Below are 453627 nucleotides of genomic sequence, written 5' to 3'. Positions count from 1 at the left end.
CGCGAAGAACGCGCCCGATGGCGCCTTCCAACTTCTACGTATTTATCCGTAGGCCACGCCAAACCATTATGATTCCTAGATTTAACTGGGGGTTAACCCTGTTCTTTATAGGTTCGTTGCGAAACGGTTGGTCAGCAGGCAGAAGGCCGTTGGCGTGACGAAGACGACAAAAAGGTCCGCACTCGCATGCACACGCCACGACATCTGCAGGGTTGCCGCTTTGTCATGAAGACGGGCGCCCGGCTCACCCTGGTAGGCCCCTTGCTGGCAGTTTTGCTCTGCGCCTGTGCATCCACCCGCGACCTGCCGCCACAAGAGGCGCGTATCGTGGCGCCGGTCGATGCGATGATCATTCCACCGCCCGGCGGTCCCGGCATCGTCAATGTGGTGTCGACCACCTTCCCAAATGCGATCAAGCAGGACATCTCACTCGCCACCCAAGCGCGCTCGGTCGGCGAGAACAAGATTTCCATCATTGCATTCGAGGGCAAGGGCGGCGACGGCAGCGATGCCGCGCTGCGCGATATTCCCTTCACCGCGATCAACCTGACCGAAGAGGCGCTGACCGCATGGCCGAATAGCGGCATGGCGGTCTCGCCCTATTATGTGCAGAACGACTATGGCCCCTTTGGCTATGCGATCGGCCGGCCGCCCAATGGCGATACCTGCATTTATGCCTGGCAGCGCATCGAGCCGACGCTGACGCCGTCCGGTATGGTGGACCGTGGCACCATCAACGTCCGGCTACAGCTGTGCCAGCGCGGCGCCTCCGAGCAGGCATTGCTGGAAGTGATGTATCGCCTGCGGCTCAACAGCAGCGTGCATGCGCCCCGCCCGGCCCCGTCCGCGATCGGCCGCACCGCCGTGCAGATCCGCCCGATCGGCGCCGAGGGCTTTGCCAATGTCATCGACATTCCGGCGCCCGTGACACGCTCTACCACAACCACCCGCCCTGCTGCCGCTACGGTGGTGCCTGTGGCCATCACGCCTGCTCCGGGCGCGCCGATCGTACCATCACCCACAGGGGTGACGCGCGGCACCTCGAGCGTCACCGTGCCGCGTCCACCAGCATCATCCTCATCCGGTTCGGTTGTCGTTCCGAGACCATCCTCAGGGGCACAATAGCCATGAACCGTGCCCTCACTATCGCGATCTGGTTTTTAGTTTCGATCGTGATGTTCATCATCATCACCCTGCCGGTGAGCCTTGAGGTGCATCTGGTCACCGCGGTCATGCTGATCGTCGCCATGGGGGTGATCAAGACGCTCAAGCTGGATGGCAATTGGCGCCTGCTGCTGCTGACCTTCGGCACCATCATCGTTTTGCGCTACGCCTTCTGGCGCACCACCAGCACCTTGCCGCCGGTCAGCGATTGGGCCGACTTTATCCCCGGCCTGATCCTCTATCTGGCCGAAATGTACTGCATCATGATGCTGTTCCTCAGCCTGTTCGTGGTGATCCGGCCGCTGCCACTGCGCCCGAGCATCCGGCTGCGTCCAGACGATCCGGTGCCCTTCGTCGACGTTTTCATCCCGAGCTACAACGAGGATTTCGAGCTGCTGGCCGGCACGCTTGCCGCTGCCAAGGCGATGGATTATCCGGCCGATCGCTTCACGGTCTGGCTGCTCGACGATGGCGGAACCGAAGCCAAGCGCAATGATGTCGATCCTGACAAGGCTGCGGCGGCGCAGGATCGCTACGAACAATTGCAGGGCCTGTGCAACGAACTGGGCTGCCGCTACCTGACCCGAGCACAGAATGAGCGCGCCAAGGCCGGCAATCTCAACAATGGACTGGCCAATTCCACCGGCGAATTCATCGCCGTGTTCGACGCCGATCACGCCCCGGCGCGCGATTTCCTGCAAGAAACCGTGCCCTATTTTGCCCGCGACAGCCGGCTCTTCCTGGTGCAGACGCCGCATTTCTTCCTCAATCCCGATCCGCTCGAGCGCAACCTGCGCACCTTCGAGACCATGCCGTCGGAAAACGAGATGTTCTACGGCATCATCCAGCGCGGTCTCGACCGCTGGAATGCGGCCTTCTTCTGTGGCTCGGCGGCATTGCTGCGGCGCGAGGCGCTGCTGGCCAACAGCGGTTTTGCCGGTCGCTCGATCACCGAGGATTGCGAAACCGCGATCGAGCTGCATGCCAAGGGCTGGAACAGCATCTATGTCGACCGGCCGCTGGTGGCGGGCCTGCAGCCGGCGACCTTTGCCAGCTTCATCGGCCAGCGCACCCGCTGGGCGCAGGGCATGATGCAGATCCTGATCTTCAGCTTTCCGCTGTTCAAGAGCGGGCTCAAGATCGGCCAGCGGCTGAGCTACATGTCATCAACGCTGTTCTGGCTGTTTCCGCTGCCGCGCATGATCTTTCTGTTTGCGCCCTTCTGCTACCTGTTCTTCGACCTGCAGATCTTTACGGCATCGGGCGGTGAATTCGCCGCCTATACGCTGACCTATGTGCTGGTGAACCTCGTCATGCAGAACTCGCTGTTCGGGCGCTGGCGCTGGCCGTGGATTTCCGAGCTCTACGAATATATCCAGTCGGTGCATCTGCTGGGCGCGCTGCTCTCGGTGGTGCGCAATCCGAACAAACCGACCTTCAATGTGACGGCCAAGGACGAAAGCGTCGACAGGTCGCGCCTGTCCGAACTGTCGCGGCCGTTTTACCTGATCTTCCTGCTGCTGCTGCTGGCCGTAGCGATGACCGTCTACAAGGTTGCCGCCGAGCCCTATCAGGCCGAAATCACCATGGTGGTGGGCGGCTGGAATATCTTCAACCTGATCCTTGCCGGTTGTGCGCTGGGCGTGGTGTCGGAGCGGCGCGAAGTGCGCTCCAGCCGCCGCGTCAATATCGAACGGCGCTGCGAAGTGCGCGGTGCCGACGGCAATTGGGTCAAGGGCACCATGACCAATGTGTCGAGCGGCGGGCTGGCCATCCAGTTGCCGGGCGGCGCAGCGGGCCTGGGACGTGGTGCGCCGACCGTTGTGCGCTTTACGCCGCTGTCGGATATCGGCGCCAATGAGCTGTCGCTCTTCGTCCGCTCCGCCACCAGCGAAGGCAAGGGCGTGGTGCTCGGCTGCCGCTACATGCCGGAAACTGGCACCGACTACCGCCTGATGGCCGACCTGCTCTATGCCAACTCCGCAAACTGGCAGCAGCGCCAGCGCTCGCGCCAGGTCAATATCGGCATCATCCGTGGCACCATCCAGTTCCTCGGCATAGCGGTTTACCAGACCGGCCGCGGGCTGGGCTATTTCCTGCGCTTCGCCGCGGGCCGGAGGGGCGAGCCATGATGCGCACCCGCCTGCTTGTTGCCGCGCTGCTCTCGACGGTCGTGCTGCCGGTTGTGGCCCAGCCGGCGCCCTTTGACATGACGCCGGAAAGCGACCTTCGCCAGGCACCACCGCCAGCCAGCGCCCCCGCAAGCACGCCCATGGTGCCGCAGCCGGTGCTGCCGACGCGGTCGGAACATTTTCTGCTGCCCAGCAGCACCGTCCGGCTGGCAGGCGAGGAAAGCCGCGAGGCCATGGTGGTCTACCTGACCCAGGCGCAGGCCGATGCGCCGGCCCGACTGCAATTGTCCTATCTCAATGCAGTGGTGGTGGCGCCCGAAGTGTCCCACCTTGATGTCACCATCAATGGTACGCCACTGCGCCGCACCAATATTTCTTCGTCTTCGGCCCCGTCGGCGATTGTCATCGACGTGCCGAGCGGACTGCTGCGGGCCGGTGCCAATCGGGTGGAATTTTCCGCCAGCCAGCGCCACCGTACCGATTGCACGGTTGGCTCGACCTATGAACTGTGGACCGAACTGGACAGCAGCGCGGCGTTGCTGAGCTTTGAGGGTCAGAACCTCGGCCAGGTGCGCCAGCTCGCCGACCTGGCTGCCGTTGGCGTCGATGCCTCGGGCAAGACCACCATAAGGCTGATCACCCCAGACCTCGCCCAGCCCGAAGCCACCAGGGTGGCGGTCGATCTGGCGCAAAAACTGGCCCTGGCGCTGCGGGTGCCGAACCTGAATGTCGAGCGGGCGACCGAACTGTCCGAGGCGGCGATGCCGGGCGTGCTCGATGTGGTGCTTGGTCCGGTCGATCAATTGCCCGCGGAGCTGGCGCAATATACCGCGCAGGCGGGTTCGGCCTCGATCGCCGCGCTGGTGCCCCTGCCGACGGGTGCCAATACGCTTCTGGTCTCCGGCCCGACCTGGGCCGCTGTCGCCGAGGCCACCCCTGCCATCCTGACGGCGGCGCCGGTGTCGGAAGACCGCCCGCGCATTGACCTGCCCTATCCGGTCCCGACCCTATTTGGTGGACAGACCCTGTCGCTGGCCGATCTCGGCGTGCCCACCACCGAGTTCAATGGCCGCCGCTATACGACGCTGTTCCAGTTCGAGCTGCCGCCCGATTTCTATGCCAATCTCTATGGCGAGGCCGAACTGGTGCTCGACGCCGCCTATTCGGCCGATGTGCAGCCGGGCAGCGAAATCGACATCTTTGCCAATGGCCAGATCGCTTCGGCAACGCCGCTGTTGCGGACCGATGGCGGCTTGTTGCGCGACACCATCATCCGTTTCCCGATGACCAATCTGCGCGCCGGCCGCAACGAGCTGGAAGTCGTGGTCAATCTGAATGCGCAATCGGACGAGGTGTGCAGCCCCGGCTGGACCGGCGAGGCGCCGACGCGCTTCGTCTTCTCCTCCAGCACGCAGTTCCGCATGCCCGACTATGCCCGCGCTGCTTCCCTGCCCAACCTGCAGGGGCTGACCGGCTCGGCCTGGCCGTATGCCGATGACCAGCAGGTGCCGCTGGTGCTGGGCGAGGGTGACGCAGTCGCCACCGCAGCCATGACGCTGCTGGCCCGGGCGGCGACTTCTTCGGGCAAGGTGCTGCCGGTGACGATTACCGCCGAAGCCAGCCTCAGACCGGATACGAATGCGATCGTGGTAATGCCGTTGCCGCAGATGTCGCAGCCGACGCTGGAGCGTGCGGGCGTCGCCCGTGGCGCCGCGGCCAATGGCAGCAATGACGAAGGGGCGGTGCTGAACCAGTTCCGCGCCGGCGGCAATCCGAGCAATCCGTTCAATGGCGCCGCCAACTGGCTGCTCGGACGCGTTGGCCTGACGGTGGCGGACCTGCGCGTCCTGCCGCAGCGCGACGCGCCCTACCCTCTGGCGCCCCAAGGCGTCGTGCTGACGCAGACCATGCAGCCGGAAGGCGGGCTCTGGACCGTTCTCACCGCCAATGACGAGACCAGCCTGCTGGAGGGCATGCAGCGGCTGGCGGTCACCGAGCAATGGCGGCAGATCGGCGGGCGGGCCAGTGCCCTTAGCGCCAGTGACGCCGATGTCACGGCGGTCGAAACCGTCGCGCCAGTGCTCAGGCAGACCCAACCCTTTTCGATCTGGAATATGCGCCTCGTGGCAGCCAACTGGTTTTCTGGTAATATCCTGCTCTTCACAGCGGCACTGGGCGGAGCGGCCCTGCTGCTGATGCTGGCAACGGCCCTGGTTTTGGGCAGAGTGGGACGGCAGAAATGAAGGTTGCAGCCATGAGCCTGATTTTCACCCTGGCCACCGGCATGACCGGCATGACCGGCGCCAGCGCTGCCAGCGTCATCCAGCCGGCGGAATGGGCCAGCTATCTCGACGGCTTCGTGACCGATGACGGCCGCGTCGTCGACACCGCCAACAATGGCATCAGCCACAGCGAAAGCCAGGGCTATGGCCTGGTGCTGTCGGTTCTGGCCGATGACCGTGCCACTTTCGAGCGGATCTGGAGCTTTACCAATACCGAGCTTTTGGTGCGCGACGATGGGCTCGCCAGCTGGCGCTGGGATCCAGCGGCGACGCCCAGGATCACCGATACCAATAATGCCACCGATGGCGACATGCTGATCGCCTATGGCCTGGCGCTGGCTGGCGATGCCTGGTCCGACGCCGGCTTTACTGATCGGGCGCGGGTCATTGCCACGGCGATCGGCAGCAGCATGCTGGCCGACAGCGATGGCATGCCAGCCATCCTGCCGGGCGCTGCCGGGTTCAATGAACGCGAAGATGGCGTCGGCCCGATCCTCAATCCATCCTATTGGGTGTTCGAAGTGCTGCCGATATTTGCCGAGCTCGATCCATCGGTGGATTGGGCCGCGGTGTCGGAAACCGGCGTGGAGCTGGTGCGGCGTGCCCGCCTGACCAAATCCGGCCTGCCGCCCGACTGGCTGGTGCTCGATGCCGATGGCGTGGTGAAGCCGGCGCCGGATTTCCCGGTCGAATTCGGTTATAATGGCATTCGCATCCCGCTCTATATGATGCGGGCCGGGATCAACCCGGTGCTGCTCGATCCATTCCGGCAAAATGCCGATGCGTCGGGGCTCTACAAGATCGACCCGCTCACCGGCAATCGGGTCGAACCGATCTCCGAGCCCGGCTACCAGCTGATCCGCGCCGCCATGGAATGCGTGGCGGCGGGCGCGGCTGTGCCCGAAGAACTCAAGACCCTTTCGGCGACCAGCTATTATGCCGCGACACTGCAATTGCTGACGCTGGATTATCTGCGCCGCAGCCAGCCCACCTGCATGGCGGGGGCCGCATCATGAGAATTGTCGCCTATTTCATCCTGGCATCGCTGGGCATCATCATCGGCTATTCGGCCTTTGCGCAGCAGCAGAGCGGCCAATCGCGGCTCGGTGCCGAAGACATCGCTGTCCCCCTTGTCGCGCAAGCGCCAGAACAGCCGGCACCGGCTCAGCCTTCGTCCGGCGTCACCACGACGCTCGAAACGCCGCCGACGGTAGCTGCGCCAACCACGACCACCGCTCCCGCAGCTTCGACCACCGTGGACGAGACCGCCCTGCGCTATTTCGCCCGCCAGGGCGACACCGCCCGCATGCAGGCCGAGCTGGAACGGCTGCGGAGCCTGCATCCCGGCTGGGAGCCGCCGACCAATCTGCTGTCGGACGAATATGTGCCCGATGCCGATATCGTCCGCATCTGGGACCTGTTCAGCGCCGGTGACTATGCCGGCGCCCGCGCGGCCCTGGCCACCAAGCAGGCGGCTGATCCGAGTTTCGTGGCCTCCCAGGACCTGCTCGACAGCCTGGCGCTGGGCGAAGCCGGCCTGCGGCTACGCAATGCGTCCGATGCCAAGCAATATGAAACGGTGATTTCCGTCGCCGCCAACTTCCCGGCCCTCCTCACCTGCGAGAGCATCGACAATCTGTGGCGGCTGGCCGAGGCCTTTGCCCGAACCGACAATGTGCCGCGGTCGCTCGACGCCTATAGCTATGTGCTCAACAATTGCAGCGATGTGGCGCAGCGCTATGCCACGCTGCAAAAGGCCATAGAGCTGCTCGACCGCGCCGATCTGGCGCCGCTGCTGGCGCTGGAACGGCCTGCCACCGATGGCCGGGGCGAATTCGCCGACCTGCGCCTCGATCTGGCGCGCCGCGCCGTGGCCGCCTCGCTGGCCGAGGGCGGCGAAAAGCCCCTTCCCGAGGATATTACGCTGCTCGAGCAGATGGCTCAGGACAGCGCCAACGCCGAAGACATGCGCCTGCTCGGCTGGTCGGAACTGGCGCAGGATCGCAACGAAGCCGGCCGCCGCTGGTTCGAAGCGGCGATGAAGGCCGATCCGTCAGCCGCATCGGCGCAGGGCCTCGGCACTGCGCTGCTCGACTTGGGCGATCCGGAAGGCGCCGAGGAAGCGCTGGCCGACTACGCCGACGAGAGCGAGGAGATCACCGGGCTCTATCTCGATGCCTCGGCGGCCCTTCTGGCGCTGCAGCCACGGGTCGAGCTGACCAGCAATGTGCTCGGTCGCATCGTTGCGGCGGTGATGGATGCCCGGCAGGCCACGGCGGCGCAGGAGCTGGGCTGGTATGCCTATGACTTCCAGCAGCCGGAAACCGCGGTGGAATGGTTCACGCTGGCGCTGCGCTGGCAGCCCGATCTCGAACCGGCCGCCTATGGGTTGATGGTGGCCTCCAATGCACTGGGCGACACGGCGACGGTGGAAAGCATTCGCACTCGATGGGGCCCCAGCTCGGCGCGCATTGCCAGCTTCGGGCGCGACAGCGGTTCGGCGGTACCGCCGGCGCCGCAGCAGCGGGTGGTGCAGCCGACAGCCGCCCCCGCCGTCGTACAAGCCGTCCAGGTCACCCAGACCGCCCAAACCACGTCCCCGGCTACTCAGAGCAGCGGCCAGGGCTCTTCCGCCTCAGGGAGCTGCACCAGCTTCGTGCCGGCCGGCAGCCTCTCCTCCGGCGCAGCCCTCGGCCATGCCTGGTGCCTGATGCAGCTCAACCGCCCCGCCCAGGCCGTCGATCACTTTACCCGCGCATTGCAGTCCGGCTCCGAACGCACCCGCAGCGACGCCGCCTATGGCCTGTCGCTGGCCTATGTACGCCTGGGCCTCGCCGATAATGCCGCCGTTGCCGCAGCCGCCGCGCCGATCAGTGATCGCCAGGCCGTGGAACTCGAAATTGCCATTCTGTCGGAAAAAGCCATCAGCGCCTACAATATCGGCGATTATCGCCGGGCGCTCGACGCCTTGGATGCGCGGGCCCGCTATGCTCCCGAGCGCAACGACCTGCTGACCCTGCGGGCCTGGAGCTATTACCACATCAAGCGCTATCGCGAATCCCAGCGCATTTTCGAAGCCGTCGCCGCCACCGGGTATGGCGAAGCCGTTGGCGGATTGCAAGCCGCCACCGACGCCCTGGCCCGCTCGCTGCAGACCAACGACTGATCGCGCGCCGGCCGTGTTACGCCGGAAACCCCAAACATCGTCAGGGCCTTAGCCAGCGCTTTCGCGCTGGGTGAGTTGTTGTCAGGACCAAAAGCTCTTGGGTCTCATAAGCCCCTGAAATTATTCAACCTGCCAAATTTGCTTGGGTCGATTTTCCAAAAGTATTTGGGTCGATTGCGCAATCCGCCAATGTTTTTTGGGTCGGCTGATCTTTCAGGTCGACAGCGGTGTACCGAACTTCCGAATGGCGCCTTGGGCGAGCGCAAGTAGAATGGGCCGCCAAGTTCGCGCTAAGGTATCCACCTGCAGCACCGAAGCCGCTTGAAGGGTAAAGCCGTAGCTGTACTTGCCGTGAACGATGGAGTTTCGGAACGAATACATCGCATCGGCTAGCTTATGACCACTCTCTGAGGGTAGGCCGTTTTCTGCCGCTGCCGAAAGGATAGTCGCGTCAGCAAGGTCGTGAACGAGCTTGATGATTGGCCCCTTCTCGTCTTTGAAGACGAGCTCCAGCACCTTCTTCGAGAAATCAAAATTGCTGATCGAATGGTCGTGTCTCAGAGAACTCATCTGAGCGGCACTTGAGAAGAATCCGAAATACTCGATGATCTTGTACAGGTAGACGCATGCCGCCGTGTCATCCTTCTGGGTCATGGCAGAATATAAGAATCGTAGAGGTTCAACGTTTGACAGCATCGGCGGCCCAGACGCGACTTCACCCGACTTCGGTACGGCGGGGAGCTCTCCCCACTCCATGTCCACCGGCAATAGCAAGGGCCACACACCCGTAACCTCATAGTGCCACCGGCAAGCATTAAGAAAGGCCGCTTCACCTACCGAGGTATCCACACCCAAAATCCTCACCGTCGAAAAATCCGACCAAGCTCCGACGTGCTTGTCCCGCGGCCCCTCCAGCAAAAAGGCGATAAGTGGGGATGGATCACCGAAGGTAATTTCGACACCACCCAGGTTGGCAGCTAGCATCGAAGGATGATGTTCGCCATTTTCCCATAGCATAGGCTCGATGACGAACTCGTGGTACCTTCCTAGGCTGAAACCCACCGCGCCATGGCATACAAATCTGCTGCCGTTGGCGACGGTAATCGCGTCTAGATCCGGCCACCATTTAAAGGTCGGGACGAACAGAGATTCTCCGACCGCTGGCCATGTAACAATCTGCCCTCCGGCAACTTCGGAAAACTTCAGGTAATCTGCTTCGTCATCCGTCACCCTGGGATCGAACTCCAACGGTACGACAGGCTCTTGTTTGCTCATGGATCAATTCTCATCCAGCACATGTACCTATCACCTGGAACATTCCATTTTCTAAGCGATGTTGACCTAGGCCGATCCATCGCTTCAGACCGCTACTGCGGCCTCCTTGATGCGGGCAATGCCGTCCATGCCGATTGCGTTCTCGATCAGCGCTTGGGGCAGCAGATCGTTGGCGGTCCTGGGCGAACCGATCTTGCGAATGCGCGCCGGCGTGGGCTCGCTGTCTTCGTCTTGGTCCATGTCCAGGTCGGGAAATTCGTCGTCGTTGTCGGCCATGATGTGTCTCTTCGCCGGCGGCGGGACGCAAAGATGCGCCCGGCAGGCCGGTCCTCTATGCCCTTCTTGGGCGCTATGTCGGGAGTGGTTCAGGCGCAGACGGCCGCGCGACTACCCGATAGCGATATGAGGGAGAGACGAGCGAGAACGCACGGGAACACGGCGGCGACGAACAATTCGTTGCCGACCTTCGATCCAGCGATGTGCACGGTGTGCGACATGGTAGCTCTCGCTTCAGGTCTGGAACAAATAAGGAACCTTAGTCTGCAGGTCAACCATCAATCTGAAGATTCGATCGAGACGACGATTGAAGGGGAGCGATAGGCAAATCATCAAATATCTAAGGTCTTGCAACCACGCCTTCCTGTTCGCATGATGCAGACGAGGGGGCGAGATGACGGGGCATATCCATGGCTTTGACTTTCATGGAGATTTTCGGATCCTGCAATACCCGACTAATGCGAACCAGCTACTGCGAGCAATTCGCGGTGTCCAAGGCATTTGGGTCAATTGATACTAAAAAAGGAACATCCGGCCAGCGCAGCACTGCGCTGGCCGGATGTTGGCGCCGTCGGATCGAACCGCGAATTTTTGAAATCGACTCCGACTAAACTCTATCCGACAAAATCCGGAGTGATTTGGCAGAGGCGGCAGCACGAACCGCGATGCGCCGTATTAAGGACAGACGCTTAGTACCGGCAAAGAGCAGCAGCCTAGTGGCGGTCGCGGAGGAAATCGAATCCCCGGCCTTCGGAATCGGAATCCGACGCTCTATCCGGCTGAGCTACGCGACCAAACGTGCTGGCGCCGCTTCGAAGCGTCGCCTATCCTGGTGACCCCTGGTGGATTCGAACCACCGACAACCGGTTTAGAAGACCGGTGCTCTAGTCCAGCTGAGCTAAGGGGCCGAACCTCATCGACTCGGGATCGACCCAAGAACCTTTGTAATCGACCCAGGTTCGATTTGGCCCGACAGTTGTCATTGGAAGAGGAATGGCGCGCCCTAAGAGATTCGAACTCCTGACCCCCAGATTCGTAGTCTGGTGCTCTATCCAGCTGAGCTAAGGGCGCGCACGACCGGTTGGACCGGCAGTTTCAGGGGGGAGCGATGTGCTCAACGTCCTGAAGCGGCGCAACCCATACATGGGTGATCCGGGCTTGGCAAGCGCGGCATGACAGTTTTTCGTCAGTGGGGAAAGTTAGTTGGGGACGCGCAGGCTGAGCGGCAGGACGAGATCGAAACGGGTGCCCTGCGGCTGGTCGACGAAGACCAGTTTGCCGCCATGGGCCTCGGTGATTTCGCGGGCGATGGCCAGGCCCAGCCCCGTGCCGCCGGCCCGCGCCGAGCCTTCGAAGGCCACGAAAAGATTGTCGCGGGCCCGCGGCGGCAGGCCGGGGCCGTTGTCGGATACCGAGATGGTGATGCTATCCGCGCTCTCGGCTGTCGTGACGGAAACCTGAGGCGCCGCGACATTGGAGGCTTCCAAGGCTTCGCGGGCGTTTTTCAGCAGGTTGAGGAACACCCGGCCGAGTTGGTTGGAATCGACCGTTAGTATCAGCGCCGCATCCACACCATTGCTGAACACCACATGGGGATGGCCGACCAGCCGCGCCTCGAAGGCAGCGTCATCGATCAGCGGGCGCAGGGCGACGGGCGCCAGCACCGGCAGGGCGGCGGTCTCGCGGCCATAATCGAGCACCGATTGGGCAAAGCCGATGGCCTTGTCGAGCGTGGTGACCAGACGCGGCGCGAGGCGCTGCACCTTGGGATCATCGAGCGTCGCCACCTGGTCGGAGAGCAATTGCGCCGAGGTCAGCGTATTGCGCAGGTCATGGTTGATCTTGGCGACGGCGAGGCCGAGGTCAGCCAGATGGCGGCGCTGGCGCAGCATGGAGAAGAGATCGGATTCCATGGCCGCCAGTTCGCGTTCGACAATGCCGATCTCGTCGCGCCGGGCCGAGGGGACGATGACGAGGCTGGCATTCTCGGGGGCCTGGCGGAAGGCAAGGATGTTCTGGGTCAGGCGGCGGACGGGATAGATGAAGAGATAGCTGGCCAGCAGATAAAGCGCCACGGCGGTGATGGCGGCGATGGCCAAGGAAACAATGCCGATCTGGCGCGAATAGGCCAGCATTTCCTGGCGCAGGGGGCGCTCGGACATCAAGAGTTCGACCTGGCTGGAGCCGATGTCGCCCTCGCCAACGATACGCAGGGTGCGGCCGGGGCCGGCGAACAGCGTATCGAGTGCCCCCATGATCAAGCTCGGCAGATCGCGCTGGCGCATATCGGCGGTGACCACCACATCGGGGCTGAAGGGATCGGCCAGCTCGATCAGTTGGCTCTGGCCTTGGCGGCGATAGACGATGGCATAGGCGCCAGCGGAGGTCAGCAGGCGGTCGGTAAGTTCGCGCGGCAGGGCCATGACGTCGGGCACGGCATCGAGCACGCGGGCGGCCACTACGCCGACGCGCAGGCGGTCATCGAGCCAGCTGGCGCGGTAATTGGCCAGCGAGGGCAGATAGACCACGATCTCGACGAGCAGGATCACCGCCATGATGGTGGCGATGAGCTTGATCGATAGACCGGAGAACCGGCCGGGCAGGACGCTGCGTTCGGCTGTCATATCAAATCATTACAGGGAAAGGGGCCTTGCGCGGAAGCCCCTCGTCGCGCGGGATCAGCGGCGGCCGAGCAGGGGAATTTTCTGCGCCCAGCCAGCTTTAGCCTGCTGGCCGGCAAATTGTTCCGCCAGATCGACCAGGGCCGCGGCAGCGCTGGGCTGCGGCAGGGCCAGGTTGGCAAGATCGCCGAGCCTGAGACCGGCAGTCATGGCCATCGCCAACAGGCCAGCGGTCTCGCCGGCACCCTGCCCGATGCTGCCGGCGGCGGCGATGCTTCCCTTGGCATCGACGACCAGTTTGGCCACGCCATGCGCTGCGCCTTGGGCACGCGCGGTTTCGTTTTCGGCGAGATTGCTGCGCAGCACGGACTGGCCGGGCCGCAGGGTAGCATCCAGCGGACCGAGTTGGGCAAGCATGGGCCGGGTCTGCACCAGGCGCGGCAGGGTGTTCTCGTCGAGCCGGCCGTGGCCACGACCGCTGAGACGGTCGATCAGCAAGCTCGCCTGCTTGAGGCCGACATGGACCTCGTCCTCACCGGCAGCGCCGCCCAGCGCGGTGATGCGCGGGTTGGAGGTCTGGCCATCGGGGCCGAGCAGCAGGCGGTCGGCATGGCTGCGATGGCGGCGCAGCTTGGTGGGGTCGAGCAGGGCAGCGTCGAGATCGGGCGTTCTGCCCATCGCGACGAGAATATGGGAGACGTCGAGACTGTCCTCGGCCTCGCCACGCTTGAGGGCAATGCCGGTGCCCTGGCTGCGCTTGTTGATGGCCGTGACTTCGGCATCGTCGAGAATGACCAGGCCTTCGGCGCGCAGGTCGCGCAGCAGGATCGCCACCAGTTCGGGATCAAAGCCCGGCAGCAGGCCGCCCTGCGGCACCAGCGTCACCATGGAGCCGAGCCGGCGATAGGCCTGGGCCAGTTCGAAGGCGAGCGGCGTGCCACCGATGACCACCAGATGGCTGAGCTTGCGGAGGTTATCGCCGATGGAATCGGGGGTGAAGAATTTGACCTCGTCGAGGCCGGGCAGCGCTGGAACCAGCGGCTGCGAGCCGGTGGTCAGGGCGAACTGGCGCGGGCGGATCGAGGTCTCGCCGCAGCGCATGGTCTGGCGGTCGGTGAAGCTGGCCTCGCCGGAGAGGACCGTGATGCCCAGCGCCGTGAGCCGCTCGTCGGTATCGCGCGGGGCGACGGCTTCGGCAATCGCGTCGGCGCGTTCGCCGATGGTGCGAAAATTGGGTTTGGGTTCGGCATTGCTCAGGCCGAGTTCGGAGGCGGCGCGCAGCATTTGCGCCCGTTCGGCGCTGGCCACAAAGGCGGCTCGGCGCAGGCTGCCGGCGGTCGGGTCATTGGCCTCGTCACGCGGGCGCGGCACCAGCACGACCGCGAGCCCGGCCTGGTGGGCTTTGATGGCCAGGGCCGTGCCAAGCGCGCCCGCGCCGATGACGCAGAGGTCAGGTTTTGCTAAATCCGCCATTACCGCCAACGGCCCGGTTGGAATGTTGCTCGACTTATGCGGGCAACGGCACATGAAAACAACGGGGGAGAGCAGGCAAGGAAGTGGGCCTTGCCGCGTTGACTTGGCTCCAAGTTTTCCCTATAGACGCCACCAACCCGCACCGTGGGCGCTTGGCGCTTGATGTGTGTCTGAAATTCCTGCTTGTGCAGAGCCAAACTAGAGGAACCGTGCCCGGCGCGGTTTGATGTCATGAAGCGTACTTATCAGCCGTCCCAGCTCGTGCGTGCCCGCCGTCACGGTTTCCGTGCCCGTATGGCCACCAAGGACGGCCGTGCGATCATCAACAAGCGCCGCCGCGACGGCCGCAAGAAGCTCACGGCCTAAGGCCCTGTGGCCGGATGACGGCCATCGAGCAGACGCCTGACGCCCTGCGTCGGCTGATCAAGCGAAGCCAGTTTCAAAGGGCTGCCCGGGGCAATCGCGCCGGGCGCTCTGCGTTTGGGCTGCAAGTGATCGCGGCCGACGAGGCTGCTCCCGGTATCGGTTTCACCGTCACCAAGAAAACCGGCAACTCCCCTGAGCGCAATCGCATAAAACGTCGTCTTCGTGCGGCTGTGACAGCATGCGCGCGTGACTTTGTGCCCCACCATGACTATGTGCTGGTCGGACGGCGCGAAGCGCTGACAGAACCCTTTACCAAGCTGGTTGACGACCTGGGCGCGCTGATCGTGCGCGTGCACAAGCCCAGGTCGCCCGACGAGCGCGCATCTCCCGGCCGCGGCCCACGGAAACCGAGATAATGGAAAACAATCGCAACATAATCCTGGCCATCGTGCTCAGCATGGTCGTGCTGTTCGGCTGGCAGTTCTTCGTTGCCGGTCCGCAGATGGAACGCGCACAGCAGCAGGCCCAGATCGCGGCCGAACAGGCTGCAGCGACCAATCCGGGTCTTGCGACACCGGCCAGCCCCGGCTCGGCCGCAACGCCTGCCGTTGCCGGCGCCGCAAGCACGGCCGCCTTCGCCACGCGCGAAGAGGCCCTGGCCGCCAGCCAGCGCGTCAGCATCGAGACCGAGGATCTCTCGGGCTCGATCAACCTGACCGGCGCCCTGCTCGATGACCTGCGCCTCAAGCAGTATCGCGAGACGGTGGAAGACGATTCCCCGATCATCACCCTGCTGACCCCGGCGGGCGTGCCCAATTCCTATTTTGCCGAAGAAGGCTGGTTGCCGGTCGCGGCCAATTCCATCGCCGTTCCCAATGCAGAGACCGTCTGGGCCGTCGAAGGCGACGTGGCCACGCTGACCGCCGAGACGCCGGTGACCCTGGTCTGGGACAATGGCGCGGGCCTCGTCTTCCGCCGCGTGATTTCGGTGGACGAGCATTACCTCTTCACCATCAGCCAGAGCATCGAGAACAATACCGGTGGCGACGTCGCGCTTTACCCCTATGCGCGCATCACCCGCTACAACACGCCCAAGGTCGCCAATTTCTTCATCCAGCATGAAGGCCCGCATGGCGTGCTGGGGTCGAACAACCTGATCTCGAAGAAATATACCGACCTGCAGAAGGACCTGCGCGTCGATTACGAGAACACCACCGGCTGGCTCGGCTTCTCTGACAAATATTGGGCCACTGCTGCCCTGCCGCCCGCCGGCACGACGCTGAACGCCCGTTTCAACTGGTCCAACTCGGCCGGTTACGACGACTACCAGACCTCCTATGTCGAGACCACGCCCGTGGTCATCGCGGCCGGCGCCACTGCCGAGCGCGAGAGCTACCTGTTTGCCGGCGCCAAGGAAGAGGCCGTCATTTCGGCCTATCAGACCGAATATGGCTTTGACCGCTTCGACCTCTTGATCGACTGGGGCTGGCTCTGGTTCATCACCAAGCCGATGTATTTCCTGCTGACCTTCCTGAACGGTATCATCGGCAATTTCGGCGTCGCCGTGCTGGCCGTGACGGTGATCGTCAAGGCGCTGTTCTTCCCGCTTGCCAGCCGCTCCTATGCCTCGATGGCGGCGATGCGCCGCGTGCAGCCGGAGATGAAGTCGATCCAGGAGCGCCTCAAGGACGATCGTCCTGCCCAGCAGCAGGCGATGATGGAGCTCTACAAGAAGGAAAAGATCAATCCGCTCAGCGGTTGCTGGCCGATCCTGATCCAGATCCCGGTGTTCTTCGCCCTCTATACCGTTATTTTCATCAGCCTCGACATGCGCCATGCGCCGTTCTTCGGCTGGATCCAGGATCTGGCAGCGCCCGATCCGACCAATATCTTCACCCTGTTCGGCCTGATCCCGTGGAACCCCACGGCGGTGCCGCTGATCGGCTCGTTCCTGCATCTCGGCGTCTGGCCGGTTATCATGGGCATCACCATGTGGGTGCAGATGAAGCTCAATCCGCCGCCACCGGATCCGACCCAGGCGATGATCTTCAACTACATGCCGATCATCTTCACCTTCATGCTGGGCACCTTCCCGGCGGGTCTGGTGATCTACTGGGCCTGGAACAATACGCTGTCGGTCACCCAGCAGTGGTTCATCATGAAGCGCCATGGCGTCGAAGTGAACCTGCTGGGCAATATCCTCGACACCTTCCGCAAGAAGCCCAAGGTCGACGAACCGGCCAAGTCCTGATCGCCACATCCGATCAGAAATGCTACTGCCCGCCGGAGACCTCCGGCGGGCTTATTGTTTGAAGCGAGCAGCACCATGAGCGACATCGACTATCCTACCGACATGATCGAGCGCGGCCGGCTGCTGTTTGCGCGGCCCTTCCTCTTCGTCAAAGGCTGCGTGCGCATTGCCGACCTGCCGCCGATGGACAAGGTGGAAATTTCCTTTGCCGGGCGCTCCAATGTCGGCAAGTCCAGCCTGATCAATGCGCTCTGCGGCACCTCGGGCCTGGCCCGTACGTCCAACACGCCGGGCCGCACGCAGGAACTCAACATCTTCGAAAGCCAGAGCGAAAACCTGCGCATCGTCGATATGCCCGGCTATGGCTATGCCCGCGCGCCCGAAGACAAGGTGCGGCAGTGGACCAAGCTGATCCACCAGTATCTGACCGGCCGCGCCACCCTGCGCCGCGTCTATGTGCTGGTCGATGGCCGTCATGGCCCCAAGGACAATGACCTGACGGTGATGAACGAGCTCGACAAGGCCGCCGTCAGCTACCAGGTGGTGCTCACCAAGGCCGACAAGCCGAGCGCCGAAGAACTGGTCAAGGTCATCGCCGCCACCAAGGCCGCCCTCACCAAACGCCCCGCGGCGCATCCGCATGTGATCCTGACGTCGTCGGTCAAGGGCGAAGGGCTGAAGGAATTGCGCACCGAGATTGCGATGCTGCTGGAGAGCTGAGGCTCTCTAGCGCGTGGTGCAGGCCACCCAGCGGCGGAGGATTTCCGGCAGGGCCACCGACTTGCCCGCCAGATCTTCGGCATCCTTGAAGGTCACCACGCCACGATCCGGCGCGGCCCAGGCGATGAGCTTTTCTGGATCTTCGAAGCGGAACAGATCATCCGCACCGGCCTTGGCGCCGCGGTGCAGGATCAGCTGCAGCCGGTCGCCGGGATGGATGCGCATGGTGATGCGGTCATCCTCCCCCTTGCCGAAGCTGGGCGCATTCCACTTGATGCGTTCGTTGAGGTCGGGCACGGCGTCAAGGATCAGCCGGCGGAGCGTTTCGATCTCCGCTTTCCGGCCGTGCTGCAACTCGTCCATGTAGGAATCGACCGCAGACAGCTTTTCCGCCACAGCCATGTCAGCGCCTCTTGAAGAACTGCCCGATATAGCCAGCAACATCAGCGCTATTTGATGGCGTGGCAACTGAGGCCAGCGCCCTATCCACCAGAATGTCGGGCGCCTTGCCGCGCCGCAGCTCGGCCAGCGCCAACGTATAGTCATCGGCAAATTCGGGATGCGGCTGGAAGCTCAGCGCCGCGCCATTGCGATAGGCGAGGCCGGCGTTGGGCGTGAAGTCCGAAGCTAGGATGACTTCGGCATCCTTGGGCGGGCTGATCACCTGATCCTGATGCGAGCAGGCGACGGCCAGTGCTACCGGTGCGGTGCGCATGAAATCGGGCCTGGATTTGACCGCATAGCTATGCCGGCCAAGGCCCCAACCCTTTTCAGACTTTCGGACGTCACCGCCCAGCGCATCGGCCATGATCTGGTGGCCAAAGCAGACGCCGAGCATTTTGGTCTGCTTGCCATAGGCATCGCGGATGAAGGCGCGTAGCGGATTGAGCCAGGCATGGTCTTCATAGACGCCCGCAGCCGAGCCGGTGATGACAATGCCTTCAAGGCTGGCCGGATCGGGCAGCGGCGCGCCATCTGACACCGGGATCATCTCATAGCTGAAGCCCTGCCCGGTGCCATCGAACATGGTCTCGAACATTTTCCGGTATGGCCCGAACTGGCCACGCAGCGGCTGCGGCACATCGCCGGTCTGGATGATGGTGAGTTTCATGGAGATGGATATAGCCAGCCGGCTAAGAAGGCGAAAGTGCGATGTTTGCATGGGGGCCAGACATCACCCCACTCTCAATCCCTCCCCATTCAGGGGAGGGAAGCCCTCGTCCAGCGGACTCGATCTTTCTTATCCCTCCCCCTTGTGGGGAGGGTGGCCCCGAAGGGGTCGGTGGGGGTGGGTTTAGGCACGAAGCCTGATCAGGCCGCCACGAACTTCAATGACACGCCATTGATGCAATAGCGCAGGCCGGTCGGCTCGGGGCCGTCTTCAAACACATGGCCCTGATGGCCACCGCAGTTGGAGCAGTGTACTTCGGTGCGCTGCATGAAGAGGCTGTCATCGACCGAGGTGGCGATGCCGCCCTCGATGAAGGTGTAAAAGCTGGGCCAGCCGGTGCCGCTGTCGAATTTGGTCTCGGAGGCAAAGAGCTTCTGGTCGCAGCCGGCGCAGACGAAGGTGCCGGTGCCGTGCTCATCATTGAGCGGCGAGGTGAAGGGGCGCTCGGTGCCTTCGTGGCGCAGCACGTCATAGGCTTCGGGCGAAAGCTTGGCCTTCCATTCGTCGTCAGTCAGCTTGAAGGGAAAGTCGCCTTCGGCAGCCTCGGCCGGCGCATTCATCGGGCGCAGCAGGGCAAAGGCGGAAAGCACGGCGATGGCGGAGCCACCGAGCAGCACGGTACGACGGTCGATTGCCATTTCTCTTCCCTTTCAAAGGTGACCCCGCGCCCGGGACCGCAGGAGGGATGCGGGCGGCAGCGCGGGGTGAAGTGACGGCCAATAGTAGTCCCAGGGCAAGGTATCGGCACGTCAAGTTGTGGTGAGAGGGCGCCGGGGGCGGGCACCCTCTCTATGGACACCATTCGAAGTGGCATCGCATTTGGTTACAATGCCGGTCCGGGAAGGACCGGGATTATTACATTGCCGACTTGGGGGTCAACACAGCATCGATGACGTGGATCACGCCGTTCGACTGGATCACGTCGGCGATGGTCACATTGGCAACGGTGCCGTTTTCGTCGGTCACGGTGACCTTGCCATCGACGGCCTTGAGGGTCAGCTTGCAGCCGCCAACGGTGTCAACAACATGCTCGCCGCCATCGGCTTCAACCATGCCGACGATGTCGGTGGAGAGAGCCTTGGCCGGGATCACGTGGCAAGCCAGGATGGTCGACAGCATTTCCTTGTTCTCTGGCTTCAGCAGCGCGTCGACAGTGCCGGCTGGCAGGGCGTCGAAAGCGGCGTTGACAGGAGCGAGAACGGTGAACGGACCGGGACCCGACAGGGTTTCGACCAGGCCGGCAGCCTTGACGGCGGCGACGAGCGTCGTGTGGTCAGCAGAATTCACGGCGTTTTCAATGATGTTCTTGTCGGCGAACATGGCAGCGCCGCCCACTTCGGGATTTTCCTGGGCGTAGACAGCCGAGCCGGAAATGGCGGAAACGGTCAGCATTGCTGCGAGGGTGATTGCGCGGAAATTCATGGTAGTCGTTCCTCTCTGTGTTTTGTTCCCCTTGTTGTTTCGGGGACAGTCGAAGGAACGGGCCGCTTCGGGAGAAGTTTCAAAACATTATTGTGCGCGGAAAATAAAACTTTCCGGTGATCCATAACAGTCTACACAGCGTAACCTGATATCGTGCAACAAAAAGGGCCACCATCCTTTTGGATGATGGCCCTCGATTTTCATTATATTTATCTGACGCTTGCCGAGATGCAGATCTACTAGATCGGCGTCGCGACACCTGTTGCGACAACCGGGCCGGTCGGGGCGCCGGTGGGCGAACCGCCATCGGGTTCGATCGAAATGGCGAGTACCGAGCCTTCGCCCCAGCCCTGCATCACTTCAGGCGAGAGGGTGATGGCGCTGCGCTCGCTGACCGGAATGACGCCCATCGAGACAGGGGCATTGTCGCCCTGGATGGCCCAGAGTTCGTAATCCTGGCCGGGCAGGTCATCGCCCGACAGAGCCGTCAGGCGGACATTGCCGGTACCATCATAGAGCGCGACGAATTTGACATTGCTGCCTTCGCCTTCAAGCGCGGCGACAAGCTGGGTGGCCAAGGCGCCCGAATCGGGGGCGGGCTGGGCCAGGTTGAAGCCGACGGCAGCCACGGCGACAGCCAGGGCACCGGCGGCGATACCGCGCCAGACCATCAGATTCTCCCAGAAGGAGGTGCGCTGCTCGCCGAACACCCGTTTGGCGATCGCCGAATAGATATGGCCGGGGACCGGGGTCTCAACGAATTCGTCATTGAGCGAGGAAAAGCGCGACAGCCAGAAATCGCGTTCGGCGCGCAGACCCTGATCGTTGTCGATCAGGCTGCCGACGCGGGCATGTTCGCTGCTGGACAGCAGGCCGAGCACATACTCGGCCACGAGGGCATTGCGTCCCTCGAATTCTCCGCCGATGTCATCACTCGTGCTCATGCTGTCAGACACTCTTTCAGTTTGATCAGACTCCGGCGCAGCCAGGTCCGCATCGTGTTCAAGGGCACGGCGTAGCGGCTGGCCAGTTCCTCGTAGCTATAGCCATCGAGATAGGCGCCGCGCACCGCGTCGGCACGATCGGGTTCGAGCGTACCAAGACACTTCTCGATCTGGCCTTTTTCCTCGTTATTCTGGGCCGCCCGCTCCGGAGAGGGACCTGCGTCAGGAATTTCGAGCGCCACATCGATATCGTCGGAAGCCGGACGGCGGGCCCTCAGGATGTCGAGTGAATGGTTGCGTGCCACAGCAACGAGCCAGCTTATCGGGCTGGTATTGCCGGCCACGTAACGATCGGCGCGCTGCCAGATCTTCACGTAAACTTCCTGAACCGCCTCTTCGGCTTCTGATCGGTCCTTCAAGATACGCAGGGTCACCCCGAAGAGTTTCGCACTGGTGCGTTCATAGAGTGACTTGAACGCGGCGCGGTCGCGCAGGGCGCAGCGGGCGATGAGGTCGGCAACCTCTTGAGCGGGTGTCGTTGTCGTGGCCATGGGTATTGCATGCCTCCCCTGATGCCTTTGCCTCGCCCTTGCCCGGTGCGATGTGCGGCATGAGCTTACAACGCCTCAAAAACTCGCTTGGATCAATTGGCAAATGCGCCACAACCGTCTTTTCCTTTCCGCATTCATGCTCTAGACCCGTTGCGAACCGCGTGCCGCCTTGCCAACAGAATGGGTCCCTCCATGACCGAAGAGACTAGCTCGACCGACCGCTTCAGCCATGATGCGGGGATCCTTGCGCAGGCCCTGCCCTATATGCAGCGCTACGAGGGCAAGACCGTCGTGGTGAAATACGGCGGCCATGCCATGGGCGACGCCAAGCTGGGGCAGGCCTTTGCCCGCGACATCGCTCTGCTCAAGCAGAGCAAGGTCAATCCGATCGTGGTGCATGGCGGCGGGCCGCAGATTGCCTCGATGCTGGCCAAGCTGGGCATCGAATCCAAGTTCGAGGGCGGCCTCCGCGTTACCGACCAGCGGACCATGGAAGTGGTCGAAATGGTCCTGGCCGGCTCGATCAACAAGGAAATTGTCGCGCTGATCAATGCCGAAGGCGAATGGGCCATCGGCCTCTGCGGCAAGGACGGCAATATGGTCTTTGCCAAGAAGGCCGTGAAGACCGTCAAGGACCCGACCTCCAACATCGAGAAAGTGCTCGATCTCGGCTTCGTCGGCGAGCCGGTGGAAGTCGATCGCACGCTGCTCGACCTGTTGGCCCGTTCGGAAATGATCCCGGTGATCGCCCCGGTCGCACCCGGCCGCGACGGGAATACCTATAATATCAATGCCGATACTTTCGCGGGCGCCATCGCCGGCTCGCTCGGCGCCAAGCGCCTGTTGTTCCTGACCGACGTGCCGGGCGTGCTCGACCGCGATGGCAAGCTGATCCCCGAGCTTTCGGTGCGTGAGGCCAAGGAGCTGATCGCCGACGGCACCATCTCGGGCGGGATGATTCCAAAGGTGGAAACCTGCCTCGAGGCGCTGGACAATGGCGTCGAGGGCGTGGTGATCCTCAATGGCAAGATGCCGCATGTGGTGCTGGTCGAGCTATTCACCGAGTTCGGCGCCGGTACGCTCATCGTTCGCTAACCATAGCGGGGATGCACGACGGTTTGGGTGGGGGTGTGACCCTTTGGTCATGGCCCCATCTAACAAAACGTGGCAAATTTTAGCCAGTTCATTTTTTGGGGGTTTTCATGGGTTTCAAGATCAAGCTGGCGGCGGCGCTGATCGCGGTTGTGGCTGGAGCGCCCGTGCTGGCTGCCAATGCGCAGCAGCTGGTGGCGCCGGTCATCACCAACCAGACCTACCAGCCGGCCTATTCGGCCTGGGATGGCTTCTATGTCGGTGCGCAGGGCAGCCTGATCGGCATGAAGAGCCATGAGACCAATACCGTAATCGCGACGCCCCCGGCCACCGAGCAGCTGCTCGGCGATATCGGCGGCAGCGCCGGCGTCTTCGCTGGCTATCGCATGCAGCTGAACGACTGGTTCGTGCTCGGCGTGGATGCCGAGCTCAACAATGTCGCGACCCAGTTCGAGTATAACGGCCTCAACTATGGTGCGCTGAAGTGGGACACCGCAGTCCGCGCCACGCTGGGCTACCCCGTCGCCAACAATGTGCTGGCCTATGGCACCGTGGGTTATTCCTGGGGCCGCTTTGACATGTCGCCAGCTCTGGGCGCCGGTTCGGAATTCACCGCCGGTGGTTTCCAGCTCGGCCTCGGCGTCGACATGATGGTCACCCAGAACATCATGGCCCGCCTCAATGCGACCTGGACCCATTATGGCGTCAATTCGGTGCCTGGTCCCGCCGGCCGCACCAGCGAGCCGAGCAATGCGGTGATCCGCGCCGGCCTCGGCTGGAAGTTCTAAAAACCGCCGATCCTGAATTGAAGGCCGCCCCGAGGGGCGGCCTTTTTTGTTTGCTAGACTTCGATGGCCACATGCTGGGGCGGGGCAAAGCCTGCGCCGCGCTTGGGCGCCTTGAAGAAGAAGGCGAGCACAAGGACCAGGGCGAAAGCCGCCACTTGGTACCAGAGCGCATAGGCCGTCGCATTGGCGAAGGCGGCATGCGGCGCTGCGCCGGTGGCGAAGTCACTGGCCAGCGTCGTGAAGAACAGCTCGCCCACGAGTGCCACGCCGAGCGCACCACCGACCTGCTGAAAGGCCTGCAGCGAACCCGAACCGGCACCGGCATCGCGCGGTGGCACATTGGCCAGAACCAGCTGGAACAGCGACGAAAAGCCGAGGCCAAGGCCGATGCCGGCCAGCAGCAGCGGCGGCAGGAAGCTCCAGTGGTCGATCGTGTCGCCGACACCGGCGATGATGAAATGCAGCCAGGCAATGCCCAGCGTCAGCAGCGCACCGGCACCGGCCAGACGGCCACGCAGGTAGTTGGCGCCAAAGCGGCCGGCGATACCCGAAGCGATCAGCACGCCGACCGAGAAGGGCGTATTGGTCAGGCCCGATTCCAGCGCGCTGAAGCCGAAGCCGCCCTGCAGCAGCAGGGAGATGACCATGAACATGCCGGGAATGCCCGAGGCGAAAATGGTCACGACAAACGCGCCGAACATGAAATCCCTGTTGGTCAGGAGATCATAGTTGAGCAGCTGCGGTTCGTTGCGCTGGGCGCGGGCCTTCTGCCAGAAGAAGAAGGCGACCAGACCGATCAGGCCCACGGCGATCATGCCAAAGGCCCAGAGCGGCCAGCCATAGGCGCGGCCTTCGACGATCGGGAAGACCACGGCGATGATCGACAGGCCGAACAGGGCAATACCGACATAGTCGTTCTTGATGTCAGGATGACCCGGCACGCGCGGGATCAGGTAGAGGCCGGCGACCACGGCAGCGATGCCGACGGGAACGTTGACCAAAAAGATCGGCTGCCAGTCGAGACCGAACAACTGGGCGTTGATCAGCAGGCCGCCAACGATCGGGCCGCAAACGGCGGCAAGACCAGCCGACAGACCGAACAGCGAAAAGGCCTGGCCGCGTTCATGGGGCGGGAAGGTCACCGTGGCGATGGCCAGCACCTGCGGCGTCATCATGGCGCCAGCCAAGCCCTGGATCACGCGGGCCACGATCAGGAATTCAATATTGGGGGCCATGCCGCAGAGCGCGGAGGCAATGGTGAAGCCGGCAACGCCCCAGAGGAAGAGCGTGGTGCGGCCCAGGATGTCGCCGAGGCGACCGAAGGGCAAAAGCCCCAGCGCGAAGGCAAGTATATAGGCAGCGACGACCCATTCGATCTGGGTATCGCTGGCACCAAGGCCAGTGCGCATCGAAGGCAGCGCGACGTTGACGATGGTCACGTCGATCAGGTTCATGAAATTGGCGATGAGCAGCACGAAGAGCGCGATCCAGCGGCGCGGATCGGGTGGTGCTGCGGCGCCGGCAGCGGCGGGAGAATGGGCGGACATGGTAGTTTTCCTTGAGCTTATGGTCTGCGGATAAAAGCGCGTTCGAGCTCGGCCAAAGCCTGCTCGACCAGCGAAGGCGAAGTGTCTGGCCGGCGCCAGGAGTCGGAGAGGGCGCCGGTCGCAATCATGGCGGCCGCCTCGGGGTCGAGGTCGGGCCGGAAAGAGCCATCGGCAATGCCGAGGCGGAAGATGTCGGCAAACTGGCCGCGCCAGAACCGGTGCAGCGGCAGGACGATCGCGGCGACGGCGGCATCTCGCCTCGCCCGCTCGACAAGTTCTGTCAGTATGATGATGAGCTCGGGCATTTCCCGTGCGGTTTCGCGAAAATCGTCGAACTCGAGATGCAGCTGTTCGAGGCCGGTCTTGCCTTCGCGCGAATTGCGCAGGGCCTGGGCACGGAACTCGGCGCGGATGCTCTCTGCCACCAGGGCGACCAGGGCTTCCTTGGTGGGCACGTGATAATGCAGCGTGGCGATATTGATGCCGACACGCGCCGCGATGTCGCGGGTGCGCAGGCCTTCGAGGCCCTTTTCGACGATGATCGCCCGTGCCGCCTTGGCCACGGCGATGCGCCGGTCATCGCCGCTTTCGCGCTTGCCGGGTGCCGTGGGATCGAGAGATTTGCAGTCTTCGCTTTTCATGGGTGCTGCCTATAGACCCAAATTTCCTCTCAATCAAATGATTGATGGAGTGCCAGCCATGCAAAATCGGACGGACATACGGTGAGCTGCGACGCTAACTCCCTGAGGCGTCCCGATTAAGAATAACAATGGAAGGTATTTGAACTAAAACACGCCTGCGCTATTTCTGTGGCGGGACGCAGGATTGTATCGATGAAGAAGTTATTGACACTGTGCGCAGCATCCGCCGCCGGGCTGGTGCTGCTGGGATGGAGCTTTGTGCTGCCCATTGTCGGGCTGCTCTATCTAACCGGCCAGTTGCACTAGCCGAGCAGGCTGACCGCCAAAAACTGCATGCCGGCTGCCGCGACAAACAAAACCATCCACGCCTCTACGGCGAGCCCACAGATTACCGCTAGTTTTCCGAGGTACATGACCCCTCCGCACGCTATCGTCCGTCATCATAAACGACAGATGCTGACGGAAAGTTTCAGACGCGCTCAACCGAAAAGGCGCCTCATCTCGTCATGCATCGTGTCGGCAACGGGACAGTCCAGGCCCGTCATTTCATGTGCCGGCTTCTGGCGCCGCTTTCCCCAAAGCGACGCAGCCCGACGATAACGGAATAATTTGCGTGCTTTGTCCAGCCCGCATTGGGGCTTGCCCTGCCGCCGGGTTGACAAAGCCTCGGTCCGGGGCTCCATCAGCGTCACATTGGAGTGCCCGCAAATGCAGGACTATGTCCGCCGCATCCTCACCTCGTCGGTCTATGAAGTGGCCGAACAGACCCCGCTTGAAACCATGAACCTGCTGTCGGCCCGGCTCGGCGCCGAGGTACTGCTCAAGCGCGAGGACATGCAGCCGGTCTTCTCCTTCAAGATTCGCGGCGCGCATAACCGCATCGCCCAGCTGACCGAAGAAGAGCGCGCCCGTGGCGTGATCTGCGCTTCGGCCGGCAATCATGCGCAGGGCGTCGCCCTCTCGGCCGCGCGCCAGGGCATTCGTGCGGTCATCGTCATGCCAACCACCACGCCGGTGATCAAGATCGGTGCCGTGCGGCGGCTGGGTGGCGAAGTCGTGCTGTTCGGCGACGGGTTCGATGCCGCCCGCGCCCATGCGGCTGAACTGGCGGAGAAGCATGGCTATGTCGTGGTGCATCCCTTCGATGATCCCGATGTCATTGCCGGCCAGGGCACGATCGGCATGGAATTGCTGCGCCAGCATCCGGGCGAGATCGGTGCGATCTATGTGCCGGTCGGTGGTGGCGGGTTGGCGGCGGGCATTGCCGCTTTTGTCAAATTCCTGCGCCCCGAAATCAGGGTGATCGGCGTCGAGCCGGAAGAAGCCGCCAGCATGAAGGCCGCCATTGCCGCCGGCCATCCGGTGGCGCTTGACCAGGTGGGCCTCTTTGCCGATGGCGTCGCCGTGCGCCAGGTAGGCGAGGAAACCTTCCGCATCTGCCGCGAACTGCTCGACGATATCGTCACCGTCAGCGCCGACGAAATCTGCGCCGCCATCAAGGACATCTTTGACGACATGCGGGCCATTGCCGAACCGGCCGGTGCGCTGGCCCTGGCCGGCCTGCGCCGTCAGGTCGAGACCGGCCAGGCGCCGCGTGGCGCGCTGATCGCCATCAATTCCGGCGCCAATGTCAATTTCGACCGGCTGCGCTATGTCGCCGAGCGCGCCGAGATCGGCGAGCGGGCCGAGGCTCTGCTCAGCGTTGAAATCCCCGAGCGTCCCGGCAGCTATCGCGCCTTCATCCGCCTGCTCGGCCAACGCTCGATCACCGAGTTCAACTACCGCTATGCCCATGGTGCTCGGGCGCGCATCTTCGTCGGCATCAAGCTCAGCCGCGGCGAGGCGGAAAAGCAGGAAATCATCGCCCTGCTAGAAGACCATGGCCTGGGCGTGCTCGACCTCACCGACAATGAAGTGGCCAAGCTGCATGTCCGGCATATGGTCGGCGGCCGGGTGGAGGATCTCAATGACGAGGTGGTCTACCGCTTCCAGTTCCCCGAGCGGCCGGGGGCATTGCTGAAATTCCTCGAAGGCCTCAACGACGCCTGGAACATCTCCCTGTTCCACTATCGCAATCACGGCGCCGACTATGGCCGCGTGCTGGTCGGCGTGCAGGTGCCCGAGGCGACGCGCAGCGACTTCATCGCTCATATCGAGGCCATCGGCTTTCCCTATTGGGAAGAGACGAATAATCCGGCCTATCGGCAGTTTCTCGATCACGAACGGGCCTGAACGGCAGAAGCGTCACAATCGTGTCGTCGTCGTTATGATGCAATAAACCGACAATAAAGACAGCAAGCCGCTTTGTGGCCTAAATCTATTGCAACTCAATGCTCAAGGAGCCATTTCCCCTCAGCGGCGATTGGTTCCAGAGCCAATAAATTCGCCCAACCGACCAATAAACACAACAAAGCCGGAGATGACGATGAGGACCAACCAGACTGCCCGCCTGCTGCTGCTGAGCAGCGTTGCGACCGCTGCCCTGATGACCCCAGCCATGGCGCTGGAGGCCCAGGCCTTTGTCGATCGCGTTGCTGAAGTGTACAAGCACATCGGCTATGACCTCAGCTTCGGCGCGGCCACGCTGGATGGCGACACCATCACTGTCGATGGCGTCACCGTTGGTTTCACCCCGGAGGTCGAAGGCATGGAGCCGACGGTTTTCGATACCGAGCTGACCTTTTCGGGCGTCGCCGAAGGCGCTGACGGCAGCTACACCGTCGAATCGCTGACCATCCCCGATATCGACACCGAATTTGCCAGCGCACCGGAGCCGGTTGGTCACGTCACCGCCAGCGATATCCGCGCCGACAGCCTCTATATTCCCGCTGGCGACACAGTTCCTGCCGTCATGCTGTTGCAGTTGGTCGGCTCGCTGAGCAGTGGTCCTGTCGTCGTCACCCGCGATGGCGAGGAAGTGTTCTCGGTCGAGGGCATGGAAGCCGTCTCGACCTTTAACCCGTCGCAGGGCACGGCCGATCTGGTCGACCTCAGCTCGGTGCTGAACATCTCCGGCATTTCGCTCGATCTGTCGACGGTCAGCGAAGAAGACCCCGCAGCCGGCGCCACGATCGAAGCGCTTGGCCTGACCAATGTCAGCGGCGACATCACCCAGGATTTCTCTTGGACCATGGCTGACGGCCATATGACGCTCAATGAATTCCTGTTCGACTTCGCCGATATCGGCGCGCTCGACATCACCGGCGAATTTACCGGCTTGACCCCGGCCGTGCTCGACCAGCTCTATGCGATGCAGGCTGCCATGGCGACGACGGACGGCGCTGCACCGACCGAAGAACAGGCCCAGGCACAGATGATGCAGGGCATGGCGATCATGCAGGGCGTCAATATCGTCAACACCTCGGTGCGCTATGACGACGCCTCGCTGGCCGGCAAGCTGCTCGACTTCTTTGCCGCCGAGGCCGGCACCGACCGTGCCACCTTCGTCACCGGCCTCAAGGCACAGCTGCCGCTGATGCTGGCCGGCTCGGGCATCCCGGCCCTTAATGACGTGGTGATCCCGCCCGTGGAAGCCTTCCTCGACGCGCCGGAAAGCCTCGAGGTCAAGATCGCCCCGCCGTCGCCGACCTCGCTGCTGGTGCTGATGGCCGCTGCCGCCAACCCGGCCGGCCTGATCACCGCGCTCGGTCTCGTCGTCGAAGCCAACCAGGCTGCTGAGTAATTTCGGCTAGGGGGAGCGGCGTCAGCGCCGCTCCCTTTTTCGTCAGGTGAAATGTTCACAAATCTGCGCTAGGTTCGAGCGACTATGAACCATATGTCGCCCCCTCGCAGCCTCAGCCACATTACCGATTGGGTGTTCGATCTCGACAACACCCTCTATCCGCGCAGCTGCAACCTGTTCGCCCAGATCGATATCCGCATCACCAATTATGTGATGGACCTGACCAAGCTGGATTTCGACGCCGCCCGCGCCCTGCAGAAGACCTATTACCGCGACTTCGGTACTACGCTGAACGGGCTGATGACCCAGCACACCGTCGATCCCGACGATTTCCTCAATTCCGTCCATGCCATCGATTATGCGCCGGTCGATCCGCATCCCGACCTGGTGGACGCCATCCGCGCCCTGCCCGGCCGCAAGTTCATCCTGACCAATGGCGATGTCGGCCATGCGCGTTCGGTGCTGAAACGGCTCGGCGGCGATGACCTGTTCGAGCATGTGCATGACATCCGCGCCATGACCTATGTGCCCAAGCCGCACAAGGCCGCCTATGACGGCTTTTTCGCCCTGCACAGCATCGACCCGACCCGCGCCGTGATGTTCGACGACCTGGAGAAAAACCTCGTCGTGCCGCATGACATGGGCATGTCGACCGTGCAGGTTGTGGCCGGCCCGGACTTCGTGCATGAACAGGTCGACGCTTGGGAACTCGACCGCGCCGCCGGCCCGCATGTGCATCACATCACCGACGACCTGGCGAAGTTTTTGCGCGAGCGGCCGTGATTACATCGAGTTCAGGTGCAGGATATTGCCGTCCGGGTCCTTGAACCAGACCATCCTGAAATCCCCAGCCGAGTGGATGCCGTCCTTGTAGTCCATGCCGGGATATTGCTCGAAGCTGACACCCTTGGCTTTGAGCGCCTCCACGATCGCCTCGATCTCGTCGCCGACTCCCCAGACCACCGCATTGGCCTGGTTGGTGCCGGCAAAGTCGGACTTGTAGACCACAAGCGTGGTCGCGCCGGTCTTGAACTGCATCACATTGTCATCGCCCTCGACCAGCGAGAGGCCAAGCGTCTTGCCGTAAAAATCCCTGGCCCGTGCCATGTCTGTCACCGCGACGATGGCCGCAGAATCCTTGTCCTTGAGCATGTGGCGTCTCCTCTGTCTGAGCTTGCAACGCGGATCGCGTCGCCCGGTTCAATGACGAGTGGGAACCGGCTGGACAGACACCCGTTGCCCCACTAGCGTCATCGTCAACTGCCGATAAATCAGGAACATTGCTATGGAATATCGTCGCTTGGGCAAATCTGGCCTCAAGGTCAGCGAACTGTCGCTCGGCAGCTGGGTCACTTTCAGCAAGCAGGTCGATGAAAAGGAAGCCCTGTCGCTGATGGGCCTGGCCTATGACGAAGGCGTCAATTTCTTCGACAATGCCGAAGGCTATGAAGCCGGTGAATCCGAAGCCCTGATGGGCGCGGCGCTCAACAAACTGGGCTGGAGCCGCGACTCTTATTCGGTGTCGTCGAAAGTGTTTTGGGGCGGCGAGAAGCCGACGCAGAAGGGACTTTCCCGCAAGCACGTGACCGAAGCCGCCCATGCCGCGCTCAAGCGCCTGCAGGTGGATTATCTCGACCTCTATTTCTGCCACCGGCCGGATATCGACACGCCGATCGAGGAAACCGTCTGGGCGATGCACAATCTCATCACCCAGGGCAAGGTGCTCTATTGGGGCACCTCGGAGTGGAATGCTCAGCAGCTCACCGAAGCCTGGGCCTTTGCCCGCGCCAACAGCCTGATCGGCCCGACAATGGAGCAGCCGCAATATAATCTCTTCACCCGCCAGAAGGTCGAGCACGACTATCTGCCGCTCTATGAGCTGATGGGCCTGGGCACCACGATCTGGTCGCCGCTGGCGTCTGGCGCCCTCACCGGCAAATACAATGACGGCATTCCCGCCGACAGCCGCATGAACCTGCCGGGCTATGAATGGCTCAAGAAAGAATGGACCAGCGAGGCCGGCAAGGCCAAGCTGGAGCAGATCAAGCAACTAGCGACGCTGGCCAAGGAAATCGGCCTGCCGGTGCATCACCTGGCCCTGCTGTGGTGCCTCGCCAATCCGCATGTCTCGACGGTGATCCTCGGCGCCTCTAAGAAAGCCCAGCTTGAGGACAACCTCTCGACACTGAAGTCCAAGGCCAAGCTGACCCCGGACGTGATCGAAAAGATCGAAGCCATCATGGGCAACAAGCCCAAGGCCTTTGAACGCTACTGACAGATTCGGCGTGGGGGTTACGGCAAATTAAGTTTCCCCCACGCTGCCCCAGAGCTATCCTATTGCCATGACCGATCTTCCCGGGCGTCGCCCACCGCCGACCGACGACAAAGCTCCCACATTCCGCGAACGCCTCGACAACCTCCGCCATCTCGGCCGGCTGGTGGCGCAGATCTGGCGCACCAGCAAGTCGCTGACCGCCGCCAGCATCGGCCTTCGACTTGTCGCCTCGCTGCAGCCGATTGCCGTGCTGTTTGCCGCCAAGCTGATCGTCGACGAGGTGGTTCGCCTCACTGCCATCACTCCGCCGGGCCCGGCCTTTGCCGAATGGTGGGCCAGTGGGGAGCTCAACCATGTCCTGCTACTGCTCGGCCTCGAATTCGCGCTGGTGCTGGCCAATGATTTCATCGCCCGCGCCACGGGGCTGGTGGATTCCATCCTCTCCGAGCTGCATGCCAATACGGTCAGCGTCGAGCTGATGGCCCATGCGGCGCGGCTCGACCTGATGCATTTTGAATCCGCCGAATATCAGGACCGGCTGGAGCGGGCCCGCCGCCAGGCGGCAGGCCGCAATGCGCTGCTGAGCCAGATGTTCGGCCAGGCGCAGGATATCATCACTGTTATCACCTTGGCCGCCGGTCTGTTCTTCTATGCGCCCTGGCTGATCCTGCTGCTGCCGCTGAGCTTTGTACCCGCCATCTGGGGCGAGACGCGCTTCAATACGCTGGCCTATTTCATGAGCCGCTGGCGCACGCCGGAGCGGCGCGAGCTGGAATATATCCGCTATATCGGCGCCAGCGCCGAGACGGCCAAGGAACTCAAGCTGTTCGGGCTGGGCGATTTCCTGATCCGCCGCTTCAAGCAGCTGGCCCACACCATCTATCTCGAAAACCGCAGCCTTTCGACGCAACGCGCCGCCTGGGGCGCGCTGTTCTCGTCGATCTCCTCGCTGACCTATTATGGCGCCTATGGCTTCATCGTCTGGCGCACCATTACCGGCGACTTTTCCATCGGCGACCTGGCCTTCCTCTCCGGCTCGTTCCTGCGCCTCAATGGGCTGTTCCAGAAAATCCTGCTCGGCTTCACCGCCATTGCCGGCCAGTCGATGTATCTCGACGACCTGTTTTCCTTCTTCGAGATCGAGCCGACCATTCTTTCGCCGGTGAACCCGAAGCCCTTCCCCCAGCCAATCCGCCACGGCATCAGCTTCGAAAACGTCGGCTTTCGCTATCCCGATACCGAAGGCTGGGCCATTCGCCACCTGAGCTTCACGCTCAGGGCCGGCGAGACGCTGGCGCTGGTCGGCGAGAACGGCGCCGGCAAGACCACAATCGTCAAGCTGCTGACCCGGCTCTACGATCCCGATGAGGGCCGCGTGACCATTGACGGGATCGATCTCAAGGAGTTCGCCGTCGCCGACATCCACGCCCATATCGGCGTGATCTTCCAGGATTTCATCCGCTACAGCCTCTCGGCCCGCGAGAATATCGGCGTCGGCCGCATCGCGGACCAGGACGACATGACCCGTATCGGCGACGCCGCCGAGCGGAGCCTGGCCGATGCCGTGATCGCCAAGCTGCCCGATGGCTATGACCAGCAGCTCGGCCGCCTGTTCAAGAAGGGCCGCGACCTCTCGGGCGGCGAATGGCAGAAGGTCGCCATCGCCCGCGCCTATATGCGCGACGCGGATCTGATCATCCTCGATGAGCCCACCGCGGCGCTCGACGCCAAGGCAGAGTCGGAAGTGTTCTCGCGCTTCAAGAGCCTGGCCTCGGGCAAGACGGCAGTGATCATCTCGCACCGCTTTTCGACAGTGCGCATGGCCGATCGGATCCTGGTGCTGGAGAATGGCGCGATCCTCGAGTCCGGGTCGCATGAAGAATTGTTGGGGCTACGCGGGAGGTATGCAGAGCTGTTTGAGCTGCAGGCGGCTGGGTATCGATAGGTCCCAAAGAAAGAATACCCCCACCTAGCCTCCCCCTGAAAAGGGGGAGGAATCCGTCTGGTGGATTGGGCACTATGTTGCCAAAAGCTCGATCTGTTCCTCCCCCTATCAGGGGGAGGCTAGGTGGGGGTATCCAACAAGGACTCCTACCGCACCTCAACCAGCACCCTGCCCCTCACCTCCCCCGCCAAAATCCGCTTTGCCGCTTCCGGCAGGCCCTCCAGCCCGATCTCCTCGACCAGCCCCGAATACGCCTCGGCATCAAACAATTCCCCCAGCCGCTGCCAGGCCGCCACCCTTGGCGCGGTGGGCCGCATCACGCTGTCGATGCCGACCAGCGTCACGCCGCGCAGGATGAAGGGCAGTACATTGGTCGGCAGATCGGTGCCGCCTGCCATGCCGATGCTGGCGACGACGCCATCGTAATGCACCTGTTTCAGCAGCTTGCCGAGCAGCGCTCCGCCGACATTGTCCACCGCACCGGCCCAACGCGCCGCTTCCAGCGGTTTGTCCGGCTCGGCGAGGAATGCCGCCCGATCGACAATCGTCGTCGCACCCAAAGCCTTCAGCGCCTCGGCATGCTGTGGGCGCCCCGACAATGCGGCAACCTCATAGCCAAGCTTGGCCAGAAGCGAGATGGCAATGGTACCGACGCCGCCCGCCGCGCCCGTCACCAGGATCGGCCCAGCGCTCTTGCTGACGCCGGCCGCCTCCAGCCGATCCACCGCCAGCATCGCCGTCAGCCCCGCCGTGCCCAGCACCATGGCATCGCGCGCGCTCAACGTCTTGGGCAGTGGCACCAGCCAGTCGCCATTGACCCGCGCTGTTTCGGCATAACCACCCCAATGGCTCTCACCGACGCGCCAGCCAGTGAGCAAGACCTTATCGCCCTCATGAAACCGCCAGTCCTCGCTGGCGCTGACCGTGCCGGAAAAGTCGATGCCGGCGACATGGGGATAGGCTTTGATCATATTGCCGGCGCCGGTAAGGATCAGCCCGTCCTTGTAATTGAGGCCTGCCCAGTCCACCGCCACCGTCACATTGCCCTCGGGCAGGCGCCCCTCGTCCAGCGTCTGGACGGAGGAGGTAATTGTGCCGTCGGCGGCCTTTTCGGTCAGCAGGGCGCGGAAACTCATGGGCAACTCCTCGGGTGTTTTCATCAGCTTGGCATGTTGGGCGACACGGGGCCACCCTCTGGCGCAGCGGCGCAAAGCGCCTTACCTCTTGAAGCAGCTAGCCCCGCCCAGAGTTCCGCCCGTGACCACGCCCAGCGACGAACAGATCACCGTCATCGCCGAAACCTATCGCCTGCTCGGCGATCCGACCCGGCTGCGCGTGCTGCTGGCCTGCCTCGCCGAACCGATCGCGGTCGGTGATATCGCCAAGGCGGTCAATGCCTCGCCATCGCTGGTCAGCCACCACCTGCGCCTGCTGCGCGGCGCCCGGCTGGTGCGCGGCACGCGGCGCAACAAGCAGGTGTTCTACGAGACGGCCGACGCCCATGTCGCCGACATGCTGAGCGGCATGCTCGAGCACACCATGGAAGAGCATGACGAGGCCAGCAACGGCTGATCGCCGGCCGTCACGCGCATTTTTCTTGATCTGCACATATGAACATGTATTCATATGAAGGATGACGAGGAGAGACGACATGATGGGCGGCAACAAGGATCAGGGCACATTGGGGCATGGCCACCTGCATGCCGGTCACAACCATGACGAGGATGATCACGAGGGCCATGACCACGCTGGTCGCGATCATTCCGGAGATGACCATGCCGGGCACGACCATTCTGGTCACGACCACGCCGGCCATAGCCATGCGCCGACGGTCAGCGCCGGCAATGAGCGCGTGGTATTGATCGGCTTCCTCCTCACTGCCGGCTTCATGGTGGCCGAAGTCATCGCCGGCGCCTTGTCCGGCTCGCTGGCGCTGATCGCCGATGCCGGTCACATGCTGACCGATTCCGCTGCCCTGCTGCTCGCCTGGGCCGCGTTCCGCTACGGTCGCCGCGCCTCGGACAGCCAGCGCAGCTTTGGCTATATGCGGCTCGAAGTGGTCGCCGGACTGATCAATTCGGTGGCGCTGTTCGCCCTGGTCGCCTGGATCACCTATGAGGCGATCCAGCGCTTAATGCAGCCGCACGAAGTGCTGGCCGGGCCGATGTTCATTGTCGCCGTGCTCGGCCTAGTCATCAATATCGTGGTTTTTGTCGTGCTGTCGCGCGGCGACAAGGATCACGTCAATATCCGCGGCGCCATGGTGCATGTGCTGGGCGATCTGCTCGGCTCGGTCGGCGCCATTGTCGCTGCCATAGTGATCTGGCTCACCGGCTGGATGCCGATCGATCCGATCCTCTCGGTGCTGGTCTCGCTGTTGGTGCTGCGCAGCGCCTGGAAGCTGTTCCGCGGCTCGCTGCATATCCTGATGGAGGGCACACCGGGCAATGTGGTGGTCGAAGACCTCAGCAAATCGCTGGTCGCCAAGGTGGAGGGCCTCAAAGAGGTCCGTCACGTCCATGTCTGGTCGATCACTTCTGGCAAGCCGGTGGCGACGCTCGATATCCTGATTGCCGCTGGCGCCCATCCCGCCGCCGTGACCCAGGCGGTCAAGGCGGCCCTGCTCACCGACTATGGCATTACCCATTCCACCATTGAGGTGATCTGGGACGAGAATGCGCCAAGCTGCGCCCTCGCCCCGGATGCCGTGCCCTAGCTAGTAGCGGCCCGGCCCGAGATCGGAGATATCGATATCGGGCTGGCTGCCGGCGACGAGGTCGGCAGTGATGCGCGCCGAGCCGCAGGCCATGGTCCAACCCAGCGTGCCATGGCCGGAATTGATGAACAGATTGCCGAGTTTTGACGCGCCGATGATCGGCGTCCCATCGGGCGTCATCGGCCGCAACCCGGTCCAGTAGCTGGCATTCACCGTATCGCCCGATCCGGGGAACAGTTGGTTCACACAATGGGAAAGCGTTTCGCGGCGCTTTGGCGGCAGGTGGTCGGTGTAACCGGAGATTTCGGCCATGCCGCCAACGCGGATGCGGTCGCCCAGCCGGGTCACGGCAATCTTGTAAGTCTCGTCGAGCACTGTGGAAACCGGCGCCACGCTGGCATCCTTGATCGGCGCGGTAATTGAATAGCCCTTCACCGGATAGATCGGCAGGTCGACACCAACCTGCCGCGCCAGGATAGGGCTGTAGCTACCCAGTGCTAACACATAGCGATCGCCGGTCAGCAGGCCCGCACTGGTCCGCACGCCGGTCACCGCACCACCGGTCACGTCCAGACCCTCGATGCTGACGCCATAGCGGAACACCACGCCCAACTCGGCCGCCATCTCGGCAAGCCGCTTGGTGAAGATATGGCAATCGCCGGTCTCGTCGCCCGGCAGGCGCAGCCCGCCGGCAATATCGGCGGTCGAATTGGCCAGTCCCGGTTCTGCGGCGATGCAGCCGGCGCGATCCAGCACTTCATAGGAAACGCCATATTGCTCAAGGACTTCGATATCCTTGTGCGCGCCATCGACCTGTTTCTGGGTGCGAAACAGCTGCAGGGTGCCCTGCGTGCGCTCGTCATATTGAATGCCGGTATCGGCGCGCAGCGCGATCATGACGTCGCGGCTGTATTCGGCCACACGGACCATGCGCGCCTTGTTGATCGCATAGCGCGAGGCGGTGCAATTGGTCAGCATCTGGGCCACCCAGCGGACCATATAGGGGTCGAGCTTGGGCTTCACGATCAGTGGCGGGTGCCGCATCATCAGCCATTTCACGGCCTTCTGCGGAATCCCCGGACCGGCCCAGGGCGAAGCGTAGCCAGGCGAAATCTCGCCGGCATTGGCAAAGCTGGTTTCCAGCGCCACGCCGGGTTGCCGCTCGATGACCTCCACCTCATGGCCGGCCTTGGCCAGGTAATAGGCCGAAGTGACGCCGATCACGCCGCCGCCCAGAATGATGACCTTCACATGCGCCTCCGCTTCGGGTTCCGACGCCGATGATGGCGCAAAGGCGCGGGCTTGTCGCCTATCCTTATGAAATCCTTATGCGCTTTTGCCGCAATCCATATGGCAATTTGACGGGCCTTGGGTCCACTGCAAGAGCCTCAAACAACGAGGCTCCACATGCTCGACCTTGCCTATATCGCTCTGGGCGCCGGCACGCTGATCGCTCTAGCGATCTATGCCGTAGCGCTCAACCGGCTGTGAGCGCCGCCATGCTCATCATCGCTTTCCTCATCGCCCTCGCGCTGGCCGTCTACCTTGTGGTGACGCTGCTGGCGCCCGAGCGCTTCTGACTTCGGAGCCACCATGTCTTTTCCCGGCTGGTTGCAGATCGCACTGGTGCTGATCGCAACCCTCGCGCTGGTGAAGCCTCTCGGCCTCTACATGGCCAAGGTTTTTACCGGCGAACGCAATCTCCTCTCCCCCGTGCTCGGCCCTGTCGAGCGCGGCTTTTATGCCTTGGCAGGTGTCCGTACCGACAAGGAGCAGACCTGGCTCGGCTATGCCATGGGCGTGCTGCTGTTCAGCCTCACCGGCTTTGTGGTGCTCTATGCCATGCTGCGCCTGCAGCATCTGCTGCCGCTCAATCCGCAGGGCTTTGCCGGCCTGTCGCCGGACCTCGCCTTCAACACCGCGGCGAGCTTTGTCACCAATACCAATTGGCAGAGCTATGGCGGCGAAACCACGATGAGCCATCTCAGCCAGATGCTCGGCCTCACAGTGCAGAACTTCGTCTCGGCTGCCACCGGCATTGCCGTGGCCATGGCGCTGACCCGCGCCTTCGTTCGCTCCGGCGTGCATGAGCTGGGCAATTTCTGGGTCGATCTGACCCGCGCCACGCTCTACGTGCTGTTGCCCCTGGCGATCATTGTCGCCTTGGCCTTCGTCGCCATGGGCCTGCCGCAGTCGCTTGACGCCAGCTTTGTTGCCACCACGCTGGAAGGCGCGCAGCAGACCATCGCCACCGGCCCGGTCGCCACGCAGGAAGCCATCAAGCAGCTCGGCACAAATGGCGGCGGTTTCTTCAACGTCAACGCCGCGCATCCCTTCGAAAACCCGACGGCGTTCAGCAATTATCTCAACATCATCGCCATGCTGTCGGTCTCGGCGGCGCTGGTCTATGCCTTCGGCCAGATGGTCGGCTCACGTCGTCAGGGCTGGGCGCTGATTTCGGTGTCCTTCATCATGCTGGTGGTGGGTACCGGCGCCATCTATTGGGCTGAAAGCTACGGCAATCCGCTGCTGACCGCCGTCGGCGTCGACCCGGCCATGGGCAATATGGAAGGCAAGGAAGTCCGCTTCGGCCAGGCCATGTCGGCGCTTTACGCCGCCGTCACCACCGGCCTCTCCAATGGTGGCGTCAACGCCATGCATGGCTCGCTGACACCGCTCGGCGGTCTCGTGCCCATGTCCCTGATCCAGCTCGGCGAAGTGCTGCCCGGCGGCGTCGGTTCGGGTCTCTATGGCCTCCTAGTCTTCGCCATTCTCGCCGTCTTCGTGGCCGGGCTGATGGTTGGTCGCACGCCGGAATTCCTCGGCAAGAAGGTCGAGGCCCGCGAGATGAAATTCGCCATGCTGGCAGTGCTCATCCTGCCGCTGGTGATCCTTGGCTTCACCGCCGTATCCGCCGTCGCCGAATTCGGCACCAGCTCGATCCTGACGCCCGGCCCGCATGGCCTCAGCGAAATCCTCTATGCCTATACCTCGGCTGCGGGGAACAACGGCTCGGCTTTCGGTGGCCTCACCGCCAATACGCCCTGGTACAATACCACCCTGGGCATCGCCATGCTGCTCGGCCGCTTCGCTTACCTCGTGCCCGTGCTGGCCATTGCCGGCTCCCTGGTCGCCAAGCCGCGCGCCGCCGCCTCGACCGGCACTTTCCCGACCGACCGGCCGCTGTTTGTCGGCCTGTTGATCGGCATCATCATCATCCTCGGCGGGTTGCAATTCTTCCCGGCCCTGGCTCTCGGGCCGATCGTCGAGCATTTCGTCATGCTTGCCGGCCAGAGCTTCTAGGAACCTTTCATGTCCACTCAAGCCAAGATTTCCATCCTCTCGCCGGCCATCCTGCTGCCGGCCCTGCGCGACGCCGTGCTCAAGCTCGACCCTCGCCAGCTGATCCGCAATCCGGTGATCTTCGTCACCGAAGTTGTGGCCCTGCTGGTGACCGTCCTGTTCGTGCAGGACCTCGGCGGCGGCCTGGACGCCGCCTTCTCCGGACAGATCGCGCTCTGGCTCTGGTTCACCGTGCTGTTCGCCACCTTCGCAGAAGCCGTCGCCGAAGGGCGCGGCAAGGCGCAGGCGGAAAGCCTCAAGCGCGGCAAGTCGGACCTTGTCGCCAAGAAACTGCTCTTCCCCGACCAGAAGGACAATCGCGCCTGCGAAGTCATTCCGGCCACCAGCCTCAAGATCGACGACGTCGTGCTGGTGGAGGTCAACGACCTGATGCCGGGCGATGGCGAAGTCGTGGAAGGCGTGGCCTCGGTCAATGAAAGCGCCATCACTGGCGAAAGTGCTCCGGTGATCCGCGAAGCCGGCGGCGATCGCTCGGCTGTCACCGGCGGTACGCAGGTGATTTCCGACTGGCTCAAGGTGCGCATTACCACCAAGCCGGGCGAGACTTTCGTCGATCGCATGATCGCCCTGATCGAAGGCGCCAAGCGCCAGAAGACGCCCAACGAGATCGCCCTGTCGATCCTGCTCTCGGGCCTGACGCTGGTGTTCCTGGTCGCCGTGGTGACGCTCTACGGCCTCGCCGCCTATTCCGGGACTGACCTTTCTGCCGTCGTCCTCGCCGCCCTGCTGGTGACGCTGATCCCGACCACTATTGGCGGCCTGCTCTCGGCCATCGGCATTGCCGGCATGGACCGACTGATCCGCTTCAACGTCATCGCCACCTCCGGCCGTGCCGTGGAGGCGGCCGGCGACGTCGATACCCTATTGCTCGACAAAACCGGGACCATCACCTTCGGCAATCGCATGGCGTCGGAATTCCTGCCGGTGGCCGGCGTAAACGAGAAAGACCTTGCCGAAGCCGTGCTGTTCGCCAGTCTAGCCGATGAAACAGCCGAAGGCCGTTCCATCGTCGCCCTGGCCAAGTCGGACTTCGGCCTTGTCGAACCGATCATTCTCGACAATGGCACGACCTTCATTCCCTTCTCGGCCCAGACCCGCATTTCGGGCATCGACGTCGAAGGCCGCCGTATCCGCAAGGGCGCCGTCGACGCCGTGCTGAAATTCGTCGGTCTCGATAAATCCACGGCCGGTGCTGAGTTCAACAAGGCCGTCGACAGCATCGCCCGCTCGGGCGGTACGCCGCTGGCCGTGGCCGAGGCCGATCGCCTGCTTGGCGTGGTGCATCTGAAAGACGTGGTCAAACCGGGCATAAAGGAACGCTTTGCCGCCTTGCGCGCCATGGGCATCCGCACCGTCATGGTCACCGGTGACAACCCGGTCACTGCTGCGGCCATCGCCTCGGAAGCCGGGGTCGACGACTTCCTCGCCGAAGCCACGCCGGAACAGAAGCTCGAGTATATCCGCAAGGAACAGGTCGGCGGTCGGCTGATCGCCATGTGCGGCGATGGCACCAATGACGCGCCGGCTCTGGCCCAGGCCGATGTCGGCGTCGCCATGCAGTCGGGCACCCAGGCGGCGCGCGAGGCCGGCAATATGGTGGATCTGGACTCCTCGCCCACCAAGCTCATCGAGATCGTCGAGATCGGCAAGCAGATTCTGATGACTCGCGGTGCGCTCACCACCTTCTCCATCGCCAATGACGTGGCCAAATATTTCGCCATCATCCCGGCACTGTTCCTAGTGACCTATCCCGAGCTCGGCGCGCTCAACATCATGGGCCTGACCTCGCCGCAAACGGCCATTCTCTCGGCCGTCATCTTCAACGCCCTGATTATCGTGGCGCTGATCCCGCTTGCTTTGCGCGGCGTCAAATATCGTCCGGTCGGCGCTGCCGCCCTGCTTAGCCGCAACCTGCTCATCTATGGCCTGGGCGGCCTTATCGCCCCCTTCATCGGCATCAAGCTGGTGGACATGGCCGTCACCGCTCTCGGCATCATCTAGGAGGCCGCAATGCTCAACCAAATCCGCCCCGCCATCGTGCTCACAATTCTGCTCTCCGCCGTCACTGGCCTCGCCTATCCTCTCGCCATCACCGGCGCGGCGCAGGCGGCCTTTCCCGGCCAGGCCAATGGCAGCCGCATTGAGCGCGACGGCGTTCTCATTGGCTCCGACCTGATCGGGCAGAATTTCAGCACAGCCGAATATTTCTGGCCCCGCCCCTCGGCCACCGGACCCGATCCCTACAATGCCGCCGGATCCAGCGGCTCCAATATCGGTCCGACCGGCGCGGCGCTGGTCGAACGCGTGGCGGCGGCCGTCACGGCCAGCGGCGAGACATCCGTGCCGGCCGATGCCGTCACCACCTCTGGCTCGGGGCTCGATCCGCATGTGACGCCGCAATATGCGGCCATGCAGGTCGCTCGCGTCGCCACAGCGCGGGGTGTTGAGTCTTCGGTGATCGAAGCCACACTTGCCGCTGTGACGGAGCAGCCCATTCTGGGTATATTCGGGGAACCGCGCGTCAACGTGCTGCGTCTCAACCTGGCGCTGGACGAGGCCGCCCCGCTCGGAAGCTGAAATGGCACGCCCCACCGAAGACAAGAGGCCGGACCCAACGGCCCTGCTACAGCTTGCCGCGCGCGAAAGCCGTGGCAAGCTGACGGTATTTCTGGGCGCCGCGCCCGGCGTCGGCAAGACCTATGCCATGCTGGAGCGGGCGCGCGGGCTCAAGGCCAGCGGTATGGACGTGGTCATTGGCCTCATCGAAACCCATGGCCGCAGCGAAACGGCAAAGCTGGCCCAAGGCCTGGAAACCCTGCCGCGCCAGGGCGAGGACGCCGCCTATGGCGAATTCGATCTCGACGCGGCGCTGGCACGTCGCCCCGCCCTCCTGATCGTCGACGAGTTGGCGCATTCCAATGCCGCCGGATCGCGCCATCCCAAGCGGCACCAGGATATTGCCGAGCTGATCCATGCTGGCATCAATGTCTGGACCGCGCTCAATATCCAGCATCTCGAAAGCCTGTCCGACCTGGTCTCCCGCATCGCCGGCATTCCGGTGCGCGAGACCGTGCCCGATATCGTGCTCAAAAGCGCCGACGAGGTGATCCTGGTCGATCTGCCGCCGGCCGAGCTGATCACCCGCCTCAACCAGGGCAAGGTCTATCTGCCCGACAATGCGGCGCGGGCGCTGGATGGTTTTTTCAGGCCGGCGACGCTCACTGCCTTGCGCGAGCTGGCCCTGCGCCGTGCCGCCGACCGGGTCGATGACCAGATGGTGGATTTCCTGCGCCAGAGTGCGGTGGAAGGCCCGTGGGCTACCGGCGAGCGGCTGCTGGTCTGCGTCGGTCCCGATGCGCTATCGGAGAAGGTGGTGCGCGTTGCCAGCCGCCTCGCCTCCGGGCTCAACGCGCGCTGGCTGGTGGTGTCGCTTAGCCGGCCCGGTGCGGCCCTGCCCAGCGCCGAGGACGCGGCGCGGCTCGAAGAGGTGCTGCGGTTAGCCGAACGCTTTGGCGCCGAGACTCGCCACGAGGCAGCCAATGATTTCGTCGAGGCCATCCTCCGCATTGCGCGGCGCGAGCATATCACCCAGGTGGTCATCGGCCGCGCAAGCAGCCGCTGGCTGCGGCGCTCGCTGCCCGACGCGCTGTTGCGGCGGGCCGGCGGCATCGGCGTGCATGTGGTGCCCGGCGAGACTATGGACGAGGGCCGCAAGCCGCGCCGCAGCCTGACACTGCCCGAATGGGTTCTCACTATCGGCCTGCCCATGGTCTCAGTCGGTGCCACGACACTGTTCGGCCTAGGCCTAACGGCGCTGGTGGCGTTGCAAAACCTCTCCATGCTCTATCTCGCCGCCGTGCTGCTCTCGGCGGTGATCGCCGGGCGCGGTTCGGCTTTGGTCGCGGCAGCGCTCTCCTTCGCGGCCTATAATTTCTTCTTCATCGAGCCGACCGGTGCATTGACCGTGGCACAACCGCAGGAAGTGCTGTCGCTGGTAATCTTTGTGGCCGTGGCCTTTGCCGCCGGGCAATTGGCGGCGCGCCTGCGCGAACAGGCCACCCTCTCCCGCCAGCAGGCACGACAGAGCCAGGCGCTGCTGGATTTCTCCCGCAAGCTGTCACGGGCGCATGGCCAGGATAGCGTGTTCGACGCCATTGCCAGCCATCTGCACACCAGTCTCGGCCGCGCTGCCGTGGTGCTGGTGCCCGACGAGAGTGGCGAGATTGACCTGACGGCAGCCTGGCCGCCCGACCAGTCGCTCGACCCAACCGAGTTGACTGCTGCCCGTTGGGCCTATGACAAGAAGGAGCCGGCCGGCTTTTTGACCGGCACGCTGCCGCAGGTGCGCTACTTGTTCCGCCCGATCATTTCGGCCCAGCGCGTACTCGGTGTCGCCGGCCTCGTCATGGGACCAGGCGATACGCCGCTGGCCGCCGACGAAGAGCGCACCTGGACCGCCCTGCTCGACCAGGCGGCCATTGCCATGGATCGCGCCCGCCTCAACCGCGACAGCGCGCTCGCTTCAGTGGCGCGTGAGGGCGAAAAAGTGCAGGCAGCGCTGCTGTCTTCGCTATCGCATGACCTGCGCACGCCGCTGGCCTCGATCACAGGCGCTGTCACCACCCTCCGCCAGCTTGGCGAGAAAATGCCCGCTGCAACGCGCGACGACCTGCTGCTCTCCATCGAGGAAGAATCCGGCCGGCTCAACCGCTTCGTCGCCAATCTGTTCGACATGACCCGCATCGAGGCCGGTATGATGAAGGCACGGCGCGAGCCGGTTGATCTCAACCAGGTCATTGGCAGCAGCGTCGCCCGCGCCAAACGGCTGCATCCCGATCTCGTGGTCGAGACCAGCCTGGCCGAAATCCTGCCCAAGGCCGTGGGCGATGCGGTGCTGCTGGAACAGGTGCTGTTCAATCTGCTCGACAATGCCCGCAAATATGGTGGGGTCGACCAGCCGGTGTCGATCTTTGCCAAGGCCGAGGACGGTTATGCCAGTCTGTCCGTCACCGACCAGGGCAGAGGCATTCCCGAGGACGACCTCGAAAAGATCTTCGAAAAATTCTATCGTCGCGCCAAGGGCGACGGGCGTCCGGCCGGCACCGGCCTCGGTCTCTCGATTGCCCGTGGGTTGATGGTCGCCATGGGTGGGACGATCAAGGCAACGAGCCCGGCCATGCGCAAACGCGGCACGCGCTTCACACTGCGCCTGCCGCTGGCGGCAAAGGAAAACTGATGTTGCAGCGCATTCTCGTCGTCGATGACGAACCGCAGATCCAGCGCTTCCTGAAGCCAGCGCTGACCGCCGCCGGCTTCGATGTCGAAACCGCCGCCACAGCCGCCGACGCCAAGCGTCTTGCGGCCACCCGTGCCCCCGCCCTGATCGTTCTCGATCTCGGCCTACCCGATGGCGATGGCAAGACGGTGATCGAAACAGTGCGGGCCTTTTCGGCCGTGCCGATCATCGTACTCTCGGCCCGCGACCAAGAGATCGAAAAGATCGCCGCGCTCGACCTCGGCGCCAATGACTATGTCGAAAAGCCCTTCGGCATTGGCGAATTGCTTGCCCGCATCCGCGTCGCACTGCGCCAGGCCGAGCCCGGCCCGGCGGCCGCGCCAATCCGCCACTTCGGCGCCATCACGCTGGATCACGAGCACCGCCGCGTACTGGTCGACAATGCCCAGGTCCATCTGACGCCCAAGGAGTTCGACCTGTTCGAACTGCTCGCCGCCAATGCCAACAAGGTGGTAACCCATCGCCAGGCGCTGAGCCAGATCTGGGGCCCGGCGCATCAGGACGATGCGCAATATCTGCGCGTGGTGATCGGCCAATTGCGCGCCAAGGTGGAAGCCGACCCGAAACTGCCGCGCCATATCCTCACCGAAGCCGGCGTAGGCTATCGGCTGGTCGACTGAGTTTTCAGGCGGTCATTGCATCCACGGACAGCGCTTCGGCACCGCCCATGGCGCGCATCTGCGTCAGACTGGTATTGTCCAGCACGTCGGCAATGGCATTGCGCACATCCAGCATCAGGTGGCGGATCTGGCAGGTCGCCTCATCGCAATCGGTGCAGGGCTGATAGCGCGTCTTGCTGGCGCAGGGAATCGGCGCCAGGGGGCCATCGAGCACGCGCACCACATGGCCGATCTTGATCTCGTCGGCCGGCCGCGCCAGCGCATAGCCGCCGGTCTTGCCCTTGCGGCTCTGCACGAAGCCGGCATTGCGCAATTCGGCCAGGATGGCGTCGAGGAACTTCTTGGGAATATTGTTGGCCGTGGCCACTTCGCCGACAAAGGCCAGCTGGCCGGGCGGAAGCTCCGACAAAGCCGCAAGGGCCTTGAGGCCGTATTTGCCTTTTTTGGTGAGCATGACGCTGCGCGATCCTGGATGTCCGCCCATGTTAGGCAGACCTGTCCCGAATGCAAATAATGTCTAGAAATATTCTAAACAAGAGCAGATTTTGCCAAGGCCGCCATTCACCAAGGCATGGACGCCCGCTCAGTGCAGCTGATGCTCGACGCGCGAAGCCAGCTGATAACCGTCAACCCAGCGGCCGAAACCGCTTTGCACATTGATATGGCCGACATTTCCGAGGTCGTGCAGCCGGCTGCCCCAGGCCTGCGCGAGGGTTTCGAGCTTGCCATAGGGCATATAGGGATCGTCGTGGCTGGCCACGACAATCGAGGGAAACGGCAGCACATCCTGCGGCATGGCGCCAAACTCATAGGTTCGCTGGTGCCGGACCGATGTGCGGTTGATATCGGCCGGTGCCACCAGCAGCGCCCCCGCAATCAAGGATGCCGCCCGGCTGCGCGCCAGCTTGGCGACGAGAATCGCGCCCAGGCTATGCGCCACGATCAGGCTACCGGGGCGCGCCAAGATAGCTCGTTCCAGCACGGCGCTCCAATGCCGCTCATCCGGATTTGACCAGTCGGCCTGTTCGACCAGGACGGCGTCGCGCTGGTCACGCTGCCACCAGTGCTGCCAATGGCCGGCGCCAGAGCCATGCAGTCCCGGCACGATGAGCACGGGGCGGCTCATGGGATCAGGGCGTGTACCGGCTGACGAAAGCGTAAGGCCGCGATACGGCGGCTTCGAGCGGATCGGGCTCCCAGAATTTGCCGTTGAGATAGCAGGCATCCTGCTCGGCCCGGGTCAGCGGCACGGCGCCAACGGCAACCTCCGGTGAACCACCAAAGAAACCAGCCTTGTGCGGCGCTTCGTCCGTCGCGCTGCGCTTGCCGAAATCTGGTGCGAAAATTCCGAAGAAATGGACCATGGTTCAACTCCACTGCTGAAGGATCAGAGACCGGCGAGATTTTGGTAGTCGCCGCGCCAGTAGAGAAGTGGCGAGACGTCTGGGTCGGTTTCGACCGTGCGGACGCGGCCGAGCACGATGGCGTGGGAATGGCGTTCGATGATTTCGTCGATGTCGCAGTCGATCACCGACACAGCGCCGCTCAGGCCGAGCGTGCCGCTGCCGAGGCGATCCCACTCCCAGCCGACATAGCGGTCATTGCCCTTGATGCCGCCGCGCCCGGCAAAGCGATCGGCCACATCAGACTGGCCCTCTGCCAGGATGTTGACGGCAAAGGAGCGCGCTTCGAGCAAAGCCTGCCAGGATGAGGAATTGCGGTTGAGGCTGACCAGGATGGTCGGCGGCTCGACCGAATAGGAAGAGACCGAAGTGGCGGTAAAACCAGTGCGCGACTGCCCGGTACCGATGGTGATGACATTGACCGCGCCGGCCAGACGGCCCATGGCGTGCTTGAAGGCGGGAACATCGGCACTAGGCTGGTGGCTGGGCATGTAACTGGCGAGATCTATAATCGACACGGATGGCCTCCTGGTCACGATCGACATGCAGGGCTTCACGACTGGATTGAGCCTAGATGGCGCGCGACGAACGTGGGAGAGCCTGAGCGAGCACAGTTTTTTCAAGTTTTGCTATGGCCGAGCATTTATATCTACCAGTTCTGTAGACTTAACGGTTTCGCGCATTAGGATCGCGCGCATCTACACTCTGCCCCGAGTTCATTCGCACCATGACCGCACCCTCCCAGCCGCTATTTGACCCATTCACCCTGGGGCCGCTCGACCTACCCAATCGCTTGGTGATGGCGCCGATGACGCGTCGCCGTGCTGCAGACGGCAAGCTGCCCACGGCATTAATGGCGCAATATTACGCCCAGCGTGCCAGCGCCGGGTTGATCGTCAGCGAATCTATCGAGGTCGACCCGCTTAGCGGGCTGACGGCCCCGACCCGGCCGGGTCTGTTCAATGGGAAACAGCAGAGCGCCTGGCGCCAGGTCACCGATGCAGTGCATGCCGCCGGCGGCCGCATCTTTGCCCAGCTGTCGCATATGGGCCGCGGCGCGCATTCGAGCCAGCTGGAATCCGGTGGCCGGGTGGTCGGCCCGTCCGCCATTGCCGCTACGGGCAGCATTTACACCGCCACTGTTCCGCTACCCTATGAAGTGCCGCATGCGCTGAGCGAGGACGAGATTGCGGCGATCGTCGCGCAATATGGCGAGGCCGCGCGCCTGGCCAAAGACGCCGGCTTCGATGGCGTCGAACTGCATGGCGCAAATGGCTATCTGATCGACCAGTTCCTGCGCGATGCCAGCAATCAGCGCGACGATCGCTATGGCGGCAGTGCCGAGCGGCGGGCCCGCTTCCTGCTCGATATCATCGCTGCCGCCAAGGCGCATTGGCCGGGCCAGAAGATCGGCGTGCGCGTTTCCCCGACCAATAATTTCCAGGGCATGAGCGACAGCGATCCCGTCGCCCATTATGGCGTCATCGCTACCCTGCTCGATCGCGAGGGCCTGGCCTATCTGCATCTGGTCGAACCGGCTACCCAGCCCGAAGGCTTGCCGCAGGTGGCGCCGACCATCCGCCAAGCCTTCACGGGCCCGCTGATCCTCGCCGCCAAATATGATCTCGTCTCCGCCCAGGCAGTGCTGGCCGAGGGCCGTGCCGATCTCGTGGCCTTTGGCGAATTGTTCCTCGCCAATCCCGATCTGCCGGAGCGCCTCAAGCGCGGCGCCCCGCTCAACCCGGCCGACAAGGCGACCTTCTATACCGAAGGCGAGCGGGGCTATACCGACTATCCCTTCCTCGTCTAGCTGAGGAATTTGTGCGGCTTGGGAAAGCCGTGCCGTTCAGCAAGCAGCGTCAGGATGCGATTGGTGTCCTGCAGATAGGCCGTCTCGCCATGACGCTTGGCGTCGTCGGGTGGTGCATCGCCGAACACCAGCAGCGGCAGGCCCTGATTGTCCTCGCCGACCACCGCAATCACCGCCGCGCGCGGACGTGGAAAGGCGACGCGCTCGATGTCGAGCTTTGTGGCCAGGTCGGGAAAGCTCGCCAGCAGGCCCTCGATCTGGTTGCAGAACGGGCAGACGAAGGGACCGTCATCGCGGTTGGGATCGGTGAAACCGGGCGTGATCAGATAGAGCTTGTCCTTGGCCATCATGGCGTCCTTTTTGAATAGAAAAGCAGCCGCCCGGGTCCGGACGGCTGCAAGGCGTTGTGGTCGCGAGGGAATCAGGTCTTGGGCAGGCCGGGCGGATTGGTCTTGGCTTCTGGAATGGCTTCGGCCGCCAGGTTCCAGCGCTCGAGCGTCTTGGCGTAGTCGCCGCTCTCGATCAGGCCATTGATGGCAATGGTCACGGCATCGACCAGCCCGGTATCCTTGCGTAGTGCCACCGCGATCTCCGCGGTCTGCGGCCAGCCGCCATTCTGCACCCCGACAAGCCGCGTGGCGCCGGTCACTGCTGCTGAATAGGACAGAGTTGGATTGGGGTTGAAATTGACGTCCGCGCGGCCCGACTGGATGGCCAGCTGGCTGGCGGCGGAATCGTCGTAATACTGGATTTCGACCGGCGCGAGACCTGCTTCGACATTGAGGCGGTCCCATTCCAGGATGATCTTTTCCTGGTTGGTCCCCGAGCTGGTGATCACCTTGAGGCCGGCGATATCCTTGGGCTCGGTGATCGACTGGATCGGGCTGTCACTGCGGACGTAAAAGCCCAGCACGTCCTGGCGATAGGTCGAAAAGTCCAGTCGTTCCTTGCGCTCTTCGGTCACCGTCACATTCGAGACGACCGCGTCATACTTGCCAGAGGTGACGCCCAGCGGCCAGTCGGCCCAGGCCACCGGCACGAGGTTTGGCTCAAGACCCAAAGCCTCGGCGATCAGCCAGGCAAAGTCAGGCTCCGAGCCAACCGGGGTCTTGGAATCGCTGGCATAGGTGCCGAGCGGCGGATCGCCCAGGGTCACTGCCACGGTGAACTGCCCGTCATTGGCAAATTTGAAATCCGCCGGAATGGCGGCGATGGCTTCGGGATTGGGCTGGGCGTGAATACGCCCCGGCTGTTCCGGACCGAGGTCGAAGGCACTCTGGGCAAAGGCCGTGCCGGTCAAGGCGGCGAGGGCCAAGCCCGCAAGCAGCAGTTTGAGCGATGACGCTGTCATTTCAGTCTCTCTCTTGGTGATGGGTGATATCAGGCCGTGGCGCGCAAACGCCCGGCATTGGTCGTCGCAGTCGGGGTCCAGCCGAGGGCCGGTGCGATATGAGTGATGGTGTCGGTGAGGATCTGCTCGTATTCGGGCAGGGTGAATTCGTAGGGCAGTTCGAGCCGCAGCTCGTCTATCAGCGGCAGCACTGGATCATTGCGCAGCCAGTCGATGATCTGTTCGGCGGTGCCGACCAGATCGCGCGGGAACAGCGTGCGCTTCGGCCCGTTGGGCGCAAGGGTGCGCTCGTAGCGGCCTGTGGCGAAGGCCTCGTAACGGGCAATCCGGGCTCTGGGCGCCGTATCGGTGGGGACGATAACCCGGCCCAGCGCCACCCTGCCCCGGCCACCCGAGGCCTGGCGATAGGCGGCTATCAGATTGCCTTGGGCGGTGTGGAAGTCATCGGTGTTCTCGCCTGAAACGACATTGCCGGTGAGGAGGTTGAAACCATTCTCGCCAGCCCAGCGGGCTGACTTGAGCGAGCCACCGCCATACCAGAGCCGGTCGGCCAGACCTGCCGCATGTGGCTGCAGGCGCGGGCGCTGCGGACCAAAGGGCGTGGCAATGGTGGTGTCGTCATCGCCGAGATAGTCGCCACGCAGATTGGCGGCGAAGCGGGCGATGCGGTTGTGGCCGAGGTCATGGCTCTGCCAGTCGCCATCATGGACCAGGTCACCGATCAGCGCGGCATGCGGCGGCACGCCGGCGCTGAGGCCGACATTGAGCCGGCCCCGCGATAGCACATCGACCATGGACAGGTCCTCGGCCAGCCGGAACGGGCTCTCGTAACCGATCTGGATTACTGCCGAGCCAAGCTGGATCGTCGAGGTGCGCTGGCTGGCGGCGGCGAGAAACACTGCCGCCGAACCGATACCTGGCTCCAGATGCCGCTGCCGCACCCAGGCTGAGTCAAAGCCCAGGCGTTCGCCAAAGGCGATCAGGTTCAGTGTGGCGTCGATCCCCTCGAAGGGGGCGTCATTGCTGAAGTTGCCCGGCGTCAGGAAACCGATGTGGCGGATGGTCGGAGACATGATCCGGATCAGGCCTTTGGCTTGGGCAGACCGGGCGGATTGGTGCGCGAGACGTCGACACTTTCCTCGGCCACACCCCATTGGTCGAGCAGCTCGGCATAGGTCCCGGTTTCGATCAGATTGTTGATCGCGGCGGTAAAGGGCTCGGCCAAGCCGCTATCCTTGCGGGTAGTGACGCCGACATCGGCCGGGTTGGGCCAGCCGGAACTGATCAGGCCAACCAGCTTGGTCTGGCCGGTCACTGCTGCCTGATAGGCCAATGGCGCATTGGGATTGAGCTGGACGTCGGCGCGGCCGGAGCTGATGGCGAGCAAGGCAGCCGCCTCGTCGTCGTAATATTGCAGCTCAATCGGCGCGAGACCCGCCTCCTGGTTCAGGCGATCCCATTCCAGCAGAATGCGTTCCTGATTGGTGCCTGAGCCGGTGATGATCTTGAGGCCCGCAATATCCTTGGGCTCCTTGATCTCGGTGATGGGATTGTCGGCCTTGACGTAAAAACCATGCACGCCGATGCGATAGGTCGAGAAGTCGTATTTCTCCTTGCGCTCCTCGGTGACGCCGACATTGGAGATCACCGCATCATATTTGCCGCCGGTGAGGCCCAGCGGCCAGTCGGCCCAGGCGATCGGAATGATCTCCACCGGAATGCCAAGCACTTCGCCGACCAGTCGGCCGATATCGGGATCAAAACCGACGACGGTCGCGCCATCGGTGGCATAGGTCGCCGTTGGCGGCGCGCCGGCTGCGATGGCAATAGTCAGGGTGCCGTCCTTGGCGAAGTCGAAATCAGCGGGCACCAGCGCGGCGATCGCATCGACCTTTTCGGCATGCAAGCGGCTGGCCGGATTGGGGCTCAGGTCGAAGGTCGACTGGGCCAGTGCGAGGCCGGATGACGAGGCGGCCAGCACGGTGGCCAAGGCCGTCAGAAGGAAGGATTTGCGGGTCAGCATGTTACGTCCTTGGGTTGGTCGAGGCGTGCGCCATCCTGCCGTGCAAGCGGCATGGTCAGGCTGGCGCAGGCGATGGGGTTTGAGAGCTAGAGAACCTTGGCGATGAACTCGCGGGTGCGCGGATGCGAGGGCTCGGTGAACAGGCGCTCCGGCGGCGCCACTTCGAGCACCTTGCCGCCTTCCATGAACACCACGCGGTCGGCCACTTCGCGGGCAAAGCCGATTTCGTGGGTGACGATGATCAGGGTCGTGCCGGACTTGGCCAGTTCCTTGATCACGTCGAGCACTTCGCCAACCAGTTCCGGATCGAGCGCCGAGGTCGGCTCATCGAACAGCAGGACTTTCGGCCGCAGGGCGAGAGCCCGGGCGATGGCGACACGCTGCTGCTGTCCGCCCGACAGGTGGCGCGGATAGGCATCCGCCTTGTCGCCGAGCCCGACGCGGGCCAGTAGATCCCGTGCATCGGCAATCGCTTCGGTGCGCGGCACACCACCGACCGAAACCGGCGCTTCGATGATGTTTTCCAGCGCCGTCAGATGCGGGAACAGGTTGAAGCTCTGGAACACCATGCCGACAGCCGAGCGGCGGCGGCGGATGGCGGGTTCCTTGAGCTCATAGAGCACGTCGCCGCGGCGCTCATAGCCGATCAGCTCGCCATCGATGCTGACCACGCCGGCATCGGCCCGCTCCAGGTGATTGATGGTGCGCAGCAGCGTCGACTTGCCGGCGCCCGAGGGACCGATGATGGCAATGACTTCGCCGGGCGCGATGGTGACGCTGACGTCGTCGAGCACCTTGTGGCTGCCAAAGCTCTTGTTGATGCCATGCACCTGCACTTCGCCATCGCCGATATTGCCCAGCGCCACGCTCAGCGGCTTGCGGGCGACGGCTGACGCCGCAGCAGTCTCGACCGGACGGCGGGCAAAGAAGCGTAGTGCCTTGTCCACCGCAGTCGGGCCGGCATCGCGACGGGCGCCCTTGGCGAAATGCTGCTCGACGAAATATTGCACCGACGAGAGCACGATCATGATGATCAGGTACCAGACGGTGGCGACCATCAGCAGTGGGATGACTTCGAGGTTGCGGCGGTAGATCACCTGCACGGTGTAGAACAGCTCGGGCAGCGCCAGCACGTAGACGATGGAGGTCGCCTTGGCCAGACCGATGATCTCGTTGAAGCCCGAGGGCAGGATGGCGCGCATCGCCTGGGGCAGCACGATATGCATGCCCTGGCGCCAGGAGGTGAGGCCCAGCGCGGCCGCCGCTTCATGCTGACCCTGATCGACCGAGAGAATGCCGCCGCGGATGATTTCCGACGAGAAGGCCGCCTGGTTGAGGCTGAGGCCGATCAGCGCCACCGCGAAGGGGCTGAGCGTCTGCACGGTGTCGAACTGGGCAAACAGGATATTGGTGAAGGGCACGCCGACATTGATGGTAGCGTAGAGATAGCCGAGATTGTTGAGCACCAGCAGCAGCACGATCAGCGGGATCGAGCGCAGCAGCCAGATATAGCCCCAGGACAGGCCCGAGAGCAGCGGCGACTTTGACACCCGGGCAAAGGCCAGCAGGCCACCGAGCAGGAAGCCGATCACCGAGGCCAGAGCGGTCAGCAACAGCGTGCGGCCCAGCCCGACCAGCACCGGCTCGGAGAAGAAGAACTGCGCGAACACCGCCCAGCCCCAGCGCTCATTGGTGAACACCGAATGCAGCGACACGGCAATAACGAAAGCCGCGACAATACTGCCGACGATCCGCCAGGGATGTTTGGCCGGGACAATGCGCAGACCCGCATGATCGCGCGCCGAGTTGCGCTTGAAGCTTTGTGTTTCCGTACCGACTTCGGTTGTCGACGCCATTTCGCGACCTCTTAGTCTATCAATATTATAGACATTAGTTTCGAACGACCGTGCATCGCAATGTGCTGGCGTTCTGTGTTTGGGGCGTCGGGGGACAATTTTGTCCCCCGTGACCTAGGCTGTCAGGCGTTCGTTGCGTTCGCCCTGAAACACTGGCAGCGCCTTGGTAAAGGGCAGGGTCTGGATGGTCTCCAGATCAGCATTCAGGTCAAAGAGGGCTGTGTAGCCGGACTTGAGATAGAGCGCCGCAGCTTCGGGCTGGCGGAAGCCGGTGGTCAGATAGACCTTGCTATAGCCCTGCAGCGCCGCCCGATTTTCCAGCTCGGCCAGCACGCGCTGCGCCAGCCCCTGGCGGCGATGATCGCCATCGGTCCACATTCGCTTGAACTCGGCGGTATTCTCGTCATAGCGCATGAAGGCACCACCGGCGATCGGCTGGCCGTCGCGCAGCAGCAGGATGAACGCCCCATCGGGTGCCGCAAAGCGCTCCGCCGGATAGCGGTTCATTTCGACCGCAGCGCCGCCCTTTTCAAAGAAGTCGCCATAGCGGCGCTGGTACTCGTCGGTGAGTTGCTCGACCAAAGGCCGGGCAATCTCGTCCGTCGGCTTGGCGTCGATGAAGATATCAGCCATCACACAGCCGCCTTCGCGTCATCGAGCGCATAGCGGCTCTCGCGGAACGGCAGTCCGAGATGGTCGCGCAGCGTATCGCCAATCTGCTCCCGCGAATGACGGCCGCGCTGCTCGAGGATCGGCAGCACTTCGCGCTCGAAATCGTCGAGGCCAACGCCCTGGACCGGGAAGCCGAGCACGAAACCGTCGGATGCACCGGTATCGACCCATTCCTCGATCTTGTCGGCGATCTGCTCGGCCGTGCCGACGAATTCGCTGCGCGGGGTCACCGATTCCAGCGCCACTTCACGCAGGGTCTGACCGTTTTCCTTGGCCACGCGCTTGATGCGATCGGTGCCCGACTTGAAGTTGTTGGCACCAAGGTCACCCAATTCCGGGAACGGCGCATCGACGTCATATTGCGCGAAATCGTGGTGATCGAAGAACCGGCCGAGATAGGCCAGGGCCTCGCTGACATTCACCAGCTCGCGAATCTCTTCATACTTGCGCTGCGCCTCGGCCTCGGTCGAGCCGACGATCGGCCCGATGCCCGGCAGCACCTTGATGGCATCGGCGCCACGGCCATGCGCCACGGCGCTGGCCTTGAGCTTTTGCGCCAACTCGCGGTTTTCGGCAATCGAGGCCGCCCCGGCAAACACCGCATCGGCATGGCGCCCGGCCAGCTCGATACCGGCATCCGACCCACCAGCCTGGAACAGCACCGTCTGGCCCTGCGGCGAGCGCTGGATGTTGAGCGGGCCTTCCGCGGAGTGGAATTTTCCCTTGAAATTGAGCCGATGCAGTTTCGAGAAATCGGCGAACTGGCCGGTGCTGCGATCGCGCACAAAGGCATCATCGTCCCAGCTGTCCCACAGGCCCTTGACGATCTCGATATGCTCGCCGGCAATCTCGTAGCGCAGGGCGTGGTCGGGGTGGTTGGCGCGGCCATAATTCTTGGCCGAGCCTTCGAGCGGCGAAGTCACTGCATTCCAGCCGGCGCGGCCGTTGCTGAGCAGGTCAATCGAGGCGAACTGCCGCGCCACGGTGAAGGGATCGCTATAGGAGGTGGAGAGCGTGCCGACGAGGCCGATCTTCCTCGTCACCGCCGCCAGGGCCGACAGCAGCGCAATCGGCTCGAAGCGGTTGAGGAAATGCGGGATCGACTGCTCGTTGATATAGAGCCCATCCGCCACGAAGGCGAAGGCAATGCCCGCAGCCTCGGCGCGCTTCGTGGTCTCGAGGATATAGTCGAAATTGACGCTGGCATCGGCCGGGACGCTGGGATGCTTCCAGGCGTTCATATGGCCGCCGGGGCCGTGCAGCATGATGCCGAAGGGAATGCGTTTCTGGCTCATTGGAAGGCTCCGATTATGCAGAAAGGGCTGTAGGGCGCGCGGGATGGAGAGCCGCAGCCACCAGTTCGAGGGCGATGGCGCGGCTGTCGCCGGCATTGCCGAAATCTATGATGAATTCCTCGATGCCGTGGTGGTCGGCCAGGCTGTCGAGGGCGTCGATGATGTCCTCGCCCGTGCCGGCCAGCGCCGTCGAGGCGCGGCGTTCGACGCTATAGTCGGTGACGCCGGCCTGCCGGGCATATTCGGCAGCCTGGGCCTCGCTGCCCACCGTAACGCTCTGCCCGCCGGGAATGGTGACGCGATAGGGCGTGAACAGGGCCGCCTGTGCCCTGGCCTCTTCGGCCGATGGCGCAACCACCGCGGCCAGCGCCAAGATGGGCGGGCGCCCGGTCACATCGCGATAGGTGGAAATGGCCGCCGACAGGATAGCGTCGTCGCCGTTCAGGTGCCGGGCAAAGACGAAATTCCAGCCCAGTTCTGCCGCCAGTGCCGCACTTTCGACGCTGGCGCCTAACAGGTGGCGTTCACCCGGCTGCGCTGGCCGCGGGGTGGCATCCAGACCCTCAGGCCGCTTGGTCGCATCCGCGCCAAGGAAGCCATCGAGCTGGCGCAGCTGCTCCGCGAAATCAGGCTTGCGCGCCGGATCGCGACCGGCCTGCAGAGCATTGGTCGAAATCGGAAAGCCACCGGGCGCCTTGCCGATACCGACATCGACGCGATCGGGGGCAAGCGAGGCCAAGAGATTGAAATTCTCGGCCACCTTGTAGGGGCTGTAATGCTGCAGCATCACCCCGCCCGAGCCGATACGGATATGCCGTGTGTGCGCGGCGATAAAGGCAAGCAGGATCTCCGGCGACGCGCTCGCCAGGTCCGGCGTATTGTGGTGTTCGGCGACCCAGAAGCGATGGTAGCCCAGCGACTCGGCGCGTTGCGCCAGCGCGACTGTTCGCTGTAACGCCTCGGTCGACGTCTCCCCGCGCAGAATCGGGCTCTTGTCCAGAACGCTCAATGCGTAGCTCATCTAAAGTCCCGCAAATTGGGTCAATTCAATGCGTGGACTTTAAGTCTAGCAAGTTGGTAGATAAATAGGTTGAGGCCGTGTCGGCCCCATATTCAGCAGGCTTTTTCTGTTCCGGGATATCCGCAGCAAGCTGCGCCTAAGGCGGCCGAACTCTGCGAGTGATTTTGTGCGGCATGAGCCAGAATGGAGAAACGTCGTGCGTGTATCGATCGTCGGAGCCGGAATCGCCGGCCTGTCGCTGGCCTGGGCGCTGCGCAAGCGCGGCGTGGATGTGTCGCTGTTCGACACGGGCACCATCCCCAATCCGGGCTCGTCTTCGTTTGACGAGCACCGCATCACCCGCCATTCCTATGGCCACCTGCCAGGCTATGGCGCGCTGATGCCACAGGCCTTCGCGACCTATGACCAGCTCTGGGCCGACATTGGCGCTACCCATTACATGCCGACCAACATGGTCTTCGTCGCCCGCGAAAATACCGACTGGTCTGCCTCGGCCGCCGAACTGGATCGCGTCGGCGTCTCGCACCGTATTATCTCGCCCGCCGAAGTCGCCACGCGCCTGCCCATGCTGCATGCCGATGGCGTCAGCTCTGCCTTCGAAGCAGGCGGCGCCGGCATGCTGTTCGCCAACCGGATCGTCACCGACCTCGCGCGCTGGGTTGCCGAACACGGCGTGTCGCTGCATCCCCAGACGCGCGTCGAAGACATTGATGCGGCCAAGGGCAGCCTGACGGCGGGCGGCGTGCGTCATGACGCCGATCTGGTGGTTGTCGCGGCCGGCGCCTGGGTGCCCGAACTGCTACCGGCCACCAAGACCCGCATGGTGCCATCGCGGCAATTGCTGCTCTATCTAGAGCCGCCAGCCGATCTCACCAAGGCCTGGTCTGGAGCGCCGGTGCTGGTCGATAGCGGCGGCGGTCACGGCGCCTATATCTTGCCGCCACGTGGCGGCACCCGGCTCAAGATCGGCGATCACATCTTCACCCGGCGCGGCCAGGGCAGCGATGACCGTATTGCTACCGAAGCCGACGTCGCGCCCGTGCTCGAGTCTGCGGCCGCAATCTTCGCCCGGTTCGACGAGTACAAAATCCTTGAGCGCAAGGTCTGCTATTATACCGTCACCGACGACGAAGGCTTTGTTGTCGAGCCGATCGGCCCGGCCGGCTGGGTGCTCAGCGCCTGTTCCGGCCATGGCTTCAAGCTCGGCCCGCTGATCGCCTCGGGTCTGGCCGATGCCATCATCGGCAAGCGCCCGGCTGAAACGCTACCCGCCTGGGCGGCTGGACGCGTCCCCCTTGTTCCGCCCGCACCCGCGCACTAGCTTTAGCGTCACCGCAACCCCGCACCGACAAGGCCAGCACATGAGCGACTTCAACGATCAGGTCATCGCCGATTTCAACAGCAAGGGCGGCAAGCCCGGCGGCTATTTCGAAAACGCTCCGGTGTTGCTGCTGCATTCGATCGGCGCCAAGACCGGCCTCGAGCGCACCCAGCCGTTGATGTTCCTGCACGAAGACGACAAGGGCCCCTACTACGTCTTCGCCTCCTATGCCGGCGGCCCCAAGGATCCGGCCTGGTATCATAATGTGGTGGCCAATCCCGAGCTGGATATCTCGGTCGGCGACGGCACGACCATCACCCGCCTGCCGGTGCGCGCCCGCGTGCTCGACGGCGAAGAACGCGACACCATCTATGCCCGCCAAGCCAGCCTTTTCCCGCAGTTTGCCGACTACAAGGAAAAGACCAGCCGCGACGTTATTCCGGTGATCGAACTCAGCCCGCGCTGATCGCGCGGCCAGCAGTATGATCGGTCCGCCAGCCGGATGCCGGCGGATCGTATGGAATTACCAGGGATAGGTTTCGTTGACCGACCCGGTGAAGGTGCCGCTCGGGCCATCAGAGCCGAGCAGAGCCACGCGGACCGCTTCTGCCGCGCCCTGCTCCACCGTCTCGTTGCCCTCGAAATTGTTCAGCGCAGTCGCGGTAAAGCCGGGGGTCACGGCATTGACCTTGATGCCTTCGGCTTCGAGATCGATGGCAAAGGCCAAGGTGATGGCGTTGAGCGCAGTCTTGGACGCGCCATAGCCGGGATTGAACGTCGCCCGATAGGGATGGGGCGTGGCATTGATGGTCAGCGAACCCAGCCCGCTCGACACATTGACGATTCGGGCGCCGGCCGACTTGCGCAGCAGCGGCACGAAGGCCTGGGTGACCGAGAGCACGCCGAACACATTGGTCTCCCAGATGGTGCGCACTTCATCCACCGAGATCAGCGTCGCCCGCGAGCGCTGGATATAGCTCTGCATGGTCTCGCTTTCCGGGCCATTGGCGCGGGAAATGGCGGCATTGTTGACCAGGATGTCGAGGCGGCCGAACTGCTGTTCCACCTGCGCCACGGCGGCCTGGATGGATGCCGCGTCGGTGACGTCGAGCTGGATGGGGTGAATTTCGCCGGCCAGGGTCTGGGCGGCAGCCTTGCCGCGCTCGAGATTGCGCGACGCAAGCAGCACCGTCAGGCCGTCGGCCGCGAGGTCTTTGGCGATCTGCAGCCCGATGCCCTGATTGGCGCCGGTGACGAGTGCGATACGGGTAATTTCAGTCATGGCATGATCCTGTTCTTGATTGGCCGAACAGGAGATGGTCACGCGGCATTGGACGTTCTATATTCAAACGTCCAAGATAATTGCGAATGAGTCCAGAATGGCTGATCCCCTTGCGCAGATGGTTGGCCTGCTGCAGCCCGGCGCGCCGTTTTCCAAATGCGTCACCGGGTCGGGTGCCTGGCGGGTGCGGCGCACCCAGTCGCCCAATCCATATTATGTCGCCGTGCTCAAGGGGAGCCTGATCTATGGCGACGGCAAGGGCGAGGCGGTCACCGTCAATGCGGGCGATTTCATCCTCATTCCCTCGGCGCAGGATTTCTGGATGTGGAGCGACGTCCCCAGTACCGACCGGGACGAGGTGATCAATCCGGTCATCCTGCCCGGCGGCGGCTATCGCGTCGGCGCCATCGACGGCCCGATCGATATGCGGGCGCTGGTCGGCTATTGCATCTTCCAGTCCGACGACGCGCGCCTGCTCTCGTCCCTCTTGCCCGAACTTGTAGTGGTGCGGGGGGAGCACCGCCTGGCCATGCTGATGCAATTGCTGGGCGACGAGGCCGTGGGCAGCAAGCCCGGCCGGGAAGTGGTGCTGCAGCACCTGCTCGAAGTGCTGCTGATCGAGGCCCTGCGCTCGAGCGGCGAGATGGGCCATATGCCCGGACTGCTGCGCGGCCTGGCGGATGAGCGGCTGGCCGTCGCCATCCGCGGCATGCATGCCCGGCCCGAACGTGGCTGGAGCGTAGCCGAACTGGCCCGCGAGGCCGCCCTCTCCCGCTCGGGTTTCCATGAGCGCTTCCAGGGCGCTGTCGGCATGGCGCCGATGGAATATCTGACCGCCTGGCGGCTGGCCGTGGCCAAGAACCTGTTGCGCAAGGGCGATGCCAGCATTGGCGAAATCGCCCGGCAGGTCGGCTATCGCTCGGCCAGCGCCTTCAGCGTTGCCTTCACCCGTGACGTCGGCCTGTCGCCCGCCCGCTATGCCCGCGAAACACCCGCCGCCCTGCCCGGCACGGCTGCCGAGCAATTCGAAGGCGCCATCGCCTGACAGAGGCGCCACGGCTATCGCTAGGAAAGATCAGGAAATTGGCGCACCCGGAGAGATTCGAACCCCCGACCTCTGCCTTCGGAGGGCAGCGCTCTATCCAGCTGAGCTACGGGTGCATCCGTCACGCGGGGCCATGCCCCGGCTGAACGGGCGCAACCTAACCAAAGCGGGTGATCCGCGCAACGGGGCTTTTCGTCAGTCCCGTGCCAAAACAATCAGCCGGTCGCCCGCCAGATAGTCCACCGCCGCCGACTTGCGCGGATTGACCAATATGCCATTGGCCTTGGCGCCCTCGCGCGGACGGTGATAGCCGATGGCCACTTCGCCGCGCTCGCGGGCCGCCTGGGTCACCGTGTAGAAATTGACCGGCATGCCAAGCGCCACATAATCCTCGGCCGGACGCATGTAGATTTCCGAGCCTTCTTCATCCAGCAGGTCGTCGAAAATCGCGCCCAGGCTGTCGTTTTCCGAGGCCTGCGCCAGCATCAGGCTGACCAGCTTGTTGCTGACGACGAAATCGTCGGCGCGGGTCACTTCCGCCAGCTCGCGATTGCGCACATCGACCATTTCCGACACCACATTGATATGCACGCCCGCCGCATCGGCGATCTTGCGCAGATGCAGCAGCGTCACCAGCGTTGAGGTATCGGTCGGCTGTGGCGCGAGGATATCCGAATAGCCCAGCACCAGCACATGGTCGTAGGCAGCGATATCCAGGCTATCGAGCGCGGCGCGGCTGGTGGTATCGAGCCGGCCATATTCGACCGAGAGATTGCTGCTGGCGATGGAGAGGCCCGCCACCACATCGTCGAGATCAGGCGTGTCGGCGGCAATGGTCAGCATCGATCCCTCGGCGACATAGCGGCTGAGCTCATGCACGATGATCGGGGCGCGGCGGTTCCAGCCGAGCAACAGCACGCGTTCCGGCTGGTCCGGGCGATGCGCGGCATGGCGGATGGCTTCGGGATCGACCGAGATCGCCGCCGCGGCAATGGCGATAGCCGCATCGTCCTCGGCAATGATGATGGCGCGGGCACCGGCCGGGATCAGGCTTTCCATCGGCGGGTTGAGCTCAACCTGGCCATCGGGCGAGACCAGACCGATCAGCGTCGAACCTTCATAGGCCATCAGTGCATCGCCAAAGCTGTTGCCGGTCAGCGCCTGCTGCTCGAGCGTATAGATTTCGCAGCCGTCGAAATCGAGCAGTTCGGAATAGACCGCCGAAAGGCCCGCCTGCCGGCTGGAATGGGCGACAATGCGGGCGATCAGGTCATCGGCCAATACCAGTTGCGCCTCGGTTCCACCGACGACGCGCGCCACTTCGGCATTGGCATTGTCGCGGATTTCGGCGGCGATGCGATAGGGTTTGGCGCGGCGGCGCGGATCATTGACCAGCGCCAGCAGGGTCTTGATCACCTGGCTATCGGCATGATTGGCATCCTCGTCCTCGGGCGACAGCACGATGATCGAGCGGGCATGCTGCGGCGAGACGATGGCTAGGTCCTGGATATCGGTCGGCGCACCATGGCGGCAGATGACGCGGGTGCGGCCGAGATTGGGGACCTTGGCGGCAATGGCGTCTTCCATTTCCACCTTGTCGCGCTCGGCCATGATGACGATACGCGGCTTCTTGCGGCTGCGATTGGCCACCGCCAGTTCGGCAATCACGTCGAAGATCGACGGGCTCCAGTTGAGGATCACGGTGTGATCCTCTTCCAAAACGGTGCTGCGGCCCTTGCGCAGCTCGTCGAGCTTGCCCTCGATGCCCGAGGAGAGCACGCCGATCAGCGTCGAGAAGATGAAAATGCCGGCGATGGTGACGATGAGGCCGATGGCTCGAAAACCCCAGCCGGTGTCGCCGGCCACGGTGCCGGCATCCATCGAGCGCATCAGGCTTTCCCACATGGCTTCGGGGAAATCGACCGCCGGCTGCCCCTCGGGCGCCAGCTGCAGGCCGACCAGCAGGATTGCGGCAATGACAATGACGATCAGCGACAGCACCGCCAGCCAGCCGATCAGCGCCACCGGTCCGGCCGACATCGAGGTGTCGAAGGCGTAGCGCAGTCGCGCCGCCATTGAATTGCGCTTGGTCATTCCCGTCCCCTGGGGCGATTATGCTGCCCTGCCTCAAGAAACTCTTAGCGCAGCGCGGGCTCAAGGCAATTGCCAATCCGGGCCTTGCACAGCCGTTGTCATGAAATTGCCATCAGACTGCCTTGTTTGACGCCTATCGCCCGCTGCTGGAAAATCCGCTAGAGTGGTGGCATGGCTCAGACACAGACGTTCTTCGGCACTTCACGGCTCCTTGGCGCCACTCTTGTCATGGCACTTGCGGTCTCCGGTTGCTCGATGAGCGGTTTCAAGCCCCTTCCCGGTGGCGGCGCCACCGCAGCGTTGGCGACCTTCGCGGCTCCTGCCACGCCAGCCGGCCATGTGCCGAAGGCCAGCGCGGTCCCCGAGGCGCCAAGCGCTCTGGGCTATGCCGGCAGCTCGCTCGATCCGCTGATCGCCCATTATTCGCAGCAATATGATGTGCCAGAGGCGCTGGTCCGGCGCGTCATCGTGCGCGAGAGCGGCTATAATCCGGCGGCCCGCAACGGCCCCTATTACGGGTTGATGCAGATCAGCCACGCCACCGCCACGGGCCAGGGCTATCGCGGTTCGCCAGCGGGCCTGCTCGATGCCGAGACCAACCTGCGCTATGCCGTGCGCTATCTGGCCGGCGCCTATGTCACGGCCAAGGGCAATCAGGATCAGGCCGTGCGCTTTTATGCCCGTGGCTTCTATTATGATGCCAAGCGCGCCGGCCTGCTCGAAGAGTCCGGGCTGCGCTAAACCGCCGCAAAACCAGCTTACCTGCCCAACCCGAACTTAATCGGCGCGGTAAGATGTTGACTTGACCACATATTTTCGGTCTCCTCATGGAACCAGGCCTGCGTCGGGGCGTTGCTGCTCATTGGGCTTTGGAGGAGGCTTGCTTGGGTGCGCATGCAAGACATGATGACATACGCTCAGATCGCATCGTGCTATGGGACCCGATCCGTTTAGGATTGCGTGGGGTCGCCGACAAGTCGCCGCTGATGGTGTGGATCACCGAGGCCGACGGCTACTGCATTTACATGAATCAGAACTGGTACGACTTTACCGGCCAAGCCCCGCACGCCGCTGAAGGCGACGGTTGGACGCTGGCGTTGCACAAGGATGACCGCCAGCCGGCGCTTGAAGCTTTTCTCTCGGCCACCGAGCGACGCTCCACCTATCACACAGAATATCGCCTGTGCCGCCACGACCAAGAATTCCGCTGGGTGGTGGCCATCGGGCATCCCTATTTTACGCCGGACGGCAAGCTCGGTGGCTATGTCGGCTCCGATGCCAGTGCCGAGGGCCTCGCCGTCAGCCGGCACAAGGCAGACTCGGTTCTGACGCCGCGCGAGCGCGAAGTGGTGCAATGGGTCGCCCAGGGCAAGACCTCGCACGAAGCTTCCATCATCATCGGCATTTCGTCACGCACCGTGGAGCAGCATGTGCAGGCCGCCATGGTAAAGCTCGGCGCCACCAATCGCGTGCAGCTCGCCGTCGAAGCGGCGAAGCGCGGTGAGATCGAAATCTAGGCTCTGGCGCGCAGCGCAAAATCGCTCCAGTGGAGCGATTTTAGGAGACTAGGCCCGAAGAGCTATGCTCGCAGGGCCCGGACATGCCGCACACTCGATCCCTACAGCCCGGTCTTCGCCGCCTTGACCTTGCTGACCAGCAGCTGATTGAGCCGCATTTTGTCGGCGTCGACCACCTCAAACACGAACCCTGCCGCCTCGACCTTGTCGCCCTTGCGGGCTGCGCGGCGCATGCGGTGCACGATGAAGCCGCCGATCGTCTCATAGGCCGCCTCGGCCTCAAGATGACGGATGCCCAGCGCCCGCATCACATCGACAAACGGCGCCATGCCGTCGACCAGCCAGCTGTTGTCGTCGCGCTTGAGGATGGCCTGTTCCTCGAAGGGATTAGCGAGGCCCTGCATCAGGGCGCCCATCAGGTCCTTGAAAGTCACGACACCCACGACCAGGGCATACTCGCTGACCACCAAAGCAAAGCCAGTGCTCTGCGCCTGGAACTCGGCCAGCACTTCCCAGACATTGAGCGTATCGGGGACCGAGAGCACATCGCGCCGCGCCTTGGCGAAATCCACTTCGGCCGGCCGGTCGATGGCCGTGGCCAGCACATCTTCGGCGCGCACGCAGCCGATCACCGAGTCGATGCCGCCATCGCAGATCGGATAATGCGAGAAGGGGCGACGCCGCACCTTGTCTTCCTGCACGTCATGCGGGTCGGAAATATCGAGATAGACGATGTCGTCGCGAATGGTCATTACCGAGGTCACGCTGCGCAATTCCAGCGCCAGCACATTTTCGATCAGCCGGTGTTCGTTCTTCATCAGCACGCCCGAGGCGGCGCCACCGGCGAGGATCATGCGGAAATCCTCGGCCGTCACCGCGTCGGCCGGCACCTTCGGCTCCAGCTGTAACAGTCCGATCAACCCGTCCGACAGCTTGCCGAACAGCCAGACCAGAGGCTTGAGCAGTTTTACCGCAAGTTCGGGGAACCACACTACTCCGAGCGCCACATCTTCGGGCACCAGCATCGCAATGCGCTTTGGGGTCAAGTCGGCAAACAGCACAAAAAGCCCGGTGACGAGGCAGAAGGCCAAAACCGAGCCAGCAATACCCGCTGCGCCCATCTCGACACCCAGCGCCAACAGCGCGCCGCGAAACACCGGTCCCAGCGTATCTTCGCCCAGTGTACCCGCGAGGATCGACACCGCATTGGTAGCGATCTGCAGCGCGGTGATCACCTCGCCCGATTTGGCGCGCAGGGCCATGAAGCGCAGCGCTTTCTTGTTGCCGGCCTCGGCCAGCGAACGGATGCGCAATTCCCGCGCCGCCGCGAAGGCGATTTCCGACAGGGCGATAATGACGCTGACCCCGATCAACAACAGGATCAGGGCAATGCCGACAAGGGGATTCATCAGGATAGGCAATCAGTTGACGCTGGGACGGCCAGACTAGCACAGACGCGGCTTAACATGAACCGCGCCGATGCGCCGGTCGTCAGCTCACCACAGCCGGTCGCGCCACCAAAAGCCGCGACACCTGCGTTGCGAGCTCGGACTGCTGATACGGCTTGGCCAGTCTTGGCAGATCGGTAGTCGTGCCGCTCGGCAAATCCGCATAGCCTGTGGCGAGCAGGATCGGCAGGCCGGGGCGCAGGCTGCGGGCTTGGTCGGCCAGTTCAACGCCGGTCATGCCGGGCATGGCATAGTCGGTGATCAGCGCGTCGATCTGCTTGTTGGTCGCCAGGATTTCCAGCGCCTGCTTGCCCGAATAGGCCTCGATGGCGGTGTGGCCGAGGTCCTCGATCATGTCGACGGTGTTCATATTGATCAGCGCGTCGTCGTCGACCACGAGGATCGTGGACGCCATCGGGGCTGCAATCTCTTCAACGGCCATTTCTATGACCTCCTTGACCGGAGCCGAGGACACCGGCAGCCACAATTCGGCCGTCGTTCCTGTTCCCAGTGCGCTGCGGAGCCGCAAGGCGCCGCCCAATTGCACGGCAAGGCCATGCACCATCGACAGGCCAAGGCCCGTTCCCTTGCCCAGTTCCTTAGTCGAGAAAAATGGCTCAATTGCGCTGGCCAGCGTTTTGGCATCCATGCCGGTGCCACTATCAGTCACCGAGAGGCAAAGATATTGTCCCTCAAGCTCAGAGTCATCGTCCCGCTGATCCAGTGCGATGGTCAGCCGCCCGCCATCGGGCATGGCGTCACGTGCATTAACGGCGAGATTGAGTATCGCCAGCTCAAGCTGGTTGGCATCCACCTTGGCCGGTGGCAGCCCTGCCGTGACGGCAAAGTCCACCGTAATCAGCGGTCCGATCGAGCGCTCCAGCAGCCCGCGCATGCCGTCGAGCAGGTCGTTAAGATCGGTCGGCTCGGGCTTGAGGTCCTGTTTGCGCGCAAAGGCCAAGAGGCGCGCGGTGAGCGACGCGCCGCGATGGGCGCCTTTGAGCGCGCCGTCGATGAAGCGCTGGATCTGCGGATCATCGGGCAGCCGCTTGCGCAGAAGTTCGAGATTGCCCTGGATCGCGGCGAGCAGGTTGTTGAAGTCATGCGCCACGCCGCCGGTCAACTGCCCAATGGTTTCCATCTTCTGGGCCTGGCGCAACTGCTCCTCGGCGCGGCGGCGTTCGGTCATTTCACGGAAGAAGGCCGCGCCGCCGACCACCTGGCCATCGCCACCGCGCAGCGGCGCGTGCTGGCTTTCCAGCACCACATTGCCGCTGGCAATTGTCGTCAGCTCAATCTCTTCGATCGGGCCGGAAATGCCGGCCAGGGCATCCCGCAGGCGGTGCTCGATGGTTTCCTGCTGGCCATCGCCGATAATGCGGGCCAATGGCCGTCCGAGCACGGCCGGAGCCGGCAGGCCGAACATACGCTCCATCACCGGGTTCCAGATCGTCACCCGCAATTCGGTATCATAGGCGACGATGCCGGCTGGTACGCTAGTCAGCAACAGGCCAGACAAGGCGCGCTCGCCGCGCAGCGCCTGCTGCGTGCGTTCGCGCTGGGCGGCAACTTCTGCCAGCAAACGCTCGCGCTCCGCCTCGGCTGCCTTGCGCGCCGAAATATCGGACATGACGCCCACGAGGGTCTGGGGGCGGCCGAAACGATCATTGAGCACGCGAGCGCGCGCATCGATCCAGTGCTCGACGCCATCGGGCCAGACGACGCGGAATTCCAGCACCAAGTCGGCGCCCGCCAGGCCATCGTCAAAAGCCCGCTGCACCCGGCGCTGGTCGGCCAGGGCCACCGATTCGATCAGGTCGGCAAACAGGAAGGCATCATCGGGCTTGCGGCCGAAACAGGCCTTGAACTGTTCCGATCCGATCAGTGACAGCTCGACCACGTCGAGCTCCCAGGAACCCATGCGGCCTGCCAACAGCGCCGTCTGCAGGCGCTGTTCGGCTTCGCGCGCCTCTTCGAGATAGCGCCGCGACTGATATTGCCGCCGGCGACCGCGCAGGGCGGTCTCAACCGCGTTGATCAGCGCCGTCGGATGAAACGGTCGCTCCAGCACGATGACATTGCCCAAAGTGGTTTGCCATTGAGCCACGATAGGCGCCGCTTCGGGCTTGGTGGCGCGCTCGCTGAGGATGACAATGGGAAAATCGGACCAAGTCGGTTGTTCGTCGATCCAGCTCCGGATCGGAGTCAGGTCGGCATATTGCAGCGCCTCGCCTGCAATGATGGCCAAGCCTGCGCCCTCGGTGATGCCGGCTATCAACTCCGCAATGGAGTCGCAGGTCTTGGCTGCCTTGTTGACGTCTCGCAACAGGCCGGCCGCAACCGCCCCGTCACGACCACGGGGCGCCAGGATCAGTGCGCGTTCCGAACTGATCACCCTTGCTTGTCCCCGCTCGATGGCCCGAACCGGCCATCTGGATCTGTGCCCAGCAGCGGATTGCTGGACCCTGTATAGGTGGGAACGCCGCGCAATACACCCTGGAAATCTTCGAGCGGTTTGCCGATCGAAATGCCAGTCCGCCCAATGCGATACTCCCGGATCGTATCCTCATGCGCGCCGCTGCGCTTCTTGATGATCGAGATGGCGCGCCGCACTCGTCCGGTCGCTTCAAAATAACGCAGCAGGATGACACTGTCGGCCAGATAGGTGATGTCGACCGGCGATTTCATGTCACCGACCAGGCCATGCTGCGCGACGGTAATGAAGGTCGTTGCCCCCTGGCGGTTGAGATATTGCAGCAGCTCGTGCATGTGCAGCAGCAGGGAATGCTCTTCCGGCATGGCCGCCTGATAGCCGTTGAGGCTGTCGATCACCACGGTCTTGACTTGGGCATTGTCAACGCGCTGCCGGACGCGATGGGCAAATTCGCCCGGCGATAGCTCGGCCGCGTCGATCTGTTCGATAATTAGGTCACCGCTGTCGCGCAGCGCCTGGAGGTCGATACCCATGGCCTTGGCGCGGCTGAACAGCAGGCCCAGTTCTTCATCAAAGATGAATAGCGCGGCTTTTTCGCCACGCTCGACCGCAGCACGGGCAAAATGCAACGTTAGCAGCGATTTGCCAGCGCCAGCGGGTCCCAGAACCAGGGCGCTGGAGCCCCGTTCCACCCCGCCACCCAGCAGTTCGTCGAGTTCGATTATGTTGCTGGTCAGCGGCGACCGGTCAAAATTCGTCCGGTGTTCGCCGGCGACGAGCCGCGGAAACACATCGACGCCGCCATGCCTGATGGCGAAATCATGATAGCCGCCGCGATAGGCCTGGCCGCGATATTTGATGACCCGCAGCCGACGGCGTTCGGCGCCATAGGTCGGCGCCAGCTCCTCGAGCCGCATGACCCCATGCGCCACCGAATGCACCGTCTTGTCATTGGCGTCGCTGGTCAGGTCGTCCAGCATCATCACCGTCGCGCCATTGCGGGCGAAATAATGCTTGAGCAGCAGGATCTGTCGACGATAGCGAAGTGAACTCTGGGCCAGCAGGCGGATTTCGGACAGGCTGTCGAGCACGATGCGGTCGGGCTTATGCCGTTCCACCGCCTCGAACATCGCTTTGGTCGCTTCGCCCAGCTCAAGGTCAGACGAATAGAGCAGCGTCTGCTGCTGCTCGCTGTCGAGCAGGCTTTCGGGCGGCGCCAGTTCGAAGATCTCGAACTTGTCGGCTATTTCCCAGCCATGCGAATTGGCGGTCAAGCGCAGCTCGTCCTCGGTCTCGGACAGTGTGACATAGAGCCCTTTTTCGCCGCGCGCATGGCCTTCAAGCAGGAATTGCAGCGCGATCGTGGTCTTGCCGGTGCCCGGGCTGCCTTCGAGCAGGTAGAGGTGCCCCCGGGCGAGGCCGCCGACGAGAATATTGTCGAGCCCGGCGACGCCGAGCCTGGCTTTTGCTTCTTTGGTGGTTTCGGACATGACGCTTTCGAACCGCTATCTGACGCTGGACGTTTCCGCCCCAATTTTTCCCAACGTCTACAGTTGAAGGCTGGTTCCGCGCCACCGGGCCTTTTGGCGCAGGACAAACTGGCCTAAAGTCCCGGCTCGCCTGCAATACGGAATCGCTTACATGCATCTGCTGCTCGTCGACGGCTCGGGCTATATCTTCCGCGCCTTTCACGCCCTGCCCCCGCTCAACCGCAAGTCGGACGGCCTGCCCGTCTCCTGCGTGCAGGGCTTCTGCAACATGCTGTATAAGCTCACCGAAGACCTCAAGGGTGACGACGAACCCACCCATATGGCCGTCATCTTCGACGCCAAGGGCAAGACGTTCCGCGATGACTTCTATCCCGAATACAAGGCGCAGCGCCCGCCGGCGCCCGAAGAACTGGTGCCGCAGTTCCCGCTGACCCGCTCGGCCACCCGCGCCTTCAATATCGAATCCATCGAAATGGAGGGCTGGGAGGCCGATGACATCATCGCCACCTATGCCTGCAAGGCGCGCGACGCCGGCTACAAGGTCACCATTGTCTCCTCCGACAAGGACCTGATGCAGCTGGTCGAGCCCGATGGCTCCATCCGCCTGCTCGATACCATTCCCCGCCCCGGCCAGCCCCCCCTGCGCTGGATCGGCATGGACGAGGTCTTCACCAAATTCGGCGTGACGCCCGACAAGGTGATCGACGTGCAGGCGCTGTGCGGCGACACCGTCGACAATGTCCCCGGCGTGCCCGGCATCGGCGTCAAGACCGCGGCAGAGCTGATCAACACCTATGGCAATCTCGAAACCCTGCTCGAGCGCGCCGGCGAGATCAAGCAGAACGCCCGCCGCGAAAAGCTGATCGCCAATGCCGAGCTGGCCCGCATTTCCAAGCGCCTCGTGACCCTCAGCCAGGAGGTCCCGGTCGAGCTCGGCCTCGACGCCCTGCTGCGCCAGCCGATCGAAGCCAGTAAACTCTTCCCCTTCCTCAAGGCGATGGAATTTGCCACCATCACCAAGCGCCTCGCCGGCATTTTGGGCGCCGACCCCGACGCCTGGGCGCCCGATCCCGAACTGGCCGCCGCCGGCACCACATCCGGCCCGATCGGCTTCAACAACGAGGCCCGCGCCGAAGCCCGCGCCGCGCGCACCGAGGCCGCCGGCAAGGCCGAGGCGCCGCTGATCCTCCATGCCGCGGCCGAACACGCGCGCATCAAGGCCATTCCCTTCAAGCCGGAAGACTATGAGATCATCCGCGATGCGGCCGGCCTGCAGCGCTGGATCGATGCCATCGAAATGACCGGCTATGTCGCGACCGACGCCGAAAGCACCGGCCTCGACAACCAGACCGCCGATCTGGTCGGCCTCTCCTTCTCGATCCATCCCGGCACCGGCGCCTATCTGCCGCTCGGCCATACCACCGGCTCCGGCGACTTGCTGGGCGGCGGCCCGGCGGAAGGCCAGATGGATATGCGCCAGGCGCTGGACATGGTCCGTCCCATGTTCGCCTCCAAGGCGATCCTCAAGATCTTCCACAATGCCAAATATGACCTGGGCCTGCTCGCCCGCTATGACGTCGCGGTCAATGCGATCGACGACACCTTGCTGCTGAGCTATGCGCTCGACGGCCCGCAATACAACACGCTGGGCGATCTCGCCGACCATTGGCTCGGCGTGCCCGGCACCTCGATCAAGGACCTGATCGGCTCGGGCAAGACGCAGATCACCTTTGCCGAGGTCGAGTTGGAAAAGGCCGCGCGCTATGCCGCCGAGGACAGCGACATGACGCTGCGCCTCTGGCAGATCCTCAAGCCCCGCCTTGCCGCCGAGAACATGACCACGGTCTATGAAACCCTCGAACGGCCGCTCGCCCCGGTGCTGGGCCGCATGGAAGGCCGCGGCATCCATGTCGACCGCCAGATCCTCGCCCGCCTGTCGGACGATTTCTCGCAGCGCGCCGCAGCGCTCGAAGCCGAAGCCTATGAGCTGGCCGGGTCCAACTTCAACCTTGGCTCGCCCAAGCAGCTGGGTGAAATCCTCTTCGATCGCATGGGCCTCGAAGGCGGCACCAAGACCAAGACCGGCGCCTGGTCGACTGGCGCGGACGTCTTGGAAGACCTCGCCCTCAAGGGCATTCCGCTTGCCCGCACCATTGTCGACTGGCGCCAGCTGACCAAGCTGATGGGCACCTATACCAATGCCCTGCCCGAATATATCAACCAGCGCACCGGCCGCGTGCACACGACCTATAGCCAGCATTCGGTGCTCACCGGGCGCCTCTCGTCCAACGATCCAAACCTGCAGAACATCCCGGTCCGCACTGCCGACGGCCGCAAGATCCGCACCGCCTTCGTCGCCGCCCCGGGCAAGATTTTGATCAGTGCCGACTATTCCCAGATCGAGCTGCGCGTCCTCGCCCATATCGCCGATATCCAGGCGCTCAAGGATGCCTTCGAGGAAGGCCTTGACATCCATGCCATGACCGCCAGCGAAATGTTCGGCGTGCCGGTGGAAGGCATGCCGTCCGACGTGCGCCGCCGCGCCAAGGCAATCAATTTCGGCATTATCTACGGCATTTCCGCCTTCGGCCTCGCCAACCAGCTGGCCATCCCGCGCGGCGAGGCCGGCGACTATATCAAGACCTATTTCGAGCGCTTCCCCGGCATCAAGGACTATATGGAAGAGCAGCGCAAACGGGTGAAAGCCGACGGTTTCGTCACCACGATCTTCGGCCGCAAGATCAACTTCCCCAATGCTAATTCCAGCCACGCCGCCGAACGGAGCTTTGTCGAACGCGCCTCGATCAACGCGCCCATCCAGGGCTCAGCCGCCGACATCATCCGCCGCGCCATGATCCGCATGGAGCCGGAACTCAAGAAGGCCGGCGTGGAAGCCGACATGCTGCTGCAGGTGCATGACGAGCTGATCTTCGAAGTGCCGCTGGGCACGGAGGACGTGGCCATGGCGGCGATCAAGACGGTGATGGAAGGGGCGGCTGAGCCGGCAGTGCGGCTGAGCGTGCCGATCCAGGTGGATGCACACGCGGCGCATAATTGGGATGAGGCTCACTAAGGGCCTGAGAAAATGGTCCCGCCTGGCATTGACCAATGCAGGTCCCTCAATTCCGCGCGCGTGCAATATTTGGAAATGGCGCCAGCAGCTAACTAACGCTTTTATCGGAAGCTTAGCGGCCTCATGTTTGGGTTTTATTTGATGCTGCGTTCGACTGGAACTCTGGAATCGATAAAGCGTGCGCTAGCGCTGCCCTAACTCGCTTCTCAAGAGTCAGGCTATCGTGATAAGTAATAACTCTTTTTGTCTTTATGTCGAACGGAACCTCATCGATAGTTTCGCTAAGCAGTATTGTCGTTCGTCCAACAGTGTGGGCAATTCCAAGCTCGTAGAATACGTTGGGGTTTCTACCTCCAACGTTTGCTATTATTATCGCACTTTTCATCATTAGACGAACTATATGCGGCAAAACTTCGCCAGACACAAATTTCTCGTCGCCCCTCACGCAATTAAGGCCAAGCCCATTGCAAACCAACTTAATTGACCTGAATACTCTATCTTCATTTTCCAAAAAAGGCGTAAGAACAAATACTAGCTTAGGATCAATGGCGACATCAGCCAGAGCGATATTGTATTCCCTTAGAAGGGGAATGGCCGAAGGATCAATATTAGCAGGAATATCCTGCTGAACCTTCTGACTTGACAGAATAAGATGATTTAGCTCCTGCCATCTATCTTCCGTTGCAGTCAATCTCTTCGATAGACTTGAAATCTGCTCCTCATAAGTCTCACGAACAGCAGAAAGAACAACTTCCTGCCTTTGCTTGTCGTATTTTGATAGCGAGCGATCTCGCATAAAAACAAAAATTATTACCGGGATAAATATGATTGTCAAAACTACTAGAAATAGAAATAAATATACGGAAACAGAACCAATGCTAAAATTTTGCATGGAACACCCCCGAGAACAAAGTAATGCCTAGCGTTGAAAATGCGACTAAGTATGATATGGTGCAATTCATCACTGTGAATAGATTGCGTTCGGCATCAAATGCCCTATCGGATTTACTACAAACAAACGTAGTTATTATTCCGAGCAATCCATAGATCATAAATGTACCCAGAATAAAGCCCAGAGGCCAGTTTACCCCACGTTGCTGCGCCACGATCATACTGGTCACCCCGTAGGACAAAGACAAGAACGTCAAATCAACGGGAAAAGATAAGAAGGACTTTGCAAAACTTATCGCCGTAACCTGCCTATCAATCATCAACCGCAACAGCGACTTGAATAGTATTATTGTACCCGGCAGCATAAACTCTGGACTCATATTTATGCCACCCCAGTCACAGCACATTTTTACGTGAAATGCTTAAGTCTTATTTTTTTAGTAGGTTTTGCGACGCCACCCGACGCAATTTTTTAGAAATATGTCCAAGCATCTTTAATGCTAATAGTTCATTCTGCATTCCCGTTGAAGGGTTTTTGGGAATTTTACCGTATTAAGGTATCACGCGATGCGTTTTCAGCATCGGCGATATCTTTATTTGAGCATAATGAGGAGTGCGGCAACCTCGACGATCGTTATCGAGCCTACCGCATTGCCTCCACCGCCAGATGCAGCCGCTCCGCGCTCACCGCCGTCCATCTCCCCACCGCACTCTTCTCCGCTGCCTCCTGCCGCACATAGGCTTCGATGCGCACCTGGCCGATTTCATCGAGCAGATGCCGGCAGGGCTTCCACATGGCCCAGTCGGGATTGACCATGCGCATATGCAAGCGGTCATTGACGATGTCGAAGTGAACATTGGCCGAGCGGGCCAGGTCGAGGAATTCGGCGACCTCGGTGTCGATCATGGTGTCGTGGGGGAACATGGCGCTGCCTCGCATTTGATACAAAGGCAATGCATCTGGCCCCATTGCGCTCCCAAAGCCTGCCGGCATGGTTAACAAGGCGTAAATCCCCAGAACGGCTTCAAATCCTCTTCGCGCTATCCCCTTTATCCACGCCCCCTCGGCCTGCGCGCATAATGCCGCCATCCACCCCGCATGAGCGGCCTGCAGGCGACAGTGGCGGGAGTGGGCCGGGCACGGGACTATGCCAGTCGCCGTGGGTTCACGCCCGGGCCGTCGGTATGCGAGGTTATGCCGGCCGCCTGACGCGGTTCATAAAACCGGACGTCCCGAGGCGGTAATCGTCTCACATACTAAATCCCTCAGAGGCGAAAGCCGTCTCGGGATCCGCTCTTTTCGAAAACCGCATTGCAGGCGGCGCTTCCGCTCGCCGGAACGGACGGGACCCTGCGCCATTACCCATCCGAACTCCTTTGAAAGCGCCCCATGTCCAATCATTTCGAAACCCTCGCACGGCTCGGCTATGCAGCACGCGGCGTGGTCTATCTGCTGCTGGGCGGGCTGGCGCTCACCTCGGCCATCTGGGGCGGCGCCGATGCCGAAGGCTCGTCGGATGCGCTGTCGAGCCTGCTTGCACTGCCATTTGGCCGCCTGCTGCTCGGCGCAGTCGCGATCGGGCTGATGGGCTATATCCTCTGGCGACTGGCGCAAGGCCTGCTCAATGCCGATGGCGTCAAGGACGATGCATCCGGCTTTATCGGTCGTGTCGGCTCGCTGATCAGTGCCGGTGCCAATGTGTTTCTGGCGCTCACCGCAGCCGGCATGGCACTGGGCGGCGGCAGCGGCGGTGCGGGCGGCGGGGAGGAGGACGCCTCGGCCTGGCTGCTGCAACAGCCCTTTGGGCCGTGGCTGCTTGGCCTGGCTGCCCTTGGCGTGATCGTCGGCGGGCTGGTGCAGGTCTGGAAGGGTGTTTCGCGCGACTATGCCAAACGCATCGACCTGCCCGCCGCGCATCGGCGCTGGCTCGATCCGGTCTGCCGGTTTGGCCTGGCCGCACGCGGCACGCTGCTGGCCATTATTGGCGGCTTCGTGCTTTATGCCGCCTTCACCGTCTCGCCCGAACAGGCCGGCGGCATCGCCCAGGCGCTGGACTATGTGCATGCCCTGCCCTTCGGCCCCTGGCTCTATGGCCTGGCTGCGCTCGGGCTCGTGGCCTTTGGCGCTTATAGTGTGGTGCAGGCGCTCTATCGCCAGGTCGACGCCCCGGGCATGGCAGACCTCAAGCGTGCTGTGCCGGGTGTTTGAGCCGGTACATCCAATTGCGCCAATCACAATCGGCAACCGCAGCGGCGCCACCTCGTTTCTCCTGCTGGAAGGAGACGTCCCATGGTTCAGACCAGCAGCCATCCATCCCGTACCGCCGAGCGGTTCACCGGCCCGCGCCGCAAACGCTACAAGTCGCTGATCGAGGCGCGCAAGGATGCCGAATTGCCGGCCGGCGAATTCGAAACCGTGCATCCGGCCAGTACGCCTGCCCCGCGTCCGGTGCTCGTCAGCAATACGCGCGCGGAGCGCTGACATGCGCCAGCTCTCCTTCGGCCAATCCAACGCCCTGGCGCCACGCCGATCCTTCGGCGGCGGCGCCTTTATCGGCAAGTTTCTCGAAGCGCAGAACCTGGTCTATCCGCAGGTGCTGGGCGAGCTGCGCGCCGGCCGCAAGCGGGGACATTGGATGTGGTTCATCTTCCCGCAGATCGCCGGGCTGGGCCGCACCGCCAACTCACGGCATTTCGCCATCGACAACCTTAAACAGGCCGAGGCCTATCTGGCCCATCCGATCCTTGGCGGCCGCCTGCGCGAATGCACCGAAAGCGTTTTGCTGCATGGTCCGGGCGGCCCGGCGCCGCGCAACCTGGTGCAGATCTTCAGCACGCCGGATGATCTCAAATTCCACTCGTCGATGACGCTGTTTCATCGTGCCGACGCGGGTGAGCCGCTGTTCAGCCGCGCCCTGCGCGCCTTCTTCCGCAGCCGGGAAGACCAGGCAACGCTCGACCTGCTCTAGCGGGTCAGCGTCACCAGCCGGCCGTCGCCACCGGGCGGAATGGACAGCGCCACGGTCAGCGTGGCGGCCGCGACAATCTCGGGCGACCGCTCGGCCCATTCGACCAGCACGATCGCATCAGGATTGTCGAGCAGGCCCAGTTCATCAACCTCGCGCGGATCGCCGAGCCGGTAGAGATCGGCATGCAGCACCGGACCTTTCGGCGTGTCATAGGGCTGCACCAGAGCAAAGGTCGGCGATGGCACATCCATCCGCTGATCACCGGTCAGCGACCGGATGATGGCACGGGCCAGCGCGGTCTTGCCTGCCCCGAGGTCACCCTCCAGCACCACCAGATCGCCGGGCTGCAGCGTCGCTGCCAGCTCGGCCCCGAGGGCCGCCGTGGCGTCATCATCTGCCAGCAGCCGCGCCATTATTCGGCGACGCCGGCCATGGCGCTGTCGCGCGGCAGGTTGACGACGATGCGCGAGCCGCGCGGTTCGCGCTTTTCGGCGATGATGGTGCCGCCATGCAGGTTGACGAAGGTCTTGACGATGGCGAGCCCGAGGCCCGCGCCGCGCTGGCGGCCAGAAGGCGTGTCGATGCGGGTCTGGATGGCGGCGCGCATTTCGTCGGTGACGCCGGGGCCCTCGTCCTCGATGATGAACAGCATGCGCTCGGCGCGATGGCTGACCGAGAGGCGGATTTCGCCACCCGGCGGCGAGAAGCGTGCGGCATTGGAGAGCAGGTTATACAGCACCTGCACGATGCGCGTGCCGTCGGCGATAAACGGCGGCATGCCGTCCTCGATATCGACCACCAGATTGATCGGCTTTTCGCCCGAAATTTCCGGGAAGGTCGCCGAGAGCCCAGCCTTGGCCTTGTCGACCAGGGTGAAGACATCGAGCAATTCCGGCCGCAGTTCGGCAATGCCGGCATCGACGGAGGCGAGGTCGAGGATATTGTCGATCAGCACGCCCAGGGTCACCGAGGAGGCGCGGATATAGTCGATATAGGAGCGCTGCCGTTCGTTGAGCGTACCGCCCTCGGTGCCGGCCAGAAGGTCAGCAAAGCCGATGATATTGGTCAGCGGCGAGCGCAGTTCATAGGAGACATTCTCGACGAAGGCGTCCTTGAGCAGGTCGGCCGCCACCAGCGCATCATTGCGCTCCTTGAGCACTTTCGAATAGCTGGCGCTTTCGGTGACATCGAGGAAGGTCATCATGGTCTGCCCGTCGGGCAGGCGGGTGATGGCATAATCCAGCAGCCGGCCATCGGAGCGGTTCAGCCGTCCCGTCTGGTCCGAGCGGGTCGGGTTAAGGTCGATGATGCCGCGTTTGAGATCGCGCCAGATGCTGGCGCCGTCTTCGGGAATGGCGCGGCCCGAGGCCTCGGCGATCTGGTCGATATGCGGATTGCGGCCCAGCTCATTGGCCGGCAGCTTCCACAGCGTCGAGAGCCGCGGATTGGAGAGCGTCAGCCGGCCATTGGTGCCAAACACCGCCACGGCTTCGGAGAGCGCATTGATGGTTTCGCGCTGCACATTGGAAAAGGCCTTGTTGGTCGATTCCAATTTGAGGCGTTCGGTAATGTCCTCAAAGACATAGATCACCCCGCCCTGCGCGCCCGCCGGGGCCGAAATCACCTTGATCGAACGGCCATCCGGCAGATGCCAGGGCTCATTCTCATGCGGCGCCTTGCGGGCATAGCTTTCGAGATGTTTGGTCCGCCAGGTCTGGTAGTCGACCTGATTGGGCAACATGCCCTCGGTGCGCAGCTTGTCGAGAATGGCGCGCTCGTCGAGGCCGGGCACGAGGAAGGCGCGGCTCAGATGCCAGAGGCTGGCATAGGCCTCGTTGAACTGCACTAACTCGCGCTTGGCATTGAAAATGGCGATCGGCGTGGTCAGCGCGCCGATAATGCCGCCGACATGGGCAAGGCCCGTTGCAGCCGGGCGGGCGGTTTCGTCTTCCACCGCCTGCAGGTAACCGGCACGGCCGCCGGTTATCGGGAATTCCACCAGCTGGTAGCTGCCAAGACCCGGCCAGGCCAAGGCTGTGGTGCCGATCCTGTCGCCTGTCGCGCAGGTCTGCAGATGCTGGCGCAGCTGCGGCGTATCGAGCAGCTCAGGCGGCGCGCTTTCGCTGCCATGCTTGCCGACCGCCTTGGCCAGCTGCAGATAGGCGGCATTGGCATAGACCAGTCTCTCGGCCTTGTCGCGCGCAAAGGCCGGCTGCGGCAGGGCGGCCAGCACGGCACGCACACTGCCGACATCGCCGGTTGCGGCAGCAGCCACCAAAGTCGGCTCGGCGCCGGGTTGCAAAAAGGCGGGACGCAGGCGCAGCGCCGCGCCGCCGCCCAGCACCCAGCCATTGGCGCGGATCAGCCGGCCGTCGAGCGCCGTGATGCTGACGGCAAAGGCATGGCCGTGCACCCGCAGGTCTTCCAGCAGCCGCGCCAGCTTGTCGGCGTCATTGGGATGGAGCCAGGAGGGGAAATTGAGCACGCTTTCGGGATGCCGGCCCATCGGCAGGACTGCTGCAGACTGGCCCAAAAGCTTGGGTGCGCCATCGCTACTTTCGGTCCACAGCACGGTGACTTCGCGCGAGCCGGAGAGCAGCGCTTCATATTCATCGACCATAGCGCGCAGGCCGGCGATCTGTTCGCCCGCCTGGCGACGGGCCGCCTTGCCATCGGCCAGCATGGTGCGCACCACGCTCATGGCCAGTATGGCGAAAGCACCGGCGCCGACCGCAATGGCCAGGGGCGCGGCCCCGGCCAGGCTGGATGGCGTCACACCCTGCGCCACGGCCGGAGCCGCCGTCATCAGAGTAAGTGGGGCTGCCGCAAGTGTTGCGAATCCCCAATGCTTCCGGAAGTGATCCGGCGCCATGCGCTGCCCTCTAGGTCAAAAATCTGGTTGCCAGCCCGGTTCCAAAAAGAACCGATACGCGGTGTTCAAACGAGATGGCCAAACGCGGAGTCCCTAGGGAATCCAGCCATCTCCGAAACAGTTGCGCGCCCCCGGCAACCGAATCACCCTGACCATACCGGCACGATGAATCCGCTAAAAGAGTCTTAATGGATGTGCATTGCGGGCAAAGGATACATAACTGGGATTGACCGGAGAACGAAGCAGCAACGCTTCGAAACGCCCTGCCGGACAAATTGAGTCCGCGCCGCGATTTGCGCCACGAAGGCCATCAGGGCCGCGCCCGGGAGGGTCGCCCGGTCGGCGCCGAGTTATCCCCAAACAAAAACGCCCGCGGCCAAAACCGCGGGCGCCATCATCAATGAAGCCGATCCTAGTAGCGGTATTCGCCGCTCTTGAACGGGCCTTCGACGGTCACGCCGATATAGTCGGCCTGGTCCTTGGTCAGCTTGGTGAGCTTGGCGCCCAGCTTGGCCAGGTGCAGTTCGGCGACCTTTTCGTCGAGATGCTTGGGCAGCACATGCACCTTCTTCTCAAGCGTCTCGCCATTGGTCCAGAGTTCGATCTGGGCCAGGGTCTGGTTGGCGAATGAGGCCGACATGACAAAGCTCGGGTGACCGGTGGCATTGCCCAGGTTCACCAGGCGGCCTTCGGAGAGCAGGATCAGGCGCTTGCCATCGGGCTTTTCGATCAGGTCGACCTGTGGCTTCACATTGGTCCACTTGAAGTTGCGCAGGCCGAGCACGTCGATCTCGTTGTCGAAGTGACCGATATTGCAGACGATGGCCATGTCCTTGAGCTTGCGCATGTCATCGACCATCAGCACGTCGCGGTTGCCGGTGGCGGTAACGACGATGTCGGCACGCTCGGCGGCGTCTTCGAGTGTCACGACCTCAAAGCCTTCCATGGCGGCCTGCAGGGCGCAGATCGGGTCGACTTCGGTGACCAGCACGCGGGCGCCGGCGCCGCGCAGCGATTCAGCCGAACCCTTGCCCACGTCGCCATAGCCGCAGACGATGGCGACCTTGCCGGCCAGCATGACGTCGGTGCCGCGACGAATGGCGTCAACCAGCGATTCACGGGTGCCGTACTTGTTGTCGAACTTGGACTTGGTAACCGAGTCGTTGACGTTGATGGCGGGGAAAGGCAGCTCGCCCTTGGCATGCAGCTGGTAGAGGCGCATCACGCCCGTGGTGGTTTCTTCCGAGACGCCGCGGATGGCGGCACGGATGGTCGAGAAGAAGGTCGGGTTCTTGGCCAGGCGGCGCTTGATGGTGGCGAAGAAGATTTCCTCTTCCTCATTGCCCGGCTTGTCGAGGATGGAAATGTCCTTCTCGGCCTTGGCGCCGGTCAGGATGTACATGGTGGCATCGCCGCCATCGTCGAGGATCATGTTCGGCGTCGAACCCGGCCAGTCCATCATGCGGTCGGTGAAATCCCAGTATTCTTCCAGCGTCTCGCCCTTGTGGGCAAACACTGGGATGCCGGCGGCAGCAATGGCCGCAGCAGCATGGTCCTGGGTCGAGAAAATGTTGCACGAGACCCAGCGCACTTCGGCACCAAGCGCGACCAGCGTCTCGATCAGCACGGCGGTCTGGATGGTCATGTGCAGCGAGCCGGCAATGCGGGCACCCTTGAGCGGCTGGGCAGCGGCATATTCGGCGCGGATGGACATCAGGCCGGGCATTTCGATTTCGGCGATGTCGAGTTCCTTGCGGCCAAAGGCGGCGAGGGAAATGTCCTTGACCGCAAAGTCGGTCGAATGGGTGGTCATGTGATGGCTCCGGAGCGCAGACGAGGGACGTTACCCTTGCTATACGCAAGGCCCGGGTCCGGATCAACCGGAGACATAAAGAAATGTTTATATCTAGCTAGCGATAAGCCGCGTAGCGGCGCTTTGCCAGGCTCTTGAACGGCATGGCGCCGAAGCGCCACAGGCCCGAGAGGATCAGATAGCCGAGGATAAAGCCGCCGCCGGCGTAGAGAATACCCTCCATGGTGACCGGCACTGCTGGCTTGTAATTTTCCAGCGTGCGCTGGCCGATATCGGTATCGAGATAGGCCGGCAGCGACTGGAAGCGCTCCACCGGCCCGGCGCCCTGGATCTCGGTCAATATGGCGCTGAGCTGTTCGAGCCGCACAAAATTGGCCGCCTCGCTCACCCCACGGCCGACGATGAAGCCGTCGGTCGCACTGTCATAGCGCTGCAAAGCCTGCTGCCGATCAAGCCCGGCATCGGCCGCTTCGCTGTCGAAGCGCTGGGTGATGATGCGCAGCTCGTCCACCGCGCCGCCGAGGCGCTGGGTATATTGCTGGGCATATTCGGGAAACTGGCTGAGCGCCACGGCCAGTCCCAGCCCGCCAATTCCCGCAATCGCTCGCCGCATGATTTGCTCCTGCTGTGCAGGGAGAATGAGCCGCTGGCGGTTACGGTTGCATGAAGAGGCTCTAGCGCAGCGGCACGGTCAGCGTGCCCTTGGCATCGAAGCGCCGGTTCTCCCCGCCAATGCCCTGATAGCCAAACGAGGATTTCCAGCGCGTGCCGCTGGGCAGTTCCACATTGAGCGTGCCCTCCAGCCCGCTGCGCAGGCCATCCACCGCCAGCGCATCATCCAGCGACAGCTTGGTCACCGTGTCGAGCTTGAGCCCGGTGGTGAACACCACATTGTCCACCGTGGCCAGCCGATAGGTGACGCTGGGGCCTAGGGCTAGCTCGCCGGTCGCCCGGCGCTGCGCTTCGACCAGGGCGCCATCCAAATCCTGCAAAGCCGGGGCATGGGCAGCAAAATAGCTCACCCGCGCCTGCGGCCTAAAGCTCCACTCATCGAACTGCCATTTGCCGGAAAAGGCCGTGGTCATCAGCCAATTGGCAGTCTCACGCTCGTCCTCGCTCCACGAACCGGCACCACCACGGGCGCCCAGCAGGTCGAGATAGAAATTCTCCGACAGCCGCGCCGTGCCGAAACCGCCAAGGCTCCAACCGGCCAGTTGCGACGCCGCCCGCGTATCGGTCTGGGCGAAGCCGCCCAGCAGCAGGCTGTCATTGACCAGATAATCTCCGCCGGTGCTGACCACGTCGCGCCGCTCGCCACCGCCCAGCTCGGCCAACAGCGTCGACCGACCCTTGAGCCACAGGTCATAGAGCCGCGGTTTTTGGTTGCCACCCAGCTTGTCATAGGCAGCCAGCGACGCCGCCACCGGGATCGGCGTGCCCGACATAATGCCCGGCAGCGCCTTCATGAAGCGCTCTGGCGTTTTGGGAACCTCGATCACCCCGCGCAGCCGATCGCTGCGATCTGCTGCCGTCGGCAGGTTGGCGAGTATCTGCTGGTTGCGCGCCAGCGCATCGCTCAGGTCTGGCAGGCCCTGCGCCATGCCGACGGGACCGCACAGCAAAAAGCCGACAACACCTAGCAGCAACGACCGCCCGCGGCCGCGCCTTGCTCCAAACCATTTCGCCATAATCGTCCCTGTCACGGCCCGCACGGCCGCGGCAAAGCACGCGACCGGCCATCAAGGGAGCCCCAGGACTGACGCTGGCTCCCCGCTCATCCCCTAAGGAATGGCGCCATGGTCGCGCCGATCCCTGTCATGATCCACCCCCAGCGGTTCAAGGGAGCCATGAGCTGAGGGGGATGGTCGAGGCGTTTGTGGAAAGGGTTTGTTTACTTTCGGCCCGGCGCCTAGCCATCCCCCCACCCCTAATCGCTCCCCATTAAGGGGAGGGAAGCCGACGCTCGGTGCCTCGGCTCTTGCTCATCCCTCCTTCTTGTGGGGAGGGTGGCCCCGAAGGGGGCGGGTGGGGGGAGGGTTGCGCACTATCTCGGGGATGACGCTTGTTCGAGCGCCGCAAGAACGACTTCAATCACCCCATCGATATTCCGCATAACATCCAGATTGGTGACGCGCAGCACTCGATAACCTTCGGCCGATAGAAAGGCATCACGAACCCTGTCGTGCTTTTGCCCAGCGTCGGAGAAATGCGTATCGCCATCCACTTCGATGATGAGCCTGGCGCGATGACAGGCGAAGTCGGCAATGTAATGCCCAAACGGAACTTGCCGACGAAAGTGGTGATGAAGCGGCTTGAGGGCGCGCAATGCATTCCAGAGTTTTGCTTCTGGCGCTGGCATGATCTTGCGAAGCTGGCGTGCCCGTTCGACGCTCATACCCCAACCTCAATCCCTCCCCACAAGGGGGAGGGGAGGCCGCCCTGTGCACGGAATACATCCAGTCACCAAGGCGTTTCAGGTTACGAGGCCCTACCCCGCAACCCCGTCGCTATCCTCGTCAAAGCCGTTGTTCACCAGCTCGACGATCGCTTCCAGCGCCTCGCGGGCCTGCTTGCCGCTGGCTTGTACCAGGATGGTCGAGCCGGGGCCGGCGCCGAGCATCATCAGACCCATGATGGAATTGCCATTGACCGACGAGCCGTCCTTGATGACGGAAACAGTGGCGTCAAAGCATTCGGCCGTGCGCACGAAGCGGGCCGAGGCGCGGGCGTGCAGGCCCTTGCGGTTGACGATGGTCAGTTGCTGGGCAACTGCCCGGCCGGCGCCGGTCCCGTCCATCAAACAGAACCCCGCATGGCTTTAACCGAAAACCGCGTCGCACTTTTCGGAGCCATGCTTAACCCGCACCCAGGATGGAATTGGCGACGGTGATGTACTTCCGCCCCGCTTCCTGTGCCAGGTTCACCGCATCCTTGATCGCCATGTCGCTGCGCACCCGGCCGAGCTTGACCAGCATCGGCAGGTTCACCCCGGCGATGACTTCAACCTCGCGGTTCTGCATCACGGAAATGGCGAGATTGGAGGGGGTGCCACCGAACATGTCGGTCAGGATGATGACGCCGGCGCCGTCGTCGGCGCGGTCGACAGCAGCCAGGATGTCGTTGCGGCGGTTTTCCATATTGTCATCGGGACCGATGGCGATGGTTTCGCAGAAATCCTGCGGCCCCACGACATGCTCGAGAGCCGACTTGAATTCATTGGCAAGCGCACCATGCGTCACCAGAACCAGACCAATCATGCAACGTCCCCAGCCTGCCGAGCCACGCCACCACAGCGGCGCCCACGGCATTCCAGCAAATTCTGCCCCCTGTCCACCCGGCCGGCGAAGCGCCAGCAAAGTGAACCCGAACCCGGCCCAGAAGGACGAGCATGGGCCATTTTCGGCTCGTAGCCGCTGGGATTCAAGTGGTTTTTTGTCACGGTACCGTGGAAGAGCGCGACAATGCCGAAATCGCCTCGATCACCAGCAGCATCTGGTGACCCAGGCTGATGACGTCGCCATAGGGCACCGGCGCCCGCGCCACGCTGGTTCCAGCCAGTTCCGTCACCATCTGGTCTTCCTCCAGCATGCGCACCAAATCGGGCACCAGATCGATGACGAGATGCAGCGGGACCGGACTTCTATGTGGCCGGCTGACGATCCCGCGCCCGCGCAATTCGATCAGCCCGGCCAGGCGATCCGGCGCCAGCATGGTGAGTTGACCGCCAGCGAGCTGCAGATCGACCCGATCGTCGGAAACGAGGAAGGCCGGCAGGCCCCTGCCCTCCCAGCGATCCAGCAAAGTCATGGCCAGAACCGATTTGCCCGCACCCGAAGGCCCACGCAGCAAAATTCCGGTGTCGCCCAGAAGAAGCCCCGTTCCATGCACGTTGATTGGCTTGCTCATGCCGCCAATCTATTTGCGGGCGCGCGGCAAGACAATCGTAAACACCGCGCCGGAGCGGTCTGTACGGTTACCACCCTTGATGGTTCCCTTATGCGCATCAACAATTTGCTTGGAGATGGAGAGCCCCAGCCCCGAGTGGTCGCCAAAGCTCTCGCTGTCGGGACGGTCGGTGTAGAAGCGCTGGAAAATCTTGCCGAAATCGCCGGTAATGCCGGGGCCCTCGTCGGTCACTGTAACGACGATCTGCTCAGGGTCGGTCGATAGCGCCACGCGCACCACGCCGCCCTCGGGCGAAAAGCTCACCGCATTGTCGATTAGATTGGCGAACACCTGGGCCAGCCGGCTTTCGTGGCCATTGATTACCGCAGCGCCCTTGCCGGCGCGCTTGTCCATGACGACGGTCACGCCGCGCCCCAGCGCCATGTCCTTCTGGATCGACACCATTGCCTCGGCCAGCTTCTCCACATCTACACGCTCCGAACCCTCTCGCGCCAGTTCGGCATCGAGCCGGCTGGCGCTGGAAATATCGGTGATCAGCCGGTCGAGGCGTTTGACGTCGTGCTGGATAATGTCGTTGAGCCGGTCCTTGTCCTCCTGGCGCTTGGCCAACGGCAAAGTCTCCACCGCGCTGCGCAGCGAGGTCAGCGGGTTTTTCAGCTCATGCGCCACGTCGGCGGCAAAGCGCTCGATGGCCTCGATGCGGTTGTAGAGCGCGTCGGTCATGCGCCGCAAAGCGCCGCTCAGATGACCGATCTCGTCGGGCCGATCGGTGAAGTCGGGAATTTCGGCGCGCGCATTGCCGGCGGTCTGCACCCGTTCGGCGGCTTCCGACAGGCGCCGCATCGGTCCGGCAATGGTGCCGGCCATCAAAAGCGACAGCGCGATCTGCACGCCCGCCGCGATCATGGCGATGCGCAGAATGCTCCAGCGCTCCTGCGCCACCACGGAATCGATATCGCCCGGCGCGGTCGACAGCAGGATGGCGCCTACCACGGCCCGAAGCCGCTGCACCGGCACGGCCACCGACACCACCAATTGGTTCTGCGCATCGACGCGCACGAAATCCGCCGGCGCGCCGCTCAGCGCCGACGCCACCTCAGGATAGCGGGCGCCTTCGTCGACACCATATTCCTGGTATTTCGGGAAATTATCGCCAGGCACCCAGCTCAGCACGGCGTTCCACCAGTTCCACAGGAAGAAGTCGTCGCGCTTGGTCTCGATAATGGTCCGCATCACCTCGCCGCGCGCATAGATATTGTCGCTATCGAGGATCATCAGCCCACCCTGATCATAGATGCGGGCGCGGGTACGGGTCGGGGTGATCAGGTTGCGCAAGAGGGGCGCCACCCGCTCCGGATTGATCGGAAATTCCAGCGTCGGATCGAAATAGCTCAACGACGACACCGTGCCATCGCCCTGCAACTGCAGCAGGCGGTCAGGGTTGATCGAAATGACGTCGCTATCCACCGTCGCCGAAGCGGCGATGGCGGCGGCGATGATTTCGCCCTGCACGCGCAGTGATTGCACGCGGGCATCGATCAGACCGGCGCGCCACTGGTTGAGGTAGAGGATGCCCACCACCAGCACCAGGAGACCCGCCAGATTGAGCACGATGATGCGCTGGGTCAGGCTGGAGAAAATGGTGAAGTTGAGGAACCGCACCACGGCATTGGACAGCTTGTAGAAGGGCGCCAAGAGAAGCCGCCAGCGATTGGCTTTGCTCAGGGTCTCCGGCTCAGGGACGGCCGTGTCCGCCCCCGGCGCGCGCCATTGCTGGTCTGCGTCGGGCTGGGATGCCTGATCCGGATCGAGAATGGCCACTTTCGCGCCTATTGCTCCTTGAAGCGATAGCCGACGCCATACAGCGTCTCGATCATCTCGAAGTCGTCGTCGGTCGCCTTGAACTTCTTGCGCAGCCGCTTGATGTGGCTGTCGATGGTGCGATCGTCGACATAGACCTGATCGTCATAGGCCGCATCCATCAGGGCATTGCGCGACTTGACCACGCCGGGCCGCAAAGCCAGCGCCTGGAGGATCAGAAATTCGGTGACGGTCAGCGTGACGCGCTGGCCCTTCCAGGTGCAGGTATGGCGCTCTTCGTCCATCACCAGCGAGCCGCGCTCGATCAGCGCCTTGCCCGTGCCGGGTTCGCCCGGCGCACCAGCGGGAGCCGAAGGATCGCGCGGGGCGGAGCGGCGCAGGATCGCCTTGACGCGCTCAACCAGCAGGCGCTGGCTGAACGGCTTGGTGATGAAATCATCGGCGCCCATCTTGAGGCCGAACAGCTCGTCGATTTCCTCGTCCTTGGACGTCAGGAAAATCACCGGCACATCGGACTTCTGGCGCAGGCGGCGCAGCAGTTCCATGCCGTCCATGCGGGGCATCTTGATGTCGAGAATAGCCAGGTCGGGCTTGTCCGTGGTCAGGCCCTCAAGGCCCGAGGCACCATCGGTATAGGTGGCGACCTGATATCCTTCGGCCTCCAGCGTCAGCGACACGGAAGTGAGAATATTACGGTCGTCATCGACCAGAGCGATTTTTGGCATGGGCTGCCTTTCTTGTTCGGACGCTTGCAAACAGGCGGCACTATTGGCCGTGAACTACGCTTGCAGGGGACAAATACGCATTAAATAAGGCGCGGCCAAGGGCGGTGCGCTGTTGCGACGCGATGCGACTTCAGTCTTACGACCGATTTCGGGATGGTTGAGGCACGAATTCGCACTCTATTTTCAACTCCACAGCAGGCGGCACCTTGGCCGCGCATGCGACGGAGTGATTGCGATGACCCAGTTCGACCATGAGACCCTCAGGAGCCAGATTGCCGCCCGGGCCGGCTCGCTGTCGCTCAACGACATCGCGCCCGTGCTGGTTGCACGCTCCGTGCAGGGTGAGGAAGCAGAGCTGACCGTCGATGGCGCCGTCAGCGTGCGCACCGGACAGTTCACCGGCCGCTCGCCGAAAGACAAGTTCATCGTCCGTGACGGGCTGACCGAAAACAGCGTCTGGTGGGATAATGCGGGCGCCATCAGCCCGGCCCAGTTCGACCTGCTGCTCGAGGATGCCGTGGCCTCCTTTGGTGGCGTCGCCGCCTTCCGGCAGGACCTGCTCGCGGGCGCCGATCCGCGCCACCAGTATGGCGTCACCGTCCTGACCCCCAGCGCCTGGCATGCCCTGTTCATCCGCAACCTGCTTATTCGTCCCGGCGAAGGCATAGAGGCCGGTAGCGGCGCGACGCCCGTCACCATCGTCCATGCCCCGCGCTTCAAGGCCGACCCGGCCCGCCACGGCGGCCGCAGCGAGACGCTGATCGCGCTCGACATGAGCCGCAACATCGTCGTCGTCGCCGGCACGCTCTATGCCGGTGAAATCAAGAAGTCGGTGTTCTCGCTTTTCAATTTCCACGCCCCACGCCAGGGCGTGCTGCCGATGCATTGCTCGGCCAATCTTGGGAAGGATGGCGAAGCCGCCCTGTTCTTTGGCCTCTCGGGGACCGGCAAGACCACTCTCTCCAACGATCCCGATCGCCCACTGATCGGCGATGACGAACATGGCTGGAGCGCGGATGGCGTCTTCAATCTCGAAGGCGGTTGCTATGCCAAGACCATCAAGCTCAGCCCGGAAGCCGAGCCCGAAATCTTTGCCGCCACCAAGCGCTTCGGCACGGTCTTGGAGAATGTCGTGCTCGATGGCGCGCGCGTGCCCGAGTTCGACGACGTCTCACTGACCGAAAATACCCGCGCGGCTTACCCGATCCATGTGCTGCCGGCCATTGCCAAGGGCAGCGTCGGCGGCACGCCCAAAACTGTGGTCTTCCTCACCGCCGATGCCTTCGGCGTCCTGCCGCCGGTCGCGCGCCTGACACCCGAACAAGCCGTCTATCACTTCCTTTCCGGCTATACCGCCAAGGTGGCCGGCACCGAACGCGGCGTCACCGAACCGCAGGCCACCTTCTCGGCCTGCTTCGGCGCCCCCTTCATGCCGCTGCACCCCACGGTCTATGGCGACATGCTGGCCGACAAGCTGCAAACCAGCGGCGCTACCGCCTGGCTGATCAACACCGGCTGGACCGGCGGCGGCTATGGCGTCGGCAAGCGCATCGACATCGCCTCCACCCGCCGCCTGCTCACCGCAGCGCTGGATGGCTCGCTCGACAATGCCGAAATGCGGGTGGACGAGCTGTTCGGTTTCGAAGTGCCGCTCGCCGTCCCCGGCGTCGATAGCAAGCTGCTGACGCCGCGCCAGACCTGGGCCGATGCCGAAGCCTATGACAGGCAGGCCCTGCACCTCGCCGGCCTGTTCCGCGCCAATTTCGAGAAATTCGGCGATGCGGCGAACGCGGCGCCCGGGCCAAGGATGGCGCAGGCCGCGGAATAACGAAGGGGCGCTGCGAGGCGCCCTTTTTCATTTGAGCCTCGGCAAGAACAGCACGCGTGGCGCCGCTCTCCACCACGCTATGCTTGGTCCCCCTCTCCCGTAACGGGAGAGGAAGCCACCCCAATCATCTGTGCCCGCAGTCAGGAATCCTCTCCCGCTTGCGGGGGAGGGGGACCGCCCATAGGGCGGTGGAGGGGGAGCCGCTTGCACCGAAGCTGTCACTACCCCGCACACACGCCCCTGCAACCCGAAGCAAACCCCAGGCGCCTCATCACATCACAATGTCGGAAAGTTCAGCGCCTCAGTTCGGCGCGTAGAAGATATGCGAGCCGATTTCGGCCACGGCATTGTAGGTGTTCGACCAGGAGGGGCTCACATTGGTCGTGTGGTAGTAGAGCGCCGAGCCCGGCACGGCGCCAACCTGTTCGCCCAGGGCGAATTCGGCATAGACCGACTGCGCCAGGTCAGCCGAGCGGGCCCAGGCGCGGCGTTCGCCCGGTGCGTCGGTACGGCCGTCGCAGGCGAAGGTGAACTGGCAGCGGTGGAAGCCCTTGTCGGCATTCTGGTAGATCACGCCGCAGAGCGTTGCCGGGAATTTGCCGGAACGGGCGCGGTTGACAATGACATTGGCCACCGCCAGCTGGCCGGCTTCGCTCTCGCCGCGGGCCTCGTGATAGATGGCCTGTGCCAGGCAATCGCGCTCGGCATCGGCATGCTGCAGGCGCTGTTCGAGCGGCTGGTAGCTGGTTTCGACGTAAGCAGCGAGCATCGAGGTATTGAGCGCCGGCTCGGGGCGACGGGTCGGGCTGGTGAAGCTGGCAATGGCCGAGACGGCGCTGTTGTCGTTGATCGAGCCGCGGGCGATGTAGCCCATCAGCACGTCCGAGGTCAGCTCGTCTGGCACCTGCAGGCCCAGCACGTCGACGGCGCGCAGCTCGTTCTGGCGCGCGACATAATTAGCAAGCAGAGCGGGGGTCAGCGGCTGCTGGCCGGGGGCAACACCGACCACGGTCGGGCCAATGGCCGGCTGGGCGCGCAGGGTAGCGAGATCGGCGGGAACCTGAAGCGGGGTGACATCGGCGACGCGAAGCGTCTGGGCGTGGGCAGGAACGAGCGTGATGAACAAAACGAGCGCGAGCGCTCCGAAGGCAAGCACATGCGAAACCGCACGCACAGCACTATTCCGCCAGCTCTGCCCCAATGCCCCGTCCTTACCCCTGAACCCGTCCGGCCATATCCGGCGGGTCTTCGTCCGGACCTGCATGCCCAGGTCCTTCGTCACTTCCGGCTGCACCCTATCCAAGGGAGCGCAACGTGGGAAGCCGGAATTTACGACTACTTAACCATAGCCGTTAGCTTGTTAAGTTAGGGTTAATCTACGTAGTGCCGGAAGAAAACCCAATAATTTTATGGACTTGAGGCGTAGTGAAGCAAGCCTTCAGCGCGACGCTAAAAGTTTATGGATTAACGCGGGGGTTGGTTGGGATTGTTGTGGAGAGGTGTTGGCAAGACGCGATGTCTGGTGCTTGGGGCTTCACCCCACCCTCAATCCCTCCCCATCAAGGAGAGGGAAGTCCGCGTCCAGCGAACTCGATGCTTCTTATCCCTCCCCTTGTGGGGAGGGTGGCCCCGAAGGGTCGGGTGGGGATGGCGCAGCAGCCTCAGTGCCGATCGAACGCCGCCAGCCGCACGTGATCGAGGCTTTCCATCACGGCAATGCCCAGCGCGCGAATTTCTTCGCTCGGATGCACCAGGTCCGGCACCATCACCGTCTGCATGCCGGCGGCATGGGCCGCCCGCACGCCGGCATGGCTGTCTTCCAGCGCCAGGCATTTCAGCGGATCGACGCCCAGCCGGCGCGCCGCCGTGAGGTAAGGCTCGGGATGCGGCTTGGGATTGACCACATCGTCGCGGGTGACAATGGTTTCGAACAGGTCGAACAGGCCCGCCGCCGTCAGGTGATGCTGGGCATGCGGATTGCGCGACGAGGTCGCCACCGCCGTCGGGATCTTGCGCTCGTTGAGTTCCCGGACCAGTTCCAGTGCCCCGGGCTTGACCGGCACGCCGCCATGGCTGCGTTCGCGCATGATGACGCGGCAGCGCTCGTCGAACAAAGTATAGGGAAAGCTCACACCATAGGATTCGAGCAGCAGCCGATTGGTGTTTTCGTGGCTGCCGCCGACCATCGACATATGCACGGCGTCGGTCATTTCGAAGCCCAGCTCGGTGCAGACCTCGAAGACGATGGTTTTGAACACGCTCTCCGTATCGAGCAGGGTGCCGTCCATGTCGAAAATGACGGCCTCGAAGGGCGCAAGGCGCAGGATGTCGCTCTGGGATTTCATCCCGCTCGATATAGGGCGATTTGGCGCGACTTGCTAGGAGAGCTGTCGAAAGGCTGGGTTGCAACAGCAGATCAAGGTAAGCGTTGAAGCGTCATGTCCGATTTCAAACCCGCCCAGAACCACCTGTCGCTCGGCGACGCCTTCTTCGATCGCGTCAAGCCGGCCGACTTCCCCAAAACCGTGCTGCGCCACCGCGACCAGCGCTGGGCCAAGCGCCTCGGCCTTGATGATCTGACGGACGATCAGTGGCTTGCCCATTTCGGCCGTTTCGAGCCCCTGCCCGGCTCGCTGCCCGAGCCCCTGGCGCTGCGCTATCACGGCCATCAGTTCCGCAGCTACAATCCCGACCTCGGCGATGGTCGCGGCTTCCTCTTTGCCCAGGCACATGACTTGGCCGACAATCGCCTGCTCGATTTCGGCACCAAGGGCTCGGGCCGCACTCCCTGGTCGCGTGGCGGCGATGGCCGCCTGACGCTTAAGGGCGGGGTGCGCGAAGTGCTGGCGACAGAAATGCTGGAAGCGCTGGGCGTCTACACCTCCAAGAGCTTTTCGCTGGTCGAAACCGGCGAGGAGCTCGATCGCGGAGACGAGCCCTCGCCCACCCGCTCCTCAGTTTTGACCCGGCTCAGCCACAGCCATATCCGCATCGGCACCTTCCAGCGCCTCGCCTATCTCGAAGACCACGAGAGCCTGGCACAGCTGCTGGATTACGCCGTGGCCACCTATTATCCAGAGCTCGGCGACGCGCCGGACAAGGCCGTGGCCTTCCTCGAAGCCGTCGTCGCCAAGGTGGCAAAGCTCGGCGCGCAATGGATTGCCGCGGGCTTTATCCACGGGGTGCTGAACACCGATAATATCAACATCACCGGCGAGAGCTTCGACTATGGCCCCTGGCGCTTCCTGCCGGCCTATGACCCAAAGTTCACCGCCGCCTATTTCGACGAAACCGGCCTCTATAGCTTCGGCAACCAACCCGACGCCCTGGCCTGGAACCTGACGCGTCTTGCGGAGTGCCTGCTGCCCCTGTCCAGCATTGAAGCGCTCGAACCCGCCCTCAACACGGTCTGGCCAATCTTCCGCGCCGAACTGCCGCGCCAGATGCTGCGCCGCCTCGGCCTCAAGCCGCTGGATGTCGAGACGGATGGCGCCTTCGTCACCGCGCTGTTCGGCTTCCTCTCCGCCGGCCAGGCGCCCTATGAGCAGTTCTTCTTCGACTGGCGCGGCGGCGGGTTGAGCGCCGAACGCGCGGCGCACAGCCCTTCGGCCCAGCACTATGCCAGCGAGGCCTTCCGCCCGGTCGCCAATGGGCTCGAACGCTATGGCCCCGCCGATGATCTCAATCTCGACCACGCCTATTTCACCCGCGAAACGCCGCGCACCATGCTGATCGACGAGGTCGAAGCCATCTGGGCGCCAATTGCCGAGCATGATGACTGGGGTCTGTTTCACGCCGCGCTGGCGGAAATCGCCCAGATGCGGCAAGCCTATTCCGTCACGCCCTGAGGAGGAAACCATGCCGATTTACGCCCTCGATGGCCTCGCCCCACAGATCGACCCTGACGTGGGCTGGGTCGCCCCGACAGCGGTACTGATCGGCGATATTGTGGTCGGTGCCGACGCCGGCATCTGGTTCGGCGTCGTGGCCCGCGGCGATATCGAGCGCATCTCCATCGGCGCCCGCACCAATGTGCAGGAAAACTGCGTGCTGCACACCGATAGCGGCTATCCGCTCACCATCGGCGACAATGTCACCATCGGCCATGGCGCCGTGGTCCATGGCTGCAGCATCGGCGACAACACGCTGATCGGCATGGGCGCCACCGTGCTCAATGGTGCCAAAATCGGAAAAAACTGCCTGATCGGCGCCAATGCGTTGATCACCGAAAACAAGGTCATCCCCGACAATTCCATGGTGCTGGGTGCGCCCGGCAAGGTGGTGCGCGAGATCGACGCCGAGGGCGTCAAGGCGCTGGCCGCCTCGGCCGAACGCTATGTGCGCAATGCCCGCCGCTTTGCCATGGGCCTCACCACCGTCACCCCCGGAGACTTCGAGCCGGCATGAGCGACACTTCTGAGCGGCAGCATGCCATTCTCGAACTGGCCCGCCAGCAGAGCCGCGTCACCGTCGATGCGCTGGCGGCTCATTTTGCCGTTTCGGTGCAGACCATCCGCAAGGATCTCAACACGCTCTGCGACCAGCGCCTGCTCAGCCGCGTGCATGGCGGCGCCACCTTGCCTTCCGGCGTCGAAAACCTCGAATATGAAGCCCGCCGCCGCATTGCCGCCGAGGCCAAGGATGCCATCGGCAAGGCAGCCGCCGCCCTGATCCCCAATGATGCGTCGCTGTTCATCAATATCGGCACCACCACCGAAGCGGTCAGCCAGGCGCTGCTCGATCATTCGGGTCTTTTGGTCATCACCAATAATATCAATGTCGCCAATCGCATGCGGGTCTACCCGCGCTTTGAAGTGGTGATCGCCGGCGGCGTGGTCCGTCCCTCCGATGGCGGCATTGTCGGCGAGGCGGCGGCCGGGTTCTTCAGCCAGTTCAAGGTCGATTATGCGGTGATCGGCGCCTCGGCGCTGGATGAAGAGGGCACCCTGCTCGACTATGACTATCGCGAGGTCAAGGTCGCCCAGGCCATCATCGCCAATGCGCGCCATGTCATCCTCGTCGCTGATCAGGGCAAGTTCGCCCGCTCAGCCCCAGTGCGCATCGCTCGCGTGGATCAGGTCACGACCTTCGTCACCGACGCCTGTCCATCCGAGACCTTTCGCGCTCATTGTAGAGCCGCCGGCGTCGACTTGATCGAGACTACGGAAAACCCCGTAGATTAGCCAAGCGCTAACCACGCGGCGAAGTCACTGCTTTGATAAGCCAAACATAAACTCCATCCGTGCAGTATTGGCCGGTCGGTCATTGGGGGCTGACGATGGCAGTTCTCGTGGGTCAGAAAACCAAACCTTCGCACGATCATCGACTGAGCTGGCTGCGGCCGACGCTGGTGCCAGCGCTGGTGGCGCTTGTCGTTTTGGTCATTGGCGGGGTCTTCCTCGACAAGCAGAACAGCGTGCTCAACCAGGAGCGCGCCCGGGCCGGCGTTGTCGCCGAAGTCTCGCTGATCCGCGCCAAGCTCGAAGGCAATATCAACGGCAATTTCCAGCTGGTGCGCGGCCTGATCTCGACGCTGTCGACCCAGCCCGACATGGACCAGCGGCATTTTTCGGCGCTGGTCGCCAATCTCTTCAAGGAACACAGCCAGCTGCGCCTGATCGCGGCAGCGCCGGACCTCAAGGTCTCGATGATCTATCCGCTGGCCGGCAATGAAAAGGCCATTGGCCTCGATTACCGTACCAATACCGCCCAGCGCCCATCGGTGCTGCGGGCCCGCGACAGCGGCCGGCTGGTGCTGGCCGGGCCGGTCGAGCTGGTGCAGGGCGGACGCGGCTTCATCGGCCGCTTCCCGGTCTATACCGAAACACTCTATGGCCGCCATTTCTGGGGCGTCGTCTCGGCCGTGGTCGATGTCGGCCGGCTTTATGCCGATAGCGGTCTGCTCGACAGCGGGCTGGGTGTCGACATTTCGATTTCCAGCCAGGACACGGTCGGCCTGCCCGCGACCCGCTTCTTTGGCCCCGATCTCGAAGCGCAAAGCCCGGTTCGCTCATCGATCACACTACCTTCCGGCACTTGGGAAATCGCCGCTACGCCCAAGGGCGGCTGGGAGAGCGCTCCGAGCAATACCCTGTTGCTGCGCCTGGCCATGGTGATCGCCGGCGCGCTGATCCTTCTGCCCATTGCCATCACCGGGCGCCTCTTGGGTGAACGGCAGAGCCATTTCCGCGAACTCAAATCGCGTGAAGCCGAGCTCGAGCAGATTTCGCGCCGGCTGGAACTGGCGCTCGACGTCTCCAAGATCGGCGTCTGGGAGATGGATCTTTCCACTGGCGACGAAACCTGGGACGCCCGCACCAACGAGCTCTATGGCCTCGATCCCAATGGCGGCGCGCGCAGCCACGACCATTGGAAGGCGGCCGTGCATCCCGAGGATCAGCAGCGCGCCGAGGCCGATTTCCGCCGCATGATCGCTACCGGCCGCTATGAGTCGAAATATCGGGTTCAGCTTTCGGACAATAGCATTCGCCACATCCGCTCGATGGGCGCGCTGTTCAACGAGCCGGGCGAGCCGGAACGTGTCGTCGGCGTCAATTGGGACGTTACGGCCGACGTGCTGCTCAACGAGGAACTGCGCCACGCCACGCTCCTCACCGAGGCGCGCAATCGCGAGCTCGAAGCGGCCCGCGTGCGCATCGAGCACAATTCCCTCCATGACAGCCTGACCGGCCTGCCCAATCGCCGTTACCTCGACGATATGCTCAAGCAACAGGCGGCCGGCGGCTATCATGGCAGCGGCAGCATGGCCATGCTGCATGTCGATCTCGACCGCTTCAAGCAGATCAACGATACGCTGGGCCACGCGGCCGGCGATGCCATGCTGATCCATGCCAGCGCCGTGCTGCGCGACAATTGCAGCTACAACGACTTCGTCGCCCGCATCGGCGGCGACGAATTTGTCGTGTTGACCAGCGCCGAAGATGGCGACTTCTATCTCGGCGCCCTGGCCGAGCGGATCGTCCGGCAGATGCGCCAGCCGGTCAAATACGAAGGCCATGAGTGCCGCTTCGGCGTCAGCATCGGCATTGCCGCCGATCGCGGCGAGACGCTCGACGTGCAGCGCCTGTTGATCAATGCCGATATCGCGCTCTATCGCGCCAAGGGCCGCGGTCGCAATCGCTATGAATTCTTCTCCGAAGCGCTACAGGCCGAGGTGGTCACCACCAAGCGCGTCGCCGACGAAATCCTCAATGGCCTCGAGCGCGACGAATTCGTCGCCTGGTTCCAGCCGCAGTTCGACGCCCATACGCTCGAAGTGGTCGGCGTCGAGGCCCTGGCCCGCTGGCAGCATCCGATCGATGGTATCAAGCCCCCCGCCGCCTTCCTGCCGATTGCCGAAGAACTCAATGTCGTCGCCACCATCGACCGGATCGTGCTGGCCCGGGCGCTTGAAGCGCTGGATCGTTGGGACGAACTCGGTCTCAACGTGCCGCGCGCCTCGGTCAATGTTTCCCATCGCCGCCTGCATGACGAGGACCTGATCAAGGGCCTGCTCGAACTCGATATCGAGCCCGGCCGCATCAGCTTCGAGCTGGTCGAATCCATCTATCTGGACGAGGGCGATGCCGTGATCGGCTGGAACATCGACCAGATCAAGGAACTCGGCATAGATGTCGAAATCGACGACTTTGGCACCGGTTATGCCTCCATCGTCTCGCTCCAGAAGCTGCGCCCCAAACGCCTCAAGATCGACCGCCAGCTGGTCGAACCGATCATTGTCGATCTCGGCCAGCGGCAGTTGCTGGCCTCGATCGTCGAAATCGGCAAGGCCATGGGCATCGAAGTCATCGCCGAGGGCGTCGAGACCATGGAACATGCCGCCATCCTGCGCGACCTCGGCGTCGATATCCTGCAGGGCTTTGCCTTCTCGCGCCCGCTCAGCGCCCAGGACCTCGAAACGTTCCTGACGACGCGCGCCTGGATCAAGGCCTCCTGAGCCCTTCTCAAATCGCCCCCACCGTGCATGCTGCCTCCAACAGGAGGAGACTGCGATGAGTGATGCACAAGGACGGTTCGGCATTGGGGTGATCGGCGCCGGCATGGGCGCCAAACCGCATGCCCTGGCACTGCAGTCGCTGGCCAGGGATATCGCCGTACTCGGCGTCTACCGCCGCGATGCCGCCCAGCGCGCAGCGTTCTGTGCGACCTATGGCTTTCCCGAAGCCGAAAGCCTCGAAACCCTCCTCGCCGACCCAAGACTCGATGCACTACTGGTGCTGACGCCGCCCAATGCGCGGCAATCCGTGGTCGAAGCCGCCGCCAAAGCCGGCAAGCCGGTGCTGCTCGAAAAACCAGTGGAACGCACCCTGCAGGCCGCCGAGCAGATCGTCGCCACGGCCGACGCCGCGGGGGTTACCCTCGGCGTCATCTTCCAGCACCGCTTCCGCCGCGCCTCGCGCTATCTCGCCCAGGCCGTTGCTGAAAACCGCTACGGCCCATTGGAGGCCGTGCATCTCACCGTGCCCTGGTGGCGCCCGCAGAGCTACTACGACCAACCCGGCCGCGGCACTTTCGCCCAGGACGGCGGCGGCGTGCTGCTCACCCAGGCGATCCATTCACTCGACCTGATGCTCAGCCTTTGCGGCGACGTCACTGCCGTCACCGCCATGGCGAGAACCACCCGCCTGCACCAAATGGAAACCGAGGACTTCGTCTCGGCCGGTCTCGAATTCACCAACGGCGCCGTGGGCGCGGTCATGGCTACCACCGCCAGCTTCCCCGGCGGCCCGGAGAGCCTGACGCTGAACTTCGCCCAGGCCAGCGCCACCCTCACCGCCGGCAATCTGACCATTCACACCATGTCCGGCGAAACCATCACCGAAGGCGACGCCACCCAGGGCGGCGGCGGCGCCGACCCCATGGCCTTCCCCTTCGACTGGCACGCGGCACAGATCGCGGAATTTGCCGATGCGGTAAAGCAGGGACGCCAGCCGGTCAGCACCGGCCATACCGCACTGCGGGTGCACCGGCTGATCGACGCGATGACGCGGTCGAGTGCGGAGGGGAAGCGGGTGGTACTCACGCCATGATCGAGCGCCTCGACGCCATCGGCGACCGCCCGCTGCCGCCGGGCACTGTGCTGCGCTTTCCGGCGGCATGGCCCTATGAGGACGTCGTCGATTTGATCGTGGTGGCATTTCCCGATGGCTGCGGCCTCGTCGTCGCCACCGGCTATAAAGCTGGGCTAATTGTCGTCATCCTGCCCGGCGACGCCGTGCCCGAAGGACAGATTGCCCTGTCGGCCGCCTGGCTGGCGCAGAACTGGACCCGCTGGGTCTGGCCGGCCGGGGATGCGGCCGAAGTCCGCGTGCTCCCCGGCTATGATGTGCCGACGCTGGCCTAGCTGGCCAGCGCCGCCTTCTTTGCCAGTCTCGCCTTGATGCTCTCAACGCTGGAATTGGGCGTCGCCGCAAACAGCGTGCGCGTATATTCGTGCTGCGGATTGCCGAACACTTCGTCGCGCGTGCCGTGCTCCACCACATCGCCGAAATACATCACCATCACCTCGTCGGCGATGTAACGCACGACGCTCAGGTCATGGCTGATAAACACATAGGTCAGCCCGAACTCGTCCTGCAGGTCCTTCAGCAGATTGAGGATCTGCGCCTGCACCGACAGGTCCAGCGCCGAGACCGGCTCGTCGAGCACCAAAAAGCTCGGATTGAGCATCAGCGCCCTTGCGATCGCAACGCGCTGGCGCTGGCCGCCCGAGAACATATGCGGATAGCGGTTGAAATGCTCGGGGCCGAGGCCGACCTTGAGCAGCATGGCCATGGCCTTTTCGCGCCGCTCGTCGGCCTTCATGTCGGTATTGAGCAGCAAAGGCTCGGCCAGCACGTCGCCGATCTTCTGGCGCGGATTGAGCGAGCCATAGGGGTTCTGGAAGACGATCTGCACTTTCTGGCGCGCTTCGCGGGTCACATGCGCCGCATCGGCCTTGAGCCCGTCGATCAGGATTTCGCCCGAGGTCGGCGGGTCGATCAGCGTGATCATGCGCGCCAAGGTCGACTTGCCGCAGCCGCTTTCGCCGACCACGGCCAGCGTCTTGCCCTTATTGAGCGTAAAGTTCACGCCCTTGACGGCATGCACCATCTTGGCCGGCCGCAGGAAGCCGCCGGAGGTGACATAGTCGCGGGTGAGGTTTTTGACTTCGAGAACGGGTGTGGTCATTTCTATACCCCCGGCGCCGGTTCGAAGACGAAGTCGGACACCGTCGGCAGGCGATCGCCCACCGCATTTTCCGGCAGCGCCGACAGCAAAGCCCGCGTATAGTTGGACTTGGGATTTTCGAACAGGGTCAGCACGTCGGCCTCCTCCATCTTGTGTCCCTTGTATTGCACGATGACCCGGTCGGCCGTTTCGGCCACCACGCCCATGTCATGGGTGATCATGATCAGCGCCATGCCATGCTCGGCCTGCAGCCGCACCAGCAGGTCGAGGATCTGCTTCTGGATGGTCACGTCGAGCGCCGTGGTCGGCTCGTCGGCAATGAGAAGCTTCGGATTGCAGGAAATCGCCATGGCGATCATGACGCGCTGGCACTGGCCGCCCGACATCTGATGCGGGAAGGCGCCAAGCCGTTCGGCGCCATCCTTGATGCCGACGAGCTTGAGCAGTTCAATGGCCCGATCGCGCGCCGCGCGGCCCTTGAGGCCGAGATGCTTGCCCAGCACTTCCTCGAGCTGGAAGCCGACGGTGAAGCAGGGGTTGAGGCTCGCCACAGGCTCCTGGAAGATCATGGCGATGTCGCGCCCGATGATCTGCCGCTTTTCCTGCGGGCTCATCTTGAGCAGGTCGAGGCCTTCGAATTCCATCTTGTCGGCAGTGACCGTGGCGGTACCGGGCAATAGCCCCATCACCGCCAGCATGGCCACCGACTTGCCGGAGCCACTTTCGCCAACGATGGCCAACACTTCGCGGCTATCCACCGAGACGTCGATACCGTCCACGGCCTTGAACAGGCCAACCGAAGTATCGAAGGAGACGGTGAGGTTCTTGATATCGAGCAGGGGCATTACGCTGCGCTCCCTTGGGTTTGTTGTAATGCGCCGTGGGAGGCGCTATATTCATGAGCAGTTAGAGGAGTGGACATCATGGCGAAACCGACCGCTCAGCCGAAGCCGACTGTTCAGCCCCGGCCCGTCCCCAAGCCGACCCTTGGCTCGGTGGGACCGCGTCCGATTTACTGAGCATCAGCGAAAACTCCAGCGCCGCGACGGCATTGGACGCCAGGATTTCCAGGCGATCCAGCATGTCGACGTAGTCCGAGACCATCAGCAGCAGCCGCTCGGAATTCACATTCTGCGCGGCTCTAATGTCTTCGATAAACAGGTCGATCGACTGCCGCAGGCTCTGGTAGCCAATCACCGCCGAGATCACCCGACTGGGCAGCAGATGGATCTCCCGAACGACCTGTTCGAAAACCATGTTGCGCGCCAGCCGCGGCAAGATCGGCCGATGGCTTGGCTCAAGCTCCAGGACCGCCTGGAAACTCCCCAGCATTTCATCGCGACTGCCGACCTGCAGGCTGAGCAGGTCACTGGCAATCTCTGCCCGTAGCGCTACCTGATAGTCATGCACCTTCTCGTCGCGCCGATGCTGTTCAAGCGCTTGCGCCTGCCAGGACGTGACGAACCAGCCGGCGGCGCTGACAAGCGCTGACACCAGCGCTGCAACGATGGCCGGACCGATCCACAGGTCCATTGGCTCAGCTCCGCTTGAGCTTGGGGTCGAGTGCATCGCGCAATCCGTCGCCGATGAGGTTGATGGCTAGCACGGTGATCAGGATGGCGAGACCCGGAAAGGTCACCACCCAGGGCGCGCGCAGGATGAATTCGCGGGCCGTGGCCAGCATGGTGCCCCATTCGGGCGTCGGCGGCTGTGCCCCCATGCCGAGGAAGCCGAGCGCTGCCGCGTCGAGAATGGCATTGGAAAAGCTCAGCGTCGCCTGGACGATCAGCGGACCAAGGCAATTGGGCAGGATGGTCACCAGCATCAACCGGATATGGCTGGCGCCGGAGAGTTTTGCTGCCATGACATATTCGCGGTTCTTCTCGGCCATCACCGCCGCTCGAACCAGTCGTGCAAAGTGCGGTTGCAAGACAATGGCGATGGCCACCATGGCGTTGAACAGGCCCGGCCCGAGGATCGCCACCAGCACCAGGGCCAGCAGCAGGGACGGGAAGGCCAGGATGATGTCCATGACGCGCATGACCATGGCATCGACCCAGCCACCGAAATAGCCGGCGAGGACGCCGAGGATCACGCCGACGAACAGCGCGCCGACCACGACGAAGAGGCCGATGAACAGCGAATAGCGGGCGCCGTGGATCAGCCGGCTCAACATGTCGCGACCGACCGGATCAGTGCCGAGCAGGAAGCGCGGATCGCCCATGGCGTCCCAGATCGGTGGCGTCAGGATGGCGTCACGATATTGCTGGTCCGGCGAGTGCGGCGCGAGCAGCGGCGCGAAGATGGCGATCAGCACCAGGAGGGTAAACACCACCAGCCCGATGACCGCACCGCGGTTGACGGCGAAGTAATGCCAGAATTCGCGGAACCCGGCGCCGGTGCTGGCTTTGATGGGCGTGGGGGTGGCTTGGATCTGGCTCATTTACTTCACCCTGATGCGCGGATTGATGACGGCATAGAGCACATCGACGAGCAGGTTCACGGCCATGACGATCAGCGCAATGAGCAAGAGCCCGGACTGCACCACGACATAGTCGCGCTTGGAGATGGAATCGATCATCCACTTGCCGATGCCCGGCCAGGAGAAGATGGTTTCGGTGAGGATGGCGCCGCCCAGCAGCAGGCCGACCTGCAGGCCGATGGTGGTGATCACCGGGATCAGCGCATTGCGCAGGGCATGCACATTGACCACGCGGCGCGGCGACAGCCCCTTGGCCCGTGCGGTGCGGACATAGTCCTCGCCCAGCACTTCGAGCATGGCCGAGCGGGTTTGCCGGGCGATGACGGCCAAGGGAATCGTACCCAGCACCACCGCCGGCAGGATCAGGTGGCGCAGCGCCGAAACGAAGGCCGCCCAATTGCCATAGAGCAGCGTGTCAATCAGCATGAAGCCGGTGATCGGCCGCAGGAAAAAGGTCAGTGCAATGCGGCCAGAGACAGGCGTCCAGCCGAGATAGCCGGAAAAGAAGATGATCAGCAGCAAGCCCCACCAGAAGATCGGCATGGAATAGCCGGTCAGGGCGATGCCCATGGTCACCTGGTCGAACCAGGAGCCGCGCTTGACGGCGGCAAAGATGCCGGCCGGAATGCCGACGACCACGGCAAAGATCATAGCGACCAGCGCCAGTTCGATGGTGGCTGGGAACAGCGTCATGAACTCGGTCAGCACGGGCCGCTTGGTGGCCAGCGAAATGCCGAAATTGCCCTGCAGCACGGAGCCCAGATAATTGAAATATTGCTGCCAGATCGGCAGGTTGTAGCCAAACTGCTCGCGCAGGATTTCGTAGCGCTCCGGCGTCACGCCATGCTGGCCAGCCATGGCCAGGATGGGGTCGCCCGGCAGCACGCGGACGAAAAAGAAGGCACAAAGGGAAATGCCGATGATGGTCGGCACGATCAGCGCAACGCGGCGCAGGATGTAATTCAGCATGAGCGGGTCTTACCCTTGAGCGGACGGATCACCTGATGGCTCCCGTCGTCGCTGGCTTTCCTGTTGCGGCGAGGCCGTTGACGGGTGCCATTTGCTGGCGCCTCGGGGCCTTGCTCTAATAAATGGAGCCCCGTTCCGCGCTGGTGCGGATCGAGGCTCCGGTTTGAGTGCTATCGCACCGCCTTACTCGGCGATGTCGACGCCCTTGAAGCTGTGGTTGCCCAGCGGGCTCATGGCATAGCCGGTGATGGTCTTCTTCATCGGCATGAAGACGCGCGAATGAGCAAGGGTCATTGCGGGTTCTTCAGCTTTGAAGATTTCCTGGGCCTTGGTGTAGAGCTCGGTGCGCTTGGCCTGGTCCGGAGTGGTCTTGGCTTCCTGGATCAGGGCTTCGAACTCGTCATTGCACCACATCGAATAGTTCGACACGCCGATAGCGGCGCAGGAGAACAGGGTGGCGAAGAAGTTGTCCGGATCACCATTGTCGCCGGTCCAGCCGATCTGGAACGGACCCTTGCGATCGGTCTGCTTGCCGCGCTCGCGGTATTCAGTCCATTCGTAGGTGACGATGTTGGCGGTGACGCCGACAGCGGCCCAGTCAGCCTGGATCAGTTCGGCAACGCGCTGGGCGTTGGGGTTATAGGGACGCGACACGGGCATGGCCCAGAGGTCGGTGGTCAGCTCGGTCACGCCGGCTTCAGCCAAAAGGGCCTTGGCGCCTTCCGGATCATAGACGTCGGCAGCGGTCTCATTGTCATAGGACCACATGGTCGGCGGGATCAGGTTCTTGGCGTCCTGGCCAGCACCCTGGTACACGGCCTCGATGATCGCAGCCTTGTCGATCGCCATGGTCAGGGCCTTGCGGACCTTGACGTTGTCGAACGGAGCTTCGGTCACGTTATAGGACATGTAGCCGATGTTGAGGCCTTCCTGTTCCATGACGGTCAGGTTGGGATCGGCCTGGAGCGTGGCGATATCGGCAGGGGCCGGATAAGGCATGATATCGCATTCGCCGGCGATCAGGCGCTGCGCACGCACCGACGGATCGGTGGTGATGGCGAAGACCAGGTCATCGATCGGCTGCTTGCCGCCCCAGTATTCGGGGAAAGCGGCATAGCGGATGACGGTGTCGAGCTGGTAATCGACGAACTGGAACGGACCGTTACCGACCGGCTGGGTCGAGAAGGCGGCCATATTGCCTTCGGCTTCGAGCTTGTCGGCATATTCCTTGGACACGATCGACGCGAAGTCCATCGCCAGGTTTGCCAGCATCGGAGCGTTTGGCTCGTTCAGCACGAACTTGACCGTCAGGTCGTCAACGGCGACGATTTCCTTGAGGTACTTGGGCATGTCCATGCCCTGGAAGTAGTCCCAGGTCATGCCTTCGAGATAGGCATACCAGGCATTGTCTTCCTTCCACTGGCGCTCGAACGAGAAGACGACGTCTTCAGCGGTCAGGTCGCGGGTGGGGGTGAAATAGTCGGTGGTCTGGAACTTGGTGCCCGGACGCAGGTGGAAGGTGATCTCGAGACCGTCTTCCGAGATTTCCCAGCTCTCGGCGAGAGCCGGGGTTACTTCGGTGCCGCCAGGGGCGAACTCGACCAGACGGCTATAGATCGTGTGGGAGGTCGCGTCGAAGTCGTTACCACCGGTCAGCGGACCGGGATCGAAATGGGCAGGCGAAGCTTCCGAGCAGTAAACCAGCTGCTTTGCCTGGGCGGCACCGGCGGCCACGGCCACCATTGCAGTCGCCAGCAGCAGCGTTTTCATCAATTTCATGATTGTTGTCTCCCGATATCTTATACGCACCCGGCTTGCCAACCGGGGCTTGGGCGCCAACAAAGCGTAGATTCCAAGGGAGCGCAACAGGGGAGTTTGACCATTTGGTCAATCTGATGACACCCGGAACATCCTTCCACAGGATTGGACGGTTTTGAAATGAACCGTTCGGCTGCCTGATCGAAGCTTGACCCGGCCTGCGCGCTGGTGATCCATGCTGGGCATGACACAATTCATCGCCACCGTTTCCCTGCTCGTCGCCGACTATGACGAGGCCATTGCCTTTTACTGCGACACGCTCGGCTTCAACCTGGTTTCCGACGAGGATCTCGGCGGCGGCAAGCGGTGGGTGGTGGTGGCCCCGGCCGGCCAGTCCGGCGCGCAATTGCTGCTGGCCAAAGCCGAGGGCGAGGCGCAGGTCGCCGCGATCGGCAATCCCGGCGGAGGACGCGTCATGTTCTTTCTCAACACCACGAGCTTTGCCAAGGACCATGCCGCCATGCTCGCGCGCGGCGTCAGCTTCCTCGAAGCGCCGCGCCACGAGGCCTATGGTTCGGTCGCGGTGTTCCAGGATCTTTACGGAAACAAATGGGACCTTATCGAACCCAAAAAGCCCTGATCCTGGCGCTGAGCCTGCTCGCCTCGCCAGCTCTGGCCCAGCAAGCCGGCTGGCATTATTCGCCGCTGCCCGGCGAAGGCGACCGGGCGGCGCTGGGCTGCGACCGTGACGCCACGCCGCAGCAGTTCACCTGCCTCGCCGTACGCTGCGAGGATGACTTTTCCACCAGCGTGCATATCCACACCAGCCGCCCCAAGGTTCTCGGCAGCTGGGAGATGACGCTCGACCGCGAGAATGCCAGCTTCACCGCCCAAGTCTCCGCCGCGCCCTATGGCGGGCAGTTCATCAGCCGCGCCGACTGGCTGCTCGAGCGCATCGAGCAGGGCACCTTTATCTATTTGCGTCACGCCGATGATGTCACCGGCGCCTATGCCTATATCGATCTTGGCGGCTCGCTGCAGGCGATCCATCAGGCGCTGGCCTTTTGTGCGCCCCGCGTGAAGCCGCCTGAACCGATCACCGCCGAGGGCGTTTAGCCCTCACACGCAATGGAGAAGCATCATGGATCGTCGTCCGCTCGGCCGCAGTGAACTCGTCATCGAACCCCTGGTTCTGGGCGGCAATGTCTTCGGCTGGACCGTCGACGAACAGCAGGGTTTTGACATTCTCGATGCCTATGTCGAGGCCGGCTTTACCGCCATCGACACGGCCGAGGGCTATCCCAACTGGGTGCCCGGCAATCCGCCCGGCATGAGCGAGACCATCATTGGCAAGTGGCTCAAGGCGCGTGGCAATCGCGCCGATGTGCATATCTTCACCAAGGTCAATTCGGCCAAGACGCCCGGCGGGCTCAAGGCTGACTCCATCCGCGAGGCCATCGACGCCTCGCTGAAGCGCCTGCAGACCGATTATATCGACCTCTATTTCAGCCATTGGCCGGACGAGACCACCGAGCACGAGGAAACCCTCGGCGCCTATGATCCGCTTGTGCGCTCCGGCAAGGTGCGCGTCATCGGCGCCTCCAATTACACCACCCAGATGGTGAAAGAAGCCAACGAGACCGCCGTCATCAAGTCACTGCCGCGCTATGAAGTGCTGCAGCCGCGCTACAATCTCTATGATCGCGCCGAATTCGACGCCCTGCGCGATCTTGTTATCGAGGACGATATCGGCACTGTGGTCTATTACAGTCTGGCCGCCGGTTTCCTCACCGGCAAATACCGCTCCAAGGCCGATTTCGGCAAATCCCCGCGCGGCGGCGGGGCCGAGAAATATCTCGACGCCAAGGGCGAAAAGATCCTCGCAGCACTGGACAAGGTCGCCAAGGCCAATGACGCCACGCCCGCCGAAGTGTCGCTGGCGTGGCTCGTCGCCCAGCCCGGCGTGACGGCGCCAATCGCTTCGGCAACCTCGGTGGAACAGGTCAAAAGCCTCGCCAAGGGCGTGCGGCTGAAGTTGAGTGACGAGGATGTGGAACTGCTGACGGCGGCGGGAAAGTAAGAATAACCCCTCCTAACCTCCCCCTGAAAAGGGGGAGGAATTCGGCCGGTGTGTTTGGCAAAATAGCGCCAATATCTCGATGAGATTCCTCCCCTTATCAGGGGGAGGCTAGGTGGGGGTATCCTCTAAACTAGAGAGCCCTTACCACTCAAACTCCGGCCCATTGACCCGGGCGCCCATCAGGAACACGTCGCTCATCAGCCGCAGCGGCGCCGCATCCACATCCGTTTCGCCCCGCTCCAGCAAATCGGCGAAATGGTCATACATGGCGGCATATTCGCCATCGCCATGCTCCAGCACGGTCTGTCCGTTGGCCACCAGCTTGCGCCCACCGCTTTCCAGCTTGAGCTGATCGCCCGTGCCGGTCTCGATGGTAAACGTCCAGATTTCGCCGCTCTCTTCCAGCCAGTTGAAGCCGGCCGACAGCTTTGGCTGATGCAGTTGCCCCGACTTGAAACCGATCTCGACGTCGATCGGCGTCTGCCGGTTGGCCGGGAAGGTCAGCTTGGCGCTTTCGACAAACACCGGGAACGGCATGATCTTGGTGAAGATCGAAAAGGCGTTGATGCCGGGATCGCAGACGCCGAACCCGCCCGGTTCCCAGACCCAGTCCTGTCCGGGGTGCCATTTGCGTACGCTTTCGCGCCAGTCGATGCGCACCGAACGCACACCCTGCGCCGAGAGGATCGCCTTGGCGCGATCCACGGCCGGATTCCACTGGCTATGCCAGGTCTGGTAGAGGATCCGGTCGAGCCGTTTGGCATGGTCGATCAGATCGTCCAGCTCGGAAATCGTCGTGGTCGGCGGCTTTTCCATCATCACGTCCTTGCCGGCGTCGAGCGCCTCGCGGACATATTGGTGGCGAATGCCGGGCGGCGTGCAGATCGACACCAGGTCGATCTCCGGCATGGCGGCATAAAGCTCGGCCGGGGTCTTGAACACCGGCAGGCCGTTGTGGCCGACACCGCGCGTCGAAACCGTTGCTGCCAGCTCGAAATCGTCCGACGCATCGATCACCGGCAGGTGCTGGTCCTGTGCGATCTTGCCCACGCCGATAACGGCAATCTTGCGCTTGGCCATGAAGCGGCTCCCCTCAAAAAGTGAGGCGTATAGAACAGAGGCCGCCCCTGTCTGCCAAGGGCATTTGTATGATTTTTCGAACCGGCCGAAGGCAAAATCGCGCCGGTGGCGCGATTTTAGGTAAGAAAGCCATGAGGCCTATGGCCGAATGGCTGAACCGGCCGACCTCAGGCCGGCTGCCAAAGCTCGATCGGATTACCTTCCGGATCGTGGATGCGGGCGAACTGCCCAGTCTCCGGCGTATCCCACTCCGCCCGCGTCTCCACCGCAATCCCAGCTGCCCGCAATTGCCCGATCAGCGCCGCGAGATCATCGACGCGAAAGTTGATCATCCACTGCTTGCCTGCCGCGAAATAATCGCTGTCGTGCTTGAACGGCGCAAACACCGTCATGCCAGCTTCCTGCGTCCAGAAGCCCGGCACGCTCAGATGGGTCTCGTACCATTTGCCCAGCGCCTCGATATCCTGCGCCCTGAAAAACACCCCGCCTATGCCCGTCGCCTTGGCCATCACAGCCTCCTCTATCGGATCAAGATTGCCCGGAAGTCATTCACATTGGTGCCGGTCGGCCCGGTCACCAGCAGATCGCCGATGGCGCTGAACGCCCCCCAGGCGTCATTGCTGGCGAGCGCCACCAGCGGATCAATCCCCGCCTTGCGCAGCCGCGTCGCGGTCTGGCCATCGACATAGGCGCCGGCATTGTCTTCCGAGCCGTCGATGCCATCGGTATCACCCGCCAAGGCCGAAATGCCCTCCACGCCGTCGATGGCAATGGCCAGGGCCAGCAGGAATTCCCCATTGCGCCCGCCGCGCCCGCCCGTGCCGCGTAAGGTCACCGTGGTTTCCCCACCGGATAGCAGCACCACCGGCTTGCTGAACGGCCGGTTCCGCACGGCGATCTCTCGCGCCATGGCGGCCAGCACCTGCGCCACGTCGCGGCTTTCGCCCTCGATGGAGTCGCTCAGGATAGCCGCCTCAATCCCCTGCCCCCGCGCCAGCTCTGCCGCCGCTTCCAGCGACAGCGCCGCCGAGGCAATGGTGGTAACGCTATTGCCGGCAAACACCGCGTCTTCCGGCAATGGCGCGAGGTTATCCTCGCCAGCCAGCAGCGCATGGGCATGCGGCGGCAGGTCGAGCCGATAGAGATTGGCATATTTGCGCGCCAGTTCGCGCGTCCCGGCAAGGGGAATGGTCGGCCCCGAGGCGACCAGCGCCGGATCATCGCCCGGCACATCCGACACCACCAGCGTCGCCACCCGCGCTGGGGACGCCTGCCGCGCCAGCCGTCCGCCCTTGATCGACGAGAATTGGTTGCGGATCAGGTTCATCACCGAAATCGGCGCGCCCGAGGCCAGGAGCGCCCGGTTGATCGCCTGTTCGTCATCCAGCGTCAGGCCGGGGGCCGGTGCCGGCAACAGCGCCGAGCCACCGCCCGAAATCAGAGCCACCACCAGATCATCGGCCGACAGGCCCGATACCGTCTCCATGATGCGCCTCGCCGCCAAAAAACCCGCCTCGTCGGGCACCGGATGGGCCGCCTCGACAATCTCGATCTGCTCGCAGGCCTCGGCATAGCCATAGCGCGTCACCACCAGCCCCGAGACCGGACCATCCCAGGCGTCCTCGAAAGCCCGCGCCATTTGCGCCGAGGCCTTGCCCGCGCCGATCACCACGGTGCGGCCCCTGGGCCGGTCCGGCAGATGGCGCTTCACCGCCAGCGCGGGCTGGGCTTGCGCCACGGCGGCATGGAACATCGCTTCAAGCAGGGCGCGGGTCATCGTCTCTCTCGGCTTGCGATTCTGTTGCTGCAAGGGTAGCCAGCAGGGAGCGACATGCACAGGTGTCAAACGACCGACACAGAGTCTGCGTAGCGGCTGCTCCAGGAGTTTCCATGACAGAACGATTCGCGATCTATTTTGCCCCCTCGGCCACCAGCAATCTGTGGGAGCGCGCCGCCACCTGGCTCGGCCGCGATGCCGCCGACGGCGACCTGTTCCACGGCCCGGTGGCCGGCATTGACCGCGATCGCCTGCTCAATCTCACCCAGTCGGCCAATCGCTATGGCTTCCACGCCACGATCAAGGCGCCGATGGCGCTGTTCGAGGACACGAACGAAGCCGAACTGCGCAGTGCAATGACCGAGTTTGCGGCAAAGCACGAGCCCTTCAGCCTCGGCCGCCTCAAGCTCGTCTCCCTGCATGGCTTCCTCGCCCTGATCGTCGACGGCCAGCATGACCAACTGCAGGATTTCGCCTCCCATGTGGTGGAGGATTTCGAACCCTTCCGCGCGCCGATGTCGGTCAAGGATCGCGCTGCGCGCGCCGCCAAGGGGCTCAACGAGCGCCAGATCGAGCTGCTCGATGCCTATGGCTACCCTTACGTATTCGAGGAATTTCAGTTCCATATGACGCTGACCGATCGCCTCGGCGAGGCCGATGCGGCTGACATCTTCCAGGCCGCCACCACCTGGTTCAGCCCGGTGCTGGAAGAGGCAATTGTGTTGGATCGCCTGTCGCTGTTTCACGAGCCCGAGGCCGGCAAGCCGTTCCGCCGTCTCGCCGACTTCAAACTGGGCAGCCCATCATGAGCCAGCAAGTCTTCCGCAATGCCCGCATTGTTCTGGCCGATGAAATCGTCGAGGGCAGCGTCACCGTCACCGACGGCATCATCACCGCGATCGACTCAGGCCCATCGCAGATCGGCGAGGACTTCGGCGGCTATTACCTGATCCCCGGCCTCGTCGAACTGCATACCGACCACCTCGAAACCCATTACCGGCCCCGCCCCGGCGTGTTCTGGGATGCCGTCTCGGCTCTGCATGCCCATGACGTGCAGATCGCCGGCTCGGGCATTACCACGGTGTTCGATGCCGTCCGCATCGGCTCCGATCCCGACCTGCCCGACATGGGCCAGCATGTCGAAAAGCTGACCGGCGCCATCGACAGCGGCCGTAAGGGTGGCTGGCTGCGCGCCGAGCATTTCGTGCATCTGCGCTGCGAATTGCCGACCGCCGACGTGGTGGAACAGTTCGAAGCCCATGCCGGCCACGAGCATACCCGCCTCGCCTCGATCATGGATCACACGCCCGGCCAGCGGCAGTTCCGCTCGATGGAGGCCTATCGGCTGTTCTACAAGGACAAGATGGGCCGCAACCAGGCCGAGCTCGATGCCTATCTCGACGCGCGACAGGCCGAACACGACACCTATTCGCCGCCCAACCGCGCCCACATCGTTGCCCGCGCCAAAGAGCTCAAGCTGCCGCTGGCCAGCCATGACGACACGACGCTGGCCCATATCGAGGAAGGCGTGGCCGACGGCGTCGCCATTTCCGAATTCCCCACCACGCTTGAAGCCGCCTCAGCGGCGCATGATGCGGGCCTCGCCATCCTGATGGGCGCGCCAAACGTCGTGCGCGGCCGTTCGCATTCGGGCAATATTTCCGCCACCGACCTGGTGCGGGCCGGCCTGCTCGATATCCTCAGCTCCGACTATGTGCCTTTTGCTTTGCTGCAAGCGGCATTCGTGCTGCCGCAGCGCGTCGACGGGCTTGCTTTGCCGCAGGCCTTGGCTACCGTAACGCGCAACCCGGCCAAGGCGGCCGGGCTGGACGATCGCGGCGAGATCGCCATTGGCAAGCGCGCCGATCTGGTGCGGGTGCAGGTGGTCGATGACCGGCCGGTGGTCCGCAGCGTCTGGCGCGAAGGCATAAGGGTAAGCTGACACATGGTGCGACCGCTCGGTTCTCTTGTCCTCGTCGTTGGCCCCTCGGGCGTTGGCAAGGACACGCTGATCGACGGAGCCCGGCAGGCGCTGGACAATGACAAGCGCTTCACCTTCGTCCGCCGCCTCGTGACCCGCCCATCCGGCGCAGCAGGCGAGGAACATGACAGCGTCGAACCGGCGGCCTTCGCCGAAATGGAAGCAGCCGGCCGTTTCGCCCTCTCCTGGGACGCGCATAACCTGCGCTATGCCCTGCCGCTGAGCTTGGATACCGATCTCGCCCTGGGCCGCATTGTCGTCGCCAATGTCTCCCGCCATGTGGTGGCCGAGGCCTGCGCCAAATACCCCGCCTGTTCGGTAGTCTTGATCACCGCCGAAATCTCCCGCCGCGCCGAACGCCTCGTGGCGCGCGGCCGCGAAAGCGGCGACCAGATCACGGCGCGGCTGGCCCGTGAAAGCGCCCCGGTTCCGGCCGGGGTCAATCCGATCATGATCGACAATTCCGGCTCGATTGCCATTGGCGTTACCGCCTTTGTCATGGCCCTGCGCGCCATTGCAGCGCAGGAATAGATCGCCTTTGAACCACTCGGCCCCATGCCGCGTTACTCCCCGCATAAAGCGTCAGGAGTTTTCTATGAGCCGCAATGGTCTTTATGCCGTCATCGCCATCCTGTTGATCGCGATTGTAGGTTTTGGCATCTATTCCTATCAGCAGCAGCAGGCCCAGCCCGGCATCGAAGTGCGCGTCGATGGCAATGGAGTGTCGATCGATGGCAATGGCTAACGAGGACGGCAACCGCCGCCAGGCTATCGCCACCGCCATCACCGCCGAGCTTGAACGTCAGGGCAAGCACGGCATCGACGTCGATGCTCTGGCCGAAGCGGTCGAACTTGCGCTAGACCCGGCTCCACCGGCCAGCGAAGGCAAGCGGCCGGGCGAGCTCAATGCCACCAATGATGACTGATCGGGGACGGCCAAATTCCAAGTGATACAATGACACTGATCGGCCTCGGCGTTGCCGCCGTGGTCGTCGTCTGGCTGGTCTTTTCGGTGCTGAAGAAGGTGATCGGCCTGCTGTTTCTCGCGGCCGTCGCCTTTGGCGCCTATATGCTGTGGCAAGACCCGGCACTGCGCGACCGGGTAATTGACTGGATCCAGGGTTTCATCAGCTAAAAATGCGAGCGGCCGCGCCAGGGCGCGGCCGTGCGATCAGGCTTCGTCGCCGTTGCGCACGGCCTGCGAGACGGCGAAATGCGCCTTTTCGACGGTTTCGAACTGCTGGCCGTCGATGGCAAAGGCCGGCAGCTTCACGGCGAGAAACCGGAAACCTTCGGCACTGGCCACGACAACGCCCTGCGGTTCCCCGCCGACTTCGATGACGATTGGCTTATGGGCCTTGGCCCGGTCGAGACTGCGTTCCTGCATGGGTGGGTGCTCCACTTGCGCATTGCACGGACAATAGGGGGAAGCTCATGGAGCTTGCACCATCCTTGCCGGCAACGCTGGGGTATCTATCGGAAGAGTGAGACGAAGAGGTGACAGCGATCACATTCGTTTCGAGCGACAGGTCCCTTGCCAGCGATTGGCGGCGTGGAGGCTGGTAGTGCGTACGAGCGTGCAACCTGCATGAATGGTGAAGGTAATAGATGGCGTCATCTTGATTCCTTTCCCGCTGGTTGAACGGTCAAACATCGGCATGTGCCGATGCAGTGCAGGCAAGATAGGAGCGTTTTGCGACAATTGCTAGGCTGGCAACGACCAGAGAATGCAGAATTTTCGGAAAAGACTGCTCGACATTGGTCGCAGATCGAAAATATGATGATCTTTATCATGTTTCCGACTTTGCCGCTCCAGCCCCGCGTGGCAATGGGACGCTTGAAGTGTGCGGGACAATCTGGTGTTGTTCGCCCTTCAAGCAAGCGTCACCGCCGCAACAGGCGGGTCGAGGGGAATAGACCAAGTGTCAGAAGACGACGTGCCGGCTGCCAGCAAGGGCAAGCGCGGCGTCAAGCCATCGGGCAAGCCGACGCTCAAGACCATTGCGCAGATGACCGGCTTTGCCGTCACCACGATTTCCCGCGCCCTCAACAATGCGCCCGAACTGAGCCAGGACACCCGCGACCGCGTGCAGAAGATCGCTGCCGAACTGGGCTACCTGCCCGACCGCGCCGCGCTTCGTCTCAAGACCGGCCGCACCAATGTCATTGCTCTGGTGCTCGAGCCCGACGAGCAGATCTACGGCTTCGGCTCGTCCATCGTCACCGGCCTTTCCGAAGCGGTACGCAATACCGCCTATCACATCGTCATCACCCCGCTATTCCGCGGCGTGCAGCCGATCGAGCCGATCAAGCACATCATCCGCAACCGCATGGCCGATGGTGTGCTGTTCTCCAAGGCCGAGAGCTTTGACGAGCGCATTCGCCTCTTGCTCGACAATGACTTCCCCTTCGTCAGCCACGGCCGCACCAATTGGCCCGACGCGCATCCGTCCGTCGATTTCGACAATGAGGCCTATGCCTATGGCGCCACCAGACGCCTGGCCGAAAAGGGCTGCAAGAAAGTCTCCATCATCCTGCCCGACAGCGGGCTAACCTATACCGACCATCTCAAGACCGGCATGGCCCGCGCCGCCAAGGAGACCGGGATCGACTTCGAATTTGCCGCCGACGTCAACCTCGGCAGCGCCACCGACGCCATCCGTAGCTATGTCATGAAGCGTACCAAGCGCCCCGATGGCCCCGACGGCTGGGTCTGCGCCTCGGAAGTCTCGGCCCTTGCGGTGATCGGCGCGCTCAACGAAAGCGGCAAGAAGGTTGGCCACGACGTCCACGTGGTCTCCAAGCAAGCCTCGGAAATGTTCGCCCAATTCCAGCCCGGCGCCGAAACGGCCTTCGAGGACTTCATCGACGCCGGCCGCCAGATGGGGCAGCTGCTCTTGCGGCGGATCGCGGGCGAGCCGATGGAGGAATTGCAATATGTGGCGAAGCCGAAGTTTGGCTGGAAAGACTAAGGCCGCCTGCGGCGCAACAGTCCTTGCCGGATACCCCCACCCAACCTTCCCCTGATAAGGGGAGGAGCATATCCAGCTTGTGGCACTATTTGCGACAGCCACCGGCCAGATTCCTCCCCCTTTTCAGGGGGAGGCTAGGTGGGGGTATTCTTGCTTCTCGCCAGTCCCACCGCGCGTTGAGTCCTACGACTCCAGCTCTTCCCGCAGCAGTTCCAGCTCCATCCACTGCTCTTCTGCCTTGGCCTTCTTCGCCTCGGTCTCCAGCAGCGCCTTGGACTTGGCGGCGAAGCCAGCCGGGTCCTTGGTGTAAAAGTCCGCCTTGCCCAGCGCCGCGTTGATCGCCTTGATCTCCTCGTCCAGCGTATCGATGGTCTTGGGCAGCGTCTCTAACGCGTGCTTTTCCTTGAAGCTCATCTTGCGCTTGGGCGCCGGCGCCGAGGTGGCCGCCGTGGTCTGGGTCAGGCTGGTCTTGCCGGCGCGATGGGTCTTCACAGCTGGCTCGCGCGCCGTGACGCCCTCGCCGCGCTGGATCACCATGTCGGTATAGCCGCCGGCATATTCGAGCCAGACGCCATCGCCCTCGGCGATCACCACCGAGGTGGCGACGCGATCAAGGAAGTCACGATCGTGACTGACCACGATGACCGTGCCGGCATAATCGCTCACCATTTCCTCGAGCAGGTCGAGGGTTTCGAGGTCGAGATCATTGGTGGGCTCGTCGAGCACCAGGAAGTTCGACGGCAGCGACAGCGCGCGGGCCAGCGCCACGCGGGCGCGTTCGCCGCCCGACAGCTTGCCGATCGGCGTATTGGCCTGTTCGGGTCCGAACAGGAAGTCCTTCATATAGCCCACGACATGCTTGGGCTGGCCGTTGATCTGCAGCGTATCCGAACCGCCGCCGGTCAGGGCTTCCTTGAGCCGCGTGTCGGGATGCAACTTGGCACGGCCCTGGTCGAGCATGGCCAGCTCCAGCGCCGAGCCCATCTTGATCTTGCCGCTATCGGGCTGTTCCAGCCCGGTCAGCATCTTGATCAGCGTGGTCTTGCCGGCGCCATTGGGGCCGACGATGCCGATCCGGTCGCCGCGGATGACGCGGGTCGAGAAATCGCCGACGATGACGCGGGGGCCATAGGCCTTGGCAATATTTTCCGCCTCGACCACCAGCGCGCCCGAGGTGCGACCCTCGGCGACCTGCATATTGACCGAGCCGGTGACGCGGCGCTGTTCGCGCCGGTCCTTGCGCAGATCACCCAGCCGTTCGAGGCGACCGACATTGCGCTTGCGACGCGCGGTCACGCCATAGCGCAGCCAATGCTCTTCGCGCACGATCTGGCGGTCCAGCTTGTGGCGGTCGCGCTCTTCTTCTTCCAGAACCTGGTCGCGCCAGGCCTCGAAATGGGAAAAGCCCTTGTCGAGGCGACGGGTCACGCCGCGGTCGAGCCAGACGGTCGAGCGCGTGAGGTCCGAGAGGAAGCGACGATCGTGGCTGATCAGCACCATGGCCGAGCGCATGGAATCCAGTTCCGCCTGCAGCCATTCGATGGCCGGCAGGTCGAGATGGTTGGTCGGCTCGTCGAGCAGCAGGACGTCAGGCTTGGGCGCCAGCACGCGCGCCAAGGCGGCGCGGCGGCCTTCGCCTCCCGAAAGGTTTTTCGGATTTTCCGCACCGGTCAGGCCAAGCGAGCTCAGCAGATATTGCGCGCGATATTCGTCATCGCCCGGCCCGAGGCCCGCCTCGACATATTCGAGCGTCGTGGCGAAGGCCGAAAGGTCCGGCTCCTGCGGCAGGTAGCGCAGCGTGGCGCTGGGCTCGACGAAGCGGACCCCGCTATCATGGATCACATCCCCGGCTGCGATCTTGAGCAGAGTGGATTTGCCCGAGCCATTGCGCCCCACCAGCGCCACGCGCTGGCCGGGAGAGACGATGAGTTCGGCGCCTTCGAGCAGCGTCGTGCCGCCAAAGGTGAGCTTGATATTCTGGAGCGAAAGAAGGGGTGCTGGAGCCATGGCGCGGATAGACCACAAGCGGGTGGCAAAGAAAAGACCGCCGCCCGCATGGGCAGCCAATCGCCCGGCGCAGTCCATAAAAAAGGCCGGTCAGGACGTTGAGGATCCTGACCGGCCCGGGGAGACGGTAGCAGCAAGCCCCCGTCGTCTCTTTAGCGCCGGTGCTGGCTGCGTTCCCCCGAGCCCGTCACCGTCGCGATGAAGGGAGAAAACCACATGCTATTATGACTGTCAAACTCATAATTTTATTTGAGGTCAAAAAGCCGTCGTCCAGGCCCGGCGTCTGTGGACAGCATGACTAAAATTGGGAGCATCTGCCGGATGGCACGCAAAAAATAACCCCCGGAGCCGGGCTCCGGGGGGCACATGACGGCAAAAGCATCGCTATTGGAGCGCGGCGAGGATCTTTTCTTCGCTAACGGCCTGCGCCGTGGTGAGGCCGAGGCGATCGCGGATCGAGCGCTTCTTGCTGGCGAGGTCAGCGATCGTATAGCTGGCCAGAACCTCAAAGAAGGCTCCCAGCGCTTCGCGCAAGGCACCATTCAGATCGCATTCGCCGATCAGCGGGCAATCGGCGCCATCTTCAAAGCATTCCGCCAAGGCGAAATTCTCTTCGGTCAGGCGGATGGTATCGAGCAGCGTGATGTCATCGGCAGCCTTGCCCAGCTTGATGCCGCCGTGGCGGCCGCGAACCGTGGCCAGCAGGCCATTTTCGACCAGCGGCTTGATCAGCTTGAACAGGAACAGCTCGGAAATATTGTAGGCCCTTGCGATATCGGCGACGCGGCTCAGGCCCGGCTCGTTGACGGCACAATAGACCAGCGTGCGGATCGCATAGTTGGATTGACGTGTCAGTCTCACTGCGGACCTCTTTTGGCGAATCATGGATGGGCCGAAGCGCCCGTCCTGTTGGTGCATGCTCTATAGAACGCCTGCTAGCTTATAACCATTCTAAAATATGTCAACATAAGTTGATATGTAGGTTCATATTTCGTTTGTCTGACATCTCCCTCTCGACAGACATTTAACTTCGCACTATGAATTTAAGCGCAGGGGGACACTGCTTTGAACGAGACAATTACGCGCGCCAAGCTCAGCAAGGCCGCCTCACGACGTACAGGTATCAGCCCGGCCGATACCGCCGCCATTTGTGACGCCATGTTTGATCTGATCGGAGAAGCGCTGATGCGCGCCGAAACGGTCAAGCTCACCGCCTTCGGATCGCTTCAGGTGCGCTCACGCGCCGAACGGGTCGGTCGCAATCCGCGCACCGGCACAGAGCATCGGATCAGCCCGCGCCATACCGTGGTGTTTACGCCCAGCGCCCAGTTGCGCGAGGCGCTGACCCCGCCAGAGCTAGCCGACAAGATCCGCGAGCGTGCGTGAGAAGTAGCGCCGATAGAGCGTGAGTTCGGCCGCGCCCATGGCTGGCGCCAGCGCGCCAAGATGCCCGAGCAGCACCTGCGGCGGGCTGTAGGAGGGCACCGGCAGGCGCTTGAGCTCTTCTTCCACCTTGGCGACGAGGCGCGTGGCGATGTCGGCTGGAAGAATGGTATCGATGACCACCAGACCGGTCTCGATCACCGTGCTGGTATTGAACACCACGCGCGCCAGGATATTGCCGCTATCGGCGATCCATTGCGCGACCACCGGCTCGAAAGCGTCCCAGTCCCAGGTTTCGAACTGGCTGGGGATGACCAGGAAACCGGCATCGGCCAGCCGCTGCTCCAGCGCCGAGACCGAGGCGATGAAATGGGCCGGCTGCAGCGGACCATCGCCATGGCGTACCAGCATGGAGCCCAGATTGGCCGAATTGCCACTCGGGCCTTCCCACAGGGTGCCTTCGCCAACAATGCCGGCCGCCACATAGCGAGCGATCAGGAAATAGATGAAATTGCCCGGGCGCGGCCGCTCGAAGGCGATCAGCTCGGCCCAGCAGGCCGCATTGCCGTCGTTGAACAGGCTGACCTCAAAGCCGGTCCGCCGGCCGAGGTCGCCCGCCAGGTCCAGATTGGTCCACAGCGCATATTGTTCTTCAGGGGCCGCGACCAGATGCAGGTTGGCCGCAATATTGGTGGGCAGCGCAACGCCAATGCCGCGCACCAGCAGGCGTTGCGCTTCCGGCAGCGTTGCCACCAGTTCGGCGACGACCACGGCGATCTCGCCGACGAGCGTGCCGGCATCGGGATAGTCGAAATGCCAGCGCCGCGTGCTGCGGACATTGGCTGCGAGATCGAGCAGCAACACTTCGACATGGCGCCAGCCGATTTCGACGCCGATGGAGAAGGCCCCCTCGGCGCGCAGGAAGATCGGCGTCGCCGGCTGGCCGCGACGGCCGCGCAGCACCGGGCCGCGCGAAATCAGGCCGGCCCTCTCGATATCGGCGAGAATGGCGGAAACCGTCTGCGGTGCGAGGCCGGACAAGCGGGCAATATCGGCATTGGAGACACCGGAATTGAACCCGATCAGGGTCAATACGGCCCGTTCATTGGCCCGTCGCAGTCCGTGGTGCTGAAGCCCGCGCCCGCCTGCGTCAAACACATCCCGCACCGGCTCGGAAGTTACCGTCATACACCACTACCGCCGGCACTACCGGCGCCTTCCCGGTGGTGAAATCCACACGGGCCTGCGTGAAAAGAATTGTCCACCCTGTCGCAAACGCAGTGAACGTCGTCTGAGGGAGATACGTCGGGCCACCATGCCAAACGAAACTCCTCCCGCCAAGCCGTAGAACCGACAGGACGATAACACCGGCGTGATTGTCTATTGGGAGATTTGCCGAGGAGCAACTATCTTCAACAGGCTTGTTAAATGTCCGACAAATATAGATTTCTCGGTCTAGCGCAGGGCTCGGCCCGCGTCATCGAACAGATGTACTACGCCGGGCGGAATAGTAATGTGAACCGTGTCATGCAGGGTCAGATCGGGCGCTCCATCGAGCTTTATGGTGACCAGTTGCCCATCGGGCAGTTCGACATAGGCCAGGGCGTATTCGCCGAACTGTTCGATAACGGACAATATCCCCGACAGATGTGCCGTGCTGGCATCCGTCGCCAGTTCGAGGTGCTCCGGGCGCACGCCCAGCGTTCGCACCGTTTCGAGGTTGGTTGTGCTCAAAGTTAACAGTCTGTTACCCGGAAGGGTCAGATGGTTCACCGATGGTGAAACCGGCAGGAAGTTCATCCGCTGGCTGGCGATGAAGCCGGCGACGAAGGTGTTGACCGGGTTTGAGTAGAGCTCCAGCGGCGTGCCGACCTGCTCGATATTCCCCGCATTGAGCACCACGATACGGTCGGCCAGGGTCATCGCCTCCACCTGGTCATGCGTCACGTAAATCATTGTCGCGTCGAGCGTATCATGCAGCTTGGCGATCTCGATCCGGGTCTGGGCGCGCAGCGAGGCGTCGAGATTTGACAGCGGTTCATCGAACAAAAACACCCGCGGATTGCGCACGATGGCCCGCCCGATGGCGACGCGCTGCCGCTGCCCGCCGCTCAGCGCCTTGGGCATGCGGTCGAGGTAATCCTCGATCTGGAGGATCCGCGCCGCCTCACGAACCCGCTGATCCACCTCGGCTTTCGGCGTCTTGGCCAGCTTCAGCCCGAAGGCCATGTTGTCGTAGACCGACATATGCGGATAGAGCGCATAGCTTTGGAACACCATGGCGATGCCCCGCTCGGGCGAGGGGATATCGTTGACAACTTTTCCCCCAATCGAGATATCCCCGCCCGAAATCGGCTCGAGCCCGGCTATCATACGGAGCAGCGTGGATTTTCCGCAGCCCGAGGGCCCGACAAACACCACGAATTCGCCCGAGGCGATTTCGAGATCGACCCCATGCACCACTTCGAGCGATCCATAGGACTTGCGCACGCCGCGCAGCGAGACGTCGGCCATGGTGAACCTCCTCAGGTTTCGATCAGCAGCGTCGCAATCTCGAAGGGCCGTAGCGATAGCGTCACGCCATTGTCCTTGAGCTCCAGTGGTTTGCTATCGCCATCCTCCATCAGGTTTACGACCCGCACCGATTTGACCGGCAGGCCAAAACTGATGGTCGCCTCGGCCCGGATATTGGCGTGCTCGAACAGGCGCAGCACCACGGCATCGGATTTTTCGGCCTTCTTGACGGTCTCCAGCGTGACATTGGGCTGGTTGACGCTGGCAAAGCTGAAGTTTTGGAACTCCGTTGCCGGATTGGCTGCATGGCTGAGCGAACCCACCACCGCTACCGGATTGTTGAAGCGTTCGGCCGCCCGATGCACGTCGGCTAGGTCGGCCACGCCGTCATGCACGAAGAGCGCATAGCGCAGGTGATGCTCGCACAGGTCGGCGTCGGGGCTGGGGAAGGTCGAGCCGCGCACCAGGGTCAGACGCACGGATTGTTCAAGGCAGTCATAGGCATACTTGCAGTCATTAAGCAGGGCGACGCCGAAGTCGGCTTCGCTCAGATCAACCCAACGATGCATCGATGCCTCGAAGCGCGCCTTGTCCCAGGAGGTATTGCGATGGGTCGGACGGCGGACATGGCCGAACTGGATTTCCGAACGGATTTCCGAGGTATTGAGATCAAACGGGAACTGCGCCTTCAGCACAGTCTGGCGCTCCTGCCAGTCGATAAAGGTGTCGAACTCGACCTGCCGCGCTCCGGCAGCCAGCGAAATGACCTGCACCACCCTGGACTTCTGATAAGTCCGTTCGACGCGGATCGCCGCGCGATGCGGCCCGGTTTCCACTACTGAAATCAAGGCCTTGCCATCGGCCAACGGCCAGAACTGTTCCTCGAAATAGCGATCGATGTCCCAGGCGTCCCATTCCATCGGCTTGTCTTCATAGGCGATCAGCCTATTGGCCGTCTTGCCGGGCTCCAGCGTTTCGCGATTGCGGGTCTTGTCGAAGACCGAGGTGATTTCGCCGGATGCGTCGAAGGTGATTTTCAACAGGTCGTTTTCGAGATGCTTTTCGGAGACCGAAACCGTGGAGGAACTATTCTGCGCGCCACCGGCCACGACTTGTCCCCCGGTCCAACCGAGGGGATAAAGGTCCGAAACCGGCGCTGCAAAGGCCGTCGAACCATCGGCCGAGACCAGTTTCTGGAACGGCTGGACACCGCCGTGGGTGGCCAGCGACGCGCCCTCCAGAGCGGATTCTGAACGGAAAACAACCAGGCCTGAACGGGTTTGACCGGTGAAATTGAACAGCCGCAGCTGCTCACCGGGCTTGCTAAACGCCTGTGCCGCAGAATGCCAGGGACCGTTTTCCGATCCCAGGGTCGAAAAGATCTGCCCGTATTCATTGTCGCTGTCGACATAGACTTCCGGAATGGACGTGCCCGGCAGGATGTCGTGAAACTGGTTGATCAGCACCAGCTCCCAGAACTCGGCCAGCGTGTCGGTGGGATAGGCCGCGCCGCTTTGGGTCAGCGCCATGGCACCCAGAAATTCCAGCTCGCGCAGCAGGCGCTCGGCCTTGCGGTTATTGGCCTTGTTCTTGGCCACCGAGGTCAGCGTGCCGCGGTGATATTGCAGGTAGAGCTCGCCATTCCAGGTCGGGAACTTATTGCCCGGTGCGTCCATCTTGGCACCGAGGCGATCGAGGAAGGGCACGATGCCTTCGAGCTTGACCCTTGGTGCGCCGGGAATGCCGCGCTCCATGCGGATGCCGCGCTCGATCATGCCACGGGTCGGGCCGCCGCCGCCGTCGCCATAGCCATAGGACATGACGACTTGATTGTGCACGGCCTTGGGCTCGTAGCGCTTCCAGGCGCCCATGGTTTCGCTGACCGAGAGATCGCCGTTATAGGTGGTGAAAATCTCTTCGCTGTCATAGCGCTGGGCGGTGATCAGCTGCGCCTTGGTCACTGTGCCGTCGATGCCTTTCCAGTGGAAACTGTCATAGGGATGCCGATCGGTGTCGTTCCAGCTGAGCTTGCTGGTGACGAAATATTTCAGCCCCGACTTGTCCATCACCTGCGGCAGGTTGGCGGAATAGCCGAAGGTATCGGGCAGCCAGACCGTCTTGGGGTCGACGCCGAAATTTTCGAGGTGGAAACGGCGGCCGCGCATGATCTGGCGGACCAGGCTTTCACCCGAGACGATGTTGACGTCGGGCTCGACCCACATGGCGCCTTCGATCTCGAACTGGCCGGATTTGACCCGCGCCAGCATCCGCTCCCACAGCTCGGGATAGTCCTTCTTGAGGAAGTCGAAGAGCACCGACTGGTTATACATGAAGATGAATTCTGGATATTCCTCCATCAAATTCAAAACGGTAGCAAACGAGCGGCCTGTCTTGTCGCGCGTGTGCATCACGCGCCACAGCCAACCGACGTCGAGATGGGTCGAGCCGACCGCGGTGATCTGCGGCTGCACCTCGGTATCGACGATGGCGTAGATTTCCGCAGCGATCGCTTCGGCCGCACCGAGCGAAGCCTCGAATTCCGACGTGTAGCCAGCGCGGCGATCCAGCGCGCGCAGGGCACGATCGACAATGTTGAGAATAGCCTGGCGGCGCGGGTCGTTCTGGTAGAGGCGCACTGCGACATCCAGCGGCGTCTGCAGGTCCCAATAGAGCTTTTCGGCCCGTTCGCTGCGGGTGTAGAAATCCACGGTAAAGCCGACCAGCGGCCGCTCAAAGAAGGTGAAGGCATTGACCAGCAGCACATGCTTGCTGCCCGGCACGGCATTGCGCTCGATCACCAGTTCGGTGTGATTGCCGTCCAGCGCCTGGGCGATCTTGCCATCGAGATAGGCGAGACACTGCGGGTCCGTCGAGCCGGGACGATCCTGCCATTGCGAGGTAAACTTGAGCACAAAGGTCTTGCCCTTCGCCTCCTCAGGCACCGTGACCTCGGCAGCAAACCAGGTATGGCCCTGCTTCTTGGCCCAGACCGAATGGGGCCCGAACTTCTCCCAGCCACTCCAGTCGGCGGTCAGCGCCTGTTCGGTGCTCACGTCGTCGCGCAGCACATGCCATTGCCAATCAACGCCCCCGACCGGGGTCAGGATCTTCTTTTCGAGGTCGGCGCAGAGCCGGATGAGCTTGCCTTCCATCTTGAGGTCATCGTCGAGCAAACCGAGCTTGGACGATTGGGGATTGGAATAGGTCATCCTTTGACTCCGACACCGGCGAAACCTGTGTTCATGTTGCGCCGTAACAAGAAATAGACGCCGACCGCCGGCGCTGCGTAGATGATGGAAAAGGCCGTCAGGAAACCATAGTTGATGGCCCCCTGCTGGCCGAATGCCGCGTAGAGGCCCACCGACATGGGAAAGGCATCCTGCACGCGGGCAAAGATCAACGGCAACAGGAACTCGTTCCAGGCGCCGGTGAAGGAGAAAAACCAGACCACGGCAATGCCGGCCCGCGACATGGGCAGCACGATCTTGGTGATGATCTGGAACAGGCTCGCGCCCTCCACATAGGCGGCCTCCTCAAGCTCGATCGGCACGGTGTCGAAGAAATTCTTGAGCAGCAGCAGGGTGAAGGGAAGGTTGAGCACGGTCAGCGCGATGATGACGCCGAGCTGGTTGAGCAGGCCCGAGCGCTGCGCCGCAAAATACAGCGGCACCAAGACGCCGGCCGAAGGCAGCATGCGCAGCAGCACCAGCGTCCAGAGGAAAGCATTGCGCCCAGGAATGCGTAAGCGCGACAGCGGATAGGCCGCCGAAATGCCGACCACCACAGAGAGCGTCGCCGTCCCCGCCGCGATGATCATCGAGTTGAGAAACTGCCGCCCGGCATTGCCCGAAACGGCCATGCCGAAATTGTCGAGCCCGAAGCGCTCAGGCCAGGCCAATTGCCCGGTCGACAGCGGATTGAAGGCATTGAGCAGCAGCCAGGAGAAGGGGCTGACCCAGATGACAGCCATGAAGCAGAGCGCAATGGCGGTGAGGCGGGAAGGACCGGTATCCATTATTTCGGCTCCCGCAGCATGCGCAGATAGACCAGCGACAACAGGCCGACGATGACCAGCATGGCCACCGAAATGGCCGAGCCGAAGCCCAGATTGCCGCGCGAAAAACTCTGATTGTAGAGGAAGACGGCCAGCGTCTGCGTCTGGGTGCCCGGCCCGCCCCCGGTCATCGCGTAGATCAGCGGGAAATAGGTGAAGGTCCAGATGGTGATAAACAGCATATTGGTGGCGATATGCGGCCGGATGATCGGCAATTGCACCAGCCAGATGCGCTGAAACGGCGTCGCGCCATCGACCTTGGCGGCTTCCACCACCTCACGGCTGACCGAATCCAGTGCCGCCGAAAACAGCAGGTAGGACCACGCCGTGCCCTTCCAGATATTGGCAATGGTGACGATGGGCAGGGCATATTCGTTGATGAAGTTGATCGGCTTGAAGCCGAAGGGCACAACGAAGATCGCGTTGATCAGCCCGGTCTGGTTGGTGGTGGCCGACCAAAGGAAGGCCGCGACGATATCGGGCAGCAGCCAGCCCAGCATGATGCAGACTTCCACCACGCTGCGCAGCGTCGACTGCGTGCCGCGCAGCAAGGCTGCCAGCAGGAAACCCAGCACCGACTGGCCGACGATGGCCGAGAAGAAGACGAAAATCACTGTGGTCCACAGCGATTCCAGGAAGCCTTTTCGGGTGAACAGCCGCTCGAAATTCTGCAACCCGACCCAGGACCATTCGACGGACTTTTTGCCGACCAAAGCCAGGTCGGTGAAGGAAAAGGCAAAGGCCCAGGCGGTGAAATAGAGCAGCGCGCCGATCAGGACGGCGGCCGGCAACATGCCGAGACCGAGGACGAGGAGATTACTGGTGAGCCAGGGATTGGCCTGGTTTTTCATTGTTTTGGCCTCTTGCTCACTCGGCGTTCAACAAGCTCGGTGTCATCCCGGCCTTGAGCCGGGATCCATCCTGAGATGCCTGTTCCAACCACCTTGCGGCCGTAATGAAATCTCGGGATGGGCCCCGGCTCAACGCCGGGGTGACACCGTGGGTGGGGCCAGATTGTGCCCCAAAAAAACACCCCAACCCGGCGGCACCGGGAGGACACCAGATGCCGCCAGATCGGGAGGTGACTGCTTTACTCGTAGGTTATGACATTCTCCTCGCCGAACTCATCGACCAGGGCGTCGTGATAGGTCTGGATGACCTCTTCCACTTCGGCCCCATCGAGCAGGTCGGATGTGGCCTGCTGGATCAGAGCTGAAACGGTCTGATAGCCGGGAATGGTGTCGCGGCCGGTGGTATCGGCAGCGAGCTTGGTGGCTTCGGCGAGGAAGGGGTCAGCCGTATATTCCGGGCTTTCCGAAATGTCAGTACGCACCGCCATGCGGTGATTGGCGAGGGTCCAGGCCTTGAAATTGGCCTCGTCGAAAATCGCCGTCACCAGCTTGAAGGAATTGTCCTTGTCGGCGGCATTGGCATTGATGCCCAGCGTCCAGCCACCCGAAATATTGGTGGTGGCCTTGGTGCCGGGTTCGCCCGAGCCCGGCCATGGCGTCCAGGCGACCTGGGCGTCGCGATCGGCGCGGCTGGGCGGGGCGTTGCAATCCCACAGGCAAGCATCTTCCCAGGAACCCGAAGCCAGAATGCCGAGCTGATCGTCTGCCAGGGCCTGGCGCACCGCCGCCGAAATATCGGTGGCATAGTTGAGATCGGCCGGGTTCAGCTGCTGGGCAACATAGACCTGATGATAGAGGTCAAAGGTACGCCGCAGGCCGGGCGAGTCGCCGATCCACTGATTGGTCTCGCGGTTCAGCAGGCGGTTACGATCGCCTTCCGGCACATCGGCCCCGAGCAGCGCCATATAGACACCCTGCATGGTGGCCGCTTCCGCCTGCTTGGTGCCGGCCGGCAGCTGGAACGGGTATTGCACGCCGGCGTCCTTGAGCTTGGTCGCGGCATCGAGAATATCAGCCCAGCTCTTGGGCGCCCAAGGCGTCGGAATGCCGGCCTTTTCGAAATTGGACAGATCGTACCAGAGCATGCGCACGTCGGTATCGGTGGGCAGGGCATAGACCTCGCCCTGATAGGAAGCGACTTCCAACAGGCCCGGCAGATAGGTCTTGAACTGGTCCCAGCCTTCGAGTTGCGGTCCGAGCGGCTCCAGATAACCAGCCGCCGCCAGTTCGGAGACCATGAAGCTGTCGATCAGGTTTACGTCGGCAGCCGTGCCGGCGCTCAGATCAAGCGCGATGCGCTGGTCATAGCCCTGCCCCGGCAGCTTGATTGCCTTGACGGTTTCGCCGGTCTCCGCCTCGAAATTGGCAATGCCTGACTCGATCAGCGAGGCAAAGGATTCCATATACATGATCGAGATTTCGGCACGTGCGGGAATGGCAGCGGCGGCCATCAGCGATAGTGCGGCTACGGTGGTCAGAAAGCCCTTTTTGAGCATCGATTCCTCCTCCTCAAGCTTGGGTTCAAGCTGGTGCCGCCTCGTTGGGCGGCGGTGCGCCGGATCCCTCATCAAGCGCAGACAGAGGTAACCACAAGAATTGCAACGTTGTAAACATGAATCGCATTTGGTCAGAATGGGTGACACATTCGCGCTAATTATGATTATTTTCAGCACTATAGCGTCAATGCAATCGTTTCAGGGCACTGTCACAAAAACTGCATCGTTGCAAAATTAGGGGATTTTGGTTTCCGGCCCGGTCGGTGTAAAAGCAGCTATTGGGGACGAACAGCAGCATGAACCAGAAGACTACAGCATCCGCCAAGGGACGCGTTACCCTGCGCACCATTGCGGAGGTGACGGGGCTCAGCCTTTCCACCGTATCGCTGTCGCTGCGCGGCGGCACCACGCTCAAGCAAGAGACCCGCGACAAGGTGGCGGAAGCCGCCCTGGCGCTGGGCTATGTGCCCGACCGGGCCGGCGTACGCCTGCGCACCGGCAAGACCAATGTCGTGGCCCTGGTGCTGGATGGGGCCGAGGATTCGATCGATTTCGCGCGACAGATGATCCAGGGCATTGGCGCCGCCATCAAGGGGACGCGCTACCACCTGACGGTGATCCCCGAATTCGAGCGCAACCAGAGCGCCGAAACGATCCGCTACATCCTCGACAATCGCACCGCCGATGGCGTCATCATCACCCATACCGAGCCGCGCGATGCGCGGGTGCAGATGATGATGGATGCGGATTTCCCTTTCGTCAGCCATGGGCGGACGGAGTTCTATACACCGCACCCCTATCACGACTTCCATTCGGAAGATTTCGCGACCATGGCGGTAGAGCGGCTGGCCGGCAAGGGCTGCAAAAGCGTCATGCTGGTTATCGGCGATGACAGCACCACCAATTACCACAATATCGTCACCGCCTTCATGAAGGCGGCGGCGCGGGCGGGGCTCGACGGCACGGTGCTGGAAGGCACCAAGGGCCTGACCCCGGCCGAAATGCGCAAGCTGGGGCTGGACCTCGCCACCCGCGACGGAAGGCCGGATGGCATTATTTCGGACAGCGAAATGCGCACCATCGCCCTGGTCGGCGGCTTGCAGGAGGGCGGCGTGGTGCTCGGCCGCGAGCTGCAGCTGATCTACAAGCAGACCTCGGGCATCTTGCCGACGCTGTTCCCGGCGCTCGACAGCATCCGCGAGGATGTGTTCGCCGCCGGCGGCGAGCTGACGCGGCTGCTGCTGCGGCGGATCGAGGGGGAAGCGATCACGGATCTGCAGTCACTGGCCGAGCCGCAGCCGATGTGGCGGAGCTGACGGCCGGCCAACTGGATGCCGGAGTGGCAACCACCTCTCCCTTGAGGGGAGAGGTCGACCCGAAGGGTCGGGTGAGGGGTTCGGAGGCCGGCGAAAGCACTTTGCCGCAACCCAGCCCTGAACCCCTCACCCTTCCCTCTCCCCCCAGGGGAGAGGGTACGCAGGAACCGAGGCATTCAGTTTGAGGCTAGTCCTAAGCTACGGCGCCCTACCTAAGCCGCCCGCACCAGCGGATAATCCTCAGCCGCATACAGCGCCTGGATGGCCTTGCCTTCGAAGCGCTTTTCGTTGACCTCCAGAAACGACCCCATCAGGGCCTTTTCCGGCAGTTCCTCGATGCAATAGCGGATGGCCTCAGAGGCCGAGTTGAACCGCTTGTACTGGGCCGATGCGCTCTTGGCGTAGCGCTTGGCGACGAAGAGTTCGGCCCGGGCGGCGTAATCGATGACCATTGGAATCTCCTTTGGATGCGGTGAGCTGCCGGCGCGAGCGGTCCTTGGGGACCTCATGCTTGCGCGGCAAAGGATAGTTCTGGCTCGTATAGAGCGCGCGAAGATCGTCGCCCGAAAATTCCTTGTCGCCAACGATAAGCCGGGCGCCGCGGAGGCTGACGGGGGCCGCTTCTTCGAAGGCAAAGCGGATGGCCTGGGCGGCGGTGCCAAAGCGGCGCGCGCCCTGGGCGGATGCAGTGTACCAGTCGCTGCCGAGGTAAAGCTCGGCACGAGCGTGGAAGTCTAGATGTGTCATTAATTTCTCATGAAGTCCGGTATGATCCGGATCTATTTTATGCCCGACTTTGTCGGGACAGGATAAACGGGCTCGCAGGAGCGAGCCCGGCAGTGATTACTTCAGCAGGGTCAGGTTGGTCGCGGAAGCCTTGCCATCACGGCCGGTTTCCATTTCGTAGGTGACCTTGTCGCCTTCATAGAGGCCCGAAAGGCCCGAACGCTCGACGGCCGACACGTGGACGAAGGCGTCCTTGCTGCCGTCTTCTGGCGAGATAAAGCCGAAGCCCTTGGTGGAATTGAAGAATTTTACGGTGCCGGTGATCATGGCTATAGCCTTGTGTTTCGCGCCCGGGCCAAATCGATGGCCAGAAAGCAGCATTGCCGCGCCACGACATGTGGAACGGGCCTAACACGCTCTCAAAAACAGGGGGTAGCGAAAACCGGCAGACCGGGGTTCAGATAGCCATCTGAGCTCAAACGTATGCAGGTCATATAGGCGCTATTGGCGGCAATAACAAGGCAGCGGCCAAATATTGCGAATCAGCCGCCTAGATCAGCACCAGCATTCCTTCGCGCACCTGGTCGGTGACATCGAACATGGTGTCGTCCTCGTCGCGGGCCGCGAAGGCACCAAGCGCCCGCAATTGCTCGCCGGAAAATTCGAGATCATAGCGGGGCGGCGACTTGCGGCCGGCCTGCATGGTGCTCGATGCCGACGAGCGTTCCCAGCCGTCGTAACGCCCGGCTGGCAAGAAGATGCCGCGGGCCAGTTCGAACTCGTCTGGCGCGTCGAAACTGACGGCGCGTGGTTTCTTGCCCTGGCGCATCAGTCGAACAGCCCCGGAGGCAGCCGGCCGATTTCCAGCAGCACGATCGGACGGTCATAGGTATCGGTCTCGACGTCGACTTCCTGGCTGAAGGCGACGACGCCGGCGCGCATCGGGCCGAGGCGCTCGGCCGTGGCGATCGCCGCCTCATGTGTCTTGCAGGGCTTGACCACGTCGGCGATGAGCTTGGCGCCCTTGAGCTTGAAACCCTGAACCAGATAGGCGGTCGTCATGGCAGATCCTTGTCGCTGTCAGCGCCAAGCGCCGATCCGCTGGTCCTAGCACATACCGGAACAAAAATAGAACATTTTTTGTGGTGGCAGTTAGATAGTTCCCCGGCGTCAGCTTTTCGCAAGGATCCGCGCCGCCAGATTGGCCGCTTGCACCCGGATATCTGGAATCGCCTCGATCTCGAAGAACCGCCCCCGCGTCAGCGGGCCGATGACCAGCAGCCGATCGGTCGCCTTGCCGCTGGCATCGACCACCGCACAATGCTCGTCCACATCGAGCCCGATCCGCAGCTCGTCCGGCCGGGCCCGGCCGGTAGCGACCAGATCGCGGATCACCGGATTGGAGCTGGACTGCACATCGACGCTGACGCCACCACAATCATAGACGCGGGCCACATCCATGTTCTCACGGAAAGTGGTGCCGCGACGGCGCACTTGCGCACGAGCACCTTCGCCATGCCGCTCGACGCCGACAAATTCGCCGGCCACCAGGCTCACCTGCCCACGCTGGATGGCCGCCACCATGCGGTCATAAAGGTCGGGCGGCAGACGATGGCGATGGATATTCCACCACGGCCGCAGATGCCGCAGGAACTGCCGCTTGCCGTGCTTGGTCCAGCTTTGCCAGATGCGCTGGTTATAAGGGCGTAGCCCATCGACGACGCTGCGCCAATCGCCGCCATTGGCCTCGGTCTCGCGCACCAGGGCACGGAACCAGGCCATGAAATAGGGCAGATTGGTGCCGAAGGGCACGTCGGCGGCATCGATGCTCAGCGGCTTGACGTCCTTGTGCCCCTTGGGCAGCAGGCCGTTGCGCGAGACGACGGTAATCGACCCGCGATGCTCGGCTTCCGATAGCGACACCCAGGCATCGACCATGGAAAGGCCCGAGCCGAGGATCATCACCTCGGCATCCCTGGGCAACGGCGTGTCACGTTCCGAACCGAGCCGCACGGCGATGCCGCGACCGCGCGACGGCTGGGTTTCATGCCCTACCGCCAGCGCCACATGATGGCTGACGAGGCTCGTGCCATTGTCGAGCACGGTCTCGATGCCGGTCTTGCCTTCGTGTACGGCGGTAACTTCATCGGAGACCACGACAAGCCGGCCGAGCCTGGACTGCCCGGCCTGGCGCAAGATATCTTCGAGATAGGCGCCATAGAGCCGGCGCGGCACGAAGACCCAGGAGCTGCCGCCTGCCGCATAGCCGCGCGTCTGCAGCCAGCGCGAGAAGTGTTCCGGATCGTCGGAAAAGGCGCTCATGCCACGCGCCGGCACATTGACGCGATGGTCGCGCTGGCTGGCCGAATAGGCGACGCCCTGGCCAAACTGGCCGCGTTTTTCGATCAGCGTCACCGCAATATCGGTGTTGGGATCGCGCAGCAGATGCACCGCAAGCAGGACCCCGCTGGCGCCACCGCCGATGATGGTGACCGATGGACGGCCCGTCACGCGGACAACCCCGTCAAACCCTTAAAAATGCTCATCGCCCGCTCCCTCGATGCCATTCTAACTCGATTGTTCGAGTCGTGATTATGGCCGGGCTTCATGCAGTTGACCAGAGTACGCGTGGAGATTGTTAACGCCGCCTTTCGGCAAACCCCTGCAATCGCTCAAAAAACAACGGGAACCAGCGGGCGCAATTAACGTTTGAAGACGTCACGGAGATGAAACACATGAACCTCAGCTGGTCCGGCCTCACCCATATTCAGCGCAATGCCCTGCGCAGCCTCTGCCAGGATGGCCCTTGCGAATTGCCGCGTGACCTCGGCGAACAGCTGACCAATCTGGGGCTCGCCGAACCTCTGACGCGGGGCGGCTACTGCGTCAGCGCGCTCGGCCTGACCGTTCCGCCATCCAGCCTTTAATCGCTAGCGACGGCGCGGGCTTTCGACGCGCGCATAGAGCCGCACCATATTGGTCGCCTCGGGGCTGAGCTGCCAATAGACCTGCGCCATCAGGTCTTTTTTCGAACCACTGCGCACCAGATCCAGCCCGAAAGCCTTCTTCACGGCGGCCTCCGGCGAGCTGACGCCATCAACCACAACCTCACCCGCGCCATTGGCTTCCGGCCGCAGGTCGATCACACGATAGCTGTGCGCCATGAGTTCAGCCTCCCTCCTTGGACCATTTGGTCCGCAGCTAGAGGGGCTGCCTCGGCGGCGCTATTACACAGGTTAATCCGAGGTCCCTTTGCGCTTCTGCGCAACCAAGCGCCGCGTTGGCAGTTGCGATAGGCGTGCGCCAGTGGGAGTGCCTATGACCAGCCAGATCGTGGAAGCCGAAGAACTGCTCCAGCCGTTCTTCAGAAAGCTGAACCGGCGCGACAGGATCGGCCCTGAAGAGCAGCGCGCCCTGGCCGAAGCTGCCGAAGACCGCCTGGTTTATGCTGCCGGTGAGGATCTGGTCGTCGAGGGCGAACGGCCCACCCGCTCCATGCTGGTGACCAGCGGCTTTACCTGCCGCTACCGCACCCTTCCCGATGGCCAGCGCCAGCTCACCGCCATCCACCTGCCCGGCGACTTTGTCGATCTCCATTCCTTCCTGCTGAAAGAGATGGATCATTCGGTCGGCGCGCTCAGCCCCACTACTATCATCACCTTTCCGCATGAGCGGCTGGTCAAGCTGACCGAGCGCTTTCCGCACCTGACGCGCCTGCTCTGGCTGCTCACCCTGCTTGATGGCTCGACCCATCGCGAATGGCTGGTCGGCATGGGCCGGCTTTCGGCGCAGGAGCGCGTGGCGCATCTGTTCTGCGAAGTCTATGCGCGGTTGTCATCGATCGGCTTTGCCAGCGACTATCGCTTCAACTTGCCAATCACCCAGGCCGCCCTTGCCGATGCCGTCGGCATTTCGACCGTCCATGTCAACCGCGTGCTGCAGGAGTTGCGCATGGGCGGCTATATCAGCTGGGATGGCGGCCAACTGGTGATCCAGGACTGGGACCGCCTTGTGGCGCTGGCCCAGTTCAATGACCGCTATCTGCACCTCGTACAGGAGCCGCGCTAGACATGCCTCGCTATTACTTTGACGTGCGTGACGGCGATGGTTCCTTTGTCGACGATGTCGGCGTGGAACTGCCGGACATGCACACCGCGGTGAAAGAAGCCCGCAAGGCGATTGCCGACATGGTGCGCGACGCGCTGCGGGAGGCCGAAGGGCCAGCGATTTCAATCCTCGTGCGCGATGGTGCCGACGGGCCGATATTGATCACCGTGACCATGACCACCGATGACCAGAGTTAGAAGCGGCCCTTGATCGAGGCGCGGATCTCTGCCGACGAGAAACCGCCGCTGTCGATCTCGCCGCCGATTTCGAGCCCGATGATCAGGCCCTGTTCGGTTTCGTATTCGACACCGGCATTGACCCGCGCCAGCATTGTCTGGCTGGCTTCGGCGCCATTGACCGTGCCGCCATTGACGCCGACATCGAAGCCTACCGACGGGGTCAGCCGGGCGCCATTGTCGAGAAGCATCTCATATTCAAACATGGCGCCGACGGTCAGCTGGTAGCGCAGCTGATTGCCGCCCGGCACATTGATCATGTCGCCGCGCGCATTGCTGACCACGTAATTATCGATGGTTTCCGAGGCCAGCGAGAAGGTGGCATTGGGGCGGATGGTCAGCGCATCGAGCTCGAAATAGCCGCTCAGCGCCGCCTTGGCATTGAGCCGCGTGGTGTCGAAATTGCCGCTGAAGGTCTCGCCGAACTGGGTCGACGACGCCGTGTTGCTGGAGCGGCCATAGAGCACAGTCGCGTCGAACGACAAGTTCTCGCCCAGCGCCACCGAGACATAGGGCCCGGCAAGGAAACCCTGGCCGCTGACCGTGCCCCGCAATTCGGTCTGGGTCGCCCAATCGCCCTGGATCATCACGCCAGCCATGATGTTGTCGCTGAGCAGATAGTCGGCACCAAGGGCAACCGTGCCGACGCTGCCCCAGCGGCCGTCACCTTCGGTGGAGGCATGCAGGGCATATTGCGCGTCGATCCAGATATTGAACGGCAAAGGCTCGTCGTCCATGGCCAGCGCCAGGTCGCTGGCAGCCTGGGCGGCGGCATAATTATGCCAATCCTGCAGGCTTGAGGTGAAGGCCAGGGTCTGGCTCGAACCGGTGCTGGTGGCCAGCACATTGCCGGCCCGTGTGCCGCTGATATTGGCGCGGCGCTGCAGGATATTGGGCAGCGGGATGGCATTGCTGATGACGCGCGAGCGATCGGCAACGAAGGCATTGGAGAGGTCTTCGAAGGTCTTGGCGATTTCATCGACCGCCGAGCGCAGGCTGAGCTGTGCCTGGGCCGGGGTCATGCCATCGGCGGTGACGGTGGCGGCGAAATCGACGCGGCCGCGCGCCAGGTCGGCGGCGGTCACCAGATAGGCGCCGCTGCAGCTCATGGTTTCACCAGCGCCGAGATTGGCCCGCGGGCAGTTGAAGGCCAGTGTGGAATTGACGGCGATATTGGTGGCCGCAGCCTGATTGGCGCCGACAGACAGGCGCAGGTTCACGGTCTGGCCGATCGAGAACAGCGCCTGAGCATCGGCCGTGAGCGAGACGGAGAGATCGCCAACCGGCGCCAGCAGCACGGTGACCGTGGCCGGGGCAGCGCTGCTCGGCGCATAATTGACGCTGCCGAGATAGCTGGCAGTGATGGTGTTGCTGCCCGGCTGTAGATTGGTCAGCGCGATATTGGCGGTGCCAGCGACCACCGGCACGGTGCCGACCAGCGTGCCATTGGCGCGCACTTCGGCCATGCCGTCATCGACCGGGAAGGCGGCGGTGACCGTGACGGTCGCCGTCACCGGCCGATTGATGACCACGCTGGCGTCCGACAGGCTGAGCACGGTCTGGGTCGATACGGTCGAGGCGATGACGCTGGTGCTATCGCTGGCGGTGTTGAACTGCGCATCGCCGGAGTAATTGGCGATGAAGCTCGTCGGACCGGCAAAGCTGCCGACCGGATAGGTGAAGCTGGCCGCGCCTGCGGTCAGCGACACGGTCTGGTCCGGCTTGCCGGCCGACTGCAGCACGACACTGCCGGTCGGGACAACCGTTACGCCGGTTGGCGGCACCACTGTGACCGTCACCGCAGCGCGGCCATCGGGCGTCATCGCAGCGCTGAAGCTCAGCGACGGCGTCGCCTTGGCCGCATTGACCACGACAGCCGCGGATAGCGATCCGGCGTCACTGCTGCCGGTGCCGGGGATGAATTGGGCGGTGAAGCTGGTCGGGCCAGAGAGTGGCGCGCTGGTGGTGCTGACCGTGGCAGCGCCATTGGTCGGCACATGGTCAAAGGCTACGCCATCCGCGAGGAAGGCGATGGTGCCGGCCTCGGGCTGGCCGCCAGATGGCCGCGTGACCTGGGCGGTCAGGGTCACCGTCTCGCCGGGCAGCACATTTAGGGACGAGGCCGAGAGCGCCACGGCGGTCGCGGCATTGACCGGGTCCACGGTGACGCTGCCAGAGCTGGGCAGAGTTAGCAGGTCACCGGCATAGTCGGCGACGATATCGACCGGATTGCCATCGGTCAGCGCCAGCGTGATGCGGGCGACGCCATCGAGACCCGGCAGCGCCGTGCCCAGCGTCATATTGGTCGTGTCATTGCGGAAGGTCACGAGGCCGGTCGGGATGATGATCCCGGGCGCGGTGATGGCGGCGCTGATGGTCAGTGCCTCGCCGATCTGCGGCGTCAGGCTGCTGGCGGTGACGGTCGTGGTGGTCGCCTGCTGGATCGTCGGCGCAGCCAGCACATTGAGCGACAGGGACAGTGCGGTGCTGCCGCTGTAATAGGCGTCGCCGACATATTCGGCGGTGACGAGATGGAGGCCTACCGCCGGCGTCACCAGCGTATGCACGGCCTGGCGATTGCCATCGACCGGCACGGTGGCAACCACCGAGCCATTGTCGCGGAACACCACATTGCCGCTGACCGGCACGCCGAGCTGCACCGGCACCACGGTGGCGGTGAAGGTCGGACTGGCGCCGAACAGGATATCGCCCAGCGGCGCGGTGAGCAGGGTCAGCGTCGGCGAGGTCACGGTGATGATCTCTTCGGCAAAGCTGTCGAGATCGGCGCCGCTGGTCGAGACGAAGCGGGCGCGGATGCGGTGTTCGCCGGGTGGCAGGAGCGTCGTGATGAAAGTGCCGCTGCCGAGGATCGCCGGCACGGTCAGCGTATCGGTGCCATCGACCGAGAAGATTATGTTGCCGGCGCCCGCCGCACCCGAGGCCGGGACGACGCGCGAGACATTGGCGACCAGCACGACGGTGCCGAGCAGCGGTACGGTGCCGGAAGTGCCGGACAGGGTGACCTGCGTTGCGGCGGGGGTCACGGTGATCGTATCGCCCACCACATCCGACGCTGCAAAGCCGAGGCTCACGGCATAATGCGCCGACAGCTTGCGATTGCCGACGGTCTGGAACGACAGGTTGAAATTTGCCGTACCATCGGCGGCGACGACGTCAATGCCGAGGATCGCGCCCGACAGGTCGTCCTGCAGCGTGACGATGCCGTTGTTGGCATTGCCGGTGGCCGTCACCACCCTGGCAGTGACGGTGAGCGGTTCGCCGACCACGACGCTGGTCGAGGAGGCGCTGAGGTTGATCGAGGTCGGCACGAAAAGCGGCGGCGTCAGGCTGACCGTCAGGCCATAGGTGGCGGTGCCGACATTGCCATCGGCATCCTGGGCGCGGACGCTGACCGTCGTGGTGCCCGGCAGCGTCGGCAGGCCGGAAATCACGCCGGTGCTGGTGTTGAGCGAGAGGCCCAGCGGCAGCGAGGTGCCGCCGGTTAGGCTATAGGTCACCGCGCCGACGGCATTGTCGGGGGCCAGCGACACCGAATAGGGCGTTGCCGTCACGCCCTGCGGCAGGCTGGCCGGCAGGTTGAGCGCGATGGGCGCTGCGCCGATGACCACGCTGAAGCTGCGCGCGCCGGTGAAGCCTTCATTGTCGGTGACGACCACATTGAAACTATAGGTGCCCACCTGGGTCGGCGTGCCGGAGATCACGCCGCTGCTGGCGCCGATGACCAGGCCCGGCGGGGCATTCTGCAGCACATAGCCATAGGGCGTGGCTCCACCGCTGGCCGTGATGGTGGTCGCCGGATAGGCGACGCTGACGCGGCCGGCCGGTGGCGTGCCGGAGATGGTGATGACCGGCGGAGCGATGGTCCACTGGTAGGACTGCTGGTTGATCAGCCCCTGGTTGTCGGTCACCGTGACGGTGAAGTTGAAATTGCCGGCTGCCGTCGGCGTGCCGGTGATGGCGCCCGTCGTCGGATTGAGGCTGAGGCCAGCCGGCAGCGCGCCGGTAGTGACGGCATAGCCATAGGGCGCATTGCCGCCGCTGGCCGCGACACTGGCGGTATAAGGCGCCTTGTAGACCGGCGTGGCCAGCGAGGCGGGCAAAGTCGTCGTGCCCATATTGCTGGCGATGACGAATTCATAGCTGCGCAGGCCGGTGAAATCATTGTCGTCGGTCGCGGTGATGGTCACGGTGGAAGTGCCCGCCGCCGTCGGCGTGCCGGTGATGGCGCCGGTCGTGGGATTGAGGCTCAAGCCCGCCGGCAGGGTGCCGGTGGTAACCGTGAAGCCATAGGGCGTGACGCCACCGGTGACGGTGATCTGGCCGTTGTAAGCCTGGCCGATGCGGCCGGCCGGCACGCTCCCTGCAAGCGTAATACTAGGGGCCGCGACCGCCAGCGTATAGGGAATGTCCGCTGCAAAGCCGTTGGCGTCGGTGACGGTCAGCACAATGTTGAAGGTGCCGTCCTCGGTCGGTGTGCCGGAGATGACGCCGGCGGCGCTGATGCCGAGGCCTGCCGGCAGGCTGCCGCTTTTCAGCACCACGCCATAGGGCGACTTGCCGCCCGAGACCGGCACCGTGGCATTGTAAGCCACGCCCGCGGTGCCGCTGGCCAGGGTGCCATTGGCGGCGATGGTCGGCGGATTGACCGTCAGCACATAGCTCGCCGTATTGGTGCGGGTATCGCTGCCGGTGACGGTCAGCGTGATGGGGAAATTGCCGGTGGCGAGCGTCTTGCCGGTGATGACACCGCTGGCATTCATGGTCAGCCCAGCCGGCAAAGTGCCGCTGGTGATGGCATAGCTCAGCGGCGTGGCGCCGCCCGTGGCGGTCAGCGTGCCAGTATAGGCCACATCGGCCGTGGCCGCAGGCAGCGAACCGGGCAGCGTGGCGGTGCCGATATTGGTGACGGTTTCCACGTTGTAGGTGCGGGCTACGGTGAAGCCGAAATCATCGGTCGCCGTAATGGTGAAGCTGCGTGCGCCCAGCGCCGTCGGCGTGCCGGTCAAGGCGCCCGTCGCGGCGTTGAAGCTCAGACCCGCCGGCAGGTTGCCGGTCAGCGCCAGCGTATAGGGCGCGGTGCCGCCACCAGCGATCACCGTCTCGGTGACGGGCCGGGTCAGCATATATTCGAGCGGCAGCGCCGAGAGCGTAAGCGTCGGCGGCGTGATGGTGAAAGCTACTGGCGCCGTGCCGGTGAAGTTTTTGGCATCGGTGGCCGTCAGCACAATGTTGAACGTGCCGGCCGTGGTCGCCGTGCCGGAGACGGCGCCTCCCGCACTGATCGCCACACCATTGGGCAAGGCGCCGCTGGTCACGGCATAGGTATAGGGCGCGGTACCACCCGTGGCGCTGATCGTGCCCGTCGCAGCCTGGCCGAAATTGTGGTTGTTGATGGAAGCCGTCACCGCAATGGTAGGGGCCAGCACCTGCAGGTTGAGCGGCACGGTGACCGTGTCGCCAGCGGCATCGGCAATATCGAGAATGAGGTTATGCGCGCCCGGCGTCGGAGCCGTGCCCGAGACCTGGCCGGTCGCCGGATCGAGCGTGATGCCGGTCGGCAGCGTGCCGCTGACAATGGTAAAGCTATAGGGCGATGTGCCGCCGGTAACAGTGATGCTCTGGTCGAAGGGCTGCCAGGCAGTGATCGGGCCGATATCGGCATCGACCACCAGCACGGCCGCCGCCTGAACGTTGAGCGTATAGCTGCGCGTGCCGGACAGCGTAGTCGAGTCGGTCGCCTTGATCTCGAATGTATAGGGACCGGCGCTGGTCGGCGTACCGCTGATGCGGCCGGTGGTCGGATTGAGCGACAGGCCCGGCGGCAGCGCGCCGCTCGCCACTTCATAGGCATAGGCCGGCGTGCCACCGCTGGCCGTGACATTCTGCGAATAGGGCCGGTTCTGCCGCGGCACGGCCAGCGTCGTCGGCAGCACAATGACCGGCGCGGCGACCACGGTCATCGAAGTATCGAGCCTTCCGCTGAAGCCATTGGCGTCGGTGGCGATGATGCCAAAGTTGAAGGTGCCATCCTGGCTTGGCGTGCCCGACAGGGCGCCACTCGTCGCATTGACGCTGAGGCCCGGCGGCAGGCTGCCGTCGAAGCTGAAGCTTCGTGGCGTGGCGCCACCGCTAACCGATGGCGTTGTGGTCGGATAGGTCGCGCCCACCGTGCCATTGGGGAATGTGCCGGTCACAGTGATGGTCGGCGCCACCACGGAGACAGCGTAGGACTGGCTGGCGGTGAAGTCATTGGCATCGGTGGCGGTGATGATGAAGCCGGCATTGCCGAGCTGGGTCGGCGCGCCGGTCAGCGCACCGGTGGCGCTATCGAGCACCACGCCCTGTGGCAGCGCGCCCATCGACACGACATAGAGCATGGGCGCAGTGCCACCCGTGGCGGCGACGCTCTGCGCAAAATCCACGCCGAACACGCCATTGTTGAGCGTCGACGGCAGGGTGATGGTGGTCGGCGGCAGCACGCGGATCTGCACTGGCAGCACGCCCGGCGCGCCAGCCTGGCCGGTCGCCGTGATAGTGAAATTATAGGTGCCGGCAGCCCCGGCCGTGCCGGTCAGTGTACCGGTATTGGCGTCGAGCGTCAGGCCCGGCGGAAGCACGCCGGCGGTGACGGCATAATTATATGGCGCGGCGGGGCCGGCAAAGGGCACGCCGCCGAAGGCGGTGAAGCTGCCCGAGAAGGCGGTACCGGACACGCTGCGCGGCAGGTTGGCGGTGACATGGATGTCGCTGGGCGGCGGCTCCACCGTCAGCGCAGTGGCAAGCGTCGCGCTGCTGCCGTCGAAATTGCCGCCAGCGGCATAGGTAGCGGTCACGGTATAGGTGTTGGCCGCGAGACCGTTGAGCACCAGCGTGCCGGCGCCATTGCTCAGCGCCACGACATGATTGGCCGTGCTGGCGGGGCTATCGCCGACCAGCGTCACGGTGACATTGCCCGTCGCCGGCACATTGCCCGGCGTGGTCTTGACCGTCACGCTGAGGCTGACCGGCTCGCCCGAGGCGACGGTGGCCTGGGCCGCAGTAATGGTGGTCACGGTCGCTGCCGGGGTGACCGAAATGACGACGCCCGTCGCAACGCTCGGCCCGAAATTGAGATCGCCGGCATAGGCGGCGGTGACGGTATGGCTGCCGGCCGCCGGCTGCGGCAAGGTCAAAGTGGCAACGCCTCCACTCAGGATGCCCGAGCCGACCTGCACGTTATCGACATAAAAGATCACCGTGCCGCCCGGCGTGCCACCAGTAGAGCCGGCCGTAGCGGTCACCACCAGAGCCGTGCCGAACGCACTGGTCGATGGGGCCGAAATCACCAGCTGGCTCGTTGCCTTGTTGACCACAAGGCTGGGCGACAGGGTGCCGGAACTCGGCGCGAAATTGGCCGCGCCATTGTAGGTCGCAGTCACCGTATGGGTGCCCGCTGTCGTGAATTGCTTGCTGAACGTCGCGACCCCGCCCGAAAGCGTCGCCGCCGGCTGGTTGACGCCGTCGATGGCGAAAACCACCGTGCCATTCGGCGTGCCATGTGCGGCGGTAATGGTCGCGGTGAACTGCGCCGTATCGCCGACGGTGATGGCGCCCGCTGGTCCCGCCACCGCAGTCTGCGTCGTCGCAACGTCGATCTCGACACCGCCACTGAGCGTGGCGGAACTGGCGCCGAAATTGCCCTGCGCGGCATAGTTCGCCGTGATGACATGCGGGCCGATGGTGAGACCCGAGGTGCTAAGCGTCGCCACACCGGCCGTGATGGTCGACGGGGCCTGCGCCACGCCATCGATGGAAAAGACCACGCTGCCGGTCGGCGGACCGGCGGGCGAGCTCAGCGTCGCGGTGAGGGTGACGCTATCGCCAAACTGCGCCGTGCTCGGGCTGGCCGCCAACGTCATCGCACTCGGTGCGGCCGCGAAGGTCACATTGGGAGCGGTGACGTTGATGGCATTGAAATGCGCATCCCCGGCAAAGCGCGCTTCCACGGTATGCGAGCCGGCCTCGAGGCCGGAAACCACGATGCTGGCCACGCCAGCCGTCGGCGTGACCGCAGGCTTGGTGACGCCGTCGATCACAAAGGTCACATCGCCCGTTGGCGGGCCAGATGGACCGCCCAGGGTTGCGGTGACCGTGAGGCTGTTGCCGAACACCGGCGAGGCTGGGCTGGTGCCGACCGAGAGCGTTGCATCGGCCTTGGTGACGACAATGCCACCGGCAATGCTGGCGCTGGCCGCGCCATGATCGGTCGAGCCGGCATAGCTGACGCTGGCGCTGTGAATGCCCGGTTCAAGTGCAGAGAGAGTGAGCGTTGCGACACCATTGGTCATGGCGCTGGCCGGCCTGGCCACGCCGTCCACGGTGAAGACAACATTGCCCTGCGGCGTTCCGGCTGCCGGCAGCGCCGTGGCGGTCGCGGTCAACGTGACGTCCTGGCCATAGCGCGACGGCGCCGGTGCGGCCGAGAGCGTCAGATTGGTATCGGCGACCAGCACCGGTAGCACGCCGGCCAGTGTGCCGCTGCTGGCGAGGTAATTGGTCGTGCCGAGATAATTGGCGGTGATGGTGTGGTCGCCGCGGCTCAGCGCCGTGGTCGAAAGACTGGCCGCGCCGTTGTTGAGCGCCACAGTGCCCAACAGCGTCGTGCCATCGCGGAATTCCACCGAACCCGAGGGCGTGCCCTGGGCGGCGCTGACGCTGGCCGACAGCGTCGTGCTCTCGCCCAGCTTGATGCTGGACGGGCTGGCGCTGACCGTGGTCGTGGTGGGCGCAGCGCCGACCACCATGGTCTTGTCGGTGGCCGTGCTGGCCAGATAATTGGAGGTGGCGACAAAGCGCGCGCCGAGCGTATAGCTGCCCACGGCAAGATTGCTCAGCACCAGGTCGGCCACGCCATTGACGAGGCTCGTCGGCGCCCGATCGACGCTGTTAACCGTAAAGATGACATTGCCGGCCGGGGTACCGCCGGAGGAGGTCACCGTGGCGCTCACCGTCGCCGAACTGCCGAAGGTCGGGGCGCTCGGCGTGAACGTCACAACGGTTGCGGTCGAGGCCGCCACGACGGTCTGCCCACCGGACAATGTACCATTGGACTGGGCGAAATTGGTGTCGCCGGCATAGCGCGCGGTGATGACGTGCGAACCCACGCCAAGGTTCGAACGCGTAATGCTGGCCGTGCCGGCGCCATTCAGCGCCACACCCGGCTGATCGACATTGTCGATACTGAAGATGACATTGCCTGTCGGCGAACCGGCGCCCGGCGCAACGGGGGCGACGACGGCGGTGAAGGTGACCGCCGCGCCCAGGGCTGGCGAGGGGGCATCGCTGGACAACGCTGTGGTTGTCGCCGCGCGCGCGACGGTCTGTCCGCCCGGGAGGGAGGCGGAACTGGTGAGGAGATTGGCATCGCCGGAATAGCTGGCGGTGATGGTGTGGCTGCCCACCGCAAGGCCCGGCAGGTTGAGCGTCGCCACGCCGCTGCTGAGGCTGACGGCCGGCTGGTCCACGGTGTCGATGGTGAAAACCACCGTGCCGGTCGGCGATGCGGCGCTGGCGCTGACCGTGGCAGTCAAGGCAATAGCCTGCCCCGCCACCGCCGGATTGGCGGAGGACGAGACGACCACGCTGGAGGCCGCCTTGTTGACCGTGCCTGTCGTCGCGGCGCTGGTACTCACCGCATAATTGTCGGCGCCCGAATAGGCAGCGGAAATCGTATGGCTGCCGACGCCGAGGCCGGGCACCAGCAGGTTGGCCTGGCCGCCCGAAAGGGTCACCGGGCTTTGCGCCACGCTATCGACGGTAAAGGTCACCGTGCCGCCCGGCGTGCCGCTGGCGGAAGCGACCGTGGCGGTGAGGCTGAGCGACTGGCCGAGCGCCACCGCGGCAACCGGGCTGATCGTCGTGGTGGTGGCCGCCTTGGTGACCACCTGGCCGCCGCTCAGCGTGCCGCTACTGGCGGCATAGATGGCGGTGCCAGCATAGTCGGCGGTGACGGTATGCGTTCCGGCGCCAATGCCGGTCAGCGTCACGTCGACGCTGCCACCATTGAGCGCCACCGGGGCACGCGGCGTGCCATCGACGGTAAACACCACGCTGCCGGTCGGCGTGCCGCTGGCCGAACTGACCGTGGCGGTAATGGTCGGATTGGTGCCGAACACCACCGAGCCGGGGCCGGACAGCGTCGTCGTCGTGACAATGGCGGTGACCGCATGGCCGCCGCCGAGGCTGCCCGAACTCGTCGCCAGATTGGCCGTGCCGGTATAATCGGCGCTGATGGTGTGATTGCCCACCGGCAGGCTGGTGCTGCTCAGCGTTGCGACGCCCGCGCCATTCAGCGCCGTCGGCGCCTGTGCCACGCCATCAATGGTGAAGACCACGTTGCCGGTCGGCGTGCCGACGCCAGAGGTGACGGTGGCAGTGAAGGTCACCGACTGGCCATAGATGGTGGTCGGGGCCGACTGGGTGACGGCTGTGCTGGTCGGCGCCTTGGTCACGGTCTGGTTGCCGCTCAGCGATCCATTGCTCGCCGCATAATTGGTGGTGGTGACATAGCGGGCCAGGATCGGCTTGCTGCCGACACCAAGACTATTGGTGGTGATCGTCGCGACGCCCGAACCATTGAGCGCCACCGGGCTCTGGTCGACGCCATCGAGAGTAAAGATCACCGAACCCGGCGGCGTGCCGGTGCCCGGCGCCGTCACGGCAACCGTCGCGGTAAAGGTCACATTGCTGCCGAACACCGCCGAGGCGGTGGAACTGGTGACGGCGGTCGTGGTCGCTGCCTTGTTGACGGTATGGCCGCCCGACAGCGTGGCGCTGCTGGCGGTAAACGAGCCATTGCCGGCATAGGCGGCGCTCACCGTGTGGCTACCGACGCTGAGCCCGGCCATGTTGAGCGTGGCGACGCCCGCGCCATTGAGCGCCACCGGCGGCTGCGCCACGCCATCGACGGTAAAGGTCACATTGCCGGTGGCAATGCTGCCATCGGGCGCGGTGATGCCAGCCGAAAAGCTGGCGGCCTGGCCGAAAACCGTCGGCGAATTGGAGGTCAGCGTCATGGTGGTGACGGCCGGCGCCGGAATACAGGTGACGGTTACCACGATATTGGTCGGGTCGCCCAGCAGACCGGGGATCAGCACGCCGGCCGCAGCGTCGTTCGACTGTGCAGTGGCCGCGAGATTCAGCAGCTCGATGCCCAGCACCGAGCCCACGGTGCCCGACATGGTGTGGGTCAGCGCCGTAGTGGTGGTCTGCGTCAGGTAGAGCGGGCCAGCCGACAGGATCAGGGTTGTTCCGGCTCGGGCCCGATCGGTGACATGCTTATAGGTGAGATGGTCGCCACTGGTGAAATTGGTCAGCAGGATGGTCTTGGTCTGGATCGGCGCTGATGGGCCGGAATAGTTCAGCTGGCCATTGTTGACAGCGGTACAGCCCAGCGATGCGGCCATCGCCATCGAGGCCAGCAGCAGCACCATCAACAGGGCGAGCAGCACGCTGAGCGTGCAGCGCCAGATGAGCTGGAGACCGGACTGGGCAATCGCGTGTTCCGCCGCCGAGGGTTTCTCCCCGGAATCCACGGAATCCGTCGAATCGCGCGAGCCACGACGGCCGAACGTTAAAGAAGACACCAGATACTCGCTGCTTACTAAACAATACGCAGCGTTCCCAAGTGCCGTTATGACATGGATGTATTACCAGAACTCTAAGCTCTAGTGTGCAGATTTCAATGTGTATTTTGGGATTAATTCTAAGTTAACTCAATTTTACTTCGATTGAGAGCCTGCGAAGCCGGAGGGACAAGATCATTCGGGAACGCAGGCTTGGGAGCCGCAATGATCTTGTCCCTAATCCAGCCTTTTGCATTGGCCAGTCAGCAGGAAACGTGGAGCGTCGAGCTGTTTCACCGCTGCCATCCCACCGGAGATTCGGGAGGAGTAGTGTGAAGATAGGCGCCAGCAACAGTCCTGAAAATTGTAAGGATTGACGTCGCTGTTTATGCCGCTGTTGGAAATTACATCCGTAAATTTGCCAATGGCAGATTTAACTGCGTATCTTATCGTAGTCTCAATGGCGTATTGCGGCGGACTTGAGAGACTTGGTTTTGACTGGCTCTGCATGCCGGAGCAGAGGTCATGCTAGGGTTTGCCGAAGACTATCTCGGCCGCATTCGTGCCGCGACCAGTGACCACGACATCATTGCAATATTGGCCCGGCTGGCCGGCGACCTGGGTTTTCGCAGCGGCTATCTCATCGAATATGCCAGCTCGCTGAAGTCGGCGGTGCGCGTGCTCGACAGCAATGCCGGTCGCGCCGGCTGGTGGGATCACTATATTTCGAGCGGCCTGCGCACCAGCACGCAGCCGATTGCCGACATCCTCGACAAGGGAGGCGTGCAATATTTCGATGGGCTGCGCTTTGCCGATCCACGCGATCCGCTGCTGGCCTTTGCCCGCCGCGTCGACATGGTCGATGCCGCGCTGGTGCCGATGAGTTTTGACAGTGAAGTCATCGGGTTGATCGGGCTATCGGGCGCGACGCGGCTCAATGCCGAGCAGGAGCGCGCGTTGCAATTTGTCGGCTACACGCTGTTCTCGCAGGCGCGCTCATTCCATGTCAGCGGCATCAAGACCGCGGGCGCCGGCCTCACCCCGCGCGAGCGCGAGGTCATGGTGTTGTCAGCCGAAGGCCTGACCGCGCAACAGGTCGCCGACGAACTCGGCATGTCGCCCCGCACCGTCAACCAACACATGGACAATGTCGCCGGAAAGCTTGGCACCAAAAACCGGGTGCACACGGTGGCCGAGGCGATAAGGCGGGAATTGTTTTAGGCGGGGCGGCGAGCCTTGTGGGGGCTGCTTATCTGAAGAGCTTTCCCACCCATGATGTCATCCCGGCCTTGAGCCGGGATCCATCTCGAGATCGTGCCACAGCCGCAAGGTGGATCGATCTGGCGGCGTGAGGATAGACCTCAGGATGGGCCCCGGCGCAAGGCCGGGGTGACACTGAGTGTGTGGAGCCTATACGGACGCCTGCGCGCCCTCAGCCAGTTGCCCCAGCTTCACCTGCACCAGCAGGCTCAGCTCGTCATAGACATTCCACTCGTCGACGATCTTGCCGTCTTTCCAGTGGTAATGGCTCATGCCCATCACCTGGACGCGCTTGCCGGTCGGGTCGCCCAATTCGCCGAGGATGCCATAGCCGAGGTGATGGCCTTCCATCACCCAGCGCACGGCGACCTTGGTGCCGCCCTCTTCGCAGGGGTTGGACGCCACATGCTGGATTTCATAAGACGCGTCGGGCAGCGAGCCGATCAGGCCGAGATGCTGGTGAATGATGGCGGCGACGCCATAGAGTTCCTTCATCAGCGGGCCATGATACTGCGCGGTGGGCGCATAGACCTCGGCGATCTTGCCGAACATGCGCTTGACGAAAACCTCATGCAGCATTTCCACCGTCTGCACTTCAATGTCATTATGCGCGAGGCTGAGGTCGGCCTTTTCGTTCGGCCGCGTCTGGCCGAGGAAGCGGCGGTTTTCGCCGATATCGAGCGAGATCAGCCCGGCATCGAACTTCGACTTTGCCGTGCGGGCCGCGAAGTGGTTGGGATCAAGACCGAGCTGCTTGATGATCGCCATCTGATCGGCCACCACCCATTCGCGATAGATCATGTTGCGATGCACCATGCAGTCGGCAATGGTCCGCGACACGAAGGGCTTTCCGGTCGGCTGGCCGAGGTGGCCATATTGCGTATGACGGCCCGAGCCGGTCACCAGATGGCTGGTGTAGAAACCATCCTTGTCATTGCCGTTCCAGATCACCTGGGTGCCCATGCCGCGGCGCTCGGGGAAGCTCACGAGGCGCTGGATGGTGTCGCGCACCACGTCTTCGCGATTGTAGATGGTGCCGGTGGTGCCATAGAGCACGCAGTTATGCGTGTAATGGGTATAGATCAGGCCGATATCGCGCTCGTCCCAGATCTTGTGGGTGCAGCGGATGATGTAATCGACGATGTCGGTATAGATGTCGTCGAAGCCGTCGAGCGACTGCGAACGCGGGCGATCGGTCGGGGCCAGGTCGGGATAGTCGCGCCGCTCGACCTGCAGCACATTTTCTTCCAGCGCCACGGCGGACGCGCCCTTGGTCTTGGGGTTGCTGGTGGTCTCGCTCATGCTCGCTCCTTGGTCGTCTGCCGGAATGGCGTTGATATCGCCCAGCCAGTCGCGCACATGACGCGCTACTGCGGCCGGATTTTCAAGCGGGGCAAAGTGGCCCGCGTTGGGAATGGTAAAAAATCGCGCGCCGGGAATGGCCTGCGCCATCTCGCGATGCGCCTCGAGCGAACAGACCTGCTCGGCCTCGCCGGCAAGGATCAGCGTCGGTACTCCGATTGCCGCCAGGCGCGGCCGGCTATCGGCGCGACTGATGGCGACTTCGGTCTGAGCGGCCAAAGTGTCGATACCGGCATCGCGTGCCATGCACCGGATGACGTCGCGCAATTCGGTATTGCCGCTATGGCCTGGCGCGACGAGGTCGGCCCAGCTTTCATCGACATAGCTTGCAAGGCCCGCTTCCCGCGCTCTGCGGACTGCCCCGCGACGGCGCTCTGCATTCTCTGATGGATCGGGTCGCGCCGTGGTGTCGACCAGCGCCAGCCTGGCGATCCGCTCTGGCGCCCGGGCGATCATTTCCAGCGCGACAATGCCGCCCAGCGAAAAGCCGAGCAGCGAAAACCGCTCGGGCGCCTGGCCGAGGATCTTGACGGCCAACTCGGCCGCCGTCTCGCCGCCGCTCATCTCCACCACTGTCGCCACCGGCACGCCGAGCCGGTCCAGCATGGGCGCGAACAATCTTGCGTCGCACGCTGTGCCCGGCAGCAACACGAGCGGCAGCGGCACCGTCACGGCGCCCACCCTCTCGACCGGTGCGGGAATAATCTGGTTCATCACGATCCATGACATCTCGACCAATGGCCAAGAGTGATTTTGCCAAAAAACTCTGGCAAATTTTGAATACGTATGCAAGATCAAATTCAGCCGGCTAGCGTGGAGCAATCCGCGAGCAAACTGGCAGCAAACAACAAGCAAGCTTGCTGCAAACAGGCCCAAGCTTGCACCTTTTCTTGCGCATCCGGAGCTGACCGCAATGACCTCTGCCACCACCTCCCCCTTCCCCGGCGTCACCTATGTGAAGGCCCCCGAGCGCTCCTCGATCGGCGACAACGCGCCCGTCGAAACGCTGGTCAGCGAGATCATCGCCAATGTCCGCAAGAATGGCGACGCCGCCGTCCGCGAGTATTCGGCCAAGTTCGATAAGTCGGACATTACCGTGTTCGAAGTCACTGCCGCCGAACGCGAATCCGCCGTCGCCGAGCTCGATCCGCAGACCCGCAAGGACACCGAATTCGCCATTGCCAATGTGCGCAAATTCGCCGAAGCGCAGCTTTCGACCATCCTGCCGCTGGAGGTCGAAACCCTGCCCGGCGTCCATATGGGCCACCGCGTCATCCCGATCCAGCGCGTCGGCTGCTATGTCCCCGGCGGCCGCTATCCGCTGCTCAGCGCCCCGATCATGACCATCGTCCCGGCCAAGGTGGCCGGTGTTGACGAGGTCATCGCCTGCCTCCCGCCCAATGCCCACAAGGCGATGATTGCCGGATGCCATCTCTCTGGCGCTGATCGGATTTTCCGCATCGGCGGCGCCCAGGCCATTGCCGCCATGGCCTATGGCACCGAGAGCGTTCCGGCTGTGAACAAGATCGTCGGCCCCGGCAATGCCTTCGTCAACGAGGCCAAGCGCCAGGTGTTCGGCCCGGTCGGCATCGACCAACTCGCTGGCCCGTCTGAGATTTTCATCGTCGCCGACAAGACTGGCGATGCCGAAATGATCGCCACCGACATGCTGGCCCAAGCCGAGCACGACATCCGCACCCGCGTTGGCCTGATCACCACCGACAAGGCTCTGGCCGAGGCGACGCTGGTCGAAATCGAAAAGCAGCTGGCGACGCTGTCCACGGCCACCACGGCGCGCGAAGCCTGGATCAATTATGGCGAGATCACCGTCTGCGACAGCGAAGATGCGATGATCGCCTATTCCGACCTGATCGCCGCCGAGCACCTGCAGGTGCATACCGCCGACGCCAAGGGATTCGCCAAAAAGCTACGGAATTACGGCAGCTTGTTTATCGGCGAGCTGGCCAGCGTGGTCTATTCCGACAAATGCTCGGGCACCAACCACACCCTCCCCACCATGGGCGCTGGCGCCTATACCGGCGGCCTGTGGGTCGGCGCCTATGTCAAGATCGCCACGCATCAGTGGCTTGATGAAGAAGGCGTCAAGCAGGTCGCCCCACCCGCCGCCCGCCAGTCCGCCAGCGAAGGCCTCGAAGGCCACCGCCGCGCTGCACAGCTGCGGCTCGATCGCATGCAGGCCAAGGCCTAAACAAAAAGGCCGGCGAAAGCCGGCCTTTTTGTTTCCCATCAGAGACTTGTCGTCAGCTGATCTTATCAGCCTCGGCCCAAGCCGCGCGCAGCTTCTCGACCGTAAACCCCGGCGCCCGTGCCGCGGTCAGGATCGGCACTTCCTTGCGCATCACCACGTCGATCGCCCAGCCCATGCGCTCGATATGCTCTGCGGGGATGACCACCCCGCCGTGGCGATCTGCATGGATCAGATCGCCCGGCCGCACCTGCATGCCAAACACCGTCACCGGCACATCCAATTCCGTCACATGCACGAAGGCATGGCTCGGGCCCACCGAGCCAGCGATCACCTGATACCCCTCGTCGAGCATGCCCAGGTCACGCAAAACCCCATTGGTCAGTGTTCCGGCAACGCCCAGGCCCTTGTGCTGGGCCACCTGCATTTCGCCCCAGAAGCCGCCGATGGCATGGGGGAAATCCATGTCCTCGATCACCGCCACATTGGGGCCGTCGCCGGCCGAGACATATTCGTAGTATTGCATGCGCAAAGCCCGCACTTCGGCGGCCGGCTTCTGTGCAGGAGACGATGCGCGGATTTTCGCCGTGCGGGCAAAGCCTACCACAGGAGGGAGGCTGGGGTCGGCGCAGACCACCGGCGTCTTGGTAAAACCCTCCGCGGTCCGCCCGCCCATGACGTGTTCGAGGGCATTGCAGACGGTCGGCGTATCCGCCTTGCGCAAAGCGGCAAGGACGTCGGGCGAAATCGTTGGCATCTTGGGTCTCCTCAGGCGGCTTTACTGGCGATTTCGGCGCCTTCCGACAGCGCCTTGAGCTTGGCCCAAACGATCTCGCTGTCCACGGCGCCGAAGCCGGCGAAGGTGGAAAAGCCGCAGTCGGTGCCGGCGATGACCCGTTCGGCGCCGACGATATCGGTGAAATTCTTCAGCCGCTGGGCGATCAGCTCGGGGTGCTCCACGAAGTTGGAGGTCGAGTCGATAACCCCGGGGATCAGCACGTAATCGTCGGGCAGGTCGACATTTTTCCAGTCGACCCATTCATGGGCATGGCGCGGGTTGGCACCTTCGAACAGCAGCGCCCGCGGCTTGGCCTTGAGCAGGCTGGGCAGGATTTTCTTGAGCGCGATGTCGCAGACATGGGGGCCTTCGTAATTGCCCCAGCAGACATGCATGCGCACCTTGCTGCCGTCGATATTGCGCAGGGCGTGGTTCATCACCTCGATGTGGCGGCCGGCGGCGACGACGAAACCGGCGTCATCGAGGTCTTTGTACATCATGTGGCGGCCCAGGCCGAGGTCGGGCGCGTCAAGCTGCAGGGTGAACCCCGCGGCGACAATGCCCTCATACTCGACTCGCATGCCTTCGGCGACGGCTTCAAGATAGTCGTCCTGCGTCGGGTAAAATTCGTTGGGCTGGAACAGGGCGATGACGCCCGGCGTCGCCGAATTCATGAAGCCCTTGGCATAGCCGTTGGCGTCAAGCGCCGACTGGAATGCCTCGACGTCCTCGCGCAGCGGCTCAAGGCTTTTCACCGTGATTTCGGCGACGCATTTGGGACGGCGATAGGTGGGCGTACCGCCGGTATTGGCCTGGCGTTTCAGAAAGCTCGGGAACAGTTCCAGGTCGGCCGGGGGCTGGCGCGAGCTGTCGCCGTCAAAGCCGGTCAGCCGGTCCTTGATATAGGTGGCGTAGGAGATCTTGCTCATTTCGCCATCGGACGGCAGGTCGACGCCGGCCGCTTTCTGCCGGGCGACGATGTCGCTCACAGCGGCAGCGATGATCTGGTTGAAGCCGGCCTCCTCGATAGGGACGCCGGCCTCGCGCGCGAACACAAGGTCCGTCACCTGCTTTGAACGCGGCAGCGAGCCGACATGGGTGGTGAGGATCCTGTGGGTCATGGCTTACTCGGCAGCTTGGGCGGTGGCGAACTGCGGGGCGGCCGGGGCGGCCGCTCCACGGATGACGAAGGCGATCGCATCGGCCGAAGCCGGGTTGCGGAAGCCATGCACGAGCCCAACCGGAATGGTCAAAGTATCCCCTGCCCCCAGAATGAGCGTACCATCGGCCCAATTGACCTCGAGTGTGCCCGACTGGACAAAGATCACTTCCCCTTCGCTACGGCTGTGTTGGGCCACCGTGGCGCCGGTCTCGAGCTTGAGGCGGCGCAGCGCAAAGTCATGGCCCCAGCTGCCGATGATCGGGCCCGCCTTGAAGCCATCCTGGGCATCGACATCGCCGATCAACGCGGCTTCCTCGACGCCTTCGGCAGCGAGCGGGGAGTTGGGGTTACCGGCCATCTTGGCATGCGGGATGTAGTAACTGGCCAGCTCTTCAATCGGCGGAGTGGCCAGCTCCTTGAGCTTTTCGGCCGTCGGGGGCTGTTCCAGCTCGGCGCCTTCAGGCACGGTTTCGCCGATGGTGGTATCGACCAGCTTGCCGCCCTTGAGCAGCTTGAGGCCGAAATCCTCGGCCATCTTGAACACCGACGGAGCCCAGACCACCTTGCCCGGATCGTCATGACCAAGCACCACGGCGAGGAAGCCGGTGCCCTCGTCGCGCTTTTCGAAGCCGCGGAACATGTGGGTGGGGACGGTTGCCACGTCACCCGGTTCGACGTCGAGATAGCCCTCGTCCTTGTTCGCGCCGAAAACGAAGCGCCACTTGCCGGTGTGGACCAGGAAGGTCTCGGCGGTCAGGTGGGAATGCTGGGAATTGACGCAGCCGAAGGGCTGGCGGGCGGCGCCGAAGTTGAAGCCATGCGCCTCTGGGATATGCACCACCTGCGCCTTGTTCTCGGAAACGCCCGGCCCGATGATGGTGAAATTCTCTTTGCGATCCGAGCCCGGCGTGCGCGCATCGATGAAGGCATTCCGCAGGCCCTTGAGGTCGGCATAGCGCACCAGGCGCTTTTCCATTTCGGCTTGAGTCCATTGGGTCATCTAAGAGGTCCTTTCACTCGCAAAAGTGGATTTGCATTCGTATGCATTGAAGTTCGAAAGTGTGTCGTGTGAATGGTTTGATACACATCCGGGGTCAGGCCTCGCGCGGCCGATAGATGGTCTGGCCGTCGCGCTCTATGAGGCCAGTCTGCGGCAGCCGCGCCGAGCTGCGCACGATCAGGTCGCCATTGAGAATGCGATGTTCGGCTTCGATTTCGCCGCTGGCGATCTGGTCCATCAGGATATCGACGGTGGATTCCACCATGCGCTTGAGCGGCTGGCTCATTGTGGTGATGCCATAGGAGGTCCAGCGGGCGGGGCCCACATCGTCATAGCCGACGATGGAGAGGTCTTCGGGAATGCGGATGCCGAATTCATGGCGGGCCACATCCATCACCGCTACGGCCATATGGTCATTGGCGACAAAAATGGCTTCGGGGCGGTCCTTGCGCGACAGCATGGTGCGGGCGGCGGCTTCGGCATCAAGGCGCGAATAATTGCCGGTTTCGATCACCACATCGGCAAAGCCCGCGGCAGCGAGGCCTTCGACATAACCCTGCTGGCGGTCGCGGTTGGTCGAGGAATTTTCAAGGCCCGCGATATAGCCAAAGCTCTTGTGGCCACCGGCGACGAGGAAATCGGCGATGCGCTTGCCGCCTTCCTTGTTGCGCGTGGTGACGCTGGAGACAGCATCGCGCTCGGTGGTGCGGTTGAACAGCACCACCGGAATGCCGGCCGTGGCGCATTCTTCCGACAGTTCGGACGACAGCGAGGTCGATGCCAGGATAATGCCGTCGACGCGGTACTGCATCAGCTGGTCGAACACCGGGTCGCTGTCGCGGTCCATGAAGCCGGTGAACAGCAGCAGGTGGTAATTCTCGGCGGCCAGCGCCCGGCCCAGCTCTTCCAACACGTCGGGGTAGAACAGGTTTTCGAGATAGGCCATCACCACGGCAATGATGCGCGAGCGGTTGGTGATCAGTGACCGCGCAATGGCATTGGGGCGGTAGCCGAGCACCTTTGCCGAGGCCAGCACCTTTTGCCGCGTCTTGGGGGAGATCGAGGCACCGGGGGTAAAGGTGCGCGAGACGGCCGACTGCGAGACGCCGGCGTGATCGGCGACCTGGCTGGACGTGACACCGGGCTTTTTTACTCCGCTGTCCATCCGCCATCCACCAGTAGTGATGCGCCGGTCACGAGGGCCGCGGCATCGGAGGCCAGGAACACAATCGGTCCCATGATATCTTCAACGCGCCCCAGCCGGCCCAGCTTGATCTTGGACAGGACCCAGCTCCGGAACTCTGGATCGCTGAGGTTCTTGGCGGTCAATTCCGTCTCGATGAAGGTCGGGCAGACCGTGTTCACCCGGATATTGCTGGCGCCGAGCTCGATGGCCATAGCTTTGGAGAGGCCTTCAACAGCAAACTTGCTGGCGGCATAGACGGCGCGGGCCGGGCCGCCGACGTGGCCCATCTGCGACGAGATATGGATGATCGATCCGGGCAGGCCTGCAGCCACCAGCCGTGCCACTACCGCCTGCGACACGAACAACGTGGCCGCCAGATTGAGGTCCATCACGGCCTGGTAATTAGTCGGGGTGATATCGGCAAAGCTGGAATGCCGTGCCGTGCCGGCCGAATTAACCAGCACCTGGAAGGGCTCCACATCGTCGACGAAAGCCTTGACCGCGTCGCTGTCGGTAATGTCGAGCGCCACGCCTTCGGCCGAGAGGCCGGCATCGGCCATCTGATTGACCAGCGCCTCGATATCGCCGGCGGTGCGCGCGGCGATGGTCACAGCAGCACCCGCCTCCGCCAGCGCTACCGAGGCGCCCAGCCCGATGCCGCGCGTACCCCCGGTGACGAGGGCGCGCTTGCCATCAAGACGGAAGCTGGGGGTGCGCGGCAGGGTCATTATTCGGCAGCCTCCACACGTGGGGTAGCGCCGGTGCCATAGGGCACGTTGCGGCCGCCATAGCGGCGCACCCGCACATTGGCCTGTTCGGCATGGCCGACAAAGCCTTCGAGCATCGACAGCCGCGAGCCATATTCGCCGATCATGGCCGAAGCCGCGTCCGTCGTGACGGTCTGCCACGTACAGGTCTTCATGAATTTCCCCACCCACAGGCCACCCGTATAGCGCGCTGCCTTCATCGTGGGGAGAGTGTGATTTGTCCCGATCACCTTGTCGCCATAGGCGACATTGGTGCGCGGCCCGAGGAACAGCGCGCCGTAGTTGGTGATATTGTCGCGGAACCAGAGATCGCGATCGGTCATCACCTGCACATGTTCCGAGGCAATGCGGTCGGCTTCGGCCAGCATTTCCTCGTAAGAGTCGCAGACGATCACTTCGCCGAAGTCATCCCACGACTTGCGGGCGATTTCACCGGTCGGCAGGATTTCGAGCAGGCGCTCGATCTCGGCCATGGTTTCGCGGGCCAGCTTTTCCGAATTGGTCAGCAGGATCGCAGGGGTGGTCGGGCCATGTTCGGCCTGGCCGAGCAGGTCGGTGGCGCACATTTCGCCGTCGACTGTTTCATCGGCGATGACCAGCGTTTCCGTGGGGCCGGCGAACAGGTCGATGCCGACGCGGCCGAACAGCTGGCGCTTGGCTTCGGCAACGAAGGCATTGCCGGGACCGACCAGCATGTCGATCGGCTTGATGCTTTCGGTGCCGATCGCCATGGCGCCAATGGCCTGGATGCCGCCCAGGACATAAATTTCATCGGCACCGGCCATTGCTTGTGCGGCAACGACGGCCGGTGCCGGCTTGGCTCCAAACGGCGGAGCGCAAGTGATGACGCGCTCGCAGCCGGCCACCTTGGCGGTGATCACCGACATATGGGCCGAAGCGAGCAGCGGATATTTGCCGCCGGGGACATAACAACCCACGGCGTTGATCGGGACATGCTTGTGACCGAGGATGACGCCGGGCAGCGTTTCGACCTCGAGGTCCTGCATGGTGGCGCGCTGCGCCTGGGCGAAATTGCGCACCTGGGTCTGGGCGAATTCGATGTCGATCAGATCCTGATCGGTGAGCTGGGCCATGCAATCGTCGATCTCGACCTGGCTCAGGCGGAAATCCTTGCGGTCCCACTTGTCGAACTTCTGGCTGAGTTCACGCACGGCCTGGTCGCCGCGCTTCTCGATATCGCCGAGAATGGTTTCCACCGTGGCGCGAACCTGACGATCCGCCTCCGCCCGCTCCTCGACATCCTTACCGCGCTTCAGCCAGACTGGCATTTTTGCCGCTCCCTTTATTGGCATTGTGCATACGTATGCAAATTTGTAAATATCCAGCTTTGCCGGATACCCGGAAAAGACGCCGTGAATTGTCAGGTTAGCTGGGGTGGGCGCTGCACCGCGTGGTCGGTGGCGCGTTCGAAGGCGTCACCGATCTGGATGATGCGGGCCTCGTCGTGATGGCGACCGATGATCTGCATGCCGATCGGCAGGCCGTCATGGAAACCGATTGGCAGGGCCAACACCGGATGGCCGCTGACATTGAAGCCAATGGTGCGCATCGGCGTCCAGACGGCTTCCTTTTCAAAGGGCGCCGCCAGCAGCGCTGTCGTCAAGGCACCGACGGTGATGATGGCGTCGTAGCGGTCGAGCAGTCGATCCACCTCGGCACGAAAGCAGTCCCCTGCCCCACGGGCTGCGGCCAATTCCTCGTCGGTGACGGCAAGGCCGGCAGCGAGACTGAGGTAGGCGCGGCGGCCAAAATGCTCGGGGTGATCGCGCAATTCGGGCAGGTGATAATCGAAGCTTTCCTTGTGCAGGATAGCCGCGGCGGCCACTTCAATGGCGGGATAGTCGGGGAGGTCGACCTCCTCGATTACCGCGCCAAGCTGCGACAGGGTCGAGATGGCGGCATCCATGGCGGTCAGCACGGCCGGCATGGTCTGGTGGTCCTGGGCAAACCAGTTGCGGGCATAGCCGATGCGCTTGCCGGCAATGGACTGGCCCAGCAGACGCGTGGCGGACTTTTCGGCCGCCAGGCCGGCGATGAGGTCGAGTGTCAGCGCCGCTTCGGCCACGGTGGCGCTCATCGGGCCGACATGGTCCATACTGTCGGACATGGGCAAAACGCCGTCGCGTGGCACAAGACCGAAGGTAGGTTTCAGGCCAACGACGCCGCAATAGAACGCCGGGCCGCGTAGCGAGCCGCCGGTATCGGTACCCAGTGTCGTGCGCAGCAGGCCGCCAGCGACAGCGACCGCGCTGCCGGAGGACGAGCCGCCGGTGATGTGCTCGAGGCTCCAGGGATTGCGCGCCGGCGGGAAGGCGCCGCGGCTGTCGGGGCCGACTGTGCCCCATTCATAGGTCGCCAGCTTGCCGATGATAATGGCGCCGGCAGCGCGCAGGCGCTGCACGACGTCGGCGTCGGCCGTCGCGATGGCTGCTTTGCGACCGGGCGTATTGGCAGTGGTGGCTAGGCCTGCAACATGGATCAGGTCCTTGATGCCGACGGGAATGCCCTGCAGGGGACCATGATCGAGCCCTGCAGCAAACTCCGCATCGGCCTGGCGCGCAGCTGTCAGCGCAGGTTCGCGGTCAATGGCATAGAAGGCGCGATAAGATGGATCGCGCGCCTCGATCCGGCGCAGACAGGCCTCCACCAGCGCCACCGAGGTCAGGCGGCCGTCGCGCATGCGCTTGCCCTGCTCGAACAGCGACAGGTCCAGCGCCGCATCGGCGATATCCGTGGTCGTTGGTCCCACCTGCAGCCCCGCGATGCCGTCGCTCATCCAGCTGGCGAGCTGATAAACGCCCTCGGCCTCGGCCGCGTTCATGGTCAGGCCATGGCGCGCCACGCTGGCCGCGAAAGCGTCGCGGCTGGCCTGTTCGGATGGGTCGATCGCCAAGGCTGGCTCCTGCGCGGACATGTTAGTTGCCAGAAAGGATACGCTGGCCGGTGGCTCGGTCAAACAAGTGACAGGCGGCGGGCGCAATATTGACGCGGACCACATCGCCGATCTCGGCGCGGTAATCCTTGGCGACCTTGATGGAGATCAGCTCGCCCGCCACGCGCAGCGAGATCATGGTCGCTTCGCCGAGCAATTCGACGGTATAGATCGGTGCTTCGATCTGACCGTTTTCGCCCGTCACCACCGCATCCTCGGCGCGGAAGCCGAGCGTCACCGGGCCGTTGACCTGGGTCGAAAGGCCCGAGACGCGGATGTGGTCGCCGGTAAAAACTCCGTCCTGAATATCGCCGTGTACCAGGTTCATGGCGGGGGAGCCGATGAAGCTGGCAACGAATGTATTGGCCGGGCGGTCGTAGATTTCCATCGGCGTGCCGACCTGCTGGATCAGCCCCTTCTGCATGACCACGACGCGATCAGCCAGGGTCATGGCTTCGATCTGGTCATGCGTCACATAGATGGTGGTGCGCTTGAGCGTGTGGTGCAGGTTCTTGATCTGCGCCCGGGTCGAGACGCGCAGCTTGGCATCGAGGTTGGACAAAGGCTCGTCCATCAAAAAGGCATTGGGCTCGCGCACGATGGCACGGGCCAAGGCCACGCGCTGGCGCTGGCCACCCGACAGGGCCGCCGGGCGGCGCTGCAGGAAATCGTCGAGCTCGACCATTTTGGAAGCGGCCATGACGCGTTCATGGTGCTGCTCCTGCGGCACCTTGCGGACCTTGAGCGGGAAACGGATGTTCTCGTAGACCGTCATGTTCGGGTAGAGGCCATAGCTCTGGAACACCATGGAGATGTCGCGATCCTTGGGCTCGAGCTTGTTGACCAGCCGGTCGCCGATCCAGATCTCGCCCTCGGTGATGTCTTCGAGACCCGCGATCATGCGCATGGTCGTGGTCTTGCCGCAGCCTGAAGGGCCGAGCAGGACGAGGAATTCCTGGTCGGCAATGTCGAGGTTGAAATTGTCGACACCGACGAAATTGTGCCAGCGCTTGGAGACGTTCTTGAGACGGATCTGGGCCATTTTCTGGATCAGCCTTTCACTGCGCCGGCGGTGAGCCCGCTGACGATCTGGCGTTGGAAGAAGAGGACGAGGATGAACAGCGGCACGGTGGCCGAGACCACGGCGGCGACGGCGAACATGACATTGCCCTGTTCCTGCACCGAGCCGAGGAAGCTCGAGATCTTGGGCACCATGGTCTGGTTGTCGGAGCTCAAGAGCATGGAGGTGACGGCGAAGTCGTTATAGGCCAGCAGGAAGCTGAACAGGCCGGTGGTGACGACGCCGGGCCACATCACCGGGATGATGACGCGGCGGAAGGCCTCGAAGCGCGAGCAGCCGTCGACCATGGCGCTTTCATCCAGATCCTTGGGGATCGACAGGAAGAACGAGTGCAGCATCCAGAGGGTAAAAGGCTGGTTGATCGCGACCAGCACGATGATGGACGTTGGTAGCACGCCCCAGATATTGAGCTGGAAGAAGGGCAGCAGATAGCCCGACACCAGGGTGATATGCGGCATGGCGCGGAACACCAGCGCGATGATCAGGATCCAGAAGGCATAGCGCTGACCTGAGCGGGCCAGGGCATAGCCACCGAGCGTGCCCAGGGTCAGCGAGATGACGGTGACCGAGACGGTGACGATGGCGGTATTGCCCACCGCGCGCCAGAATTCCTTGGTGACCCAGGCGCCGTAATAGCCGTTGCCGGTGAAGGCATTGCCGTCATTCTGGGCCTTGGTATAAGTGCCAAAAATGGCGTTCCACCAGCTTTCGCGGGAGAAGAAGTCGGGCTCGACCTTGAAGGAGCCCCAGACCGTCCAGAAGAAGGGAAAGGCGGCCAGCACGACCCAGAGCGCGATGAAGGCATAGATCAGGACGTTGAGACCGAGCGGGCGTTTTTGCGAAACGGATGCATCAGACATGGGTCAGACCACCTTGTGGTTGAATTCGCGCCAGGTGCGGATCAGCACCGGGGTGAGCAGGATGATGACGCCGATGATGGTCAGAACCGAGGTGGCGCCGGCCGAGCCGAACAGCTGGGCATCGCCGGAGAGGTCATTGAAGATCATCCAGCTCAGCGAGGTGGCATTGGCTTCGGCGGAGAAGCCGACGATCGGCTCAAAAACGCGGAAATTGTCCATCAGCTGCACCAGCGCCACGAAAGTCGCGAGCGGCGCCAGATGCGGGATGATGACGTAGCGGATGCGCTCCCAGCGGCTGGCGCCGTCAATCATCGCTGATTCCAGCGTGTCGCCTGGCACTGTCTGCAGACCGGCGTAGAAGACCACGAAGCTGAAGGGCGCATTGGTCCAGACGCCATAGAACAGCAGCGACAGCCAGGTCAGCATGGGCGACTGGCGCAGCGACAGGTTGGGATTGTCGAAGAGGTTCTGCAGCGTAGCGCCGACAATGCCATTGGGTTGGATCATCCAGTAGAGGATCAGCGAGCCGATCAGCGGCGTGATGATCATCGGCAGCAGCGAGAAGAAGATCACTGGCCCCTTGGTAGGCTTTGGCAGGGCATTGACCGCCAGCGCAATGGCAAAGCCCAGCGCCATGGCCAGCGGCGTCACCACGAAGCAGAACACCAGCGTAAAGCTCAGCGCCTTGTAGAAGGGGAGGTTGTAGATGCGGCTGACGACGTCGCCAAAGCCTGTGTTGCTGGACAGGATGGCGCCGATCTCGTTGACCGCCAGGTGACCGCGATTGAGATAGGTGCCGAAGCCGTTGAACTGGCCCATCGGCGCTTCGGCGCGCAATTCGGCCATGGCGGCGGTATCGACGCGGGTCTCGGTGGTGCAGCCGCCGAAGGGCTGGCAGCTCTCGACCTGGACCAGCACGCGACCATGCTCGACGTGAAAGCTCTGGACGATCACCGAGACGATCGGCAGGGCGATGAACAGCACCATCGCGATCAGCGAGGGCAGAATGAAGGCAAAGAATGTCTTATGCGGCATGCACTGCCTCCCAAACGCGGCAAATGAATTGGAGCGTGACGGCAAGCTGCCGCCGGCACCTCTGCAAGGCAAGAGGTGAGGGGTGGAGGGGCCCGAACGAGGGCACGCGAGCCCCTCCGTCTTCGTCAACCGCCTCGAAAGGCGGCTGGCTTAGAGATAGCCGCCTTCCTTGGCGGCGGTGTCATAGGCAGCCTTGACGTCGGCCAGGGCCTGTTCGGCGCTTTCGCTGCCGGCCATGAATTCGGCCAGTTCAGCCGAAAGCGCGGTGTGCAGCAGGCCCATATAGGGCTGCATCGGATAGGCGCGGGCGCCACCATTGGCAGTGGCGATGACGCCGACGGCATTGGGGCCGGGCTCGTAGCCGGCGACCAGCCAGGTGGCAACGGTCGGGTTAGCGGCAACCATTTCCGGGCTGATGCCATGCACCATGGCCTGGAAGGAGGCGGCAGCGTCTTCGTCCGAGATGTTCTTGGCGATGGTGAAACCATCCCACCAGAGCGCCACAGCCGGGGTGGTGCCGCCACCGATGGTCGGTGCGCCGGCCATCACGGTATTGGCGACGACGCCTTCGGCAGCGCCTTCGCCCTTGAGCATGTCACCGGCGAGCGAGCCCCACTGCACCATCATGGCGACATTGCCGGCCTTGTATTCGGCCTGGATGCCATTGGCGTCAAAGGTCAGGTAATCCGGATCCATATAGGCGGTCAGCGCCTTCATGTTTTCCAGCGTCTTGAGGCCGTTTTCATTGTCGATGGCCAGTTCGGCCGAGCCGGGCGCGAAGAATTCGCCGCCGGTGCCGAGGTAGGTATTGACGAATTCGGCAGCCAGATCCCAGCCGGGCTTGTCGGAAGCGGCCAGCGGCGTGGCGATGATGCCATCGGCCTTGAGCTTTTCGGCAGCGGCCAGCATGTCTTCATAGGACTTGGGCTCGGCAATGCCGGCCTTGTCGAGCAGGTCCTTGCGATAGAACAGGTGCTGCGCATTGCCCATGAAGGCGATGGCGACAGTCTTGCCGTCGATCTTGATCAGCTGGTTGGGCTGCAGCGACTGGCCATACTTGGCAACCAGATCGTCGAGCGGACGGATCAGGTCGTCATTGAGCAGCGGCACGATTGAATTGTTGGCGACGACAGCAACGGTATATTCGGCCGGACTGATCGAGAGCGCGGGAACCTGCAGGTTCTTGTGCTCGGCCGTGGCATTGGCAGTGACGGTCACGCCATCGGCGGCGCATTCGCCGGCCGTGGTGTTGACGAGACGCAGCGCCTCGAAGTCGTTGGACAGAATACGGACCGAACCGGTCCCCTCGATGCCGCAGGCGGCAAAGGCAGCGCCTGCGGTGAGGAGCAGTGCCCCCAGCGAGACGGTGGTCTTCAACATAAGCTTCATGTGGTTCTCCTGACGGTGAACGGCGCTCCCCTACATAGTGCGCCGACCATCCCCTGTTGTCGTTTACGCTCCCGCGGCTGGATGGGTCACTGGCTCAACCGACCCGTGCCAGCCCTTTGTTTTCCGCACGTCACAATTGGTACGGGCACTTGCATACGAATGCAATACACTTTTGCATTCGTATGCAATTTGCTGAATTGTTAAGCAGGAGTGGCCGTTTAGAGGCTATTTCGCCGTCATGCCGGGAGTCAACTACACGGAGTTGGAGAGATGCTTAGACCGGCTCAGTCGCCTTGTCGCGGGTGACCCAGGCGCCATCGCGCCATTCACGGACGGTGACGGAGATGCGCTCGGCATTGATGTCGATCAGGTTATAGGCATTGGGCTCGCCACGCAGCCGGGTGGAAATGGCCGACGAAGCTTGAGCAATCAGGATGGGCGCCACGGTGGATTTGCTAAGACCCATGGGCTGGCCCTCGCGAGCGGCAGACTTGGCCTCGTGCTTGCGCACATAGGACAGGTGGAAATGCCCGGACAGCACGAGGCGCACGCCGAGACTGGCGAAAGTTTCCAGCGCATCATCGGCCCGCTTCACACGCTTGGTTTTTTGCACCATGGGCGCCGTCGGAAAGAGCAGCGGATGGTGGGCGACGATGATGCGCACGGCATCGGGCGAGGCCTTGGCGAAGCGCTCGTCGAGGTCTTCCAGCTGGCCGCGGGAAATCGTGCCATGGCCCCAGTTCCATTCGAGGCGGGCACGGCGCGAGGTGCGCATGCCGACCAGCACGACGCCATCCATTTCGAGGAAGGGTTCGAGGTCAGGCGAAATGTAGCGCTTGTAAAAGCCATAGGGATTGAAAAAGCGGCGGAAAATGTTGACCGCCGGCACGTCGTGATTGCCGGGCACGGCAAACACCGGCGCGGTCAGCTTGTCGAGAAATTCGCGCGCCTGCTCGAATTCTTCCTTAGTGCCGATCTGGGTGAAGTCACCACTGGCGACAATGAGGTCAGGCGCCTGCGCATTGATGTCTTCGGCAAAGCCTTCGGCCAGGGCCGGATCGTGGTGGCCGAAATGCAGGTCGGAAATATGCAGGATTTTCATGCGGCCTCCGCCGGTGCGACGGCGACGGCCGGCACGATGACCGAAAGCGCCTTGGGCCGGATCTTGAAATTGAGCGGGGTGTGCAGCGTTTCCACCTCGCCGTCGAACATTACCTTGATCAGGTCCTTGCGGGTGTCGATGGTGACGGAATTGACGCTTTCCATGCTCAGGGCCTCATCATTTTTCCAGCGACCCAGCAGCATGCCAGTGGTCAGGCGGATGAAGTCCCGTGGCGTCAGGTGCCGCAGCACATAGAGCGTCAACGAGCCCCGATCGAGACTCTGGCGCGAGAAGAACTGGCCCAGCCCTTCGTCATAGGAATTGCTGGCGACCGCCATGGCCTGGACGCGTTCGACGCGTCGCTCGCCCAATTCCGTTTCGATGACAACGGCAATGCGCTTGGCCCGGGCCAGACGGCGGAAGATGTAGCGCAGGAAGCCTATTTTGGCACCCGCGTCATAGCGCCCCCTGATGTGCTCACGGCCGGCGGCAAGACCGGGGATCAGGCCAACGACGACCTTGTGCAGGAATATCCGGCCATTGACCTCGCCGACATCGATGCGATGAGTTTCCCCGGTCACCAGCGCCGCCACCGCCTGCGGCAGGGCAAGCGGCACATGCAGATCCTTGGCAAGCGCATTGACGGTGCCGAGCGGCAGGATGGCGAGGTTCTTGTCGGTATCGACCAGGGCCGAGGCCAGCGCGGTAATGGTGCCGTCGCCGCCGGCCGCCACAACTGTTGGGGCGTTGCTTGCCATGGCATCGGCAAGGCGCTCCGACAGCGCGATATCGCTGCGGGCGTCGATCTCGGCATTGAGGCCATTGGCCTCGAACAGTGCAGCCAATGAAGCCGCGTCGACGCCGGTGGCATTGGCCGTGCCGGCATTGGCGTTCAGGATGACATAGTGGGTCAGGTCGGCCATGGTCGTTCCGGTCCTCGCGCGTGGCTGGTCCCTGCGGAACGTGTAGCTTGATGGTACGTTGCGTTGCCAAACGAGGAAGCGTCGAAATGTTGCATAAATGGGGTCAGTCCAGCCAGGTCCGCCGCGTGCGGGACTTCGTCACCGGCGAGGCGCCGCTGCTCGCGGCCATTGCCATCATCAGCGGACTGATCCTGGCTTTCCTGCAGATTGCCGACGAAATGCTCGAAGGCGAGATGCAGGAATTCGACAATTCCATCCTGATGCTGTTTCGCGATCCGACCAATATCGACCAGGTGATCGGCCCGGTCTGGCTGCATGAAATGGTGCGCGACATCACCGCTCTGGGCAGCTTTTCGCTGCTCGGGCTGATCGTGATTATTGTCTGTGCCTATCTGCTGATGAGCCGCATGCGTGCCGCGGCTCTGCTGGTCGTCGTCTCGGTGCTCAGCGGCACGCTGCTCAGCACCGTGCTGAAGATGAGCTACAATCGGCCCCGGCCCGATCTGGCGGCCATGTCGCATCAGTTCACCGCCAGCTTTCCCAGCGGCCATGCCATGCTGTCAGCCGTCACCTTCCTGACGCTAGGCGCGGTGCTGGCGCAATTGGCGCCGACGCGGGCCCTGCGAATCTTTACCTTTGGCCTCGCCATTTTCCTGACCGCCATTGTCGGCTCGAGCCGCATTTTCATGGGTGTGCACTATCCCAGCGATGTGCTGGCCGGCTGGTGCCTCGGTGCCGCTTGGGCGCTGCTCTGCAGCACCGCCGCAATGCTGTTGCAACGCCGCGGCACCGTCGACCGCCCCGCTGACGAAGCAAAAATCTAGCGCTGCCAGGTGCTTAATCGATAGCAATTCAGCGCCCGTCTTATTTTTGAATTCCAATTGACATAATAAATTCGCACTGCCAGTCTTGCCCATAGCTGAGGGGCTAGACATGGCGTTGCGGGGGACCAATCAGGAGAAGGCGCGGCCGTATAACCGGCGCATCGTGCTTGAATCCGTCCGCAACAATGGCCCATCGACGCGTGGCGATATCGCCGAGCGCGTCGGCCTCACGGTGCAGACCGTTTCCACCATCGTGCGCGAGCTGGAAGAGCAGGGTTATCTGCTGTCCAACAAGGAAGCGCCCAAGGGCCGCGGCCTGCCGCCCACCACGCTGCATCTCAATCCGGACGGTGGCTATGCCATCGGCATTTCGGTGACCCCGCTGGGCGTCGATGCAGCGCTGATGAACCTGGCCGGCGACATGCTGGGCAGCGCCGCGCGTGTCTGCGCCCATCCCAGCCCCAATCAGGCCTTTGCGCTGATCGAGGAACTGGTCGCGGAAATGCGCGCCCTGCGGCCAGAAGGACGTATCCTCGGCGTCGGCTTTGCCATGCCGGGTCCGTTCGACGTGCAGGCGATGAGCTTTGTCGGGCCGACCACACTGGATGGCTGGTCGGGCGTACCGGTGCGGGCGCGGCTCGAAGAGGTCACCAAGCTGCCGGCCTTCATCGCCGCCGATACAGTGGCCGCCGCTACCGGCGTGCGCCTTTATGGCGAAGGCACGGCCATCCCGCAGTTCTACTATCTCTATTTCGGCGTCGGCCTCGGCGGCACGATGATGCAGGACGGCGCTCCCGTGCGCGGCGCCTGGGGCAATGCCGGCGAAATCGGCCATATCCCCGTCGTACCCGGCGGCCTGCCCTGCCCCTGCGGCAATCGTGGCTGCCTCGAACGCTATCTCTCGCTCGACAGCTTCAGCAATCGCCCCGAAGGCCAGAGCCAGGCCGAATGGGTGGCTGCGGTCACACCGATCTTTCACAGCGCCATCTGCACCATCGAAAACCTGTTCGATCCGCAGACTATCGTGCTGGGTGGCCTCGCGCCTGACGATCTGATCACCGCGCTGGTGGCCACCACCGGCCAACTCCCAACCTCGATTTCCAGCCGCTACGACCGAACGACGCCCCGGGTCACCGCCTCGCTCGGGCAACAGTCCGTGCTGCGCGGCGCCGCCGCCATGGCGGTGTCCGGCGTGCTGTCACCGCGGCAGGAGCCCGCTCTTACCCCCGATCGTCCGCGCAAGCGCGATCCGTTTTCGAATGGAATGGCCGCATGAGTGAACCTCTGCTCGTCCTCGACAACATCACCAAAAATTACGGCGCGGTGGAAGCGCTGCGCGGCGTGTCCTTTTCCATCGCCAAGGGCGAGGTGATCGCGCTGCTCGGTGACAATGGCGCTGGCAAGTCGACGCTGGTCAAGATCATCTCGGGCGGGCTTGAGGCGAGCTCGGGCAACATGCAATTCGAGGGCCGCGACTTCCGCCCGAAGTCGCCCTCCGAGGCCAAAGCGGCCGGGATCGAGACGGTCTATCAGGACCTCTCGCTCTGCACCAACGTGGACGTCGTCGCCAATTTCTTCATGGGGCGCGAGCTGACCAAGAAGATCATGGGCATCAATGTGCTCGACGAGGCGACCATGGAAGCCCATGTCGCCAAGGCAATGGCCAGCGCCGGCACGCGCATTCCATCGCTGCGCACCAAGGTCGAGCATCTCTCCGGCGGCCAGCGCCAGGCGATCGAGCTCAACCGTTTCGTGCATTGGGGCGGCAAGCTGGTGCTGCTCGACGAGCCTTTTGCGGCGCTCGGCGTCGAGCAGACCAAGCGCGGCCTCGAGATGATCCGCCAGGTCGCCGCGCAGGGCATTGGCGTCGTCATCATCACCCACATCATGCAGCAGGCCTTTCAGGTGGCCGACCGAATGGTCGTCATCCGCCAGGGCGTGGTGGCAGGAGACGTGCCGACCAAGCAGACAAACGCGGACGCAGTGATCGGCATGATCACCGGCGAAACCCTCTCCGGTGCCGGACCGGTTGCGGGCGTGGGGGAAGAGCAATCCGGCTCAAGGAGCGAGATATGAGGCAGTTGTTGAAATACAGCGTGGTCCTGCTGGCGGGTTCTACCGCCCTGCTGCACCCCGCCTACGCCCAGGAAAAAGGGACCGTCTATTACATGGTCCCAACCCTGCTCGACGAGTTCCAGACCGGCTCGGTCTCGGCGCTCGAAATGTTCCTCGAGCAGGTCGGCTACGAGATGACCACGCTCAATGCCGATAACAAGACCGACCTGCAGCAGAGCCAGATGAATGACGTCATCGCGCTGGCGCCCAAGGCGATCATTCTCGCCGCGGTCGATTTCAACGCTTTGGCCCCCTCGGTCGACGCCGCCCGCGCCGCCGGCATTCCGGTGATTGAATTCGATCGCCAGATTTCCTCGACGGTGTCGGATTTCACCTCGGTCGCTGGCACGGTGGAGATCGGCTATGTCGCCGCCGAGCAGGTCGAAAAGCTGCTGACCGAGAAGAATGGTTCGGTCAAAGGCAAGGTATTGCAGGTGCTGGGCGACCCCGGCGATCCCTATACGCTCGATATCCAGAAGGGCTTCGAGGAAAAGATGGCCGCCTTCCCCGAGGTCACCATCATCAGCCAGCCCGCCATGATGTGGGAAGCCAGCAATGCCGGCACGATCGTTGCCGATCAGCTCTTGGCCAATCCCGATATCGACATCGTCTTCAGCCATGCCGCCCATCTTTCGGTGGCAGCCGTCGCCTCGCTGGAATCGGCTGGCAAGCAGCCGGGCGATGTCTATGTGATGAGCTCCAATGGCGCGCCAGTGGCGCTGCAACTGATCCGCGATGGCTGGATGCAGGTCGAGGTGGAACAGCCGCTCTATGCCCAGGCGGCCGCGGTCGCCATGTTCATGGACAAGATCGTCGCCAAGGAAGAGATCGCGCCCGGCGAATATGACGTGCTGGGCCTGCCCTCAGTGGTGACGGTCGAGGAATGGGGTCCGACCATCAAGATCCCGGGCGCCGCCATCACCGCCGAGAATGTCGATGACGCCGCCTTCTGGGGCAATCTCAAGCCACCGACCGAAGCCGTGACCTCGGTCGAATAGACCTGATGCGTTCTCCTCCCGCTTCGGCGGGGGGAGCCTGCTTTCCCTCAATTCCCGAGAGACCGCGATGCAGCCCCGTCAACGCCGCAGCCTTGAATTCGTGCTCGATAACCTCGTCTGGTTCATGCTGCTGGCCGTGCTCGCCATTTTCTCGGCGACCATTCCCAATTATTTCCAGCCCGGCATCTTCGCCAATATCATCGAGCAGAGCTCGGTGTTGGGCGTCATGTCCATCGGGCTGGCGCTGGTCATTATTGCCGGCCACATGGATCTGTCGGTAGAATCCGTCGCGGCGCTGAGCGCCATGGCGACCGGCATCCTGTTCGCATCTTCGGGCATCGGCATGGGCATCACTTTTACGCCCGGCTGGCTGGTGGTGCCGGCGTCACTGTTGACCGGCATGGCCGTCGGCGCCGTCATCGGCGCGCTCAACGGCTACTTAGTGGTCAAGGTCAAGATGAACGCCTTCATCGTCACGCTCTCCAGCTTCATCTGGGTGCGCGGGCTCGTGGTCGCCGCCTCGGGCGGGCGATCGGCGCAGAACTTGGCCGACGAAGTTCGCTTCCTCGCCATCCAGCGCTTCCTCGGCATTCCGCTGACCGCCTATATCGCCATCCTCTGCTTTGCCGGCTTTTCCTTCATGATGGCAAAGACGCGTTTCGGTCGTCACCTGCTGATGATCGGCGGCAACGAGGCCGCAGCCTTCCGCGCCGGCATCAAGGTCGACAAGGTCCTGATGATCGCCTTCATCCTCTCCGGCACCATTGCGGCGCTGGCCGGATGGCTTTTGGCCATCCGCACCTCGGGCGCCACGGCAAACCTGGGCACCGGCATGCTGTTCAACGCCTTTGCTGCCGTGGTGATCGGCGGCGTCAGCCTCAAGGGCGGCGTCGGCGCCCTGCCCGGCGTCTATGCCGGCGTGCTGCTCCTCTCGTCCATCAATACCGCCATCAACCTGATGGGCCTGCCGGCGCATTACACCCAGGTCATCCATGGCCTGCTGGTGCTGGCCGCAGTCCTGCTCGATACGCTGAAGCAAACCATTCGAAAGAAACTGGCATGACCGGACGGCTTGCGGGCAGAACCGCCCTCGTCATCGGCGCCTCGCGCGGCATCGGCAAGGGCACGGCCCTGCGCTTCATCGAGGAAGGCGCCAATGTGGTGCTGGCCGACTGGGAAGCCGAGGCTGGCCAAGCCACGGCCACGGAAATCGGCGCGACTTTCATCCATGCCGACATCTCGCAATATGCCGATGCCGAGGCGGCCGTGGCCCTGGCCGTCTCGACCTTCGGCAGGCTCGACATCATTGTGCAGAATGCCGGTATCTATCCCTGGCAGTTGATCGAGAACACCACGTCGGATGACTGGGATCGTGTCATGGCGGTCAACCTGCGCGGCAGCTTCAATGCCGCCAAGGCGGCACTGGCGCCAATGCGGGCGCAGTGCTACGGCCGCATCCTCTTCACCTCCTCGATCACCGGCCCGCATGTCACCAGCCCCGGCCATGGCCACTATTCGGCGACCAAGGCCGGCATCAACGGCTTCATCCGCTCGGCTGCGCTGGAGTTCTCGGCCTATGGCATCACGGTCAACGGCGTCGAGCCGGGCAATATCCTGACCGAAGGCATCCAGGAGCAGCGCGGCGACGCCCATATCGCCTCCATGGTCGCGGCGATCCCGCTTGGCCGCCTCGGCAGTGTGCGCGACGTGGCCAATGCCTTCCTGTTCTTGGCCTCGGACGAGGCCAGCTATATCACCGGCACGACCATCGTGGTGGATGGCGGGCAATTGCTGCCCGAGGGGCATGACTTCCGCATCGTGCCGACCGGCCCCATCTGACGACCACCCTTGGCGGATGGCCTGCCGCGCCCTATGACGATGGCGACGCGCTTGAGGGGGACGGATATCCATGCGGCTGATTGCGACCATGATGCTGGCCGGGCTGCTGCTCGTACCGGCCGCCGCTGCCGAAACCCTCGTGGTCGGCGTACAGGAATCGGGCACGGTGCAGTGGGAGATCGAGACCATCAAGGCGCTCGACCTCGACGCCAGGCATGGCCTGACTCTCGAAATCCGGCCGTTGGCCGATAGCCGCGCCGGGCAGATCGCGCTGCAGGCTGGCGCCGTCGATGTGATCCTTTCCGATTTCGTCTGGGTCAGTATCCAGCGCAGCCAGGGCAATCTGGTGACCATGGTGCCCCATTCGCTGGCCGTCGGCGGGTTGATGGTGCCGGCTGGCAGCGACATTGCAGAGGTCGAAGACCTGGTGGGCAAGAGGATCGCCGTGGCCGGCGGGCCGGTCGACAAGAGCTGGGTGATCCTGCAGGCCTATTACAACAGCATCAAGGGCGAAAAGCTGGTCGACGCAGTGAGTGCCAATTACGGTGCGCCACCGCTGGTCAATGAGCTGTTGGGCAATGGCCAAGCCGATGCGGCGCTAAATTTCTGGCAGTGGAACGCCCGCGCCAAGGTGGCGGGTGCGACGGAACTGCTTTCGGTTGCCGACATGCTCAAGGCGCTTGGCGTGTCCGAACAGCCGCCGCTGCTGGGATGGACATTTTCCGATGCAACAGCTGAGCAAAAGCCCGATGCGATCACGGCCTTTCTCGACGCGTCGTTTGAAGCCAAGGCAGCACTGCTTGGCGACGATGCAACCTGGACCGACTTGCAGGCTCTAATGGGCGCAGAGGGTGACGACGCGCTGTTCGCCCAGCTGCGCGACGATTACCGGGCCGGGATCGTCACTGGATATGACCCGGACAATATTGCTGCTGCCGAACAGGCCTTTGCGCTGATGGCCAAGTTTGGCGGTTCGGATCTGGTCGGCGACACCGATACGCTGTCGCCCGGCACCTTCTGGCGAGGCTACCGCAAATAGACACGTCCGACGCACCGCTGATCGCCCCACCGCGCCAGTGGCGAACCGGCGTGCTGGAATGGCTGTCGCTGCCGCTGTTGCTCCTGCTCTGGCAGGTGCTGGCCACGGTGTTCGCGCATCGCCTGTTTCCGTCGCCGATCCTTGTGGCGCAAGAGATGTGGGACACCGCAACGGCGGGGCGCCTGCTGCTCGACCTCGGCAAGACGCTGGCGCGCGTAGCCATGGCTTTTGTCGTGGCCATGCTGCTTGGCACGGCGCTGGGCATTGTGTTTGGGCGCATACGCTGGGTCGACCGGCTGTTTTCCGGCTGGCTGCTGGTCGGGCTGAACCTGCCGGCCATCGTCGTCGCGATCGTGCTCTATATCTGGCTCGGGCTGACCGAAGTGGCGCTAGTGCTGGCGGTGATCATCAACAAGCTGCCGCTGGTGGTCACCACGGTCCGCGAGGGCGTGCGCAGCTTTGCGACTGAGTTCGATGAGTTGGGCAGGGTATTTCGCCTGTCGCGCCTGCGCCGCCTGCGGCTGATCTTCCTGCCACAGCTGCTGCCCTTTGTGCTGGCTGCGGCGCGGACCGGGCTATCGCTGATCTGGAAGATCGTACTGGTGTTCGAGGTGCTGGGCAGCGATGGCGGCGTCGGCTATCGCATCGCCATCATGTTCCAGTTCTTCGATATTGCCGGCATCCTGGCCTACACCGCCAGTTTCATCCTCGTCGTGCTGGCCTTTGAATATGGCGTTTTGCGCCCCCTGGAGCGGAGGGCCCTCAAATGGCGACCGGTCCAGGGCTGAATATTGCCGTGGATGAGAAGCGGTTTGGCAGCGGCGCGCCGCTGTTCGCCGGACTTCATCTGCAGATCGCGCCATCCAGCGTGGTGGCCCTGATTGGCCCGTCGGGCGTCGGCAAATCAACGCTCCTGCGGATGATCGCCGGGATCGACGCTCATTTCACCGGCAGCATTACTGTGGATGGCATGGCCGCCGCTGCGGCGCCCGTGCCAGGTTTCGTGTTCCAGGACCCACGCCTGCTCCCTTGGTTGACGGCGGCGGATAATATCCGGGCCGCGGCGCCGGCTTGCACCGAGGCACAGGCCGTAACAGCGCTGGAGCGTGTCGAATTGGGCGATGCGGAAATGCTCTATCCGCATCAACTGTCGGGCGGCATGCAGCGGCGCGTGGCGCTGGCCCGCGCCTTGGCGGTCAATGCTGGGCTACTGCTGCTCGATGAGCCCTTTGTCTCGCTGGACCGGGACCTCGTCAGCGAAATGCACCGATTGTTCCGCCATGTTGTCGATGCCGAAAGGCCAACCGTGCTGTTCGTCTCGCATCTGATCGACGACGCGATACGTCTGGCAGATCGCGTACTGCTGATCGACCACCGCCCGGCCCGCGTGGTCGCCGACATTGCCTTGCCAAAAGCGCCAGCCGAGCGCGATGAGACGGTTCTTGCCGCCTATCGCCACATGCTCGAACGCCAGCCTAGCTGACCTTCTGCTCCGGCAATGGCTGCATGAACTGCGGCCGGCCCAGATAATAGCCTTGGGCCTCGTCGCAGCCTTCCAGCATCAGGAAGTCGAGCTGTTCGATCGTCTCGACGCCTTCGGCCAGCACTGGCACGTCGAGGCCGCGGCCCAGTTCGAGAATGGCGCGCACCACGGCCTTGGCCTGGCGGCTGGTTTCCACTTCCGACATGAAGCTGCGGTCGAGCTTGATCTTGTCGAAGGGGAAAGCGCGCAGGGTTTCGAGCGAGGAATAGCCGGTACCAAAATCGTCGATGGCAATGGTGACGCCGAGCTGCTTGATCTGCTGCAGCATATGCAGTGCCCGCGCCTTGTCGGCGATGATCGCGCTTTCGGTGACTTCCAGTTCAAGACGGTCCGGCGGCAGATTGGTCGATTCCAGCACGCGCCGCACCACATCGATCAGGTTGGCGCTGCCCAGTTGCACCGGCGAGATATTGACCGCCAGCTTGATACCAGCATCCCAGGTTGCGGCCTCGCGGCAGGCCTGGCGCAGCACCCATTCGCCAATCGGCAGGATGGCGCCGCATTCTTCGGCGACCTCAATGAAGACGTCCGGCCCAACGCGACCGCGGGTCGGATGATCCCAGCGTAGTAGGGCTTCATAGCCGGTGATCTCGCCGCTCTGGACCGACTTCTGCACCTGGTAGTTGAGCGAGAGCTGGTCCTTATCGATGGCGTCCCAGAGCTCGCGTGCCATCAGGCGGCGATCACGGGCCGCTTCGTCCATTTCCGATTCATAGAAGCAGACGTGTTCGGTCAGGTTCGGCTTGGCGCGATACATGGCCATGTCGGCATTGCTGATCAGCTTTTCGGCGGTGTGGGCATCGTCCGGATAGACCGCCACGCCGATGCTGGCGCCGATGGAAACCTCGTTGCGGTCGATGTCGTAACGCTCGGCTACCGCCGATTCCAGCCGCTCGATAAAGGCAAATAGCTCTGCATCTGTGCGGAAGGTCTTGAAAGCCGCGAACTCATCGCCGCCAAAGCGCGAGACGAATTCGCCGTCCTGCAGGCCATGCGAAATACGCTCGGCATAGAGCTTCAGCACGGCGTCGCCGGTCTGGTGACCAAGCTGGTCGTTGACTTCCTTGAAGCGGTCGAGGTCGATGGCCAACACGGCAACGCGGGCGCCCTTGCCGACACGATCGAGTGCCGATTGCAGGTGATTGGAGAAGCTGCCGCGATTGGGCAGGCCGGTCAGCCCATCATGATGGGCCATGTAATGGATTTTCTGCTCGGACTGCTTGCGCTCGGAAATGTCCTCGAAGGTCGAGACGAAAGCCCCGTCGCCGGCCGGCCGGTGCACGATGCGGATCGAGCGATTGCCGGAGAATTCCTGGGTGATTTCGCCATCATGCTCGCCGGCAATCAGCCGCTTGTGGGTGGCATAGACCGCGTCGATGCTCTCGGGATCGGTATTGTCGCCGATGGTCAGGAACTTGGCCAGGTCGTGCAGGCCGAGGCCCTCGATGGAAATATGGTCTGGAATATCGAGAATTTCGTTGAGCCGGCGATTGGCCACGACGATGCGCTCGTCGGCACCAAACAGCGCCAAACCCTGGCTCATATGGGCCAGCGACAGGCCGAGATTGCGCGACCCCGCGGCAATGCGCTCGGCATCTTCGTGCTGGCGAGTGATGTCGCGGGTGATCTTGACGAAGCCGACCAGATTGCCGTCGTCGCCGCGAATGGCCTCGATCATCACCTGTGCCCAGAAGCGCGAGCCATTCTTGCGATAGCGCCAGCCCTCGGTCTGGAACTTGCCTTCACGACGCGCCGTGCGCAGCGCCTGTTCCGGCAGGCCGGCCGCCTGATCGTCTGCACTGAAAAACTTGGCAAAGGACTCGCCGATGATCTCGTCGGCGCGATAGCCCTTGTTGCGCTGCGCGCCGGCATTCCAGCTGGCGACGAGCCCGTCGGGATCCAGCATATAGATGGCGTAGTCGGTGATCGACTGCACCAGCATGCCGTAGCGCATTTCGCTCTGCCGGGTCTCGGCGCGGGCACGCTCGTTCTCGGCCTCCTGCGCAAGACGCTCCCGGATGTCGCGAATGGCCAGCACTTCGGTCTGGCCCTTTTCCAGCTCGGCGTAGCGGCTGACCAGCTCGATGCCGATGCTTTCGCCAGTCGCCGCCTTGAGCACTGTCGCATAAAATTGGCCATCGGCAGCGCGAGCATGGGCAATGGCATCGCAGTCGATGTAGTCACCAACCAGACGACCCAGCAGGGCCTCGCGTTCGAGCCCCACCAGGGCGGCAAAGCTGGAATTGGCGCCGTCGATACGATTGTCGCGGACGATGACTAGGCCTTCGGCAGCGGCATCGGCCAGACTATGCAAGCGAAGCGATTCAAGCGCCCTGCGCCGAGCGTCCCTTGAATCGAGCAAAAGGGCGAGTAGGGCCGAACCCAGAATGACCGAACTGCCGAGCGCGGTGCCAATCGCCATCCAGCCCGTGGATAGCGCGCCGTTGTCGATCACGGCAAAGCAATTGCTCAAATCGGCCGCGCCCATGCCGGTAAAATGCAGCGAGACGATCGAGCCGGTAAGCAGGGCCGATGCGCCGATACGAACCTTGAGCGATGAGCTGTTGACACCGATCATGACGGCGGCGGCGGCCAGGCCTGCCGCGAACAGCAGCGATAGATTGACGAGTGCCATGTCCCAGCGAATGGAGCCACCGACCTCGAGTGCGCCCATGCCGGTGTAATGCATGGCGGTGATGCCGATGCCGACGACGATGCCACCGAGCAGGCGGTCGCTGCTGCCCGCACCATAGGCCGCCATGGCAAAGCCGATGCCGCTGACGACGATGGCGATCAGCAGCGAGGCCAGGGTGCCCAGTGGCTGATAGCCGATGGCAAAGCCCGGCATATAGGCCAGCATGGCAATAAAGTGGGTGGACCAGATGCCAAAGCCCACCGCGAGCGCGGCAACAAAGATCCATACCGCGCGGCGCGGACCCGGGAGGTGGCGCGCCCTATCCACCAAGGCGATACCGGCAAAGGACGACACGGAGCAGACCAGCGCCGCAAGCGCGACCAGCCACAGATCATGCTGATAGAACAGCGTCGAAAAGATGCTGCTCATTTGACGCGACGGCCCTCAGCAGAGCTATGGCTAGGCACAATGAGGCTTAGCCAATCGACCGTTCGGCCGGATGTCATAGAAATAGTCGGTCTCATGCTGCGCCCCGTGGTGGCGTCACCCTATGCGGGAAATCGGTAACACTCTGATAAAGACCGATAAGTTTTTGTCGCGGGCGCTCACGGTTGCCCGCTAGTCGGTCTTCCGCCACTCCCTGGCCAGCAGATAGATCAGGTAGGCGCCGCCCATGGCGCCGGTGACGAGACCGACCGGGATCTGGAACGGCGCCAGCAGGCGCTGGGCAGCGAGATCGGCGGCCAGCATCAACACGGCCCCCATGGCAGCCGCGCCGAGCAGATCGATGCCGCCGGTGCGCGCCAGCCGCTGCGCCAATTGCGGCGCGGCCAGGGCGACAAAGCCGATCGGACCGGCTGCGGCGATGGCGGCTGCAGCGAGCCCGACCGAGACCACGATCAGCTGCAGCTTGGCGCGGTTGGAGGGAAGGCCCAGGCCTTTGGCGAGATCGTCGCCCATTTCCAGCAGTTTCAGCCGTGGCGCCAGTAGCAGGGCCAGCGGCAACAGCACGATGCACCACATTGCCAGTGGTCCCACCTGTGCCCAACCGATGCCGTTGAGACTGCCATGCAGCCAGATGCGGGCGGTCTGCGCGGCCTCCAGCTCGGCGCGGGTGATGAGATAGGCATTGAAGGCCGAGAGCATGGCGCCAACGCCGATGCCGACGAGGATCAGCCGCTGGCCATGCACGCCGCGCCGCAGCGCCAGGAGATAGACCACGAACGCCGTGCCGAAGCCGCCCAGCATGGCGCCGGCGGAAAGGCCCATCGTCGCGCCGGCCCCTTCGACCAGCAGCAGAACCAAGACGCCCGTCGCGGCACCCGAGGTGAAGCCGATGATATCGGGACTAGCCAGCGGATTGCGCGACAGCCCCTGGAAAACGCCACCCGACACGCCCAGCGCGGCGCCGACCAGCACACAGGCCACGATACGCGGCAGTCGCAGGCCGACCACCACCAGCGTCGAGACCTGATCGCTACCGCCCCATAGCGTGGTCCAGACTTCCAATGGAGAAATGCTGAAGCCACCAGTCAGCAGGGTGATGACCGCGAGCACGAGGCCAATGGCAGTAGCGATGGCAAGCAGCGCCAGCGAGCGCGGCTGATAGGGCAGCGCCACGCCACGCCAGGGGCGAAAGACCGGACGCGCCGGAAAACTCGGCCGCTCGCTCATTGCCGCCCCGTCGTCTTGTGGTTAATCACCAGCCACAGCAGCACCGGCGCGCCAATGAAGGCCGTTACGATGCCCACCTCCAGCTCGCCCGGCCGCGCCACGACGCGCCCGACAATATCGCTCGCCAGAACGATCACCGGCCCTGCGAGCACGCTATAGGGCAGGATCCAGCGCCAATCGGGACCGACGATCAGCCGCACAGCATGAGGCACCATCAACCCGACGAAACCCACCGGACCGGCCGCTGCCGTCGCGCCACCACAGAGCAGCGCGATGGAGATAAAGCTCAACACCCGCGTCCGGCCCAGCTTGACCCCGAGCGTGCGGCCGATGTCGTCGCCCAGTGCCACCGCATTGAGCCGTCCGCCCATGCAGAGGGCGATGGCCGCGCCGAGTCCAATGATCGGCATGACCTGAAAGGAAACCTCCGGCGTGCGATTATCGAGCGAACCGACCACCCAGAAGCGATAGCTGTCAAAGGTCTGGGCATCGAACATGGTGATGATGCCGGTCATGGCGCCAAGACAGGCCGATACCGCAGCGCCAGCCAGCACCAGCCGGATCTGCTGCACCGAACTCGACGAGCGGCCGCTGAGCGCAAACACACCCGCCGCCGTGACGCCGCAGCCGAGCAGGGCAAACCAGACATAGCCCGAGAAACTGGTGATGCCGAAGACCGAGATGGCCAGCACGACAAGGAAGGCCGCCCCCGCATTGATGCCAAGCAGGCCCGGTCCGGCCAGCGGATTGCGCGTCAAAGCCTGCATCATGGCGCCGCCCAGGCCCAGCGCTACTCCCACCAACACCCCGAGCAGGGTGCGTGGCAGGCGCAATTGCCAGACGATGATGGCGTCGCGACTGTCGTCGCGCGCGATGAGCGCCCGGATCACCGTCGCCGGATCGATCGGCCGTGCGCCAACACCGATGCTGAGCAGAACCAGTACGCCCAACAAGGCGACCAATGCCAAGAGACCAGCCGCGCGCCTGGTGTAGCGCGAAGGGGACGGTTTTGCTGCGGAAAGGGGTGGGGTGGTGACGCTCAACGTTAACAGTCTGCTAGCGGATTCGGCCATCTTGCGACGGCATTTAATTTGACAGTGTAAATCAGGTTAGCATAGTACGGTAGCTGTTACTACAGCACTGGATGCTCCTCCGATGAACGCTCTCCTGCGCGGCTTCGCGGCCGCTACCCTGGCCACCTTGGCCCTCGCCTTGCCCGCCATCGCACAGGATGTGGTGCATACTGCACCGCGCACGCTCGAAGGCACCGGCAGCGATGCCGCCGACGGCGTCTTCCCGCGGACCGTTAAGCATGTGCTGGGCGAGACCGTGATCCAGAGCGAGCCCAAGCGCGTCGCCATCATTTCCACGGGCCAGTTCGACAGCGCGCTCGCCGTCGGCGTCGTGCCGGTCGCCACCACCCGCGGCGCCGGCCAGATCGAGCTCACCGATGCCTATCTGGCTGCTGCCTATCCCGAATTTTCCACCCAGTTCAGTGAAGTGCAGGACCTCGGCCTGCGTCTCGAGATCGACCTCGAAGCTCTCGCCGAAGCCCGTCCCGACCTGATCCTGGTCAATGCGGCCAAGGACACGCCGGAAGAACGCGCTCAGTATGAGACGCTGTCGCAGATCGCCCCGACCGTGGTGACCAATGCGACGGGGGTGAATTGGAAGATTATTTTTCTGCTGACCGCCGATGCCTTGGGCAAGCGCGAGGCGGCACAGGCTTATCTTGACCAGTTTCATGCCGATGCCGAGGTGTTTGCGGCGACCGTCGCCGCTGCACCGCCGACCGTTTCCTTCGTGCAGTCGACCGGCGACCGCACCCGGGTGTTCGGCGTGCGGTCGTTTGCCGGGGCGATTGCCGAAGACATGGGCCTCGTCCGTCCGGAAGCACAGAGCTTCGACAAGACCTCGGAAGATATCAGCACCGAACTGCTCGACCAGGCCGATGGCGACTGGATTTTCTATGCCGGCCGTGGCGATGGCATCAAGGTCCTGACCGAGGCCCCGCTCTGGGCAACGCTTGAAGGCGTGGCTGCCGGCCACGCCGTGGAAGTGGATTTCGACCCCTTCTTCTTCAATGCCGGCCCGACCGCAGCGCGCATCGTGCTCGACAAGATCGCTGCCACCATCAAGTAGCCAAGGCGCACAGCCAATAGACCATGCAGGGGCCCTCGGCCCCTGCTTGCATTTTGAGGACTGCACTCATGATCAAGATTCCATCCGAACTGGCGCCGCTCGACCTCGACGGCAAGGGCAGTGCTGCGGCCGATGGCCAGTTTCCCCGCGACGTGCTGCATGAGCGCGGCGCGCTGACGCTCAAGGCAGCGCCACAGCGTCTGGCGGTGATTTCCACCGGACAGGCCGATGCGGCAACGACGCTGGGCCTGGTGCCGGTTGGCGCGACGCAGGGCCATGGCACCGGTGTGTTCGAGCCCTATCTGTCCCACTACTATCCGCAGTTCGCTCGCCAGCTCGGCGGCATGGTCGATCTCGGCGATCGCAAGGCGCCTGACGTGGCGGCGTTTGCACGGCTCAAGCCAGACCTGATCTGCATGAACGAGGCAGGCAAGAACGAGGACAGCCGCGCAGCCCTCAGCGTAGTTGCGCCGGTGCTGGTGACGCGCGGCAAGGGCTTCAACTGGAAGGTCGACTTCCTGCTGCTGGCCCATGCCGTCGGCCGGGTGGCTGTCGCACAGGCCTTACTCGATAGCTTCCATGCGGCAGCGGCAGCGGCGAACCTGACCCGCGGCACGGTATCCTTCGTGCAGTCCAATGGGCACCGCCTGACCATCATGGGCAAGCAGTCCTTTGCCGGCAGCATTGCCGACGATCTGGGACTGGCACGGCCGGAGGCACAGAGTTTTGTCGCGACCTCGCGCAAGATCGAAGCCACGGCGATCGCCGATGTCGATGCCGACTGGGTCATCTATGGCGGCCAGGGCGCCGGTGTCGCGACGATCAAGGCCATGCCGGGCTGGGATGACCTGCCAGCCGTTCGCGCCGGCCGTGCCATCGAGGTCGACTACCAACCATTCTTCAACAATGCCGGCCCCACGGCTGCGCGCATCGTGCTCGACCAGCTCAGCGCCATTCTGTCGGAACAGGACTAGTCATCGCCCTTCGTCGCCTCCCGAAGCCTGCCCGAGGGCAAAGGCAGTGCTGCCGCCGATGGTATCTACCCGCGTGATGTCGCCCATTTCCGTGGCGTCATGCCGGTCGACCATGCGCCCCAGCGCGTCGTGGTACTGGCGACGGGCCAGCTCGATCAGGCCATCACGCTGGGCTTTGTGCCGGTCGGCACGACGATCAATGGTTATCCCGATCCGGCTCGATGATATCGAGGCGGCGCTGCTGGCGCGATCTGTTCCCCAGGGACGCTCTCAAGGCTGAAAAACGGGGCGAGAAATCCGGCCCCTCATGGATGGGCTTTCAGGCGGTCGAGGCGCAGGCGGTGACGGTCGTCGGTCAGGCGCAGCATGGCGATATAGATGGCGATGACGATGCTGGCGATGGCGGCGCCGCTGAGCAGGAACATCAGGTAAATCTGCGACTGGGCGGCGATCAGCGGGTCCTGGCCGGCAAGGATCTGGCCGCTCATGATGCCGGGCAAGGTGATGATGCCAGCGCCGGCCATCTGGTTGATGACGGGGATGGAGCCGGCGTGGATCGCCTTGCGCAGCATGGGTCGCAATGCCTCGCTGCGGCTGTGACCAAGCGCTAACTGTGCCTCGATGCCATTGCGTGCTGCAACGATGCCGTCGAGCAGGGCGTTGAGGGCAACGCTGGTGGCGCTCATCGCCGTGCCGAGCACGATGCCGGCAATCGGAATGACCACGCGGGGCGCGGTCCAGTCGGCGGTGGAGGCGAGGGTCGAGAGCGCGAAGGCGGCGACGACGATGGTAGCGGTGCTGACGGCGGCGCCGCTGAGGGCAAAGTGCCAGCCACCGCTCAGCCGGAATTTCTGGCGCGCACCAACCTCATAGGAGGCGGCGGTCAGCATGACGACCAACAGAGCCAGGGTCAGCCAAGGGCTGCCGCTCTCGAAAATAAAGCGCAGAACCAGCCCGACCAGCAGCAGTTGCACGGACATACGCAGGCCGGCGACCAGCAGGGCGCGATGAATGCCAAGGCTGAGCAGCAGCGACAGGCCGGCACTGGCAAGGATCAAGCCGCTGGCCAGCAAAAGCTCGATTGTGCTGAAGGTCAGGCCGCTCACGGCGTTTCACCGATGGTTAACCGCTTTGTCGCCAGTCGGGCAACCTGGTCAGGATTGTGCGACACCAGGATCACCGCCAATCCCTCCTGCATCAGCGCGCGGATCAGTGCCTCGAGCTTGAGCGTGCTGGCCTCGTCGAGGGCCGAACTCGGCTCGTCCAGCAACAGCACTTTGGGCTGGTGTTCGATGGCCCGCAGGATGGCGGCACGCTGCCGCTCGCCGGTCGACAGGCGCTCGGGCGCGGCGCGGCCGAGACTGCTCGCCAGACCCAGCTGCTTGGCTTGGGCGGCGAAAAACGCGGGATCGCTGAAGTGGTCTTCCACCATATGGGTCCACCAGCCCGGCTCGGCTGCGACATAGCGGACCAGTTGGCGCCATTGCGGAGCCGGCATGGCGCTGGCCAAAGCGCCATCGAGGCTGCAGCTGCCCTGATGCGGCATGAGGTCGGCGACCATGCGCAGCAGCAGGCTCTTGCCGCTGCCGGACTTACCGGTGACGGCAAGGCATTGCCCGCCCTCGACCGTGAAGTCGATCGGACCGACGGCATGGCCCGCGAGGCCTGTAGCCACCAGATGATTACCCATGGCCATGGCATCACATTGACCTCGCATGGTAGCAAGTCGTAGTATTTGCTACCAAGTTGAGATTCACGTCATGTCCGACGACTTTTCCACGCGCATGCAGTCCAGCATGGCCAGCCTGCCGGCGACGATGCGGCGGGTGGCGCTGTATTTCGACCAGAACCGGGCCGAGGTGATGTCGCGCTCGGCGAGCGAATTGGCGCGGACCATCAACACCTCGGATGCGTCGGTGATCCGCACCGCCAAGGCGCTGGGCTATGCCGGCCTGCCGGAGCTGAAACGGAGCCTCGCCGACCAGATGGCCGAAGTGACGCCGGCGGAAGCCTTTGACCGGACGATGAAATCGGCCAATGCCGATGCGCGGCGTGCGGCGGCGCAGACGCTGCTGCTGCAGCACAGCCAGGTGGCCGAACTGCAGGGCGAAGCGCAGCTCGAGAGCCTGATGTCGGCGGCCGGCATATTGCATGGCGCGCGGCGCATCGGGCTGTTCGGGATTGGGCCGACAGCGCATCTCACCGGCTATATGGCGCATCTGCTGCTGCGGCATGGTCGGGAGGTGTGGCAGCTCGACGCCACCGGCCGCGGCCTGGCCGACGGGCTGCTCGGCCTGCGCCAGGGCGACGCCATGCTGGCCTTTTCCTATGGCCGCCCCTATGCCGAAATCGAGCTGGTCGTCGCCGAGGCGGCGGGGCTGGGCATTCCCGTGCTGCTGGTCACCGACAATGCCACCGGCAAGCTGGCGCGGCAGGTCGATGCGGTGATTGCCGTGCCCCGCGGCGAAGCGCGCGGCATGGCACTGCATGGCAGCACGATGGTCTGGCTGGAGACGCTGGTGGTTGCCCTGTCGCTATTGGGCGGCAGCAGGACAACCACATCGCTGAAGCGTCTTTCGCGTCTGCGGTCAGCGCTTTAGGCAGGCAAGGTTAGTCCAGCAAACCCGCCCGAATGGCTTCCCAGCTCTCGGCGTCGGGCGCCGACAGCAGATGGCCATGGGTCATTGTCGGCACATAGGTTTCCCCGGTGACCAGGGCGCTATAGCCACCCGCTTCCGTGTGGATCAGGGTGCCAGCCGCATGGTCCCAGGGTGACAGGCCGGCATTGAAGCAGAAGCTCATCGCGCCGGTGGCCAGCATGCGATATTCGAAGGCCGAGCAGCGCCAGGTGGTGGTGCGCGAAAAGCGCAACAGGCGGGGCGCGAGTTCGGCCTGCAGATCCGTGGCATACATATGCAGCGGCACAAAACCGTGCATTTCATCGATCGGTGTCGGAGCCGCAACCGAGAGGCGCGTCTGCTGTCCATCCGACGCGACATGCCAGGCGCCCTGCCCCGGACGGGCGACGATGAAGTTGCCAGTCACCGGATAATGGATCAGCCCGGCGATGGTCTGGCCGTTTGCGACAATGGCGAGGATCGAGCCGAACAGCGGCACGCCATGGGCGAAATTCCAGGTGCCATCGACGGGATCAATGATGGCCACCAGATCCGAGCTGCCGATGCGCTCGAGAATGGTCTGGTCTTCCGACACGGCCTCCTCGCCGACGATGACTATGCCCGGCAGCCGTGCGGCCAGCTTTTCGCTCAGCATTTTCTCGGCACCGATATCGGCATCGGTGACGATATCATCGGGCGCCGTCTTGGCGCGGATGGCATCGGCCGTGATGGCGCGAAAACGCGGCAGGATTTCCGCCTGCGCCGTGTCGCGCATGTCGTCCATCAGGGCGGCGAGAAGCTGATCGGAAATGTGCTGCATCACTGGCGTCCTTGAAGATAAGCCTTGAGGGCCTCGGGCTGGTCGGTCTGGATGGCGCTGATGCCGGCATGGATCAAGCGGCCCCAGATGCTGTCGGGGTCGGCGAGGGCCGCCTTATCGGTCCAGCTGCCACTATTGGCCTGGTCCAGCGTGTTTTTCCACAAAGCCATGCCGGTGGCCTCGAAGCGTGCGCGATTGTCAGCAATGGTTTCAAGCGCGTCGAAGCGGATTTCGCTCATGAAGGGCTTGAGGGCCGAGAGCACCGACAGTGTCTCGTCGATGCCGTCGCGCCACCTGATCGAGATGGTCGAAATAAATCTCGCAGACCAGCGGCTTGAGGCAGAAAAGCAGTTCGGTCTGCATGGACGCGCCGGGCACATTGAGCCGGGTCTTGGCGATGAAAGCGACATCCTCGGCCATGATGGCGCGGCTGATCCAGATGAAGTCGTCGTGATCCCGCAGCGGGCTCCCGACGTCGATCTCGTCTGCGACGCCCATGGCCTTGGCAAAAGCGATGACATCGGGAATGACGGTGCGATCCTTGATGTCGAGATGGATGAAGATGCGGCCGCGGGTCAGCGCGAAGACCTGACGCAGGGTCGGGACATATTGCTCGGTCAGGCCATTCTCGGCGCGCCATTGCGATTGCGCAGCGGCACTTGCGCCAGTTCGGCCGCGCTCATCTGCTCTGGCGCCGCGGCAAGGCCGGCCATGCGCTTGAGCGTATCGTCGTGCAGCAGGACGAACTCGCCGTCGGCGCTTTTGCGGATGTCGATCTCGACCACGTCAAAGCCGCCCGCGATGGCGCGCTCGATGGCGAGGAGACTGTTCTCCGGTGCGTCGCGCCAGATGCCCCGATGCACGATGATGGCGCAGTCCCGCTTGGGACTGGCCATGAAGTCTTTGTAATTCATGGATCTGCTATTTGAAAGAATGGGGGATGGCGGGGTCGCTGGCAGGGTCGAACAGGTGCCCGCGGGTCTTGCGTCGAGATTGGACAGCGGCACGCCAGGCTCGCGCACAGTAGCGCTGCCGATGGGATTGAGTGAGATCGTGGTCATCGGCTCGCATTAGTGCGCCGAAATGACACTTTGGCGACGATGAGCCAAATGGCGCTGTGGTGAGCGAGCCGGCGATCGTCTGTTGGCAGTTTGAACGGGAGTTTATGGCGGAGAGAAAGGGCGCTGAGCGAGAACATTCTCTGAGATACACGGGCGCCTTCATGAAGATCGCTGCGATATCGGAAATAGGGTGGGAAGCGGACGGGCGGCTCTTGGGTATTCCGCTGAGGCAAGCAGACACTCTGGAACCGCCTCCCCAGCTCGCCACTCCCCAATTCGCCCGCCTCCTCAATCATGTCGGAACCGTGGCGGCTTTGCGTCGTTGCGTTTCTGATACGGATTTCAGAGGAGTTCTGCGCATGGCGACGCGAAGCCGGGGTTTTGCATATTGGGCAGTGATCCTTCTGGCCATGGTGATGATGATGTTTGGCTTGCCGATCATGGCAGGCGGCGTCTGGCTCCTCACCCTGGGCGGCTCGTTCTATTATGCCCTCGCCGGGCTTGGCCTGGTTGCCTCCGCGGTCTTCCTGCTTCGCCATTCCATTACCGGCGTCTGGGTCTATCTCGCGACCTTCGTCTTCACCCTGGTCTGGGCCCTCTGGGAATCCGGCCTCAATGGCTGGGCCCAGGTGCCGCGCCTTGTGGCCCCGACCATCATTCTTGTCCTGGTGCTGCTCGCCATTCCAGCGCTGCGTGGTCGCCTTGGCCTAACGCGCGGCGCCATGGCCGCTGCAATGGTGGGCGTGCTGTCGCTCGGCGCCTCGGCCATGGTTCTGACTTCGGTGCGCCAAACCACGCTCTTCGCCCAGGAAGTCACGCCACCCGTCGTGGAAACGCCCGCGGCACCCGTCCCGACCACAGCCGCACCCACGGCCCCTGCCTCGGCCGTGGAATATGCCGAGCTTGAAACCGGCGTGGACTGGCCGGCCTATGGCGGCGACCACAAGGCAACGCGCTATTCGCCCCTGACGCAGATCACCCCCGAGAACGTCGCCAATCTCGAACAGATCTGGGAATTCCGCACCGGCGATCTCCCTGAAAATGACGAGCCCTTCGGCAATCAGAACACCCCGGTCAAGGTCGGCGATCGCCTCTATCTCTGCTCGGCGCTCAACAAGATTTCCGCGCTCGACGCCGCGACCGGTGCCGAATTCTGGACTTATGATCCCCAGACCCCGCCCGATGCCATTGGCTATAACGCCTCCTGTCGCGGCCTGGTCTATTTTGAGGACACCACCGCGGCAGCCGGCAGCCTCTGTGCCACCCGCGTCGTCAACCTGACCCATGACGCCCGCATGATCGCCCTGGATACAGAAACCGGCCAGCTCTGCCCAGATTTCGGCAATGGCGGCGTGGTCAACCTGCTCGAAGGCATTGGCGATACCGCACCGGGCTTCTACGCCCCGACCTCCCCGCCGACGCTGGTGCGCGACGTGCTCGTCGTTGGCAGCCAGGTCAGCGACGGCCAGACCCGCGAAGCACCTTCAGGCGTCATCCGCGGCTTCAATGCCGTTACCGGTGCCCTCAACTGGGCCTGGGACATGGGCCGTCCTGGCCAGACTGGCCTGCCGCCGGAAGGCGAAGTCTATACGCCCGGTACACCCAACAGCTGGACCATCGCCTCGGGTGATGACGAGCTGGGCATGGTCTATGTTCCTATGGGCAATTCGGCGGTCGACTATTGGGGCGGCGACCGCTCCGATGCCGAGAACCAGTTCTCCACCGCCATCGTCGCGCTGGATGTCGAAACCGGCGACGTGGCCTGGTCCTACCAGACCGTGCATTACGACGTCTGGGACTATGACCTCGGCGGCCAGGGCACGCTGGTCGATTTCCCCACCCCTGAAGGCCCGGTGCCAGCCATCGTCATGCCAAGTAAGCAGGCGCAATTCTACATCCTCAACCGCGAAACCGGCGAGCCCCTGGTCAATATCGAGGAGCGTCCCGCCCCGCAGGGTGGCGTCGAACCCGAGCGCCTGTCGCCAACTCAGCCCTATGTCACCGACTTCCCGAACCTGCTGAAGCCAACCCTCACCGAAAAGGACATGTGGGGCGCCACCCCGCTCGACCAGCTGTGGTGCCGTATCCAGTTCCGCCAGGCCAGCTATGAGGGCGTCTATACCCCGCCGACCGTCGATACGCCGTGGATCCAGTTCCCCGGCTATAATGGTGGGGTCGACTGGGGCGGCGTGGCCATCGATCCGGTCAACAACATCATGATCACCAATTACAACAACATGCCAAATTACAACCAGTTGGTGCCGCGTGAAGAGGTGGACGCTGCAGGCGTGCTGCCAATCACAGATCCCAACTATGACTCCGCGGCCGGTGGCGGCTCGCATGGCTCGCTCAGCCCGCAGGCCGAAACGCCCTATGGCATTCGCGTCAATGCCGGGTGGCGCGTGCCCTTCACCGGTCTGCTCTGCAAGGAGCCACCCTATGGCGGAATCGCGGCCATCGACCTCAACACCCGCGAAATGCTGTGGGATCGCCCCTTCGGCTCCGCCCGCAAGAATGGCCCCTTCGGCATCCCGACCATGCTGCCGGTCGATATCGGCACGCCCAATAATGGTGGCGGCGTGGTCACCGCATCGGGCCTGTTCTTCATCGCCGCCGCCACCGACGACATCCTGCGCGCCGTTGATATCAAGACCGGCAAGGAAGTCTGGCAGGTCGAACTGCCGGCCGGTGGCCAGGCTACCCCCATGACCTATGAGGCCGAGGGCCGCCAGATCGTGGTCATCAATGCCGGCGGCCATGACTTCATGGAAACCCCGATCGGCGACTATTTCATCGCCTATGCCCTGCCGGCAGCCGCGACCAACTAGCCTACGGCCCGAGCGTCAGGACCTTTATGCCCACGACTTTTTCGACCAGCTATTGCGGTCCAGCCCCGCTCCCAGATGATCTCTGGGGGCGGTGGAATTTTGATCCATGGCTCATCGCCGCCATGCTTCTTTTTACTGCCATCTTTGCTTTTCGCCCCGCCTCCCGACAGGACCGGCTGGTGTTCAGCGCAGCTATGGCAACGCTCGTGCTGATCTTCATCAGCCCCCTCTGCGCCCTGACCGTCGCCCTCTTTTCGGCCCGCGTCGTGCATCACGTCCTGCTGGTTGCCGTCGCCGCCCCGCTGCTCGGCAGCCTGCTGCGCCGCAAAAAGTTCGGCAAAATGCTCGCGCCGCTGACCGGCCTGCAAGTTGCCATCTTCTGGCTCTGGCACGCCCCCGACGCCTATCAGCTCGCCCTCACCAGCACGCCCATCTACTGGCTGATGCAGGCCACCCTGCTCGGTTCCGCCACGGCGATGTGGGCAGCCATCGTCAATGCCACACCAGCCAGGGCCATTGGCGCCCTGCTGTTCCTCACCATGCAGATGGGCCTGCTCGGCGCGCTGCTGGTCTTCTCGCAACCGCTTTATGCGCCTCATTTTTCCGCCACCATTACCTTCGGCTTCACGCCCGAAAGCGACCAGCAATTCGCCGGTCTGATCATGTGGGTGCCGGCCAGCCTGCCCTATCTGGCCATAGGTCTGTGGCTGCTGCTGACGCTGCTGCGCCAGCCGGAAGGGCGCAGCGCATGAGCAGCATCTTGCTCAAATTCCTGCACATTATCGCCATCGCCGGCTGGTCGGCCGGGCTGATCTGCCTGCCCTTCCTCTATCTGCAGCGGCGCCGGCTCAGCGGCGACGCGCTGCATCGCCTGCACAATTTCACCCGCTTCTTCTATGTAGCGCTGGTCTCCCCGGCCGCCTTCATCGCCGTGGCATCGGGCATCGCCCTGATCTTCCTGCAATCGACCTTCGAGCCATGGTTTGCCGTCAAGCTGGCGCTGGTCGCGGCCATGGTGATCATCCATGTCACCAGCGGCGTGGTGATCCTGCGCCTGTTCGAGCCCGGCCAGTCCTATCCCGTCTGGCGCTTTGTCGCCGTCTGCACGCTGACCAGTCTCGTCGTCGGCGCCATCCTCGTGACCGTGCTGGGCAAGCCGACCTGGACCACGCCCACCGCCATCGAAACGCTCTTCGCTCCCGGCGCGCTGGGCGTGATCCTGACTGACCTCATTGCTTGGTCGAAATGATGAGGCCTACGCCATGATCGAAGACCAGCTTGCCGCCATGCCAGCCCGCCAGTGCCGTGAGAATTGCCGCCAGAAACGACAGCATCAACCCATGCGGCAGCACGGCCTCGGGCACATTGAGGCGCAGCCCGAAGTTGGCGCCGGCCACCGCGACCAGGGTCATCGCTGCAATGGCGTGGTTCCAGCTGGCGACGCGTACCCGAATGCCCGGCACGGCCAGCAATTCCAGCGTTCCGGCGACGGATGCCAAAATACCGAAGGCAAAGGCAAAGCCGGTCGACCACAGGCCAACGCGCACCCAGAATGGATCACCGGTGATCCAATAGAGCCCATCGACGCCCAGCGTGCAGATCACCAAGGCGATCGGGAAATGCACCAGCATGGCGTGGATCGGATGCCCGGCCACGGCAATGGCGGAACCGATATCCTGATCGGCGACGGCGCGAATGGTCGGATTGGCGTGGCTGCTGCTCGCCTCGGGTGGCGTCTCTTCCCGCTCGACTTCGATCTCTTCGCTGTCCGGCTTGGCCATTCGCCCTCACATGGTCTGCGTTTTGCTGCTCTGGCAGCAACGCCGCTGGCGCTGGCTGGTTGCGCCACCCCTTTGTCGACGCTCGATCCCGCCGGCCCCGCCGCCGGCAATATCGCGACGCTCTGGTGGGTGATGTTCTTTGGCGCCGTAGTGCTGTTCGCGCTGGTGCTCGGCCTACTGGCGCTGAGTTTCCTCCGCCCCGCAGCTATCGCCAGCATCAAACCCATGCACTGGATCATCGGCGGCGGGCTGATCATGCCTGTCCCCATCCTCCTCGGTCTGTTGATCGCAGCCCTGCTGCTGGGCGAACAATTGCTGCCCAAGCCGGGCGGCGTCGCCCCGATGCGGATCGAAGCGCATGCCAGTCAGTGGCAATGGCGCTTTGCCTATCCGGACGCACCCGGCTCAGCCGAAACCGATGTGCTGCACCTGCCCGCCGGCGAGCCGGTCGATATCCTGGTCACCGCGGAGGACGTCATTCATTCCTTCTGGATTCCGCGCCTCGGCGGCAAGATCGACGCCATTCCTGGCCACGAAAACACCATCCGCCTCGAAGCCGACGAGCCGGGCGTCTATCGCGGCATCTGCGCCGAATATTGCGGCGAGGGCCACGAAACCATGGGCTTTGTGGTGGAAGCGCATGCGCCCGCTGACTTCCCCGCCGCCGTGGGAGCCGCGCCATGAGCCCCAAGCCCACGTCACCGATCGCCCTGCACAAGGCGCTGGAAAAGATCTGGGGCACACCCTCCGGCTGGGGGCGGCTCTCGGCCGTCAATCACAATATCCTCGGCAAGCGCTTCATGGTTCTGGCGCTGGTCTTCTTCGCCATCGGCGGCATTCTCGCCATGCTGATCCGCGCGCAACTGGCCACGCCCAACAGCGCCTTTGTCGGTCCCGAGCTCTACAACCAGATTTTCACCATGCATGGCACGGTGATGATGTTCCTCTTCGCCATCCCGATGTTCGAGGGATTGGCCATGTATATGCTGCCCAAGCTGCTCGGCGCCCGCGACCTCGCCTTCCCCCGCATCGCCGCCTATGGCTTCTGGTGCTATCTGTTCGGCGGCACGATCCTCATCGTCGCCATGCTGGCCGGCTATGCGCCCAATGCCGGCTGGTTCATGTATACGCCGCTCTCCTCGGGCACCTATACCCCGGGCATCAATGCCGATGTCTGGCTGCTCGGCATTACCTTCGTCGAGATCTCGGCCGTCACCGCCGCCATCGAGCTCATCGTCACCATCCTCAAGATGCGCGCGCCGGGCATGTCCCTGACCCGCATGCCGATCTTTGGCTGGTACATGCTGGTTACCGCCGGGATGATGCTGATCGGCTTTCCGCCGCTGATCCTGGGCTCCATGCTGCTCGAAATGGAGCGGGCCTTCGACCTGCCCTTCTTTGATCCCACCCGCGGCGGCGATCCACTGCTCTGGCAGCACCTGTTCTGGCTGTTCGGCCATCCTGAGGTCTATATCATCTTCCTGCCCGCCGCCGGCGTGCTCTCCACCATGATCCCGACCTTCGCCCGCAGGCCGCTGGTCGGCTACAACGCCATCATCGTCGCCATTGTCGCCATGGCCTTCCTCAGCTTCGGCCTCTGGGTGCATCACATGTTCACCGTGGGCATTCCGCATCTGGCGCTGGCCTTCTTCTCGGCCGCCTCGGCGCTGGTCGCCATACCCACCGCCGTGCAGATCTTTGCCTGGATCGGTACGCTCGCCTCGGGCCGGCCGAAATTCGACATCCCCATGCTCTATGTCGTGGGCTTTTTCATAGTCTTCGTCTGCGGTGGCCTCACCGGCGTCATGCTGGCCATGGTGCCGTTCAATTCCCAGGCGCACGACACCTATTTCGTCGTCGCCCACCTGCATTATGTCCTGGTCGGCGGCTTTGTCTTCCCCATGCTCGCAGCACTCTATTATTGGCTGCCGCATGTCACCGGCAGGCGTAGCGTTTATTCGCTGTCGGTGCCGGCTTTCTGGCTGATTCTCGTCGGCTTCAACCTCACCTTCTTCCTCATGCACCTCACCGGCCTGATGGGCATGCCGCGCCGCATCTCCACCTATCCCTCCAACTGGGGCTGGGATTGGCTGAACCTGCTTTCCTCCGTCGGCGGCTTCCTGATGACCATGGGCTTTGCCCTGGTACTGATCGACATCATCATGCAGTTCCGCTTCGGCCGCCGCACCAGCCGCAATCCGTGGAAGGCGCGGACCCTCGAATGGGCCATGCCCACACCGGCTCCGTCCTATAACTTTGCAGCCATCCCCGAGATTGCCGGCCGCGCTGACGATCTCGACGTCAATGTGCTCGGTCGCGACTTGGCCGGTGGCAAGGGCTATCTCGGCTTCACCCGCGCCGACCGGCAGGAAACCCTCGGCGTCGACATGATGAGTGGCGAACCCGACCAGGTCATCATCCTGCCGCAGCCAACCTATCTGCCGCTGTGGACGGCGCTGGCCACCGGGGCCTTCTTTCTCGGCCTGCTGTTCAAGCTTTATTGGCTCCCGCCCATCGCGGCCGTGGTGGTCATCGTCCTGTTCTTCCTCTGGACGCGCCCGCTCGGCGCAAGGCGCAACATGGGCCCCATCGACATCGGTATGGGCAAGGCCGTGCCGGTCGATGGCGAAGTCCGCGACAATGTCACCTGGTGGGCCACGCTCTGCGGCATCACCGCCGATACCACGCTCTATGGGTCCCTGCTGTTCGGCGCGCTCTACCTCGCCCTGATCGCCCCCGGCTGGACCGATCCCGCCCCGCCGCTTGACTGGCTGCCGGCGATCGGCCTCGTGACGGCTCTCGCCGCCATGGCGCTGCTACGCCGTGCCGAAGTCCTCAATGCCGGCAACCGCTCACCCCTGCCCCTGCTGCTTGCCGCCCTTGGCCTCGGCGCAATCACTGCGCTCGCTCTGCTCGCCGGCATGCTGCGCATTCCCGACCCGACCAGCCATGCCAATCTGTCGCTGCGCTTCGTGCTGCTGACCTATTGCGCCGTGCATGCCGGCGTCGCGGCGCTGCTGGCCCTGCATGCCGCGCTGCGCTATCGCGCCGGCTTCGTCTCGGCCGTCCGCGCCACCGACATCCGCATCACCCGCGCCTGGACCGACTATGCTGCCCTCGCGCAACTCCCCGCCTGGGCCATCCTGCTGCTGCTCGCGGGAGGCGCCCGGTGATCGCCAAACTCTGGCCGCTACTGATCGGCTTCACCATCTGGGCCGTAGCCTTCGTCGCGCTCTACGCCATGCAGGCTCTCGGCTGTACATGGGCCTGGCAGCCTTCCTGGCACCGCCTAATCCTGGTCGCGACGATGCTGGCGACGATGGCGGCGCTGAGTGGAATGCTTGTCCTGCAATTACGCCGCGCGAAGCTCGCGCCTTCCACCATAGAGCGGGCGGGCGTTACGCTGACGGCCACCACACTGCCGATCACCCTCGTGATGTTCGCGCCCGTGACCTTTCTTTCCCTTTGCAACTAAGCCAATCGATCGGCAGCTTTCGGACGATAAGAAAGCCGGCTCGAGGCCGGAATGGGGTGGAAAACCGCCTGTCCGCTTCTTGATAATAGTCCGAATGAGCGGACATTGCGCGCTCGTCACCACCGGTGGCGAAAGCGGATTTTCTGCATAGGTGTGGGAGCACAGGCAGACATCGGCCGCAGCGCGAAGAAAAACTCGAGCTCAGCAACCGAAGGATTTCGGAGGATTCGTTGTTGACGATGCGCCGGTGCTGTCAGTCCCAGAGCACCGGCACCGTTGTCCGACCAGAGACGTCCGGATCGGAACGTGTATAGAACTGGTGCAGATAGGTATCGCCCTCGAGCGTGGCGGCGCCGACGCCAGGATAACGACCATGTTCCCGCTCATGCCAGACCTCCAAGTCGATGGGCCGGCATCTTGGAAATGGCGGCGAGCCCGATCTCGGGCCAGGCATGGCCATACTTTTGCGCCACGCTCGTTCCAGCGTGGCCGAGCGAAACAGATGGCGCCAGCCGTGGTTGGGATCGACGCCAACATCGGTCACGCTGATCGCCGCCGACCTGACCCAGGCGGCCAGGCGCTCGCCGACCTTCTTGTACTGCGGGTTGGCATCCGATCCGCCGCGTCGACGCTTGGGATCGTAGAACAGGTGCTTGCCCTTGCGGCTCTCGACGTAGTCGAGGAAGCCCTGCTCGATCAGATGGGGATGGAGCGGGACGGATCTGGCCTTGTTCGTCTTGACCCTGCCTGCCTCGGGCGTGATGTTGATGCACCAGACGAGCTGCCCGTTCTGCGACTTGACCTCCGTCACGTCGAGCGCGCGGGCCTGGGTGATCTCGTTCACCCTGGCGCCGGAATAGGCGCACAACCAAGGCACCCATCTGCGTGCGGCGGCACCTTCGATGGACATGCGCCGGGGCGGCTCCACGAGGGATGCCGTGAGGATCCGCTCCGCCTCGGCGAGCGTGAATTCGCGTTCGCGGAGCTTCGGCTTCTCCTTGTACCGCACCTTGACGCCCTCGAAAGGCACGTGGTCGATGAGCCTCTTGCCCTTGGCATAGATGAACAGGGTGCGGGGGTGGGCTACGTCGGCATAGCGGACGGTGCGTCCTGCGACCTTGTTGAGACGATGGGCGACCCATCTCTGCACGTCGTCATGGGTCACGCGCATCATGTCGTCGTGGCCCTGGAATTCGAAGAATGAGGCCAGCGACCCCTTCTGCCGCTTGACGCTTGCCGGTGCGGGCTCGTTCTCGGCCTCGTAGAGGGCGTAGGCCTCCCTCCAGAGAAGCGGCTCGGTGCGTTCCACGTTCTTCCAATCGGGGAAGCGCTGGGCATCGGGATAGGGACGGAAGTCGTCGTTGGCGCGCTTCTCAAGCTCGCGGTAGGCTTGGGCGACGGCGGTCGCGCCGGCCATGCAGAGCTTGATGCGCGTCTCCCAGTCGACGTTGAGGCCCTTGCGGTCGAGCAGCCGATCGATCTGCTCTCCGACGAAGTACTGGGACTGGGTGCCGATCTCGAAGAACCACCCCTGGAAGAAGGTGGTGGGCAGCCTGCCGGTCCGCATGCGCTCGGGCAGGGCCCGCTGGATGTCGCTCAGCTTGGCCGCCCATTGCCAGGGTTCGCCGGGATCGGAGCCGTGCTCCTTCAGCAGGTCGTGGTAGAGCTCGCCGGACAGGGCGACGATCTGCTCGCGGGTCAGCACGTCATGGGGACGGCCGGGCGTTTCGATCAGACGGGCCCATTCAGCATCGGCCTCGGCCGAGACGATGGAGAGCATCTTCTTGGCCTCGATCGGGTCCTTAGTGCCGAGGCTGATCTTGACCTCGCGCTTGCCGACGAGGGCGTGCAGCGATTCCGGCACGCCCTTTCGGAATTAGTAGACGCCGCTCTTCCGCTTGGTCGCACGTGTCAGCTGGAGAACCATTTTGTACCACCTCTTTGTACCAGGGGCGGCCTAACGAGTCCTTGATTTCCGGGTTCTTCCAGTGTTTCTGCAGGTTTCGTGCAGAAATGGCGGAGGGAGACGACCTCATGTCCAACATTCTCCATCTTATAACGCCAAGGGCGGGGTACGCCACTGCGCCCTGCCCTGCTTCCGGTGAACACTATCCGGTGGGTCTGAAATGGGGTGGAAAGGAGACTGGCGGGTTTAGAGCCCGGCTATAGATTAGCAGACAGTTGTTGGCAAAATGCCAGCCGTCGCCATCGATATACAAATTGTGTCGGGACCAGGCGTCAGGCCGGGATCAACTCCTTGGTTTTTGTCGATTGGTAATGCCCACGAGTGGGATCTGCTACGGGAACGGCAGCGATCAGTGCGCGCGTATAGGCCTGACTGGGGGCTTCGAAGATCTGGGCGCGCGTGCCCATCTCGACGATGCGACCATACTGCATCACCGCGACGCGATGGCTGATGCGTTCGACCACCCCCATATCATGGCTGATGAACAGATAGGAAAGACCCAGTTCCTGCTGCAGCTCGATCAGCAGGTTGACCACCTGCGCCTGGATCGAGACGTCGAGCGCCGAGACCGATTCATCGGCGATGATCAGCTTGGGCGAGAGGCTGAGCGCACGGGCGATGCAGAGGCGCTGGCGCTGGCCGCCGGAAAATTCGTGCGGATAGCGGTCGAGATGCTCCTCTTCCAGACCAACGCGGCGCACCAGTTCCACGGCCCGGTCGCGCAGCGCGCTGCCCTTGTCGACGCCATGGATCACCAGGGGCTCGACGATCTGCTCGAAGGCATCGAGCCGCGGATCGAGCGCGGCATAGGGGTCCTGGAACACGATCTGCATGTCGCGCCGCTTGGCCCGCATCGCCTCGCGGTCGAGCTTGAGCACGTCCTGACCCTCAAGCAGCACCTGTCCGGCATGCGGCTTGGCCAGGCGCAGGATGGAGCGGCCGGTGGTGGACTTGCCGGAACCGGATTCTCCCACCAGCGACAGCGTCTCGCCGCGACCAATGGAAAAGCTCACATCGTCGACGGCCTTCACATCGCCGACATGGCGCTTGAGCAGGCCCTTGTAGATGGGGAACCAGGTCGAGAGGTTTTTCACCTCGAGCAATGGCGCATTGACTGTCGGGGCCGGTCGGGCGGTTTTCGGATCGGCGCCAAAGGCCAGTGGACCGACCGTACCGGCCATCGAGCCGAGTTTCGGCACGGCGTTGAGCAGCGCCCTGGTATAGGTCTCCCGCGGCTGGGCGAACAGTTTTGCGACAGCCTGCTCCTCGACCTTGCGGCCCTTTCGCATGACCACGACGCGGTCGGCCATTTCGGCGACGACGCCCATGTCATGGGTGATGAACAGCAGCGCCATGCCTTCTTCGCGGGCGAGATCGCGCATCAGGTCGAGCACCTGTGCCTGGATGGTGACGTCGAGCGCTGTGGTCGGCTCGTCGGCAACCAGCAGGCGCGGTGAACAGGCCAGTGCCATGGCGATGACCACGCGCTGGCGCATGCCGCCGGAGAGCTCATGCGGATATTGGGTGAAGCGGCGCGCCGGATCGCTGATCTGCACGCGGGTGATCAACTCGAGTGCCCTGGCAGCGGCCTGCTGGCGATCCATGCCGCGGTGCTGGCGGAGCACCTCGGCGATCTGCTCGCCGACGGTGAAAACCGGGTTCAGCGCCGTCATCGGCTCCTGGAACACCATAGCAATTTCGTCGCCGCGGCTCGACTGCATCAGGCGCTCGTCGGCCCTGGCCAGGTCGACCACGCTGCCGTCGCGGCGGCGGAAATTGATCGACCCGGTTTCGATGGTCCCGCCGTTGAAACCGGTGAGACCGAGGACCGAAAAGGCCGTGACCGATTTGCCCGAGCCGGATTCGCCGACTACGGCGACGCATTCACCGGGGGCGACGGAAAAATCCAGCCCTTCCACGACACGCCTGGCCTTGTCGCCACGGCCGAAGCTGATGGAGAGGTTCTCGATGACGAGCAAAGCATTGGCAGACATGGCCGGTCCTTTCTTACGGGAAAAGTCCGGGCCGGCGCAGAGAGTGCCGGCCCGGGTGAGCGCATTATTCGACGGTGACGGAACCGGCGCGGAAGTCGAGCACATAGGGGATGTGGCCAGGCAGCGGCGCCCAGTTGACGCCCTGGCGCATGCCGTAGCTTTCATAGGGCTGATAGAGCACCACGAAGGGCATTTCCTGCTTCACATAGGCCATGATCTCGCCATAGGCCTCCTGCCGCACGGCCAGGTCGGTCGAATAGCGGAACTTGTCCCAAAGGGCCGGATAGGCTTCGTTGGGCGACCATGCCATTTCGGTGCCCGAACCCTTAGGCGACCACATCACGCCGAACGAGCCGGCCGGATCGGCGAAATACATCGGGTTGGACCAGTTGCGCACCTGCATGTCGGCATCGGGGCCGGTCCATTTGGTGGTCACGTTGATCTCGGCCTTGACGCCGATCTCGGCCCACATTTCCTGGATCGCCTGGGCTGCGAGCAGACCATTGGTGTAATAGACCGGGTCGGTATCGAAGCGGATGGTCGAGCCGTCATACCCGGCCTCGGCCAGCAAGGCCTTGGCCTGTTCGGGGTTATATTCAAAGGTCTCGCTCGTCGTGTCGTTCAGCGCGCCATACTGGGCATAGCTATGGGTGTTGGGCACCAGCGCGTCATTGCCCCACAGGGCTTCGTTGAGCAGGTTGCGGTCAATGCCCATGCTGAGCGCCTGGCGCAGCTTGGGATTGGCCATCGAGGGATTTCGGGTGTTGAAGAAGATGATGTGGAACAGCGGCGTCACATTGCCCACGACCTTGAGCGCCGAATTGCCTTCGATGGTCGCCAGCTGGTCAGGCGGCACATTGGTGATCAGGTCGACTTCGCCATTCGCGAGAGCGGTGACGCGGGTGGCCAGCTCCGGGATGCGGCGCAGGGTGACGGTTTCCATCGGGGCCTGGTCACCCCAATAGCCGTCGAAACGGGTCCAGACCAGGTTTTCGCCGGGCTGGAAAGAGGAGATGGCGTAGGGACCGGTGCCGACGGGCTTGAGCATGAAGGCGTCGAAATCTGACGGCTCCACCGCGGCGGTGTCGCCCGACAGGCCGGCGATGTAGTTCTTCGGCACGATCGACGCTTCCGACGTGTTGAGCAGGATCTCGAACAGCGGCTCGGGCTTGGTGGTGGTGAACTTGACCGTGGTTTCGTCGAGCTTTTCGACCTTGGCAAAATTGTCGAAGAACTGGCGGTGAATGCCGGCAAATTCAGGCGTCATGTCCTGCAGGATTCGTTCGAAGGAGAACACCACGTCATCGGCGGTCATCGCGTCGCCGTTCTGGAATTTCACGCCCTCGCGCAGGGTGACCTGGAATTCGGTCGGCGACAGGCTTTCCCAGGCGGTGGCAAGGCCCGGCTTGAAGCTGGCGCCGGCCTGCGAATAGTCCTTGAGGATCAGCGGATCGAAGCTGTTGAAATAGATCTGGCTGCCCTGGTTGCCGAAATCCTTGCCCGGATCGAGCCAGGGCGGCAGGTTCTGCACGCCGACGGTGAGCGACTGGGCGGAAGCGGCCGAGATCAGCATGGTGCTGAGGGCGAGTGTCGAAAGTAGCGTCTTGATCATCTGTCTGGTCCTTTGAAAGGCAGGCGCAAGGGTTCGGTGTCGGGAGGACATCGAATGAAAGGGGATTTGGGGCCGGCGCCATGGCGCCGGGGTCTTACTTGAGGCGGATATCGAGCGCGTCGCGCAGCCAGTCGCCTATCAGCAGGACCTGGAGCGAAACGAACATGATGGCGATGGCCGGCACGAGAGCGATCCAGGGCGTCGAGGCCAGGTAGTCGCGACCGAGGCCGACCATGGAGCCCAGGGTTGCCGTTGGCGGCTGCACCCCGAGGCCGAGGAAAGAGAGCGAGGATTCTGCCAGGATCAGCGCCGAAAAGGTCATGGTCCAGACCACGATGATCGGCGAGACGATGTTGGGCAGGATGTGCTTGAAGAGGATGCGATCATGCTTGGCGCCGGCCGCCACGGCCGCTTCGACGAAGGGCATGCGCGACGTGGCCAGCACCTGGGCGCGGACAATGCGGGCGTAGACTTCCCAGCCGGCCAGGCCGATGGTGATGATCAGCACCGGCAGCGAATTGCCGAAGACGGCAATCACCACGAGGGCAATCAGGGTGAAGGGAATGGCGAGCTGGATATCCACCACGGCCATGATGAAGCCGCCAAACCAGCCACGGGCATAGCCGGCGACGACACCCAGCGTGGTGCCAAGCACCAGACTGATCAGCGAGCCGATCAGCGCGATCGCCATGGTCAGCTGCAGGCCATGGAGCGTGCGGCTCAGGAGGTCCCGGCCGAGCTGGTCGGTGCCCAGGATATTGGTGCCATTGGCGCCGGCAAAACCCATTGGCGGCTTGAGCCGGGCGAGGAGCTTTTGCGCATCGGGATCGAAGGGGGCGATCCAATGCGCCGTGGCGGCCACGATCAGTACCAGCGCGAAGGCGCCCAGATTGATGCGGGTAAACAGATTGGCGCGCGACCAGAGGGTGGCGAACAGGCTCGGCTTGCCCTTGCGGGTCGGCGCCAGCGTCGGGGCGATTGTGGCGGTCAGCTCGGTCATGATGCTGCAACTTTCACGCGAGGATCGAGAGCGGCGTAGGCGAAGTCGACGATGAGCGAGGAGCTAACGACGATCAGGGCAATCAGGATCACCCCTAACTGCAGCACCGGATAGTCGCGGCCGATGGCTGCAAAGACCACGAGGTCACCAATGCCCTTGGTGGCGAAGACGCTCTCGACGATGACGACGCGTGCCACCATTCCGGCGACCTGCAGGCCAATGATGGTCACCACCGGGATGGCGGCATTGCGCAGGGCATGCTTGCCCACCACCAGATGCTCGGGCAGGCCCTTGGCGCGGGCGGTGCGCAGATAGTCCTTGCCCAGCACGTCGAGCATGGCGTTGCGGGTGAAACGGATGATCTCGGCCAGCATGGGCGCGGCCAGCACAATGGATGGCATCAGGAAGTGGATCGGGCTCATCGAGCCGGAACTGGGCAGCCAGTGCAGGTTGAACGAGAAGACCAGGATTATGATGATCGCCAGCACGAAATTGGGCGTTGCATAGCCGACGAAGGCGATGCTGCTGATCGCGGCGCCCAGGGCATTGCCACGGTTCAAGGCGGCCGCGAGGCCCAGTGGCAGGCCAAGCACCACGGCCAGACCCAGGGCATAGGCAAACAGCATCAGCGTATTGGGTAGTCGCTCGGCATAGATATCGAGCACCGGACGTCGTTCGAAGAGGCTCGTGCCCATGTCGCCGCTGAACAGGCCTTGCAGATAGTGCCAGAACTGCAGCAGCAGGGGCTGGTCCAGCCCCATGCGCGTGACCATCAGCGCCTTGGTATTGGCGTCGATGCCAGGCGGCAGCAGATAGTCCGCCGCATTGCCTGACAGGCGGGTCGCGAAGAACACGGCGACGATGACGACGCCGAGCGTCGCGATCGCCCCCAGGGTGCGGCGGGCTAGTTGATCAAGCATTTTCAAGCTCGGGCAGCGATTGTGCGAAGGGACCCATCGGGGCCAGCCAGGCGCGATCGGCCGAGCGGCGGAACTGTATGCGGGCGCCGAACGGATCATTGCCAAGCACCTCGAGCTGGGCCACGCCGTCGTTGATGTCGAGCACGGCAAAGGCATTGGCCGAGACCGGCGCAGTGGTGAAGCGTTCCGACATCGACTGGATGGTGACATGGTGGATGCCGCCAACCGGGGTCACCGTGTTCCAGTGCACATGGCCGGCCAGCCACATGGCGGCATTGCCGGTTGCCTCGACGGCCCGACGTACAGCGGCGTGGTCAGGATAGGTGGAATATTCGGCATTGTTCTCGAAGTAGAAATTGCCGATCTGGCTATGGCCGGACAGGGGTACGTGGGTAGCGATGATGGCCGGCTTGCTGTCGGCCTTGAGGGTTTCGACCAGCCAGGGAAGCGCATCGGTGGTGGGCGCGAAGCCGCCGGGCAGGCCGATATTAACGCCGGGCTGCCAGAGGATCAGCCGGGCAGCACCCAGGTCGAACACCTGGCTCTGCATCGACTGGCCGAAAATTTCTTCATTGTCGCCGATCGACAGGTTGGTCACGTCATGATTGCCGACGACGTGGTAGCGCGGCCCCTTGAACTGGGCCAGCGTATTGGCGACTTCGGTGGCGGCGCGAACGTCGGTTGCGTAGTCGGTGTCCGAGATATGGTCGCCTAAGTCGAGCAGCAGGTCGGCACCAATGGCATTGGCATGCTCGACAAAGGCTTCCATGGTCGCCATGCCATCCCAGCCCGTCTCCTTGGTATGTGATTTCGGACCGTGATGGATGTCGGTGATGATGGCGATCTTCATGGCGCTGTCCTCGGCGGTGGGTGTCGTTGGCGGCATCAATAGTCAGCCTCTGTGACAGCCATATGAACACATCTCATTTTTTATACGACTTGACACTGAGACTATCTCAACGCACTTTCACACCATGCAAGGAGTGCTTAGCGTGTCGTTCAATTTCGCCGCCCACCGGGGGTTTCTCATCGATCTCGATGGTACTTTGGCCTCTGGCTTGCACCTGCTGCCGGGTGCGAGGGACCTGCTGGCCGCAACCGCGGACCGCTTTGCCATCGTCTCCAACGATAGCGAGCATACGCCCGACCAATTGGCCCGCCGCTTCCGCGAATGGCGGCTGCCGCTGCCGCCTGAGCGCATTGTTCTGGCCGGCGTTACGGCGCTGGAGGCCGCAGCGGAACGGTATCCGGGGTCACGGCTTGTGCTGCTCGGCTCCCCTGCCCTGCGCCGCATGGCGCGCAATATGGGTTTCGAGCTGGTCGAGCGGAATGCGCAGGTGGTGATCGTCGCCCGTGACCGGCAGTTCACCTATGCCAAGCTGGCCATGGCCGCCCGAGCCGTGCGAGACGGCGCCGACGTGCTGGTTGCCGCGCCCGATCTCAGCCATCCGGGTGCCGACGGCTATCTGGTGCCGGAGGCCGGCGCCCTGGCCGCAGCGCTGTTTGCAGTGACCGGCCCCGTGCCGCATCGCGTCATCGGCAAGCCGCAACCCGAACTGTTTCGCCATGCCTGCCGGAGCATCGGCATTGCGCCCGAGCATTGCGTGGTGATCGGCGACAATCCCCGCACCGACGGCGCCGGCGCCTCAGGCCTTGGCGTGCCCTTCTGGCAGGTCGTGCCGGGAAAACTGCCCGACCTGCTTCGCGAAACCGTCACGACCGAGATCTAATAGCCGGAATTTCATGATGAAACGGGTTCCCGAATGGCAGAGCCGAAACAGAAAGAGCGCCTGATGAACGTGCTCGATCGCATCTCCGCCATTCGCGCGGACCTAGCCCCCACCGCTGGCCGCATTGCCGATTTCATCGCCGAACATGCCGCCGATGTGGTGCATATGTCGGTGACCGAGGTTGCCGAACGCACCAGTTCGAGTGAAGGCAGCGTCGTCGGCCTCTGCCAGCAGCTCGGCGCGCGCGGCTTCCAGCAGATCAAAATGGCCCTGGCGCGCGACCTGGTGCAGCCGGTCCAGTTCATCCACGAGGACCTCAATGCCAGCGATGGCCTCGCCGATGTGGTCTCAAAAATCTTCGGCGGGGGTCTGCAGGCACTGCAGGATACGCGCAATGCGCTGGACCTGGCGCAATTGGCCCGTGCGGTAACCGCCATCCGCGCTGCCAAGCGCGTTGAAGTGTTCGGCATCGGTTCGGCCGCGCCGATCGCCGAGGATGCCATGTATCGCCTGCTGCGGATCGGGCTCAATGCACGGGTCAGCGTCGACAGCCATGTGATGGCGATCACCGGCTCGCTTTGCGACCCCGAGGTCGCCGTGCTGACCATTTCGCATTCCGGCTCGACTATCGAGACGCTGACCGCCACCAAGCTGGCCAAGGAGGCCGGCGCCACCACCATCGCCGTCACCAATTTCGGTCGCTCGCCGCTCCTGGCCCATACCGATATCGTGCTTCACACTCTGGCGCGCGAAACCCAGTTCCGCACTGAAGCGATGACCAGCCGCATCGCCCAGCTCGCCGTTATCGACACGCTGATCGCCGCACTGGCCCTCGCAGACTATGATCGTGCCCTGGACACCATCGACAAAACTTTCGACGTGCTGTCGGTCAAGCGAGTGTAGGGTTCGTCAGCCCAACGTCTGATTGTGGCGACGCGGGTCTATGTCTGCCAGGCTCGGACGCCAAGGGAATACCCTGACTGATCAAAGTAGCATGTCGTTTTGCGTACCTTCCGAGCTGGGTGGATTCCGGACTGTCCGGTCTGACGACGGGCCGCTGCCATAGCAGACGTTCCGAAGGCCAGATAACCGCGGCACAGCGCACCTTTGACTGCGTAGGATGCTACGCGAGCTTTCCTGCGGTGAAATCACGCGCGAGTGCAATAAAGGCCTGGAAGGCGGCTGAGGAATTGCGGCGATTATAATAGTAGAGGCACAGCGGATCGAGCGGCGGCGTCCAGTCTTCGAGAATGCGCACAAGGCGTCCAGCAGCGATGTCCTCCTGGACGTCGGCCTCCATCAGATAGCCGATCCCCACGCCATTGATGATCGCGATCCGCGCCAGCGATGCCTCGTCGAGCGTGATCTGACCGTCAACGTCGAGTTGCACCTCTTCTCCGTCCTTAACGAACCGCCATCGAAGCAGCGCACCGTCAGGAAGCCGCCCGCGAACGCAGGGATGAGATAGCAGATCCTGCGGCACTTGGGGGATGGCCCTATCCTTGAAAAAGGTGGGAGACGCGACGACCGCGATACTTCTCGTCTGGCCCAGCGGTATGGCGATCGCGTCGCTTGGCACCAAATCCGCGCTTCGAACGCCCAGATCAAAGCCCGCTGCCACGACGTCAACAAGCCGTCCTTCGGTGACGATGTCGATGTGAACTTGCGGATAGCGCTGGAGGTAAGTCAGGACCAAGGGCGACATGATCTCACGCGCTGCCGTCGCAAAGGCATTGATACGCAAGGTGCCGGAGGGCGTTTCCTGCTGGGCGCGCGCCGTGTTCATCGCCTTCTGGATGTCCTCCAGCGCTGGTTTGATCTGAGCGACAAAGATCCGCCCCGCATAGGTGAGCGATACGCTGCGGGTGGTGCGGTTGAATAGCCGCACATCAAGCTCGCGTTCGAGTTTACCCACCGCGTTGCTGATGGCAGTTGTCGACATGCCGAGTTCAACAGATGCCGCACGGAACGAGCCGCACCGAACGATGGCCAGAACCGCTTCAAGCTCGATCAGTGAATGACGCGTCATTATCCCGATCTCCGTGACACGCTATGGCGTTTTATGTCGATTATCAGGGGCAAAGTCCATCGCTAAGTTAGTGTCATCACCAACAAGGAGATGACCAATGTCACTGAAACTAGCCAAGCCGATCGCCAATTTCATCGATGCAAATGCCCGCCTCGACATTGAGGGGATGACGACGCCCTTCTCGCCCGACGCCGTCCTGCTCGACAATGGCAAGACCTTCGAGGGACAGGCAGCGATCCGCCGGCTGTTCGACGAAGAAGTGCTGCCCGTTAAGGCGATCTTCACCCCCGAGACCGCAACGGACGACAACGGCGATATCGTGCTTGAAGGTCCCGGCCACGGCAACTTTCCGGGCAGCCCGATCCGCTTTACCTATCGCTTCACGCTGGCCGAGAACGCCATCAAAACGCTGAAGATCTCCGTATGAATATCGAGGTCAATTCCAAGGAGTTCGCCGGCAAGCGCGTCCTCGTCAGCGGTGGCACTAAGGGTTTGGGCCGCGCTACCATCGAACGCTTCCTTGCCGGCGGAGCCCGGGTCATCACGGCCGCCCGCACGATCAAAGATCCGATCGAGGGTGTCGAATATGTCCAAGCGGACCTGACCACTACGCAAGGTGGCGAAGCATTGGCCAAGGCCGCCCTTGAGCGGCTAGGCGGCATCGACATTCTTGCCCATGTGATCGGTGGCTCGGCTTCCCCGGCGGGCGGGTTCGCGGCGCTGACCGAGGATCACTGGCTGGCCGAGCTGAACCTTAACCTCCTGGCGACGGTTCGGCTCGATCGGCTCCTGATCCCGCAGATGGTCGAGCGGGGCACCGGTCAGGTGGTGCACATCACCTCGATCCAATCGGTGCTGCCGCTGCCCGATTCGACGACGGGCTATGCTGCTGCAAAGGCTGCCTTGCGAACCTACAGCAAGTCGATTTCCAAGGAGCTCGGACCTAAGGGCGTACGCGTGAACTCGGTCTCGCCTGGCTGGATCATGACCGAAGCGACCGCAGACTTTCTCGAACTGCTGCGGTCTACCAACGGCGGTACGACCGAGGACGCTCGTCAGTCCGTGCTCAACGCCTTGGGAGGCATCCCGATCGGGCGGGGCGCGGAGCCTGAAGAGGTCGCCGATCTCATCGCCTACCTCGCCTCCGATCGCGCGACCGCAATCCATGGCGCCGAGTTCATCATCGATGGCGGCACGATCAGAACGGTTTAAAAGCTTCCCGGCGTTGGGGCGAATTCTAACGCCGGGAGTTACTGCTCCTTCTTGAACATGTCCTTGAAGATCAAAGGGCCCCAGACGCGGCCGCGCGCGTGTACCAGTGCGCCACCTTGATCGAGCTTCCCCAGGTCAACGGGGGCGAAACCAAGGCGCTTCGCCAAGTCGGCCACGGGCGGCACCGCATCCGCATCGTCGCTCGACAGGAAGACCACCCGGTGACCGCCATCAACCTCCGGATCAGTCGCCAGCGTGGCCGCCAGGAGGTGGTTCCACCCCTTCACCAGCTTGGCGCCGTTGAACGCCTGGCTGACAAAGGCGGAGGACAGCAGGCCGTTCATCTCCTCAAGGGGCAGATTGCTGTTCATCGCGTCGACGACCGTCTTGCCCTGCCAACTGGGCAGCGCTTTGGCAATGTCGGGGTGCGCCTCGAACCGAACCGCGAGGATGATGGTGTCCGCCTTGAGGGCTTCCGCGAGCGTTTTGGGAATGATGGTCGGCCCGATCGCCGCCGCTTCGGCGGCAAAGCTTGCCGGGTCGCGTGTCGTGGCAACGGACACTTCGATGCCGTTGCGGGCAAATGCCTTGGCCAGCGCCTGGCCGATGCTGCCGAAGCCGATAACTGCGTAAGTCATGATGTTCTCCTTGGGTTCAGTATGTCGGGTCAGACTTGCGCCAGGCCGCCATCCACGGCGACTTCGCTGCCGGTCATGAAGCTGCTTTCCGACGAGGCAAGAAAGGCCGCCACCGCGCCGGCTTCCGCCGGATCGCCCATGCGCTGGAGCGCCGTCATCGCGCCATAGACCGCCAGCCCCTCCGCTCCCAGGGCAGCCCTGGCCAGCTCGGTTGCCACAGAACCGGGCGTCAGGACATTGACCCGGATGCCGCTTCCCTTGAGGTCTTCCGCCCAGGTCCGCGCCAGGTTCCGCACGGCCGCCTTGCTCGCGCCATAGGCGCTGAAGCCCGGGGCGCCCGTGGTGCCGGCGCTGGATCCGGTCAGGATGATCGAACCGCCCGGACCCATCAGCGGCAGCGCCTTCTGAACGGTGAAGATGGTCCCTTTCACATTGGTGTCGAAGGCCTCGTCGATGTGCGCGGCGGTGATCTGGCCGAGCTTGAGCGGACCGCCCGTGCCGGCATTGGCGAAGCTCCGTGCGGGCCGCTGCCAAGCGCCTCGGCGTCAACCACGCAACCGTGCTGCGACGCATCGCCCAGCTCGAAGACCGCCTGGGGACTCATATGTTCGAGCGGCTGCCTTCAGGTTACCGCCTAACGCCCGCGGGTGAGGAGGTCCTCGAGTTCGCCGCCCAGATGGAGGCGTCATCGCTCCAACTGGAAACGCGCGTCTTCGGGCGCGACCAGAGCGTGCGCGGGCTGCTGCGAGTTACGCTGCCGCCGCCCCTTGCTGCGCATCTGCTCATGCCGGACTTGGCCGATTTTGTCCGCCTGCATCCGGGCATCGAGATGGAAATCCTGCCGTCCGGCGCGCTGGCCAACCTGACCAATCGGGAGGCCGATGTTGCGATCCGTGTCGTCTATGATCGCGAGACCCTGCCGCCCAACCTTTATGGAATCAAGGGACCGGCGCTTTACGGCGGCTTCTACATGTCCAGCGCTCGACTCGTCGAATGGCGAATGGGCGGGAAGGATCCCAGATGGATCGGCATCAGCGGCGAAGGCGTCCCGGTTTGGACCCGCGCCGGCGAGCTTCGCACCACTGGCACTCCGTTCTGGACCACTGACTTCGCAGCGCAGATCGCAGCAGTGCGGCAGGGCATTGGCATCACGGCGATCCCGTGTTTCGTCGGCGATCCCGACCCCCTATTGGAGAGGGTGCCAGATATGGACCTTCAGCTCTATGGACCCGTCTGGCTTCTCACTCAGGGGGAGACACGCAAGACCAAGCGCGTGCGGCTCTTCACTGAATTCCTTTCCCGCCGGCTTGACGCCTATGCGCCGCTTCTCGCCGGGTAGCTCATATCGCCCGACTGACGCTGGTTAGGAACAGACGCAGGCTGCGGCAAGTCTGTGATCGTCTCACACCGGCCAGTGATGCGGTGGATGGCAGCTTTTCTGACTTGCTCTCAACTTGTAGATGACTTCAATGGGGGGTCGGTTTCCAAACAAAACCTTTGGCTGGCAAACGACCGTCAGCTTATCGATTAGATCACTCGACGGATATTACCCTCATTCGCTCGAGGTTCTAGTTCCGACCATCATAGTCGGACTGCGCCGCACCAATGACCTCCATATTATCAACTGTCCAGCCGTACAGAACTGAAAACGGCCCCTCCAGAGATTGCCCGAGCGGGGTCAAGGCATATTCCACGCCGAGCGGCGGTCCAGGCAAAACCCGGCGGGTGATCATCCCATTGCGTTCAAGCTTACGGAGAGTCTGCGTCAGCACCCGCTGAGTAATCCCTGCAAGCCGACGCTTGATCTCGTTGAAGCGCCTCGGTTCTCTCAAGACGAACAAAGCCATCATCGACCACTTGTCGGCGATCTGATCGAGAATTTGCCGGCTGGGGCAATCCACTCTGAAATGCGGGTCTACATCGTCCATAGGTATGCTCCAGCATCCCTGATATCGTCAGAGTGCGTAATTGACACTAGGTATCAGATGCATACTTAAGGCGCTTCCTTTTCACAAGAGCTGGAGCCTTCATGACTGCCCCATACCAAACCATTCACGTGAATATCCAAGGCGGCATCGCCCGCGTCACCATCGACAATGCGCCGGTTAATGTCCTTTCGCTCCAGATGATGACCGAACTGACCGGTTTCCTTGACACTGTGAAAGATGACACGGCAGTCAAGGTAGTTATCTTCGACAGCGCCAACCCCGAGTTTTTTATCGCCCATGTCGACATGACGATGGCCGAGGATGCAAAAATCTTTGAAAAGCTTGGTGCGATTACACTGCCAGGGTTGAACCCATTCCAGAGCCTGTCCGAACGACTGCGCCGCCTTCCACAGGTCACGATCGTAAAACTCGAAGGAATGGCGAGAGGCGGAGGCGCGGAATTCGTTGCTGCAGCTGACATGAGCTTTGGAGCTATTGGCAAGGCGGCACTTAGCCAAGTCGAAGCCTTGATGGGCATCGTCCCGGGTGGTGCTGGAACGCAATATCTGCGGCATCGGGTCGGCCGTAATAGAGCAATGGAAATTGTGCTAGGCGTGGACTTGTTCGATGCGAAAACGGCCGAGCGCTATGGCTGGATCAACCGCGCCGTGCCGGCCGATGAGATCGACGCGTTTGTTGATACTCTTGCCCAAAACATCGCGAATCTGGCTGATGGCGTCATCGCTGCAGCAAAGTTAAGCCTCCCGGCCGAAGACTACTCAGCGGGCCTTGAGATAGAAAATACTGCGTGGGCCGGTCTCTTTGCCCAACCTGCTGCTGGGCGGCTCTTGGTTGGCGGCCTGGAAAACGGCGCACAGACCCCGGTAGTAGAACGCAACATCGAAGCCATGCTGCGCGAATTGGCGGCGCAACGACCATAATTCATACCAAACGCTTGGCGGCGCGATCTACCGCACGCCGCCAAGTTAACGTTCCCCCTTGAGCGGCAGGTTTAGAGCCTAAAAATTCCGAACGCTAATGACCGATATGGGGTCGCAAGCAGCCAATCTGGTAGCAAAGTCTAAAAACTCGGACACTTTTGAAAACGTCTCGCCGGCCGACCTTTTCTACAAGTCTTGCCAACGATGGATTCGAGCACCAACCACTGGTGCCTTGGCTATCAAAATGGCGCCGTCCATAGCGGTGGATACGGACGGAATGAGCGAGGTGACCACCAGCATATCAAGATCGGGTCCGGAAAACGCGGGCATGCTGGGTGCTGAAACAGGCGTGGGGATGACCCGTTGAATGGACCCTGACGAATCCAATACGTTGAGCCGGCCGGCCGACACGCCGGCGCTCCAGTAGTGGCCGAGGCTGTCGCAGGCGGCACCGTCGGGGCGGCCGGATTGCTCGGTGAAATCGGCGAAGCGGCGCCGGTTGTCGATTGTGCCTGTTGCGGGATCGAAATCGAACCGATCTACCCACGGGCCGCGCGAATCCGAGAAATACAGTGTCCGTCCATCCGCGGACCAGGCCAGTCCGTTTGCCACCTCCACGTCGTGCTCAAGCACCCGGGTCACTGCGCCTTTGCCGGTGACGCGATACAGCGAACCGATCTTTTCCCGCTCGGGCCGCATGTCCATGCTTCCCACCCAAAAGGCTCCGTCGGGGCCAACTTTGCCGTCGTTGAGACGGTTGCTGTCAGGCTCGTCCGGTACATCGGCAATATGTCTGATCTCGCCGGTATCAGGGTCGAGCGTCAGCAATTTTTTGGGCTGAGCGACGATCAGCCTGCCACTTTCCCCCAGCCCGATACTGCCGGCCAGTTCGGGCATGGGCCAGATATGGTGGTCGGTGCCGTCCAGCATGACGCGGTGGACGGCGGGCTGGGTGAATTCGACAAAAAACAGACATTGCCGCCGGTCGTCCCAGAGGGGCACTTCGGCAGAGAAGCGCCCCTCGAGCAGCAGGCGAAAATCCATGCTCTCCTCCCAGAGATGCTAGGGATAGGCGGTGGAGCCATCGGGCTTGCGCGTCACCTTGCGCTCCCAATGGATATAGTCGTCCCTTTCGAGCACTTTTTCGTCGATCTCGATACCCCAACCGGGACGATCCGGACGCAGCTCCATATGCCCGTCGACGGGAATATAGGGGTCGATCGCCCATGGCGCGTGGATATGCGGCTTGAACTCGAGCACCTTGAAATTAGGCTGGGCGGCAGCAAAGTGAACATTGACCGCGGTGGCCAGCGGGCCCATGGGATTGTGCGGCGCGACGGTCACATAATGGGCCTCGGCCAGGGTCGCGATGCGGCGCATTTCGCTGACGCCACCAACCACGCAGATGTCGGGCTGGATGATGTCTGCCCCTTGCGCCGAGAGCAGGGCCAGGAATTCGAAACGGTTGTAAAGCGACTCGCCTGTGGCCAGCGGCACTGTGACCTTGGCCTTGAGCTCTTTCCAGGCAGGAATGTGCTCGGGCCGGATCGGCTCTTCGTAGAAATAGGGGTCGTGCGAGGCAATCGCTTGGGCCAATTGTATGGCCTGGTACGGCTCGAAAATCTTGGCATGCGCATCGAAGGCGAATTCGAAGTGGCTAGGCGTCAACTCGCGCACGCGGCCGAAATAATCGCCTGTTTCCTTGACGAGTTCACCCCAGCGAGAATTGTGCAGATCGCGCCGATAGGGGCTGAGCTTGAAGGCGGTATAGCCGTATTTTTGGTTGAGCTCAGCGGTCTGGTCGAGCGCATGTTCGGGATCGGGAGCGGTATAGACGCCGCAATAGACCTTAACCCGGTCGCGCACGTTGCCGCCGAGCAGCATATAGACCGGCAGGCCCGCCGCCTTGCCGGCAATGTCCCACAGGGCATGGTCGATGACCGAAATGGCGGCAAGACCCAAGGCGCCAGGCGGAAAGCGGCATTGCTGGTTAAGCTTGAGCACCAGATATTCAACGCGGCGCGGATCCTCGCCGACGAGATAGTTAAACATGTAATCGAGGATCGGCGGCAGGGCCCAGTCGGGTCCATGATTATAGGCCTCGCCCCAGCCCGAAATCCCCTCGTCGGTCTCGATCTTGACCAGCAGGCGCGGACGATCGTCGACGCGCTGCATATAAGACTTGATGGCAGTGATCTTCATGACTGGATACCGGCTCCCGGCTGGCTTGCCTTGACGCGGTTCACGATATCACGCAGCGCCGCCTTTTCGTCGTCGTTGAGCGTCTCCATGCCCGGCTTGCGGACCGGGCCAACCGCCTCACCAAGAATGCCCAACGCTTCCTTGACGACGGTGACATTGGCCCCGTTGAGGTACTTTGTCCTCAGCGCTTCAAAGTCGGCAATCGGGGCGATCAATTCACGGGCCTTGGCATAGTCGCCGGCCTCTAGTGCTGCCAGAATCGATAGCGACAAATCGGGAAAAACATTGACGAGGCCCGAGGTGAAGCCGCGTGCTCCCATGGCATAGAAGGCCGGCGCCCAGCCTTCAGCGAGACCACAGACCCACATGGCGGGCAGATCGGCCGTGGCGCGAATAGCCTCGGCCAGCAGCATCAGATTTCCCGAGGCGAACTTGATGCCGGCAATGTTCCGGTGGCTGGCCAGCAGCTTGAAGTCATTGACGGAAAACGTGTCGGACCGGACATAGGCGATCACCGGCACGGTGGATGTCTCGGCCAGTTCGAGAAAGTAGCGCGCCTGGGCGGCAGGCGCCGCAAACGGGTCCATCGGGTGATGCCCCATAATGGCGTCAGCACCAGCATCAATCGCGTCACGCGCAAGCGCCTTGGCCTCAACCAGCGAGCGGCCGACCGCCGCGCTGACAATGCTGGTGCCATCACGCGATGCCGCGATCGTCGTTGCATGGACCTGGCGGATCTCATCGAGCGTCAGGGCGAAGAATTCGCCCGTATTGCCAGCCGCCATGAGGTTATGCACGCCGCGTCGCGACAGACGGGAGATCAGGGCCTGAAGTGCCGGATGGTCCACGCTGCCATCGGCAAGATAGGGGGTCACCGGCACACCCGAAACACCTCCGAGCGCAGCGCGTACTTTAACAATGGCGTCGGACATGACCGCTCCTCAACTATGTGAAAATTCCGCCCTCCTGCGTTCGTGACATACGAACCTCATTGACGGCTGATCCAATCTATGAACATTGAAATATCAGATTTCAAGAGGCTTCAGGTGCAATCAGCAAACTGGGCCACGAACGAGGAGGTTCGTATGGATCGTCGCACTATGCTCAAGGGCGCCCTGATGGCAGGCGTGTCTGCGGCTGTTCTTGCCCATTCCGGCTCCGTTATTGCCGCCACGCCGGCTGATCAGCTGGTCATCGGCATGGATATGTCGGCCATGCGTGGGCTCGACCCGCATGAGCTCAACCAGCTTGAGGCTGCTGAAGTGGCCGCCAATCTTTACGAGCGACTCATCGTGCTGCCGGCCGATAATCTTGCTGATCCCCAGCCGGGCCTGGCCGAAAGCTGGACCATTAGCGACGACGGCCTGACCTTTACCTTCAAGGTCCGTTCCGGCGTCACCTTCCACTCCGGCAATCCGCTGACCGCCAAGGATGTGGAATGGTCGCTGCGCCGCCTCGTCAAGCGTGGCCTGGCCCCGTCCGTCGATCTCAAGCAGTGGGGCTTTACCCCCGAAAACGTGGACAGCCTGATCACTGCAACCGACGACACGACGCTGGTGCTGCAGACGCCGGAATTGTGGAATTCCAACCTGATCCTTTACGCACTGGCGAGCTTCTCGACCTCCATCGTCGACAGCGCCTTCCTGGCAGATAAGGACAAGGAAGGCGACATGGGCGGGGAGTTCCTGCAGACCAGCGATGCCGGCTCGGGTCCCTATTCCCTGCGCACCTGGCGCGCCAACGACCTGCTGATCGCCGAAGCTTTCGACGGCTACTGGCAGGGTGTCCCCGCCATGAAGCGCGTGATTCTGCGCCACCTGCCCGAATCCTCCGGCCAGCGCTTGCAGATCGAGGCCGGCGACATCGATATCGCATCGCGCCTGTCCTCGACCGACCTGGCTTCGCTCGACAATGGCGATGTCGCGTCGATCCAGCGCACGCCGGGCTTTGGCTTCTACTATCTGGCGCTCAACCAGAAGAACGAAATCCTGGCCAAGCCGCAGGTGCGCGAAGCCTTCCGCTACCTCATCGACTATGAGGGCCTGGCCAATGGCGTGATGAAATATTACGGCAACCTGCAGCAGACCATTGTGCCGGCCGGCCTGATCGGCGCTGTGGAGAACAATCCCTACAAGCTCGACGTTGCCAAGGCCAAGGAACTGCTGGCTGAAGCCGGCCATGCCGATGGCTTCACGCTGACCTATTATGCCAGCCCGGCCACGCCGGAGGCCGAAGTGGCCCAGTCGCTGCAGGCCAATGCCGCAGAAGCCGGCATTACATTGGACCTGCAGATCGGCGACCACATCGGCAAGTTCCGCAGCCGTGAATTCGAGCTCTTCTCGGCCCGCTCCGGCGACCGCTTGCCCGATCCGCATGCCGTGCTGCAGTCCTATGCGACCAATGCCGACAATTCCGACGAGGCCCAGCTCACCGGCATCAATGCCTGGCGCACGGCCTGGGATGTCCCGGCCGAAATCCAGGACCAGGTGCGCGCTGCCGCCCATGAACCGGACCAGACCAAACGCGAGGCGATCTACAAGTCGGTCAACGAGGCCTATCTGGCCGCGTCGCCGGCCCTGGTCACCTCGTTCCAGCGCACCGATGCCAAGGCGATCCGAAACAATGTGCAGGGCTATGTCGGCCATTCGACCTGGCTGACGCGTTGGGACACCGTCACCAAGTCATAAGGTGCCCATAACTTCAGACCGAGCAGGGTAAAGCGATGTCGACTCTCCAATCCAGTCCGATGGCGGGGCTCGCTTCTGCCTCCCGGAAGCTCGCCGCGTCATTGGCCATAATCGCCACGACCCTGTTCGGTCTGCTTGTTATTACCTTCGTGGTCGGCCGGCTCGTTCCGGCCGACCCGGTCATCGCCGTCATCGGCGATCAGGCCGACCAGGAAACCTATCAGCGCGTCTATGCCATGATGGGCCTCGACCAGCCGATCTATGTGCAGTTCTTCAACCATCTGCGCGATGTGGTGACGCTCAATTTCGGCCAATCGCACCTCACCAAAAACCCCGTCATCCTTGATCTGGCGCGCGTCATCCCTGCGACCGTCGAACTGGCCGGCCTTGCCATCATCATCGGCGCGGGCCTTGGCATTCCTCTTGGCATTGTAGCCGCCGTGCACAGGGGTAAATGGATCGACCAGATCGCTCGCGTCGTCGGACTGGTCGGCTATTCCACCCCGATCTTCTGGCTCGGCACGCTGGTGCTGCTGGCCTTCTATGCGCGCCTAGGCTGGATTCCCGGCGGCGGCCGCATCGATATCTACAATGAGGGTCTCGTCGAAGGCCCCACGCGCTCGCTGCTGCTCGACTCCATTTTGGCCGGTGAATGGGAAGTGTTCTGGAGCGCCCTGCACCACCTGATCACGCCTGCGCTGATCCTGGGCTATGCCTCCATGGCCTATATCAGCCGCATGAGCCGCTCCTTCATGCTCGAACAGCTCGGCCAGGAATATGTCCTTACCGCGCGCGCCAAGGGCCTGCCCAAGCGCACAGTGGTCTGGGGCCACGCCTTCCGCAACATTCGCGTCCAGCTACTGACCATCGTGACCCTGGCCTTTTGCGGCCTGCTCGAAGGCACGGTGCTGATCGAGACCGTCTATTCCTGGCCGGGCCTCGGCCAGTACCTGACCACTGCCCTGCTCTATGCCGACATGAATGCCGTGCTCGGCGCGGTGCTGGTCATCGGGCTCATTTCCATTGCGATCAACCTGCTGTCCGACGTCGTGTATCGCTTCGTCGATCCGAGGACCCGCTGATGACGACTGAACTCTCCGCACAGCGACTGAGCCTGCATGACTGGCTGGTCAGCGACGACGTCACCTCGGCACGCCAGGCTCGCTTGGGTCGGGCCTATCGCTTCTGGCTATCGCTGCTGGGCAATCCCCTGGCCTTCGGTGGCGCGGTGGTCATCCTGTTGCTGGTGCTCGTTGCGGTCTTCGCGCCGCTGCTCGCGCCCTACAGTCCCAATGCCCAGAACCTGTCGCAGGCCTTGCAGGAGCCGTCCGGCACACATTGGTTCGGCACCGATGTCTATGGCCGCGATGTCTATTCGCGCATCCTGTTCGGCGCGCGCACCACGCTCTATACGACGCTGCTGGTCACAGTAATCGTCGCTCCGATCGGCTTTATCGTCGGCGCCACGGCGGGCTATCTCGGCGGCTGGGTCGATATCGTATTAATGCGCATCACCGACATCTTCCTCGCCTTTCCCGGCCTCGTTTTGGCGCTGGCCTTTTCGGCGGCGCTTGGCCCCGGCATCGAGAATGCAGTCATCGCCATCGCCCTGACCGTCTGGCCGCCGATTGCCCGCCTCGCCCGAGCCGAGACCATGACCGTGCGCCACGCCGACTATGTCACCGCAGCTGAACTGCAGGGCGCAAAACTCCCGCGCATCCTGTGGCGGCATATTGTTCCCATCTGCGCGCCATCCATCGTCGTACGCCTGACGCTCAACATGGCCAGCATCATCCTGACTGCGGCCGGCCTCGGCTTCCTTGGCCTGGGCGTACAGCCACCGACCGCCGAATGGGGCCAGATGGCCGCCTCGGGGCGGCAGTATCTGCTCGACGCCTGGTGGCTGACCACCGTCCCGGGCCTGGCCATCCTCGTGGTCAGCCTTGCCTTCAACCTGCTTGGCGACGGCCTGCGCGACATTCTGGATCCCCGCAATGCATGACCAGACCGCTCCCCTGCTGACCGCCGAGAACCTGCGCGTGCAGTTCAATACGCTGGCGGGCCCGATCCAGGCCGTGCGTGGTGTCTCCTTCACCGTGGGCCGTGAAAAGGTCGGCGTCATCGGCGAATCGGGCTCGGGCAAGTCGATGACCGGTCGCGCCATCATGCGCCTGCTCGGGCCCAGCGCCTCCATTCTCGCCGACAGGCTGCAGTTCGAGGACGTCGATCTGTTGCGCGCCAGCGAAAAGCAGATGCAGACTGTGCGCGGCCGCCGCATCGGCATGATCCTGCAGGACCCCAAATATTCGCTCAATCCGGTGATGAGCGTCGGCGACCAGATCACGGAAATGGCGCGCCTGCACCTGCGCGAGAGCAAGTCGGCCGCCCTTGAACGGGCGCTCTCCATGCTGGAACAGGTGCGCATCCGTGATCCTAAGCGCGTCTATGCGCTCTATCCGCATGAAGTCTCCGGCGGCATGGGCCAGCGCATCATGATCGCCATGATGCTGGTGGCCTCGCCCACCCTGATTATTGCCGACGAGCCCACTTCGGCGCTCGACGTTTCGGTCCGCGCCCAGATCCTCGACCTGCTCGATGAATTGATCGTTTCGCGTGGCATCGGGTTGATGTTCATTTCCCACGATCTCAACATGGTGCGCCGCTTCTGCGATCGCGCGCTGATCATGTATTCGGGTCAGATCGTCGAGACCATCAAGGCTGCCGACCTCGATTCCGCCACCCATCCCTATACCCAGGGTCTGCTGCATGCCCTGCCGCGCATGGATGCGCCGCGCGACATGCTCGACGTACTCAAGCGCGACCCCGCCTGGCTGGAGCGCCGCCCATGACCGCTGCCGTAACCGTCAAAGACCTCGTCGTGACTTTCGGCGAAGACCCTGCGGCCTTCCGCGCCGTGGACGGCATTTCCTTCGTCATTCCCGCCGGCTCGACCTTTGGCCTGGTCGGCGAAAGCGGCTGCGGCAAGTCTACCGCGATGGGCGCCATTGCCGGCCGCGTCGGCAACTGGACGGGCGAAATCACCATCGACGGTAAACCCGTCACCGGCAAGCGCACGCTCAAGCAACGCGCTCAGGTACAGATGGTGTTCCAAGACCCCTATGGATCACTGCACCCGCGCCATACGGTCGAACGCACGCTGCTCGAACCGCTGGAGATCCACGGGCTGGGCGACCGTGACCGGCGCGTCGCCGAAGTGCTTGAGCAGGTGGGCCTGCCGCAGCGCTTCCGCTATCGCTATCCGCATCAGCTTTCCGGTGGCCAGCGCCAGCGCGTCGCTATCGCCAGGGCATTGATCCTGTCGCCTAGCCTGCTGCTGCTTGACGAACCAACCTCGGCGCTGGACGTCTCGGTGCAGGCCGAAATCCTCAACCTGCTTAAGACGCTGCAGCGCGAGAATGGACTGACCTATCTCCTGGTTAGCCACGACATGGCCGTCATTGCCCATATGTGCAGCGACATTGCCGTGATGCGCGAGGGCCGGTTCGTCGAAGTCACCGACCGCGATCGGCTGATCGCCGGCGCGGTAGAGAATGACTATACAAAGCTACTCCGCGACGGCGTGTAGCGACGAACTCGGGCTGTCGCTGTTGCCGAACACCAGCCTGATGTAGTTTTCGCCCGAGCGCACCACGTGGTCGCGCATGGCCCGTTCGGCGCCATCGATATCGTGGGCGATGATAGCTTCGCCAATGGCGGTGTGCTCGGCCAGGGCCTGAGCTTTTTCCTGCGGATCCGAATGAATGATGCGGCGTGTGCTGGCATCGTAGAAGCGCTGCCGCTCGATCAGCTTGCCCAGATAAAGGCATTCCGACGTCCTATGGATTTGCTCGTGGAACTGCTCGTTGAAGGCGATCAGGGGATCGGGGTCTATTCCATCCGATGCCACTGCCATCGACACCATGATCTGACGTAAAGCTGTGCGCCCGGCATCATCAACCCGTCGTGCTGCCAAATGGGCAATCATGGACTCCAGTGCGGCGCGCGCCAGGATCATTTCTTCCGCCCAGGTCCTGCCGTAGAGCACGATCACCCCGCGCCGCGGCAGCGTCTTGAGCAGGCCCTCCGCCTCAAGCTGCCGAATGGCCTCCTTCAGCGGCGTGGTGCTCACCCCCAGCTCTTCAGCCAGCTGGCGTTCATTCAGCTTGGTTTGGTTCGGGTAGCGCCCCGAAATGATGGCCATGCGCAGCGCACGATGCACGTGATCGCGCAAGCTGATCATCAATCCTGGATCAAGCGGATCCAATCGGTTCTCAGAAATATCCGACATCGGCGGCCCCTCGTCCGCTTGATATATCAGAGTTTGGCTCGTGCCGCTATCGCTCGGCACATTGCTACCCATAAATTTACGACCGCTGGGGGGCGGAAGCTGCCGCTAGGCGCGACGGAACGCGACCCTGGCACTCCTTTGTTCAATTCAGCTCATCATCTGACGCTCTGCCGGCGCGGTAGTAGGGCGGCGGTCGAGGTGGTGCAAACTTCGAATTGCCGCTCGCCGCACGTTGCGCGGCATTCAGCATGGCTTCTTTCTTCCCCAGAGGTTGCTCACGCCCCGGAGGCTGCTGTTCTATCCAGCCGAAGCGAGCCTTAAGAGCGAAGATGGTAGCAATCAGCGCATGCCGGTCCTGACCTTGGGCGATACGAAGCAGGTTCTGAGCAAGCTGCGCCTCGAGCTTGGCATGCCCCACAGTGAGCTCTTCCGCAAAGTGCTTGCGCAGAGTTTTTGGATCGATAGCCAATACCTTGGCGATGCTGGTTTCGGGAATGGCCCAGCCAGCCATCATCTCAACGACACGTCGATCCTTTTCCGCTGGCTCATACCTCGGCCGCCCACGAGTGGTCATGATGCGACTTCAACGAGCGAGCTTGTGGCTAAATTGCGCTTCTGCTGCACATCGAGGAAGCTGCCTTCGCCGTCCAGAGTGGCTAGGTTTCCGGTGAACGCCTGCCAGCGCAAGACCGCGAGATCAACGTATTCGGGCGATAGTTCCACAGCCAAGCACCGCCGCTTCTCGATCTCGGCAGCGATGATCGTCGTACCCGACCCTGAGAACGGCTCGTACACAGTGTCACCTGCCTTGCTGTTGTTCCGCATTGGCCGTCGCATGCACTCGACGGGCTTCTGTGTTGAATGCCTGGTATCCTGATCTTCTGACGCACCGTCGATAGCCCAGATGATGGTTTGATCTCGCAACCCTTGCCAGTGCCCCTGCCCGCCTTCGCGTACGGCATACCAGCAGGGCTCGTGTTGCCAATGGTAATGTCCCCGGCTCAGCACCAGCCGCGGCTTGGCCCAGATGATCTGTGATCGCAGAGAGAAGCCGGTGGACTGGAGGCTCTCGGCAACGTTGATCGCATAAATGCCGGCATGCCAGACATAGGCCACCTCCCCCGGGAACAGAGCCCAGGCCTCGCGCCAATCGGCACGATGATCATTCTCAACCTTGCCAAGGCGATCGCTGCTAGAGACCTCAGCCCTTGCCCGCCACTCCGGATCGTAGTCCACGCCATATGGCGGGTCGGTAACCATCAGGTGCGGCTTCGCTCCGGCGAGGAGTTCGGCAACGACGGCCGCATCGGTACTATCGCCGCAGATGATCCGATGATCGCCAAGGATCCAAAGGTCACCGAGCCGACTGACTGCATGTTCGGGCACAGCTGGTAGGAACTCGGCATCGCCCTCGCTAATGTTGGGCAGGAGCTTGCCAAGCTCCACGGCTGAGAAGCCAGTCAGCGGCAGATCAAACCCTAGCTCGCCGAGATCGGCCAGTTCAGTGCGGAGCATGTCCTCATCCCAGCCGGCATCCAGCGCCAGCCGATTGTCGGCGAGCACATAGGCCCGGCGCTGCGCCTCGGTCCAGCCAGCCGCAACCATGACCGGAACCTCGGCAATACCAAGCTTTTGTGCGGCCAGTACGCGACCATGGCCGGCAATGATGCCACCATATTCGTCGACAAGCACCGGATTGGTCCAGCCCCATTCCCGGATTGACGCAGCGATCTTGTCGACTTGGCCGGCAGAATGGGTGCGCGCATTTCGAGCATAAGGAACCTACTCGATCACCTCGCGGCGTTCAACGCGATCGGCCGGCCATTCCTGCACTGATGTCTGTATTTTGGTCATGCGCGGAATCTACCACGCAGGCTAAATCATTGTCCTGCCGACATTAATGCGCAGACTTGCGCGCCGCTTCGCTCTAGAACCGACTAATCAGGTGACTAGCTTAAAACTGGCCTGGTGCGGCGAACCGAAGCAAGACTTCCTCGTGCAGGTCGGTCAAAAAGCGTGATAGATCGGGCTCAAAGACGAGTTCAACTGCCTTTTTCGGGCGGACCCAACGTCGAGATCGCTGGTGCTTTTCATCCCATTTCTCGCGTTGGGAAGTAACACAAACTGGAAAGACCCCGGCCTGCGCAGGCATGGATCTGCCATCGTCAAACAGCTTGATATAGCGATACGAGCCGATCGGCACCTGTGATACTTCGCCATCGATTCCTGCTTCTTCGCGGGCTTCAATCAGCGCTGACTCGTAATCGGCTTTAGAACTCATGCGCCAACCCTTTGGCAGCATCCACTTATCATTCGTCCGTGAAGTAATGAGCAGAATGCGAATTTTGCCATCCGCACTCTGCCGCCAGGGAAGTGCGGCCACTTGATCGCAAGTCTCGCCAATAATGTCCGCAGCTGATTTCGCCATGCTCCCACAATTGATCATCACAAAGATTCGCCGCAATCACATTTGACGCACGATGGCTTTGCGCGCGTTTTTTATAGACGGGAAAAAATCTGTGCGTGAGGCCGACGTGGGTGCGGCGCCGGGCCGGTCTTATAGTTTGTGGCGCCCCCCCATGGGCGCGGCCTCGAAGGGGGTGGACTGTAGACTGGCGGCTTGTGGGAGGGGAGTACGTGACGGCCTCACCACGATGTGCTTGCTGACATCACTTAGCAGTAGCAGACAGCCGCTTTTTGGCCGCAGCCACGATCGAAGCAGGGAATGATTTGACCTGCTGGTAGTCAGGAATATGGGTGCCCATTACCGCTTCGCAAGCTGTGAACAGGGCCTCCTCTGCCCACCGGTCAAGTTGGACAAGGTCACCAACTTCCAATCCAATTTTCCCTTCTTTCTTATATGGTTCTGGTAGATGCTGTAGCCGGGCTGTGTGCTTTGCTGCAGCAAATGCCGGTGGGGTCCTCTTGTTTTTCAGTGCTGTAGCGATGCCACCTCTGGCCCCCGCAGCGGCCCTCAGAAGCCGTTTAGCCTCAACTTTTTGAAGCTCTTTGGACAGTCGCGCGTGACTTAGGATCTCGTTATCGAGAGTGAAAAACGTGAGAAGTTCGGGCGACACCGCCCGCCATTTCTTGACTGACATCCGAGAGATCCGCGCAAGCTCCACTTCGCCTGCTGGCAGAGAGCCACCAGCATTCCAAAGCGCGATAAGCATGAGGAAATATGCCCCGATTTGCTCAGTCGACAACTGCAGGGTATCCCCTACGAAATCGGAGACGTAGAGCTGCATAAAGGGCCGTTCGCTCATCGCTCCAACCCCTAATCGGCTGGCGATGTCTGGTGGAAGCCATCAGCCTCAAACTGTTCGACATCGACCAGACGATAGACCACCCGCTTGCCAAGTTTAGTGTAGTTCGGGCCTTCACCGAGCCAGCGCCATCGTTCCAGCGTGCGGTGCGACAGCTTCCAGCGGCGGGCCAGCTGCAACTGGTCTAGGAACAGATCGTCTTTGTTCATTTGCCTTCTCCAGGTCACCATGACCTACGAGGCAAATCCTGTCATGGCGCGGCGCTGCCGGCGTGCTGCTGCAGGGTGGGATGCGGTGGGCTGCGGGGTGGGATAGCAGGTCTGCTAGTGGGACCCAGAGTGGGATGGGTGGGATGCCTGCTCCAACCTGGCCCTAGAGTGTCGGTACGTAAGTCGGGTCAGGGCGCCGACAAAACCAAGCTGGTGTGCGCCAACCAAAACGCTTGGCTCCTGCGCAAGGGAGAGCGCACGAGTTGGGACCCGGACCAATTCCAGACCTTCTTCGACGAGCTCGGTACGTTCTGGAACGATTTCTCCTAGTCCCTCAGCCGTATCGTGAGCGACAGCTGGGTGATGTTGATCTGACCACAACTGCGCACTGTCAGGTGGCGGACTGTCGAACTGCTGGCAAGGGTCCGCTTCTGGCGCGAAGCTGTGGTGGGCAGTCGGTTACCGGCATGGCTGCTCTCCGCCCGCCTATGCCATTCGTACAGTCGGTCGCCAACGTCAGCTTTTGGGGAATCGAAAATGCGGCCTGAACGGCTGGAATGGGGCGCGTTCCTGTCCGGCGGCAATCGACCCATTTCGGTCGTTCTACAATGTAAATCAAAGTCGAGAAGCGGACATCCTCCTGCTATCGCTTAAGCGCATGACGGCCTGCCGATGTATTGACATCTTTAGTGCCCCTGTGCGCTGATCGAGCATTACTTGGGGGCAAGAATATGCCGTTCGTCTTTCGACTGAAACCGTTGCTTTTTGTAATCTTGTCGCTCGGGCCAGTAGACGCAGCTGAATTCACAAAACTCATGGAAAGGCCCATTGCCGTGGATCTTCGGGGCACGGGTAAATGCAGTGCTAGCCTAATCGGCACACTCGAAACAGGTGATGCGGAGAAAGTCCAACAGTACGTAGACGAGATGGCTCCGTTTTTTGACCCGGGCTCAAATGCGCCAGAGCACTACGAATCTTACAACGGCGATGGCCTGACGCTTTGTATCTCAGGGCCTGGCGGGAGTTACGCTGAAGCACTCAAACTCATTGAGGTCCTCGCTAGTGGCTTCGTTTGGACGGTCGTTCCGGAAACGGCGGATTGTCTTTCTGCGTGTGCAGTTGCCTTCATGGGCGGCCTATACGCGGATGAGACCGGCCGCGTGCCAGCGCGTTTATTGATGGCCGGTGCAAATCTGGGATTTCATGCGCCGAGCATTACATTGAGCAGTACCGGCGCAATGCCGCCGCAGATGGTTGAGGCAGCATACAAAACGGCTCTTGCCGACATTCAGGGCGTCGTGTCGACTCTCCTCGTGAACGCAGAGTTCAGCTACGAGGCAAGCATGAAGCCTAGCCTGCTCGCCACCATGCTGGGAACTCCTCCTGACGACATGTTCCTTTTGACGACCATCGACGAACTTGGTCGGTGGGGCATCAATTTTGAGGATGGCAATAACGACTCCATAAATCTGTCAGAGGCCAACCTGATCCAGGTCTGTAAGAATTTGATGTCTTGGCGGCACGACAACCGGTCTATCTCAACCGCGGAATATAAAACTACTGGACAGGGTGCAATGGTCAGGGCTGAGATGATTGAGAATAACAATCAATATAGCGACGACGTCTTGTGGAGGTATACACTCGCCGACGGAATGTTCGAAACTCAATGCACGTTTCACGTACCGCCTTCTCTACAGAGAATCTCGGACAGCGACATTCAGGTTGAAGTTTGGAACGAGAATGATGGCGTCCGCGACAGCGTCTGGCCAGATACCTGGCAGTACCTTAATCCTAATCTGACTCTCATTGAGGCGGCGGTTCGGGCTGGTTATGCAGGAGATACAAGGAAGAAGTCAAAGTGAGGCTCCACTGGATTCTCGTAGTCGCCGGTGTCTATCAGGCCAGCTCCATCGGGCCGTCGCTTGGTCAAGATGAATGGGTGGTTGCGACCGAGCACGCTCGATGCCTTCTAGAAAACGTGGATGAGTACAGCGCGACCGAACTGGATGTCCTGATGATCGTCCTGAAGGCCTGCCCTGAGGCGGACGTGGGCAAAGCACTGGCTTTGCTGACACAGAATGCAGCCGTCCCCGGTATTGCGGTAGATACTGCGGTGGAGACTACGTTGGACGATGTCATCGTTTATAGTCGTGGCGAGTTAGCGTGCCTTCAGTCGCTAGAGATCGACATGACTGGACCGACAAGCCGTTTACCCAAGGTGCCCACCTGCTGATGGGTATTCCGGTCTACGCTTGGCTCAAGAAACACCAGAAGGAGATTGATGGCATTTGGTCGCCATTGAGCACAATTTTTGCCAATACCATCATCGTTCTAACTGTCGTTTTAGCTTTGGCGACGTATTATCAGGCCCAAGGGCTTGGTCAGGTCGAGGCTTCACTTGGATATATCGACACCTTCAACGGTGGCGAAGTTTTGGAAGCGCGAAATCTGGTCTACAAGAGCTGGCTGCCGTACGACTTTAGCGGCAACGACGCGGGAATTTCCCGCGAGGTTATCGACGCTCTTCTTGACCGAGTTGTACCCAACATCGGCACGCTGGAGGGTCTAGAACACCGGTTGGCCGTTGCGGTGATAGTAGCGTTTTTTGACAGCGCTGAGGTGTGCATTGCCCAGAGTGCGTGCAGTGCTTCAGTTCTCGAGGCTCAGGTCGGCGAGTACGGAAGAGACTTCTATTGCCTTTACCAACCGATCATCGATCGTGAGAAGGACCGGGGAAAGCTAGTGGCTTTTGGAGCCGGACTACGATCGGTGGCATTGCGAATGGGTGGATGCTGAGGTCAGCTATTGGCGGTTGCGAACCAAAAGCCGTCAGTCGGCTTTCCCACCCCAAAACAGACGCTAGTCCACGGCAAACCTACGGGCAGCTTTCGGGACTTCGCGAAGGCTGCCTGAATGTCTGAAATGGGGCGCCTTTCAGTCATGTTCAAGATAGCACAGCTCGGTACTCCAGTTAGTGGATCGACCATCCTATCGCCAGGGTGAAGCATCAACTGCGTCTAGAACCTCGCCAATAAGGCAAGCATTAGCGCCCGAAGCAAAGTACGCGCCTCCCCCAAGTGGTTAGCAATTCGTAAACCTTAACCCCGCTTTAACTTTCCGATGCAAGACTGGCAGAACTTGGAGTTCACCATGCGCGCAAAGCACGTCTTGATTGCCGGTCTTGTTTGCCTGATGTCGGGCGCCCCGAGCCTTGCCGGGGACTTGCCCAATCGGTTCGAGGTTGCCGCGGCTGTCGAAAAGGACAGCGCCGGCGTCTACAAGCTGAAGTGGCAGCGCCAGCTGCTCGCGATTCAGACTGCCTTTGCCGCAGAACTCGCTGGCGGAGCGGCGGTCGATTATACGGCCACCGGATCCATCACTCCGACAAGTCCAGCACGTCTGACGCGGTAAACGTCTCCAAGCGCTTGACCCCGCTGGTGACGGAATTGACCGAGCGGCGCTCACCAAGCTCGCCTTTCAGCCAGCACTGTTTCGGCCCGGTCGCGAACGAGAAGGCAACGCATTGATCGTTGTCGACGCAGGCCATGCGGCATTCGCCCGCCGTATCCACGCCCGCCCAAGGCGAGGAATGCAGATCGCCGCCGAGGAAATCGGTGCGCGGCAGCACATCGACAGTGGGGTCAATGACGCCGATCTCGAATGTTGGGGCGGTCGACATCCTTGGAGGCAGGAAGACGCCCGACAATGCATCGGCATAGCCTTCCAGCCTGTCTGTGCCGCTCTTGAGAAAGCAGTTCGGCCCACGTGTCAGCGTGGGATTGGCATTGAAGGTGAAGGCAATGCACTGCTGATTGCCAAGGCACGAGGCAGCGCAGGCGACGACATCGGCCTCCCTCTCGGAAGAAATGTCCTGCCCATAGAAATCGAGCCCCTCGTAAAGGGCGAGCCGCAGGGAGTCGTCTTCGACACTGATGTCGGTCGGCGGGGGCGTCTTCGGATTGTCGGTTTCCGGTTCAATCAAGGCGGCGAGGGAGGCATAATCGGTCTTGCCGCGAAGGCCCTTGCCGACCCTGTTGATGACAAGTTCATTGAGCTCGGCCTGGGTGAACACATACATGTCCTCGCTCGGCGTGCGAAACATGCGCGTGAACACTTCGGTGGGCGTCTCGAAGCGGGTGAGCACCTCGAGAATGTCTGACACCGAGGACTGCACACCCGAAGGGTCCGGCGTCTCTGACCACATCTGGTGAACGCCGAGCTGGCTTTCGACCAGACGCTCCTTGCCGGCAAAAAAAATGAAGGCACAGGCCGAAAAACATCGCGCACTGGCGGGGATGACCGTGCTTAGCCCCTTGGCGTGGATGTCGTCGGCGATGATCAGCGCGCTGGCTACAAGGCCTCCATCGCTCGAAAGTACGATGACCTTGGCATCCGGGCGCAGCGCCAGGGCGCGACGAAACTCGAGCGGCGTGCCTACACCTATTTCGCCGTCGAGCATGATCGCAGACTGGCTGGCATCGGAAATGACGAAGGCGCCGATCCGCTCATCGGCGACGGCGGGCAGTAAGGTCATCGCCAAGACGAGTACCAGTGACAGCAAAAAATGCATTCTATCCCCCAAGGAGAGGATAGAAGCAGTTGAACGCTCGGCCCGCAACATACGCGTTTGATGTCACCGCAATTTTACGCGCTCGGAAAATGATTGCCGTTTTTCGCCTCGATAATTTAGATCGAAAGTGTGCGCTTTTGGGTTGCGTCACGAACTTACCCAACGGCAGGTATGGGCGCAAAGCTGCTGCCTGCCTCTAAGGCAGTTTCGCTGAGAGGCACTTTTCGCTCGCGTCGCATGTTGGCTGATAGCATCGGGTAACGCTATTTAAGAGCCCGTAAAATCTTGATAAAAAAGCTCGGCACTAACCGGCGATAGTATCAAGGTTCAGAGATAGTGGGGCACAGAGAATCCTGCGAGCCGACCAATGCTTGTCGGCTGGTAGCAGGCTATTCATTGAGGCAGCCGCATAGCTCGGGCATTTGACCCAGTCATATCGCAGCAGAGAATGATTTCGCTAGGGGAAGTGGCGGAGAGAAAGGGATTCGAACCCTTGAGACGGTTCCCCGCCTACACACTTTCCAGGCGTGCGCCTTCGACCACTCGGCCATCTCTCCGCATCGCCTATCCCCGGGCTGGAAACGCCGGAGGGGCCGGCTGGTTGGCCGACGCGAGCGAGGCTCTTTATACTTATCATCAGCCCCGGCGCAAGGGATCACGACATAGGGATGACGATTGTTTTTGCTGCAGGGGGTTACCACCTTGTGAGCAGACCCTTGCGCATGGCACAAAAGAACTTGTGCACGGCGTGGAACGGGTAGGCCAGCCTCAACTTATCCCCGTGGGCACAGGGAAATTGCATGCGGCTGATCTTGAGAATTGCCGGCACCTGGCTGATCGGCCTGGCGCTGGTCCTGCTGGTTGTCGATGGCACCAAATCACTGGGCGCCAATGCGCTGGTGTTTACAAGTCTCTCGGACCTGTGGACGACCGTGCATCCACCGAGCCTTGCGGCGGTGGAAGAGTTTTTCGAGACCCGGTTCTTTGCCCAACTGCTCGATGCGGCGCTCAAGGCGGTGCTGAACTATCCGGCCTTTGCGGTGTTCGGACTGCCGGGGATTGTGCTGGCCTTACTGGGCCGCGCGCCACGGCGCGAACGCTTCCTGCGGGCCGACCAGATCTAGCCGTGTAACCAAGCTGCCCGTCCTTACGAATGACGGGCTGAAAGGAAGATACGACATGTTCTTCAAATCCAAACCCACTGCAATTCCGACGGCAGAACAAGCGCTTCCGGGCCGCAGCACGCCGATGAGCGTCGCCAGCGAGCACTTCGTCAACGGCCGGAGCCTCAAGGGCCCCTACCCCGCCGGCGCCGAGACGATCTATTTCGGCATGGGCTGTTTCTGGGGTGCCGAGCGGCTGTTCTGGACGCTGCCGGGCGTCATCGTCACGGCGGTCGGCTACCAGGGCGGCTCGACGCCGAACCCGACCTATGAGGAAACCTGCACCGGCATGACCGGGCATACCGAAGCGGTCAAGGTCGTCTACGATCCGGCCACAATCAGCCTCGATATGCTGCTCAAGACCTTCTGGGAGGAGCATAATCCGACCGAATTCATGCGCTCTGGCAATGACGTGGGCACCCAGTATCGCTCGGCGATCTATACGACGAGCGACGAGCAGGCTGCGGTGGTCGAGCAGAGCCGTAATGCCTATCAGGCGGCGCTGAGCAAGCAGGGGCTGGGTCGAATCACCACCGAGATATCCCCGGCTGCCGAGTTCTTCTATGCCGAGACCTATCACCAGCAATATCTGGCCAAGAATCCGCGCGGCTACTGCGGCTTGCAGGGCACTGGCGTGAGTTGCCCGGTGGGTGTCGGCGTCGCCGCCGAGTAGTGACTATGGACGAAAAATAACGGATTCTGAACGCCGGTCCGGGTCTCGAACCGGCGTTTTGCGTTAACGGACTGTTAGCATTGAGCACCACCTATCCGACAATCATGCATCGCGATGGCTTTGAGGCGTTTGTGCTGGCACTGCCCCAGACGACCCTCGTGCGGCAGTGGCGCGACGACTCCGTGGCCAAGGTCGGCGGCAAGATTTTTGCGCTGCTGGATCGCGATCCGGGCGAGGTGTGGCTCAAGGTGTCGGAGATGGCTTACGAGCTGCTGACCGAACTGGATGGCGTGCGGCCGGCGCCGTATTTTGCGCGGGCGAGCTGGGTGGCGATTTCGGTCGAGAGCCCGCTGACCGGCGACGAAGTGGAAGCCTATGTGCGGGAGGCGCATAGGATCATTGCAGGGAAGCTGAGCAAGAAGGTCCGGGCGGAGTTGGGGCTCTAGGGCACAACGGCAAACACCTGCAGCGGGCTATCGGGCAGGCTGACATCCTGTAGCCAGTCCGGGAGATTGCCCGCCGCGTAGAGGCTGGCGAAGCTGTCTTCGGCGCGGTCGGGGAAGCCCGCGACTTCCGGCATGGACGGGCAGAGGACGACGAGGCCGATGCCGCGCTCGGTCAAGATCTGCCGTGCTGTGGCGATCGGGTCGCTGAAGAAGCGGAAGGTGTCGCGGACGCCTTGCTGAATGCGGTGATAGGGCGCCGAGACCACTTCGTGCGGGGTGTAGAGCAGGATATGCGCGCCGAGGTCGATCGGCGACAGGATCCGCTCGGGCGGCAGGGCGGCGAGGTCATTGAAGGCCGAGGGGACGAGGCAGAGCTCCTTGTCTGCGCGGAGTTCCGCGACGGTTTGCGCTTCCTGGGGCACGGCATTGACCACCGCGGTGACCAGCAGGGACAGCACGACGCCGGCAAAGGCCAGCCAGCTGAACACCAGGCCGAGGATTTGCGGGATACGCGGGGCGGCCAGGTAGCGCTGGCGCGCGGTGACGATCAGCCAGGCGGCGGCGGGCATGGCCGGCAGGATGGCGAGGCGGACACCGCGCACCTGCACCAGCATGACCAGCGATGTGGCCAGCAGGAAGACCAGCAGCACCGCCCAGTCCTCGCGCTGATGCTCCACCCGCCACAGGCGAATGAGCACGATCAGCACAGCAAGAAGCGCCGGCACGCCGACCGAGACGGCATAGGCGGGCAATTCCGTGAGCGTGGTCAGCCAGGGCTGCGCCTCGACAATGCCAGCCATCCAATGGCTCTGCAGCCATGGGTCAAGCGCGCCATAGGGGCCCTTGAGGCATTCGGGATAGAGCATGACCATGATGGCCAGGCCGGTCCCGCCGAGCACGGCCAGCACGGCGAGACGCTGCCAGACGGCGCGCAGCGGCAGCAGGCTGGCCAAGGTAAAGACCAGGCCCACGACCAAAGCAATGCCGACATAGAAGGGAGAGATGACGTCGCAGGCCGCTTCGAGCCAGCGGGCGGGTGGGCGGAAGATGGCGAGATACAGCACCGCAGCGATGCCGAAGCTGAGGCCAAAGGCGCGCATGGTCGCGGCGCGGGCCGGGTTGGCGACCCAGACCAGGCCCATGACGGCAATGGCGGCGGCGACGGGCGGCAGGGATTCGGTGGCTATCGCCAGGGCTGTGGCGGCGAAGAGCCCGCAGAGCATGGCGAAGCGCGGCCGGTGCAGCGCTTCCACCGCCGACCACAGCATGGCGAGGGTAAGCAGGATGATGACATTGTGGTGGTCGACGCGGCCGGGGGTGAATTCGGCGATGACCGCGGGGCTGAGCACGGGCAGGACGACGGCGGGCAGCACGCCTTCGGGACCGACCAGACGATTGGCCAGCAGGGCACTGATACAGAGCAGGAGCGCCAGCAGCAGCATGGGCCAGAGATAGCCGGCGGCGACCATGGCGGTATCGAGGCCGAGGATGGGCGTGAACGCCATGACCAGCAGGCCCAGTGGCAGGTCGACGAGGCGCGACCAGTGGATCTCGGCGCCGAAGGGCGTGTTAAGGCGATGCGCCGTCAGGTCATACCAGGGCTGGCCCTGGATGAAATCGCGCACCACCACCATGCGCATGGCGTCGTCGGTATCGGCAAAGAAGGGCAGGCCGGCGCGGCCGAGTGTGGTGCGGACCACGAGGATGACCACGGCCACGAAAAACACGGCGGCGACGAGACGAAGGTCTGGGCCGGGTCTGGCGGTGGCAGTGGTCACGATAGGCATCCTTGGTGGCGGCCGGAGAATGGCGCGGCAGGGGTTAAAATGGGGTTTGGAGGAGAGACAAGGTCGGGAAACCGGCTGCACAAGAAATAAGCAATTGCCTTTTGACCCGGATCGATTTAACAAGTTATTACTTGTTTAATTTGCGAGCAATGACATGACCGATGCCGTTGAGGGCCGGTGGGCCGAGATCCTTACGCCGCACTATGCGCCGGTGACGCTGATCCTCTGTCTGGGCGTGGCGCTGTTGGCGTTCAATGCGTTCCTCGCCTCGGTGTCGCTGCCGACGGCGGTGCAGGAACTGGGCGGGGTGGCGCTGATCTCCTGGGCGCTGACGCTGTTTCTGGTGTTTGCCATTGTCGGCGGCTCGGGCGCGGCGCTGCTCAAGCAACGCCTGGGCGCGCGATCGGCGCTGCTGGTCTCGGCCGGGGTGTTTCTCGTCGGCACGGTGGTGGCGGCGACGGCGGGCTCGATGGAGCAGGTGCTGGTCGGCCGGGCGCTGCAGGGACTGGGCGAAGGCGTGGTTTCAGCAATCTGCTTTGCGCTGATCCCTGAGCTGTTTCCGTCGCGGCTGGTGCCGAAAGTGTTCGGGCTGCAGGCGATGATCTGGGCGATTGCGGCCTTTGGCGGGCCGGCGGCGGCCGGGCTGCTGACCGAGCTGGTGAGCTGGCGGGCAGCATTTCTGGTCAACGTGCCGTTGGTGCTGATCTTTGCCGCCATGGTGACGGTGAAAGTGCCGGCGCATTCGGCGACGGATCGCGCCGTGGTGAGCTTCCCGGGCTTGCGGTTATTGGTGATTGGCGCGGGCATCATGCTGGTGGCGCTGGCCGGCGTGGTGCCGCCGCTGCCGGCGACGGCGCTGCTGGTCGGGGCCGCGGCGCTGCTGGTGGGCGCCGTGTGGCTGGACGGGCGCGCCAAGGACCGGCTGATGCCGCCTGACGCGTTCCGGCCAATCTCGGTGGTGGGCACCGGGCTCTGGATGGTGCTGCTGATCAATGTGGCCGGGGCGGGTTCGGCGGTTTATCTCGTGCTGGTGGTGCAGGAGATGTGGGGCTTTGGCCCGACAGCGGCGGGGGCGGTGGCGGCGGTGCTGGCGGTGGCCTGGAGCCTGTCGGCGATCACGGTGGCCAATGTGCGCAGCAAGGAAACGCGGAAACTGCTGATCCGCGTGGGACCGTTGATGATCGGTATTGGCCTGTTGCTGGTGATGGCCGGATTGCAGGCGGATCAGGTGGCGGTGGTAATCGTGGGGCAACTGATTGTCGGCTCGGGCTTTGGCACCTGCAATGGCTACCTGAACCTCACCATGATGGAAGCGGCCAGCGACGAAGAGCGCGACCGCACCTCGGCGCTGATGCCGACGACGCAATCGGCCGGCAATGCGATCGGCGCGGCGCTGGCCGGGGTGGCGGCAAATGCGGCGGGCATGGCGACGGCCGTGTCGGCAGCGGAGGTCAAGCTCGCAGTGGTTCCGGTTTATGTGCTGGGAGCGGTTGTGGCAGCGCTGGCGGTGGCGGCAGCGTGGCGGATGGTCGGGATGATCCGGCCGCAGGATGCGAACTCGAGCTTTGCGGCGGGGTAGATTGCCATTGCCTTCCGGTCCAGCCGCTTATCCGAGACGCTCCACAATCACGATGTCATCCCGGCCTTGAGCCGGGATCCATCTCGAGATTTCGCCGCAGCCGCAAGGTGCTCGATCTGGCGGCGCGTGACGCGATCTCAGGATGGAGCCCCGGCTCAAGGCCGGGGTGACATCGTGGGTGTGGGCCATCAAGTGCAAGCCATAGAAAAAGGGCGGTGGTTGGGAAACCACCGCCCAGTCTGTCAGGGAGAAAACGAGTGCGGGGTGTTACCCGCGGGGCTGAGGAACAATGCGCAGGTAGGGCTTGGGTTCCTTCCAGCCGGCGGGGAACTTTTCCTTGGCGGCTTCGGCGGATACGGACGAAGCGATGATGACATCTTCGCCTTCCTTCCAGTTGACCGGGGTGGCGACCGAGTACTTTGCCGTCAGCTGCAGGCTGTCGATGACGCGGATCACTTCGTCGAAGTTACGGCCGGTGGAGGCCGGATATTCGATCTTGAGCTTGACCTTCTTGTCCGGGCCGATGACGAAGACCGAGCGGACGGTCAGCGTATTGTCCGCGTTCGGATGGATCATGTCGTAGAGCGTGGCGACTTCGCGCTTGGTGTCGGCCAGCAGCGGGAAGTTCAGAGCCGCGCCTTGCGTCTCCTCGATATCCTTGGCCCAGGCGCCGTGATCTTCCAGCTTGTCGACCGACAGGCCGAGCACCTTGACGCCGCGCTTGTCGAACTCGGGCTTCAGCTTGGCCGTATAGCCCAGCTCGGTGGTGCAGATCGGCGTGAAATTCTTGGGGTGGCTGAAGAGAACCGCCCAGGAGCCATCGATGTAATCGTGGAAGTGGATCGGGCCTTCGGTGCTATCGAGGGTGAAATCGGGGGCGGTGTCGCCGATCAGAATGGACATTCTTGTTGCCTTTTCCTCATGGGCCATAGGCCCGCATGTTCTGCGTTAGAATATCGTTCTCCGCGCCGACAAAGCAGCGGGAGACAGCGAAATGCTTTTATATTCTGCGGTGTTAATGCGCCATGGCGTTCCAAGCGGAGGCCATAACGGAGTTAGCGGGCCACAGGCGCGCCATTGCTCCAGGTGACCTGCTCGGTGTTGAGCGGGATGACCGATAGGCTCATCTTGCCGGAGCCCTGCTGGATTTCGCGGGCATGGGCCAGGTAGATCAGCGAATTGTTGGCCTGATCATAGATGCGCGAGACGCGCAACGACTTCCAGATCAGCGAGCGGCCTTCCTTGAAGATTTCCTCGCCGCCGGGGCGGGTATTGATGTCGCCAATGGTGATGGGACCGGTGACCGAGCAATCGAGCGCCGAATAGGAGGGGTCCTCGAACCAGTTGCCCTGCTGCAGCCGGTCGATGAAGGAGCGGTTGAAATAGGCGAGGTGACAGGTGACGCCGGCCACTTCCGGATCAGCCACCGCATCGATGGAAATGTCATTGCCGGTCCAGTCAACGCCGACGGAGCCGACCTCGCGGCTATCGCCGCAGGCGGTGAGAGTCACGGCAAGCGCGGCGGTCAGGGCGAGGGCAGCGAGACGGTTCATGGGCGCGGGGCTCCAGATGGGTTCGATGAACAGATGGCCCGCCCCCTGCCCCGGCGCAAGACGTCAGCGGGTATTTTCACGCAAATGCCGTTCCAACAATCGCACCAGCAGCGACAGCGAAATGGTCATGGTGAGGTAGAGGAAGGCCACGACGTTATAGGTCTCGAAGAACAGGAATGTGCCGGAGGAATAGACCTTGCCGAGCTGGGTGATGTCCTGCACGCCGAGCGCCGAGACCAGGGCCGAGTCCTTGACCATCGAGACGAAGTCATTGGCCAGCGGCGGCAGGATATTGCGCAGCGCTTGCGGGAAGGTGACGAGGCGGAAGCATTTCCAGCGGGAAAAGCCCAAAGCGCGGGCGGCCTCGATCTGGCCCCTGTCGACGCTCTCGATGCCGGCGCGGAAGATTTCGGCGATGAAGGCGGAATAGCAGACGGTGAGCGCCAGGATGGCGCGCCAGACGAAGTCGAACTGGCGGACGGTAATGGCGGCATCGAAGGGCTGCAGCAGCCAGTTGATGGCGACGACGAGGCCCGGCGCGCCGACGAAGGCGACGTAGAAGAGAAACACCAGCACCGGAATGCCGCGGATGATTTCAACGTAGAAGGTCGAGACCTCGCGCAGGACGCGGTGTTGGCTGGTGCGGGCGATGGCGATGAGCAGGCCCAGCGCCGTGGCGGCGGCAAAGGCGATGATGGTTACCCAGACGGTGGTGATGACGCCGCCGGACAGGGCGCGGAAGATCTGGGAATAGGTGGTGTCGGCCGTGATGCCCCAGAGGCCGAGCACGAAGAGCAAAGCAATGGCCAGCAGCCACCACGGGGTGCGGGACAGGATGGTGGGTTTGCGGGGGGTGTAGGTCATGAGGGTGGGGATCGCGGCGGGCCGCGATCCCGAAGATTCCACTATTGGGCCGAGTTGTACTCGTAGAACCACTTCTGCTGCAGGGCGTCCATGGTGCCGTCGGATTTGATCTGGGCCAGGGCCGCGTTGATCGGGGCAACGAGGTCGCTGTCAGGGGGCAGGATGAAGCCGAAATCTTCCGAGCCGAGCGGGCTGCCGATGACTTTGAAGGCGCCGGGATTGGCGCCGATATAGCCATTGGCCGAGGTCTGATCCATCAGCACGGTATCGACATCGCCGGCCTGCAGCGCGGCGACCGAGGTGCCGAAAGTGTCGAACAGCTTGATGCGCGGATTGGCTTCGTCGCCGTCGAGGACGTTATAGACCGCGACGTAGAAATTGGTGGTGCCGGCCTGGGCGCCGACCAGCAGGTTTGCGTCCTCGCCAAAGCTGGCCGCATCGGTGAAGCGGGTCTCGTCGGCGCGCACCAGCATCAGCTGTTCGGAGGTGAGGTAGGCATCGGAGAAGGCGACCTGGGCCTTGCGCTCGTCGTTGATGGTGATGCCATCCATGCCGACATCATACTGGCCGTCGCGAACCGCCTGGATCATGACGTCCCAGGAGCTGAGCTCCCACTTGACCGTGGCGTTGAGCCGCCTGGCGATCTCGTTGAACAGGTCATATTCAAAGCCGATGCCCTCCCCCGTCGCCGGATCGGTGAAGTTGAGCGGCACATAGGCGTTTTCGGTGACGGCGACGATTTCGCGGCCGGCGAGGTCGGGCAGCGCATCCTGCGCCATGGCCGGCAGGGCCAAGGTGGTCACAAGCGCAGCGGCGGCGAGGATTTTGACGAGGTTCATGAGGCTCCAGTCTCCCAAGCAGGATTTTGCCGGGAGACTAGAGCAAAGCGCGCGCCCTTGGGAATGGGCTTTGTGACGCAATCAGGTGCGGAGCACACCGCCGGAGGTTTTGGTGACCGCAGCGATGACGGCGGCGGAGATCTTGTCGATGTCTTCCTCGGTCAGCGTCTTGTCCGTCGGCTGGATGGTGACTTCGATGGCCACGGACTTCTTGCCTTCGCCGACATGGCTGCCTTCAAAGACGTCGAAGACATTAACGTCCTTGATCAGCGCCTTGTCGGCGCCGCGGGCGGCCTTGAGGATGGCGCCGGCAGTGATGGCCTTGTCGACGACGAAGGCGAAGTCGCGGCTCAGCGGCATCAGGGCGGAGAGGTCGAGGGCCGGCTTGGTCTTGGTGGCTTTTTTCCGCGGCTCTGGCAGGGCATCGAGATCGAGTTCAAATGCCGCGACTGGGCCCTGGATGTCGAGTTCTGCCGCCCAGGCCGGATGCAGTTCGCCGAACCAGGCGAGGGTTTTCGGACCCTGCGCCACGCGGCCACCGCGGCCGGGATGGCTCCAGGGGGCGGGCTCGGCAAAAAGCTGCACCTTGTCGATGTCATAGCCAAGCGCATCGAGTACGGCGGCGAGGTCGGCCTTGGCATCGAAGACACCGACGGCTTCCGCCTTGCCGGACCAGTGGCGGCCCGAACCATCGAGCTTGGCCGTGCCGGTGCGGATACCCGTCGCATAGGTGTGCTGGCCATCGGGCGCGTCGGAGAGGAAGACCTGGCCGACTTCGAACAGGGCGAGATCGGCGGTGCCGCGATTGGCATTGCGGCGCGCGGCAGCGAGCAGGCCCGGCAACAAGGACGGGCGCATGTCGGTCATGTCGGAGGCAATGGCATTGGCCAGTTGCAGGCCTTCGCTGCCACCGCCGAAGCGGGTGGCTTCGTCGTGGCTGATGAAGCTCCAGGTGACCGCTTCGTCAAGACCACGGGCGGCAAGCGAACGGCGGGCGATGCGGCGGCGGTTCTGGATCGAGGTCAGCATGCGCTGGGCAACGTGGCTCAGGCGCGGCAGCGGCTCAAGCGGCACATTGTCGACGCCGACCATGCGCATGACTTCTTCCACCAGATCGGCCTTCTGCGTCACATCGGGGCGCCAGCTTGGCACTTTCACCGTGAAGGCTTCCGGCTTGCCGGAGAGTTGAAAGCCGAGGCGCGACAGGATGGCGGTGGCGACCATCGGCTCCACCTCAAGGCCGGTGAGGCGCTTCACTTCGCTGAGCGGGAATTCAACGACGGTATTGGCGAAGACGTCTTCGCCGGAGATGGCCGGCTGCATCGGCTCGCCGCCGCAGAGTTCGAGCACGAGGCGGGTGGCCAGTTCGAGGCCGGGTTCGGTCAGGGCGGGATCGACATTGCGCTCGAGGCGATAGCGGGCGTCCGATACGATACCGGTCTTGCGGCCGGTGCGTGCGATCAGCTCGGGATCCCAGCTGGCGCATTCCATGAAGACGTTGGTGGTCTCGTCGGTGACGCCGGAGCGGATGCCGCCCATGATGCCGCCGAGGCAGAGCGGGCCGGTGTCGTCGGCAATGACCGTCATGGTCTCGTCGAGCGTGTAGATCTTATTGTCGAGCGCATCGAAAGCCTCGTTGCGCGCATTGCGTAGCACCGGCTGGCCATTGAGCTTGTCGGCATCATAGGCATGCAGCGGCCGGCCCCAGCCGAGCGACACCAGATTGGTGATATCGACGATGGTGTTGATCGGGCGGAGGCCAACGGCGCGCAGGCGCTGCTGCAGCCATGCCGGCGACGGGCCGTTCTTGATGCCCTTGATATAGCGGCCGGCGAACTTGCGGATCGCCTTGGGCTCATCGGCAGAGAATTGCTGCGGCAGGGCGGCGATCGGGCTTGGGCCGGTCGAAGCGACCGGCGACATGTCTGTGGTCTTCAGCGTTCCGAGGCCGAAGGCGGCGAGATCGCGCGCCACGCCATAGACGCCCGTCGCATCGCCGCGATTGGGGGTGATGGAAATGTCGAACACCACGCCATTGATCTCGGCATAGTCGACGAATTTGACGCCAATCGGCGCATCGGCAGGGAGCTCGATGATGCCGTCGTGGTCGTTGCTGAGTTCCAGCTCGGCATTGGAGCAGAGCATGCCGTTGGAGACCTGCCCACGGATATTGCCCTTGCCGATGGTCATGTCCTTGCCGGGAATATAGGTGCCGGGGAAGGCAAAGACGGTCTTGAGGCCGGTGCGGGCGTTGGGGGCGCCGCAGACCACGTCGATCAGCTCGCCGGTGCCGGCATCGACCTTGCAGACGCGCAGCTTGTCGGCATTGGGATGCTGTTCGGCCGAGACGATATGGGCGGTGACGAAGGCGGAGAGGGCCTTGCCCTGGTTCTCGACGCTTTCGACCTCAAGGCCAACGGTGGTCAGGGTCGTGGAAATCTCGTCGACCGAGGCATCGGTATCGAGGTGATCCTGGAGCCATTCGAGGGTGAACTTCATGTGCTGGGCCTTCTAACGGAAGTCGCTGGCGCTGCCGGTGATGGGTGGCAGACTGCGGGAAATCGTGAACAGTTCGACGAGGACATTGGCGAAGCCTTCGGCGTCGTCGATGGCTTTGTGGGTATGGGCGATGTGGCCGTAAAATTCTGCCGGCAGCTTGCTCATGCCCCAGTCGAGATAGGGCGCACCGCGCAGGGTTCCGGCCATGGTGTAGAGGCAGATGCCGCCGCCGCGGAAGATCTGGCGCTGCTTGAACGGACCGCTGAGCACGCGGGTGCCGGCAAATTCGTCGAGATAGTGGTCCATCCAGAGGCCATCGAAAATCATCGGCGCAGCGACGAAGACCTTGGGGCCGGGCAGGATTTCGACCCAGTCGGCGAAGCGGGGCATGACCACGGCGGGCTCTTCGGCGTTGGCCGTTGTCGCCGCCCAGGCCTCGGGCTGGGTGGCCCACCAGGCCATGGTCTGCTCATTGGTGGTGCGATCGGGGCGCGCCAGCAATTGTGCCTCGAAGGTGCCATGGCGGGTGCCATCCGCCTCGATGGCCACCGAGGCAAAGCTCAACATGGAATTGTGCAAGGGCGTCGGCCCGTCGCTTTCGATATCGGTGACGATAAAGATCGGCGAGGCGACCAGGTTGTAGACCGGGCGGCCGGCAGGCAGGACTTCGACGAGGCGGAAGGTCTCGCAGACCACGTCCATGTCGGGCGAGAAACCGCCATTGCGGGCAAAATAGCGCTCGTGGCCGTCGCGCCAGGCGGCATAGTCGCCCTCGCCTTCCCGGTCGGTGAAGGCCGGGTCGATATCGTCGAAGCGCCTGATCTGGACGGAAAGGGTCTCGATAACGCAGGCAGGCTGCCCGGCGCCATTGCGCACCAAATCGCGGCGTTCAACCTGCGGCAGCGGCTCCTTACCGGGGCCATAGTCGCGCAGCGCACCACAGGTGGCGGTCTTTTTCCCGGCCAGCACCAAAGCCAACAGCTCATCGGCCAGTTCCGGCGAGTCGCCAAAGCTGAACTGGATGGCGGATGCGTAGTGGGGCGGGAGCGCAGCCATCGTCTAACTGCTCAGGCCGCCAAACAGGGTCGGCAGGTCAAGCGGGCGGAAGCCGTAGTGGTCGAGCCAGCGCTGGTCCGCGTCGAAGAAGGCCCGCAGGTCGGGCATGCCGTATTTCAGCATGGCGATGCGGTCGATGCCCATGCCCCAGGCGAAGCCCTGGTAGACATCCGGATCGAGGCCGGCATTGCGGATCACATTGGGATGGACCATGCCGCAGCCGAGGATTTCGAGCCAGTCGCTGCCTTCGCCAATCTTCACTTCCGAGCCGGAGCGGTCACACTGAACGTCGACTTCCATCGAGGGCTCGGTGAAGGGGAAAAAGCTCGGGCGGAAACGCAGGGTGACGTTGGGGACTTCGAAATAGGCCTTGAGGAATTCCTCCAGCACCCAGCGCAGCTGGCCGATATGACTGGACTTGTCGATGACCAGCCCCTCGACCTGATGGAACATAGGGGTGTGGGTCTGGTCCGAGTCATTGCGATAGGTGCGGCCGGGCATGACCACGCGGATTGGGGGATCCATGGCTGGGGTAATATAGTTGGCAGCCGGCTTTTCATTGGTCTTTTGCATGACGCGCATCTGCACCGGCGAGGTGTGGGTGCGCAGGACCTTCTTCACCCCATCGGCGCCGGTCTTCATGAAGAAGGTGTCGTGCATTTCACGTGCCGGATGACCTTCGGGGAAGTTCAGCGCGGTGAAGTTGAAATAGTCGGTTTCGATATCGGGGCCTTCGGCGATGGAGAAACCCATGTCCGAGAAAATGGCGGTGATTTCGTCGATGGTCTGGGAAATCGGGTGAATGCGGCCGCGCGCGGTCGGGGCCGACTGCAAGGGAAGAGTGATATCGACGGTTTCGGCCTTGAGGCGGGCGTCGAGCGCGGCGGATTTCAGTTCCGTGCTCTTGGCCTCGATCAGGCCGGCGATTTCCACCTTGAGGCCATTGATGGCGGGGCCGGCGCTCTTGCGTTCTTCGGGAGCCATGGCGCCGAGCGAGGCCAGCAGCGCCGAAACGCTGCCCTTCTTGCCAAGCGCTGCGACACGCACGGCGTCGAGCGCGGCTTCGTCACCGGCGGCGGCAATGGCGGCCGAAAGCTCGGCGCGGAGGGTGTCGATCTGGTTCTCGAGGGACATGCTATTTCTCAACTCGGACGATTGGCGCGGTTAGAGCAATAAAAAACGCCCCGCGCCAGCCTTTTTGGGGCGGCGCAAGGCGTCAATTTGACCTCAGCAGAGCTGGGGAGAGTTAGGCGGCGGTGACGCGCTCGTGGGTCGTCTTTTCGACGGCTTCGAGATACGACAGGGCAGCCTTGGCCTTTTCGACCAGCACGCCGAACGCTTCGGGCTGGGTGATCGCGAGATCGCTCAGCACCTTACGGTCGACGGCAACCTCAGCCTTGCTGAGGCCGTCGATAAATCGACCATAGGTCAGGCCGTAATCGCGCACGGCAGCGTTGATACGCTGGATCCACAGAGCGCGGAAGTTGCGCTTCTTGACGCGACGATCGCGGTAAGCGTACTGGCCGGCCTTTTCGACCGCCTGCTTGGCGATACGGATCGTCGACTTGCGGCGGCCGTAATAGCCCTCCGCAGCCTTGAGAACCTTCTTATGACGGGCGTGATTGGTAACGCCTCTTTTAACGCGTGACATGTGTCAGCTTCCTTTCAGCGTTAGCGGTTGTACGGCATGTACCACTTGACCAGACCCTCGTCGCCCTTGGACAGGATCTTGGTGCCGCGGTTCGTGCGGATGTACTTTGCGTTGTGGTTGATCAGGCGGTGGCGCTTGCCTGCGACGCCTGCCTTGACGCGACCGGTCGCTGTGAAGCTGAAGCGCTTTTTGGCGCCAGACTTCGTCTTCATCTTGGGCATTTTGCGGGTCCTTATAAGAGATCGGATGGATTTGGCCCATCGCATTCAGAGATCGCCACGGCATGCCTTTTGGCCGGGCGATCCGGAGAAGTCGGCTCTATAGGGGGAATCCGGGAAAGTGGCAAGGCCCCAGAGGAGAGAGCCGCGCGATTGGGTGGCGATCCTCGAAGCGTCAAGGCTGTTGCGACAATCGGTCGCCCAGAGCGACCAATCACGGGACGGTGTTCACGTCAGCCAAATAATCTTTGAAACCTTTTATGGGTCGAATGCGTAATTCCTACCGAGTTCAAAACGACACGAACTAGCGTTAACCAAAGGAATTTATTATGAAAATCGTCAAGATCATTGCCCTGACCGCCGCTCTTGCTGCCGGCTCGACCGCTGCTTTCGCCGCACCGTACTTCGGCGTCGAAGTTGCCTCGCTGGAGTCCATCCAGGAAGCCCGCAACGCCACCGTGCTGTCGGTCAACTCGACCGAAGCCCGCCTGCTGGGCCTCGACAATGACGTCTCCTCGATCCGTGCCCGTATCCAGAGCAACCCGGCCCTGCTGATGAACGTGCAGGCCCAGGGCTTCGACGTTGAGCAGATCGTTGGCGTCAGCGGCCGTGACACCGGCCTGACCCTCTACGCACTGTAAGATCAGCCTACCAGCGTCATGACAGGCCGACCCTTCGGGGTCGGCCTTTTTGCGTTTAGCCGGCGCGGCGCAGTTGCAGAGGCTGCTGCGTGGAATAGACGCCGACGATCATGTCGAGCTCGCTGGCCTGTTCCTGGGTCTGCTCGATGGCCGCATTGGTTTCTTCGACCAGCGCCGCATTGTCCTGCGCCACTTCATCCATCTGCCGCATGGCATCAAAGACAATGCTGACCGCCGCCGACTGGGCGTGGCTGGAGGCGGCGATGTCCTGCATACGGGAGCTGTCGGCCTGCACGGCGCGGCTGATGTCTCCGAGGGTGCGGGTGGCGTCATCGACCAAGCGCGAACCATCCTGCACGGCGACGGCGGATTCGGCGACCAGCGCCTTGATGTCGGCGGAAGCCTGGGCGGTGGATTGCGCCAGGCGCCGCACTTCGACAGCCACCACGGCAAAGCCCTTGCCGGATTCGCCGGCCCGCGCCGCCTCGACCGAGGCGTTGAGCGCCAGCAAGTTGGTCTGGAAGGCGATGTCTTCGATCAGACGGGTGGTGGTGGCGATGCGGACGGAGGCATCGGCAATGCCGGCCATGGCCTCGGTCATGCGCTGCATGACGGCGCCACCGGTGCGGGCCAATTCAGTGGAGGTGCGGGCGCTGGCGGCGACCTGTTCGGCGAGACCGGCATTGCGGGTGATGTCGGTGGAAAGGGTCTGCACGGCGTTTGAGGTGGTTTCGATGGCGGCGATCTGCCGGCCGGTGCGGGCCGAAAGATCATTGGCACCGGTGAGGATTTCATCGGTGGCACGACGCAGGGCGCCCGAGGAGGTCGCGAGGCGGGTCATGGTGCCGGCGAGGCCTTCGGCGAGCGCATTGGTATCAGCCTGCAGGCGACCGAAGGCACCCTGGTAGTTGCCATGGACGCGCTGGGTGAGATCGGCGCGAGCCAGGGCCGAAAGTACGAGACCGGCATCTTCAAGGCCGCGGGCGACGGTGCCGACCAGGGCATTGACGCTGTGCGCCAGGCCATTGAGCTCGGCCATGCCGTAGTCGCAGTCGAGGCGGCGGGTGAAGTCGCCCTGGGCTGCGGCGGCCACGACGGTTTCGACGTCATTCTGCAGCGTTTCGCGGCGGGTGGCGATATCGGCGGCGCGCTGCATGTCGGCCTCGCGGCGAGCGGTATCGTCGCGCAGCTGGCGGCCATTGGCACCAAAGACATCGAGCGCGCTGGCGATGCGGCCCAATTCACTGTGGCGATCGGCACCGGCCAGATTGGCGTTGAAATCGCCATCCGCCATGGCCTGCATGGCCTGGGCGATGACGCGGATGGAATGGGACAGCCAGCGGGCAGTGATGAAGGCGAGGAGAATGCCGAGCAGCAAAGCAAAAGTGCCGGCAAGCAGGGCGCCGAGGCTGACCTGATTGACCTGATCGGCAGCGGTCTGGCCGAGCAGCGCCTGTTCAGCGGTGGCGGCATCGGCCTGGGCACCGAAGGTGGCGGCTAGGCTGGCGTCGATGGCAGCGGTATTTTCACCGAGGCTGGCGCGCTCGACGAGGCGGGTGAAGAGCTGATCGACGGCGCCGGAGAAGTTTTCCAATTCGGCCGTCACGGCATCCACGGCAGCGACGTCATCGGCCTTGAAGAAGATCGAGCGCAATTCGCCCAGGGTGGTACGGGCGGCGGCGGCAAGGCTGTCGACCTGATCATGCGCCGCGGCATCGGGGGTGAGCAGCATGGCGGTGACGGCAATGCGCATCTGCAGCAGGTTCTGCATGGCGAGGCCGGAGACGGCGGCCGCCTTGGCATTGAGGCCGCTAGACTGTGCAGCATTGGCGATCAGCGCGCCGAGCGTATCGCTGGCACTGACGCCGGCGGCTTCCATGCTGAAGCGCAAGGCGGCGACATCGCTATCGAGGGCGATCATCATGTCGATGACGGCGCGATATTGTTCGGTCGCTTCGCCCGGAACGGTCGTGCCCAGCGTGGCGATCATGGCCTGCGCGGCTTCAGCGCCAGCGGCATCGGGCTGGCGCCGGTAAGCGGCGACGGCGAGGCGGGCATCGGCAAGGGCAGCCGCATTGATGCTGGCTTGATGGGCGCTGTCGGAACTGCCGCGGAACTGCGCGAAATTGCCGGCGCCGGACTGCACGCCGACCAGAGCGATGACAACAAGCAGGGCCATCAGCCCGATCAAGGCGCCGAAAGCCAGGTAAATCCGACCAGCAATGCTGAGACGCGACAGGTTCATGCTTGACCCTTTGAGTACGACGTCTCCTCCCTGATCGGGTGGCTAGCGTGACAAGGGTTAAGCCGAGGTCAACGACCTCGTCATGCAGATTTCATATGACGCTTCAAGCGGTTGCGGCTGGGCGAATCGCGCGGTTGCTTATTTTTCCGCTATTGCAGCGGCCAGCATGGGTTCGAGATGATCTTCAAACAGCAGGCCGGGAGAGGCGGCCATCGCCGCGCTATACAGCGCTTCGGCTTCGAGCGAGATGGTGAGGAAGGCCGCGAGACCGTCCACGTCCTGTTGCGGCAGTCCGTAATAATCGGTTTGCAGCCGGCGGAGGATTTCGCGCTTGGAGGCGATCATGCCGGCGGCAACATCCTTGCCATTGCTCATTGAGGACGCGCGCTTGATATAGTCGTGCAGCGGCGTGCCGAGATGCAGCGACGTTGGCGCGGTGCGGTAGAGCTGCAGCAGGAATTCGAGATCGGTCATGTTGCTCATGGTCGGGTCATAGCGGCCATCGGCGCGGCGGCGATCCCAGAGGATCATCGAATCCATCGAGAGACTGACCCATTTGTGACTGCCTGGGGTGAGCACGCTGTCAGCGCCCTGCCCGACGAAACGCAGATGCGAAAAGTCCTCGGTCATGACGTCGAGCGCGGTGGTGACCACCGCGTGATCGGCCAGACCCTTGAGCGCAAGCTCGAGCTTTTGCGGCTTGAGGCGGTCGTCGGCGTCGAGAATGGCGGCGTAGGGGGCGGTGATCTGCTCCAGCGCGACATTGCGGGTGACGGAGGCGCCTCGGCCTACGCCGCCGCTGGAGAGGTTACGAATGCGCGGGTCGCTGATGCCGGCTTCAGCCAGGAACGCTGCATAGTTGGCGCCATCATCGGCGATTAGCCAGAGCTGCCAGTCGGCGTGGGTCTGAGTGAGCACACTCTGGACGGTGGTGACGATCGTTGCCTGCGCTTTGTAGGCCGGGGTGATGATGGCGACGGTCTGGTCCATGCGGCGATCCTGCTCTTGAACGGGGCCATGGTCTGTCCCATATGTCCCAACAGGCGCGCGATGCCACTCCAATCGGGTCCGCGCCAATACGTTGCTTGATAATCAAGGACGGCGTGGATGTCGCGTATTTCGGTGTTTTCCGCCCCATTTCTCCTCGGCTTCGACAGTTTCGAGGAGCGAGTCGACCGGCTGGCCAAGTCCGCCGACGGCTACCCGCCCTATAATATCGAGCGCATGACCGATGCCGATGGCACGGAACGCTTTCTGATCTCCATTGCCGTAGCCGGCTTTGGCGTCAGCGAGCTGGATGTGATCGCCGAGGACAATACCATATTGGTCCGCGGCAAGCAGAAGGACGAGCCGGGCAAGGAGTTCCTACATCGCGGTATCGCGGCGCGGCAATTCCAGCGCAGCTTCCTTCTGGCCGATGGCATGATCGTGAAGGATGCAACTTTAGGGCATGGTATGCTCGTTGTTGCTGTAGAGCGTCCCCAGACGCCCAAGATCGCCCGACGTATCGATATTCGCTCAGTCTGAGAAAGGGCCGACACAATGTATGAGAAACGCAACGAAGCCGCGGCCGAAGCGCTGAACCATCCCCTCAAGCTTTTGACGCGCGCGCAGTTTGCCGCGCTGGGTGGCGACGCCGTGGCCTATGTCCGTCCCGTCAGCGGGGCGGTGCTTGCCACCATGATCCATGACGCCGAATTCGAGGCGGAGAGCGATTACCAGCTGGTGATGTCGGCCGACGGCACGCCTTTGCTGGTGACCGACACTGAAGACGGCGTGCTGGACTGGCTCGGCGACAAGAATTTGGGACTGGCCACGCTGCACTGAGGCGGGGTTGGTTTGAATTGAGCAAAGGCCTTCCGACATAAGTCGGAGGGCCTTTTGTGTTTCCGGGCGTGATGCCTGGCTCCCTCTCCCTGAGGGAAGAGGGCGGGGTGAGGGGTTCAGTGGTGGGTTGAGGCCTTGTGCTCTAGCCGACCACTGAACCCCTCACCCGCCGCTACGCGGCGACCTTTCCCCTCAGGGGAGAGGTGAGACAGGCAGGGCCTCCAGTGATTAGGGAAGGTTCCGCAAACTCCGATGTCATCCCGGCCTTGAGCCGGGATCCATCTCGAGATCTTTCTGCAGCCGCAAGATGGTTCGAACGATCGACCTTGCGGCTGTTGGGAAATCTCAGGATGGGCCCCGGCTCAAGGCCTTGGTAACACCGTGGGTGTGGGACATCAGGTGACCGAACAAACAACAAGGCCCCGGACATGTCCGGGGCCTTTTCAATTCACTGGCAGATTCTAAGCCGCGTAATTGGCTTCAAACGGGGCTGTGAGAATGGCCCGAAGCTGTGCCGGATCGCTGGTATCGCGGAGCTGGTCCACCACCGCTTCAGTGCGCAACAGGCGCGCGACGCGGGAGAGGGCCTTGAGGTGATCGGCGCCGGCGCCCGCGGGAGCCAGCAGCATGACCACCAGATCGACCGGCTGGTCATCGACCGAATCGAACTCGATCGGATTGTCCAGCCGGGCAAACAGCGCCACGACATCCTTGAGACCGGCAATCTTGCCATGGGGAATGGCAATGCCATTCCCAAGCCCGGTAGAGCCCAGCTCTTCACGGCTGGTGATCGAGCTCAGGATGTCAGCAGCATCATGGCCGCTGATTTCCGCCGCACGGGTGGCAAGTTCTTCAAACAACTGGCGTTTCGTTTTTACGGCCGTGCAACAAAGCACGGCGCGCTCAGCCAGGATATCGGCCAATTCCATACAATCTGCCCTGGATCAACTTTGCTTACTGTGGCGTCGAAACCGGATCAATTGGTCCCGAGGGCTGGATCGATCCAGCCAATATTGCCGTCGGAGCGGCGGTAAACCACATTCAGCCCGCCATGTCCAGCATGGCGGAACATCACAATCTGGCCACCGGTCAGATCAAGCTCCATCACAGCCTCCTCAACCGAGAGCTGACGCAGGTTCTTGGTGGTCTCGGCAATGACCGGCGGCGCATAGTCTTCGGCCAGGTCATCGACGTCATCGGAGGCGCCGAAAACCGTATAGGCGGCGGTCAAACCATCGTCGGCGCCATTGATGCCGCGCGGGCGCTGCTTGAGGCGGCGATTGTAGCGACGGAGGCGCTTTTCGATATTGAGCGCCATCAATTCATAGGCACTGGTAGCGTCGCCGCCCTGGGCGTTGGCTTGCAGGGTAGCGCCGGAATCGAGGTGGACTACGCAATCGGCGCGAAAGCCGATGCCGTCGGGGGTGAGAGTGAGATGTCCGTCATAGCCGCCGTCGAAATATTTGCCGACCACGGTGGCGAAATGATCCTCTGCCTTGCCGCGCAAGGCATCGCCAACGTCCATGTTCTTTCCCGAAACGCGTAAAGTCATGGCTTCCTCTTCCTTTGTCGTTGGGGGGGCCGTCCCGCAATGCGGAACGCCTCCATCGTTCCTGGTCGCCTTTCCGAACCGCAAAAATGGCAGCCACTTTTGCTGGAAACGCTCCAGTATTCGACGCGAGGTCTCGAAAAGCCGGTTCCCGGATTTTCGGGATCACGTCTGTCACACACGTGGGTATGTGACAGCCATGATGCTAGACCCGCCTGCGCCAGAGACGCAATGCGCAAGTGCCCTTCAGGGTTCGTTTATCGCTTGGACTTCGCCTCACAATGGCCTTAGCCTTCGCGAGCGGTTAAGGGCGGCGTGATGATTTTCGGATGCGGCAGCGTGGCTGCCTAGCTCGCTTCAGCCAGATTCTTCTTCTGCCGCCGGCGGATCACCGAACTGGGGATATTCATCCCCTCGCGATATTTCGCCACCGTGCGGCGGGCGACGTCGATGCCCTGTTCCTTCTTCAGCATCTCGGCCAGCGTATCGTCGCTCAACACGTCGCTGAGCTGTTCGGCATCGATCAGCTGGCGAATGCGGTGGCGCACGGCTTCGGCCGAGTGATCGCTGCCGCCATCGCTCGATGAAATGGCGGTGGTGAAGAAGTATTTCATCTCGAACAGGCCGCGCGGCGTGGCGATATATTTGTTCGAGGTGACGCGGCTGACCGTCGATTCATGCATGTCGATGGTTTCGGCGACCATTTTCAGCGTCATCGGCCGCAGATGGGCGATGCCATGGGTCAAAAAACCATCCTGCTGGCGGGTGATTTCGGCAGCGACCTTGAGAATGGTCTGGGCGCGCTGGTCGAGACTTTTGGTCAGCCAATTGGCGGTCGCGAGGCAATCGCTGAGGAAGCTCTTTTCGGCGGGATCGCGGGCCTTTTTGGTGACGGTGGCATAGTAGACGCGATTGACCAGCACGCGCGGCAGGGTTTCCGAATTGAGCTCGATCTGCCAGGCGCCGTCATTGCCGCGGCGCACGAAAACGTCGGGCACCACCGATTCGACCGGGCCGGAATCGAAGGCCAGGCCCGGCTTGGGGTCGAGCTGGCGGATTTCGGCCAGCATGTCGCTGAGGTCTTCGCGATCGCAGCCGACGGCGCGCATCAGGCCGGCCATATTGTGCTCGGCCAGCATCCCGATGTTATCGAGCAGGGCCTGCATCATCGGATCAAGCCGGTCGCGCTCGCGCAATTGCATGGCGAGGCATTCCGGCACGCTGCGGGCAAAGACGCCGACCGGGTCGCAGCCTTGCAGGGCCTCCAGCACCGCCTCGATATCGGCGCGCTCGGCGCCGAGCTGTTCGGCCAAGGCGTCGAGATCCGTGTTGAGATAGCCGGCCTCATTGAGCCCATCGATCAGGTGGCGCGCGATCAGCCGATCGGCCGTGGTGCGCAGGATCATGTTGGACTGGTTTTCGAGATGTTCGCTGAGCAGCGGCCTGCTGGCGACGAACTGGTCGATATCGGGCGCTTCGCCGGCTTCGCTACTGCCATTGCGGTCGAGCCGGCTCTGCGGATTGAGCTGGTCCTGTGCCGACTGGTCGGGGAAGACATTGTCGACGGCCGTATCATAGCCATCGGCTATGGAATCAGCGTCCTGAATACGGACGCCGCGATCGACGGTATCCTCGTAGGCGCTGATTTCCTGGCTGCGCTCGGGCGGCTCCGGCGGCTCGATATCGCCGGGTTCGGCGCCATCCTCGCGCTCGAGCAGCGGGTTGCGCAACAATTCGGCATCGACGAAATCATTGAGCTCAAGATGGCTCAACTGCAGCAGCCGGATCGACTGCATCAGTTGCGGCGTCAGTGTCAGGCTCTGGGCCTGACGGAATTCCAGACGCGGCGAAAGTGCCATTCAGCCCAGACCTTCAGTGCAAACAGATTGCCGTCGCCGGCCTCTTCCCGGGCGGACCATGACAAATTTTTGAGCAGCGGGCAAGGTGCAGGGCAAGTTCTGTGCCAAGTGATACCAGTAGAGGTGGGACTGCGACTGCGGGACGTTCGGGCCGCAGCCTAGAGCTCGAATCCCTCGCCCAGATATACCCGCCGTGCATCGGGATCGGCGCTGATGGTTTCGGGCTTGCCCTGGATCATCACCTTGCCGCCGTGGATAACATAGGCGCGATCGACGAGGCCGAGCGTTTCGCGCACGGCGTGGTCGGTAATGAGAACGCCGATGCCGCGGCGGGTGAGCTGGTGGACGAGGCCCTTGACCTCGTTGACGGCGATGGGATCGACACCGGCGAAGGGCTCGTCGAGCAGCATGAAGACCGGATCGGCGGCCAAAGCGCGGGCAATTTCGACGCGGCGCCGCTCGCCACCGGAGAGGGCCAGGGCATTGGCTTTGGCGAGGTGCTGGATGGAGAATTCTTCCAGCAGCGCTTCGAGCCGGGCCTTGCGCTCGGCCTTGCCCTTCACGTGGTTTTCCAGCACCGCCATGATATTGCCGGTAACGGTGAGGCCGCGGAAAATCGACGGTTCCTGTGGCAGGTAACCGATGCCGAGCTGGCCGCGCTGGAACAGCGGCAGGCGGGTGATGTCGCGGCCATCGAGGCTGATCAAGCCATTGTCTGGCTTGAGCAGCCCCATGATCATGGTGAAAACCGTGGTCTTGCCGGCGCCATTGGGGCCGAGCAGGCCGACGGCCTCGCCACGGCGCACGGCAATGGAGACATCGCGCACCACGATGCGCTTGCCAAAGCTTTTGGCAAGGCCATGGGCGACCAGCCAGCCGGTCTGGTCGATGCGCGGCTTTTCGGAACTGGAACTCATTGGCTGGTGAAAACCCCGGTGACGCGGCCGCCGGAGCCGGACGAGGTGAAGGTCGAGACATTGGTTTCGAGGTTCACCACCAGTTCGCCGGCCGCGACCGTGCCGCCGGAATTGACCACATTCACATTGCCGGTGAGGCGCAGCATCTGATCGGCCGGGGTGAAGACGGCGCGATCGCCGGTGGCGTCCTGCTCGTCGGTGACGAGGCGCACCGAGCCGGTGGCGACAAAGCTTTCGATATCGCTGGTGCCGCCCTCGCCATAGATGGCGACGACCTTGTCAGCCCAGACTTTCACCGTCGGGTGAATGACCACGACATTGCCGGTGAAGACGGCGTTGCGGGTGGTTTCATCGACGGTGAAGAGGTCGGAGGTGATTTCAACCGGCTGCTGGGCAAAGGCCGGCAGGGCGGACAGGGCCAGGGCAATAATCAACAGCAGGCGCTTGATCATGGTGTGGGGTCTTTTCTGTCGCTCGTTGCAGGCGCGGCGCCCGGCGTGTCCGGCAGGGTGACCGTGGCGCGGGTGAATGTCCAGATCGAAGCTTGCGCGTCATAGTTGACGCCTTCGGCCACCAGATGGGTGCCATCGGCGTAATCGACCGTCACCGGCCCCTGCCCAACCAGTGACTGGGTGCGGAAATCAAACACTGAATCGGTAAAGACGCCGCGGGTTCCCTCGGAGGTCTCGATATTGGCAACCTCCTTGATCAGCACCAGTTCGCGCGTGGTGTCGAGCACGGCGGCCAGGGCATTGACTTTGGTGACGACGCCATCGGGGCGGGTCATGGTCAGCCGGCCATCGCTGAGGGCGATCTGGTCGGTGGCATCGGTGGCGGCCTGGGCGGCGGTAGCCGAGACGCGGTAAGCCGTGCCGTCATCGAGGAGGCCCGCATATTCGGGGGCATCGACGGAGACGCTTTCGCGGGTCACGGTTATCTTGCCGACCGAAAAGCGGCCGGTGAGGCTCGAGATATAGATCTGGCCGATCAATGCGACGAAGGCCACCGCGCCCAGCGCCGGCACGCCGATGCGCAGGATGGAGACGATGCGATTGCGCGCCATCAGGCGCTGATAGGTCACCTGTCGCTGGGCTGCATCGGCATGGAGGTTCACGCGGTGATCCGCCTTCAGCTGTGGGCGAAAATGTCGATCTCGTCCCAACCCAGGAGGTCCAGCTCGCAGCGGGTCTTGAGGAAATCAAAGCAGGACTGCGCCAGCTCCATGCGGCCTTCGCGCTTCAGCATGCGATCGAGATGGCGCTTGAGATCATGCAGATAGAGCACGTCGGAGGCGGCATAATCGAGCTGTGCGTCGCTGAGCTTGTCGGCGCCCCAGTCGGAAGACTGCTGTTGCTTGGACAGGTCGACATTGAGCAGTTCGCGCGCCAGATCCTTGAGGCCGTGCCGGTCGGTATAGGTGCGGACCAGCTTGCTGGCGATCTTGGTGCAATAGATCGGGCCGGTGACGACGCCGAAGCGGTTTTTCAGCGCGGCGACATCGAAGCGGGCATAGTGGAAAATCTTGGTGACATTGGCGTCGCCGAGGAGCTTGACCAGATTGGGCGCTTCGCTGACGTCCTGCGGCAGCTGCACGACATCGGCGCTGCCGTCGCCGGGCGAGAGCTGTATGACGCAGAGGCGATCGCGATGCGGATCAAGCCCCATGGTCTCGGTATCGATGGCCACTTCGCGACCGTAACGGGACAGGTCCGGCAGGTCGCCGCGGTGCAGTCGGATGGCCATGGGATACTCGCGAATAAGTGCGTCCAAACCCTGATGCCACAGCAAAGGGGCGATGGGAAGGCGAACGGGTCCGCCAGAAACGCAAAACCCCGGTCATGACTTTCGTCACGACCGGGGTTTTGAAAATTGGTGCCCAGAAGAGGACTCGAACCTCCACACCTTGCGGTACACGGACCTGAACCGTGCGCGTCTACCAATTCCGCCATCTGGGCTAGCGGGGGTGTAACTAGGGGCGGCGCGGGACTATGTCAATGCGCTTGTTGCGACTTTGTCATTTTCCCAACACCTACCAGTTGGCGCCGTCCCAATGCTGGATCGTGGTGCGGTCGACAGCCACTGGCGGCTCAAGGCAATTGACGTTGATCATCACCATGGCATTGCCCTTGCCGTCGTCGCCGCGGGCGAAGCTTTCGACACCGCAGGTCTTGCAGAACAGGTGCTCGATCTTTTCGGTGTTGAAGCGATATTCAGTGAGATTGTCGGCGCCGCTGAGCAGGGTGAACTGAGCGGCCGGAGCTGATTGCAGCACCCAGCCGAGACGGCGGCAACGCGAACAATTGCATTCGCCCATGCTGTCGAGCGCGGTGGTCACGTCGTATTGCACGGCGCCGCAATGGCACTGGCCGTGATAGGTTTTGGCGTCAGACATCACAGAACTCCTCCGCGTAATTCGAACAAATCAAGAACATCTATCCGCAAGAGTCAAGCCGAATCCCGGCGTGAGGCATGGACAGCGGCGCGGCGCGTGGGTTAGAAGCGGGGCGTTGAGAACGCCTGTTGCCGGAGCATCATGATGGACCGTATCGAACCCAAAATCGTCACCATTTTTGGCGGCGCGGGCTTTGTCGGCACCCAGATCGTGCAATTGCTGGCAAAGAACGGCCACCGCATCCGCGTGGCGACGCGCCGGCCGAACCTTGCTGGTCCGGTGAAAATGTTCGGCAGTGTCGGACAGGTGCAGCCGATCCAGGCCAATGTGCGTAATGCCGCTTCGGTGGCGCTGGCGGTGCGTGGCGCCGATGTGGTCATCAACCTCGTAGGCGTTGGCCATTCGCGCGGCGTGCAGACCTTCAAGGCCGTGCATACCGAAGGCGCCCGCAATGTCGCCGAGGCTGCCAAGGCTGCCGGCGTCACAACGCTGGTGCATATGTCGGCGCTGGGCGTCGATCTGGCGGCCGGTGTCAGCGACTACGCGTCGAGCAAGCTCGATGGCGAAGTGGCGGTGCTGGAAGCCTTCCCCAATGCCATCATCATGCGGCCCTCGATCCTGTTTGGTCAGGGCGATGGATTTTTTAACCTGATGGGCACGCTGGCCCGCATGTTCCCGGTGCTGCCGCTGATCGGCGGCGCGACACGCTTCCAGCCGGCCTATGTCGGCGACGTGGCCGAGGCTTTTGCCGCCGCGGCCGAAGGCAAGGTCAAGGCCGGCAAGATCTATGAGCTGGGCGGGCCGCAGGTCGAGACCTATAAGGACATTATGGCCCGCGTGCAGCGCGAGGCCGGCCGCAAGCGGCCGATGCTGCCGGTGCCGGCCGGCATTGCCAAGCTCTTGGCGCTGCCCTTTGCGATCCTGCCCTTCCCGCCGCTGCTGACTGCCGATCAGGTCGAGCTGCTTGGCGTCGACAATGTCGTCTCCGACGCTGCGATCAAGGACAAGCGGACGTTTGCCGCCTTCGGCATCACGCCGACGGCGATGGACACCATCCTGCCGAGCTATCTCTATCGCTTCCGCAAGCACGGCCAGTTCGACCGGGACAATGCCCCGGCGCCAATTCTCTAAGTTTTATTCAGCGACCAGGACCAGGGCGAGGCCGCCCAGGATGGTCAAAGCGCCATAGAGCAAAAGCCCGACCGGACCCTTCCGTGCGGGCTTTTCGCTTTTTGGTGTCTGTTTGGCTGCTGGTTTGGATTGGGTCATCATCTCCTCCTCAGGATGGAATGCTCCATGGGGGATCATGCGCCCGAGCCTGCGCGGCTGCAAGCCGTGCGATGGGTGGTAACCTGCCACTCGACCATAGGTCTCGTGGCCTTCCCGCCTAAAATCGCTCCACCGGAGCGATTTTGCCTGCGGCCGGCGATAAGTCATAAGATATATCTTGAAATTGCTGGAATGCGCGCCGATCTTTCTAGTCAGTGCAACGTGAGATATATCGGAGACCCATCATGGGAAACTATTTCAGGGACGGCGAACCCAATTGGCGGCGGATGGAAGCCATGGCACGGCGCGGCTGGGGCCGCTTTGCGCAGGGCGTGGAAAGCGGCGAGGGCTGGAGCAACATGGGCGGCAATTTCCGCATCGGCCGCATGCTGGCCTCGGGCGACCTGCGGCTCGTGGCGCTCTATCTGATCGAGCAACAGCCGCGGCATGGTTATGACCTGATCAAGGCGATCGAGGAAAAATCGGCCGGCTTCTATACGCCGAGCCCCGGCATCGTCTATCCGGCGCTGACCTTTCTCGAGGAAGCCGGCTATGTGACCTCGCAGGCCGATGGCAACAAGAAGCTCTATACGATCACCGAAGAGGGCCGCGCGCATCTCAGCGATAATCGCGAGGCGATCGAATCGACGCTGAGCTTTCTGGCCAAGGCCGGCGAGCAGATGAACCGCTTCCGCGAATTCGCCAAGGCCGACTGGCCGTTTGGCGGGCGCGAGGAGGGCCAGGGTCCAGACTTCGGCAATCGCCCACCGCATCGCGGCCATGGCCCGGGCTGGGGTCCGCGGCCGGACGTGGATCGCGATATGGCGGGTGTGGTGCCCGAGCTCAATGATGCCCGGCGGGCGCTGAAGGAAGCGATCAAGACGGCCAAGCGCGGCAGCGAGGACCAGCAGCGGGCGGCGGCGGAAGTTCTGAAGCGCGCTGCAGCCGAGATTGCGGCGCTGGGCGAGGATGAGGTGGATATCTAGTCACGGGCGTCGGGGCTATCCATCACCCCACCCTCAATCCCTCCCCATTCAGGGGAGGGAAGCCAGCGTCCAGCGAACTCGATGCCTCTCATCCCTCCCCCTTGTGGGGAGGGTGGCCCCGAAGGGTCGGGTGGGGGTGTTGGTCGCGGCGGCTTTCGCGGTCACAACTAACATGTTAGTCTCGTTCGCATGCAGCCAGCCACGACACTTCCCAGCCCTCTCCACACCCAATCCCCCGATCGGCAAGCCGCTGGCGAGCGCGTTGCGGCGCGGCTCAAGGGCAAGGTGCGAGGCCGAATTCATACCGATCCTCTGATGACCTATGCCTGGAGCGGGGATGCGTCCTCATACCGGCTGATCCCAGCCGTGGTGGTGTTCATCAATAGCGAAGACGAGGTGCGCGCGGTGATGGCGGCGGCGCGGACCGAGAAGCTGCCGATCACCTTCCGGGCGGCGGGGACGTCGCTTTCCGGGCAGGCGGTGACAGACGGGGTGTTGGCGGTGCTGGGTGATGGCTGGCGCAAACTCGAGATCCATCCGGGCGCCGCGCAGATCACACTAGGGCCGGCGGTGATCGTGGCGCAGGCCAATGCCGCGCTGAAACCTCATGACCGCAAGATCGGGCCGGATCCAGCGAGCCAGGCGACCTGCAAGATCGGTGGCGTGGTCAATAACAATTCATCCGGCATGTGCTGCGGCGTAGCGCAGAACACCTATCACACCATGGCGCGGCTGCGGATTGTGCTCGCCGATGGCACGATGCTGGATAGCGGCGATGCGGCGAGCCGCGATGCCTTCCGCGTCAGCCATGCCGAGATGCTGGCGGGTCTGCATCAGCTGCACCACGAGGTGATGGCCGACGCGGACCTCGTGGCGCTGATCCGCAAGAAATACAGGATCAAGAACACCGTCGGCTATTCGCTCAATGCGCTGGTCGATTACCACGACCCGCTGGATATCCTGATTCACCTGATGGTGGGTTCGGAGGGTACGCTCGGTTTCGTCTCCGAGGTCACCTACAACACCGTGCCGGAACATCCGTTCAAGGCGACGGGGCTGGTGCCGTTTCCCGATCCGCAATCGGCGGGCCGGGCGATTATCGAGATGGCCAATGGCGGGGTGCATGTCACCCAGGGCATTACCGCGGCCGAATATATCGAGCGGCGGGCGCTGGCGACAGTGGAGCATCTGGCGCCGATGGCACCGTTGCTGCCGTGGCTGACGGAGAGCTCGCCGGCCGTGCTGATCGACGTGACGGCGCCTGATGCAGCGACGCTGGAGGTCGAACTGGCTAAGGCCGTGGCCATTCTCCAGCGGCATGGCGCCTCGCATATCGATCTGTCGACCGACGCGGCACGCAGCATGGCGCTGTGGGATATCCGCAAGGGCTTTTTCACCTCGGGTGGCGCGGCGCGGCCCAAGGGCACGTCGATGCTGACCGAAGATGTGGCGGCGCCGATCGAACGGCTTGCCGAATTCGTGCTGGATATGCGCAGCCTGCTCGATGCGCATGGCTATGACGATGCGATCATTTTCGGCCATGCCCTGGCGGGGAATCTGCATTTCCAGATGAGCGACAATTTCGCCCAAGCCGGCGCGGCGGAGAAATTCGACGTTTTCAACCGGGAGCTGTCGCAGCTGGTTTCGGTGCAATATGGCGGATCGCTCAAGGCCGAGCATGGCACCGGCCGCGCCATTGCGCCCTTTGTCGAGGCGGAATGGGGCGAGAAGGCCTATGGGCTGATGTGGCGCATAAAAGCGCTGTTCGACCCGGAGAACCTGCTCAATCCGGGCGTGCTGCTCAACCGGGACGACAAGGTGCATATCAAGCACCTCAAGGTCATGCCGCCGGCCGACGAGCTGGTGGACCTCTGCATAGAATGCGGCTTCTGCGAGCCGGCCTGCCCGAGCCACCAGATGACGCTGTCGCCGCGCCAGCGCATTGCGGTGACGCGCGAGCGTGAGCGGCTGCGGGCCTCCGGCGAAGACCCGGCGCGGCTCAAGCGGCTGGATGAGGATTTCCAGTATCCCGGGCTAGATACCTGCGCGGCCTGCAATCTCTGCTCCATCCGCTGCCCGGTGGACATCGAGACCGGGACGATGATCATCGGACAGCGCGAACGGCGGCGCGGCAGTACGGCGCGCGGCGTGGCCGGGTTTGTAGCCGATCATCGCGGGGCGGTTGAGAGCATGATGCGGGGCGGGGTTGGCATCGCGGATATGGCCCGGAATGTGGTCCCGGCGGCGGCCATGGAGGCGATCACTGACACCGCAAGGCACGTGACGGGCGAGCGCGTCCCAAGAGTGTCGCGGGCTTTGCGGCATGGGCCGGGGGCGCCGGAGCCGGTGGCACAGAGCGGGCGGGAACGGATCGTCTATTTCCCGAGCTGCGCGACGCGGATGTTTGGGGCGCCGAAAAGCGAGCATGACCTCTTGGCGGTGCCGGACGCGGTGCTGGCGCTGCTTGAGCGGGCGGGCTTCGATGTGTTGATGCCCGAGCATCTCAACGGGCAATGCTGCGGCCAGCCGTTTCAGTCGAAGGGCTTTCCGGAGCAGGCTGCCATGGTTGGCGGTGCGCTGAAGAAGGAGCTTTCGGCGCTGTCGGAGGCGGGACGGCTCAGCGTCGTGACGGATGCCTCCACCTGCGCCAAGCATCTCAAGGAGTTTCCGGGCGATGCGCCGGTGCTGGATTCGAGCCAGTTTCTGCTCAGCCAGGTGCTGCCGAAGCTCAGCATCACGCGGAAATTGCCCAGCGTCGCGGTGCATCACAATTGCTCGGCACAAAGATTGGCCGAACAGCCCATGACCGAGGCGATCGCGCGGGCCTGTGCCGAGCAGATCGCGGTGCTGAAGTCCGTGACCTGCTGCGGCTATGCCGGCGACAAGGGGCTGTTCTTCCCCGAACTCAACGCGCATGCGACGCGGTTTGCCAAGGCCGAGATACCGGCAGGCTGCACGTTGGGAGTTTCGACGGTCAGCACGTGTGCCTCGGGGTTGAGCGAGCATGCCGGGGTGCCATTTGTGGGACTGGCGAGTCTCCTCGAATGGGCGAGCCGGCCGTTGCATTGAGCATGGGGTGACGTCTGCGCGGAAACGCGGTAGTGCAGGCGCCAGCAAGCCCTTGAGTATCCATGACCCTCACCACCACGATTTCCAGCCTCGGCCACAAGGGCGAGGGTGTCGCCGAGATTGACGGCAAGAAAATTTTCATTCCGCTGACCCTGCCGGGCGAGCGGGTGGAGATCGAGGCCGATGGCGAGCGTGGCACGCTGGTCGGCGTGATCAGCCCGGCGGAAAACCGCGCCGAACCCTTCTGCCCGCATTTTGGCGCCTGTGGCGGCTGCCAGCTGCAGCATATGGACAGGCCGAGCTACGAGGCCTTCAAGACGGCGCTGGTGGAAACGCCGCTGCATTTTGCCGGGATCGACAGCAAGGTCACGCGCTTCATCGACGCCGCCGGAAATGGACGGCGCCGGGCGACGCTGCATGCGCGGCAGGAAGGCGCCGGCTATATGCGGCTCAGGAGCCATCAGGTGCATGACATAGAGCGCTGCCCGATCCTTGTGCCGGCTTTGGCGCGAGCGCCGGAAATCACGCGCGCGGTAATGCAGGCCGTCGGCGAGAGCGATGTCGCGTTTACCGCGACGCTGAGCGGGCTCGACGTGGTGATCCGCACCGAAAAGAAGCAGGCGCGGATGGATCGCGTCTCGCCGCTGGTCGGGCGCTTCAAGCTGGCGCGGCTGTCGATGAATGGCGAGATGGTGCTGCAGGCGCAGCCGCCGATTGTCGAAATGGGCAAGGCGCGGGTGGAAATCCCGATGAGCAGCTTTTTGCAGGCGACAGAAGCCGCGGAAAATGTGCTGGCCGAATACGTCGTCAATGCCGTGGGCAAGGCGAAGACGGTGGCCGACCTGTTCTGCGGCGTCGGGCCGTTTGCGCTGCGGCTGGCGGAACAGCGGCCGGTGATGGCCTTTGACAGCGACAAGCCGGCCATTGCGGCGCTGGACAAGGCGCGGCGCTTCACCAAGGGCATTCGCGAGGTGACGGCCAAGGCGCGCGACCTGTTCCGCGATCCGCTGACCCAGTTCGAGCTGCCCTATGAGGCCGTGGTGCTGGATCCGCCGCGGGCCGGCGCCGAGGCGCAAGTCAAGGAGATCGCCAAATCCAAGGTGAAAACCGTGGTGATGGTGGCCTGCGATGCGCGGACTTTTGCGCGCGATGCGGCGATTTTGATCGCCGGCGGCTATACAATGAGCGACCTCGTGGCAGTGGACCAATTCAGCCAATCGACGCATATTGAAATTGCTGCCACATTTCGCCGCTAGTGACTGATTGCGACGGCAACGCAACCGACTTGGTTCGACAAGCGTTGCGGGTTCATCAACAATCAAGTAGCGGCTGCGTGGGGCGGGCGTTGTTGCTTTGGAGAATCCAATGACATTCTTGAAGACGACTTTCGTAATCGCCGCGCTGTGCACCAGTGCTGCCATGCCCGCCTTCGCCCAGGACGCTGCCGCCTTCGATCCGAAGGGCACCTTCGTTGACAGCTACGGCACGTCCTTCACCTTCTCGCTCTGCGGTGACGGCACCGACCTCTGCGGCACGCTGGAAACCCTCAAGGGCGCTTCGGCTACCGAAGAAAACCTGGCCTTTGTCGGCAAGCAGGTGATGCAGGCCAAGGCCTCGGGTCCGAATGAGTGGAAAGGCGCACTGACCGCCGGCGGCATCAGTGCTGAAGCCACCGTGACCCAGACAGGTCCCGACACCATTGATATCCAGGGTTGCCGCGCGGCAATCCTGTGCCAGACGCTGACCTACAACCGCAGCTAAGCGTTAGAGCTTAGATTTATCTCGGCGCGCGCTTGGCGAGAATTCGCTGCAGCGTGCGCCGATGCATATTGAGCCGGCGCGCGGTTTCCGAGACGTTGCGGTCGCAGAGCTCATAGACCCGCTGGATATGCTCCCAGCGTACCCGGTCGGCCGACATCGGATTTTCCGGTGGCTCAGGCTTTTCCTCGCCAGTGGCGAGCAGTGCATTGATCACGTCATCGGCATCGGCTGGTTTGCTGAGGTAATCCACGGCGCCCAGCTTCACGGCGGTAACGGCCGTAGCGATATTGCCATAGCCGGTCAGCACCACGGCGCGCGCATCGGGCCGCTTGGTATGCAGCGCCGAAACCACTTCCAGCCCATTGCCATCTTCGAGCCGCAGATCGACCACGGCATAGGCCGGCGGCTTTTCCGCAACGGCTGCAAGGCCTTCGGCGACCGAGCCGGCTATGCGGACATCAAAACCGCGCCGCGCCATGGCGCGCTCGAGGCGTTGCAGGAATGCCGCGTCGTCATCGACAAGCAGCAGGCTTGGGTCGGTGGCCAGAAGGTCTTCGATCGTGCTCATGGGCTTCACATAAGGCTTTGAGGGCAAAAGGTCAAAATCTAGCTTGGCACGCCCTCACCGACCTCAACCGCACTCCTCGGCCAGACGATCCGCACCCGCGCATGGCCCTCGCTGGCGATATTCTCAAAGGCCAGCCGTGCCCCCGTCCGCTCCAGCAGCGTCTTGGCGATGAACACCCCAAGCCCCAGCCCGCCGGGCTTGTTGGCGTCGGGGCCATGCGGGTCGCGAGCGCGGCTGGTGAGATAGGGCTCGCCGAGCCGGGCGATCAGTTCGGGGGCAAAGCCAGGGCCGTCGTCGGTGATCGAAACCGAAACTGCTTCGAGGTCCCAGGCCGCTTCGACGCGCACCGTACTGCGGGCGAAATCGGCGGCGTTTTCGATCAGATTGCCCAGGCCATAGAGCAGGCCGACGCCGCGGGTGAAGACCGGCGGGGCGCCCGCGGACTTTTCGGAATAGAAGAGGATCGCCTTGCCATGCCCCTCATGTGGGCGAGCGACTTCGGCCAAGAGATCGGTCAGCGGCACGGCAGCAAAGGGATCACCGCCCTCATTGCCGAGATTGCGCAGCTTGGCGAGAATGGCGCGGCAGCGCGCCGCTTGGGCGATGATCAGTTCGACGTCATCGGCGAGGTCGCTGCCCGGCTCGGCCTCGGCACGCATTTCCTTGGCGGCGAGGGCAATGGTCGAGAGCGGCGTGCCCAGTTCATGGGCGGCAGCGGCGGCCAGGCCATCGAGCGCCGAGAGGCGCTCTTTCTGCGACAGGGCCAGCTCGGTGGCGGCGAGTGCATCGGCGATCTGGCGGGCGTCATGGGCGACGCGCATCGTATAGGCGGAGATGAAGACCACGCCGCAGATGATCGAGACCCAGATGCCGATAACATAGATGCGGTTGAAGACAATGCGCTCGACCGGGCTCCACGGCAAAGGCAGATGCCAGACGGACAGCACCGAGGCGATCACTGCGGCCAGCAGGGCAATGAACACCGTGGCCCGCTGCGGCAGCGTGGTGGCGGAAACCGAAACCGGCGCCAGCAGCAGCAGCGAGAAGGGATTCTGCAAGCCGCCGGTCAGAGCCAGCAGGCCACCGAGCTGGCAGAGATCGAAGGCGACCTGGCTGGCAGCCTGCAGCGACGTGGGGCGATGCGAGTTCCCGAGCTTCAGCACCAGCCAGATATTGACCCCGGCCGAGAGCGCGATCAGCGCGAAACATTCAAACAGCGGCAGCGGAAAGCCGAGGCCAAAGGCCACGAAGAGCACGCCGATTGCCTGCCCACCGACCGCCAGCCAGCGGATCAGCACCAGGGTTTGCAGGCGCAACGGGCGCCAGGTCGAGGGCAAGGGGAGGCCATCGGCCTGGGTCATGGGCATGTCTGGGCCCTTTCGGGGCAAAATCTGATCCCGCCATAGTAAGGGAAAAACTGCATTTCAAGACCAAAAAACCACAGGCACAGCATTGATCCTACCCCGGTACGGGCCACGTATGGATCATCGTGACTGGGAGAATGAAAATGAACACTGCAATTATCAAACCTCAATGGTCGCCTTTGACCATCGCCCTCATGGTGGGCGGCTTCATCCTGTTCTGGCCGCTTGGCCTTGCCGTCCTCGGCTATATCCTGTGGGGCGAAAAGTTCGGCGGCTCGCCGGAAAAGGCGCAGGCCTATTGGAACAAGGGCAAGAGCTGGTGCAGCTCCAACAAGGGCGCCCATCGCAACTGGACCAACCATCGGAGCTACGGCATGAACTCGAGCGGCAATGCAGCCTTTGACGACTATCGCGCCGAACAGCTGAAGCGTCTCGACGAAGAGCGCGCCCGCCTCGACGCCGAAATCGACGCCTTCCACGAATATATGGCCAATCTCAACAAGGCCAAGGATCGCGAAGAATTCGATCGCTTCATGAACGAGCGCCGCGGTTCGCGCCAGGGCTATGACGCCCCGACGCAGAACAATGGCGACCAGAACAACAATGGCTGGGGCAATAACGGCTAAGGCGGGCCGCAGCCAGACTATCCCTCCTGAGAAGTCGTTCCAACGACGAACTGGCGCCCCGCAAGGGGCGTCATTTTTGTTTGGGGGGTGCTTCAGTCGACACCCTCCCCCTTGAGGGGAGGGATCAAGGGAGGGGGGTAGGCCACAAGCGCTGAGCTTATGGAACGATACCCCCCTTCCTGCTCGATGACGGACTTAGCGAGGCTAAGTCCTATCTCGCTTCCCTCCCCTCAAGGGGGAGGGTGGTCGACTAATCGTCCGGTGCGCCACTTCAAAAAATTCCCGCTATAATCATCCGACTCACACCCAGAGCCCCATGAACCTGTTTTTCCGCCCCAAGCCCAAAATCCCAACTAGTACCATCATCGAGATCGATGGCGTTGCGGTCTCGGTGACCGTCAAGGTCAATGCGCGGTCGAAAAGCTATCGGCTGTCGCTGCCTGCAACCGGGCCGGTCCTGACGCTGCCGCCGCATGGCAAATGGGCCGAGGCAGAGGCCTTCCTGTCGCGACACCACAATTGGCTGGCTGCGCGGATCAAGCGGGTACCGGAGGCCACCAGTTTTGCCGAGGGGAGCCTGGTGCCTTTGCGCGGCGTCGATCATCGCGTGGTGGCGACCGGCAGGGTGCGCGGGCGGGTGGAAGTGGCGGAGATAGATGGCGAAAAAGTCCTGCTGGTGCCCGGCGATGCGGCGCATCAGGCGCGGCGGCTGACCGACTGGCTGAAGGACGAGGCGCTGGCCGATCTCGAAGCCTGCAGCGCGATACATGCCGAGCGGCTGGGCGTCACCATCAAGGCGATCAGGATGCGCGAGCAGAAGAGCCGCTGGGGCTCCTGTTCGTCGAGTGGCAATATCAACTACAACTGGCGGCTGATCCTGGCGCCAAGCTTCGTGCTCGACTATGTGGCGGCGCATGAAGTGGCGCATCTGGTGGAAATGAACCACTCAGCCGCCTTCTGGGCGACGGTAAAGCGCACCATGCCGGACATGGACCGGGGGCGGGCGTGGCTGAAAGCACACGGTCGCCAGCTGATGGCCTAGCCACGGCCCGCAAAGGGCCAAGCTGCCCAGATGCCGCCGCATTTTTTGGCGTAACAGTCGGGATGCGCCGTTTCATCGCCTTGATCACGCTGGTCTTCGCCTTCGCGTCTCTTGCCGGGACGACGATGGCGCATGCGCATCGCTATGTCTCGACGCCCATGGTGGTGCTGAACCATGTCGATGAGAACAACCAGTCGATTCCGGTGATCGTCGGCGTGCAGCGGGGCGAGATCGACCTCGGTGAAGGCATCATGCTGCCCTGCGGCGCGCATCACGGCATTCCGGTCAGCGTCGCACAATTGCCGGTCTGCCCGGCCCAGCCCGAGACCTTTGCCAGGGTAGATGAAGCCGCGCGGGACTGGTTCGGCAGCAGCCCGCGACGCCCGCCTAAGCAGGCCTGAAAACACCTTCCTTCCCTATCCCTTTCTCTTACGGCCCCGCTTTCGGGGCCAAGGATGTTTTCATGTCGTCTCTCATCCAGGCGCGCCTGTCGCGCCGTAGCCTGCTGGCTGGACTGGCCAGCGTCAGCGCCCTAGCCCTTGCGGGCTGTGCCACCACCGCCCCCATGCCCACACTGCCGCCGGGCCCGGTGCGCCATGCCGTGCCACCCGACGTGCTGGCCATGTATGCCGCCCGGCCGGAGGAGGACTATCCGGTCCCCGCCGCCGATGTATCGATGGTTGATCCGATCTATTGGCGGCAGGAGGTGGACAATCCCACCGGCCAGCCGGCAGGCCGCGTCGTCGTCGATACCAGCAATTTCTTCCTCTACTGGACCATGCCGAATGGCCGCGCCACGCGCTATGGCGTGGGCCTCGGCCGGGCCGGCTTTGAATGGAGCGGGGAAGGCCATATTGCCTATAAGCGCAAGTGGCCGGTGTGGACCCCGCCAGGTGAAATGGTGGATCGTCAGCCGGAGCTCGAAATGTATCGCAACGGCCAGCCGCCCGGCCTGCTCAATGCCTTGGGCGCCCGCGCGCTCTATATCCATCAAGGCAATCGCGACACGATCTACCGCGTGCATGGCACGATGGACCCGTCCACCATCGGCAAGGCGGTGTCGAGCGGCTGCGTGCGGCTGCTGTTCCAGGATGTGATGGATCTGTATGAGCGGGTAACGCCCGGGGCGCCGATCGTAGTGGTGTGAAGCAAAGGCCGCCCGGGAGGGCGGCCTTTTGGTTTCGAACGCTTCCACAATCTCGGTGTCACCCCGGCCTTGAGCCCAGAACCTTAGTTCTGTTGCCCGCCAAAGATCAGGTCCATCAGCGTGCGCTGGGACCGTTCATTCTCGATCGGCACCGGCTGGCCGAGATTGGCCGGCGGCTGGATCTGCTGCGGCTGTATTTGCGCCGGGGCGCTCGGTACCCAGACCTGCTGGCCGGTGGCCGGATCGACCACCAGGGTCATCGGCAGGCCGGTCGAGGGATCGAGCGGGGCCTGGCCCATGTCAACGGCCTGCGGCTGCACCACCTGATTGCCGCCGACGACCTGACCCACCACCTGGCCGGTGGCCGGGTCGATCTGATTGCCATTGGCATCGACCAGATAGCCGGTGGCGCCATTGGTGATCGGCATGCCGGTATTGGGATCGATCTGCTGGCCGGTGACGCCGGCGTTCGGATCAACCATCTGGCCGCTCTGGATCGGCTGGTTGGCCGACATGGCGGTCGCTGGCACATATTGGCCGGTGGCGGGATCGAGCTGCATCAGCTGGCCGGTCGCCGGGTCGGTCATTGTCTGGACCGGCTGGCCGGAATTGGCATCGACATATTGCGTCACGGTCTGGCCGGTGGCCGGATCGACCACCTGCTGGCCGACGAGCTGGCCATCATAGGAACCGCCCGGAATGGCGGCGATCTGCTTGCCCTGATGCGCCTTGGTCATGAATTCGGACCAAATGGCAGCCGGCACGTTACCGCCCGACAGGGTGGTCTTGGTGTCATTGTCATTGCCCAGCCAGATGCCGGTGACCATGGCCGAGGTATAGCCGACGAACAGCGCATCGCGGGCATTCTGCGACGTGCCGGTCTTGCCGCCGAATTCCCAGCCGCCAAGATTGGCGCCCTTGCCGGTGCCCACTTCGACCGCGGTTTCCAGCATGTCGTTCATTTCGGCCAGGATGTTCGGGGCGACCACGCGGCCGGGGCCGGCGTCGGAACTCTGGTAGAGCGAAGTGCCGTCCTTGGCCTGAATGGAAGTGATGACATTGGGGATGACACCCATGCCGCCATTGGCGAAGGGGGCATAGGCCGAGGTCAGCTCAAGCAGGTTCACTTCCTGGGTGCCGAGTGCGATCGAGGGCACGGCGGTCAACTGGGAGGAAATGCCCATGCGGGTCGCGACATCGATCACCGCCTGCGGGGTGACGTCGATGGCGAGGCGCGCGGCAATGGTGTTGAGCGAATAGGCGAGGCCCTGACGCAGGGTCACCGTGCCGGCATATTTGCCCGAGGCATTGCGCGGGCTCCAGCCTTGGTATTCAAACTGGGCGTCCTCGGCCAGAGTGTCGGGCGTATAGCCCTTTTCCATGGCGGCCATATAGACGAAGGGCTTGAAGGTCGAGCCGGGCTGGCGCTTGGCCGTGACGGCGCGGTTATACTGGCTGGCTTGGTAATCGACGCCGCCGACCATGGCGCGCACGGTGCCATCGACATCCATGGCGACGAGCGCACCCTGGCTGAAGCCGCGGCTCGGGCCGTCATTGGCCACGTGTTCCTTGACGATAAACTCGGCGTCTTTCTGCATCTTGTAGTCGATGGTGGTCTGCACCACGACGTCGGATTTGATCTCGCCGATATAGGCGGTCATCAGGCTTTCGACCCAGTCGGCGACATAGGATTCCGAACCGGCGACGCGGGTGCGCACGGTCTGGCTCGGGTCGATCTGAGCCGCGGCCGCCTCTTCCTGGGTGATGAAGCCATCGCGGGCCATGGCGGCCAGCGACAGGCGCTGGCGTTCGATGGCGCGTTCCGGATTGGATTTGGGATTATAGGCGGAGGGGGCAGGCAGGATGCCGGCCAGCATGGCGGCCTGGCCGAGCGACAGATTGCGCGCCGAGACACCGAAATAGGTCTGGGCAGCGGCCTCGATCCCCGTTGCACCGGCGCCGAAATAGACGCGGTTCATATAGAGTTCGAGGATTTCTTCCTTGGTGTAATTCTGCTCCAGCCAGACCGCGAGAATGGCTTCTTGCACCTTGCGGCCCAGCGTCTGGTCGGGCGTCAGGAAAAGGTTTTTGGCGACCTGCTGGGTGATGGTCGATGCACCACGGGTCACGCCGCGGGCCTGGACGGATTCGATGGCCACCGAGATGAGACCCAGCGGATCGACGCCGAAATGGCTCATGTAGCGGCGGTCTTCCGAGGCGATGATGGCCGCGGGCACGTAATAGGGCAGTTCGCGATAGGTGATGGCTTCGCCGCCGGTGGCGCCGCGATTGGAAATCAGGCTGCCGTCAGCCGCCAGAATGCGGATATTGGGCGGACGATCGGGAATGGCCCAGGTATTGGCCGAAGGGAGCTGCGCGCCGTAGTAGACGATCACGCCGATGACAGCGATGCCGCCCCAGATGCAGGCGACAAAGCCCCACCAGAGCAGGCCCATGAGAAAACCGCCCGAGCGCGAACGCTTCTTTTTGGCCGGCTGACCCTTGCCGCGACGCGGGGGTTTCGGCGGCTTGCCGCTACCGCCCGAACCGCTGGTCCTGCGGGCGGGGCGTTCATCGGCAACGGAAAAGCCCATAGACTGGCCGATGGTCGGGCCATTGCCAGTGATCGACGGCTCGACGCGTTCGCCCTTGCTGGCGCGCGGCTGGGCCTTGGGCTTTGCGCCCTTGGCTGGCTGATTGCCTACGCGGTCATCGGCGGAAATGCGGAAATCCATCAAGCAGACCTTAGAAAACTGGTGCCTTTTGCCCGCTTCTACCCTGTTCGTTCAGATCAGGGAACAAGAGGTTATCGAGTGGTTAAGGCTGATCCTGATCGTCTCGCGGGCGCGGCATCCCTGCCGAGGCGCTTCCCGCGCGATCACCTGTCTCTTCTGTTGAGTAATTGTGGCCGGTTTATGTGAGGATTTACCGGGAGCGCAGCGGTGTTGCGGGGGTGTCACAGGCCCTGCCTTGCCGCCGCCGCATGCACGCGGTTATGTGCCGGGCATGATCCGCACGCTTCTTGCCCTCCTCGCCATCTTCATCGCGCAACCAGCTTTCGCCAATGACCAGACCGCGCTCGACCGGGCGCTGGATGATGCGCTGGCGACGTTCGAGCGGGCTTTGCCCAAGCTTTCGAGCGAAGAATTCGGCGTGGATGTCGCCGCCTATCGCGATGCGCTGAGTTTGCAGCAGTTCCGCTCGTCCTATTGGGGCGGCGAGATTGGGCTCGATATCGAGATGCGGGAGGGCGCGACCGGCTCATGCAGGCAATTTGCCGCCTTCGTGCGCATTCCGCCGGAGAATGGCGCGGTCAAGCTGGTGCTCTGCCCGCAGTTCTTTTCGCCGGGCGCCGATGCTCTGCGCGAGCTGACCGTGCTGCATGAAATGGTGCATGTGGTCGCCGGGCGCGACGAGTGCCAGGCCATGGCTTTTGCCGCCAAAGTGCAGATGGCGGCGACCGGAGCGTTTACCCCGGTCGACGCGTACTGGAAAGCGAGCGGCTGTGCCGGCTCGCGCTACACCCTGCCCTAGCGCCAGCCGAGCGCCGGGGCGACCAGTGTCAGAATGCTCTCGATGACATGGGCGTTGTAGTCGACGCCGAGCTGGTTCGGCACCGTCAGCAGCAGCGTATCGGCTTCAGCAATAGCCTCGTCCTCGGCCAGCATCTTGATCAGGGCTTCCGGCTCGGCAGTATAGCCGCGACCGAAGACAGCGCGCTTTTCTGGCTCGATATAGCCGAACTGGTCTTCTTCCGGCCGGCCCGAGCCGAAATAGGCGCGGTCCATGTCATTGACCAGGGCAAAGATCGAACGGCTGACCGAGACGCGCGGCTCATAAGTGTGGCCAGCTTCCTTCCAGGCGGCGCGATAGGCGCGGATCTGCTCGGCCTGCTGGATGTGGAACGGCTTGCCGCTTTCGTCGAACTTCAGCGTCGAGGACTGCAGATGCATGCCCATCTGGGCGGCCCAGATGGCGGTCGCGTCGCTGGCGGCGCCCCACCAGATGCGCTCGCGCAAACCGGGCGAGTGCGGCTCCAGCCGCAGCTTGCCGGGCGGATTGGGGAACATCGGGCGCGGATTGGGCTCGGCAAAGCCATTGCCCTTGAGCACTTCGAGGAAGACCCGGGTCTGGTCGCGGGCCATGTCCTGGTCGGTTTTACCCTCGGCGGGGGCATAACCAAAATAGCGATAGCCATCGATGACCTGCTCGGGCGAGCCGCGCGAAATGCCGAGCTGCAGGCGGCCACCGGCGATCAGATCGGCCGCGCCGGCATCCTCGGCCATGTAGAGCGGGTTTTCGTAACGCATGTCGATGACGGCGGTGCCGAGCTCGATCTTCTTGGTCTTGGCGCCAGCGGCGGCGAGTAGTGGAAAGGGCGAGGCTAGCTGGCGGGCAAAGTGATGCACGCGGAAATAGGCGCCATCGGCACCCAGTTCTTCGGCGGCCACCGCCAGATCGATCGACTGCAACAGCGCATCGCCGGCCGAACGGGTGCCGGACTGAGGCGAGGGCGACCAATGGCCGAAGGAGAGGAAACCGATCTTTTTCATGGGGACACCTGCGTGTGCGGCCCCATTCTCGGGGACAATGCTTAGCTATGTCGACCAAGGCGCCGGAAAAAGCCAGATAGCGGGAACGGATTGTTCGGTGAGGCGAACATTGAACGGAGCGGGAGCCGCTGCGTTGGTTGGGGTAAGCAAGATAGAGAGCATGACATGCCGACGATCCGCACAGTGGCAAGCAGCAAGGGCGCGAGCCTGGCGACCGAGGCCTGGGGCGAGCTCGAGAAGGGCACAATCCTGCTGGTGATGGGCGCCACGGCCTCGATGCTGTGGTGGCCGGATGAGTTGATGAAGGCCTTGGCGGATTGCGGTTATCAGGTGATCCGCTTCGATCATCGCGATACGGGCCAATCGGCCACACTACTACCGGGAGAAATCAATTATGACCTCGCCGATATGTCCGGCGATCTCATCGCCATTCTTGACGCCTATGAAGTTGGAAGCGCGCATATCGTGGGCATGTCGCTGGGCGGGTTGCTTGGGCAGATAGTGGCTTTGCAGCATCCGGAGCGCGTCAAGTCGCTGACGTTGATCGCCTCTGAGCCAGTCAATCTCGCCTATGAGGGCGAAGGCATTGGCCCAGAGTTCATGGCGCATTTCAAGGCTATGGCGGCGCTCGACTGGTCGAACCGAAAGGCGGTGTCGGATTTCCTGCTGCGCAGTGCAGAGTTGAGTGCCGGCTCGGCTGTACCGTTTGATGCGGAGGGCGCGCGGCAGCGCGTAGAAGCCGGGCTGGGCCGCACCGACAGCATGGCCAGTGCCTTCAATCACGGCCGTATCGGTGGAAATTTGGACGGGCTCGATCTCGCCAAACTCACCCAGCCCGTGCTGGTGATCCACGGCAGTGAAGACCCGATCATTCCCATCGGCGCCGGCTACAAGATCGCCGAAACCGCGCCGGATGCCGACCTGATGGTGCTGGATCGACGCGGACATGAGATTTTGGAGCGGGACGTACCGGCGATTGCCGCGGCGATATTGGCGCTGGCGGATGGGGCCTAAATTACTCAGCGGCCTGATAATATTGCGCTGACGGCCTGATAGCTGCAACCACCGCATCGGCGGCGGCCAGCTGAAAATCCGGATCTAGGCGCAAGGCCTCGAGTGTTCGCGCTACAGGCTGTTCGCCGGGCCAATCTTCGAAGGCAAAATCCAGCACGGACGCCGCTTCAGCTATGGCATCATCCAGCGTATCGGCCACGGCAATAACCCCAGGCACGTCGGGAAAGGACACGCCATAGCCGGAGTCGGCGTCCTTGTGGATCAAGGCAATGTAGTGGGCGTCACGCATCATTGTGCCAACCTGCCTGCATGTGGATCGAACGCAGGGTACCGATCGGGATATCCTTGCGCGGATGGGTCAGGATAACCGTTCGACCGCTTTCGATATGCCTATACTTATGATGCGAACCACGCACGGAAACAAGAACGAAGCCATCCGTCGCCAAACGGCGGATGATATCCCGACTGTCGCGCAGCAGCTTGCCCATCGCGGTTCTCCCGACCCATGATGATTGGGAGAACTACGAACAAGCAAGAGTTGTCGCCAAAACGACCTGACTAGACGTCCAGGTTACTCACACTGAGCGCATTGTCCTGAATGAAATCACGGCGCGGCTCCACCAAGTCACCCATCAGCGCTGTGAAGATCTGGTCGGCTTCGTCGGTCTGGGTGACTTCGACCTTGAGCAGAGTGCGGGCGTTGGGGTCGAGCGTGGTTTCCCAGAGCTGGGAGGCGTTCATTTCGCCAAGGCCTTTATAGCGCTGCAGCGAGACGCCCTTGCGGCCCGCGTCGGTGACGGCCTTGAACAGGGTGGACGGGCCATAGATCGGGATAGTCTCGCCCTTGCGCAGCAGCGTCGGCACGCCACCATAGATTTCATCGAGCCGGTCGGCCAGCTGGCGAAGCTTGCGTGCGTCGGCGCTCTGCAGCAGGGCCTTGTCGAGCATATGGGTTTCGGCAACGCCGCGCACGGTGCGCGAGAAGGCCAGCTCGTCGGCGTCGGTGATGGCGCCGGTCCAGCCCTGCTCCCACTCATCGGAAATACGGTCGAGCCGGTTGCCGACGCGGGTGAGCACTTCGCCCATCTTGTCGGCATCGGCCAGGCCATCGGGATCGAGGCCGCCAACGATGGAAGCCTGCTCCACCAGATTACGGTTGTAGCGCGTGTTCAGATTGTCGATCGCGGCGACAATGCTGCGCGCCTGCTGCACGATGCCCTGCAGATCGGGCCCAGCATGCTGGTGGCCGTCGCGGGTGGTGAAGACGGCGTCTTCGAGACCCGCCTCGATCAGGTAGTCGTTGAGCGCATCTTCGTCTTTGAGATACTGCTCGGAACGGCCGCGCATGGCTTTGTAGAGCGGTGGCTGGGCGATGTAGATATGGCCGCGCTCGAGCAGCTCCGGCGTCTGCCGATAGAAGAAGGTCAAGAGAAGCGTGCGGATATGGGCGCCGTCTACGTCGGCGTCGGTCATGATGATGATCTTGTGGTAGCGCAGCTTGTCGGCGTTGAACTCTTCGCGGCCGATGCCGGTGCCCAGCGCGGTTATCAGCGTGCCGACCTGGTCGGATGAGATCATGCGATCGAAGCGCGCGCGTTCCACATTGAGGATCTTGCCACGCAGCGGCAGCACGGCCTGGTTGGAGCGGTCGCGGCCCTGCTTGGCGGAGCCACCGGCCGAGTCGCCCTCGACGATGAAGATTTCCGACTTGGCCGGATCGCGTTCCTGGCAATCGGCCAGCTTGCCGGGCAGCGAGGAGATTTCGAGAGCGCCCTTGCGGCGGGTCAGCTCGCGCGCCTTGCGGGCGGCTTCGCGGGCGGCAGCGGCCTCAGCCACCTTGCCGACGATGACCTTGGCTTCGGCGGGATGTTCCTCGAACCACTGGCCAAGCTTGTCGTTGACGATGTTCTCAACGACCGGCCGGACCTCGGAGGAGACCAGCTTGTCCTTGGTCTGGCTCGAGAATTTGGGGTCCGGCACCTTGACCGAGAGCACGCAGGTCAGGCCTTCGCGCGTGTCGTCACCGGTCATGGTGACCTTTTCCTTCTTGGCGATGCCAGAGAATTCCGCATAGCCGACAACCTGACGCGTCAACGCGCCGCGCAGGCCGGCAAGGTGGGTACCACCATCGCGCTGCGGGATGTTGTTGGTGAAGCAGAGCACGTTCTCGTGGTAGCTGTCGTTCCACTGCAGCGCGACTTCGACGGTGATGCCGTCCTTCTCGCTGATCATGGTGATCGGCTTGTCGATGACGCCGGTCTTGGATTTGTCGAGGTACTGCACGAAGGCTTCGAGGCCGCCTTCGTAGAACAGCTCGGTGTTGACCGGCTCGGGATGGCGCAGGTCGTTGAGCAGGATGCGCACGCCCGAGTTCAGGAAAGCCAGCTCGCGCAGGCGATGCTCCAGCGTCTTGAAGTCGAACTCCACCATGGTGAAGGTTTCGGCCGAGGGGAAGAAAGTGATCTCACTGCCGCTGCGGCCTTCATAGGTGCCGGGCTGCAGGTTTTCGACATAGGTGCCGACCTGCTTGAGCGGCGCATCGGAATTGCCATGCGTGAAGCTCATCTCGTGAATCTCGCCATCACGGCGGATATTGAGCTTGAGCCAGGCCGACAGGGCGTTCACCACAGAGACGCCAACGCCGTGCAGGCCGCCGGAAACCTTATAGGAATTCTGGTCGAACTTACCGCCGGCATGCAGCTGGGTCATGATGACCTCGGCCGCCGAAATGCCCTCTTCCTTGTGGATACCGGTGGGAATGCCACGACCGTTGTCGTTGACCGCCACCGAGCCATCGGGGTTGAGCGTCACCGTGACCAGGTCGGCATGGCCGGCCAGCGCCTCGTCGATGGCATTATCGACCACCTCATAGACCATGTGATGCAGGCCCGAGCCGTCATCCGTATCGCCGATATACATGCCGGGGCGCTTACGCACCGCATCGAGCCCCTTGAGCACCTTGATGCTGTCGGCGCCGTATTCTTCGGGAAGGGGATTTTCGCTATCGGTCATGGGGTCCGAATCAGGTCGTTTCTGGTGGGTTTTGTTCTATCGGATGGGGCTGCAAACCCCAAGCAAAATGGGCTTTTGCAGGCAGTTTGCTACTCGTTTGCCGCTTGTTTGCAGGCAGATTTCTTCAGTCTGTCGAGACCCGGCCATCGCGGACGGTGATCATCTGCGCGCGATCACCCAAAGCCTCGAACAGCAGGCGATCGGTGCCGGTCAAAAAGCACTGCGTGCCGAGCCCATCAAGGGCCGAAAACAGCGCCCGGCGCCGGTCGGGATCGAGGTGGGCAGCGATCTCGTCGAGCAAGAGGAACGGGGTGATCCCGGTCCGCAGCTTGACCAGACGGGCATGGGCGAGGATCAGGCCAATCAGCAGGGCTTTCTGCTCACCGGTCGAGCCCAGGGCGGCCGGCATGGCTTTCTGGGCATAGGTGACGTCGAGATCGACCCGGTGTGGACCAGATATGGTGCGTCCGGCGGCGCGATCAACCCCGCGGGAGGCGCGCCAGAGGCTTGCCAGCGCCGTTTCGAGCGCGGCGGAGGAGGCTGGCTCCTCGCCCTGCTCGAACAGCGGCGTCAGCGCCAGATGGGCGGCGGGAAAACTCTGGTCGTCGAGGCTCTGCTCGATCAGCGCCTGCAGATGGGTCAGGCTATCGGTGCGGGCGAGATGGATGGAGGCGCCAAGCTCGGCCATCTGTGCTTCGACGGCCGAGAGCCAGCTCACATCGCCATTGTCTTCGAGCAGGCGATTGCGCTGGCGCATGGCCTTTTCATAATCGCCGACCGAGGCGGAATGCGACGGGATCAGCGTCGTCACCAGCCGGTCGAGAAAGCGCCGCCGGTCGCCGGCCGGGCCGGAGAACAGGCCGTCCATCGAGGGCGTCAGCCAGAGCACGCGGAGATAGTCGCTCATCGCTTCGATCGAGCGGGCATTGGCGCCATTGATGCGCACGCGCCGGCCGCCATCGGGCGAGGCGCCGGTGCCGATATCGGAGGGGCCATCATCGGTTTCGACGGTGGCGGCGACCGCCCAGGGCAGGTCCGAACCCTGGCTTTGCAGCGTGTCAAAGCTCGCCCCGCGCAACCCGCGGCCAGGCGACAGCACTGAGACGGCTTCGAGCAGGTTGGTCTTGCCAGCGCCATTGGGGCCGGTCAGCACGACATGGCGCGAATCGAGATCAAGCGCCGCCGCCGTGTAATTGCGGAAAGCGGTCAGGCGCAGGCGGGAGAGATAGCGGATCATTTATGCGGCCCCGCCCTGCGAGCGTAGCTCTCCGGGCCTAGTCGGCTTAAATCGCTCCACTGGAGCGATTTCCCCTTTGGGACGCCGCCTAGACGCGCATGGGCATCAGGACATAGAGCGCGCGGGTCTCGCCATCGTCCTTCACCAGCGTGGGGGACCCCGCGTCGTTGAACATGAAGACGGCGTTTTCGCTGCGGATCTGACCGATGATGTCGAGCAGGTAGCGGGCGTTGAAGCCGATCTCGAAACCGTCGGTGTCAAAATCCACCGCCAGCTCTTCGCTGGCCGTACCGTGGTCGGGATTGGTCACCGAGAGTTCGAGCAGGCCGTCCTTGGCCTGCAGCTTGACGGCCTTGCCGCCGCGATCCGACGCAATGGTCGAGACGCGATCGACGGCCGTGGCGAAGCTGGCGCGATCGACGTTCATCTGCTTGTCGTTGTTCTTGGGCGTCACCCGATCGTAGTCGGGGAAGGTGCCCTCGATCAGCTTGGAGAGCAGAACCACCGAGCCGACCGTAAAGCGGATCTTGGTGTCGGAGACTTCCACCGTCACGTCGCCATCGGCGCCGTCGAGCAGCTTCTGCACTTCGCCAACGGTCTTTTTCGGCACGATGATCCCGGGCATGCCCTTGGCGCCGGCGGGCGCCTCGATTTCGGCGCGGGCCATGCGGTGACCATCGGTGGCCACGGCACGCAGCACGGTGCCGATGTTGGAGACGTCCACCGTGTGGAAATAAATGCCGTTGAGATAGTAGCGCGTCTCCTCATTGGAGATGGCGAACTGGGTGCGCTCGATCAGCTCGCGCAAGGCCGAGGCGGGCATGGTGAATTCATGGCCAAAGGCGCCGGACTTGAGGTCCGGGAAACTGTCGGGGCTGAGGCAGGCCAGATTGAAGCGGGAGCGGCCGGAAGTGAGCACCATGTTCTCGCCGCCGTCGGTCTCGAGCTTGACCTCGGCACCATCGGAAAGCTTGCGGACGATTTCATAGAGCGTATGGGCCGGAACGGTCGTGGTACCGGGGGTCGAGACCATGGCCGGCACGCCTTCGGTGACCTCGATGTCGAGATCGGTGGCGCGCAGTTCGACCTTGTCGTCGGCGGCCTTGAACAGCACGTTGGCAAGGATCGGATAGGTATTCCGCCGCTCCACGACCCGGTGCACATGGCTCAGCGACTTGAGCAGATGATTGCGTTCCAGCGTGACTTTCATGCGGCATCTTCCTTGGCACTACGCGCTGCTCGCCTGCAGCAAAACCCCCGGCAAGCCGGGGGTTGGACATTTACAATTTCGTAAGGGATTAGCAAGGGCGTGGGCGTCGCAGGGGCAGGATATCCACGCTGACGGTTGATCCACCGAAGCTCCCCTCATCCGCCCTTCGGGCCCCTTCTCCCGCAAGGGGAGAAGGAAGGGTCTCTGGAATTCGTGCCCTTCGAGCATAGCTCTCCGTGCATTCGGTCCTAAAATCGCTCCACCGGAGCGATTTTGCGCAGAGCGCCGGACCTCACTCTTCCAGCATGCGCTTGAGCAGTTCGATTTCCTGCGCCAGTTCGACGTCGTCCTTGATCATCTGCTCGACCTTGCGGACCGAATGGAGGACCGTGGTGTGGTCGCGGCCGCCGAAGCGCCGGCCGATTTCGGGCAGCGAACGGCTGGTCAGGGCCTTGGCGAGGAACATGGCGATCTGGCGCGGGCGCACCACGTCGCGCGAGCGGCGGGCCGAGAGCAGTTCGTTGCGCGGCACCTTATAGTGGCGCGAGACGATCTTGAGGATGTCCTCAATGCGGACGCGGCGGGCTTCGCGCGCCCGGATCAGGTCGCCCAGGGTTTTCTCGGCCAGCGGAACCGTGATCAATTCGCCGGTCAGCTGGTTGGCAGCGACGAGGCGATTGACGGCACCATCGAGGTCGCGGCCATGGCTGATCACGGCGCGGGCGACATAGTCGATCACCGGAGCCGGGAAATGCATGCCGAAGCGGGCGGTGGCCTGGTCGGCGCGCCGCTGCACGATGGACTTGCGCAGGTCGAGATCAAAGCCCGAGATCGGGACCACAAGACCACCGGAGAGGCGCGAACGGATGCGCTCATCGATCATTTCGAGATCGCGCGGCGGCGCATCGCCAGCCACCACGACCTGCTTGGCGCCGGTGAGCAAAGTGCCGAGCGTATGGCCGAATTCGGTGGCCGACTTGCCCTGCAGGAACTGCATGTCGTCGATCAGCAGCAGGTCGACGCGGCGCAGCCAATCCTTGAAGCCGAGCGCCGACTGGCGCTGCACGGCGGCAATGAAGTGGTACATGAAGTGGTCGGCGGTCAGGTAGACGATGTTCTTGGTCGGATCGGCCGACTGCACTGCATGGGCGATGGCATTGAGCAGGTGCGACTTGCCGAGACCGACGGTGGAATGGATATAGACCGGATTGAAGGTTACGGTGTTGTTGGCAGCGGCGGCAGCGATCTGCTTGGCAACGCCGAGCGCCATTTCATTGGCTTCGCCGGGCACAAAGGTATCGAAGGTCATGCGCGGGTCGATGGAGCTGCCGGCCAGGGCATCGCCCTTGGCGGCGGAATTGTCGCGCACCAGGCGCGGCTGGGCCAGCTGCAGCGGCGCGGCAGGAGCGGCCGGGGTAGCGGAGGTTGCAGATGCCGTGGGGGCGGCGGGTTCGGCAACGGCCGGGGCAAGGCGCGGGCGGGCCTGGCCATTGACGCGCAAGGTCACCTGAATACGGGCGACCTCTTCATTGTCGAGACGGAAAGCCTCGAGAATGCGGTCGGCATAATTGGACTGCACCCAGGAGCAGAGGAAGCGCGTCGGGGCGGACAGATGCACCACGTCCTCGACCAGCTCTTCGAGTTCGAGACGGGCAAACCAGGACGCAAAGACATCTTCACCGACACCGGCCTTGAGACGCGCACGAACCCGGTTCCAGAGATCGCGCTGGCCTTCGGACGTATCGGTGCTTGTCATGACAGGAAGTTCGCCTTTGCTGGTCGGAAGAGAGGTGGAGGACTTGGACTGAACCCAATCATCCCCTCCGGCGGTTGCCTGTCGCATCATCTATTGCCCCAATTTCTGCTGTTCCGCCCGGCCCGCAAAGCCGCACGGTATTCTCAAATTTCTACTGCCTGCCAGCCCCGAGGGACCGACAAAGCTCCGCCATCACGTCCGCCGCAAGCGGACGTAAGTGTTCCGTCCGGCGGTTACCCACCGGCACCAAACCTAGACCTGTCGTGAACCCGGCCAGACTGGCCGAAGGCTTTGAACTATACCTTGCCGGCCCTGATCGGACCGGCTGCCAAGCGAGCTGCCAACACAACCTTCACCGATACAAACACCGCGGCATTGCTGCCGAGAAGCTAAAAACGACGCCCTGAATATGACCCCGCCAGCTGAGTGGGACACTCTGTTTTGGTGTCCTTTCCGCCGCTGACCAGTTCACTTTAGAGGGTCGGTTTTGGCCCCGCAACAGTGGAATCTGTAAAATGGGGGCTTGACTCTGAGGTTGTGTTTTTTGGTCCGTGAGGGCCGCCTAGGTAGGATCGATCAAGGCTCTGTGACTCAACAGAGAATCCCGTCACAAAGCCTCCAGAAGGGTAAAAATATTATTTCCGGAGAGGCCGGTTTTTATCTTTCGTCGGTGCGGCATGCCCCCGCAGGGAATGTCTGACATGTGCGCAAAGCATTGAGGGCATTGTACAAAATAGACAGTACGGGCTTGTACCGGCAGGGCGCTGTCGCCGTCACGCGTTCGACACAAAACTGTCAAACCGGAAAAAGCTTGCCCGAAGTCCTACCAAGAAAAAGGGCCCCAGCGGGGCCCAATTTCGATCACCTGCGGCAGCCAGTCAAGCGGCGCCGCGGCAGGAGTATCTTAGGCGCTCAGAGCCTTGACGCGGCTGTTGAGGCGGGAAATCTTGCGGGCCGCCAGGTTGGCATGAATGATGCCTTTGGTGGATGCGCGGTTGATTTCGGGAGCGGCTGCGTTCAGCGCGTCCATGGCAACCTTGTGGTCACCGGCAACAATGGCTTCTTCAACCTTGCGGATGAAGGTGCGGACGCGCGAACGGCGCGACTTGTTGACCGCGGTGCGGGCTTCGATCTTGCGGGTAGCCTTTTTGGCTGAAGGCGTATTGGCCATAACGGTCCTCTTTGCGTCCAACCGGCCGTTAGCGCTCGAAAGTCGCAGGCGTCCGGAGATAAAATGAAATCGGCGGCACATCGACTGCCGCCAAGTTGCGCGGTCTATAGGGGATGTAGGGGGGAGCGTCAACTGGATTCAGGCAGGGCGGGCATGCATGGCCAGCCTCATAGCGTGACTATAGTTTGCATCTTGCCCAGACGCGCCCCCCCCGACCCACAAGGGGGAGGGATAAGAGGCATCGAGTCCGCTGCACTCTCAATTCCCTCCCCTGAATGGGGAGGGCGGCCCCGGAGGGGTCGGGTGGGGTGATGACTGGGCAATATCTACCCTTCAAGGCTTCTTCTGGCACACCGGACAGAAGAAGGTCGAGCGGCCGGATTGGACGATGCGCTCCACTGTCCCGGTACAGAGCGGCGTTGGGCAGGGTTCGCCTTCGCGGTCGTAGACGGCAAAGCGGTGCTGGAAATAGCCCGAGCCGCCATCGGCATTGCGGAAGTCGCGCAAGGTCGAGCCGCCGACCTCGATGGCTTCAATGAGCACCTGCCGCACAGCACTGGCGAGATCTTCCAGCGCCGCCTTGGGCTTGCCCTTGGCGGTGACCAGTGTTCCGGCGAGGACGGTCGGCAGGATGTGGCTGCGATGCAAAGCCTCGGCAACATAGATATTGCCCAGCCCCGCCACGACGCGCTGGTCGAGCAAAGCCGCTTTGATCGGCGTTTTCTTGGCCTTGAATTTTTCCGCCATTTCATCGGCATTGAAATCATTGCCAAGCGGCTCGGGGCCGAGGTCCTTGAGATAGGGGCTGTCGGCAATGTCATCATAGAGATCAATGAAGCCGAAGCGGCGTGGATCGGCATAGATCAGGTGGCTCTTGCCGTGCTTGGGATGGGAAATGTCCCAGACCATATGGTCATGGTTGGGCTGCTCGCCCGGTTCATAGTAGCGCGGTGGCTTGTCGATCCCGTGTTCGGCAAAGCGCCAGGAGCCGGTCATGCCGAGATGGCTGAGCACGGTCTTGCCATTGTCGAGCTGGATCAGCAGGTATTTGGCGCGACGGGAGGCCGAGACAATGGTGGCGCCTTCGATCGCCTTGGCCAGGCCTTCGGGGAAGGGAAAGCGCAGGTTGGCACGGTTGAGCGTCACCTTCTCTATACGTGCGCCGACAATCCAGGGTTCAAGACCACGGCGGACCGTTTCGACCTCGGGCAGTTCGGGCATGTTTGACCTGTGCTTTAATGTGCCATGGCAATGCGGCGGCGGGTTGAATATGGTGCGCGCCAAGACAAACCTATAGGCGATTGCCATGACCGACGCGCAAGAAACCACTCATTTCGGCGAGCAGACCGTGGCCATGGATGACAAGCAGGGCATGGTCAATGCCGTGTTCCACAATGTCGCCGACCGCTATGACCTGATGAACGACCTGATGAGCGCCGGGGTTCACCGGCTCTGGAAGGACGCCATGGTCAACGAGCTGGCGCCGCCCAAGACGGGATCGCGGCCCTGGCGGGTGCTGGATATGGCGGGCGGCACCGGCGACATCGGCGAGCGCATCGTCAATGCCTCGGTCGGCTATGCCGAAGTGGTCGTCTCAGACATCAATACCGACATGCTGCGGGTCGGCGCCGAGCGGGCCAAGAGTTGGCGCTATCCGGCGCAGGCGAGTTTCGTCGAAGCCAATGCCGAAGAGCTGCCCTTCGAGGACAACAGCTTTGACGCCTATACGATCGCCTTCGGCATTCGCAATGTGCCGCGCGTGCAGAAGGCGCTGGACGAGGCGCATCGCGTGCTGAAGCGCGGCGGGCGGCTGCTGGTGCTGGAATTTTCGCAGGTGGACGTGCCGGGCTTCGACGCCTTCTACAAGCTCTATTCCGACCGACTGATCCCGCCGATGGGCAAGGTCGTCACCGGCGACAGCCAGCCGTACCAGTATTTCATCGAGTCGATCCGCAAGTTCCCCAATCCGGCGGCCTTCTCGGGCATGGTGGCACAGGCCGGCTTCAAGCGGGTCAAGCACACGAGCTTCACCGGCAATATCGCCACGCTGTTTTCCGGGTGGAAGCTCTAGCCCATGATCCTCTCTGCCTATTTTCGCCTGATCCGGGCCGGCTATGTCCTGGCCCGCGAGGGGGCGCTGTCGATCGTGCAGGAATTGCCGCCGGCATTGGCGCCGTTGAAATTCGGCATCTGGCTGGGGCGGCTGGTGGAGCGGCCCAGCGTGCGCAAGACGGGGCATGTCGAGCGGCTGAACAAGGCGCTCAACCGGCTCGGGCCGACCTATGTGAAGTTCGGCCAGACACTGGCCACCCGCCCGGATGTGGTGGGGCCGCGCGTCGCCAACGACCTGGCCGGCCTGCAGGACAAGATGGCGCCGTTTGATCCGGCGCTGGTGCCGGGGATCCTGCTCGCCGCGCTCGGGCCCAAGGCGGCCGAGATCACCGAGCTGTCGGCTCCCATCGCGGCGGCGTCGATTGCGCAGGTGCATCGGGCCAAGCTCAGGCCGGCCGGTGGATTGCCCAAGACAGTGGCCGTGAAAGTGCTGCGGCCGGGCGTCGAGACGCGGTTCATGGCCGATATCGAGAGCTTTTATGCCGTAGCGCGGCTGGCCGATCGCTTTGTTCCCTCCACCAAGCGGCTGCGGCCGGTGGAGGTGGTGGAGACGCTGGACCGCTCGGCGCGGCTGGAGCTGGACCTGCGGCTCGAAGCGGCCGCCATTTCGGAAATGGCCGAGAACATCAAGGATGACGAGGGCTTCGTCATCCCGTCGGTGTCCTGGGACCAGGTGGCGCAGAATGTGCTGACCACGACCTGGGTCGATGGCATTCCGATCCGCGATCATGCGGCGCTGGACGCCGCCGGGGTGGACCGCAAGGCGCTGGCCTCCAAACTGTTGCAGAGCTTTTTGAAGCATGCCATTCGCGACGGCTTTTTCCATGCCGACATGCATCCTGGCAATCTGTTTGCCGATCCGAGGACCGGCGATGTGATCGCCGTGGATTTCGGCATCATGGGCCGGATCAATCGCAAGGAACGCCGCTTCCTTGCCGACATTCTCTACGGCTTCATCACCCGCAATTATCGCCTGGTCGCGGAGCGGCATTTCGATATCGGCTATGTGCCCAAGGACCAGTCGGTCGACGATTTCGCGCTGGCGATAAGGTCGATTGGTGAACCTCTCCATGGCCGCACCGCCAGCGATATTTCCATGGCCAAGGTGCTGGGCCAGCTGTTCACCATCACCGACCTGTTCTCGATGCAGACCCGGCCCGAGCTGGTGCTGCTGCAGAAGTCGATGGTGCTGGTGGAAGGCGTGGCGCGGGCGCTGGATCCCGATCTCGATATCTGGACCGTGGCCGAGCCGGTGGTGGGCGACTGGCTGCGCAAGGAAGCGGGGCCGCTTGGCCGCATCCAGGACCTCAAAGATCATTTCGAGACCATTGCCGAAGCGGCCGGCCGGCTGCCGGTGATTGCGGCGCAGGCCGAACTGGCGCTGGCCGATTATCATGCCGGCAAGATGGCGCCGCGCGATCCGCTGATGCGCGGGGCCATCCTCGTATTGATGGCGATCGGCGGCGTGACGCTGCTGGTCGCGCTGTGGCGGCTCGTAACGCTATGATGCCGGGCAAGGTTTTCGGCTTCCTGCTGCTTGCCATGAGCCTTGCCGGCTGCGTCGATGCCAAGCTGGATGTGGCGCTCACAGGCGCCAACACGGCCAAGGCGTCGCTGCTGCAGGAGATGCGGCCGGATTCCTTCACGGCGGTGTCGCTGGCGGATACGCTTGGCGAGACGGAGTGGCGCGCGGCGGTCAAGGCTGTCGGCGATGCCACGCTGGCCAAGAAGGAAGCCGAAGAAGCCGGCAAGGACGCGTCGGACATTGTCATTCCGCCGCTCCCGCCTTTCTATCAGCCGCTGGCGGCAAAGTTCTGCACCAGTGGTGGCCTGCTGAAGCGCGTCGATGGTGGCGCCAGCTGTATCGAGACCGGCGAAGGCGCGTTTGGCGATATCGCGCTGGGTCCGCTGCAGCAGCCGCTGACCTTTACCCCGGAAGGCGACGGCCTCATCCGCATCGCGCTCCCCACGCAGCAATTGCTCGACGCGGTGCGGCCGGACATGGTGCTGACACCCGATATTGAAGCTATTATCCCCGCGCTGTTTGCCAACCGCCGGATTTCCATCCGCTTCTCCGGCGCCGAAGTGACCGAGACCAATATGACCCTTGCCAAGGACGGGCTGTCGGCCAGCCAGGATATTGCCATTCTCGACCTGATTTCGGGCAAGTCCGAGCTACCGGATGAATTCTATGCCGTGGTGCGGGCGCCATGAGTGTTGGGATCAAGCTGATCTGGTTGCCGCATGGCGAGGGCCTGCCCCTGCCGCGCCAGCAGACCGCCGGCGCTGCCGGGCTCGACCTGGCCGCGGCGCTGGGTCCCGACGAGGTGCTCAGCATAGCGCCGGGCGATTATGCCAAAATCCCGACCGGGCTGGCCATCGCTTTGCCCGAGGGTTTTGAGGCGCAGGTCCGTCCGCGCTCGGGACTTGCGGCCAAGCATGGCGTGACGGTGCTCAACAGTCCGGGCACGGTGGATGCCGATTATCGCGGTGAAGTCATGGTATTGTTGATCAACCATGGCAAGCAGGCCTTCGAGGTGCGGCGCGGCGAGCGTATCGCGCAAATGGTGGTGGCGCCGGTGAGCACGGTGACGCTGGTGGAAGTCGAGGCGCTGGATGAGACGACACGGGGTGAAGGCGGGCATGGGTCGACTGGTCGCTAGTCTGTTTGTCCTACTGACCATGGCCATCCCGGCATGGGCCGGCGATCGTGCCCTGCTCGATGTCATCGGCTATTCCGAGGATGCGCGCTATTTCGCCTTCGAGGAATTCGGCATCCAGGACGGTTCTGGCTTTGCCTATTCGTCGATCTATGTGGTCGATCTCAGCTCGGATTCCTGGGTGATCGGCACGCCGATCAAGCTGGTGGCCGAGGATGAGGCGGAAACCTTGCAGCAATTGCGCGCCAAAGTGCAGGCACAGGCGGCCGGGCAGCTCGGCGAGCTGGGCGTGGATGTGCCGGCGGAATTGGTGGCGTTGGTCGGCGATGGGGTGCCGGAGAATGACGGCCAAGTGCTGCGCTTCGGCGCGCCGGGCTATGGCCCGGGCGAAGTCAGCGGTGACCACGAGCTCCTGCTGTCGACCTTTCCCACCACGGCTGTGTCACCCTGCGCGGAGTGGTTCGCCGTCGATCCGCTGGGCTATGCCCTCTCCATCACCGAGGGTGAGGGCGAACGGCTTGTGCATCGCGACGGCAACCTGCCGCGGTCGCGCGGCTGCCCGACCGGCTATCGCCTCTATGGCGTCGCCCTGCCCTTCCAAGCGCAGGATGTGGCTGATGCCGTGGTGCTGATCTCGGTCTATCCCGGTGGCTTCGAGGGGCCGGACCGGCGCTTCATCGCGGTGCCGCTTGGCCAGTGACCCGCTCTCGCCCGAAGAAACACGGCGCTACGCCCGCCACCTGACCCTCAAGGGCATGGGCGGCACGGGCCAGCAGGCGCTGAAACGGGCGAAAGTTCTGGTGGTCGGGGCGGGCGGGCTTGGCAGTCCGGTGGTGGCCTATCTGGCCGGGGCTGGCGTCGGCACATTGGGCGTTATCGATCATGACGCGGTGTCACTGACGAACCTGCATCGGCAGATCATCCATACCGAAATCGGGACGAACAAGGCGAGGAGTGCCGGGCAATTCGCCCATGCGCTGAACCCGCATGTGAGTGTGATGGTGCATGAAGAACGGCTGGCTGCTGGCAATGTCGCCGCTTTGCTTTCCGTCTGTGACCTCGTACTCGACGGCACCGACAATCTTGTCACCCGCCGTCTCGTCGCCGACACCGCAGAAAGCCTCGGCCTGCCGCTGGTGTCCGGCGCTGTGTCGATGTTCGACGGCCAGGTGACTGTCTTCGCCCCCGGCGGCCCGCGCTTTTCGGACCTCTATCCCGCCGACGCCGACGACGCCGACCTGCCCTCCTGCGAAGCCACCGGCATCCTCGGCCCGCTGACCGGCGTCATCGGCACGCTGATGGCCATGGAGGCGATCAAGCTGCTGACCGGCATCGGCACCCCATTGATCGGCCGAGTGCTGACCTATGACGGCAAGGATGGGCGGTTTAGTGAGTTCAGCTACTAACTCGCGGCCAGTCCCACACTCGGTGTCACCCCGGCCTTGAGCCGGGGCCCATCCTGAGATCGTGCCACGGCCGCAAGGTCGATCGAACGAGCCACCTTGCGGCAGACCAGAGATCTCGAGATGGGTCCCGGCCTTCGCCGGGATGACATCGTGGGTGTGGCGCCGCTAGGGCACGCCGCAGATGGAGGGCCTTAGCCCCTAGGCGTCCGGATGCTTGAACACCAGGGCGGCATTGGTGCCGCCGAAGCCGAAGGAATTGGACAGCACCACGCCCAGATCGACATCGTCGCGGCGCTGGCGCAGGATGTTCATGTCTTCAAACGCCGGGTCGAGGGTCTCGATATTGGCGCTTTCGGCGATGAAGCGGTGCTTCATCATCAGGATCGAATAGATCGATTCATGGACGCCGGTGGCGCCCTGGCTATGTCCGGTCAGCGACTTGGTGGCCGAAATGGGCGGGCACTTGTCCTCGTTGCCGAACAGCGCCCGGATCGCCTCGATCTCGCGCAGATCGCCGACGGGCGTGGAGGTGGCATGCGGATTGATATAGTCGACCTTCTGGCCAACATTCTTCAGCGCCATGCGCATGCAGCGCTCGGCGCCTTCGCCGGAGGGGGCGACCATGTCGAGGCCGTCGGAGGTCGCGCCATAGCCAATCAGTTCGGCCCAGATTTTCGCGCCACGCGCCTTGGCATGTTCGTATTCTTCCAGCACCAGAACGCCGGCACCGCCCGAAATGACGAAGCCGTCGCGGTTGGCGTCATAGGCGCGCGAGGCCTTTTCCGGCGTCGCATTATAGTCCGAGCTCATCGCGCCCATGGCGTCGAACAGGTCTGACAGCGTCCAGTCGAGGTCCTCGTGGCCGCCGGCAAAGACGATGTCCTGCTTGCCCATGATGATCTGTTCCATGGCATTGCCGATGCAATGCTTGGACGTCGCGCAGGCGGCGGTGATGGTATAGTTGATGCCCTTGATGCCGAAGGGCGTGGCCAGTGTCGCCGAGGCGGTCGAGCCCATGGCTTTCGGCACGGCCAGCGGCCCGATGCGCTTGGGCGAAGTGTTCTTGCGGGTGATGTCGGCGGCTTCGACGATGGTGCGGGTCGAGGCGCCACCGGAGCCCATGACGATGCCGGTCATCGGGTTGGAAATATCGGACTGTTCCAGGCCCGCATCGGCAATGGCCTGCTGCATGGCGAGATAATTCCAGGCCGCGCCCTTGCCCATGAAGCGGGTGACGCGACGGTCGAGAATTTCGAACGGATCGAGAATCGGATCGCCCTTGACCTGCGAACGGAAGCCGAGCTCGGCATAGTCGGGGGCGGCGATGATGCCGGGCTTGGCGGCGCGCAGGCTGGCCGTGACCTCGTCCAGCGTATTGCCGATCGAGGAAATGATACCCATGCCGGTGACGACAACTCGTCTCATCGTGGCCTCGCTCTTTTCGTTCGTACTACGGGCGCCTTGGCGACGGCGCCTCTTTATGGTTGCGATCGGACCGGATTAAGGCCGGTCAGGCGCTCTTCTGCTCACTCATCTGTGTGTCGGTGAACAGGCCAACGCGCAGATTGGCGGCTTCATAGATCACCTTGCCATCGGCCTTGACCCAGCCGTCGGCGATGCCGAGCGTCAGGCGCCCCTTCATGACGCGCTTGAGGTCGATGCCATATTCGACCAGCTTGACGTCATCGGTGACCTGACCGGTGAACTTGATCTCGCCACCCAAAGCGCGACCGCGACCGGGCTGGCCGATCCAGCTGAGGAAAAAGCCGGTCATCTGCCAGATGGCGTCGAGGCCGAGGCAGCCGGGCATCACCGGATCGCCGATGAAATGGCACTTGAAGAACCAGAGGTCCGGATTGACGTCGAGCTCGGCGCGCACCAGGCCCTTGCCATGGGCGCCGCCGGTCTCGGAAATATCGGTGATGCGATCGAACATCAGCATCGGGGGCGCCGGCAGGCGCGCGTCGCCCTGGCCCGGCAATTCGCCGCGGCCATGCGCCAGCAGTTCTTCATACCCAAATGCGTTTTGCCGCTCGGCCATGCTCGATAACCCCGGTTAACCTTTGTCAGGTCTCGTATAGGCGCGCGCAAAGGGGGTCAAGTCAGCCGTCCTGCGGCTTTGTGAGCATTAAAGCCTCTATTGCGAAGCATTTGCACAGGGGCAAGCCTGCGGCATACCAAGCGCTTGTGTGAAATTTATGTGATAGTTATAAGGAAGCCAGTAATTTCCGGCCCTTTCGTCTTCAGGACCCAATGACCGATCGTATTCAACCTCTCCGTCCGCTGCCCTCGCACAAGCCCTGCCTGACCGCGGTGCTGCGCATGGCGGGCCTGCGCCCGACCCGCCAGCGCGTCGCCCTGGCCGAACTGCTGTTCGGCGGACCGCATCGCCACGTCAGCGCCGAGCAGCTGCATGGCGAGGCCACCGAGGCCAAGGTCGGGGTGTCGCTGGCGACGATCTACAATACGCTGCACCAGTTCCACGAAGCTGGTCTGCTGCGCGAAGTGGCCGTCGATGCCTCGCGCTCCTATTTCGACACCGACACCTCGGACCACCACCACTTCTACGTCGAAGACGAGCAGCGGATGATCGACATCCCGGCGTCTTCGGTCGAATTCCTCAGCCTGCCCGAAGCCCCCAAGGGAATGAAGGTCAGCCATGTCGACGTGGTGATCCGGGTACGGAAGGCGCAGGGGTAACCCTTGTAGTCAGGCCGGCGGAGAGTTATATTTGGATATAACTTAGGAGCCGTGCCATGCCTGCTGCAAAGCTTCGAAAAGTTGGTGGGTCGGCCATGTTGGCCATTCCACCTGAAATGCTCCAGACCATGAGCGTCAGCGTGGGCGCCATGTTCGATGTCAGCATCGAGGGTGGCGCACTGGTTGCGAGGCCGACCAAACCGAAATATTCGCTCAAGCAATTGCTGGACGAGGAAAAGGCAGCCGGCATCACACCCCTGTCTGAGGCCGATCAGGCCTGGCTGGATGAGCCGCCCGTTGGGCGCGAGACGTGGTAAGGAAGCAGGCGCCCGAGCGCGGTGACATCTATCACCTCGACCTGCGCCCCTCGTCAGGCCGTGAGCAAACTGGCAAGCACTATGTGCTGATCCTCACCAGCCGCGACTACAACCTGACCCACCTGCCCTATGTCGCCCCGATTACCACGGTGGGCAATGCCTCGCGCGCCGGTGGCACCTATGTAAGCCTTTCCGGCGCAGGCACATCGGTCACCGGCATCATCCAGCTTGATCAGGTCAAGGCAGTCGATCTATTGGCGCGAAACGGCAGCAAGACGGGCGAGAGCGTGCCTGCGACGCTGATGGATGATGTGCTGGCGCGGTTTTCGTCGATCTTCGAATAGGCCTGTCCAGCCCCTCGACCCGGCTAAATCGCCATCCGCTCCGGTGACAGGCGCCATTGCGTGCCCCATATTGAGCGCTGTCGATAACAGCCTCAAGGGTGGCCAATGAGCCAGAAGGTCAATCTGAACGCCTATTTCGAGCGAATCGGCTTTGCCGGATCGATCGCCCCGACCTTGGCGACGCTCGAAACCATCCAGGCGCTGCATCCCGCCGCCATTCCGTTCGAAAATCTCAATCCATTGCTCGGCCTGCCGGTCGAGCTGGAGCTGAAGGCCATCCAGGCCAAGCTGCTGACCGAGCGGCGCGGCGGCTATTGCTATGAGCATAATCTGCTGCTCGGCGCGGTGCTGCGCGAGCTCGATTTCACTGTGCGCAGGCTTGCCGCGCGGGTGCTGTGGAACAATCCCGAGGGCGCCAGCCGGCCTGCCACGCATATGGTGCTGGCCGTCGAGATGGGAGGCACCAGCTATCTGGTCGATGCCGGTTTTGGCGGCATGACACCGACGGCCCCGCTCAAGCTGCGCGCCGATACCGAACAGGCAACGCCGCATGGGCTCTATCGCCTGACCGGCGGCCAGCCCGGCTGGGTGCTAGAGGCGCAGATCGAGGGCGAGTGGAAGCCGCTCTATGCGTTCGACCTGGTGGAACAGTCTGACGAGAATTATGCCGAGGCCAATCGCCAGGTGTCCACAAATCCGGAATCGCCCTTCACGTTCCAGCTGCGCGTGGCGCTGTCGCCGCCGGGCAAGCGGCTGGCGCTGCTCAACAACCGCTTCACTACCCATGTTGCCGGTGAGCCATCCGAGGTGCGGGAGCTGACCAGCGTGGCGGAGATTCGTGAGGTGCTGAGCACCACCTTCGGCATTCAGCTGCCCGCGGCGGACCTGCTCGATCCCAAGCTCGAGGTTCTTCTGGCCGATGCCGGCGTGACGGAGATCTGAGCATGGCGCCGGTCGTGGTCGATCCCAGCAAGGTCAAGGAATTCGCCACGCGGCAGGCCTTTTATGACTGGCTGGCGAAACACCACGAGACGGCCGACGAGATCTGGATCCGCATCTTCAAGAAGGCCAGCGGCAAGCCGACCATCAGCCCGGTGGAGGCGATTGACGTCGTGCTGTGCTGGGGCTGGATCGACGCGATCCGCAAGAGCTGGGACGACGAAAGCTTCGTGCAGCGCTATACGCACCGCGGCAAAAAGAGCCTGTGGAGCCAGATCAACAAGGACAATGTTGCCCGGCTGGTCGATGACGGGCTGATGACCGAACATGGGCTCAAACATGTCGAGCTGGCCAAGGCGGACGGCCGCTGGGAAGCCAGCTATGGCACGACCATGGACCCGCCGGACGATCTCGTGGCCGCCATCGAAGCCAGCCCCGCGGCCAGTGAATTTTACCGCAGACTGAGCGCACAGAACCGCTTCGCGCTGATCTTCCGCACCATCAATCTCAAGACGCCGGCCGCGCGGGCGCGCAAGATTGCCGGCTTTGTCGAGATGCTGGAAAAGGGCGAGACCATCTATCCGCAGGGCAAGGGGAAGGCCTGATGGCGCTGTGGTTCGCCTTCCTGCGCGGCATCAACCTCGGCAAGCGCCAGCTGAAAATGGCCGAACTGCGCGGGGCGATGGAGGAGGCTGGATATGCCGAAATCAAGACCGTGCTGGCCAGCGGCAATGTGCGGTTTAAAGCCGAGGGAAAAGCGGAAGCCATCAAGGACAGTCTCGAAAAGCTGATCGCGGCGCGGTGTGGGTTTGATGTCGGCGTGGTGTTGCGCTCGGAAGCCGAGCTCAAGGCCATGCTGGACGGTCATCCCTTCGACAGTCTCGATCCCAAGGCCGATTTCACCAAGCATGTGATGCTGTTCGATCAACCGCTACCCAAGGGCACGACCATCGACGGTCTGCCGGGCCATACCGAAGTGCTGCGGGTGGACGCGCGCGAACTCTATCTTGTCGGCTATCGCCAGCCGAACGGACGTTATACGGAAGGCGTCGAGGAGGTGCTGAAACCGCTCTATGCCCGGCTGGGCAAGGGCGTGCTCGACACCACGCGCAACTGGAACACCATAGAGAAGATGCTGGCATGATCACGGTTTTCGGCTCCACCAATCTCGACCAGGTCGGCACGGTCAGCCGGCTGCCCAAGCCGGGCGAAACCGTTGCTGGCGGCAGTTTCTCGATGGCGGCCGGCGGCAAGGGCGCCAATCAGGCGCTGGCAGCGCGGCGTGCGGGCGCAGAAGTGCGTCATGTCTCGGCCGTGGGCAAGGATGCCTTTGCCGGCCTGGCATTGGAGCTTTTGGAAAAGGACGGCGTCGATCTCTCCGGCCTCAAGCACGTCGATGGCCCCACCGGGATTGCCATGATCTTTGTCGACAGCCATGGCGAAAACGTCATCGCCATCCTGCCCGGCGCCAATGGTACGGTGACGGTTGAGGATGCCGAGACGGCATTGGCCAATGTGACTGGCGGCGTCATGCTGCTGCAGCAGGAAATTCCCCAGGCGGCGACCGAGCGGGCGCTGGATCTGGCGCGGGAAAAGGGCATTACCGCCATTCTCAACACGGCGCCTTTCCTCGAGACCACTAAGGCCGTGGCCCCCAAGGCGGCGATCCTGATCGCCAACGAAACCGAATTTGCCCTGCTGACCGGCCGCGGCATCAATGAACTCGACGCCGCCATGGGCGACTGGGCGCGCGAGCACAAGCAAACCGTCATCGTGACGCTGGGCGGCGATGGCGCGCGGGCGGTGACGGCCGATGGCAAGGCGATCTCTGTCCCCGCGCTCAAGGTCACGCCCGTCGATACGGTCGGCGCCGGCGACACGTTCTGCGGCTATCTCGCAGCCGGCCTCGATGCCGGGCTGCAGCTGGAAGCGGCCATGCAGCGGGCGGCGGTGGCAGCGAGTGTCGCCTGCCTTAAGCCGGGGGCGCAGCCGGCGATCCCCACCGCCGATGAGGTCGCTGCGGCTCTGGCGGGCTAGAATGTTATCCGGGAGGCCTGCCGAGGCATGACCTCCCGGCTTGAAGGCCCGCGCTAGCTGCCCAGGCTGGCAAGCAGCTCTGCTAGCTGGTCCAGCTGTTCCGGCAATCCGGCGGCCGAGCCCTGCAGCGCCTCCTCGAGCGCCTCCGGAGACGGATAGGCTTCATGGAATGTCACCAGTGTCCTGCCGCCCTGGTCCTCGAAGGTCACCGTGGTGATCGCGCCCTCCTGCTCCTCGTCATTGGTCCAGACGATGCGATGGTTTTCAACCACGTCGAGATACTTGCCATAGAAGGCCATGGTCTCCGAACCGCCGGAGCCGAACTCGAGGCGATATTTCCCGCCCGTGCGCACGTCCATGTCGCAGCCAACGAGCGAAACGCCGGTCAGCGATCTTGGCATCCACCAGCGCCGGAACAGGTCGGGCTGGCTCCACGCCCGATAGACCACGTTCGGGGGCGCGTTGAACGTCCGCGTGATGACCAGTTCGCGGTGCCCCCGGCGTTCGACCGACGTGGGGTTGGACACCCCACCTGCACTGCTAGCCTGCTGATCCATCGTTTTCCTCCTGCTGCATTTCGCTGATGATGTCGTCCAATGCCTCGAAGCGCGCCTCAAAGAGCCTGCGATACGCCTCGATCAACGCCGCTTCTTCCTTGAGGTCGCGCGTCCCGAGCCGGCAGGTTCTGACCCGCCCGAGCTTTTGCGTGACGACGAGCCCTGCCCGCTCCAGAACGCTGACGTGCTTTTTCATGCCGGTCAGCGTCATCTGGAAATGATCGGCCAGGCTCGTGATCGACGCTTCCGAGCGGCCAAGCCGGTCGATGATGCCGCGGCGGGTCGCATCGGACAGCGCCGCAAACGAGAGATCGAGCGAGGTGTTTTGATACTGAACCATATAGTTCAGTTTATAGCCGAAAGGCACAGGACGTGCAAGCGACGCGAAATATCGTCGCAAAGAGCCGTGGCTCTCGACCATCGGAGTGGCGCCGGAACGCAAAGGGCAGATCAACCGGAGCTGCCCTTTTCAATTTAACGAACCAACCCGCTATTCCTAACGCCCGCGTTTTCTTGACACGGCCAAGGCTATCGCCGCCAAGACCCATGCAACAGGCGGCTAGTTTGGGGTGGATTCCAGACAGTCCGGATTTTAGCTGTGTTACACAGATAGCGGACACGCGCGATGGCGCTTTTCACGGGCAGTCATCACAAGAACGGTCCATGCGACCAAGCAGTGCCCCAGCTGACCTGCTTGAACATGAGACCCGTCCCTGGCTCCGATGCGGATGCCCTCGCCCTGTTGCTTGACTAAATACTCATTACGTTGGCGCCACCCAGTGATTTTCGGGACCAACAGGCCGGCAACGGCCGGCCGATATCTTCGGGCAAGTCGACGCGGTCCAGGCGATCGTGTTGGTGTGTCTGTTCTACATATCAGTTCATTTAATCTCCCGTCGAGCATGGCTGGACCACGCATGCTACTTGTGCCAACAGGTGGTCCGGGAGAATATGGCAGCGCCTGAGCGTGCAAGTATCAAAGCGCAAGCTCGCTCACAGCCAACTCTCACCTTGCTGGTTATCAGCCATGTGGCACAGGTGGGCACCGTGCCTCGTGTGCCACCATGACCTTTGGAGCCAAACCCGGTCATAGGGTCGTGTTGCGGGTGCGTGGCCAGCATAGTAAGGCAGGCCCATGGATCGGCTTTCTGCATTGCAGCTCTTCGTTCGTGTCGTGGACAGCGGCAGCTTTTCGCAGGCTGCCCGCGATCTGGGCGTGGGCCAGCCCACCGTCAGCAAGCAGATTGCGGCGCTGGAGGAGCGGCTGGGCGCGCAGCTGCTCAGCCGGACGACGCGCGGCCTGCGCCCCACGGCATCCGGACTCGACTTCTACGACGCGGCCCAGCGCGTGTTGCGGGACCTGGCGGAGGCTGAAGGTTCGGTTTCGAGCGGAAATGAGCAAACCAGCGGCATGGTCAGGGTGGCCGTTCCCCCGATGTTGGCCAGCCTTCTGATCGTGCCCAGGCTTCTGGACTTCTACGCCCGTTTCCCGGCTATTTCGATCGAGCTGGTGGTTTCCGAGCGGCATTCAGACCTGGTGCAGGAGGGAATAGACCTCGCTGTGCGCATTGGCAGAATGAGCAATTCGGGTCTGGTGGCACGCAAGATCGGCAGTCTGGACTTCGCCACTGTTGTCAGCCCGGATTACCTGGCGACGAATGGCGTACCGCGCACGCCAGAGGACCTGCACCGCCACCACCTCATCGCGCATCGGTATCTGGGAGCCTCTGTCAGCTGGACCTTCGGGGACGATGACGAACACGCCATCACGCCGACAGGTCGGTTCAGCTCCAACAACCCGGCGGATATGGTCGTCGCGGTCGTTGCCGGGCTCGGCATTGCTCAAGGGCCCAGGCGCCTGTTCGAGGCCGAGATCGGATCGGCACGTCTGGTGGAAATTCTGGCGGACCGCCGTTCACCAGCCCGCCCCATCTATGCCGTACATGCCGTGGATCGCGTTCCCCGGAGGGCCCGGATCGTCAGCGACTTCATCGCATCCTGCCTCGAAAGCACGCCTGCTGGCAACTTTGAACAAGGCCATTCCTGACGGCGATAAGAGATATTCCGGCCGGTCGCCTACTGACCGGGCGTATGACGGCATAGCTGTGTCTCTGGTTGCGCCAAGGTCTTTGGCGCAAAGCATTGGACCAGAGCACAGGCATGCTGAACACGACCAAAACGATTGCCGTCATCGGCGCCACAGGACGGCAGGGAAGCAGCGTTATTGAAGCGCTCTTGACCGCTGGCACGTGGGATATCCGCGCCGTGGTTCGCAATCCGGGATCACCGGCGGGCAGGCAGATGGCCGAGCGCGGCGTCGCGGTCGTCGCTGGCGACCTGGATGACCCAAGGCGCCTGCGCGATGCCTTTGAGGGCGCCTATGGCGTCTTTTCCATGCAGGGCACCCACGACGACGGCGGTGAAATCGAAGCCCGCCGTGGGGCCAGGGTCGCCGACGCCGCCGCTGCGGCGAGGGTCAGGCATTTTGTCTACGCCTCGGTCGGTGGTGCGGAGCGACACTCGGGCATTCCTCACTTTGCCGCCAAATGGAGCATCGAGGAGCGTCTCCACAAGATCGGCCTGCCGGTGACCGTCGTACGGCCAGTGTTCTTCATGGAGAATTTTGCGCTGCAGAGCTATCGCTACGTCCTGCTTGCTCTCATGCGCAGCTACCTTCTGCAGAACAAGCCCCTGCAGATGATTGCCGTGGCAGACATCGGCAAGTGGGTGGCGCAGGCATTCGCCAATCCTGAAAAGTTCATCGGCTCGGCACATGAAATAGCGGGCGACGAGCTGACCCGCCAACAGATCGTCGCTGCTTTCAGGAGGCACGGGCTCAGGGGCAACCTGCCGTTCGCCATCCCGCGCCTCGTGCTGGAACGACTGCCCGGCGAGCTCGCGCCCATGTTCAAGTGGTTTGGCCGGGCCGGCTATCGCGCCGATATCGCCCGCCTGCGCGCCGGTCAGCCCGATCTGCAGACCTTGATCAGTGGCTCGCCAACCAATCGGCCCCGCCCGCCTGACGCCAGGCGGTTTCCGTTTCAAACCTTACCAGATGTCCAGCCGACGCGATCCACAGGACCGCGCGACGACAATGATTTTCAACAGCGATGGAGTATAAAATGTCGCAAACACTCTCGAACAAGGTTGCTCTCATTACGGGAAGCTCGCGTGGCATCGGCCGCGCAACCGCACTCGCCTTTGCACGGGAAGGCGCCGCACTGATCGGCGTCCACTATGCCAGCAATGCGGAAGCGGCCCAGGCAACCGTGCGCGATGTCGAAGCATTCGGCACCAAGGCGGTGGCCATTCAGGCCGACCTGCGCCGGGGCAAGACGGCAACCGACCTGATCTGGGAGCAGTTCAAGCCTGCCGCAGTCAGCGCCATTGGCGAGGAAAAGCTCGACATCCTGGTCAATAATGCGGGCATCGCACCGGGCCTGACACTGGATCAGGTTGACGAGGCCCTGTTCGACGACCTGATGGCCATCAATCTCAAGGCTCCGTTCTTCATGATCCAGACCCTGGCCAGTGCCATTCGGGACAACGGCCGGATCATCAACGTCTCCACCGCCTTCACGCGCGTCGCCGCGACGTCCGATCCCGTATACGCTGCCTCCAAGGGCGCCATTGAAACCCTGACCCTGGCACTCGCGCCACAGTTCGGTGCGCGCGGCATCACCGTAAACGCGATCATGCCCGGTGCCACCGAAACCGACATGAACGCGGATAAGCTGGCTATTCCCGGCGTGCGCGCCATGTTTGAGGCAGCATCAGCCTTCGGGCGCGTCGGTCAGGCGGATGACGTTGCCGGCATTATCGCAATGCTGGTGTCCGAACAGGCGCATTGGACGACCGGCCAGACCATCGATGCTTCGGGCGGCACAAGACTGTAGTTTTTGGTACCAATGCCACAATGAACGACAGGGCGGCCTCAAGCAGGCGGTCACCCTGTCGACGCGCCTAGAATGCGCCGCCTGCCTGACGTTCGCTTGCCGCTATTGCCGAACAAGCCCGCCTGTCCGCAATCCACGCGAAGACCGATAACCCGTTCTGATCGATGGAAGCCTCTGGGAACATAGCACAGCAGGCGGGCGGTCGAGGTGGAGGCAGCATCAGACTGCCGGGTGTGAGCGCCAGGATACCGGCGGGGACGGGGGTGGGGACCGGAGCGTCCGCCCCTAGGCTGCAATCTCTCCAAATGCCGACTGCGGGCATGCCCTAGCCTGCCCGCTATGCCGGAACTGATGCGCGTTTGCGGTTTTGCACAATCGCGGCTACCTCGGGCATGTGGCGGGTGCCCCATTCGCACATTGGGGCGAGAGTTTTGGTCAGGCTCTGGCCAAATTCGGTCAGGTCATATTCGACATGCGGCGGCACTGTCTGGAAATCAATGCGACGAACAACGCCATCATCAGTCAGTTCCCGCAGATGCTGGATCAGCATCTTCTCGCTCACATTTGTGACCAGCTTTCGGAGTTGACCAGTGCGGTGGGGCCCGCAGGCCAAGTGGTAGACGATCAACGGTTTCCACTTGCCGCCAAGGATGGCGAGAACCGCTTCCATGCCGCATTGAAACCTCGTCTCGGGCATTCCGAATCTCCGAATTTTGATACTTACAAAATAGTCGGTACTGGTTTGATGGTATGTTTCGTTCTAGCAGGACTGGACGTCGACGTCGACGTGCAATTCCGACACAGGACACCATCATGGCCAAAATCCTCGTCACTGGCGCTACCGGCAACATTGGCCGAGCAACGCTCCAGCACCTCCTGAAGCGTCTCCCTGCCAGCGACCTGGTTGGCTTGGCCCGTGATCCCGCCAAGGCAAACGATCTTGCGGCCGCAGGAATACAGATCCGCCAGGGCGACTATTTCGACCATGACGGACTGGTGCGCGCATTTGAGGGTGTTGAAAAGCTAATGCTCGTCTCCGCTACAGCCTTCACCGATCGCAATACCCAGCACAACAATGCCATAAGCGCTGCCCGGCAAGCGGGCATCAAGCACATCGTCTACATGCCGATCATCCACGACGTTGAATCTGCTTTTATCTTGCCCGATATCACCGAGCAGGACCTGTTCGTTGAGGAACAACTGAAGGCATCCGGCCTGGCTTACACGCTCGTCAGACATCCGCCTTTTATCGAGAGCATCCCCTTCTATATCGGCGGCAATCCCCTGGAGACTGGGGTGCACGCGCCGGCTGGTGCGGGAAAGGCAGGATATGCCAGTCGTGACGACCTGGCAGAAGCGCATGCGATTGTCTTGAGCGAAGAGGGTCACGCGGGCAAGAACTACACGCTCTATGGCGATGCCGCGCTATCCTTCGCGGACATCGCCAAAATCATGTCAGATATCAGCGGCAAGACAGTGCCGTATGTTGCCGGCACAGATGAGGACTACGTCGACCACCTTATTGCGGCCGGTCTGCCGGAGCCCGCTGCACGCTTTGCGCTTGGTTGGATGCAAGGCATCAATGCAGGAGAATGGGGTGGCAAAGCGGGCGACCTGGAAAGGCTCATCGGGCGCAAACCAATGCCTGCGGACGAGTTCCTGCGCACCCACTATGGGGCAAGCCAGGCGTGATAGTGACCTGAATAAGTGCCATCGACCAAGTCATATCGGGATTCACCGGGGGTTGGCCGCACCGGCAGTCCCCCGGTGCTAAGAGCAGAGCTTCCCATCCACCACGCCTAGTCCGCTACTGAGCTGCCTGACTGTCTGTCCGCTCTTGGTAAGTGATCGGCCGCGTCGGAACGACCGCAATGGGGTCGATAGCAGTCGCTAAGGCCCAACCCCAAACAAAAAGGGCAGGTCCACCGGACCTGCCCTTTTCCATATTCTTGCTCAGCAAACCGAATTCACTTCGGCGCCAGGACCATAACCATCTGGCGGCCTTCCGACCGGGGCTGGCTCTCGACCTTGGCGATGGCCTCGGTCTGGTCCTTGACCTTGATCAGCAGCTGCATGCCCAGTTCCTGGTGCGCCATTTCGCGGCCGCGGAAACGCATCGTCACCTTGACGCGGTCGCCATCGTCGAGAAAGCGCTGCACGGCCTTCATCTTGGTCTCGTAGTCATGCGTGTCGATGTTCGGACGCAGCTGGACTTCCTTGACCTCGATCACCTTCTGCTTCTTGCGGGCCTCGGCAGCTTTTTTCTGCGCGGCATATTTGAAGCGGCCGAGGTCGAGCATCTTGGCGACCGGCGGCACGGCGTTGGGAGAGATCAGAACGAGGTCGAGCCCCTGTTCCTGCGCTTCTTGGAGAGCCGCGCGCGTGTTCACGACACCGCGGTTCTCGCCTTCAGCATCGATGAGCTGAACATCGGCGCTGGTGATATCTTCGTTCGAGAGCGGCCCATCTTTCTGGGGCGCGACTGGTCTCATTGGACGACGAATGGCAAAGGATCCTTGTGTAATTTAGCCAAGTGGTGAAATCGGCCATAAAATCGTGTTACGCGAACGATAAGTCAACAGGCAAACGGCCAGAAAACCAGCCGGTTGCGCCATTGAAACGCCGCGATCCGCAAACTCCGTCGGTGTGACTAATACAAGCCAGGCGCCTTGGGAAGAATTTGATGAGCATAACACAGCCGCAGCCGTTCCGCATCACTGTCGGTGAAGGCGAAGAAAGCCGTGAAATCGCGGTGGAACAGCGCGCCGGCACGGGTCCCGGCCTGTTCTGGCTCGGCGGCTTCCGCTCCGACATGATGGGCAGCAAAGCCATGGCGCTCGATGCGCTGGGCGCCGAGCGGGGCCTGATGGTGACGCGCTTTGATTATTCCGGCCATGGCGTGTCAGGCGGCGATTTTGACCACGGCACGATTTCCCGCTGGCTGGAAGAGGCCGAGGCGGTGTTTGCCAAGACCTCTGGCCCGCAGATCATCATCGGCTCGTCGATGGGCGGCTGGATTGCGCTTTTGCTAGCGCGACGACTGCTGTCCAGGGGCACGCCGGCCAAGGGCCTCGTGTTGATCGCCCCAGCGCCCGACATGACGCATGAGTTGATGCTGCCGAGCTTCACGCCCGCCGAGCATGACAGCCTGCAAAACCTAGGCTATATCGACCAGCCGAGCGAATATTCCGATACGCCCTATCGCATCACCCGCGCGCTGATCGAGGACGGCAAGCAGCACCTGTTGTTTGGTTCGGTGATTGAGACCGGCTGCCCGGTGATCATCCTGCAGGGTGGGCAGGATCCCGACGTGCCGCCGGCCCATGCCATCAAGCTGGTGACGCATATGCTGCATGATCCGGTAACGCTGACGCTGATCCCGGATGGCGATCATCGCCTCAGCCGCGACGAGGATCTGGTGCGGCTGCGCGATGCGGTGCTGCGGCTGGTTACGCCCTAGCGTTCCTGCAGGTCCTTGTTGGACCACCAGGAAATCACGATGAGGCCAAGGTCAAACACCCGCACCTTGCGGTTGCGCTCGGCCCAGCGCATCTGCCAGCGCGGCTTGATTTTCCACAGCCCTTTTTCAGTCTTGATCCGTATCCACGACATGCGCCCGCCCCGTGCCTGCCTCGTCCCCGCGATAAATGAACCACTGTTTAATGAAGGGTTAAAGACCAAACTGGCTTGGGAATGCAGATTTATTCGAAACCGGAATTTATCGGAGGTCAGCTGCGCGTGTTGAGCCTGGTCTTCTGCACGCCCTCGGCGTCGAAATTGTCCGGGCTGAGCCAACGCTCATATTCGGCGCGCAAACCCGGCCAGTCCTTGTCGATCATCGAGAACCAGGCCGTGTCACGGCTCTCGCCCTTGAGGATCATGTCCTGACGGAACAGGCCCTCATACTGGAAACCGAAGCGCGTCGCGGCGGCCTTGGAGGGCTCATTGCGGTCATTGCATTTCCATTCAAACCGGCGGTAGCCGAGGTCGTCGAAGGCGTGGCGGGCGAAGAGATAGAGCGCCTCGGTGGCCAGCGGCGTCTTGGCCATGGGTAGGCCCCAATAGACGCCGCCGATCTCGATCGAGCCGTGTTCGGGGCGGATGCGCATCCAGCCCTGCTGGCCGACCACCTTGCCGCTCGCCTGATCGACCACGGCGACATAGCGGTTCTCGCCCCAAACGGCGTCGGCAATGCGCTGCTCGACCTCGGCCAGCGTTTCGGGCGCCGTGCTGAACAGCCAGCGATAGCGCTCGGGGCCGCCGGGCATGGTGGAAATGGCGAAAATATCGGCCGCATGCTTTTGCGCCAGCGGCTCCAGCCGCACGAAGCGGCCTTCGAGCACCACCGGTTGCGGCGCGGATTTAGCGGGGTGAAGCGCGCTCATGGCATGGTCTCCCAGATGGCGTCGAGGCTTTGGCGATAGTTTGGATAGAGCAACTCAATGCCCAGCGCCCGCTTGATGGCGGCATTGGAGACGCGCTTGTTGTCCTTGTAGAAGCTCTTCTGCATCGGCGTGAACTCGGCCTGTTCGAAGGGCACTTCCGGCGGCGGTTCCACGCCCATCAGCCCGGCGGCATAGGTCACCAGATCCTGCGGCGGCGCCGGTTCGTCGTCAGCCAGGTTGAGGGTCCCCTCCAGCCGCGCGTCCGCTGCCAGCGCAGTGATGCGGCCGATGTCTTCGACGTGGATGCGGTTGAACACTTGGCCCGGCTTGATCACCCGCCGCGCGGTGCCATCGGCGAGCTTGTCGAAGGTCGAGCGGCCGGGGCCATATATGCCGGCAAGGCGCAGGATGCAAAGGGGGACACCGCGTTCGGCGGCATAGTCGCGCCAGGCCTGTTCGGCCGCAACGCGGCGATCGGACCGATCATTGCGCGGCACCAAGGGGGCCGTCTCATCGATCCACGCCCCGCCGAAATCCCCATAGACCCCGACCGTGGAATAATAGCAGAGCCACTCGAGGTTTTCCGCCGCATCGAGATCGGCCCGGTGCTGGATCAGTGCCGGATCGCCCGCTTCTCCCGGTGCGATGGAGAGGATGACGTGCGTGGCGGCCCGAAGGTCCGGCACCAGCGTGGCGCCTGGCGCCGTACCGTCGAAAACATGCGCCGAAAGGCCTTGATCGGTTAGCCGATCGGCCTTGTCTGGCGTGCGAACGGTGCCCGAAATGTTAACAGTGTGTGAACCAACTCGGATGGCCTGCACCACCGCCAGAGACGAATAGCCGAGACCAAAAAAGAAGGCGCGCATCAGATATCCCCGGTCCATTCCAGCATTACCGAGCTATCGCTTTCTCGCGGCAGATAGGCAAGGCTGAGTTGGGTGGCGCGCTCGGGATCGAGCTTGCGCAGCGCCCAGATTGCCGCGCCGCGCACCAGGGCATCCTCGGCATCGAGGCGGGCCTCGACCAGCGGGATAAAGTCGGAGTTGCCAGAATTTCCGATGGCGATCAGCACGTTGCGCAGGAAGCGCCCCTGCCCGATCCGCTTGATCGGCGAGCCGGCAAAGAGGGTTCGAAACGCCTCATCATCGAGCTGCACCAGATCGGCCAGTTGCGGCCGCTCGAATTCAGGCCGCGCGCGCAGCTTGGCCTCGCGGCTGATCGAGGCGAACTTGTTCCAGGGACAGACGGCGAGGCAATCGTCGCAACCATAGATGCGATTGCCCATCGGCACGCGAAATTCCAGCGGTATCGGGCCTTTATGTTCCACCGTCAGGTAAGCCAGGCACCGCCGCGCATCGAGGCGGAAGGGCGCCGGGAAGGCATTGGTTGGACAAACATCGAGGCAGCGCGTGCAGCTGCCGCAGCTTTCCTCGTGCGGGCTATCCCCGGGTAGCTCGGCCGAGGTTAAAATGGCGCCGAGAAACAGCCAGGAACCGAAGTCGCGACTGACCAACACCGAATGCTTGCCCTGCCAGCCCAGCCCCGCCGCCTCGGCCAGCGGCTTTTCCATCAAGGGCGCGGTATCGACAAAGACTTTGACCGCCTCGCCGGAGCGCCGCGCCAAGAGGCCTGCCAATTCCTTGAGCTTGCCCTTGATGATCTCGTGATAATCGCGATTGCGGGCATAGACCGAAATCGAGCCCAGCGAGCGCTCGCCCAGAATGGCCAGCGGATCACTCTCGGGCCCGTAGTTGATGCCGAGCAGGATCACCGACTTCGCCTCGGGCCACATGCCCTGGGGACTGCCACGCCGCTCGGCGGTCTCGGCCATCCAGTCCATGTCGCCATGCCAGCCGGCAGCCAAAGCGGCATTGAGCTTGTCGGGCAAATCCGGCCGCGCATCGGCGGGGGCAATGCCGAAGGAGTCAAAGCCCAGCGCGGTGGAACGGGCTTTCAGCTCGGCGACGAGCTTGTCGGGAGAGAGGGTCAACGTCCGGAAATATCGTGCTCGAGCAGTTGGCGGATATAGCGCGTATAGGGAATGCCCTGCTCCTTGGCCTTGCTCTTCACCGCATCCAGCAACGCCTCGGGAATGCGCATGTTGAGCTGGGCGGCCTTGGGGTGATATTCGAACGGAGAAGGCTTGAACTGGCTAAAATCGAGATCCGACAAATCCTGCTCCAGAAATTGAGCGGCTTCCTCGTCACTCTTGAAATGCGGTACTTTTCTAACGCCCATAGAGTTCAAACTCCTTTGCATGCATGTAGCGGGCGCTGATTGGCCGAGCCAAAAGCCTTCCCTCTAGCTGCCTTGTCGTAAAGACGACGAACAATGGACGTTCGTTGTGCGTGCGGCCAATCACCAGGAATCGTTCTTCTTCGAACGAGTGTTTGACATCAGGCGATATCAAATGTGGCAGCGTGAACAGCGCCTCTATTTCTGCGATCGATACACCATGGCTCTGACACTTCTCGCGGTTGGCCCAGTCCCACTCAAAGCCGGCGATGTCCATCTCAAATCCCTATACCAACGTATATACAAATTCAAGATCAGAAATCGAGATCAGCATAGCCCTTTTGCGGCGGCATGGCGACGACGCGGTCGTTGAGGAGGGTGCGGAAGGCCGGGCGGGACTTGATGCGGGAGTACCAGTCGCGGGTTTCACCGGCCTTGCCCCAGTCAATATCGCCGAGATAATCGAGCGTCGACAGATGCGCCGCCAGTGCGAAATCGGCCAGCGTCAGCGTGTCGCCGGCCAGCCAGGAGCGGGTGGCGAAGAGCCAGTTGAAATAGAGCATGTGCTCGTTGAGATTGGCCTTGGCGACGCGCAGCACGGCCGGATCGGGAGTCGCGCCCTTGTGGTCGCGCTTGACGATCTTTTCCTCGAGCACATAGCGAGTGACTTCGTCATTGAGCTTGACGATGACCCATTCGATCAGCCGCCACATTTCGGCGCGCGGGCTGGGATCGGGCGGGATCAGCCCAGCGACGACGCTGGGCGTATAGAGATCTTCCACCGTATGGATCGACGCCAGGATGCCGACGATGGGCTGGTCGCTTTCGCCGAGCAGGATGGGCAGGGTGGCCGCGGGGTTGATTTCGAGCAGTTGTTCGTCGCGCAGCCAGGGCTTTATCTCTTCCATATCCAGAGGCACGCCATATTCGGCGCACATGAGACGGATCAGGCGCGACGATGGGTCGAGGGGATGATGGATGAGGCTCGGCATGGTTTTGACGCTCGTCTCTTTTTGAGGCCATGGCAATAGCCAAGCTTGGCGATGCGGGCGAAGCACGCTAGAGCTTGCCAAAGTTGAGGCCCAATGGACTGAATTAGGGGATCAGATGAACGCCGATCAAGGTCTTTTTGTGCCGCTTATCCTCGGAATCCTCGAAGGCCTTACCGAATTCCTGCCGGTCAGCTCCACCGGCCACCTGCTGCTCGCCGGCCATTTCTTTGGATTGACCCAGCAGACCACCTTCATCGTGCTGATCCAGCTCGGGGCGATCCTCGCCGTCATCACCGTCTATTTCGCCAAACTGGGCCTGCTGATCCGCGATGCGCTGACCGGCAAGGCCTATGCCTGGCAGTTCGCGCTGTCGGTGATCCTCGCCTGTTTCCCCGCCGTCATCGCCGGCGTCTTGCTGCGCGATTTCATCCAGGGCGATCTCTGGGAATCGGCGGCGCTGATTTGCTGGACGCTGCTTATCGGCGGCATAATCCTGCTGATCGTCGACCGGCTGCCGCTGCAGCCAAAGTATGACGATATCTACCAGTTTCCCTGGCATGTGGCGCTGATCATCGGCCTGTTCCAGATGCTGAGCCTGGTGCCCGGCGTGTCGCGTTCCGGCTCGACCGTGGTGGGCGGCATGCTGTTTGGCGCGTCGAAGCGCGCCGCAGCCGAATTCACCTTCTTCATCGCCCTGCCGATCATGGTCGGCGCCTTTGGCTATGACCTCTACAAGAGCCGCGACCTGATCGACACGTCCATCGCGGTCAATGTGGCGATCGGCTTCGCCGCCGCCTTCGTGGTCGGGGCGCTGGTGGTGCGGTATCTCTTGGGCTTCGTCAGCAAATACGGCTTTGCGCCCTTCGCCTACTGGCGCATTGCCGTGGGCATTGCGGGCTTGTTCGCGATCTACGCTTTCGGCCGATAGAGCAAAAAAATCCCCGCCGCGGCGGGGATCTTTCTTTGGATGCTCTACTGTTCCAGCGGCTTGTAGTTGGCCGGGATGGAAAAGAAGCTGCGCGGGATCTGCTGGTCCTTCTCGACGTCATAAAGCGAAAAGGTAAGCTCGGCGCCGCTGGGTTCAACCAGGCTCCACTGCGCCAATTCCTTGCTGTCGGTGTCAAAGATCAGCGACACCTGTACGGTCCCCGCCACGGTTTCCTCGACGACGGTGATGGAAATATAGCCGTCCGAGGTCGAGACATCGACGACATTGGCGTCGAGCAGATTGACCTGGTCGCCAAGGAACTGGCGTAGCGGGATCGAGTCCTGCGGATAGGCATAATAGGTCTCGTCGCGCCGGTTCAGCACATAAAAGCCCTTGCCGATGGAGACGATTTCCTCACGGCTGGGCGGGGCATAGCGGAAGGCGATCTTGTCGGGGCGCTCAAGGAAGAAGGTCCCCTCGGTGCGGCCGCCATTGGTATCGATCTGCAGGAACCGCCCGACCATGGTGCGAATGGCCGAGTTGTGTGTGCCGATTTCGGCGATGATTTGCTGCTGCTCCGGGGTCGGCGCTGCGCTCTGCGCCCACGCAGAAGTGCCAAGGGCAAAGGCGGCAGAGAGGCCGAGCAGCAGGGCATCGCGTCGAATCATGGACAGGTCTCTCAGTCGGAATTGCAGGTGAAGCTAACCTAGAAAGCAATTGCGGCAACAGGTGGTTCCGTCACCGCCCTTGGCGGCGCACACGCAAGCGTGCTCACATGGCGACGCAACAGCGGAGGAATGAGATGCGCACCCTGATCGCAGCAATCGGCCTGAGCCTTGTCGGCACGAGCGTGGCGCTGGCGGCCCTGCCGCCGCAGTATCAGCGCCAGGCCGAGCTTTTGGCCATCATCGGCGACGAGGGCGTGGTGGAGGCTTTCGGCTTTGGTGGGATCGAAGGCGTCGAGCTGAACGGCGTCGATCACTACATCGTCCGCGGCGGCGACTGCATGCTGGATGTCATGATCGAGGATCTGCCCAATCAGCATGAAGCCGGCTGGGCCGGACCGCGCGAGTTCAAGCTGGTGCTGGGCACGCTGGTCTGCGAGGGAGCCCAGTAATGGCCGAGACCCTGACGCAATGGTGGCGCGGCGGCATCGTCTACGAGATCTATCCGCGCTCGTTCAAGGACAGCAATGGCGACGGCATCGGCGACCTCAGGGGTATCACCCAGCATCTGGCCTATGTCGCCGATCTTGGGGTCGATGCGATCTGGATCACACCCTTCTTCAAGTCGCCGATGGCCGACTTCGGCTATGACGTGGCCGACTATCGCCAGGTCGATCCGATCTTCGGCACGCTGGCGGATTTCGACGCGCTGACCAAGGAGGCGCATCGGCTGGGCCTGAAAGTGCTGGTCGATTATGTGATCAGCCACACGTCGGACGAGCATCCGTGGTTTGTCGAAAGCCGCTCATCGCGCGATAATCCGAAAGCCGACTGGTATGTCTGGGCCGATCGCAAGCCGGATGGCGGGCCGCCCAACAACTGGCTTTCGGTGTTCGGCGGGCCGAGCTGGCTGTGGGACACGCGGCGGCGGCAGTATTTCCTGCATAATTTTCTGACGCAGCAGCCGGATTTGAACGTGCACAATCCCGAAGTGCAGGCCGCGATCCTCGGCGAGATGGAATTCTGGCTCAAGCGTGGGGTGGACGGTTTCCGGCTCGATGCGCTGAATTTTTCCATGCATGACCGGCAATTGCGCGACAATCCGCCGTCCGAGCATCCGGAAACCTCGGAACAGCCGCTCAGCAACCCCTATGCCTATCAGAAGCATCTGTTCGACAAGAGCCAGCCGGAGCTGCCGGAGTTTTTGAAACGCATCCGCGCGCTGCTCGACCGCTATGGGGCCAATACGACAAGCCTGGCAGAAATCGGCGACGATGCCGAACTGACGCTGAAACTGATGAACCAATATGCCGGCCAAAGCGACAAGATCCACATGTCCTATGGCTTTGACTTTTTGAGCACTACCTTCACGCCGGCCCATTTCGCCACGACGATCCAGCGCTATCAGGCCGGTGCCGCGGACAGCTGGCCGTGCTGGGCCTTTTCCAACCACGACTGTATCCGCCATGCCAGCCGCTGGACCAGACCGGGGCAAAGCATGGTCGCCGTGGCACGGCTGGCGGCAGCGCTGCTGCTGAGCCTGCGTGGGTCAGTGTGCCTCTATCAGGGCGAGGAGCTTGGCCTGCCCGAGGCCGACATCAGGTTCGAGGACCTGCAGGACCCGGCCGGCAAGACCTTCTGGCCGGAGTACAAGGGCCGCGACGGCTGCCGGACGCCATTTCCATGGGATGGGGCGGCGGAGAATGCCGGGTTCGGTGCCGGGACACCGTGGTTGCCGGTGAGCCCCGTTCACAAGACCATGGGCGTGGCGCAACAGGTTGGCGATCCGGCTGGGGTGCTGGCGTTTTACAAGCAGGCGATTTCGGTTCGGAAATCGACCGGGGCGCTGTTGTTGGGGGAGCTCGACGTGGTCCAGGCCACCGAGGACCTATTGGTCCTGCAGCGACACTTTGGCAACGAGACCGTGGTCTGTGCATTCAATTTTGGCGATGTGACATTAGACCTCGACATCGGCACCGGCACGGTCCTGCTGGCTTCCACTGGCAGTTCGGCCAGCACGGTTGGGCTGCTGGGTTATGTGTGGTTGCGGGTGGAGTAGAAAGCAAGAATACCCCCACCCGACCTCTTCGGGGGCCACCCTCCCCACAAGGGGGAGGGATAAGAGGCATCGAGGCCGCTGAACTTGCCTATCCCTCCCCCTTGGGGGGAGGGTGGCCCCGGAGGGGTCGGGTGGGGTGATGGGAGCCACGGTGGCCGTGGTGGGCAGATCCGGACTATCGAAACAAAAGCCCCGGCACAACGGCCGGGGCTTTTTCATTCACTGAGCGACCGGCTCAATACCCGTCGCTATTATTCCCGACCAGGATCTCGCGCTTGCCGGCGTGGTTGGCCTGGGAGATCACCCCCTCGCGCTCCATCCGCTCGATCAGCGTGGCCGCCTTGTTGTAGCCAATCGCCAGGCGCCGCTGCACGTAAGAGGTGGACGCCTTCTTGTCGGTGAGCACGATGTGGACGGCCTTGTCGTAGAGTTCGTCGCCCGAGCCGGCATAGTCGTCGCCGCTCGAAGCGCTTTCGCCACCATATTCGCCGCCTTCGTCCTCTTCCTCGGTGATCGAGTCGAGATAGTCCGGCGCGCCCTGGCTCTTGAGGTGCTTGACCACGGCTTCGACTTCGCTGTCGGCCACGAAGGGGCCGTGCAGGCGCTTGGTGCGGCCGCCGCTTGCCATATAGAGCATGTCGCCATTGCCGAGCAGCTGCTCGGCGCCCTGCTCGCCCAGAATGGTGCGCGAGTCGATCTTGGACGTCACCATGAAGGAGATACGGGTCGGGAAGTTGGCCTTGATCGTGCCGGTGATGACGTCGACCGAGGGGCGCTGCGTGGCGGTGATGATATGGATGCCGGCGGCACGGGCCATCTGGGCCAGGCGCTGGATGGCGCCTTCGATGTCCTTGCCGGCCACCATCATCAGGTCGGCCATTTCGTCGACGATGACGACGATATAGGGCAAGGGCTCGAGATCGAATTCCTCGCTCTCATAGATCGCCTCACCGGTTTCGCGGTCGAAACCGGTCTGCACGGTGCGGGTGATGACTTCGCCCTTGGCCTTGCTCTCGGTGACGCGCTGGTTGAAGCCGTCGATATTGCGGACGCCGATCTTGCTCATCTTGCGATAGCGATCTTCCATCTCGCGCACGGCCCATTTCAGCGCCACCACGGCCTTCTGCGGGTCGGTGACGACTGGCGTCAGCAGATGCGGAATGCCGTCGTAGATCGACAATTCGAGCATCTTGGGATCGATCATGATCATGCGGCACTGCTCGGGCGTCATCTGGTAGAGCAGCGACAAAATGAAGGTATTGATACCCACCGACTTGCCCGAGCCTGTGGTACCGGCGATGAGCAGATGCGGCATGCGGGCGAGATCGGCGATCACCGGCTCGCCGCCAATGGTCTTGCCGAGGCAGATCGGCAGCTTACCCTTCATCTTCTCGAAATCGGAAGAAGCCAGCATTTCGCGGAAATAGACGGTTTCGCGGTTCTGGTTGGGCAGTTCGATGCCGATGGCATTGCGGCCCGGGACCACGGCGACGCGGGCAGAAATCGCGGACATCGAGCGGGCGATATCGTCGGCCAGCGAGATGACGCGGCTGGACTTGATGCCGGGGGCCGGCTCGAGTTCGAACAGGGTGACGACCGGGCCGGGGCGGACATTGATGATGTCGCCCTTGACGCCGAAGTCTTCCAAGACGCCTTCGAGCTGGCGCGCCATGGCTTCAAGGCGCTCCGGCGCATGCTCTGGCGACGGGCCGAGGTGCTTTGGCTCGGAGAGCAGGCTCAGCGGAGGCAGCTCGAAGCTGCCCGGCTCGCTAAAGAAGGAGGTCTGGGCTTCGCGCACTGCGCGCTGGCCCTGGGCCGGGCGTGGGGCCGGCGCCGTGACGCGCGGCTTGGCCGGATCGACCGGATGGAAGCGCGAATCGCCGCGCTGCTGGTGGTTGACCACTGGCGGCGTTGGCATGTCCGGCACGAAGGGCACGTCGTCGGCCTCATCGGGATAGTCGAGTTCGCTGTCGTCATAGCTTGGCCGCGCATTGATGCGCGAGGAGACTTCAGGCGCCTCCTCATAGTCGGGCTCGAAGCTGGGTTCGACGAAAGCGGGTTCTACCGGGGCATGGATGCGACGCTGGGTTGGGGCGATGGAAGGCTCGCGGCGCTCGACCACCGGGGCGGCATGGCCATCAAGGCTGGGCTCGACCTCCTCGTCACGCCAGGTGGCGGCTTCGGCAGCGCGGCGCTCGGCATGGCTGGCGCGGGCACGACGGAAGGCAGTGCGCATGGAATAGCCCATATGCACCATGGCGCCGAGCGCCACATCGACGATGGGATTGGTTTCGGGCTCGTCGTCTTCGACTGGTGCCGAGACGCCCTTGCGACCGGTGGCGGCGGCAGCGGATTTTTTCTTGGGGCCGGTGGGCAGGGACTGGCCGAGACCCATGGCGATCCAGAAGGTGGCCAGCGCCGGAATGGAGAGGATGATGGCAAACAGCACGGCGGTGACCGCCTGCGGCTGTTCGCCCGTGACCAGCGTGGCCAGAGCGGTAAAGCCATTGCCGACGAGACCACCGAGGCCGGTGGGCAGTGGCCAGGAGGCAGGCATGGCGACGAAGGACAAGACGCCGGCGACCAAGAGTGTCGCGGCGACCCAGCCGAGGAAGCGCATGCCCAGATGCGTTGGCATGCGGCGGCGCATGAAGGCCCAGCCCCAGAGGGCGGGTGGCACCAGCAGCACCAGGGCAGAGAGGCCAAAGGTCTGGAACAGGGTGTCGGCGATCACCGCGCCGGGAAAGCCCAGCCAATTGGCGGGGGATTTGGCCGTGGCATAGGAAAAGCTCGGATCATCGACCGACCAGGAGGCCAGTGCCGCGAGGCAGATCGCCACGAAGCCCAGGAGAATCATGCCGGCCAGCCGCACGGGAATGCGAATCGCCAGCGCCGGGGGCGGCGTCGGCAGGGCCTTGGCCGCGCTGCTGCGCGAGGCGCGCTGCGGCACGGAGCGGATTTCATCGAGCACTGGCGAGGGAGAACTGGGCATGGGCGAACTCAATACTTGCCCGGCTCAAGACCGGGCCCACATTGGCTGCATGCTATCGAGGTCTGGTTAACCCGAGGCTAACCATGGGGATTGGTGAATGCCCTGCGGGCAAATGAAAAGGCCCGCCAAGCAGGGCGGGCCAGTCTGCCGCATCGTCGCGAGGGAGGAGCGAGACCGCGGGAAAGCGCTGCTAATCGATCGTGGAGTGCAGCCCGTGCAGTTTGCGAGTGGGAAGCCTCTGTGGCGGGCCAAGAGGGACACGAGCCGCACGCCACGATCGATTTTTGGTAGAGCCGGGCGGCGCGGACGCCGCCCGGTAGAAAGCTTAGTTGTAGGCGCGCTCGCCGTGGCTCGACAGATCGAGGCCATCGCTCTCGGAGGATTCCGGGACGCGGGCGCCGCCGAAGATCGCCTTGACGATCAGCATGGCAACGAAAGCCACCACGCCGGACCAGACGATGGCGATACCGACACCGGTGAGCTGGATGATGAACTGGCTGCCGATCGAATATTCCTCGGCAACGCCCAGCGGGTAACCGCCGAGGCCCGGTGCAGCGACGATGGCGGTGCCCAGGGCGCCGACGATGCCGCCGATGCCGTGGATGCCGAACACGTCGAGCGAGTCGTCATACTTGAGCATGGGCTTGAGGTTGACGACGGCCCAGAGGCAGACCACGCCGGCAATCGCGCCGAGAATGATCGCGCCACCGACACCGGCAAAGCCAGCTGCGGGGGTGATGGCGACGAGGCCGGCGACGGCGCCCGATGCAGCACCGAGGGTCGAGGAGTGACCGCGGGTGATCTTTTCACCGATCGCCCAGGCCAGGGCACCGGCAGCAGGCGCCAGGACCGTATTGATCAGGGCGACGGCAGTGAGAGCATTGGCTTCGAGGTTGGAGCCGGCGTTGAAGCCGAACCAGCCGAACCACAGCAGGCCGGTACCGACATAGGTCCAGACCAGGTTGTGGGGGGCAATCGGTTCCTTCATGTAACCGAGGCGCGGGCCAAGCACGATGGCGGCGACGAGAGCGGCCACACCGGAGTTGATGTGAACCACGGTACCGCCGGCGAAGTCATAGGCGCCGAGGCCGAACAGCAGGCCCGGGCCCGACCAGACCATGTGCGCCATCGGGATGTAGGAGAAGGTGAACCAGATGGCGAGGAAGGCCATCAGGGCGCCGAACTTCATGCGCTCTGCGATACCGCCGACGATCAGGGTCGAGGTGATGCAGGCGAAGGTCAGCTGGAACACCACGAAGACCATTTCGGGCAGCTCGAAGCCAGCCGAGAAGGTTGCCGCGCGGCTGTCGAGCGTGACGCCGGAGAGGAAGAATTTCGAAAAGTCACCAACGAATGCGGAGAGGCCGCCTTCGGTCGGGCCGGCAAAAGCCAGCGAGTAGCCATAGGCCACCCAGAGGATCGAGATCATGCAGAAGCCGAGGAAGACCTGGGTCAGCACCGACAGGATGTTCTTGGCGCGCACGAGGCCGCCGTAGAACAGGGCCAGGCCAGGGATGGTCATGACGATGACGACCATGGTCGAGACCAGCATCCAGGCAACGTCGCCCTTGTCGACGACGGCAGCAACTTCTTCAACCACAGGCGCCGCGGCCTCCTGGGCGAATGCTGGCAGTGCCAGCAAAAGGGAAGCAAGAGCGGCGCCTCCCAAAACCTTTGACATGTTCATCTGTTTTTCTCCCGATGACGCTTAGAGGGCCGCCGCGCCGGTTTCGCCCGTACGGATACGGGTGACGGCGAGCAGATCGAGCACGAAAATCTTGCCATCACCGATGCGACCGGTCTGGGCGCTATCGCGGATGGCGGTGCTGACGGCGTCGGCGAGCGCGTCATCAACGGCGATCTCGACTTTCAGCTTGGGCAGGAAATGCACGGCATATTCGGTGCCGCGGTAAATTTCGGAATGCCCCTTCTGGCGGCCATAGCCCTTCACTTCGGTCACGGTCATGCCGTGGACGTCGAGTGAGTTGAGAGCCTGGCGAACCTCTTCGAGGCGTGATGGCTTGATAATTGCAATCACCAGTTTCATGTGAGCCCCTTTGCGACTTGGCGCTGGTCTGGAATGCCCTCATAGACTCAAGCGCCGTGCCAACTTGGCCAAGCAGAGAAAAACGTTCGATTTCAGTATGTTACAGATTTGCTGATTTTGTGGGCGGCGAGAACTGCGCGTAAATGCACAAATTCTGTGCAATGCGCGAGTGGTTTGGGCAAGATTGCTGCAGCCCTGTGGCAAGTGGCGCGCTTGCGTCAAAGCGGCTGACGCGCACAATGGCAGCAAAGGAGTCTTGCGATGGCCGGACGGGACGAATTCGATGTCATCATCGTGGGTGGCGGGCATGTGGGACTGACGCTGGCGCTGGCGTTGAGCCAGTCGGCGCGGGGCATTCGCGTCGCTCTGCTCGATCGCCGGCCACTGTCAGTGCCGCGCGATGCGCGGGCTTCGGCAATTGCCGCCGGCGTGCGCCGGGTGTTCGAGGCACTGGGCGTCTGGGGCGTCATGGAAAAAGCCAGCCAGCCGATCACCGCGATGCGCATTACCGACTCGGGGACCGGCGATATTTCCCGGCCGATGTTTCTGGCCTTTGACGGCGATGTCGCGCCGGGCGAGCCCTTTGCCCATATGGTGCCCAACAGCGTCAGCGCGCAGGCGCTGCTCGATGCCGTCAGCGGCAAGATCGAGGTGATCGCGCCGGCCAGCTTCACCGGCTTTGTCGCCGAGGGCAGGTCTGGCCGGCTGACGCTGGATGATGGGCGGGTGCTTTCCGCGCCGCTGGTCGTTGCGGCCGATGGCGGGCAATCGGCGCTGCGCGGCATGGCGGGCATTGGCGTCACTGGGCATGACTATCGACAGACAGGGCTGGTCACCACGATTGCGCATGAACTGCCGCATGATGGCGTGGCCTATGAGCATTTCCGCCCCGCCGGCCCGTTTGCCAGCCTGCCATTGCCGGGCAATCGCTCGTCGCTGGTGTGGACCGAGCGCAGCGAAGACGCGCCGCGCTTCCTGGCCATGGACAATGACACCCTCGCCGCCGAGATCGAGGCGGTGATGGGGTCCACCCTTGGCGCCGTGACGCTGGAGGAAAAGCTGCAGGGTTTTCCCCTGAAGCTGCAGATTGCCCGCGATTTCGTCGCGCCGCGCCTGGCACTGGTCGGCGATGCGGCCCATGTGGTGCATCCGATCGCCGGCCAGGGCCTCAATCTCGGGCTCAAGGATGTCGCGGCGCTGGCCGAAGTGGTGGTCGAAGCGATCCGCCTGGGGCTCGATCATGGCAGCGACGATGTCTTGGAGCGCTACCAGGCCTGGCGCCGGCTCGATACCGCCAGCATGGCGGCAATGACCGACACGCTCAACGCGCTATTTTCCAATGACGTCGCCCCGGTGCGGGCAATCCGCGATTTCGGGCTTGGGCTGGTCGACCGGGCGGGTCCGGTCAAGGCGGCGCTGATCCGCACCGCGTCGGGGATTGGTGGCAATGGGCCAAAACTTTTGAGCGGGCTGCCGATTTAGGCGGCCCTACTCTCTTGCATTTTTGCTTTGATTTGCACCTGACGACCCACACCCACGGTGTGGCAGCGTCTCAGATAAGCGGCGTGCGTTCAGGAGTTGAAGCCCCTACTCCGCGTCATCCCCCCAAATCCGGCAATTGCCGCAGCGCCTCGATATCGACGCTGCGCGCTTCGTCGAGGCTGAGCAGCGGCACGCCCTTGATGATCGGGAAGGCCAGCCGGGCCGCCACCGAGATCAGCTCGCTTTTGTCCGCCGACAGCATCAGCCGCGTCTTGGTCAGCGGGCAGACCAGCATTTCCAGCGTCCTGGGGTCGAGCACATGGCGCGGATTGACCGAAGGCGTTGTGGCCATGGTCAGTTCAGCGGGGTCGGGCTGCCGGCGCCGCCGCGCGCGATTTCATATTCGGTCATGGCGATCAGCGTTTCGGCACGCTGCTCCAGCGTTACAGCCTCGAGAAGCACCTGCTTTTCGGCCGGGCCATAGGGGCCGACCATGCAGCAGAAATTGACCAGGTCGGCCGTGCCGGTGCGCTCGATCTCCTCCCAGTTGAGCTCGATGCTGGCAAATTCGGCATAGTCGCGCATCATCTTGACGAAGCGCTCGCGATCCACCGCCGCCTCGCCGAAATCGCGGGTGAAATCGCTGGCGAATTCATCGCCGCTGATAATGCCCTGGCGATAGGGCGTCATCACTGTCAGCTCATGGCTGAGCCGGAAGCGCGTCACGCCTTCGAGAATGATGAAATAGCGGCCCTCGCCGCTTTCCTCGAAATGCGTCAGCCGGCCGAGACAGCCGACGGTCTGCAGCGGGGACCGGCCCTTGGGGCTTTCCTCGCTGGTATCCTCGGGCTGGATCAGCCCGATCAGCCGATCACCACGCAGCGCCGCATCGACCATTTCCACATAGCGCGGCTCGAACACATTGAGCGGGCGATGGGAAAACGGCAGCAGCAGCGCCCCGGTCAAAGGAAAGATCGGGACGGACTTGGGTAGATCGGCTGGGCTCTGTGGGCGCTTTGGCATTCTTTGGCCTTTACGAAAACAGCGCTGCCGAGAGGAGACGGCGGCCCTTGTTGGTGGCCGGGTCGCGCGGACCCCAGGCATCGAAGAATTCGAGCAGCTTCTTGCGCGCGCCATCCTCGTTCCAGGTGCGGTCGCGCTTGAAGATGGCGATCAGCGCTTCGGCGGCTTCCACCTTCTTGCCTTCGGCATTGAAGGCGAGGGCCAGGTCATAGCGGGCCTGGTGGTCATCAGGATTGGCGGCGACGGCGGCTTCCAGCGCTGCGGTCTCGCTGAGGTCGGCGGCTTCCGCGAGCAGGCGAATCGAATTGACCAGCGTCGTATAGGCATCGCCCTTGCGCTCGTCTTCCGGCACCAGATCCAGCGTGGCCTGAGCCTGGTCGGCTTCACCGGCCGCCAGATAAACGCGAGCCAGGCCAATCAGCGCGGCACCATGATCGGGCTGATGCTGCACCACCATGCCGAAAATCTGCGCGGCGCGGTTGAGGTCGCCTTCGGTCAGTGCCTGTTCGGCGGCGGCCAAAGCTTCGGTAATCTGGCTTTCCATCGAGCCTTCTTCAGGTTGCGGCGTCGGGCCGGCGGCAATAACCTTTTCGGCAAAGCGGCGCACTTCGCCCTCGGGCATGGCGCCCATGAAGCCATCAACCGGGCGGCCGCCAGAAAAGGCAAAGACCGCCGGAATCGACTGGATGCCAAGCTGGCCGGCAATCTGGGGGTTTTCGTCGATGTTGATCTTGATCAGCCGTATCGCACCGGCCTTTTCATTGACCACCTTTTCCAGCGCCGGGGTCAGCGCGCGGCAGGGGCCGCACCAGGGCGCCCAGAAATCGACCAGAACCGGAGTATCGAGCGAGGCATCGATCACGTCGGCCTTGAAGCCCTGGTCGGTGGAATCCTTGATCAGCGCGCCCATGGGCACAGTGGACTGGGGGGCAGCGGCAACGCCATTGAACGGAGTGGACATGAGGAAATCTGGACCCTTCAGCGAGGCAAACTGGAAAATTTGCGGACCTTCTTGCGCCCGCAAATGGTGGTGTGACAAGCCCCTCTATCCACAACCCGGCACGAAGATGACGATGTCGTCAAATTGTGGGTTGCAATCGGGCAAGTGATTGGGCATATAGCGCGTCGTCGCCGGACAACAAGAGTGACCGGCAACAAACGGAGCGCGGGTGTAGCTCAGGGGTAGAGCATAACCTTGCCAAGGTTAGGGTCGAGGGTTCGAATCCCTTCGCCCGCTCCAATCTTCCTCCCGCGAGGAAGATACGATCAAAAGGCCGGACCTTCGGGTTCGGCCTTTCGTCTTTTCAGCCATCACCACATCAAGGCCATGCAATGGCCGGAAAACCCGCGCAGCGTGCAATTTGGCGCGTGGCGACACTGGTGCTCGCCACCGCATCGCATTAGAAATCGCCTATGTTCAAAGCCCGGCGCGCTGCCGGATCAACGAGTGTGGAGATGCCGAGTGATTATTGAACCGAAAATCCGTGGTTTCATCTGCACCACCGCCCATCCGATCGGCTGCGCCGTCAGCGTGCAGCGCCAGATCGACCATGTCGTGGTCAAGGGCGCCGTCGAATCAGCGCGCAAGCGCGTGCTGGTGCTCGGTTGCTCGACCGGCTACGGCCTCGCCTCGCGCATCGTCAACACTTTCGGCTCGGGTGCCGATACGGTCGGCGTGTCGTTTGAAAAAGAACCCAGCGAGAGCAAGACCGGTTCGGCCGGCTGGTACAATAACCGCGCCTTCGAAAAGCGCGCCGAAGCGGCCGGCCGCATTGCGGTGACCGTCGAAGGCGATGCTTTCTCGGACGCCATCAAGGCCGACACGATCGCCCAGATCCGCGAGCATCTCGGCCAGGTCGATCTGATTGTCTATAGCCTCGCCTCCCCGGTGCGCACCGATCCCAAGACCGGCGAAGTCTACCGTTCGGCCATCAAGCCGATGAACAATGCCGTGACCTCCAAGACGCTCAACACCGGTACCGGCGAAGTTTCCGAAGTCGAGATCCAGCCGGCAACCGACGAAGAAGCCGCCGCCACCGTCAAGGTGATGGGCGGCGAGGACTGGGAGCTGTGGATTGCCGCGCTGTCCGAAGCGGGCGTGCTGGCCGATGGCTTTGTCACGCTCAACTATACCTATCTCGGCAGCGAGCTGACCTGGCCGATCTATCACAAGGGCACGCTGGGCCGGGCCAAGGGCGATCTCGATCGCGCTGCCGCTGCCATCCGCAAACAGCATGGCGCCGACAGCGCCTATGTCGTGGCGCTCAAGGCCGTGGTGACCCAAGCCAGCTCAGCCATTCCGGTGGTACCGCTCTATGGCACCATGCTGATCAAGGTGATGGACGAAATGGGCCTCGGCGAAGGCACGATCGAGCAGATCGACCGGCTGTTCCGCGTCAAGCTGCAGGCGCCGGTGGCACTGGATGACGAAAACCGCGTCCGCGTCGACGATTGGGAATTGTCCAAGACCGTACAGGACGAGATGACCTATCGCTGGCCGCTGCTGTCCACCGAGACGCTGGCCAATCTGGCCGATCTTGACAAGCACAAGGCCGAATTCCTCCGCCTGTTCGGCTTCGGCCTCGGCGGCGTCGACTATAGCGCCGACCTGGATCCGCGCACTGTCGGCTAAGCGCCAAGAGATAAAAGGCCAGACGCAAGTCTGGCCTTTCTTTTTGCCGTTACGGCAGGGTGTGCCCTGCGGCCGTGAACAGGCGATACCATTCCTCGCGGGTCAACGGCACGGCCGAGCCAGCCGCCGAATCCTTGACGCGGGTGGGATTGGTGGTGCCGAGCACGACCTGGATATTGGCCGGGTGGCGGGTGATCCAGGCCACGGCAATGCCGGTCGGCGTCACGCCATATTGCTTGGCCAGCGCGTCGATCGCGTCATTGAGCTCAGCGAAATTCTCGCGGTCGCCGAGGAAGACGCCGTCAAAGAACCCCTTCTGGAACGGTGACCAGGCCTGCAGCATCATATTGTTGAGGCGCGAATAATCCAGCAGGCCATTGTCGCGCGAAATCGACTGGTCGAGCCCGGCCATATTGGCCGCCACGCCCTGGGCAAACAGCGGCGCATGGGTGATCGACAGCTGCACCTGATTGGCGACCAGCGGCTGTTTCACCGCGGTCTTGAGCAGCTCCACCTGACCCGGCGTATGGTTGGACACGCCGAAGTAGCGGACCTTGCCGGCGGCCACCAATTGCTCGAAAGCTTCCGCGACGTCTTCCGGCTCGACCAGCGTATCGGGCCGGTGCAGCAGCAGCAGATCGAGATAGTCGGTCTTCAGCGCGGCCAGCGATTCATCGACTGTCTTGAGGATGTGCTCCTTCGAGAAATCAAAAAAGCCCTTGCGAATGCCGACCTTGGACTGGATGAAAATCGCCTCGCGCTCGGCGGCGCTGAGCTTGATGGCATCGCCAAAGCGCTTCTCACAGAGGTGGCGCTCGCCGCCATAGATATCGGCATGATCGAACACGTCGACGCCGGCATCGCGCGCCGCGCCATATAGCTGTTGGATTTCCGCATCGCTCATCTTCGGAATGCGCATCAGCCCCAGTACGACGCTGGAGACGCGACGGCTGCTGTGGGGGAGTTGGTAGGTTTTCATGTTTTTGTTCCCTCGGACGAATCCTCGGGGCGACGCTATCACCGGCTTGTGGCGATGCCGAGATGGGCGGTCAGTTCCCGTGCCGCAGCGCCCCCAGCCCTATTCGCCCCAACCGTCGAGGCCGACGGGCCATAGCCCACCAGATGCACGCGCGGGTCGCGGGCGACCTGCGTCGCCAGCCGACCGGTCATGGTTATGCCGCCAGACTCCTCGCGCAATTGCAGCGGCGCCAGATGGTCAAGCGCCGAGCGGAAGCCGGTGCACCACAGGATGACATCGACATCGAGCTCCCGACCATCGGCCCAGCGCACGCCGGTCGGGGTGATCTCGGCAAACATCTCCTGCCGCTCGAGCACACCGCGCTCTTTCATGGCCATAATCGCCCGTGTCATGGGCAGTCCCGTCACCGAGACCACCGAATTGGGCGGCAGGCCGGCGCGGACGCGATCTTCCACCAGCTTCACCGCCGCCCGGCCGGCCTCCTGATCGAACGGGCCTTCGCGGAAGCGCGGCGGCGTGCGGGTGACCCAGGTGGTGCGCGTCACCATGGAAATCTGATCGAGCAGCTGGATGGCGGAAATGCCGCCGCCCACCACCAGCACGTGCTGCCCGGCAAAATCCTCAGCGCGATGGAAATCGGCGGTATGCACTTGCTTGCCGCCAAAATTCTCGCGACCGGGATAGTCTGGAATAAACGGCTTTTCCCAGGTGCCGGTGGCATTGATGATTCCCCGCGCCGAGAACAGGCCGCGATCGCTCTCGACCCGCAAGCGCTCGCCGCGCGGGCAGACCACGCTGACCGTTGCTGGCCGCAGCACGTTCAGCCCGTAATGCTCTTCATAGGCCGCGAAATAATGCGGCACCGCGACCGAGGCCTTGACCGTGTCATCCCCGCCGGCGTTGTCGGCAAAGCTCATGCCCGGCAGGTCATGCACGCGGTTGACGGTGGACAGCGTCAGCGACGGCCAGCGATATTGCCAGGCCCCGCCCGGCTGCGGCGCTCGGTCGAGCACGAGGAAATCGCGCCCCGGCTCGAGACCCAGTTGCTTGAGGTGATAGGCTGATGACAATCCGGCCTGCCCGGCACCGATGACGACAATGTCGAGCTTGAGCGCCATGCGTGCGCCCTGATCCTGATCCGCCACGCTGGCCCCCGGTGCTGGTCATATCCATGTATGGTCGCAGCGGCCGGCTCGCAACCTCTCGGCGCCGCCGGGTGTTCTGCTGGTCCAAGGAGTTTACCAATGGCCCACGTGACCTATGACGTCGTCGAGCATGATGGCGGTTTCGCCTACAAGGTCGGAGATGTGTTCTCCGAAACCTTCCCCACCCACCAGGCCGCGCATGACGCCGCCGTCTCCGCTGCCCGCCGGCAACAGGTCGGCGGCAATGACGAGGCGATCCAGTACCAGGACAGCAAGGGCGAATGGCACGAGGAACAGGCCGATGGCGGCGATCGGCCGGAAGCCGACGTCGAGGATGAGTTGAAGGACTAGGCGCGCCCCGCCAGATGCTGGCCGGTCACCGAGGTTTTTGACTTCGCGAGATCGGCCGGCACGCCTTCGAACTGTACGCGGCCGCCGTCCTGTCCGGCGCCTGGCCCCAGATCCACCACCCAGTCGGCCCGCGAGATGACGTCGAGATTGTGCTCGATAACGATCACGCTCGAGCCCGCATCGACCAGCCGGTCGAACAGGCCGATCAGCGTATCGACGTCATTCATGTGCAGGCCCGTGGTCGGCTCGTCGAGCACATAGATATTGCCGTCCTTGCCCAACTCCGCCGCCAGCTTCAACCGCTGGCGCTCGCCGCCGGACAGCGTCGACAGCGGCTGGCCCAGCGTCAGATAGCCGAGCCCCACATCATCCAGCCCGCGCAGGATTTTGGCCACCGCCGCCTCGGTGAAAAAGCCCTTGGCATCGGCAATGCTCATCTCATAGACATCGCTGATCGACTGGCCGCGCAGCTTGTGCTCCAGCACTTCGGGCAGGAAGCGCTTGCCTTCGCAGGTCTCGCAGGTGGTGACCATAGGGTCGAGATGCGCCAGATCGGTATAGATCACCCCCAGCCCGTTGCAGTCTGGACAGGCACCCTTGGAATTGGCCGAAAACAGCGCCGCGTCGACGCCATTGGCCTTGGCGAAGGCTTTTCGGACGGCGTCGAGAATGCCGGTATAGGTGGCCGTATTGGACCGCCGTGAGCCACGCGCCAGGTTCTGGTCAATGATGATCGTATCCGGATAGGCCAGCGGCAGGCAGCCCTGGATCAGGCTGGACTTGCCCGAGCCCGCCACTCCCGACACCGCGGTGAGAACGCCCTTGGGGATCGAGATCGAGACATCCTTGAGATTGTTCAGCCTGGCATGGGCGATCTTGAGCTCACCCGTGGGTTTGCGCACCTTGTCCTTGATCGGCTGGTGCTTTTGCATGTGATTGCCGGTCAGCGTGCCGGACCTGAGCAGGCCGGCGAAATCGCCCTGATAGACCACCTCGCCGCCCTTGCTGCCGGCAAACGGCCCCATGTCGACCACATGGTCGGCAATGGCGATCATGTCCGGCTTGTGCTCGACAATGAGCACGGTATTGCCCTTGTCGCGCAACTGCTGCATCAGCCCGGCCAGCCGGCCGACGTCATGCGGATGCAGCCCCACCGAGGGCTCGTCAAAAACATACGTGATGTCTGTCAGTGACGAACCGAGGTGCCGCACCATCTTCACCCGCTGGCTTTCGCCGCCCGACAGAGTCGAGCTTTCGCGGTCAAGGCTGAGATAGCCGAGGCCGATGGTCACCAGATTTTCCAGCCGCAGTGCCAGCGCCTCCAGCATCGGACCGACTTTTTCGTCCGTGATGGTGCGCATGAACGTTGCCAGTTCGCTGACCTGCATGGCGGACAGCTCGGCAATATTCTTGCCCTTCACCTTGCTCGCCAGTGCCTGCTGGTTCAGCCGTGCTCCATGGCAGGCGGGGCAGAGCGCGCGGGTGAAGATGCGCTCATATTCGCGCTGCATATGCGGCTGCAGGCTTTCCGGGTCCTTCGACCCCAGTCCTTTCTTCAGCTTGGCGACGACGCCCTCATAGGTCAGGTTGATCTTGTCGACCTTGATCTTGCGGCCATCGTCGAGGTTGAACAGAAGGTCGCGCTGCTCGGGGGTAAAATCCTTGATCGGCTTGTCGGCCGGATAGAGCCCCGACTTGAAATAGACCGCCGACCACCAGCCATCGACCTCGAACCCCTTGGGCAGCAGCGCGCCCTCGAGCAGCGACTTGCTTTCATCGACCACCGCCGACATATCCATGGCTGCGACCTGGCCGATGCCCTCGCAATCGGGGCACATGCCGCGCGGATCATTGTAGGAATAGAGCGATGGAGCCCCGAGCCTGGGCTCGGCCAGCCGCGAAAACAGCACCCGCAGCATCTGCGCCGCATCGGTCACTGTGGCGACCGTCGAACGCGAATTGCCGCCCAGCCGCTGCTGGTCGACGATGATGGCGGCGGAAATATTCTCCAGCTGGTCGGCATCGGGCTGGCCATAGCGCGGCATGAATTGCTGCACGAAAGCGGGATAGGTTTCGTTGATCAGCCGCTGGCTTTCCGCCGCGATGGTGCCGAATACCAGCGACGATTTTCCAGATCCCGAAACGCCGGTGAACACCGTGATCTGGCGTTTCGGAATATCCAGCGAGACATTTTTGAGATTGTTCTCGCGCGCGCCGCGAATGAGGATCGAGCCGTAGAGCGAACTGGTCACCGAATATTCTCCCGCAAGACGCCGGCATGGTCGCGGCTGTCTTTGACAAGACGTGTCAGGAGCGGCAATTTCGACGCGAGAATGGAATTTGGCAAGCGGCAGCTAGCGGTAGGAAGAATACCCCCCACGATGGTGCCAAAAACTTGATCGGTCCCTCCCCCTATCAGGGGGAGGCTAGGTGGGGGGTATCCTCTTGGAAAGACCTAAATCGCATCCCCATTTGCATTGAACAGATGCAGCCGTGCCGGATCGGCATAGGCGGTGACGGTGGAACCCAGGTCCACAGGGGCCTGGCCTTCGAGCACGATATTGACCGACTGGCCATCGCTGGTGGTGGCATAGACCACAGTCTGGCCGCCGAGATTTTCCACCAGGTCCACGCGAAGATCAGCAATCTTGATGCCAGAGCCCTGGGTCAGGGTAATGTGTTCGGGACGGATGCCCAGCGTCGTCGCGCCGGCCACAGCACGCGGCAGGTTGAGCGTGGCTCCAGCAACCTTCAATCCTGCCCCGTCTTCGGTTGCGGTCAAAAAATTCATCTTGGGCGAACCGATGAAGCCGGCGACGAATAGGTTTTTCGGATTGTTATAGAGCTCCAGCGGCGCCCCAGCCTGTTCGATGACGCCCAGCCGCAGCACGACGATCTTGTCGGCCATGGTCATGGCTTCCACCTGATCATGCGTCACATAGATCATGGTGTTGCCGAGGTCGTTGTGCAGCTTGGCGATCTCGACGCGCATCTGCACGCGCAGTTCGGCGTCGAGGTTGGATAGGGGCTCGTCGAACAGGAAGATTTTGGGTTCGCGCACAATGGCGCGGCCGATGGCGACGCGCTGGCGCTGGCCGCCGGACAATTGCTTGGGCTTGCGCTGCAGCAGCGGCACGATCTGGAGGATTTCGGCGGCGCGCTGCACGCGGGCCTGGATTTCCGCCTTGGGCGTCTTGGCGGTTTCGAGGCCAAAGGCGAGGTTCTGGTAGACATTCATATGCGGGTAGAGCGCATAGGACTGGAACACCATGGCGATACCGCGGCGGGCCGCCGGCACGTCGTTCATGCGCTGGCTGTCGATCAGCAGGTCGCCGCCGGTGATCGGTTCCAGCCCGGCGATCATGCGCAGCAACGTGGACTTGCCGCAGCCGGAAGGGCCGACGAAGACGGTGAATTCACCAGGATCGATATCGAGATCGATGCTGTGGATGACCTCGAGGTCGCCATAGGCTTTGACGAGCTGCCGAAGCTGGATGCTGGTGGCCATGAAAATCTCCTAGGCTGCGCGGAACTGGGCGGGGACCCAGCTCTGGTAGCAGGGGTGTTGGGTGGCGATGGGCAGCGGCACATCCTCGTGGCTGGTCGAGGAGTGGTAGAAGGCGGTGACGATTTCCAGCGCCCGGCGCGAATCCGCCGAGGTCACCGGGAGCGGCGCCTTGCCGACCAATGCGTCATGGAAGCGGGCCATCTGCGTTTCGAAGCGCGAGGGCACGTGTTTCCAGTCCTTGAGCAGGGCCGCGATCCTGTCGGCGGTCTCGGCATTGCGCGGGGTGATGGTCCAGGGCTTGTCGCCGGGATTATAGGCGGCGTGGTCGCTTTCAAAACTGACATTCTCGAAGGCGAAGCGCAGCCGCGTCATATTGCCGGCCGAGCCAAGCGTGGCGGTAAAGCTCCCCAGCGCGCCATTCTCCAGCTCGAGGCTGGCGGTGACGCAATCTTCTACCTCGATCGGATTGACGCGGGTGGCGACGCGGCCGAACAGGCGTTTCACGTCGCCCATCAGATAGGTGAAGAGATCATGCTGGTGGATGGCATGGGTCATCAGCACGCCGCCCAGCTCGCTGGCCCATTTGCCACGCCATGGCACGGCATAATAATCGGCACCGCGCTCCCATAGCGTTTCCACCGTGCCCACGAAGGGCTTGCCAGCAATGCCGGCGTCGATGATGGCCTTGGCTTGGGCGATGCCGTCGCCGAAGCGATATTGGAACACCGGCATCAGCTTGCCCTTGCTGAGCTTTTCCTGTGCCATCACTTCGTCGACCTGGGCGAGCGAGCCGACCAGCGGCTTTTCGCAGATCACATGCTTGCCGGCTTTGAGCGCCGCCATCACCATGGGGAAATGCAGCATGGGCGGGGTGCAGATGTCGATAATGTCGATATCGTCCATGGCCAGCACGTCGTCGAAACTGGCGACGCGACGTTCGACGCCGAACTCATCGGCAATCGGGGTCATGCGCTCGACATTGAGGTCGCAGAGCGCCAGCACATTGAACTTGTCAGCATTGGGCACATAACCCTCGACGATATGGCTGCGGCCGATGCCGACGCCGATTACCGCGACATTGAAGATCTTTTCGCTCATTGCGCCCACTCCGTGCCGCGTTCGGCCAATTGCTGCGCCGTCAGCGCCAGTTTCATCGCGTTGAAAGCCCGCTCCTGCGGCATAGCCGTCTCGGTGCGGTTGGCGACATCGGCCAGGAATTGCCGACCGAAGGGGCGATCCACGTTCGAGCAGTCGATGTGGCGCGGACCGTCGCTGTTGACGATAAACAGGTGATCACTGCCCGGCTTGCCGGCGATGTCGATGTATTTGCGCAGTTCGATATAGCCTTCGGTGCCGAGGATGGTCAGCCGCCCGTCGCCCCAGGTCGGCAGGCCGGTCGGGGTGAACCAGTCGACGCGGATATAGCCGGACGTGTTTTCCGTCTTGAGATGGACGTCGCCGACATCCTGCAGGCCGGGCTTGTCGGGATGGTTGCGATTGGCAACCGTGGCCGAAGTGACCTCGGCATCATTGGCATTGGAGAAGAACAGGAACTGTTCGAACTGGTGGCTGGCGATATCGCAGAGGATGCCGCCATAGCGCTGGCGGGTGAAGAACCAGTCGGGCCGGTTGTTGAGGCGCAGCGAATGCGGCCCCAGGCCCACCGTATTGATCACCTTGCCGATGGCGCCTTGGGCGATCAGATTGCCCGCTTCCACCGTCGCCCGCACTTCGAAATGCTCGGAATAGAGCACCGAAAAAATCCGACCGGTTTCTTTCTGCACGCGGCGCAGTTCGTCGAGCTGGGCGAAGGTGATCATGCCCGGCTTGTCGGTGAGCACATCCTTGCCATGCTGCATGGCAGCAATGGAGATCGCCGCGCGGTCGGCCGGAATGGCTGCGGTTAGCACCACGGCAATGGCCGGGTCTTCGAGAATGGCGCGCGGATCGGCGACGCGTTTCGACTGCGGGAACTTCGCGCCGAAAGCTTCGGCAAGATCGTCTTCCACGGCGTGGAAGGCGGTAAACTGCGCGCCGGCCTCGAGCAGGCATTCGACCTGGCCATAAATATGGGCGTGGTTGATGCCGATGGCGGCAAACTTGATGTCAGTCATGGGTCTAGCGTTTCATACCGGTCGTCGCGATGCCCTCGATGAGCAGCCGCTGAAAGAAGAGGAAGAACAGGAAGATCGGCACGATGCTGGCGACGCTCATGGCGAAGAGCCCGCCATAGTCGCTTTCGCCGGTCGAGTCGGTGAAGGTGCGCAGGCCCAGCATGACCGTGTAGGTCTTCATTTCGCTGAGGTAGATCAGCGGGCCGAAGAAATCGTCCCAGGTCCAGATGAAGGTAAAGATCGCCGCCGTGGCCAGCACCGGCATGGAGAGCGGCATGATGATCTTCCAGTAGATGCGCCAGGGCGAGCAGCCATCCATCTGCGCCGCCTCGTCGAGCTCCTTGGGCAGGCCACGGAAGAATTGCACCATCAGGAAAATGAAGAAGCCATCGGCGGCGAGGAATTTCGGCACCACCAAGGGCAGGAAGGTGTTCACCCAGCCAAGCTGGCGGAACAGCACATACTGCGGGATCAGGGTCACCTGATAGGGCAGCATGAGCGTCATCAGCATCATGGCGAACCAGAAGTTCTTGAACTTGAAGTTCAGCCGGGCAAAGGCGAAGGCGGCCATGGAACAGGCCAGCACATTGCCGCAAACGCTGAGGATCGAGACGATGAAGCTATTGGTGAAGAAGGTGCCGAAGCTGGTGCGCAAGCCATTCCAGCCGCGCACATAGGAATCGAGACTCCATTCGCTGGGCCAGATGCTGGCCGAGGTGAAGATCTCATTTTCCGGCCGGAACGAGGCCGCCAGCATCCACAGCAGCGGATAGAGCATCAGCACCGAGACGGCGAGCAAGGCGGCATGGGTCAAAACCGAGAGCAGGCGGCGCTGCATCGGCGAGAGGGTCCGGAGGCCGACGACCTCCAGTTTGACGGGGGCATCAGTCATCGTAGTGCACCCAGTATTTGGACGTGAGGAAGGAGAAGGCGGTGAAGACGCCGACCAAAGCCAGCAGCACCCAGGCCAGCGCCGAGGCATAGCCCATGCGGAAGAAGCCGAAGGCCTCCTGGTAAAGATAGAGCGTATAGAACAGCGTCGAATTGATCGGATTGCCGGTGCCGCCCGAGATAATGAAGGCCGGCGTAAAGCTCTTGAAGGCTTCGATGGTCTGGATGATGGCGTTGAAGAACACCACCGGGGTCAGCAGGGGCAGCGTGATCTTGACGAACTGCCGCCACTTGCCGGCGCCATCAAGGCTTGCTGCCTCATACATGTCCTGCGGAATCTGGCGCAGGCCGGCGAGGAAGATGATCATCGGCGAACCGAACTGCCAGACGGCGAGAATGATCAGCGTCCACAGCGAATATTGCGGCGAGGAAATCCAGCTCGGGCCGACAATGCCGAAAATCGAGAGGAAATCATTGACCAGGCCGTCGCGGGCAAAGATCTGCCGCCACAGGATGGCAATGGCCACCGAGGCGCCCAGCAGGCTGGGTAGATAGAACAGCGCACGATAGAGCGGCAGGCCGCGCATGCCGCGATTGAGCAGCATAGCCACCGCCAGCGCGAAGGCGAGCTTGAGCGGTACCGAGAAGATCACAAACACCATGGTCACCCGCATTGACGCCCAGAACTTGGGGTCATTGGTGAACATGCGGATGTAATTGTCGGCGCCAACCCAGTCGGGTGAGGTCAGCAGGTCGAAATCGGTGAAGCTCAGATAGAGCGAGGTGATGATCGGCCCGATGGTCAGGCCAAAAAAGCCGATCAGCCAAGGCAGGAGGAAGAGATAACCGGGCGCATCATTCTGCCAGATACGAGCCCAGAGCGACGGAGAGGCCGCGCGCTCCCTTGCGGGAGCGCCCGATTCAAGGGAGCGCGCGGTCATGCTTAGCTAGCCCGGTCGAGGATGGCCGTAGCCTCGGTGACGAAATAGGCACCGGCGTCTTCTGCCGAGCGGGCGCCGAAGCCGACTTCCTGGCTCAGCGTACGGAGCAGGGAGATGTCGATCTCACCGGCGGCAGCCGGCGGTGGCGGCGGCAGGGCGCCGAGCAGGTCGCCCAGATTGGCCACGAAGTTGAGCGCAATCTGGTTGGCTTCATCGAGCGTCGGCGCCACGGCGTCGCGCACGGTGGCCGAACAGGGAATGCCGCGTTCCACACCGAGGATCTTGCCGGCTTCGACGTCGTTGACGAAGTAGCTGACGAATTCGGTGGCCGCTTCCTTGCTGGCCGACGAGCCGGCGATGGAGAAGAACATCGACGGCTTGCGGTAATGACCGCCACCCGAACCGGCTTCGAGGCGCGGATAGCCGCACATGTCGAGCTTGTCCTGCACCAGGGCCTGGAAGCCGACCAGCTGGTTGGAGTTGGAGGGCATCAGCGCCGACTTGCCGGTGACCAGCATGGAGCTTTCCAGCGGGCCGGTATCGAGCGCCTGGTCTTCCATCAGCACGATCACGCCGGCATCGCGCAGCCCGTTCCACAGGGTGAACCATTCCACCATTTCATCGGCGCCAAAGCCCAGCTTGCCGTCGGCGGTATAAAGGGCGAGGCCCTTCTGGCGCAGCCAGTTGTCGAGCATGGGCTCGACGCCCGAGCCGTCGCTCATCATCTTCATGCCATTGCGGATATTGGCGGCGGCGAAAGCCTCGCCCTTTTCGCGCAATTCGGCATAGGTCCAGGCATTGGTCGGCGGCTCGATGCCGGCTTCCTCGAAGGCTGCCGTATTGATCAGCGTCGCCACCGAATTGGCACCGAGCGAAATGCCATAGAGCTTGCCGTCGACCTTGCCGCCTTCGAGCTGGTCGGCATCGAAGTCGTCGAGCTTGAGCACGCCGCCGATGAATTCATCGAGTGGGGCGATGGCGTTGCGCTTGGCATATTCGACGATATAGCGGTAATCCATCTGGATCACGTCGGGGGCATTGCCGCCGGCAGTCTGGGTGGCAAGCTTTGGCCAATAGTCGTTCCAGGCGAGGAATTCGCCCTCGATGGAGCCGCCCTTGGCGGCGGTATAGAGATCGGTCACCCCATAGGTGCGATCGGCGCGGGCCTGGCCGCCCCAGAAGGTCAGACGCAGATTGGCGTCTTGGGCCCAGCTGGGCATGACGCCCGCGGCACCAGCGGCGACAAGCGCCGAGCTGCCCATCAGAAACTGACGTCGGTCGATACGATTAGTCATCAGGTCTTCCTCCCTAAAATGTTGCCGCTCCGGCGTCCGGAGCAGTGTGACAGCAGCCTCCCCGCCGCTAAGTCACCAACTGGTTACAACGATATGTCGTTTGATCGTCTTGTCAATCTGCCTGTGCCGCTCATTTTCTGGACTGGATTTTGTCCGGTCCGGCCAAATAACCGGGCGGTTACGACTAGCACGCAGCCTCCGAGTGGCGCAATGAGCTTGTATGGAAGATTGGCGCGGCGCAGGCCTGTCCCTTGTTTCGGGTTCGGACGGTCAGCATTGCCCAGACCGGGATAAAAGAAAAATACGAAATGCTGGCCTTGGCCATAGATAAAATCTATGGTTTGACCATGGACAAGATGCTCAGCCAGTTCCTCGCCGTGGCAGATGCCGGCTCGATCAGCGGTGCTGCGACAGCCCTGTTCGTCACCCAGCCGACGCTGACTTTCAACATGCGCAAGCTCGAACAGGAGCTCGGCGTGCAGCTGCTGCAGCGCTCGTCGCGCGGCGTGACGCTGACACCCTATGGCGAGACGCTGTATGAAAACGCCCGGCTGATGCGGCGCCTGCATCACAATATGCTGGGCGCCATTGCCGACCAGCGCGAGCGCAGCGAACGCGGCATTTCCATTGGCTCGGGCTACTCCTGGTGGACCATGTTCCTCAAGGATATGGTGGTCGCCTATCAGCAGGAATTCCCCAATGCCCCGGCGCAGGTCAGCCTCGGCAACCAGTTGCGCTGCATGGACCAGCTGATCTCGGGCGATATCCTGCTGTTTCTGGCCCATGAAATCGAAGGGCTCAGCCCCGGCGTCGGCGCGGAATTTGTGCCACTCAGCACGGTCTATCACGCCTATTTCGTCCGCCAGAACCATCCCCTGTTGGCCAGGCCACGCAGCGCGGCCGAAGTGGATGCCTATCCCTATGTCAGCTCATCGCCTGCCGAGAGCCGGCACCAGCGCTATTTCGACAGCGCCAGGCGGCGCACACGGATCGAGACGGTTTTCGATCGTTCCAGCTCGGCTTTCGCCAGCAATTCACTCGCCGCCTGCGTAGACTATACCCGCGCCACCGACGCCGTACTGCGCCACACCCATGTAATGCGCGACGACTTCGCCGGGCGCGGTCTGGTGGAAGTGACCCAGGCCGAACCGCCCCGCATCAGCCGCATGGGGATTTATCTGCTGACCGAGCAGCGGGATGATCCAAGGGTGCGGGATATGGTGAAGCGGATTACCGCGGCGGCAAAGCCGGTATTGCCGGCGTTGGAATAGAGGGGAGCACTGCCCCCAGGCCAATGGCTAGCAATCACCCCACCCGACCCCTCCGGGGCCACCCTCCCCATTCAGGGGAGGGAATTGCCGGCTCAGCGCACTCGATGCCGCTTATCCCTCCCCCTTGTGGGGAGCGTGGCCCCCGAAGGGGGTCGGGTGGGGTGGTGAGCCACAGAGGCTTTTCGTCACCCAGCCCGCGTCTTCAAATAATCCACCACCATCTGCACCGCCTGGGCCTCGCGCTCCTGCACCATGTCGATGGCGCTGAGGTCCCGCGCAAAGATCACCGATAGCGTCGCCATGTTGGACACATAGAAGAACCCCAGCGCGGCGATGGAAATGTAGAGCTGCACCGGATCGACGTCGCGGCGGAAAATCCCGGCATCGGCGCCGCGATCCATGATGGTCTTGATCTGCCCGACCAGGGGCGAATGCAGCGCCTGGATATCCGGCAGGGTTTTGAGAAACCGCGCATTCTCTATGTTTTCCGTGCCGAGCAGGCGCGGAAACCAGGGATTAGCCAGGAAGTGGCGGAAGGTAAACCGCACCAGCCGGTCCATGGCATCGACCGGGCCGAACTGGTCGAGGCTCAGCGCCCGCTCGCCACGACGGATCTCCTGATAGGCATCGAGCAGCACCGCCCGATACAGGTCTTCCTTGTTGCCGAAGTAGTGGTAGAGCAGTCGCTTGTTGGCGCCGGCCAACGAGGCAATGGCGTCCACCCGCGCACCCTCGAAGCCGCGCTCGGCGAATTCGGCCCGGCCGGCGACCAGAATGGCCGCCTTGGTCTTTTCCGAATTCCTGGCGCGCTTGACCGGCGCTTTGACGGCGAGAGCCTCGTCCATTGCCCCTCATGCGGCGAACGCCGCGGTTACTGAATGCTGCAAGGCTTTCCCAGATAGCAGCGGGCTTTGCCAGCGTAAAGAGCGCGGCCTCATGCGCCATTCGTCCTACAAGTCTTGAGGTCGCTTGACGCCGCAGCCTTGTCCCGTGTAGCTAAGTAACTAATCAGTTACACGCGCAAAGCGGCTCAGGAGGAAATCGACATGGCAGACAGGCGGATTGGCATCATCATGCACGGCGTCACCGGACGCATGGGCTATAACCAGCATCTGGTGCGCTCCATTCTCGCCATTCGCGACCAGGGCGGCATTGCGCTCAGCAATGGCGATCGTCTGGTGGTCGATCCGATCATCGTCGGCCGCGATGCCGACAAGATCGAGCGGCTGGCCAAAAAGCATAACATCGCGCGCTGGGGCTCCGACCTCGACGCTGCCCTCGCCAATCGCGAGGACACGGTTTTTTTCGATGCAGGCACCACGCTGATGCGGGCCGGACTGATCGAAAAGGCGCTGGCCGCCGGCAAGCATGTCTATTGCGAAAAGCCGACTTCCGATGATCTCGAAGTCGCCGTCAATCTGGCCAAGACCGCGCGCGCTTCGGGCCTCAAGCATGGCGTGGTGCAGGACAAGCTGTTCCTGCCGGGTCTGATGAAGATCAAGATGCTGGCCGACTCGGGGTTCTTCGGCAAAATCCTCTCGGTACGCGGCGAGTTCGGCTATTGGGTGTTCGAGGGCGACTGGCAGAAGGCGCAGCGGCCGAGCTGGAATTATCGCAAGGCGGATGGCGGCGGCATCATCCTCGATATGCTGTGCCACTGGCGCTATGTGCTGGATAACCTGTTCGGCGAGGTCAAGGCCGTGTCCTGCCTCGGCGCCACCCATATTCCGAGCCGTGTCGATGAAAAGGGCGTGCCCTACACGGCCGATACCGATGACGCCGCCTATGCGACCTTCGCGCTCGAAGGCGGCATTGTCGCCCAGATCAATTCCTCCTGGACCACCCGCGTCCGCCGCGACGATCTCGTGACCTTCCATGTCGACGGCACGCATGGCTCGGCGGTGGCGGGGCTGCACAAATGCTGGACCCAGCATCGCGTCAACACGCCCAAGCCGGTGTGGAACCCCGACCAGCCGCAAACCATGAACTTCTTCAACGACTGGGAAGAGGTGCCGGACAATTGGCCAGCCGACAATGGCTTCAAGGTGCAGTGGGAAATGTTCCTGCGCCACGTCGCCGAGGATGCACCTTGGGAATATGGCCTCGAAGCCGGCGCCAAGGGCGTCCAGCTTGCCGAGCTCGGATTGAAGAGCTGGGCCGAACGCCGCTGGCTGGATGTGCCAAAGCTGGAGTTCTAGTCCATGGTCAGCATCAACCTGCCCAATCCCGACCGCTCGATCACGCCCTATGTGCTGACCGGGGAGCCGATCCCCTTCGTCAAGCACAAGGCCAGCGACTTCAACCGCATTGCCTATGCCGCTGCCCATGTCGTCGCCGATCCCCTGGCCAGCAACGACCCCTGGCTGACCCCGGCGATCGACTGGGACACCACGCTCAAATTCCGTCACCGCCTGTGGGACCTTGGCCTTGGCGTCGCCGAGGCCATGGATACCGCGCAGCGTGGTATGGGTCTGGGCTGGGCCGAGGCGCAGGAGCTGATCCGCCGCGCCCAGGCCGAAGCCCGCACCCGCGACGATGCGCTGATCGCCTATGGCGCCGGCACCGATCACCTGATGCCCGGCCCGGACGTGACGATCGACCAGATCATCCGCGCCTATGAGGAGCAGGTCGGCTTCGTAGAAGCGCAGGGCGGCCGTGTCATCCTGATGGCCTCGCGGGCGCTGGCCGCTGCGGCGAAATCGCCCGACGACTACGCCCGCGTCTATGGCCACATCCTCAGCCAGGTGAAGCAGCCGGTGGTGATGCACTGGCTGGGCGAAATGTTCGATCCTGCCCTGCAGGGCTATTGGGGCGACATTGACCATGACCGCGCCATGAACACCTGCCTCGACGTCATCGCCGCCCATGCCGACAAGGTGGACGGCATCAAGATCTCGCTGCTCTCGGCGGAGAAGGAGATCGCCATGCGCCGGCGCCTGCCGGCGTCGGTCAAGATGTATACCGGCGACGATTTCAACTATGCCGAACTGATCGCCGGTGACAACCAAGGTTACAGCCACGCGCTACTCGGCATTTTCGACGCCATTGCTCCTGCCGCTTCGGCGGGGCTCGCCGCTCTGGGCAAGGGTAACAATAACGAGTTCTTCGACCTGCTCGAACCGACCGTGCCGCTCAGCCGGCATATCTTTGCCGCGCCGACCCGCTTCTACAAGACCGGCGTGGTCTTCCTCGCCTATCTCAACGGGCTGCAGGACCATTTCCAAATGATTGGCGGCCAGCAATCGACCAGATCCCTGCAGCACTTGGCAGAACTGTTCCGGCTGGCCGACAGGGCACGTGTCTTGAGTGACCCGGATGTCGCGGTTTCGCGCATGAAAGCGGTGCTCGATGTTAACAGTGTGCTAACCAAATGATCCAGCGCGCTATCTCATTGAACCTTGCCACCACCCGTCAGGTCTGGGGCTTCAAGGAAGCCGTCGACGGGTGCCTGAAAGCCGGCATCACTGCCATTTCCCCCTGGCGCGACCAGGTCGCCGCCATCGGCCTCGACGAGGCCGCCCGGATCGTCAAGGCCAATGGCCTCCAGCTCACCGGCCTCTGCCGCGGCGGCATGTTTCCAGCCGAAACCGCGGCCGGCAGGCAGGCGCAGATCGACGATAACCTGCGGGCCATCGACGAAGCAGCTGCTCTCAATGCCGATTGCCTGGTGTTGGTGGTCGGCGGATTACCCGGCAGCAGCAAGGACTTGCCCGGCGCCCGCGGCATGGTGCGCGACGGCATAGCCGCCATGCTGCCGCATGCCAAGGCCTCGGGCGTCAAGATCGCCATCGAGCCGTTGCACCCCATGTATGCCGCCGACCGCGCCTGCGTGAACACCATCGACCAAGCCCTCGACATCTGCGAGGACCTCGGCGAAACCGTCGGCGTCGCCATCGACGTCTACCACGTGTGGTGGGACCCAAGACTGGCGCAAGCCATTGAGCGCGCTGGCAGAATGAAGCGCATCTTCGCTCACCACATCTGCGACTGGCTGGTACCAACCAGGGACATGTTGCTCGACCGCGGCATGATGGGCGACGGCGTCATCGACCTGCCGGCCATTCGCAAGATGATCGAGGACGCCGGCTTCCATGGCCCGCAGGAAGTGGAAATCTTCAGCCAGGACAATTGGTGGAAGCGCCCCGGCGACGAAGTGCTGCAGATCGTCAAGGAACGGGTAGCGACGGTCTGATAGGCGAGAGCTTTCCGGCCATCACCCAGGTTAAACCCAGCAATGGCAGGAGCATGGCAAAGGCTATGCGAATGCCAAAGCCCTGCGCCACCGCCCCGATCAGCACCGGCGCGCCCAGGTTGACGAACTGGAAAATCAGCGTCGTCGCCGCCACATTCTGACTCGCCGGCCGGTCGCCCAGCCGGGCAGCGGCCGAGAGCATCAGCGGATAGAGCACGCAGATGCCGATGCCGACGAGGCCAAAACCGGCCAGCGCCGCGCCGGCATTGGGCGACAGTACCAGCAGCACAAGCCCCATGATGGCAATGCTGGACAGCGCCCGCGCCACCAGCACCGGACCAAAACGATCGATCCAGCGATCCGCCACCAATCGGCCCAAGGCCATGGTGACCAGCAGAGCCGGTAGCGCCAGCGATTCGATCCAGGCGGCGACCTCGAAACTGTCGCGCAGGAAAATGATCGACCAGGCGCGGGCCGCGCCTTCGGTCAGCCCGGCGCCGAGGCCGAATGCGACCAGACCCATGGTGGCAAGCGTCGGCCAGGCCAGCTTTTTCGTCGGTTCGCCCGTGTAAGGCCGCGCTGGGGTCAGCGGCATGGGCGCCACCACCAGCCAGGTCAGCGCCGCAATCATCGGCACCATGGTCCAGAGATGAATGGCCGGCGAGACGTCGAAACCGCGCAAAGCCGCGCCCAGCAGCGAGGTCACCAGGAATCCAACACTCCAGGCGCCATGGCAGGTGTTCATGATGCGCTGGCCCGAGGCGGCCTCGATGCGGTCGGCCTCGACATTGATGGCGATATTGGTCAGCGAAAAACCGACGCCATTGACCGCCAGAAGCGCGAACATGGCGAAGGGATTGAGCAGGACGGTGATCAGCGCCGCGCTCACGGTGACGATCGGCAGCATGACCAGGATCACCTTGCGCGGCCCGAAGCGCTCGATGATTCTGCTGGAAAACAGGAACATGCCCAGCCCGCCCAGCGGCTGGCCGATCAGCACCAGGCCGAGCTGCGCCTCGGAAAGGCCGATCATCAATTGGATATCGGGGATGCGCGTATGGATGGCGCCCAGCGCCAGGGCATGGACGAAGAACAGCGCTATGATGCGCCAGCGGGTGATGGGCAGGGCTGTCACTTCGGGCCGGGGTCCATCAAGATATGGATGCGATCGGCGCCCATGCGCGCCAATTTCAACATCAGCGCCTTGCGCCGTGCGCCGGCCATCGGCGTCAGCGGACTGTCGCGCAGGATGGCACCGTCATGCCCGTCCGCCACGATCAGGCCTTCGCTTTCAGGAAAGATTTCGGCTTCCAGCTCGGGCGGCTTGGCGAAGAAGAAGCGGTCGGAAAATTCCCGATACTCGTGCCACTTCTTGTCGACCTGGAAGTCTATCAGGCTCGACTTGATCTCGACGATCCAGATCTCGCCCTTGGGCCCGACGCCCAGCACATCGGCGCGGCGGCCAGAGCGCAGCGTGACCTCGGCATAGCAGGCCATGTCGTAGGTCTCGCGCAGCAGCCGCATCACCCCGCGCTGCACGCGCAGCGCGGTCGCCGATTGACGCAGATCGACGATCGGGCCCAGTTCAGGCATGGGGCGACACGGGTTCCGGCGGCAGGCCATGCGGATCGGGCAGCTTGCGGGTGCCCAGCGCAAAGCTCGAGGCCCAGAGCCCGGCCAGCAGAAGCGGCAGACAGATCAGGTAGGAATTGCGGATGCCCAAGTGTTCGGCGACGAAGCCGAGCAGCGGCGGCGCCATGAAGAAGACGACAAAGCTCACCTGCCCCAGTGCAGCGACATTGACCGCCGAGGGGCGATCGGTGCGCTGTGCCGCGGCCGAGACGGCCAGCGGGTAAACGGCCGAACAGCCGATACCCATCAGGGCAAAGCCGGCCAGGGCCACTTCCGGCATGGGCGCATAGCCCACCATCAGCACGCCGATACTGGCCAGAGCCAGCAGCACCATGGCGACATGGCGCGGGCCGAAGCGTGCCACCACCGGATCGGCAGTCAGGCGCATCGCGGCCATGAAAAAAGCAAACAGCGTCAGCCCCATGCCGCTGACAAAGGGGGCCGTAGAGAAAATTTCGTCCATATAGATGGCCGACCAGTCGATGCCGGCGCCTTCGACGAGGAAAGCAGCAAAGCCGATCAGGCAGAGCGGCAGCAGGCCCCAATTGGGGAAGGCGATGCGATGGGTATTTTCGCTCTCGGTGCGCTTGGGCGCCGGGGCTGGCCTGATGCCCGAGATCATATAGCCGCCGACCAGCACGACGATCAGCGCCACCAGCCCGAGATGGGCTTCGACGGAGAGCCCCGACTGTCGGATACCGGCGCCGAACAAGGCGGTGACGAAAAAGCCGACACTCCAGAAGCCATGCGCGCGGTTCATGAAATGCCCGCCGGTGTGGATTTCGAGCCGGTCGATCTCGACATTGAGATTGATTTCCAGCGCGCCAGACAAAAGACCGGTGAGGAACAGCACGCCGAACACGGCAGGGGCGAAACCCAGCCAGGGAATGCTGGCAAACAGCAGCGCCGGGCCGAGCACGGTGAAGAAAGCCGTGGTGCGGACGCCGATACGTTCGATCACCGAAGCCCCAAAGGTCAACGAGATCAGCGAGCCGATCGACATGCCGATCATGGTGAGGCCCAGCTGGGCCTTGTCGACCTGGAGATGCGTCTGGATATCGGGCAGGCGCGCCATCAGCGCGCCTGTGGTCAGGGCAAACAGAAAAAAGCAGGCATAGAGCCGGTGCTGCGGGGCAATCTTCACGGGGTAACGACCTTGGTAGCAGGAGCGGGCGCCAGCACATGCGCCGTGACAAGACCCAGCACGACCAGCGGCAGGCCAACGCCAAAGGTCCATTGGATGCCGAAATGCTCGGCGACATAGCCTAGCAAAGGCGGTCCGAGCAGGAAGGCGGTGAAGGAGAATTGCGCCAGCGCCGCCACATTGATGGCGGCGGGGCGATCAGTCTGCTGCGCTGCAGCCGACATGGCGAGCGGGAAAAGCGCCGAAGAGCCGATGCCGATCAGCGCGAAGCCCAGATAGGCCGACCAGTCGACCGGCGCGAAGAACACCAGCAGCACGCCAAGGCCGAGGATGGACAGCAGCGTCCGCGCCACGGCTACCGGATTGTAGCGATCGACGAAGCCATCGGCGAAGAAACGGGCAAATGCCTGCGAACCGGCCACGGTGGCCACGGCAATGCCGGCCCAGAAGGGCGCAGCGCCAAACACGTCGCGCATATAGATGGCCGACCAGTCGATGCCGGCTCCCTCCATCAGCATGGCCGAGAGGCAGACGCCGACCAGCAGCATGATGGTGACGGTGGGCCGCGCCAGATGCGGCGTGTCATCGGTGCTTGAGCCGGTACGATGGGCGGCGGGCTGGAAGCGGCCGAGAATGACCAGCGTGGCGACGAGAATGACCGGGATCATCAGCATCAGGTGATAGCGCGGCGCCAGACCGGTCTGGGCAATGAAGGACCCCACCATGCCGGCGGCAAAAAAGCCCAGACTCCAGAAAGCATGGGCGCGATTCATGATGCGGCGGCCGATGGCGTGTTCGACGCGATCGGCCTCGATATTGATGATGATTTCGATGCAGCCGATGGTCAGGCCCACCGGGATCAGCAGCAGGAAAAACACCAGCGGGCCCTGCGCCCACATGGCCAAGGCATAAAGCGCCGAGAGCAGCGGAATGGCGGTGAGCAGCACCCGGCGATAGCCAATCGCTTCGATGAAGCGGCCGGCAAAGGTCAGCGAGATCAGCGTGCCGACGGCCGAGCCGATCAGAGCCAGGCCGAGCTGCCCCTCGCCAACGCCCATGGCCCGCTGGATTTCCGGCAAGCGCGGGAACATCGAACCCATGCAGAAGGAATAGACAAAGAACGCCCCGAAGACCTTCATCTGGGGCGGCAGGTTGATGCCGAACGTCATGGCTGCACTCGCAAAATAGTCCCGGCGAAACTATGCGAGAATCAGCGGCGCGCAAAGACCGGGTGCAAACGTTTTCGGACAATTTTTGCAACGTTGCATTTTTGGACCTAGGGTCCGGCTTTTCGTGGCAGCTCGCCCCTGAACAGGGCGCCACGCTGTTGCATCAGGGCAGCGATCCGGTCGCCGACAAGATGCACCGAGGGCTCATGGCGCTCCTCGTGATGGCTGACCAGCCATTGCTCGGTCTCCAGCTCGCGGATCGGCAGCGCCACACGCACCAGCCGCGGATCGCTGTCGCCGACAAAGCAGGGAAACACCGAAAGGCCGGCGCCGGCCGCAACCAGTTCGCGCACGCTCATTGCATCATTGCCGCGTAGGCCGATGCGATCGCCATGATGAGCCTGCAGCCAGCGGGCCGAAGCGATCTGGGAACCCTCGCCGACCGTGCCGACGAAATAGCCGGCCTCGATGCCATTGACGAGATTGAGCCCGGAATAGAGCGCATGCGCCACCTTGCCGATCAGCCGGCCGGCCAGCCACTGCTCGGTCGGGCGATGGCTGCGAATGCCGAGATCAGCATGGCGGCGGCCGATATCGACCTTCTGGTTGGCGGTAACCAGCTCCAGCCCGAACCGGTCGGCGACGGTCCAGATCTCGCCGATATGGCTGGCGACAAAAGCGGAGGTCCAGGGTCCGGCCGAGACGCGCACCACGCGATCACCGGCCGCGCCTTCCTTCCAGCGCTTGAGCGAATGCATCGCCGCTTCGACATCTTCGGCGCGCTCCAGCAGGTCTTCGCCGGCCTGGGTCAGGCTGTAGCCTTGCTGGCGGCGCAAAAATAGCGGCTGGCCAAGCTGGCGTTCCAGCGCGGTGATGCGGCGGCCGAGCGTTGCTGCGCTCAATCCGGTGGTGGTCGTGGCGGCGCTCAACCCGCCCAGCCGCGCCACATCGAGAAACAGCCGTAGATCGTCCCAGCTAAAATCCATTTTTCATTTCTGCAAAGAGCCTTGCGATTTCGACTATAGAGATCGCCCCCGGAAATGCGCAAGTATCGGTCTTGCGGCGCTATCGAGCGCCACACCGCAATAGCTGAACCACCAGAAATGAAAATTCGAGGCCTCAGGTTTCGGGGAGGCGAAGCTTTGCGTCAAACAAGGAGACTGATGATGATTGAAACCATGACACGCAAGCTGGTGGACTGGTGGGGGCGCCAGACCGCCGTTCAAAGACTGCAAGCGCTGGACGATCGGCTGCTGGCCGACATGGGCATAAAGCGCCAGGATATCGCCTGCAGCGTCCAGGGCTGCGACGACGTCTGCTAGCGCCAAAGAAAAGGCCGCCCCGAGGGGCGGCCGGTGGCGATCGTCAAGACGAACGCGAGGAGAGATCAGCCTTCGGCGAGGCAGACAGAAGTAGTGCCGCGGTTGCGGAAGCCGAGCGCGGTGGCGGCGGCCTTGCTCAGATCGATGATGCGCTTGCCGTGGAAGGGGCCACGATCGTTGATGGTGACCTCAACATGCTTGCCGGTATTCTGGTCGGTCACGACAACCTTGGTGCCGAAGGGAAGAGAACGATGCGCTGCCGTCATGGCGTTCTCGTTGAAGATTTGTCCGGAGGCGGCACGCTTGCCATTGAAGCCAGGGCCATACCAGGACGCGCCGCCGCATTGGGCATAGGCTGCAGTGGAAAGGGACAGAAGGGCTGCAGCAACAAATGCGGCGGAAACGGCTTTTCTAATCAAACGACTAAACTCACGTCAGTTAAGGTGAGGCGTTTGTTAAAGGGCGCTATCGGCCACAATGTGCCCAAACCCGGCAGTTTCGGCCTGCTTGGCCGTCTGTTGCCCAATTGCCTCAAGATTCCGGGCACTAATTTCGCCGTCTTGCTGAATGACTCGGCGCAATTGGAGGAAATGAATCCGGAATCCACGCGAATCTTGTCCAGCGTCATTCCGGAATCTCCCCAAGTGGAGATTCATCTTGCGCCCTGTGGCCGAGAGGTCACGGTTCCAGCCTAACTGACCTTTTCTGCGTTGTGGGTGTGGTTGCGCCGAAAATTGGGGTGTTTTGGCGGTGCGAAAAGCCGAAATCAGGCACGATTGTGGCAGCAATCTTGCCATTTTGTCGCTTAGGACCTCGACCTACCTCATCCATCCTATTCATTATTGAATAGGAAGTGTTTGTTTTGCGGGAATTCAAACCAGCCACGCATGGAGCTAGCGTCTGTTGATCAAACGAGGAAAACCACGATGACCACCGCAACAAACCACACCGCCTCCCACGCCATCATGCTGCAGCGTCTCGAAGGCCTTGCCGCCGTCGGGTTGGGCGTAGCCGCCTATTATGTTCTGGGCCAATCCTGGCTGATCTTCGCCCTTTTGTTCCTGGCGCCCGACCTGACCATGCTGGGCTATCTGCGCAATGCGACGTTCGGCCGGCTGACCTATAATTTTGGCCACACCTATGTAGCGCCGGCTGTACTGGCGCTGTCGGGACTGGTCTTCGGCCCGCTGGCCTATGGTCTGGCTGCCATCTGGGTCGCCCATATCGGTTTTGACCGGGCGCTGGGCTATGGCCTCAAGCTCGGCAGCTTCACCCAGACCCATCTCGGCGCGGTCGGCAAGGCCCGCGCCTAGCGGGTCACGCGATAGTCCACATGGGTGGCAAAGCGGGTGTGGCGCGAACCGGTCGGCTCGAGTTGGGCGGTCAACCCTTCCCACAGCCGCTCGCCCTGTCCGACGATCAGCGGCACGATCTTGAGGTGCAGCGTGTCCACCGCACCGGCATTGAGATAGTGGCGCAAGGTGGTGACCCCGCCGGCAATGGCGACATTGCGTCCACCGGCCGCCTCCTTGGCACGGGCCAGTGCCACTTCGGGGCCCTGGGTGACGAAATGGAACGTGGTCCCACCCTCCATCTCGATCGGCGGGCGCTCGTAGTGGGTCAAGACGAAGACCGGCGCGCGATAGGGCGGATTGGGGCCCCACCAGCCGGTCCACTCTTCCTCCCAGACGCCCGGCCCGGGTGCGGCCCACATGTTGCGGCCCATGACGAAGGCGCCGTGATCGACAATGGCGTCGATCTCGGCGCGGTTGGTGTCGGCATCCTCGAACATCCAGCGCGCCAGTTGGCGCGGGTCCACCGTGCCGAATGGGCGCTCGCGGCTCTGGTTGAGACCGCTACCGAAGCCGTCCAGCGACAGCATCATATGGGCGCGAACCTGCTGGGTCATGACGGCCTCCCTGCCGAATTATTGCCCTATGGAGCTATAGAGGCCGAGCCGCTGTCAAGCGCGGCTCAACGCGGCCGCGGCGTCAGGCCGAACAGGAACAGCTGTTCGAGATAGCGCGCCGCATCCTCGAACCGTCCCTCGCCACCGCGACCGGGACCGAGCACGGCGCGCACCTGCACGTCGAAATCGGCATAATGCTGCGTGGTCGCCCAGATCGAAAAGATCAGGTGATAGGGGTCGGTGCGCGTCAACTTGCCTTGGTCCATCCAGGTCAGCAGCACGCGCGCCTTTTCATCGACGAGGTTTTTGAGATCGACCTCGATCATCTCGATGATGCGCGGCGCGCCCTGCAGCATTTCATTGGCGAACAACCGGCTTTCGCGCGGAAAGTCGCGTGCCATCTCCAGCTTGCGGCGAATATAAGAGCGGATTTCGGGGAAGGGATCGCCGTCGGCATCCATTTCACGCAAGGGGGCCAGCCAGGTCACCAGCAGCTCGCCCATCAGGCGGCGATGGATCTCTTCCTTGCGCGGGAAATAATACAGCAGGTTGGGTTTGCTCATCCCTGCCACTTCGGCGATCTGGTCGATGGTGGCGCCGCGAAAGCCATGCAGCGAAAACACATCCAGCGCCGCTTCGAGGATAATATCCTGCTTTTCGCGCTGAATCCGGGTCAGCGGCCGCGGCTTGGGCGGGGCATGCGTAGCCGCCTTGGCGTCAGCCTTGTGCTGGCGCTTGGGAGCGATCGGGACTTCGGCACTTTTCACTTTGGTCGGCGGCATTTTCGCCTTGCGGGAAAGTTTGGGAGTGCTAACATTTTTCCAACTGGTCAAAATTTCTGGACTTAAAGCGTCGGCGTCAAGAGCCAAAACGTGGACCAGACCAGAATCAAGGGGAGTGAGCGTTTCGTGTCCAATTCCAACGCCGTGGTGCCGAACGATCTGAGCGCCTTCTGGATGCCGTTTACGGCCAATCGGCAGTTCAAGAAATCGCCACGCATGTTCGTTGCGGCCAAGGATATGCATTACACGACCAGTGACGGTCGCCAGGTGCTCGACGGCACTGCGGGCCTGTGGTGCGTCAATGCTGGTCACGCGCGTCCCAAGATCGTGGAAGCGATTGCCAAGCAGGCGGCCGAGCTCGACTACGCCCCCGCCTTCCAGATGGGCCATCCCAAGGCCTTCGAGCTGGCCAATCGTCTCGTGGACATTGCCCCCGAGGGGCTCAACCATGTGCTCTATACCAATTCAGGTTCTGAATCGGTCGAGACGGCGCTCAAGGTGGCGCTGGCCTATCACCGCGTGAAGGGCGAAGGTGCGCGCACAAGGCTGATCGGCCGCGAGCGCGCCTATCACGGCGTCAATTTCGGCGGCATTTCGGTGGGCGGCATTGTCACCAACCGGAAAATGTTCGGCACGCTGCTCGGCGGCGTCGACCACATGCCCCATACCCATAACCTCAGCAAAAACGCCTTCACCAAGGGGGTGCCGGAATATGGCACCGAGCTGGCCGATGAGCTGGAACGCATCGTCACGCTGCATGACGCGTCCACCATTGCTGCCGTCATCGTCGAGCCGGTCGCCGGCTCCACAGGCGTGCTGATCCCGCCGGTCGGCTATCTCAAGCGCCTGCGCGAGATCACCAAGAAGCATGGCATCCTTCTTATATTCGACGAGGTCATCACCGGCTTTGGCCGTCTCGGCACGCCGTTTGGCGCCGACTATTTCGGCGTGACGCCCGATATCATGGTCACCGCCAAGGGCCTGACCAATGGCATTATCCCGATGGGTGCCGTGCTGGTCAGCTCGGAGATCCATGATGCCTTCATGGGCGGGCCGGAGCACGTCATCGAATTCTTCCACGGCTATACCTATTCGGGCAATCCGGTGGCTTCCGCGGCAGCTCTCGCCACGCTCGAAACCTACAAGGACGAGGATCTGCTCACGCGCGGCACCGAGATGGGCGTGCATTTCGCCGAGGCGCTGCATTCGCTCAAGGGCGAACCGCATGTCATCGACATCCGCAATATCGGCATGGTCGGCGCGATCGAGCTCGAACCGATCGCTGGCTCGCCGACCAAACGGGCCTTCTCGGCCTTCCTCGCCGCCTATGAAAGCGGCTTTCTGATCCGCACCACCGGCGACATCATCGCGCTCAGCCCGCCGCTGATCATCTCCAAGGCGCAGATCGCCGAACTGATCGACGGCATTCGCGCCGTGTTGCGGAGCATTGCATAATGAACGTCATTGAAAATGCCGTTGCCGGCAAGCGCTATGTCTCCACCGGCCGCCGCGTGCCGGTGTTCAATCCGGCCACCGGCGAGGTCTCTGCCGAGCTGCCGTTGTCGACGTTGAGCGAACTCAACGACGCGGTAGCGTCGTCGAAAAAGGCGCAGGTCGCCTGGGGCAATACACCGCCGATGAAGCGCGCCCGCGTGATGTTCAAGTTCAAGGCGCTGCTCGATCAATATGCCGATGACCTGGCCCGCGAAATTTCGCGCGAACATGGCAAGGTGCATGACGATGCTTTGGGCGAAGTCGCTCGCGGCATCGACTGCGTGGACTTTGCCTGCGGCATTCCGCAGCTTCTGAAGGGCGAGTTCAGCCGCAATGTCGGCCCCTCGATCGACAGCTATTCCGACCGCCAGCCGCTCGGCGTCGTCGCGGGCATCACGCCGTTCAACTTCCCGGCCATGGTGCCGATGTGGATGTATCCGGCCGCCATCGCCTGCGGCAATGCGTTCATCCTCAAGCCATCCGAGCGCGATCCGTCTGCGCCCATGCTGGCCTGGAACCTCTTCATGGAAGCCGGGCTCCCCGAAGGCATTCTCAATGTCGTGCATGGCGACAAGGAAATGGTTGACGGCATTCTCGACCATCCCGACATCAAGGCCGTCAGCTTCGTCGGCTCGACGCCGATTGCCGAGTATGTTTATCAGCGCGGCACGAAGGCGGGAAAACGCGTCCAGGCCCTTGGCGGCGCCAAGAACCATATGGTCATCCTGCCCGACGCGGATCTCGACCAGGTCGCCGATGCGCTGATGGGCGCCGGCTATGGCTCGGCCGGCGAACGCTGCATGGCCATTTCGGTCGCCGTGCCGGTCGGCAAGGAAACCGGTGATGCGCTGGTCGCCAAGCTCAAGCCACGGGTCGAAAGCCTCAAGATCGGCCCCGCCACCGACAAGGATGCCGAAATGGGTCCGGTGGTCACCAAGATACACCGCGACAAGATTGTCGGTTACATTGACGCCGGCGTCGAGCAGGGCGCCGACCTCGTGGTCGACGGCCGCGGCTTCTCGCTGCAGGGCTATGAGGGCGGCTATTACGTCGGCGGCACGCTGTTCGACAATGTCACGCCCGAGATGACGATCTACAAGGAAGAGATCTTCGGGCCGGTGCTCTCGGTGGTGCGCGCCGAGACCTATGACGCCGCGGTCAAGCTGATCAACGAGCATGAATATGGCAATGGCACCGCCATCTTCACCCGCGACGGCGACGCCGCCCGCGAATTTGCCGACAAGATCGAAGTCGGCATGGTCGGCATCAACGTGCCGATCCCGGTGCCGGTGGCCTATCACTCCTTCGGCGGCTGGAAGCGCTCGCTGTTTGGCGATCACTCCATCTACGGCCCCGAAGGCGTCCATTTCTACACACGGCTGAAAACCGTCACCACCCGCTGGCCCGCCGGCATCAAGGGCGGCGCCGAATTCAGCTTCCCGAGCGTCAAATAGGAATATGACCATGTCTGCCCCAGGAGAAAACCTTCGTATCAACGGTGATCGGCTCTGGGACAGCCTGATGGATATGGCCAAGATTGGTCCCGGCATTGCCGGGGGCAATAACCGCCAGACGCTGACCGACGAGGATGGCGAAGGCCGTCGCCTGTTCCAGCGCTGGTGCGACGACGCCGGGCTGACCATGGGCGTCGACCAGATGGGGACGATGTTCATGACGCGTCCGGGCACGGATCCCGATGCCCTGCCGGTCTATGTCGGCAGCCATCTCGATACCCAGCCGACCGGCGGCAAATATGACGGCGTGCTTGGCGTTTTGGCCGGGCTCGAAGTCGTGCGTTCGCTCAACGACCTCGGCATCAAGACCAAGCATCCGATTGTCGTCACCAATTGGGCCAATGAAGAGGGCGCGCGTTTCGCCCCCGCCATGCTGGCCTCGGGCGTCTTTGCGGGAATCCACACGCAGGACTACGCCTATGGCCGCAAGGACCAGGACGGCAAGACCTATGGTGATGAACTGGCCCGCATCGGCTGGCGCGGCGAGGAACAGGTCGGCGCCCGCAAGATGCATGCCTATTTCGAATATCACATCGAGCAAGGCCCGATCCTTGAGGCCGAGAACAAGCAGATCGGCGTCGTCACCCACGGCCAGGGCCTGTGGTGGCTCGAATTCACCCTGACCGGCAAGGAAGCCCATACCGGCTCGACGCCGATGCTGATGCGGGTCAATGCGGGTCTAGCCACCGCACGCATCATCGAAGCGGTGCAGGAGATCGCCATGGCGCATCAGCCGGGCGCCGTCGGTGGCGTGGGGCAGATGAAGTTCTCGCCCAATTCGCGCAATGTGCTACCGGGCACGGTGGTGTTCACGGTCGATATCCGTTCGCCGGAGCTGGGCAAGCTGACGTCAATGCGGAGCCAGATCGAGGCGCGTGCACAGGCTATCTGTGCCGAACTCGGCGTCGGCTATGCCATGGAGGCCGTGGGGCATTTCGATCCGGTGGCCTTCGATCCGGTCCTCGTTGGCCGTGTGCGCTCGGCGGCCGAAAAGCTCGGCTATTCGCACATGGACATCATCTCCGGCGCTGGCCACGACGCCTGCTGGACCAATCGCCTCGCCCCCACCACCATGATCATGTGCCCCTGCGTCGACGGCCTCAGCCACAACGAGGCCGAGGACATTTCCATGGAATGGGCCGCCGCCGGTTGCGACGTGCTGTTCCACGCCGTGCTGGAAACGGCGGAGATTGTCGAGTGACGAGGCCGTTGATCGACGTGACCAAATCGATCAACGAGATGACCGGGCACCCGGACTTCACCGGCCCGTTTGAGAGTACGTCGCACGAAGCGTTCCACGCGGCCTGCGCGGCCCCTATCGGCTCGCTGAACGACGTCGATCTGGTGCGGCTGATCGTGCAGGAGGCAGAGGTCGAGATTGTGGTGCGCTACCTGCTCGACAGGGTGGAAGCGGACCCTGCGGTAAAGCTCGACCGGACCTTGCTGCTGACAATGCTGATCCATGAAATTCCCCGCCAGTTCTGGGCCGGGCACAAGGATTTGCAAACCGAGGCCGTGGACCTCGTTCACCGCATCGACAAGCGCATTCCCGAGGACATCGTCGCCGACGCCATCTTCTTTCTCGAAATGAACAGCGACAATCCGCCCAAGCGAGGATGGGGCGGGGAGTGGCTCGATTGACCATAGGACAGGCAGTATGAGCAAAGTCATCAAGAACGGCACCGTCGTTACCGCTGATCTAACCTACAAGGCGGACGTCAAGATTGAAGGCGATGTGATCGTCGAGATCGGCCAAAACCTTTCCGGAGACGAGGTGCTCGACGCCAGTGGCTGTTACATCATGCCCGGTGGCATCGATCCGCATACCCATCTGGAAATGCCCTTCATGGGCACCTATTCCGCCGATGACTTCGAGAGCGGCACTCGCGCGGGCCTGGCCGGCGGCACTACCATGGTGGTGGATTTCTGCCTGCCCAATCCCAACCAGAGCCTGATCGAGGCCCTCCACATGTGGGACAACAAGACCGGCAAGGCGAGTGCCGACTACAGCTTCCACATGGCGATTACCTGGTGGGGCGAGCAGGTGTGGCGCGAAATGGAGGAGGTGGTCGATCGCGGCATCACCAGCTTCAAGCATTTCATGGCCTACAAGGGTTCGCTGATGGTCAATGACGACGAGATGTTCTCGTCGTTCCAGCGCTGCGCCGAGCTTGGCGCCCTGCCGCTGGTGCATGCCGAGAACGGCGACGTGGTTGCGGCGATGACGGCCAAGCTGCTTGCCGAGGGCAATAATGGCCCCGAAGGCCATGCCTATTCGCGCCCGCCGGAAGTCGAAGGCGAGGCCACCAATCGCGCCATCATGATCGCGGATATGGCGGGCGTGCCGCTTTATGTCGTGCATGTCAGCTCCGAACAGGCGCATGAAGCCATTCGCCGCGCCCGCCAGAAGGGCATGCGCGTCTATGGCGAGCCGCTGGTGCAGCATTTGACGCTGGATGAAAGCGAATATTTCAACCAGGACTGGGATCACGCCGCCCGTCGCGTCATGTCGCCGCCCTTCCGCAACAAGAGCCACCAAGATTCGCTGTGGGCCGGGCTGCAGTCGGGCTCTCTGTCCTGTGTCGCAACAGATCACTGTGCCTTCACCACGGCGCAGAAGCGCAGTGGCCTTGGCGATTTCTCGAAAATTCCCAATGGCACGGGCGGCTTGGAAGATCGCCTGCCGGTGCTGTGGACCGCGGGCGTCAACACCGGTCGCCTGACCATGAACGAATTCGTCGCCGTCACCTCGACCAATATTGCGAAGATCCTGGGCCTCTATCCCAAAAAGGGCGCTGTGCTGGTTGGCGCCGATGCCGACCTGATTGTCTGGGACCCGGCGCGCAAGAAGACCATCACCGCTTCCGCCCAGCAGTCGGTCATCGACTACAATGTCTTCGAAGGTTTCGAGGTCACCGGCCTGCCGCGCTTCGTGCTGAGCCGTGGCAAGGTCTCGGTTACCGAGAATTCCGTCGATGCGGAGCCGGGCCATGGCAAGTTTGTCGGCCGCGAGGCAAAGAACCCTGTGAACCGGGCGCTGTCGCAGTGGAAAGACATCGTCGCACCGCGCAAGGTGGAACGGTCGGGCATTCCGGCTTCGGGGGTTTGAAAGCTTGTCAGCGGTAGTCTCGGCGCAAAATCTCGGCCTCACCTTCAAGACCAATGATGGCGATGTCGTCGCGCTGAGCGACGTCAATCTCACCATTGAAAAGGGCGAGTTCGTCTCCTTCATTGGGCCTTCGGGCTGCGGCAAGACCACATTCCTCCGCACCATTGCCGATCTGGAACAACCGACCTCGGGCACATTGACCATCAATGGCCAAACGCCGGGCGACGCGCGCAAGGACCGGGCCTATGGCTATGTGTTCCAGGCGCCGGCGCTCTATCCTTGGCGGACCATCGAAAAGAACATCGCCCTGCCGCTCGAAATCATGGGCTATTCGCAAAGCCAGCAGGCCGAGCGCATCAAACGCACAATGGATCTGGTCAATCTTTCGGGCTTCGAGAAGAAATATCCCTGGCAGCTGTCAGGCGGCATGCAGCAGCGCGCCTCCATTGCCCGCGCTCTGGCCTTCGATGCCGACCTGCTGCTGATGGACGAGCCCTTTGGTGCACTCGACGAAATCGTCCGCGACCATCTCAATTCCGAACTGCTGAAACTCTGGGAGGCGACGAAAAAGACCATCTGTTTCGTCACCCATTCCATTCCCGAGGCGGTGTACCTTTCGACCAAGATCGTCGTCATGTCGCCCCGCCCCGGCCGCGTTACCGATGTGATCGAGAGCAACCTGCCGCGCGAGCGCCCGCTGGATATCCGCGAGACGCCGGAGTTTTTGGCCATTGCCGCGCGGGTGCGCGACGGACTGCGGGCCGGCCATAGCTACGACGGGGATCACGTTTGAACCGCGTCCTGCCCATTCTCACGGTGCTGCTGGCCATTCTGGTCATCTGGTATGTCGGCGCCATCGCGATGAACGCGCCGTGGCAGAATACGCTCAATAGCCGCGCCGAGCTGACCGACGTGTCGTTCACCGATTTTGCGCTGCAGACCTGGGCGCAGGACCGCCCGCTGCTGCCGGCGCCGCATCAGGTGGTGGGGGAAATCTGGAATGCCACCGTGGCGCTGGAGCTGACCTCCAAGCGCTCGCTGGCCTATCACGGCTGGATCACGCTCTCCTCGACGCTGCTCGGTTTCGTGCTCGGCACGGCGCTGGGCGCGGCGCTGGCGGTGTTCATCGTTCACAATGAAGCGGCCAATCGCTCGCTGATGCCCTGGATCATCGCCAGCCAGACCATTCCGATCCTCGCCATCGCGCCCATGGTGGTGGTTGGGCTGGGCTCGATCGGCGTCACCGGCACGGTGCCGCGGGCGCTGATCTCGATGTATCTGAGCTTTTTTCCGGTGGTGGTCGGCATGGTCAAGGGTCTGCGCTCGCCCGAGGGCATTCAGCTCGACCTGATGCGCACCTACGACGCCTCGCCCTGGCAGACCTTCTGGAAGCTGCGCTGGCCCGCCGCCATGCCTATGCTGTTTGCCTCGATGAAGGTGGGTATCGCCATTTCACTGATCGGTGCCGTGGTTTCCGAGCTGTCCAATGCTGCTGGCGGTGGCCTCGGCGTGCGGCTGCTCACCGGCTCCTACAATGGCCAGACCATACAGATCTGGGCGGCCCTGTTCATCGCCGCCGCGCTGGCCGCTGTCTTGGTTATGATCGTCGGTTTCGCCGAAAGCGCCGTCAACCGGCGCATGGGGGCCCGCCCCGCATGAGCCAGCTGCAAATCTTTCTCGCCCTCGTTGCCGGCGGTCTCTCCGCCGCGGCCTTTGCGCTCAGCGTGGTGACGCCCTTCGAACAGGCGCTGCTGCTGAAGGCCTTTCTGGCGCTGGGCTTCCTGTCCCTGATCCGCTTCTTCATTCCGCTTGGTCTCTGGGCTGATGGCGCCTTTGCGCTCTTGGGCGCAGTCGCTCTGCTCACCAGCCTGGGCATTTTCGACCCGACCCCGGCTTTCTTCTGGATGGCACTGGTGGCGGCCTGGCTGTTTGCCTGGCTGTTCGTCGAGCGGCTCAGCAAGGCGCTGGCGCCCAAGCTGGGTGACAATGCCGGTTTGGGCCTGCTGATCCCTGTCGTCTTCGGCGCAGCGCTGCTGGTCATCTGGGAAGTGGTCACCCGCGGCGCCAATGTGCCGCCGGTGCTGCTGCCCGCGCCATCGATGATCGGCGCCCAGCTGGCCAATTCAGCATCGATCCTCTGGGCCGATTTCGTCCAGACCTTCATCAAATCCGTGTTGCCCGGCTATGCCATCGGCTGCCTCTCCGGCCTCGTGGTGGCGATCCTTGTCGACCGTTCGCCCTTTCTCAAGGCCGGCCTCCTGCCGATCGGCAATTTCATGTCGGCCCTGCCGATCATCGGCATCGCGCCGATCATGGTGATGTGGTTCGGCTTTGACTGGCAGTCCAAGGCCGCCGTCGTCGTGGCGATGACTTTCTTCCCGATGCTGGTCAACACCGTGGCCGGCCTCAACGCCAGCTCCAGCATCGAGCGCGACCTGATGCGCACCTATGCCGCCGGCTACTGGCAAACTCTTATGAAGTTACGGCTTCCCGCTGCGGGCCCCTTCATATTTAACGCCCTCAAGATCAACTCGACTCTGGCCTTGATCGGCGCAATCGTAGCGGAATTCTTCGGGACGCCCATTGTGGGAATGGGCTTCCGGATATCGACAGGCGTTGGCCGACTGGCCATCGACCTGGTCTGGGCAGAGATCGCGGTTGCCGCGGTCGCGGGGTCTGTCTTCTACGGGGTGATCGCCCTCATCGAAAGGGGCGTCACCTTCTGGCATCCGTCTGTCCGTGGTGGACGGGCGTAACAGGGAAAAGGGAACGACAATGAAGAACGTAATTGGAGGTCTGCTCGTCAGCGCCCTGGCGCTTTCGGCCGCGCCCGCTTTCGCACAGGACGCTTTGACCCTGCAGCTCAAGTGGGTCACCCAGGCGCAGTTCGCCGGCTATCTGGTCGCCGAGTCCAAGGGTTTCTATGACGAGGAAAATCTCGACATCACCATCCTGCCCGGTGGCCCGAACATTGCTCCGGAACAGGTGATTGCCGGCGGTGGTGCCGACATCATCGTCACCTGGATGGCAGCCGGCATGGCCGCCCGCGAAACCGGCGTGCCGCTGGTCAATATCGCCCAGCCGTTCAAGAAGTCGGGCCTGATGATGATCTGTCCGGCCGAAAAGGAGATCAAGACCGTTGCCGATTTCCCGGGTCACACGCTGGGCGTCTGGTTCTTCGGCAATGAATATCCGTTCTTTGCCTGGATGAACAAGGAAGGCATTGCCACCGACGGTTCGGCCGGCGGCGTCACCGTGCTGCAGCAGAGCTTTGACATCCAGCCGATGATCCAGGGCCAGGCCGATTGCATTTCGGTCATGACCTATAACGAATATGGCCAGGCGCTCGATGCCGGCTACGGCCCGGATAACCTGACCATCTTCAACTATACCGAAATGGGCAATGACCTGCTCGAAGACGGTCTCTATGTGATGGAAGACACCCTGGCCGATCCGGCCAAGGTCGACGCCTATACCCGCTTCGTCCGCGCCTCGATGAAGGGCTGGGAATATGCCGCGGCCAATCCTGAGGAAGCCGCGCAGATCGTCGTCGACATGGACGATACCGGCGCCGCAACGCTGGAGCACCAGCTCTACATGACCGGCGAAGTCGCCAAGCTGGTCGATCCCTCCGATGCCGCGCTCGACCCGGCCACCTATGAGCGCACGGTGAAAGCCCTGCTCGACCAGAAGATCATCAAGGCTGAGCCGGAAGGCGCCTTCACCACCGTCGTCACCGACGGCCTGTAGGCTGATCCGACTGCACTGACGAAGGCGGGGAGCGATCCCCGCCTTTTTCGTTTCCGGGCGGGATCACGCCAACCTGCACATAATTGATGCAACCCCGGAACGATTCACCCCGCCCACGGTTGATGGCTCACTGACTGCGTCAATCAAGAAGGGCAATCCTCATGAACTCGATCATCTATATCGTCGGCCTCATCGTCATCGTCATGGCCATCCTGTCGTTCATCGGTCTTGCTTGATCATTCCTGGCAAGAACATCACCAATAAATTCCAGGAGTCACCACAATGACCATTGATGCGCCTGCGGGCGTTGTCGTTCCCTCTACTGTCGCCGCCAATCGCGACCAGTCGTCCTATGTCGATTGGCCTGCGATTATTGCCGGCATCGTGCTGGCCTCGGCCATCAGCCTCGTGCTGATCAGCTTCGGTTCGGCCGTCGGCCTCAATTTCCTTGATTTCGGTTATGGTGACGGCCCTAACCCGATCTTCGTCGGCATCGCTGCCGCAACCTGGATCCTCTGGGTGCAGATCTCCAGCTTCATGGCTGGCGGTTACCTGACCGGTCGCCTGCGTCGCCGCTATTTCGACGCCACCGAAGACGAGAGCGACCTGCGTGACGGCGCCCATGGCCTGTTGGTCTGGGCCGGTGCTGCCATCCTCGGCACCGTGATCGCCGTCGGCGGTATCGGTGCTGCGGCCAGCACGGCCGGCAATGTTGCCGCCACTGCAACCAATGCAGCATCGAACGTCGCCGAAGGCGCTGCAGATGCGGTTGATCCAAACGCCTATTTCATCGACACCATGTTCCGCACGACCCAGCCGGTCGACGCTGACGCGGCCCGCGGTGAAGCCGGCCGGATCTTTGCCCAGGCTGCTCTTGGTGATGGCGTCGTTGCCGATGCCGACCGCACCTATCTGGCCTCGGTCGTTGCCGCCAATACCGGCATCCCGCAGCCGGAAGCTGAAGCCCGCGTCGATCAGGCCATCCAGTCGGTTGAAGAAGCCCGCCAGACGGCTCTCGAAGCGGCGCGTATTGCCCGCAACACGGCGATCATCGGTGCCTTCCTACTCGCTGCTTCGCTGCTGGTCTCGGCCATCGGCGCCTTCTGGGCAGCCCAGAAGGGTGGCAACCATCGCGACGAAAACACCGTTTTCGCCGGCATCTTCAAGCGCTTCTAACAGTCAGGAAAGGAACACAACATGCTCCGTGGTATCGGACTTTGGCTTCTCGGCGTGCCGATCTGGCTGATCATCATCATCATCTTCTTCCTGCGCTAGGAAGAGCAAAGGCGGGGAGCAATCCCCGCCTTTTCTGTATTTTGTCTGTGTGACGCGACCTAGTTAAACACCCGCCGGCATTTGAACTGGCCAAACTCCACCCAGCCGGTGGCCAGGCATTCACCCTTGAAGCTGGCCCAGCATTCATCCAACGAAATCGGCGAACCGGCTCCGGTCAGCAGCACCGCATTGCCATGCCGCACCGCCGTCGCCTGCTGCGCATCGAGACGGATTTCCGGCAGGTCGGCAAAGCCGGCCGAGACGGGCTTGAGCAGCGCATCGCGCTCGTCCTGTGACAGCGCTTCGAGCTGGTCGATGGTCAGCGCATCTTCGTCATGGAATGGCCCGACGGCCGCACGATGTAAGAGGCTCACATGGCCGCGCGTGCCGAGCACTTCGGCAATGTCGCGCGCCAGCGAGCGCACATAGGTGCCCTTGCCGCAGGTGACTTCCAAGATGCTCTGCTCGGCGCCATGCTCGATCAGTGCGATATGATCGACCTCGATCTCGCGCGGCTGCAATTCCACCACTTCGCCGGCCCGCGCCAGGTCATAGGCGCGCTCGCCGTCGATCTTGAGCGCCGAAAAAATTGGGGGCCGCTGCAGGATCACGCCGGTGAACTGTGGCAGCACCGCTTCGAGCGCGGCCTGCTCCGGCCGCACGTCGGAGGTGGCGATCACTTCGCCCTCCGCGTCATCGGTGGTGGTGGCGCTGCCCCATTTGATCGCAAAGCGATAGATCTTAGTGCCGTCCTGCACCTGGGGCACGGCCTTGGTCGCCTCGCCCAGAGCGATCGGCAATATGCCGGTGGCCAGCGGATCGAGCGTGCCAGCATGACCGGCCTTGGCGGCGCTGAATAGCCAGCGGACTTTTCCCACCGCCTGGGTGGAGGTCATATTGAACGGCTTGTCGAGCACCACCCAGCCGGAAATGGCGCGCTTGATACGCTTGGGCTTGTCGTTCACGCGTCGTCGCCGTCTTCGTCGTTTTCGAGATCCTGCTTCACCTTGTCGGAGCGCAGCAGCGCATCGATGCGGCTGGCTTCGGCAAAGGTCTCGTCGACATGGAAGCGCACTTCGGGCGCGAATTTCATGTTGATCTGCGGCGCCACGCGGCCGCGGATGAACTTGGCATTGCGGTTCAGCGCCGCGACGATTTCCACCGCATGCTGGCCGCCGAGCGGCATGATATAGGCATTGGCGATCTTGAGATCATTGGTCATGCGCACTTCGGGCACGGTGATCACCGCATTGCGCAGGGCGTCATCGTCCACGTCGCCCCGGGCGAAAATGGCGGCCAGCGCGTGGCGCACCAGTTCGCCGACGCGCAGCATGCGCTGGTTGGGGCCGGTCTGTTTGTTGTCTTTGCTCATTGGCGGGAATTAAGCCCTTGCTGGGCTGCCGTCAATCGGCGGACTTAGCTGCGCGGGCTGGGCCGGCCATGCACGCCCTCGGGCAGCACGCGATGCGGTGGCTGGTGGCCATCCATGAAGGCCCGGATATTGACGATCACCGTCTCGCCCATTTCCACCCGCGCCTCGAGCGTGGCAGAGGCCATATGGGCGGTGAGCACCACCTTGTTGGCTTCGGCCAGTGCCAGAAGCCGCGCATCGATGCCATTGCGGTTCTCGAACACGTCCAGCGCTGCGCCGCTCAAATGTCCGCTTTCGATCTCGTCGAGCATTGCCGCCTCGTCGACCAGTTCGGGCCGGCTGACATTGACCACAAAACTCCCCGGCTTCATCCGCCTCAGCCGTTCCGCCGAGAGAATATGGAAGGTTTCGCGGGTGTGCGGCGTATGCAGCGAGACGATATCCACCGCTTCGATCATCGCGTCGAGATCGTGCCAATAGGTGGCTTCCAGCGGATCTTCGACGCCGGGCGGACGGCGGTTGCGCGAGAAATAATGGATGTTGAGCCCGAAGGCCTTGGCGCGCTGCGCCACCGCCGTACCGATGCGGCCCATGCCGACAATGCCCAGCGCCTTGCCGCGCAACCGGTTGCCGAGCATGGAGGTCGGCGACCAGCCGGCCCAGACCCCGTCACGCACCAGCATCTGCGTGCCTTCGACCAGCCGGCGCGGCAGCGCCAGCATCAGCACCATGGCCATATCGGCGGTGTCTTCGGTGAGCACGCTGGGCGTATTGGTCACCGTCAACCCGGCGGCCCAGGCGGCCTCGACGTCGATATTGTCGACGCCATTGCCGAACTGGGCGATCAGCCGCACGCTCTTGGGCAGGCGGGCGATCAGCTCGGCATCGATGCGGTCGGTGATGGAGGAGACCAGCACATCCTTGCCATCGAGCCCTTCCACGATATCGTCGCCGGTGAGGGTGACATCACCCTCGTTGACATGGGTCTCGAACAGCGTCGCCATGCGCGCCTCGATGGTCTCGGGCAGGCGCCTGGTGACGAGAATATTGGGTTTTTGGCTAGCCATATGGTCCGGGATCGGGCGGCGCTCGGGGTGTGGAAAACCCATCCTTCAGCGCCCATTAAGGATCTTTTGCTAGTGATAGGACAAATCCTTTTGCCTGCAAAGTCATGTTTGACAAGACCGTGAGCCGCCCCATCGCCAACCCCCTGACATCGCTGTTCCGCCTGCTGCCCTGGCTGGCTCTGCTTGTTGCCTTGTTGACGCCGCCCGCCCTGGCGCAGGCCAATAATCCGAGCGGGCTGCCACTGCCGCGCTTTGTCACCACGCGCAGCGAGCCGATCAATGTGCGCGTGGGGCCGGGCCAGAAATACGACATCGCCTGGACCTATCTCAAATCCGGCATTCCGGTCGAAATCCTCCAGGAGTTCGACACCTGGCGCAAGATTCGCGACATGGATGGCAGCGAGGGCTGGATTCACCAGAACCTGCTCGCCGGCACCCGCTCCGGCTATGTGACGCCAATCGTAGCCAATGGCGAAATCGCGCTGCTGTCCAACCGCTCCGACGATGCGAGCCTGCGCGCCCGGCTGGGGCCCGGCCTCAAGGTCACCATCAAGGAATGCGACGGCACCTGGTGCGAAGTCAGCGCCGGCGATCCCAATCAGCGTTCCACCACCTATTCCGGCTATATGCACCAGGACGAACTCTGGGGCGTCTATCCGGATGAAGTGTTCGACTAGCGACGTCGTCGCCTTGCTTGGTCGTCAAACGAACCGCTGTGGCTAACCATCACCCCACCCGACCCCTCCGGGGCCACCCTCCCCATTCAGGGGAGGGATAGGCAAGTTCAGCGCACTCGATCTTTCTTCTCCCTCCCCCTTGTGGGGAGGGTGGCCCCCGAAGGGGGTCGGGTGGGGGTACGTTTTGGGCACAATCACCCTAACCCAACTCCGCCACCGCGTTCGCCGTCTGCCGCGCCACACGCACCGCATTGTCCTGCTTGGGGCAACTGGCGCAAAGCGTGCCGGGCGGAATACGGTCATCGAGACAGCAATCCCGACGCTTGATGATTAGCAGCCGCTGCCCTTTCGGTCCCGCGATAGGCTCAAGCGTGCCTTGGCCGCTGAGCCCCAGCGCTTCCATCCACAATTCCGAATATGCCTCTATCGTCTCGGCCGGAATATCGCGCCGACGCTGGCTCAGCCAGACCATCAGGCTCAGCATGCGCCCCGCCAGGAGCCGCCGTGACGGCAGCGGCTTGAGCTTGACCAGCGCATTGACCTCGTCGAACAGCGTGGCCGTCATCGGCTTGAACTGCCGTGCCGCTTCGGCGATCAGCTCCTCCACGGTATCCGCAGTCTGCGCACCCGGCGTCAGCCGGTAGCCGTCGATGAAAATGCCGCGCCGCTGCTGGCTGAGCCTTGCCAGATCGGGCATGGCGCCGTGCACATGCGCTGATATCACTGCGAGATAGGCCGGTTGCCACAGCAGGTTGGTCCACAGCCGCACGGCATAAAAGGCCGGCCCGGCCTGCGGATAGGCTGCGACCAGCGCCGCATGCAACTCTGCCAGCAGGATCGAATTATCCGCCCCGGGCACGTACCAGCCCGGCCGTGCTGGCCCGGGCTCACCCTTCATGAAGCCGGTGAGTTGCGCCGCCGTCGCGATCAGCCGCGTCGTCGCGGCGTCGGCGCTATCTTGGGCAAAGAGGAAGGAGCGAGCCATGCCGCCTTCTAGCGCCCCCGCCGCGCCGAGAAAAGCCCGGCCGCAGAATCCCGCTTGACGCATTGTTTTAGTGTGCTACAACACCAGCACACTACCAAGGCATCACACATGGATGATTTTCACACCAGCCAGCCGATCTTCGTGCAGATCCGGCAAAGGCTTACCGAGATGATCCTGCGCGGATCGGTGGCGGAGGGCGAGGCTTTGCCCTCGGTCCGCCAGATCGCCGCAGACCTGTCGGTCAATCCGCTGACTGTCACCAAGGCCTTCGAAGCCCTGGTCGATGTCGGCGTCGTCGAAAAACGAAGAGGGCTAGGGATGTTCGTCAAGACCGGAGCGCGGGCCGAGCTGCTCGCTTTTGAACGCGACAAGTTTCTCAAAGAGGAATGGCCGCGCATCGCCGCGCAGATCAAGGCGCTGAACCTCGATATCAAGACGCTGCTGGCGCCTGCCGGCCAGGGAGAGATCCAATGAGCGAGCTGTCCGTTTCCACCGCCGTCGAACCCATCGTTTCGGCCCGCGGGTTGCGCAAGAAATTCGGCGGCAAGGAAATCCTCCATGGTCTCGACTTCGACATTCCGCCCGGCCGCATCTATGGGCTGATCGGGCACAACGGCGCCGGCAAGACCACAACGCTCAATGCCATGCTGGGCCTCACCGCCTGCGAGGGCACCATCCGCGTCCTCGGCGAAGACCCCTTCGCCAAGCGCGCCAAGCTGATGGAAAATGTCGCCTTCATTTCCGACGTCGCCAGCCTGCCGCGCTTCCTGCGGGTGCGCGAACTCTTCGCGCTGCTGAGCAACATCCACCCCAACTTCTCGCAGGACAAGGCGCGCAGCTTCCTCGAAGGCACCGACATCAAGCCCGAGATGAAGGTGAAACACCTGTCTAAGGGCATGGTGGCGCAGCTCCATCTGGCGGTCGTCATGGCGATCGACGCCAAGCTTTTGGTGCTGGACGAGCCGACGCTGGGCCTCGACATCACCTATCGCAAGCGCTTTTACCGGCGGCTGCTGGAAGACTACATGACCGAGGAGCGCACCCTGATCATCACCACCCATCAGGTGGACGAGATCGAGTTCATGCTCTCCGACATCATGTTCATCCGCGATGGCGACATGATCCTGCATATGCAGATGGAGACGGTGAACGAGAAGTTCACCCAGCTGGTGGTCAATGATCCCGAGCAGCAGGCTGCTGCCCGCGCTTACGGCCCGGTCTATGAGGAAACGCGCTTCGGGCAGACCGTGATGATCTTCGACGGCGTCGATCGCGCGATCCTCGAACCCTTTGGCCGGCTCTCGACGCCGACCCTTTCCGATCTCTTCGTGGCGCTGATGCAGCGTCCGACCGCCAATCCGGAGCCCGCCCGATGAAGGCCTTTTTCGCGCTCGTCCACCGCGAGCTGATCGAACATCGCGGCGCCTTCCTGCTCGGCCCGCTGCTGCTGGTGGCCGTGCTGTTCGGCGCCACCATTCTCGCCTTCACCGTCGGCCGCGTCGATGCGCGCTTCTCGGGAGCACTGTTCACCGTGGCGCCGCTGCGGGTCTATGAGCTGGGCTTTTTGTTCTTCGGCCTCGGCTGGTCGCTCTACATGATCTCGGTGCTGTTCTTTTACTGCGCCGACGGCTTTGCCGCCGACAAGCGCAACAATGCCATGCTGTTCTGGAAGTCCATGCCCGTCAGCGACTTCAAGGTGCTGCTGAGCAAGCTCACCGCCGGCCTCACCGTGCTACCGGGCACGGTTTATGCCGTGGCTCTCCTGAGCGGCGTCCTGCTCTATGGCGTGGCCTATGTGACCATGCTGATCAATGGCACGGCGACCGTCGCCACCCTCGGCAGCATTGTCGTCATCTATGGCAATGTGGCTTTGGCCATTCTCGTCAGCATTGTCTGCGGCCTCTTATGGTACCTGCCGGCCATGGCGCTGGTCGGGGCTGTCGCCACCGCCATCGGCCGCTGGGCTATTCCGATCTCGCTGCTGATGCCGGCCATTGTTTCGACGCTGGAATGGGTCACTCTTGGCGGCCTGCATCCCTTCGCGACCCATACCTGGCGCTTCATCGAGTATCGCGGCAAGCTGCCCGAGACACCCTATGTCCAAGACTGGTCGGTGTCGGCCGAGACCTTTAATGGTGTCATCTTCGCTACGGACCTGATCAGCCACATGGACTGGCTACAGGTCGGCATCGGCGCGGTGTTTGCGATCGTAGTGATCTACGCCGCCAGCGAGTACCGCCGCCGTGTGAACGACAATTGACCTGAGCCCAAGTGACCTCCATCGTGCCGCCGCGCTTTTGCCAGCGCGGCGGTTTCGTTTTGGAGTTTTGCATGCGCGCCCTGCTCGTCCTCGCCCACCCCCTCGGCGACAGCCTCTGCGCCCATCTGGCCCGACAGGCGACCGAAGCCTTGCAGGCCCGTGGCGCGACGGTTGATGTGCTCGACCTCTATGCCGAGGATTTTCAGCCAGCCCTCACCGCCGACGAACGGCGCCTGCATTACAGCACGCCTCACCCCAGTCCCGACATCACCGCCCTGCAGCAGCGCCTCGCCGCGGCCGACACGCTGGTACTGGTCTTCCCCATCTGGTGGTTTTCGCTGCCGGCAATTCTCAAGGGCTGGTTCGATCGCGTCTGGACGCCAAAATTTGCCTTCGACCAGGGCACGCCGATCACACCGCTGCTGACCGGGCTCAAATCCTGCCTCATCATCGCCACGCTGGGCTCGCCCTGGTGGATCGACACAGTGGTGATGCGCCAGCCGGTCAGGCGTGTGCTCAAGACCGGGCTGGTGTTTGCCTGCGCGCCGCAGGCAAAATTTCGCATGCTGTCGCTGCATGGGGCCGAGGAGATGGATGCAACCAAGCTGGATCGCTTTACCGCCCGCCTGCGCAAGGCCGTCGGAAAACTCTAACCCCGCTCCATCACCGCGCGCACCGGCTGGAACGGCCCGCTGCCGATATCCTGCCGATCGACCAGCGCCGTCTCGGCGGCAATGATGGTGCAGGTCAGCCCGCCCGGCGCATAGTCGAAGGCCACGGTCGCGCCGAGATCCGCTGCCAGCGCCCGCTCGATCATGCGTGAGCCAAAACCCTTGTCCGCCGGCACGACCACCTCGGGTCCGCCCGCCTCGCGCCAGGTCAGGATCAGCTTGTGGCCCTCGGTCAGCGCCCAGCCGATCGTCACCGTGCCGGTCTCATTGCTCAGCGCGCCATATTTGCTGGCATTGGTGCAGAGCTCATGCAGCGCCATGGCCAGCGACAGCGCCGCCTTGGCATGCAGTTCGACCTCCGGCCCCGAGGCGGCAAAGCGCTGCTGCTCGCGGCCAAAGAACGGCTCGATCGCCGTCTGCACCACCGCGCCCACCGAAGCGCTTTCGCTATGCGTGGCGGTCAGCAGCTTGTGCGCATCGGCCATGACCGCCAGCCGGCCATAGAAGGCCTGCAGCGAGGCCTCGGCAATGCCCGAATTACGGAAGCTCTGCCGCGCCACCGCCTGTACCGTCGCCAGGAGGTTCTTGATCCGGTGGTCGAGTTCGCGCGCGAGCAGGTCACGATGCTGCTCGGCCTCCTGCTGGGCAATCTGGCGCTGGGTCAGCTCGTCGAGCAAAGCGTCGATGGCCTCGCCAACCTGGTGGAATTCGGCCTTGCCGACCATGCCGGTGCGCGCCGCATGATCGCCCGAGCGCCAGGCGCGAATGGTCAGCAGCAGGCGCAGCACCGGGCGGCGGATGAACTGGCGGCCAAAGCTCAGCGCCAGCAACAGCGCCACCAGCCCGCCGATCACCGCCAGCACCACGCCACGCAGGGTCGCCTCGTTGATCGGCGCCATGCTGTCAGCTACCGGCAGACCGGCGCTGACGTAGAGCCCCAGACCCTTGGTCGCCGGCTGATAACCGATGATGCGTTCGGTGCCATCGGCGCTCAGCACCTGCAGCGTGCCAGAATTTTCGCCCAGCAGGCGCGGCATGAAACTATCGGCAATCTGGGTGCCGACGTAGTTTTCCGGCTGCGGCTCGCGTGCCAGATAGACGCCATTGCGATCGGCAATGGTCATGGCGCTGCCGCTCAGCGCCGGCCGCTCCTTGATCAGCTTGCCCAAATAGTCGAGGCCAATGGTGGCCAGCACCGCGCCATTGATCGTCCCGTCCGCATCGGTGCGCTGCGTGCCCAGCAGCAGCCCCGGCCCGCGCGAGGTCTCGACATATTCCCCGACCCGGAAAAATTCGGCATGCAGGGCCGTGCGCACCGTCTGGCTCAGGGCCGGCGCCAGATCCTCGGCCGCGTCGCTATTGGCACAGATGCTGTTGCCATCAAGATCGGTGATATTGATCAGCGTGACCTGCGGCAGCAGATTGCCGAGGCGGGTGAGATAGACCTCGCAGCCGCTATCGACGTCCTGCACCACCGGCGCATTGGCGACCGCCACCATCAGTGCAGCCGCACCGGTCAGGATCCGCTCCATCTCGAGCGCCGCCAATTCGCTGAGCCGCAGCGCATAATCATGCACCTCGGCTTCGCGGGCCTTGCGCAGGGCAAATTCGTTGAAGCCGAGAATGGCCAGGGCCGGCAGCAGAGCCACGGCGGTCAGCAGCAGCAATCTCTGGCTGAGCGAAAGACTTGGCGCCCTCATGCCCTCTCCCCACGCGCTGCCGTAAGGCATCGCGAGCCGCAGTTATCCAGATTGTGAGCCGCTGCGCCACTGCATTCTTTGCCGTGGTTTATCGCGGGTCAGCGGGCGTGCCGAGACTATCGCTAAAATTGGCGCACTTTTCGTAAGGAACCGGAAGTTAAGCGCGCCTAGCCTCTCACAAATGAGGAGGGCACTATGGGAGCATTGCCTGATCTCCGTTACGAGGCCGCCCGCGACCACCTGTTGCAGGCCATCGCCATTCTGCCACTGGAAGGCAGCGAGGTGATCCGGCTTTTGGTCGAAGAGGCGTGTCGCCGCTGCGAAGCCCGCGCCTATCGCGAAGGCGACGCCGCCTATTTCCACCTGCCGGAGCCGCCGCATTCCGGCGGCCCGCATCGGGTATGACCGCTTAGGCGCGACGCAACAGCTTCTGCCACCAGCGCTTCCGGCGATGGCGGGCGAAATCGTAGAACAGCTTGTTGGTCATCACATGCCGATAGAAGCGGGCAAAGGCCACCGAGCGGCGCATGCTGGTCAGGGTAAACCAGGGCTTTGACTCGCCGGTATAGTGGATGATGGCCGGATCGAGCCCTTCATGTACCGGCCGCGCATCGATCAGGTTCCAGCGCCATGGCAATTGCAACCAGCGATCCTGGAACACCAGGTTGAGCAGATCCTGGTCGTAGTAGATGCGCTGCATCACCCCGTCGGCATAGGCCTGTTCCATGCAGCCGATAATGTCGGCTGCGCGCCATTGCGCGATATCGATCAGCACCATGCCGGCATTGAAATAGGGATGGGCGACATCGAAAATGTCGCGATTATTGGCCACGTCGCGCCCAGCCACCAGCCAGGCGCCGATCGAGTCGCGCACGGCGGCGATCGGCGCGCCCTGCAAATCCCATTCATACAGCGTGGCGATGTCGTCACGCACCAGCATGTCGCAATCGAGATAGAGGATGCGGTTGATGGCAGGATCGATCAGCCGGTCGACGATCAGCCTTGCATAGACAATGTTGGACAACCGCTTGTTGACCGGCATGCGCGCGGCAATGTCTTCGAACAGCGGCGACTGATCGAGATCATACCAGCGCAGCTCGACCGGGAATTCCTTGGCGATGTCCTCGAGATCGGCCCGGTGCTGCGGGCTAAGCGTGCGATGCAGCAGGTGGAACACCAGGTCGCTGCGCCGCCGGCTGAACAGGCAGATCGAGCGCATGGTGGCAAAAGCCGGCGCCCAGAAGTCATCATCGAAGGTAAGGGCAATATGGATGGCCCGGTCGGTCATGCGCATTCTCGAATTCGACAAGGCGCACGACAGGAGCGGCGCGCGGGTCTGCCAGTGGTGGCGCTGCTTTGGCACCCACGCTCCGCAGCGTCAACTCGGAGCGGCGATTCATTTTGCTATTGCGAATGATTTGCAATTGCACTACCTCTGACATGTCCTGAGTTGGAGTGCTTCATGCGTCGTCGTTTGCTGCCCGTTCTCGTTGCTGCTGTCGCATTGGCCGCAGCCCTCCCTGGCACCGCTCAGGACCGCCTCAAGGTCGTCACCACCTTCACCATCATTGCCGACATGGCCCGCAACGTTGCCGGCGATGCGGCTGACGTCGTCTCGATCACCAAGCCTGGCGCCGAGATCCACAATTACCAGCCCACCCCGGGCGACTTGATCTCCGCCCAGGATGCCGACCTGATCCTGTGGAACGGGCTCAATCTCGAACAATGGTTCGAGCAGTTCCTGTCCAATCTGGGCGATGTGCCCTCGGCCGTTGTCACCGAAGGCGTGGAACCAATGGGCATTGGCGAAGGTCCCTACGCAGGCAAGCCAAACCCCCATGCCTGGATGTCGCCGACAGATGCGCTGATCTATGTCGAGAATATCCGCGCCGCTTTCGCGTCCGCCGATCCGACCAACGCCGCTACCTATGATGCGAATGCCAAGGCCTATGCAGCCGAGATCACCGCCACCGTGGCGCCGATCCGCGCCGCCATCGATGCCATTCCAGAGGAGCGCCGCTGGCTCGCCACCTCGGAAGGCGCCTTTTCCTATCTCACCCGCGATTTCGTCCTCAAGGAGCTCTATCTCTGGCCGATCAATGCCGACCAGCAGGGCACGCCGCAGCAGGTGCGTCTCGTCATCGACGCCGTGCGCGAAAACGCCGTGCCGGCAATCTTTTCGGAATCGACCATCTCTTCCAAACCGGCCGAACAGGTCGCCCGCGAGACCGGTATCAAATACGGCGGGGTGCTCTATGCGGATTCGCTGAGCGAGCCCGACGGCCCGGTGCCGACCTATCTCGACCTGCTCTCGGTCACCTCCAATACCATTGTCGAAGGCCTGACCCCATGAACGACATGAGCCAGAATACTGTCGTCTCGGGCCTCACGGTCAGCGACATCACCGTCGCCTATCGCAATGGCACCACCGCCATCAAGCATGCCAGCTTCTCGATCCCGCGCGGCTCGATCACGGCGCTGGTGGGGGTCAACGGCTCGGGCAAGTCGACGCTGTTCAAGGCCATCATGGGCTTTGTGCCGCTGGCCGGCGGCTCGGTGGACATTCTCGGCGTACCCGGCAAGCAGGCGCTGAAGCGCAATCTCGTCGCTTATGTGCCGCAGTCGGAAGACGTCGACTGGAATTTCCCGGTGCTGGTCGAGGACGTGGTGATGATGGGCCGCTATGGCCACATGGGCATGCTGCGCCGCCCCAAGAAGATCGACCACGCCATGGTCACTTCGGCGCTTGAACGCGTCAACATGCTCGAATTCCGCCACCGCCAGATCGGCGAACTCTCCGGCGGGCAGAAGAAGCGCGTCTTCCTCGCCCGGGCGCTGGCGCAGGAGGGCCAGGTGATCCTGCTCGACGAGCCCTTCACCGGCGTCGACGTCAAGACCGAGGATGCCATTGTCGACCTGCTGCGCGCCTTGCGCGACGAGGGCAAGGTCATGCTGGTTTCCACGCATAACCTCGGGTCGGTCCCCGAATTCTGCGACCGCACGGTACTGGTCAAGGGCACCGTGCTAGCCTCTGGCCCGACCTCGGAAATCTTCACCCGCGAATGGCTCGAAGAAACCTTCGGCGGCGCCCTGCGCCATTTCGTGCTGGCCGGCTCGGGCCTACATGACGACGACGATCCGCGCGCCATTTCGGTGCTGACCGACGATGAACGCCCGCTGGTCATGTATGGCGAGAAGGGCAAGATGACCACGCGCCAGTCCGACCCGGTGGACGACAAATGATCGAACATCTGCTGCTGCCCTTCAACTACCACTATATGATCAACGCCATGTGGGTTTCGGCCCTCGTGGGAGGCGTCTGCGCCTTCCTCTCGGCCTATCTGATGCTCAAAGGCTGGTCGCTGATCGGCGATGCGCTCTCCCATTCCATCGTCCCCGGCGTCGCCGGCGCCTATATGCTGGGTCTCCCCTTCTCCATCGGCGCCTTCTTCTCCGGTGGGCTCGCCGCCGGTGCTATGCTGTTTCTCACCCAGCGCACCAAGCTCAAGGAAGATGCCGTCATCGGCCTGATCTTCACCGCCTTTTTCGGCCTTGGCCTTTTCATGATCTCGCTGTCGCCCACCTCGGTGAATATCCAGACCATCGTCATGGGCAATATCCTCGCCGTCACTCCCGAGGACACGTTGCAGCTGGTGATCATTTCCGTGGTCACCCTCGCCGTCATGTTCTTCATCTGGAAGGACCTGATGGTCACCTTCTTCGACGAGAGCCATGCCCGCTCCATCGGCCTCAATCCGCCGCTGCTGCGGGTGATCTTCTTCACCCTGCTGGCCGCCTGCACCGTCGCTGCCATGCAGACCGTTGGCGCTTTCCTGGTCATCGCCATGGTGGTCACGCCCGGCGCCACGGCCTATCTGCTCACCGACCGCTTTCCGCGGCTTATCCTCATCGCCATTGCAGTGGGGACCCTCTCCTCCCTGATCGGCGCCTATATCAGCTTCTTCCTCGATGGCGCCACGGGCGGGGTCATCGTCGTGCTGCAGACCCTGGTGTTCCTCGCCGCCTTCTTCTTCGCCCCAAAGCACGGCATGCTCGCCGCCCGGCGCAAAGCGAAAGCGGAGATCGCCTCATGAGCGACTTCATCACCTATGCCTTCTGGCCATTCAGCTTTCCATTCATGACCCAGGCCATGGCCATTGCCGTCATGGTGTCCATCCCGACGGCGCTGCTGAGCTGCTTCCTCGTCCTCAAGGGCTGGTCGCTGATGGGTGACGCCATTTCCCACGCCGTGCTGCCCGGCGTGGTGTTGGCCTATATCGTCGGCCTGCCGCTCGGCGTGGGTGCCTTCGCCGCTGGCATGGGCTGCGCGCTGTCGGTCGGCTTCCTCAAGGAAAACTCCCGCATCAAGGAAGATACGGTGATGGGCGTGGTGTTTGCCGGCCTGTTTGGCCTCGGCATCGTGCTCTACACCTCGATCCAGACCGATGTGCATCTCGACCACATCCTGTTCGGCGACATCCTGGGCGTCTCGCCGGGCGACCTGATCCAGACCGGCATTATCGCCCTCGTCGTGACCCTCATTGTCCTCGCCAAATGGCGGGACCTGCTGCTCTTCACCTTCGATCCGCAGCAGGCCGGCGCCATCGGCCTGCCGGTGCGCTGGCTGCATTATGGCCTGCTCGCCCTGCTGTCCCTGACCATTGTCGCAGCGCTCACCGCCGTGGGCATCGTGCTGGTCATCGCTTTGCTGGTCGCCCCCGGCGCCATCGCCTATCTGATCTCCAAACGTTTCGCGCCGATGATGCTGATCGCGGTGACCGTCTCGGTCCTCAGCTCGCTGGTCGGCATCTATCTCAGCTTCTTCATCGACAGCGCCCCGGCCCCCACCATTGTCCTGCTGATGAGCGCGACTTTTGTGGTGACCTTCCTCGTCACCACAACCCGCAAACCCCTGGTGGTGGCCGTCTAGGCCACCCTCTATCCCCACCCCCTCCAGCTGGCCCGATACTCCTCCTCAAAGGAGTATCCCATGGACCACACGCCCCGCCTCACCCTGCCGCTGATCATGCCAAGCCAGGCGCAAAAGCATGTCACCCACAATGAAGCCATCCAGGCGCTCGACGCCCTAGTACAGCCCGTCGTCGAAAGCCGCGCGCTGACTACGCCGCCCACCCTGCCGCTGGAGGGCGAGGCCTGGATCGTGCCGGCCGGGGCCAGCGGCGCCTGGACCGGCCATGCCGACGAGATCGCCGCCTTCCAGTCCGGCGCCTGGCATTTCCTTGATCCCTCTGCCGGCTGGCAGGTCTTCGTCAAAGCCGACAAGACGCATTATGTCTTCGATACCGGCGCCTGGACGCCGCTGGCCTCATTGGGCTCCGGTCTCGGCACGCTCGGCATCAACACCAGCGCCGACAGCACCAACCGCCTCGCCGTCGCCTCCCCGGCAACGCTGCTCACCCACGCCGGCAGCGGCCATCAGGTCAAGATCAACAAGGCGGCTGCCGGTGACACAGCGAGCCTGCTCTACCAGAGCAACTGGTCCGGCCGCGCCGAAATGGGCCTCTCCGGCGACGATAATTGGCGCCTGAAAGTCAGCCCGGATGGCTCCAGCTGGATCAATGCCCTGACCGTCAATGCGGCCACCGGCATTGCCACGGTCGCTGCAAGTCTCCGTCCCGCTGCCGACAATGCCGTCACCCTCGGCGCCACCGGCGCCCGCTGGTCCAGCATCTGGTCGGCCACCGGCACGATCCAGACCTCGGACAGTCGGCAGAAGACCGATATCGAACCCAGCGACCTCGGTCTCGACTTCATCCTTGCGCTGGCGCCCATCAAATACCGCTGGATCGTGGGCGGCAGTGAGGATGGCGAAGCACGCTCCGGCCGCCGCAGCCATTATGGCTTCATGGCCCAGCAGGTGCTTGAGGCATTGGACGGCAAGGACTTCGCCGGCCATGTGCTCGCCGATCCATCCGACCCCGATAGCCAACAAGGCCTCCGCTACGACGCCTTCATCGCTCCGCTGGTGATGGCGGTACAGGAGTTGGAACTGCGTGTCAGGCAGCTCGAAGCTAGGTCCTCAAACCGCGGATGAGCGCCTTGATGCTCTTGCGGTAGTCCGCCAGTTCCTCCGGCGCGGCCAGGGCCGCCCGGTCGAACAGCGCGCCAAACAGATGCGCCAATGCGTTTACCGGCAGTTTCCGCAGGGCCCCGGCCTCCATGGCATCGCGCAGGCCGCAGATCAGCGTTTCCATGCCATGCCGCGCATCGATGGCATCCACTGCCGGCCGGCCCAGCACGGCGGGCGCATCGACCAGCAGGATCCGCCGCCGCCCGGCGTCCTGCATGGCATCGAGAAAGGCGTCACAGCCCGCCATCAACGCCTTGATCGGCCCCGGCTCGTCATCGCTCTCGCCCGCCGCATTGATCGCCATGGCCATCAGCAGATGCTCTTCCTCGACCACCGCGGTGAACAGCGCCAGCTTGTCGGCATAGTGGTGATAGAGCGCGCCGCGCGTCACCCCCGCCGCCGCGACGATTTCCGGCGTGCTGGTCTCGGCATAGCCCTTTTCGGCAAACAGTTTGCGCGCCGCTGATAGCAGCAGGCGCTGCGTCTGCTCGCGCCGCTCGGCCTGGGTTCGCCTCGATTCAACTTGCATGCATGCTGCCCGTATGTTACTTTGTCCTAATAGCTACATTCAGTATGTATCTTTTGTGACGCCATGACAAGGAACTCCCGATGCGTATCACCAGCCTATACCCGCTTTTCCAGGTGAAGGATGTCGAGGCCAGCGCCCGCTTCTACGAGACTCATTTCGGCTTTACCCGCATTTTCTCCAGCGACTGGTATGTGCAATTGCGTGCCACCGCCGACCACCCCTTCGAAATCGCCCTGATCGGCCAGGATCATGACAGCATTCCCGTCTCGGCGCAGGGCGCCAGCAAGAGTGTCATCCTCAGCCTTTATGTCGAGGACGCCGCTGCCGAGCTTGAACGGCTGATCGCCGCCGGGCTGACGATCACCCAGCCGCTGCGCGACGAAGTGTTCGGCCAGCGCCATTTCATCCTCGCCGATCCCGACGGCATCCTGATCGACGTCATCACGCCGATCGAGCCCGCCTGATCGCAAAACGCTCTGGCGCAAAGTCCGGCCTGCGGCTAGCCTGACATACGTACGTCAGGGAGGACTGTGCGCAATGACCACCAAGCGCCTCGGTGTCGGCTTTATCGGCACCGGCAATATTTCATCGGCCTATCTTCGCGCCATCATTGGCCACGACAGCCTGCCCGGCTTTCCGGTGCTCGACATCAAGGGCCTGGCCGACATGCGGCCCGAAGCCGCCCAGGCGCGGGCCAGCGAATTCGGCCTCGAGGCGATGAGCATCGAGGATATGCTGGCCGATTCCGAGATCGCGCTCATCGTCAACCTGACCATTCCCCGCGCGCATGCGGCCGTCGGACTGCGCGCTCTGACCGCCGGCAAACACGTCTATTCGGAAAAGCCTCTCGGCATCAATTTCACCGAGGGCAAGATCCTGCTCGACACAGCCAACAAGGCTGGTCTGCGCGTGGGCTCGGCCCCAGACACTTTCCTCGGCGGATCGCACCAACAGGCACGCGCCGTGGTCGATAGCGGCGCCCTGGGCCAGATCGTCGGCGGCACCGCCTTCATGCAGGTGCCCGGCCACGAGGCCTGGCATCCCGATCCGGCCTTTTACTATGATATCGGCGGCGGCCCGGTGCTCGACATGGGTCCCTATTACATCACGGATCTGGTCAATCTGCTCGGTCCGGTGGCCCGCGTCTCAGCCATGGCTTCGCGCCTGCGGCTGACCCGCCCGGTGCTGTCCGAGCCCAAGCAGGGACAGATCATGGATGTGAAGGTCGACACCCATGTCACTGGATCGCTGGGTTTTGCCAATGGCGCGGTGGTGCAGGTCGGCATGAGCTTTGATGTCGCCGCGCACAAGCATGTGCCGCTCGAACTCTATGGCACCGAGGCCAGCCTCATCGTGCCCGATCCCAATCTCTTTGGCGGCGATGTGGAATTCAAGAAGCGCGGTCGCGAGGAAGTCTGGACGCCAGTGCCGGTCACCCAGCCCTATGCCGACGGCAATTACCGCTCGCTGGGCGTCGCCGACATGGCGCAGGCCATTCTCGACAACCGCCCTCACCGCGCTAATGGCGACCTGGCGCTGCATGTGCTCGAAGTCATGGAAGCGTTCGAAGTGGCGTCGCGCGAGGGGCGGACCGTGGAGATCAGGACGCCGGTCGAGCGGCCGGAGCCGCTAGCGATGTCGCTGAAGGATGGACGGATCTAGACCGGACATCGCGCCCAGAAATCACCCCACCCTCAATCCCTCCCCATTCAGGGGAGGGAAGTCAGCGCTTTGTGGTCTCGGCTCTTTCTGTCCCTCCCCCTTGTGGGGAGGGTGGCCCCGAAGGGGTCGGGTGGGGGTTGCGATGGCTCAATAGGAGCCAAGGCCAAAATCACTCCCGCAGCGACAATCCCTTCGCCGCCTCGGCATCAAAATATACCGTCACCTCAACATCATTGGCGGCATCATAGACCCCATCGGCATATTGCCGCTGGCGCAGCGTCACCGTCTCCAGCGCATCATCGGACGCCAGATAGACGTAGTCAAAGCAATCGTCATAGCTGTCGAGATCGGGCCGGGCCTCAGCCATGGTCCGCTTGAAATCGTTGAGCTCCCGCCCGCCGATCGCACTGCCGTCGGCCCGGCGGATCGCGCGCAGATTGTCGATCCAGTTATAGCCAGACTGGCAGATCTGGCCGCCGGACAGCGTGGCCTTGTCGGTAAAGGCATAGTCGGTGTCGACGTCCCAATTGTTGCTGAGCTCGAAGCTGACGTCGTCGCCGGAAATGTCGAGATAGATTTCGCGCCAGGCGCAGCTCTGGTCCTGCCTGTCGTAGCACCAGGCCTCGCTCGACTGCATCAGCTGCGCCATATCGGCGCCAGACACCGGTTTTCCGGGCTTGTAGATGTCGACCAGAGCCTGCGTTTCGCTATCGAAAGCCAGAGCGGCAGAGCTCGTGGCCAGCGTCAGCGCCAGAGCGGCGAACAGCATCTTCATCGAAAGTCCTCCCGGATCATTGCCCGAGCATAGCAGCACGGCAGCATGGCGAAAGCGCGAACGCCCAACAGGGTTGACAGCGCGATCAAACGTAACAATTATAGTTACATGAAACGTTCCAGCCGCCTCTCGCTCGCCCTCCATGCCCTCGTCCACCTGCACAAGCAGCCCGACGAGGCCGTCACCTCCACCACCCTCGCCACCTGCCTGATGACCAATCCCGTCGTGGTGCGCCGCGCTCTGGGTGAACTTCGCGAAGCCGGCATTGTCGGCTCGACCAAGGGGCATGATGGTGGTTGGCGCCTGCTCCGCCCGGCGCAGGACATTACCCTCCGCGCCATTTATGCCGCCATGGGCGAAAGCCTGCTCATTCGCACCGAGAGCGATCCCGGCGACATCCAGTGCGGCATTGTCCGCACCGTCAATGTGGTCATGGGTGAGTTCATTGCCGATGCCGAGGCGCTGCTGGCGGCAAGGCTGGAGCGCGTTTCACTGGCCGATATCGCCAATGCGGCCACGCCCAACCCCCTTCACCCCCACCATGGAGCCCATCATCATGGATGATCTCATCGTCATCGGCGGCAGCTTTGCCGGTCTCGCCGGCGCGCTACAGCTGGTCCGCGCCCGTCGCAAGGTCACGGTCATCGACACCGGACTGCCGCGCAACCGCTTCGCGCCGCATTCGCATGGCCTACTCGGCCACGATCACAAGGCGCCGCTCGACATTCTCGCCGAAGCCCGCCAACAGTTGACCCGCTATCCGACGCTCAATCTGGTCAATGCCCGCGCCACCGCTATTGCCGGCGCGCTCGACGACTTTTCCGTCACCCTGGACTCCGGCGAGGTCCTTAAATCGCGTCGCATTCTTCTGGCCTATGGCATTGCCGACCAGATGCCGGACCTGCCCGGCTTTGCCGAATGCTGGGGCCAGTCTATCGTGCCCTGCCCCTATTGCGACGGCTTTGAAGTGGCTGGCAAGCATTGGGGCCTGTTGTGGTCCGGCCCGCATGCCGCCCATGCCGCCTCGCTGTTTCTCGACTGGACCGATCACCTGACCATCTTTGCCGATGGCCACGACATCGCCCCCGAAATCCGCGCCGATCTGGCGCGTCGCAACATCGAGCTGGTTGAAGGCAAGGTCACCGGTATCGCCCACCGGGACGGGCAGATTTCTGCCGTGACGCTCGACGGTGCCCGCTCCGTTGCGATCGACGTGCTGTTCGCCCATCCGCGCAACCGTCCCTCGGCCAATCTGCACGAGGCGCTGGGCATAGCACTGGTAGAGAACCCCCTGGGGGCGACGATCAAAATCGACGACCGCCGCGAAACCAATGTCCCCGGCATCTACGCCGCCGGCGACCTCGCCAACCCCATGGCCAGCGTGACGCTCGCGACCTCGCAAGGCGCCATGGCAGCGATCTTTGCGCAGCAGTCGATGCTCAAGTGAGGCTTGCGTGAACTTTGGAATGGTTCTAAACAATCTTTAGAACCATTCCAAACTATGATGCCGCCATGTTCTCGCTTCTGCCCGATAGCCGCCGCGCCTTCACCTCGCTTTCCGAACGCGAAATCCTCTCGCTGGCCGTCGCCGCCGAGGAGGAGGATGGCCGCATTTATTCCGAATTCGCCACGCGGTTGGCTGAGACCTATCCCGGCTCGGCGGCCCTGTTCGAAGGCATGGCTGCGGAAGAAGACGAGCATCGCCGCCGCCTGCTAGACCTCTATGTCGCCCGCTTCGGCACCCGCCTGGTGCCGATCCGCCGCGAGCATGTGAGGGGCTTTCTCACCCGCAAGCCGATCTGGCTGATGAAGACATTGTCGCTGGAAACCGTGCGCCAGCAGGTCTGGGAAATGGAGGAAGGCGCCTATCGCTTCTATATGGAAGCGGCCAAGCAGGTGACCGACGCCGGCATCCGGAAGCTGCTCGGCGACCTCGCCGCGCAGGAGCGCAAGCATGCCGATGCCGCCGACCGCATCGATGCTGCGACCCTCGGTGCCGAAGGCCGCCACCTCGAAAAAGGCGAAAGCCACCGCCAGTTCGTCCTGACCTATGTGCAGCCGGGCCTCGCCGGGCTGATGGATGGTTCGGTCTCCACCCTGGCACCGGTGTTTGCCGCCGCCTTTGCCACCGGCGACACGCACCAGACCTTCCTCGTCGGCCTCGCCGCCGCCATTGGCGCCGGCATTTCCATGGGCTTCACCGAGGCTGCCTCCGACGACGGCAAGCTGACCGGTCGCGGTTCCCCGATCAAGCGCGGCCTCGCCGCCGGCATCATGACCGCCCTGGGCGGGCTGGGCCATGCGCTGCCCTATCTGATCCACGATTTCGCCGTGGCCACGACGGTCGCCGTGGTCGTGGTCCTGCTCGAACTCTGGGCCATCGCCTTCATCCAGAACCGCTACATGAAGACCCCATTCTGGCGGGCGGTGATGCAGGTGGTGCTGGGCGGCTCGCTGGTGTTTGCGGCCGGGATCCTGATCGGCAACGCCTAGCCGGCCTTGTTGCGCTCCCGCGACGCTTCGGCCAAAGCCCGCTTCTCCGCCTTGCGCTCGGCCGCCAATTTCGCCGCGTCATCGCCCAGATGCGCCGCGCCGCGTTGTTTGGCCAGGTCCATCTGCTTTTGCCGCTCGGCGGCAGCGGCATGTTTTTCCGCTTCGCCGACGCAATGCGGGCAGGAAACGCCTTCGACGTAATCCGGGCTTTCGCGATCCTCACTCGTCAATGGGTGCCGGCAGGCGCGGCACAGGGTGGCGTCGCCCTCGACCAGGCCATGGCCGACCGAAACGCGCTCATCAAAGACGAAACATTCGCCGGCAAAGCGGCTTTCCGCCTCCGGCACCACTTCGAGATATTTGAGGATTCCGCCCTTGAGGTGGAACACCTCCTCGAAGCCCTGGCTCAGCAGGTATGAGGACGCTTTTTCGCAGCGGATGCCGCCAGTGCAGAACATGGCGACCTTCTTGTCGCGCGCCGGATCGAGGTGTTCCGCGACATAGTGCTTGAACTCGGTAAAGCTCTTGGTCGCCGGATCGAGCGCGCGCTGGAAGGTGCCCAGCCCTACTTCATAGTCATTGCGCGTATCGACCAGCACCACGTCATTGCGCTCGATCAGGCTGTTCCAGTCCTGCGCCTCGACATAGGTGCCGACCGTCTTGGCCGGATTGGCCTCGGGAGCCCGCAGCGTCACGATCTCCGGCTTCAGCCGCACCTTCATGCGCAGGAAGGGCATTTCGCTGGCCGTCGAATATTTGACCTCGGCCCCCGCCAACCGCTGACCAAACACCTCGCCGCCAAACAGAAATTCCGCCAGCGCGTCGATCGCTTCCACGGTCCCCGCCACCGTGCCATTGATGCCTTCCGGCGCCAGGATCAGCGTGCCGCGGATATCGCGGGCACAGCAGAATTTGGCCAGCACGGGCTGGATCGCCTCGGCATCCGGCAGGTCCGCAAATTTATAGATTGCCATCACCTTGTATGGCAGCTGGGTCTGGGGCAGATTGGCGTGCATAGTGGCCGGTTTCTGTTTCATCGGCCCGCTCATACCATTGCCCGGCCACTGGGACCAATCGAGATTTGGTCCGGGGCCAAATCGCAAATTCTCGGGAGACGACCATGACCTATCGGGCCGATACGGCACGCTATGACACGATGCAATACCGCCGCTCGGGCAAGTCCGGCCTGAAACTGCCGGTGATCAGCCTCGGCCTCTGGCAGAATTTCGGCGGCACGCGCGACTATCCCTCGGCCATGGAAATCCTCGGCTATGCCTTCGACCAGGGCGTCACCCATTTCGACCTGGCCAACAACTACGGCCCCCCGGCCGGCTCGTCCGAAGAGCTGTTCGGCCAGGTGATGGCGCGCGATTTCCGCCCCTATCGTGACGAGTTGATCATTTCCACCAAGGCCGGCTACACCATGTGGCCCGGCCCCTATGGCGATCTCGGCAGCCGCAAATATCTCCTCGCCAGCCTCGACCAGTCGCTGACCCGCATGGGCCTCGACTATGTCGATATCTTCTATTCGCACCGCTATGACCCAGAGACCCCGCTCGAGGAAACCATGGGCGCGCTGGCCCATGCCGTCCGCTCAGGCAAGGCGCTCTATGTCGGCATTTCCTCCTATCCCGAGAAGGAAACCCGCGAGGCCCATCGCATCCTCAAGGAAATGGGCGTCGCCACCACCATCCACCAGCCCAGCTATTCGATGATCAACCGCTGGATCGAGAATGATCACACGATCGACGCCTGTGGCGAGCTCGGCGTCGGCATGATCGCCTTTTCGCCGCTGGCCCAGGGCGTGCTCTCGGGCAAATACAACAGCAAGACGGACGCCGAAGGCACGCGGGGCGGCAATCCCAATGGCACGCTCCGCGCCAGCCATATCGAGCCACGCGTGCTCGAGGCGGTCGACCAGGTTGCCGAGATTGCCCGCTCGCGCGGCCAGTCCATGGTGCAGCTGGCACTGAGCTGGGTGCTCCGCCGGCCGGAAATGACCTCGGCGCTGATCGGGGTGCGCAATCTCGAACAGCTCAAGGACAATCTCGGCGTGCTCAACAACCTCGACCTGACACCCGAGGAAATCGCCAAAATCGACGAAGCCACCAAAAATGGTCAGATGGAATTGCACCCACGACCAAGTGGCTGGCTCCGCTGAAGAAACAAAACGGCGTTCTAAGTAGTATTCCGTATTATGCCTGCATTTTGGCAAAATCCCCTAGCCTGACGTTAACTTCGGGTGCGACTGTGTTGCACCCGAAGTCTATTTTCCGCGTTGACGCTCCACTTGTTTCAAGGAGCGGACAATGCGTACCAGGAGCTATATCTCGGCGGCGGCCCTCGCGGCTGCCCTCATCACCGCCCCCCAGCTGGCCCAGGCACAGGGCCTCGGGCTCAACCTCAATGTCGGCGGCGATTCCGGTCTTGGCGTCGGCGTCAATGTCGGCACCGGCAATGGGCTGGGCATTGACGCTGGCGTCAGTGCCGGTGGCAGCAATGGGCTCAATGTCGGTGCTGGCGCCAATGTCGGTGGCAATGGCGGCGGCATCAGTGTCGATGCCGGTGGCAGCGCTGGCGGCTCGGGCTCCAGCAACAATCTCGTCGATATCGACATCGGCGATACGCGGCCTAGCACCGGCCCCAATGGCGGCAGCCTGATTGATCTCGACGCCTTCAACAATGCGCTCGATAATCCCAATATGGGCAGCGGCGATCTGATCGATATTGATATCGATACGCTCAATCCCGGCCCGACGGGCGGCAGCGGTGTGGGCGTCGGCGTCAATGTCGGCAATAGCGCCCCGGCCTCCGGCGGCAGCAACAATCTGATCACCGGCGATATCCGCCTTGGCGCCATCGGTGGCGACGCGCCGCGTGCCGATGCGCTGCTCGGCCTGGTCAATACGCCCAACCTTGCCGACATCGACCTCGATGCGACGATCGATGACCGCAATGTCTCCATTATCGGCGTCGGCGACCTGCTCGGCAGCGAAGGCCTGGCCAATCTGCAGGCCAATCTCGACCTCGATTCTGCCGGCCGCGACGAATTGCTCGAGGCTCTGAATGGCAGCGATGTCTTGGGCTCGATCCTCGGCAATCAGGGCGTCGACCTCTCCGACGTGCTGGCCGTGCAGGTCGCCGAAAACGGCGCCACGCAGGTCATCGTGCTCGATGACACGATCGACCTGGCATTGCTCGGCAATGGAGGCAATCTGGTTGACCTCAATGTGCCCGATCTCGCCAATCTTAATGTCGATGCCATGACCGATGCCGAACTGGCGCTGATCGATCTGGACCTCCTGCCGGCCGAGCTGCGCACCGCGGTCCAGCTGCGCCTGTTGGGCAATGACAATGAGGTGCTGGCGCTGAACCTCGGCGATCTTGGCACGCTCGACATCAGCGCCCTGACCGACATGCAGCTGGCCCAGATCAACCTCGACCTGCTGGCGGAAGCGCTGCGCAACGAAGTCGAAATTCGCCTTGGCGGCGCCAATGGCAATCTGGCCGATGTCGATGCGGGCAATCTCGGCGCCATTGATATCGATGCGCTGAGCAATGAAGAGCTGGCCGAACTCGACCTCAACCTCCTGCCCGAAGCGCTGCGTACGCAGGTGATCCTGCGCCTGCTCGGCACCGGTGGCGATCTGGCCGACCTCAGTGCTGGCGATCTCGCCAATCTCAACCTCGACCTGCTATCCGACCAGGAACTGGCCGAGATCGACCTCGACCTGCTGCCGGAAAGCCTGCAGACGGCCGTCGAAGTCCGCCTGCTCGACAATGACGGCACGCTGGCCGATGTCAGCGTCGGCGACCTTGCCGATATCAGTCTTGGCACCACCCCAGCGACAGGTACCGGCACAGGCGGGACTGGTGGAACGGGTGGCACGGCTGGCGGAGGCGATACCGGCGGCACTGGCACTGGCGGCACAGGAACAGGCACCGGTACCGGTGGAACTGAAACTGGAACTGGAACTGGAACTGGAACTGGTTCAGGCACCGGCGGCAGTAATGGTGGCAATGGCGGAACCGGCACATCCGGCGGCTCTACGGGCGGCGGGGCCACCGGCGGCGGCAATAGTGGGACCGGCAATACTAGTGCCGGCACCAGCGTTCCCGGCACGCGCACCGATGCCACGGCCACGGGCTCGATCGGCACCACTTCCTCTGCCTCGGCCGGCAAAAGCTTCAATATCGCCGCGCTCGACTGCGACATCGGCGTGCTGGCCCTCGCCCAGGGCAGTCCGGCCTCTGCCGCAACCATCGCCAGCGCCAAGAGCCTCGAACTGGTCCGCATCGAAGGCTGCGAGCGCAACCTCGTCGATCCGCAGGTGGGCAATCTGCAATCGGCTCTAGAAGCCAATCCGGCCATTTCGGCCGTCCTCGACGGCGCGGAAATCCCGCTCGATCAGGTGATAGGCGCCACCGTCCAGGCTGGCATACTGACCCTGTTCATTGATCCAGTGGTGATCTAGCGCCCAGGACCAGCCGTCTCCTCCCGGCTGGGTCCTTTCTTTGTTTCGGCACGGTGCCCAGCCATCACCCCACCCGACCCCTCCGGGCCACCCTCCCCATTCAGGGGAGGGAATTGTGAGTTCAGCGGCCTCGATCTTTCTTATCCCTCCCCCTTGTAGGGAGGGTGGCCCCAAAGGGGGTCGGGTGGGGGGGTACGCGCCGTACAAGCCGCAGCCTGCTACCCCCTGCTTTGATGCACGTAGCCGTGCACACTGGCCGGCACTTCCACCTTCAACCACTCGCGAAACGCCCGCAGCTTGTGCGTTTCACGACGCCCCTTGGCCGTCACCAGGTAATAGCCCTGGGGCCCTTCCACCGGCTGCTCGAAGGGGCGCACCAGCCGACCGTCGCTCACCGCATCGGCGCTCATCATGTCAGCCATCATCAGCACGCCCTGTTCGGAAATCGCCGCATCCACCGCCAGCGAGGCATCGCTATAGGTCGGACCCACCGCCAGCTTCAGCGCTGGATCGAGCCCCACCTCGGCGCGCCAGGCCTCCCAGCTCAACATGGTGGTCTCGTCCTGGATCACCGGCACCTGCGCCAGATCCTCCGGGCGCTTCAGGAGCTTCGCCACCGGTGGCGCGCAGACCGGCTGATATTGGGTGCCGCCGATCAGCTCGGCATTGAGCCCCGCCCAATTGCCATGGCCATAGCGGATGCCGCAGTCCACATCGGGCCGGCTGAGGTCGAGCATGGTGGCCGTCACATTAAGCCGCACCTCTACATCGGGATGGAGCGCGGTGAACTTGTTGATGCGCCAGATCAGCCAACGCGAGGCAAAGACGCTGCCCACCGTCAGGTTCAGCACGCCCTCGTCGGTCCCCTTGAGCGCCGCCAGCCCGTCCTGCAACGCGGCAAAACCGGAGGTCAGTTGCGGCAGCACGGCCCGCAAGCCCGGTGTCGGCCGGAGCCCAGCCGAGGTGCGCTCGAACAATTCCATGCCCAACCGCTCCTCGGCGCGGCGCAAATGCTGGCTGACCGCGCCAATGGTCACGCCCAATTCTTCGGCTGCCGGCGCTAGCGCGCCGCGTCGGGCGACGATCTCGATGGCGCGCAACGCATTGAGCGGAATGGGAAAGGGTGAAGCCATATAGATTTTCTACAATGATCGCGTAACCTTGTCCATTGTGATGCCCGCAGCGCAAGCGCATATCAGGCACATGCCGTCAATACGACCCGAAAGGAGGCACAAAATGTCAAATCTGCTCAAACTGTTCCACCGCCTCGTCGCGGTCATGCTGTCCACCGAGCGGACCACGCTCGATCCAGACAGCATGTCCCTGCACGACTGGGCGGATCTGCCGGCGCATCACCCCTCGCGCGACCGCGCGCCGTGCTGAGGCCACAATCGGGCCTTTGAAGAGAGGGATAGAAAATCCCGCCCTTCAAGGAGCTCCCGATGATCCGATCCCTCGCCGCACTGGCCACCCTGGCTCTTCTCACCGGCAGCGTCATTGCCCAGGAGGCCGTGGCGCCACCGGCGGCGTCCGACATCGTCATCGACCCGGCCGCGACGCTCAATACCTCGCCCAAGCAGGCCAATATGCTGACCGGCTTTTATGCCACCCAGGCGGTGATCGAGCTCTGCTCGGTGTCGGTCGAGCCGGACGTGCTGGAAGGCATGGCCGCCGATCGCACCCGCCTCGAAACCGCACTCAGCATGGATGCCGCCGCATCCGCCTCAGCCTATGCCCAGGTCAAGGCCGACGTCGAAAAAACCACGCCGGATTGCACCGATGGCAGCACCGACCGCATCAGCGTCGACGCCGTGACCGCGATTTACAAGGCGCAGTCTGCCGCGGCACCGGCTGACCCAGCCACCGCCGCAACGCCAGCGGTTCCAGCGGCGGCAGCCACTCCAGCTGCGCCCGCTACGCCTGCCGTTCCCGCGCAGTAGCCGCACCCACATCACCCTCGGGCTCGCCCGAGGGTGGCTTCACTCGCAAATCCGCGCCTGACAGCTCTCGCCATGGCACCCGAGATCAAGATGCAGGTGATCATGGTGCTCGGCATTGGCCTCCGGCCCCAGCACCGTCATAAAGCCGCCACAGGCCGCGTCATGCGCCAGCCGCAGCAACCGGCCTTCCGGCGCCGTGGCCTTGGCCCAATCCGCCTCGACGCCAATCTTGCGCCCATCCTCCAGCGTGAACCCGGTCACATCCACCGCATTGGCAAAGCCGTGCTCTGAGATAGACGCCTCGTCACCGCCATTGCGCGCCCGGCACATATAGCTGGTGCCGGTATCAACGCTAGCCAATCGGCTCTCCAGCATCGCCTCGGCATAGCCATCGACATCCGCCACCCAGTCGGGCAGCGCCGAGGCCATCTGGCAATTGGTCGTCACCGGACTGGACAGCGGCACCATCCGTCCCCGGCTCAATACTGCCGTCACCACCAGCGGCGAGTGTTCACCACAGATCCCCTCACTCAGCGGCGGCGCCATTTCTGCCTCGACCAACCCCTGGATTACCGCCGGACAGGCGACCTGGTAGACGCGATCGCGCTCGGTACTCGCAATGGGCTCAGGCTCCGGTGCAGGCGTCTCCGGCGCCCCTTCCTCCTCCGCCACCACCGGCGGCGTCACCACCGGTGCGCTTGGCAAATCCGGTGGCCGTGGCCGCGGCACCGGCGCAATTTCCGCCGGTGTCGGGGCTGTGCTCTGTGGCGGTTTCGGCCGCTCGCTGCCTTGTGTGAACTGGTCCACCATATCCTGCAGCGGTGTCAGGAAATCCTGCGCCAGCACCGGCGTGGTGAGCAGCAGCGGGGCGAGGGCGATCAGCTTGAAATGACTATGCATGTGCCTCCAACGCGCGAGCGCGCCAAAAGGCACCGCATCACGCCGGTTAACTTGGCGGAAACCATCTTTCTCACCCACCCCGCTTCTGCTATCAGCGGCCCCATGAGCTCCTCGACAACAACGCCGCTTTCCCACATCCGCAACTTCTCCATCGTCGCCCATATCGACCATGGCAAGTCCACCCTGGCCGATCGGCTGATCCAGACCACGGGTGGTCTCGATCTGCGCGAGATGAAGGAGCAGGTGCTCGACTCGATGGATATCGAGCGCGAACGCGGCATTACCATCAAGGCGCAGACCGTCCGGCTGACCTATAAGGCGCAGGATGGCGAGACCTATATCCTCAACCTGATCGACACGCCCGGCCACGTCGACTTCGCCTATGAAGTCTCCCGCTCGATGGCCGCCGTCGAAGGCTCGCTGCTGGTCGTCGATGCCTCGCAGGGCGTCGAGGCGCAGACCCTCGCGAACGTTTATCACGCGCTCGATGCCAATCATGAGATCGTCCCCGTCCTCAACAAGGTCGACCTGCCAGCCGCCGATGTGGCGCGGGTTAAGACCCAGATCGAGGATGTCATCGGCATCGATGCCAGTGAAGCGGTGGAAATTTCCGCCAAGACCGGCCTCAATATTGAGGGCGTGCTCGAAGCCATCGTCACCCGCCTGCCTGCCCCCAAGGGGGATATCGATGCGCCGCTCAAGGCCCTCTTGGTCGATAGCTGGTATGACACCTATCTGGGCGTCGTCGTGCTCGTCCGCATCATCGATGGCGTGATGAAAAAGGGCCAGCGCATCCGCATGATGGCCTCGGGTGCCGTCTATGAACTGGATCGCGTCGCCGTCAACACGCCCAAGCTGGTGGAAGTCAAGGAGCTCACCCCCGGCGAGCTCGGCGTCTTCACCGCGTCGATCAAGGAAGTGGCAGACACGAACGTCGGCGACACCATCACCGACGACAAGAAGCCCACCGCCAATCCGCTGCCCGACTTCCGCCCGGCACAACCCGTCGTGTTCTGCGGCCTGTTCCCGGTCGATGCCAGCGACTTCGACGAGCTGCGCGCCGCCATGGGCAAGCTGCGGCTCAACGACGCCAGCTTCTCCTTCGAAATGGAAACCTCGGCGGCACTGGGCTTCGGCTTCCGCTGCGGCTTCCTCGGCCTGCTACATCTCGAAATCATCCAGGAGCGCCTCTCCCGCGAGTTCGATCTCGACCTGATCGCGACCGCGCCATCGGTGGTCTATGAAGTGGCGATGCGCGATGGCGAGACCATCATGCTGCACAATCCGGCCGACCTGCCGGACGTGATGCAGATCGAGGAAATCCGCGAGCCCTGGATCAAGGCGACCATCCTCACGCCCGACGAATATCTCGGCGCCATCCTCAAACTTTGCCAGGATCGCCGCGGCATCCAGAACAACCTCTCCTATGTCGGCAATCGGGCCATGGTCGAATATGACCTGCCGCTCAACGAGGTGGTGTTCGATTTCTACGACCGGCTGAAGTCGATCTCCAAGGGTTATGCCAGCTTTGACTATCACCTCGATACCCATCGGCCGGGCGATCTGGTGAAGCTCTCCATCCTGGTCAATGCCGAGCCGGTCGACGCGCTCTCCATGCTGGTGCACCGCACCGTTGCCGAAACCCGCGGTCGCGTGATGTGCGAAAAGCTCAAGGAGCTGATCCCGCCGCATCTGTTCGTGATCCCGATCCAGGCCGCCATCGGCGGCAAGATCATCGCCCGCGAAACCGTCCGCGCCATGCGCAAGGACGTGACGGCCAAATGCTACGGCGGCGACGCGACCCGCAAGCGCAAGCTCTTGGACAAGCAGAAAAAGGGCAAAGCCAAGATGCGGCAGTACGGGAGCGTGAACATCCCGCAGGAGGCGTTTATCAAGGCGCTGAAAATGGGCGACGACTAAGGTGCGGATCTACCGCTTCTTTAGCGGCCAGAAGTGGCCAGCCCATGTTGACCGGGACGGGCGCTATGTTTTGGGTGACCCTAAGCACGGCAACCTTAAGCACCACAAGGTCAACAAGGTCTATGCGTCCAGCGAGGACGAAGCTATTGCCTATGTCAGACAAGGACACTCTATCTGGGTGAAGTCTGTCTCTTCGCCCGTTCTCGTTCGTGACAATCTCTATATCGACGGCTCTCAGTTCACCTGAGCCGCCCCACCCCCGATGTCATCCCGGCCTTGAGCCGGGATCCATCCTGAGATTTCAGCTCAGCCCCCAAACCAGCCGACCCACCTAGCGGCCGCCCAACCATCTCGAGCTGGGCCCCGGCTCAAGGCCGGGGTGACCCGGTGGCGGGCAAGACACTGCCAACAACACCCCCCACCCTCAATCCCTCCCCACAAGGGGGAGGGAAGCCCTGGCTCCGCGGTCTCGATGCCGCTTATCCCTCCCCCTTGTGGGGAGAGTGGCCCCGAAGGGGTCGGGTGGGGGTGTGTTTACCCACCAGCTTACGCCTTGAAACAGTTCTCCCGATGCCAAGCCAGAAACGCCGGATGCGGCCGATCTCGCTCCACCAGTGGCCCGATCAGCTTTCCGGTCTTGTTGATCAGGCTTTCCACCCCGTCGCGGTCATTGACCTGCCGCGAGATGATGATGTCGAGATCATCACTGAAGCCGATCAGACCGCGATCAAACATCCAATGCGCCGTGCCCGATAGCGCGACGCCATTGTTGATGATGTCGGGCCCATTGTGCTCCACCGGCCGGATATGCGCGGCGGCCACTTCGGCCCGCCCGCCGCCATTGATCAGCTTCAACCCGGTTACCGCGCAACGCTCGCCATAGGCGCGCAGCACCACCCGCCGAAACACCCGATCCCGCACCACCCGCGTCGTCATCTGAGCGACCCGCTCGCGCTCCTGCTCATAAGCAAAAGGCGCCTGCGGCAGCTCGCCCACGCCCCAGTCCAGCGCCGGTTCTACCGTGCCGATCCGCGGCAGTAGCGGATGATCCTCGGCCAGCCCGCGCATCAGGATGCGATCGAAGTCTTTGGGCGAAATCGGGCGAACCGCGGCCTGCGCCCGGCCAGAAATTCGGCCTTGTTCGTTCAGCAGGCCGGTTTCAACGAGGCCGATGCCATCATCAAAGGGCACCGGATTTGGAAATTCGAGATAGGAACCCGGCTCGATCAGCGCCAGATACATATTGGCAGCCGTCGGATCCGGCACGATCTGCGACACCCGCGCAATGGCGTAATAGCCCTTCGAGCCCCGAACCTTCACCGGCTCGTAATAGACGATCCAGTCGTCAACAGTGGCCGATGCGCGTTCGAGATAGGGCTTGGGGAATTGGTATTGGGTGGCGGGGCTGTCGTCGTAGATGGAGTCGGCACGATGAATGAAAACGCCGAAGGTCAATTCTCTGACTCCACGTGATATCGCACAATACGAGCTCTATTAGAGGTCGAACGGCAAATCTTCGACGGCGCAGTAATTTGTCTGGACGCGAAGCTCCGCTTTTTCCTTGTCCAGTTGTATAGCGAATTTCTGCCGTACCTCACGTTCCATGCGAAGAGCATTCATCTGATCTGCCACCTTCTGGCCCGCTTTGGATTTACGGCCAGAAATGTGCCGAAGTGTGCCCAAGAATGAGAGGAGGGTCTGACAGGCAGCATCTTTTTCGTCGTCGGTGACGGCATCATGATAGTCAGCCCAACCGGCCTGGATGCGCAAATGAAGAGTATTGGGCGCCACCAAATGTGGTCCAACTACCCCAATTCCAGTAATGAAAACTGGACGGCTGCCCGTCCTAAATTTTATTTTATGAGAGCGAAGCCCAGAGGTTCGAATGATGTCACGCACCTGCATCAACACGTCCCCAGGTACGAAGCGACCTGAAATCGTCAGGTCGTCAACCCAGACTGAGTACCGCAGACCCCGCGCATCGCAAATCTCCGCAATCCGGTCGAACATTTTCCGATGGATAAGACTGCATAGTACTGGAGTTACGGGCGATCCCAGCGAAGCTTTTTCGTCCACCGTAACGAGGTGCATAAGCAGGCCAGCCACATCTTCCGGCATTCCAAGGTCTTCCCAGAGCCAGCGTTTTATGATGGCTCCAGAGGTGGAAGGATAGAACTGCTTTAGATCGAGGGTTAAGAACTGATCCTGCCTAATGTGATAGGCAGCATTGTCCCTTTGACCGAATCCACGGCGAGGACTGAATAAATAACTTGGCTGTTTTATTTTGTTCAGGTGGAATTTTAGCCGCTCATGAACACCCCGCAGTCTCCCTACAGGGTAAGCCAGTTCTCTTATCTTTCCGCTCTTAACGCTCTCAATTTTCCGACGTTGGACAAATTCTTCTTTATAGTTGACCAGCCGGCGAAGGTCGTCTCGCGTCTCTCCGAGGAGTTTTGCTATGTCTCGCTGAGTGGGGCGCTGGGCCAACGGAGAGCGATGAAGTTGGTAGCGTTCCGACTTTGCCGGAGCTCTACGTGGCATCTGATATTTCAGTTGGCGCTAGTCGATCAAGAAGCGCAATAACACGTGGCGCCACGATCAGCTTTCCTCGCGTCAAAAACGATCCGTCATTAATTTCCTCCGCAAAAAAAAGAAGCTCTGACATCCTAATATTTAAGTTAGAACTGTATTTCTCTAGAAGTTCCATGGAGACAGATTTGTTTCCCTTTTCGACGTCTGAAATCATTGACTGAGAAATTTCAATTCTTTCGGAAAGTTGCTTCTGCGACAGACCGACATAAAGACGCAGCAGCCGCAACGCATCATTGATCATTGGGCGCCTGATATCTTTCATAAAACTTCCTTTCTGGCATTTCTCGAGGTCGCCGCTCATTCCCGGTCTGACCACCAGAGCCAGAAACGGACAACATAAACAGCTGCCTGGCCGCATCCGAATATCAGCTTCCAGAGCCAATATCGGTTTGGCCAGCGGCGCCGCCGCTGGTGACGATTTTTGATGCTCATCGATTATTCTCCAAATACACCAGCGAACTTGCTGGCGCCCGTGGCATCGGAGAACTGATCAGCGACGTTTGACCTCGAATATGCCGCACCCGGCGCCCGGACGGGTGCGGCGCGCGCGCCACGGCCCTGAGAGACGACGAGGTTGACGGAAGCCGAAGCTTCCACAGGGCTCTAGGCCCCACACTTAGACGGGTTCAGTAGATGAGCAACCATCACAATCCCCTTCTGGCATGTTAAAGAGGGTTAATCAAATGAAATATAACTTCAGGCGATATTTGATCGCGGATGTGATCCTAGGTGCTGGGCGCTAACTGGCTTTCCCCGCCACTTGTGATGGAACCCGCGCCCCTTTCGTCTGGCTGTCCACGTTCTCTCGACCCACAATCCCCCCACTCGTGATGGAACCCCTGACTCCTTCATCCCTTGTTGACCATAATCCCGGGGATGACGGCCATGACCACGACAGAACTCAAGCGCCTGAAGCCCCATGAGCGGCATCCGCATGATGCGGTGATCGTCACGGTGCGCCGCTCCATCGGGCGCATGGTGGCCGATGTGGCGGCCGTGGAAGTGATTGCCGATTTCCCCCAGCCTGTGCCGGCCGCCCTGCGTGCCGCCGAAGCGCTGCGCCAGGAAGAAGGCCTCAGCAAAATTGCCGTTATCGTGGAAGATGGCGACTGGCGCCCGGAATGGGGCCTGCTGGTCGACTAAGCGCCGCTTTATCCCCCTCCCGCCAGGCGGGCTTATTCTCTTGCGACCATGCCGCGAGAGGAGACACGCATGTCCAAGGCCAATCCCACGACGTCCCATAGCCTGGCCGAGCGCCACGAGGCGCTGTGGTTGCGGCTGTCGGCCCTGCACAAGGATCTGGCGGCGCTGGCCGGCCGGCGGTCGGGCCAGACGGTCGGCGCGGCTATTCGCATCAGTGCCGAAGCCCTGCTTGCCGATTGCGCACCCTTTGCCGATGGTCAGAAACTGCCGGTCGCGGCGGAGGACGCAGCGGATTTGCTGGTGCAATTGGGCCAGGCGCTGGCGCGGCTCGATGCCTATGAGGCGCAGCACAGTTTCTGGGACAATGGCAAGAAATGCCGCAGCTGGCGGGTGCGATATGGCGAGTTGCCGGTGCAGCGGCTGCGCCCCGAACTGCCGCCGCCGCCCAAGACCTATGACGGCGAGGACATGCGCAGCAAGCTCGCAACGATGACCAAGCGGCGCTGGCAGGCGGCCTTCGAGGACGGCTTTAGGGCCGGACAGGCAGCCCGGCGGGGACCGCCCGACCCAGTGCGCGCCACACCTCCAGCGGAGATTTTTTCACCGGACACGCCGCGGATTCGGCGGTTTGACTAAAGGTGGACGCGCGACCAACGTCTTGCTTTCTTGCAACGCTATCCACCTTGTCCACGCCCCCTTAACCTGCGCGCATACTCCTGCCATCCACCCCGCGCAGGCGGCCTGCAGGCGACAGTGGCGGGAGTGGGCCGGGCACGGGACTATGCCAGTCGCCGTGGGTTCACGCCCGGGCCGTCGGTATGCGAGGTTATGCCGGCCGCCTGACGCGGTTCATAAAACCGGACGTTCCGAGACGGTGATCGTCTCACTACTAAACTTACCTGGAGGCGAAAGCCGTCTCGGGACCCGCCTTGACTTCCAACCCCGGACGCCCCCTGGCTGGCCGGCGTCTTGGCACGCCCGTCTTCCCGAATAATCCCCCTTTTTATGGGAAAGCGTGTATGAAGGGGCTTTCGGGGCTCGATTGTCTGGTCCTTGTCGAGCAGGAGACGCCCCATGCACAAATATTCCGTCGGCCAGGTGCTGGACCTGTTGCCCAATCGCGGCGCCTCGAGCCGCAAGGCCGGCGAATGCAAGATCGTCGCGCTTTTGCCCTATGAGGGCCATGTGATCCAGTATCGCGTGCAGTCCACCGCCGAGAGCCACCAGCGCATCGTCAGCGAGAATGATCTCAAGCTCGCTTCGGCCGAGGTGTTGCAGCTGAGCGCCGGACAGGACTGATCTTACCATGACCCAGCTCGGCGATTTTACCCTCAATCGGCTGGACGGCACGGCGCAGGAGTTTTCCGACTATGCCGGAAAGCTCGTGCTCGTGGTCAATACGGCCAGCCAATGCGGCCTCACCCCGCAATATGGCGGGCTGGAAACGCTGTGGCAGACCTATGGCGACAAGGGGCTGGTGGTGCTGGGTTTTCCCTGCAACCAGTTCGGCGGCCAGGAGCCGGGCACGGCCGGGGAAATCGCCCAGTTCTGCGAGACGCAGTATAGCGTCACATTCCCGCTGTTCGAAAAATTGGAAGTCAATGGCGCCGGCGAAAGCCCGCTCTACACCTGGCTGAAAGCCGCCTTTCCCGGCGACGTCGAGTGGAATTTCGCCAAATTCCTGATCGGGCGCGACGGTACTGTCGTGGCGCGTTTTCCGGCCGACCTGCCGCCGGAAAACATGGTTGCGGCAATCGAGCAACAGCTCTAGCGGCAATTCCTTCGGCTGCGGAACCTAGCCCTTGAGCGCCCGTTGATGGGCCACGGGGCGGACTTCCGGCGCGAGATTATCCCGCGCCTTCCGCAAGCAAAGGAATACAACAATGAACAAGATCCTTTTGGCCTCCGTGGCCGCACTCTCGCTCGCCGTCGCAGTCCCGGCTTTCGCCCAGGACGTGGTTGTCGGCGTCGAAACCCAGACCAATAATGAAGCCGCCGGCGCCACCGTTGGCGGCGTGGGCGGCGGCGCCACCGGCGCTGTCGTCGGCGGTCTGCTCGGCGGCCCGATCGGCGCCGTCATCGGCGGCTTTGCCGGCGCCACCATTGGTGCCGAAGCCGGTATCGAGACGGCCTCGCTCGACTATGTCAGCACCCATCCGGTCGAGCCGATCTATATTGAAGGCGCCAGCGACGTCGGCTTCGTGATCCCGGCCGATGTGACCGTCTACCCGATCGAGGGCGATGCCAATTACGGCTACGTCTATGCCAATGACCGCGTCTGGATCGTTGACTTGCAGAGCCGTGCGCTGGTCCAGTCGCCGGGCTATCTCGTGCCGCAGACAAGCGCCGATTTCGCGCTGAGCAATCCGGTGGCGCCGCTGGAATTTTCGGGTGACGTCGTGGTCGGCCAGGTGCTGCCCAATGGCGCCGTGGTCTCGACCATTCCGGATTCGCGCTATGGCTATGTCTACTTCGGCGATCGCCCGGCGCTGGTCGATGCCCAGACCAATACGGTGATCTGGATCCAGTAATTTTTTACCCACATGCTCTGGCCGCCCGGTTCACCCCGGGCGGCTTTGCTTTGACCGGGCGCCGCGCTATACCAAGCCGATCGGGAGGGCGCGATGGCCGACATTCTGGATTACTGCGCGGGACTTGCCAAAACCACGTTCAAGCCCGGCGCGGTGATGCTGCCCGAAGGCGAACGGCTGGGCCGGCTCTACGTGCTGGTCGAAGGCCAAGTGGAAGTCATCCGCGAACGCACTCAGGTTTCCCACGTCGACGAGCCCGGCTCGATCTTCGGCGAAATGGCCGTGCTGCTCGACATGCCGCATTCGGCGACGGTGAAGGCCCTTTCCGCCGTCACGGCCTATGAAATTCCCGATGCGCTGACCTTCCTCGATTCCCGGCCGGAATTTGCCCTGCATATCGCCACCATGCTGGCGCGGCGGCTGTATTACACCACCTCCTATCTGGTCGATCTGCAGCAGCAGGCCGCCGGCAAGCGGCAGGATCTCGACATGGTCGACGACATCCTCGCCACGCTGGTCGATCCGGCCAATGTGCGCAATCCGCGCAAGCGGAGCTGATCTTGGCCAACAGCAAGCCCAGCCTCTCCATCACCTATTGCACGCAGTGTAACTGGCTGCTGCGCTCCGCCTGGATGGCGCAGGAAGTGCTGTCCACCTTCAGCTTGGAAATGGGCGCCGTGACACTGGTCCCCGGCACCGGGGGAATTTTCGAGATTGCGCTGGATGGCCAGTTGATCTGGGAGCGCAAGCGCGATGGTGGTTTCCCTGACGTCAAGCAGCTCAAGCAACTGGTGCGCGACCGGATCGATCCCGAGCGCAGCCTCGGCCATATCGATGGCCACACGGCCAAAGACTAGCGCTGGACAGCGGGCGCAGGCCCCGGTCTTATCCGGCCATGAGTGACCGATTCCCCGATGTAATGCTGCTCACCGCCGGCAATGGCCTGGCCCTTGCCGAGGTCGCCGACCTGCCGCTGGTCGAGCGGGTTATGGCCAATGCCAAGGCGGAGGGCGCCAAGCGTTTCGTCGCCAATGGCCTGCCCGGCGATCACGGCGTGCTGGCGCATTTCGGCGGGCTGGTGAAGGTTAGCCGCGAGGAACAAGCCCTCGGGACAGGCGGTGGCGTCAAGCAGGCACTGCCCATGCTGCATGCCGATCCCTTCTTCGTCATGGAGACCAATGCCTTCTGGCCGGCCGGCAGCGACCAGCCACTGGCGCGCATGTTATCCACACATAGCCAGCCTGATGCTATCGTGCTGCTTTGCGTGCATCCCCGCAATGCCACGGGGTTCCAGCGTAGCCACGATTTCTGCCTCTCGCCCCAGGGTCTGGTCACACGGGACTATGGCGCGCCCGTCATCTGGGCTGGCGTGGCGCTACTGGGTAAGTCGCTGTTTACAGGTACGCCGGACGGCGCTTTTTCGCTCGACCTGCTGATCGACGCCGCGCTGGAGCGCGAAACACTCTACGGCGTGGTGCTCGATGCGCCGTGGTTCGCCATCAAAGACGCGGCCGGTTTGGCCGAAGCCAATCGGCAGCTCACACCATGAGCGTCTTCTCCATCGCACCGCAGGCAAAATTCCTGCGTGTGCTGGCGGAAAAGGTCAGCGACGGTACTTTGCTCTCGGGCTTCGACCGGAGCCAGCCATTCTGGCTCAGCGATGTCACCATTGTCGTGCCGACCCGCCGCGCTAAACTGGTGCTGGCCGAAGAATTTTCCCGGCTCGGCCATGGCCTGCTGCCCGATATCCGCACCTTTGGCGGCGAGGTGGAGGACGAAGAGCCTTTCCTGCCCCCGTTCGACGCGCCAACGCCCCTGCCGGCGGCGAGCGGGCTGAAGCGACGGCTGGTGCTGTCGGAGCTGGTCAACCAATGGGCCAATTCGCCGGCCGGGCAGCGCGCCTTCTCGAGCCCGCCGACGGCCGGAGAAATCCTCTCGATGGCGGATTCCTTGGGCACGCTGATCGACGACCTGCTGACCGAGGAAAAGCAGGCCGCCGACATCCGCGCCATTGCGCCCGATATCGAGGCCAATATCGGCGAGTATTGGCAGCAGACCCTGGCCTTTCTCGATATTGCGCTGACCTATTGGCCGCTGCGGCTGGAGGCGGACGAGCAGGCCGATATCGCCGCCCTGCGCGGGCAAAGGCTCGACCGCCAGGCGCTGGCGGCGCCGCTGGTGTTCGGCGAGCGGCCGGTGATCGCCGCCGGCTCGACCGGCTCCATCGCGGCCACCGCCCGCCTACTCAAGGCGGTGCATCTGCTGCCGCGCGGCGCCGTGGTGCTGCCGGGGCTCGACTGTGCCATGACGCCTGCCGATCATGCGGCCTTGCTCGACCCGGCCCATAGCCCGCATGGCCATCCGCAATATGGCCTGGCGCGGCTGTTGCGCAGCCTGGGCCTCGATGTGGCCGATGTGGTGGAACTGGGTGGCAAGGATGGAGCGCGAACCACGCTGGTCAATCGCGCCCTGGCGCTGACCAAGGATACGGCGCGCTGGGCGGAGCATCGCCTGTCCGACGCCGACCTAGCCCAGGCGAGCCAGGGTCTGTCGATGATCCGGGCGCGCAATGAGGACGAAGAGGCCCGGGCCGTGGCGCTGGCGGCGCGGCAGGCGCTGGAAGAGCGCAAGAGCGTCGGCATCGTGACGCCCGACCGCAACCTGGCGCGGCGCATCGCCGCCGAGCTGCGTCGCTTCGCGGTGGAAGTCGACGATGCGGCCGGCGTGCCGCTGTTCCAATCGGCCACCGGCCGGTTGTTGCGGCAGATCCTGGCGCTGGCCGGCAGCGATTGCGCGGCGGTCGACTTGATTGCCCTGCTGCGCAACCAGGCCAGCCGCTTCGGGCTGAAACGTGCTGCGGTGGCGGAGCTGACCGATTCCATAGAGCTCGGCCTGCTGCGCGGGCAGCGGCCCAATCCCGGCCTTGCCGGCCTGCGCCTGCTGCTTCGGGCCAATGTCGACGAGACCACGAAATATCCGGCCAAGCGGCTCAAGCCCGATGACGAAGTTGCCATCGAGGCGCTGTTCCAGCGCATCGAGACGGCGCTCCTGCCTCTGCGCGCCTTGCTGGCCGAAAAAACCCTCACCGCCAGCAGCTTTGCCGCCGCCCTTTGCGCCGCCTTTGCCGTGGTCGCCGACGGCGCCGAATTGCCCGGCCGGCGCGAGCTGGACGACTGGGCGCGGCAGATGAGCCAGCAGCAGGGCGAGGGCCATCGCTTTGCGCCGATCGGGCTCGACGGCGTGCTGGCGGCGCTGATGACCGGCTTTCAGGTGCGCACCAGCGAGGCGCGCCGCCAGGATATTGCCATCTGGGGCCAGCTCGAGGCGCGGCTGCAGCATCCAGACCTGTTGATCCTCGCCGGCCTTAACGAGGATATCTGGCCCGAGCCGGCCGATCCTGGCCCCTGGCTCAGCCGCGGCATGCGGCTGGCCGCCGGGCTGCAACCGCCCGAGCGCCTGCAGGGCCTTGCGGCGCATGACTTTGCCCAGGGCATGGGGAATGCCGAGGTGATCGTCAGCTTCGCCGATCGCGTCGGATCAAGCCCGGCCATTGCCTCGCGGCTGGTGCAAAGGCTGATGGCCTTTGCCGGCAAGGCGGCTATAGATCAGTGGCAGGCAAGGGGCGTGGCCTGGATCGATCAGGCCCGCCGGCTCGACGCCGTGGAAACCATCGCATCGGCGCCCAGCCCCATGCCCAATCCTCCGGCCGGGCAACGGCCACGGGCGCTGTCGGTCACCGAGATCGAGACGCTGATGCGCTCGCCCTATGACATCTATGCCAAGCATGTGCTGAAGCTCCGCCCACTCGATCCCTTGGGCGAGGCGCCGGATGCGCGCGAGCGCGGCACCATCATCCACGATATCTTTGCCGCCTTTGTCGAGAGCGGCCACTCGGTGATGGCCCCCGATGCCGCCGACCTGCTCGATGCGATCGCCCGGGAGAAATTTGCCGGACTGGAAGCGATTGCCGAGCGCCGCGATATCTGGCTGCGCCGCTTTGCCACCGCGGCCCGGCAGTTCCTCGACTACGAGCGGGCCCGCGATATCCTCGTCAGGCAGCGCCATGCCGAGATCGACGGCGAATGGCGGCTGGCGCTGAGCGAAAGCTTCAAGCTTAGCGGCCGGGCCGACCGGATCGACGAACTGCATGATGGAACTTTGGAAATCATCGACTTCAAGACCGGCTCGCCCCCTGCCAAGGGACCAATGCAGGCCTTTGAAGTGCCGCAGCTGCTGCTGGAAGCCCAGATGGCCAGGGCGGGTACGCTCAAGCGCATTGCCCCGGCCAGCACCTCGGCGCTGACCTATATCAAAGTCGGCCTAGGCCCTGACGCGTTCATCCCAAAACCCTTCATCGCTGCCGATGGCTATGACGTGATGAGCGCCGCCGACGAGATTTCCCGCCGCATGCAAAGCCATATCGAGCTCTTCCTGATGCGTGACACGCCCATGCCGTCGCGCCTGCTGCCGCTGGCCGGACAGCGTTTTGCCGGCGCCTATGACCATCTGGCGAGAGTCGCCGAATGGACCGCCGTCGACGGGGAAGAAACGCCATGAGCGAACGTGGCGAACTCAAAGTCCCCTTCGATACCAGCCGCAACCAGGCCCGCGCCGCCGATCCGGCCTGGTCGATCTGGGTCTCGGCCAATGCCGGCTCGGGCAAGACCTATGTGCTCACCCAGCGCGTGCTGCGGCTCTTGCTGTCTGGTGTCGGGCCGCAGGCCATCCTCTGCCTCACCTACACCAAGGCGGCCGCCGCCGAAATGCGCCGCCGCGTGGCGCAAGTGCTGGGTGAATGGGCGGTGATGGATGGGGCCTTGCTCGATGCAGAGCTGAAGAAAATTGAGGGCGCCAACTATCCGCCTGCCCTGCTCGAACGCGCCCGCACGCTCTTCGCCAAGGCGCTGGAAACGCCGGGCGGGCTCAAGATCGTCACCATCCACGCCTTCTGCGAATCGGTACTGCACCGCTTTCCACTCGAAGCCCGCGTGCCCTATGATTTTGCCGTCATCGAGGATGACGAGCGCTCTGCCATGCTGCTGTCAGCTCGCGAAACCATCATGGCGCAGGGCATTGGTGCCGAAGGCGCCGTCGAAACCCTGTTCGAGACGCTCAGCGACGAGCAGATCCGCACCTCCATCGACGCAGCCCTGGCCGATGGCCGCAAGCTGAAAGCCGTACTGGCCGATCCGGAGCGCGCCAAGGCCAATCTGCGCAGGCTGGTCGGCCCGACGCCACCGCTGGCCGAACTCACCGCCGCCATCACCGGGCAGCGCCTGGTCGGTCCCGGCGAGATCACCCAGCTCTTCACCATCTGCCCGCCCAAGGGCGGCAATCGCAGCTTCGAGGACAAGCTGGCGGCGCTCGATCCGGACCATCCCTCGCCCGACGTCTGGATGCGCGCCTTCCTTACCGCCGAGGAGGCGGTGCCCGCCCGCTTCCCGGTCAAGGCCATCACCAATGCGGATCCGGACCTCGCCGATATACTGATCGCCGAGGCCGAGCGCCTGGCCGCCCTGGCCGAGGCCCGCCGCGCTTCGGCGCTGGTCGCCCGCAGCGAGGCGCTGCTTGACATCGTCAGCGCCGTTGCCCGGCAGTATGAAAACCGCAAGCGGGCCCGCTCGCTGCTGGATTTCGACGATCTGGTGGAAAAGCTCGCCGACCTGTTCCAGCACGAGTCAGGCGAATGGGTGCGCTACAAGCTCGATGCCGGCATCGACCATATCCTCGTCGACGAAAGCCAGGACACCAATGGCGAGCAGTGGCGCGTGGTGCAGGCCATTGCCGATGAATATTTCGTCGGGGCCGGCGCGGTGCAGCGCCCGCGCTCACTGTTTGCCGTGGGCGATCAGAAGCAGTCGATCTATTCCTTCCAGGGCGCCGAGCCCAAGTTGTTCGGCGAGACCGGCGACGCCTACAAGACCAAGGCAGCCTCGATCGACGCCCTGTTCGAACCGGTGCCGCTGCGCACCAGTTTCCGCACCCTGCCCGAAATCCTTGCCGCGGTGGACCTGGTCAGCGCCAATCCGTCTATCCAGTCGGCGCTGCTGGAAGCCGAGCCGGTGCATCACGATACCGCCCGCACCATGCAGGGCGGCAGCGTAACGCTATGGCCGCCGCTGCAACAAGCCGGTGACGCGCCAGCGGGCAGCGAATGGCCAACCACCGCGCTCGAAACTGAGCAGAGCGCGCCGCGCCAGGTTGCTGCCCGAATTGCCAGTGAGATCAAGGCGTGGATTGATACCCGCCGCCCGCTGACCGGGCGCGGCCGCGCCATCAGTGCCGATGACGTCTTGATACTTGTGCAGTCGCGCGGCGCCCTGTTCCAGGAAATCCTCCGCGCGCTGCGCCTCGCCGACCTGCCCACCCCGGGCGCCGACCGGTTGAAGGTCACCGGCCATATTGCCGTGATGGACATGCTGGCGCTGTGCGACGTGCTGCTCAATACCGCCGACGACTTGCAATTGGCTGCGCTGTTGCGGTCGCCGCTGTTCGACGTCAGCGAGGACGACCTGCTCGCCCTGGCCCAGCCGCGCCCGAAAGGCGAAACGCTGTGGCAGGCGCTGGCGCAATGCGCCCTGCCCGCCTGCGCCGAGGCGTATCAACGCCTGTCGGGCTGGCGCAGCACGCTGGATTTCGAGCGGCCGTTCGAATTCCTGTCGCAGGTGCTTTATGCCGAGGGCGGGTTGAAACGCTTCCATGCCCGGCTCGGTCACGAGGTCGACGACGTCTTCGCCGAATTGCTTTCGCTGGCGCTCGACCACGAGCAGGGCACCCAGCCCTCGCTGCAGGGCTTCGTCTCCGGCATGCGGCAGCGCCAGGGCACCATCAAGCGCGAGCTGCCCGAAGCGGGCGGCGGCGTGCGGGTGATGACCGTGCATGGTGCCAAGGGGCTCGAGGCGCCGATCGTCATTCTCGCCGATGCCGCCACCAAGCCGCGGCCGCAAATGGTGGGCAAGTCGGTCTATGTGGTCGCCGAGGCGCCGGGCCCGCTGCTGATCCATGCCAGCGGTCAGGCCGGGCATCTGAGCTCGACCCTGCCGCTCAAGCAGGCGGTGGACGACAATATCCTCGCCGAATACTGGCGCCGGCTCTATGTCGGCATGACCCGGGCCGAGGACGAGCTTTATGTGACCGGCACGCTGACCCCGGGTTCCGATGCCGGCAAGCAGCTGGCCGGCAGCTGGTATGAAGCCATCGAGACGGCGCTGCGCCCGCTGAGCGAAAGCTTGCTCGATGCCGAGGGTCGCGAGACTGCCCTGGTTTACCCGCGCCAGCGGGTGTCGCCGGCGGCGGTAACGGCACAAGCCACAAGCACTGCCGCGTCAATCCAGCCACTGATGCTCGCCGCTGTACCGGCGCCTGCCGCGCCGGAAGTCGTCACGCCTTCTACCGCGGAGAGGCATGTGGCGCCGCTGCAAGCGCTCGACACCTTGGCCGAACAGGTCCGCGAGGCCGAGGCGGCGCGGCGCGAAGGCATTGCGCTCCATGCCATGCTGCAGCATCTGGGCCGCGTCGATCCAGCACTCTGGCCCGCCGTGGTCCCCAAGGCTCTCTTGGCCCTGCTGCCTGATTCGCCGGAGACGCATGAGCGGATCGGCGACAAGGCCATTGCCATCCTGACCCGGCCGGAACTGGCGCAGTTTTTTGGCGCCAACAGCCGGGCCGAACTGCCCTTCATGCTCAAGGCCACCCGCGACGGGAAAGACATTGTCCTCACCGGGCGGATGGATCGGCTGGTCATTGACGCGGAGGGGGTAGTGGTGATCGACTACAAGTCCGATGCGTTGGTGCCTGGGGGGCCGGGCGATGTGCCGGGGAACTATCTCACCCAGCTTGGATTATATGCACTGGTTGCAGGTCAGCTTTACCCGGGACGGACCATACGTGCGGCTATACTGTGGACACGACTGGAATCATTGATGTTTCTGCCCTCTGACACGCTGGCGGCGGCGACAAGAGGCTTCACCATGCGGTGAGCCTCCTTGCCCCAAGGCTGGACTCTCCCCAGCTTTAGGCGCACAGAGACCGCCGCTTTAAACCAAAGGCAAGTAACCATGACCACTCACGTTTCCGACGCCAATTTCGGCGAGGAAGTCCTCAACTCCAAAGAGCCAGTCCTCGTGGATTTCTGGGCAGAATGGTGCGGACCGTGCCGCGCGATCGCACCCGTACTCGACGAGCTTTCGACTGAGCTGGCCGGCAAGGTCAAGATCGTCAAGCTCAACATCGACGAGAACCCGTCAACCACCGTCAAGTATGGTGTCCGCTCGATCCCGACCATGATCCTGTTCAAGGGCGGCGAAGCCGCCGACATGAAGATCGGTGCCGGCACGCCCAAGGCAGGCCTCACCAAATGGCTTGAAAGCCACGCCGCGTAAGGCTCCTTTCGCGCGATTATACAAACACCGCCGGATCGCTCCGGCGGTGTTTTTGTTTGCGCTGGGAGGCTCCGCACGCCCGCTGTTTTTGCGCCAATCCTCTGCTACATATGACAAAAGCAAGACTTCCGGAGGACGCCCCTTGGCCACGATCGACCTCAGCGCAGCCCCATTCAATCTCGATGACGAGGCGATGGCCTGGGTGGCCGCCACGCGCGATTCTCTCTCGCCGCGCGACAAGCTGGCCCAGCTCTTCGTGCTGCTCGAGCGCGGCACGCCTCAAGAGGTCGCTGAGGAAGTGCGCAGCTTCCGGCCCGGCGGCATCACCCGGATCTATTCCGACGATCTCTTCGCCGAAATTGCCTTGGCGCGCGACCTCGGTACGCTGAGCGCCATTCCTTTGCTGGTCAGCGCCGATCTCGAAGGCAGCCGGATGAGCCTGCCTTTCGGCACCTCGGTACCCAATCCGCTGGGCCTCGCCGCTATCGACGACGTGGAAGCCACCAGCGCCATTTCGACCATCATGGCGCGCGAAGCCCATGCCGTCGGCCTCAACTGGAGCTTTACCCCGGTTATCGACATGAATGCCGCCTGGCGCAGCGCCATTGTCGGCACTCGCTCCTATGGCAGCGACATCAACAAGGTCGAGCGCCACGCCCTGGCGCAGATCGAGGCCTTCCAGGCCAATGGAGTCGCCGCTACGGTCAAGCATTGGCCCGGCGAAGGCTATGACGACCGCGACCAGCATCTAGTGACCACAGTCAATCCGCTCTCCATGCCCGAATGGGAGCAGAGTTTTGGCCGGCTGTATCGCAAGGCGATCGAGAACGGCGTGCTCAGCGTCATGTCGGCGCACATCGCTTTGCCCGCATTCGTTCTGGCGCTCGATCCGGATGCAGGCGCCGAGGCCTATCGCCCGGCGTCGCTCAGCAAAGTGCTCAACGAGGATCTGCTGCGCCGCGAACTCGGTTTCAATGGCCTCATCGTCTCCGACGCCACGCCGATGGCCGGCATGGGCGATTGGGGTCCACGTGACGCCGTACTGCCAGAAGTCATCATCTCCGGCTGCGACTTGATCCTTTTCTCCGACGATCCCAATGCCGACCTGATGCGCTTGGTAAAAGCCGTTGCCGATGGCCGCCTGAGCCAGGAGCGCGTCGATGAGGCTGTCACTCGCGTGCTGGCACTCAAGGCCACCCTGGGCCTCCACAGGGACTGCCCGGAGCCCAGCATCGAGACTGCGCGCCATATTGTCGCCAGCGAGGAAAACCGTCTGATCGCTGAACGAGCCACCGCGCGCGTGCCGACCCTGGTCAAGGATGTGCGCCATATCCTGCCGCTATCACCGCACAAGACGCCGCGCGTGCTGGTCTATTCCAGCGGCGTCATTTTGCCGTTTGTGCCCCAGCCATTGCCGCTCAGCCTGCCCGAGCGGCTGGAGCGCGAGGGCTTCATCGTTACCGTCTTCACCCCGGGCATGGAGGTCAGCCCCAAGGACTTCGACCTCGTGCTCTATCTGTTTGCCGAGGAAACGCTCCTCACCCGCAGCCGCATTTTCATCGACTGGACCAAGCTCACCGGCTCGGTGTTCGGCGCCATGCAGCGCTTCTGGCACGACATGCCCGCGCTGATGATCTCTTTCGGCTATCCCTATTACCTGCACGACGCGCCACGCGTACCGGCTTATGTCAACGCCTATAGCTCCAGCGAAGCCATGCAGGCGGCTGTGCTCGAAGCCATCATGGGCCGGCAGCCATTTTCCGGCACGAGCCCGGTCGATCCTTTCGTCGGCAGCGAACAGGGCAAGTATTAGTCCGGCAAAGTCTTGTTCGCCGCCAAGACATGGCCGGCGAGATAGAGCGATCCGCATATCAGCACCCGGGCGCCGGGAATTTTCGCGGCGGCCCGCAGCGCCACTTGCACCGAGCGCATCGGCCGGGCAGTAAAGCCGGCCCTTTGCGCTTCACCGGCGATATAGACCGCCGGATGGGCATTGGCCTCGCCCGGAATGGTCAATGTTAGAACCTGTTGCGCCATACCGGCGAAGGGAGCCAGCACGTCGGCGGGGGCGCGGGTGTTCATCATGCCCATGATCAGCACCAGCGGCGCCGGACGGGCCTTTTCCAGGTCGCGCAGCGTTTCGGCCACGGCCGCCGCGCCGTGCGCATTGTGAATGCCGTCGAGCCAAAGCTCGTCGTCAGGACCCAAAAGATCGCGTAACGGACCGTGAAGCAGCGGCGTCATGCGGGCGGGCCAAGTCACATTGCGCAGTCCCTTGGCAAAGGCATTTTCATCGATCTGCAGGCCAAAATGTCGGCTGGCGGCAATGGCCAGGCTGGCATTGTCGAACTGATGCGCACCGAGCAGGGCCGGCGGTGGCAGGTCGAGCAAGCCGTCTTCATCCTGGAACACCAGGCGGCCTTCCTGCGCTGCGCCGTGGAAATCCTCGCCCTGCCAGATCGGCCGCACGCCCAAGCGATGGGCCGCCCGTTCCAGCACCGGCCGCGCCTCGTCGCGCTGCAGGCCGATCACCGCCCTGGCGCCGCGCTTGAAGATACCGGCCTTCCAGACCGCGATCTCGGCCACCGTATTGCCGAGAAAGGCCTGATGGTCGAGGTCGATCGGGGTGATAATCGTGCCGAGCGGGCTCTTGATCACATTGGTTGTGTCATAGGTGCCGCCCATGCCGGTTTCGAGCAGCAGGTAATCCGCCTTGCTCTCGGCATAGAGCAGAAAGGCGGTGACGGTGGTGATCTCGAAAAAGGTGATCGGCCGGCCGGCATTGACCGCTTCCACCCGCTCCAGCGCCGCATTGAGTTTGCGCGTACCGACCAGCTTGCCGGCGAGGCGAATACGCTCATTGAAGCGCACGAGATGGGGGGAATTGTAGACATGCACCGACTGGCCTGCCGCCTCGAGAAAGGCGCGCAGATAGGCAATCGTGGACCCCTTGGCATTGGTGCCGGCGACATGGATCGTCGGCGGCAGATGGTCCTGCGGATTGCCGAGCTCCGCCAGCAGCGGCAGCATGCGATCGAGGCTGAGATCGATCAGCTTGGGATGCAGCGCCGACAGACGCTTCAGAATGGCATCGGTGCGGGACATTTTTGGACTCAACCGGACAATAGCCCGATTGAGTTAGCGCTGATTGCGGCAAGGCTCAATGGTGGCATCAAGCCCTTCGCGCATAGCGCTCCGGGTGTTCCAATCTCAAATCGCTCCACCGGAGCGATTTGCCCTGGGGGACGATCAGAACTCTTCCCAATCCTTATCCACCGCCGGGGCAGCATTGCCACGGCGCAGATAGGTGCCGGCGACGGCCTTGAGCTTGTCTTGCATGCCACGGATACCCGCGGCCGGCGCGCTCGGCTTGGCCACCACGCGCGGTGCGGCCATGCGCACTGGCGTCGCATCGATGGTGAAGATGTCGACGATGCGGTCGAGCTCGCTGGCCTGGGCCTCGGTCTGCTCGATGGCGGCATTGGTTTCTTCGACCAGCGCCGCATTGTGCTGGGTCATTTCGTCCATCTGGCGGACGGCGACATTGACCTCGTCGATACCGCTGGCCTGGACGCGGCTGTCGCGCGAAATGGCTTCCAGCGCCGTGGTATTATCGCGGATGGCGTCCAGCATGCCGCTGAGCTTGGAGGCGGCATCCGCCACCAGCTTGCTGCCGCCGCGGACTTCGTTGGCCGACTGTTCGATGAGCACCTTTACGTCCGCCGAGGCACTCGCGGCTGACTGCGCCAGGCGCCGCACTTCCACGGCGACCACGGCAAAGCCCTTGCCGGCATCGCCGGCGCGAGCCGCTTCGACGGAAGCGTTCAGCGCCAACAGGTTGGTCTGGAAGGCGATGTCGTCGATCAGGCCGATGATATTGGAAATCTTGCCGGAGGACTGGGTTATGCGGTCCATGGCGTCGGTCGCCTGAGCCATGACCTGGCCACCCTGCTCGGCTGCCGCCGAGACCGACTTGGCCTGAACGCTGGCTGCTTCGGCCTTCTTGGCATTGTCGAGCACCGTGCCGGCCAGCGTCTCCATCACCGCCGAGGTCTCTTCGATGGTCGCTGCCTGGCGCGTGGTGCGCTCGGAGAGATCATTGGCGCCGGCAAGGATTTCACCGGTGGCGGTCTTGAGTGCGCCCGAGGTGGTGCGCAACTGGCCGACGATTTCGCCGAGCTTTTCTGCCACCGCATTGGTATCGGTCTTGAGCCGAGCAAAGGCGCCCTCATAGTCGCCGCGCACGCGCTGCGTCAGATTGGTATCGGCCAGCGCCGCCAGCACCGCGCCGGTTTCGCTGAGGCCGCGATCAACCGTCTCGACCAGCGCATTGACCGAACGGGCCAGAGAATTGAGTTCGGCATCGGGGAATTGTGCATCGACGCGGCGGCTGAAGTCGCCGGCAATGGCGGCATCGACCACATTGCCGAAGGCGCGCTGCAGCGATTCCATCATCTTGGCGCGTTCGGCCTGATTGGCCAGCACCTGGGCGGCTTCCGCCTCGGTCATCTGCATGACTTTCTGGCCATTCTCGCGGAACACTTCCACTGCCCGCGCCATGGCGCCCAGCTCGTCGGTACGGTCGGCGCCGCGCACTTCCACCTCAAGATCACCCTTGGCGAGGGCCTCCATCGTGTCGGTCAGGCGAGAAATCGGCTTGGTGATGGTGCGCGAGAACAGCAGGCCCAGCGCGGCAACGACAGCCAACAGGCCCGCACCTATGGCCAGCATCATGTTGCGCATATTGGTGACCGGGGCGAGCACCTCGTCGGTGCCCATCACGGCGACGGCCGCCCAGTTTTGGCCGCGTGTGGTGATCGGCGCCGCTGCCACCAGCATATCGGTGGCGCGATATTCCGCGGTCTCGCCCTCTGCGGCGGTGCCGGACAAAGCCGAATCCAGCATGGTTCCGGCAAAGCTCGTCACCAGCGCATCATTGTCGGCAGTAAAGGTGGAGTCCGACCGCAGCAGTCCGTCGGGGCCGACGACCAGCACTTCGCCGGTGTCGCCCAGCGAGCTGCGATCGCCGATCACCGCATCGAGGCGTTCGGACGGCAGCTGGATGGCCAATACCCCGACCTTGCGGCCTTGGGCATTGAATACCGGTTTGGCAAAAAAGCTGGCTGGCATGCCATTGGCGCCGGCATAGGCAGAGAAATCGGCAAAGGCGATATCGTCGGGGCCTTCGATGGCCACGGCCTGCTGAAATACCTGGCCCAGGCTCGATGCGGCCAGCGGCCCACCTTCGGCAAAGCTGGTGCCGAAGTCAGCGCCCTTGTTGACCGAATAGACCATGAAGCCCTTGAGATCGAAGAGATATAGGTCGCGATAGCCGCGCGCCGTGATCTGCGTCCGATAGCCGGGGTGGAAGCGGGTATGGGTGACATCATAGGTGCCGGTCGTGCCCAGGGTATCCAGCGCCGCCAGATTATCCTTGTTGGCATTGTCATCGACATAGAGCTTGCGCACTTCGGCGGTTGGATCGACCTTAAACTGCAACCAGGCGCCGCCGAAATCGCGCAGCGCCTGCACCGTGGCTTCCGAGCGCGAGGTGGCGACGAGATCGTCTTCCACCGCCTTGAGATAGGTCGAGACCGCCGCAGCGCGTTCGCTCGACAGCGTCATCAGATTGGTTTCGGCCGCGCTGCGCAGCGCCTGGCTACCGATCAGATAGCTTGCAAGGCCAACGCCGAGGCTGACCAGCAGCGCCGAACCCAGCAGCGCCAATGGCAGCTTGCGGGCAATCGGCATGGAGAATTTGAACATGGAACGGCCTCCCCGACACAATCCAGCGGGGCGGACATATCCGACCCGTAAACGATTGCGCCGAAGCTAGGCGATTTGTCCTTAAATGCGCGTAAAGATGCTTACTCGGCGTGGGCCCCGGCAGGCGGCGCGATCAGGTCGTCCGCATCGGCACCTTCGGCAGCCACAGCCGCATCGCGCAGGCTGGCCCGGGCGACGGTGGGTGCCGTGCTGATCAGCGCGCCCGAGGCTTCGCCCTTGGTCAGGATCGAGGCCAGCGAACCGATGGTCGAGCGCAGATTGTGGCGATGCACCACCATATCCACCATGCCGTGCTCGAGCAGATATTCCGAGCGCTGGAAGCCCTTGGGCAGCTTTTCGCGGATGGTCGCCTCGATGACGCGGGCGCCGGCAAAGCCGATAACCGCGCCGGGCTCGGCCAGATGCACATCGCCCAGCATGGCATAGGAGGCGGTGACGCCGCCGGTGGTCGGATTGGTCAGCACCACGAAGAACGGCAGGCCCGCTTCGCGCAGGCGCAGCACGGCAACCGTGGTGCGCGGCATCTGCATCAGGCTGAGCACGCCCTCCTGCATGCGCGCGCCGCCCGAGGCGACGAAGAGCACGAAGGGCGTCTTGCGATTAGCGGCGGTTTCGAGACCGGTGATGATGGCCTGGCCGGCCGCCATGCCGAGCGAGCCGGCGAGGAAGTCAAAATCCTGCACGGCGACGGTGACCGGGCGATCATAAAGCTTGCCAGTAGCGACGATGACCGAGTCATCATAGCCAGTCTTGGCGCGGTTTTCCTTGAGCTGGTCGACATAGCGCTTCTGGGCGCGGAATTTCAGCGGATCGGCCGGCGCGGAGGGCACCGGCACCAGCTCATAGGCACCATCGTCGAGGAAGGTCTTGAGCCGGTCCACCGGCTTGATCTTCATGTGGTAGCCAGAATTGGGCACTACCCACTGGTTGGCTTCGAGGTCGCGATAGAACACCATTTCGCCGGACTCGGGGTCCTTGACCCAGAGGTTTTCCGCAATATCGGGCCGCTGCCCAAGGATGGAGCGGATTTTGGGGCGGACGAAATTGTCGATCCAGTTCATGGCGAGCCTCGCAAAGGGACCTGCGTCACCTAGGGTTCAATTGTGGCAATTCTTATCAGGCGCACGCGCCGAGGGCAAAAGTCCGCGGCCGATAGCTTGTGGAGAGTTTAGCCCCGAGCGCGCTTGACGCCGGAGTAGATGTCGGCGACCAGGTCGCGCACCGCGGCGACCGTCTTGTCCGTCGCCTTGCCATCCACCAGCGTCTTGGCCACGGCATCGACCAGCACGGTGCCGACCACGATGCCATCGGCATGCTTGCCGATCTCGGCGGCGTCCTCGGCGGTCTTGATGCCGAAGCCCACCGCGACCGGCAGGTCGGTATGGCTCTTGATGCGGTCCACGGCCTCACCCACCGCACCGCGCGACTTGATCACGGCGCCAGTGACGCCGGTCATCGACACATAATAGACAAAGCCCGAGGTGTTCTTGAGCACGGCCGGCAGGCGTTTATCGTCGGTGGTCGGCGTGGTCAGGCGGATGAAGTTGATGCCAGCCTTGAGCGCCGGAATGCAGAGCTCGTCATCTTCCTCGGGCGGCAGGTCGACGATGATCAGACCGTCAACGCCGGCGTGCTTGGCCGCGGCGATGAAATTGTCGACGCCAAAGATATAGATCGGGTTGTAATAGCCCATCAGAACGATCGGGGTATTTTCGTCCTTGCGGCGGAAGGTCTCGACCATGTCGAGCACGCCGCGCAGTGTCATGCCGCCAGCCAGCGCGCGCTGGCCGCCGAGCTGAATGGCAACGCCATCGGCCATCGGGTCGGAAAACGGCATGCCGAATTCGATGATGTCCGAGCCGGCCTGCGGCAAGGCTTCCATGATGGCCTGGCTGGTGGCGAGATCGGGATCACCGGCCATGACATAGGTGACGAGGGCCGGGCGACCGGCTGCCTTGCATTCGGCGAAACGCTTTTCGATACGCGACATGGTCTACAGCAGCCCCAGATATTTACCGACGCTCTCGACGTCCTTGTCACCACGCCCAGAAAGGCACAGCACGATCGACTGATCCTTATCCATGGTCGGCGCGACCTTCATCAGCTGCGCCAGGCCATGCGCAGATTCCAGCGCCGGGATAATGCCCTCCATTCGCGTGCAGAGCTGGAAGGCTTCCAGCGCCTCGGCATCGGTGATCGGCGCATAGGTCACGCGCTTGCTGTCATGGAGGAACGAATGTTCAGGACCGACACCGGGATAGTCGAGGCCGGCCGAGATCGAATGGCCTTCGAGAATCTGCCCGTCCTTGTCCTGTAGCAGATAGGTGCGGTTGCCATGCAGCACACCGGGGCGGCCGCCGGTCATCGACGCCGCATGACCATTCTCGGTGTCGATGCCATGGCCGCCGGCCTCGGCGCCATATAGCGCAACGCTCGGATCATCGAGGAAGGCATGGAAACTGCCGATGGCATTGGAGCCACCGCCGACACAGGCGACCACGGCGTCGGGCAGCTGGCCTTCGGACGCCTGGAACTGTTCCTTGATTTCGCTGCCGATCACCGACTGGAAGTCGCGGACCATTTCCGGATAGGGGTGCGGGCCCGCCGCGGTGCCGATCAGGTAATAGGTCGTCTCGACATTAGTGACCCAGTCACGCAGCGCCTCGTTCATGGCATCCTTGAGCGTGCCGGCACCGGCCGTGACGGGGCGCACTTCGGCGCCCAGCATCTTCATGCGCAACACATTGGGCATCTGCCGCTCGACGTCGGTGGCGCCCATGAAAATCGTGCAGGGCAGGTCAAACTTGGCGCACACAGTCGCCGTGGCAACGCCATGCTGCCCGGCGCCGGTTTCGGCGATGACGCGCGTCTTGCCCATGCGCTTGGCCAGCAGAATCTGGCCGAGGCAATTGTTGATCTTGTGGCTGCCGGTATGGTTGAGTTCTTCGCGCTTGAACCAGACCTTGGCGCCGCCCAGATGATCAGTCAGGCGCTTGGCGAAATACAACGGGCTCGGCCGGCCGGCATAATGGGTCGAAAGGTCGCCCAGTTCTGCCTTGAAGGCAGGATCGAGCTTTGCGGCGCGATATTCACGCTCGAGATCGAGCACCAGCGGCATCAGTGTCTCGGCGACGAAGCGTCCGCCATAGATCCCGAAACGTCCCTCTTCATCAGGTCCATTGCGCAGGGAATTGATGCCGGTGGTGTCCACTGCTGCTATCCTTCGAATGTCGGCCGCATCCGGCCAATGGACCGAAGGGCTAGGCTTATACGGCTGCGCGGGCGTTTCGGATGAATGCCTCGATCAGCTTTTTGTCCTTGACGCCCGGCGCGCTTTCGACCCCTGACGACACATCCACCCCAAAGGGACGGACGGTTCTTATGGCCTCGGCGACGGTCTGCGGCGTCAGGCCACCGGAAAGCATGAAGGGCACGGACGGGTCAAGGGTTTCAAGCAGTGCCCAGTCGAAGGTCTCACCCAGACCGCCCGGTCGATCGGCGCCCTTGGGCGGCTTGGCATCGACCAGGATGCGGTCGGCGACATCGACAAAATCGGCGACATGCCGCACGTCTTCGGCCGAACCGATAGGCACGGCCTTCATGATTTCGACGCCGGCTTCGGCCCGGATGGCCTCGACACGGTGCGGCGATTCCGGGCCATGCAACTGGATCCAGTCAGGACCCAGCGCCGCCACTTCAGCCACGCAGCTATTATCCGGATTTACCAGCAGCACGCAGGTTTCGATGCGACCGCGTGCCGCCGAAATCAGCGTGGCGATGTCTTCGATCGACACATGGCGCGGCGAACGGACGAAATGCACGAAACCCACCATATCGGCACCGGCCGCAATGGTGGTTTCCAGCAGGTCGAGGGTCTTGATACCGCAAATCTTGATGACGAGAGGTTCGGCCATTGTGTCGCTCAGCGCAACTCCAGGAGGTCATCGACGTCGGCCTTGGCGCCGGATGGGGCGAGGCCATGATTGCGGCGCAGGGCCTCCAGCTCGCCATTGAGCTGATGCGCTTCGCGGCGCCAGTGCTTTTCGCCACGGCGATGCCGGCTCTGGGCAAACCAGGTGGCAATGCCGCCGAGCAACACACCGACCAGCAGCACGACATAGAGCACCACGAAGAGCGGCACGCCATAACCGGGCGCAAGCGCAGCATCGACACTGGCAAAAGGATTGAAATTGATTGCGACGAAATGCCGGTTGGCCAGGGCAAACAGGATCAGTCCCAGGCAAAGCGGGACAAGGATTACCCAACCGACGATTCTATTGGCCATTAGTCGCTTTGTCCGTTGGAGCTTTGCCCCGTTACGAACGGTTCAACCGTTCGCGGATTTCCTTGCCGGCCTTGAACTGCGGCACATACTTTTCGCCCACATCGACCTGTTCGCCGGTGCGCGGATTGCGGCCGACACGGGCGGGGCGGTTCTTCACCGAAAAGGCGCCGAAGCCGCGCAACTCGACACGATCGCCGCGCGCCATGGCGTCGCCGATCTCATCGAGGATGGCATTGACGATATTCTCGATATCGCGCTGAAACAGATGCGGATTTTCCGCCGCCAGTTTCTCGACGAGTTCCGACTTGATCATCCCAGGCTCCAATTGCCGCCGTCTCAGAGCCCCAAGGATCAGGAGCGCGTGCCAACCTGCCAAAGCGAAACCAGCCCGTCAAGCGTGATGGGACCATCCGGCAAGCCCAGCGCCGCACGGGCCTGCCCGCCCAGCACCGTACCCAGGAGGTTAAATCCCTGCTCAGGCTCAGGATAAACCGTCACCACCTCGATATCCTCGGCAAGATCCTGTTCAGCCTCAAGCCAGGCCAGAGCCTCCAGCTCGCCGCCGATCTCGTCGATCAGCCCGGTTTCTACGCCCACCCGGCCGGTCACGATGCGCCCGTCGGCCAGAGCCAGCGCTGCCGGGCGCGGCATGTCGCGCCGTTCCGCCACCACATCAACGAACCACTGGAAACTGTCGTCGACCAGCGCAGCAATCGACGCGCGGGGTGCGCCTTCCATCGGCTCGTCAAAATCCGGCTCGGCCTTGAGCGGGCCGGAGGCCACCTTGTCGAAGTCGATGCCAATGGTGTCGAGCAGCTTGCCGGCATTGACGTGCTGATACAGCACGCCGATCGAGCCGACGATGGAGAGGCGCCTGGCAAAGATGCGATCGGTGGCAATGGCGGTCATATAAGCGGCGGAAGCGCCGAGTTCCTTGATCACGGCGACGGTCGGCTTGGTTGCCCGGAGCTGGCCTAAGGCCTCGTACAGCTCCTCGCCACCGGCGGTGGTGCCGCCGGGCGAATTGATGGCGACAATCACCGCTTTGACCGCATCATCCTCGGCGAGCTTCTGGATCGCCTCAAGCCGCTCTGGATCAGTTGCAATCGTGCCGTCGATCACTAGCCGTGCCACATAGACGCCCGACTTGCCCTCGGGCAGGGCAAAGCGGCCCAGGCCGACGATAATGGCAATCGCCAGAGCGATAAAGGCCAGCACGCGCCACAGCCCGCGCGACTTGCGATAGGTCTCGGCGGCAATGATCGTGTGCGGGCTGGGGGTCTGGTCGGTCATCTCGGCATCGGGCTTTGGCGATACATGACCCGGTAGGTTGCCCCACCCGGTTTGGCAAGTCAGAAGCTTCTAGACATCAGCCGGGCGGCAGGTTCATAGCTCGCCAGCTTGTCCGCTAATTGCGGGGCAGCAACCGCGCGGAAACCATGCTTGTACCAGAAGGGCAGCGAGCCGTTGACGGCGACGAGGCTGACGCTGGGAAAACCGGCCAGCCGGGCATGGCGCAGCACGTCACCGACAATCATCGCCGCGGCGCCGGTGCCGCGCGCCGCGTTGAGCAGCGCCAGGTCGTGGACGTAATAGGTATCGGCATTGGCCGAGATGCTGCCCAGTTGCGCATTGAGCGCCGGCAGGTCGCCGAAGATCCAGGGATGCGAGAGGATATAGCCCGCCGGCTGGCCATTCATTTCCAGCAATTGCGTGCCGGCCGGATAGAGCCGCTGGCGTTCGGCAAAGACGGCGAGGTCTTCGGGAAACGCCGGGTGAACGATTGCAGCAATTGTTTCGACCGCTGGCAGGTCGAGCGTGGTCATGGCCCGCCAGTGCATTGCTCGTCTCATAATCTGGTTAGAAAGGAAAAGGCCCACGCTGTGAAGCGCGGGCCTCTCTTATTCGTTCAGAATCCGTTCACCAATTACTTGGTGTCGCGGTCCTTGAGGGCTGCGCCCAGGATATCGCCCAGCGATGCGCCCGAATCGGACGAACCGTAGTTGGCGACAGCTTCCTTCTCTTCGGCGATTTCGAGCGCCTTGATCGAGAGCTGGATGCGGGAAGTCTTGCGATCGTACTGGGTGACGCGAGCGTCGACCTTTTCACCCTTGGAGAAACGCTCCGGGCGCTGGTCGTTGCGGTCGCGGCTGAGATCGGCACGACGGATGAAGGCGGTCATCTCGGTGTCGGCTATACGGACTTCAATGCCCCCATCGTTGACCTCGATAACCGTGCCGGTCACCACGCCACCCTTGCGGATGCCGCCGGTCTCGCCAGCGTCGGCACCGATGGCCGACGAGGTGGTCTCGCCGGTTGCCAGCTGCTTGATGCCAAGGCTGATGCGTTCCTTTTCGACGTCAACATCGAGGACCTTGGCCGAAACCATGTCACCGCGGTTGTAGTCCTCAAGGGCCACTTCGCCCGACTTCTGCCAATCGAGATCGCTGAGGTGAACCATGCCGTCCACATCGCCGTCGAGGCCGATGAACAGGCCGAATTCGGTCTTGTTCTTGACTTCGCCTTCGATGGTCGAGCCAACCGGGAACTTCTCGGCGAAGCTTTCCCATGGGTTTGCCAGGGTCTGCTTGAGGCCGAGCGAGATGCGGCGCTTGTCCGGATCCACTTCGAGCACGACGACTTCGACTTCCTGGGAGGTCGAGACGATCTTGCCGGGGTGGACGTTCTTCTTGGTCCAGCTCATTTCAGAGACGTGGATCAGGCCTTCGATGCCGGGCTCGAGCTCAACAAAAGCACCGTAGTCGGTGATGTTGGTGACGCGGCCGGTGAACTTGGCCTCGATCGGGTACTTGGCTTCGATACCATCCCACGGATCAGCCTGAAGCTGCTTCATGCCCAGCGAGATACGGTGAGACTCGTGGTTGATGCGAACGATCTGGACCTTGATGGTCTCGCCGATCGTCAGCACTTCGGACGGGTGGTTGACACGACGCCAAGCGATATCGGTGACGTGCAGCAGGCCGTCGATGCCGCCGAGATCAACGAACGCACCGTAATCGGTGATGTTCTTGACCACGCCGTCGACAACCTGGCCCTCTTCGAGCTGCTGGACGATTTCCGAACGCTGTTCAGCACGCGATTCTTCGAGAATGGCGCGACGTGAGACGACGATATTGCCGCGACGCTTGTCCATCTTGAGAATCTGGAACGGCTGCAGCACGTTCATCAGCGGTGCAATATCGCGGATCGGGCGGATGTCGACCTGCGAACGCGGCAGGAAGGCAATGGCGCCTTCCAGATCGACGGTGAAACCACCCTTGACCTGGTTGAAGATGGTGCCTTCAACGCGCTCGTTGGCGTTGTACATCTCTTCGAGCTTGACCCAGCTCTCTTCGCGGCGAGCCTTCTCGCGCGACAGAACGGCTTCACCGGCAGCGTTTTCGACGCGGTCGACATAGACCTCGACGATCGAGCCGACCTTGATGGTGCCGTCACGGCCAGCCTGGCCGAATTCCTTGAGCGCGATACGGCCTTCGGTCTTGAGACCGACGTCGATGATCGCGAGATCCTTTTCGATCGCAACGACGGTGCCCTTGACGACGGCACCCTCTAGCGGCTCGTTGTCGACAAACGAGTCCATCAGCAGCGATTCAAAGTCTTCTTTCGTCACAGTTTGCTGTGCCAAATATCTTCTCCGTTGCACCGGGGGCTTGAGGTTGAAGACCGGAAACCCGCCATTCCAAAGGGAATGCCGGCGCGCGAGCGCCCGATCGAAAGGTTGATTTGGATATGTTTCCGCTGGCCTCGCTCGGTGAAAGTCGGGGCCGGACAGTCAAGGTTGGAATTGAGCTTTAGAGCCCTGCCTTGCCTGTCATGGTCCCATCGACAATCGCGATGGCTGCGCGGAGTGCGGCCTCTATATCGAGAAGCGTCGTATCGAGCAAGTGCGCGTCGTCCGCTTTGTAGAAGCCGCCATTGGGATTGAGCATGTCGCGCGCATCCCGCTCTTCTATCTGGTGATAGAGCGCGTAACGGTCAACCACTTGGCCGCGCGCTTCGAACTGCCGCGCGCGGCGTTCCATGCGCGCCTTACTGTCGGCCTGGATGAAGAGCTTCACATCGGCTTCCGGCGCAATCTGGGTACCGATATCGCGCCCATCCAGCACAGCGCCGCCCTCCTGGGTGGCGAAATCGCGCTGGTATTCAAACAGCGCCGAACGCACCGCGCCGATCACCGCCACCTTGCTGGCCAAAGAGCCGATCCGCGCCGACTGCAGATATTCAGGCTCGATGTCGTTTTCATCCAGCGTCTGCGCTGCCGCAATGGCGCGCTGCTCGAAATCGGCATCATTTTCATAGGCCTCCACAGCCCGGCCGACCGCGCGATAGAGCAGGCCTGTATCGAGATGGGGCAGGCCATAGTGACGGGCGAGGCCCGAGGCCAGCGTGCCCTTGCCTGAAGCGGCCGGTCCATCGACAGCAATGATCATGACTTTTTGCCCTTTACGGTCTCGAAGCGCCCGCCCACTGCGGTCATAGCCGCCACAAAGCCGGGAAAGCTCGCGGCAATGGCATTGGTATCGTCCACGGTCACCTTGTGCTTGCTGGCAAGGCCCAACACAAGAAAGCTCATGGCGATGCGATGATCGGAGCGGCTTTCGACCTTGCCGCCGCCATTCACCTTGCCCTCGCCACCGCCGATGGTGAGGCTGTCTTCACCCTCGCTGACCGTGACCTTGTTGGCCGCCAGCCCGGCAGCGGTCGCGGCCAGACGGTCGCATTCCTGGTGGCGCAGCTCGGCAATCCCCTCGATGACGGTTTCGCCTTGGGCAAAGGCGGCCGCCACCGCCAGTGTAGGAATGTCATCCAGCATCATCGCCGCATGGTCGGCGGTCACACGAATGCCCTTGAGCCGCGACGAGCGCACCCGCAAGTCTGCGACATGCTCGCCGCCAACCTCGCGCTGATTGGTGAACTGGATATCGCCACCCATTTCGAGCAGCGTATCGATCAGCCCGGTGCGCGTCGGATTGATCAGCACATTCTCGACCACCAGGTCCGAACCCGGCACGATCAGCGCCGCGACAACGGCATAGCCGGCCGAGGCCGGATCGCCAGGGACCACCAGATGGCGCGGGCGCAGCTCGACGAGACCGGTGATGGAAATGGTGGAGCCACCCGTATCATCCGGCGTCACGCTGATCGCCGCGCCAAAATCGGCCAAGAGCTTTTCGGTGTGATCGCTGGTCGCCACCGGCTCGACGATCGTGCTGGTGCCGGCGATCTGCACCGCCGCCAGCAGCAAGGCCGATTTGATCTGGTCGGATGACGCTTCCATCCCATGGTGAAACGGCAAAGGCAAAGCCGGACCACGCCGGGTCAGCGGCAGGCCGTCCTCGACGGTTTCTTCCATGCCGACGCCAATTGGTGCCAGGGCATCAAGCAGCGCCCGCAGGGGCCGGCGCGTCAGGGTCGGGCCACCGGTAAAACGGCTGGCGAAATTATAGGGGGCGAGCAGACCGAGCAGCAGGCGCAGGCCGGTGCCGGAATTGCCCAGATCGAGCCGCACCGGCGAGGGCATCAGCCCGCCGACGCCCAGGCCATGCACATGGCAGACGCCATCGTGCACATCGATCCGCACGCCGAGCTGGCGCAGCGCTGCCGCCGTGGACTGCACATCTTCTGCATCGAGCAGCCCTTCCACCGTTGTACGTCCCACTGCCAGGGCGCCGATGATCAGCGCGCGATGGGAAATCGCCTTGTCGCCGGGCGTGGCGAAATAGCCGGTCAGCGGGCTGGCGCCGTGGCTGGCAAGCGGGGAAAGCGGCGCGGGGTTTTGGGCGGTCGACTGGTTCATGAGCGATCCGGCTGTAGCATGTGTCTGTGCGGCAAGACCACCACAAGGCGCGACCGCAAGGCGGCTCTCCACATTTTCGGTTTGACAGGGCGTGGGTTTCTCCCTAACCGGACTGACCGAACCGGGGCCAAAAGCCCCCAAACTCACGACGAGGGACATCGATGGCCAGTTCCGAACGCGGCACCAAACGTACCGATCCCGAGACGGGCAAGAAGTTCTACGACCTCAACCTCGACCCGATCGTCTCGCCCTATACCGGCAAGAGCTACCCGCGCTCCTATTTCGAGCAGGTTCTCGCCGGCAAGCCTTCTCCCGCCACCGCCCGCAAGGCCGATGTCGAGGATGATGAGGACGAAGTCGAGGAAGAGGTCGAGGATGCAGCAGCACCCGAGATCGTTTCGCTCGAAGACGCCGATGCCGAAGAGGCCGGCGACGAGGATATCCCGGACGTCGAGGATGTCGAGGTCGATGAAGAGCTCGGCGAGGACGAAGCCGACGTGTTCCTCGAGGAAGACGAAGACGAGGACGACGAGCTCGGCTTTGACGTCGGCGGCGACGAAGACCGTTGATTTGACTTGAGTTTTCGGCCGGCTGAAGCATTCAGCCGGCCAGATAAAAAAGTGTCATTTAGGCACTTGCGCCAGCCGGAATCATCCAATAGGTTCCGCCTCGCTTCGGAAGGGTTTACCCACCGAACGACCCATGGAATGGGGCCTTAGCTCAGCTGGGAGAGCGCTTGCATGGCATGCAAGAGGTCAGCGGTTCGATCCCGCTAGGCTCCACCATTTCCTTCCCCAACATCGATTTTGCGTTAGCACACTGTTAACGTTGACGGCATGACATTGCGGTGCGGCGGCCATTGGTTTGCCGTTGTCCCAAGTGCGGTGGCGTCGCCAGGGTGACACTCCTCCCGCCGATCAATCCCAGGTCCCGTGTCTCCAGTCGAATCCAGCATTGCGGCGATTGCCGAGAAAATTCGTCGCCATGAGGGTCTGACCGCCGGCGGGCTGGTGGAGCTATTGGGGCATGCCTCCTATCCGCTGGTGATCCTCGTCCTCAGCGTGCTCAACATGCTGCCCGGTCCGCCCGGCTATGGCGGCACACTGGCGATCACCATCATGACGGTGACCGTCGCGACGCTGCTGGGTCGACCGCTGCAATTGGGCGGCTGGATCGGCAAGCGGCGGTTGCCGCCGAAACTGCTCGAGCGCATGATGGGGCAGATGCAATGGTTTGCCGGGCTGGTGGCGAAAGTCTCGCGCCCACGGTTGGCCGTGCTGACCGGGCCGCGCACGCAGGTGCCGACGGCCATCTTCATCCTCTTGGTGAGCCTGCCGATGATCATCCCCATTCCCTTCATCAATGCCGTGCCCAATACTGGCATTGCCGTGATCTGCGTGTCGCGCATCAATCACGATGGGTTAGGTGTGCTGCTGGGCGGGGTGATTGCGCTGATCGGCCTGGGTATTGCCGGCGGCGCCATCTGGGGCGCCAGCCTCCTCGCCACGACGATGCTCGGCTGATGCGCACGGGGCGGCTCCAAACCCTGCTGCTGCACCAGCTCGATCGGGTCTCGACCGGAGGCTGGCTGCTGGGCCTGTTGTTTTTTGCCCTGTCGCTGACGCCGTCGCTGATTCCCCGCCACTTCGTCACCCAGGGCGTTCTCTGTGGCTGCGCCTTTGCGGCCGGCTATGGCATCGGGGTGTTTCTCGAATGGCTGTGGGATTATCTCGAGCTCAAATGGTCGAGCCCGCGGCTCGCCAGCTGGATCGGTCGGCTTACCGCGCTGGGCTGCCTCGTGCTGGCCTTGGTCTTCCTGTGGTTTTCGACCGGCTGGCAGAATTCCATCCGTGCCGAAATGGGCGTGGCCGATGTCGAGGCGCAGCAACCCGTGCTGGTCGCCGCCATAGCCGTGCTGCCGGCGGCCCTGCTGATCGGACTGGGCACCGTGCTGGTGCATGGCGTGCAATGGCTGTCGCGCCGGCTACGCCGGGTGATCCCGCGCCGCGTGGCGCTGGCCGGGGCAATTCTGGCTATTGGCCTGCTTGCCGCGACCATCGGCCAGGGCGTGGTGGGGCGTGGCCTGCTTTATGCCGCCGACCGCTTTTACGCCAATCTCGACACGCTGGCCGGCAGCTATGCCGAAGCGCCCATCGATCCGCTGCGCTCGGGCAGCGCCGCTTCGCTGGTCGATTGGGATACGATCGGCCTCGATGCGCGCATCTATGTGCAGTCAGGCCCGACTCAGGATGAAATTGCCGCACTAACCGGCCGGCCGGCGGTCGAGCCCTTGCGGGTCTATGTCGGCCTGCGCTCGGCTGAAACGCCGACAGACCGCGCCGCGCTGGCCCTGGCCGAAATGGATCGGGTCGGCGCCTTTGATCGCTCGGTGCTGGTGCTGATCATGCCGGTGGGCACCGGCTGGGTGGAGCCGGCTGCCGTGGATACGCTGGAAGTGCTGCATGGCGGCGATGTGGCCAGCGTCGCCGTGCAATATTCCTATCTGACCAGTTGGCTATCGCTGGTTTCCGAGCCCGATGTCGGGGTCGAGACGGCCCGCGCCCTGTTCAATGCCGTCTATGAACGCTGGACCATGATGCCGCGCGACGCGCGGCCGCGGCTTTACCTGCATGGGTTGAGCCTTGGCGCCTATAGTTCGATCGCGTCCAGTTCGCTTTACGACATTCTTGCCGACCCCTTTGATGGCGCGCTGTTCGTCGGCACGCCCTTTGCCAGCGAGGCCTGGCGCGACACCACGGCCAACCGCGATCCCGGCTCGCCCTGGTGGCACCCCGAAATCGGCGACGGATCGGTGGTGCGCTTTTCCAACGGCTTTGGCGACCTGGTCGGCGACACCAGGCCGTGGGGTCCCCTACGCACGGTGTTCCTGCAATATCCGAGCGATCCGATCGTCTTCTTCGAACCCTCAATGCTCTATCGCGCGCCGGTCTGGCTCACCGGACCGCGCGCCGAGGGGATTTCGCCGCTGCTCGACTGGTATCCGGTGGTAACCTTCCTGCAGCTGCTGCTCGACATGGCGCTGGCCCAGACGTCCCCAATCGGCTTTGGCCATGTCTATGCGCCGCAGGACTATTTCGACGCCTGGGTGCAGATCACCGGCAGCGACGGTTTGAGCGAGACCGATATTTCGACGCTGCGCCAGCGCCTGTCGCGGCATGGCGAGCTGCAGGTTATCGAAGGCGGCTGGTTTCGTACTGCTGCCACGGATTGACGCGGAAGGGAGCGAGCCTTCAAGCTCGGCCCAGCCAGATTCGGACCTTCCCCTTGCCCAAAGCGCCCGTCAGCATCGACCAGGCCCGCGCCCGCCACATCTGGATCGCGGCGCAGAAGCTCGACAGCGCCGACCCGTTCGGCGCCGGGCCGGAGGCGGTACGCGCAACGATTGCCCATCTGGGCTATGTGCAGATCGATACGATTAATGTGGTGGAACGCTGCCACCATCATATCCTGTGGTCGCGCATTCCCGACTATCGAAGGGTTGATCTCACCCAGGTGCAATCGGCCGACAAGTCGGTGTTCGAATATTGGACGCATGCGTTGAGCTATGTGCCGACGGCGGATATGGGCTATTTCATCCCGGCGATGAAACAGCATCGCGCCAATCCCGGCCGCTGGTTCGGCTCGGTGACGCCGGACGAATCGAGGAAAATGCTCAAGCGCTTGCGCAGCGAGGGGCCGCTGTCGATCCGCGATATCGGCGACGACGAGCTGGTGGACAAGAACCACCCCTGGGCCAGCCGCAAGCCAAGCAAGCGCGTGCTGGAGATGATGTTCTACCAGGGCCTCGTCACCATCGGCGCGCGACAGGGCATGGTGAAGACCTATGACCTGATGACCCGGCATTTCAATAGCCTGCCGAAACCGGCGACCGAGCGGCAAATCATTGCCTATAAGCTCGACCGTGCGCTGCGCAGCCAGGGGCTTGTGAGCCTTGATTCGATCTGCCATCTCGATGCGCCCAGCAAGGCGGCAGTGAAGGAGCTGATCGATAGCCGGGTGCGGCGCAAGCTGCTGGTGCCCGTGACTATCGAGGGCGCCGAGAAAGTGCCGCACTGGGCCGAGCCGGCGACGCTGAAAACAGTGGCCAGCGAACCGCCGAGTCTCGTCCATATCCTGTCGCCCTTCGACCCGCTGATCATCCAGCGCAAGCGGCTGAAACTGCTGTTCGGCTACGATCACCTGTTCGAGGCCTATCTACCTGCCGAAAAGCGCAAGCTCGGCTATTTCGCCCTGCCGGTGCTGATGGGCGACCGGGTGGTCGCGGCCATTGACCTCAAGACCGACCGCCAGGCGGGAAAATTGCTGATCCAGAAATGGACAGCGCTGGAGGAGATCGGGGTAGAGGGCACGGCGGCGGTGGATGAGGCCTTGGGACGGTTCGAGCGGTTTCAGTTGGGCGATTGAGCCGCACCGAACGGCTTTTGCCTGGGTCGGCTTTCCATCCCGTCGCCGGCAGCGTAAAAGCCTTGCCGCGAAGTGGGGACTTTCATGGCGACTTATACCGACATTGCGCGGCGGGTGTATAACCACACCTGGAAGCTCGATCCTATCGTGCGCAGCCTGCTCGATACCGATTTCTACAAGCTTTTGATGCTGCAGATGATCTGGGGCCTTTATCCCAAGGTCGATGCCACCTTCTCGCTGATCAATCGCACCAAATCGGTCAAGCTGGCCGAAGAGATCGATATCGACGAGCTGCGCGCCCAGCTCGACCATTGCCGCACGCTCCGCTTCACCAAGAAGGAAATGATCTGGCTGGCCGGCAACAGCTTTTACGGCTCCAAGCAGATTTTCGAGCCGGCCTTCCTCAAGTGGCTGGAAGATTTCCACCTGCCCGACTATCGCCTCGAAAAGCGCGACGGGCAGTTTGTGCTGGAATTTCCTGGCCTCTGGCTCGAAACCACGATGTGGGAAATCCCGGCGCTGGCCATCATCAACGAGCTTCGGAGCCGTGCCGCGATGAAGCATTACGGGCCCTTTGCGCTCGACGTGCTATATGCCCGCGCCAAAGCCAAGATGTGGGAAAAGGTCGAGCGGCTGCAAAAACTGCCTGAACTCAAGATCTCCGATTTCGGCACCCGCCGCCGCCATAGCTTCCTGTGGCAGCGGTGGTGCGTCGAGGCGCTGAAGGAAGGCATTGGCGATGCCTTTACCGGCACCTCCAATGTCAAGCTCGCTATGGACAATGACCTCGAAGCCTTGGGCACCAATGCCCATGAGCTGCCCATGGTCCTCGCCGCCCTGGCCCGCACCGACGACGCCCTGCGCGCCGCGCCCTATCAGGTGCTGCAGGACTGGGAGAGCTACTACGGCGGCAATCTCAAGATCGTTTTGCCCGACGCCTTCGGCACCGATTCATTCCTGCGCGATGCGCCCGACTGGGTGGCCGACTGGACCGGCTTCCGCCCCGATTCGGCGCCGGCCATTGAGGGCGGCGAAAAGATCATTGCCTGGTGGAAGAGCCGCGGCCGCGATCCGCGCGAGAAGCTCTTGATCTTCTCCGACGGGCTCGACGTCGACATGATCGAGGAAGCCTATCTGCATTTCGACGGCAAGGTGCGCATGGCCTTTGGCTGGGGCACCAATCTGACCAATGACTTCGAAGGCTGCGCGCCCGACGGGCCCAATCTGGCGCTTGATCCGATTTCCATCGTAGCCAAGGTCAGCGAAGCCGACGGCCACGCCGCTGTCAAACTGAGCGACAATCCGGCAAAAGCCACCGGCACGCCCCAGGAAATCGCTCGCTACATCAAGATCTTCGGCGATGCCGGGCGGGTGGAACACGCGGTGAAGGTCTAGCTAATTCTACGGACTGGCGATGGAACCGCCCTGCGGTTAAACCATTCCTGTCGGTGGAGAAACTGTCGCCCAAGACGCTCGTTAACGTCTTGTCAACCAAGCCGATTTAACGGTCTGGGCAGGGGGCTCCACCTGGGGCCGATATGACTTTGCAGCTAATCGACATCAGTGTCCGCGACAAGCAGGCACATCCACGCCTGGCCGGGCGCATCACCGGCCATGTTCGCGCTGTGCTCTCCGAAACGCTGGGCGCGACAGAACAAACTCATGAGCTCGCCATCCCGGTCTGGGCCGACATCTCGGCAGACGCCAGCGATGCCGATATCGACATGGCGATGATGCTCAAGGCCGCCGATATCATCGCGCGGCTCAAGTCCAACCTCGAAAAGTCCTAGCTGGGCTGGCTGTTGCGGAAGGCCTTGAAAAAGGCGCGCTGGGCTTCGGTCAGCCCGCCAGTCGGCTGTGGCGGCAGGGGCGCATTGCGCAGCTCGGCCGGCACATGGCGATATTTGGGGGCATGGGCATAGTAACGAGCGGCGCGCGCCACATGCGCCTCGGACCTGCGACGGCGCTCATCGCGGATGAACCAGATTACCGCACCCGTCACGATCAGCCAGATCGCCAGCAATTCCCAAGCCATACCGCACTCCTTGTTGGAGCGGTGATAGCTAACGAAAGCTTAACGGCCAACCGGAAGCCGACATTAGGATTACCACGTAAAGTTTTAGCGATCCGGGTTTGTCGGCAGTTTCTGGCCACGGTTGAGTGCCACCAGCATGGCGCGGACGTCATCTTCGGCCGCCTTGGTGACGAGCTTGCGATTATCGCTCTGGCTGAGTGGGCGCGGCGTGCCGAAGGCGACCGTGACATGCTTGACCGGTCCGCCGAGGATTTCCCTGATATTCTGTTTGACCGACTTGGACTTGATCCAGGCGATCAGCCCGCGCTCGTTGCGGCTGACCGGCAGGCCCTGCAATCTGGTATAGGCAATGGTCAGCGGCTGGATCAGCACATTCCTTGCGCCTGCCTCGATCATGGCATGCTGCGCCGCCCCGACCAGGGCCGAGCGGAAGGGCAGCACATGGGTGCCTATATCGCTCTGGCCCTCGGCAAACAGCAATACCGCATTGCCACTGGCCATATGCTGGCCCATTTCGGACGCGGTGCGGCCGGCATCGGAGCGGCGCGTGCGGTCAACGAAAATAGTCTTCTGCAACCGCGCCATCATGCCGACGAAGAACCAGTCGCCCACTTCGCGCTTGGCGACAAAGGTCACGTCGGCCACCGAGCCTACGGCGACGATATCGGTCCAGGAAATGTGGTTAGACACCAACAGGGTCGCCCGCCCGGTCGCCGGCTGGCCGATCAGCGTGACGCGCAGCCCGAGGAAAATGCAGCCGATGCGATGGAAAAAGCGCGGCAGCACGTTCCAGAATGGCAGCTTCAGCGCATTGATCAGCGCCTGTGCCGGTATGATCACGATCATGACGGGCACGAACACAAACACAAAGAACAGGACGCGGAAGATCATTTTCTGGTTTTGTCGGAGCCTTCGATGGGAACGGCATAAAGTTCGAGCCGGTGATCGACCAGCCGATAGCCCAGGCGCTTGGCAATGACCTCCTGGATCGCCTCGATTTCCTCATTGCGGAATTCGATGACGGCGCCGCTTCGGATGTCGATCAGATGGTCATGGTGTTCGTCGGGGATCAGCTCGAAGCGGGCGCGGCCGTCCTTGAAATCATGCTTGGTGACGAGGCCAGCCTCTTCGAAGAGGTTGACCGTGCGATAGACGGTCGAGAGCGAAATGCGGTCATCCACCGCCGAGGCGCGGCGATACAGCTCTTCCACATCGGGATGGTCGGCCGCCTGTTCGATCACCCGGGCGATGACGCGACGCTGGTCGGTCATCCGCATGCCCTTGGCGACGCAAGCCTCTTCCAGCGTCGGGTCAGTATGGCTTTTGCTCACGCGTGGCCTCCGCGCCGGTCCTTCGATAGAACCGGGTTACCCAAGATCGCGGGCCATGACAAGCGCAGTCGCCGCCGAGCCATCGGCCTTGGCATAATAGCCCTTGCGGCTGGAAATCGTCGCAAAGCCCTGTCGCGTATAGAGCTTGATCGCCGCGGCATTCTCTTCACTGACCTCGAGAAACATCCGCTTGGCAGGCGTCAGCAACAGGTCGTCGAACACCGCCCTGAGCAGCGCTTCGCCGACGCGCTTGCCGCGCCATTTCGGATCGACGGCAATGGTCAGGAGTTCAGATTCGTCCTCGACCACCCGGATCAGCGCAAAGCCGGCAATGCGCCGCTTGGCATCGCAGGCGACATAGACCGGGGTATTGGCTTCGGCGAGAAATCCCTCGAATTCGCCGGCCGGCCAGCCACGATAAAAGCCTTGCGCATGGATGCGCGCCAGATCTTTCGCATCGCCCATCTTGCCCGGCTCGATATGCAGGCCCCCCGGCGCCATCCAGAGCTTGATCATGGATTGCGCCTTTCGATGCGCGCCGCCGTCTGTGGCTTGGCATCGGCGTCGCGGATATAATTGGGCTCCGGCGGGTTGTGGTCCGGATCAAGTGTGGCGCCATAGCGGGCCAGGGCCGCGATATCGACCACGTTGGATTGCACCAGTTCCACGCCTGGCACCACGGCCGCCTGGGCGATAACCATGGGTAGCAATTCGCCCGGCGTCGTCGGCTGGGCCGGAGCGGCAAACATCTGGAAATAGGCCTCGTCGCGCCGCGCATCGAGCAGCACGATCACCGGCCCTTCGGCGGTCAGCGACAGCGCGACAAGGCTCGACAAGCCAACCACGGGAATGGATCGCGCCAGACCAATGCCGCGCGCTGCCGAAAGGCCGATGCGCAGGCCGGTGAAGGAGCCGGGGCCCGTGGTGGTCACGACGCGCTCGAGGTCAGAATAGGCCACGCTATTGCGCGCCAGCAGGGTTGCGATGCGCTCGAAGATCAGTTCGGCGTGACCGGTGGCGATCTCGTCGACCGAGACATCCACCCGACCGTCATCCAGCAACAGGGCAAGTTGCAGGCGGGGCGCGGCGGTATCGATGGCGAGGGTGATGCTCATGGCTCCGCTCTAGCGCCGCGCAGCGCCAGTGTCGAGCCTGCCATCCGCCTTGACGCCCCTGCCCCCGGGAGCGAGCTTGCGGCATGCGTCCTGATTCGCCGAAAGCCCCACAATGACCTGGCTGGCCGAGACTGCCATGCTGAGCCATGGCTGGCGCCGTTTCCTGCTGCTGGTTATGGCGGGCGCAATCGCCGGCCTCTCCGTGCCACCGCTGTTCATCGTCCCCGCTCTATTCATCGCCTTCCCCGTCTGGGTCTGGTGCCTCGATGGCGCCGAGCGGCAGCGTGGCTGGCGAAAACTGTTCGGCCCGGCCTTTGCCATCGGCTTTGCCTTTGGCTGGGGCTATTTCACCGTGGCCTTCCACTGGCTCGGCGCGGCGTTTTTCGTCGATGGCGGCGTCATGCTGGTGCTGATGCCCTTTGCCATCCTGGCGCTGGCAGCGCTGATCGCCTTCTTTTGGGGCGTGGCCAGCGCTTTGGCGCATCTGTTCTGGTCGCATGGCCCCTGGCGCATCGTGACGCTGGCCACCTTCGTCACCATGGCGGAATGGGCGCGCGGCCATGTGCTCACCGGCTTTCCCTTCGACCTGCTCGGCTATGCGCTGACGCCCAATGACGAAATGATGCAGATCACCTCGGTGATCGGCGTCTATGGGCTGACTTTGGTCGCCGCGCTGGTTGCCATGACCCCGGCGCTGATCTGGCCGGCCGATGATCGCAGCCTCAGCCGGAGGCTCTTGCCGTTTTTCATCGCCATGGCGGTGATCGCCGGCCAGCTCGGATATGGCTACAACCGCCTCACCGGCACCATATCCACCGAGCGCAGCGATATCGCCATGCGCATGGTGCAGCCCATGGTCTATGAGCATTCCGATTTCGGCCAGGTCGATCCGGTGGCGCTGATCGACCGCCTGCTGATGCTCAGCGACATGCGCATGGACCCGCAGGATCAGGGCCTTGCCGATATTACCCATCTGGTGTGGCCCGAATCGTCGCTGCCCTTCTTCCTCGCCACCTATCCCGAGGCCCTGGCTCGGATTGCCCGCCTGCTGCCCGAAACCACCACCCTGCTCACCGGCGCACCGCGCCAGCAGTATGAACCCGGCGCCACCACGACTTCCGGTCCCCCATTCAATTCTCTGCTCGCCATCGACACCAGCGGCGAAGTCATCGCCTCCTATGACAAATCGCATCTCGTGCCCTTCGGCGAATTTCTGCCGTTCGGCGAAATTCTCTCCAGGGTCGGCATCAAGCAATTCGTCCCCGGCGCCGAAGGCTGGGCGCATGGCGATGCGCGTCGCCGGTTGATGAGCCTGCCGGCCACGCCGCCGCTGCTGGCGCTGATCTGCTATGAAATCCTGTTTTCCGGTGATCTCGGCGATACGGCGGGCGCTCAGTTCCTGTTCAACATCACCAATGACGCCTGGTTCGACGGCTCCATCGGCCCGGCCCAACATGCCCATCACGCCCGCGTCCGCGCGGTGGAAGAGGGCATGAGCCTGATCCGCGCCGCCAATACCGGCCTAACCTTTGCCACCGACCCGCTTGGCCGCATCACCGCCTCCATCGCCCCCCAGCAAATGGCGGCGCTGGACGTCCGCCCGCATGAACGCCTCGCCAGCACGGTGTTTTCGCAGCTCCGCCATTGGCCCCTGCTGATTGCCCTGATCGCGGGGCTGCTGATTTCTGTCGTTGCGGCGCGGGGTGGACGGAAGAAGCGGGTGGGCTGAACTGGGTCAGTATGGGCGGAAAACTATGCCCCGACGCCGCCGTTCGGGATATCAAGCTTTCTTTATATCTCGCTTGACCGACGCAGCCGCCAATGTCACAACCCGTCATAATTGCTCGTTTTGGGCGGCTTTTTCACGTTTAGGGGATGCTCGTTGGCACGGTCTTCTTATCTCTTCACCTCGGAATCGGTTTCCGAAGGACACCCCGACAAGGTTTGCGACCGTATTTCCGACGAAATCGTCGATCTGGTGTTCAAGGAAGCCAAGAAGGCCGGCATGGACCCCGCCTCGGTCCGCATCGCCTGCGAAACCCTGGCCACGACCAATCGCGTGGTTATTGCCGGCGAAGTGCGCGTGCCGGAAACCCTGCTCAAGAAGGGCAAGGACGGCGCGATCCTCAAGGACGCCGCCGGCTCGCCCGTGGTTAATCCTGCCAAGTTCAAGTCCGCTGCCCGCAAGGCAATCCGCGAGATCGGCTACGAGCAGTCGGGCTTCCATTGGAAGACCGCCAAGATCGACGTGCTGCTGCATGGCCAGTCGGCCGATATCGCGCAGGGCGTCGATGAAGCCGGCAACAAGGACGTGGGCGCTGGCGACCAGGGCATCATGTTCGGCTATGCCAGCCGCGAGACCCCGGAACTGCTGCCCGCACCGATTTATTACGCGCACAAGATTCTCGAAGTGCTGACGCTGGCCCGCAAGGAAGGCACCGGTCCCGCCAAGGTGCTTGGCCCCGACGCCAAGAGCCAGGTCACCGTGCGCTATGAAGACGGCAAGCCGGTCGGCGTCACGCAGATCGTGCTCTCGACCCAGCATCTCGATGCCTCGCTGACCTCGGCCGACGTGCGCAAGATCGTCGAACCTTATATTCGCGAAGCCCTGCCGGAAGGCTGGATCGACGACAACACCGTCTGGCACATCAATCCGACCGGCAAGTTCGTCGTCGGCGGTCCCGATGGCGACGCCGGCCTCACCGGCCGCAAGATCATCGTCGACACCTATGGTGGCGCGGCCCCGCATGGCGGGGGCGCTTTTTCCGGCAAGGATCCGACCAAGGTCGATCGCTCGGCCGCTTATGCAGCACGCTACCTGGCCAAGAACGTCGTGGCAGCCGGCCTTGCCGATCGCGCCACGATCCAGCTCAGCTATGCCATCGGCGTGGCACAGCCGCTGTCGATCTATGTTGACCTGCATGGCACGGGCAAGGTCGAGGAAGCGGCGATCGAAGGCGTTTTGGGCCAGGTCATGGACCTCACCCCGCATGGCATCCGCACCCATCTCGATCTCAACAAGCCGATCTATGCCAAGACGTCTGCTTATGGCCACTTCGGCCGCAAGGCTGGCCGCGATGGCAGCTTCTCGTGGGAAAAGACCGACCTCGTCGGAGCCCTGAAGGCGGCGTTGAAGTAGCTGTTCAACTTTTGGCGTTCGGACTTATCCTCTTGGTCCGGACGCCATATATGCTCGGCACATCAGTCCTGCCGGAGCGCCTATGCCCAATAATGTCTATCGCTTTCGCCGCATCAAATGGGGCGAACCCAGGCGCTTCAAGGCCATGTCGGGCAGTGCACGGCCATCGGCTTTTGGCTGGGACACTCTTGCCATTCTTGTCGGCCTCGTGGTCATAGGCACAGTTCTCTATTTTCTGATCTAGGCCGTCATGACCGACCACCAGCTTCCCAAAACCCGTTCTGGCGAACCGCGTGCTTTTTTTGGCCGCCGCTCCGGCAAGAAGCTGCATGGCGGGCAGCAGGCGGTGTTTGACGCCACCCTGCCCGATCTCGAGATCAAGCTGGACGGCAAGCTCGATCCGCGGGCACTGTTCCCCGATGCTGAGAAGATCATCGTCGAGATCGGCTATGGCGGTGGCGAGCATCTGGCGCTGGAGGCCGGAAGGCATCCGCATACTGGTTATATCGGCTGCGAGGTGTTCACCGGCGGCATCGGCAAGATGGTGCAGAGTATTGCCGCCGAGGAGCTGCGCAATGTGCGGCTGTTCACCGACGATGCGTATAAGCTCCTCGTGGAATTACCCGACGCCTCGCTGGACGAGGTTTATCTGCTCTATCCAGATCCCTGGCCCAAGACGCGCCATCACAAGCGGCGCTTTGTGTCACCGACGACACTCAAGGAGCTTGCGCGGGTGATCCGGCCCGGTGGGTTGTTTCACTTTGCCAGCGATATCGAGGATTATGCCAACTGGACCCTGGCCCATATCGTGCGCGAGCCGGAATTCAGCTTTGCGCCGCACAAGCCGGGCAGCTGGCATGAGCCGTATGAGGGTTGGGAAGCGACGCGGTACGAGCAGAAGGCCCGCCGCGAGGGGCGGTTGATCAGCTTTTATTTCAGCTTCACGCGACGGTGACTGTGCGGCTTTGGCGAACGCTGCGGTACGCGGACTTGTCAAAGTTTAATGCAACCGGGCACTGGTAGCGCCGCAATGGCGCCCCATATCGGAGCTTCGACCAGCGTTCCGAGGTTTTCCATGTCTTCATTCACCACTTCCAGCAAGCATCATTTCGAGGTGCTGACGGTCAAACCGGGGAAATGGACGCTGACGGTCATCACCCTGTTGCGCGCGGAAACCCTGCGGTTCAACGAGCTCAAGCGGGCGGGCGGGATTTCGCAGAAGACGCTGACCACGACCTTGCGTGATCTGGAGCGGGACGGTTTCGTCACCCGAACGATGTTTGCGACCATTCCGCCGCGGGTGGATTATGAATTGACGGCCCTGGGGCGCGAGCTTTTGCGCCTGGCCGATGTCTTGCGGGAGTTTGCCGACCGCAATGGCGCTTTGGTGCTGGCAGCGCGTGAGCGCTTCGATGCGCATGGCGGCGAGCCGCCGATTCGGCTGCTTCAGGCCAGCTAGGACTTCGCGCTACGGGCGCCGCCGGAGACCGGCGGCGCCGTGGGCAGGCTGTTACAGCGAGACCTGCTCAAGCGAGCCGGGCACGAAGAACTGCATGGTCTGGGTGCCGTCTTCGAGCGTGACATAAGCGCGGATCAGGCCGCTCCAGTCTTCAACCGAGCTGGCATTGACGCCGCGCTGGTTCAGTTCGGCAACGATCGCGTCGGCCTGGAAGTCGCGCATTTCGATCGAGTCGGTGTCGTTGAAGGCGGTGTAGTCGGCGAAGGCTGGTGCGGCAGCGCCGGCAAAGGCGGTAGCGGCAACAAGGGCGAGTACTGTGGTCTTAAGCATTTCAGGTGTTCCTTTCGTTTGAACACCCTGGAAATGATCTCGCCCCATCCACTCCTCAAGTGACGATTTAGTAGATTCCATCCCTTGAACTTCTGCACATCGTGCAGACCGTTTTATCAAGGATATCAAGGGCTTTTGCAGTGCCTCGGTTTCCCCGGAGCTACCACGTATGGCTTGGGTGACGCTCCGGCCAGCCTGGGTTTTCCAGTGCCGGAACCAATCGCGACGGGGTCGCTTATCCCTCAAAAGGAGAGCGCCATGCCCACCCGCGTGCAGATTTTGAAGACCGAAATGGTGACCCATAATGTGCGACACTATCGTGTCGAAAAGCCGAAAAATTTTCATTTCGGTCCTGGGCAGGCCACCGAAGTCTCGATCGACAAGCCCGATTGGGGCGATGAGAAGCGGCCGTTCACCTTCACCTCGCTGCCAGACGAGCCGACGCTCGAATTCACCATCAAGAGCTACCGCGACCATCCGGGTGTTACCAATGCGCTGTGGGGCTGCGAGGCGGGCGACTACCTGCTGCTGCGCGATGTCTGGGGCACGATCCAATACAAGGGGCCGGGGACATTCATTGCCGGCGGTGCGGGCGTCACGCCCTTCATTGCCATCCTGCGCAGCCTCAATGCCAAGGGCGGGCTCAGAGGCAATCGGCTTATCGTCTCCAACCAGACCGAGAAGGACATCATCCTGCGCGATGAGTTCGAGGCGATGCAGGGGCTCGAAACGTTGTGGACCCTCACCGGCGATACGAAGTCCAAACTGCTGCAGGAGCGGATCGACACGGCATTCCTCAAAAGCCAGATCAAGGACTTCAACCAGAACTTCTACCTCTGCGGGCCCGATGCCATGGTCAAGGATCTGCGGGCATCGCTGGAAGAGCTGGGCGCCAATGTGTCGAGCGTCACCTGGGAGAAATAGCCCGCCCTTGCGACTCCCGCGCAATGGCGCTATATAGGCGCCAACATCTCTAGCATTTTGCAGAGTGGGAGCCTCCCCGGCCCCGCTCTTTTTTATTACCGTCGTCTGGGAATTTTGGGGACCGATGAGCTTCGATCTCACCGAAAAGCGCTTTATCAAGGAAACGGGCCTCGAGGCCCGGGTGTCCCGTATCGTCGAGCCGGTGGCCAATGGCCTGGGCTTTTCTCTGGTCCGGGTGAAGATCACCCAGGAAAATGGCTGCACGCTGCAGATCATGGCCGAAGACGAGAACGGGCGTTTCACCATCGTCAATTGCGAGCAGCTGTCCAAGGACCTGTCGCCCGCGCTCGACGTGGAAGATCCGATCGACCGCGAATATCATCTGGAAGTCTCCTCGCCCGGTATCGACCGGCCGCTGGTGCGCCGCCGTGATTTCGCCGCCTATATCGGTCATGACACCCGCATCGAGCTGAGCGACATGATCAATGGCCGCAAGCGCTTCCGCGGCTTCATCAAGTCCGTGGACGAGGATGCCGTGGTGATCACCCTGCCCGACGCCCCGACCGGCACCGATCCGGACCATCGCCTGCTGTTTGCCAATATCGGCGAGGCCAAGCTGGTGATGACCGATGCGCTGATGGAAAAGGCCCGCCTCGACCAGGAAGCCCATCCGATCGACGACGATGAGACCGAAACGGTCGAATACGCCGAAGCTGATAACGACGACGAAGACGTCTCCAAGGAGTCCAACTAAATGGCCGTTAGCGCGAACCGCCTCGAGCTCTTGCAGATTGCGGATGCTGTTGCCCGTGAAAAGTCGATCGACCGCATGGTCGTGATCGAGGCCATGCAGGACGCCATGGAAAAGGCCGCCAAGGGCCGTTACGGCGCCGAGACCGAGATCAAGGTCGAGATCAATCCGCGTTCGGGTGAAACCCGCATGTGGCGCCTGCTGGAAATCGTCGAACAGGTCGAAGAGACCAGCCGCCAGATCGAACTCAAGTATGCCCAGATCAAGTCGCCCGAGGCCAAGGTCGGCGACTTCCTGACCGAGCCGCTGCCGCCGATGGAATTCGGCCGTATCGCCGCGCAGTCCGCCAAGCAGGTCATCGTGCAGAAGGTGCGCGATGCCGAGCGCGAGCGCATGTATGACGAATATTTCAACCGCATCGGCGAGATCGTCAACGGCACCGTCAAGCGCGTCGAATATGGCAATGTGATTGTCGACCTGGGTCGTGGCGAAGCCATCATCCGCCGCGACGAGCTGATTCCGCGCGAAATGTTCCGCTATGGCGATCGCGTCCGCGCCTATGTCTATGACGTGCGCCGCGAACAGCGCGGTCCGCAGATTTTCCTCTCGCGCACCCATCCGCAGTTCATGGCCAAGCTCTTCATGCAGGAAGTGCCCGAAATCTATGATGGCGTGATCACCATACGCTCGATCGCCCGTGACCCGGGTTCGCGCGCCAAGATCGCCGTGACCTCCAATGATAGCTCGATCGATCCGGTCGGCGCCTGCGTTGGTATGCGCGGGTCGCGCGTTCAGGCGGTTGTCGCCGAACTGCAGGGCGAAAAGATCGACATTATTCCGTGGACCGACACCATTGCCGACCTCGTGGTCTCGGCGCTGCAGCCGGCCGATGTCGCCAAGGTCGTGCTCGACGAGCAGGCCGAGCGCATTGAGGTCGTGGTGCCCGATGAGCAGCTGTCGCTGGCCATCGGCCGTCGTGGCCAGAATGTGCGCCTCGCCAGCCAGTTGATCGGCTGGGATATCGACATCCTGACCGAGCAGGAAGAAAGCGAACGTCGCCAGAAGGAATTCTCCGAACGCTCGAGCCTCTTCATGACCGCTCTTGACGTGGACGAGATGGTCGCACAGCTATTGGCTTCGGAAGGCTTCTCCTCGGTCGAGGAACTTGCCTATATCGATGCGAATGAAATCGCGACGATCGAAGGCTTCGACGAAGAGACCGCCGGCGAAATCCAGAACCGCGCCACCGAATACCTGGCGGCCATCGACCGCGCCCATGACGAAGAGCGCAAGGCGCTTGGCGTCGAGGACGAGCTGTACGAAATCCCGGGCCTTACCGCATCCATGCTGGTTGCGCTGGGCAAGGACGGCGTCAAGTCGGTCGAAGACTTTGCCGGTTGCGCCTCGGACGATCTGATCGGCTGGAGCGAACGCAAGGACGGCGAGACCAAGCGTTTCGAAGGCACATTCAAGGACTTCCCGGTCAGCCGTGAAGAAGCCGAAGACATGATCATGCAGGCCCGTATCAAGGCTGGCTGGATCAATGAGGAAGACCTGCCCCCCATCGAAGGTGAAGAAGTCGCCGACGAAGAGGCAACGGCTTAGGCCGTTTCGGAGCGAGGGACCAGATGGCCCGGCGCGAAGAAACGACCAGGATGTGCGCACTGACACGGGCCGAAAAGCCCGTGGCAGAGCTGATCCGTTTTGTACTGGGACCAGACGACGTGCTGGTCCCCGATACCGATGCCAAGGCCGAAGGTCGTGGCGTCTGGATCAGCCTCAACAAGGTCCTCGTGGCCGAAGCCGTCAAGAAGAAGGTCTTCGCGCGCAGCCTCAAGACGGAGGTCAAACTGCCCGAAGACCTGCCGGGGCTGACCCAGACCCGGCTCGAGGGACGCTATCTCAATGCGCTAAGCATGGCGCGCAAGGCGGGACAGCTGACCTTCGGCGCCACCAAGGTGCGGGCCCTGCTCGAAACCGGCAGCCTGATGGCCTTGATCACCGCCACTGATGCAGCCGAGGACGGCCGCAGCAAGATGGTCGGCCCGCTAAAGGCGCTGCATTACGCCGCGCACGAAGAAGATATCGAAGGCTTTGACGTGCCCCATTTCGAATTGCTCGACTCAGAGCAAATGGGTTTGGCACTTGGCCTTGAAAATGTGATACATGCTGCCCTCACAAGAGGGGCGGCAGCCCAAGCAGCAGTGGAAAAGGCCCGGAGACTGGCCCTTTATACTGCTAAACCGACGGAAAAGGACACCGACCGCGCTGCGGTTGACGGTGACCTTTTGCCCGAGGCCACCGACGAAAGACGCGAGATACATGGCTGATAACGACGACAAGCGCACCGACGACACTGGCGCGAAGAAGACTCTGACATTGAAGGGCGGCCCAGGCCTGGGCAACCGTCCGGGCATGTCGCGTGGTCCTTCGCGATCGACGGTGGTCGTCGAGAAGCGTACGCGCCTGGTTCCAAAGCCCAATGCTCCGGCCGCGCCGCACCGCCCACAGGCCGCTTCGGGTGCGCCACAGCGCCCGGCAAACGGCCGTCCGCCCCAGCAGCAGCGTGCACCGCTTGGTCTGTCCGCAGCGGAAGCCGAAGCCCGTCGCAATGCGCTGGCCCTGGCTGGCGCTCGCGCCGCCGAGGATCAGGAACGCTTTGCCGCCGAAGAGGCCCGCCGCATCGAGGAAGATGCGCGTCGCCGCGAAATTCGCGAAGAAGCCGAGCGTGCTGAAGAGGCCCGCCGCCAGGCTGAAGCGCCGGCTCCTAAAGCCGCACCTGCTGCCGAGGCACCCGCTGCTGCAGCGCCTACATCGGCTCCGGTCGAAAGCGCTGCGCCTGCAGAAGCTCCGGCTGCTGCCGCAACCACTTCCGAAGCTGCACCGAGCAGCGAGCCGAGCGAAGGCTTTACGCCCGCGTCGCAGCGCAATGCTGGTCCGTCCAGCGTGCGCGTCGTGGCCGGCCGTCCTGGCCAGCCGCCGCGCCCGCCGCGCGTCGAGCGTCCGAGCAATACGCGTCCGGAAAGCGAACGCGGTGCCAATGCCTTTATCAAGCCGGGTGCCGCTGGCGCGCCGGGTGCCCGTCCGGGCGCTCCGGGTGCACGTCCTTCCGGTACCGCTGGCCGCCCGGCCGGTGAACGCCGTCCGGCTGGTGCCGGCATGGCGCCGATCGGCAATGTGCCGCCCGCCGGTCCCAACGAGGCCGATGGCCGCAAGATCCGTACCGGCTCGCCTTCGGCCCGTCCGACGACGGAAGCCGAACTGGAGAACGCTCGCCGTGCGTCGCGCGCTGCGCCGGAACGTCCCACCCGCAAGGTTGATGATGGTTCTGCCCGAGGCCGCCTGACGGTTTCCACCGCAACGACCGAAAACGATCGCGACAAGGGCCCGTCCCTCGCCGCCATGCGTCGCCGTCGCGACAAAAAGATGGGCCGCAACCAGCAGGAAGCGCCCAAGCTCAGCCGCGAAGTGGTCATTCCCGAAGCCATCACGGTTGCCGAACTGGCCAACCGCATGGCCGAGCGTTCGGTCACTGTCATCAAGATGCTGATGGCGCAGGGCACCATGGCCACCATCAACGATGTGATCGACGCCGATACGGCAGAACTGATCGCTTCGGAACTGGGCCATACGGTCAAGCGCGTTTCGGATGCCGACGTTGAAGAAGGCCTCTATGACATCCCGGCCGACGACAAGGCCGAGGATCTGACGGATCGTGCGCCGGTCGTGACCATCATGGGTCACGTCGACCACGGCAAGACCTCGCTGCTCGACGCGATCCGCGAAGCAAACGTTGTGTCGGGTGAAGCCGGTGGCATCACCCAGCATATCGGCGCTTACCAGGTCGAAAAGAACGGCGCGAAAGTCACCTTCCTCGACACCCCGGGCCACGAGGCGTTCACCGCCATGCGTGCCCGTGGCGCCCAGGCAACCGATATCGCGGTTCTGGTTGTGGCAGCCGATGACGGCGTGATGCCGCAAACGATCGAATCCATCAAGCATGCCAAGGCTGCTGGTGTTCCGATCATCGTGGCCATCAACAAGATGGACAAGCCGGAAGCCAATCCGACCCGCGTCCGCACCGAGCTCTTGCAGCACGAAGTGTTCGTGGAATCCATGGGCGGCGACGTGCTCGACGTGGAAGTCTCGGCCAAGACCCGTGACGGCCTCGACAAGCTGCTCGAGACCATCCTGCTGCAGGCCGAAGTGCTCGAACTGCGCGTGGCCCGTGACGGCCGTGCTGAAGGTCTTGTGGTCGAAGCCAAGCTCGATCGCGGTCGCGGTGCTGTCGCTACCGTCCTCGTGCAACGCGGTACGCTGGCGATCGGTGACATTCTCGTCGCCGGTACCGAATTTGCCCGCGTGCGTGCTCTGATCAACGATAAGGGCGAGCAGGTCAAGGAAGCCGGTCCTTCGGTTCCGGTGGAAGTGCTCGGCTTTACCGGCGTGCCCAATGCCGGCGATCGCTTCTCGGTCGTCGAGACCGAAGCACGTGCCCGTGAAGTCACCGAATATCGTCAGCGCGCCATCCGTGAAAAGACGGCCGGCGGCGGCGCCACCAGCCTCGAGCAGATGATGAATCAGCTCAAGGTCGCCGGCATTGCCAAGTTCCCGCTGATCATCAAGGGCGACGTGCAGGGTTCGGTCGAAGCTATCGTCGCTTCGCTCAACAAGCTCTCGACCGACGAAGTGTCGGCACAGATCCTGATGAGCGCGGTCGGCGGTATCACCGAAAGCGACGTGACCCTGGCTTCGGCTTCGAATGCCATCGTCATCGGCTTCAACGTGCGTGCCAACAAGCAGGCAACCGATCTCGCAACGCGCGACGGTATCGAAATTCGCTATTACAACATCATCTACGACCTCGTGGATGACGTGAAGAATGCGATGAGCGGCCTGCTCAAGCCCGAACGTCGCGAGACCTTCATCGGCAATGCCGAAATCCTCGAAGTCTTCTCGATCACCAAGGTCGGCAAGGTCGCCGGCTGCCGGATCACCGAAGGCATGGTGGAACGCGGTTCGGGCGTGCGTCTTATACGCGACAACGTCGTTATCCACGAAGGCAAGCTCAAGACGCTCAAGCGCTTCAAGGACGAAGTCAAGGAAGTGCAGACCGGCCAGGAATGCGGCATGGCCTTCGAGAATTACGAAGACATGCGCCAGGGCGACGTCATCGAATGCTTCCGCGTCGAGACCGTCCAGCGCACGCTGTAAGCGGTTTGCAACGACAGAAATTCCAAAGGGCGCGGTGCAAGCCGCGCCCTTTTTGTATCTCGCAGATCGTCCGCCCCGGTCCATCACCGGACAAACAAAAAGCCCGCTCATTGCTGAGCGGGCTTTTGCAGTTCTGATCCCCGGGCCCTTGTTGCGGCAGCAGGAAACTTTGTCTCGGTGACTACGGATTCCGAAACAAGGCGCCCCACTGCCGCAGCAGCGACCCGGGAAAGGCTTAGTTGATGACGACGACCTTGGCGCCCGTGGGCACGCGGGCGTAGAGATCGATAATGTCCTGGTTCATCAGGCGGATGCAGCCCGAGGAGACATTGGTGCCAATGGTATAGGGCTCGGTAGTGCCGTGCAGGCGGAACAGCGTGTCGGCGCCGTTCTTGTAGAGATAGAGCGCACGGGGACCGAGTGGATTGGTCGGGCCACCTTCGAGGCCGCCGGCATAGGCGCCATAACGGTCAGGCTCGCGCTTGATCATCGCCTGGGTCGGGGTCCAACGCGGCCATTCAGCCTTGCGGCCGATCGTGGCGGTACCGCGGAACACCAGCGCTTCGGTCTTGCCGACGCCGACGCCATAGCGCAGGGCACGGCCGCCTTCGAGCACCAGGTAGAGAAAACGTTGCGGCGTATCGACGACGATGGTGCCGGGACGCTCGGAGGTGATGTAGGGCACTTCCTGGCGCCAGAACTGCGGATCGACGCGACGCAGGTCCATGGCGGCAACCGGGAACTTTTCGTTCAGCAGCGCGCCATACATGGCCTGGTAATAGGGATCAATCTGCGGCTCCTGCACCACCGGGGTGCGCGTGGAGGAGCAAGCGGCCAGCGCGACGGCGGGCAGGCCAATCATGAACAAGCGACGAGAAAGCAAGGCAGATCCTGGGGACAGGGGTGACGCAAAAATTGTGGGTGGCCAATGACCTAAGCTGCGACCAAATGGTTCGCTAGTGCAGGAAAGCCTCACTCGCCTAACGGGCCGTCAACACGGCGGTTCCTCTCGTCAAAGTGATGATTTTGCAGTGTTGCGCCTTGGCAACATACAGCTGCACGGCAGCCTGACACTATCGGCCGGGAAATCTCACTGATGAGGACTGCTTCATGCTCAATGCCGAAATTCCGGTCTATGTGCAGCTCGTTTCCGGCACCGTGCTGGGTATCGCGCTGGGCAATCTGCTCAGCGGCGCTGCCAAGTTCATCCAGCAGCCGCATGACTACAAGATCAACTGGCTGCACGGGCTGTGGATCGCCTTTATTCTCGGCACGATCATGATGTTCTGGTGGGAGGAGGCGATGACCTTTTCCACGGTGCAGTGGAATTTCTGGCTCTACATGTTCCAGATCGTCTATTGCGCCACCTTCCTCTTCACCTCGGCGGTGCTGCTGCCGGAGAATGTACGGGAGTTTGACACGCACTATAACTACCTGATTGCGCGGCGTTATTGGTTCTATGGCGCGCTGATCGTCAGCTACCTGCTGGGGATCGGCAATTCCTTCGTCAAGGAAGGCTGGGACGAGATTTTCGTCGACCCGACCTACATCATCCTCAACCTGATTGTCGTGGGACTATTGGCGGTGACCATGGTGCTGAACCGGCCGCGACTGCATCTGGCAACCGCAATCATCTTCGTGCTGCTGATGTTTGCCACCATGTTCCTCGAATGAAAAAAGGCCCGGATCGCTCCGGGCCTTTCCAATTCTGAACGGATTCTGAACGCCGATTACTCGGCGGCTTCTTCGCCCTTGATTTCCTTGCCGGTTGCCTGGTCGACAACCTTCATGGAGAGGCGGACCTTGCCGCGCTCGTCAAAGCCCAGCAGCTTGACCCAGACCTTGTCGCCTTCCTTGACCACGTCAGTGGTCTTGGCAACGCGGGCTTCGGCCAACTGGGAGATGTGCACGAGGCCATCCTTGGCGCCGAAGAAGTTGACGAAGGCGCCAAAGTCGGCGGTCTTGACAACAGTACCCTGGTAGACGGCGCCGACTTCGGCTTCGTCGGTGATCGAGCGGATCCACTTGATGGCGGCTTCGATCTGGCTGCCGTCCGAGGACGAGATCTTGATGGTGCCGTCGTCGTCGATGTTGATCTTGGCGCCGGTCTTTTCGACGATCTCGCGGATCACCTTGCCGCCGGTACCGATCACTTCACGGATCTTGTCGGTCGGGATCTTCATGGTCTCGATGCGCGGAGCGAATTCGCCCACTTCCGAACGGGACGCGGTGATGGCATTGGCCATCTCGCCCAGGATGTGGATACGGCCGCCCTTGGCCTGCTCGAGGGCGATCTTCATGATCTCCTCGGTGATGCCGGCGATCTTGATGTCCATCTGCAGCGAGGTGATGCCCTGGTCGGTACCAGCCACCTTGAAGTCCATGTCGCCGAGGTGATCTTCGTCACCGAGAATGTCGCTGAGGACAGCAAACTTCTCGCCTTCGAGGATCAGGCCCATAGCGATACCGGCAACCGGACGCGCCAGCGGCACGCCGGCATCCATCAGGGCAAGCGAGGTGCCGCAGACGGTGGCCATCGAAGAGGAGCCGTTGGATTCAGTGATCTCGGACACGATACGGATCGTGTAGGGGAATTCTTCGACCGACGGACGGATCGGGTTGATGGCGCGCCAGGCAAGCTTGCCATGGCCGATTTCGCGACGGCCCGGGGAACCCATGCGGCCAGCTTCACCAACCGAGTAGGGAGGGAAGTTGTAGTGCAGCAGGAAGTTCTGCTTCTGGGTGCCTTCGAGCGAGTCGATATACTGCTCGTCTTCGCCGGTGCCGAGAGTGGCAACGACCAGCGCCTGGGTTTCGCCGCGGGTGAACAGCGCCGAACCATGGGTGCGGGGCAGGACGCCGACTTCGGAAACGATCGGGCGAACGGTCGAGAGATCACGGCCGTCGATGCGCAGGCCGGTGTCGAGCACGTTCCAGCGCACGATCTTGGCCTGGAGGTTGTGGATCACTTCGCCGAGGGCTTCGGCAGAGACTTCACCAGCCTCGACCTTGTCGGCAAAGGCTGATTTGACGACCTTCTTGGCAGCGTCGACGGCGGCGTAGCGATCAGCCTTGTCGGTGATCTTGTAGGCAGCGCGCAGATCGGCTTCGGCAACCTTGAGCACTTCGGCTTCGAGCGCCGAGTAATCGGGAGCCTGGAAGTCGCGGGGCTCCTTGGCGGCCAGCTCGGCCAGCTTGATGATCGCCTGGATGACCTTGCGGCTTTCGGCATGGCCGAACATCACGGCGCCGAGCATGATCTCTTCGCTCAGTTCCTTGGCTTCGGATTCCACCATCAGCACGGCGTCTTCCGTGCCGGCCATGACGAGATCGAGCTTGGATTCCGAACGACGGTCAACGGCGAGGTTCAGCACATACTGGCCATCGATATAGCCAACGCGCGCTGCGCCGATCGGGCCCATGAAGGGAACGCCCGAAATGGTCAGGGCTGCCGAGGCAGCGACCATGGCCAGCACGTCCGGGTTGTTTTCCATATCGTGCTGCAGAACGGTGACGACCACCTGGGTCTCGTTCTTGTAGCCTTCTGGGAAGAGCGGGCGGATCGGACGGTCGATCAGGCGAGACGTCAGGGTCTCGTTCTCGGTCGGACGGCCTTCGCGCTTGAAATAGCCGCCCGGGATCTTGCCGGCAGCGAAGTATTTTTCCTGGTAGTTGACGGTCAGCGGGAAGAAGTCCTGGCCCGGCTTGGCGGACTTGGCGCTGACAACGGTGGCCAGCAGGACGGTTTCGCCCAGGGTGGCGAGCACTGCGCCATCGGCCTGGCGGGCCATCTTGCCGGTCTCGAGCGTCAGGGGCTGACCGCCCCAGTTCAGTTCGACCTTGTGGTAATCAAAATTGATCGTCGACATGTATCGTCTTTCCATTCTGCCGGCTGAGCGGTAACGCGGGGGCGTAGCAATCCCGCGAACTCAGTCCAGTGCGCCCGCACCCTGCGGCACACCCCATGTGTGACGCGGGCTCAAAATCAGGCGCGGTTTACGGCTTTGGCGAAGACGAAACATGGGCAAGACAATAAGCCGCTCTGTCTCTGGAAGATTTTCCAGACACCCCACGGATCAAAACCAAGCAGATGATTTTGCGAGCGTGAGGCGGTTCAGGAGCGGCCAATAATCCTGCCATGCTCCGGCAGTCGCCGGTCTACGCTTAGAGACAGATTGTGAACTCTAAAATTCGCAACAGCCTCTTTTCGCTCACCTCAGCGAGCGAAGGCGGATGCGAGGATTGCCCCGCATCCGCAATAGTTCTTGCGCGCGATTAGCGGCGCAGACCCAGCTTTTCGATCAGGGTCTTGTAGCGGGCCTCGTCGACCTTCTTGACATAGTCAAGCAGGCTGCGGCGGGTGGACACCAGCTTGAGCAGACCGCGGCGAGAATGGTTATCCTTGCTGTGGCCCTTGAAGTGCTCGGTCAGGTTGGCAATGCGTTCCGACAGGATGGCAACCTGGACTTCCGGCGAGCCGGTGTCGTTTGCCTTAATTGCATATTCCTGGATCAGTTCGGTCTTGCGTTCTGCAGTGATCGACATCGGATAGATCCTTTCAAAAGAGGATTGGGTCGCCCCAGCCGGGATGTCGTCCAGGAGGGGCCATGAATGCCTGGGCCCAAAGAGCCCAGACAGCCGGGTCTATAGTGGAAAGACCGGCAGAATGGAAGAATTTATTCGGCTGCCGCTTCTTCGGGCAGGGCTGCGGCGGCATGATCCGGGTCGACCGCGGGGAGCGGAATGGCGAAGCGCCACTCGATGCCATCCTCGTGGCAAAGGCGTTGCACTTCGGCGCCGAGCGAGCGGCCGACCATGGATTTGAGCACGGTGGTGCCAAAGCCGGTGCGCTCGACGGTTTCGAGCCGCTGGGCGACCGTTTCACGCCAGACGAAATCCAGCGTCTCGTCGATGATCTGCCAGCGCACCGAGAGGCTGCCCTGATCGCCGGCAAAGGCGCCGTATTTGACCGCATTGGTCGAGAGTTCATGCACTGCCATGCCGATGATCTGGGCGGCCTGGGCATTGATGCGAATGGACGGGCCTTGCACCTTGACCCGGTTGGCATCGTCGGGGCTGAAGGTGGCGATCTGGCTTTCGACCAGCTCACCCAGCAACACGCCGGCGCGGCCGTGGGTCAGCAACAGGTCGGTGGAGCGGGCAAGGCCGAGAATGCGGCGCTCGAAGGCCTGCACATAGCCCTGCACATCATCGGCGCCGCGGGCCGTCTGCTTGGCCATGGCGGCGATGACCGTCATCTGGTTTTTGCTGCGATGCGCCACCTCGCGCATCAAAAAGCGCACGTCGCTTTCCGCGGTCTGGCGATCGAGCGAGGCCTGGGCCAGGGCTTCGGAGACTTCGGCAATCTCGGACACCGGGTAGGAGGTGGCCAGGACCGGCTCGCCAGCGCCGAGGCGCCGCGCGTCGCGGGCCAATCCGCGCACCGAGCGGCCGATGCGGCGGCTGACCCAGAACATGGCGCCAACAATCAGCCCGAGCACGATGATGCCGCCGAGGACCAGCAGCATCATCGCGGTGATCAGCGGCTGGGTGATGGTCCAGATCGGCGCCCAAGCGACGAGGCGCCAGCCGGTGGTGGCCGAGCGCTGGATAACGCCAAGCGCCGTGCCGCTATTGGTTTCGATATGCTGCCAGCCGGTTGAGAAGCGCTGTGCCAAGGGATCGAACTGGGTGAGGAATTCACCGACATTGCCGACCCCGGCGCTAGCGGCGAGAATGCGCCCGTCATTGTCGAGCAGAGCGGAATTCCATCCTGCCGGCAGACTGTTGGACGACAGCGCCGAAGCGAAATTGTCGGCCTGCTGGTTGAGAGCAATCAGCTTTTTGCCATAGGGGCCGAGATCGACGGGCAGCAGGATGTTATAGACCCAGCGCTTGGAGACATTGCCGAAAACCAGATTGGTCACCACCACCGAATTGGTGTCGAAAGCCTTCTGCGCCGCATCCGCATCGCTGGCCCGGCTATCCGGGCTGTCATAGGGCACGCGCGTGCTGGCGAAGGTCGAATAGTCGGGATTGACGATGAAGGAATGGGCGTAGGTCTCATCCAGCGCCAGCTTGGTGCGATCGTAGAAGCCCTCGAAATCGCCTTCGCGCAGGGAGGGCGATGCCGCCAGCACGCGGAGCGTCGTGATATTGGCAGCGATCTCGCGTTCCATCGCCTGCACGATGGAGCGTGATGTCGCAACAATAAGGGTTTCGACCGTGTCTTCCTGCGCCGCCTGATAGCGCTGGATCAGCACGCCGGCAAAGATGAAGCTCGGGACTACGCTGACGAGAACCAGCGCGACTAGATAATAGATGATCGAGCGACGGCCCGGTCTGGTCTGGGTCTTGCCGCTTTCCAAAACTGCCATGCCCGCCCGCAACCCGATGGCGAAAACCACGCCTTTCCCGGGCGATTCGCGCGCATTTCCGACCTATCGGCCGCAATCATAGAGGTTTTGCGCCTTTGCGGGCAATCGCAAAGGCGTTTCAAAGGCAATATGACGAGTTGGTATCAGTACTTGGCGGTGGAATCGCTGGCGGGAAAGCTCTCGTCCACGGCCTCGTCGACCTCGTCCCAATCCTCGGGCTTGTCGGCCTGCGCCTCTTCACCGGCATCGCGGATTTGCACTGGTGATGTCTTGGGGCCGGGCTTCTTGCCGTCCTGCATGCCTGCGGCGTCATCGGTTTTCTTGGTCTCGGTCATGGTGACCTCCCTGCTGTGGGAGTCAAACCGTCGAGAGGCCTTGGAGGTTGCTTTGAGTCTTGCACGCACCTCTGTTATGGACTGCGCATGACCGAGATCCTCGCCAATACCAAGAAGCTGTTTATCAAGACCTATGGGTGTCAGATGAACGTCTATGACAGCGACCGCATGATGGATGCGCTGGCGCCGCACGGCTATGAGACGACGCTGGACATGGCCCAGGCCGACCTCGTGCTGCTCAACACCTGCCATATCCGCGAAAAGGCCTCGGAAAAGGTATTTTCCGAGCTGGGACGGCTCAAGGAATTGCAGAACGAGCGCCGGGCGCTGGGCGGCGACATGATGATCGGCGTGGCCGGCTGCGTGGCGCAGGCCGAGGGCGAGGAAATCGCCCGGCGCGCGCCTGTGGTCGACATGGTGTTCGGGCCGCAGGCCTATCACAAACTGCCCGAAATGCTGGCGCGCACCGAAAGCCAGCGGCATATGCATCAGGCGCTGCGCAAGCCGATCGTCGACACGGATTTTCCGGAGGAAGACAAGTTCGAGCACCTGCCAGCGGCGCGCAAGGAAGTCACCATCAAGCGCGGACTGACGGCATTTTTGACCGTGCAGGAAGGCTGCGACAAGTTCTGCTCGTTCTGCGTGGTGCCCTATACGCGCGGCGCCGAGGTTTCACGACCGGTGAACCAAGTGATCGCCGAAGCACGCGGGTTGGTGGAAGCCGGCGTCAAGGAAATCACCCTGCTGGGTCAGAACGTCAACGCTTACCATGGCGACGACAAGGGCCGCGTCGTCGGCCTGGGCGAGCTGGCTTATCGACTGGCGGAAATCGCCGGCCTCGAACGGCTGCGCTATACGACCAGCCATCCGCGCGACATGGATGATGCGCTGATGGCAGCACATCGCGACCTCGATATTTTGATGCCCTATCTGCACCTGCCGGTGCAGTCGGGGTCCGACACGATCCTCAAGGCGATGAACCGGCGCCATACGGCGGCCGAATACATGCGTGTGATCGAGCGCATCAAGACGGCGCGGCCGGACATGGCGCTATCGGGCGATTTCATCGTCGGCTTTCCGGGCGAGACCGACCAGGACTTCGAGGACACGCTCACGATCATCCGCGATGTCGGCTATGCCTCGGCCTATTCGTTCAAATATTCGACGCGGCCGGGCACGCCGGGCGCCAATCTCGGCGACCAGGTCGACGAGGCGGTCAAGACCGAACGGCTGTGGCGGCTGCAGGAGCTGGTCAACCAGCAGACCACGGATTTCCACGCCAGCTGCGTCGGCAAGGTGCTGCCGGTGCTGATCGAGCGGCCGGGCCGCATGGCCGGGCAGGTGGGCGGGCGCTCGCCGTATTTGCAAGCGGTGCATCTCGAGGGGAGCACGGATTTGATCGGCAGCATCCATCAGGTCGAGATTATCGGGACCAGCACAAATTCGCTGGTCGGGCGGTTGAAGATGGCCGTGGCAGCTTAGGTCAAGTTGGCGAAATAGCTGCTAGCGGGCCGATCCTCCGCCCCTTGTCGCAATCCACAGCCGTCACAATATTGCTACAGACAGCGAACGCAAATCGTCCTAGCGTCGTTGTCAGCGACAGGCGCAAGCCCGCGTCCGTCCCTTTCGGGAGCCACACCAGTTTGAGCAGGCACTTGTCACCGACCGCAGACAACGCACTCGCATCGCAACTCGAACTCGCTTTTGAAGACAATCGCCTGGCTGCCCAGCTCTATGGCGATTTTGACCAGAACCTGGCGCTGATCGAACAGCGGCTGAAGGTTTCGGCTACCCCCCGTGGCAATCATGTCCTGCTCAAGGGCGCAGCGTCGTCGGTCGATCAGGCCCGGCGCGTGCTGGAATCGCTCTATGGCTCGCTCGAGGAAGGCCGCACGGTGGACATTTCCGATGTCGACGGCGTCATCCGGATGATCGAGACCGAGGATAGCCAGCTGACCCTGCCGACGCTGGAGCGCAAGGGCAAGGTACGCATGGCTCAGATCGCCACGCGCAAATCCACCATTGTCGCCCGCACCCCCGCCCAGGACGCCTACATGCGTTCGATGGAGCGGAGTGAGCTGGTGTTTGGCGTGGGTCCGGCCGGTACCGGCAAGACCTATCTGGCGGTGGCGCATGCCGCCTCGCTGCTGGAACGCGGCGATATCAACCGCATCATCCTGTCGCGCCCGGCTGTGGAAGCCGGCGAGCGTCTGGGCTTTCTGCCCGGCGACATGAAGGAAAAGGTCGATCCCTACCTGCGCCCGCTCTATGACGCGCTTTACGACATGATGAAGCCGGAAAACGTCGAACGCTGCATTACTTCGGGCATCATCGAAGTGGCGCCGCTGGCCTTCATGCGTGGCCGCACTTTGGCCAATGCCGTTGTGATCCTCGACGAGGCGCAGAACACGACCTCTATGCAGATGAAGATGTTCCTGACCCGTCTTGGCGAAAATTCCAAGATGATCGTCACCGGCGATCCGACCCAGGTCGACCTGCCGCGCGGCGAGAAATCCGGGCTGGTGGAAGCCATCGGCCTGCTCGACGGGGTGGAAGGCGTGCATATTTCGCGCTTCAACGACAAGGACGTAGTGCGCCATGCCCTGGTTGGCCGCATCGTGCGGGCCTATGAAGCCGATACGGCCAAGAAGCTGGCGGAAAAAGCCACCGAAGGGGTCGTCCGCTGAGTTCGTCGCCGCTGCATATCGATATCAATCGCAATGACGACGCCTGGCCGGAGGATCTCGATCCTCTGGCCGAGCGCGCCGTGCTGGAAGCGCTCAAGCAGAGCAAGGCCAAGGTCAAGGGCGCTGCGGAGCTGTCCATCCTCCTCACCAACGACGAGGAGCAGCACGCCCTCAACAAGGAATGGCGCGGCAAGGATAGCTCGACCAATGTGCTGAGCTTTCCGCAGATCGAGCCCTTCGATCCGGTGGTCGGGATTTTGGGCGATATCACGCTCGCCCGCGAGACGCTGATCCGCGAAGCCGACGAGCAGGGCGTGAGTTTCGAGGCCCATTTCACCCATCTGGTGGTGCATGGATTCCTGCATATCCTGGGCTATGACCACCTCGATGACGAGGAGGCCGAAGAGATGGAAAGCCTCGAGACAGCGATATTGGCCACATTGGGGATAGACGACCCCTATGCCGATTAGCCTTCGGCCCCTATATTAGCCCCGAGTTTTCTCAACCGAGGATAGAATGCCGCTCCTCCGGGCGGCGCATCACATGAACGACAGCGACAGTACGGGCCCTCTGGCCCCCACCAATCCCGAGCCTCCTTCTAGCACCGCCTCCGTCACCGCACGGGGGCCAAGCATCTGGCACCGGATCAAGGCCATGCTGGCCCGCGGCACGGTGTCTTTGCGCGACGACCTGCAGGTCGCGCTCGACGAGCAGGGCAGCGCCGAAGTGGCGGACTTCTCCGAGAGCGAACGCACGATCCTGCAGAATGTGCTCAAGCTTTCCAATGTCTCGGTCGGCGACGTCATGGTCGAGCGCAGCGACATCCAGGCCATCGAAGCCGATGTGAACCTGGGCACGCTGATCGCCAAATTCCGCGAAGTGCGCCATTCGCGCCTGCCGGTCTATGACGACAATCTCGACAACATCCTGGGCTTCATCCACGTCAAGGATGCGCTCTCCAAGATTACCGAGCCGGTGACCGATCCGGCCAAGGACGTGCCGGTCAAGCTGGTATCGACGGTGCTCAAGCAGAAGATCATCCGGCTCGACATCACGCGCGACGCGATGTTCGTGCCGACCTTCATGCCGGTGGGTGACCTGCTGCAGTCGATGCGCGCGTCCCGCGTGCATATGGCCATCGTGATTGACGAATATGGCGGCACCGATGGTCTCGTGACCATCGAGGACCTGCTGGAAGCGGTGGTCGGCGAGATCGAGGACGAGCATGACGAGCTGGCGGCGGCGCTGATCCGCAAGGTCGGCGTCGATACCTATATCGCCGATGCCCGTGCCGAACTGACCGATGTGCAGCGGCTGATCGGGCCGGAATTCGATCCCGGCGACTATGCCGAGGATGTCGATACGATCGGCGGGCTGGTGTTCGATCTGGCCGGCCATGTGCCCAAGCGCGGCGAACGGGTCGACAAGCTGGATGGCTTCGAGTTCGAGATTTTGGCGGCTGATAGTCGACGGATCAAGCGGTTGAGGATCAGGCGGAAACGCGAGCAGGTGGGTGAGCCCTTGGCGATCACCGACCAGCGCAGTGAAGCCGAAAAGGCTGCAGCGGAATGATGGAGAGCCCGGGATGACCCCGGGCTTTTGTTGGGCTGGCGCGTCCACCCCCAACCCAACAATAAAACCTGCTGAAAAAACTAAGGGCCCAGTGGTTTCCCGCTGAGCCCTTGGCTTGCTGCTTAACTTTTGAGGTCGTTCTAGACCTGTTGCACCTGCTCGACGCCGGGCACGAAGTGGCGGAGCAGGTTCTCGATGCCGCTTTTCAGCGTGGCGGTCGACGAGGGGCAGCCGGAGCAGGCGCCCTGCATGTGCAGGAAGACGGTGCCTTCCTTGAAACCCTTGAAGATGATGTCGCCGCCATCCATGGCCACGGCCGGACGCACGCGGGTGGCCAGCAGTTCCTTGATCACTTCGACAGTTTCGCCGTCTTCGGCTTCGAAGAATTCTTCGACCTCGTCGAGATTGGCGACTTCAACGCCGCCTTCGACGATGACCGGCTTGCCGGAGAGGAAGTGGTCCATGATCACGCCGAGAATGGCCGGCTTAATATGGGCCCAATTGGTGTCATCCTTGGTGACCGAGATGAAATCGGAGCCGAGGAAGACGCCGGTGACGCCGGAAATAGCGAACAGGCCTAGCGCCAGCGGCGAATTGGCCGAAGCCTCGGGGCTACGGAAATCGCGCGGCTCGCCGAGCAGCACGTCACGACCCGGCAGGAACTTCAGGGTCGCGGGATTGGGCGTGGCTTCGGTCTGGATGAACATCAGGATTTCCTCGACGGCGTCGAATTAGAATGTTTCTAAAATAGTCTTTCTGGCGGGCAGCGCAAGCGCATTTTGCGACCTTGCGCCTCATGGCGGCGCGCACAGCCCATGCGGTACTCACATATCATGATCCGCATGTTCAGATATATCGGTGTCGCCGAGGGGGTTACAACCCTGGCGCTGTTCCTTGTCGCCATGCCGGCCAAATATTGGTTCGGCTTTCCGGGACTAGTGCCGCCGGTGGGCATGATCCATGGCGTGGCGTTTGTGGTCTATATCCTCGCCATGGTGGTGTGTTTGTGGGGCCGCGGGTTTAGCGCCTGGGAGTGGGCTAGGACGACGCTGGCGTCGTTTGTGCCGTTCGGGACGTTTTGGAATGACGCCCTGCTCAAGCGGAAGCAGGTTGAGACGGAGGCCGCTGCGGCAAGCTGAAGCTTGGGCCAGAAGGGATCGCGTAAGCGGAACAGCTGGGCCATTCGGCCATAGGCCTCATGGCCTACTTCGCTAAAAACGCGCCACTGGCGCGTTTTTGCCGCCGGAGGCGGCACACTCAGCAGATAGCGATAATCTCTTCGTCGCTCATGCGGCCGGGGACCACTGTCAAGGGAATCGGCAACGCGTTGGCGCGGTTGGCGAAGTGGAGGACCAGGGGGCCGGGGCCTTCACTGGAGGTCGAGGCGGCAAGGACCAGAATGGCGATGTCGCGGTCCTGGTCGATGACTTTTTCGATCTCCTCGGCACCTTCACCCTCGCGGATCACCGATTCCGAGCGGACGTCGCCGATGTCGCGGATGCGGGCCAGACGGGCGTCGAGATTGCGCTCGGCTTCTTCAACCGCTTCGGCGCGCAAAACGTCTTCGACACCCATGCCGATAAATTCGGGCTTCTGCACCACGCTCATCAGCACGACCGTGCCGCCGGTGCGCTTGACGCGGTAGGCGGCAAAGGTGAGCGCGCGCTCGCATTCCGGCGTCTCGTCGATGACGACGAGGAATTTGCGTTTGTACTCAGTCTCGTACATCCGGAGCTCCTAGCGCACAAAACCAACGATATTGCGCACGTCGGCCATGATCGGCTGGGCAATAACCCGAGCGCGTTCGGCGCCGTCGCGCAGGATAGTGTCCAGCTCGCCGCGGTCGGCGACCAGGCGCTTCATCTCGTCGGCAATCGGCGACAGCTTGGCCACGGCAAGATCGGCCAGTGCCGGCTTGAACACGCCCCAGCCCTGGCCGCCGAATTCGCCGAGGACTTCATCGACCGAGCGATTGGACAGCGAGGCATAGATACCGACGAGGTTTTCGGCCTCGAGACGGCCGGCGAGGCCGGCGGCTTCGCTGGGCAGGGCGTCGGCGTCGGTAGTGGCGCGCTTGATTTTTTTGGCGATCAGGTCGGCGCCATCCATCATGTAGATGGTGGAAAGATCCGAAGCGTCGGACTTGCTCATCTTCTTTGAGCCGTCCTTGAGCGATTTGACGCGCACGGCAGGGCCGGTGGCCAGGGTCTCGGTGACGGGGAAGAAGTCGCCCTTGAAGCCCAGCGCCTTGACCTGCTTTTTATAGTCGTGGTTGAATTTTTTCGCGATGTCGCGGGTCAGTTCGAGGTGCTGCTTCTGGTCTTCGCCAACCGGCACCGCGGTGGCCTTGTAGAGCAGGATGTCGGCCGCCATCAGCGAGGGATAGGCGTAAAGGCCCAGCGACACGGCTTCGGAATTCTCGCCGCCTTCGTTGGTGCCCGCCTTGTCCTTGAACTGGGTCATGCGGCTCATCCAGCCGACGCGCGCCACGCAGTTGAAGATCCAGCCCAACTCGGCATGTTCCATGACCTGGGACTGGTTGAAGATGATGGACTTCTTCGGATCGACACCCGCCGCGATATAGGCAGCGGCGATCTCATAGGTCCAGCGCTTGAGGTCTTCAGGGTCCTGCCAGACGGTGATGGCATGCATGTCGACCACGCAATAGATGGTCTCATGCGTGTCCTGCAGCGGCACGAAACGCCGGATGGCCCCGAGATAATTGCCAAGATGCAGATCGCCCGAAGGCTTGATGCCGGAGAAGACGCGGGGAGTGAAGGTCATGGGATGCCTGACGAGACGGTGTTGTGGAACACTTATATCCGATCAAGCGCGGTGTCATCGGGGATGGGGAGAGACAGGTGGCTCAGCCGCCGCGCCGCAGGCGGCGCAGCAACATGCCGAGTGGCTGGGCGCGGGTGATGTGGACCAGGGTGAAATAGAGCACCATGCCGAAGCCGACCAGAACAGTCAGCACACCGATCTGCTCCCAGATCGGGGCAGCGGTCTCCATATGGGCCCGGCCGCGCTGCGAAAGCACATAGAGCACGGCGCCCATGACGCCGCTGATGACGAGGATCAGCAGATGCTTGATCCATTCGGTGCGGGTCAGTTTGAAATGACCGCGCAGGGCCAGAAAGACCGCCAGAAGAATGGCATTGAGCCAGGCGGAAGCGGCGGTGGCGACAGCGATGCCGACATGCAGATAGGTGGGGAACAGAAGCAGCGACAGGCCGATATTGGCGACCACGGAACTGCCGGCAAATATCGTCGGCGTGACGGTATCCTCGCGGGCAAAATAGCCCGGCTGCAGCACGCGAATCAGCACATAGGCGGGCAGGCCGGCGGAAAAGGCGATCAGCGCCTGGGCGGTGTGCTGGGTAGCCAGGGCATTGAAGGCGCCACGCTCGAACAGCACCCGCACGATCGGCTCGGCCATGGCGATCAGCGCGGTGGCGGCGGGCATGGAGAGCAGCATGGCGATGAGAAGCGACTGATCCTGGGTGGCGCGGGCCTCGGCGTCGCGGCCGCCCTTGAGGTGGCGGCTGAGCTCGGGCAGCAGCACGGTGCCAATGGCAATGCCGATGATGCCAAGCGGCAATTGATAGAGGCGATCGGCGTAGTTGAGGATGGAAATGGCATTGTCAGCGCCCGAGGCGATGATGGTGCCGACGAAGATATTGATCTGGGTAATGCCGCCGGTGAGGATGGCCGGAATGGCCAGCACCCAGAAGCGACGCACCTGCGGATCAAAGCGCGGCAGGCGGAATTCGGGGACGAAATCGGCGCGCTTGATAGCCGACCAGACCAGCCAGAGCTGGGCCAGGCCGCCAGCCATGGTGGCCACCGAAACCCATGTGGCAGAGCCGGCCGGTTCCTGCACCCAGAAGGTGACCAGCGGGATCATCGCGGCGATATTGACGATATTGAGAATGACCGGGGCAAAGGCTGCGGCAAAGAAGCGGCCGAGCGAATTGAGAATGGCGCCATAGGCCGCCATCAGCGACATGCAGGCGAGATAGGGGAACATGATCCGCGTCAGCAGCACGGTCAGTTCGAATTTTTCGGGATCATCGACGAAGCCCGGCACGAAGAGCAGCATCAGCTGCGGCATGAAGATTTCGGCGAGGATGGTCACGACGACCAGCATGGCCACCAGCCAGCTCATGATGCGGGCGGCAAGGTCGAGCGCTGAATCCGGGCCGTCCTTTTCCAGCGCACCGGCAAACATCGGCACGAAGGCGGTGTTGAAGGCGCCTTCGGCGAAGAGGCGCCGGAACAGGTTGGGAAAGCGGAAGGCGGCATAGAAGGCGTCGGCCGCCGGGCCAATGCCCAGCACGGCCGCCATCAGCGCGTCGCGGGCAAAGCCGGCAATGCGCGAGACCAGCGTCAGCCCGCCGACCGAGAGGAAATTGCGATAGAGGCTCATCGGCGGGCGCGCTCGCTACCCATTGGCCACTTTCACCGCGGCCGCAGGATGGAACACGCCCATCAGCGCGTCGTGGATCTTGCGCTGGCGGGGCTTGCTCATGATCTTCTGGCCGGTGAGGTCGGTGACGTAGAAGACGTCGACGGCCTTTTCGCCATAGGTGCCGATATGGGCCGAGCCGATAGTGAGGTTGAGGTCGGAAATCTGGTGGGTCAGCGAATGCAGCAGGCCCATGCGGTCGAGGCCGGAGACCTCGATGACGGTGAATTTTTCCGACAGCAGGTTGGAAACCGAGACCTGGGCGGGCAGGGCGAAGGGTTTCAGGCGCTTGTTGTGGCGCGATTCCTTGCCGAGATCGATCAGAATGGTGCGCTTGCCCTGGAGGAGTTGCTTGACCGTATCGATGATGCGGGTGGCGCGGACCTTTTCGTCCTCATCGCTGGTGAAGCTGCGGCGCAGGGTGAAGGTATCGATGGCATGGCCGTCGCGGGTGGAAAAGATCTGCGCCCCGATGATGGAGGCATCCTGCATGGTGCAGGCCCCGGCGATCAGCGACAGCAGGCGCGGATGGTCGGGGGTGTAGAAGCTGACCTCGGTAATGCCCTCAAAGGCCTTGATGCGGATCGAGCCGGCAAAGGCGTCGCCGGCCATATCGGCGTGGCGGATCATGCGGGCATGTTCGACCTGCAGTTCGGGCTCGGCGCGGAGCCAGTAGTGGTCGTAGTGGCGGGCCACATAGGTCTCGACATCGGCTTGCGGCCAGGCGGTGAGCGCTTCGGCCAGCTGGCGGCGGGCATAGTTGATGCGGTCGGACTGGGTGACCTGGCTATGGCCGCCGGAGAGCAGGGGTTCGGTGGCGTAGTAGAGGGCGCGCAGCAGGCTGCCCTTCCAGCCGGTCCAGACGCCGGGACCCACCGCGCGGATATCGCAGGCGGTGAGGATCATCAGCAGGGCCAGGCGCTGCGGCGATTGCACCACGTCGGCAAAGGCCTTGGCGGTTTCGGGGTCCTGGATATCTCGGGCCTGGGCGATCTCGCTCATCAAGAGGTGATGCTCGATCAGCCAGGCGACGGTGTCGGTTTCGGCCGGGGTCAGGCCGAAGCGCGGGCAGAGTTTGCGCGCGATCTTCATGCCGGCGGTGGAGTGATCCTCCGGGCGGCCCTTGGCGATATCGTGCAGGAACAGTGCGACATAGAGCAGGCGGGTATCATTGAGCTGGGGCAGCAGTTCATGGGTCAGCGGCAGCTGGTCGCGCAGCCCACCATTGGCGATATCGGCCATGACGCCGACCGAGCGGATCAGGTGCTCGTCCACCGTATAGTGGTGGTACATGTTGAACTGCATCAGCGCGACGATCTTGCCAAAATCGGGCACGAACTTGCCGAGCACGCCGCTCTCGTTCATCTGACGCAGGATGCGTTCCACGGACAGCGGATCGGTCAGGATGGTCAGGAAATGCTCATTGGCCTTGCGGTCGTGGCGGACCTTGTTGTCGATCAGGCGCAGCGAGCGGGTGATGACCTTGATGGCATCGGGATGGAACAGCAATTGCTCGCGCCCAGCCACCAGAAAGATGCGGATCAGGTTGACCGGATCTTTTTCGAACACTTCGGGCGTGGCGATATTGAGCCGCCCGGTATCGAGCACGAAATCGCTCTCGCCCTTGATCTTGGACTTGCCCTGGCGGAAGGGCGCCAGCACGCGGCCCACCAGGTCCATATCCTTGGCGTGGTTGAATTCGAGCGAAGCGCAGATGATGCGGGTCAGATCGCCAACATCCTTGGCGACCAGGAAGTAGCGCTTCATGAAGCGTTCGACGCCCAGCATGCCAACGCGCTGGGCATAGCCCATGCGCTGGGCCAGTTCGGGCTGCACGTCGAAGGTCAGCTTTTCCTCGGCGCGACCGGTGACGAAATGCAGGTGGCAGCGCACCGCCCAGAGAAAGTCCTCGGCGCGCGAAAACAGGCGATATTCGGCGGCGCTCAAGACGCCGCGGCCGATCAGCTCATGGCTGGTCTTTAGGTGGTAGAAATATTTGCCGATCCAGAACAGCGTGTTGAGGTCGCGCAGGCCGCCCTTGCCGTCCTTGATATTGGGTTCCACGACATAGCGGGTATTGCCCATCTGCTTGTGGCGTTCGTCGCGCTCGGCCATCTTGGCGGCGATGAATTCGGGGCCAGTGCGCGGCATGATTTCGGTTTCGAAGCGATGTACCAGCGAGTCAAACAGCGCCTTGTCGCCGGTCAGGAAACGCGCCTCGAGCGTGGCGGTGCGCACCGTCATGTCGGCCTTGGCCATGCGCAGAGATTCATCGACCGAGCGAACCGCATGGCCGACCTTCTGGCCGAGGTCCCAGAGCATATAGAGGATATATTCGGTGACCTGCTCGCCCCAAGGCGTCTGCTTGTAGGGCAGGATGAACAGCAGATCGATGTCGGAGCCGGGGGCCAGCGTGCCGCGGCCATAGCCGCCGACGGCGGAGAGGGCGATGGCTTCGGCGCCCGAGGGATTATCGACCGGATAGACGCGGCGGGTGGCAAACATATGCACCGCGGTGATGATTTCGTCCTGGGCATTGGAGAGATTTTCGGCGCAACGGGTGCCCTTGTTGGTGGCCAGCAATTCGGCTTCGGCGCTCTGGCGCGCTTCGGCGAGGGTCTTGCGGATATGGGCCAAAACGATGCCGCGGGCGGCGGTGGATTTGGGGGCTTCATCGCCTATAGCGCTATCGAGCTCGTCGAGAATGGTCTCGGCGGACTTCAATGCGAAAAGCGGTTTTCGCGGCTTGGCCTCAGCTTCGGCGAGCGTCATCGCGGATTTTCTTCAACTGATACAGCGCTTCGATCGCTTGTTTGGGGGTCATCTCGTCGGGACGAGTCGCATCGAGAGCCAAGTGTACCGGGTCTTTCTCAACGGGGCGTGAAGCCGGCTGATGCGCAAAAAGTGGCAGATCGTCTAGCACGCTGGCTTTCTGGCTGGAAGAGGCGGTTCCCGCCGAACGCTGTTCCAGCACGGTCAAAACCTGGCGAGCGCGGGCCAGCACCGGCTCGGGCAGGCCGGCGAGGCGGGCCACTTGTATTCCGTAGGATCGATCAGCCGCGCCGGGACCCACTTCATGCAGGAACACCACCTCGCCCTCCCATTCGCGCACCTTCATGGTGACATTGGAAACGCGGGTCAGCGTTTTCGCCAAGCTGGTCAGCTCATGGAAATGGGTGGCAAACAGCGCGCGGCAGCCTGTGGTTTCATGCAGGGCTTCCACGGCGGCCCAGGCGATGGAGAGACCATCGAAGGTGGCCGTCCCGCGGCCGATTTCGTCCAGCACGACCAGCGAGCGCCGCGTGGCGCGGTTGAGAATGGCAGCGGTTTCGACCATTTCGACCATGAAGGTCGAGCGGCCGTGGGCGATGTCGTCGGATGCGCCGACGCGGGAGAAGACGCGGTCGATGACGCCGATATGGGCCGAGCTGGCCGGCACAAAGCTGCCGACCTGGGCCAGGATGGCGATCAGCGCATTCTGGCGCAGGAAGGTCGATTTACCGCCCATGTTGGGGCCGGTCACCAGCCAGAGCGCCCCACCGCCGCTGGCATCATCGCCGGAGAGATCGGCATCATTGGCGACAAAGCTATGGCCCTCGGACATGACCATGTCTTCGACCACAGGATGGCGGCCGCCATGGATGGCAAAGGCCAGCGAGTCGTCAATCTCGGGGCGGGTGTAGCTGCGGGTGGCGGCGAGATGGGCCAAAGCTGTGGTGACGTCGAGTTCGGCCAGGGCGTCGGCGAGATCGCGCAGGGCGGCGGTTCGCGTCAGCACGTCCTCGCGCAGGCGGGCGAAGATCTTGAGCTCGATCTCCAGCGCCCCCTCATGCGCCCGGGCGATGCGGCCTTCGAGTTCCGCCAGTTCAGTCGTGGTGAAGCGCATGGCATTGGCCATGGTCTGGCGATGGATGAAGCTCTGGCGATGCGGTTCTTCCAAAAGCTTGCCGCCATGGGCGGCCGGGACTTCGACGAAATAGCCGAGCACGCCATTGTGCCGGATTTTGAGCGAACGGACGTCGGTTTCCTCGATCAGCCGGGTCTGGAGCGCTGCGACCACGATGCGCGTTTCGCTGGCGAGCGCGCGTTCGCTATCCAGCATGGCGTCATAGGCCTTGCGCACAAAGCCACCGTCGCGAGCGAGCAGCGGCATGTCATCATCCAGCGCCAACCCCAGTTCGGAGGCGAGGGAGATCGGCGCGGCGGCGAGGGTCTTGCCGAGGCGCACGAGGACCGCAGGGGCATCGTCGAGCCGGGCAAAGTGGCCGGAGAGGGCCAGCGCGGCGCTGACGGCTTTTCCCACGGCGGCCAGATCGCGCGGGCCGCCACGGTCCAGCGCCAGCCTTGTCAGGGCGCGGGCGAGATCGGGCACTGCCTTGAGATCGGCGCGCAACCGGCCATTGAGCAAAGTGTCATTGGCCAGCAGGGCCACGGCGTCGAGCCGGGCGTTGATGGCCGTGGCATCGGCCAGCGGCGCCGCAAGGCGGGCTGAGAGCAGGCGCGATCCGGGCGCGGTGACCGTTAGGTCGATCACCTGGCGCAGCGAACCGCGTTGCTGACCGCGCTGGGTCTGGTGCAATTCAAGGCTCGATCGGGTAGCCGCGTCGATGGCCATATGGCGGGTAGCGGTATCGGCGACGGGTGCGCGCAGGGCGACGCCAATGCCCTTCTGCGATTCCCGCACATAGGCCACCACGGCACCCAAGGCCGAACGGGCGGCGCGGGAGAGGGCGGAGGGATCAAAGCTGCCGCCCGGAAAGGCTTCGCGCAGGGTGGCGATGGCGGCTTCGCTGTCGAAACTTTCAGCCGGAGCGGCATGGGCGATGGGCAGCCAATTGGGAGCAAATAGATGCCGCTCCACCAAGGCGAGGCGCGTGGCTTCGGCCAGCAGCAGTTCGGCTGGGTCGATGCGGGCGAGTTCGTCCTGCAACTGTTCGGCGGAAAGGTCGGCGGTGAAGGTTTCGCCGGTCGAGACGTCGGCCCAGGCGAGGGCGAAGTCGGTTTCGCCGTGGCGGACCATAGAGAGGGCAGCGAGGAAATTGCTCGCCCTTGCGTCAAGATGATCGTCCTCGGTCAGCGTGCCGGCGGTGATCAGGCGCACCACGTCGCGCTTGACCACCGACTTGGCGCCACGCTTCTTGGCTTCCTTGGGATCTTCCACCTGTTCGCAGATGGCGACGCGATAACCGAGCTTGATAAGCTTGTTGAGATAGTCATTGGCCGCGTGGATCGGCACGCCGCACATGCCGATGTCCTGGCCGAGATGCTTGCCGCGCTTGGTGAGAACGATGCCCAGAGCCGCACTGGCGATCTCGGCATCCTCGAAGAACAGTTCGTAAAAATCGCCCATGCGATAGAACAGCAGATAGCCGGGATTGACCGCCTTGATCTCGAAATACTGCGCCATCATCGGCGTCAGGGCGGGTTGGATCGAAGGCTGGTCCATCAGGCGTCAGGTCTCGGCGGGAAAGCCGGGAGCTTATGGGGTTTGGGGGCGAAATCCAACCTGCATGCTTCTGTTATGTGTGGGCATCTCCTCCCTCTCGATGTCATCCCGGCCTTGAGCCGGGTGTGGATTCACATTTGAAGTGCAACGGGTTGAGGAAGGCCTCTGCTGGCGTCTTGAAGCCGAGGCATTTTCTGGGTGT

General features: G+C 62.9%; 438 protein-coding genes, 8 tRNA genes and 3 pseudogenes. 211 read left to right on the top strand and 238 right to left on the bottom strand.

All coding sequences use genetic code 11. The features are described from left to right. The first annotated feature begins 225 nt into the window (after positions 1-225). From bcsN to BM045_RS02190, 5 genes are read left to right on the top strand one after another with little or no spacing between them, the layout of a single operon-like run. Positions 226-1125: a cellulose biosynthesis protein BcsN gene (gene bcsN / locus BM045_RS02210; RefSeq protein WP_170848335.1), complete on the top strand. Its 900-nt coding sequence runs from the start codon at positions 226-228 to the stop codon at positions 1123-1125. A 2-nt stretch (positions 1126-1127) separates the two neighbouring features. Then, a complete protein-coding gene (gene bcsA, locus BM045_RS02205; RefSeq protein ID WP_092179357.1) occupies positions 1128-3296 on the top strand; it encodes a UDP-forming cellulose synthase catalytic subunit in 2169 nt (722 codons plus the stop codon). Beyond that, complete coding sequence (locus tag BM045_RS02200; RefSeq protein ID WP_092179356.1) at positions 3293-5539, top strand: cellulose biosynthesis cyclic di-GMP-binding regulatory protein BcsB; 2247 nt, start codon at positions 3293-3295, stop codon at positions 5537-5539. Before bcsA ends, BM045_RS02200 begins: the two co-directional genes overlap by 4 nt. Then, positions 5536-6594, top strand: a complete 1059-nt coding sequence (locus BM045_RS02195) for a family 8 glycosyl hydrolase (RefSeq protein WP_092179355.1) — start codon at positions 5536-5538, stop codon at positions 6592-6594. The genes BM045_RS02200 and BM045_RS02195 overlap by 4 nt, the downstream gene beginning before the upstream one ends. Further along, entirely contained in the window at positions 6591-8744 is a 2154-nt protein-coding gene (locus tag BM045_RS02190; RefSeq protein ID WP_092179354.1) for a hypothetical protein, read from the top strand. Before BM045_RS02195 ends, BM045_RS02190 begins: the two co-directional genes overlap by 4 nt. 213 nt (positions 8745-8957) lie before the next feature. On the opposite strand, the gene BM045_RS02185 is transcribed toward BM045_RS02190, so the two are convergent. The 7 genes from BM045_RS02185 to BM045_RS02150 all read right to left on the bottom strand — a co-directional run bounded on the left by BM045_RS02185 (position 8958) and on the right by BM045_RS02150 (position 14389). Beyond that, positions 8958-10019, bottom strand: coding sequence for a hypothetical protein (locus BM045_RS02185; protein ID WP_092179353.1), 1062 nt, complete (start codon positions 10017-10019; stop codon positions 8958-8960). A gap of 84 nt (positions 10020-10103) precedes the next feature. Then, the gene (locus BM045_RS02180; protein ID WP_092179352.1) at positions 10104-10295 is read right to left on the bottom strand and encodes a hypothetical protein; all 192 of its coding nucleotides are present in this window, start codon (positions 10293-10295) and stop codon (positions 10104-10106) included. Between the two features lie 717 nt (positions 10296-11012). Further along, positions 11013-11089, bottom strand: a tRNA-Arg gene (locus tag BM045_RS02170). A 36-nt stretch (positions 11090-11125) separates the two neighbouring features. Next, positions 11126-11203, bottom strand: a tRNA-Arg gene (locus BM045_RS02165). An 86-nt stretch (positions 11204-11289) separates the two neighbouring features. Beyond that, positions 11290-11366, bottom strand: a tRNA-Arg gene (locus BM045_RS02160). Positions 11367-11494: 128 nt separating this feature from the next. Continuing rightward, positions 11495-12919 carry a sensor histidine kinase gene (locus BM045_RS02155; protein WP_092179350.1) on the bottom strand — a complete coding sequence of 475 codons (1425 nt, stop codon included), beginning with the start codon at positions 12917-12919 and terminating at the stop codon, positions 11495-11497. Positions 12920-12973: 54 nt separating this feature from the next. After that, positions 12974-14389 (bottom strand): FAD-dependent oxidoreductase, encoded by a 1416-nt coding sequence (locus BM045_RS02150; RefSeq protein ID WP_170848334.1) that lies wholly within the window; start codon positions 14387-14389, stop codon positions 12974-12976. 231 nt (positions 14390-14620) lie between these two features. Here BM045_RS02150 and rpmH point away from each other — a divergent pair, with 231 nt between their 5' ends. From rpmH to yihA, 4 genes are all read left to right on the top strand, one after another. After that, complete coding sequence (gene rpmH, locus BM045_RS02145) at positions 14621-14755, top strand: 50S ribosomal protein L34 (protein ID WP_046136922.1); 135 nt, start codon at positions 14621-14623, stop codon at positions 14753-14755. A gap of 14 nt (positions 14756-14769) precedes the next feature. After that, on the top strand, positions 14770-15171 hold the full coding sequence (rnpA, locus tag BM045_RS02140; protein ID WP_092179348.1) for a ribonuclease P protein component: 402 nt from the start codon (positions 14770-14772) through the stop codon (positions 15169-15171). Further along, complete coding sequence (gene yidC / locus BM045_RS02135) at positions 15171-17006, top strand: membrane protein insertase YidC (RefSeq protein ID WP_092179347.1); 1836 nt, start codon at positions 15171-15173, stop codon at positions 17004-17006. The genes rnpA and yidC overlap by 1 nt, the downstream gene beginning before the upstream one ends. 75 nt (positions 17007-17081) lie before the next feature. Beyond that, entirely contained in the window at positions 17082-17726 is a 645-nt protein-coding gene (yihA, locus tag BM045_RS02130; RefSeq protein ID WP_092180789.1) for a ribosome biogenesis GTP-binding protein YihA/YsxC, read from the top strand. Between the two features lie 6 nt (positions 17727-17732). Here yihA and BM045_RS02125 read toward each other — a convergent pair whose 3' ends face one another. From BM045_RS02125 to BM045_RS02100, 6 genes are all read right to left on the bottom strand, one after another. After that, a complete protein-coding gene (locus tag BM045_RS02125; protein WP_170848333.1) occupies positions 17733-18128 on the bottom strand; it encodes a DUF1801 domain-containing protein in 396 nt (131 codons plus the stop codon). Position 18129: 1 nt separating this feature from the next. Continuing rightward, positions 18130-18837: a glutamine amidotransferase-related protein gene (locus BM045_RS02120; protein ID WP_092179345.1), complete on the bottom strand. Its 708-nt coding sequence runs from the start codon at positions 18835-18837 to the stop codon at positions 18130-18132. 200 nt (positions 18838-19037) lie between these two features. Next, positions 19038-19529, bottom strand: a complete 492-nt coding sequence (gene msrB / locus BM045_RS02115; RefSeq protein ID WP_280139434.1) for a peptide-methionine (R)-S-oxide reductase MsrB — start codon at positions 19527-19529, stop codon at positions 19038-19040. A 223-nt stretch (positions 19530-19752) separates the two neighbouring features. Beyond that, positions 19753-20319: a fasciclin domain-containing protein gene (locus tag BM045_RS02110; RefSeq protein ID WP_092179343.1), complete on the bottom strand. Its 567-nt coding sequence runs from the start codon at positions 20317-20319 to the stop codon at positions 19753-19755. A gap of 239 nt (positions 20320-20558) precedes the next feature. Next, positions 20559-21263 carry an anti-sigma factor gene (locus BM045_RS02105; RefSeq protein WP_092179342.1) on the bottom strand — a complete coding sequence of 235 codons (705 nt, stop codon included), beginning with the start codon at positions 21261-21263 and terminating at the stop codon, positions 20559-20561. After that, a complete protein-coding gene (locus tag BM045_RS02100; protein ID WP_092179341.1) occupies positions 21260-21814 on the bottom strand; it encodes a sigma-70 family RNA polymerase sigma factor in 555 nt (184 codons plus the stop codon). Before BM045_RS02100 ends, BM045_RS02105 begins: the two co-directional genes overlap by 4 nt. A gap of 192 nt (positions 21815-22006) precedes the next feature. Here BM045_RS02100 and argB point away from each other — a divergent pair, with 192 nt between their 5' ends. Further along, complete coding sequence (argB, locus tag BM045_RS02095) at positions 22007-22909, top strand: acetylglutamate kinase (RefSeq protein WP_092179340.1); 903 nt, start codon at positions 22007-22009, stop codon at positions 22907-22909. 107 nt (positions 22910-23016) lie between these two features. Then, complete coding sequence (locus BM045_RS02090) at positions 23017-23694, top strand: outer membrane protein (RefSeq protein WP_092179339.1); 678 nt, start codon at positions 23017-23019, stop codon at positions 23692-23694. Positions 23695-23747: 53 nt separating this feature from the next. Here BM045_RS02090 and BM045_RS02085 read toward each other — a convergent pair whose 3' ends face one another. Beyond that, positions 23748-25241 (bottom strand): DHA2 family efflux MFS transporter permease subunit, encoded by a 1494-nt coding sequence (locus tag BM045_RS02085; RefSeq protein WP_092179338.1) that lies wholly within the window; start codon positions 25239-25241, stop codon positions 23748-23750. A 17-nt stretch (positions 25242-25258) separates the two neighbouring features. Then, entirely contained in the window at positions 25259-25882 is a 624-nt protein-coding gene (locus BM045_RS02080) for a TetR/AcrR family transcriptional regulator (RefSeq protein WP_092179337.1), read from the bottom strand. Between the two features lie 708 nt (positions 25883-26590). Between BM045_RS02080 and ilvA the strand changes: the two genes are divergently transcribed. From ilvA to BM045_RS02060, 3 genes are all read left to right on the top strand, one after another. Further along, positions 26591-28114, top strand: coding sequence for a threonine ammonia-lyase, biosynthetic (gene ilvA, locus BM045_RS02070; protein ID WP_092179335.1), 1524 nt, complete (start codon positions 26591-26593; stop codon positions 28112-28114). Between the two features lie 193 nt (positions 28115-28307). Next, positions 28308-29564, top strand: a complete 1257-nt coding sequence (locus BM045_RS02065; protein ID WP_139198675.1) for a DUF945 domain-containing protein — start codon at positions 28308-28310, stop codon at positions 29562-29564. A gap of 84 nt (positions 29565-29648) precedes the next feature. After that, complete coding sequence (locus BM045_RS02060) at positions 29649-30347, top strand: pyrimidine 5'-nucleotidase (RefSeq protein WP_092179333.1); 699 nt, start codon at positions 29649-29651, stop codon at positions 30345-30347. Here BM045_RS02060 and BM045_RS02055 read toward each other — a convergent pair whose 3' ends face one another. Further along, positions 30348-30716 (bottom strand): VOC family protein, encoded by a 369-nt coding sequence (locus BM045_RS02055; protein WP_092179332.1) that lies wholly within the window; start codon positions 30714-30716, stop codon positions 30348-30350. Positions 30717-30849: 133 nt separating this feature from the next. Here BM045_RS02055 and BM045_RS02050 point away from each other — a divergent pair, with 133 nt between their 5' ends. Beyond that, a complete protein-coding gene (locus BM045_RS02050; protein WP_092179331.1) occupies positions 30850-31839 on the top strand; it encodes a potassium channel beta subunit family protein in 990 nt (329 codons plus the stop codon). A 67-nt stretch (positions 31840-31906) separates the two neighbouring features. Beyond that, positions 31907-33784, top strand: a complete 1878-nt coding sequence (locus BM045_RS02045) for an ABC transporter ATP-binding protein (RefSeq protein ID WP_092179330.1) — start codon at positions 31907-31909, stop codon at positions 33782-33784. A gap of 146 nt (positions 33785-33930) precedes the next feature. On the opposite strand, the gene BM045_RS02040 is transcribed toward BM045_RS02045, so the two are convergent. Then, on the bottom strand, positions 33931-34920 hold the full coding sequence (locus BM045_RS02040; protein WP_170848332.1) for an acrylyl-CoA reductase family protein: 990 nt from the start codon (positions 34918-34920) through the stop codon (positions 33931-33933). A gap of 121 nt (positions 34921-35041) precedes the next feature. Here BM045_RS02040 and BM045_RS02035 point away from each other — a divergent pair, with 121 nt between their 5' ends. Both BM045_RS02035 and BM045_RS02030 read left to right on the top strand, forming a co-directional pair. Next, positions 35042-35356 carry an ArsR/SmtB family transcription factor gene (locus tag BM045_RS02035; RefSeq protein WP_244522846.1) on the top strand — a complete coding sequence of 105 codons (315 nt, stop codon included), beginning with the start codon at positions 35042-35044 and terminating at the stop codon, positions 35354-35356. A 79-nt stretch (positions 35357-35435) separates the two neighbouring features. Then, a complete protein-coding gene (locus BM045_RS02030; RefSeq protein ID WP_244522845.1) occupies positions 35436-36500 on the top strand; it encodes a cation diffusion facilitator family transporter in 1065 nt (354 codons plus the stop codon). Here the strand turns inward: BM045_RS02030 and BM045_RS02025 are convergent, their stop codons facing one another. Next, positions 36501-37751, bottom strand: a complete 1251-nt coding sequence (locus tag BM045_RS02025) for a D-amino acid dehydrogenase (protein WP_092179328.1) — start codon at positions 37749-37751, stop codon at positions 36501-36503. Between the two features lie 117 nt (positions 37752-37868). Between BM045_RS02025 and BM045_RS19260 the strand changes: the two genes are divergently transcribed. Genes BM045_RS19260 through BM045_RS01995 form a run of 7 tightly spaced genes read left to right on the top strand, consistent with a single transcriptional unit; the run spans position 37869 to position 45779 of the window. After that, on the top strand, positions 37869-37991 hold the full coding sequence (locus tag BM045_RS19260) for a hypothetical protein (RefSeq protein ID WP_280139419.1): 123 nt from the start codon (positions 37869-37871) through the stop codon (positions 37989-37991). After that, the gene (gene kdpF, locus BM045_RS18825) at positions 37988-38080 is read left to right on the top strand and encodes a K(+)-transporting ATPase subunit F (RefSeq protein ID WP_170848331.1); all 93 of its coding nucleotides are present in this window, start codon (positions 37988-37990) and stop codon (positions 38078-38080) included. The genes BM045_RS19260 and kdpF overlap by 4 nt, the downstream gene beginning before the upstream one ends. Positions 38081-38093: 13 nt before the next feature. Then, positions 38094-39803 (top strand): potassium-transporting ATPase subunit KdpA, encoded by a 1710-nt coding sequence (gene kdpA, locus BM045_RS02015; protein ID WP_092179326.1) that lies wholly within the window; start codon positions 38094-38096, stop codon positions 39801-39803. Positions 39804-39812: 9 nt separating this feature from the next. Beyond that, entirely contained in the window at positions 39813-41864 is a 2052-nt protein-coding gene (kdpB, locus tag BM045_RS02010; protein ID WP_092179325.1) for a potassium-transporting ATPase subunit KdpB, read from the top strand. A 9-nt stretch (positions 41865-41873) separates the two neighbouring features. Further along, positions 41874-42440 carry a potassium-transporting ATPase subunit KdpC gene (gene kdpC, locus BM045_RS02005; protein ID WP_092179324.1) on the top strand — a complete coding sequence of 189 codons (567 nt, stop codon included), beginning with the start codon at positions 41874-41876 and terminating at the stop codon, positions 42438-42440. Between the two features lies 1 nt (position 42441). After that, a complete protein-coding gene (locus tag BM045_RS02000) occupies positions 42442-45099 on the top strand; it encodes a sensor histidine kinase (protein WP_092179323.1) in 2658 nt (885 codons plus the stop codon). Further along, positions 45096-45779 (top strand): response regulator, encoded by a 684-nt coding sequence (locus tag BM045_RS01995; RefSeq protein WP_092179322.1) that lies wholly within the window; start codon positions 45096-45098, stop codon positions 45777-45779. The genes BM045_RS02000 and BM045_RS01995 overlap by 4 nt, the downstream gene beginning before the upstream one ends. Positions 45780-45783: 4 nt before the next feature. Here the strand turns inward: BM045_RS01995 and BM045_RS01990 are convergent, their stop codons facing one another. The 4 genes from BM045_RS01990 to BM045_RS01975 all read right to left on the bottom strand — a co-directional run bounded on the left by BM045_RS01990 (position 45784) and on the right by BM045_RS01975 (position 47700). Then, positions 45784-46233, bottom strand: coding sequence for an RrF2 family transcriptional regulator (locus BM045_RS01990; protein ID WP_092179321.1), 450 nt, complete (start codon positions 46231-46233; stop codon positions 45784-45786). Positions 46234-46362: 129 nt separating this feature from the next. Further along, positions 46363-46905: an RBBP9/YdeN family alpha/beta hydrolase gene (locus BM045_RS01985; protein ID WP_092179320.1), complete on the bottom strand. Its 543-nt coding sequence runs from the start codon at positions 46903-46905 to the stop codon at positions 46363-46365. Between the two features lie 4 nt (positions 46906-46909). After that, positions 46910-47143 (bottom strand): hypothetical protein, encoded by a 234-nt coding sequence (locus tag BM045_RS01980; RefSeq protein WP_092179319.1) that lies wholly within the window; start codon positions 47141-47143, stop codon positions 46910-46912. A 23-nt stretch (positions 47144-47166) separates the two neighbouring features. Continuing rightward, positions 47167-47700 carry a flavin reductase family protein gene (locus BM045_RS01975; RefSeq protein WP_244522844.1) on the bottom strand — a complete coding sequence of 178 codons (534 nt, stop codon included), beginning with the start codon at positions 47698-47700 and terminating at the stop codon, positions 47167-47169. Between the two features lie 209 nt (positions 47701-47909). Here BM045_RS01975 and BM045_RS01970 point away from each other — a divergent pair, with 209 nt between their 5' ends. Next, a complete protein-coding gene (locus BM045_RS01970; RefSeq protein ID WP_092179317.1) occupies positions 47910-48992 on the top strand; it encodes an alkene reductase in 1083 nt (360 codons plus the stop codon). Here BM045_RS01970 and BM045_RS01965 read toward each other — a convergent pair. The 8 genes from BM045_RS01965 to BM045_RS01930 form a co-directional block, all read right to left on the bottom strand. Next, a complete protein-coding gene (locus BM045_RS01965; protein ID WP_092180780.1) occupies positions 48989-49339 on the bottom strand; it encodes a DUF3088 domain-containing protein in 351 nt (116 codons plus the stop codon). The genes BM045_RS01970 and BM045_RS01965 overlap by 4 nt on opposite strands. 74 nt (positions 49340-49413) lie before the next feature. Next, on the bottom strand, positions 49414-50343 hold the full coding sequence (locus BM045_RS01960; protein WP_092179316.1) for an ABC transporter substrate-binding protein: 930 nt from the start codon (positions 50341-50343) through the stop codon (positions 49414-49416). A gap of 29 nt (positions 50344-50372) precedes the next feature. Then, positions 50373-51416, bottom strand: coding sequence for an LLM class flavin-dependent oxidoreductase (locus BM045_RS01955; protein ID WP_092179315.1), 1044 nt, complete (start codon positions 51414-51416; stop codon positions 50373-50375). 8 nt (positions 51417-51424) lie between these two features. Beyond that, positions 51425-52366 (bottom strand): ABC transporter substrate-binding protein, encoded by a 942-nt coding sequence (locus BM045_RS01950; protein WP_092179314.1) that lies wholly within the window; start codon positions 52364-52366, stop codon positions 51425-51427. An 86-nt stretch (positions 52367-52452) separates the two neighbouring features. Next, positions 52453-54222 carry an amino acid ABC transporter permease/ATP-binding protein gene (locus BM045_RS19255; protein ID WP_092179313.1) on the bottom strand — a complete coding sequence of 590 codons (1770 nt, stop codon included), beginning with the start codon at positions 54220-54222 and terminating at the stop codon, positions 52453-52455. A gap of 114 nt (positions 54223-54336) precedes the next feature. After that, on the bottom strand, positions 54337-54855 hold the full coding sequence (locus BM045_RS01940) for a GNAT family N-acetyltransferase (protein ID WP_092179312.1): 519 nt from the start codon (positions 54853-54855) through the stop codon (positions 54337-54339). Continuing rightward, positions 54855-56189 (bottom strand): LLM class flavin-dependent oxidoreductase, encoded by a 1335-nt coding sequence (locus tag BM045_RS01935; RefSeq protein WP_092179311.1) that lies wholly within the window; start codon positions 56187-56189, stop codon positions 54855-54857. Before BM045_RS01935 ends, BM045_RS01940 begins: the two co-directional genes overlap by 1 nt. Before the next feature lie 13 nt (positions 56190-56202). Beyond that, the gene (locus BM045_RS01930; RefSeq protein WP_092179310.1) at positions 56203-57210 is read right to left on the bottom strand and encodes an MsnO8 family LLM class oxidoreductase; all 1008 of its coding nucleotides are present in this window, start codon (positions 57208-57210) and stop codon (positions 56203-56205) included. Between the two features lie 196 nt (positions 57211-57406). Here BM045_RS01930 and BM045_RS01925 point away from each other — a divergent pair, with 196 nt between their 5' ends. Next, a complete protein-coding gene (locus BM045_RS01925; RefSeq protein ID WP_092179309.1) occupies positions 57407-58531 on the top strand; it encodes an NAD(P)/FAD-dependent oxidoreductase in 1125 nt (374 codons plus the stop codon). Positions 58532-58571: 40 nt separating this feature from the next. Beyond that, positions 58572-58997 (top strand): nitroreductase family deazaflavin-dependent oxidoreductase, encoded by a 426-nt coding sequence (locus BM045_RS01920; protein ID WP_092179308.1) that lies wholly within the window; start codon positions 58572-58574, stop codon positions 58995-58997. A 57-nt stretch (positions 58998-59054) separates the two neighbouring features. Here the strand turns inward: BM045_RS01920 and BM045_RS01915 are convergent, their stop codons facing one another. Further along, entirely contained in the window at positions 59055-59813 is a 759-nt protein-coding gene (locus BM045_RS01915) for an SDR family NAD(P)-dependent oxidoreductase (RefSeq protein WP_092180777.1), read from the bottom strand. Positions 59814-59910: 97 nt separating this feature from the next. Here BM045_RS01915 and BM045_RS01910 point away from each other — a divergent pair, with 97 nt between their 5' ends. After that, positions 59911-60858 (top strand): AraC family transcriptional regulator, encoded by a 948-nt coding sequence (locus tag BM045_RS01910; protein ID WP_092179307.1) that lies wholly within the window; start codon positions 59911-59913, stop codon positions 60856-60858. Between the two features lie 39 nt (positions 60859-60897). On the opposite strand, the gene BM045_RS01905 is transcribed toward BM045_RS01910, so the two are convergent. Both BM045_RS01905 and BM045_RS01900 read right to left on the bottom strand, forming a co-directional pair. Next, positions 60898-60974: transfer RNA gene (locus BM045_RS01905), tRNA-Arg, on the bottom strand. A gap of 79 nt (positions 60975-61053) precedes the next feature. After that, positions 61054-62952: a CASTOR/POLLUX-related putative ion channel gene (locus BM045_RS01900; protein ID WP_092179306.1), complete on the bottom strand. Its 1899-nt coding sequence runs from the start codon at positions 62950-62952 to the stop codon at positions 61054-61056. Positions 62953-63351: 399 nt separating this feature from the next. Between BM045_RS01900 and BM045_RS19120 the strand changes: the two are divergent. Next, a pseudogene (locus BM045_RS19120) lies at positions 63352-63693 on the top strand (lytic transglycosylase domain-containing protein); the annotation flags it as partial. A gap of 215 nt (positions 63694-63908) precedes the next feature. After that, positions 63909-64469, top strand: a complete 561-nt coding sequence (locus BM045_RS01890) for a LuxR C-terminal-related transcriptional regulator (RefSeq protein WP_170848330.1) — start codon at positions 63909-63911, stop codon at positions 64467-64469. 101 nt (positions 64470-64570) lie between these two features. Here BM045_RS01890 and BM045_RS01885 read toward each other — a convergent pair whose 3' ends face one another. The 3 genes from BM045_RS01885 to BM045_RS01875 all read right to left on the bottom strand — a co-directional run bounded on the left by BM045_RS01885 (position 64571) and on the right by BM045_RS01875 (position 69841). Further along, positions 64571-65878, bottom strand: coding sequence for a hemolysin family protein (locus BM045_RS01885; protein ID WP_092179303.1), 1308 nt, complete (start codon positions 65876-65878; stop codon positions 64571-64573). An 82-nt stretch (positions 65879-65960) separates the two neighbouring features. Further along, the gene (locus BM045_RS01880; RefSeq protein ID WP_092179302.1) at positions 65961-68312 is read right to left on the bottom strand and encodes a hybrid sensor histidine kinase/response regulator; all 2352 of its coding nucleotides are present in this window, start codon (positions 68310-68312) and stop codon (positions 65961-65963) included. Continuing rightward, positions 68309-69841 (bottom strand): ATPase domain-containing protein, encoded by a 1533-nt coding sequence (locus BM045_RS01875; RefSeq protein ID WP_092179301.1) that lies wholly within the window; start codon positions 69839-69841, stop codon positions 68309-68311. The genes BM045_RS01880 and BM045_RS01875 overlap by 4 nt, the downstream gene beginning before the upstream one ends. Positions 69842-69992: 151 nt before the next feature. Between BM045_RS01875 and polA the strand changes: the two genes are divergently transcribed. Continuing rightward, positions 69993-72914: a DNA polymerase I gene (gene polA / locus BM045_RS01870; protein WP_092179300.1), complete on the top strand. Its 2922-nt coding sequence runs from the start codon at positions 69993-69995 to the stop codon at positions 72912-72914. 121 nt (positions 72915-73035) lie between these two features. Here polA and BM045_RS18670 read toward each other — a convergent pair whose 3' ends face one another. Beyond that, positions 73036-73806: a hypothetical protein gene (locus tag BM045_RS18670; RefSeq protein ID WP_139198674.1), complete on the bottom strand. Its 771-nt coding sequence runs from the start codon at positions 73804-73806 to the stop codon at positions 73036-73038. Between the two features lie 642 nt (positions 73807-74448). Next, positions 74449-74730, bottom strand: coding sequence for a hypothetical protein (locus tag BM045_RS01860; protein WP_092179298.1), 282 nt, complete (start codon positions 74728-74730; stop codon positions 74449-74451). Positions 74731-75195: 465 nt separating this feature from the next. On the opposite strand from BM045_RS01860, the gene BM045_RS01855 reads away from it, so the two are divergent. The 3 genes from BM045_RS01855 (at position 75196) to BM045_RS01845 (ending at position 76774) form a co-directional block, all read left to right on the top strand. After that, complete coding sequence (locus BM045_RS01855) at positions 75196-76014, top strand: DUF1206 domain-containing protein (RefSeq protein WP_092179297.1); 819 nt, start codon at positions 75196-75198, stop codon at positions 76012-76014. An 81-nt stretch (positions 76015-76095) separates the two neighbouring features. After that, positions 76096-76287, top strand: coding sequence for a hypothetical protein (locus BM045_RS01850; protein WP_092179296.1), 192 nt, complete (start codon positions 76096-76098; stop codon positions 76285-76287). A 1-nt stretch (position 76288) separates the two neighbouring features. After that, complete coding sequence (locus tag BM045_RS01845; protein ID WP_092179295.1) at positions 76289-76774, top strand: DUF1810 domain-containing protein; 486 nt, start codon at positions 76289-76291, stop codon at positions 76772-76774. On the opposite strand, the gene tsaE is transcribed toward BM045_RS01845, so the two are convergent. The 11 genes from tsaE to BM045_RS01790 all read right to left on the bottom strand — a co-directional run bounded on the left by tsaE (position 76771) and on the right by BM045_RS01790 (position 87911). Next, positions 76771-77187: a tRNA (adenosine(37)-N6)-threonylcarbamoyltransferase complex ATPase subunit type 1 TsaE gene (gene tsaE, locus BM045_RS01840; protein ID WP_092179294.1), complete on the bottom strand. Its 417-nt coding sequence runs from the start codon at positions 77185-77187 to the stop codon at positions 76771-76773. The two genes, BM045_RS01845 and tsaE, sit on opposite strands and share 4 nt — an antisense overlap. Next, positions 77187-79580, bottom strand: coding sequence for a sensor histidine kinase (locus tag BM045_RS01835; RefSeq protein WP_170848329.1), 2394 nt, complete (start codon positions 79578-79580; stop codon positions 77187-77189). The genes tsaE and BM045_RS01835 overlap by 1 nt, the downstream gene beginning before the upstream one ends. A 478-nt stretch (positions 79581-80058) precedes the next feature. After that, the gene (gene ahcY, locus BM045_RS01830; RefSeq protein ID WP_092179292.1) at positions 80059-81459 is read right to left on the bottom strand and encodes an adenosylhomocysteinase; all 1401 of its coding nucleotides are present in this window, start codon (positions 81457-81459) and stop codon (positions 80059-80061) included. Between the two features lie 97 nt (positions 81460-81556). After that, positions 81557-82072, bottom strand: coding sequence for a DUF2937 family protein (locus BM045_RS01825; protein WP_092179291.1), 516 nt, complete (start codon positions 82070-82072; stop codon positions 81557-81559). A 61-nt stretch (positions 82073-82133) separates the two neighbouring features. Further along, entirely contained in the window at positions 82134-83105 is a 972-nt protein-coding gene (locus BM045_RS01820; RefSeq protein WP_139198673.1) for an autotransporter outer membrane beta-barrel domain-containing protein, read from the bottom strand. Between the two features lie 398 nt (positions 83106-83503). Continuing rightward, complete coding sequence (locus BM045_RS01815; protein WP_092179289.1) at positions 83504-83854, bottom strand: endonuclease domain-containing protein; 351 nt, start codon at positions 83852-83854, stop codon at positions 83504-83506. 93 nt (positions 83855-83947) lie between these two features. After that, the gene (locus BM045_RS01810; RefSeq protein WP_092179288.1) at positions 83948-84256 is read right to left on the bottom strand and encodes an HPr family phosphocarrier protein; all 309 of its coding nucleotides are present in this window, start codon (positions 84254-84256) and stop codon (positions 83948-83950) included. 58 nt (positions 84257-84314) lie between these two features. Further along, positions 84315-84716, bottom strand: a complete 402-nt coding sequence (locus tag BM045_RS01805) for a PTS sugar transporter subunit IIA (RefSeq protein ID WP_092179287.1) — start codon at positions 84714-84716, stop codon at positions 84315-84317. A 178-nt stretch (positions 84717-84894) separates the two neighbouring features. Further along, complete coding sequence (locus BM045_RS01800) at positions 84895-85365, bottom strand: HPr kinase/phosphorylase (protein WP_092179286.1); 471 nt, start codon at positions 85363-85365, stop codon at positions 84895-84897. A gap of 9 nt (positions 85366-85374) precedes the next feature. Next, the gene (locus BM045_RS01795) at positions 85375-87186 is read right to left on the bottom strand and encodes a sensor histidine kinase (RefSeq protein WP_244522843.1); all 1812 of its coding nucleotides are present in this window, start codon (positions 87184-87186) and stop codon (positions 85375-85377) included. An 8-nt stretch (positions 87187-87194) separates the two neighbouring features. Continuing rightward, positions 87195-87911, bottom strand: coding sequence for a response regulator transcription factor (locus BM045_RS01790; protein ID WP_092179285.1), 717 nt, complete (start codon positions 87909-87911; stop codon positions 87195-87197). Positions 87912-88146: 235 nt separating this feature from the next. Between BM045_RS01790 and pckA the strand changes: the two genes are divergently transcribed. Further along, positions 88147-89739 (top strand): phosphoenolpyruvate carboxykinase (ATP), encoded by a 1593-nt coding sequence (pckA, locus tag BM045_RS01785; protein WP_092179284.1) that lies wholly within the window; start codon positions 88147-88149, stop codon positions 89737-89739. 301 nt (positions 89740-90040) lie between these two features. On the opposite strand, the gene BM045_RS01780 is transcribed toward pckA, so the two are convergent. Both BM045_RS01780 and BM045_RS01775 read right to left on the bottom strand, forming a co-directional pair. Beyond that, the gene (locus tag BM045_RS01780; RefSeq protein WP_170848328.1) at positions 90041-90913 is read right to left on the bottom strand and encodes a cell wall hydrolase; all 873 of its coding nucleotides are present in this window, start codon (positions 90911-90913) and stop codon (positions 90041-90043) included. 487 nt (positions 90914-91400) lie between these two features. Continuing rightward, on the bottom strand, positions 91401-92084 hold the full coding sequence (locus BM045_RS01775; RefSeq protein ID WP_244522842.1) for an HAD family hydrolase: 684 nt from the start codon (positions 92082-92084) through the stop codon (positions 91401-91403). Between the two features lie 93 nt (positions 92085-92177). Here BM045_RS01775 and BM045_RS01770 point away from each other — a divergent pair, with 93 nt between their 5' ends. From BM045_RS01770 to imm45, 6 genes are all read left to right on the top strand, one after another. Beyond that, positions 92178-93587 (top strand): protein adenylyltransferase SelO, encoded by a 1410-nt coding sequence (locus BM045_RS01770; RefSeq protein ID WP_092179283.1) that lies wholly within the window; start codon positions 92178-92180, stop codon positions 93585-93587. Between the two features lie 10 nt (positions 93588-93597). Beyond that, entirely contained in the window at positions 93598-94146 is a 549-nt protein-coding gene (locus tag BM045_RS01765) for a gamma carbonic anhydrase family protein (protein ID WP_092179282.1), read from the top strand. Beyond that, positions 94143-94922, top strand: a complete 780-nt coding sequence (locus BM045_RS01760; protein ID WP_092179281.1) for a DeoR/GlpR family DNA-binding transcription regulator — start codon at positions 94143-94145, stop codon at positions 94920-94922. The genes BM045_RS01765 and BM045_RS01760 overlap by 4 nt, the downstream gene beginning before the upstream one ends. A 95-nt stretch (positions 94923-95017) precedes the next feature. Further along, on the top strand, positions 95018-97696 hold the full coding sequence (locus tag BM045_RS01755) for a bifunctional diguanylate cyclase/phosphodiesterase (protein ID WP_170848327.1): 2679 nt from the start codon (positions 95018-95020) through the stop codon (positions 97694-97696). A gap of 55 nt (positions 97697-97751) precedes the next feature. After that, positions 97752-98789, top strand: coding sequence for a Gfo/Idh/MocA family protein (locus BM045_RS01750; protein WP_092179280.1), 1038 nt, complete (start codon positions 97752-97754; stop codon positions 98787-98789). Then, positions 98786-99103 carry an Imm45 family immunity protein gene (imm45, locus tag BM045_RS01745; protein WP_092179279.1) on the top strand — a complete coding sequence of 106 codons (318 nt, stop codon included), beginning with the start codon at positions 98786-98788 and terminating at the stop codon, positions 99101-99103. The genes BM045_RS01750 and imm45 overlap by 4 nt, the downstream gene beginning before the upstream one ends. Here the strand turns inward: imm45 and BM045_RS01740 are convergent. The 6 genes from BM045_RS01740 to BM045_RS01715 all read right to left on the bottom strand — a co-directional run bounded on the left by BM045_RS01740 (position 99100) and on the right by BM045_RS01715 (position 105160). Then, a complete protein-coding gene (locus BM045_RS01740; protein ID WP_092179278.1) occupies positions 99100-99930 on the bottom strand; it encodes an ABC transporter ATP-binding protein in 831 nt (276 codons plus the stop codon). The two genes, imm45 and BM045_RS01740, sit on opposite strands and share 4 nt — an antisense overlap. Positions 99931-99932: 2 nt before the next feature. Beyond that, positions 99933-100775 (bottom strand): ABC transporter ATP-binding protein, encoded by an 843-nt coding sequence (locus tag BM045_RS01735; protein WP_092179277.1) that lies wholly within the window; start codon positions 100773-100775, stop codon positions 99933-99935. Positions 100776-100851: 76 nt separating this feature from the next. Next, the gene (locus tag BM045_RS01730) at positions 100852-101463 is read right to left on the bottom strand and encodes a hypothetical protein (RefSeq protein WP_092179276.1); all 612 of its coding nucleotides are present in this window, start codon (positions 101461-101463) and stop codon (positions 100852-100854) included. Between the two features lie 4 nt (positions 101464-101467). Beyond that, positions 101468-102373, bottom strand: coding sequence for an ABC transporter permease subunit (locus BM045_RS01725; protein ID WP_092179275.1), 906 nt, complete (start codon positions 102371-102373; stop codon positions 101468-101470). Further along, a complete protein-coding gene (locus BM045_RS01720) occupies positions 102374-103381 on the bottom strand; it encodes an ABC transporter permease subunit (protein WP_092179274.1) in 1008 nt (335 codons plus the stop codon). It lies immediately after the preceding gene. A gap of 183 nt (positions 103382-103564) precedes the next feature. Continuing rightward, positions 103565-105160: an ABC transporter substrate-binding protein gene (locus BM045_RS01715; protein WP_092179273.1), complete on the bottom strand. Its 1596-nt coding sequence runs from the start codon at positions 105158-105160 to the stop codon at positions 103565-103567. A gap of 223 nt (positions 105161-105383) precedes the next feature. Here BM045_RS01715 and BM045_RS01710 point away from each other — a divergent pair, with 223 nt between their 5' ends. Genes BM045_RS01710 through BM045_RS01700 form a run of 3 tightly spaced genes read left to right on the top strand, consistent with a single transcriptional unit; the run spans position 105384 to position 107219 of the window. Beyond that, entirely contained in the window at positions 105384-105779 is a 396-nt protein-coding gene (locus BM045_RS01710) for a VOC family protein (protein WP_092180762.1), read from the top strand. Then, positions 105749-106255, top strand: coding sequence for a hypothetical protein (locus BM045_RS01705; protein WP_092179272.1), 507 nt, complete (start codon positions 105749-105751; stop codon positions 106253-106255). The genes BM045_RS01710 and BM045_RS01705 overlap by 31 nt, the downstream gene beginning before the upstream one ends. Positions 106256-106280: 25 nt before the next feature. Further along, positions 106281-107219: an aldo/keto reductase gene (locus BM045_RS01700; protein WP_092179271.1), complete on the top strand. Its 939-nt coding sequence runs from the start codon at positions 106281-106283 to the stop codon at positions 107217-107219. Between the two features lie 141 nt (positions 107220-107360). Here BM045_RS01700 and BM045_RS01695 read toward each other — a convergent pair whose 3' ends face one another. From BM045_RS01695 to BM045_RS01685, 3 genes are all read right to left on the bottom strand, one after another. Next, on the bottom strand, positions 107361-108299 hold the full coding sequence (locus tag BM045_RS01695; protein WP_092179270.1) for a Gfo/Idh/MocA family protein: 939 nt from the start codon (positions 108297-108299) through the stop codon (positions 107361-107363). A gap of 167 nt (positions 108300-108466) precedes the next feature. After that, entirely contained in the window at positions 108467-108808 is a 342-nt protein-coding gene (locus tag BM045_RS01690; protein ID WP_092179269.1) for a VOC family protein, read from the bottom strand. An 11-nt stretch (positions 108809-108819) separates the two neighbouring features. Next, complete coding sequence (locus tag BM045_RS01685) at positions 108820-110076, bottom strand: glycerate kinase type-2 family protein (protein WP_092179268.1); 1257 nt, start codon at positions 110074-110076, stop codon at positions 108820-108822. Between the two features lie 113 nt (positions 110077-110189). Between BM045_RS01685 and BM045_RS01680 the strand changes: the two genes are divergently transcribed. From BM045_RS01680 to BM045_RS01655, 6 genes are all read left to right on the top strand, one after another. Next, a complete protein-coding gene (locus tag BM045_RS01680; RefSeq protein ID WP_092179267.1) occupies positions 110190-110885 on the top strand; it encodes a DUF1045 domain-containing protein in 696 nt (231 codons plus the stop codon). Further along, on the top strand, positions 110879-112018 hold the full coding sequence (locus BM045_RS01675) for an alpha-D-ribose 1-methylphosphonate 5-triphosphate diphosphatase (protein WP_092179266.1): 1140 nt from the start codon (positions 110879-110881) through the stop codon (positions 112016-112018). Before BM045_RS01680 ends, BM045_RS01675 begins: the two co-directional genes overlap by 7 nt. Before the next feature lie 3 nt (positions 112019-112021). Continuing rightward, positions 112022-112588 carry a phosphonate metabolism protein/1,5-bisphosphokinase (PRPP-forming) PhnN gene (phnN, locus tag BM045_RS01670; protein ID WP_092179265.1) on the top strand — a complete coding sequence of 189 codons (567 nt, stop codon included), beginning with the start codon at positions 112022-112024 and terminating at the stop codon, positions 112586-112588. 64 nt (positions 112589-112652) lie between these two features. Next, a complete protein-coding gene (locus BM045_RS18820; protein ID WP_092179264.1) occupies positions 112653-112802 on the top strand; it encodes a hypothetical protein in 150 nt (49 codons plus the stop codon). Next, positions 112789-112983, top strand: coding sequence for a hypothetical protein (locus BM045_RS01660; protein ID WP_139198671.1), 195 nt, complete (start codon positions 112789-112791; stop codon positions 112981-112983). The genes BM045_RS18820 and BM045_RS01660 overlap by 14 nt, the downstream gene beginning before the upstream one ends. Positions 112984-113012: 29 nt before the next feature. Beyond that, the gene (locus BM045_RS01655) at positions 113013-113192 is read left to right on the top strand and encodes a hypothetical protein (protein WP_092179262.1); all 180 of its coding nucleotides are present in this window, start codon (positions 113013-113015) and stop codon (positions 113190-113192) included. Between the two features lie 36 nt (positions 113193-113228). Here BM045_RS01655 and BM045_RS01650 read toward each other — a convergent pair whose 3' ends face one another. Continuing rightward, entirely contained in the window at positions 113229-113444 is a 216-nt protein-coding gene (locus BM045_RS01650) for a hypothetical protein (RefSeq protein WP_092179261.1), read from the bottom strand. Between the two features lie 535 nt (positions 113445-113979). On the opposite strand from BM045_RS01650, the gene BM045_RS01645 reads away from it, so the two are divergent. Then, positions 113980-115029, top strand: coding sequence for a LacI family transcriptional regulator (locus BM045_RS01645; protein ID WP_244522841.1), 1050 nt, complete (start codon positions 113980-113982; stop codon positions 115027-115029). Between the two features lie 183 nt (positions 115030-115212). Here the strand turns inward: BM045_RS01645 and BM045_RS01640 are convergent, their stop codons facing one another. After that, positions 115213-117036: an ABC-F family ATP-binding cassette domain-containing protein gene (locus BM045_RS01640; protein ID WP_092180756.1), complete on the bottom strand. Its 1824-nt coding sequence runs from the start codon at positions 117034-117036 to the stop codon at positions 115213-115215. A 384-nt stretch (positions 117037-117420) separates the two neighbouring features. Then, the gene (rirA, locus tag BM045_RS01635) at positions 117421-117897 is read right to left on the bottom strand and encodes an iron-responsive transcriptional regulator RirA (protein WP_092179260.1); all 477 of its coding nucleotides are present in this window, start codon (positions 117895-117897) and stop codon (positions 117421-117423) included. 204 nt (positions 117898-118101) lie between these two features. On the opposite strand from rirA, the gene BM045_RS01630 reads away from it, so the two are divergent. Beyond that, positions 118102-118422: an HU family DNA-binding protein gene (locus BM045_RS01630; RefSeq protein WP_092179259.1), complete on the top strand. Its 321-nt coding sequence runs from the start codon at positions 118102-118104 to the stop codon at positions 118420-118422. Here the strand turns inward: BM045_RS01630 and BM045_RS01625 are convergent. From BM045_RS01625 to BM045_RS01600, 6 genes are all read right to left on the bottom strand, one after another. Further along, a complete protein-coding gene (locus BM045_RS01625) occupies positions 118393-119607 on the bottom strand; it encodes an ROK family transcriptional regulator (protein WP_092179258.1) in 1215 nt (404 codons plus the stop codon). The genes BM045_RS01630 and BM045_RS01625 overlap by 30 nt on opposite strands. A gap of 267 nt (positions 119608-119874) precedes the next feature. Further along, positions 119875-120933: an ABC transporter ATP-binding protein gene (gene ugpC / locus BM045_RS01620; protein ID WP_092179257.1), complete on the bottom strand. Its 1059-nt coding sequence runs from the start codon at positions 120931-120933 to the stop codon at positions 119875-119877. Positions 120934-120944: 11 nt separating this feature from the next. Then, positions 120945-124142 carry an alpha-mannosidase gene (locus tag BM045_RS01615; protein WP_092179256.1) on the bottom strand — a complete coding sequence of 1066 codons (3198 nt, stop codon included), beginning with the start codon at positions 124140-124142 and terminating at the stop codon, positions 120945-120947. Beyond that, complete coding sequence (locus BM045_RS01610; RefSeq protein ID WP_092179255.1) at positions 124139-124948, bottom strand: carbohydrate ABC transporter permease; 810 nt, start codon at positions 124946-124948, stop codon at positions 124139-124141. Before BM045_RS01610 ends, BM045_RS01615 begins: the two co-directional genes overlap by 4 nt. Then, positions 124948-125838 carry a carbohydrate ABC transporter permease gene (locus tag BM045_RS01605; RefSeq protein ID WP_092179254.1) on the bottom strand — a complete coding sequence of 297 codons (891 nt, stop codon included), beginning with the start codon at positions 125836-125838 and terminating at the stop codon, positions 124948-124950. Before BM045_RS01605 ends, BM045_RS01610 begins: the two co-directional genes overlap by 1 nt. A gap of 239 nt (positions 125839-126077) precedes the next feature. Then, positions 126078-127394, bottom strand: a complete 1317-nt coding sequence (locus tag BM045_RS01600) for an extracellular solute-binding protein (protein ID WP_170848325.1) — start codon at positions 127392-127394, stop codon at positions 126078-126080. A 296-nt stretch (positions 127395-127690) separates the two neighbouring features. Between BM045_RS01600 and BM045_RS01595 the strand changes: the two genes are divergently transcribed. After that, positions 127691-128710 (top strand): LacI family transcriptional regulator, encoded by a 1020-nt coding sequence (locus BM045_RS01595; RefSeq protein ID WP_092179252.1) that lies wholly within the window; start codon positions 127691-127693, stop codon positions 128708-128710. Positions 128711-128922: 212 nt separating this feature from the next. Here BM045_RS01595 and BM045_RS01590 read toward each other — a convergent pair whose 3' ends face one another. Beyond that, positions 128923-129162 (bottom strand): hypothetical protein, encoded by a 240-nt coding sequence (locus BM045_RS01590; protein ID WP_092179251.1) that lies wholly within the window; start codon positions 129160-129162, stop codon positions 128923-128925. On the opposite strand from BM045_RS01590, the gene BM045_RS01585 reads away from it, so the two are divergent. Further along, entirely contained in the window at positions 129155-129448 is a 294-nt protein-coding gene (locus tag BM045_RS01585) for a hypothetical protein (RefSeq protein WP_139198670.1), read from the top strand. The genes BM045_RS01590 and BM045_RS01585 overlap by 8 nt on opposite strands. A 105-nt stretch (positions 129449-129553) precedes the next feature. On the opposite strand, the gene BM045_RS01580 is transcribed toward BM045_RS01585, so the two are convergent. From BM045_RS01580 to BM045_RS01565, 4 genes are all read right to left on the bottom strand, one after another. Further along, entirely contained in the window at positions 129554-129763 is a 210-nt protein-coding gene (locus BM045_RS01580) for a cold-shock protein (protein ID WP_092179249.1), read from the bottom strand. Between the two features lie 223 nt (positions 129764-129986). After that, positions 129987-130265, bottom strand: a complete 279-nt coding sequence (locus tag BM045_RS01575; protein WP_092179248.1) for a hypothetical protein — start codon at positions 130263-130265, stop codon at positions 129987-129989. Then, a complete protein-coding gene (locus tag BM045_RS01570) occupies positions 130265-130498 on the bottom strand; it encodes a hypothetical protein (protein ID WP_092179247.1) in 234 nt (77 codons plus the stop codon). The genes BM045_RS01575 and BM045_RS01570 overlap by 1 nt, the downstream gene beginning before the upstream one ends. 108 nt (positions 130499-130606) lie before the next feature. Continuing rightward, positions 130607-131947 (bottom strand): FAD/NAD(P)-binding protein, encoded by a 1341-nt coding sequence (locus BM045_RS01565; RefSeq protein WP_092179246.1) that lies wholly within the window; start codon positions 131945-131947, stop codon positions 130607-130609. Positions 131948-132171: 224 nt separating this feature from the next. On the opposite strand from BM045_RS01565, the gene BM045_RS01560 reads away from it, so the two are divergent. Next, the gene (locus tag BM045_RS01560; RefSeq protein ID WP_092179245.1) at positions 132172-132363 is read left to right on the top strand and encodes a hypothetical protein; all 192 of its coding nucleotides are present in this window, start codon (positions 132172-132174) and stop codon (positions 132361-132363) included. A 3-nt stretch (positions 132364-132366) separates the two neighbouring features. On the opposite strand, the gene BM045_RS01555 is transcribed toward BM045_RS01560, so the two are convergent. Further along, positions 132367-132600, bottom strand: a complete 234-nt coding sequence (locus BM045_RS01555; RefSeq protein ID WP_092179244.1) for a hypothetical protein — start codon at positions 132598-132600, stop codon at positions 132367-132369. Positions 132601-132754: 154 nt separating this feature from the next. Between BM045_RS01555 and BM045_RS01550 the strand changes: the two genes are divergently transcribed. Then, positions 132755-133504 (top strand): Crp/Fnr family transcriptional regulator, encoded by a 750-nt coding sequence (locus BM045_RS01550; RefSeq protein WP_092179243.1) that lies wholly within the window; start codon positions 132755-132757, stop codon positions 133502-133504. 2 nt (positions 133505-133506) lie between these two features. Next, positions 133507-133740, top strand: coding sequence for a DUF6894 family protein (locus BM045_RS01545; RefSeq protein WP_092179242.1), 234 nt, complete (start codon positions 133507-133509; stop codon positions 133738-133740). Here the strand turns inward: BM045_RS01545 and BM045_RS01540 are convergent. Then, positions 133737-145424, bottom strand: coding sequence for an Ig-like domain repeat protein (locus BM045_RS01540; RefSeq protein ID WP_139198669.1), 11688 nt, complete (start codon positions 145422-145424; stop codon positions 133737-133739). The two genes, BM045_RS01545 and BM045_RS01540, sit on opposite strands and share 4 nt — an antisense overlap. A gap of 504 nt (positions 145425-145928) precedes the next feature. Between BM045_RS01540 and BM045_RS01535 the strand changes: the two genes are divergently transcribed. Beyond that, a complete protein-coding gene (locus BM045_RS01535; protein ID WP_092179240.1) occupies positions 145929-146624 on the top strand; it encodes a helix-turn-helix transcriptional regulator in 696 nt (231 codons plus the stop codon). A 189-nt stretch (positions 146625-146813) separates the two neighbouring features. On the opposite strand, the gene BM045_RS19115 is transcribed toward BM045_RS01535, so the two are convergent. Further along, the gene (locus BM045_RS19115; protein ID WP_244522840.1) at positions 146814-148739 is read right to left on the bottom strand and encodes an alpha/beta fold hydrolase; all 1926 of its coding nucleotides are present in this window, start codon (positions 148737-148739) and stop codon (positions 146814-146816) included. A gap of 199 nt (positions 148740-148938) precedes the next feature. Here BM045_RS19115 and hisD (BM045_RS01520) point away from each other — a divergent pair, with 199 nt between their 5' ends. Continuing rightward, a complete protein-coding gene (hisD, locus tag BM045_RS01520; protein ID WP_092179239.1) occupies positions 148939-150234 on the top strand; it encodes a histidinol dehydrogenase in 1296 nt (431 codons plus the stop codon). Positions 150235-150286: 52 nt separating this feature from the next. On the opposite strand, the gene BM045_RS01515 is transcribed toward hisD (BM045_RS01520), so the two are convergent. The 13 genes from BM045_RS01515 to BM045_RS01455 form a co-directional block, all read right to left on the bottom strand. Further along, a complete protein-coding gene (locus BM045_RS01515; RefSeq protein WP_210184971.1) occupies positions 150287-150988 on the bottom strand; it encodes an RraA family protein in 702 nt (233 codons plus the stop codon). Positions 150989-150999: 11 nt separating this feature from the next. Beyond that, positions 151000-152130, bottom strand: a complete 1131-nt coding sequence (locus BM045_RS01510) for a cobalamin-independent methionine synthase II family protein (RefSeq protein WP_092179238.1) — start codon at positions 152128-152130, stop codon at positions 151000-151002. 3 nt (positions 152131-152133) lie between these two features. Next, a complete protein-coding gene (locus BM045_RS19110; protein ID WP_092179237.1) occupies positions 152134-153171 on the bottom strand; it encodes a cupin domain-containing protein in 1038 nt (345 codons plus the stop codon). Positions 153172-153265: 94 nt separating this feature from the next. Further along, positions 153266-154336, bottom strand: coding sequence for a LacI family DNA-binding transcriptional regulator (locus BM045_RS01500; RefSeq protein ID WP_092179236.1), 1071 nt, complete (start codon positions 154334-154336; stop codon positions 153266-153268). Further along, entirely contained in the window at positions 154321-155085 is a 765-nt protein-coding gene (locus BM045_RS01495; protein ID WP_092179235.1) for an SDR family NAD(P)-dependent oxidoreductase, read from the bottom strand. Before BM045_RS01495 ends, BM045_RS01500 begins: the two co-directional genes overlap by 16 nt. Continuing rightward, the gene (gene hisD / locus BM045_RS01490; protein WP_092179234.1) at positions 155085-156413 is read right to left on the bottom strand and encodes a histidinol dehydrogenase; all 1329 of its coding nucleotides are present in this window, start codon (positions 156411-156413) and stop codon (positions 155085-155087) included. Before hisD (BM045_RS01490) ends, BM045_RS01495 begins: the two co-directional genes overlap by 1 nt. 92 nt (positions 156414-156505) lie before the next feature. Continuing rightward, a complete protein-coding gene (locus BM045_RS01485) occupies positions 156506-158038 on the bottom strand; it encodes an amidase (RefSeq protein ID WP_244522839.1) in 1533 nt (510 codons plus the stop codon). A 22-nt stretch (positions 158039-158060) separates the two neighbouring features. Then, positions 158061-159119, bottom strand: coding sequence for an ABC transporter ATP-binding protein (ugpC, locus tag BM045_RS01480; protein ID WP_092179233.1), 1059 nt, complete (start codon positions 159117-159119; stop codon positions 158061-158063). 8 nt (positions 159120-159127) lie between these two features. Then, positions 159128-160018, bottom strand: a complete 891-nt coding sequence (locus BM045_RS01475) for a carbohydrate ABC transporter permease (RefSeq protein WP_092179232.1) — start codon at positions 160016-160018, stop codon at positions 159128-159130. 3 nt (positions 160019-160021) lie between these two features. Next, on the bottom strand, positions 160022-161053 hold the full coding sequence (locus tag BM045_RS01470) for a carbohydrate ABC transporter permease (protein ID WP_092179231.1): 1032 nt from the start codon (positions 161051-161053) through the stop codon (positions 160022-160024). Positions 161054-161203: 150 nt separating this feature from the next. Then, entirely contained in the window at positions 161204-162442 is a 1239-nt protein-coding gene (locus tag BM045_RS01465; RefSeq protein ID WP_210184970.1) for an ABC transporter substrate-binding protein, read from the bottom strand. A 274-nt stretch (positions 162443-162716) separates the two neighbouring features. Further along, positions 162717-163544 (bottom strand): metallophosphoesterase family protein, encoded by an 828-nt coding sequence (locus BM045_RS01460; protein ID WP_092179230.1) that lies wholly within the window; start codon positions 163542-163544, stop codon positions 162717-162719. Further along, a complete protein-coding gene (locus BM045_RS01455) occupies positions 163541-164467 on the bottom strand; it encodes a diacylglycerol/lipid kinase family protein (RefSeq protein ID WP_092179229.1) in 927 nt (308 codons plus the stop codon). The genes BM045_RS01460 and BM045_RS01455 overlap by 4 nt, the downstream gene beginning before the upstream one ends. A gap of 86 nt (positions 164468-164553) precedes the next feature. Between BM045_RS01455 and BM045_RS01450 the strand changes: the two genes are divergently transcribed. From BM045_RS01450 to BM045_RS01410, 9 genes are all read left to right on the top strand, one after another. Then, positions 164554-165291, top strand: a complete 738-nt coding sequence (locus tag BM045_RS01450; protein WP_092179228.1) for a phosphatase PAP2 family protein — start codon at positions 164554-164556, stop codon at positions 165289-165291. 109 nt (positions 165292-165400) lie between these two features. Further along, on the top strand, positions 165401-166567 hold the full coding sequence (locus BM045_RS01445; protein ID WP_092179227.1) for an ROK family transcriptional regulator: 1167 nt from the start codon (positions 165401-165403) through the stop codon (positions 166565-166567). Continuing rightward, positions 166564-167367 carry an ATP-binding cassette domain-containing protein gene (locus BM045_RS01440; RefSeq protein WP_092179226.1) on the top strand — a complete coding sequence of 268 codons (804 nt, stop codon included), beginning with the start codon at positions 166564-166566 and terminating at the stop codon, positions 167365-167367. The genes BM045_RS01445 and BM045_RS01440 overlap by 4 nt, the downstream gene beginning before the upstream one ends. Next, positions 167364-168404 (top strand): sugar ABC transporter substrate-binding protein, encoded by a 1041-nt coding sequence (locus BM045_RS01435; RefSeq protein ID WP_092179225.1) that lies wholly within the window; start codon positions 167364-167366, stop codon positions 168402-168404. The genes BM045_RS01440 and BM045_RS01435 overlap by 4 nt, the downstream gene beginning before the upstream one ends. Positions 168405-168471: 67 nt before the next feature. Continuing rightward, on the top strand, positions 168472-169467 hold the full coding sequence (locus BM045_RS01430; RefSeq protein WP_092179224.1) for an ABC transporter permease: 996 nt from the start codon (positions 168472-168474) through the stop codon (positions 169465-169467). Next, entirely contained in the window at positions 169464-170243 is a 780-nt protein-coding gene (locus tag BM045_RS01425) for an SDR family NAD(P)-dependent oxidoreductase (protein ID WP_092179223.1), read from the top strand. The genes BM045_RS01430 and BM045_RS01425 overlap by 4 nt, the downstream gene beginning before the upstream one ends. A 70-nt stretch (positions 170244-170313) precedes the next feature. After that, positions 170314-171282: an ABC transporter substrate-binding protein gene (locus BM045_RS01420; RefSeq protein ID WP_092179222.1), complete on the top strand. Its 969-nt coding sequence runs from the start codon at positions 170314-170316 to the stop codon at positions 171280-171282. 50 nt (positions 171283-171332) lie between these two features. Further along, positions 171333-172070 carry an ABC transporter permease gene (locus BM045_RS01415; protein ID WP_210184969.1) on the top strand — a complete coding sequence of 246 codons (738 nt, stop codon included), beginning with the start codon at positions 171333-171335 and terminating at the stop codon, positions 172068-172070. Further along, positions 172049-172765: an ABC transporter ATP-binding protein gene (locus BM045_RS01410; RefSeq protein ID WP_092179220.1), complete on the top strand. Its 717-nt coding sequence runs from the start codon at positions 172049-172051 to the stop codon at positions 172763-172765. Before BM045_RS01415 ends, BM045_RS01410 begins: the two co-directional genes overlap by 22 nt. On the opposite strand, the gene BM045_RS01405 is transcribed toward BM045_RS01410, so the two are convergent. From BM045_RS01405 to BM045_RS01395, 3 genes are all read right to left on the bottom strand, one after another. Continuing rightward, positions 172758-175889 (bottom strand): bifunctional diguanylate cyclase/phosphodiesterase, encoded by a 3132-nt coding sequence (locus tag BM045_RS01405; protein WP_092179219.1) that lies wholly within the window; start codon positions 175887-175889, stop codon positions 172758-172760. The genes BM045_RS01410 and BM045_RS01405 overlap by 8 nt on opposite strands. A 189-nt stretch (positions 175890-176078) precedes the next feature. Then, the gene (locus tag BM045_RS01400; RefSeq protein WP_092179218.1) at positions 176079-177134 is read right to left on the bottom strand and encodes a FecCD family ABC transporter permease; all 1056 of its coding nucleotides are present in this window, start codon (positions 177132-177134) and stop codon (positions 176079-176081) included. Beyond that, a complete protein-coding gene (locus tag BM045_RS01395; protein ID WP_210184968.1) occupies positions 177131-178084 on the bottom strand; it encodes a FecCD family ABC transporter permease in 954 nt (317 codons plus the stop codon). The genes BM045_RS01400 and BM045_RS01395 overlap by 4 nt, the downstream gene beginning before the upstream one ends. A 205-nt stretch (positions 178085-178289) precedes the next feature. On the opposite strand from BM045_RS01395, the gene BM045_RS01390 reads away from it, so the two are divergent. The 3 genes from BM045_RS01390 (at position 178290) to BM045_RS19250 (ending at position 180475) form a co-directional block, all read left to right on the top strand. Further along, positions 178290-179276, top strand: a complete 987-nt coding sequence (locus BM045_RS01390; protein ID WP_092179216.1) for an ABC transporter substrate-binding protein — start codon at positions 178290-178292, stop codon at positions 179274-179276. Between the two features lie 68 nt (positions 179277-179344). Beyond that, complete coding sequence (locus tag BM045_RS01385) at positions 179345-180250, top strand: ABC transporter substrate-binding protein (protein ID WP_170848324.1); 906 nt, start codon at positions 179345-179347, stop codon at positions 180248-180250. Positions 180251-180349: 99 nt separating this feature from the next. Then, a complete protein-coding gene (locus BM045_RS19250; RefSeq protein ID WP_280139416.1) occupies positions 180350-180475 on the top strand; it encodes a hypothetical protein in 126 nt (41 codons plus the stop codon). Positions 180476-180555: 80 nt separating this feature from the next. Here BM045_RS19250 and BM045_RS01380 read toward each other — a convergent pair whose 3' ends face one another. Further along, positions 180556-181356 (bottom strand): ABC transporter permease, encoded by an 801-nt coding sequence (locus BM045_RS01380; RefSeq protein WP_092179214.1) that lies wholly within the window; start codon positions 181354-181356, stop codon positions 180556-180558. Beyond that, positions 181353-181946, bottom strand: a complete 594-nt coding sequence (locus tag BM045_RS01375; RefSeq protein ID WP_210184967.1) for an ABC transporter ATP-binding protein — start codon at positions 181944-181946, stop codon at positions 181353-181355. The genes BM045_RS01380 and BM045_RS01375 overlap by 4 nt, the downstream gene beginning before the upstream one ends. A 64-nt stretch (positions 181947-182010) precedes the next feature. On the opposite strand from BM045_RS01375, the gene BM045_RS01370 reads away from it, so the two are divergent. After that, positions 182011-182850: a MurR/RpiR family transcriptional regulator gene (locus BM045_RS01370; RefSeq protein ID WP_170848323.1), complete on the top strand. Its 840-nt coding sequence runs from the start codon at positions 182011-182013 to the stop codon at positions 182848-182850. A gap of 10 nt (positions 182851-182860) precedes the next feature. On the opposite strand, the gene BM045_RS01365 is transcribed toward BM045_RS01370, so the two are convergent. The 4 genes from BM045_RS01365 to BM045_RS19095 all read right to left on the bottom strand — a co-directional run bounded on the left by BM045_RS01365 (position 182861) and on the right by BM045_RS19095 (position 184602). Then, positions 182861-183688: an inositol monophosphatase family protein gene (locus BM045_RS01365; RefSeq protein ID WP_092179212.1), complete on the bottom strand. Its 828-nt coding sequence runs from the start codon at positions 183686-183688 to the stop codon at positions 182861-182863. Continuing rightward, positions 183688-183927 carry a DUF4996 domain-containing protein gene (locus tag BM045_RS19105; protein ID WP_244522838.1) on the bottom strand — a complete coding sequence of 80 codons (240 nt, stop codon included), beginning with the start codon at positions 183925-183927 and terminating at the stop codon, positions 183688-183690. Before BM045_RS19105 ends, BM045_RS01365 begins: the two co-directional genes overlap by 1 nt. Beyond that, entirely contained in the window at positions 183899-184186 is a 288-nt protein-coding gene (locus BM045_RS19100; RefSeq protein ID WP_244522837.1) for a hypothetical protein, read from the bottom strand. Before BM045_RS19100 ends, BM045_RS19105 begins: the two co-directional genes overlap by 29 nt. A 119-nt stretch (positions 184187-184305) precedes the next feature. Next, a complete protein-coding gene (locus BM045_RS19095; RefSeq protein ID WP_244522836.1) occupies positions 184306-184602 on the bottom strand; it encodes a glycerophosphodiester phosphodiesterase family protein in 297 nt (98 codons plus the stop codon). 506 nt (positions 184603-185108) lie between these two features. On the opposite strand from BM045_RS19095, the gene BM045_RS01355 reads away from it, so the two are divergent. From BM045_RS01355 to BM045_RS01345, 3 genes are all read left to right on the top strand, one after another. Next, complete coding sequence (locus tag BM045_RS01355; RefSeq protein ID WP_092179211.1) at positions 185109-187577, top strand: membrane-bound PQQ-dependent dehydrogenase, glucose/quinate/shikimate family; 2469 nt, start codon at positions 185109-185111, stop codon at positions 187575-187577. Between the two features lie 179 nt (positions 187578-187756). Continuing rightward, complete coding sequence (locus BM045_RS01350) at positions 187757-188329, top strand: cytochrome c oxidase assembly protein (RefSeq protein ID WP_244522835.1); 573 nt, start codon at positions 187757-187759, stop codon at positions 188327-188329. Beyond that, the gene (locus tag BM045_RS01345; protein ID WP_092179209.1) at positions 188326-188826 is read left to right on the top strand and encodes a CopD family protein; all 501 of its coding nucleotides are present in this window, start codon (positions 188326-188328) and stop codon (positions 188824-188826) included. The genes BM045_RS01350 and BM045_RS01345 overlap by 4 nt, the downstream gene beginning before the upstream one ends. Here the strand turns inward: BM045_RS01345 and BM045_RS01340 are convergent. Beyond that, positions 188807-189358, bottom strand: coding sequence for a DUF2231 domain-containing protein (locus tag BM045_RS01340; RefSeq protein ID WP_210184966.1), 552 nt, complete (start codon positions 189356-189358; stop codon positions 188807-188809). The genes BM045_RS01345 and BM045_RS01340 overlap by 20 nt on opposite strands. A gap of 72 nt (positions 189359-189430) precedes the next feature. On the opposite strand from BM045_RS01340, the gene coxB reads away from it, so the two are divergent. The 3 genes from coxB to BM045_RS01325 are packed head-to-tail and all read left to right on the top strand — an operon-like array spanning position 189431 to position 192833. Beyond that, on the top strand, positions 189431-190042 hold the full coding sequence (coxB, locus tag BM045_RS01335; protein ID WP_210184989.1) for a cytochrome c oxidase subunit II: 612 nt from the start codon (positions 189431-189433) through the stop codon (positions 190040-190042). Further along, entirely contained in the window at positions 190039-192531 is a 2493-nt protein-coding gene (gene ctaD / locus BM045_RS01330) for a cytochrome c oxidase subunit I (RefSeq protein ID WP_092179206.1), read from the top strand. The genes coxB and ctaD overlap by 4 nt, the downstream gene beginning before the upstream one ends. Beyond that, complete coding sequence (locus BM045_RS01325) at positions 192528-192833, top strand: hypothetical protein (RefSeq protein ID WP_092179205.1); 306 nt, start codon at positions 192528-192530, stop codon at positions 192831-192833. Before ctaD ends, BM045_RS01325 begins: the two co-directional genes overlap by 4 nt. 253 nt (positions 192834-193086) lie before the next feature. On the opposite strand, the gene BM045_RS01320 is transcribed toward BM045_RS01325, so the two are convergent. The 6 genes from BM045_RS01320 to BM045_RS01295 form a co-directional block, all read right to left on the bottom strand. After that, entirely contained in the window at positions 193087-194697 is a 1611-nt protein-coding gene (locus BM045_RS01320) for a DUF6538 domain-containing protein (RefSeq protein ID WP_092179204.1), read from the bottom strand. A gap of 374 nt (positions 194698-195071) precedes the next feature. Beyond that, on the bottom strand, positions 195072-196793 hold the full coding sequence (locus tag BM045_RS01315; protein WP_092179203.1) for an ABC transporter ATP-binding protein: 1722 nt from the start codon (positions 196791-196793) through the stop codon (positions 195072-195074). Between the two features lie 64 nt (positions 196794-196857). Beyond that, entirely contained in the window at positions 196858-198405 is a 1548-nt protein-coding gene (locus BM045_RS01310; protein ID WP_244522834.1) for an ABC transporter substrate-binding protein, read from the bottom strand. A gap of 94 nt (positions 198406-198499) precedes the next feature. Beyond that, complete coding sequence (locus BM045_RS01305; RefSeq protein ID WP_092179202.1) at positions 198500-199405, bottom strand: ABC transporter permease; 906 nt, start codon at positions 199403-199405, stop codon at positions 198500-198502. After that, positions 199402-200325 (bottom strand): ABC transporter permease, encoded by a 924-nt coding sequence (locus BM045_RS01300; protein WP_092179201.1) that lies wholly within the window; start codon positions 200323-200325, stop codon positions 199402-199404. The genes BM045_RS01305 and BM045_RS01300 overlap by 4 nt, the downstream gene beginning before the upstream one ends. Beyond that, positions 200318-201175, bottom strand: a complete 858-nt coding sequence (locus BM045_RS01295; RefSeq protein WP_170848322.1) for a metallophosphoesterase family protein — start codon at positions 201173-201175, stop codon at positions 200318-200320. The genes BM045_RS01300 and BM045_RS01295 overlap by 8 nt, the downstream gene beginning before the upstream one ends. A gap of 142 nt (positions 201176-201317) precedes the next feature. Between BM045_RS01295 and BM045_RS01290 the strand changes: the two genes are divergently transcribed. After that, positions 201318-202055 carry an HAD-IIA family hydrolase gene (locus BM045_RS01290; protein ID WP_170848321.1) on the top strand — a complete coding sequence of 246 codons (738 nt, stop codon included), beginning with the start codon at positions 201318-201320 and terminating at the stop codon, positions 202053-202055. Between the two features lie 63 nt (positions 202056-202118). Beyond that, positions 202119-202958, top strand: coding sequence for a MurR/RpiR family transcriptional regulator (locus tag BM045_RS01285; RefSeq protein ID WP_244522833.1), 840 nt, complete (start codon positions 202119-202121; stop codon positions 202956-202958). 220 nt (positions 202959-203178) lie between these two features. Here BM045_RS01285 and BM045_RS01280 read toward each other — a convergent pair whose 3' ends face one another. After that, positions 203179-204084, bottom strand: coding sequence for a LysR family transcriptional regulator (locus BM045_RS01280; protein WP_092179197.1), 906 nt, complete (start codon positions 204082-204084; stop codon positions 203179-203181). Positions 204085-204181: 97 nt separating this feature from the next. Here BM045_RS01280 and BM045_RS01275 point away from each other — a divergent pair, with 97 nt between their 5' ends. Next, entirely contained in the window at positions 204182-204511 is a 330-nt protein-coding gene (locus BM045_RS01275) for a nuclear transport factor 2 family protein (RefSeq protein ID WP_092179196.1), read from the top strand. Beyond that, positions 204508-205296 (top strand): SDR family oxidoreductase, encoded by a 789-nt coding sequence (locus BM045_RS01270; RefSeq protein WP_092179195.1) that lies wholly within the window; start codon positions 204508-204510, stop codon positions 205294-205296. Before BM045_RS01275 ends, BM045_RS01270 begins: the two co-directional genes overlap by 4 nt. Positions 205297-205334: 38 nt before the next feature. On the opposite strand, the gene BM045_RS01265 is transcribed toward BM045_RS01270, so the two are convergent. Both BM045_RS01265 and BM045_RS01260 read right to left on the bottom strand, forming a co-directional pair. Then, on the bottom strand, positions 205335-205934 hold the full coding sequence (locus tag BM045_RS01265) for an NADPH-dependent F420 reductase (protein WP_092179194.1): 600 nt from the start codon (positions 205932-205934) through the stop codon (positions 205335-205337). 29 nt (positions 205935-205963) lie between these two features. Continuing rightward, positions 205964-206446 (bottom strand): annotated as a pseudogene (locus tag BM045_RS01260) (SDR family oxidoreductase); the annotation flags it as partial. Positions 206447-206451: 5 nt separating this feature from the next. Here BM045_RS01260 and BM045_RS01255 point away from each other — a divergent pair. Next, positions 206452-207273 carry a LysR family transcriptional regulator gene (locus BM045_RS01255; protein ID WP_092179193.1) on the top strand — a complete coding sequence of 274 codons (822 nt, stop codon included), beginning with the start codon at positions 206452-206454 and terminating at the stop codon, positions 207271-207273. A gap of 229 nt (positions 207274-207502) precedes the next feature. Here the strand turns inward: BM045_RS01255 and BM045_RS01250 are convergent, their stop codons facing one another. Next, entirely contained in the window at positions 207503-207862 is a 360-nt protein-coding gene (locus BM045_RS01250; RefSeq protein ID WP_092179192.1) for a winged helix-turn-helix transcriptional regulator, read from the bottom strand. A 101-nt stretch (positions 207863-207963) separates the two neighbouring features. Here BM045_RS01250 and BM045_RS01245 point away from each other — a divergent pair, with 101 nt between their 5' ends. Continuing rightward, positions 207964-208803, top strand: coding sequence for an enoyl-CoA hydratase/isomerase family protein (locus tag BM045_RS01245; RefSeq protein WP_092179191.1), 840 nt, complete (start codon positions 207964-207966; stop codon positions 208801-208803). A 186-nt stretch (positions 208804-208989) separates the two neighbouring features. Here the strand turns inward: BM045_RS01245 and BM045_RS01240 are convergent, their stop codons facing one another. The 3 genes from BM045_RS01240 to BM045_RS01230 are packed head-to-tail and all read right to left on the bottom strand — an operon-like array spanning position 208990 to position 211937. After that, positions 208990-209847 (bottom strand): SMP-30/gluconolactonase/LRE family protein, encoded by an 858-nt coding sequence (locus BM045_RS01240; protein WP_092179190.1) that lies wholly within the window; start codon positions 209845-209847, stop codon positions 208990-208992. 18 nt (positions 209848-209865) lie between these two features. Then, positions 209866-211005, bottom strand: coding sequence for a mandelate racemase/muconate lactonizing enzyme family protein (locus tag BM045_RS01235; RefSeq protein ID WP_092179189.1), 1140 nt, complete (start codon positions 211003-211005; stop codon positions 209866-209868). Further along, positions 211002-211937 (bottom strand): dihydrodipicolinate synthase family protein, encoded by a 936-nt coding sequence (locus tag BM045_RS01230; RefSeq protein WP_170848320.1) that lies wholly within the window; start codon positions 211935-211937, stop codon positions 211002-211004. Before BM045_RS01230 ends, BM045_RS01235 begins: the two co-directional genes overlap by 4 nt. A gap of 153 nt (positions 211938-212090) precedes the next feature. On the opposite strand from BM045_RS01230, the gene BM045_RS01225 reads away from it, so the two are divergent. The 5 genes from BM045_RS01225 to BM045_RS01205 are packed head-to-tail and all read left to right on the top strand — an operon-like array spanning position 212091 to position 217278. Next, positions 212091-213692, top strand: a complete 1602-nt coding sequence (locus BM045_RS01225; RefSeq protein ID WP_244522832.1) for an ABC transporter substrate-binding protein — start codon at positions 212091-212093, stop codon at positions 213690-213692. A 35-nt stretch (positions 213693-213727) separates the two neighbouring features. After that, on the top strand, positions 213728-214774 hold the full coding sequence (locus tag BM045_RS01220; protein WP_092179188.1) for an ABC transporter permease: 1047 nt from the start codon (positions 213728-213730) through the stop codon (positions 214772-214774). Then, the gene (gene nikC, locus BM045_RS01215; protein WP_092179187.1) at positions 214774-215694 is read left to right on the top strand and encodes a nickel transporter permease; all 921 of its coding nucleotides are present in this window, start codon (positions 214774-214776) and stop codon (positions 215692-215694) included. The genes BM045_RS01220 and nikC overlap by 1 nt, the downstream gene beginning before the upstream one ends. Further along, positions 215687-216541 (top strand): ABC transporter ATP-binding protein, encoded by an 855-nt coding sequence (locus BM045_RS01210; protein ID WP_092179186.1) that lies wholly within the window; start codon positions 215687-215689, stop codon positions 216539-216541. The genes nikC and BM045_RS01210 overlap by 8 nt, the downstream gene beginning before the upstream one ends. Further along, positions 216538-217278 carry an ABC transporter ATP-binding protein gene (locus tag BM045_RS01205; protein ID WP_092179185.1) on the top strand — a complete coding sequence of 247 codons (741 nt, stop codon included), beginning with the start codon at positions 216538-216540 and terminating at the stop codon, positions 217276-217278. Before BM045_RS01210 ends, BM045_RS01205 begins: the two co-directional genes overlap by 4 nt. Here BM045_RS01205 and BM045_RS01200 read toward each other — a convergent pair. The 7 genes and pseudogenes from BM045_RS01200 to BM045_RS01175 all read right to left on the bottom strand — a co-directional run bounded on the left by BM045_RS01200 (position 217258) and on the right by BM045_RS01175 (position 221455). Further along, the gene (locus BM045_RS01200; protein WP_092179184.1) at positions 217258-217980 is read right to left on the bottom strand and encodes a GntR family transcriptional regulator; all 723 of its coding nucleotides are present in this window, start codon (positions 217978-217980) and stop codon (positions 217258-217260) included. The two genes, BM045_RS01205 and BM045_RS01200, sit on opposite strands and share 21 nt — an antisense overlap. Before the next feature lie 142 nt (positions 217981-218122). After that, a complete protein-coding gene (locus BM045_RS19045) occupies positions 218123-218554 on the bottom strand; it encodes a hypothetical protein (RefSeq protein WP_210184965.1) in 432 nt (143 codons plus the stop codon). Continuing rightward, on the bottom strand, positions 218551-219495 hold the full coding sequence (locus tag BM045_RS19245) for a DNA-methyltransferase (protein WP_348271231.1): 945 nt from the start codon (positions 219493-219495) through the stop codon (positions 218551-218553). Before BM045_RS19245 ends, BM045_RS19045 begins: the two co-directional genes overlap by 4 nt. Before the next feature lie 84 nt (positions 219496-219579). Next, positions 219580-219747 (bottom strand): annotated as a pseudogene (locus BM045_RS19240) (ParB/Srx family N-terminal domain-containing protein); the annotation flags it as partial. A 187-nt stretch (positions 219748-219934) separates the two neighbouring features. After that, entirely contained in the window at positions 219935-220408 is a 474-nt protein-coding gene (locus BM045_RS01185; RefSeq protein WP_210184964.1) for an NUDIX hydrolase, read from the bottom strand. A gap of 241 nt (positions 220409-220649) precedes the next feature. After that, positions 220650-221246: a DUF1376 domain-containing protein gene (locus BM045_RS01180; RefSeq protein ID WP_092179182.1), complete on the bottom strand. Its 597-nt coding sequence runs from the start codon at positions 221244-221246 to the stop codon at positions 220650-220652. 11 nt (positions 221247-221257) lie between these two features. Beyond that, entirely contained in the window at positions 221258-221455 is a 198-nt protein-coding gene (locus BM045_RS01175) for a helix-turn-helix transcriptional regulator (protein WP_092179181.1), read from the bottom strand. 731 nt (positions 221456-222186) lie between these two features. Between BM045_RS01175 and BM045_RS01170 the strand changes: the two genes are divergently transcribed. From BM045_RS01170 to BM045_RS01155, 4 genes are all read left to right on the top strand, one after another. Further along, a complete protein-coding gene (locus BM045_RS01170; RefSeq protein WP_092179180.1) occupies positions 222187-223317 on the top strand; it encodes a hypothetical protein in 1131 nt (376 codons plus the stop codon). Beyond that, a complete protein-coding gene (locus tag BM045_RS01165; protein ID WP_092179179.1) occupies positions 223314-223688 on the top strand; it encodes a hypothetical protein in 375 nt (124 codons plus the stop codon). The genes BM045_RS01170 and BM045_RS01165 overlap by 4 nt, the downstream gene beginning before the upstream one ends. Then, a complete protein-coding gene (locus BM045_RS01160) occupies positions 223688-224251 on the top strand; it encodes a hypothetical protein (RefSeq protein WP_092179178.1) in 564 nt (187 codons plus the stop codon). Before BM045_RS01165 ends, BM045_RS01160 begins: the two co-directional genes overlap by 1 nt. A 354-nt stretch (positions 224252-224605) precedes the next feature. After that, positions 224606-224866, top strand: coding sequence for a hypothetical protein (locus BM045_RS01155; protein WP_139198668.1), 261 nt, complete (start codon positions 224606-224608; stop codon positions 224864-224866). Here the strand turns inward: BM045_RS01155 and BM045_RS01150 are convergent. Together BM045_RS01150 and BM045_RS01145 are read right to left on the bottom strand one after the other, a co-directional pair. Further along, a complete protein-coding gene (locus BM045_RS01150) occupies positions 224832-226076 on the bottom strand; it encodes a PAN domain-containing protein (protein ID WP_092179176.1) in 1245 nt (414 codons plus the stop codon). The genes BM045_RS01155 and BM045_RS01150 overlap by 35 nt on opposite strands. A 416-nt stretch (positions 226077-226492) precedes the next feature. Continuing rightward, positions 226493-226582, bottom strand: a tRNA-Ser gene (locus BM045_RS01145). Positions 226583-226825: 243 nt separating this feature from the next. Between BM045_RS01145 and BM045_RS01140 the strand changes: the two genes are divergently transcribed. The 3 genes from BM045_RS01140 (at position 226826) to BM045_RS01130 (ending at position 228307) form a co-directional block, all read left to right on the top strand. After that, a complete protein-coding gene (locus tag BM045_RS01140) occupies positions 226826-227149 on the top strand; it encodes a hypothetical protein (protein ID WP_092179175.1) in 324 nt (107 codons plus the stop codon). Positions 227150-227204: 55 nt separating this feature from the next. Then, positions 227205-227861, top strand: a complete 657-nt coding sequence (msrA, locus tag BM045_RS01135) for a peptide-methionine (S)-S-oxide reductase MsrA (protein ID WP_092179174.1) — start codon at positions 227205-227207, stop codon at positions 227859-227861. Between the two features lie 80 nt (positions 227862-227941). Then, on the top strand, positions 227942-228307 hold the full coding sequence (locus BM045_RS01130; RefSeq protein WP_092179173.1) for an MmcQ/YjbR family DNA-binding protein: 366 nt from the start codon (positions 227942-227944) through the stop codon (positions 228305-228307). Here BM045_RS01130 and BM045_RS01125 read toward each other — a convergent pair. Then, on the bottom strand, positions 228304-230085 hold the full coding sequence (locus tag BM045_RS01125) for a hypothetical protein (RefSeq protein ID WP_139198667.1): 1782 nt from the start codon (positions 230083-230085) through the stop codon (positions 228304-228306). The genes BM045_RS01130 and BM045_RS01125 overlap by 4 nt on opposite strands. Before the next feature lie 163 nt (positions 230086-230248). Between BM045_RS01125 and BM045_RS01120 the strand changes: the two genes are divergently transcribed. Further along, positions 230249-231673, top strand: coding sequence for an MFS transporter (locus BM045_RS01120; protein WP_092179171.1), 1425 nt, complete (start codon positions 230249-230251; stop codon positions 231671-231673). Between the two features lie 267 nt (positions 231674-231940). On the opposite strand, the gene BM045_RS01115 is transcribed toward BM045_RS01120, so the two are convergent. The 9 genes from BM045_RS01115 to rpmI form a co-directional block, all read right to left on the bottom strand. Continuing rightward, positions 231941-232576 (bottom strand): peroxiredoxin, encoded by a 636-nt coding sequence (locus BM045_RS01115; protein ID WP_092179170.1) that lies wholly within the window; start codon positions 232574-232576, stop codon positions 231941-231943. 152 nt (positions 232577-232728) lie between these two features. After that, positions 232729-233226 carry a CreA family protein gene (locus BM045_RS01110; protein ID WP_092179169.1) on the bottom strand — a complete coding sequence of 166 codons (498 nt, stop codon included), beginning with the start codon at positions 233224-233226 and terminating at the stop codon, positions 232729-232731. Positions 233227-233289: 63 nt separating this feature from the next. After that, the gene (locus BM045_RS01105) at positions 233290-234090 is read right to left on the bottom strand and encodes an amino acid ABC transporter permease (protein WP_092179168.1); all 801 of its coding nucleotides are present in this window, start codon (positions 234088-234090) and stop codon (positions 233290-233292) included. A 41-nt stretch (positions 234091-234131) separates the two neighbouring features. Continuing rightward, entirely contained in the window at positions 234132-234869 is a 738-nt protein-coding gene (locus BM045_RS01100) for a transporter substrate-binding domain-containing protein (protein WP_244522898.1), read from the bottom strand. Positions 234870-235010: 141 nt separating this feature from the next. Continuing rightward, positions 235011-237428 (bottom strand): phenylalanine--tRNA ligase subunit beta, encoded by a 2418-nt coding sequence (pheT, locus tag BM045_RS01095; protein WP_092179166.1) that lies wholly within the window; start codon positions 237426-237428, stop codon positions 235011-235013. Between the two features lie 12 nt (positions 237429-237440). Further along, a complete protein-coding gene (locus BM045_RS19350; RefSeq protein WP_092179165.1) occupies positions 237441-238484 on the bottom strand; it encodes an ASCH domain-containing protein in 1044 nt (347 codons plus the stop codon). Between the two features lie 3 nt (positions 238485-238487). Next, positions 238488-239618 (bottom strand): phenylalanine--tRNA ligase subunit alpha, encoded by a 1131-nt coding sequence (pheS, locus tag BM045_RS01085; protein ID WP_092179164.1) that lies wholly within the window; start codon positions 239616-239618, stop codon positions 238488-238490. A 112-nt stretch (positions 239619-239730) separates the two neighbouring features. Continuing rightward, positions 239731-240135: a 50S ribosomal protein L20 gene (gene rplT / locus BM045_RS01080; RefSeq protein ID WP_092179163.1), complete on the bottom strand. Its 405-nt coding sequence runs from the start codon at positions 240133-240135 to the stop codon at positions 239731-239733. Between the two features lie 20 nt (positions 240136-240155). Next, on the bottom strand, positions 240156-240356 hold the full coding sequence (rpmI, locus tag BM045_RS01075) for a 50S ribosomal protein L35 (protein WP_035099236.1): 201 nt from the start codon (positions 240354-240356) through the stop codon (positions 240156-240158). Positions 240357-240682: 326 nt separating this feature from the next. Here rpmI and BM045_RS01070 point away from each other — a divergent pair, with 326 nt between their 5' ends. Further along, the gene (locus BM045_RS01070; protein WP_092179162.1) at positions 240683-240994 is read left to right on the top strand and encodes a hypothetical protein; all 312 of its coding nucleotides are present in this window, start codon (positions 240683-240685) and stop codon (positions 240992-240994) included. A gap of 55 nt (positions 240995-241049) precedes the next feature. Here BM045_RS01070 and BM045_RS01065 read toward each other — a convergent pair whose 3' ends face one another. Further along, a complete protein-coding gene (locus tag BM045_RS01065; protein WP_092179161.1) occupies positions 241050-243239 on the bottom strand; it encodes a methyl-accepting chemotaxis protein in 2190 nt (729 codons plus the stop codon). A gap of 138 nt (positions 243240-243377) precedes the next feature. Next, positions 243378-244229 (bottom strand): glycosyltransferase family 2 protein, encoded by an 852-nt coding sequence (locus tag BM045_RS01060; RefSeq protein ID WP_092179160.1) that lies wholly within the window; start codon positions 244227-244229, stop codon positions 243378-243380. A 117-nt stretch (positions 244230-244346) separates the two neighbouring features. Between BM045_RS01060 and BM045_RS01055 the strand changes: the two genes are divergently transcribed. Continuing rightward, entirely contained in the window at positions 244347-244766 is a 420-nt protein-coding gene (locus tag BM045_RS01055; RefSeq protein WP_092179159.1) for an Hsp20 family protein, read from the top strand. A gap of 15 nt (positions 244767-244781) precedes the next feature. Continuing rightward, positions 244782-245066 carry a DUF1150 family protein gene (locus BM045_RS01050; protein ID WP_092179158.1) on the top strand — a complete coding sequence of 95 codons (285 nt, stop codon included), beginning with the start codon at positions 244782-244784 and terminating at the stop codon, positions 245064-245066. A gap of 461 nt (positions 245067-245527) precedes the next feature. Here BM045_RS01050 and BM045_RS01045 read toward each other — a convergent pair whose 3' ends face one another. The 9 genes from BM045_RS01045 to BM045_RS01005 all read right to left on the bottom strand — a co-directional run bounded on the left by BM045_RS01045 (position 245528) and on the right by BM045_RS01005 (position 251783). After that, positions 245528-245995 carry a PTS sugar transporter subunit IIA gene (locus BM045_RS01045; protein WP_092179157.1) on the bottom strand — a complete coding sequence of 156 codons (468 nt, stop codon included), beginning with the start codon at positions 245993-245995 and terminating at the stop codon, positions 245528-245530. Between the two features lie 47 nt (positions 245996-246042). After that, positions 246043-246618, bottom strand: a complete 576-nt coding sequence (locus BM045_RS01040) for a ribosome hibernation promotion factor (protein ID WP_092179156.1) — start codon at positions 246616-246618, stop codon at positions 246043-246045. A gap of 344 nt (positions 246619-246962) precedes the next feature. Then, complete coding sequence (rpoN, locus tag BM045_RS01035) at positions 246963-248474, bottom strand: RNA polymerase factor sigma-54 (RefSeq protein ID WP_092179155.1); 1512 nt, start codon at positions 248472-248474, stop codon at positions 246963-246965. Positions 248475-248632: 158 nt separating this feature from the next. Further along, positions 248633-249391, bottom strand: a complete 759-nt coding sequence (gene lptB / locus BM045_RS01030; RefSeq protein WP_092179154.1) for an LPS export ABC transporter ATP-binding protein — start codon at positions 249389-249391, stop codon at positions 248633-248635. Beyond that, a complete protein-coding gene (lptA, locus tag BM045_RS01025) occupies positions 249388-249843 on the bottom strand; it encodes a lipopolysaccharide transport periplasmic protein LptA (protein ID WP_092179153.1) in 456 nt (151 codons plus the stop codon). The genes lptB and lptA overlap by 4 nt, the downstream gene beginning before the upstream one ends. Beyond that, positions 249840-250505, bottom strand: a complete 666-nt coding sequence (locus tag BM045_RS01020) for a hypothetical protein (RefSeq protein ID WP_092179152.1) — start codon at positions 250503-250505, stop codon at positions 249840-249842. Before BM045_RS01020 ends, lptA begins: the two co-directional genes overlap by 4 nt. 14 nt (positions 250506-250519) lie before the next feature. After that, complete coding sequence (locus tag BM045_RS01015) at positions 250520-251134, bottom strand: ribonuclease D (RefSeq protein WP_092179151.1); 615 nt, start codon at positions 251132-251134, stop codon at positions 250520-250522. A gap of 127 nt (positions 251135-251261) precedes the next feature. Continuing rightward, positions 251262-251346: transfer RNA gene (locus BM045_RS01010), tRNA-Leu, on the bottom strand. Positions 251347-251420: 74 nt separating this feature from the next. Then, entirely contained in the window at positions 251421-251783 is a 363-nt protein-coding gene (locus BM045_RS01005; RefSeq protein ID WP_092179150.1) for a GFA family protein, read from the bottom strand. A 144-nt stretch (positions 251784-251927) separates the two neighbouring features. Here BM045_RS01005 and BM045_RS01000 point away from each other — a divergent pair, with 144 nt between their 5' ends. Then, positions 251928-252914, top strand: coding sequence for a complex I NDUFA9 subunit family protein (locus BM045_RS01000; protein WP_348271222.1), 987 nt, complete (start codon positions 251928-251930; stop codon positions 252912-252914). A 3-nt stretch (positions 252915-252917) separates the two neighbouring features. On the opposite strand, the gene BM045_RS19235 is transcribed toward BM045_RS01000, so the two are convergent. After that, positions 252918-253052, bottom strand: a complete 135-nt coding sequence (locus tag BM045_RS19235) for a hypothetical protein (protein WP_280139414.1) — start codon at positions 253050-253052, stop codon at positions 252918-252920. A 245-nt stretch (positions 253053-253297) separates the two neighbouring features. Here BM045_RS19235 and BM045_RS00995 point away from each other — a divergent pair, with 245 nt between their 5' ends. The 4 genes from BM045_RS00995 to BM045_RS00980 all read left to right on the top strand — a co-directional run bounded on the left by BM045_RS00995 (position 253298) and on the right by BM045_RS00980 (position 258868). After that, positions 253298-254038 carry a PadR family transcriptional regulator gene (locus BM045_RS00995; protein ID WP_092179148.1) on the top strand — a complete coding sequence of 247 codons (741 nt, stop codon included), beginning with the start codon at positions 253298-253300 and terminating at the stop codon, positions 254036-254038. A 315-nt stretch (positions 254039-254353) separates the two neighbouring features. Continuing rightward, on the top strand, positions 254354-257107 hold the full coding sequence (locus BM045_RS00990; RefSeq protein WP_170848319.1) for an FAD-binding and (Fe-S)-binding domain-containing protein: 2754 nt from the start codon (positions 254354-254356) through the stop codon (positions 257105-257107). A 62-nt stretch (positions 257108-257169) separates the two neighbouring features. Beyond that, positions 257170-258363: a class I SAM-dependent RNA methyltransferase gene (locus tag BM045_RS00985; RefSeq protein WP_092179146.1), complete on the top strand. Its 1194-nt coding sequence runs from the start codon at positions 257170-257172 to the stop codon at positions 258361-258363. A 109-nt stretch (positions 258364-258472) separates the two neighbouring features. Then, entirely contained in the window at positions 258473-258868 is a 396-nt protein-coding gene (locus tag BM045_RS00980; protein WP_092179145.1) for a hypothetical protein, read from the top strand. Positions 258869-258884: 16 nt separating this feature from the next. Here the strand turns inward: BM045_RS00980 and BM045_RS00975 are convergent, their stop codons facing one another. Beyond that, a complete protein-coding gene (locus BM045_RS00975) occupies positions 258885-259436 on the bottom strand; it encodes an ActR/PrrA/RegA family redox response regulator transcription factor (protein ID WP_092179144.1) in 552 nt (183 codons plus the stop codon). A gap of 38 nt (positions 259437-259474) precedes the next feature. Then, positions 259475-260803 carry an ActS/PrrB/RegB family redox-sensitive histidine kinase gene (locus tag BM045_RS00970; protein WP_244522831.1) on the bottom strand — a complete coding sequence of 443 codons (1329 nt, stop codon included), beginning with the start codon at positions 260801-260803 and terminating at the stop codon, positions 259475-259477. A gap of 140 nt (positions 260804-260943) precedes the next feature. Between BM045_RS00970 and BM045_RS00965 the strand changes: the two genes are divergently transcribed. The 4 genes from BM045_RS00965 to BM045_RS00950 all read left to right on the top strand — a co-directional run bounded on the left by BM045_RS00965 (position 260944) and on the right by BM045_RS00950 (position 263615). Further along, a complete protein-coding gene (locus BM045_RS00965) occupies positions 260944-261426 on the top strand; it encodes a DUF2852 domain-containing protein (protein WP_092180727.1) in 483 nt (160 codons plus the stop codon). Positions 261427-261742: 316 nt separating this feature from the next. Next, complete coding sequence (locus tag BM045_RS00960; protein ID WP_092179143.1) at positions 261743-262468, top strand: M48 family metallopeptidase; 726 nt, start codon at positions 261743-261745, stop codon at positions 262466-262468. A 62-nt stretch (positions 262469-262530) separates the two neighbouring features. Next, positions 262531-262869, top strand: a complete 339-nt coding sequence (locus BM045_RS00955; RefSeq protein WP_092179142.1) for a hypothetical protein — start codon at positions 262531-262533, stop codon at positions 262867-262869. 62 nt (positions 262870-262931) lie between these two features. After that, the gene (locus tag BM045_RS00950) at positions 262932-263615 is read left to right on the top strand and encodes a L,D-transpeptidase (protein ID WP_092179141.1); all 684 of its coding nucleotides are present in this window, start codon (positions 262932-262934) and stop codon (positions 263613-263615) included. A gap of 83 nt (positions 263616-263698) precedes the next feature. On the opposite strand, the gene BM045_RS00945 is transcribed toward BM045_RS00950, so the two are convergent. Then, complete coding sequence (locus tag BM045_RS00945) at positions 263699-266350, bottom strand: transglycosylase domain-containing protein (protein ID WP_092179140.1); 2652 nt, start codon at positions 266348-266350, stop codon at positions 263699-263701. Between the two features lie 271 nt (positions 266351-266621). Between BM045_RS00945 and BM045_RS00940 the strand changes: the two genes are divergently transcribed. Beyond that, positions 266622-267149 (top strand): hypothetical protein, encoded by a 528-nt coding sequence (locus BM045_RS00940; protein ID WP_139198665.1) that lies wholly within the window; start codon positions 266622-266624, stop codon positions 267147-267149. On the opposite strand, the gene BM045_RS00935 is transcribed toward BM045_RS00940, so the two are convergent. After that, positions 267146-268168, bottom strand: coding sequence for an LLM class flavin-dependent oxidoreductase (locus BM045_RS00935; RefSeq protein ID WP_092179138.1), 1023 nt, complete (start codon positions 268166-268168; stop codon positions 267146-267148). The two genes, BM045_RS00940 and BM045_RS00935, sit on opposite strands and share 4 nt — an antisense overlap. A gap of 90 nt (positions 268169-268258) precedes the next feature. Here BM045_RS00935 and BM045_RS00930 point away from each other — a divergent pair, with 90 nt between their 5' ends. Next, positions 268259-269182, top strand: a complete 924-nt coding sequence (locus BM045_RS00930; protein WP_139198664.1) for an alpha/beta fold hydrolase — start codon at positions 268259-268261, stop codon at positions 269180-269182. A gap of 1 nt (position 269183) precedes the next feature. On the opposite strand, the gene BM045_RS00925 is transcribed toward BM045_RS00930, so the two are convergent. The 8 genes from BM045_RS00925 to mutM form a co-directional block, all read right to left on the bottom strand. Next, positions 269184-269474, bottom strand: a complete 291-nt coding sequence (locus tag BM045_RS00925; protein ID WP_092179136.1) for a type II toxin-antitoxin system HicB family antitoxin — start codon at positions 269472-269474, stop codon at positions 269184-269186. Then, positions 269464-269661: a type II toxin-antitoxin system HicA family toxin gene (locus BM045_RS00920; protein WP_092180724.1), complete on the bottom strand. Its 198-nt coding sequence runs from the start codon at positions 269659-269661 to the stop codon at positions 269464-269466. Before BM045_RS00920 ends, BM045_RS00925 begins: the two co-directional genes overlap by 11 nt. Before the next feature lie 79 nt (positions 269662-269740). Then, on the bottom strand, positions 269741-272194 hold the full coding sequence (gene gyrB / locus BM045_RS00915) for a DNA topoisomerase (ATP-hydrolyzing) subunit B (protein WP_092179135.1): 2454 nt from the start codon (positions 272192-272194) through the stop codon (positions 269741-269743). A 124-nt stretch (positions 272195-272318) separates the two neighbouring features. Beyond that, positions 272319-273431: a DNA replication/repair protein RecF gene (gene recF / locus BM045_RS00910; RefSeq protein WP_092179134.1), complete on the bottom strand. Its 1113-nt coding sequence runs from the start codon at positions 273429-273431 to the stop codon at positions 272319-272321. Between the two features lie 88 nt (positions 273432-273519). Continuing rightward, positions 273520-274641, bottom strand: coding sequence for a DNA polymerase III subunit beta (dnaN, locus tag BM045_RS00905; protein WP_092179133.1), 1122 nt, complete (start codon positions 274639-274641; stop codon positions 273520-273522). Positions 274642-274933: 292 nt separating this feature from the next. Further along, positions 274934-276397, bottom strand: a complete 1464-nt coding sequence (gene dnaA, locus BM045_RS00900) for a chromosomal replication initiator protein DnaA (protein WP_092179132.1) — start codon at positions 276395-276397, stop codon at positions 274934-274936. A 904-nt stretch (positions 276398-277301) separates the two neighbouring features. Beyond that, positions 277302-277568 carry a 30S ribosomal protein S20 gene (rpsT, locus tag BM045_RS00895; RefSeq protein ID WP_092179131.1) on the bottom strand — a complete coding sequence of 89 codons (267 nt, stop codon included), beginning with the start codon at positions 277566-277568 and terminating at the stop codon, positions 277302-277304. A 333-nt stretch (positions 277569-277901) separates the two neighbouring features. Next, positions 277902-278789: a bifunctional DNA-formamidopyrimidine glycosylase/DNA-(apurinic or apyrimidinic site) lyase gene (gene mutM / locus BM045_RS00890; RefSeq protein WP_092179130.1), complete on the bottom strand. Its 888-nt coding sequence runs from the start codon at positions 278787-278789 to the stop codon at positions 277902-277904. Positions 278790-278874: 85 nt separating this feature from the next. Between mutM and ubiE the strand changes: the two genes are divergently transcribed. The 6 genes from ubiE to BM045_RS00860 are packed head-to-tail and all read left to right on the top strand — an operon-like array spanning position 278875 to position 283746. Beyond that, a complete protein-coding gene (gene ubiE / locus BM045_RS00885) occupies positions 278875-279639 on the top strand; it encodes a bifunctional demethylmenaquinone methyltransferase/2-methoxy-6-polyprenyl-1,4-benzoquinol methylase UbiE (protein WP_092179129.1) in 765 nt (254 codons plus the stop codon). A 3-nt stretch (positions 279640-279642) separates the two neighbouring features. Continuing rightward, positions 279643-281187 carry a 2-polyprenylphenol 6-hydroxylase gene (ubiB, locus tag BM045_RS00880; protein WP_092179128.1) on the top strand — a complete coding sequence of 515 codons (1545 nt, stop codon included), beginning with the start codon at positions 279643-279645 and terminating at the stop codon, positions 281185-281187. Further along, entirely contained in the window at positions 281187-281894 is a 708-nt protein-coding gene (locus tag BM045_RS00875) for a hypothetical protein (protein ID WP_092179127.1), read from the top strand. Before ubiB ends, BM045_RS00875 begins: the two co-directional genes overlap by 1 nt. Continuing rightward, a complete protein-coding gene (gene dut, locus BM045_RS00870; protein ID WP_092179126.1) occupies positions 281891-282343 on the top strand; it encodes a dUTP diphosphatase in 453 nt (150 codons plus the stop codon). Before BM045_RS00875 ends, dut begins: the two co-directional genes overlap by 4 nt. Beyond that, positions 282324-283040 (top strand): DUF2259 domain-containing protein, encoded by a 717-nt coding sequence (locus BM045_RS00865; RefSeq protein WP_170848318.1) that lies wholly within the window; start codon positions 282324-282326, stop codon positions 283038-283040. Before dut ends, BM045_RS00865 begins: the two co-directional genes overlap by 20 nt. Further along, positions 283030-283746: a HesA/MoeB/ThiF family protein gene (locus BM045_RS00860; protein WP_092179124.1), complete on the top strand. Its 717-nt coding sequence runs from the start codon at positions 283030-283032 to the stop codon at positions 283744-283746. The genes BM045_RS00865 and BM045_RS00860 overlap by 11 nt, the downstream gene beginning before the upstream one ends. A 198-nt stretch (positions 283747-283944) precedes the next feature. Here BM045_RS00860 and fabB read toward each other — a convergent pair whose 3' ends face one another. Together fabB and fabA are read right to left on the bottom strand one after the other, a co-directional pair. Continuing rightward, a complete protein-coding gene (fabB, locus tag BM045_RS00855; protein WP_092179123.1) occupies positions 283945-285171 on the bottom strand; it encodes a beta-ketoacyl-ACP synthase I in 1227 nt (408 codons plus the stop codon). Between the two features lie 85 nt (positions 285172-285256). Then, on the bottom strand, positions 285257-285787 hold the full coding sequence (gene fabA / locus BM045_RS00850; protein ID WP_092179122.1) for a 3-hydroxyacyl-[acyl-carrier-protein] dehydratase FabA: 531 nt from the start codon (positions 285785-285787) through the stop codon (positions 285257-285259). A 212-nt stretch (positions 285788-285999) separates the two neighbouring features. Between fabA and irrA the strand changes: the two genes are divergently transcribed. The 7 genes from irrA to BM045_RS00815 all read left to right on the top strand — a co-directional run bounded on the left by irrA (position 286000) and on the right by BM045_RS00815 (position 290083). Beyond that, the gene (gene irrA / locus BM045_RS00845; protein WP_092179121.1) at positions 286000-286446 is read left to right on the top strand and encodes an iron response transcriptional regulator IrrA; all 447 of its coding nucleotides are present in this window, start codon (positions 286000-286002) and stop codon (positions 286444-286446) included. Positions 286447-286502: 56 nt separating this feature from the next. Continuing rightward, a complete protein-coding gene (locus BM045_RS00840; protein WP_139198663.1) occupies positions 286503-286763 on the top strand; it encodes an AbrB/MazE/SpoVT family DNA-binding domain-containing protein in 261 nt (86 codons plus the stop codon). Further along, the gene (locus BM045_RS00835) at positions 286757-287107 is read left to right on the top strand and encodes a type II toxin-antitoxin system PemK/MazF family toxin (RefSeq protein WP_092179119.1); all 351 of its coding nucleotides are present in this window, start codon (positions 286757-286759) and stop codon (positions 287105-287107) included. The genes BM045_RS00840 and BM045_RS00835 overlap by 7 nt, the downstream gene beginning before the upstream one ends. Before the next feature lie 105 nt (positions 287108-287212). Further along, on the top strand, positions 287213-288049 hold the full coding sequence (locus BM045_RS00830; RefSeq protein WP_092179118.1) for an arylamine N-acetyltransferase family protein: 837 nt from the start codon (positions 287213-287215) through the stop codon (positions 288047-288049). Between the two features lie 2 nt (positions 288050-288051). Beyond that, complete coding sequence (locus BM045_RS00825) at positions 288052-288651, top strand: YdeI/OmpD-associated family protein (RefSeq protein WP_092179117.1); 600 nt, start codon at positions 288052-288054, stop codon at positions 288649-288651. Beyond that, positions 288651-289190, top strand: a complete 540-nt coding sequence (locus BM045_RS00820; RefSeq protein ID WP_092179116.1) for a DUF1697 domain-containing protein — start codon at positions 288651-288653, stop codon at positions 289188-289190. The genes BM045_RS00825 and BM045_RS00820 overlap by 1 nt, the downstream gene beginning before the upstream one ends. Next, on the top strand, positions 289187-290083 hold the full coding sequence (locus BM045_RS00815) for a ribokinase (protein ID WP_092179115.1): 897 nt from the start codon (positions 289187-289189) through the stop codon (positions 290081-290083). The genes BM045_RS00820 and BM045_RS00815 overlap by 4 nt, the downstream gene beginning before the upstream one ends. Positions 290084-290136: 53 nt before the next feature. On the opposite strand, the gene BM045_RS00810 is transcribed toward BM045_RS00815, so the two are convergent. Both BM045_RS00810 and BM045_RS00805 read right to left on the bottom strand, forming a co-directional pair. Next, positions 290137-290640, bottom strand: coding sequence for an SRPBCC family protein (locus BM045_RS00810; RefSeq protein ID WP_092179114.1), 504 nt, complete (start codon positions 290638-290640; stop codon positions 290137-290139). Next, positions 290624-290980, bottom strand: a complete 357-nt coding sequence (locus BM045_RS00805; RefSeq protein ID WP_092180721.1) for an ArsR/SmtB family transcription factor — start codon at positions 290978-290980, stop codon at positions 290624-290626. The genes BM045_RS00810 and BM045_RS00805 overlap by 17 nt, the downstream gene beginning before the upstream one ends. A 795-nt stretch (positions 290981-291775) precedes the next feature. Between BM045_RS00805 and BM045_RS00800 the strand changes: the two genes are divergently transcribed. The 3 genes from BM045_RS00800 (at position 291776) to BM045_RS00790 (ending at position 294536) form a co-directional block, all read left to right on the top strand. Then, complete coding sequence (locus BM045_RS00800; RefSeq protein ID WP_092179113.1) at positions 291776-292687, top strand: LysR family transcriptional regulator; 912 nt, start codon at positions 291776-291778, stop codon at positions 292685-292687. Positions 292688-292800: 113 nt separating this feature from the next. Continuing rightward, entirely contained in the window at positions 292801-293865 is a 1065-nt protein-coding gene (locus tag BM045_RS00795; RefSeq protein ID WP_092179112.1) for an NmrA/HSCARG family protein, read from the top strand. Continuing rightward, positions 293763-294536 (top strand): SDR family oxidoreductase, encoded by a 774-nt coding sequence (locus BM045_RS00790; protein WP_092179111.1) that lies wholly within the window; start codon positions 293763-293765, stop codon positions 294534-294536. The genes BM045_RS00795 and BM045_RS00790 overlap by 103 nt, the downstream gene beginning before the upstream one ends. Before the next feature lie 337 nt (positions 294537-294873). Here BM045_RS00790 and BM045_RS00785 read toward each other — a convergent pair whose 3' ends face one another. Then, positions 294874-295233 carry a winged helix-turn-helix transcriptional regulator gene (locus BM045_RS00785; RefSeq protein ID WP_092179110.1) on the bottom strand — a complete coding sequence of 120 codons (360 nt, stop codon included), beginning with the start codon at positions 295231-295233 and terminating at the stop codon, positions 294874-294876. Between the two features lie 116 nt (positions 295234-295349). On the opposite strand from BM045_RS00785, the gene BM045_RS00780 reads away from it, so the two are divergent. Further along, positions 295350-296228 carry an SDR family oxidoreductase gene (locus BM045_RS00780; protein WP_092179109.1) on the top strand — a complete coding sequence of 293 codons (879 nt, stop codon included), beginning with the start codon at positions 295350-295352 and terminating at the stop codon, positions 296226-296228. A gap of 275 nt (positions 296229-296503) precedes the next feature. On the opposite strand, the gene infC is transcribed toward BM045_RS00780, so the two are convergent. Further along, complete coding sequence (infC, locus tag BM045_RS00775; RefSeq protein ID WP_170848402.1) at positions 296504-297040, bottom strand: translation initiation factor IF-3; 537 nt, start codon at positions 297038-297040, stop codon at positions 296504-296506. Between the two features lie 179 nt (positions 297041-297219). Here infC and BM045_RS00770 point away from each other — a divergent pair, with 179 nt between their 5' ends. Then, positions 297220-297996: an alpha/beta hydrolase gene (locus tag BM045_RS00770; protein WP_092179107.1), complete on the top strand. Its 777-nt coding sequence runs from the start codon at positions 297220-297222 to the stop codon at positions 297994-297996. Here the strand turns inward: BM045_RS00770 and BM045_RS18815 are convergent. The 7 genes from BM045_RS18815 to BM045_RS00740 all read right to left on the bottom strand — a co-directional run bounded on the left by BM045_RS18815 (position 297993) and on the right by BM045_RS00740 (position 302148). Continuing rightward, positions 297993-298148, bottom strand: a complete 156-nt coding sequence (locus BM045_RS18815; protein WP_170848317.1) for a hypothetical protein — start codon at positions 298146-298148, stop codon at positions 297993-297995. The two genes, BM045_RS00770 and BM045_RS18815, sit on opposite strands and share 4 nt — an antisense overlap. 116 nt (positions 298149-298264) lie before the next feature. Next, complete coding sequence (locus tag BM045_RS00765) at positions 298265-298921, bottom strand: GNAT family N-acetyltransferase (protein ID WP_092179106.1); 657 nt, start codon at positions 298919-298921, stop codon at positions 298265-298267. Next, a complete protein-coding gene (locus tag BM045_RS00760) occupies positions 298918-299787 on the bottom strand; it encodes an SDR family oxidoreductase (protein WP_092179105.1) in 870 nt (289 codons plus the stop codon). Before BM045_RS00760 ends, BM045_RS00765 begins: the two co-directional genes overlap by 4 nt. Then, positions 299787-300911, bottom strand: coding sequence for a tRNA epoxyqueuosine(34) reductase QueG (gene queG, locus BM045_RS00755; RefSeq protein WP_092179104.1), 1125 nt, complete (start codon positions 300909-300911; stop codon positions 299787-299789). The genes BM045_RS00760 and queG overlap by 1 nt, the downstream gene beginning before the upstream one ends. Beyond that, positions 300908-301159, bottom strand: coding sequence for a CopG family antitoxin (locus BM045_RS00750; protein ID WP_092179103.1), 252 nt, complete (start codon positions 301157-301159; stop codon positions 300908-300910). Before BM045_RS00750 ends, queG begins: the two co-directional genes overlap by 4 nt. After that, a complete protein-coding gene (locus tag BM045_RS00745; RefSeq protein ID WP_092179102.1) occupies positions 301149-301433 on the bottom strand; it encodes a BrnT family toxin in 285 nt (94 codons plus the stop codon). Before BM045_RS00745 ends, BM045_RS00750 begins: the two co-directional genes overlap by 11 nt. Before the next feature lie 37 nt (positions 301434-301470). Next, entirely contained in the window at positions 301471-302148 is a 678-nt protein-coding gene (locus BM045_RS00740; RefSeq protein WP_092179101.1) for a glutathione S-transferase family protein, read from the bottom strand. 115 nt (positions 302149-302263) lie between these two features. On the opposite strand from BM045_RS00740, the gene BM045_RS00735 reads away from it, so the two are divergent. Further along, on the top strand, positions 302264-303076 hold the full coding sequence (locus BM045_RS00735) for an undecaprenyl-diphosphate phosphatase (RefSeq protein ID WP_092179100.1): 813 nt from the start codon (positions 302264-302266) through the stop codon (positions 303074-303076). Between the two features lie 44 nt (positions 303077-303120). Here the strand turns inward: BM045_RS00735 and BM045_RS00730 are convergent, their stop codons facing one another. Then, positions 303121-303744 carry a LolA family protein gene (locus BM045_RS00730; protein ID WP_092179099.1) on the bottom strand — a complete coding sequence of 208 codons (624 nt, stop codon included), beginning with the start codon at positions 303742-303744 and terminating at the stop codon, positions 303121-303123. Positions 303745-303878: 134 nt separating this feature from the next. On the opposite strand from BM045_RS00730, the gene BM045_RS00725 reads away from it, so the two are divergent. Both BM045_RS00725 and BM045_RS00720 read left to right on the top strand, forming a co-directional pair. Beyond that, a complete protein-coding gene (locus tag BM045_RS00725) occupies positions 303879-304193 on the top strand; it encodes a hypothetical protein (protein WP_092179098.1) in 315 nt (104 codons plus the stop codon). Beyond that, the gene (locus BM045_RS00720; protein WP_092179097.1) at positions 304193-305800 is read left to right on the top strand and encodes an alpha-amylase family glycosyl hydrolase; all 1608 of its coding nucleotides are present in this window, start codon (positions 304193-304195) and stop codon (positions 305798-305800) included. The genes BM045_RS00725 and BM045_RS00720 overlap by 1 nt, the downstream gene beginning before the upstream one ends. A 235-nt stretch (positions 305801-306035) precedes the next feature. Here BM045_RS00720 and BM045_RS00715 read toward each other — a convergent pair whose 3' ends face one another. From BM045_RS00715 to BM045_RS00705, 3 genes are all read right to left on the bottom strand, one after another. Beyond that, the gene (locus tag BM045_RS00715; protein WP_092179096.1) at positions 306036-308792 is read right to left on the bottom strand and encodes a DNA translocase FtsK; all 2757 of its coding nucleotides are present in this window, start codon (positions 308790-308792) and stop codon (positions 306036-306038) included. A gap of 325 nt (positions 308793-309117) precedes the next feature. Then, positions 309118-310479, bottom strand: a complete 1362-nt coding sequence (locus BM045_RS00710; protein WP_092179095.1) for an ammonium transporter — start codon at positions 310477-310479, stop codon at positions 309118-309120. Between the two features lie 21 nt (positions 310480-310500). Beyond that, a complete protein-coding gene (locus BM045_RS00705; RefSeq protein ID WP_046134535.1) occupies positions 310501-310839 on the bottom strand; it encodes a P-II family nitrogen regulator in 339 nt (112 codons plus the stop codon). A gap of 261 nt (positions 310840-311100) precedes the next feature. On the opposite strand from BM045_RS00705, the gene BM045_RS00700 reads away from it, so the two are divergent. Further along, positions 311101-312321: an FAD-dependent oxidoreductase gene (locus tag BM045_RS00700; protein ID WP_092179094.1), complete on the top strand. Its 1221-nt coding sequence runs from the start codon at positions 311101-311103 to the stop codon at positions 312319-312321. Positions 312322-312436: 115 nt separating this feature from the next. Here the strand turns inward: BM045_RS00700 and BM045_RS00695 are convergent, their stop codons facing one another. Genes BM045_RS00695 through BM045_RS00685 form a run of 3 tightly spaced genes read right to left on the bottom strand, consistent with a single transcriptional unit; the run spans position 312437 to position 314305 of the window. Next, on the bottom strand, positions 312437-312673 hold the full coding sequence (locus BM045_RS00695) for a Trm112 family protein (protein WP_092179093.1): 237 nt from the start codon (positions 312671-312673) through the stop codon (positions 312437-312439). A 2-nt stretch (positions 312674-312675) separates the two neighbouring features. Continuing rightward, positions 312676-313344, bottom strand: coding sequence for an LON peptidase substrate-binding domain-containing protein (locus BM045_RS00690; RefSeq protein WP_092179092.1), 669 nt, complete (start codon positions 313342-313344; stop codon positions 312676-312678). A gap of 10 nt (positions 313345-313354) precedes the next feature. Further along, positions 313355-314305 (bottom strand): thioredoxin family protein, encoded by a 951-nt coding sequence (locus BM045_RS00685; protein WP_244522830.1) that lies wholly within the window; start codon positions 314303-314305, stop codon positions 313355-313357. 204 nt (positions 314306-314509) lie between these two features. Between BM045_RS00685 and BM045_RS00680 the strand changes: the two genes are divergently transcribed. Beyond that, a tRNA-Gly gene (locus BM045_RS00680) sits at positions 314510-314584 on the top strand. 222 nt (positions 314585-314806) lie between these two features. Then, positions 314807-315976, top strand: coding sequence for an enoyl-ACP reductase FabV (gene fabV, locus BM045_RS00675; RefSeq protein ID WP_092179091.1), 1170 nt, complete (start codon positions 314807-314809; stop codon positions 315974-315976). 49 nt (positions 315977-316025) lie between these two features. Here fabV and BM045_RS00670 read toward each other — a convergent pair whose 3' ends face one another. Both BM045_RS00670 and BM045_RS00665 read right to left on the bottom strand, forming a co-directional pair. Continuing rightward, a complete protein-coding gene (locus BM045_RS00670) occupies positions 316026-316955 on the bottom strand; it encodes an aldo/keto reductase (protein WP_092179090.1) in 930 nt (309 codons plus the stop codon). A 38-nt stretch (positions 316956-316993) separates the two neighbouring features. Beyond that, positions 316994-318100 carry an FAD-dependent oxidoreductase gene (locus BM045_RS00665; RefSeq protein ID WP_348271220.1) on the bottom strand — a complete coding sequence of 369 codons (1107 nt, stop codon included), beginning with the start codon at positions 318098-318100 and terminating at the stop codon, positions 316994-316996. Between the two features lie 99 nt (positions 318101-318199). Between BM045_RS00665 and BM045_RS00660 the strand changes: the two genes are divergently transcribed. After that, complete coding sequence (locus tag BM045_RS00660; RefSeq protein WP_092179089.1) at positions 318200-318451, top strand: hypothetical protein; 252 nt, start codon at positions 318200-318202, stop codon at positions 318449-318451. On the opposite strand, the gene BM045_RS00655 is transcribed toward BM045_RS00660, so the two are convergent. From BM045_RS00655 to BM045_RS00625, 7 genes are all read right to left on the bottom strand, one after another. Then, positions 318448-320703 (bottom strand): ATP-binding cassette domain-containing protein, encoded by a 2256-nt coding sequence (locus BM045_RS00655; protein WP_092179088.1) that lies wholly within the window; start codon positions 320701-320703, stop codon positions 318448-318450. The two genes, BM045_RS00660 and BM045_RS00655, sit on opposite strands and share 4 nt — an antisense overlap. A gap of 203 nt (positions 320704-320906) precedes the next feature. Then, a complete protein-coding gene (ugpC, locus tag BM045_RS00650) occupies positions 320907-321959 on the bottom strand; it encodes an ABC transporter ATP-binding protein (protein ID WP_092179087.1) in 1053 nt (350 codons plus the stop codon). A gap of 9 nt (positions 321960-321968) precedes the next feature. Beyond that, on the bottom strand, positions 321969-323057 hold the full coding sequence (locus BM045_RS00645; RefSeq protein WP_092179086.1) for a Gfo/Idh/MocA family protein: 1089 nt from the start codon (positions 323055-323057) through the stop codon (positions 321969-321971). Beyond that, positions 323054-324073 carry a Gfo/Idh/MocA family protein gene (locus tag BM045_RS00640; protein ID WP_092179085.1) on the bottom strand — a complete coding sequence of 340 codons (1020 nt, stop codon included), beginning with the start codon at positions 324071-324073 and terminating at the stop codon, positions 323054-323056. Before BM045_RS00640 ends, BM045_RS00645 begins: the two co-directional genes overlap by 4 nt. A gap of 4 nt (positions 324074-324077) precedes the next feature. Then, positions 324078-324911 carry a carbohydrate ABC transporter permease gene (locus BM045_RS00635; RefSeq protein ID WP_244522896.1) on the bottom strand — a complete coding sequence of 278 codons (834 nt, stop codon included), beginning with the start codon at positions 324909-324911 and terminating at the stop codon, positions 324078-324080. Positions 324912-324957: 46 nt separating this feature from the next. Next, on the bottom strand, positions 324958-325905 hold the full coding sequence (locus BM045_RS00630) for a carbohydrate ABC transporter permease (RefSeq protein WP_092179083.1): 948 nt from the start codon (positions 325903-325905) through the stop codon (positions 324958-324960). A gap of 2 nt (positions 325906-325907) precedes the next feature. Further along, positions 325908-327200, bottom strand: coding sequence for an ABC transporter substrate-binding protein (locus tag BM045_RS00625; RefSeq protein WP_092179082.1), 1293 nt, complete (start codon positions 327198-327200; stop codon positions 325908-325910). A 317-nt stretch (positions 327201-327517) separates the two neighbouring features. Between BM045_RS00625 and BM045_RS00620 the strand changes: the two genes are divergently transcribed. Then, complete coding sequence (locus BM045_RS00620) at positions 327518-328471, top strand: LysR family transcriptional regulator (RefSeq protein ID WP_170848316.1); 954 nt, start codon at positions 327518-327520, stop codon at positions 328469-328471. A gap of 185 nt (positions 328472-328656) precedes the next feature. On the opposite strand, the gene BM045_RS00615 is transcribed toward BM045_RS00620, so the two are convergent. Then, entirely contained in the window at positions 328657-329316 is a 660-nt protein-coding gene (locus tag BM045_RS00615; RefSeq protein ID WP_092179080.1) for a TetR/AcrR family transcriptional regulator, read from the bottom strand. Between the two features lie 201 nt (positions 329317-329517). Here BM045_RS00615 and BM045_RS00610 point away from each other — a divergent pair, with 201 nt between their 5' ends. The 3 genes from BM045_RS00610 to BM045_RS00600 are packed head-to-tail and all read left to right on the top strand — an operon-like array spanning position 329518 to position 332663. Next, the gene (locus BM045_RS00610; RefSeq protein WP_092179079.1) at positions 329518-330669 is read left to right on the top strand and encodes a Gfo/Idh/MocA family protein; all 1152 of its coding nucleotides are present in this window, start codon (positions 329518-329520) and stop codon (positions 330667-330669) included. 3 nt (positions 330670-330672) lie between these two features. Beyond that, a complete protein-coding gene (locus tag BM045_RS00605; RefSeq protein WP_092179078.1) occupies positions 330673-331845 on the top strand; it encodes a dihydrodipicolinate synthase family protein in 1173 nt (390 codons plus the stop codon). Beyond that, positions 331842-332663: a sugar phosphate isomerase/epimerase family protein gene (locus BM045_RS00600; RefSeq protein WP_092179077.1), complete on the top strand. Its 822-nt coding sequence runs from the start codon at positions 331842-331844 to the stop codon at positions 332661-332663. Before BM045_RS00605 ends, BM045_RS00600 begins: the two co-directional genes overlap by 4 nt. On the opposite strand, the gene BM045_RS00595 is transcribed toward BM045_RS00600, so the two are convergent. The 5 genes from BM045_RS00595 to BM045_RS00575 form a co-directional block, all read right to left on the bottom strand. Further along, on the bottom strand, positions 332638-333798 hold the full coding sequence (locus BM045_RS00595) for an MFS transporter (RefSeq protein ID WP_170848315.1): 1161 nt from the start codon (positions 333796-333798) through the stop codon (positions 332638-332640). The genes BM045_RS00600 and BM045_RS00595 overlap by 26 nt on opposite strands. Then, positions 333795-334256, bottom strand: a complete 462-nt coding sequence (locus BM045_RS00590) for an MmcB family DNA repair protein (protein ID WP_092179075.1) — start codon at positions 334254-334256, stop codon at positions 333795-333797. The genes BM045_RS00595 and BM045_RS00590 overlap by 4 nt, the downstream gene beginning before the upstream one ends. Further along, a complete protein-coding gene (locus BM045_RS00585) occupies positions 334249-335439 on the bottom strand; it encodes an MFS transporter (RefSeq protein WP_092179074.1) in 1191 nt (396 codons plus the stop codon). Before BM045_RS00585 ends, BM045_RS00590 begins: the two co-directional genes overlap by 8 nt. After that, on the bottom strand, positions 335436-336608 hold the full coding sequence (locus BM045_RS00580) for an MFS transporter (RefSeq protein ID WP_092179073.1): 1173 nt from the start codon (positions 336606-336608) through the stop codon (positions 335436-335438). The genes BM045_RS00585 and BM045_RS00580 overlap by 4 nt, the downstream gene beginning before the upstream one ends. Before the next feature lie 107 nt (positions 336609-336715). Beyond that, positions 336716-337594 (bottom strand): LysR family transcriptional regulator, encoded by an 879-nt coding sequence (locus BM045_RS00575; RefSeq protein ID WP_092179072.1) that lies wholly within the window; start codon positions 337592-337594, stop codon positions 336716-336718. A 180-nt stretch (positions 337595-337774) separates the two neighbouring features. Between BM045_RS00575 and BM045_RS18810 the strand changes: the two genes are divergently transcribed. Beyond that, entirely contained in the window at positions 337775-337930 is a 156-nt protein-coding gene (locus tag BM045_RS18810) for a DUF1127 domain-containing protein (RefSeq protein ID WP_170848314.1), read from the top strand. 65 nt (positions 337931-337995) lie between these two features. On the opposite strand, the gene BM045_RS00565 is transcribed toward BM045_RS18810, so the two are convergent. Continuing rightward, positions 337996-338349: a septal ring lytic transglycosylase RlpA family protein gene (locus BM045_RS00565; protein ID WP_092179070.1), complete on the bottom strand. Its 354-nt coding sequence runs from the start codon at positions 338347-338349 to the stop codon at positions 337996-337998. A 507-nt stretch (positions 338350-338856) separates the two neighbouring features. Here BM045_RS00565 and BM045_RS00560 point away from each other — a divergent pair. Further along, complete coding sequence (locus BM045_RS00560; protein WP_170848313.1) at positions 338857-339243, top strand: DUF4260 domain-containing protein; 387 nt, start codon at positions 338857-338859, stop codon at positions 339241-339243. On the opposite strand, the gene BM045_RS00555 is transcribed toward BM045_RS00560, so the two are convergent. Then, entirely contained in the window at positions 339240-339839 is a 600-nt protein-coding gene (locus BM045_RS00555; RefSeq protein WP_092179069.1) for a dihydrofolate reductase family protein, read from the bottom strand. The genes BM045_RS00560 and BM045_RS00555 overlap by 4 nt on opposite strands. Before the next feature lie 65 nt (positions 339840-339904). Next, entirely contained in the window at positions 339905-340621 is a 717-nt protein-coding gene (locus BM045_RS00550) for a TetR family transcriptional regulator C-terminal domain-containing protein (RefSeq protein WP_092179068.1), read from the bottom strand. Between the two features lie 174 nt (positions 340622-340795). Between BM045_RS00550 and BM045_RS00545 the strand changes: the two genes are divergently transcribed. From BM045_RS00545 to BM045_RS00500, 10 genes are all read left to right on the top strand, one after another. Next, complete coding sequence (locus BM045_RS00545) at positions 340796-342076, top strand: omega-aminotransferase AptA (RefSeq protein ID WP_170848400.1); 1281 nt, start codon at positions 340796-340798, stop codon at positions 342074-342076. Further along, on the top strand, positions 342076-343569 hold the full coding sequence (locus tag BM045_RS00540; protein ID WP_092179067.1) for a CoA-acylating methylmalonate-semialdehyde dehydrogenase: 1494 nt from the start codon (positions 342076-342078) through the stop codon (positions 343567-343569). The genes BM045_RS00545 and BM045_RS00540 overlap by 1 nt, the downstream gene beginning before the upstream one ends. Before the next feature lie 10 nt (positions 343570-343579). After that, positions 343580-344830: a Zn-dependent hydrolase gene (locus tag BM045_RS00535; protein WP_092180708.1), complete on the top strand. Its 1251-nt coding sequence runs from the start codon at positions 343580-343582 to the stop codon at positions 344828-344830. 8 nt (positions 344831-344838) lie between these two features. Beyond that, positions 344839-345270 carry a hypothetical protein gene (locus BM045_RS00530; RefSeq protein WP_092179066.1) on the top strand — a complete coding sequence of 144 codons (432 nt, stop codon included), beginning with the start codon at positions 344839-344841 and terminating at the stop codon, positions 345268-345270. 16 nt (positions 345271-345286) lie between these two features. Then, positions 345287-346738, top strand: coding sequence for a dihydropyrimidinase (gene hydA / locus BM045_RS00525; RefSeq protein WP_092179065.1), 1452 nt, complete (start codon positions 345287-345289; stop codon positions 346736-346738). A gap of 4 nt (positions 346739-346742) precedes the next feature. Next, complete coding sequence (locus BM045_RS00520; RefSeq protein WP_092179064.1) at positions 346743-347531, top strand: ABC transporter ATP-binding protein; 789 nt, start codon at positions 346743-346745, stop codon at positions 347529-347531. After that, complete coding sequence (locus BM045_RS00515; RefSeq protein ID WP_244522829.1) at positions 347528-348397, top strand: ABC transporter permease; 870 nt, start codon at positions 347528-347530, stop codon at positions 348395-348397. The genes BM045_RS00520 and BM045_RS00515 overlap by 4 nt, the downstream gene beginning before the upstream one ends. Before the next feature lie 245 nt (positions 348398-348642). Further along, the gene (locus BM045_RS00510; RefSeq protein WP_244522895.1) at positions 348643-349494 is read left to right on the top strand and encodes an ABC transporter permease; all 852 of its coding nucleotides are present in this window, start codon (positions 348643-348645) and stop codon (positions 349492-349494) included. A 19-nt stretch (positions 349495-349513) separates the two neighbouring features. After that, positions 349514-350488 (top strand): ABC transporter substrate-binding protein, encoded by a 975-nt coding sequence (locus tag BM045_RS00505; RefSeq protein WP_092179062.1) that lies wholly within the window; start codon positions 349514-349516, stop codon positions 350486-350488. A gap of 282 nt (positions 350489-350770) precedes the next feature. After that, positions 350771-351664, top strand: coding sequence for a 6TM ABC transporter family protein (locus BM045_RS00500; protein ID WP_092179061.1), 894 nt, complete (start codon positions 350771-350773; stop codon positions 351662-351664). 158 nt (positions 351665-351822) lie between these two features. Here BM045_RS00500 and truB read toward each other — a convergent pair whose 3' ends face one another. The 3 genes from truB to BM045_RS00485 are packed head-to-tail and all read right to left on the bottom strand — an operon-like array spanning position 351823 to position 354202. Beyond that, entirely contained in the window at positions 351823-352728 is a 906-nt protein-coding gene (gene truB, locus BM045_RS00495) for a tRNA pseudouridine(55) synthase TruB (RefSeq protein ID WP_092179060.1), read from the bottom strand. Then, positions 352725-353135, bottom strand: coding sequence for a 30S ribosome-binding factor RbfA (gene rbfA / locus BM045_RS00490; RefSeq protein ID WP_092179059.1), 411 nt, complete (start codon positions 353133-353135; stop codon positions 352725-352727). Before rbfA ends, truB begins: the two co-directional genes overlap by 4 nt. A gap of 44 nt (positions 353136-353179) precedes the next feature. Then, on the bottom strand, positions 353180-354202 hold the full coding sequence (locus BM045_RS00485; protein WP_092179058.1) for a 2-hydroxyacid dehydrogenase: 1023 nt from the start codon (positions 354200-354202) through the stop codon (positions 353180-353182). A 119-nt stretch (positions 354203-354321) separates the two neighbouring features. On the opposite strand from BM045_RS00485, the gene BM045_RS00480 reads away from it, so the two are divergent. Further along, positions 354322-354879: an SH3 domain-containing protein gene (locus tag BM045_RS00480; RefSeq protein WP_244522828.1), complete on the top strand. Its 558-nt coding sequence runs from the start codon at positions 354322-354324 to the stop codon at positions 354877-354879. A gap of 199 nt (positions 354880-355078) precedes the next feature. On the opposite strand, the gene BM045_RS00475 is transcribed toward BM045_RS00480, so the two are convergent. Further along, the gene (locus BM045_RS00475) at positions 355079-355864 is read right to left on the bottom strand and encodes a siderophore ferric iron reductase (protein ID WP_170848312.1); all 786 of its coding nucleotides are present in this window, start codon (positions 355862-355864) and stop codon (positions 355079-355081) included. Between the two features lie 108 nt (positions 355865-355972). Here BM045_RS00475 and BM045_RS00470 point away from each other — a divergent pair, with 108 nt between their 5' ends. From BM045_RS00470 to BM045_RS00455, 4 genes are all read left to right on the top strand, one after another. After that, positions 355973-356338 carry a GntR family transcriptional regulator gene (locus BM045_RS00470; RefSeq protein ID WP_092179055.1) on the top strand — a complete coding sequence of 122 codons (366 nt, stop codon included), beginning with the start codon at positions 355973-355975 and terminating at the stop codon, positions 356336-356338. Continuing rightward, positions 356335-357240, top strand: a complete 906-nt coding sequence (locus BM045_RS00465) for an ABC transporter ATP-binding protein (protein WP_092179054.1) — start codon at positions 356335-356337, stop codon at positions 357238-357240. The genes BM045_RS00470 and BM045_RS00465 overlap by 4 nt, the downstream gene beginning before the upstream one ends. Next, positions 357237-358124: a hypothetical protein gene (locus BM045_RS00460; protein ID WP_092179053.1), complete on the top strand. Its 888-nt coding sequence runs from the start codon at positions 357237-357239 to the stop codon at positions 358122-358124. Before BM045_RS00465 ends, BM045_RS00460 begins: the two co-directional genes overlap by 4 nt. A gap of 71 nt (positions 358125-358195) precedes the next feature. Then, positions 358196-358777, top strand: coding sequence for an NAD(P)H-dependent oxidoreductase (locus tag BM045_RS00455; RefSeq protein ID WP_092180702.1), 582 nt, complete (start codon positions 358196-358198; stop codon positions 358775-358777). Here the strand turns inward: BM045_RS00455 and BM045_RS00450 are convergent. Next, positions 358774-360495, bottom strand: coding sequence for a sensor histidine kinase (locus BM045_RS00450; RefSeq protein ID WP_170848311.1), 1722 nt, complete (start codon positions 360493-360495; stop codon positions 358774-358776). The genes BM045_RS00455 and BM045_RS00450 overlap by 4 nt on opposite strands. 195 nt (positions 360496-360690) lie before the next feature. On the opposite strand from BM045_RS00450, the gene BM045_RS00445 reads away from it, so the two are divergent. Then, entirely contained in the window at positions 360691-360900 is a 210-nt protein-coding gene (locus BM045_RS00445; RefSeq protein ID WP_139198661.1) for a hypothetical protein, read from the top strand. A gap of 4 nt (positions 360901-360904) precedes the next feature. Here the strand turns inward: BM045_RS00445 and BM045_RS00440 are convergent, their stop codons facing one another. Next, complete coding sequence (locus tag BM045_RS00440; protein ID WP_170848310.1) at positions 360905-361783, bottom strand: glycosyltransferase family 8 protein; 879 nt, start codon at positions 361781-361783, stop codon at positions 360905-360907. On the opposite strand from BM045_RS00440, the gene BM045_RS18805 reads away from it, so the two are divergent. The 6 genes from BM045_RS18805 to BM045_RS00415 are packed head-to-tail and all read left to right on the top strand — an operon-like array spanning position 361782 to position 366550. Continuing rightward, entirely contained in the window at positions 361782-361934 is a 153-nt protein-coding gene (locus tag BM045_RS18805; protein ID WP_170848309.1) for a hypothetical protein, read from the top strand. The two genes, BM045_RS00440 and BM045_RS18805, sit on opposite strands and share 2 nt — an antisense overlap. Positions 361935-361957: 23 nt before the next feature. Then, positions 361958-362848 (top strand): metal ABC transporter substrate-binding protein, encoded by an 891-nt coding sequence (locus BM045_RS00435; RefSeq protein ID WP_092179049.1) that lies wholly within the window; start codon positions 361958-361960, stop codon positions 362846-362848. Further along, entirely contained in the window at positions 362845-363738 is an 894-nt protein-coding gene (locus BM045_RS00430) for a manganese/iron ABC transporter ATP-binding protein (protein ID WP_280139411.1), read from the top strand. The genes BM045_RS00435 and BM045_RS00430 overlap by 4 nt, the downstream gene beginning before the upstream one ends. Continuing rightward, positions 363735-364589, top strand: a complete 855-nt coding sequence (locus tag BM045_RS00425; RefSeq protein WP_092179048.1) for a metal ABC transporter permease — start codon at positions 363735-363737, stop codon at positions 364587-364589. The genes BM045_RS00430 and BM045_RS00425 overlap by 4 nt, the downstream gene beginning before the upstream one ends. Then, complete coding sequence (locus BM045_RS00420) at positions 364586-365425, top strand: metal ABC transporter permease (protein WP_092179047.1); 840 nt, start codon at positions 364586-364588, stop codon at positions 365423-365425. Before BM045_RS00425 ends, BM045_RS00420 begins: the two co-directional genes overlap by 4 nt. 60 nt (positions 365426-365485) lie before the next feature. Further along, on the top strand, positions 365486-366550 hold the full coding sequence (locus BM045_RS00415) for a DUF2793 domain-containing protein (protein WP_092179046.1): 1065 nt from the start codon (positions 365486-365488) through the stop codon (positions 366548-366550). Here the strand turns inward: BM045_RS00415 and BM045_RS00410 are convergent. Continuing rightward, complete coding sequence (locus tag BM045_RS00410) at positions 366528-367115, bottom strand: TetR/AcrR family transcriptional regulator (protein ID WP_092179045.1); 588 nt, start codon at positions 367113-367115, stop codon at positions 366528-366530. The genes BM045_RS00415 and BM045_RS00410 overlap by 23 nt on opposite strands. An 80-nt stretch (positions 367116-367195) precedes the next feature. On the opposite strand from BM045_RS00410, the gene BM045_RS00405 reads away from it, so the two are divergent. Further along, complete coding sequence (locus BM045_RS00405) at positions 367196-367579, top strand: VOC family protein (RefSeq protein ID WP_092179044.1); 384 nt, start codon at positions 367196-367198, stop codon at positions 367577-367579. 73 nt (positions 367580-367652) lie between these two features. Continuing rightward, a complete protein-coding gene (locus BM045_RS00400; protein ID WP_092179043.1) occupies positions 367653-368777 on the top strand; it encodes a Gfo/Idh/MocA family protein in 1125 nt (374 codons plus the stop codon). Between the two features lie 169 nt (positions 368778-368946). Here the strand turns inward: BM045_RS00400 and BM045_RS00395 are convergent, their stop codons facing one another. Beyond that, positions 368947-369552 (bottom strand): hypothetical protein, encoded by a 606-nt coding sequence (locus tag BM045_RS00395; protein WP_092179042.1) that lies wholly within the window; start codon positions 369550-369552, stop codon positions 368947-368949. Between the two features lie 108 nt (positions 369553-369660). Here BM045_RS00395 and BM045_RS00390 point away from each other — a divergent pair, with 108 nt between their 5' ends. The 3 genes from BM045_RS00390 to mbfA all read left to right on the top strand — a co-directional run bounded on the left by BM045_RS00390 (position 369661) and on the right by mbfA (position 372045). Beyond that, on the top strand, positions 369661-370116 hold the full coding sequence (locus tag BM045_RS00390) for an Rrf2 family transcriptional regulator (RefSeq protein ID WP_092179041.1): 456 nt from the start codon (positions 369661-369663) through the stop codon (positions 370114-370116). Beyond that, entirely contained in the window at positions 370109-370999 is an 891-nt protein-coding gene (locus BM045_RS00385) for an NAD(P)/FAD-dependent oxidoreductase (RefSeq protein WP_092180696.1), read from the top strand. The genes BM045_RS00390 and BM045_RS00385 overlap by 8 nt, the downstream gene beginning before the upstream one ends. A gap of 65 nt (positions 371000-371064) precedes the next feature. Next, complete coding sequence (gene mbfA, locus BM045_RS00380) at positions 371065-372045, top strand: iron exporter MbfA (protein ID WP_092179040.1); 981 nt, start codon at positions 371065-371067, stop codon at positions 372043-372045. Here mbfA and BM045_RS00375 read toward each other — a convergent pair. Further along, positions 372042-373082: an oxygen-dependent tRNA uridine(34) hydroxylase TrhO gene (locus tag BM045_RS00375; protein WP_244522827.1), complete on the bottom strand. Its 1041-nt coding sequence runs from the start codon at positions 373080-373082 to the stop codon at positions 372042-372044. The two genes, mbfA and BM045_RS00375, sit on opposite strands and share 4 nt — an antisense overlap. 83 nt (positions 373083-373165) lie before the next feature. Between BM045_RS00375 and BM045_RS00370 the strand changes: the two genes are divergently transcribed. After that, the gene (locus tag BM045_RS00370; RefSeq protein ID WP_092179039.1) at positions 373166-374206 is read left to right on the top strand and encodes an aldo/keto reductase; all 1041 of its coding nucleotides are present in this window, start codon (positions 373166-373168) and stop codon (positions 374204-374206) included. A gap of 148 nt (positions 374207-374354) precedes the next feature. After that, entirely contained in the window at positions 374355-376520 is a 2166-nt protein-coding gene (locus BM045_RS00365) for an autotransporter outer membrane beta-barrel domain-containing protein (protein ID WP_092179038.1), read from the top strand. Between the two features lie 218 nt (positions 376521-376738). Here the strand turns inward: BM045_RS00365 and BM045_RS00360 are convergent, their stop codons facing one another. Continuing rightward, positions 376739-377653 (bottom strand): LysR substrate-binding domain-containing protein, encoded by a 915-nt coding sequence (locus tag BM045_RS00360; protein ID WP_092179037.1) that lies wholly within the window; start codon positions 377651-377653, stop codon positions 376739-376741. Between the two features lie 103 nt (positions 377654-377756). On the opposite strand from BM045_RS00360, the gene BM045_RS18800 reads away from it, so the two are divergent. Both BM045_RS18800 and BM045_RS00355 read left to right on the top strand, forming a co-directional pair. Beyond that, positions 377757-377903: a hypothetical protein gene (locus BM045_RS18800; RefSeq protein ID WP_170848308.1), complete on the top strand. Its 147-nt coding sequence runs from the start codon at positions 377757-377759 to the stop codon at positions 377901-377903. 59 nt (positions 377904-377962) lie between these two features. After that, the gene (locus tag BM045_RS00355) at positions 377963-378460 is read left to right on the top strand and encodes a hypothetical protein (RefSeq protein WP_092179036.1); all 498 of its coding nucleotides are present in this window, start codon (positions 377963-377965) and stop codon (positions 378458-378460) included. A gap of 39 nt (positions 378461-378499) precedes the next feature. On the opposite strand, the gene BM045_RS00350 is transcribed toward BM045_RS00355, so the two are convergent. Beyond that, positions 378500-379360, bottom strand: a complete 861-nt coding sequence (locus tag BM045_RS00350) for an extensin-like domain-containing protein (protein ID WP_170848307.1) — start codon at positions 379358-379360, stop codon at positions 378500-378502. Between the two features lie 102 nt (positions 379361-379462). Between BM045_RS00350 and lepA the strand changes: the two genes are divergently transcribed. Both lepA and BM045_RS00340 read left to right on the top strand, forming a co-directional pair. Continuing rightward, on the top strand, positions 379463-381280 hold the full coding sequence (gene lepA, locus BM045_RS00345; RefSeq protein ID WP_092179034.1) for a translation elongation factor 4: 1818 nt from the start codon (positions 379463-379465) through the stop codon (positions 381278-381280). 1 nt (position 381281) lies between these two features. After that, positions 381282-381527: a hypothetical protein gene (locus BM045_RS00340; RefSeq protein ID WP_092179033.1), complete on the top strand. Its 246-nt coding sequence runs from the start codon at positions 381282-381284 to the stop codon at positions 381525-381527. A gap of 299 nt (positions 381528-381826) precedes the next feature. Here BM045_RS00340 and BM045_RS00335 read toward each other — a convergent pair whose 3' ends face one another. Genes BM045_RS00335 through BM045_RS00325 form a run of 3 tightly spaced genes read right to left on the bottom strand, consistent with a single transcriptional unit; the run spans position 381827 to position 384173 of the window. Continuing rightward, positions 381827-382735 carry an HNH endonuclease gene (locus BM045_RS00335; protein WP_092179032.1) on the bottom strand — a complete coding sequence of 303 codons (909 nt, stop codon included), beginning with the start codon at positions 382733-382735 and terminating at the stop codon, positions 381827-381829. Positions 382736-382774: 39 nt separating this feature from the next. Beyond that, positions 382775-383821, bottom strand: coding sequence for a reverse transcriptase family protein (locus tag BM045_RS00330; RefSeq protein ID WP_139198660.1), 1047 nt, complete (start codon positions 383819-383821; stop codon positions 382775-382777). Further along, positions 383811-384173: a helix-turn-helix domain-containing protein gene (locus tag BM045_RS00325; RefSeq protein ID WP_210184962.1), complete on the bottom strand. Its 363-nt coding sequence runs from the start codon at positions 384171-384173 to the stop codon at positions 383811-383813. Before BM045_RS00325 ends, BM045_RS00330 begins: the two co-directional genes overlap by 11 nt. Positions 384174-384757: 584 nt before the next feature. Here BM045_RS00325 and BM045_RS00320 point away from each other — a divergent pair. From BM045_RS00320 to BM045_RS00265, 12 genes are all read left to right on the top strand, one after another. Continuing rightward, entirely contained in the window at positions 384758-385015 is a 258-nt protein-coding gene (locus tag BM045_RS00320) for a hypothetical protein (RefSeq protein WP_139198659.1), read from the top strand. 69 nt (positions 385016-385084) lie between these two features. Next, the gene (locus tag BM045_RS00315; RefSeq protein ID WP_092179029.1) at positions 385085-385651 is read left to right on the top strand and encodes a hypothetical protein; all 567 of its coding nucleotides are present in this window, start codon (positions 385085-385087) and stop codon (positions 385649-385651) included. A gap of 438 nt (positions 385652-386089) precedes the next feature. Continuing rightward, positions 386090-386314 (top strand): hypothetical protein, encoded by a 225-nt coding sequence (locus BM045_RS00310; protein ID WP_092179028.1) that lies wholly within the window; start codon positions 386090-386092, stop codon positions 386312-386314. 7 nt (positions 386315-386321) lie between these two features. After that, on the top strand, positions 386322-386786 hold the full coding sequence (locus tag BM045_RS00305) for a glutathione peroxidase (RefSeq protein ID WP_092179027.1): 465 nt from the start codon (positions 386322-386324) through the stop codon (positions 386784-386786). Between the two features lie 112 nt (positions 386787-386898). Then, entirely contained in the window at positions 386899-387546 is a 648-nt protein-coding gene (locus BM045_RS00300) for a DUF1236 domain-containing protein (RefSeq protein ID WP_092179026.1), read from the top strand. Positions 387547-387639: 93 nt separating this feature from the next. Further along, positions 387640-388104: a Crp/Fnr family transcriptional regulator gene (locus BM045_RS00295; RefSeq protein WP_092179025.1), complete on the top strand. Its 465-nt coding sequence runs from the start codon at positions 387640-387642 to the stop codon at positions 388102-388104. A 2-nt stretch (positions 388105-388106) separates the two neighbouring features. Continuing rightward, positions 388107-388403, top strand: a complete 297-nt coding sequence (locus tag BM045_RS00290) for an Rdx family protein (RefSeq protein WP_092179024.1) — start codon at positions 388107-388109, stop codon at positions 388401-388403. 38 nt (positions 388404-388441) lie between these two features. Beyond that, complete coding sequence (locus BM045_RS00285; protein WP_139198658.1) at positions 388442-389095, top strand: glycosyltransferase family protein; 654 nt, start codon at positions 388442-388444, stop codon at positions 389093-389095. Next, entirely contained in the window at positions 389092-392103 is a 3012-nt protein-coding gene (gene addB, locus BM045_RS00280) for a double-strand break repair protein AddB (RefSeq protein WP_092179022.1), read from the top strand. The genes BM045_RS00285 and addB overlap by 4 nt, the downstream gene beginning before the upstream one ends. Then, positions 392100-395525: a double-strand break repair helicase AddA gene (gene addA / locus BM045_RS00275; protein WP_170848306.1), complete on the top strand. Its 3426-nt coding sequence runs from the start codon at positions 392100-392102 to the stop codon at positions 395523-395525. Before addB ends, addA begins: the two co-directional genes overlap by 4 nt. Before the next feature lie 78 nt (positions 395526-395603). Beyond that, positions 395604-395927 (top strand): thioredoxin, encoded by a 324-nt coding sequence (trxA, locus tag BM045_RS00270; RefSeq protein ID WP_092179020.1) that lies wholly within the window; start codon positions 395604-395606, stop codon positions 395925-395927. A gap of 193 nt (positions 395928-396120) precedes the next feature. After that, on the top strand, positions 396121-397740 hold the full coding sequence (locus tag BM045_RS00265; RefSeq protein ID WP_092180687.1) for a glycoside hydrolase family 3 protein: 1620 nt from the start codon (positions 396121-396123) through the stop codon (positions 397738-397740). On the opposite strand, the gene BM045_RS00260 is transcribed toward BM045_RS00265, so the two are convergent. The 13 genes from BM045_RS00260 to aroA form a co-directional block, all read right to left on the bottom strand. Next, a complete protein-coding gene (locus BM045_RS00260; protein ID WP_092179019.1) occupies positions 397737-399032 on the bottom strand; it encodes a bifunctional folylpolyglutamate synthase/dihydrofolate synthase in 1296 nt (431 codons plus the stop codon). The genes BM045_RS00265 and BM045_RS00260 overlap by 4 nt on opposite strands. Positions 399033-399176: 144 nt before the next feature. After that, positions 399177-401693, bottom strand: coding sequence for a methyl-accepting chemotaxis protein (locus BM045_RS19085; RefSeq protein WP_092179018.1), 2517 nt, complete (start codon positions 401691-401693; stop codon positions 399177-399179). A gap of 101 nt (positions 401694-401794) precedes the next feature. Then, positions 401795-402775 (bottom strand): acetyl-CoA carboxylase, carboxyltransferase subunit beta, encoded by a 981-nt coding sequence (gene accD, locus BM045_RS00250; protein ID WP_092179017.1) that lies wholly within the window; start codon positions 402773-402775, stop codon positions 401795-401797. A 107-nt stretch (positions 402776-402882) separates the two neighbouring features. Next, positions 402883-403704 (bottom strand): tryptophan synthase subunit alpha, encoded by an 822-nt coding sequence (gene trpA, locus BM045_RS00245; RefSeq protein ID WP_092179016.1) that lies wholly within the window; start codon positions 403702-403704, stop codon positions 402883-402885. Between the two features lie 3 nt (positions 403705-403707). After that, positions 403708-404925 carry a tryptophan synthase subunit beta gene (gene trpB / locus BM045_RS00240; protein WP_170848305.1) on the bottom strand — a complete coding sequence of 406 codons (1218 nt, stop codon included), beginning with the start codon at positions 404923-404925 and terminating at the stop codon, positions 403708-403710. A 55-nt stretch (positions 404926-404980) separates the two neighbouring features. Beyond that, a complete protein-coding gene (locus BM045_RS00235; RefSeq protein WP_092179014.1) occupies positions 404981-405628 on the bottom strand; it encodes a phosphoribosylanthranilate isomerase in 648 nt (215 codons plus the stop codon). A gap of 8 nt (positions 405629-405636) precedes the next feature. After that, entirely contained in the window at positions 405637-405999 is a 363-nt protein-coding gene (locus BM045_RS00230; protein ID WP_244522826.1) for a lipopolysaccharide assembly protein LapA domain-containing protein, read from the bottom strand. 31 nt (positions 406000-406030) lie between these two features. Further along, entirely contained in the window at positions 406031-406312 is a 282-nt protein-coding gene (locus BM045_RS00225) for an integration host factor subunit beta (RefSeq protein WP_035099264.1), read from the bottom strand. Positions 406313-406350: 38 nt separating this feature from the next. Further along, entirely contained in the window at positions 406351-407292 is a 942-nt protein-coding gene (gene sppA, locus BM045_RS00220) for a signal peptide peptidase SppA (protein WP_092179013.1), read from the bottom strand. A 59-nt stretch (positions 407293-407351) separates the two neighbouring features. Continuing rightward, positions 407352-407840, bottom strand: coding sequence for a GNAT family N-acetyltransferase (locus BM045_RS00215; protein ID WP_092179012.1), 489 nt, complete (start codon positions 407838-407840; stop codon positions 407352-407354). Positions 407841-407926: 86 nt separating this feature from the next. Then, positions 407927-409645: a 30S ribosomal protein S1 gene (gene rpsA / locus BM045_RS00210; RefSeq protein WP_092179011.1), complete on the bottom strand. Its 1719-nt coding sequence runs from the start codon at positions 409643-409645 to the stop codon at positions 407927-407929. Between the two features lie 166 nt (positions 409646-409811). Continuing rightward, complete coding sequence (locus tag BM045_RS00205) at positions 409812-410450, bottom strand: (d)CMP kinase (RefSeq protein ID WP_092179010.1); 639 nt, start codon at positions 410448-410450, stop codon at positions 409812-409814. Further along, complete coding sequence (gene aroA, locus BM045_RS00200; RefSeq protein ID WP_092179009.1) at positions 410447-411817, bottom strand: 3-phosphoshikimate 1-carboxyvinyltransferase; 1371 nt, start codon at positions 411815-411817, stop codon at positions 410447-410449. Before aroA ends, BM045_RS00205 begins: the two co-directional genes overlap by 4 nt. Before the next feature lie 161 nt (positions 411818-411978). Between aroA and BM045_RS00195 the strand changes: the two genes are divergently transcribed. The 7 genes from BM045_RS00195 (at position 411979) to BM045_RS00165 (ending at position 418032) form a co-directional block, all read left to right on the top strand. Next, positions 411979-412386: a TIGR02300 family protein gene (locus BM045_RS00195; protein WP_092179008.1), complete on the top strand. Its 408-nt coding sequence runs from the start codon at positions 411979-411981 to the stop codon at positions 412384-412386. A 140-nt stretch (positions 412387-412526) separates the two neighbouring features. Then, a tRNA-Ala gene (locus BM045_RS00190) sits at positions 412527-412602 on the top strand. Between the two features lie 147 nt (positions 412603-412749). Beyond that, entirely contained in the window at positions 412750-413340 is a 591-nt protein-coding gene (locus BM045_RS00185; protein ID WP_170848304.1) for an exopolysaccharide biosynthesis protein, read from the top strand. Next, positions 413340-415049, top strand: coding sequence for an alpha/beta hydrolase (locus tag BM045_RS00180; protein WP_092179006.1), 1710 nt, complete (start codon positions 413340-413342; stop codon positions 415047-415049). The genes BM045_RS00185 and BM045_RS00180 overlap by 1 nt, the downstream gene beginning before the upstream one ends. Positions 415050-415102: 53 nt before the next feature. Beyond that, on the top strand, positions 415103-416242 hold the full coding sequence (locus BM045_RS00175) for a winged helix-turn-helix domain-containing protein (RefSeq protein WP_092179005.1): 1140 nt from the start codon (positions 415103-415105) through the stop codon (positions 416240-416242). Between the two features lie 84 nt (positions 416243-416326). Further along, on the top strand, positions 416327-417637 hold the full coding sequence (gene pncB / locus BM045_RS00170) for a nicotinate phosphoribosyltransferase (RefSeq protein ID WP_092179004.1): 1311 nt from the start codon (positions 416327-416329) through the stop codon (positions 417635-417637). 143 nt (positions 417638-417780) lie between these two features. Further along, positions 417781-418032: a hypothetical protein gene (locus tag BM045_RS00165; RefSeq protein WP_139198657.1), complete on the top strand. Its 252-nt coding sequence runs from the start codon at positions 417781-417783 to the stop codon at positions 418030-418032. Here BM045_RS00165 and BM045_RS00160 read toward each other — a convergent pair. The 5 genes from BM045_RS00160 to tsaB form a co-directional block, all read right to left on the bottom strand. After that, positions 418029-418277, bottom strand: a complete 249-nt coding sequence (locus tag BM045_RS00160; RefSeq protein WP_092179002.1) for a hypothetical protein — start codon at positions 418275-418277, stop codon at positions 418029-418031. The genes BM045_RS00165 and BM045_RS00160 overlap by 4 nt on opposite strands. An 84-nt stretch (positions 418278-418361) precedes the next feature. Continuing rightward, positions 418362-419168 carry a lysophospholipid acyltransferase family protein gene (locus BM045_RS00155; protein WP_092179001.1) on the bottom strand — a complete coding sequence of 269 codons (807 nt, stop codon included), beginning with the start codon at positions 419166-419168 and terminating at the stop codon, positions 418362-418364. Beyond that, on the bottom strand, positions 419165-419554 hold the full coding sequence (locus tag BM045_RS00150) for a Fur family transcriptional regulator (protein WP_092180684.1): 390 nt from the start codon (positions 419552-419554) through the stop codon (positions 419165-419167). Before BM045_RS00150 ends, BM045_RS00155 begins: the two co-directional genes overlap by 4 nt. A 90-nt stretch (positions 419555-419644) precedes the next feature. Further along, a complete protein-coding gene (gene rimI, locus BM045_RS00145) occupies positions 419645-420124 on the bottom strand; it encodes a ribosomal protein S18-alanine N-acetyltransferase (protein ID WP_092179000.1) in 480 nt (159 codons plus the stop codon). Then, positions 420121-420723 (bottom strand): tRNA (adenosine(37)-N6)-threonylcarbamoyltransferase complex dimerization subunit type 1 TsaB, encoded by a 603-nt coding sequence (gene tsaB / locus BM045_RS00140; protein ID WP_092178999.1) that lies wholly within the window; start codon positions 420721-420723, stop codon positions 420121-420123. The genes rimI and tsaB overlap by 4 nt, the downstream gene beginning before the upstream one ends. Before the next feature lie 112 nt (positions 420724-420835). Between tsaB and lnt the strand changes: the two genes are divergently transcribed. From lnt to BM045_RS00120, 5 genes are all read left to right on the top strand, one after another. Next, positions 420836-422452, top strand: coding sequence for an apolipoprotein N-acyltransferase (gene lnt / locus BM045_RS00135; RefSeq protein WP_092178998.1), 1617 nt, complete (start codon positions 420836-420838; stop codon positions 422450-422452). A 153-nt stretch (positions 422453-422605) separates the two neighbouring features. Beyond that, a complete protein-coding gene (gene metK, locus BM045_RS00130) occupies positions 422606-423862 on the top strand; it encodes a methionine adenosyltransferase (protein ID WP_092178997.1) in 1257 nt (418 codons plus the stop codon). 82 nt (positions 423863-423944) lie between these two features. Then, positions 423945-424106 carry a hypothetical protein gene (locus tag BM045_RS18790; RefSeq protein ID WP_170848303.1) on the top strand — a complete coding sequence of 54 codons (162 nt, stop codon included), beginning with the start codon at positions 423945-423947 and terminating at the stop codon, positions 424104-424106. Between the two features lie 6 nt (positions 424107-424112). Further along, positions 424113-424817, top strand: coding sequence for a tRNA (guanosine(46)-N7)-methyltransferase TrmB (gene trmB / locus BM045_RS00125; RefSeq protein WP_092178996.1), 705 nt, complete (start codon positions 424113-424115; stop codon positions 424815-424817). A gap of 120 nt (positions 424818-424937) precedes the next feature. Then, a complete protein-coding gene (locus BM045_RS00120) occupies positions 424938-425321 on the top strand; it encodes a winged helix-turn-helix transcriptional regulator (RefSeq protein WP_092178995.1) in 384 nt (127 codons plus the stop codon). 51 nt (positions 425322-425372) lie between these two features. Here the strand turns inward: BM045_RS00120 and BM045_RS00115 are convergent, their stop codons facing one another. Continuing rightward, positions 425373-425651, bottom strand: a complete 279-nt coding sequence (locus BM045_RS00115; protein WP_092178994.1) for a hypothetical protein — start codon at positions 425649-425651, stop codon at positions 425373-425375. A gap of 258 nt (positions 425652-425909) precedes the next feature. Between BM045_RS00115 and BM045_RS00110 the strand changes: the two genes are divergently transcribed. From BM045_RS00110 to infB, 5 genes are all read left to right on the top strand, one after another. After that, positions 425910-426575, top strand: a complete 666-nt coding sequence (locus BM045_RS00110) for a ferredoxin reductase domain-containing protein (protein ID WP_092178993.1) — start codon at positions 425910-425912, stop codon at positions 426573-426575. Between the two features lie 124 nt (positions 426576-426699). Further along, positions 426700-427329 carry a ribosome maturation factor RimP gene (rimP, locus tag BM045_RS00105; protein ID WP_092178992.1) on the top strand — a complete coding sequence of 210 codons (630 nt, stop codon included), beginning with the start codon at positions 426700-426702 and terminating at the stop codon, positions 427327-427329. Continuing rightward, positions 427330-428931 (top strand): transcription termination factor NusA, encoded by a 1602-nt coding sequence (gene nusA / locus BM045_RS00100; protein ID WP_092178991.1) that lies wholly within the window; start codon positions 427330-427332, stop codon positions 428929-428931. Positions 428932-428954: 23 nt separating this feature from the next. After that, positions 428955-429656: an RNA-binding protein gene (locus BM045_RS00095; RefSeq protein ID WP_092178990.1), complete on the top strand. Its 702-nt coding sequence runs from the start codon at positions 428955-428957 to the stop codon at positions 429654-429656. Further along, positions 429649-432540, top strand: a complete 2892-nt coding sequence (infB, locus tag BM045_RS00090) for a translation initiation factor IF-2 (RefSeq protein WP_092178989.1) — start codon at positions 429649-429651, stop codon at positions 432538-432540. The genes BM045_RS00095 and infB overlap by 8 nt, the downstream gene beginning before the upstream one ends. Before the next feature lie 235 nt (positions 432541-432775). Here the strand turns inward: infB and BM045_RS00085 are convergent, their stop codons facing one another. Then, positions 432776-433402 (bottom strand): L,D-transpeptidase, encoded by a 627-nt coding sequence (locus BM045_RS00085; protein ID WP_092178988.1) that lies wholly within the window; start codon positions 433400-433402, stop codon positions 432776-432778. A 248-nt stretch (positions 433403-433650) separates the two neighbouring features. Here BM045_RS00085 and BM045_RS00080 point away from each other — a divergent pair, with 248 nt between their 5' ends. After that, positions 433651-434214 carry a hypothetical protein gene (locus BM045_RS00080; RefSeq protein ID WP_092178987.1) on the top strand — a complete coding sequence of 188 codons (564 nt, stop codon included), beginning with the start codon at positions 433651-433653 and terminating at the stop codon, positions 434212-434214. Positions 434215-434270: 56 nt separating this feature from the next. Here BM045_RS00080 and pnp read toward each other — a convergent pair whose 3' ends face one another. From pnp to BM045_RS00060, 4 genes are all read right to left on the bottom strand, one after another. Continuing rightward, a complete protein-coding gene (gene pnp / locus BM045_RS00075; RefSeq protein ID WP_092178986.1) occupies positions 434271-436409 on the bottom strand; it encodes a polyribonucleotide nucleotidyltransferase in 2139 nt (712 codons plus the stop codon). A gap of 406 nt (positions 436410-436815) precedes the next feature. Next, positions 436816-437085 carry a 30S ribosomal protein S15 gene (gene rpsO, locus BM045_RS00070; protein WP_170848301.1) on the bottom strand — a complete coding sequence of 90 codons (270 nt, stop codon included), beginning with the start codon at positions 437083-437085 and terminating at the stop codon, positions 436816-436818. A gap of 131 nt (positions 437086-437216) precedes the next feature. Next, positions 437217-438917: a sensor histidine kinase gene (locus BM045_RS00065; RefSeq protein ID WP_092178984.1), complete on the bottom strand. Its 1701-nt coding sequence runs from the start codon at positions 438915-438917 to the stop codon at positions 437217-437219. Positions 438918-439060: 143 nt separating this feature from the next. Beyond that, positions 439061-439252 (bottom strand): hypothetical protein, encoded by a 192-nt coding sequence (locus BM045_RS00060; protein WP_092178983.1) that lies wholly within the window; start codon positions 439250-439252, stop codon positions 439061-439063. Between the two features lie 87 nt (positions 439253-439339). On the opposite strand from BM045_RS00060, the gene miaB reads away from it, so the two are divergent. The 4 genes from miaB (at position 439340) to BM045_RS00040 (ending at position 443511) form a co-directional block, all read left to right on the top strand. After that, positions 439340-440734 carry a tRNA (N6-isopentenyl adenosine(37)-C2)-methylthiotransferase MiaB gene (miaB, locus tag BM045_RS00055; RefSeq protein WP_092178982.1) on the top strand — a complete coding sequence of 465 codons (1395 nt, stop codon included), beginning with the start codon at positions 439340-439342 and terminating at the stop codon, positions 440732-440734. 173 nt (positions 440735-440907) lie between these two features. Next, the gene (locus BM045_RS00050; protein WP_244522825.1) at positions 440908-441939 is read left to right on the top strand and encodes a PhoH family protein; all 1032 of its coding nucleotides are present in this window, start codon (positions 440908-440910) and stop codon (positions 441937-441939) included. Next, positions 441936-442409: an rRNA maturation RNase YbeY gene (gene ybeY, locus BM045_RS00045; RefSeq protein ID WP_092178980.1), complete on the top strand. Its 474-nt coding sequence runs from the start codon at positions 441936-441938 to the stop codon at positions 442407-442409. The genes BM045_RS00050 and ybeY overlap by 4 nt, the downstream gene beginning before the upstream one ends. 46 nt (positions 442410-442455) lie before the next feature. Further along, on the top strand, positions 442456-443511 hold the full coding sequence (locus BM045_RS00040) for a hemolysin family protein (protein ID WP_244522823.1): 1056 nt from the start codon (positions 442456-442458) through the stop codon (positions 443509-443511). A 140-nt stretch (positions 443512-443651) separates the two neighbouring features. Here BM045_RS00040 and BM045_RS00035 read toward each other — a convergent pair whose 3' ends face one another. After that, positions 443652-444218 carry a NifU family protein gene (locus tag BM045_RS00035; protein WP_092178978.1) on the bottom strand — a complete coding sequence of 189 codons (567 nt, stop codon included), beginning with the start codon at positions 444216-444218 and terminating at the stop codon, positions 443652-443654. 135 nt (positions 444219-444353) lie between these two features. Between BM045_RS00035 and BM045_RS00030 the strand changes: the two genes are divergently transcribed. Next, complete coding sequence (locus tag BM045_RS00030) at positions 444354-444650, top strand: DUF3817 domain-containing protein (protein WP_092180682.1); 297 nt, start codon at positions 444354-444356, stop codon at positions 444648-444650. Positions 444651-444768: 118 nt separating this feature from the next. On the opposite strand, the gene BM045_RS00025 is transcribed toward BM045_RS00030, so the two are convergent. From BM045_RS00025 to mutS, 5 genes are all read right to left on the bottom strand, one after another. Further along, a complete protein-coding gene (locus BM045_RS00025) occupies positions 444769-445239 on the bottom strand; it encodes a universal stress protein (protein ID WP_092178977.1) in 471 nt (156 codons plus the stop codon). Between the two features lie 9 nt (positions 445240-445248). Next, a complete protein-coding gene (gene trpS, locus BM045_RS00020) occupies positions 445249-446295 on the bottom strand; it encodes a tryptophan--tRNA ligase (protein ID WP_092178976.1) in 1047 nt (348 codons plus the stop codon). 82 nt (positions 446296-446377) lie between these two features. Beyond that, the gene (gene murJ, locus BM045_RS00015) at positions 446378-447940 is read right to left on the bottom strand and encodes a murein biosynthesis integral membrane protein MurJ (protein WP_092178975.1); all 1563 of its coding nucleotides are present in this window, start codon (positions 447938-447940) and stop codon (positions 446378-446380) included. Positions 447941-447955: 15 nt separating this feature from the next. Continuing rightward, complete coding sequence (locus tag BM045_RS00010) at positions 447956-450751, bottom strand: [protein-PII] uridylyltransferase (RefSeq protein ID WP_092178974.1); 2796 nt, start codon at positions 450749-450751, stop codon at positions 447956-447958. Continuing rightward, entirely contained in the window at positions 450732-453425 is a 2694-nt protein-coding gene (mutS, locus tag BM045_RS00005) for a DNA mismatch repair protein MutS (RefSeq protein ID WP_244522822.1), read from the bottom strand. Before mutS ends, BM045_RS00010 begins: the two co-directional genes overlap by 20 nt. Between the last annotated feature and the right edge of the window lie 202 nt (positions 453426-453627).

It is taken from the genome of Devosia sp. YR412 (genome assembly GCF_900110945.1).
Taxonomy (GTDB): Bacteria; Pseudomonadota; Alphaproteobacteria; order Rhizobiales; family Devosiaceae; genus Devosia.
Note: the sequence above shows the minus strand (reverse complement) of the source record. Positions and strands in the feature narration are given on the sequence as shown.

Excerpts from the sequence above, each read along its gene's own strand:
- bcsN (WP_170848335.1), top strand. The coding sequence starts at position 226 with ATGAAGACGGGCGCCCGGCTCACCCTGGTAGGCCCCTTGCTGGCAGTT.
- bcsA (WP_092179357.1), top strand. The coding sequence starts at position 1,128 with ATGAACCGTGCCCTCACTATCGCGATCTGGTTTTTAGTTTCGATCGTG.
- BM045_RS02200 (WP_092179356.1), top strand. The coding sequence starts at position 3,293 with ATGATGCGCACCCGCCTGCTTGTTGCCGCGCTGCTCTCGACGGTCGTG.
- BM045_RS02195 (WP_092179355.1), top strand. The coding sequence starts at position 5,536 with ATGAAGGTTGCAGCCATGAGCCTGATTTTCACCCTGGCCACCGGCATG.
- BM045_RS02190 (WP_092179354.1), top strand. The coding sequence starts at position 6,591 with ATGAGAATTGTCGCCTATTTCATCCTGGCATCGCTGGGCATCATCATC.
- BM045_RS02185 (WP_092179353.1), bottom strand. The coding sequence starts at position 10,019 with ATGAGCAAACAAGAGCCTGTCGTACCGTTGGAGTTCGATCCCAGGGTG.
- BM045_RS02180 (WP_092179352.1), bottom strand. The coding sequence starts at position 10,295 with ATGGCCGACAACGACGACGAATTTCCCGACCTGGACATGGACCAAGAC.
- BM045_RS02155 (WP_092179350.1), bottom strand. The coding sequence starts at position 12,919 with ATGACAGCCGAACGCAGCGTCCTGCCCGGCCGGTTCTCCGGTCTATCG.
- BM045_RS02150 (WP_170848334.1), bottom strand. The coding sequence starts at position 14,389 with ATGGCGGATTTAGCAAAACCTGACCTCTGCGTCATCGGCGCGGGCGCG.
- rpmH (WP_046136922.1), top strand. The coding sequence starts at position 14,621 with ATGAAGCGTACTTATCAGCCGTCCCAGCTCGTGCGTGCCCGCCGTCAC.
- rnpA (WP_092179348.1), top strand. The coding sequence starts at position 14,770 with ATGACGGCCATCGAGCAGACGCCTGACGCCCTGCGTCGGCTGATCAAG.
- yidC (WP_092179347.1), top strand. The coding sequence starts at position 15,171 with ATGGAAAACAATCGCAACATAATCCTGGCCATCGTGCTCAGCATGGTC.
- yihA (WP_092180789.1), top strand. The coding sequence starts at position 17,082 with ATGAGCGACATCGACTATCCTACCGACATGATCGAGCGCGGCCGGCTG.
- BM045_RS02125 (WP_170848333.1), bottom strand. The coding sequence starts at position 18,128 with ATGGCTGTGGCGGAAAAGCTGTCTGCGGTCGATTCCTACATGGACGAG.
- BM045_RS02120 (WP_092179345.1), bottom strand. The coding sequence starts at position 18,837 with ATGAAACTCACCATCATCCAGACCGGCGATGTGCCGCAGCCGCTGCGT.
- BM045_RS02110 (WP_092179343.1), bottom strand. The coding sequence starts at position 20,319 with ATGAATTTCCGCGCAATCACCCTCGCAGCAATGCTGACCGTTTCCGCC.
- BM045_RS02105 (WP_092179342.1), bottom strand. The coding sequence starts at position 21,263 with ATGAGCACGAGTGATGACATCGGCGGAGAATTCGAGGGACGCAATGCC.
- BM045_RS02100 (WP_092179341.1), bottom strand. The coding sequence starts at position 21,814 with ATGGCCACGACAACGACACCCGCTCAAGAGGTTGCCGACCTCATCGCC.
- argB (WP_092179340.1), top strand. The coding sequence starts at position 22,007 with ATGACCGAAGAGACTAGCTCGACCGACCGCTTCAGCCATGATGCGGGG.
- BM045_RS02090 (WP_092179339.1), top strand. The coding sequence starts at position 23,017 with ATGGGTTTCAAGATCAAGCTGGCGGCGGCGCTGATCGCGGTTGTGGCT.
- BM045_RS02085 (WP_092179338.1), bottom strand. The coding sequence starts at position 25,241 with ATGTCCGCCCATTCTCCCGCCGCTGCCGGCGCCGCAGCACCACCCGAT.
- BM045_RS02080 (WP_092179337.1), bottom strand. The coding sequence starts at position 25,882 with ATGAAAAGCGAAGACTGCAAATCTCTCGATCCCACGGCACCCGGCAAG.
- ilvA (WP_092179335.1), top strand. The coding sequence starts at position 26,591 with ATGCAGGACTATGTCCGCCGCATCCTCACCTCGTCGGTCTATGAAGTG.
- BM045_RS02065 (WP_139198675.1), top strand. The coding sequence starts at position 28,308 with ATGAGGACCAACCAGACTGCCCGCCTGCTGCTGCTGAGCAGCGTTGCG.
- BM045_RS02060 (WP_092179333.1), top strand. The coding sequence starts at position 29,649 with ATGAACCATATGTCGCCCCCTCGCAGCCTCAGCCACATTACCGATTGG.
- BM045_RS02055 (WP_092179332.1), bottom strand. The coding sequence starts at position 30,716 with ATGCTCAAGGACAAGGATTCTGCGGCCATCGTCGCGGTGACAGACATG.
- BM045_RS02050 (WP_092179331.1), top strand. The coding sequence starts at position 30,850 with ATGGAATATCGTCGCTTGGGCAAATCTGGCCTCAAGGTCAGCGAACTG.
- BM045_RS02045 (WP_092179330.1), top strand. The coding sequence starts at position 31,907 with ATGACCGATCTTCCCGGGCGTCGCCCACCGCCGACCGACGACAAAGCT.
- BM045_RS02040 (WP_170848332.1), bottom strand. The coding sequence starts at position 34,920 with ATGAGTTTCCGCGCCCTGCTGACCGAAAAGGCCGCCGACGGCACAATT.
- BM045_RS02030 (WP_244522845.1), top strand. The coding sequence starts at position 35,436 with ATGATGGGCGGCAACAAGGATCAGGGCACATTGGGGCATGGCCACCTG.
- kdpA (WP_092179326.1), top strand. The coding sequence starts at position 38,094 with ATGTCTTTTCCCGGCTGGTTGCAGATCGCACTGGTGCTGATCGCAACC.
- kdpB (WP_092179325.1), top strand. The coding sequence starts at position 39,813 with ATGTCCACTCAAGCCAAGATTTCCATCCTCTCGCCGGCCATCCTGCTG.
- kdpC (WP_092179324.1), top strand. The coding sequence starts at position 41,874 with ATGCTCAACCAAATCCGCCCCGCCATCGTGCTCACAATTCTGCTCTCC.
- BM045_RS02000 (WP_092179323.1), top strand. The coding sequence starts at position 42,442 with ATGGCACGCCCCACCGAAGACAAGAGGCCGGACCCAACGGCCCTGCTA.
- BM045_RS01990 (WP_092179321.1), bottom strand. The coding sequence starts at position 46,233 with ATGCTCACCAAAAAAGGCAAATACGGCCTCAAGGCCCTTGCGGCTTTG.
- BM045_RS01985 (WP_092179320.1), bottom strand. The coding sequence starts at position 46,905 with ATGAGCCGCCCCGTGCTCATCGTGCCGGGACTGCATGGCTCTGGCGCC.
- BM045_RS01980 (WP_092179319.1), bottom strand. The coding sequence starts at position 47,143 with ATGGTCCATTTCTTCGGAATTTTCGCACCAGATTTCGGCAAGCGCAGC.
- BM045_RS01970 (WP_092179317.1), top strand. The coding sequence starts at position 47,910 with ATGACCGCACCCTCCCAGCCGCTATTTGACCCATTCACCCTGGGGCCG.
- BM045_RS01965 (WP_092180780.1), bottom strand. The coding sequence starts at position 49,339 with ATGGCCAAGGACAAGCTCTATCTGATCACGCCCGGTTTCACCGATCCC.
- BM045_RS01960 (WP_092179316.1), bottom strand. The coding sequence starts at position 50,343 with ATGACAGCGTCATCGCTCAAACTGCTGCTTGCGGGCTTGGCCCTCGCC.
- BM045_RS01955 (WP_092179315.1), bottom strand. The coding sequence starts at position 51,416 with ATGTCTCCGACCATCCGCCACATCGGTTTCCTGACGCCGGGCAACTTC.
- BM045_RS01950 (WP_092179314.1), bottom strand. The coding sequence starts at position 52,366 with ATGCTGACCCGCAAATCCTTCCTTCTGACGGCCTTGGCCACCGTGCTG.
- BM045_RS19255 (WP_092179313.1), bottom strand. The coding sequence starts at position 54,222 with ATGGCGTCGACAACCGAAGTCGGTACGGAAACACAAAGCTTCAAGCGC.
- BM045_RS01940 (WP_092179312.1), bottom strand. The coding sequence starts at position 54,855 with ATGGCTGATATCTTCATCGACGCCAAGCCGACGGACGAGATTGCCCGG.
- BM045_RS01935 (WP_092179311.1), bottom strand. The coding sequence starts at position 56,189 with ATGAGCCAGAAACGCATTCCCTTCGGCATCATGCTGCACGGCCCCGGC.
- BM045_RS01930 (WP_092179310.1), bottom strand. The coding sequence starts at position 57,210 with ATGAGCTACGCATTGAGCGTTCTGGACAAGAGCCCGATTCTGCGCGGG.
- BM045_RS01920 (WP_092179308.1), top strand. The coding sequence starts at position 58,572 with ATGAGCGACTTCAACGATCAGGTCATCGCCGATTTCAACAGCAAGGGC.
- BM045_RS01915 (WP_092180777.1), bottom strand. The coding sequence starts at position 59,813 with ATGACTGAAATTACCCGTATCGCACTCGTCACCGGCGCCAATCAGGGC.
- BM045_RS01910 (WP_092179307.1), top strand. The coding sequence starts at position 59,911 with ATGGCTGATCCCCTTGCGCAGATGGTTGGCCTGCTGCAGCCCGGCGCG.
- BM045_RS01900 (WP_092179306.1), bottom strand. The coding sequence starts at position 62,952 with ATGACCAAGCGCAATTCAATGGCGGCGCGACTGCGCTACGCCTTCGAC.
- BM045_RS01885 (WP_092179303.1), bottom strand. The coding sequence starts at position 65,878 with ATGAATCCCCTTGTCGGCATTGCCCTGATCCTGTTGTTGATCGGGGTC.
- BM045_RS01875 (WP_092179301.1), bottom strand. The coding sequence starts at position 69,841 with ATGTCCGAAACCACCAAAGAAGCAAAAGCCAGGCTCGGCGTCGCCGGG.
- polA (WP_092179300.1), top strand. The coding sequence starts at position 69,993 with ATGCATCTGCTGCTCGTCGACGGCTCGGGCTATATCTTCCGCGCCTTT.
- BM045_RS18670 (WP_139198674.1), bottom strand. The coding sequence starts at position 73,806 with ATGCAAAATTTTAGCATTGGTTCTGTTTCCGTATATTTATTTCTATTT.
- BM045_RS01860 (WP_092179298.1), bottom strand. The coding sequence starts at position 74,730 with ATGTTCCCCCACGACACCATGATCGACACCGAGGTCGCCGAATTCCTC.
- BM045_RS01855 (WP_092179297.1), top strand. The coding sequence starts at position 75,196 with ATGTCCAATCATTTCGAAACCCTCGCACGGCTCGGCTATGCAGCACGC.
- BM045_RS01850 (WP_092179296.1), top strand. The coding sequence starts at position 76,096 with ATGGTTCAGACCAGCAGCCATCCATCCCGTACCGCCGAGCGGTTCACC.
- BM045_RS01845 (WP_092179295.1), top strand. The coding sequence starts at position 76,289 with ATGCGCCAGCTCTCCTTCGGCCAATCCAACGCCCTGGCGCCACGCCGA.
- tsaE (WP_092179294.1), bottom strand. The coding sequence starts at position 77,187 with ATGGCGCGGCTGCTGGCAGATGATGACGCCACGGCGGCCCTCGGGGCC.
- BM045_RS01835 (WP_170848329.1), bottom strand. The coding sequence starts at position 79,580 with ATGACGGCGGCTCCGGCCGTGGCGCAGGGTGTGACGCCATCCAGCCTG.
- ahcY (WP_092179292.1), bottom strand. The coding sequence starts at position 81,459 with ATGACCACCCATTCGACCGACTTTGCGGTCAAGGACATTTCCCTCGCC.
- BM045_RS01825 (WP_092179291.1), bottom strand. The coding sequence starts at position 82,072 with ATGCGGCGAGCGATTGCGGGAATTGGCGGGCTGGGACTGGCCGTGGCG.
- BM045_RS01815 (WP_092179289.1), bottom strand. The coding sequence starts at position 83,854 with ATGAGCGTCGAACGGGCACGCCAGCTTCGCAAGATCATGCCAGCGCCA.
- BM045_RS01810 (WP_092179288.1), bottom strand. The coding sequence starts at position 84,256 with ATGGACGGGACCGGCGCCGGCCGGGCAGTTGCCCAGCAACTGACCATC.
- BM045_RS01805 (WP_092179287.1), bottom strand. The coding sequence starts at position 84,716 with ATGATTGGTCTGGTTCTGGTGACGCATGGTGCGCTTGCCAATGAATTC.
- BM045_RS01800 (WP_092179286.1), bottom strand. The coding sequence starts at position 85,365 with ATGAGCAAGCCAATCAACGTGCATGGAACGGGGCTTCTTCTGGGCGAC.
- BM045_RS01790 (WP_092179285.1), bottom strand. The coding sequence starts at position 87,911 with ATGCCAAAAATCGCTCTGGTCGATGACGACCGTAATATTCTCACTTCC.
- pckA (WP_092179284.1), top strand. The coding sequence starts at position 88,147 with ATGACCCAGTTCGACCATGAGACCCTCAGGAGCCAGATTGCCGCCCGG.
- BM045_RS01775 (WP_244522842.1), bottom strand. The coding sequence starts at position 92,084 with ATGAAATCCCAGAGCGACATCCTGCGCCTTGCGCCCTTCGAGGCCGTC.
- BM045_RS01770 (WP_092179283.1), top strand. The coding sequence starts at position 92,178 with ATGTCCGATTTCAAACCCGCCCAGAACCACCTGTCGCTCGGCGACGCC.
- BM045_RS01765 (WP_092179282.1), top strand. The coding sequence starts at position 93,598 with ATGCCGATTTACGCCCTCGATGGCCTCGCCCCACAGATCGACCCTGAC.
- BM045_RS01760 (WP_092179281.1), top strand. The coding sequence starts at position 94,143 with ATGAGCGACACTTCTGAGCGGCAGCATGCCATTCTCGAACTGGCCCGC.
- BM045_RS01755 (WP_170848327.1), top strand. The coding sequence starts at position 95,018 with ATGGCAGTTCTCGTGGGTCAGAAAACCAAACCTTCGCACGATCATCGA.
- BM045_RS01750 (WP_092179280.1), top strand. The coding sequence starts at position 97,752 with ATGAGTGATGCACAAGGACGGTTCGGCATTGGGGTGATCGGCGCCGGC.
- imm45 (WP_092179279.1), top strand. The coding sequence starts at position 98,786 with ATGATCGAGCGCCTCGACGCCATCGGCGACCGCCCGCTGCCGCCGGGC.
- BM045_RS01740 (WP_092179278.1), bottom strand. The coding sequence starts at position 99,930 with ATGACCACACCCGTTCTCGAAGTCAAAAACCTCACCCGCGACTATGTC.
- BM045_RS01735 (WP_092179277.1), bottom strand. The coding sequence starts at position 100,775 with ATGCCCCTGCTCGATATCAAGAACCTCACCGTCTCCTTCGATACTTCG.
- BM045_RS01730 (WP_092179276.1), bottom strand. The coding sequence starts at position 101,463 with ATGGACCTGTGGATCGGTCCGGCCATCGTTGCAGCGCTGGTGTCAGCG.
- BM045_RS01725 (WP_092179275.1), bottom strand. The coding sequence starts at position 102,373 with ATGAGCCAGATCCAAGCCACCCCCACGCCCATCAAAGCCAGCACCGGC.
- BM045_RS01720 (WP_092179274.1), bottom strand. The coding sequence starts at position 103,381 with ATGCTGAATTACATCCTGCGCCGCGTTGCGCTGATCGTGCCGACCATC.
- BM045_RS01715 (WP_092179273.1), bottom strand. The coding sequence starts at position 105,160 with ATGAAATTGATGAAAACGCTGCTGCTGGCGACTGCAATGGTGGCCGTG.
- BM045_RS01710 (WP_092180762.1), top strand. The coding sequence starts at position 105,384 with ATGACACAATTCATCGCCACCGTTTCCCTGCTCGTCGCCGACTATGAC.
- BM045_RS01705 (WP_092179272.1), top strand. The coding sequence starts at position 105,749 with ATGGGACCTTATCGAACCCAAAAAGCCCTGATCCTGGCGCTGAGCCTG.
- BM045_RS01700 (WP_092179271.1), top strand. The coding sequence starts at position 106,281 with ATGGATCGTCGTCCGCTCGGCCGCAGTGAACTCGTCATCGAACCCCTG.
- BM045_RS01695 (WP_092179270.1), bottom strand. The coding sequence starts at position 108,299 with ATGGCCAAGCGCAAGATTGCCGTTATCGGCGTGGGCAAGATCGCACAG.
- BM045_RS01690 (WP_092179269.1), bottom strand. The coding sequence starts at position 108,808 with ATGGCCAAGGCGACGGGCATAGGCGGGGTGTTTTTCAGGGCGCAGGAT.
- BM045_RS01685 (WP_092179268.1), bottom strand. The coding sequence starts at position 110,076 with ATGACCCGCGCCCTGCTTGAAGCGATGTTCCATGCCGCCGTGGCGCAA.
- BM045_RS01680 (WP_092179267.1), top strand. The coding sequence starts at position 110,190 with ATGACAGAACGATTCGCGATCTATTTTGCCCCCTCGGCCACCAGCAAT.
- phnN (WP_092179265.1), top strand. The coding sequence starts at position 112,022 with ATGGTGCGACCGCTCGGTTCTCTTGTCCTCGTCGTTGGCCCCTCGGGC.
- BM045_RS18820 (WP_092179264.1), top strand. The coding sequence starts at position 112,653 with ATGAGCCGCAATGGTCTTTATGCCGTCATCGCCATCCTGTTGATCGCG.
- BM045_RS01660 (WP_139198671.1), top strand. The coding sequence starts at position 112,789 with ATGGCAATGGCTAACGAGGACGGCAACCGCCGCCAGGCTATCGCCACC.
- BM045_RS01655 (WP_092179262.1), top strand. The coding sequence starts at position 113,013 with ATGACACTGATCGGCCTCGGCGTTGCCGCCGTGGTCGTCGTCTGGCTG.
- BM045_RS01650 (WP_092179261.1), bottom strand. The coding sequence starts at position 113,444 with ATGCAGGAACGCAGTCTCGACCGGGCCAAGGCCCATAAGCCAATCGTC.
- BM045_RS01640 (WP_092180756.1), bottom strand. The coding sequence starts at position 117,036 with ATGGCTCCAGCACCCCTTCTTTCGCTCCAGAATATCAAGCTCACCTTT.
- BM045_RS01625 (WP_092179258.1), bottom strand. The coding sequence starts at position 119,607 with ATGACGGTAACTTCCGAGCCGGTGCGGGATGTGTTTGACGCAGGCGGG.
- ugpC (WP_092179257.1), bottom strand. The coding sequence starts at position 120,933 with ATGGCCGACGTCTCGCTGCGCGGCGTGCGCAAGTCCTATGGATCGCTC.
- BM045_RS01615 (WP_092179256.1), bottom strand. The coding sequence starts at position 124,142 with ATGACCTATTCCAATCCCCAATCGTCCAAGCTCGGTTTGCTCGACGAT.
- BM045_RS01610 (WP_092179255.1), bottom strand. The coding sequence starts at position 124,948 with ATGGATACCGGTCCTTCCCGCCTCACCGCCATTGCGCTCTGCTTCATG.
- BM045_RS01605 (WP_092179254.1), bottom strand. The coding sequence starts at position 125,838 with ATGAAAAACCAGGCCAATCCCTGGCTCACCAGTAATCTCCTCGTCCTC.
- BM045_RS01600 (WP_170848325.1), bottom strand. The coding sequence starts at position 127,394 with ATGCTCAAAAAGGGCTTTCTGACCACCGTAGCCGCACTATCGCTGATG.
- BM045_RS01595 (WP_092179252.1), top strand. The coding sequence starts at position 127,691 with ATGAACCAGAAGACTACAGCATCCGCCAAGGGACGCGTTACCCTGCGC.
- BM045_RS01585 (WP_139198670.1), top strand. The coding sequence starts at position 129,155 with ATGACCATTGGAATCTCCTTTGGATGCGGTGAGCTGCCGGCGCGAGCG.
- BM045_RS01590 (WP_092179251.1), bottom strand. The coding sequence starts at position 129,162 with ATGGTCATCGATTACGCCGCCCGGGCCGAACTCTTCGTCGCCAAGCGC.
- BM045_RS01580 (WP_092179249.1), bottom strand. The coding sequence starts at position 129,763 with ATGATCACCGGCACCGTAAAATTCTTCAATTCCACCAAGGGCTTCGGC.
- BM045_RS01575 (WP_092179248.1), bottom strand. The coding sequence starts at position 130,265 with ATGCGCCAGGGCAAGAAACCACGCGCCGTCAGTTTCGACGCGCCAGAC.
- BM045_RS01570 (WP_092179247.1), bottom strand. The coding sequence starts at position 130,498 with ATGACGACCGCCTATCTGGTTCAGGGTTTCAAGCTCAAGGGCGCCAAG.
- BM045_RS01560 (WP_092179245.1), top strand. The coding sequence starts at position 132,172 with ATGAACCTCAGCTGGTCCGGCCTCACCCATATTCAGCGCAATGCCCTG.
- BM045_RS01555 (WP_092179244.1), bottom strand. The coding sequence starts at position 132,600 with ATGGCGCACAGCTATCGTGTGATCGACCTGCGGCCGGAAGCCAATGGC.
- BM045_RS01550 (WP_092179243.1), top strand. The coding sequence starts at position 132,755 with ATGACCAGCCAGATCGTGGAAGCCGAAGAACTGCTCCAGCCGTTCTTC.
- BM045_RS01545 (WP_092179242.1), top strand. The coding sequence starts at position 133,507 with ATGCCTCGCTATTACTTTGACGTGCGTGACGGCGATGGTTCCTTTGTC.
- BM045_RS01535 (WP_092179240.1), top strand. The coding sequence starts at position 145,929 with ATGCTAGGGTTTGCCGAAGACTATCTCGGCCGCATTCGTGCCGCGACC.
- BM045_RS19115 (WP_244522840.1), bottom strand. The coding sequence starts at position 148,739 with ATGAACCAGATTATTCCCGCACCGGTCGAGAGGGTGGGCGCCGTGACG.
- hisD (WP_092179239.1), top strand. The coding sequence starts at position 148,939 with ATGACCTCTGCCACCACCTCCCCCTTCCCCGGCGTCACCTATGTGAAG.
- BM045_RS01515 (WP_210184971.1), bottom strand. The coding sequence starts at position 150,988 with ATGCCAACGATTTCGCCCGACGTCCTTGCCGCTTTGCGCAAGGCGGAT.
- BM045_RS01510 (WP_092179238.1), bottom strand. The coding sequence starts at position 152,130 with ATGACCCACAGGATCCTCACCACCCATGTCGGCTCGCTGCCGCGTTCA.
- BM045_RS19110 (WP_092179237.1), bottom strand. The coding sequence starts at position 153,171 with ATGACCCAATGGACTCAAGCCGAAATGGAAAAGCGCCTGGTGCGCTAT.
- BM045_RS01500 (WP_092179236.1), bottom strand. The coding sequence starts at position 154,336 with ATGGACAGCGGAGTAAAAAAGCCCGGTGTCACGTCCAGCCAGGTCGCC.
- BM045_RS01495 (WP_092179235.1), bottom strand. The coding sequence starts at position 155,085 with ATGACCCTGCCGCGCACCCCCAGCTTCCGTCTTGATGGCAAGCGCGCC.
- hisD (WP_092179234.1), bottom strand. The coding sequence starts at position 156,413 with ATGCCAGTCTGGCTGAAGCGCGGTAAGGATGTCGAGGAGCGGGCGGAG.
- ugpC (WP_092179233.1), bottom strand. The coding sequence starts at position 159,119 with ATGGCCCAGATCCGTCTCAAGAACGTCTCCAAGCGCTGGCACAATTTC.
- BM045_RS01475 (WP_092179232.1), bottom strand. The coding sequence starts at position 160,018 with ATGTCTGATGCATCCGTTTCGCAAAAACGCCCGCTCGGTCTCAACGTC.
- BM045_RS01470 (WP_092179231.1), bottom strand. The coding sequence starts at position 161,053 with ATGCCGCATAAGACATTCTTTGCCTTCATTCTGCCCTCGCTGATCGCG.
- BM045_RS01465 (WP_210184970.1), bottom strand. The coding sequence starts at position 162,442 with ATGAAGCTTATGTTGAAGACCACCGTCTCGCTGGGGGCACTGCTCCTC.
- BM045_RS01460 (WP_092179230.1), bottom strand. The coding sequence starts at position 163,544 with ATGAAAATCCTGCATATTTCCGACCTGCATTTCGGCCACCACGATCCG.
- BM045_RS01455 (WP_092179229.1), bottom strand. The coding sequence starts at position 164,467 with ATGGCCGACCTGACCCACTATGTCATCCTGAACGCCAATGCCGGCACG.
- BM045_RS01450 (WP_092179228.1), top strand. The coding sequence starts at position 164,554 with ATGTTGCATAAATGGGGTCAGTCCAGCCAGGTCCGCCGCGTGCGGGAC.
- BM045_RS01445 (WP_092179227.1), top strand. The coding sequence starts at position 165,401 with ATGGCGTTGCGGGGGACCAATCAGGAGAAGGCGCGGCCGTATAACCGG.
- BM045_RS01440 (WP_092179226.1), top strand. The coding sequence starts at position 166,564 with ATGAGTGAACCTCTGCTCGTCCTCGACAACATCACCAAAAATTACGGC.
- BM045_RS01435 (WP_092179225.1), top strand. The coding sequence starts at position 167,364 with ATGAGGCAGTTGTTGAAATACAGCGTGGTCCTGCTGGCGGGTTCTACC.
- BM045_RS01430 (WP_092179224.1), top strand. The coding sequence starts at position 168,472 with ATGCAGCCCCGTCAACGCCGCAGCCTTGAATTCGTGCTCGATAACCTC.
- BM045_RS01425 (WP_092179223.1), top strand. The coding sequence starts at position 169,464 with ATGACCGGACGGCTTGCGGGCAGAACCGCCCTCGTCATCGGCGCCTCG.
- BM045_RS01420 (WP_092179222.1), top strand. The coding sequence starts at position 170,314 with ATGCGGCTGATTGCGACCATGATGCTGGCCGGGCTGCTGCTCGTACCG.
- BM045_RS01410 (WP_092179220.1), top strand. The coding sequence starts at position 172,049 with ATGGCGACCGGTCCAGGGCTGAATATTGCCGTGGATGAGAAGCGGTTT.
- BM045_RS01405 (WP_092179219.1), bottom strand. The coding sequence starts at position 175,889 with ATGAGCAGCATCTTTTCGACGCTGTTCTATCAGCATGATCTGTGGCTG.
- BM045_RS01400 (WP_092179218.1), bottom strand. The coding sequence starts at position 177,134 with ATGAGCGAGCGGCCGAGTTTTCCGGCGCGTCCGGTCTTTCGCCCCTGG.
- BM045_RS01390 (WP_092179216.1), top strand. The coding sequence starts at position 178,290 with ATGAACGCTCTCCTGCGCGGCTTCGCGGCCGCTACCCTGGCCACCTTG.
- BM045_RS01385 (WP_170848324.1), top strand. The coding sequence starts at position 179,345 with ATGATCAAGATTCCATCCGAACTGGCGCCGCTCGACCTCGACGGCAAG.
- BM045_RS19250 (WP_280139416.1), top strand. The coding sequence starts at position 180,350 with ATGCCGGTCGACCATGCGCCCCAGCGCGTCGTGGTACTGGCGACGGGC.
- BM045_RS01375 (WP_210184967.1), bottom strand. The coding sequence starts at position 181,946 with ATGGCCATGGGTAATCATCTGGTGGCTACAGGCCTCGCGGGCCATGCC.
- BM045_RS01370 (WP_170848323.1), top strand. The coding sequence starts at position 182,011 with ATGTCCGACGACTTTTCCACGCGCATGCAGTCCAGCATGGCCAGCCTG.
- BM045_RS01365 (WP_092179212.1), bottom strand. The coding sequence starts at position 183,688 with ATGCAGCACATTTCCGATCAGCTTCTCGCCGCCCTGATGGACGACATG.
- BM045_RS19105 (WP_244522838.1), bottom strand. The coding sequence starts at position 183,927 with ATGAGCGAAATCCGCTTCGACGCGCTTGAAACCATTGCTGACAATCGC.
- BM045_RS19100 (WP_244522837.1), bottom strand. The coding sequence starts at position 184,186 with ATGGGCGTCGCAGACGAGATCGACGTCGGGAGCCCGCTGCGGGATCAC.
- BM045_RS19095 (WP_244522836.1), bottom strand. The coding sequence starts at position 184,602 with ATGAATTACAAAGACTTCATGGCCAGTCCCAAGCGGGACTGCGCCATC.
- BM045_RS01355 (WP_092179211.1), top strand. The coding sequence starts at position 185,109 with ATGGCGACGCGAAGCCGGGGTTTTGCATATTGGGCAGTGATCCTTCTG.
- BM045_RS01345 (WP_092179209.1), top strand. The coding sequence starts at position 188,326 with ATGAGCAGCATCTTGCTCAAATTCCTGCACATTATCGCCATCGCCGGC.
- BM045_RS01340 (WP_210184966.1), bottom strand. The coding sequence starts at position 189,358 with ATGGCCAAGCCGGACAGCGAAGAGATCGAAGTCGAGCGGGAAGAGACG.
- ctaD (WP_092179206.1), top strand. The coding sequence starts at position 190,039 with ATGAGCCCCAAGCCCACGTCACCGATCGCCCTGCACAAGGCGCTGGAA.
- BM045_RS01315 (WP_092179203.1), bottom strand. The coding sequence starts at position 196,793 with ATGTCTGCCAATGCTTTGCTCGTCATCGAGAACCTCTCCATCAGCTTC.
- BM045_RS01310 (WP_244522834.1), bottom strand. The coding sequence starts at position 198,405 with ATGATCAAGACGCTACTTTCGACACTCGCCCTCAGCACCATGCTGATC.
- BM045_RS01305 (WP_092179202.1), bottom strand. The coding sequence starts at position 199,405 with ATGACCGAGCTGACCGCCACAATCGCCCCGACGCTGGCGCCGACCCGC.
- BM045_RS01300 (WP_092179201.1), bottom strand. The coding sequence starts at position 200,325 with ATGCTTGATCAACTAGCCCGCCGCACCCTGGGGGCGATCGCGACGCTC.
- BM045_RS01295 (WP_170848322.1), bottom strand. The coding sequence starts at position 201,175 with ATGAAGATCGCCATCATCACCGACATCCATCACGGTCCGAAATCACAT.
- BM045_RS01285 (WP_244522833.1), top strand. The coding sequence starts at position 202,119 with ATGAACGTGCTCGATCGCATCTCCGCCATTCGCGCGGACCTAGCCCCC.
- BM045_RS01280 (WP_092179197.1), bottom strand. The coding sequence starts at position 204,084 with ATGACGCGTCATTCACTGATCGAGCTTGAAGCGGTTCTGGCCATCGTT.
- BM045_RS01275 (WP_092179196.1), top strand. The coding sequence starts at position 204,182 with ATGTCACTGAAACTAGCCAAGCCGATCGCCAATTTCATCGATGCAAAT.
- BM045_RS01270 (WP_092179195.1), top strand. The coding sequence starts at position 204,508 with ATGAATATCGAGGTCAATTCCAAGGAGTTCGCCGGCAAGCGCGTCCTC.
- BM045_RS01265 (WP_092179194.1), bottom strand. The coding sequence starts at position 205,934 with ATGACTTACGCAGTTATCGGCTTCGGCAGCATCGGCCAGGCGCTGGCC.
- BM045_RS01250 (WP_092179192.1), bottom strand. The coding sequence starts at position 207,862 with ATGGACGATGTAGACCCGCATTTCAGAGTGGATTGCCCCAGCCGGCAA.
- BM045_RS01245 (WP_092179191.1), top strand. The coding sequence starts at position 207,964 with ATGACTGCCCCATACCAAACCATTCACGTGAATATCCAAGGCGGCATC.
- BM045_RS01240 (WP_092179190.1), bottom strand. The coding sequence starts at position 209,847 with ATGGATTTTCGCCTGCTGCTCGAGGGGCGCTTCTCTGCCGAAGTGCCC.
- BM045_RS01235 (WP_092179189.1), bottom strand. The coding sequence starts at position 211,005 with ATGAAGATCACTGCCATCAAGTCTTATATGCAGCGCGTCGACGATCGT.
- BM045_RS01230 (WP_170848320.1), bottom strand. The coding sequence starts at position 211,937 with ATGTCCGACGCCATTGTTAAAGTACGCGCTGCGCTCGGAGGTGTTTCG.
- BM045_RS01225 (WP_244522832.1), top strand. The coding sequence starts at position 212,091 with ATGGATCGTCGCACTATGCTCAAGGGCGCCCTGATGGCAGGCGTGTCT.
- BM045_RS01220 (WP_092179188.1), top strand. The coding sequence starts at position 213,728 with ATGTCGACTCTCCAATCCAGTCCGATGGCGGGGCTCGCTTCTGCCTCC.
- nikC (WP_092179187.1), top strand. The coding sequence starts at position 214,774 with ATGACGACTGAACTCTCCGCACAGCGACTGAGCCTGCATGACTGGCTG.
- BM045_RS01210 (WP_092179186.1), top strand. The coding sequence starts at position 215,687 with ATGCATGACCAGACCGCTCCCCTGCTGACCGCCGAGAACCTGCGCGTG.
- BM045_RS01205 (WP_092179185.1), top strand. The coding sequence starts at position 216,538 with ATGACCGCTGCCGTAACCGTCAAAGACCTCGTCGTGACTTTCGGCGAA.
- BM045_RS01200 (WP_092179184.1), bottom strand. The coding sequence starts at position 217,980 with ATGTCGGATATTTCTGAGAACCGATTGGATCCGCTTGATCCAGGATTG.
- BM045_RS19045 (WP_210184965.1), bottom strand. The coding sequence starts at position 218,554 with ATGACCACTCGTGGGCGGCCGAGGTATGAGCCAGCGGAAAAGGATCGA.
- BM045_RS19245 (WP_348271231.1), bottom strand. The coding sequence starts at position 219,495 with ATGCTCCGCACTGAACTGGCCGATCTCGGCGAGCTAGGGTTTGATCTG.
- BM045_RS01185 (WP_210184964.1), bottom strand. The coding sequence starts at position 220,408 with ATGGCGAAATCAGCTGCGGACATTATTGGCGAGACTTGCGATCAAGTG.
- BM045_RS01180 (WP_092179182.1), bottom strand. The coding sequence starts at position 221,246 with ATGAGCGAACGGCCCTTTATGCAGCTCTACGTCTCCGATTTCGTAGGG.
- BM045_RS01175 (WP_092179181.1), bottom strand. The coding sequence starts at position 221,455 with ATGAACAAAGACGATCTGTTCCTAGACCAGTTGCAGCTGGCCCGCCGC.
- BM045_RS01170 (WP_092179180.1), top strand. The coding sequence starts at position 222,187 with ATGCCGTTCGTCTTTCGACTGAAACCGTTGCTTTTTGTAATCTTGTCG.
- BM045_RS01160 (WP_092179178.1), top strand. The coding sequence starts at position 223,688 with ATGGGTATTCCGGTCTACGCTTGGCTCAAGAAACACCAGAAGGAGATT.
- BM045_RS01155 (WP_139198668.1), top strand. The coding sequence starts at position 224,606 with ATGCGCGCAAAGCACGTCTTGATTGCCGGTCTTGTTTGCCTGATGTCG.
- BM045_RS01150 (WP_092179176.1), bottom strand. The coding sequence starts at position 226,076 with ATGTTGCGGGCCGAGCGTTCAACTGCTTCTATCCTCTCCTTGGGGGAT.
- BM045_RS01140 (WP_092179175.1), top strand. The coding sequence starts at position 226,826 with ATGCGGCTGATCTTGAGAATTGCCGGCACCTGGCTGATCGGCCTGGCG.
- msrA (WP_092179174.1), top strand. The coding sequence starts at position 227,205 with ATGTTCTTCAAATCCAAACCCACTGCAATTCCGACGGCAGAACAAGCG.
- BM045_RS01120 (WP_092179171.1), top strand. The coding sequence starts at position 230,249 with ATGACCGATGCCGTTGAGGGCCGGTGGGCCGAGATCCTTACGCCGCAC.
- BM045_RS01115 (WP_092179170.1), bottom strand. The coding sequence starts at position 232,576 with ATGTCCATTCTGATCGGCGACACCGCCCCCGATTTCACCCTCGATAGC.
- BM045_RS01110 (WP_092179169.1), bottom strand. The coding sequence starts at position 233,226 with ATGAACCGTCTCGCTGCCCTCGCCCTGACCGCCGCGCTTGCCGTGACT.
- BM045_RS01105 (WP_092179168.1), bottom strand. The coding sequence starts at position 234,090 with ATGACCTACACCCCCCGCAAACCCACCATCCTGTCCCGCACCCCGTGG.
- BM045_RS01100 (WP_244522898.1), bottom strand. The coding sequence starts at position 234,869 with ATGGCGCAGGATGCGCTGCCCGACCTCGCCGGCCGCGAAATCGTCGCC.
- pheT (WP_092179166.1), bottom strand. The coding sequence starts at position 237,428 with ATGAAGTTCACCCTCGAATGGCTCCAGGATCACCTCGATACCGATGCC.
- BM045_RS19350 (WP_092179165.1), bottom strand. The coding sequence starts at position 238,484 with ATGGCTGCGCTCCCGCCCCACTACGCATCCGCCATCCAGTTCAGCTTT.
- pheS (WP_092179164.1), bottom strand. The coding sequence starts at position 239,618 with ATGTCCCTCGAGAACCAGATCGACACCCTCCGCGCCGAGCTTTCGGCC.
- rplT (WP_092179163.1), bottom strand. The coding sequence starts at position 240,135 with ATGTCACGCGTTAAAAGAGGCGTTACCAATCACGCCCGTCATAAGAAG.
- rpmI (WP_035099236.1), bottom strand. The coding sequence starts at position 240,356 with ATGCCCAAGATGAAGACGAAGTCTGGCGCCAAAAAGCGCTTCAGCTTC.
- BM045_RS01070 (WP_092179162.1), top strand. The coding sequence starts at position 240,683 with ATGAAAATCGTCAAGATCATTGCCCTGACCGCCGCTCTTGCTGCCGGC.
- BM045_RS01065 (WP_092179161.1), bottom strand. The coding sequence starts at position 243,239 with ATGAACCTGTCGCGTCTCAGCATTGCTGGTCGGATTTACCTGGCTTTC.
- BM045_RS01060 (WP_092179160.1), bottom strand. The coding sequence starts at position 244,229 with ATGGACCAGACCGTCGCCATCATCACCCCGGCCTACAAAGCGCAGGCA.
- BM045_RS01055 (WP_092179159.1), top strand. The coding sequence starts at position 244,347 with ATGTCGCGTATTTCGGTGTTTTCCGCCCCATTTCTCCTCGGCTTCGAC.
- BM045_RS01050 (WP_092179158.1), top strand. The coding sequence starts at position 244,782 with ATGTATGAGAAACGCAACGAAGCCGCGGCCGAAGCGCTGAACCATCCC.
- BM045_RS01045 (WP_092179157.1), bottom strand. The coding sequence starts at position 245,995 with ATGGAATTGGCCGATATCCTGGCTGAGCGCGCCGTGCTTTGTTGCACG.
- BM045_RS01040 (WP_092179156.1), bottom strand. The coding sequence starts at position 246,618 with ATGACTTTACGCGTTTCGGGAAAGAACATGGACGTTGGCGATGCCTTG.
- rpoN (WP_092179155.1), bottom strand. The coding sequence starts at position 248,474 with ATGGCACTTTCGCCGCGTCTGGAATTCCGTCAGGCCCAGAGCCTGACA.
- lptB (WP_092179154.1), bottom strand. The coding sequence starts at position 249,391 with ATGAGTTCCAGTTCCGAAAAGCCGCGCATCGACCAGACCGGCTGGCTG.
- lptA (WP_092179153.1), bottom strand. The coding sequence starts at position 249,843 with ATGATCAAGCGCCTGCTGTTGATTATTGCCCTGGCCCTGTCCGCCCTG.
- BM045_RS01015 (WP_092179151.1), bottom strand. The coding sequence starts at position 251,134 with ATGGCCATCCGACTGCACCGCGGCGACCTGCCGGACCTGTCCCGTTAC.
- BM045_RS01005 (WP_092179150.1), bottom strand. The coding sequence starts at position 251,783 with ATGTCTGACGCCAAAACCTATCACGGCCAGTGCCATTGCGGCGCCGTG.
- BM045_RS01000 (WP_348271222.1), top strand. The coding sequence starts at position 251,928 with ATGGACCGTATCGAACCCAAAATCGTCACCATTTTTGGCGGCGCGGGC.
- BM045_RS19235 (WP_280139414.1), bottom strand. The coding sequence starts at position 253,052 with ATGACCCAATCCAAACCAGCAGCCAAACAGACACCAAAAAGCGAAAAG.
- BM045_RS00995 (WP_092179148.1), top strand. The coding sequence starts at position 253,298 with ATGGGAAACTATTTCAGGGACGGCGAACCCAATTGGCGGCGGATGGAA.
- BM045_RS00990 (WP_170848319.1), top strand. The coding sequence starts at position 254,354 with ATGACCTATGCCTGGAGCGGGGATGCGTCCTCATACCGGCTGATCCCA.
- BM045_RS00985 (WP_092179146.1), top strand. The coding sequence starts at position 257,170 with ATGACCCTCACCACCACGATTTCCAGCCTCGGCCACAAGGGCGAGGGT.
- BM045_RS00980 (WP_092179145.1), top strand. The coding sequence starts at position 258,473 with ATGACATTCTTGAAGACGACTTTCGTAATCGCCGCGCTGTGCACCAGT.
- BM045_RS00975 (WP_092179144.1), bottom strand. The coding sequence starts at position 259,436 with ATGAGCACGATCGAAGACCTTCTGGCCACCGACCCAAGCCTGCTGCTT.
- BM045_RS00970 (WP_244522831.1), bottom strand. The coding sequence starts at position 260,803 with ATGCCCATGACCCAGGCCGATGGCCTCCCCTTGCCCTCGACCTGGCGC.
- BM045_RS00965 (WP_092180727.1), top strand. The coding sequence starts at position 260,944 with ATGAACACTGCAATTATCAAACCTCAATGGTCGCCTTTGACCATCGCC.
- BM045_RS00960 (WP_092179143.1), top strand. The coding sequence starts at position 261,743 with ATGAACCTGTTTTTCCGCCCCAAGCCCAAAATCCCAACTAGTACCATC.
- BM045_RS00955 (WP_092179142.1), top strand. The coding sequence starts at position 262,531 with ATGCGCCGTTTCATCGCCTTGATCACGCTGGTCTTCGCCTTCGCGTCT.
- BM045_RS00950 (WP_092179141.1), top strand. The coding sequence starts at position 262,932 with ATGTCGTCTCTCATCCAGGCGCGCCTGTCGCGCCGTAGCCTGCTGGCT.
- BM045_RS00945 (WP_092179140.1), bottom strand. The coding sequence starts at position 266,350 with ATGGATTTCCGCATTTCCGCCGATGACCGCGTAGGCAATCAGCCAGCC.
- BM045_RS00940 (WP_139198665.1), top strand. The coding sequence starts at position 266,622 with ATGATCCGCACGCTTCTTGCCCTCCTCGCCATCTTCATCGCGCAACCA.
- BM045_RS00935 (WP_092179138.1), bottom strand. The coding sequence starts at position 268,168 with ATGAAAAAGATCGGTTTCCTCTCCTTCGGCCATTGGTCGCCCTCGCCT.
- BM045_RS00925 (WP_092179136.1), bottom strand. The coding sequence starts at position 269,474 with ATGATGCGTGACGCCCACTACATTGCCTTGATCCACAAGGACGCCGAC.
- gyrB (WP_092179135.1), bottom strand. The coding sequence starts at position 272,194 with ATGACCGATAGCGAAAATCCCCTTCCCGAAGAATACGGCGCCGACAGC.
- recF (WP_092179134.1), bottom strand. The coding sequence starts at position 273,431 with ATGATCCGCTATCTCTCCCGCCTGCGCCTGACCGCTTTCCGCAATTAC.
- dnaN (WP_092179133.1), bottom strand. The coding sequence starts at position 274,641 with ATGAAAGTCACGCTGGAACGCAATCATCTGCTCAAGTCGCTGAGCCAT.
- dnaA (WP_092179132.1), bottom strand. The coding sequence starts at position 276,397 with ATGACAAGCACCGATACGTCCGAAGGCCAGCGCGATCTCTGGAACCGG.
- rpsT (WP_092179131.1), bottom strand. The coding sequence starts at position 277,568 with ATGGCCAATACGCCTTCAGCCAAAAAGGCTACCCGCAAGATCGAAGCC.
- mutM (WP_092179130.1), bottom strand. The coding sequence starts at position 278,789 with ATGCCCGAACTGCCCGAGGTCGAAACGGTCCGCCGTGGTCTTGAACCC.
- ubiE (WP_092179129.1), top strand. The coding sequence starts at position 278,875 with ATGACCGACGCGCAAGAAACCACTCATTTCGGCGAGCAGACCGTGGCC.
- ubiB (WP_092179128.1), top strand. The coding sequence starts at position 279,643 with ATGATCCTCTCTGCCTATTTTCGCCTGATCCGGGCCGGCTATGTCCTG.
- BM045_RS00875 (WP_092179127.1), top strand. The coding sequence starts at position 281,187 with ATGCCGGGCAAGGTTTTCGGCTTCCTGCTGCTTGCCATGAGCCTTGCC.
- dut (WP_092179126.1), top strand. The coding sequence starts at position 281,891 with ATGAGTGTTGGGATCAAGCTGATCTGGTTGCCGCATGGCGAGGGCCTG.
- BM045_RS00865 (WP_170848318.1), top strand. The coding sequence starts at position 282,324 with ATGGGTCGACTGGTCGCTAGTCTGTTTGTCCTACTGACCATGGCCATC.
- fabB (WP_092179123.1), bottom strand. The coding sequence starts at position 285,171 with ATGAGACGAGTTGTCGTCACCGGCATGGGTATCATTTCCTCGATCGGC.
- fabA (WP_092179122.1), bottom strand. The coding sequence starts at position 285,787 with ATGGCCGAGCGGCAAAACGCATTTGGGTATGAAGAACTGCTGGCGCAT.
- irrA (WP_092179121.1), top strand. The coding sequence starts at position 286,000 with ATGACCGATCGTATTCAACCTCTCCGTCCGCTGCCCTCGCACAAGCCC.
- BM045_RS00840 (WP_139198663.1), top strand. The coding sequence starts at position 286,503 with ATGCCTGCTGCAAAGCTTCGAAAAGTTGGTGGGTCGGCCATGTTGGCC.
- BM045_RS00830 (WP_092179118.1), top strand. The coding sequence starts at position 287,213 with ATGAGCCAGAAGGTCAATCTGAACGCCTATTTCGAGCGAATCGGCTTT.
- BM045_RS00825 (WP_092179117.1), top strand. The coding sequence starts at position 288,052 with ATGGCGCCGGTCGTGGTCGATCCCAGCAAGGTCAAGGAATTCGCCACG.
- BM045_RS00820 (WP_092179116.1), top strand. The coding sequence starts at position 288,651 with ATGGCGCTGTGGTTCGCCTTCCTGCGCGGCATCAACCTCGGCAAGCGC.
- BM045_RS00815 (WP_092179115.1), top strand. The coding sequence starts at position 289,187 with ATGATCACGGTTTTCGGCTCCACCAATCTCGACCAGGTCGGCACGGTC.
- BM045_RS00810 (WP_092179114.1), bottom strand. The coding sequence starts at position 290,640 with ATGGATCAGCAGGCTAGCAGTGCAGGTGGGGTGTCCAACCCCACGTCG.
- BM045_RS00805 (WP_092180721.1), bottom strand. The coding sequence starts at position 290,980 with ATGGTTCAGTATCAAAACACCTCGCTCGATCTCTCGTTTGCGGCGCTG.
- BM045_RS00800 (WP_092179113.1), top strand. The coding sequence starts at position 291,776 with ATGGATCGGCTTTCTGCATTGCAGCTCTTCGTTCGTGTCGTGGACAGC.
- BM045_RS00795 (WP_092179112.1), top strand. The coding sequence starts at position 292,801 with ATGCTGAACACGACCAAAACGATTGCCGTCATCGGCGCCACAGGACGG.
- BM045_RS00790 (WP_092179111.1), top strand. The coding sequence starts at position 293,763 with ATGTCGCAAACACTCTCGAACAAGGTTGCTCTCATTACGGGAAGCTCG.
- BM045_RS00785 (WP_092179110.1), bottom strand. The coding sequence starts at position 295,233 with ATGCCCGAGACGAGGTTTCAATGCGGCATGGAAGCGGTTCTCGCCATC.
- BM045_RS00780 (WP_092179109.1), top strand. The coding sequence starts at position 295,350 with ATGGCCAAAATCCTCGTCACTGGCGCTACCGGCAACATTGGCCGAGCA.
- BM045_RS00770 (WP_092179107.1), top strand. The coding sequence starts at position 297,220 with ATGAGCATAACACAGCCGCAGCCGTTCCGCATCACTGTCGGTGAAGGC.
- BM045_RS18815 (WP_170848317.1), bottom strand. The coding sequence starts at position 298,148 with ATGTCGTGGATACGGATCAAGACTGAAAAAGGGCTGTGGAAAATCAAG.
- BM045_RS00765 (WP_092179106.1), bottom strand. The coding sequence starts at position 298,921 with ATGAGCGCGCTTCACCCCGCTAAATCCGCGCCGCAACCGGTGGTGCTC.
- BM045_RS00760 (WP_092179105.1), bottom strand. The coding sequence starts at position 299,787 with ATGCGCGCCTTCTTTTTTGGTCTCGGCTATTCGTCTCTGGCGGTGGTG.
- BM045_RS00750 (WP_092179103.1), bottom strand. The coding sequence starts at position 301,159 with ATGGGCGTTAGAAAAGTACCGCATTTCAAGAGTGACGAGGAAGCCGCT.
- BM045_RS00745 (WP_092179102.1), bottom strand. The coding sequence starts at position 301,433 with ATGGACATCGCCGGCTTTGAGTGGGACTGGGCCAACCGCGAGAAGTGT.
- BM045_RS00740 (WP_092179101.1), bottom strand. The coding sequence starts at position 302,148 with ATGCCGAGCCTCATCCATCATCCCCTCGACCCATCGTCGCGCCTGATC.
- BM045_RS00735 (WP_092179100.1), top strand. The coding sequence starts at position 302,264 with ATGAACGCCGATCAAGGTCTTTTTGTGCCGCTTATCCTCGGAATCCTC.
- BM045_RS00730 (WP_092179099.1), bottom strand. The coding sequence starts at position 303,744 with ATGATTCGACGCGATGCCCTGCTGCTCGGCCTCTCTGCCGCCTTTGCC.
- BM045_RS00725 (WP_092179098.1), top strand. The coding sequence starts at position 303,879 with ATGCGCACCCTGATCGCAGCAATCGGCCTGAGCCTTGTCGGCACGAGC.
- BM045_RS00720 (WP_092179097.1), top strand. The coding sequence starts at position 304,193 with ATGGCCGAGACCCTGACGCAATGGTGGCGCGGCGGCATCGTCTACGAG.
- BM045_RS00715 (WP_092179096.1), bottom strand. The coding sequence starts at position 308,792 with ATGCCCAGTTCTCCCTCGCCAGTGCTCGATGAAATCCGCTCCGTGCCG.
- BM045_RS00710 (WP_092179095.1), bottom strand. The coding sequence starts at position 310,479 with ATGAACATGTCAAAGGTTTTGGGAGGCGCCGCTCTTGCTTCCCTTTTG.
- BM045_RS00705 (WP_046134535.1), bottom strand. The coding sequence starts at position 310,839 with ATGAAACTGGTGATTGCAATTATCAAGCCATCACGCCTCGAAGAGGTT.
- BM045_RS00700 (WP_092179094.1), top strand. The coding sequence starts at position 311,101 with ATGGCCGGACGGGACGAATTCGATGTCATCATCGTGGGTGGCGGGCAT.
- BM045_RS00695 (WP_092179093.1), bottom strand. The coding sequence starts at position 312,673 with ATGGCCACAACGCCTTCGGTCAATCCGCGCCATGTGCTCGACCCCAGG.
- BM045_RS00690 (WP_092179092.1), bottom strand. The coding sequence starts at position 313,344 with ATGCCAAAGCGCCCACAGAGCCCAGCCGATCTACCCAAGTCCGTCCCG.
- BM045_RS00685 (WP_244522830.1), bottom strand. The coding sequence starts at position 314,305 with ATGTCCACTCCGTTCAATGGCGTTGCCGCTGCCCCCCAGTCCACTGTG.
- BM045_RS00670 (WP_092179090.1), bottom strand. The coding sequence starts at position 316,955 with ATGAAAACCTACCAACTCCCCCACAGCAGCCGTCGCGTCTCCAGCGTC.
- BM045_RS00660 (WP_092179089.1), top strand. The coding sequence starts at position 318,200 with ATGGCCCACGTGACCTATGACGTCGTCGAGCATGATGGCGGTTTCGCC.
- ugpC (WP_092179087.1), bottom strand. The coding sequence starts at position 321,959 with ATGGCCACCAGCATCCAGCTTCGGCAGCTCGTCAAAGCCTATGGCGAC.
- BM045_RS00645 (WP_092179086.1), bottom strand. The coding sequence starts at position 323,057 with ATGAGCGAAAAGATCTTCAATGTCGCGGTAATCGGCGTCGGCATCGGC.
- BM045_RS00640 (WP_092179085.1), bottom strand. The coding sequence starts at position 324,073 with ATGACTGACATCAAGTTTGCCGCCATCGGCATCAACCACGCCCATATT.
- BM045_RS00635 (WP_244522896.1), bottom strand. The coding sequence starts at position 324,911 with ATGCAGCGCCGCCTGCTCTCGGTTTTGACCCATGCCGCCTTGCTCGCC.
- BM045_RS00630 (WP_092179083.1), bottom strand. The coding sequence starts at position 325,905 with ATGACCGCGCGCTCCCTTGAATCGGGCGCTCCCGCAAGGGAGCGCGCG.
- BM045_RS00625 (WP_092179082.1), bottom strand. The coding sequence starts at position 327,200 with ATGACTAATCGTATCGACCGACGTCAGTTTCTGATGGGCAGCTCGGCG.
- BM045_RS00615 (WP_092179080.1), bottom strand. The coding sequence starts at position 329,316 with ATGGACGAGGCTCTCGCCGTCAAAGCGCCGGTCAAGCGCGCCAGGAAT.
- BM045_RS00610 (WP_092179079.1), top strand. The coding sequence starts at position 329,518 with ATGGCAGACAGGCGGATTGGCATCATCATGCACGGCGTCACCGGACGC.
- BM045_RS00605 (WP_092179078.1), top strand. The coding sequence starts at position 330,673 with ATGGTCAGCATCAACCTGCCCAATCCCGACCGCTCGATCACGCCCTAT.
- BM045_RS00600 (WP_092179077.1), top strand. The coding sequence starts at position 331,842 with ATGATCCAGCGCGCTATCTCATTGAACCTTGCCACCACCCGTCAGGTC.
- BM045_RS00590 (WP_092179075.1), bottom strand. The coding sequence starts at position 334,256 with ATGCCTGAACTGGGCCCGATCGTCGATCTGCGTCAATCGGCGACCGCG.
- BM045_RS00580 (WP_092179073.1), bottom strand. The coding sequence starts at position 336,608 with ATGACGTTCGGCATCAACCTGCCGCCCCAGATGAAGGTCTTCGGGGCG.
- BM045_RS00575 (WP_092179072.1), bottom strand. The coding sequence starts at position 337,594 with ATGGATTTTAGCTGGGACGATCTACGGCTGTTTCTCGATGTGGCGCGG.
- BM045_RS18810 (WP_170848314.1), top strand. The coding sequence starts at position 337,775 with ATGATTGAAACCATGACACGCAAGCTGGTGGACTGGTGGGGGCGCCAG.
- BM045_RS00560 (WP_170848313.1), top strand. The coding sequence starts at position 338,857 with ATGACCACCGCAACAAACCACACCGCCTCCCACGCCATCATGCTGCAG.
- BM045_RS00555 (WP_092179069.1), bottom strand. The coding sequence starts at position 339,839 with ATGACCCAGCAGGTTCGCGCCCATATGATGCTGTCGCTGGACGGCTTC.
- BM045_RS00550 (WP_092179068.1), bottom strand. The coding sequence starts at position 340,621 with ATGCCGCCGACCAAAGTGAAAAGTGCCGAAGTCCCGATCGCTCCCAAG.
- BM045_RS00545 (WP_170848400.1), top strand. The coding sequence starts at position 340,796 with ATGCCGTTTACGGCCAATCGGCAGTTCAAGAAATCGCCACGCATGTTC.
- BM045_RS00540 (WP_092179067.1), top strand. The coding sequence starts at position 342,076 with ATGAACGTCATTGAAAATGCCGTTGCCGGCAAGCGCTATGTCTCCACC.
- BM045_RS00535 (WP_092180708.1), top strand. The coding sequence starts at position 343,580 with ATGTCTGCCCCAGGAGAAAACCTTCGTATCAACGGTGATCGGCTCTGG.
- hydA (WP_092179065.1), top strand. The coding sequence starts at position 345,287 with ATGAGCAAAGTCATCAAGAACGGCACCGTCGTTACCGCTGATCTAACC.
- BM045_RS00510 (WP_244522895.1), top strand. The coding sequence starts at position 348,643 with ATGGCACTGGTGGCGGCCTGGCTGTTTGCCTGGCTGTTCGTCGAGCGG.
- BM045_RS00505 (WP_092179062.1), top strand. The coding sequence starts at position 349,514 with ATGAAGAACGTAATTGGAGGTCTGCTCGTCAGCGCCCTGGCGCTTTCG.
- BM045_RS00500 (WP_092179061.1), top strand. The coding sequence starts at position 350,771 with ATGACCATTGATGCGCCTGCGGGCGTTGTCGTTCCCTCTACTGTCGCC.
- rbfA (WP_092179059.1), bottom strand. The coding sequence starts at position 353,135 with ATGAGCAAAGACAACAAACAGACCGGCCCCAACCAGCGCATGCTGCGC.
- BM045_RS00485 (WP_092179058.1), bottom strand. The coding sequence starts at position 354,202 with ATGGCTAGCCAAAAACCCAATATTCTCGTCACCAGGCGCCTGCCCGAG.
- BM045_RS00475 (WP_170848312.1), bottom strand. The coding sequence starts at position 355,864 with ATGGCTCGCTCCTTCCTCTTTGCCCAAGATAGCGCCGACGCCGCGACG.
- BM045_RS00470 (WP_092179055.1), top strand. The coding sequence starts at position 355,973 with ATGGATGATTTTCACACCAGCCAGCCGATCTTCGTGCAGATCCGGCAA.
- BM045_RS00465 (WP_092179054.1), top strand. The coding sequence starts at position 356,335 with ATGAGCGAGCTGTCCGTTTCCACCGCCGTCGAACCCATCGTTTCGGCC.
- BM045_RS00460 (WP_092179053.1), top strand. The coding sequence starts at position 357,237 with ATGAAGGCCTTTTTCGCGCTCGTCCACCGCGAGCTGATCGAACATCGC.
- BM045_RS00455 (WP_092180702.1), top strand. The coding sequence starts at position 358,196 with ATGCGCGCCCTGCTCGTCCTCGCCCACCCCCTCGGCGACAGCCTCTGC.
- BM045_RS00450 (WP_170848311.1), bottom strand. The coding sequence starts at position 360,495 with ATGAGGGCGCCAAGTCTTTCGCTCAGCCAGAGATTGCTGCTGCTGACC.
- BM045_RS00445 (WP_139198661.1), top strand. The coding sequence starts at position 360,691 with ATGGGAGCATTGCCTGATCTCCGTTACGAGGCCGCCCGCGACCACCTG.
- BM045_RS18805 (WP_170848309.1), top strand. The coding sequence starts at position 361,782 with ATGCGCATTCTCGAATTCGACAAGGCGCACGACAGGAGCGGCGCGCGG.
- BM045_RS00440 (WP_170848310.1), bottom strand. The coding sequence starts at position 361,783 with ATGACCGACCGGGCCATCCATATTGCCCTTACCTTCGATGATGACTTC.
- BM045_RS00435 (WP_092179049.1), top strand. The coding sequence starts at position 361,958 with ATGCGTCGTCGTTTGCTGCCCGTTCTCGTTGCTGCTGTCGCATTGGCC.
- BM045_RS00430 (WP_280139411.1), top strand. The coding sequence starts at position 362,845 with ATGAACGACATGAGCCAGAATACTGTCGTCTCGGGCCTCACGGTCAGC.
- BM045_RS00425 (WP_092179048.1), top strand. The coding sequence starts at position 363,735 with ATGATCGAACATCTGCTGCTGCCCTTCAACTACCACTATATGATCAAC.
- BM045_RS00420 (WP_092179047.1), top strand. The coding sequence starts at position 364,586 with ATGAGCGACTTCATCACCTATGCCTTCTGGCCATTCAGCTTTCCATTC.
- BM045_RS00415 (WP_092179046.1), top strand. The coding sequence starts at position 365,486 with ATGGACCACACGCCCCGCCTCACCCTGCCGCTGATCATGCCAAGCCAG.
- BM045_RS00410 (WP_092179045.1), bottom strand. The coding sequence starts at position 367,115 with ATGCAAGTTGAATCGAGGCGAACCCAGGCCGAGCGGCGCGAGCAGACG.
- BM045_RS00405 (WP_092179044.1), top strand. The coding sequence starts at position 367,196 with ATGCGTATCACCAGCCTATACCCGCTTTTCCAGGTGAAGGATGTCGAG.
- BM045_RS00400 (WP_092179043.1), top strand. The coding sequence starts at position 367,653 with ATGACCACCAAGCGCCTCGGTGTCGGCTTTATCGGCACCGGCAATATT.
- BM045_RS00395 (WP_092179042.1), bottom strand. The coding sequence starts at position 369,552 with ATGAAGATGCTGTTCGCCGCTCTGGCGCTGACGCTGGCCACGAGCTCT.
- BM045_RS00390 (WP_092179041.1), top strand. The coding sequence starts at position 369,661 with ATGAAACGTTCCAGCCGCCTCTCGCTCGCCCTCCATGCCCTCGTCCAC.
- BM045_RS00385 (WP_092180696.1), top strand. The coding sequence starts at position 370,109 with ATGGATGATCTCATCGTCATCGGCGGCAGCTTTGCCGGTCTCGCCGGC.
- mbfA (WP_092179040.1), top strand. The coding sequence starts at position 371,065 with ATGTTCTCGCTTCTGCCCGATAGCCGCCGCGCCTTCACCTCGCTTTCC.
- BM045_RS00375 (WP_244522827.1), bottom strand. The coding sequence starts at position 373,082 with ATGAAACAGAAACCGGCCACTATGCACGCCAATCTGCCCCAGACCCAG.
- BM045_RS00370 (WP_092179039.1), top strand. The coding sequence starts at position 373,166 with ATGACCTATCGGGCCGATACGGCACGCTATGACACGATGCAATACCGC.
- BM045_RS00365 (WP_092179038.1), top strand. The coding sequence starts at position 374,355 with ATGCGTACCAGGAGCTATATCTCGGCGGCGGCCCTCGCGGCTGCCCTC.
- BM045_RS00360 (WP_092179037.1), bottom strand. The coding sequence starts at position 377,653 with ATGGCTTCACCCTTTCCCATTCCGCTCAATGCGTTGCGCGCCATCGAG.
- BM045_RS18800 (WP_170848308.1), top strand. The coding sequence starts at position 377,757 with ATGTCAAATCTGCTCAAACTGTTCCACCGCCTCGTCGCGGTCATGCTG.
- BM045_RS00355 (WP_092179036.1), top strand. The coding sequence starts at position 377,963 with ATGATCCGATCCCTCGCCGCACTGGCCACCCTGGCTCTTCTCACCGGC.
- BM045_RS00350 (WP_170848307.1), bottom strand. The coding sequence starts at position 379,360 with ATGCATAGTCATTTCAAGCTGATCGCCCTCGCCCCGCTGCTGCTCACC.
- lepA (WP_092179034.1), top strand. The coding sequence starts at position 379,463 with ATGAGCTCCTCGACAACAACGCCGCTTTCCCACATCCGCAACTTCTCC.
- BM045_RS00330 (WP_139198660.1), bottom strand. The coding sequence starts at position 383,821 with ATGCCACGTAGAGCTCCGGCAAAGTCGGAACGCTACCAACTTCATCGC.
- BM045_RS00325 (WP_210184962.1), bottom strand. The coding sequence starts at position 384,173 with ATGAGCGGCGACCTCGAGAAATGCCAGAAAGGAAGTTTTATGAAAGAT.
- BM045_RS00320 (WP_139198659.1), top strand. The coding sequence starts at position 384,758 with ATGACCACGACAGAACTCAAGCGCCTGAAGCCCCATGAGCGGCATCCG.
- BM045_RS00315 (WP_092179029.1), top strand. The coding sequence starts at position 385,085 with ATGTCCAAGGCCAATCCCACGACGTCCCATAGCCTGGCCGAGCGCCAC.
- BM045_RS00310 (WP_092179028.1), top strand. The coding sequence starts at position 386,090 with ATGCACAAATATTCCGTCGGCCAGGTGCTGGACCTGTTGCCCAATCGC.
- BM045_RS00305 (WP_092179027.1), top strand. The coding sequence starts at position 386,322 with ATGACCCAGCTCGGCGATTTTACCCTCAATCGGCTGGACGGCACGGCG.
- BM045_RS00300 (WP_092179026.1), top strand. The coding sequence starts at position 386,899 with ATGAACAAGATCCTTTTGGCCTCCGTGGCCGCACTCTCGCTCGCCGTC.
- BM045_RS00295 (WP_092179025.1), top strand. The coding sequence starts at position 387,640 with ATGGCCGACATTCTGGATTACTGCGCGGGACTTGCCAAAACCACGTTC.
- BM045_RS00285 (WP_139198658.1), top strand. The coding sequence starts at position 388,442 with ATGAGTGACCGATTCCCCGATGTAATGCTGCTCACCGCCGGCAATGGC.
- addB (WP_092179022.1), top strand. The coding sequence starts at position 389,092 with ATGAGCGTCTTCTCCATCGCACCGCAGGCAAAATTCCTGCGTGTGCTG.
- addA (WP_170848306.1), top strand. The coding sequence starts at position 392,100 with ATGAGCGAACGTGGCGAACTCAAAGTCCCCTTCGATACCAGCCGCAAC.
- trxA (WP_092179020.1), top strand. The coding sequence starts at position 395,604 with ATGACCACTCACGTTTCCGACGCCAATTTCGGCGAGGAAGTCCTCAAC.
- BM045_RS00265 (WP_092180687.1), top strand. The coding sequence starts at position 396,121 with ATGGCCTGGGTGGCCGCCACGCGCGATTCTCTCTCGCCGCGCGACAAG.
- BM045_RS00260 (WP_092179019.1), bottom strand. The coding sequence starts at position 399,032 with ATGTCCCGCACCGATGCCATTCTGAAGCGTCTGTCGGCGCTGCATCCC.
- BM045_RS19085 (WP_092179018.1), bottom strand. The coding sequence starts at position 401,693 with ATGTTCAAATTCTCCATGCCGATTGCCCGCAAGCTGCCATTGGCGCTG.
- accD (WP_092179017.1), bottom strand. The coding sequence starts at position 402,775 with ATGAACTGGATCGACAATTTCGTCCGCCCCAAAATCCGCTCCATCCTT.
- trpA (WP_092179016.1), bottom strand. The coding sequence starts at position 403,704 with ATGTCGCGTATCGAAAAGCGTTTCGCCGAATGCAAGGCAGCCGGTCGC.
- BM045_RS00235 (WP_092179014.1), bottom strand. The coding sequence starts at position 405,628 with ATGGCCGAACCTCTCGTCATCAAGATTTGCGGTATCAAGACCCTCGAC.
- BM045_RS00230 (WP_244522826.1), bottom strand. The coding sequence starts at position 405,999 with ATGGCCAATAGAATCGTCGGTTGGGTAATCCTTGTCCCGCTTTGCCTG.
- BM045_RS00225 (WP_035099264.1), bottom strand. The coding sequence starts at position 406,312 with ATGATCAAGTCGGAACTCGTCGAGAAACTGGCGGCGGAAAATCCGCAT.
- sppA (WP_092179013.1), bottom strand. The coding sequence starts at position 407,292 with ATGACCGACCAGACCCCCAGCCCGCACACGATCATTGCCGCCGAGACC.
- BM045_RS00215 (WP_092179012.1), bottom strand. The coding sequence starts at position 407,840 with ATGCACTGGCGGGCCATGACCACGCTCGACCTGCCAGCGGTCGAAACA.
- BM045_RS00205 (WP_092179010.1), bottom strand. The coding sequence starts at position 410,450 with ATGATCATTGCTGTCGATGGACCGGCCGCTTCAGGCAAGGGCACGCTG.
- aroA (WP_092179009.1), bottom strand. The coding sequence starts at position 411,817 with ATGAACCAGTCGACCGCCCAAAACCCCGCGCCGCTTTCCCCGCTTGCC.
- BM045_RS00195 (WP_092179008.1), top strand. The coding sequence starts at position 411,979 with ATGGCCAGTTCCGAACGCGGCACCAAACGTACCGATCCCGAGACGGGC.
- BM045_RS00180 (WP_092179006.1), top strand. The coding sequence starts at position 413,340 with ATGCGCACGGGGCGGCTCCAAACCCTGCTGCTGCACCAGCTCGATCGG.
- pncB (WP_092179004.1), top strand. The coding sequence starts at position 416,327 with ATGGCGACTTATACCGACATTGCGCGGCGGGTGTATAACCACACCTGG.
- BM045_RS00165 (WP_139198657.1), top strand. The coding sequence starts at position 417,781 with ATGACTTTGCAGCTAATCGACATCAGTGTCCGCGACAAGCAGGCACAT.
- BM045_RS00160 (WP_092179002.1), bottom strand. The coding sequence starts at position 418,277 with ATGGCTTGGGAATTGCTGGCGATCTGGCTGATCGTGACGGGTGCGGTA.
- BM045_RS00155 (WP_092179001.1), bottom strand. The coding sequence starts at position 419,168 with ATGATCTTCCGCGTCCTGTTCTTTGTGTTTGTGTTCGTGCCCGTCATG.
- BM045_RS00150 (WP_092180684.1), bottom strand. The coding sequence starts at position 419,554 with ATGCGGATGACCGACCAGCGTCGCGTCATCGCCCGGGTGATCGAACAG.
- rimI (WP_092179000.1), bottom strand. The coding sequence starts at position 420,124 with ATGATCAAGCTCTGGATGGCGCCGGGGGGCCTGCATATCGAGCCGGGC.
- tsaB (WP_092178999.1), bottom strand. The coding sequence starts at position 420,723 with ATGAGCATCACCCTCGCCATCGATACCGCCGCGCCCCGCCTGCAACTT.
- lnt (WP_092178998.1), top strand. The coding sequence starts at position 420,836 with ATGACCTGGCTGGCCGAGACTGCCATGCTGAGCCATGGCTGGCGCCGT.
- BM045_RS18790 (WP_170848303.1), top strand. The coding sequence starts at position 423,945 with ATGCCCAATAATGTCTATCGCTTTCGCCGCATCAAATGGGGCGAACCC.
- trmB (WP_092178996.1), top strand. The coding sequence starts at position 424,113 with ATGACCGACCACCAGCTTCCCAAAACCCGTTCTGGCGAACCGCGTGCT.
- BM045_RS00120 (WP_092178995.1), top strand. The coding sequence starts at position 424,938 with ATGTCTTCATTCACCACTTCCAGCAAGCATCATTTCGAGGTGCTGACG.
- BM045_RS00115 (WP_092178994.1), bottom strand. The coding sequence starts at position 425,651 with ATGCTTAAGACCACAGTACTCGCCCTTGTTGCCGCTACCGCCTTTGCC.
- BM045_RS00110 (WP_092178993.1), top strand. The coding sequence starts at position 425,910 with ATGCCCACCCGCGTGCAGATTTTGAAGACCGAAATGGTGACCCATAAT.
- rimP (WP_092178992.1), top strand. The coding sequence starts at position 426,700 with ATGAGCTTCGATCTCACCGAAAAGCGCTTTATCAAGGAAACGGGCCTC.
- nusA (WP_092178991.1), top strand. The coding sequence starts at position 427,330 with ATGGCCGTTAGCGCGAACCGCCTCGAGCTCTTGCAGATTGCGGATGCT.
- BM045_RS00095 (WP_092178990.1), top strand. The coding sequence starts at position 428,955 with ATGGCCCGGCGCGAAGAAACGACCAGGATGTGCGCACTGACACGGGCC.
- infB (WP_092178989.1), top strand. The coding sequence starts at position 429,649 with ATGGCTGATAACGACGACAAGCGCACCGACGACACTGGCGCGAAGAAG.
- BM045_RS00085 (WP_092178988.1), bottom strand. The coding sequence starts at position 433,402 with ATGATTGGCCTGCCCGCCGTCGCGCTGGCCGCTTGCTCCTCCACGCGC.
- BM045_RS00080 (WP_092178987.1), top strand. The coding sequence starts at position 433,651 with ATGCTCAATGCCGAAATTCCGGTCTATGTGCAGCTCGTTTCCGGCACC.
- pnp (WP_092178986.1), bottom strand. The coding sequence starts at position 436,409 with ATGTCGACGATCAATTTTGATTACCACAAGGTCGAACTGAACTGGGGC.
- rpsO (WP_170848301.1), bottom strand. The coding sequence starts at position 437,085 with ATGTCGATCACTGCAGAACGCAAGACCGAACTGATCCAGGAATATGCA.
- BM045_RS00065 (WP_092178984.1), bottom strand. The coding sequence starts at position 438,917 with ATGGCAGTTTTGGAAAGCGGCAAGACCCAGACCAGACCGGGCCGTCGC.
- BM045_RS00060 (WP_092178983.1), bottom strand. The coding sequence starts at position 439,252 with ATGACCGAGACCAAGAAAACCGATGACGCCGCAGGCATGCAGGACGGC.
- miaB (WP_092178982.1), top strand. The coding sequence starts at position 439,340 with ATGACCGAGATCCTCGCCAATACCAAGAAGCTGTTTATCAAGACCTAT.
- BM045_RS00040 (WP_244522823.1), top strand. The coding sequence starts at position 442,456 with ATGCCGCTCCTCCGGGCGGCGCATCACATGAACGACAGCGACAGTACG.
- BM045_RS00035 (WP_092178978.1), bottom strand. The coding sequence starts at position 444,218 with ATGTTCATCCAGACCGAAGCCACGCCCAATCCCGCGACCCTGAAGTTC.
- BM045_RS00030 (WP_092180682.1), top strand. The coding sequence starts at position 444,354 with ATGTTCAGATATATCGGTGTCGCCGAGGGGGTTACAACCCTGGCGCTG.
- BM045_RS00025 (WP_092178977.1), bottom strand. The coding sequence starts at position 445,239 with ATGTACGAGACTGAGTACAAACGCAAATTCCTCGTCGTCATCGACGAG.
- trpS (WP_092178976.1), bottom strand. The coding sequence starts at position 446,295 with ATGACCTTCACTCCCCGCGTCTTCTCCGGCATCAAGCCTTCGGGCGAT.
- murJ (WP_092178975.1), bottom strand. The coding sequence starts at position 447,940 with ATGAGCCTCTATCGCAATTTCCTCTCGGTCGGCGGGCTGACGCTGGTC.
- BM045_RS00010 (WP_092178974.1), bottom strand. The coding sequence starts at position 450,751 with ATGACGCTCGCCGAAGCTGAGGCCAAGCCGCGAAAACCGCTTTTCGCA.
- mutS (WP_244522822.1), bottom strand. The coding sequence starts at position 453,425 with ATGGACCAGCCTTCGATCCAACCCGCCCTGACGCCGATGATGGCGCAG.